The 452,984-nt window shown below is 67.5% G+C and carries 418 protein-coding genes, 1 tRNA gene, 1 other RNA gene, 3 pseudogenes and 1 riboswitch (2 of these 424 only partly in view); of the genes and pseudogenes, 229 read left to right on the top strand and 194 right to left on the bottom strand.

Annotation, left to right across the window (positions count from 1 at the left end):
- Positions 1-628, top strand: the 3' portion of a protein-coding gene (locus IFJ75_RS13810; protein WP_207868757.1) for an HlyD family secretion protein. It extends 383 nt beyond the left edge of the window; the window shows 628 of its 1,011 coding nt (coding positions 384-1,011); its start codon lies beyond the left edge, outside the window; its stop codon occupies positions 626-628.
- A gap of 3 nt (positions 629-631) precedes the next feature.
- Here IFJ75_RS13810 and IFJ75_RS13805 read toward each other — a convergent pair whose 3' ends face one another.
- The 5 genes from IFJ75_RS13805 to IFJ75_RS13785 all read right to left on the bottom strand — a co-directional run bounded on the left by IFJ75_RS13805 (position 632) and on the right by IFJ75_RS13785 (position 5,186).
- Positions 632-1,303 (bottom strand): DsbA family oxidoreductase, encoded by a 672-nt coding sequence (locus tag IFJ75_RS13805; RefSeq protein WP_207868756.1) that lies wholly within the window; start codon positions 1,301-1,303, stop codon positions 632-634.
- A 58-nt stretch (positions 1,304-1,361) separates the two neighbouring features.
- Positions 1,362-3,536: a histidine kinase dimerization/phosphoacceptor domain -containing protein gene (locus IFJ75_RS13800; protein ID WP_225896832.1), complete on the bottom strand. Its 2,175-nt coding sequence runs from the start codon at positions 3,534-3,536 to the stop codon at positions 1,362-1,364.
- Between the two features lies 1 nt (position 3,537).
- Positions 3,538-4,095, bottom strand: a complete 558-nt coding sequence (locus IFJ75_RS13795; protein ID WP_207868754.1) for a biliverdin-producing heme oxygenase — start codon at positions 4,093-4,095, stop codon at positions 3,538-3,540.
- 10 nt (positions 4,096-4,105) lie between these two features.
- Positions 4,106-4,918, bottom strand: coding sequence for an enoyl-CoA hydratase-related protein (locus IFJ75_RS13790; RefSeq protein WP_225896831.1), 813 nt, complete (start codon positions 4,916-4,918; stop codon positions 4,106-4,108).
- A gap of 112 nt (positions 4,919-5,030) precedes the next feature.
- Positions 5,031-5,186 carry a hypothetical protein gene (locus tag IFJ75_RS13785; protein ID WP_207868753.1) on the bottom strand — a complete coding sequence of 52 codons (156 nt, stop codon included), beginning with the start codon at positions 5,184-5,186 and terminating at the stop codon, positions 5,031-5,033.
- Positions 5,187-5,410: 224 nt separating this feature from the next.
- On the opposite strand from IFJ75_RS13785, the gene IFJ75_RS13780 reads away from it, so the two are divergent.
- Both IFJ75_RS13780 and IFJ75_RS13775 read left to right on the top strand, forming a co-directional pair.
- Complete coding sequence (locus IFJ75_RS13780; RefSeq protein WP_404822034.1) at positions 5,411-5,578, top strand: DUF1289 domain-containing protein; 168 nt, start codon at positions 5,411-5,413, stop codon at positions 5,576-5,578.
- A gap of 118 nt (positions 5,579-5,696) precedes the next feature.
- Positions 5,697-6,227, top strand: a complete 531-nt coding sequence (locus IFJ75_RS13775; protein ID WP_207868751.1) for a TIGR02281 family clan AA aspartic protease — start codon at positions 5,697-5,699, stop codon at positions 6,225-6,227.
- A 10-nt stretch (positions 6,228-6,237) separates the two neighbouring features.
- Here the strand turns inward: IFJ75_RS13775 and IFJ75_RS13770 are convergent, their stop codons facing one another.
- Positions 6,238-6,912 (bottom strand): hypothetical protein, encoded by a 675-nt coding sequence (locus tag IFJ75_RS13770; protein WP_207868750.1) that lies wholly within the window; start codon positions 6,910-6,912, stop codon positions 6,238-6,240.
- A gap of 85 nt (positions 6,913-6,997) precedes the next feature.
- A complete protein-coding gene (gene dusA, locus IFJ75_RS13765) occupies positions 6,998-8,005 on the bottom strand; it encodes a tRNA dihydrouridine(20/20a) synthase DusA (RefSeq protein ID WP_207932618.1) in 1,008 nt (335 codons plus the stop codon).
- A gap of 153 nt (positions 8,006-8,158) precedes the next feature.
- Between dusA and IFJ75_RS13760 the strand changes: the two genes are divergently transcribed.
- Positions 8,159-9,220 carry a site-specific integrase gene (locus IFJ75_RS13760; RefSeq protein ID WP_207868749.1) on the top strand — a complete coding sequence of 354 codons (1,062 nt, stop codon included), beginning with the start codon at positions 8,159-8,161 and terminating at the stop codon, positions 9,218-9,220.
- A gap of 165 nt (positions 9,221-9,385) precedes the next feature.
- Positions 9,386-10,303, top strand: coding sequence for a nucleotidyltransferase and HEPN domain-containing protein (locus tag IFJ75_RS13755; RefSeq protein ID WP_207868748.1), 918 nt, complete (start codon positions 9,386-9,388; stop codon positions 10,301-10,303).
- Positions 10,304-10,317: 14 nt separating this feature from the next.
- Here the strand turns inward: IFJ75_RS13755 and IFJ75_RS13750 are convergent, their stop codons facing one another.
- The 4 genes from IFJ75_RS13750 to IFJ75_RS19605 form a co-directional block, all read right to left on the bottom strand.
- Positions 10,318-11,568: a DGQHR domain-containing protein gene (locus IFJ75_RS13750; RefSeq protein WP_207868747.1), complete on the bottom strand. Its 1,251-nt coding sequence runs from the start codon at positions 11,566-11,568 to the stop codon at positions 10,318-10,320.
- Positions 11,565-12,062, bottom strand: a complete 498-nt coding sequence (locus tag IFJ75_RS13745) for a hypothetical protein (RefSeq protein WP_207868746.1) — start codon at positions 12,060-12,062, stop codon at positions 11,565-11,567. Before IFJ75_RS13745 ends, IFJ75_RS13750 begins: the two co-directional genes overlap by 4 nt.
- A 108-nt stretch (positions 12,063-12,170) precedes the next feature.
- Positions 12,171-13,247 carry a class I SAM-dependent methyltransferase gene (locus IFJ75_RS13740; protein WP_207868745.1) on the bottom strand — a complete coding sequence of 359 codons (1,077 nt, stop codon included), beginning with the start codon at positions 13,245-13,247 and terminating at the stop codon, positions 12,171-12,173.
- A 36-nt stretch (positions 13,248-13,283) separates the two neighbouring features.
- The gene (locus IFJ75_RS19605; RefSeq protein ID WP_213088731.1) at positions 13,284-14,246 is read right to left on the bottom strand and encodes an HNH endonuclease; all 963 of its coding nucleotides are present in this window, start codon (positions 14,244-14,246) and stop codon (positions 13,284-13,286) included.
- Between the two features lie 636 nt (positions 14,247-14,882).
- Here IFJ75_RS19605 and dndB point away from each other — a divergent pair.
- From dndB to IFJ75_RS13690, 9 genes are all read left to right on the top strand, one after another.
- Complete coding sequence (gene dndB / locus IFJ75_RS13730) at positions 14,883-15,992, top strand: DNA sulfur modification protein DndB (protein WP_207868744.1); 1,110 nt, start codon at positions 14,883-14,885, stop codon at positions 15,990-15,992.
- A complete protein-coding gene (dndC, locus tag IFJ75_RS13725) occupies positions 15,992-17,455 on the top strand; it encodes a DNA phosphorothioation system sulfurtransferase DndC (protein WP_207868743.1) in 1,464 nt (487 codons plus the stop codon). The genes dndB and dndC overlap by 1 nt, the downstream gene beginning before the upstream one ends.
- Positions 17,452-19,461, top strand: a complete 2,010-nt coding sequence (gene dndD, locus IFJ75_RS13720; protein ID WP_225897114.1) for a DNA sulfur modification protein DndD — start codon at positions 17,452-17,454, stop codon at positions 19,459-19,461. The genes dndC and dndD overlap by 4 nt, the downstream gene beginning before the upstream one ends.
- The gene (dndE, locus tag IFJ75_RS13715; RefSeq protein WP_207868741.1) at positions 19,442-19,819 is read left to right on the top strand and encodes a DNA sulfur modification protein DndE; all 378 of its coding nucleotides are present in this window, start codon (positions 19,442-19,444) and stop codon (positions 19,817-19,819) included. Before dndD ends, dndE begins: the two co-directional genes overlap by 20 nt.
- Positions 19,819-20,994, top strand: coding sequence for a cysteine desulfurase family protein (locus IFJ75_RS13710; protein ID WP_207868740.1), 1,176 nt, complete (start codon positions 19,819-19,821; stop codon positions 20,992-20,994). The genes dndE and IFJ75_RS13710 overlap by 1 nt, the downstream gene beginning before the upstream one ends.
- A 265-nt stretch (positions 20,995-21,259) precedes the next feature.
- Positions 21,260-21,754: an RNA polymerase sigma factor gene (locus IFJ75_RS13705; RefSeq protein ID WP_207868739.1), complete on the top strand. Its 495-nt coding sequence runs from the start codon at positions 21,260-21,262 to the stop codon at positions 21,752-21,754.
- Positions 21,755-21,766: 12 nt separating this feature from the next.
- The gene (locus tag IFJ75_RS13700; RefSeq protein WP_207868738.1) at positions 21,767-22,765 is read left to right on the top strand and encodes a FecR family protein; all 999 of its coding nucleotides are present in this window, start codon (positions 21,767-21,769) and stop codon (positions 22,763-22,765) included.
- A gap of 47 nt (positions 22,766-22,812) precedes the next feature.
- Positions 22,813-25,752 carry a TonB-dependent receptor gene (locus IFJ75_RS13695; protein ID WP_207868737.1) on the top strand — a complete coding sequence of 980 codons (2,940 nt, stop codon included), beginning with the start codon at positions 22,813-22,815 and terminating at the stop codon, positions 25,750-25,752.
- A 7-nt stretch (positions 25,753-25,759) separates the two neighbouring features.
- Positions 25,760-28,255 carry an alpha/beta hydrolase family protein gene (locus tag IFJ75_RS13690; RefSeq protein WP_207868736.1) on the top strand — a complete coding sequence of 832 codons (2,496 nt, stop codon included), beginning with the start codon at positions 25,760-25,762 and terminating at the stop codon, positions 28,253-28,255.
- On the opposite strand, the gene IFJ75_RS13685 is transcribed toward IFJ75_RS13690, so the two are convergent.
- The 3 genes from IFJ75_RS13685 to IFJ75_RS13675 form a co-directional block, all read right to left on the bottom strand.
- Entirely contained in the window at positions 28,179-29,957 is a 1,779-nt protein-coding gene (locus IFJ75_RS13685; RefSeq protein ID WP_207868735.1) for an asparagine synthase-related protein, read from the bottom strand. The genes IFJ75_RS13690 and IFJ75_RS13685 overlap by 77 nt on opposite strands.
- Positions 29,958-29,959: 2 nt before the next feature.
- Positions 29,960-30,574: a lasso peptide biosynthesis B2 protein gene (locus IFJ75_RS13680; RefSeq protein ID WP_207868734.1), complete on the bottom strand. Its 615-nt coding sequence runs from the start codon at positions 30,572-30,574 to the stop codon at positions 29,960-29,962.
- Positions 30,575-30,861: 287 nt separating this feature from the next.
- Positions 30,862-31,308, bottom strand: a complete 447-nt coding sequence (locus IFJ75_RS13675; RefSeq protein WP_207868733.1) for a helix-turn-helix domain-containing protein — start codon at positions 31,306-31,308, stop codon at positions 30,862-30,864.
- Between the two features lie 259 nt (positions 31,309-31,567).
- On the opposite strand from IFJ75_RS13675, the gene IFJ75_RS13670 reads away from it, so the two are divergent.
- On the top strand, positions 31,568-32,182 hold the full coding sequence (locus IFJ75_RS13670) for a GntR family transcriptional regulator (RefSeq protein ID WP_207868732.1): 615 nt from the start codon (positions 31,568-31,570) through the stop codon (positions 32,180-32,182).
- Positions 32,179-33,093, top strand: coding sequence for a LysR family transcriptional regulator (locus IFJ75_RS13665; RefSeq protein WP_207868731.1), 915 nt, complete (start codon positions 32,179-32,181; stop codon positions 33,091-33,093). Before IFJ75_RS13670 ends, IFJ75_RS13665 begins: the two co-directional genes overlap by 4 nt.
- A gap of 13 nt (positions 33,094-33,106) precedes the next feature.
- On the opposite strand, the gene IFJ75_RS13660 is transcribed toward IFJ75_RS13665, so the two are convergent.
- The 24 genes from IFJ75_RS13660 to IFJ75_RS13545 form a co-directional block, all read right to left on the bottom strand.
- Positions 33,107-33,322: a DUF2274 domain-containing protein gene (locus IFJ75_RS13660; protein ID WP_404822033.1), complete on the bottom strand. Its 216-nt coding sequence runs from the start codon at positions 33,320-33,322 to the stop codon at positions 33,107-33,109.
- Positions 33,322-34,467: a TrbI/VirB10 family protein gene (locus IFJ75_RS13655; protein ID WP_207868730.1), complete on the bottom strand. Its 1,146-nt coding sequence runs from the start codon at positions 34,465-34,467 to the stop codon at positions 33,322-33,324. The genes IFJ75_RS13660 and IFJ75_RS13655 overlap by 1 nt, the downstream gene beginning before the upstream one ends.
- Positions 34,464-35,468, bottom strand: coding sequence for a P-type conjugative transfer protein TrbG (trbG, locus tag IFJ75_RS13650; protein WP_225896829.1), 1,005 nt, complete (start codon positions 35,466-35,468; stop codon positions 34,464-34,466). The genes IFJ75_RS13655 and trbG overlap by 4 nt, the downstream gene beginning before the upstream one ends.
- A complete protein-coding gene (gene trbF / locus IFJ75_RS13645; RefSeq protein WP_207868729.1) occupies positions 35,468-36,154 on the bottom strand; it encodes a conjugal transfer protein TrbF in 687 nt (228 codons plus the stop codon). Before trbF ends, trbG begins: the two co-directional genes overlap by 1 nt.
- The gene (gene trbL, locus IFJ75_RS13640) at positions 36,151-37,686 is read right to left on the bottom strand and encodes a P-type conjugative transfer protein TrbL (RefSeq protein WP_207868728.1); all 1,536 of its coding nucleotides are present in this window, start codon (positions 37,684-37,686) and stop codon (positions 36,151-36,153) included. The genes trbF and trbL overlap by 4 nt, the downstream gene beginning before the upstream one ends.
- Positions 37,679-37,990, bottom strand: coding sequence for a putative entry exclusion protein TrbK-alt (gene trbK-alt / locus IFJ75_RS20210; protein ID WP_225896828.1), 312 nt, complete (start codon positions 37,988-37,990; stop codon positions 37,679-37,681). Before trbK-alt ends, trbL begins: the two co-directional genes overlap by 8 nt.
- Entirely contained in the window at positions 37,987-38,694 is a 708-nt protein-coding gene (gene trbJ / locus IFJ75_RS13630; protein WP_207868726.1) for a P-type conjugative transfer protein TrbJ, read from the bottom strand. Before trbJ ends, trbK-alt begins: the two co-directional genes overlap by 4 nt.
- Before the next feature lie 14 nt (positions 38,695-38,708).
- Positions 38,709-41,153: a conjugal transfer protein TrbE gene (gene trbE, locus IFJ75_RS13625; protein WP_207868725.1), complete on the bottom strand. Its 2,445-nt coding sequence runs from the start codon at positions 41,151-41,153 to the stop codon at positions 38,709-38,711.
- A gap of 7 nt (positions 41,154-41,160) precedes the next feature.
- Complete coding sequence (locus IFJ75_RS13620; RefSeq protein WP_207868724.1) at positions 41,161-41,436, bottom strand: VirB3 family type IV secretion system protein; 276 nt, start codon at positions 41,434-41,436, stop codon at positions 41,161-41,163.
- A complete protein-coding gene (locus IFJ75_RS13615; RefSeq protein WP_225896827.1) occupies positions 41,436-41,804 on the bottom strand; it encodes a TrbC/VirB2 family protein in 369 nt (122 codons plus the stop codon). The genes IFJ75_RS13620 and IFJ75_RS13615 overlap by 1 nt, the downstream gene beginning before the upstream one ends.
- Positions 41,805-41,816: 12 nt before the next feature.
- On the bottom strand, positions 41,817-42,785 hold the full coding sequence (gene trbB / locus IFJ75_RS13610; RefSeq protein ID WP_225896826.1) for a P-type conjugative transfer ATPase TrbB: 969 nt from the start codon (positions 42,783-42,785) through the stop codon (positions 41,817-41,819).
- A 445-nt stretch (positions 42,786-43,230) separates the two neighbouring features.
- The gene (locus IFJ75_RS13605) at positions 43,231-43,680 is read right to left on the bottom strand and encodes a ribbon-helix-helix domain-containing protein (protein ID WP_207868723.1); all 450 of its coding nucleotides are present in this window, start codon (positions 43,678-43,680) and stop codon (positions 43,231-43,233) included.
- 9 nt (positions 43,681-43,689) lie between these two features.
- Positions 43,690-45,696, bottom strand: coding sequence for a conjugal transfer protein TraG (locus tag IFJ75_RS13600; RefSeq protein ID WP_207868722.1), 2,007 nt, complete (start codon positions 45,694-45,696; stop codon positions 43,690-43,692).
- A gap of 30 nt (positions 45,697-45,726) precedes the next feature.
- The gene (locus tag IFJ75_RS13595) at positions 45,727-47,466 is read right to left on the bottom strand and encodes a relaxase/mobilization nuclease domain-containing protein (RefSeq protein WP_207868721.1); all 1,740 of its coding nucleotides are present in this window, start codon (positions 47,464-47,466) and stop codon (positions 45,727-45,729) included.
- A gap of 213 nt (positions 47,467-47,679) precedes the next feature.
- Entirely contained in the window at positions 47,680-48,243 is a 564-nt protein-coding gene (locus IFJ75_RS13590) for a lytic transglycosylase domain-containing protein (RefSeq protein WP_225896825.1), read from the bottom strand.
- Between the two features lie 131 nt (positions 48,244-48,374).
- Complete coding sequence (locus IFJ75_RS13585) at positions 48,375-48,890, bottom strand: S26 family signal peptidase (protein ID WP_207868720.1); 516 nt, start codon at positions 48,888-48,890, stop codon at positions 48,375-48,377.
- Positions 48,887-49,414 (bottom strand): DUF2840 domain-containing protein, encoded by a 528-nt coding sequence (locus tag IFJ75_RS13580; RefSeq protein WP_207868719.1) that lies wholly within the window; start codon positions 49,412-49,414, stop codon positions 48,887-48,889. Before IFJ75_RS13580 ends, IFJ75_RS13585 begins: the two co-directional genes overlap by 4 nt.
- Complete coding sequence (locus tag IFJ75_RS13575; RefSeq protein ID WP_225896824.1) at positions 49,411-49,692, bottom strand: helix-turn-helix transcriptional regulator; 282 nt, start codon at positions 49,690-49,692, stop codon at positions 49,411-49,413. The genes IFJ75_RS13580 and IFJ75_RS13575 overlap by 4 nt, the downstream gene beginning before the upstream one ends.
- A gap of 150 nt (positions 49,693-49,842) precedes the next feature.
- Complete coding sequence (locus IFJ75_RS13570) at positions 49,843-50,775, bottom strand: ArdC family protein (RefSeq protein WP_207868717.1); 933 nt, start codon at positions 50,773-50,775, stop codon at positions 49,843-49,845.
- 65 nt (positions 50,776-50,840) lie between these two features.
- Positions 50,841-51,137 carry a DUF736 domain-containing protein gene (locus IFJ75_RS13565; RefSeq protein ID WP_207868716.1) on the bottom strand — a complete coding sequence of 99 codons (297 nt, stop codon included), beginning with the start codon at positions 51,135-51,137 and terminating at the stop codon, positions 50,841-50,843.
- 717 nt (positions 51,138-51,854) lie between these two features.
- Complete coding sequence (locus tag IFJ75_RS13560; protein WP_207868715.1) at positions 51,855-52,073, bottom strand: hypothetical protein; 219 nt, start codon at positions 52,071-52,073, stop codon at positions 51,855-51,857.
- A 433-nt stretch (positions 52,074-52,506) separates the two neighbouring features.
- Positions 52,507-52,782 (bottom strand): hypothetical protein, encoded by a 276-nt coding sequence (locus tag IFJ75_RS13555; protein WP_207868714.1) that lies wholly within the window; start codon positions 52,780-52,782, stop codon positions 52,507-52,509.
- A 4-nt stretch (positions 52,783-52,786) separates the two neighbouring features.
- On the bottom strand, positions 52,787-52,942 hold the full coding sequence (locus IFJ75_RS13550) for a hypothetical protein (RefSeq protein ID WP_207868713.1): 156 nt from the start codon (positions 52,940-52,942) through the stop codon (positions 52,787-52,789).
- Between the two features lie 275 nt (positions 52,943-53,217).
- Positions 53,218-55,284 carry a ParB/RepB/Spo0J family partition protein gene (locus IFJ75_RS13545; RefSeq protein ID WP_207868712.1) on the bottom strand — a complete coding sequence of 689 codons (2,067 nt, stop codon included), beginning with the start codon at positions 55,282-55,284 and terminating at the stop codon, positions 53,218-53,220.
- A 477-nt stretch (positions 55,285-55,761) separates the two neighbouring features.
- Between IFJ75_RS13545 and IFJ75_RS13540 the strand changes: the two genes are divergently transcribed.
- The 6 genes from IFJ75_RS13540 (at position 55,762) to IFJ75_RS13515 (ending at position 59,842) form a co-directional block, all read left to right on the top strand.
- The gene (locus IFJ75_RS13540; RefSeq protein WP_207868711.1) at positions 55,762-56,226 is read left to right on the top strand and encodes an Hsp20 family protein; all 465 of its coding nucleotides are present in this window, start codon (positions 55,762-55,764) and stop codon (positions 56,224-56,226) included.
- A gap of 230 nt (positions 56,227-56,456) precedes the next feature.
- Positions 56,457-57,092: a MarC family protein gene (locus tag IFJ75_RS13535; RefSeq protein ID WP_207868710.1), complete on the top strand. Its 636-nt coding sequence runs from the start codon at positions 56,457-56,459 to the stop codon at positions 57,090-57,092.
- A gap of 149 nt (positions 57,093-57,241) precedes the next feature.
- Positions 57,242-57,577, top strand: a complete 336-nt coding sequence (locus IFJ75_RS13530) for a hypothetical protein (RefSeq protein ID WP_207868709.1) — start codon at positions 57,242-57,244, stop codon at positions 57,575-57,577.
- 268 nt (positions 57,578-57,845) lie between these two features.
- Positions 57,846-58,139, top strand: a complete 294-nt coding sequence (locus tag IFJ75_RS19765) for a hypothetical protein (RefSeq protein ID WP_225896823.1) — start codon at positions 57,846-57,848, stop codon at positions 58,137-58,139.
- Between the two features lie 207 nt (positions 58,140-58,346).
- Positions 58,347-58,790, top strand: coding sequence for a Clp protease/crotonase-like domain-containing protein (locus tag IFJ75_RS13520; protein ID WP_225896822.1), 444 nt, complete (start codon positions 58,347-58,349; stop codon positions 58,788-58,790).
- A 503-nt stretch (positions 58,791-59,293) separates the two neighbouring features.
- Positions 59,294-59,842: a cell envelope biogenesis protein TolA gene (locus IFJ75_RS13515; protein WP_207868707.1), complete on the top strand. Its 549-nt coding sequence runs from the start codon at positions 59,294-59,296 to the stop codon at positions 59,840-59,842.
- On the opposite strand, the gene ku is transcribed toward IFJ75_RS13515, so the two are convergent.
- Together ku and IFJ75_RS13505 are read right to left on the bottom strand one after the other, a co-directional pair.
- The gene (gene ku / locus IFJ75_RS13510; RefSeq protein WP_207868706.1) at positions 59,839-60,687 is read right to left on the bottom strand and encodes a non-homologous end joining protein Ku; all 849 of its coding nucleotides are present in this window, start codon (positions 60,685-60,687) and stop codon (positions 59,839-59,841) included. The genes IFJ75_RS13515 and ku overlap by 4 nt on opposite strands.
- 80 nt (positions 60,688-60,767) lie before the next feature.
- Positions 60,768-61,010 (bottom strand): DUF5961 family protein, encoded by a 243-nt coding sequence (locus tag IFJ75_RS13505; RefSeq protein WP_207868705.1) that lies wholly within the window; start codon positions 61,008-61,010, stop codon positions 60,768-60,770.
- Between IFJ75_RS13505 and ligD the strand changes: the two are divergent.
- Positions 60,960-63,748 (top strand): annotated as a pseudogene (gene ligD / locus IFJ75_RS13500) (DNA ligase D). The gene IFJ75_RS13505 and the pseudogene ligD sit on opposite strands and share 51 nt — an antisense overlap.
- Positions 63,749-63,755: 7 nt before the next feature.
- On the top strand, positions 63,756-64,628 hold the full coding sequence (locus IFJ75_RS13495) for an exodeoxyribonuclease III (protein WP_207868704.1): 873 nt from the start codon (positions 63,756-63,758) through the stop codon (positions 64,626-64,628).
- Between the two features lie 28 nt (positions 64,629-64,656).
- Here IFJ75_RS13495 and IFJ75_RS13490 read toward each other — a convergent pair whose 3' ends face one another.
- From IFJ75_RS13490 to IFJ75_RS13470, 5 genes are all read right to left on the bottom strand, one after another.
- Entirely contained in the window at positions 64,657-64,968 is a 312-nt protein-coding gene (locus tag IFJ75_RS13490) for a hypothetical protein (protein ID WP_207868703.1), read from the bottom strand.
- A 176-nt stretch (positions 64,969-65,144) separates the two neighbouring features.
- Positions 65,145-65,861, bottom strand: coding sequence for a Crp/Fnr family transcriptional regulator (locus IFJ75_RS13485; protein WP_225896821.1), 717 nt, complete (start codon positions 65,859-65,861; stop codon positions 65,145-65,147).
- On the bottom strand, positions 65,845-66,114 hold the full coding sequence (locus IFJ75_RS13480) for a DUF6894 family protein (protein ID WP_207868701.1): 270 nt from the start codon (positions 66,112-66,114) through the stop codon (positions 65,845-65,847). The genes IFJ75_RS13485 and IFJ75_RS13480 overlap by 17 nt, the downstream gene beginning before the upstream one ends.
- Positions 66,115-66,206: 92 nt before the next feature.
- Positions 66,207-66,947 (bottom strand): Crp/Fnr family transcriptional regulator, encoded by a 741-nt coding sequence (locus IFJ75_RS13475; protein WP_207868700.1) that lies wholly within the window; start codon positions 66,945-66,947, stop codon positions 66,207-66,209.
- A gap of 689 nt (positions 66,948-67,636) precedes the next feature.
- On the bottom strand, positions 67,637-67,846 hold the full coding sequence (locus tag IFJ75_RS13470; protein ID WP_207868699.1) for a hypothetical protein: 210 nt from the start codon (positions 67,844-67,846) through the stop codon (positions 67,637-67,639).
- Between the two features lie 150 nt (positions 67,847-67,996).
- Between IFJ75_RS13470 and IFJ75_RS13465 the strand changes: the two genes are divergently transcribed.
- Entirely contained in the window at positions 67,997-68,191 is a 195-nt protein-coding gene (locus IFJ75_RS13465; protein WP_207868698.1) for a hypothetical protein, read from the top strand.
- Here the strand turns inward: IFJ75_RS13465 and IFJ75_RS13460 are convergent.
- Together IFJ75_RS13460 and IFJ75_RS13455 are read right to left on the bottom strand one after the other, a co-directional pair.
- Complete coding sequence (locus tag IFJ75_RS13460) at positions 68,188-69,132, bottom strand: methyltransferase (RefSeq protein ID WP_207868697.1); 945 nt, start codon at positions 69,130-69,132, stop codon at positions 68,188-68,190. The genes IFJ75_RS13465 and IFJ75_RS13460 overlap by 4 nt on opposite strands.
- Entirely contained in the window at positions 69,129-70,043 is a 915-nt protein-coding gene (locus IFJ75_RS13455) for an iron-containing redox enzyme family protein (protein WP_207868696.1), read from the bottom strand. The genes IFJ75_RS13460 and IFJ75_RS13455 overlap by 4 nt, the downstream gene beginning before the upstream one ends.
- A 158-nt stretch (positions 70,044-70,201) precedes the next feature.
- Here IFJ75_RS13455 and IFJ75_RS13450 point away from each other — a divergent pair, with 158 nt between their 5' ends.
- The 5 genes from IFJ75_RS13450 to IFJ75_RS13430 all read left to right on the top strand — a co-directional run bounded on the left by IFJ75_RS13450 (position 70,202) and on the right by IFJ75_RS13430 (position 76,232).
- Positions 70,202-70,393, top strand: a complete 192-nt coding sequence (locus IFJ75_RS13450; RefSeq protein WP_207868695.1) for a hypothetical protein — start codon at positions 70,202-70,204, stop codon at positions 70,391-70,393.
- Positions 70,394-70,470: 77 nt separating this feature from the next.
- Positions 70,471-73,155, top strand: a complete 2,685-nt coding sequence (gene cphA, locus IFJ75_RS13445; RefSeq protein WP_263972984.1) for a cyanophycin synthetase — start codon at positions 70,471-70,473, stop codon at positions 73,153-73,155.
- Positions 73,148-73,978, top strand: coding sequence for a cyanophycinase (locus tag IFJ75_RS13440; RefSeq protein WP_225896820.1), 831 nt, complete (start codon positions 73,148-73,150; stop codon positions 73,976-73,978). Before cphA ends, IFJ75_RS13440 begins: the two co-directional genes overlap by 8 nt.
- 43 nt (positions 73,979-74,021) lie before the next feature.
- The gene (locus IFJ75_RS13435) at positions 74,022-74,963 is read left to right on the top strand and encodes an isoaspartyl peptidase/L-asparaginase family protein (protein WP_207868692.1); all 942 of its coding nucleotides are present in this window, start codon (positions 74,022-74,024) and stop codon (positions 74,961-74,963) included.
- Positions 74,964-75,062: 99 nt separating this feature from the next.
- The gene (locus IFJ75_RS13430) at positions 75,063-76,232 is read left to right on the top strand and encodes an alpha/beta fold hydrolase (RefSeq protein ID WP_207868691.1); all 1,170 of its coding nucleotides are present in this window, start codon (positions 75,063-75,065) and stop codon (positions 76,230-76,232) included.
- 177 nt (positions 76,233-76,409) lie between these two features.
- Here the strand turns inward: IFJ75_RS13430 and IFJ75_RS19760 are convergent, their stop codons facing one another.
- Entirely contained in the window at positions 76,410-76,964 is a 555-nt protein-coding gene (locus IFJ75_RS19760; RefSeq protein ID WP_225896819.1) for a hypothetical protein, read from the bottom strand.
- Here IFJ75_RS19760 and IFJ75_RS13420 point away from each other — a divergent pair.
- The 3 genes from IFJ75_RS13420 (at position 76,963) to IFJ75_RS13410 (ending at position 79,839) form a co-directional block, all read left to right on the top strand.
- Entirely contained in the window at positions 76,963-77,535 is a 573-nt protein-coding gene (locus IFJ75_RS13420; RefSeq protein WP_207868690.1) for an SRPBCC family protein, read from the top strand. The genes IFJ75_RS19760 and IFJ75_RS13420 overlap by 2 nt on opposite strands.
- Before the next feature lie 42 nt (positions 77,536-77,577).
- Complete coding sequence (locus IFJ75_RS13415; RefSeq protein ID WP_207868689.1) at positions 77,578-78,756, top strand: zinc-dependent alcohol dehydrogenase; 1,179 nt, start codon at positions 77,578-77,580, stop codon at positions 78,754-78,756.
- A gap of 84 nt (positions 78,757-78,840) precedes the next feature.
- Positions 78,841-79,839 (top strand): SDR family oxidoreductase, encoded by a 999-nt coding sequence (locus IFJ75_RS13410; RefSeq protein WP_207868688.1) that lies wholly within the window; start codon positions 78,841-78,843, stop codon positions 79,837-79,839.
- Between the two features lie 173 nt (positions 79,840-80,012).
- On the opposite strand, the gene IFJ75_RS13405 is transcribed toward IFJ75_RS13410, so the two are convergent.
- The 3 genes from IFJ75_RS13405 to IFJ75_RS13395 all read right to left on the bottom strand — a co-directional run bounded on the left by IFJ75_RS13405 (position 80,013) and on the right by IFJ75_RS13395 (position 81,804).
- The gene (locus tag IFJ75_RS13405) at positions 80,013-80,294 is read right to left on the bottom strand and encodes a hypothetical protein (RefSeq protein ID WP_207868687.1); all 282 of its coding nucleotides are present in this window, start codon (positions 80,292-80,294) and stop codon (positions 80,013-80,015) included.
- Positions 80,295-80,607: 313 nt separating this feature from the next.
- Complete coding sequence (locus IFJ75_RS20205) at positions 80,608-80,847, bottom strand: DUF6894 family protein (protein ID WP_404822031.1); 240 nt, start codon at positions 80,845-80,847, stop codon at positions 80,608-80,610.
- A gap of 426 nt (positions 80,848-81,273) precedes the next feature.
- The gene (locus IFJ75_RS13395; RefSeq protein WP_225896818.1) at positions 81,274-81,804 is read right to left on the bottom strand and encodes an arylesterase; all 531 of its coding nucleotides are present in this window, start codon (positions 81,802-81,804) and stop codon (positions 81,274-81,276) included.
- A gap of 609 nt (positions 81,805-82,413) precedes the next feature.
- Here IFJ75_RS13395 and IFJ75_RS13390 point away from each other — a divergent pair.
- Together IFJ75_RS13390 and IFJ75_RS13385 are read left to right on the top strand one after the other, a co-directional pair.
- Positions 82,414-84,816 carry a catalase gene (locus IFJ75_RS13390; protein ID WP_318781002.1) on the top strand — a complete coding sequence of 801 codons (2,403 nt, stop codon included), beginning with the start codon at positions 82,414-82,416 and terminating at the stop codon, positions 84,814-84,816.
- A gap of 29 nt (positions 84,817-84,845) precedes the next feature.
- A complete protein-coding gene (locus IFJ75_RS13385; protein WP_207868684.1) occupies positions 84,846-85,370 on the top strand; it encodes a hemerythrin domain-containing protein in 525 nt (174 codons plus the stop codon).
- A 240-nt stretch (positions 85,371-85,610) separates the two neighbouring features.
- Here IFJ75_RS13385 and IFJ75_RS13380 read toward each other — a convergent pair whose 3' ends face one another.
- Both IFJ75_RS13380 and IFJ75_RS13375 read right to left on the bottom strand, forming a co-directional pair.
- On the bottom strand, positions 85,611-86,345 hold the full coding sequence (locus tag IFJ75_RS13380) for a Crp/Fnr family transcriptional regulator (RefSeq protein ID WP_207868683.1): 735 nt from the start codon (positions 86,343-86,345) through the stop codon (positions 85,611-85,613).
- Between the two features lie 49 nt (positions 86,346-86,394).
- Complete coding sequence (locus IFJ75_RS13375) at positions 86,395-86,937, bottom strand: DUF6894 family protein (RefSeq protein ID WP_207868682.1); 543 nt, start codon at positions 86,935-86,937, stop codon at positions 86,395-86,397.
- A gap of 183 nt (positions 86,938-87,120) precedes the next feature.
- Here IFJ75_RS13375 and IFJ75_RS13370 point away from each other — a divergent pair, with 183 nt between their 5' ends.
- The 5 genes from IFJ75_RS13370 (at position 87,121) to IFJ75_RS13350 (ending at position 92,082) form a co-directional block, all read left to right on the top strand.
- Entirely contained in the window at positions 87,121-88,074 is a 954-nt protein-coding gene (locus IFJ75_RS13370) for an ATP-dependent DNA ligase (RefSeq protein WP_207868681.1), read from the top strand.
- Between the two features lie 4 nt (positions 88,075-88,078).
- Positions 88,079-88,732: a DUF4142 domain-containing protein gene (locus IFJ75_RS13365; protein ID WP_207868680.1), complete on the top strand. Its 654-nt coding sequence runs from the start codon at positions 88,079-88,081 to the stop codon at positions 88,730-88,732.
- A gap of 307 nt (positions 88,733-89,039) precedes the next feature.
- Positions 89,040-89,522, top strand: a complete 483-nt coding sequence (locus IFJ75_RS13360; protein WP_207868679.1) for a DUF421 domain-containing protein — start codon at positions 89,040-89,042, stop codon at positions 89,520-89,522.
- Positions 89,523-89,603: 81 nt separating this feature from the next.
- Positions 89,604-90,005 (top strand): DUF6766 family protein, encoded by a 402-nt coding sequence (locus IFJ75_RS13355; RefSeq protein ID WP_207868678.1) that lies wholly within the window; start codon positions 89,604-89,606, stop codon positions 90,003-90,005.
- 4 nt (positions 90,006-90,009) lie between these two features.
- On the top strand, positions 90,010-92,082 hold the full coding sequence (locus tag IFJ75_RS13350; protein WP_225896817.1) for a glycoside hydrolase family 65 protein: 2,073 nt from the start codon (positions 90,010-90,012) through the stop codon (positions 92,080-92,082).
- A gap of 19 nt (positions 92,083-92,101) precedes the next feature.
- On the opposite strand, the gene IFJ75_RS13345 is transcribed toward IFJ75_RS13350, so the two are convergent.
- Entirely contained in the window at positions 92,102-92,263 is a 162-nt protein-coding gene (locus IFJ75_RS13345; RefSeq protein WP_207868677.1) for a hypothetical protein, read from the bottom strand.
- 321 nt (positions 92,264-92,584) lie between these two features.
- Here IFJ75_RS13345 and IFJ75_RS13340 point away from each other — a divergent pair, with 321 nt between their 5' ends.
- Positions 92,585-92,764, top strand: a complete 180-nt coding sequence (locus IFJ75_RS13340; protein WP_207868676.1) for a CsbD family protein — start codon at positions 92,585-92,587, stop codon at positions 92,762-92,764.
- A 74-nt stretch (positions 92,765-92,838) separates the two neighbouring features.
- Here IFJ75_RS13340 and IFJ75_RS13335 read toward each other — a convergent pair whose 3' ends face one another.
- Positions 92,839-95,421 (bottom strand): HWE histidine kinase domain-containing protein, encoded by a 2,583-nt coding sequence (locus IFJ75_RS13335; RefSeq protein WP_225896816.1) that lies wholly within the window; start codon positions 95,419-95,421, stop codon positions 92,839-92,841.
- Between the two features lie 656 nt (positions 95,422-96,077).
- On the opposite strand from IFJ75_RS13335, the gene IFJ75_RS13330 reads away from it, so the two are divergent.
- The 7 genes from IFJ75_RS13330 (at position 96,078) to IFJ75_RS13300 (ending at position 99,545) form a co-directional block, all read left to right on the top strand.
- Positions 96,078-96,275 carry a hypothetical protein gene (locus IFJ75_RS13330; protein WP_207868675.1) on the top strand — a complete coding sequence of 66 codons (198 nt, stop codon included), beginning with the start codon at positions 96,078-96,080 and terminating at the stop codon, positions 96,273-96,275.
- 90 nt (positions 96,276-96,365) lie between these two features.
- The gene (locus tag IFJ75_RS13325; RefSeq protein WP_207868674.1) at positions 96,366-96,572 is read left to right on the top strand and encodes a stress-induced protein; all 207 of its coding nucleotides are present in this window, start codon (positions 96,366-96,368) and stop codon (positions 96,570-96,572) included.
- Complete coding sequence (locus IFJ75_RS13320) at positions 96,572-96,754, top strand: DUF3606 domain-containing protein (RefSeq protein WP_207868673.1); 183 nt, start codon at positions 96,572-96,574, stop codon at positions 96,752-96,754. Before IFJ75_RS13325 ends, IFJ75_RS13320 begins: the two co-directional genes overlap by 1 nt.
- A gap of 183 nt (positions 96,755-96,937) precedes the next feature.
- Positions 96,938-97,108: a hypothetical protein gene (locus IFJ75_RS13315; protein ID WP_207868672.1), complete on the top strand. Its 171-nt coding sequence runs from the start codon at positions 96,938-96,940 to the stop codon at positions 97,106-97,108.
- A 228-nt stretch (positions 97,109-97,336) separates the two neighbouring features.
- Entirely contained in the window at positions 97,337-98,107 is a 771-nt protein-coding gene (locus tag IFJ75_RS13310) for a histidine phosphatase family protein (protein WP_207868671.1), read from the top strand.
- Positions 98,104-98,982, top strand: a complete 879-nt coding sequence (locus IFJ75_RS13305; protein WP_207868670.1) for an NAD(P)H-hydrate dehydratase — start codon at positions 98,104-98,106, stop codon at positions 98,980-98,982. The genes IFJ75_RS13310 and IFJ75_RS13305 overlap by 4 nt, the downstream gene beginning before the upstream one ends.
- Before the next feature lie 89 nt (positions 98,983-99,071).
- On the top strand, positions 99,072-99,545 hold the full coding sequence (locus tag IFJ75_RS13300) for a DNA-3-methyladenine glycosylase (RefSeq protein ID WP_263972983.1): 474 nt from the start codon (positions 99,072-99,074) through the stop codon (positions 99,543-99,545).
- Positions 99,546-100,151: 606 nt separating this feature from the next.
- Here the strand turns inward: IFJ75_RS13300 and mmsB are convergent.
- Genes mmsB through IFJ75_RS13285 form a run of 3 tightly spaced genes read right to left on the bottom strand, consistent with a single transcriptional unit; the run spans position 100,152 to position 103,730 of the window.
- Complete coding sequence (gene mmsB / locus IFJ75_RS13295; protein WP_207868669.1) at positions 100,152-101,051, bottom strand: 3-hydroxyisobutyrate dehydrogenase; 900 nt, start codon at positions 101,049-101,051, stop codon at positions 100,152-100,154.
- Between the two features lie 28 nt (positions 101,052-101,079).
- Positions 101,080-102,219 (bottom strand): isobutyryl-CoA dehydrogenase, encoded by a 1,140-nt coding sequence (locus IFJ75_RS13290; RefSeq protein ID WP_207868668.1) that lies wholly within the window; start codon positions 102,217-102,219, stop codon positions 101,080-101,082.
- Positions 102,220-102,227: 8 nt separating this feature from the next.
- Positions 102,228-103,730 (bottom strand): CoA-acylating methylmalonate-semialdehyde dehydrogenase, encoded by a 1,503-nt coding sequence (locus IFJ75_RS13285; RefSeq protein ID WP_207868667.1) that lies wholly within the window; start codon positions 103,728-103,730, stop codon positions 102,228-102,230.
- A gap of 184 nt (positions 103,731-103,914) precedes the next feature.
- Between IFJ75_RS13285 and IFJ75_RS13280 the strand changes: the two genes are divergently transcribed.
- From IFJ75_RS13280 to IFJ75_RS13230, 11 genes are all read left to right on the top strand, one after another.
- Complete coding sequence (locus IFJ75_RS13280; RefSeq protein WP_207868666.1) at positions 103,915-105,015, top strand: DUF2855 family protein; 1,101 nt, start codon at positions 103,915-103,917, stop codon at positions 105,013-105,015.
- Between the two features lie 25 nt (positions 105,016-105,040).
- Positions 105,041-105,931: a LysR family transcriptional regulator gene (locus IFJ75_RS13275; protein ID WP_225896815.1), complete on the top strand. Its 891-nt coding sequence runs from the start codon at positions 105,041-105,043 to the stop codon at positions 105,929-105,931.
- 30 nt (positions 105,932-105,961) lie between these two features.
- Entirely contained in the window at positions 105,962-106,603 is a 642-nt protein-coding gene (locus IFJ75_RS13270) for a TetR/AcrR family transcriptional regulator (RefSeq protein WP_207868665.1), read from the top strand.
- A 50-nt stretch (positions 106,604-106,653) separates the two neighbouring features.
- Entirely contained in the window at positions 106,654-108,186 is a 1,533-nt protein-coding gene (locus IFJ75_RS13265) for an acyl-CoA carboxylase subunit beta (RefSeq protein WP_207868664.1), read from the top strand.
- A complete protein-coding gene (locus tag IFJ75_RS13260) occupies positions 108,186-108,584 on the top strand; it encodes a hypothetical protein (protein WP_207868663.1) in 399 nt (132 codons plus the stop codon). The genes IFJ75_RS13265 and IFJ75_RS13260 overlap by 1 nt, the downstream gene beginning before the upstream one ends.
- Positions 108,584-110,566 carry an acetyl-CoA carboxylase biotin carboxylase subunit gene (locus IFJ75_RS13255; RefSeq protein WP_207868662.1) on the top strand — a complete coding sequence of 661 codons (1,983 nt, stop codon included), beginning with the start codon at positions 108,584-108,586 and terminating at the stop codon, positions 110,564-110,566. Before IFJ75_RS13260 ends, IFJ75_RS13255 begins: the two co-directional genes overlap by 1 nt.
- Before the next feature lie 199 nt (positions 110,567-110,765).
- On the top strand, positions 110,766-112,148 hold the full coding sequence (locus IFJ75_RS13250) for a methylmalonyl-CoA mutase family protein (protein WP_207868661.1): 1,383 nt from the start codon (positions 110,766-110,768) through the stop codon (positions 112,146-112,148).
- Positions 112,145-114,304, top strand: coding sequence for a methylmalonyl-CoA mutase (scpA, locus tag IFJ75_RS13245; RefSeq protein WP_207868660.1), 2,160 nt, complete (start codon positions 112,145-112,147; stop codon positions 114,302-114,304). The genes IFJ75_RS13250 and scpA overlap by 4 nt, the downstream gene beginning before the upstream one ends.
- The gene (gene mce, locus IFJ75_RS13240) at positions 114,301-114,723 is read left to right on the top strand and encodes a methylmalonyl-CoA epimerase (RefSeq protein ID WP_207868659.1); all 423 of its coding nucleotides are present in this window, start codon (positions 114,301-114,303) and stop codon (positions 114,721-114,723) included. Before scpA ends, mce begins: the two co-directional genes overlap by 4 nt.
- A gap of 46 nt (positions 114,724-114,769) precedes the next feature.
- The gene (locus tag IFJ75_RS13235; RefSeq protein WP_207868658.1) at positions 114,770-117,124 is read left to right on the top strand and encodes a TonB-dependent receptor; all 2,355 of its coding nucleotides are present in this window, start codon (positions 114,770-114,772) and stop codon (positions 117,122-117,124) included.
- Positions 117,125-117,248: 124 nt separating this feature from the next.
- Positions 117,249-118,121 carry a bile acid:sodium symporter family protein gene (locus IFJ75_RS13230; RefSeq protein WP_207868657.1) on the top strand — a complete coding sequence of 291 codons (873 nt, stop codon included), beginning with the start codon at positions 117,249-117,251 and terminating at the stop codon, positions 118,119-118,121.
- 65 nt (positions 118,122-118,186) lie between these two features.
- Here the strand turns inward: IFJ75_RS13230 and IFJ75_RS13225 are convergent, their stop codons facing one another.
- From IFJ75_RS13225 to IFJ75_RS13205, 5 genes are all read right to left on the bottom strand, one after another.
- Positions 118,187-118,933, bottom strand: a complete 747-nt coding sequence (locus tag IFJ75_RS13225; protein ID WP_207868656.1) for a hypothetical protein — start codon at positions 118,931-118,933, stop codon at positions 118,187-118,189.
- Between the two features lie 137 nt (positions 118,934-119,070).
- Entirely contained in the window at positions 119,071-119,865 is a 795-nt protein-coding gene (locus tag IFJ75_RS13220) for a hypothetical protein (RefSeq protein ID WP_207868655.1), read from the bottom strand.
- Between the two features lie 10 nt (positions 119,866-119,875).
- Positions 119,876-120,391, bottom strand: a complete 516-nt coding sequence (locus tag IFJ75_RS13215) for a hypothetical protein (RefSeq protein WP_207868654.1) — start codon at positions 120,389-120,391, stop codon at positions 119,876-119,878.
- Positions 120,388-121,197 carry a DUF2092 domain-containing protein gene (locus IFJ75_RS13210; protein ID WP_207868653.1) on the bottom strand — a complete coding sequence of 270 codons (810 nt, stop codon included), beginning with the start codon at positions 121,195-121,197 and terminating at the stop codon, positions 120,388-120,390. Before IFJ75_RS13210 ends, IFJ75_RS13215 begins: the two co-directional genes overlap by 4 nt.
- Positions 121,198-121,207: 10 nt before the next feature.
- A complete protein-coding gene (locus IFJ75_RS13205; protein WP_207868652.1) occupies positions 121,208-121,810 on the bottom strand; it encodes a DUF4136 domain-containing protein in 603 nt (200 codons plus the stop codon).
- Positions 121,811-121,991: 181 nt separating this feature from the next.
- Between IFJ75_RS13205 and IFJ75_RS13200 the strand changes: the two genes are divergently transcribed.
- Positions 121,992-123,221 carry a BamA/TamA family outer membrane protein gene (locus tag IFJ75_RS13200; RefSeq protein WP_207868651.1) on the top strand — a complete coding sequence of 410 codons (1,230 nt, stop codon included), beginning with the start codon at positions 121,992-121,994 and terminating at the stop codon, positions 123,219-123,221.
- Here IFJ75_RS13200 and IFJ75_RS13195 read toward each other — a convergent pair.
- The 3 genes from IFJ75_RS13195 to IFJ75_RS13185 form a co-directional block, all read right to left on the bottom strand.
- Positions 123,218-124,177, bottom strand: coding sequence for an HAD family hydrolase (locus tag IFJ75_RS13195; RefSeq protein ID WP_207868650.1), 960 nt, complete (start codon positions 124,175-124,177; stop codon positions 123,218-123,220). The genes IFJ75_RS13200 and IFJ75_RS13195 overlap by 4 nt on opposite strands.
- A gap of 161 nt (positions 124,178-124,338) precedes the next feature.
- Positions 124,339-125,877 (bottom strand): arylsulfatase, encoded by a 1,539-nt coding sequence (locus IFJ75_RS13190; RefSeq protein ID WP_207868649.1) that lies wholly within the window; start codon positions 125,875-125,877, stop codon positions 124,339-124,341.
- 91 nt (positions 125,878-125,968) lie between these two features.
- Complete coding sequence (locus tag IFJ75_RS13185) at positions 125,969-126,967, bottom strand: HAD family hydrolase (RefSeq protein WP_207868648.1); 999 nt, start codon at positions 126,965-126,967, stop codon at positions 125,969-125,971.
- A gap of 115 nt (positions 126,968-127,082) precedes the next feature.
- Here IFJ75_RS13185 and IFJ75_RS13180 point away from each other — a divergent pair, with 115 nt between their 5' ends.
- Positions 127,083-128,108, top strand: coding sequence for a hypothetical protein (locus IFJ75_RS13180; protein WP_207868647.1), 1,026 nt, complete (start codon positions 127,083-127,085; stop codon positions 128,106-128,108).
- Positions 128,109-128,135: 27 nt separating this feature from the next.
- The gene (locus IFJ75_RS13175; RefSeq protein ID WP_207868646.1) at positions 128,136-128,804 is read left to right on the top strand and encodes a hypothetical protein; all 669 of its coding nucleotides are present in this window, start codon (positions 128,136-128,138) and stop codon (positions 128,802-128,804) included.
- Between the two features lie 209 nt (positions 128,805-129,013).
- On the opposite strand, the gene IFJ75_RS13170 is transcribed toward IFJ75_RS13175, so the two are convergent.
- The 4 genes from IFJ75_RS13170 to uvrB form a co-directional block, all read right to left on the bottom strand.
- The gene (locus tag IFJ75_RS13170) at positions 129,014-129,445 is read right to left on the bottom strand and encodes a hypothetical protein (protein WP_207868645.1); all 432 of its coding nucleotides are present in this window, start codon (positions 129,443-129,445) and stop codon (positions 129,014-129,016) included.
- Between the two features lie 470 nt (positions 129,446-129,915).
- The gene (locus IFJ75_RS13165; RefSeq protein ID WP_207868644.1) at positions 129,916-131,022 is read right to left on the bottom strand and encodes a DUF262 domain-containing protein; all 1,107 of its coding nucleotides are present in this window, start codon (positions 131,020-131,022) and stop codon (positions 129,916-129,918) included.
- Positions 131,022-131,750 carry an FRG domain-containing protein gene (locus IFJ75_RS13160; RefSeq protein WP_225897112.1) on the bottom strand — a complete coding sequence of 243 codons (729 nt, stop codon included), beginning with the start codon at positions 131,748-131,750 and terminating at the stop codon, positions 131,022-131,024. Before IFJ75_RS13160 ends, IFJ75_RS13165 begins: the two co-directional genes overlap by 1 nt.
- Before the next feature lie 110 nt (positions 131,751-131,860).
- Positions 131,861-134,221, bottom strand: coding sequence for an excinuclease ABC subunit UvrB (gene uvrB / locus IFJ75_RS13155; RefSeq protein WP_207868642.1), 2,361 nt, complete (start codon positions 134,219-134,221; stop codon positions 131,861-131,863).
- A gap of 161 nt (positions 134,222-134,382) precedes the next feature.
- Between uvrB and IFJ75_RS13150 the strand changes: the two genes are divergently transcribed.
- On the top strand, positions 134,383-135,132 hold the full coding sequence (locus tag IFJ75_RS13150) for an extensin family protein (protein WP_207868641.1): 750 nt from the start codon (positions 134,383-134,385) through the stop codon (positions 135,130-135,132).
- Between the two features lie 3 nt (positions 135,133-135,135).
- On the opposite strand, the gene IFJ75_RS13145 is transcribed toward IFJ75_RS13150, so the two are convergent.
- Entirely contained in the window at positions 135,136-136,080 is a 945-nt protein-coding gene (locus tag IFJ75_RS13145; RefSeq protein WP_207868640.1) for a hypothetical protein, read from the bottom strand.
- 210 nt (positions 136,081-136,290) lie between these two features.
- Between IFJ75_RS13145 and IFJ75_RS13140 the strand changes: the two genes are divergently transcribed.
- The 4 genes from IFJ75_RS13140 to IFJ75_RS13125 are packed head-to-tail and all read left to right on the top strand — an operon-like array spanning position 136,291 to position 139,715.
- Positions 136,291-136,665 carry a hypothetical protein gene (locus IFJ75_RS13140; RefSeq protein ID WP_207868639.1) on the top strand — a complete coding sequence of 125 codons (375 nt, stop codon included), beginning with the start codon at positions 136,291-136,293 and terminating at the stop codon, positions 136,663-136,665.
- Positions 136,662-138,368, top strand: coding sequence for an alpha/beta hydrolase domain-containing protein (locus IFJ75_RS13135; RefSeq protein ID WP_207868638.1), 1,707 nt, complete (start codon positions 136,662-136,664; stop codon positions 138,366-138,368). The genes IFJ75_RS13140 and IFJ75_RS13135 overlap by 4 nt, the downstream gene beginning before the upstream one ends.
- Positions 138,369-138,396: 28 nt before the next feature.
- The gene (locus tag IFJ75_RS13130) at positions 138,397-139,188 is read left to right on the top strand and encodes an isocitrate lyase/PEP mutase family protein (protein ID WP_207868637.1); all 792 of its coding nucleotides are present in this window, start codon (positions 138,397-138,399) and stop codon (positions 139,186-139,188) included.
- Positions 139,185-139,715, top strand: coding sequence for a methylated-DNA--[protein]-cysteine S-methyltransferase (locus IFJ75_RS13125; RefSeq protein WP_207868636.1), 531 nt, complete (start codon positions 139,185-139,187; stop codon positions 139,713-139,715). Before IFJ75_RS13130 ends, IFJ75_RS13125 begins: the two co-directional genes overlap by 4 nt.
- Positions 139,716-139,726: 11 nt before the next feature.
- Here the strand turns inward: IFJ75_RS13125 and IFJ75_RS13120 are convergent, their stop codons facing one another.
- Both IFJ75_RS13120 and IFJ75_RS13115 read right to left on the bottom strand, forming a co-directional pair.
- Positions 139,727-141,250 carry a hypothetical protein gene (locus IFJ75_RS13120; RefSeq protein ID WP_207868635.1) on the bottom strand — a complete coding sequence of 508 codons (1,524 nt, stop codon included), beginning with the start codon at positions 141,248-141,250 and terminating at the stop codon, positions 139,727-139,729.
- A gap of 60 nt (positions 141,251-141,310) precedes the next feature.
- A complete protein-coding gene (locus IFJ75_RS13115; RefSeq protein WP_207868634.1) occupies positions 141,311-144,016 on the bottom strand; it encodes a M14 family metallopeptidase in 2,706 nt (901 codons plus the stop codon).
- A gap of 132 nt (positions 144,017-144,148) precedes the next feature.
- Between IFJ75_RS13115 and IFJ75_RS13110 the strand changes: the two genes are divergently transcribed.
- The 9 genes from IFJ75_RS13110 (at position 144,149) to IFJ75_RS13070 (ending at position 151,358) form a co-directional block, all read left to right on the top strand.
- A complete protein-coding gene (locus IFJ75_RS13110; RefSeq protein ID WP_207868633.1) occupies positions 144,149-144,835 on the top strand; it encodes a hypothetical protein in 687 nt (228 codons plus the stop codon).
- Positions 144,828-145,538 (top strand): hypothetical protein, encoded by a 711-nt coding sequence (locus IFJ75_RS13105; RefSeq protein WP_207868632.1) that lies wholly within the window; start codon positions 144,828-144,830, stop codon positions 145,536-145,538. The genes IFJ75_RS13110 and IFJ75_RS13105 overlap by 8 nt, the downstream gene beginning before the upstream one ends.
- Positions 145,531-145,740: a helix-turn-helix transcriptional regulator gene (locus IFJ75_RS13100; RefSeq protein WP_207868631.1), complete on the top strand. Its 210-nt coding sequence runs from the start codon at positions 145,531-145,533 to the stop codon at positions 145,738-145,740. Before IFJ75_RS13105 ends, IFJ75_RS13100 begins: the two co-directional genes overlap by 8 nt.
- Positions 145,741-145,830: 90 nt before the next feature.
- Entirely contained in the window at positions 145,831-146,577 is a 747-nt protein-coding gene (locus IFJ75_RS13095; RefSeq protein ID WP_207868630.1) for a helix-turn-helix transcriptional regulator, read from the top strand.
- Positions 146,578-146,906: 329 nt separating this feature from the next.
- A complete protein-coding gene (locus IFJ75_RS13090) occupies positions 146,907-147,236 on the top strand; it encodes a PadR family transcriptional regulator (RefSeq protein WP_207868629.1) in 330 nt (109 codons plus the stop codon).
- Positions 147,237-147,258: 22 nt separating this feature from the next.
- On the top strand, positions 147,259-148,392 hold the full coding sequence (locus tag IFJ75_RS13085) for an HAAS signaling domain-containing protein (protein WP_207868628.1): 1,134 nt from the start codon (positions 147,259-147,261) through the stop codon (positions 148,390-148,392).
- 62 nt (positions 148,393-148,454) lie between these two features.
- Positions 148,455-149,582, top strand: a complete 1,128-nt coding sequence (locus IFJ75_RS13080; protein ID WP_207868627.1) for a bifunctional transcriptional activator/DNA repair enzyme AdaA — start codon at positions 148,455-148,457, stop codon at positions 149,580-149,582.
- The gene (locus tag IFJ75_RS13075; protein WP_207868626.1) at positions 149,563-150,102 is read left to right on the top strand and encodes a methylated-DNA--[protein]-cysteine S-methyltransferase; all 540 of its coding nucleotides are present in this window, start codon (positions 149,563-149,565) and stop codon (positions 150,100-150,102) included. Before IFJ75_RS13080 ends, IFJ75_RS13075 begins: the two co-directional genes overlap by 20 nt.
- Positions 150,103-150,131: 29 nt before the next feature.
- Complete coding sequence (locus tag IFJ75_RS13070; RefSeq protein ID WP_207868625.1) at positions 150,132-151,358, top strand: GAF domain-containing sensor histidine kinase; 1,227 nt, start codon at positions 150,132-150,134, stop codon at positions 151,356-151,358.
- Here IFJ75_RS13070 and IFJ75_RS13065 read toward each other — a convergent pair.
- Positions 151,355-152,098: a LamG domain-containing protein gene (locus IFJ75_RS13065; protein WP_207868624.1), complete on the bottom strand. Its 744-nt coding sequence runs from the start codon at positions 152,096-152,098 to the stop codon at positions 151,355-151,357. The genes IFJ75_RS13070 and IFJ75_RS13065 overlap by 4 nt on opposite strands.
- Positions 152,099-152,101: 3 nt before the next feature.
- Positions 152,102-153,616, bottom strand: a complete 1,515-nt coding sequence (gene ilvA / locus IFJ75_RS13060; RefSeq protein WP_207868623.1) for a threonine ammonia-lyase, biosynthetic — start codon at positions 153,614-153,616, stop codon at positions 152,102-152,104.
- Positions 153,617-153,892: 276 nt separating this feature from the next.
- Here ilvA and nadA point away from each other — a divergent pair, with 276 nt between their 5' ends.
- From nadA to IFJ75_RS13035, 5 genes are all read left to right on the top strand, one after another.
- Positions 153,893-154,972 carry a quinolinate synthase NadA gene (nadA, locus tag IFJ75_RS13055; RefSeq protein ID WP_207868622.1) on the top strand — a complete coding sequence of 360 codons (1,080 nt, stop codon included), beginning with the start codon at positions 153,893-153,895 and terminating at the stop codon, positions 154,970-154,972.
- Complete coding sequence (locus tag IFJ75_RS13050; protein ID WP_207868621.1) at positions 154,972-155,511, top strand: O-acetyl-ADP-ribose deacetylase; 540 nt, start codon at positions 154,972-154,974, stop codon at positions 155,509-155,511. Before nadA ends, IFJ75_RS13050 begins: the two co-directional genes overlap by 1 nt.
- Positions 155,508-157,031: an L-aspartate oxidase gene (locus IFJ75_RS13045; RefSeq protein ID WP_207868620.1), complete on the top strand. Its 1,524-nt coding sequence runs from the start codon at positions 155,508-155,510 to the stop codon at positions 157,029-157,031. Before IFJ75_RS13050 ends, IFJ75_RS13045 begins: the two co-directional genes overlap by 4 nt.
- Positions 157,032-157,035: 4 nt before the next feature.
- Positions 157,036-157,893, top strand: coding sequence for a carboxylating nicotinate-nucleotide diphosphorylase (gene nadC, locus IFJ75_RS13040; RefSeq protein WP_207868619.1), 858 nt, complete (start codon positions 157,036-157,038; stop codon positions 157,891-157,893).
- An 87-nt stretch (positions 157,894-157,980) separates the two neighbouring features.
- Positions 157,981-158,199, top strand: coding sequence for a hypothetical protein (locus IFJ75_RS13035; protein ID WP_207868618.1), 219 nt, complete (start codon positions 157,981-157,983; stop codon positions 158,197-158,199).
- A gap of 7 nt (positions 158,200-158,206) precedes the next feature.
- On the opposite strand, the gene IFJ75_RS13030 is transcribed toward IFJ75_RS13035, so the two are convergent.
- Entirely contained in the window at positions 158,207-159,259 is a 1,053-nt protein-coding gene (locus IFJ75_RS13030) for a cell wall hydrolase (RefSeq protein WP_225897111.1), read from the bottom strand.
- A gap of 549 nt (positions 159,260-159,808) precedes the next feature.
- Between IFJ75_RS13030 and IFJ75_RS13025 the strand changes: the two genes are divergently transcribed.
- Both IFJ75_RS13025 and IFJ75_RS13020 read left to right on the top strand, forming a co-directional pair.
- Positions 159,809-160,006: a hypothetical protein gene (locus IFJ75_RS13025; RefSeq protein WP_207868616.1), complete on the top strand. Its 198-nt coding sequence runs from the start codon at positions 159,809-159,811 to the stop codon at positions 160,004-160,006.
- Positions 160,007-160,273: 267 nt separating this feature from the next.
- Positions 160,274-160,636: a DUF6481 family protein gene (locus IFJ75_RS13020; protein ID WP_207868615.1), complete on the top strand. Its 363-nt coding sequence runs from the start codon at positions 160,274-160,276 to the stop codon at positions 160,634-160,636.
- Positions 160,637-160,702: 66 nt separating this feature from the next.
- On the opposite strand, the gene IFJ75_RS13015 is transcribed toward IFJ75_RS13020, so the two are convergent.
- Entirely contained in the window at positions 160,703-164,368 is a 3,666-nt protein-coding gene (locus IFJ75_RS13015) for a PAS domain S-box protein (protein ID WP_207868614.1), read from the bottom strand.
- Between the two features lie 211 nt (positions 164,369-164,579).
- On the opposite strand from IFJ75_RS13015, the gene IFJ75_RS13010 reads away from it, so the two are divergent.
- The 5 genes from IFJ75_RS13010 to IFJ75_RS12990 all read left to right on the top strand — a co-directional run bounded on the left by IFJ75_RS13010 (position 164,580) and on the right by IFJ75_RS12990 (position 169,939).
- Complete coding sequence (locus tag IFJ75_RS13010; protein WP_207868613.1) at positions 164,580-165,059, top strand: Dps family protein; 480 nt, start codon at positions 164,580-164,582, stop codon at positions 165,057-165,059.
- Positions 165,060-165,166: 107 nt separating this feature from the next.
- Positions 165,167-166,366, top strand: coding sequence for a cell wall hydrolase (locus tag IFJ75_RS13005; protein ID WP_207868612.1), 1,200 nt, complete (start codon positions 165,167-165,169; stop codon positions 166,364-166,366).
- A gap of 109 nt (positions 166,367-166,475) precedes the next feature.
- Entirely contained in the window at positions 166,476-168,416 is a 1,941-nt protein-coding gene (locus IFJ75_RS13000) for a PAS domain-containing protein (RefSeq protein WP_225896814.1), read from the top strand.
- A gap of 72 nt (positions 168,417-168,488) precedes the next feature.
- Entirely contained in the window at positions 168,489-168,896 is a 408-nt protein-coding gene (locus tag IFJ75_RS12995) for a response regulator (protein ID WP_207868610.1), read from the top strand.
- Between the two features lie 74 nt (positions 168,897-168,970).
- Positions 168,971-169,939 (top strand): aldo/keto reductase, encoded by a 969-nt coding sequence (locus IFJ75_RS12990; RefSeq protein WP_207868609.1) that lies wholly within the window; start codon positions 168,971-168,973, stop codon positions 169,937-169,939.
- A gap of 4 nt (positions 169,940-169,943) precedes the next feature.
- Here IFJ75_RS12990 and trxB read toward each other — a convergent pair whose 3' ends face one another.
- Positions 169,944-170,951 (bottom strand): thioredoxin-disulfide reductase, encoded by a 1,008-nt coding sequence (trxB, locus tag IFJ75_RS12985; RefSeq protein ID WP_207868608.1) that lies wholly within the window; start codon positions 170,949-170,951, stop codon positions 169,944-169,946.
- Positions 170,952-171,020: 69 nt separating this feature from the next.
- On the opposite strand from trxB, the gene IFJ75_RS12980 reads away from it, so the two are divergent.
- Positions 171,021-171,359, top strand: a complete 339-nt coding sequence (locus IFJ75_RS12980; protein WP_207868607.1) for a hypothetical protein — start codon at positions 171,021-171,023, stop codon at positions 171,357-171,359.
- Between the two features lie 24 nt (positions 171,360-171,383).
- On the opposite strand, the gene IFJ75_RS12975 is transcribed toward IFJ75_RS12980, so the two are convergent.
- The 7 genes from IFJ75_RS12975 to IFJ75_RS12945 all read right to left on the bottom strand — a co-directional run bounded on the left by IFJ75_RS12975 (position 171,384) and on the right by IFJ75_RS12945 (position 177,792).
- On the bottom strand, positions 171,384-172,355 hold the full coding sequence (locus IFJ75_RS12975; RefSeq protein ID WP_225896813.1) for a mitochondrial fission ELM1 family protein: 972 nt from the start codon (positions 172,353-172,355) through the stop codon (positions 171,384-171,386).
- Between the two features lie 8 nt (positions 172,356-172,363).
- Positions 172,364-172,837: a transcription elongation factor GreA gene (gene greA / locus IFJ75_RS12970; protein WP_207868605.1), complete on the bottom strand. Its 474-nt coding sequence runs from the start codon at positions 172,835-172,837 to the stop codon at positions 172,364-172,366.
- 163 nt (positions 172,838-173,000) lie between these two features.
- A complete protein-coding gene (locus tag IFJ75_RS12965; RefSeq protein ID WP_207868604.1) occupies positions 173,001-173,201 on the bottom strand; it encodes a hypothetical protein in 201 nt (66 codons plus the stop codon).
- 80 nt (positions 173,202-173,281) lie between these two features.
- Positions 173,282-173,947 (bottom strand): glutathione S-transferase, encoded by a 666-nt coding sequence (locus IFJ75_RS12960; protein WP_207868603.1) that lies wholly within the window; start codon positions 173,945-173,947, stop codon positions 173,282-173,284.
- A gap of 81 nt (positions 173,948-174,028) precedes the next feature.
- The gene (locus IFJ75_RS12955) at positions 174,029-174,247 is read right to left on the bottom strand and encodes a cysteine protease (protein WP_207868602.1); all 219 of its coding nucleotides are present in this window, start codon (positions 174,245-174,247) and stop codon (positions 174,029-174,031) included.
- A gap of 84 nt (positions 174,248-174,331) precedes the next feature.
- Positions 174,332-175,666, bottom strand: a complete 1,335-nt coding sequence (locus IFJ75_RS12950; RefSeq protein ID WP_207868601.1) for an amidohydrolase — start codon at positions 175,664-175,666, stop codon at positions 174,332-174,334.
- Positions 175,666-177,792: a discoidin domain-containing protein gene (locus tag IFJ75_RS12945; RefSeq protein ID WP_207868600.1), complete on the bottom strand. Its 2,127-nt coding sequence runs from the start codon at positions 177,790-177,792 to the stop codon at positions 175,666-175,668. Before IFJ75_RS12945 ends, IFJ75_RS12950 begins: the two co-directional genes overlap by 1 nt.
- 91 nt (positions 177,793-177,883) lie before the next feature.
- Here IFJ75_RS12945 and IFJ75_RS12940 point away from each other — a divergent pair, with 91 nt between their 5' ends.
- From IFJ75_RS12940 to mnmH, 3 genes are read left to right on the top strand one after another with little or no spacing between them, the layout of a single operon-like run.
- Positions 177,884-179,176 carry a dicarboxylate/amino acid:cation symporter gene (locus tag IFJ75_RS12940; RefSeq protein WP_207868599.1) on the top strand — a complete coding sequence of 431 codons (1,293 nt, stop codon included), beginning with the start codon at positions 177,884-177,886 and terminating at the stop codon, positions 179,174-179,176.
- The gene (gene selD, locus IFJ75_RS12935) at positions 179,176-180,222 is read left to right on the top strand and encodes a selenide, water dikinase SelD (protein WP_207868598.1); all 1,047 of its coding nucleotides are present in this window, start codon (positions 179,176-179,178) and stop codon (positions 180,220-180,222) included. The genes IFJ75_RS12940 and selD overlap by 1 nt, the downstream gene beginning before the upstream one ends.
- A complete protein-coding gene (gene mnmH / locus IFJ75_RS12930; protein WP_225896812.1) occupies positions 180,219-181,229 on the top strand; it encodes a tRNA 2-selenouridine(34) synthase MnmH in 1,011 nt (336 codons plus the stop codon). The genes selD and mnmH overlap by 4 nt, the downstream gene beginning before the upstream one ends.
- A gap of 12 nt (positions 181,230-181,241) precedes the next feature.
- Here the strand turns inward: mnmH and arr are convergent, their stop codons facing one another.
- From arr to IFJ75_RS12905, 5 genes are all read right to left on the bottom strand, one after another.
- Complete coding sequence (arr, locus tag IFJ75_RS12925; RefSeq protein ID WP_207868596.1) at positions 181,242-181,655, bottom strand: NAD(+)--rifampin ADP-ribosyltransferase; 414 nt, start codon at positions 181,653-181,655, stop codon at positions 181,242-181,244.
- A gap of 24 nt (positions 181,656-181,679) precedes the next feature.
- The gene (gene carB, locus IFJ75_RS12920; protein WP_207868595.1) at positions 181,680-184,976 is read right to left on the bottom strand and encodes a carbamoyl-phosphate synthase large subunit; all 3,297 of its coding nucleotides are present in this window, start codon (positions 184,974-184,976) and stop codon (positions 181,680-181,682) included.
- 20 nt (positions 184,977-184,996) lie between these two features.
- Positions 184,997-185,299, bottom strand: coding sequence for a hypothetical protein (locus IFJ75_RS12915; protein ID WP_207868594.1), 303 nt, complete (start codon positions 185,297-185,299; stop codon positions 184,997-184,999).
- Between the two features lie 431 nt (positions 185,300-185,730).
- The gene (locus IFJ75_RS12910) at positions 185,731-186,426 is read right to left on the bottom strand and encodes an HAD family hydrolase (RefSeq protein ID WP_207868593.1); all 696 of its coding nucleotides are present in this window, start codon (positions 186,424-186,426) and stop codon (positions 185,731-185,733) included.
- 42 nt (positions 186,427-186,468) lie between these two features.
- On the bottom strand, positions 186,469-187,455 hold the full coding sequence (locus IFJ75_RS12905; RefSeq protein ID WP_207868592.1) for an acyl-CoA thioester hydrolase/BAAT C-terminal domain-containing protein: 987 nt from the start codon (positions 187,453-187,455) through the stop codon (positions 186,469-186,471).
- A gap of 153 nt (positions 187,456-187,608) precedes the next feature.
- Here IFJ75_RS12905 and IFJ75_RS12900 point away from each other — a divergent pair, with 153 nt between their 5' ends.
- From IFJ75_RS12900 to IFJ75_RS12890, 3 genes are all read left to right on the top strand, one after another.
- Positions 187,609-188,070 carry a DUF805 domain-containing protein gene (locus IFJ75_RS12900; RefSeq protein ID WP_207868591.1) on the top strand — a complete coding sequence of 154 codons (462 nt, stop codon included), beginning with the start codon at positions 187,609-187,611 and terminating at the stop codon, positions 188,068-188,070.
- A 95-nt stretch (positions 188,071-188,165) separates the two neighbouring features.
- Positions 188,166-189,323, top strand: a complete 1,158-nt coding sequence (gene carA, locus IFJ75_RS12895; protein WP_207868590.1) for a glutamine-hydrolyzing carbamoyl-phosphate synthase small subunit — start codon at positions 188,166-188,168, stop codon at positions 189,321-189,323.
- A 50-nt stretch (positions 189,324-189,373) separates the two neighbouring features.
- Positions 189,374-190,273, top strand: coding sequence for a hypothetical protein (locus IFJ75_RS12890; RefSeq protein WP_225896811.1), 900 nt, complete (start codon positions 189,374-189,376; stop codon positions 190,271-190,273).
- Here the strand turns inward: IFJ75_RS12890 and IFJ75_RS12885 are convergent.
- From IFJ75_RS12885 to IFJ75_RS12875, 3 genes are all read right to left on the bottom strand, one after another.
- Positions 190,270-190,539 (bottom strand): hypothetical protein, encoded by a 270-nt coding sequence (locus IFJ75_RS12885; protein WP_207868588.1) that lies wholly within the window; start codon positions 190,537-190,539, stop codon positions 190,270-190,272. The two genes, IFJ75_RS12890 and IFJ75_RS12885, sit on opposite strands and share 4 nt — an antisense overlap.
- A 212-nt stretch (positions 190,540-190,751) precedes the next feature.
- Positions 190,752-191,027, bottom strand: coding sequence for a transcriptional regulator (locus tag IFJ75_RS12880; RefSeq protein WP_207868587.1), 276 nt, complete (start codon positions 191,025-191,027; stop codon positions 190,752-190,754).
- Entirely contained in the window at positions 191,024-191,683 is a 660-nt protein-coding gene (locus IFJ75_RS12875; RefSeq protein WP_207868586.1) for a hypothetical protein, read from the bottom strand. Before IFJ75_RS12875 ends, IFJ75_RS12880 begins: the two co-directional genes overlap by 4 nt.
- 107 nt (positions 191,684-191,790) lie before the next feature.
- Between IFJ75_RS12875 and dnaG the strand changes: the two genes are divergently transcribed.
- The 6 genes from dnaG (at position 191,791) to IFJ75_RS12845 (ending at position 201,131) form a co-directional block, all read left to right on the top strand.
- Positions 191,791-193,686, top strand: a complete 1,896-nt coding sequence (gene dnaG, locus IFJ75_RS12870; RefSeq protein WP_207868585.1) for a DNA primase — start codon at positions 191,791-191,793, stop codon at positions 193,684-193,686.
- A gap of 94 nt (positions 193,687-193,780) precedes the next feature.
- Entirely contained in the window at positions 193,781-195,733 is a 1,953-nt protein-coding gene (gene rpoD / locus IFJ75_RS12865) for an RNA polymerase sigma factor RpoD (protein ID WP_207868584.1), read from the top strand.
- A gap of 350 nt (positions 195,734-196,083) precedes the next feature.
- Entirely contained in the window at positions 196,084-196,848 is a 765-nt protein-coding gene (locus IFJ75_RS12860) for a hypothetical protein (RefSeq protein ID WP_207868583.1), read from the top strand.
- 306 nt (positions 196,849-197,154) lie between these two features.
- On the top strand, positions 197,155-198,588 hold the full coding sequence (locus tag IFJ75_RS12855) for a hypothetical protein (RefSeq protein ID WP_207868582.1): 1,434 nt from the start codon (positions 197,155-197,157) through the stop codon (positions 198,586-198,588).
- 8 nt (positions 198,589-198,596) lie between these two features.
- Entirely contained in the window at positions 198,597-199,886 is a 1,290-nt protein-coding gene (locus IFJ75_RS12850) for a formylglycine-generating enzyme family protein (RefSeq protein WP_207868581.1), read from the top strand.
- A 219-nt stretch (positions 199,887-200,105) separates the two neighbouring features.
- On the top strand, positions 200,106-201,131 hold the full coding sequence (locus tag IFJ75_RS12845; protein ID WP_207868580.1) for a formylglycine-generating enzyme family protein: 1,026 nt from the start codon (positions 200,106-200,108) through the stop codon (positions 201,129-201,131).
- 90 nt (positions 201,132-201,221) lie between these two features.
- Here the strand turns inward: IFJ75_RS12845 and IFJ75_RS12840 are convergent, their stop codons facing one another.
- On the bottom strand, positions 201,222-203,672 hold the full coding sequence (locus IFJ75_RS12840) for a TonB-dependent receptor domain-containing protein (protein WP_207868579.1): 2,451 nt from the start codon (positions 203,670-203,672) through the stop codon (positions 201,222-201,224).
- Between IFJ75_RS12840 and IFJ75_RS12835 the strand changes: the two genes are divergently transcribed.
- Entirely contained in the window at positions 203,671-203,841 is a 171-nt protein-coding gene (locus tag IFJ75_RS12835; protein ID WP_207868578.1) for a hypothetical protein, read from the top strand. The genes IFJ75_RS12840 and IFJ75_RS12835 overlap by 2 nt on opposite strands.
- A 213-nt stretch (positions 203,842-204,054) precedes the next feature.
- Here IFJ75_RS12835 and IFJ75_RS12830 read toward each other — a convergent pair whose 3' ends face one another.
- Positions 204,055-204,264 carry a flagellar hook protein FlgE gene (locus IFJ75_RS12830; protein WP_207868577.1) on the bottom strand — a complete coding sequence of 70 codons (210 nt, stop codon included), beginning with the start codon at positions 204,262-204,264 and terminating at the stop codon, positions 204,055-204,057.
- Positions 204,265-204,437: 173 nt separating this feature from the next.
- On the opposite strand from IFJ75_RS12830, the gene IFJ75_RS12825 reads away from it, so the two are divergent.
- The 3 genes from IFJ75_RS12825 to IFJ75_RS12815 all read left to right on the top strand — a co-directional run bounded on the left by IFJ75_RS12825 (position 204,438) and on the right by IFJ75_RS12815 (position 206,170).
- The gene (locus IFJ75_RS12825; RefSeq protein ID WP_207868576.1) at positions 204,438-204,971 is read left to right on the top strand and encodes a hypothetical protein; all 534 of its coding nucleotides are present in this window, start codon (positions 204,438-204,440) and stop codon (positions 204,969-204,971) included.
- A 36-nt stretch (positions 204,972-205,007) separates the two neighbouring features.
- Complete coding sequence (locus IFJ75_RS12820; protein ID WP_207868575.1) at positions 205,008-205,328, top strand: Mpo1-like protein; 321 nt, start codon at positions 205,008-205,010, stop codon at positions 205,326-205,328.
- An 83-nt stretch (positions 205,329-205,411) separates the two neighbouring features.
- Positions 205,412-206,170, top strand: coding sequence for an SDR family NAD(P)-dependent oxidoreductase (locus tag IFJ75_RS12815; protein WP_207868574.1), 759 nt, complete (start codon positions 205,412-205,414; stop codon positions 206,168-206,170).
- Between the two features lie 69 nt (positions 206,171-206,239).
- Here the strand turns inward: IFJ75_RS12815 and IFJ75_RS12810 are convergent, their stop codons facing one another.
- Positions 206,240-206,839, bottom strand: coding sequence for a 3D domain-containing protein (locus IFJ75_RS12810; RefSeq protein ID WP_318780998.1), 600 nt, complete (start codon positions 206,837-206,839; stop codon positions 206,240-206,242).
- A 219-nt stretch (positions 206,840-207,058) separates the two neighbouring features.
- Here IFJ75_RS12810 and IFJ75_RS12805 point away from each other — a divergent pair, with 219 nt between their 5' ends.
- The 3 genes from IFJ75_RS12805 (at position 207,059) to IFJ75_RS12795 (ending at position 210,302) form a co-directional block, all read left to right on the top strand.
- Positions 207,059-207,649, top strand: a complete 591-nt coding sequence (locus IFJ75_RS12805; protein WP_207868573.1) for a glutathione S-transferase family protein — start codon at positions 207,059-207,061, stop codon at positions 207,647-207,649.
- A 185-nt stretch (positions 207,650-207,834) separates the two neighbouring features.
- Positions 207,835-208,611, top strand: a complete 777-nt coding sequence (locus tag IFJ75_RS12800) for a transglutaminase-like domain-containing protein (RefSeq protein WP_207868572.1) — start codon at positions 207,835-207,837, stop codon at positions 208,609-208,611.
- Positions 208,612-208,667: 56 nt separating this feature from the next.
- Positions 208,668-210,302 (top strand): NAD(P)/FAD-dependent oxidoreductase, encoded by a 1,635-nt coding sequence (locus IFJ75_RS12795; protein WP_207868571.1) that lies wholly within the window; start codon positions 208,668-208,670, stop codon positions 210,300-210,302.
- Positions 210,303-210,312: 10 nt separating this feature from the next.
- On the opposite strand, the gene IFJ75_RS12790 is transcribed toward IFJ75_RS12795, so the two are convergent.
- From IFJ75_RS12790 to IFJ75_RS12775, 4 genes are all read right to left on the bottom strand, one after another.
- Positions 210,313-210,822, bottom strand: coding sequence for a hypothetical protein (locus tag IFJ75_RS12790; protein WP_207868570.1), 510 nt, complete (start codon positions 210,820-210,822; stop codon positions 210,313-210,315).
- Between the two features lie 10 nt (positions 210,823-210,832).
- Complete coding sequence (locus IFJ75_RS12785) at positions 210,833-212,575, bottom strand: M1 family metallopeptidase (RefSeq protein ID WP_207868569.1); 1,743 nt, start codon at positions 212,573-212,575, stop codon at positions 210,833-210,835.
- Positions 212,576-212,642: 67 nt separating this feature from the next.
- Complete coding sequence (locus IFJ75_RS12780) at positions 212,643-213,209, bottom strand: NUDIX domain-containing protein (RefSeq protein ID WP_207868568.1); 567 nt, start codon at positions 213,207-213,209, stop codon at positions 212,643-212,645.
- A gap of 48 nt (positions 213,210-213,257) precedes the next feature.
- Positions 213,258-213,334 (bottom strand) — tRNA-Arg (locus tag IFJ75_RS12775).
- 328 nt (positions 213,335-213,662) lie between these two features.
- Here IFJ75_RS12775 and IFJ75_RS12770 point away from each other — a divergent pair.
- A complete protein-coding gene (locus IFJ75_RS12770) occupies positions 213,663-214,409 on the top strand; it encodes an SDR family NAD(P)-dependent oxidoreductase (RefSeq protein WP_207868567.1) in 747 nt (248 codons plus the stop codon).
- The gene (locus IFJ75_RS12765) at positions 214,409-215,017 is read left to right on the top strand and encodes a 2-hydroxychromene-2-carboxylate isomerase (RefSeq protein WP_207868566.1); all 609 of its coding nucleotides are present in this window, start codon (positions 214,409-214,411) and stop codon (positions 215,015-215,017) included. Before IFJ75_RS12770 ends, IFJ75_RS12765 begins: the two co-directional genes overlap by 1 nt.
- Before the next feature lie 79 nt (positions 215,018-215,096).
- On the opposite strand, the gene IFJ75_RS12760 is transcribed toward IFJ75_RS12765, so the two are convergent.
- A complete protein-coding gene (locus IFJ75_RS12760) occupies positions 215,097-215,594 on the bottom strand; it encodes a hypothetical protein (RefSeq protein WP_207868565.1) in 498 nt (165 codons plus the stop codon).
- Between the two features lie 122 nt (positions 215,595-215,716).
- Between IFJ75_RS12760 and IFJ75_RS12755 the strand changes: the two genes are divergently transcribed.
- Positions 215,717-218,197: a helicase-related protein gene (locus IFJ75_RS12755; RefSeq protein WP_207868564.1), complete on the top strand. Its 2,481-nt coding sequence runs from the start codon at positions 215,717-215,719 to the stop codon at positions 218,195-218,197.
- Between the two features lie 3 nt (positions 218,198-218,200).
- Here the strand turns inward: IFJ75_RS12755 and IFJ75_RS12750 are convergent, their stop codons facing one another.
- Positions 218,201-218,821: a hypothetical protein gene (locus tag IFJ75_RS12750; protein ID WP_207868563.1), complete on the bottom strand. Its 621-nt coding sequence runs from the start codon at positions 218,819-218,821 to the stop codon at positions 218,201-218,203.
- A complete protein-coding gene (locus IFJ75_RS12745; protein WP_207868562.1) occupies positions 218,818-219,120 on the bottom strand; it encodes a PadR family transcriptional regulator in 303 nt (100 codons plus the stop codon). The genes IFJ75_RS12750 and IFJ75_RS12745 overlap by 4 nt, the downstream gene beginning before the upstream one ends.
- Before the next feature lie 130 nt (positions 219,121-219,250).
- On the opposite strand from IFJ75_RS12745, the gene IFJ75_RS12740 reads away from it, so the two are divergent.
- A complete protein-coding gene (locus IFJ75_RS12740) occupies positions 219,251-219,583 on the top strand; it encodes an RNA-binding S4 domain-containing protein (RefSeq protein ID WP_207868561.1) in 333 nt (110 codons plus the stop codon).
- A 5-nt stretch (positions 219,584-219,588) separates the two neighbouring features.
- Here IFJ75_RS12740 and IFJ75_RS12735 read toward each other — a convergent pair whose 3' ends face one another.
- Entirely contained in the window at positions 219,589-220,236 is a 648-nt protein-coding gene (locus IFJ75_RS12735) for a YceI family protein (RefSeq protein WP_207868560.1), read from the bottom strand.
- Between the two features lie 190 nt (positions 220,237-220,426).
- Here IFJ75_RS12735 and fdxA point away from each other — a divergent pair, with 190 nt between their 5' ends.
- Positions 220,427-220,768 (top strand): ferredoxin FdxA, encoded by a 342-nt coding sequence (gene fdxA, locus IFJ75_RS12730; RefSeq protein WP_207868559.1) that lies wholly within the window; start codon positions 220,427-220,429, stop codon positions 220,766-220,768.
- A gap of 313 nt (positions 220,769-221,081) precedes the next feature.
- Positions 221,082-221,636 carry a CarD family transcriptional regulator gene (locus tag IFJ75_RS12725; RefSeq protein WP_207868558.1) on the top strand — a complete coding sequence of 185 codons (555 nt, stop codon included), beginning with the start codon at positions 221,082-221,084 and terminating at the stop codon, positions 221,634-221,636.
- A gap of 75 nt (positions 221,637-221,711) precedes the next feature.
- On the opposite strand, the gene IFJ75_RS12720 is transcribed toward IFJ75_RS12725, so the two are convergent.
- The 3 genes from IFJ75_RS12720 to IFJ75_RS12710 all read right to left on the bottom strand — a co-directional run bounded on the left by IFJ75_RS12720 (position 221,712) and on the right by IFJ75_RS12710 (position 225,966).
- Positions 221,712-224,369, bottom strand: a complete 2,658-nt coding sequence (locus IFJ75_RS12720) for a glycoside hydrolase family 3 C-terminal domain-containing protein (protein WP_207868557.1) — start codon at positions 224,367-224,369, stop codon at positions 221,712-221,714.
- 107 nt (positions 224,370-224,476) lie between these two features.
- Positions 224,477-225,421, bottom strand: a complete 945-nt coding sequence (locus IFJ75_RS12715; RefSeq protein WP_207868556.1) for a DUF808 domain-containing protein — start codon at positions 225,419-225,421, stop codon at positions 224,477-224,479.
- Positions 225,422-225,507: 86 nt separating this feature from the next.
- Positions 225,508-225,966: a DUF3617 domain-containing protein gene (locus IFJ75_RS12710; RefSeq protein ID WP_225896810.1), complete on the bottom strand. Its 459-nt coding sequence runs from the start codon at positions 225,964-225,966 to the stop codon at positions 225,508-225,510.
- 260 nt (positions 225,967-226,226) lie between these two features.
- On the opposite strand from IFJ75_RS12710, the gene rpmB reads away from it, so the two are divergent.
- Complete coding sequence (gene rpmB, locus IFJ75_RS12705; RefSeq protein WP_207868554.1) at positions 226,227-226,526, top strand: 50S ribosomal protein L28; 300 nt, start codon at positions 226,227-226,229, stop codon at positions 226,524-226,526.
- Between the two features lie 178 nt (positions 226,527-226,704).
- On the opposite strand, the gene IFJ75_RS12700 is transcribed toward rpmB, so the two are convergent.
- Together IFJ75_RS12700 and IFJ75_RS12695 are read right to left on the bottom strand one after the other, a co-directional pair.
- Complete coding sequence (locus IFJ75_RS12700) at positions 226,705-227,127, bottom strand: DUF983 domain-containing protein (RefSeq protein ID WP_207868553.1); 423 nt, start codon at positions 227,125-227,127, stop codon at positions 226,705-226,707.
- A gap of 96 nt (positions 227,128-227,223) precedes the next feature.
- Positions 227,224-227,589, bottom strand: a complete 366-nt coding sequence (locus tag IFJ75_RS12695) for a hypothetical protein (RefSeq protein ID WP_207868552.1) — start codon at positions 227,587-227,589, stop codon at positions 227,224-227,226.
- A 148-nt stretch (positions 227,590-227,737) separates the two neighbouring features.
- Here IFJ75_RS12695 and IFJ75_RS12690 point away from each other — a divergent pair, with 148 nt between their 5' ends.
- Complete coding sequence (locus IFJ75_RS12690) at positions 227,738-230,578, top strand: tetratricopeptide repeat protein (protein ID WP_225896809.1); 2,841 nt, start codon at positions 227,738-227,740, stop codon at positions 230,576-230,578.
- A 42-nt stretch (positions 230,579-230,620) separates the two neighbouring features.
- On the opposite strand, the gene IFJ75_RS12685 is transcribed toward IFJ75_RS12690, so the two are convergent.
- The 3 genes from IFJ75_RS12685 to IFJ75_RS12675 all read right to left on the bottom strand — a co-directional run bounded on the left by IFJ75_RS12685 (position 230,621) and on the right by IFJ75_RS12675 (position 232,206).
- Positions 230,621-230,899: an HU family DNA-binding protein gene (locus IFJ75_RS12685; RefSeq protein ID WP_207868550.1), complete on the bottom strand. Its 279-nt coding sequence runs from the start codon at positions 230,897-230,899 to the stop codon at positions 230,621-230,623.
- A 111-nt stretch (positions 230,900-231,010) separates the two neighbouring features.
- Positions 231,011-231,838: a flagellar type III secretion system pore protein FliP gene (fliP, locus tag IFJ75_RS12680; protein ID WP_207868549.1), complete on the bottom strand. Its 828-nt coding sequence runs from the start codon at positions 231,836-231,838 to the stop codon at positions 231,011-231,013.
- Complete coding sequence (locus IFJ75_RS12675) at positions 231,835-232,206, bottom strand: FliO/MopB family protein (RefSeq protein WP_207868548.1); 372 nt, start codon at positions 232,204-232,206, stop codon at positions 231,835-231,837. The genes fliP and IFJ75_RS12675 overlap by 4 nt, the downstream gene beginning before the upstream one ends.
- A 143-nt stretch (positions 232,207-232,349) precedes the next feature.
- Between IFJ75_RS12675 and flgB the strand changes: the two genes are divergently transcribed.
- From flgB to IFJ75_RS12640, 7 genes are all read left to right on the top strand, one after another.
- Positions 232,350-232,763, top strand: coding sequence for a flagellar basal body rod protein FlgB (gene flgB / locus IFJ75_RS12670; RefSeq protein ID WP_207868547.1), 414 nt, complete (start codon positions 232,350-232,352; stop codon positions 232,761-232,763).
- A gap of 20 nt (positions 232,764-232,783) precedes the next feature.
- The gene (gene flgC, locus IFJ75_RS12665) at positions 232,784-233,203 is read left to right on the top strand and encodes a flagellar basal body rod protein FlgC (RefSeq protein WP_404822028.1); all 420 of its coding nucleotides are present in this window, start codon (positions 232,784-232,786) and stop codon (positions 233,201-233,203) included.
- An 11-nt stretch (positions 233,204-233,214) separates the two neighbouring features.
- Positions 233,215-233,514, top strand: a complete 300-nt coding sequence (locus tag IFJ75_RS12660) for a flagellar hook-basal body complex protein FliE (RefSeq protein ID WP_207868546.1) — start codon at positions 233,215-233,217, stop codon at positions 233,512-233,514.
- An 18-nt stretch (positions 233,515-233,532) separates the two neighbouring features.
- On the top strand, positions 233,533-234,384 hold the full coding sequence (kdsA, locus tag IFJ75_RS12655) for a 3-deoxy-8-phosphooctulonate synthase (RefSeq protein ID WP_207868545.1): 852 nt from the start codon (positions 233,533-233,535) through the stop codon (positions 234,382-234,384).
- A 90-nt stretch (positions 234,385-234,474) separates the two neighbouring features.
- Complete coding sequence (locus IFJ75_RS12650; protein WP_207868544.1) at positions 234,475-235,818, top strand: amidohydrolase family protein; 1,344 nt, start codon at positions 234,475-234,477, stop codon at positions 235,816-235,818.
- A gap of 41 nt (positions 235,819-235,859) precedes the next feature.
- Positions 235,860-236,240, top strand: coding sequence for a VOC family protein (locus IFJ75_RS12645; RefSeq protein ID WP_207868543.1), 381 nt, complete (start codon positions 235,860-235,862; stop codon positions 236,238-236,240).
- Between the two features lie 81 nt (positions 236,241-236,321).
- Positions 236,322-236,738, top strand: a complete 417-nt coding sequence (locus IFJ75_RS12640; RefSeq protein WP_207868542.1) for a response regulator transcription factor — start codon at positions 236,322-236,324, stop codon at positions 236,736-236,738.
- A 7-nt stretch (positions 236,739-236,745) separates the two neighbouring features.
- Here the strand turns inward: IFJ75_RS12640 and IFJ75_RS12635 are convergent, their stop codons facing one another.
- From IFJ75_RS12635 to folE, 4 genes are all read right to left on the bottom strand, one after another.
- Positions 236,746-238,773 carry a GAF domain-containing hybrid sensor histidine kinase/response regulator gene (locus IFJ75_RS12635; protein ID WP_207868541.1) on the bottom strand — a complete coding sequence of 676 codons (2,028 nt, stop codon included), beginning with the start codon at positions 238,771-238,773 and terminating at the stop codon, positions 236,746-236,748.
- A gap of 98 nt (positions 238,774-238,871) precedes the next feature.
- Complete coding sequence (locus IFJ75_RS12630; protein WP_207868540.1) at positions 238,872-240,026, bottom strand: acyltransferase family protein; 1,155 nt, start codon at positions 240,024-240,026, stop codon at positions 238,872-238,874.
- A gap of 75 nt (positions 240,027-240,101) precedes the next feature.
- Positions 240,102-240,938 carry a 2OG-Fe(II) oxygenase gene (locus IFJ75_RS12625; RefSeq protein ID WP_207868539.1) on the bottom strand — a complete coding sequence of 279 codons (837 nt, stop codon included), beginning with the start codon at positions 240,936-240,938 and terminating at the stop codon, positions 240,102-240,104.
- Positions 240,939-240,948: 10 nt separating this feature from the next.
- Positions 240,949-241,533, bottom strand: coding sequence for a GTP cyclohydrolase I FolE (gene folE / locus IFJ75_RS12620; protein WP_207868538.1), 585 nt, complete (start codon positions 241,531-241,533; stop codon positions 240,949-240,951).
- A gap of 147 nt (positions 241,534-241,680) precedes the next feature.
- On the opposite strand from folE, the gene fliQ reads away from it, so the two are divergent.
- The 6 genes from fliQ to IFJ75_RS12590 all read left to right on the top strand — a co-directional run bounded on the left by fliQ (position 241,681) and on the right by IFJ75_RS12590 (position 249,745).
- Entirely contained in the window at positions 241,681-241,944 is a 264-nt protein-coding gene (gene fliQ / locus IFJ75_RS12615; RefSeq protein ID WP_207868537.1) for a flagellar biosynthesis protein FliQ, read from the top strand.
- Between the two features lie 7 nt (positions 241,945-241,951).
- Positions 241,952-242,734 (top strand): flagellar biosynthetic protein FliR, encoded by a 783-nt coding sequence (fliR, locus tag IFJ75_RS12610; RefSeq protein ID WP_207868536.1) that lies wholly within the window; start codon positions 241,952-241,954, stop codon positions 242,732-242,734.
- The gene (flhB, locus tag IFJ75_RS12605; RefSeq protein WP_207868535.1) at positions 242,727-243,806 is read left to right on the top strand and encodes a flagellar biosynthesis protein FlhB; all 1,080 of its coding nucleotides are present in this window, start codon (positions 242,727-242,729) and stop codon (positions 243,804-243,806) included. Before fliR ends, flhB begins: the two co-directional genes overlap by 8 nt.
- A gap of 46 nt (positions 243,807-243,852) precedes the next feature.
- A complete protein-coding gene (gene cckA, locus IFJ75_RS12600) occupies positions 243,853-245,943 on the top strand; it encodes a cell cycle histidine kinase CckA (RefSeq protein ID WP_207868534.1) in 2,091 nt (696 codons plus the stop codon).
- 90 nt (positions 245,944-246,033) lie between these two features.
- The gene (locus IFJ75_RS12595) at positions 246,034-247,818 is read left to right on the top strand and encodes a DUF885 domain-containing protein (protein ID WP_207868533.1); all 1,785 of its coding nucleotides are present in this window, start codon (positions 246,034-246,036) and stop codon (positions 247,816-247,818) included.
- A gap of 88 nt (positions 247,819-247,906) precedes the next feature.
- Positions 247,907-249,745, top strand: coding sequence for a DUF885 domain-containing protein (locus IFJ75_RS12590; protein ID WP_207868532.1), 1,839 nt, complete (start codon positions 247,907-247,909; stop codon positions 249,743-249,745).
- On the opposite strand, the gene IFJ75_RS12585 is transcribed toward IFJ75_RS12590, so the two are convergent.
- Positions 249,742-250,665, bottom strand: a complete 924-nt coding sequence (locus IFJ75_RS12585; RefSeq protein WP_207868531.1) for a LysR substrate-binding domain-containing protein — start codon at positions 250,663-250,665, stop codon at positions 249,742-249,744. The genes IFJ75_RS12590 and IFJ75_RS12585 overlap by 4 nt on opposite strands.
- A gap of 323 nt (positions 250,666-250,988) precedes the next feature.
- Between IFJ75_RS12585 and IFJ75_RS12580 the strand changes: the two genes are divergently transcribed.
- Positions 250,989-252,836: a DUF885 domain-containing protein gene (locus IFJ75_RS12580; RefSeq protein ID WP_207868530.1), complete on the top strand. Its 1,848-nt coding sequence runs from the start codon at positions 250,989-250,991 to the stop codon at positions 252,834-252,836.
- Positions 252,837-252,839: 3 nt separating this feature from the next.
- On the opposite strand, the gene IFJ75_RS12575 is transcribed toward IFJ75_RS12580, so the two are convergent.
- From IFJ75_RS12575 to IFJ75_RS20005, 4 genes are read right to left on the bottom strand one after another with little or no spacing between them, the layout of a single operon-like run.
- A complete protein-coding gene (locus IFJ75_RS12575) occupies positions 252,840-253,766 on the bottom strand; it encodes an NAD(P)/FAD-dependent oxidoreductase (protein ID WP_207868529.1) in 927 nt (308 codons plus the stop codon).
- Positions 253,763-254,902: a DUF1176 domain-containing protein gene (locus IFJ75_RS12570; protein ID WP_207868528.1), complete on the bottom strand. Its 1,140-nt coding sequence runs from the start codon at positions 254,900-254,902 to the stop codon at positions 253,763-253,765. Before IFJ75_RS12570 ends, IFJ75_RS12575 begins: the two co-directional genes overlap by 4 nt.
- Positions 254,903-254,929: 27 nt before the next feature.
- Entirely contained in the window at positions 254,930-255,142 is a 213-nt protein-coding gene (locus tag IFJ75_RS12565; protein WP_207868527.1) for a hypervirulence associated TUDOR domain-containing protein, read from the bottom strand.
- Positions 255,139-255,273, bottom strand: coding sequence for a hypothetical protein (locus tag IFJ75_RS20005; protein WP_263972982.1), 135 nt, complete (start codon positions 255,271-255,273; stop codon positions 255,139-255,141). Before IFJ75_RS20005 ends, IFJ75_RS12565 begins: the two co-directional genes overlap by 4 nt.
- A 204-nt stretch (positions 255,274-255,477) precedes the next feature.
- On the opposite strand from IFJ75_RS20005, the gene IFJ75_RS12560 reads away from it, so the two are divergent.
- The 3 genes from IFJ75_RS12560 to IFJ75_RS12550 all read left to right on the top strand — a co-directional run bounded on the left by IFJ75_RS12560 (position 255,478) and on the right by IFJ75_RS12550 (position 258,106).
- Positions 255,478-256,698, top strand: coding sequence for an NADP-dependent isocitrate dehydrogenase (locus tag IFJ75_RS12560; protein ID WP_207868526.1), 1,221 nt, complete (start codon positions 255,478-255,480; stop codon positions 256,696-256,698).
- Between the two features lie 156 nt (positions 256,699-256,854).
- Positions 256,855-257,499: a DUF2939 domain-containing protein gene (locus tag IFJ75_RS12555; RefSeq protein WP_207868525.1), complete on the top strand. Its 645-nt coding sequence runs from the start codon at positions 256,855-256,857 to the stop codon at positions 257,497-257,499.
- Positions 257,500-257,551: 52 nt separating this feature from the next.
- A complete protein-coding gene (locus IFJ75_RS12550; protein WP_207868524.1) occupies positions 257,552-258,106 on the top strand; it encodes a DUF2939 domain-containing protein in 555 nt (184 codons plus the stop codon).
- A gap of 3 nt (positions 258,107-258,109) precedes the next feature.
- Here IFJ75_RS12550 and IFJ75_RS12545 read toward each other — a convergent pair whose 3' ends face one another.
- The 4 genes from IFJ75_RS12545 to IFJ75_RS12530 all read right to left on the bottom strand — a co-directional run bounded on the left by IFJ75_RS12545 (position 258,110) and on the right by IFJ75_RS12530 (position 267,286).
- Positions 258,110-259,900, bottom strand: coding sequence for a DUF885 domain-containing protein (locus IFJ75_RS12545; RefSeq protein ID WP_207868523.1), 1,791 nt, complete (start codon positions 259,898-259,900; stop codon positions 258,110-258,112).
- Positions 259,901-259,969: 69 nt separating this feature from the next.
- Complete coding sequence (locus tag IFJ75_RS12540) at positions 259,970-261,295, bottom strand: ammonium transporter (protein WP_404822025.1); 1,326 nt, start codon at positions 261,293-261,295, stop codon at positions 259,970-259,972.
- A gap of 46 nt (positions 261,296-261,341) precedes the next feature.
- Entirely contained in the window at positions 261,342-265,859 is a 4,518-nt protein-coding gene (gene gltB, locus IFJ75_RS12535) for a glutamate synthase large subunit (protein ID WP_207868522.1), read from the bottom strand.
- Entirely contained in the window at positions 265,856-267,286 is a 1,431-nt protein-coding gene (locus IFJ75_RS12530) for an NAD(P)-dependent oxidoreductase (RefSeq protein ID WP_207868521.1), read from the bottom strand. Before IFJ75_RS12530 ends, gltB begins: the two co-directional genes overlap by 4 nt.
- A gap of 262 nt (positions 267,287-267,548) precedes the next feature.
- Here IFJ75_RS12530 and IFJ75_RS12525 point away from each other — a divergent pair, with 262 nt between their 5' ends.
- Positions 267,549-270,371: a M16 family metallopeptidase gene (locus IFJ75_RS12525; RefSeq protein WP_225896808.1), complete on the top strand. Its 2,823-nt coding sequence runs from the start codon at positions 267,549-267,551 to the stop codon at positions 270,369-270,371.
- 83 nt (positions 270,372-270,454) lie between these two features.
- Here IFJ75_RS12525 and IFJ75_RS12520 read toward each other — a convergent pair whose 3' ends face one another.
- Genes IFJ75_RS12520 through IFJ75_RS12510 form a run of 3 tightly spaced genes read right to left on the bottom strand, consistent with a single transcriptional unit; the run spans position 270,455 to position 276,352 of the window.
- Positions 270,455-271,882: an efflux transporter outer membrane subunit gene (locus tag IFJ75_RS12520; RefSeq protein WP_207868520.1), complete on the bottom strand. Its 1,428-nt coding sequence runs from the start codon at positions 271,880-271,882 to the stop codon at positions 270,455-270,457.
- On the bottom strand, positions 271,882-275,130 hold the full coding sequence (locus IFJ75_RS12515; protein WP_207868519.1) for an efflux RND transporter permease subunit: 3,249 nt from the start codon (positions 275,128-275,130) through the stop codon (positions 271,882-271,884). The genes IFJ75_RS12520 and IFJ75_RS12515 overlap by 1 nt, the downstream gene beginning before the upstream one ends.
- Positions 275,131-275,137: 7 nt before the next feature.
- A complete protein-coding gene (locus tag IFJ75_RS12510) occupies positions 275,138-276,352 on the bottom strand; it encodes an efflux RND transporter periplasmic adaptor subunit (protein ID WP_207868518.1) in 1,215 nt (404 codons plus the stop codon).
- A 274-nt stretch (positions 276,353-276,626) separates the two neighbouring features.
- Here IFJ75_RS12510 and IFJ75_RS12505 point away from each other — a divergent pair, with 274 nt between their 5' ends.
- The 13 genes from IFJ75_RS12505 to IFJ75_RS12445 all read left to right on the top strand — a co-directional run bounded on the left by IFJ75_RS12505 (position 276,627) and on the right by IFJ75_RS12445 (position 290,033).
- Positions 276,627-277,088 (top strand): TetR/AcrR family transcriptional regulator, encoded by a 462-nt coding sequence (locus IFJ75_RS12505; protein WP_263972981.1) that lies wholly within the window; start codon positions 276,627-276,629, stop codon positions 277,086-277,088.
- A gap of 25 nt (positions 277,089-277,113) precedes the next feature.
- Positions 277,114-277,506, top strand: a complete 393-nt coding sequence (locus tag IFJ75_RS12500) for a hypothetical protein (protein ID WP_207868517.1) — start codon at positions 277,114-277,116, stop codon at positions 277,504-277,506.
- 191 nt (positions 277,507-277,697) lie between these two features.
- The gene (locus IFJ75_RS12495; RefSeq protein WP_207868516.1) at positions 277,698-277,853 is read left to right on the top strand and encodes a hypothetical protein; all 156 of its coding nucleotides are present in this window, start codon (positions 277,698-277,700) and stop codon (positions 277,851-277,853) included.
- Between the two features lie 128 nt (positions 277,854-277,981).
- The gene (gene ilvD / locus IFJ75_RS12490) at positions 277,982-279,724 is read left to right on the top strand and encodes a dihydroxy-acid dehydratase (RefSeq protein ID WP_207868515.1); all 1,743 of its coding nucleotides are present in this window, start codon (positions 277,982-277,984) and stop codon (positions 279,722-279,724) included.
- A 3-nt stretch (positions 279,725-279,727) separates the two neighbouring features.
- On the top strand, positions 279,728-280,735 hold the full coding sequence (gene ilvC / locus IFJ75_RS12485; protein ID WP_207868514.1) for a ketol-acid reductoisomerase: 1,008 nt from the start codon (positions 279,728-279,730) through the stop codon (positions 280,733-280,735).
- Positions 280,736-280,761: 26 nt separating this feature from the next.
- Positions 280,762-282,474, top strand: coding sequence for an acetolactate synthase 2 catalytic subunit (gene ilvG / locus IFJ75_RS12480; protein ID WP_207868513.1), 1,713 nt, complete (start codon positions 280,762-280,764; stop codon positions 282,472-282,474).
- Positions 282,471-282,725: an ACT domain-containing protein gene (locus IFJ75_RS12475; RefSeq protein WP_207868512.1), complete on the top strand. Its 255-nt coding sequence runs from the start codon at positions 282,471-282,473 to the stop codon at positions 282,723-282,725. The genes ilvG and IFJ75_RS12475 overlap by 4 nt, the downstream gene beginning before the upstream one ends.
- Before the next feature lie 3 nt (positions 282,726-282,728).
- The gene (gene leuC, locus IFJ75_RS12470; RefSeq protein ID WP_207868511.1) at positions 282,729-284,144 is read left to right on the top strand and encodes a 3-isopropylmalate dehydratase large subunit; all 1,416 of its coding nucleotides are present in this window, start codon (positions 282,729-282,731) and stop codon (positions 284,142-284,144) included.
- Positions 284,137-284,739, top strand: coding sequence for a 3-isopropylmalate dehydratase small subunit (leuD, locus tag IFJ75_RS12465; protein WP_207868510.1), 603 nt, complete (start codon positions 284,137-284,139; stop codon positions 284,737-284,739). Before leuC ends, leuD begins: the two co-directional genes overlap by 8 nt.
- Before the next feature lie 14 nt (positions 284,740-284,753).
- Positions 284,754-285,842: a 3-isopropylmalate dehydrogenase gene (gene leuB, locus IFJ75_RS12460; RefSeq protein ID WP_263973054.1), complete on the top strand. Its 1,089-nt coding sequence runs from the start codon at positions 284,754-284,756 to the stop codon at positions 285,840-285,842.
- A gap of 195 nt (positions 285,843-286,037) precedes the next feature.
- On the top strand, positions 286,038-287,396 hold the full coding sequence (locus tag IFJ75_RS12455) for an ammonium transporter (RefSeq protein ID WP_207868508.1): 1,359 nt from the start codon (positions 286,038-286,040) through the stop codon (positions 287,394-287,396).
- Between the two features lie 148 nt (positions 287,397-287,544).
- A complete protein-coding gene (locus IFJ75_RS12450; protein WP_207868507.1) occupies positions 287,545-288,243 on the top strand; it encodes a TorF family putative porin in 699 nt (232 codons plus the stop codon).
- A gap of 248 nt (positions 288,244-288,491) precedes the next feature.
- Positions 288,492-290,033: an MFS transporter gene (locus tag IFJ75_RS12445; protein WP_207868506.1), complete on the top strand. Its 1,542-nt coding sequence runs from the start codon at positions 288,492-288,494 to the stop codon at positions 290,031-290,033.
- 524 nt (positions 290,034-290,557) lie between these two features.
- Here the strand turns inward: IFJ75_RS12445 and IFJ75_RS12440 are convergent.
- From IFJ75_RS12440 to IFJ75_RS12430, 3 genes are read right to left on the bottom strand one after another with little or no spacing between them, the layout of a single operon-like run.
- Complete coding sequence (locus IFJ75_RS12440; protein ID WP_207868505.1) at positions 290,558-291,193, bottom strand: DUF1190 domain-containing protein; 636 nt, start codon at positions 291,191-291,193, stop codon at positions 290,558-290,560.
- 5 nt (positions 291,194-291,198) lie between these two features.
- A complete protein-coding gene (locus tag IFJ75_RS12435) occupies positions 291,199-291,618 on the bottom strand; it encodes a DUF350 domain-containing protein (protein ID WP_207868504.1) in 420 nt (139 codons plus the stop codon).
- Between the two features lie 27 nt (positions 291,619-291,645).
- Positions 291,646-292,305: a YjfK family protein gene (locus IFJ75_RS12430; protein ID WP_207868503.1), complete on the bottom strand. Its 660-nt coding sequence runs from the start codon at positions 292,303-292,305 to the stop codon at positions 291,646-291,648.
- Between the two features lie 150 nt (positions 292,306-292,455).
- Here IFJ75_RS12430 and IFJ75_RS12425 point away from each other — a divergent pair, with 150 nt between their 5' ends.
- The 10 genes and pseudogenes from IFJ75_RS12425 to IFJ75_RS12390 all read left to right on the top strand — a co-directional run bounded on the left by IFJ75_RS12425 (position 292,456) and on the right by IFJ75_RS12390 (position 304,273).
- Entirely contained in the window at positions 292,456-293,133 is a 678-nt protein-coding gene (locus IFJ75_RS12425) for a YjfI family protein (RefSeq protein ID WP_207868502.1), read from the top strand.
- Positions 293,134-293,156: 23 nt separating this feature from the next.
- Complete coding sequence (locus IFJ75_RS12420) at positions 293,157-293,900, top strand: PspA/IM30 family protein (protein ID WP_207868501.1); 744 nt, start codon at positions 293,157-293,159, stop codon at positions 293,898-293,900.
- 232 nt (positions 293,901-294,132) lie between these two features.
- A complete protein-coding gene (locus IFJ75_RS12415) occupies positions 294,133-295,296 on the top strand; it encodes a glutathionylspermidine synthase family protein (RefSeq protein WP_207868500.1) in 1,164 nt (387 codons plus the stop codon).
- A 180-nt stretch (positions 295,297-295,476) separates the two neighbouring features.
- The gene (gene bglX / locus IFJ75_RS12410) at positions 295,477-297,744 is read left to right on the top strand and encodes a beta-glucosidase BglX (protein WP_207868499.1); all 2,268 of its coding nucleotides are present in this window, start codon (positions 295,477-295,479) and stop codon (positions 297,742-297,744) included.
- Between the two features lie 169 nt (positions 297,745-297,913).
- Positions 297,914-299,971: pseudogene (locus IFJ75_RS20200) on the top strand (hydantoinase/oxoprolinase family protein).
- Positions 299,863-300,480 carry a hydantoinase B/oxoprolinase family protein gene (locus tag IFJ75_RS19980; protein WP_263973050.1) on the top strand — a complete coding sequence of 206 codons (618 nt, stop codon included), beginning with the start codon at positions 299,863-299,865 and terminating at the stop codon, positions 300,478-300,480. Before IFJ75_RS20200 ends, IFJ75_RS19980 begins: the two are co-directional and overlap by 109 nt.
- Positions 300,414-301,773, top strand: a pseudogene (locus tag IFJ75_RS20195) (hydantoinase B/oxoprolinase family protein). The gene IFJ75_RS19980 and the pseudogene IFJ75_RS20195 overlap by 67 nt, the downstream one beginning before the upstream one ends.
- Complete coding sequence (locus IFJ75_RS12400; protein WP_263973049.1) at positions 301,661-302,302, top strand: DUF969 domain-containing protein; 642 nt, start codon at positions 301,661-301,663, stop codon at positions 302,300-302,302. Before IFJ75_RS20195 ends, IFJ75_RS12400 begins: the two are co-directional and overlap by 113 nt.
- Positions 302,299-303,264, top strand: coding sequence for a DUF979 domain-containing protein (locus IFJ75_RS12395; protein WP_207868498.1), 966 nt, complete (start codon positions 302,299-302,301; stop codon positions 303,262-303,264). Before IFJ75_RS12400 ends, IFJ75_RS12395 begins: the two co-directional genes overlap by 4 nt.
- A 1-nt stretch (position 303,265) precedes the next feature.
- Positions 303,266-304,273 (top strand): DUF2891 domain-containing protein, encoded by a 1,008-nt coding sequence (locus tag IFJ75_RS12390; protein ID WP_207868497.1) that lies wholly within the window; start codon positions 303,266-303,268, stop codon positions 304,271-304,273.
- Positions 304,274-304,284: 11 nt separating this feature from the next.
- Here IFJ75_RS12390 and IFJ75_RS12385 read toward each other — a convergent pair whose 3' ends face one another.
- On the bottom strand, positions 304,285-305,448 hold the full coding sequence (locus tag IFJ75_RS12385) for a zinc-dependent alcohol dehydrogenase (protein ID WP_207868496.1): 1,164 nt from the start codon (positions 305,446-305,448) through the stop codon (positions 304,285-304,287).
- Between the two features lie 200 nt (positions 305,449-305,648).
- Between IFJ75_RS12385 and IFJ75_RS12380 the strand changes: the two genes are divergently transcribed.
- Positions 305,649-309,074 (top strand): amidohydrolase family protein, encoded by a 3,426-nt coding sequence (locus tag IFJ75_RS12380; protein ID WP_225896806.1) that lies wholly within the window; start codon positions 305,649-305,651, stop codon positions 309,072-309,074.
- On the opposite strand, the gene IFJ75_RS12375 is transcribed toward IFJ75_RS12380, so the two are convergent.
- The 6 genes from IFJ75_RS12375 to IFJ75_RS12350 all read right to left on the bottom strand — a co-directional run bounded on the left by IFJ75_RS12375 (position 309,071) and on the right by IFJ75_RS12350 (position 313,305).
- On the bottom strand, positions 309,071-309,526 hold the full coding sequence (locus IFJ75_RS12375) for a GNAT family N-acetyltransferase (protein ID WP_225896805.1): 456 nt from the start codon (positions 309,524-309,526) through the stop codon (positions 309,071-309,073). The two genes, IFJ75_RS12380 and IFJ75_RS12375, sit on opposite strands and share 4 nt — an antisense overlap.
- Positions 309,527-309,534: 8 nt before the next feature.
- On the bottom strand, positions 309,535-310,593 hold the full coding sequence (gene rutA / locus IFJ75_RS12370; RefSeq protein WP_207868494.1) for a pyrimidine utilization protein A: 1,059 nt from the start codon (positions 310,591-310,593) through the stop codon (positions 309,535-309,537).
- Positions 310,594-310,605: 12 nt separating this feature from the next.
- Positions 310,606-311,415 (bottom strand): pyrimidine utilization protein D, encoded by an 810-nt coding sequence (rutD, locus tag IFJ75_RS12365; RefSeq protein WP_225897107.1) that lies wholly within the window; start codon positions 311,413-311,415, stop codon positions 310,606-310,608.
- Entirely contained in the window at positions 311,412-311,804 is a 393-nt protein-coding gene (rutC, locus tag IFJ75_RS12360; protein WP_207868492.1) for a pyrimidine utilization protein C, read from the bottom strand. Before rutC ends, rutD begins: the two co-directional genes overlap by 4 nt.
- Positions 311,805-312,512 (bottom strand): pyrimidine utilization protein B, encoded by a 708-nt coding sequence (rutB, locus tag IFJ75_RS12355; protein ID WP_207868491.1) that lies wholly within the window; start codon positions 312,510-312,512, stop codon positions 311,805-311,807.
- Between the two features lie 76 nt (positions 312,513-312,588).
- Positions 312,589-313,305 carry a FadR/GntR family transcriptional regulator gene (locus IFJ75_RS12350; RefSeq protein ID WP_207868490.1) on the bottom strand — a complete coding sequence of 239 codons (717 nt, stop codon included), beginning with the start codon at positions 313,303-313,305 and terminating at the stop codon, positions 312,589-312,591.
- A 191-nt stretch (positions 313,306-313,496) separates the two neighbouring features.
- On the opposite strand from IFJ75_RS12350, the gene IFJ75_RS12345 reads away from it, so the two are divergent.
- Entirely contained in the window at positions 313,497-314,417 is a 921-nt protein-coding gene (locus IFJ75_RS12345) for an ROK family protein (RefSeq protein ID WP_207868489.1), read from the top strand.
- A gap of 64 nt (positions 314,418-314,481) precedes the next feature.
- Here the strand turns inward: IFJ75_RS12345 and IFJ75_RS12340 are convergent, their stop codons facing one another.
- Positions 314,482-316,869: a membrane-bound PQQ-dependent dehydrogenase, glucose/quinate/shikimate family gene (locus IFJ75_RS12340; protein ID WP_225896804.1), complete on the bottom strand. Its 2,388-nt coding sequence runs from the start codon at positions 316,867-316,869 to the stop codon at positions 314,482-314,484.
- A gap of 245 nt (positions 316,870-317,114) precedes the next feature.
- Between IFJ75_RS12340 and IFJ75_RS12335 the strand changes: the two genes are divergently transcribed.
- Complete coding sequence (locus tag IFJ75_RS12335; protein WP_207868487.1) at positions 317,115-319,682, top strand: ATP-binding protein; 2,568 nt, start codon at positions 317,115-317,117, stop codon at positions 319,680-319,682.
- 215 nt (positions 319,683-319,897) lie between these two features.
- On the opposite strand, the gene IFJ75_RS12330 is transcribed toward IFJ75_RS12335, so the two are convergent.
- Positions 319,898-320,815 (bottom strand): WecB/TagA/CpsF family glycosyltransferase, encoded by a 918-nt coding sequence (locus IFJ75_RS12330; protein ID WP_207868486.1) that lies wholly within the window; start codon positions 320,813-320,815, stop codon positions 319,898-319,900.
- A 114-nt stretch (positions 320,816-320,929) separates the two neighbouring features.
- Between IFJ75_RS12330 and IFJ75_RS12325 the strand changes: the two genes are divergently transcribed.
- Together IFJ75_RS12325 and IFJ75_RS12320 are read left to right on the top strand one after the other, a co-directional pair.
- Complete coding sequence (locus IFJ75_RS12325) at positions 320,930-321,679, top strand: type 1 glutamine amidotransferase (protein WP_207868485.1); 750 nt, start codon at positions 320,930-320,932, stop codon at positions 321,677-321,679.
- 39 nt (positions 321,680-321,718) lie between these two features.
- Positions 321,719-322,174 (top strand): hypothetical protein, encoded by a 456-nt coding sequence (locus tag IFJ75_RS12320; RefSeq protein WP_207868484.1) that lies wholly within the window; start codon positions 321,719-321,721, stop codon positions 322,172-322,174.
- A 160-nt stretch (positions 322,175-322,334) separates the two neighbouring features.
- On the opposite strand, the gene hemF is transcribed toward IFJ75_RS12320, so the two are convergent.
- Complete coding sequence (gene hemF, locus IFJ75_RS12315) at positions 322,335-323,231, bottom strand: oxygen-dependent coproporphyrinogen oxidase (RefSeq protein ID WP_207868483.1); 897 nt, start codon at positions 323,229-323,231, stop codon at positions 322,335-322,337.
- 71 nt (positions 323,232-323,302) lie between these two features.
- Entirely contained in the window at positions 323,303-323,659 is a 357-nt protein-coding gene (gene panD / locus IFJ75_RS12310) for an aspartate 1-decarboxylase (RefSeq protein WP_207868482.1), read from the bottom strand.
- A 216-nt stretch (positions 323,660-323,875) separates the two neighbouring features.
- Here panD and sppA point away from each other — a divergent pair, with 216 nt between their 5' ends.
- From sppA to IFJ75_RS12295, 3 genes are all read left to right on the top strand, one after another.
- Positions 323,876-325,663 carry a signal peptide peptidase SppA gene (sppA, locus tag IFJ75_RS12305; RefSeq protein WP_207868481.1) on the top strand — a complete coding sequence of 596 codons (1,788 nt, stop codon included), beginning with the start codon at positions 323,876-323,878 and terminating at the stop codon, positions 325,661-325,663.
- Between the two features lie 129 nt (positions 325,664-325,792).
- The gene (locus tag IFJ75_RS12300; RefSeq protein ID WP_207868480.1) at positions 325,793-326,110 is read left to right on the top strand and encodes a hypothetical protein; all 318 of its coding nucleotides are present in this window, start codon (positions 325,793-325,795) and stop codon (positions 326,108-326,110) included.
- A 10-nt stretch (positions 326,111-326,120) separates the two neighbouring features.
- Complete coding sequence (locus IFJ75_RS12295) at positions 326,121-326,885, top strand: N-acetylmuramoyl-L-alanine amidase (RefSeq protein WP_207868479.1); 765 nt, start codon at positions 326,121-326,123, stop codon at positions 326,883-326,885.
- Here the strand turns inward: IFJ75_RS12295 and IFJ75_RS12290 are convergent.
- A complete protein-coding gene (locus IFJ75_RS12290) occupies positions 326,882-327,202 on the bottom strand; it encodes a hypothetical protein (RefSeq protein WP_207868478.1) in 321 nt (106 codons plus the stop codon). The genes IFJ75_RS12295 and IFJ75_RS12290 overlap by 4 nt on opposite strands.
- Positions 327,203-327,313: 111 nt before the next feature.
- Between IFJ75_RS12290 and rnpB the strand changes: the two genes are divergently transcribed.
- From rnpB to IFJ75_RS12230, 12 genes are all read left to right on the top strand, one after another.
- Positions 327,314-327,688, top strand: an RNA gene (gene rnpB / locus IFJ75_RS12285) — RNase P RNA component class A.
- Positions 327,689-328,166: 478 nt separating this feature from the next.
- Positions 328,167-328,574, top strand: a complete 408-nt coding sequence (locus IFJ75_RS12280; RefSeq protein WP_263972975.1) for a division/cell wall cluster transcriptional repressor MraZ — start codon at positions 328,167-328,169, stop codon at positions 328,572-328,574.
- Entirely contained in the window at positions 328,571-329,524 is a 954-nt protein-coding gene (gene rsmH / locus IFJ75_RS12275) for a 16S rRNA (cytosine(1402)-N(4))-methyltransferase RsmH (protein WP_207868476.1), read from the top strand. The genes IFJ75_RS12280 and rsmH overlap by 4 nt, the downstream gene beginning before the upstream one ends.
- Positions 329,521-329,934, top strand: coding sequence for a cell division protein FtsL (gene ftsL, locus IFJ75_RS12270; RefSeq protein WP_207868475.1), 414 nt, complete (start codon positions 329,521-329,523; stop codon positions 329,932-329,934). Before rsmH ends, ftsL begins: the two co-directional genes overlap by 4 nt.
- 56 nt (positions 329,935-329,990) lie before the next feature.
- A complete protein-coding gene (locus IFJ75_RS12265) occupies positions 329,991-331,694 on the top strand; it encodes a peptidoglycan D,D-transpeptidase FtsI family protein (RefSeq protein ID WP_404822100.1) in 1,704 nt (567 codons plus the stop codon).
- Positions 331,691-333,151 (top strand): UDP-N-acetylmuramoyl-L-alanyl-D-glutamate--2,6-diaminopimelate ligase, encoded by a 1,461-nt coding sequence (locus tag IFJ75_RS12260; protein WP_207868473.1) that lies wholly within the window; start codon positions 331,691-331,693, stop codon positions 333,149-333,151. The genes IFJ75_RS12265 and IFJ75_RS12260 overlap by 4 nt, the downstream gene beginning before the upstream one ends.
- Positions 333,152-333,271: 120 nt before the next feature.
- Positions 333,272-334,684 carry a UDP-N-acetylmuramoyl-tripeptide--D-alanyl-D-alanine ligase gene (locus IFJ75_RS12255; RefSeq protein ID WP_207868472.1) on the top strand — a complete coding sequence of 471 codons (1,413 nt, stop codon included), beginning with the start codon at positions 333,272-333,274 and terminating at the stop codon, positions 334,682-334,684.
- 78 nt (positions 334,685-334,762) lie between these two features.
- Positions 334,763-335,872: a phospho-N-acetylmuramoyl-pentapeptide-transferase gene (mraY, locus tag IFJ75_RS12250; protein ID WP_207868471.1), complete on the top strand. Its 1,110-nt coding sequence runs from the start codon at positions 334,763-334,765 to the stop codon at positions 335,870-335,872.
- A 4-nt stretch (positions 335,873-335,876) separates the two neighbouring features.
- Positions 335,877-337,367 (top strand): UDP-N-acetylmuramoyl-L-alanine--D-glutamate ligase, encoded by a 1,491-nt coding sequence (gene murD / locus IFJ75_RS12245; protein ID WP_207868470.1) that lies wholly within the window; start codon positions 335,877-335,879, stop codon positions 337,365-337,367.
- A gap of 6 nt (positions 337,368-337,373) precedes the next feature.
- Complete coding sequence (ftsW, locus tag IFJ75_RS12240) at positions 337,374-338,558, top strand: putative lipid II flippase FtsW (RefSeq protein WP_207868469.1); 1,185 nt, start codon at positions 337,374-337,376, stop codon at positions 338,556-338,558.
- A gap of 119 nt (positions 338,559-338,677) precedes the next feature.
- The gene (gene murG / locus IFJ75_RS12235; protein ID WP_207868468.1) at positions 338,678-339,760 is read left to right on the top strand and encodes an undecaprenyldiphospho-muramoylpentapeptide beta-N-acetylglucosaminyltransferase; all 1,083 of its coding nucleotides are present in this window, start codon (positions 338,678-338,680) and stop codon (positions 339,758-339,760) included.
- A 54-nt stretch (positions 339,761-339,814) separates the two neighbouring features.
- The gene (locus IFJ75_RS12230; protein WP_207868467.1) at positions 339,815-340,960 is read left to right on the top strand and encodes a mechanosensitive ion channel family protein; all 1,146 of its coding nucleotides are present in this window, start codon (positions 339,815-339,817) and stop codon (positions 340,958-340,960) included.
- Here the strand turns inward: IFJ75_RS12230 and IFJ75_RS12225 are convergent.
- The 4 genes from IFJ75_RS12225 to IFJ75_RS12210 form a co-directional block, all read right to left on the bottom strand.
- A complete protein-coding gene (locus IFJ75_RS12225; RefSeq protein WP_225896803.1) occupies positions 340,908-341,348 on the bottom strand; it encodes a hypothetical protein in 441 nt (146 codons plus the stop codon). The two genes, IFJ75_RS12230 and IFJ75_RS12225, sit on opposite strands and share 53 nt — an antisense overlap.
- A gap of 158 nt (positions 341,349-341,506) precedes the next feature.
- Positions 341,507-342,325 carry a type I methionyl aminopeptidase gene (gene map / locus IFJ75_RS12220; RefSeq protein WP_207868466.1) on the bottom strand — a complete coding sequence of 273 codons (819 nt, stop codon included), beginning with the start codon at positions 342,323-342,325 and terminating at the stop codon, positions 341,507-341,509.
- A gap of 100 nt (positions 342,326-342,425) precedes the next feature.
- Complete coding sequence (locus IFJ75_RS12215; protein WP_207868465.1) at positions 342,426-342,809, bottom strand: DUF1801 domain-containing protein; 384 nt, start codon at positions 342,807-342,809, stop codon at positions 342,426-342,428.
- 7 nt (positions 342,810-342,816) lie between these two features.
- Positions 342,817-343,254: a MarR family winged helix-turn-helix transcriptional regulator gene (locus IFJ75_RS12210; RefSeq protein WP_207868464.1), complete on the bottom strand. Its 438-nt coding sequence runs from the start codon at positions 343,252-343,254 to the stop codon at positions 342,817-342,819.
- 49 nt (positions 343,255-343,303) lie between these two features.
- Between IFJ75_RS12210 and IFJ75_RS12205 the strand changes: the two genes are divergently transcribed.
- Positions 343,304-343,966 carry a glutathione S-transferase family protein gene (locus IFJ75_RS12205; RefSeq protein WP_207868463.1) on the top strand — a complete coding sequence of 221 codons (663 nt, stop codon included), beginning with the start codon at positions 343,304-343,306 and terminating at the stop codon, positions 343,964-343,966.
- On the opposite strand, the gene IFJ75_RS12200 is transcribed toward IFJ75_RS12205, so the two are convergent.
- The 10 genes from IFJ75_RS12200 to IFJ75_RS12155 form a co-directional block, all read right to left on the bottom strand.
- On the bottom strand, positions 343,963-344,616 hold the full coding sequence (locus tag IFJ75_RS12200; protein ID WP_207868462.1) for a glutathione S-transferase family protein: 654 nt from the start codon (positions 344,614-344,616) through the stop codon (positions 343,963-343,965). The genes IFJ75_RS12205 and IFJ75_RS12200 overlap by 4 nt on opposite strands.
- Positions 344,613-345,086 (bottom strand): SRPBCC domain-containing protein, encoded by a 474-nt coding sequence (locus IFJ75_RS12195; protein ID WP_207868461.1) that lies wholly within the window; start codon positions 345,084-345,086, stop codon positions 344,613-344,615. The genes IFJ75_RS12200 and IFJ75_RS12195 overlap by 4 nt, the downstream gene beginning before the upstream one ends.
- Positions 345,083-345,439, bottom strand: coding sequence for an ArsR/SmtB family transcription factor (locus IFJ75_RS12190; RefSeq protein ID WP_207868460.1), 357 nt, complete (start codon positions 345,437-345,439; stop codon positions 345,083-345,085). The genes IFJ75_RS12195 and IFJ75_RS12190 overlap by 4 nt, the downstream gene beginning before the upstream one ends.
- Positions 345,440-345,496: 57 nt before the next feature.
- Complete coding sequence (locus tag IFJ75_RS12185) at positions 345,497-346,174, bottom strand: SDR family oxidoreductase (RefSeq protein ID WP_207868459.1); 678 nt, start codon at positions 346,172-346,174, stop codon at positions 345,497-345,499.
- Between the two features lie 41 nt (positions 346,175-346,215).
- Positions 346,216-349,653, bottom strand: a complete 3,438-nt coding sequence (locus IFJ75_RS12180; protein WP_207868458.1) for an AAA family ATPase — start codon at positions 349,651-349,653, stop codon at positions 346,216-346,218.
- A 21-nt stretch (positions 349,654-349,674) separates the two neighbouring features.
- Entirely contained in the window at positions 349,675-350,283 is a 609-nt protein-coding gene (locus tag IFJ75_RS12175) for a DsbA family protein (RefSeq protein WP_207868457.1), read from the bottom strand.
- 4 nt (positions 350,284-350,287) lie between these two features.
- Positions 350,288-350,917: a DsbA family protein gene (locus IFJ75_RS12170; RefSeq protein ID WP_207868456.1), complete on the bottom strand. Its 630-nt coding sequence runs from the start codon at positions 350,915-350,917 to the stop codon at positions 350,288-350,290.
- 4 nt (positions 350,918-350,921) lie between these two features.
- Complete coding sequence (locus IFJ75_RS12165) at positions 350,922-351,548, bottom strand: DsbA family protein (RefSeq protein WP_207868455.1); 627 nt, start codon at positions 351,546-351,548, stop codon at positions 350,922-350,924.
- 27 nt (positions 351,549-351,575) lie between these two features.
- Complete coding sequence (locus tag IFJ75_RS12160; RefSeq protein WP_207868454.1) at positions 351,576-352,214, bottom strand: DsbA family protein; 639 nt, start codon at positions 352,212-352,214, stop codon at positions 351,576-351,578.
- Between the two features lie 95 nt (positions 352,215-352,309).
- The gene (locus tag IFJ75_RS12155) at positions 352,310-352,882 is read right to left on the bottom strand and encodes a DUF721 domain-containing protein (RefSeq protein WP_207868453.1); all 573 of its coding nucleotides are present in this window, start codon (positions 352,880-352,882) and stop codon (positions 352,310-352,312) included.
- A gap of 20 nt (positions 352,883-352,902) precedes the next feature.
- Here IFJ75_RS12155 and mutY point away from each other — a divergent pair, with 20 nt between their 5' ends.
- The gene (gene mutY / locus IFJ75_RS12150; protein WP_207868452.1) at positions 352,903-353,952 is read left to right on the top strand and encodes an A/G-specific adenine glycosylase; all 1,050 of its coding nucleotides are present in this window, start codon (positions 352,903-352,905) and stop codon (positions 353,950-353,952) included.
- Here mutY and IFJ75_RS12145 read toward each other — a convergent pair.
- From IFJ75_RS12145 to IFJ75_RS12105, 9 genes are all read right to left on the bottom strand, one after another.
- The gene (locus IFJ75_RS12145; RefSeq protein WP_207868451.1) at positions 353,949-356,096 is read right to left on the bottom strand and encodes an amylo-alpha-1,6-glucosidase; all 2,148 of its coding nucleotides are present in this window, start codon (positions 356,094-356,096) and stop codon (positions 353,949-353,951) included. The two genes, mutY and IFJ75_RS12145, sit on opposite strands and share 4 nt — an antisense overlap.
- Before the next feature lie 138 nt (positions 356,097-356,234).
- A complete protein-coding gene (locus IFJ75_RS12140; RefSeq protein ID WP_207868450.1) occupies positions 356,235-357,350 on the bottom strand; it encodes a glycosyltransferase family 4 protein in 1,116 nt (371 codons plus the stop codon).
- Positions 357,351-357,500: 150 nt separating this feature from the next.
- Complete coding sequence (locus IFJ75_RS12135; RefSeq protein ID WP_207868449.1) at positions 357,501-359,054, bottom strand: putative ABC transporter permease subunit; 1,554 nt, start codon at positions 359,052-359,054, stop codon at positions 357,501-357,503.
- Positions 359,051-359,791 carry an ABC transporter ATP-binding protein gene (locus tag IFJ75_RS12130; protein ID WP_207868448.1) on the bottom strand — a complete coding sequence of 247 codons (741 nt, stop codon included), beginning with the start codon at positions 359,789-359,791 and terminating at the stop codon, positions 359,051-359,053. Before IFJ75_RS12130 ends, IFJ75_RS12135 begins: the two co-directional genes overlap by 4 nt.
- A 76-nt stretch (positions 359,792-359,867) precedes the next feature.
- Complete coding sequence (locus IFJ75_RS12125) at positions 359,868-361,724, bottom strand: PDZ domain-containing protein (protein ID WP_207868447.1); 1,857 nt, start codon at positions 361,722-361,724, stop codon at positions 359,868-359,870.
- Between the two features lie 19 nt (positions 361,725-361,743).
- A complete protein-coding gene (locus IFJ75_RS12120; protein ID WP_207868446.1) occupies positions 361,744-363,039 on the bottom strand; it encodes a hypothetical protein in 1,296 nt (431 codons plus the stop codon).
- Complete coding sequence (locus IFJ75_RS12115; protein ID WP_207868445.1) at positions 363,036-363,542, bottom strand: hypothetical protein; 507 nt, start codon at positions 363,540-363,542, stop codon at positions 363,036-363,038. The genes IFJ75_RS12120 and IFJ75_RS12115 overlap by 4 nt, the downstream gene beginning before the upstream one ends.
- Before the next feature lie 94 nt (positions 363,543-363,636).
- Positions 363,637-364,713 carry a site-specific DNA-methyltransferase gene (locus IFJ75_RS12110; protein WP_207868444.1) on the bottom strand — a complete coding sequence of 359 codons (1,077 nt, stop codon included), beginning with the start codon at positions 364,711-364,713 and terminating at the stop codon, positions 363,637-363,639.
- Positions 364,714-364,758: 45 nt separating this feature from the next.
- Positions 364,759-365,226, bottom strand: coding sequence for a GyrI-like domain-containing protein (locus tag IFJ75_RS12105; protein WP_207868443.1), 468 nt, complete (start codon positions 365,224-365,226; stop codon positions 364,759-364,761).
- 96 nt (positions 365,227-365,322) lie between these two features.
- Here IFJ75_RS12105 and IFJ75_RS12100 point away from each other — a divergent pair, with 96 nt between their 5' ends.
- From IFJ75_RS12100 to IFJ75_RS12090, 3 genes are all read left to right on the top strand, one after another.
- On the top strand, positions 365,323-367,008 hold the full coding sequence (locus IFJ75_RS12100) for a M28 family metallopeptidase (protein WP_207868442.1): 1,686 nt from the start codon (positions 365,323-365,325) through the stop codon (positions 367,006-367,008).
- A 78-nt stretch (positions 367,009-367,086) separates the two neighbouring features.
- A complete protein-coding gene (locus IFJ75_RS12095; RefSeq protein WP_207868441.1) occupies positions 367,087-368,679 on the top strand; it encodes a M28 family peptidase in 1,593 nt (530 codons plus the stop codon).
- A gap of 3 nt (positions 368,680-368,682) precedes the next feature.
- Positions 368,683-370,302 carry an SDR family oxidoreductase gene (locus IFJ75_RS12090; protein WP_207868440.1) on the top strand — a complete coding sequence of 540 codons (1,620 nt, stop codon included), beginning with the start codon at positions 368,683-368,685 and terminating at the stop codon, positions 370,300-370,302.
- On the opposite strand, the gene IFJ75_RS12085 is transcribed toward IFJ75_RS12090, so the two are convergent.
- Both IFJ75_RS12085 and IFJ75_RS12080 read right to left on the bottom strand, forming a co-directional pair.
- Entirely contained in the window at positions 370,299-371,300 is a 1,002-nt protein-coding gene (locus IFJ75_RS12085) for a DUF6607 family protein (protein ID WP_207868439.1), read from the bottom strand. The genes IFJ75_RS12090 and IFJ75_RS12085 overlap by 4 nt on opposite strands.
- A gap of 21 nt (positions 371,301-371,321) precedes the next feature.
- Entirely contained in the window at positions 371,322-373,631 is a 2,310-nt protein-coding gene (locus IFJ75_RS12080; protein ID WP_225896802.1) for a TonB-dependent hemoglobin/transferrin/lactoferrin family receptor, read from the bottom strand.
- Positions 373,632-373,778: 147 nt separating this feature from the next.
- Here IFJ75_RS12080 and IFJ75_RS12075 point away from each other — a divergent pair, with 147 nt between their 5' ends.
- Positions 373,779-374,276, top strand: a complete 498-nt coding sequence (locus tag IFJ75_RS12075) for a hypothetical protein (protein WP_207868438.1) — start codon at positions 373,779-373,781, stop codon at positions 374,274-374,276.
- Positions 374,277-374,288: 12 nt separating this feature from the next.
- Here IFJ75_RS12075 and ychF read toward each other — a convergent pair whose 3' ends face one another.
- The 5 genes from ychF to IFJ75_RS12050 all read right to left on the bottom strand — a co-directional run bounded on the left by ychF (position 374,289) and on the right by IFJ75_RS12050 (position 379,848).
- Positions 374,289-375,389, bottom strand: coding sequence for a redox-regulated ATPase YchF (ychF, locus tag IFJ75_RS12070; RefSeq protein ID WP_207868437.1), 1,101 nt, complete (start codon positions 375,387-375,389; stop codon positions 374,289-374,291).
- A gap of 87 nt (positions 375,390-375,476) precedes the next feature.
- Positions 375,477-375,959 (bottom strand): copper chaperone PCu(A)C, encoded by a 483-nt coding sequence (locus IFJ75_RS12065; RefSeq protein ID WP_207868436.1) that lies wholly within the window; start codon positions 375,957-375,959, stop codon positions 375,477-375,479.
- Positions 375,960-375,966: 7 nt separating this feature from the next.
- Positions 375,967-377,307 carry a PepSY-associated TM helix domain-containing protein gene (locus IFJ75_RS12060; protein ID WP_225896801.1) on the bottom strand — a complete coding sequence of 447 codons (1,341 nt, stop codon included), beginning with the start codon at positions 377,305-377,307 and terminating at the stop codon, positions 375,967-375,969.
- A gap of 17 nt (positions 377,308-377,324) precedes the next feature.
- Positions 377,325-379,391 (bottom strand): TonB-dependent receptor family protein, encoded by a 2,067-nt coding sequence (locus IFJ75_RS12055; RefSeq protein ID WP_207868434.1) that lies wholly within the window; start codon positions 379,389-379,391, stop codon positions 377,325-377,327.
- 67 nt (positions 379,392-379,458) lie between these two features.
- Positions 379,459-379,848, bottom strand: coding sequence for a DUF2946 family protein (locus IFJ75_RS12050; RefSeq protein WP_207868433.1), 390 nt, complete (start codon positions 379,846-379,848; stop codon positions 379,459-379,461).
- A gap of 127 nt (positions 379,849-379,975) precedes the next feature.
- On the opposite strand from IFJ75_RS12050, the gene IFJ75_RS12045 reads away from it, so the two are divergent.
- Positions 379,976-381,427 carry a DUF4139 domain-containing protein gene (locus IFJ75_RS12045; protein ID WP_207868432.1) on the top strand — a complete coding sequence of 484 codons (1,452 nt, stop codon included), beginning with the start codon at positions 379,976-379,978 and terminating at the stop codon, positions 381,425-381,427.
- Positions 381,428-381,433: 6 nt separating this feature from the next.
- Positions 381,434-383,047 carry a DUF4139 domain-containing protein gene (locus IFJ75_RS12040; protein ID WP_225896800.1) on the top strand — a complete coding sequence of 538 codons (1,614 nt, stop codon included), beginning with the start codon at positions 381,434-381,436 and terminating at the stop codon, positions 383,045-383,047.
- On the opposite strand, the gene pth is transcribed toward IFJ75_RS12040, so the two are convergent.
- The 4 genes from pth to IFJ75_RS12020 all read right to left on the bottom strand — a co-directional run bounded on the left by pth (position 383,044) and on the right by IFJ75_RS12020 (position 386,683).
- The gene (gene pth / locus IFJ75_RS12035) at positions 383,044-383,655 is read right to left on the bottom strand and encodes an aminoacyl-tRNA hydrolase (RefSeq protein WP_207868431.1); all 612 of its coding nucleotides are present in this window, start codon (positions 383,653-383,655) and stop codon (positions 383,044-383,046) included. The two genes, IFJ75_RS12040 and pth, sit on opposite strands and share 4 nt — an antisense overlap.
- Before the next feature lie 78 nt (positions 383,656-383,733).
- Positions 383,734-384,417: a 50S ribosomal protein L25/general stress protein Ctc gene (locus IFJ75_RS12030; RefSeq protein WP_207868430.1), complete on the bottom strand. Its 684-nt coding sequence runs from the start codon at positions 384,415-384,417 to the stop codon at positions 383,734-383,736.
- Between the two features lie 149 nt (positions 384,418-384,566).
- Complete coding sequence (locus IFJ75_RS12025; RefSeq protein WP_207868429.1) at positions 384,567-385,661, bottom strand: hypothetical protein; 1,095 nt, start codon at positions 385,659-385,661, stop codon at positions 384,567-384,569.
- Between the two features lie 89 nt (positions 385,662-385,750).
- Complete coding sequence (locus tag IFJ75_RS12020; RefSeq protein ID WP_207868428.1) at positions 385,751-386,683, bottom strand: ribose-phosphate pyrophosphokinase; 933 nt, start codon at positions 386,681-386,683, stop codon at positions 385,751-385,753.
- Positions 386,684-386,894: 211 nt separating this feature from the next.
- Between IFJ75_RS12020 and IFJ75_RS12015 the strand changes: the two genes are divergently transcribed.
- From IFJ75_RS12015 to IFJ75_RS12005, 3 genes are all read left to right on the top strand, one after another.
- Positions 386,895-387,791, top strand: a complete 897-nt coding sequence (locus tag IFJ75_RS12015; protein WP_207868427.1) for an outer membrane protein assembly factor BamD — start codon at positions 386,895-386,897, stop codon at positions 387,789-387,791.
- Between the two features lie 99 nt (positions 387,792-387,890).
- Positions 387,891-389,606: a DNA repair protein RecN gene (recN, locus tag IFJ75_RS12010; RefSeq protein WP_207868426.1), complete on the top strand. Its 1,716-nt coding sequence runs from the start codon at positions 387,891-387,893 to the stop codon at positions 389,604-389,606.
- A gap of 546 nt (positions 389,607-390,152) precedes the next feature.
- Entirely contained in the window at positions 390,153-393,452 is a 3,300-nt protein-coding gene (locus IFJ75_RS12005) for a TonB-dependent receptor domain-containing protein (RefSeq protein ID WP_207868425.1), read from the top strand.
- A gap of 217 nt (positions 393,453-393,669) precedes the next feature.
- Here IFJ75_RS12005 and IFJ75_RS12000 read toward each other — a convergent pair whose 3' ends face one another.
- The 7 genes from IFJ75_RS12000 to IFJ75_RS11970 all read right to left on the bottom strand — a co-directional run bounded on the left by IFJ75_RS12000 (position 393,670) and on the right by IFJ75_RS11970 (position 399,875).
- On the bottom strand, positions 393,670-394,026 hold the full coding sequence (locus IFJ75_RS12000; protein ID WP_207868424.1) for a hypothetical protein: 357 nt from the start codon (positions 394,024-394,026) through the stop codon (positions 393,670-393,672).
- 72 nt (positions 394,027-394,098) lie between these two features.
- Positions 394,099-395,007 (bottom strand): cobalamin biosynthesis protein CbiG, encoded by a 909-nt coding sequence (locus tag IFJ75_RS11995; protein ID WP_207868423.1) that lies wholly within the window; start codon positions 395,005-395,007, stop codon positions 394,099-394,101.
- Between the two features lie 76 nt (positions 395,008-395,083).
- Positions 395,084-395,599 carry a hypothetical protein gene (locus IFJ75_RS11990; protein ID WP_207868422.1) on the bottom strand — a complete coding sequence of 172 codons (516 nt, stop codon included), beginning with the start codon at positions 395,597-395,599 and terminating at the stop codon, positions 395,084-395,086.
- Positions 395,599-396,438 (bottom strand): exodeoxyribonuclease III, encoded by an 840-nt coding sequence (xth, locus tag IFJ75_RS11985; protein ID WP_207868421.1) that lies wholly within the window; start codon positions 396,436-396,438, stop codon positions 395,599-395,601. Before xth ends, IFJ75_RS11990 begins: the two co-directional genes overlap by 1 nt.
- Positions 396,439-396,509: 71 nt before the next feature.
- Positions 396,510-397,484 carry a hypothetical protein gene (locus IFJ75_RS11980; protein WP_207868420.1) on the bottom strand — a complete coding sequence of 325 codons (975 nt, stop codon included), beginning with the start codon at positions 397,482-397,484 and terminating at the stop codon, positions 396,510-396,512.
- A gap of 114 nt (positions 397,485-397,598) precedes the next feature.
- Positions 397,599-398,585, bottom strand: a complete 987-nt coding sequence (locus tag IFJ75_RS11975) for a hypothetical protein (protein WP_207868419.1) — start codon at positions 398,583-398,585, stop codon at positions 397,599-397,601.
- A 300-nt stretch (positions 398,586-398,885) separates the two neighbouring features.
- Positions 398,886-399,875 (bottom strand): hypothetical protein, encoded by a 990-nt coding sequence (locus IFJ75_RS11970; protein WP_207868418.1) that lies wholly within the window; start codon positions 399,873-399,875, stop codon positions 398,886-398,888.
- 238 nt (positions 399,876-400,113) lie between these two features.
- Between IFJ75_RS11970 and IFJ75_RS11965 the strand changes: the two genes are divergently transcribed.
- Genes IFJ75_RS11965 through IFJ75_RS11940 form a run of 6 tightly spaced genes read left to right on the top strand, consistent with a single transcriptional unit; the run spans position 400,114 to position 404,998 of the window.
- Positions 400,114-401,232 carry an MBL fold metallo-hydrolase gene (locus IFJ75_RS11965; RefSeq protein WP_207868417.1) on the top strand — a complete coding sequence of 373 codons (1,119 nt, stop codon included), beginning with the start codon at positions 400,114-400,116 and terminating at the stop codon, positions 401,230-401,232.
- Positions 401,229-402,005 carry an enoyl-CoA hydratase gene (locus tag IFJ75_RS11960; RefSeq protein ID WP_207868416.1) on the top strand — a complete coding sequence of 259 codons (777 nt, stop codon included), beginning with the start codon at positions 401,229-401,231 and terminating at the stop codon, positions 402,003-402,005. Before IFJ75_RS11965 ends, IFJ75_RS11960 begins: the two co-directional genes overlap by 4 nt.
- A 33-nt stretch (positions 402,006-402,038) precedes the next feature.
- A complete protein-coding gene (locus IFJ75_RS11955) occupies positions 402,039-402,533 on the top strand; it encodes a GNAT family N-acetyltransferase (RefSeq protein ID WP_207868415.1) in 495 nt (164 codons plus the stop codon).
- Positions 402,534-402,573: 40 nt separating this feature from the next.
- Positions 402,574-403,131 (top strand): DUF1285 domain-containing protein, encoded by a 558-nt coding sequence (locus tag IFJ75_RS11950; RefSeq protein ID WP_207868414.1) that lies wholly within the window; start codon positions 402,574-402,576, stop codon positions 403,129-403,131.
- Positions 403,128-403,790, top strand: a complete 663-nt coding sequence (locus IFJ75_RS11945; RefSeq protein ID WP_207868413.1) for a CoA pyrophosphatase — start codon at positions 403,128-403,130, stop codon at positions 403,788-403,790. The genes IFJ75_RS11950 and IFJ75_RS11945 overlap by 4 nt, the downstream gene beginning before the upstream one ends.
- Positions 403,787-404,998 carry a CCA tRNA nucleotidyltransferase gene (locus IFJ75_RS11940; RefSeq protein ID WP_207868412.1) on the top strand — a complete coding sequence of 404 codons (1,212 nt, stop codon included), beginning with the start codon at positions 403,787-403,789 and terminating at the stop codon, positions 404,996-404,998. Before IFJ75_RS11945 ends, IFJ75_RS11940 begins: the two co-directional genes overlap by 4 nt.
- Here IFJ75_RS11940 and IFJ75_RS11935 read toward each other — a convergent pair.
- Positions 404,967-405,995 (bottom strand): endonuclease/exonuclease/phosphatase family protein, encoded by a 1,029-nt coding sequence (locus tag IFJ75_RS11935; protein ID WP_207868411.1) that lies wholly within the window; start codon positions 405,993-405,995, stop codon positions 404,967-404,969. The genes IFJ75_RS11940 and IFJ75_RS11935 overlap by 32 nt on opposite strands.
- Before the next feature lie 68 nt (positions 405,996-406,063).
- Between IFJ75_RS11935 and IFJ75_RS11930 the strand changes: the two genes are divergently transcribed.
- From IFJ75_RS11930 to IFJ75_RS11880, 11 genes are all read left to right on the top strand, one after another.
- A complete protein-coding gene (locus IFJ75_RS11930; RefSeq protein ID WP_207868410.1) occupies positions 406,064-406,525 on the top strand; it encodes a DUF4112 domain-containing protein in 462 nt (153 codons plus the stop codon).
- Positions 406,526-406,841: 316 nt separating this feature from the next.
- Positions 406,842-408,494: a DUF2793 domain-containing protein gene (locus IFJ75_RS11925; RefSeq protein WP_207868409.1), complete on the top strand. Its 1,653-nt coding sequence runs from the start codon at positions 406,842-406,844 to the stop codon at positions 408,492-408,494.
- Positions 408,491-408,781 carry a hypothetical protein gene (locus tag IFJ75_RS11920; RefSeq protein WP_207868408.1) on the top strand — a complete coding sequence of 97 codons (291 nt, stop codon included), beginning with the start codon at positions 408,491-408,493 and terminating at the stop codon, positions 408,779-408,781. Before IFJ75_RS11925 ends, IFJ75_RS11920 begins: the two co-directional genes overlap by 4 nt.
- A gap of 318 nt (positions 408,782-409,099) precedes the next feature.
- Positions 409,100-409,933, top strand: coding sequence for a flagellin (locus tag IFJ75_RS11915; RefSeq protein WP_207868407.1), 834 nt, complete (start codon positions 409,100-409,102; stop codon positions 409,931-409,933).
- An 89-nt stretch (positions 409,934-410,022) separates the two neighbouring features.
- Complete coding sequence (locus tag IFJ75_RS11910; protein ID WP_207868406.1) at positions 410,023-410,307, top strand: flagellar protein FlaG; 285 nt, start codon at positions 410,023-410,025, stop codon at positions 410,305-410,307.
- 153 nt (positions 410,308-410,460) lie between these two features.
- A complete protein-coding gene (locus IFJ75_RS11905) occupies positions 410,461-411,291 on the top strand; it encodes a flagellin (protein ID WP_207868405.1) in 831 nt (276 codons plus the stop codon).
- A 290-nt stretch (positions 411,292-411,581) separates the two neighbouring features.
- A complete protein-coding gene (locus IFJ75_RS11900; RefSeq protein WP_207868404.1) occupies positions 411,582-414,404 on the top strand; it encodes an NHL repeat-containing protein in 2,823 nt (940 codons plus the stop codon).
- Positions 414,405-414,502: 98 nt separating this feature from the next.
- Positions 414,503-415,183: a hypothetical protein gene (locus tag IFJ75_RS11895; protein ID WP_207868403.1), complete on the top strand. Its 681-nt coding sequence runs from the start codon at positions 414,503-414,505 to the stop codon at positions 415,181-415,183.
- Positions 415,183-415,587 (top strand): hypothetical protein, encoded by a 405-nt coding sequence (locus IFJ75_RS11890; protein ID WP_207868402.1) that lies wholly within the window; start codon positions 415,183-415,185, stop codon positions 415,585-415,587. The genes IFJ75_RS11895 and IFJ75_RS11890 overlap by 1 nt, the downstream gene beginning before the upstream one ends.
- A 205-nt stretch (positions 415,588-415,792) precedes the next feature.
- Positions 415,793-416,281, top strand: a complete 489-nt coding sequence (gene ssb / locus IFJ75_RS11885) for a single-stranded DNA-binding protein (protein WP_207868401.1) — start codon at positions 415,793-415,795, stop codon at positions 416,279-416,281.
- 85 nt (positions 416,282-416,366) lie between these two features.
- A complete protein-coding gene (locus IFJ75_RS11880) occupies positions 416,367-417,272 on the top strand; it encodes a DMT family transporter (RefSeq protein WP_207868400.1) in 906 nt (301 codons plus the stop codon).
- Between the two features lie 9 nt (positions 417,273-417,281).
- On the opposite strand, the gene IFJ75_RS11875 is transcribed toward IFJ75_RS11880, so the two are convergent.
- On the bottom strand, positions 417,282-417,872 hold the full coding sequence (locus tag IFJ75_RS11875) for a superoxide dismutase family protein (protein ID WP_207868399.1): 591 nt from the start codon (positions 417,870-417,872) through the stop codon (positions 417,282-417,284).
- A 121-nt stretch (positions 417,873-417,993) separates the two neighbouring features.
- Between IFJ75_RS11875 and gyrA the strand changes: the two genes are divergently transcribed.
- Both gyrA and IFJ75_RS11865 read left to right on the top strand, forming a co-directional pair.
- Positions 417,994-420,786, top strand: a complete 2,793-nt coding sequence (gene gyrA, locus IFJ75_RS11870; RefSeq protein WP_207868398.1) for a DNA gyrase subunit A — start codon at positions 417,994-417,996, stop codon at positions 420,784-420,786.
- Positions 420,787-420,790: 4 nt separating this feature from the next.
- On the top strand, positions 420,791-421,594 hold the full coding sequence (locus IFJ75_RS11865; RefSeq protein WP_207868397.1) for an aminotransferase class IV: 804 nt from the start codon (positions 420,791-420,793) through the stop codon (positions 421,592-421,594).
- A 3-nt stretch (positions 421,595-421,597) separates the two neighbouring features.
- Here the strand turns inward: IFJ75_RS11865 and IFJ75_RS11860 are convergent, their stop codons facing one another.
- Positions 421,598-423,172 carry a L,D-transpeptidase family protein gene (locus IFJ75_RS11860; protein ID WP_207868396.1) on the bottom strand — a complete coding sequence of 525 codons (1,575 nt, stop codon included), beginning with the start codon at positions 423,170-423,172 and terminating at the stop codon, positions 421,598-421,600.
- Between the two features lie 167 nt (positions 423,173-423,339).
- The gene (gene rpmE, locus IFJ75_RS11855; RefSeq protein ID WP_207868395.1) at positions 423,340-423,564 is read right to left on the bottom strand and encodes a 50S ribosomal protein L31; all 225 of its coding nucleotides are present in this window, start codon (positions 423,562-423,564) and stop codon (positions 423,340-423,342) included.
- 127 nt (positions 423,565-423,691) lie between these two features.
- Here rpmE and IFJ75_RS11850 point away from each other — a divergent pair, with 127 nt between their 5' ends.
- The 5 genes from IFJ75_RS11850 (at position 423,692) to IFJ75_RS11830 (ending at position 428,313) form a co-directional block, all read left to right on the top strand.
- Positions 423,692-425,539, top strand: a complete 1,848-nt coding sequence (locus IFJ75_RS11850; protein WP_207868394.1) for an ABC transporter transmembrane domain-containing protein — start codon at positions 423,692-423,694, stop codon at positions 425,537-425,539.
- Between the two features lie 62 nt (positions 425,540-425,601).
- On the top strand, positions 425,602-425,958 hold the full coding sequence (locus IFJ75_RS11845) for a hypothetical protein (protein WP_207868393.1): 357 nt from the start codon (positions 425,602-425,604) through the stop codon (positions 425,956-425,958).
- A 45-nt stretch (positions 425,959-426,003) separates the two neighbouring features.
- On the top strand, positions 426,004-426,873 hold the full coding sequence (locus tag IFJ75_RS11840; protein ID WP_207868392.1) for a TIGR01459 family HAD-type hydrolase: 870 nt from the start codon (positions 426,004-426,006) through the stop codon (positions 426,871-426,873).
- A gap of 43 nt (positions 426,874-426,916) precedes the next feature.
- A complete protein-coding gene (locus tag IFJ75_RS11835) occupies positions 426,917-427,378 on the top strand; it encodes a MaoC family dehydratase (protein WP_404822024.1) in 462 nt (153 codons plus the stop codon).
- Entirely contained in the window at positions 427,378-428,313 is a 936-nt protein-coding gene (locus IFJ75_RS11830; protein ID WP_207868391.1) for a bifunctional riboflavin kinase/FAD synthetase, read from the top strand. Before IFJ75_RS11835 ends, IFJ75_RS11830 begins: the two co-directional genes overlap by 1 nt.
- Positions 428,314-428,316: 3 nt before the next feature.
- On the opposite strand, the gene IFJ75_RS11825 is transcribed toward IFJ75_RS11830, so the two are convergent.
- Positions 428,317-428,868 carry a DUF3828 domain-containing protein gene (locus IFJ75_RS11825; RefSeq protein ID WP_207868390.1) on the bottom strand — a complete coding sequence of 184 codons (552 nt, stop codon included), beginning with the start codon at positions 428,866-428,868 and terminating at the stop codon, positions 428,317-428,319.
- 220 nt (positions 428,869-429,088) lie between these two features.
- On the opposite strand from IFJ75_RS11825, the gene ileS reads away from it, so the two are divergent.
- On the top strand, positions 429,089-432,004 hold the full coding sequence (gene ileS / locus IFJ75_RS11820) for an isoleucine--tRNA ligase (protein WP_207868389.1): 2,916 nt from the start codon (positions 429,089-429,091) through the stop codon (positions 432,002-432,004).
- A gap of 78 nt (positions 432,005-432,082) precedes the next feature.
- On the opposite strand, the gene IFJ75_RS11815 is transcribed toward ileS, so the two are convergent.
- Positions 432,083-433,684 carry an isocitrate lyase gene (locus IFJ75_RS11815; protein WP_207868388.1) on the bottom strand — a complete coding sequence of 534 codons (1,602 nt, stop codon included), beginning with the start codon at positions 433,682-433,684 and terminating at the stop codon, positions 432,083-432,085.
- Positions 433,685-433,839: 155 nt separating this feature from the next.
- Here IFJ75_RS11815 and IFJ75_RS11810 point away from each other — a divergent pair, with 155 nt between their 5' ends.
- From IFJ75_RS11810 to IFJ75_RS11800, 3 genes are read left to right on the top strand one after another with little or no spacing between them, the layout of a single operon-like run.
- Positions 433,840-435,243: a helix-turn-helix domain-containing protein gene (locus tag IFJ75_RS11810; RefSeq protein ID WP_207868387.1), complete on the top strand. Its 1,404-nt coding sequence runs from the start codon at positions 433,840-433,842 to the stop codon at positions 435,241-435,243.
- A 31-nt stretch (positions 435,244-435,274) separates the two neighbouring features.
- Positions 435,275-435,835: a hypothetical protein gene (locus IFJ75_RS11805; protein ID WP_207868386.1), complete on the top strand. Its 561-nt coding sequence runs from the start codon at positions 435,275-435,277 to the stop codon at positions 435,833-435,835.
- A 14-nt stretch (positions 435,836-435,849) separates the two neighbouring features.
- Positions 435,850-436,182 (top strand): hypothetical protein, encoded by a 333-nt coding sequence (locus IFJ75_RS11800; RefSeq protein WP_207868385.1) that lies wholly within the window; start codon positions 435,850-435,852, stop codon positions 436,180-436,182.
- A 218-nt stretch (positions 436,183-436,400) separates the two neighbouring features.
- On the opposite strand, the gene cobU is transcribed toward IFJ75_RS11800, so the two are convergent.
- Positions 436,401-436,916, bottom strand: a complete 516-nt coding sequence (gene cobU / locus IFJ75_RS11795; RefSeq protein ID WP_207868384.1) for a bifunctional adenosylcobinamide kinase/adenosylcobinamide-phosphate guanylyltransferase — start codon at positions 436,914-436,916, stop codon at positions 436,401-436,403.
- Positions 436,917-436,951: 35 nt separating this feature from the next.
- Positions 436,952-437,158: riboswitch (cobalamin riboswitch) on the top strand.
- 150 nt (positions 437,159-437,308) lie between these two features.
- Between cobU and IFJ75_RS11790 the strand changes: the two genes are divergently transcribed.
- The 11 genes from IFJ75_RS11790 to IFJ75_RS11740 are packed head-to-tail and all read left to right on the top strand — an operon-like array spanning position 437,309 to position 448,167.
- Entirely contained in the window at positions 437,309-439,273 is a 1,965-nt protein-coding gene (locus IFJ75_RS11790) for a TonB-dependent receptor plug domain-containing protein (protein WP_207868383.1), read from the top strand.
- Between the two features lie 4 nt (positions 439,274-439,277).
- Complete coding sequence (locus IFJ75_RS11785) at positions 439,278-440,252, top strand: threonine-phosphate decarboxylase (protein WP_225896799.1); 975 nt, start codon at positions 439,278-439,280, stop codon at positions 440,250-440,252.
- The gene (cobO, locus tag IFJ75_RS11780) at positions 440,249-440,854 is read left to right on the top strand and encodes a cob(I)yrinic acid a,c-diamide adenosyltransferase (protein WP_207868381.1); all 606 of its coding nucleotides are present in this window, start codon (positions 440,249-440,251) and stop codon (positions 440,852-440,854) included. The genes IFJ75_RS11785 and cobO overlap by 4 nt, the downstream gene beginning before the upstream one ends.
- Entirely contained in the window at positions 440,854-441,747 is an 894-nt protein-coding gene (locus tag IFJ75_RS11775; RefSeq protein WP_225896798.1) for an ABC transporter substrate-binding protein, read from the top strand. Before cobO ends, IFJ75_RS11775 begins: the two co-directional genes overlap by 1 nt.
- On the top strand, positions 441,744-442,730 hold the full coding sequence (locus IFJ75_RS11770; RefSeq protein ID WP_207868380.1) for a FecCD family ABC transporter permease: 987 nt from the start codon (positions 441,744-441,746) through the stop codon (positions 442,728-442,730). The genes IFJ75_RS11775 and IFJ75_RS11770 overlap by 4 nt, the downstream gene beginning before the upstream one ends.
- The gene (locus IFJ75_RS11765) at positions 442,727-443,497 is read left to right on the top strand and encodes an ABC transporter ATP-binding protein (protein ID WP_207868379.1); all 771 of its coding nucleotides are present in this window, start codon (positions 442,727-442,729) and stop codon (positions 443,495-443,497) included. The genes IFJ75_RS11770 and IFJ75_RS11765 overlap by 4 nt, the downstream gene beginning before the upstream one ends.
- Before the next feature lies 1 nt (position 443,498).
- Positions 443,499-444,443 (top strand): adenosylcobinamide-phosphate synthase CbiB, encoded by a 945-nt coding sequence (gene cbiB, locus IFJ75_RS11760; protein ID WP_225896797.1) that lies wholly within the window; start codon positions 443,499-443,501, stop codon positions 444,441-444,443.
- Positions 444,431-445,912: a cobyric acid synthase gene (locus tag IFJ75_RS11755; RefSeq protein ID WP_207868377.1), complete on the top strand. Its 1,482-nt coding sequence runs from the start codon at positions 444,431-444,433 to the stop codon at positions 445,910-445,912. The genes cbiB and IFJ75_RS11755 overlap by 13 nt, the downstream gene beginning before the upstream one ends.
- Positions 445,909-446,910 carry a nicotinate-nucleotide--dimethylbenzimidazole phosphoribosyltransferase gene (gene cobT, locus IFJ75_RS11750; RefSeq protein WP_207868376.1) on the top strand — a complete coding sequence of 334 codons (1,002 nt, stop codon included), beginning with the start codon at positions 445,909-445,911 and terminating at the stop codon, positions 446,908-446,910. Before IFJ75_RS11755 ends, cobT begins: the two co-directional genes overlap by 4 nt.
- A gap of 1 nt (position 446,911) precedes the next feature.
- On the top strand, positions 446,912-447,676 hold the full coding sequence (gene cobS, locus IFJ75_RS11745) for an adenosylcobinamide-GDP ribazoletransferase (protein ID WP_207868375.1): 765 nt from the start codon (positions 446,912-446,914) through the stop codon (positions 447,674-447,676).
- The gene (locus IFJ75_RS11740) at positions 447,673-448,167 is read left to right on the top strand and encodes a tyrosine phosphatase family protein (protein ID WP_207868374.1); all 495 of its coding nucleotides are present in this window, start codon (positions 447,673-447,675) and stop codon (positions 448,165-448,167) included. Before cobS ends, IFJ75_RS11740 begins: the two co-directional genes overlap by 4 nt.
- On the opposite strand, the gene IFJ75_RS11735 is transcribed toward IFJ75_RS11740, so the two are convergent.
- From IFJ75_RS11735 to IFJ75_RS11725, 3 genes are read right to left on the bottom strand one after another with little or no spacing between them, the layout of a single operon-like run.
- Entirely contained in the window at positions 448,164-449,588 is a 1,425-nt protein-coding gene (locus tag IFJ75_RS11735) for a DUF6880 family protein (RefSeq protein WP_207868373.1), read from the bottom strand. The genes IFJ75_RS11740 and IFJ75_RS11735 overlap by 4 nt on opposite strands.
- A gap of 57 nt (positions 449,589-449,645) precedes the next feature.
- Positions 449,646-450,248 (bottom strand): response regulator transcription factor, encoded by a 603-nt coding sequence (locus IFJ75_RS11730; RefSeq protein ID WP_207868372.1) that lies wholly within the window; start codon positions 450,246-450,248, stop codon positions 449,646-449,648.
- Positions 450,245-451,687 (bottom strand): sensor histidine kinase, encoded by a 1,443-nt coding sequence (locus IFJ75_RS11725; RefSeq protein ID WP_207868371.1) that lies wholly within the window; start codon positions 451,685-451,687, stop codon positions 450,245-450,247. The genes IFJ75_RS11730 and IFJ75_RS11725 overlap by 4 nt, the downstream gene beginning before the upstream one ends.
- A 192-nt stretch (positions 451,688-451,879) precedes the next feature.
- Here IFJ75_RS11725 and IFJ75_RS11720 point away from each other — a divergent pair, with 192 nt between their 5' ends.
- Both IFJ75_RS11720 and IFJ75_RS11715 read left to right on the top strand, forming a co-directional pair.
- Positions 451,880-452,317 carry a response regulator gene (locus IFJ75_RS11720; protein WP_207868370.1) on the top strand — a complete coding sequence of 146 codons (438 nt, stop codon included), beginning with the start codon at positions 451,880-451,882 and terminating at the stop codon, positions 452,315-452,317.
- Positions 452,318-452,444: 127 nt separating this feature from the next.
- Positions 452,445-452,984, top strand: the 5' portion of a protein-coding gene (locus IFJ75_RS11715) for a TorF family putative porin (RefSeq protein WP_207868369.1). Its footprint extends 141 nt past the window's final position; only the first 540 of its 681 coding nucleotides appear in the window; the start codon lies at positions 452,445-452,447; the stop codon falls past the right edge of the window.

Below are 452,984 nucleotides of genomic sequence, written 5' to 3'. Positions count from 1 at the left end.
CCAGCGCGAGCGCGATCGCCTGCAGAAGCTGGTCGCCACCAACTTTGTCGCCGCCCAGCGCATCGACCAGGCCCAGGACGCCATCGACACGGCCCAGGCCCGCCTCGGCTCGCAGACGGCCGCCGTCCAGACCGCCCGCGCCCAGCTGTCGCAATCGCTCTACAACGAAGAGCTGACGGTGATCCGCAGCCCGATGGCCGGCCGCATCGTTCGCCGCTACGCCAACCCCGGCGCCGGCGCCTCGACCCTGAACGTCTCGGCCATGTTCGATCTGGAGCCCGACGCTCCGCGCATCGCCCGGGCCGAAATCGTCGAATCCGACATCCCCAACATCGCCGCCGGCCAGGCCGTCGAGATCACCCCGGAAGGCGATCCGTCGAAGGTCTACATCGGTTCGGTCCTGCGCCGCGCCGCTGTCTTCGGCGCCCGCAAGCTGGCTTCGGACGATCCCTCGCAGCGCTCCGACGAACGGGTCGTCGAGGTCGTGGTCTCGGCTGGCGACGCGCCCCTGCTGATCGGCCAGCGCGTCCTGGTCAAGTTCATGAAGCCCGGCCAGACCGCCGGCGCCCCGCGCACCGTCTCCGCCGGCGTCCCCGCCGACCGCGCGATGCGTCAGCAGGGTTCGTAAGATCTAGACGGCGGAGGGAGCCGCTCCCTCCGCCGCAATCTGGCGCAAAGCCTGTTCGAACACCTCGGCGGGCTGGCCGCCCGAGATCAGGTATTTGTCGTTGATGATGACGGCCGGGACCGAGTTGATCCCCCGGCTGCGCCACAGCTCTTCGGCCGCGTGCACGTCGGCGGCGTAGAGGTCGTCGGACAGCACCTCGACCGCCTCCGCCCGGTCCAGCCCGGCCGAGGCCGCAGCATCGGCCAGCACTCCAGGATCGCCCGGATTCAGCTGTTTCGTGAAATAGGCCTCGAACAGCGCGGCCTTCAGCGCCGCCTGTCGGCCCTCGCCCTTGCCTTCCGCCCAGTGCAGCAGCCGGTGGGCGTCGAAGGTGTTGTAGATACGGCTCTCGTCCGTCATCCGCATCGCGAACCCCACCTCGGCGGCGCGGCCCTTGATCATGGCGCGGGCCTGGGCTGACTGCTCGGGCGTCGATCCGTATTTGCGGCCGATGTGCTCGACGATGTTCTCGCCTTCGGGCGCCATCTGCGGGTTCAGCTCGAACGGCTGGAAGTGGATGTCGACATCGACCAGATCGCCGACCCGACCAATCGCCGTCTCCAGCCCGCCCAGACCGATCACGCACCAGGGGCAGGAGACGTCGGAGACGAAGTCGATCTTGATCGGGGTCGGCATGGCGGGCGTCCTTGAGCGTTTCGTCCGCATATGGGCGCCGGCCGGCCCGCCGCCAGCCCTAGCCGATCGGCGCCGTCAGGATGACCCGCAGCCCCGGTCGTGCATCCCGGTATTCGATGGCCGCGCCCAGCTGGCCGGCCAGGCTTTCGATCAGGCGCGAGCCGAAGCCCTTGCCCGACTGGTGCCCGCCCACGCCCTCGTCTGCGACGACGATCCGGGCGGAGCCGCGATCTTCCTCGAGGGTGACATAGAGTGGGCCTGGACGGCCGCCGTAGGCGTATTTCTGGGCGTTGATGATCAGTTCGGTCAGGACGAGACCGAAGGTCGTCGCGCGGCCCGCCTCGACGCTGACTGGCGCCAGTTCGGTATGGATCAGCTCGGCCCAGTCCTGCCCGGACGAGGTCGCCATATCTTCAATCAGCTCGGAGAAGTAGCGTCCCAGATCGATCGTCTCGAACTGGTCGGCGCGATACAGCCGGCTGTGCACCAGCGACACGGCCTTCACCCGCCGCTGGGCCTCCCTGAGCACCTCGGACGCCGGTCGGCTGTCGGGATTGTCGCGCGCCTGCAGTGACAGGAAGCTGGTGATCAGCTGAAGGCTGTTCTGCACCCGGTGATTGACCTCGCGCAGCAGGAAGTCCTGATGTTCCAGCTGCAGATCGCGGTCGGCGACCGATTCCTGCAGCGACTGGTTGACCTGGCGCATCTGGCGCAGGGCGCGCAGTTCGAACACGGCGTCGCGGAACCGCCCGGCGCTTTCGATCTCGGGGTTGGTCCAGCGCTGTGCCCGGCCGCTGACCGTCTCGGTCCATTCTGCGAAACTGGCGCGGGGCGTCAGCTTGCCCGCCTCTCCCGTCTTGACCGCCGTGTGTGGGTCGCCCGCCCAGCGTACGACCTCCAGCTTCTCGGCCCGGAACCACATCAGCACAAAAGGTTCGTCGGCGGCGATGACGAAGCCCATGAAGCCGCTGGCCTCGGCCTTCCACGCGGTCGCGGCGGGGAACACCTCCGACAGGCTGGCGGTCGACATGACCCGTCCCGCCGCGGTCTTCGCCACCCAGTTGCCCAGAGCCACGACGCCGTTGGCGGGAGGGCAGGCGCCGCCGGTGGAGACGCTCTTGCCCCGCAATACGGCCGCGCCCGTCGCTCCGACCAGGGCCGCGATCTCGTCGAGGTGTTTGGCCAGGGCCGCGTCGAGCGGCTCCTCCAGCGGGATGCGGGCGACCAGTTCGTCCTCCAGCCCGCGCAGCCGCACCCGTTCGCGATAAAGCTCGGCGTCATCCTTGGCCTTGAGCTGACGCGCCAGCCCCCGGGCCAGCGCCGTCGCCGCGATCCGGGTTTCATGGGTCAGCAGGCGCGGCCGGCTGTCATGGCAGGCGACCAGGCCCCACAGCACCCCGTCGGTGACGATGGAGATCGAGGCCGAGGCCCCGACATCCATGTTGCGCAGGTACTGAAGGTGGATCGGCGAGACGCTGCGCAGGACGCTGTCGCTCATGTCCAGAGGCGGCTCACTTTGCGGCAGGGCCGGGCGCAGCGGGCGCGGCGAATAGCGCACCTCGGGGATCACCCGGACCGGGTTGCGCACATAGAGAGCGCGCGCCTGTTTCGGAATATCCGTCGCTGGGAAGTGGTGGTTCAGAAAGGACGACATCTCCGGCGACTTCGATTCCGCCAGGACCGCGCCCGCCTCGTCGTCGAGGAAGCGGTAGATCATCACCCGCTCGAAACCGGTCAGGTTGCGGAACTCGTCGGCGGCGCGGGCCGCCAACTGCCGTACGTTCAGGGCGCGCTCGAAAGCGGCGCTCGCCTTGTCCAGCCGGGCCAGGAGATCGATGCCGAAGGTCGCGGCGCCGTCGCTGCGTTCGACCTCGATGATCCGCCGCGTGCCGCTCAGATGGGTGCTGACATCGAATGTTTCGCCGGACGGCGCCGTCCACCGGCCGACGAACACGGCGCCGTCCGCCGGAGCGGGAGAGCTCAGGCTTTCCGTGATCGCCTCGCCCAGAAGGCCGACCAGCGGCTGACCGATCCAGTCCTGAACGCCCGTGATCTCTTCGATATCGCCCGCACCGTGGGTTACGACCGCATCATCGCCCCCGGTCGCCAGCATGAAGCCGTGCGGCTGGATCGAGCCTGGAATGTGGATAGGTTCGCGGTCGCAATCGTTCAGATCGGCGTCGGACAGCAGCAGTTCAGCGGCCAGGGATCCGGGAGAGGGCGTTTCAGGCACGTCAGTCTCCGCAAAGAACCTCATGGGCATAGCGGAAACCGGCGACGCCGCCGGCCAGAACGTCCGGACGCGCCTTGGGTTCCCGGCGATCCGACGCGTCGAGAACTTCGACGAAGCGCCGCCACCAGTCCCCTGTATCAGCCCCGTACGGATGCAAAAAGCTCAATCCGAGCAAATCCTTACCCTGGCCCAGAAGTGTACGGTGGATGACCCGGCCGCCCAGCGAACTGCCCTCCAGCACATACCACCAGCCGAGGGCCTCTGCGGCTGAGGCGACGTGCGGCGGGCGGGTCGTCAGTGGGCGGCCCCCGAGGTCGGACAGGTCCTGCGCGATGCCCTCGGCCCGGCGACGCTGCGAGAACTCCAGACCCGGCATATCCTTCAGCCAGGGCTCCACCGCCGGCTCGACCGCGGCGTGCAGCCGGTGGAACCGCGCCACCAGATCCCGCCGGCTGTCGGTCTCCGCGACCCGACCGAACAGGTCGATGTCGGTCTCCAGCGCCTTGTGGGCCTCGCCCGTCGCTTCGCGCAGGGCCTCGATGATCGCAGGTTGGGACACGGAAGGGCCTTCAGTCGCCGGTGAAGGTCCCGGCGCGCTTCTCGAGCACCGCCGTCACCCCTTCAATATGGTCGTCGGTCAGATGGGCGAGGGCCTGCATGGCGGCGGACAGCTCCAGCGTCTGGTCGAAATTCATGTCGCGCCCCTGACGCAGCAGGGATTTGGCCATGCGCAGGGCGCGCGGCGGTTGGGCGGCGACCTGACCGGCGGTGATCAGGGCCTCGGCCATCAGGGCTTCATGCGCCACGACGCGGTTGACCAGACCCCAGCTGTCGGCGGTTTCGGCGTCCACGGCCCGGGCGGTGAACAGCATCTCGGCGGCGCGGACATAGCCGACATTCCTCGGCAGCAGCCAGGAGCCGCCGTCGCCAGGGATGATGCCCAGCTTCAGGAAGGGCACGCCGAAGCTGGCCCGGTCCGAGGCGATGCGGATATCGGCCAGACCCGCGATGTCGCAGCCCAAGCCGAAGGCGGGACCGTTGACCGCCGCGATCAGCGGAACCTCCAGCCCGTAGAAGGCGCGCACGATCCGGTGCACGACCCGGCGGTACTGTTCGCGGATGGCCGCGCCCGAACCCGCGAACAGGTCCTCACGCGCCTTCATGGAGTTCAGGTCGCCGCCCGCCGAGAAGGCGCGGCCGGCGCCGGTCAGGACCACGCAGCGGATGTCGAGGTCGGCGTTCACCGCCTCGCAGATCGCCGCCACCTCTTCGCCGTCGCCGAGGTCGGGCAGGGCGTTCAGCCGCTCGGCCCGGTCGAAGGTCAGGACCAGCACCGATCCGCCGCCGGGCTGGGCGATCTTTTCCTGCAGGATGAAGGCCACGACGCGCTCCGGAATTGCAAACCCCGGCCTTGTCGGGGCCGGGGCTCGGGCGTGCAAGTCGGAACTTGCTGTTTGATCTTGCGATCTGGGCTTCGGCCCGGATCAGCGGACCCTATCGGGGGCGCTTGATCTCGATGGGGACGAAGTTGGAAGGGTGGCTGACCACGCGATCGTTCGCGCGGCTCTGCTTGCCAGAGTTCACCAACATCCCGCCCCAGAAGGCGAAGGACGTCATGGCGTGCTGGAGATTCCTGTCCTTGTCGTTCATCTTTGATGTCTCCTTTCGTTGAACGAGGAAAAGAGACACGTCGTGCTTGCAGGGGTTTGCACCCTCTTAGTCGTTTCGCGTCGAGTTTTAGATCGCATACGGAGTGATTAATTGCAAGGGTTTTGGTCTGGGTCCGGAGTATATTTCGCATGTCTGTCACGCCTGTGACTCCTGAGCCACGGCCAGACAACCGGGTTGCCCCCAAGGCGATCGCAACCCCGTGCGTGAAGGTCTGCATCGTCGACGGCGCGTCCGGCCTCTGTCTGGGCTGCTACCGGACGCTTGTGGAGATCGGCGGCTGGTCCGGTCTGACGGACGAGCAGCGTGCTGAAATCATGGCCGATTTGCCGAAGCGAAAGGGTCAGATCGAGCCCGCCAAACTCGGCCTCTAGGGCCGTGCTGATACGGCGGCGCTTATCAACCTTTTGTCAGCCACATCGGTTCACCGCATCCCAAGACGGTTGTGAGAGGGTGATCTCGCCGCAGAAGCGGTTTCAGTCGCGTGAGCCCATGATCCGCTTCGATTTCCAGACTGTCGCCGTGATGGTGATGGCCACCGCCTCCTCGCTGAGCGTGGCCTTCTGGCTGAATCACGCCGATGCGCGCGGTCAGGCCCATGCCGAGACCGCCGCCGTCATCCCTGCCGTGAACGCCCCCGCCCATCACTCCAGCTCGAGCGCCGCCCAGGTGCTCAAGGCCGCAGACGGTCACTACTGGGCCGAGGCCGAAATCGACGGCCGCGCCGTCCGCGTCCTGGTCGACACCGGCGCCAGCGTCGTGGCCCTGACCCGCGAGGACGCCCTGCGCCTGGGGCTTCGTCTGACTCCGGATGATTTCACCCGCACGGTCCAGACCGCCTCCGGTCCGGCCCGCGCCGCCGCGGTCGAGCTCAAGTCCGTCGCCATCGCCGGCGCCGAGGTCCGTCAGGTCCAGGCCCTGGTGGTCGAGAACGGCCTCAGCCAGTCCCTGCTGGGCATGAGCTATCTCGGCCGGCTGTCCGGCTTCGAGGCCACCCCCGCCGGCCTGACGCTGAGACCCTGACGCTCCGCGCCTAGAAGCGGTAGGTCACGCCCACCTGCACCACGGGCAGGACCTTGAAGTTGTCGGCGTCGTCCTGAATGTCGGCCTCTTCCTGCGCCAGCTGCGCCTGGAAGGTCGGGTCGTTCGACAGGGTCCCGCCGCTGGCGTTCAGATCGACCTGCGGCTCATCGCCGAACGCCGCCCCGGCCAGCAGGCGAAAGCCCCAGTGGCCCGGCGACGTGAAGGTGTTGTCATAGCCGATGCCGACAAAGGGCGCGGTGCTCTCCAGCTCGATCTTGCCGGTCAGATTGCCGATCTGGGCCGGGGTGAAGACCGTGCCGCCGATATTGGTGTTGGTCGTCGGGGTGGCGTCCAGATTGACGTCGCGGGCGCCGAAAAAGGCCCCGGCCGAGACGAAGAAGGCATTGCCCGTCGGGTGCCAGTCGATGAAGGCGCCCGGCGAGGAGAAGTCCAGCTGGGCGTTGTAGTCGATGTCGTCATAGCTGTCGTCGCGGTCGAACTTCAGGGCGTCATAAGACCCACGCACCACGAAGTTCGGCGATAGGGAATAGAGGACCGAGACGCCGCCGCCCGGCGTACCCAACTGCCCGCCGACGGCGAAGCGGCCGTCCTGGGCCGAGGCCGTCGAGGCGAGGGCGAGGGCGGCGAGGCCCGTCGCGGCGAACAGGCTGGTCAGGCGGGTCATGGGGGAACTCCGAAGGAACGGCCGGGGGAGGGGCTCGCCTTCTAATGGATTCACCCGATGGACGTTCCCTGCGGTCTGTGCCGCATCAGGCGGCCCTATCGCTGGGACGATCCTCAAACTGGCTGATTTCGAAGGCCTTTTCGGCCTCGCGGACGGCCTCGACGGCGCGGTCGACGACCTCGATGCCGGCGCCCTTGGCGATGGAGTCGACCGTCAGGATGCGGCGGAAGGCGCGCGCGCCGCGACGGCCGTGCATCAGCCCCAGCATATGCCGCGTCATGGCCGGCAGATGCACGCCCTCCTCCAGCCGCGCGGCCAGATAGGGCCTGTAGTGAGCGATGGCCTCGAACGGATCGACGTCGGGTGTCTCCGCCCCGAAGAACCGCCGGTCGACCTGACCCAGCAGGGCCGGCTCGTGATAGGCGGCGCGGCCCAGCATGACGCCATCCAGCTGCACCCCGTCTGAGGCGTCCAGATGCGCCTCGGCGGCCTCCAGCGAGGCGATCCCGCCGTTGATGCAGATGGTCAGATGCGGCCGCTCCCGCTTCAGCCGGCGCACCAGCTCATAGTCCAGCGGCGGCACGTCGCGGTTTTCCTTGGGCGACAGACCCTTCAGCCAGGCCTTGCGGGCGTGGACGATGAAGGTCGTGATCCCGACGGCGGCCGAGGCGTCGACCGTGGCGAACAGGCTCGTTGCCGGATCCTGATCGTCGACCCCGATGCGGCATTTGACGGTGGCCGGGACCCGGACGGCCTCCCTGATCGCGGCCATACAGTCGGCGACCAGCTCGGGCTCGCGCATCAGACACGCGCCGAACCGGCCCGACTGCACCCGGTCCGACGGGCAGCCGACGTTCAGATTGATCTCGTCGTATCCAAAGGCCTCGCCGATCTTCGCAGCCTCGGCCAGCTGGGCCGGGTCCGATCCGCCCAGCTGCAGGGCCACCGGATGCTCGACCTTGTCGAAGCCCAGCAGCCGCTCGCGATCGCCGTGCACCACGGCCGGCGAGGTCACCATCTCCGTATAGAGCAGGGCCCGGCCCGACAGGGCGCGATGGAACGCCCGGCAGTGCCGATCGGTCCAGTCCATCATGGGTGCAATGGACAATCTACGTGCTTGATTTATCAAGCTTTTTCCTCTATAAATCAGTGCACTCGAGCGAATTCGGGTGCACTTTTCTACGCTACTCCACGACGTTTTTCGCGCCTTTTCGACATCTCATTGCACCCGTTTTGCACCCGAAAAATGGCTTCGATCCGCAGACAGAAATCCGGCCGCTGGCGTGTCCAGGTTCGTCGCAAGGGCAGAGCCCTCAGCGAGACTTTCGTTCGGTATGAGGACGCCAAGATTTGGGCCGTCGAAGCCGAGCGCGAAATCGATCGCGGAGAGTCTCCGCGCAAGTCCCGGATTTCTAAACTCACGACCTTCGGGGATCTAATCGACCTGCACATCGCCGACATGAAAGAGGTTGGCAAGGCGCCCGGTCGTTCAAAGGACGCCACGCTCAAGATGCTGAAGCGGGTGCTCGGCAAGCGCAAGATCGTCGAGCTCGATCGGGACCGCTTCATCGACTTCGGCAAGACGCGAGCCGGCGAGGGCGCGGGGCCTGTCACCCTCTCCATCGATATCGGCATCATCAAACTGGTGCTCCAGCACGCAGCTGCGGTCCACGGGATGCGGGTTTCGGTCGAAGCCGTCGACCTTGCCCGCTATGCGCTCAAGAGACTGGGCCTCGTTGGCAAGGGGACAGAGCGGGACCGGCGGCCGACGGACGGCGAGTTGGCCAAACTGATCGCCTACTTCGACGACAATCCCCGGCAGGGGATACCCATGAGCCGGATCGTCAAGTTCGCCATTGCGACTGCGATGCGCCAGGAGGAGATCTTCCGGGTGTCGTGGGACGACCTCAACACGCGAACCAAGATGCTGACGATCCGAGATCGCAAAGATCCCCGTCAGAAGAAGGGCAACGACCAGCGCATCCCCCTGCTATCGGTCTCAGGCTTTGACGGCCTAGCCTTGGTGGAAGAGCAGCGGGCGCTCAGGAACAACCAGGATGCTCGCATCTTTCCTTTCAATCATCGATCCGCAGGCGCAGCGTTTACGCGCGCCTGCCGTAAGCTCGAGATCGACGATCTCCACTTCCATGACCTCCGCCACGAGGGAACGAGCCGGCTGTTCGAAGCGGGCTTCGCAATCCAGCAGGTCGCGCTGGTGACCGGGCACAGGGACTGGAAGATGCTAAGGCGGTATACGCACCTTAAGCCGGAAGGCCTGCACGCGATTGCTGCGACGCTGGCGGCATGACCATGGGTGGTTTTTCGGCGAGCCTTGGGCTGTATAGTGGTGCTCAGACCGTCTCGGGTCGCCCATGCGTATGTTCAGACTTCGGTCAAAGGCATGGGCGCATGTTTCAAGCCATGTTCTCACCACCCGGGCGGTCGCCCATCATTCCGGCGCGGGTTCTAACCGATGAAGCGTGACATCGATCATCTGCCCGACAAGCAACAGGCCGAGCTCGCTCGCATCCGCACGACGCTACTGACCGAATTCGACGCCTCTATCGCTGGCGGTACTCAGACCTGGCGCAAGCACGGCAAAATCCTGAAGATCATACTGTTCGGATCGTACGCCCGTAACGATTGGGTCGATGAGCCGGAGAACGGCTACCTATCGGACTTCGACCTGCTGATCATCGTCAGCAACGAGAAGCTGACTGATATCGCCGACTATTGGTACGTCGCCGAAGACAAGATTCTTCACGACGCCGCCATCGGCCGAACGGTCAACATCATCGTGCACGACCTGGCGGAGGTGAACGCTGCCATCGGCCGCGGCGAGTACTTCTGGACCGACATCGTCCGCGACGGCGTCGTGCTTTACGAGCTCCCAGGTCATCCGTTAGCCACGCCGCAGCCACTGTCTCGGATTGATGCGCTTGCTATGGCCGACCGGTACTTCGCGGCCAAACAGGTAGATCTGAATTCTTGGCTCGAGGATGCCGAAAGGTGGCTTGAGCGTTCAGCCGAAGGGGTGCATGCGCGGAAGCGCGCGGCGTTTCATCTGCATCAGGCAGTGGAGACTGCCTACATCTGCATCTTGTTGGTCCATACGTTCTACTTTCCCCGGTCGCACAACATCAAGTTTCTCCGGTCGCTGGCTGAAGACGTGGACAAGACCCTCGTTCAAGCCTGGCCAAGGGCCACGAAGCACGATAGGCGCCTCTTCGAGACCCTCAAGCGGGCGTACGTGGAAGCACGATACTCTGACCAGTACGACCTGCCCGAGCACGAGCTGCGTGCGCTTTATGACGCAGCGCAGGGGCTTGCTGTACTTGTAGAGCGCTCAAGTAAAGCGCGGCTGGCTGCCATTCGCGCAGTTGATGCCTAGGTGCCGTTCGACCTTTAGCTTTGGCTGAGTTTCAGCTTTGGCGGAAGCTCGACCTCATTTGGCTCGAGCCCAAACAAAGCTGCATATCGACGACGAAGATCGTCAGGCTTGGGCTCAAGATCCAGCATGTGCAAGAGCAGTCGCCGGGATATGGCCCTTTTGCCGGGGTTCATCTTACCCGTTGCGCTCATCCAAACGACATCTTTAAAAGGTTGGTCGCCTAGTTCCATGGGCAACTTGCTGCACAGTGAGAGCGCTGCCTCAAGGCCCATCTTGGGGGCGAGTTTGGAGAGCAGGTCGGCCAAAATGAGAAGACCCACTGGTCTGAAAAGGACGTGTCCCGAGCCGTCCTGCCGGTTTTTCGTCAGTGTCGTGGTGTCATCCGTGCCATTGATGTATTTTCCGAACTCGGGGAAATTTTGACCTACCAGACGCAGGAAATTGTCCGTCCATTCAATGTAAGACTTAAGTTCATCGTCTTCGGGCCTATAATACTTCAGCTTCTCCAGCGATTCTGATTCTCTGACTTTTGAGAACAAAATTGTAAGAACATCATAGAGGTTCTCTATGGTCGTGATGTGTTCGACGTCATCAGCCGGTAAATTAGAACTTCCTTTGAACAGAATTCTGTCCGAACCGAACAGAGGGCTGTTTTCAACAAGGTCCCGCGTAACGATTGCCATAACGTCAGCCTCGTCTAGCGCGATAATTTCGCTCTTTTTAACTGCCTTCGCAGATTTGTTCAAAGTCGTGAAAAGCTTCCTAGATCTTTGAAGCCCTGCAGGCGTGCTATGGTGAGCGACGATCAGAACTGAAACTTCGTCGTTTGCGAGATCGGGCTTTTCAGAGACCGCCTTTTTAATTCCCGCTAGGCGGTGTTGTCCGTCTAGAGCAAAAATCTTCTCTTCGCTGTTGAAGGACAGATATCCCAAGCTGTAGGCGGCTGTATTTGTCAAATATTCCGGTTCGAAATCTTTCACAATGGGCTTCACGTTCTCAAACGGAAGCCATTGCGGGTCACCACCGTAAACGGCTACTACAAGTGAGTTAAAAAAGCGGTCTTCATTATTCTCTAGATATTTCGAAATCGCTGCTCCGCGTTTTCTATTGAGCTCCCGCTGAATCATGTCAGACAGTTTCACGCTCTGGTGAAGCTTATCTGCATAAGTCACCTTCTCGGCGACTTGTCCAAGCGTCATCAAGACTGAGTAGAAAGCCCAATCGCCCATTCGTCCGCGCAGTCCGGGAAAGTAGGACGTGTTCATGAGCGGAAGGCCTTCACAATCTGGCGGATTTCTGCGGTGAAATCCTTGACAACGACGGGTGGTATGATTGCGTCATTTAACTCGAGTTCGAGTTGCTCTAGGTCGATATTGGCTGCAATCGGACAATAATTGAAATAAAGATCGTCTTCATATTTGTTAAGCATGTAACAGACGGCTGGTCTTTTGTTGTTTTTCTTTTCCTGCATGTAGTCATAGAACCGCTTGTTTAGCGTTCTATCCGGCTTCTTTGCGCCCGTAATTCCGATGTACATGACGTAATGATTTGGCGGGAAGTGATCGTTCGCGTGAGAAACGGTGAACGCGTAGACACCTCTCTCGGCTGGAACAAGCGCTCTGCCGGCTTCCTCGAACTTGACCGAAGTCCAAGATAGCGGTGTCTTCACCTTGGTGGTGCGCCACCGTGTTGGACTGATAAGAAAGTCGCGGATGTCTGTCCTAAACCCGTCCACTTTCGACACAAAATCGTGGACCATAGATCGCCCTGTCCGCCCTCAATCGTTTGGGATTTAAACGGCGGTTGGATTGATGTCCATGCGAAACGCAACCGCAGATATTTGGGGGGCGTGGCGTCGGATCGTAGGCTAGTTGCGATGTTCCAACACCGCCGTTTCCCAACGCACATCGGTCCGGCCCAGAAGGTCTGGCGCGCTGGTCACGCTAGTGATCTCCAAGCCGGCTGCTGCAGCCTCCGTTGAGAGCGCCTCTCGCGAAACGGCATGAATGCCCCTCTCACCATCGGCCGGTCCAAGGCGAAGCGTGATGTAGAGGCGGCCCTTCGCATTAAGCAGGCTGCTGAGGCGCTCAAGGGCTTTGACCCGATCGTCCTTCTCCACATGCATCCACACCGCACTGAGAATAACGAGGTCGTAGCCCGCCGTGGGCCGTGGAACGGCAGCGATGTCGGGCAGGGTGGTATCGATCCAGCGGATTTTCGCAGACGGGTGTAGGCGCCTGGCCAAGGCGCGCATCTTGTCGGCCGGTTCCACGGCCACAACGTCATGCCCTAATGCCTGCATGGCTGCGGCGTCGCGCCCTGTCCCGGCGCCAACATCCAGAATGCTGCGCTGCTTCCCATCGCGGAGCCATTTGTCCAGCTCTGGGTGCGTTTGTTCGAAGGTTAGGCTCTCGTAGTTGTCGGCGAGTGTTTCGGCGTGACGGTCGTAATAGGCGATCGCCCGCTCGCCCGCCGACTGCGCCCACCAACCATGCTGTTTCGCCGATAAACCCATGAGGCCCACACTGATCACTGCCGCCATCCCTAGCATGAATTGAAACGTCGTCCTGACCGCTGTTGGCCGGGTGAGGAGAGAGCTGCCTCTCGCGGCGACATGGCCGGCTGGGTTGTAGTTCTCCGCCCACTCTAGGTACTGACCCATGATGTAGCGGAGGCGGAAAAGCACCACGATCAGGCCGACATTGCCGGCGGCGGCCAAGCCAAGCAGACAGAGCTGAAGCGCGAGTGAGGTGTCGGCCTTCGCCACGCCAAACCAAAGCCCGCCCGTTAGAGTCATCGCGATCAGCGGGATCTGCCACATCAGCTGATTGAGGGAGCGAAACGTCTCAGCATTCTGCTGATACGCGGCTAGCTGCTCCGGCGCGTTGATTGCTGGGGCGGCGGCCTGCGCGGCTGTTTGCTGGGGCTGGGGCGGGAAAGACATAGGTTTTTTAATGCCTGGGCGAGTGAGCGGCGCAGTCTAGCGCTGCACAGAAGACAGATCGATGTGCACGAGACAGTGCTCGCCCATCGGATCGGGAATGCGAAGACCGGCGACACGAGCCTTACCGATACGGTCCGCTTCCGACGTCTCCAGCATTCGCAGGGCATTCAGTTCGGCTTGCCCGAGGTCGAGATAATTTCGCGCATGGCGCTTCGGGGCGAGCACAATCTGGTTTGCCGATCGCAGGACGACCTTCGCCAGGGTATTGGACGGCAGCTCGGCGTCATCTGCCTCGCAGGTTGAGCAGCCCGCCTCACGATGGCTGTAGGCGGCCTGGGCGCTTCGGAAGTCTGTGTCATCGTGGTTCAGCTTTTCGATGTTGCAGGTGCTGCAAAGCGCCTGAAGGTTGAAGGGGTCGTTTGATCCCCCGAGCGACCGCGGAATGATGTGATCCACATGCAGCGTCGTCTCGGTGGCGCCCGCGCCGCAAGCCTCGCATCGTCCTCGGGCGCGTGCGATGATCCGATATCGTAGGGAGCCGGAGACCGGATCAAGCTGGCCGGTCCGGTGTGCCCAGATCTTGTTCCGGCGACGGTCTATGTATTCCGCGACTTTGGTATCGCACAGGTCGATGAGGGCGGATCGTTCAGCGTCTGACATCGATGAGACTGGATCGTTGAGGCAGTAGGTGGCGCGCCCAGCGGAGATGATCCCGTGGCTCTTCAGAGTGGCATGCGGATATCGACGGACGATTTGTTCGTAATACTCGATCTGACCGAGATCGGCGTTTAGGAAGGCAATCGCGATCTCCCGCCTAGACGCCGACCCGCCCTGGGCCAGAAGCGTTCTGATCATCACGGGTTGATAGATGTGGCTCATGCTCATGGCTTCGTCGAGGAAGCGTCGCAGGCTTACATAGGCGTCACTTGTGTCTGGCCCGACAATCACTTGAAGCTCCATGGATCCATGCCGCGTCAGCTCGGAAAAGAGCTCGGTCATCCGTCCAGCGCGGCAGGCGGCAGGCCGGGTTCTTCATGTTGCGCGATGCGAGTCGCGATTTCAACCTCGCCGCGAAAGCGCTTACCGCCTATGGTCCAGCGACCAACGATTTCCCGTAGGGAACAGATGATGCTTTATCTCATGTCTTACGATCTCAGCGGCGGCCAGACGGAGTTTATGGACGCCTCCGTTCTTGAGGCTGACACGGCTTATACGGACGCAGACCGGGCTGGCGTGTCTGCCGGAGACGACAATACGAGGCGAGTTCGAAGACGCTGCAGCCGCAAAGGCTGCCTTCGAGCGAGCCCGTATCGAGGCCGCCAAAAAGTTGGGGCGGGCGATCATCCCGTATAGAACCTTGGCTTTATCTCGGACAAGGTAGCGCCGCTTGTTCCGAAGCAGACTATCGCCGGGGGCGACATGGCAGCCTGCCTCGCCCACCAGCGGAATTGCTTCGTCTGAGGGTTAGCGTTCGCGTGCCAGCTCCGGCTTCTATCCACCTATCGCCCTCACGCGTCCGCAACCGACCTGTGTCGGACGTTTGTGGAGAAACGTCCAGCCTGATAAAATAAACGTCGTGGATGCGTTGACTTCCACCTGCACGGCGGTGGATTCTGTAGCCTCACGGGGCCAGCCATGGACGACAACTCTTTTACCTTTACAGCTATCCAAGGCACCCAAGCTGGCGCGGCCTACTATGTGATCATGGTGCCGCTCAAGGTCGTGCCGAGGCTTTTCAAATTCGACGACGAGTCGATGCCGACCGAGCTTCGGGCCCAGCGCGTCTTGAATAAGGCGCGGGTACCGACGATCGCCGCCTACATCGCCAACAATGCCGAGGAATATATCCTGTCATCCCTCTGCGCCTCGATCGACGGGGGCATGGAGTTTGAGCCTGTCGCGTCGACCGGCCCGCTTCGTAAGGTCGGACAGCTCAAGGTCGACATGGGCGCCGTGATCCTGATCAACGATGGCCAGCACCGGCGGGCGGCGATCGAGGAGGCGGTGCGCGACCGGCCGAGTTTGGGCGATGAAACCCTGTCTGTCGTAGTCTTCCCGGACAAGGGCCTTGCACGCTCTCAGCAGATGTTCGCCGACCTCAACATCCATGCTGTCCGGCCCACCCGTTCGATCAAGCTGCTCTACGATCACCGCGATGATGCGGCGGCCCTGAGCCGTAAGGTCGTCGATGCGGTGCCGTTGTTCCGGGAGTTCACCTGTTTCGACACGGCCAGTCTGTCGAACCGGTCCATCAAGCTGGTCACCTTCAGTTCCGTGCATCAGGCGACCGCAGAGCTGATCGCCGGAGCGGTCCCGGCCATGAAGAGCCCAGAAGAAGCCCTCGATCGCGCGGCGCGTTTCTGGTCGGCTGTCATCGCTCAGATGCCGGATTGGCAAAGAGTCCAGACGCGCGAGGTCGCTTCTGGTGAGTTGCGCAAGAACTATGTCCACGCGCACGGGGTCGCCCTTCAGGCCATTGCGCGCGCCGGCGTCCAGTTGATCGCAACCCATCCGGACGACTGGGAGGCCCGCCTTGGAGGGCTTCGCAGGATCGACTGGTCGCGCAGCAACAAGGCGGTCTGGGACAATCGCGCGCTCGTTGGCGGAAAGGTCAATCGCGCGACCAACAACGTCACCCTGGTCGCCAATATCATCGTCCAGGCGCTCGATCTGCCCCTATCGCCGGACGCGGCCCGGGTCGAGGCCATGGTCGCGCCGATCCCCGTCCGCGCGGAGGCGGTCTGATGTCGGCGTCTATGCTCGATGGCGAAAGCCTTTCCCTTCGGCTCGAGGAAATCCGCTCGGTCTATCTGTCGGACGATCGCCCCTGGGTGGTCGGCTACTCGGGGGGCAAAGACTCCACCTGTACCCTCCAGCTGGTCTGGACCGCCCTGTCGGCGCTCGCCCCGGAGCAGCGGCGCAAGCCGGTCTACGTGATCAGCTCCGACACACTGGTCGAGACGCCCGTGATCGTTCGCTACATCGACGATACTCTCGGGAAGATCGACACGGCGGCGCAGGCCCAAGGCTTGCCGTTCCGGTCCCAGAAAGTCGTTCCCAAGGTCGACCGCAGCTTCTGGGTCAATCTGATCGGCCGGGGCTATCCCGCCCCGTCGCGCCGCTTCCGGTGGTGCACCGAACGACTGAAGATCGAGCCGGCCAATGACTTCATCAAGGCGCGCGTCGCCGAGTTCGGCGAGGTCGTAATGGTCTTGGGCGTCCGGTCGTCCGAAAGCGCCACGAGGGCGCAGGTGATGTCCTTTCACCGGATCAAGGACTCCCCTCTTTCGCGCCATTCCAGCCTGCCCAACGCCTTCGTGTATGCGCCGATCGAGGCCTTCAGCACCGACGACGTCTGGACCTATCTCCTCCAAGCATCCTCGCCCTGGGGCAATGACAACCGGGATCTGGTCGCCATGTACCGGAACGCCCAAGCCGGCGAATGCCCTTTGGTCGTGGACACCACCACGCCGAGCTGTGGAAACTCGCGCTTCGGATGCTGGGTCTGTACGGTCGTCGAGCGTGATCGGTCCATGGAGGCGATGATCGATTCCGGCGAGGAGTGGCTGCAGCCGCTTCTGGACTTCCGGGATCTTCTCGCGGAAACCCAGCAGCCCGAGCAGAAGCGCCGGTTCCGCGATTATCGCCGGCGCAGCGGTCGGGTCGATTTCATCCGGGGCACCAACACGCCCGTCCCGGGACCCTATACCTTGGACTTCTGCAAGACCCTGCTCACCAGGCTCCTGGAAACCCAGATCCAGATCCAGAAGGAAGCCCCCGCCGGCGACGACACCCTAGTGATTCATGACGCCGAACTGCACGAGATCCGCCGGATCTGGCGGTCCGAGCGGGGGGACTGGGCCGACAGCGTGCCTTCGATCGTGCGCTCGGTTCTGGGCCGCGATCTGAACTGGGTGGCGGAAGACGCCGCCGCCTTCACCGAGGCCGACGGCAGGTTGCTCGACGAGATCTGCGCCGGACACGATGTCCCGACCGAGCTTGTCGTCCGTCTGATCGACGTCGAGCAGGCGGCGCATGGCCTAAAGCGCAGGCACGGCGTTCATCGCCGGATCGAGGATGTCCTCAAGCAGGAGTGGCGCAACCTGGACGCCATCCTGGCGGAGCGGAGCCTGAACCGTCCCGAGTTCGAGGATGGAGTCGAGGTTGTCGATGGCGACGAAGAGGCTTTGGAGCGCCTCGACGGATGATACTCAACCGATTGCAGTTCACTGACTTCGGCCTCTACGCGGGCCGGATCGAGTTTGATCTCGCGCCGCGTCGCCATCGCGGGGTGGCGGCGCCGATCATACTGGTCGGTGGCCGCAACGGCGCCGGCAAGACGACGTTGCTTGAAGGCGTTCGGCTGGCCCTGTACGGGCGGCGGGCGCTAGGGCCGCGCGTGTCGCGCCAAGAGTATCACGCCTATCTCGCGGGCCGGGTCCATCGGGGCGCAGGCGTCGCCGGGGCCTCCGTTGAAATCGCATTCGACTATGCCGAGGCCGGCGTCGTCCACACCTATCGTGTCCTCCGGGCTTGGACCGTGGCCGGCCAGACGGTGAACGAGATCCTAGAGCTGGAAAAGGATGGTGCGCCGGTGCACGCCGTGCCGCGCGAGGAATGGCACCAGTTCCTCCAAGAACTGATCCCTCCCGGCGTGTCCCAACTTTTCTTCTTCGATGGCGAGAAGATTGGCGAGATTGCCGACGACGACGCCGGAGACGGCCAGCTCGCCGCGGCGATCAAGGCCCTTCTCGGGCTTGATCTGATCGGTCGCTTGCAGCTCGATCTGGGCGTGTTTCTCGCACGGCAGAAGGATCGCGAGGGAGACGCGCTCGTCGCGCGTCTGGAGGGTCTGACCGCCGAGATCGAGGCTGAAACGGCGCGGGCGCTCGACCTGAGCGATGCGCTGGCAGAGGTGGTCTCCGCCCGACATGCCCAGGCCCAGAAGGCGGACAGGGTGCGTAACGCCTTTGTCGCCGAAGGCGGCGAGGCGGCCTTGCAGCGATCGCGGATCGAGGGCGAACTTGTGGAGCTGGGGCGTCAGCGCCTCGCCGCCGAACACGAGCTGCGCGACATGGCCAACCGGCTCCTGCCTTTCGCCATGGCGCCCAAGGTCGTGGGATCCTTCCTGACCGCCTTCCGCCACGCCGCCGGAACCGCGAATGACGCCGGAACGGTGTCGCGCCTTTTGGGCGATCTAAGAGCTTGGCGCGAGGCGCCGGCGGATGGTCGCGCGGCCGACTGGAGCGATGACCACTGGTCGGACCTGCTGGCGTTCGTCTCGCGTGAGGCCTCCGTCGGGGCTGCGACGAGCCCGGCGTTTCGGGAGGTTGGGGACGGCGCCAGCGCCTTGGCGCGTCTCGACGAGGTGGACCGGGCCGCCAGGCCGAGGGCGATGGCCCTGCGTGAACAACTGGACGGTTTGGTCGAGACCATCCAGGCCCATGAAGCTTCGTTGGTCCGCGCCAACGGTGCCGCGTCAGGTGTCCTGCTTGATGACCTTCGCGCCACCGAACAGACACTCGGCGCGCTGACCGCGACCGTGAAACTGCGGCAGGACGCCCTGGCGACTGTCCGGGGGCGTCTGTTCACCCTAGAGCGCGAACGCCGCACTCTAATCGACGTCCAGGCCCAGTCGGTGCAGTCGGACGAACGCCAGGCTCTGGCGGCGCGCGTGGGTCTGGCCCTGGCCGAATACGAGACCCGGCTTCTCGATCGGAAGCTCAAGGATCTTCGATCCGAATTCGTGGAGTGTTTCAGGCTGCTGGCCCGCAAGGCGGATTTCGTCAGCGATGTGCTCATCGACCGGGACACCTTCGCGATGACCCTTCTGGATGGGTCAGGACAGGTTCTTCCGAGAAGCGCCCTTTCCGCCGGGGAGAAGCAGATCTATGCGATCGCCCTTCTCTGGGCTCTCGCTCGGACCAGCGGACGACCGCTGCCGATGATCATCGACACGCCGCTCGCCCGTCTCGACACTGAGCACCGGGCTCGCCTCGCGGAGCGCTATTTTCCCGCGGCGTCTCATCAGGTCATCCTATTATCGACCGACACGGAGATCGACGGCGAACTGGCCGACGGCCTGCGACCGCACATCTCGCATGTCTATCGGCTGGACTATGACGCCGAGCGCTGCACCACCTCCGCCCAGCCCGGCTACTTCAGAGGGCGACCGACCAGTACGAGGCTGATCGATGCACTACAGCAAGCTTAGGATTTCGGCGGACGCCACGAGCAAGCTGCGATCATTGCGCCAGAGGACCGGCGTAACGCCCAACCTGCTTTGCCGGATGGCTTTGATGGTCTCGCTCGAGCAGGGCGCGCTTGGACCGATCAAGGCGCCGGACGAGGACGGTTCCGAATTCAACGCCTATACGCTCACTGGCGAGTACGGGGCCCTGTTCGCGGCGCTCCTGCGGTGGGTCGAGGAGGGAGAGCGTCCGGTCGAGCCTCTGTCCAACGAGGCTCTCCTCGACCGGTTGCGCGGCCACATCCATCGCGGCGTTGGTGCCTTGTCCGTGCGCGCCAAGTCGCCCGTCGACATCCTGCGCCTCGTCCCCGAGGCCGCTTGATGGACGGGCCGCTTTACCTCGACCACAATGCGACGACCCCCGTTGACCCCCGGGTTATCGCGGCAGCGGAGCCCTATCTGCGAGAAGCGTTCGGTAATGCCTCCAGCATCGACCATCAACATGGACATATCGCTGCGAGCGCTGTGGAGCGAGCGCGCGAACAGGTGGCGGTCGCCATTGGGGCCCGTCCGGCCGAGATCGTCTTTACCAGCGGCTGTACGGAGGCCAACAACTTGGCGATCTTCGGGGCCGCGCGCGCGCTCGGCGAGAAACGCCACATCGTTACCTCGGCCATCGAACATCCTGCTGTGCTCGAACCCCTGCGCGCTCTGGAGGCCGAGGGGTGGCGGGTGACCTATCTGCCTGTCGACAGCCAAGGGCGGGTCTCGGCCGACGCGGTTCAGCGCGCGCTAGAGCCGGACACGGGACTAGTCTCGATAATGGGGGCCAACAACGAGGTCGGCACCCTCCAGCCCATCGGGGAGATCGGCGGCCTGTGCGCTGCCCGGGACATCCTTTTCCATTCAGACCTCGCCCAAGTGGCCGCGTCGGGCGGCATCGATGTGGAGCGCGACAATCTCCACCTCGCAAGCCTTTCGGGACACAAGGTATACGGCCCCAAGGGCGTTGGCGCCCTCTATGTCCGGTCTCGTCGGCCCCGTGTTCGCTTGCGCCCCCTGGTCTTTGGCGGCGGCCAGGAACGAGGGCTTCGGCCGGGCACCCTCAATACGCCGGGCATTGTCGGACTGGGCGCTGCGCTCTCGATAGCCGCCAGCGAGGGCGCGGCGGAGACCGAAAAGTTGCGCGACCTAGGTCTGGCATTCCGATCCCGGATCGAGGCCGTGCTCGACGATGTTCTGTGGAACGGCGCCGAGGCCCGCATTGCCAGCAATCTATCTCTTACTATTCCGGGGGTGGACCCCTTCGCCCTGATGCGCAGGCTCGGAGACCGGATCAGTTTCTCGGCGGCAAGCGCCTGTGCGACGGGCAAGGTCGAAACATCTCACGTGCTGGTCGCCATGTTCGGCGATACGCCCCGAGCGCGCGGCGCGTTCAGGATCGCTCCGGGCCGCTTCACTACCCTCAAAGAGATGGAACGCGCCGCCGACTGGATCGCCGCCGAAGCTTCACGTTTGCGCGCAGGAGCTTTCAGCGCCGACGCGGCTGCGTCCTAGACTGGCAGTGTAACGCGAGGCGCAGAGGCAGATCGTGCCCTTGCAAACCACCGCAGACTGATTCACCGTAGGGCCGCGTCCTTTACGGACGCCGAGGCGTGAGAACCTCGCTTGAAACGGCTTAACTTCCAGGTTCCGCAGCAGCGGCGTGGCTGGCGTGCATGTCCAGGCGTCTTCGGGCGCTAAAGGCGTCGGCGCGTGCTCAAGCATGTTCTCGACACCCGGTGCTTCGGCCGGGCTCGCCTCTTCAACTGGAGGCGAGCCCGTGACGGATGGCTATGGACGAATAGGCAGACAAGACGCCCCCGGTCTGTCGGCGCTGCATGAGCGTTACGACCGGTGGCTCACCCGCGCCGTACGCAAACGCTTCGGCGCCCAGGACGCCGACGATGTGGTTCAGGACACATGGGTCCGCATCGCGTCGCTCGACCTCGTCGAGGCCATCCGCCATCCCAAGGCTTTCCTCCTGCGCACGGCGATCAATCTCGCGCTCGACCGGCACAGGCACCGCGCCGTGATAGAGAAATCCGCCGATGCGCTGCGTCGCTCGGGCCAGGCCCAATCCGACCAACTTGAAGCTGTGCTGCTGGAAGAAATCGTGCTTGGCTTGCCAGAGCCCTTGCGTGATGTCTTTGTGTTAAGTCGCTTCGCATGTTTGAGCCACGCGCAGATCGGTGAGCAGTTGGGCATCTCCATCAAGACTGTAGAATGGCGTATGACAAAGGCGACGGCCCTTTGTACGGCTCGATTGTCTCTCTGAGGGGAGATCGACATGAGCGATCAACAGCGTCGCGTGGCGAAGGCCGATGCAGAAGCCGCGTCCTGGCATACCCGGCTGGCGAACCGCAGCGTCTCGGCCGACATGATCAGCGAATTCTATGAATGGCGGCAGGATCCCCTGAACGACGAAGCCTACGGCAAGGTTCAGGCTATGTGGACCAAGGCCCGGGCCTTGGAGGGACGGCCGGATATCCAGACGGCGATCGCCGATGCCATGGCCCGCAAGAAGAAGCCCGATCGCAGCCGGATCTGGATCGGAGCGCTGGTCGCCTCGACGGGGATTGCTTTGGCGATCGGCGGGACCTTCTGGTTCCAGGGTCGCAACGCCTATGCGACGGATGTGGGCGAGGAACGCGTCGTGCAACTGGCCGACGGCTCGACTGTCAGACTGGATACGGGATCCAGCATCAAGGTCGCCTTCAGCGGCGGACAACGACGGGTCGAACTTGAAGGAGGCAGGGCGCTTTTCAACGTCGCCCATGACCGCTCGCGGCCCTTCATCGTCCTGGCCGGCGCAACCCAGGTGCGCGCCGTCGGCACGGTGTTCGACGTTCGACGCGCCGGGACCGGGGTGACGGTATCGATGGTGTCGGGACTGGTCGAAGTCACTGGCCCCGACCTCCCGGCCGGCCCGCCCAAGCGTCTGGCGACCGGCCAACGGGCTCTGGTGTCGCCGCAGGGCCTTCAGACCCAGACCATCAATGTCGCCGATGCCACCAGCTGGGCGGAAGGACGTCTTGTCTTCCGCGCGACGCCTCTGAGCGAGGCGGTCGAGGAGGTGAACCGCTATCTCACCGACAAGATCGTCCTGGCGCCGGGAACACCCCTCGCACAGCCGCTCAGCGGCGTCTTTCACACCGGTGATCGCGAGGCCTTTGTGTCGGCCATCTGCGAACTGTTCCAACTGAGGGCGACGACCAACCCCGACGGGTCGGTTCGTCTGACAGCTGATAAAATGTTGCGCGAGCCATTGGGAGAAACCCGAGGCTGAGCCGTCAACCCTCCGACGCACCTCGCGCGTCGGAGGGGATCCAGAATATGAGTCAGTACCGTTATCTCGCCGGGGCCCTGGCGGCCGTGTCCGTCACTGCGATCAGCAGCGCCGTCGCCGCTCAGGAGGCGCGCCCGTTCAGCATTGCTCCCGGCGCGCTCGCTGACGCCTTGCCGGTGTTCGGCGCCCAGTCCGGGCTGCAGATCGTCTACACGCCCGAGACCGTGGCAGGCGCACAAACGGCCGGATTGCATGGACCTTATGAACCGCTGGCCGGGCTGACCCGACTGTTGGCGGGCTCGGGGCTCAGCTGGACCCAGACCCGACCCGGCGTCTTCGTGCTGCGCCGGATGCAGTCCGCCGCCTCCGAGGATCCGACGACCCAGGTGGAGGACGTCATCGTCACCGGGACCTTGCTGAAGGGGTCCGGCGAACTGGCGTCGCCCGTTCTGGTTCTCGATCGCGACGCCCTGGATCGCAGGGGGCGCGGAACGGTCGCCGAGGTGCTGACCGACCTGCCGCAGAACTATCAGGGCAGCGGCACGCCGGGCGCACTGCTGGCCGGCGCCGACGGCAGCGGCTCCAACGGCGTCGTGGCGACAGGGATCAATCTCAGGGGACTGGGGACCGACGCGACCCTGGTTCTGGTCAACGGACGCCGTCTGGCCGGCACGGGCTTCATGGCCGAGTTCGCCGACGTTTCCGCCTTGCCGTCGGCCGCGGTCGAGCGCGTGGACGTCTTGCTCGACGGCGCGTCGGCCTTGTACGGCGCCGACGCGGTCGCCGGCGTCGTCAACATCATCATGCGGCGCGCGTTCGACGGGCAGGAAAGCCGGTTTCGGGTGTCGGCGGCGGAAGGTGGAGCCGAGACGGTGCAGGCCTCGCATCTGGCGGGGACATCCTGGTCATCGGGCTCCGCGCTCCTGTCCTACGAGTACCAGCATCAGAACCCGTTGAACGCGCGTGATCGCGCCTATACGGCGACGGGCGATCTGAGGCCCTTCGGCGGTTCGGACTGGCGCGGCATCTTCAGCGCCCCCGGCAATATCGTCGACTTCGATCCGGGGATTGGCAGCTATGTCGCGAGCTTCGCCATCCGGCCAAACGCGACCGGGGCGGCGCGGACGCCCGCGGATTCCGCGGCGGGCCAGGCCAATCTGCAAGCGCCGTCGTTCGGCGTGGATCTTTCGCCCGAGCTCGAGCGCCACAGTGTCTACGGCCGGGTCCGGCAATCGATTGGCGATCGGCTGGATCTGACGGCTGACGTGCGTTTCAGTCGCCGCACCTATGGCTTCGACAACGTCGCGGCGGCGACCATTCTGGAGGTCACAGACGCCAATCCCTTCTTCGTGTCGCCAAACGGGCAGACGGAGCACACGATCGCCTATTCATTCCTGGGCGATCTGGGCCTGACCCGGCAATCAGGCTCGTCACGCAGCGTGGGCGTGACGGCGGGCGCCAGCTACGATTTCGGGAAGGGCTGGTCGCTGGAAGGCTACCTGTCCTACGCCGACGAGCGGGGCGAGGCGGCTATCACGGACCGGGTCAACACTGCGCGTCTGGATGAGGCTCTGGGCAATACGCCCGACGATCCCGCCACGGCCTACAGCGCTGCGCGCGACGGTTATTTCAATCCCTTCGGCGCCGGCGCCGCGAACGGCTCGGCAGTGCTGGACTTCATCGGCGCCGGATATTCCAGCGAACTCGACCGCAGTCGCGCCATGTCCGCCAACCTGCTTCTGGAAGGCCCACTCACGACCCTGCCGGGCGGCGATCTGAAGATCGCCGTCGGCGCCCAGTGGCGTAACGAGGCCTTCGAGACGCGCTCGACGTCCTTCCTGTCGTCGCTCACTCCGATCGTAACAGAGACGCCGCAGCGTGATCGCACGATCGCGGCGGCCTTCGCCGAGGCGCGTCTCCCCCTCTTTGGTCCGGACAATGCGCGGCCTGGCTTGCGACGGCTGGAGCTCTCGGTCGCGGGCCGGATCGAGGACTACGACGACTTCGGAACCACCTCCAATCCCAAGCTCGGTCTGGTCTGGTCGCCGGTCGCCGACCTGACATTTCGGGGATCCTGGGGCACGTCGTTTCGCGCGCCTGCGCTTCCGCAGTTGTTCGATGAGTCCGCGGTGGGCGCGACGCTCGTCCCCCGCGCCGACGGATCCCGGCTTCTGGCCATCTATCTGTACGGGGGCAATCCCGACCTGAAGCCGGAGACGGCCGAAACCTGGACAGCCGGGTTCGACTATCGCCGCGCCAACGGGCTGCAACTGAGTGCAAGCTACTTCAACACACGGTTTGAGAACCGCATCGCCCAACCCACCAACGAGAACCTCTCAGGGGTTCTCACCGATCCATCGCTGGCGCCGTTCGTTCACCTGATCGACCCCGCCAACGCCGCCGACCTTGCCCTGGTCCAGAGCTATATTTCCACGCCCGGCTTTGTTTTCGGAAATCTGTTCCCGCCCTCGACCTACGGCGCCGTGCTGGATGGCCGCTGGGTCAACGCGGCCTCGGTCGCCCTCAGCGGTCTGGATCTCGCGGCCGCCTATCCGGTCACGCTGGGTGAGGCGACGGTGACCTTCGACGCGACCGCCTCGTGGCTGTTCGACTATCGCACGCAAACAACGCCCGCCGCGCCCACGCTGGACGTGCTCGACCAGGTCGGGCGTCCCACAAGGCTGCGGTCGCGGGCGGGCGCCTCGACGCGGTGGCGGGAGTATTCGGCGGACCTGCACTGGATCCATGTGTCCGACTATGCGGACGCTGCGGGTCGCAGGATCGAGTCCTGGGACACGGCCGATCTCAGCCTCGGCTGGTCGCCCGTCGGCGGCGGGTGGGACGGCCTGACCGTCGCCCTGACGGTCCAGAACCTGTTCGACCGGGACCCGCCCTTCTACGACAATCCGACGGGCTACGGTTTCGACCCGGGTCAGGCCAATCTGCTCGGGCGCGTCGCCGCGTTCCAGCTGACCAGGCGCTGGTAGGCCCCGCATGTCCGGAAGGTTCGCCCGCCTCGCGGCGGCGGTGATGACGCTCGTCTGGATCTCGACCCAGACCCTGGCCCAATCTCGCCCCGTTACCATCGATGACGTTGTCGCCCTCGAGACGATCGGAACGGTCACGATCGATCCCGGAGCCTCGTGGCTTGTCTATGAGCGGCGCGGCGCCTTTGACGCCGCCACGGACTACGATCTCGGCTACCGCTCGGTCTGGACGGTCAGCGCTCTCTATTCGCTCGACCTGCGCCATGGAGGAGCGCCCGCGCCTTTGCTGGCGAACGCCGGATCCGGCGGGCTGATCCTGGGTCCCTGGTCGCCGTCGGGCGCCCGACTGCTGGTCTATCGGCTGGCCGACCGAAAGCTCGAGGCTGGCGTGGTCGACATGGCCATGCGCACCGTCCACTGGACCGGCCTGACGCCGGACATGCCGGTCGCCGGCGCCTTCGCGGCCTGGCTCGATGAGGACCGTCTGGCGATGACGGTGCGTCCGGACGCAAGCCTGCCGTGGGTTCTGCGTCACGACGGCGACAGCCAGATGGAGGTCGCGCGTCAATGGGCCGCGATGGCGCACGGGAAGACTCCGTCGCGCACGGTGGTGGACACCCAGGGCGGCGTCGCCTCAACGCAGAATCCGCTCGCCGACCATAGCGTCGTGATTTTCGACCGCACGACAAACAGCGTCAGACCCCTGCTGCACGGACGTGTCCACGACATCGCCGCCTCGCCCGACGGGCGCGCCTTCGCCGTCCTCCTGGGCGGGGCCGGCATCGCCGCCGACCCGTCCCGCCCCCTGATCCAGAGCGATATCGCCGAACGCGGTGACCTCGTGATGATCGACACCCGAACGGGCGCCCTGACCCGGCCGGTCAGGGAACTGGACGTGGCGCCTCATCTTCTGCGCTGGTCGCCGAACTCGGGTGCGTTGCTGATCTGGGCCCGGGCATACGGGGCGTCCTGGGCGGCCGGGGGACTGTTTCAGGTGCGGCCGGACGGCTCCCGTATCGCCCTGCGCCTCGATGGCCTCGATCCCTTTCCCGCCGGCAGCGGTCTGGACAGCCTGCGCGGCGTGCGGGCCAACCTCAACGGCGAGCAACCGGTGCTGTACGCGCGTCTGTCGGGCGGCGACCGGTTCGACTGGTGGGGCGTGAGTTCGACGCAGCCGCCGGTCTCTCTGACCCGGGAACTGGCCGCCCCTCCCGCCCGGCTGGCCGCGAGTACCGGGCACAGCCTTCTGATGTTCGCCGATGGCGGACTGTGGGAAACGCAGAGCGGCGGTCTGAAGCGTCGATCCAGCCCGGATGAGGCGGTCACCGACGCCGGGTTCACCGACATGCTCGCGCCGCTGCGTCTGCGCATCAACACCCCGCCCGATCGCAACTGGGCGGTGGGCGTCCTGGCAAACGGCGCGGCGCGGACCGTGGGGGAGGGCGACGCGGTCCGCCTGTCGCCGGGCGCCGCAGGCGGAATGACGCGGATCGTGGCAGCCGGCCCGTCGACGATTGTCTCCCTGACGACGGACAAAGGCGAGCAGACGCTGCGGCTCGCAGACACCCTGGGGACACGCACGATCGATCGTCTCAACGCCGAACTCGCCGACCGGTCATGGCCCCGGGCGCAGGCCCTCGCCCACAAGGATCGCCTCGGCCGCGACACACAGAGCTACCTCTATCTCCCCGATGGCGTGGCGCCGCGGGACGTCAAGGGCGTGATCGTCGCGGTCTATCCCGGCTCGGTCGACGACGGCGTCTTCCAGGATCCGGTTACGATGAGGGTGTCGCTCAGCCTGGAGCTGATCGCCGGCGCCGGCTACGCCGTTCTGTCCCCCTCCATGCCCCTCGACGGAGAGGGCTCCGATACGAGCGACGGCTATACGCAAAGCGTCGACATCGCGGTCGATGCGATGCTCGCAGCCGTTCCGGATCTCCCGGCCGATCGGCTGGCGATCCTCGGGCATAGTTACGGAGGCTATGCGGCGCTGGGGATCGCCACACACTCCCACCGGTATCGCTCCTATGTGTCCTGGGCCGGCCTGTCCGATCTGGTCGGCGCCTGGGGCGAGTTCACCCCGATCAGTCGAAGCCGGCCAGAGGAGGGGTCCACCGTCGCCTATCAGATGGGATGGGCCGAGGTCGGGCAGGGCGGGACCGGCGGTCCGCCCTGGGCGAAGCCTGGCGTCTATCTGGAAAAGAGCCCGTTGTTCGCGGCCGATCGCATCACCGAGCCAGTGATGCTGATCACAGCGGATCGGGACTTCGTGCCGATGTCCCAGGCGGAGCGCATCTTCTCGGCCCTTCACCGACAGAACCGAACGTCGCGTCTGGTCACCTACTGGGGAGAGGGGCATATGATGTGGAGCCCCGCCAATGCGCGCGATCTCTACGCGCAGCTCTTCGCCTGGTGGGATGAGACGCTCAGGCCTTCCGGGTCTGCGCGGCCTGATCCAGCCGATCCTCCCAAACCCGCACCCAGCCTTCCAGCGCCGCCGTAGTCATGATCTCGCCAAAGCCGCCGCGCCACAGGAGCACCTCCGATTTCAGGGTCTGATCCAGCGTGGCGACGTCCAGCAATCCTTCGCGCGCCAGTCTTCCGTCCAGCAACCACGGCCGCAGGACGGGGAGGCTCTGGGCCAGCAAGCGTCCATAGAAGGCGGTCATTTCGCCCTTCGAACGCCGGTGGATGATGCTCGGCGGCAGTCGGCTGGCAAAGGCCCGCCGAACGAGGCCGCGATCCCGGGCTCCGAGCGTCAACTGCCACGGGCTCAGGCTCAGGGCCGTTTCGACGACGGGCTGAGCGAGCAGGGGATGCAGGACATCGACGACTGCGGTTTGGCGCGACGGCGCACTGAAGGACACGCCGCTGGCGATGCCGGCGATCTGATGGCTCCTGGCGGAGCCTGATGCGGACGTCGGCGCGAGCCAGGGATGTGCAGCGCTCGCGCCTTCCTTGAGTGTCGCCGGCCGGACCCAGTCTGGCCCCGCACTGTCGTGGGACGGCAATGTTCCCGGCCGCCGTCGCGCCTCGGCGATCAGCGACCACACCGAGCGCTGGTTCAAGCGCGCCAATCCGGGCAAGTCGGGCGACAAGATCGATCGCCATCCTTGTGATCGAAAGCGGTCGGTGAAGACATCCGCTGTGGCCGCCTGGATCAGGACGGAATCGCCGCCCTTTCCGGTCATGACGGCCTCGACACCGGCTGACCGCCATTGCGAGGCCCAGGCGGCGTCGTATGACCCGTCCAGAGCGTTGAGGCCCGGCCGCACGCCTTGGGAGAGGCTCAGCAGATCCGCCTCCGACAAGCTCCCCCGCGGTCGAGGCACACAGACCGGCGTGATGTCCAGACAACGGGCGAGGTCCTCGACATAGCGTCGCTCGTCCGCGCCCGGATCCTCTCCCCAAGCGTTCAGCCACAGGCGAACCTTGTCTTTGGCCGCTATCGCCAGGCTCGACGCGACCACGCTGGAGTCCAGCCCGCCCGAGACTTCGCAGCCGATGCAGGCGCTGAGGCTCGAAAGGCCGGTCACGGCTTCGTCGATGGACGTCATGAGCAGATCGGCCGCGGCGGCGGGCGCAATGTCCCACCGGTCTGAACGGCGGGCGAAGACGTCAGGACGCCAGAGCAGGGCGCCGGGTTCCTTCGCGGGCAAGGCCATGATCGAGCCGGGCAGCACGGCCCGCGGGCCGTCGAGCAGAAGCTCGCTCCAGACCCGCAAGGGATCGATCAAGGCCTGGCCGACGCGGTCGAAGTTGATCCGCGTCGGTGTTGGAAGGGTATGGGCGATCCAGGCAGGGATGTCTGAGCCGACAAGGATGAGATCATCATCGTGCCAGGTCACACACTCCAGAGATCCGGAGGGGTCTCTGAGCGCCGCGTCGATGGCTTCGCCCCGAAGTCTGACGCCAACGAATCGGCCCCAGAACCGGCCGAACAGCTTCTTCTCGTAGCTATGAGGCTCGATGTCCGACGCGGGATCCAGGTGGCGATGGCTGCGGTTGAGGACATCACCGACCAGTATCCAGGCGCCGACGGTCAGTGTCTTCAGTGGTCTCGGGCCGCGTGCGGCCAGCCAGAGCCTGGGCCCAAGGCTTCGCAGCGTGAAGCCCCGGTCGCGGCACTGGTCCCGCAGTACGGTTGATCGTGCGCCGGCAACGGAGGATCCAGCCTTTTCGCCGACGATCAGATAGTCGCCCATGGTCAGACAATCAGGATCGGAGTGTAGCCGAGGATCCTGTCCAGATCGTCGGCGAGGACGGTGTCCTCGTGCTGCAACCAGCAATGGGCGGCGAACGGCCAGGTGCGGACGCCAAAGACCCAATCGACAGGGATGCCGCGTCGGGTGAGGCAGTTGAGAAGGGAGAAGGCGCGCTGGAGGCACAGGCCCTGACGGGGAAGCCAGGGCCTCACGGTCTCGAAGGCGGCAATCGTTCGATCGATGACGGCTGCGTCGCCCTCAGACGGCTGCCGGTTGGGCCGCAGACGTCGCGCCGCTGCGAGAATGTCCGCCAGAGGCCGATCGCGCATCCAGGTGGTTGCCGCCAGAACCTGAACGCTGACGGGCAAGAGTTCCAGCCCAAAGCCCGAAGGCGCGGGAATGCGAGATCGGACCGGCGCCTGAAAGCGCCGCCGCTGCGGGAGCGTGGGACAGGGCGACACCCATCCGGCCTCTTCAAGATCGTTCAGGACGGCGGTCTGCATCAGCCGTAGCCGCCCATCGGCCAGGAGTTGCAGATGTTCAGCGCCCCCTGCGAGGCAGGTGTAGGCATCGCCCGTGACGTCGAGCACGACGATATCGGCGCCGATCCGCGCCATGTGGATATGCGCAGCCGGCCAGGCATGGAGTTCTCGCGACATTGCAGAAAGTCGGGCGGCCGTCTGCGACGACCGCCCGGTCCGATCAGACGGGCACGCGGCTCGGCATGAAGTTGGCTTCGAGGTACTTGCCGGTGATGTCGCCCTGGGTCAGCGCCTTGGCGCTGCCGACGCTGATGCGGTTCAGGATCGAGGTGGTCATGTCTGTCTCCTCTGGTTCGCCAAGGATTTGGCGAGATCATGGAGCGCGCCTTCCGACGGCGTGGAAATCTATATTGCCGTATATTTCACTGTCCGGGTTTCGGGCGTCGCCGCCTCAGCGCCTTGCGACCTTCCTCGAGCCAGTTGTCCACGCTCGTCTGGCGGTTCTGGCTTTCGTCGTCCAAAGCCTCAAACATCGCTGACAGGCTGACGATCACTTCGCGTGGCTCCAGGGTCCGGATGCGCTCACCGGTCCTGTCGTAGAAGCGCTGAAGCTCGATTTCGAAGATTGTGAGGAGTTTGTTGTCGGCGCACCAGAGAGCGAGGTCCGGTGCGCCGATCCGCACGGCGTGAAGGATCGCCTGGGGATCGCTGTCCGTCGCCGCCGCGAAGCGATGCACGTAATCCTCGTTGAGCCGGTACCGTCCGGCCTCGAAATCCTGATAGGTCCTCAGGGAGATATTCATGCGCCCGGCGACCTCGGCCGCCGATAGGTTGCGCAACCTTCGGATACGCTTCAGCGCCTCGGACAAGATTTGTCCGTCACGGGAGTGACGACCCGGCTCAGACATCACGCATACAGACCTTCCGAACCGAGAATGAAGCCAAAAGCCCCCTTGAGGCAACGCACACTTGTGCGCTGCACCAAACTCGCGCGAGGTTTGCGCGGCAAATCCGTGCAAAACGTGCAAGTCCTCCGGGGCATGACGTGGATATCCGGCAAAATCCAAACGCGGACTTTCAACCCTGTGGAGAATTGCGGACGGTTCGGCCTGACCCGGATGACATCCCATGGCTCGAAACCGCGATCCCTTCAGTCTGGCCCTGCAGACCTTGCGACAGCAGGCGGTAGACGGCGTCTTTGCGCCCGACCGCGCGATTGTCATCCTCGACGCCGCGCATGGCCTGCGCCTGTCGACCACGCCTGTGCGCGAAGCCCTGGCCTGGCTCGGGGGCGAGGGCATGGTCGAGCGATCCCCGAACGGGGGGTACACGGGACTCAGGCAGGACGCCGCCTCGGTGCGTGGCCGCTATCGCCTCCGCCTTGCGTTGCTCAAGGCGGCGCTTGCTGAAAATGAGCAGGCGCTGAAAGGCTGGGTCCCGCCCTCCGGCGCGTCGCTTGCGGACCTGCTATCCACCATTGTCCGTCTGGGCGGTGATGAAGTCCTCTGGCGCGCCTACGACCGCGTTGCCCGCCAGCTCGTGTGGCTTGAAGCCGCCGAGGTCGAGGCGATCCCCGAGCTTGATGGAGAGTTGGACATCCTCAGGCAACGTCTCGAAGGCGAGCCTTCCGAGTTCCTTGCTGCGCTTGATCGTCTTCACCGCAAGCTGGCCGGCCGCGCAGCAGCCATCCTGCTGGCCGCTCAACGGCCGAACGCGCGCATCAACCCCGGTGGCGTGTCATGATCGGCGTAGCCGTCCCGACGCTCGACATCACGTCATTGCGTTGGTCGGTCACCGTCGCCCAAACCGGCGGCTTCCGGCGCGCTGCGGAACAACTGGGTGTCGACCAGTCCGCAGTCAGTCGCCGCGTCCGCCACCTTGAGGACGGCCTGGGCGTTTCCCTGTTCCAGCGCAGCGCGCGAGGCGTGACGCTGACCAACGCGGGTGTGGAGTTCATCGCCGTTGTCGAAAGCGCCCTGACCCTTTTGAGCGCGGCCGTGACAGATGCCCGGGCCGCAGGCGCGGGTCAAAAAGGCCGTTTGCGCATCGGGCTGACGGCGCCGTCCATCGGGGATTTCCTTCTGGCGCTTCTGGAGCGCTTCAGGGGGGCTCATCCCAGGGTGAGGATCGAGGTTTCCGACGGTTCAGCGGACGAGCACATCGCCGCCGTGGCTGATCGGCGTCTCGATCTGGCCGTGTTGCCGGGAGGGACGACCGTCACGGGGCTCGACGTCTCGGAGTTGTGGCGCGAGCCGCTCCAGATCGCCGTTCCCAAATCGCACAGGTTGAGCGCCGCCGAAGTGATCGGCCTCGGCGACGTCAGGGCCGACCACCTGCTGGTCAGCACGCGCGATCTCGGGCACCGGGACATCGCTCGATTGACCGAAGCGGCCGGAACGCCCTTCGATCTGGAAAGCACCGATGTCGGCGTCATCGTCCTGATCGGTATGACGCGGCTGAACCTTGGCCTCGCCGTCGTCAGCGCCGGGGCCATGGCCGCCGCGCGTCTTCCGGATGACGTCGTTGTCCGACCTTTGGGGAGCGCGGAATTGAGCGCCCCCTTCGCCGCCGCCTGGTCGGCGGCCAATGACAACCCGGCCTTGCGGCGCTTCGTCTCAACAGCGCGCGCCATGCGACCGGCACGTCCAGGCTGATGGCGCAGGCTCGTCACGGGCGACCCGCCTTGGCGTTGGTGAAGGTGCGATCTGTGGCCATGAATCTCGACAACATCGGACCGATCAACTGTGCGGGCGTGAAGGGGCGGCCTTCAACGTCGCTCAGCACCGCGCCGTAACGTATCAGATCGCGATGGACCTCGGCCGGCAGCTCGACCGTCAATTTGACCGGCGTGTCATCCTGCAGTCCTGCGAGTTTGAGCGTCATCAGCGATCTCCGTAGGGTTCAAGAACGAGGTCGCGTGACACGATCACGCGAAAGGCGAAGCCCGGCCGGATCGTCAGTCGCGGCGCGACGTCCAGGCCTTTCGCGACCAGTCCTTCACCGAAGGCATTGACCCCGCCAGAGACGCCCTGGGTGAGGGCTCTGGCGATGGCGTCGTCACCACTGCTGACGCCCGACGCCGAGCCGACGGCCAACACGGTGGTCAGGGCGGCGGTCCTCAACCGCTCGCCCCAGCGGTTGTCGATCCGGTCTTCCAGACCCGAAAAGCCCTGCGGATCGGTGGCGCGCATGTCGTCGAGCGTGATCGCGCGGCCGTTGGGCAGGATCAGGCGGGTCCAGATCAGCGAAAGCCTGGACTGACCGAAGGCGACGTCCGCCTCGTAGGCGCCGATCAGGCGCGATCCCTTCGGAATAAGGAGATGGCGACCCGAGACGCTGTCGTAGACATCATCGGTCACCTGACCGATCGCGGCTCCCGGCAAATCCGAGCGAAGACCTGTAACGAGGGCGCCGGAAATGATCGCTCCGGCCTGAACGGTGAACGGCGGCGGAGGGAGGCCCAGAACGGAGCGGGGCTGTTCCGCCCCCTGGGTCGAAGAGAGCAACGCGGCGTCAGCGGGCTGTTCCGTCGTCGTCGAGCCGGCCGGCCGTACGCCCGAGAGAAACAGGATGCTTAAACGCGCAGTCTCACTCTCCTGGACCGCGCGTTGGCGGGCGGCGTCGGCGGCCGTGCGGGCTGGATCCGGTTCTGTCGCCGTCGATCCGATCGCGGGCGCCGAAACGTCGACGCCGTTGGCCTGGGCCGCCAGGATCGGGCGACCGAGATCCCCGGGCAGGGGCGGACCCAGTTGAGGGACGCCGGCAGAGCCCGCGCGACGCGTGTAGTCCGCGGGAAGCGTCTGGAGGGTTTCAGGCGGCGGGCCTCCAACCCGGTAAAGCTCCGGTTTGGCGGAAGAGGCGGGACGCCCCAGAAGGGCGAAGCCCAGGGCCGCGGCCAGGGCGAGGGCGGAGACGCCGCCGATCGCCACGAGGGCTTTGCGCGACAGCCGCATCACGGGCGGGGGCGCCGCCCTCAGCCGCATTTGCCGGGAGATCTCGTCCTTGTCCGTCGGGGTGTGATCGGTCATCGGGCCACGCGCCCCGTCTTTTCGATGCGAACCACGACCTCGCGTCCTCGTGGCGACGCCAGGCGCAGTTCGGCCGCGGAGAACAGGCGATCGACGACCATGCGCCGGCCGGCGACGCGGTAGTTGACGAGGTCGGCGCTTCTGCCGTCTTCGCCGCGAACGAACAGAGGCGGCAGGGTGGAGGCGTCCAGCCCGGGACCAAATTCGATGAAGACCTGACGTCCGTCGTCGAAAGCGCGCACCGGACGCCACGGCGCCGTGTCGCCGCTGATCCGATAGTCAAAGCTCAAGGCGTCGATGTTCAGCGTGGGCTCGGCCGCTCGGGCGGCCTGCGTGCTGGTCGCCGCCTGCAGGGCGATCAGTTCGTCTTGCGGATACCGCCAGGAGACAGAGGCCATGGCGGTCGAAGCCGTGGACCGGAGTTCCAAATGATAGGTCCGGCGATCGGTATTGATGATCAGGTTGGTGCGCAGGGCCGGCCGGGTCGGTTTGACCAGGATGTGGACCCTGGCCGCGATGCCGCTGCCGCTCACGGTGTCGCCAATGATCCAGCGCGCGGTGTCGCCAGCCGCGACGGGCCCGGACGCAGAGAGGCTCTCGCCCGGCTGCAAGGCGATGTCAGTGATCTGACCAGGGGCGGCGTAGACCTGGAACAGGGCGCCCTCGTCGAAAGCATAGACCTGGACCGCATTGGCATAGCCGTCGCGGGTCGGTTCGATCCGTGCGGCGGCGTTGGCGCGCGCCACCCGTTCGGTCGGATCGCGCAACTCCGGCGAGACCGGATCGACCGGAATGGAGGCTGGCGAGGACACGGTCGGCAAGCCGGCCAGATCCTGAGCTTCGGAGACCGCAGGATCGGCGACCGGAATAGAGACCGGAGCCGGCTGTTGAAGCGTGGCGGACACGAAGGGCGCATCCTCCGGAATCGCTTGGGCGCTGGCGCAGGCGCCGAGGCCCGCCACGGCGAGGATGGCCATGGAGGGAATGATGATACGAGACATCAGCTGAGTTCCTTTGACCAGTTGAGGGCGCGGACGAAGACGCCCAGCGGATTCTTGCGCAGGGCGTCCGCGGTACGGGGCGGCTGCACGACGACGGTGAGAATGGCGGTCCAGCGTTCGGTCGAGGCGAGTTGACCCTCGACGTAGCGCCGTTCCGTCCAGGCGACGCGGAAGCTGGAGGGCGAGGCCCGGATCACGCTCGAGACATCGACGGCGACCTGCACCCGGCCAACCTGGGCGAAGGGGTCGTTGGTCCGGGCCCAGGCCGACAGGGCCTGGCCGCCTTCATCGGTGGTGTAGTCATAGGCGCGCAGCCAGTTGGCGCGCACGACCACGGGATCGGCGGCGATGCTGCGGACCTCCTCGATGAACCGGCTGAGGTGCCAGGCGATCTGGGGATCTGACGGCTGATAGGCGGCGTCGGCCGGCGCCACCGCCTGGGCCTGGCCGAACTTGTCGATCTGGACGACCCAAGGAGTCACCACCCCACGCGCGGACTGGACCACCAGGGCGCCGGCGAGCCCGGACGACAGGAGGAGAGAGCCGAGCGCCATGAGCCGCCAGTTTCGGGCCTGTACCCGGGCGGAACCGATCCGGTCGTCCCAGGCCTGGGCGGCGCGCTGGTAGGGCGTCGTCGGCTGGGGCGTCGCGCCATAATGGGCTGTCGCCCTCTTGAACGGGTTCATGATCTATCCTCCGAAACTGAGACTGAGGCGCCGGCGCCCGGGCGATCGCCGGAACGGACAGCATGGATGGCGGTCTGGACGCCGTGGGCGAGCGCCTGGCGTCGCGCCATCTCACGCGCCCAGGCCGGCTGTTCGGCGCCCGATGACGGCGCTGCAGGCGAAGCGACAGGTCGAGCCGAGCCGGCGCTCTGGCCGTCGAGGGTCGCGTCCGAGGCCGGGGAGGGCCGAGGCCCCCACTTCGGCCCGGCCGCTGTGGTCGGCTCATCTTCCGCCGACCCAAGACCCGCGCTCGGCGACGCGTCCGGCGCCGGAGGTCCGTACGGCTCGGCTGCGACGGATGCGGTGTCGCCAGAAGGACCGGCGCCCGCGCCATGACCGTCCGAAAACTGACCGTCGGACGATCCCTCACCGGACGACCCGTCGGACGCCGACCGGCTTCCAAAGGCCGCGCCGCCGGGCTGGGCGCCCGCCGATGGAGCGCGCCCAACGGACGCTCCGCCGAACGCTCCGCCGGACGACCCGCTGGACGGCCCTCCCGAAGGCCCCTTCGGCGCCGCCGCCGAGGCGCCGTCGGCCGCCCCCGCGCCAGCGCGGCTTGCGAGTACGCCGGCGCCCGCGCGGCCGGCCAGTCCGGCGCCTGCGCCGGCAGCGAGGCCCGCACCGGCCGCAGCCGCCATCGCGACGCCGCCGACGGCCACGCCGGTTCCGACGGCGGCGCCTGCGCCCAACTGAGGCGCGCCGGAGACGAGGCCGGTCGCGATACCGGGACCGAAGATGCCCAGACCGAGCAGGGACAGGGCGCCCAGCATGACGGCGAGCACCTCCTCCAGGGTCGGGGCGTCGCCGCCGAAATCCTGCACGAAGGTGTCGAAGAGCGTCGAGCCGATGCCGACGATCACCGCCATCACCAGCACCTTGACCCCTGAGGCGACGACGTTTCCAAGCACCCGCTCGGCCAGGAAGGCGGTCTTTCCGAACAAGCCGAAGGGGATGAGGACGAACCCGGCAAGGGTTGTGAGCTTGAACTCGATGAGAGTGACGAAGAGCTGCACCGCCAGGACGAAGAAGGCGATCACGACGATCACGAAGGCGACCATCAGGACGGCGATCTGGACGAAGTTCTCGAAAAAGCCGGGAAAGCCCGACATCTGTGATGCGGACTCCAGCATCGGGCGGCCGGCGTCGATCCCGGCCTGGGCGAGCTTGCCGGGCCGCAGGAAGTCGGCGGCCGACATAGAGGCGCCGGCCGCCTTCAGGCCGAGGCCGGAAAAGCTCTCGAACACGATGTTCGCCAGACGGCTGAAATTGCCGATCAGGAAGGCGAAGAAGCCGACGAAAAGGGTCTTCTTCACCAGCCGGGCCATCACATCGTCGCCCGGCGCCCAGGCCCAGAACAGGGCCGCCAGGGTCATGTCGATGACGACGAGAGTGGAGGCGATGAAGGCGACCTCACCCCCCAGCAGACCGAAGCCGCTGTCGATGTAGCGGGTGAAGACCTCCAGAAACCGGTCGATGACGCCCGTATCATTCATCGGAGAGCTCCGCGGTCGCGTGCGAGAAGAAGTGGTCGCGGCTCTGCGCCCAGGCGGACCTGCATGCGGGGTCATCCGCCCCGCTCGGGCCCGCCAGCCGGCAGCGATCTAGGGTTTCAGCCAAGGTCTCGGTCGATGTCCTGTGACGAGGCGCGCGGGGCGCGATCGTCACCACCCGGACTTCACCCGACCTCGCGTCCTGAACGGCCTGGCCTGCGAGAACGCAGGCGATGACGAGCAAGAGTATGGCGAGACCGACCGTTATGCGGCCGAGCGGCAGGGCCGGAGGCGATGGCGGGGTCACTGAACCGGCGCCGTGGCGGATCCCATGAACCGACGGAACCGGGCCTGGGCGTCGGCGTGAGCGGCGGCCCGGTCGGCGGCTTCCAGCGCCTGGGCACGGCCCTGGGCCGCCAGCAGGGCGCTGAGTTCCGACAGTTGCGCGGCCTGCAGGGCAAGCAGCTGGTTGCCGGCCTGGGCGGCCTGAAGGGCTCCGGTCGAGGTCTGGCTTGCCGTGACGAGACGGTTCATCTCCGTTCGCGATGTCTCCAGACCGCCGACAACGCCGGCCTGGACCTTCAGCGCATGCTCGAAGGCGCCGACGGAGGTCGACCAGCGCGCGTCGGCGCGGGAGACCAGATCGCGCTCGGTCGCGCTCATCGCAGCCGATCCGTAACGGCCGCGAAAGGCCTCCTCGATCTGTGCCACATCGAAGGCCAGAGACCGGGCCTGCCCCAGCAAGGCCTGTGTGCGGCTCACCTGTCCCTGGAGTTGCTGAAGCGAGGAGGTCGGCAGGCTGGCCAGGTTACGCGCCTGGTTCATCAGCATGGTCGCTTCGTTCTGCAGCGACTGGATCTGGTTGTTCACCTGCTCCAGAGCGCGAGCAGCCTGGATCAGGTTCTGGGCGTAGTTCGCCGGATCATGGACGGCGAGCTGGGCATGGGCGGGCTGGACGATCAGGCAGGCGCCGAGGGTGGCGGACAGCAGGGCGCGACGCAGGGTCTTCATGACGAACTCCAAGGTCAGGGTTGGGGTGGGGAGGCAGCGTCTGGACGGCTCGCCTCGAGCAGGTCAGCCGCCCAGGGAAGGCGTCGATGGCGGAGCCAGGCGGCGGCGAAGCCGTCGCGTCTATGATCCCCGACCAGTCTGGCGATCGCGACCTGATCAGTGGCCGACGAGGCCGCGCAAAAGGCCAGGGCGACCGGGCCGAGACCCAGTTCAAACAGGCGATTGCCGCGACGCGACTGGCAGTAATAGTCGCGCTTCGGGATGGCTTGGCTGAGGATTTCGATCTGACGCGCATTCAGGCCGAAGCGGCGATAGATGGCCTGAATCTGCGGCTCGAGCGCCCGATCGTTCGGCAGGAAGACGCGGGTGTGGCAGCTCTCGATGATGGCGGCGGCGATCGCGCTGGACTCGATGTCGGCCAGCGACTGGGTCGCGAAGATCACCGAGGCGTTCTTTTTGCGCAGCGTCTTCAACCACTCGCGCAACTGACTCCCGAAGCCCCGGTCATCCAGCGCGAGCCAGCCTTCGTCGATGACGATCAGGCTGGGGCGTCCGTCCAGTCGGGCTTCAATCCTGTGGAACAGGTGGGCCAGCACGGCTCCGGCCGCACCCGATCCGATCAGACCTTCGGTCTCGAACGCCTGGACCGGGGCGACGCCGAGATGTTCGAACTCTCCATCCAGCAGCCGGCCCCAGGGGCCGTCGAGGGTGAAGGGCGCCAGAGCGCGCTTCAGCGCACTGGATTGAACCAGGGCGGCGAACCCGGACAGGGTCCGCTCGGCCGCCGGGGCCGACGCCAGGTTGGTCAGGCCCGACCAGATCTGGTCTTTGATCTCCGGCGTGATGTCGACGCCCTCGGCCCGGTACAGGTCCGCGAGCCATCCCGCAGCCCACGCCCGTTCGCCCGCGTCATCGATCTGTTCGAGCGGCTGGAGGGCCAGACCTTCGCCCTGGCCCGACAAGGCCGCGCCGAGATCGTGGAAGTCGCCGCCCATGGCGAGGGTCGCGGCTCGGATCGACCCGCCGAAATCAAAGGCGAAGATCTGGGCGCAGTCATAGCGCCGGAAGGACAGGGCCATCAGCGCCAGCAACACGCTTTTGCCGGCGCCGGTCGGTCCGACGATCAGGGTATGACCGACATCGCCGACGTGATTGGAGAAGCGGAACGGCGTCGAACCCTCGGTGCGCGCAAAGAACAGCGGCGGCCCGTCCAGGTGATCGTTCCAGGCCGCGCCCGCCCAGACCGCGGACAGCGGCATCAGATGGGCGAGGTTCAGGGTCGAGATCGGGGGCGTGCGGACGTTGGCGTAAACCTGGCCGGGCAGGGAGCCGAGCCAGGCCTCCACGGCGTTCAGAGTTTCGGCCATGCAGGTGAAGTCGCGGCCCTGGATCACCTTTTCCACGAGCCGGAGTTTGACGTCGGCCGCAGCGGGCGCGGCGTCCCAGACCGTGATCGTGGCTGTGACCAGCGCATAGCCCACGCCATCGGCGCCGAGATCCTGCAAGGCCTCGTCGGCGTCCTGCGCCTTGTTGCCCGCGTCGGTGTCGATCAGGGCCGAAGCCTCGTTGGTCATCACCTCCTTGAGGATGGCCGCGACGGATTTGCGCTTGGAAAACCACTGGCGCCGGATGCGGCCGAGCAGTTTGGCGGCCTCGGTCTTGTCCAGGCAGATGGCCCGGGTCGTCCAGCGGTAAGCGAACGGCAGCCGGTTCAGGTCGTCGAGCAGGCCGGGCCAGGTGGCGGTCGGGAAGCCGATCACGGTCAGGGTTCGCAGGTGAGCGTCCCCAAGGCGAGGGGCCAGACCCGTGATCAGGGGACTGTCGGCGACCAGGGCGTCGATGTGCATAGGCGTGTCCGGAAGGCGGACGCGGTGCCGCGAGGTCGAGACCGTCGAATGCAGATAGGTCAGGGTCTCCTCGTCGCTCAGCCAGGCCGCTTCGGGCATGAAGCCTTCCACGAGGCCGAGCAGGCGGTCGGTGCGATCAACGAACCCCCGGATCTGTTCGGGCCAGTCGACGCCGCGCGCGTGTCGACCTTCATAGAGCCAGCGATCGATCCAGCTTCTGTCCTCGGCCGGAGGCAACCAGACGAGCGACAGGAAGTAGACGCTCTCGAAATGGGCGCCTTCGGCCTGGAAGTCGGCGCGCCGCTCTTCGTCCACCAAGGCAGAAACGGGATCGGGAAACCCGCTGACGGGATAGGCGACAGCCGGGTAGCGTTGGGCTTCGACCAGAACCGTCCAGCCCGAGCCCAGGCGGCGCAGCGCATTGTTCAGGCGCGCGGCGGTGGCTGTGAGTTCGGTCGTCGTCGCCGAATCCAGATCCGGCCCCCGGAACCGGGCAGTGCGCTGGAAGGCCCCGTCCTTGTTGAGCACCACGCCGGGCGCGATCAAGGCGGCCCACGGCAGGAAATCGGCCAGGCGTTTGGGGCGTCGGCTGTATTCGCGAAGATCGAGCATGGGAACCTCAGACGTCGAGGAAAGCGGGAATGCGGAGATGGCGGCGGGCGACCTCGACGAAGTCGGGGTCCTTGCGAGCGGCCCAAACCGCGAGGCCGTGGCCGACGATCCAGAGCAGGCCGCCGAGGATCCAGAGGCGAAGGCCGAGACCGAGCGCGGCGGCCAGGGTCCCGTTGAGAAGGGCCAGGGTCCTCGGCGCGCCCGCCAGCAGGATCGGTTCGGTCAGGGCGCGGTGAACCGGCGCCAGATATCCGACTGGCAGGTCTTCGGCGCCGGCGCCCATCAGACCAGCGCTCCGCCGCCGAACGAGAAGAAGCTCAGGAAGAAGGAACTGGCGGCGAAGGCGATCGACAGTCCGAACACGATTTGGATCATGCGGCGCGCGCCGCCGGAGGTATCCCCGAACGCCAGGGTGAGGCCGGTGACGATGATAATGATCACCGCGATGATCTTGGCGACGGGACCCTCGATCGACTCCAGTATCTGCTGCAGCGGGGCCTCCCACGGCATGGACGAGCCGCCGGCCCAGGCAGGGGCGGCCAGCACTGCGGCCAAGGCGAAGAGGCCAACGCCGCCGACACGGCGCGACAGGCGGGGGAAGGGGCGATCGTATTCGCGTTCGGCCGGCAGGCGTGGGGCGTGCGATGTCATGGTGAGATCCTTTCAGGGTTGGGGCAGCAGGGAGGTGAGGCGGTAGGCGCCGTCGGCGGCCAGGCCCTCGACGGCGCTGAGTTCGACCAGCCGGCGGGCGCCGCCGCGGCCATCCAGCACCGCGATCAGGTCGATGGTGTCCGCGATCAGGGGGCGGGGCACGGTAACGACGACCTCCTGGATCAGCTGTTCGAGCCGATGCAGGGCGCCGACGCCTGAGCCTGCGTGAAGCGTTCCGACGCCGCCGGGGTGGCCGGTTCCCCAGGCCTTGATCAGGTCAAGGGCTTCGGGGCCGCGCACCTCGCCGATCGGGATCCGGTCTGGCCGGAGGCGCAGGGCCGACCGCACGAGATCCGATAGGGAGACGGCTCCTGCGCGCGTGCGCATCGACACCAGGTTCGGCGCCGCGCATTGAAGTTCGCGGGTGTCCTCGATCAGGATAATGCGGTCGGTGCTGTCGGCGATCACCGCCAGAAGCGCATTGACCAGTGTCGTCTTGCCGGTCGATGTGCCACCGACGACGAGGATGTTCTTTCGGTCGAGCACGGCCTTGCGCAAGGTGGCCGCCGCCGCGTCCGGCATGATGCCGGCGGCGACGTAGTCGGCGAGGCCGAAGATGGCGACCGCCGGCTTTCGGATCGCGAAGGCGGGGCCGGAGACGACGGGCGGGAGAAGCCCTTCGAACCGCTCGCCGGTTTCTGGCAGTTCGGCCGAGACGCGGGGCCGATCCTCATCCACCTCGACGCCGACATGGTGAGCCACCAGGCGGACGATGCGTTCACCATCGGCGGCCCGGATGTGATCGCCGGTCGCCTCCAGGCCCGTGCTCAGGCGGTCAAGCCACACCGAGCCGTCCGGGTTGAGCATGACTTCCAGTACGTCGGAATCCTGCAGAGGCCCGGTCACTTCCGGACCGAAGGCCGTCAGCAGCATCCGGGCCGTCCGCGCCTTGCCGGCCTTGAGGGGAGTGAGGTTGCTCATGAGACCCGACGGGGAGGAGAGGTCGCTGGGGCGACCGGACGGGTGATTAAGAGGACCGCTTTTCCGCGCGGTTCAACAGGCTCGGCAGAGGCGTAGGGCTATGGCGTACAACGACAGGCAAACGGCGGGATGGAGCTGTCGGCCTGGCCTCGGAGATCGGCTCCGAACAGGCGTACGACGCACAGCCGTTCGCTTTCGCGTTCGTCGGTTAGATGTCCAGGAACTGGCCGATGTCCAGCGGCGGCTCGGGGAGCAGGGCGGCGGGCAGATGGGCGCGGACCTGTACCCCGCCGGCGACGGTTTCGACGAACGCCACGACGTTGCGATTGAGCGGTGAGGCAGCCAGACGCGCGATTCTTTTATAACAGCCGACGTTATGCAAAGATAACGCCTTATCATTTCATAACGCGCACACCTGAAAAGGCCAACCGATCACGGAGCAAGGTTAGTCTTCGTCCACGCCAGGCCCGCTGCCGTCGCCAGTGCCCCCGTTTCCTTGAAGGTCGAGGGACAACTCGCGTGTAAAGGCGCGCCCGGTCGCAAGCCGACGGCCGAGACTTTCGACGAAGGCCCCGTACCGCTCCCGACCCTTCGCTCGGGCGGCGGCCTGAGACGCTTCGGGCAAGGGCGGGGTCGCAGTCAGCCAGAAGCGCACGAACATGGCCAGCATCTCGACCCCGATCCCGACATCGCGCTCGAGCCGGTCGGCATGGCGGTTCAGTCGATCCAGCCGACGCACGAGTGCGGCCTCCTGACGCTCGGCCGCATCCGGCGACAGGAAGCTGGCGATCGCCGCCTCCGCGATCATGGATCGGGAGACGCCGCGTCGTTCGACATAGGCCTCCAGACGGTCGAGCAACTCCGGCTCAAGGTAGACGGACAGTCTCGATTTCATCCTAACCTCCTAGAGCTCGATGCCGTCATCGGGATCGAGAGCCGCCTGTCGCGCGATCCGCCGCGCCCTGGCCTCAAGGCTCGATTGCAGCGCCACGGTCGGGTCTTCGTCGTCCGTCTCCAGCCAGTCGAGCAGGTCGGGAGCCGGTGGTTCGGGTGCGATATCGGGCGCCTCCAACTCGGGCTCCAGCCGCAATCCCCCCTCGCCCTCGCCCTCGCCGCCCTGCGTCGCGTCGGACGCGGTGACGGTCGTCTCGTCCCGCAAACGGGCAGACCAGATCGCCTCCTGGTCCGGCGCTGATCCCGCCCCCACCCCCGCCCCCGCCCCCGCCTGGACCCCGGTTTGCATCGGCGCCTTCAGGATCCGACGCTTCAACTCGCGGTCGGTGAAGTACCGGACCTTCTTTGCCCGGATCGGCGCGCAACCGGACACGAGAACCAGTTCATCGTCGGCGGGGAGTTGCATGACTTCGCCCGGCGTCAGCAGGGGACGGGCGGTCTCCTGACGCGAGACCATCAGATGTCCGAGCCAGGGGCTGAGCCGATGGCCGGCATAGTTTCGCTGGGCGCGCAGTTCGGTCGCCGTCCCGAGCGAGTCCGAAATCCGCTTGGCCGTCCGCTCGTCGTTGGTCGCGAAGGCGACCCGGACATGGCAGTTGTCCAGGATGGCGTTGTTGGGGCCGTAGGCGCGTTCGATCTGGTTCAGGGACTGGGCGATCAGGAAGGCCTTGAGTCCGTAGCCGGCCATGAAGGCCAGGGCGCTTTCAAAGAAGTCGAGCCGACCCAACGCCGGAAACTCGTCCAGCATCATCAGGAGACGGCGCCGACCGTCGCGCGCCTGAAGGTCTTCGGTCAGGCGGCGTCCGATCTGGTTGAGGATCAGACGGATCAAGGGTTTGGTCCGGCTGATGTCGGAAGGCGGAACGACCAGATAGAGGGAGGCGGGGCGCGGTCCCTCGACCAGGTCGCTGATGCGCCAGTCGCACTGGCGGGTGACCCGGGCCACGACAGGATCGCGATACAGGCCTAGGAAGCTCATCGCGGTCGACAGGACGCCCGAGCGTTCGTTCTCGCTCTTGTTCAAAAGCTCCCTGGCCGAGGAGGCGACGACCGGATGGGGCCGATCTCCGAGATGGTCGGTCGTCATCATTCGTCTGAGCGTCGCCTCAATCGGTCTGGCCGGATCGGACAGGAAGCCGGCGACCCCGGCCAGGGTCTTGTCGGGTTCGGCGTAGAGAACGTGCAGGATGGCGCCGACCAGAAGGGAGTGGCTGGTCTTCTCCCAATGGTTTCGTCGCTCCATTGCGCCTTCCGGGTCGACCAGGATGTCGGCGATGTTCTGGACGTCGCGAACCTCCTGATCGCCGCGGCGCACTTCCAGCAGCGGATTATAGGCGGCGCTGTCGGGGTTGGTGGGATCGAACAGGAAGACGGGACCGAAGCGGGCCCGCCACCCCGCTGTCAGGGTCCAGTTCTCACCCTTGATGTCATGGACCAGAGCCGAGCCCGGCCAGGTCAGAAGGGTGGGAACGACAAGCCCCACGCCCTTGCCGCTTCGGGTCGGCGCGAAGCATAGAACATGTTCGGGCCCGTCGTGACGCAGGTAGCCGGCGCGGGTCTGGCCCAGGACGACCCCGTCCGGTCCGTGCAGACCGGCGGCGACAGCGTCGGCGTCATTCGCCCAGCGCGCCGTGCCATAGGTCGTGGCGGAGGCCGCCTCGCGCGAGCGCCAGACCGCCATGCTGATCGCGACGGCGATGGCCACGAAAGCTGCTCCGGCGGCGATGGCCCCGCCCTCCAGAAAAATCCGGGGCGCATAGGCGTCGTAGACGAACCACCAACCGAACACCGATGGCGGCCAGTAGACTGGCCAGTCGTCCAGAACGAACCAGGGCGGTCCGAGCCCGGCCTGAAATCCGAGCCGCCAGGCGGTCCATTGTGTGGCGCCCCAGACGCCGGACAGAAGGATGAGGCCCACGACGAGAATAGGACCCCAGAGGATTTTACCGGCGGACATGGCCGTGGCTCCAGGTTTTGGGATGTGAGGTCATCGGCCCGGTCCCCGGACGGGGCCTGGCCGCCAGTCGATCGACCGGCCGGGTCCCGCCACGCCAGAGACGGTCTGGTTCAACTGTCGCTCAAGCGCGGGACGCCAGGGGACCAGTGTGAAGCCGAGGCCGTCGTCGATCATGGCGAACCTGCCCGACGCCAGGGTCACCCGGCGTCGGTAGGTTCCGCAGACCGTCTCGCCCTCGACCGCCGGCCGGTAGACGAGACCGGTCTCTCCGCTTAGCCGGCGAGCAGCCGAAGCGAGGTCACGGTCCCGCAACGTGTCCAGCATCTGCGGCGCCAGTCGCACCCGACCGTTTTCGATCCGGGCCAGACCTTGCGTCTGCAGATGCGCGATCCGGCGCTCGAGCGCGTTCGCCACAGCCTGGCCAAATCCCGTCGCCGCCGCCGGCGCGTCGCGTCCCCCACGCTTGCCTTCGAGAAGCCTGCGGTCGAGCCAGGTCGCGCCCTGCGCGACAGCCTGGGCCTCGACGGAAAGATCGGCGCGAACATGGAGCGCCAACCGCCCACCAGCTTGCCCGCTCTTGATCGGCGCCAGTTCCACGACAGCCCCGGCCCGAACATCGAGCCCGGTCAGGTCGCGGATACGGTGGTGATGCACCTGCCCGTCCAGACCCTCGAGAACGAGAAAGCCGGACCCTTTCAATTCGTCATCGAGACCTTGCGAGATCACCCGGGCGATCAAGGGACGAGAGACGGTCTCCCCGATCTGCAGTCGCTCCGGCGAAGGCGAAAGGCCTGCCGAGGCCAGCCCCTGATGCAGCCGCGCGATGATGTCGCTGCGTCGTCCAAGGCCTTTCAAAGTAGCCTCCGCGTCGGGCGCAAGCCGCCATTGCGCAGGACCCTCGGGCCGGACGACGCCGAGGTCCTGAAGCGTCTCCAGCCGGGCGATCTTGATCGCCCGCCACGGACGGGCCGGATCCTCGCCGGGGCGAAGGTCCAAGCGGCCTTCAGTACGAGCCGCCTCGCGCACGATCAGGCCGTCGAGCCGCGTCCAGCGATCCGATGTCACATCGCGGACCAGTCCGCGCTGGATATCGTGTTCGGTGCGAGGACCGAGCTCGCGAGTGACCAGATCGCTGGCCCGCGCCCGCAGGCCCTGGGTGATATAGTCGCGTGAGATCACGAGGTCGTCGCCTCGATCGGTCACGCCGCGCACCAGGACATGCACGTGGGGATGGCCGGTGTTCCAGTGTTCGACCGCGATCCAGTCCAGCCGCGTGCCGAGATCGCCCTCGGCGGCGCGCATCAGGTCGCGGGTGAAGGCCTTGAGGTCCTGAAGCTCCGAGGCGTCCTCGGGCGAGACGATGAAGCGGAAATGATGCCGGTCGCCTTCGCATCGGGCGGCGAACGATCCGGAGGTCGCGCGCGTCTCGCCCTCGGCCTGCCCGTCGAACAGCTGACCGGGCTCCCCGTCCCGGGTCACGCCGTCACGTTGAAGATAGCGCAGATGGGCGGACAGGGACGCGGCGCCCGCGGCCTGGCGAACCACACGGGTCTTGATCACCACGGAACGCGCGCCCGAACCGAGCCGGCGCACCGCGCGGAGGCCGCCCACACGGCCGCGTCCGAAGACGCTCGACCGGGTGATGCGGCCGGCATTGAAGCCGCCCGCGCGCTCGACCGAGCCCAGCACCTGGCGCAGGGCCGAGCCCGACCTCGCGCGGCCCTGGCGGATGCGCCCGGGCCGGACCTCAAAATCGTCGTCCTCGGTCATTTTGGACGACGCGAGGTGCGCGAAAGCCCGAGGTTTCGGTCTTTTCGGGAGGTCCGCAGCCTGTCGTCCGAACGGACACCTCGCGGGCTCACGTTGAAAGGCTTGAGGAAAACCATCCCCCACCCCGGCCGCACCTCGCGGCTTTTATCTTGCCCTCCCGGCTGTCCCTCAATCCAGACCCGATTCAGCCTTTCGAGAGCCAGTCCCAAACGATCACTCATGACCGGAGGGTCCGAGCCCAGCATCAGGAAAGAGTTCGGAATGGGCGGACGCCGCTGCGGGCGACGTGACGCCCCGGTCCCCTCCCAGGACGACGAAGAGGGCGGCGGAGGCAGGGTCCGGAGCCCCCGCCGGAGCCACTCTCACGGAAGTCCTTTGCGCCCCATCCTGCGCATCGCCCCGCAGCCGCGCGGCGATCCGGGCCACGTAGATCCGGGTTTCCGCAGGGAGCCGCCGGCCAGTTTGCAAATGTTCCTGGTAGCGGCCCGGGCCCGCATTGTAGGCGGCCAGAAACCCTGACGCGCCGAACCGATCGTAGAGCTCGCGCAGGTAGGCGGCGCCCGCGAGAATGTTGTCGCGAGGGTGATAGGGATCGCCGCCGAGCCCGTAACGGGTGCGTAACTCGCGATAGGTCGCGGGCATCACCTGCATCAATCCCATCGCTCCAACGGGCGATGTCGCCATCCTGTCGAAGGCGCTTTCCGCCTGGATCACCGCGCGAATCCAACGCTCGGGCAGGCCGAAACGCGACGCGGCTTCGGTGATCGCGCTCGCCACGAGGCTCTCCGGAACGGGCCGGCTTTCCGCCCGGGCCACGCTTGCCGACGTGCTCTGGGGCCAGGCCTGGGCGATCAGGGCGCCGGAAACCGCGACGACCAGGCGCTGGCGGGAGGCTCGCCATCGCCGAGTCACGGTCGGCGCTCCCGCACATGGATCGGGTGGGCGACGCCTCTGATGGCGCGTTTCGCAGACGGTCCGAAATATCGACCGTCAAGGGAATCGGCGACATCGGCGGTGAGCAGAAAGACCTCGTCGGCCGCGAGGATTCGGCATCCCGACCAGGCGGGGAGGGGTCGGCCAAGACGGTCCGCGCGCTTCGCTTCGGCTACGGGTGTTCCGTCGATAGAGACGGTCTCGCCTGACCGACAGACGCGTGCGGGCGCCACGGCCGCCACGGTCTTGATCAGGGGCACGCCGAGCGGCAGGTAGCCCCGCATCGCCAGAAGATCCGCCACCTGTGGCGGATGATCGGTCACCACACGGTCCCCGACGCGCGCAGGCGAGACCGGATCGACCCGGTACAGACCAATCGGGGCGCTGGCGCTGGCGTTCCAGACGAGCAGCGTCGGCAAGGGAATATCCACCGGCGCCCACATCAGCAGGGCGCCGGCGAGGGTCGCGCCGAGGGCAAGGGACCGGGTCACCTAACCGCCCTCCGGAGCAACCAAGCGGCATGACGGCTCGCCGTGTAGGTCTGGGCTTGCTCTCCGACGAGAAGGCGGTTGTGAAGATGTCGCCAGTGGTCCGGAGCGACGGCCTCCGGAGCGATGCCGATCGCCTCGATAGCGTCGATGGCCTCCAGCGCCGCCTTCACGCGAGGCCAGCCGGTCAAACGGAGAAGGCTCACGCCGCCGGGGGTCACTCCGGGCACGCTGGTTCGTGCTTGAGAGGCTGAAGGGGCCATGAGGATGTCGAGGCGGGAGACGACCGTTCCCCGCTCGCCGGCGGCCCACCGGACGAAGGCGAAAACACTGCCGGGATGAAAAGCGACGAACCGGTTCTGGCGGGTGATTATCCGTTGGTCGATGACGGCGCCGAAACGGATCCAGCGTTCGATCCGCCCCTTGTCGAACACCAGTTCAACCCAGGTGAGCGCGTCAGAGCGAGGCGATGCAAGCGCCGGAACCAACTGCGGGCGTTCAGGAGAGGAGGGCGCGCCGGAGGTCATGACCGGCTTCCGGACCGGCCGCTCTGGCTCGCATCGGGGCGACGGGCAGGCAGGACGACGCCGACTCCGGGATCGGAGGTGGAGGCCTTTGCGCCCCGGTCGGCCCAGGCCTCGAGGTCCTGGAGGGCGTAGACGACCCGTCCGCCGATCTTGCGATAGACGGGTCCGGTCCCGTAGGTGCGGTGCTTCTCGAGCGTGCGTCCCGACAGACCGAGTTGGCGAGCGGCCTCCGGGGTGCGGAGATAGCGGGGCGGCAAAGGGGTTGGCGGTTCGAACACGGTACGGCTCCTGCGGGGGCTCGCATCGGCGGCGGACATCGCCGCGTGCGGTGAGCAGAAGATTTCGTGGATCGACCTGGGTGAGTAGTCGGCGGCCGGGCATCGCCCGATGTCCGGCCGTCATCGCCCCTTGTGGCCGGCGGCGCGGTCTCAGACAGCCGGCGGCTGTCTGTCATGCAGCCAGGCGACGGCGCGCTCGGCGTGGGCGGCGGCGGTGAAGATGAACCGTTTGTCGGCGCGCAGGACCTTCAGCCAGCACGCCAGATAGGCCGCGTGATCCGGACGCGGTTCCAGCGTCAATCCAAGGTCTGCGCACAGGAAGGCGGCTCCCAGTTCAGCGACCAGCTCTTCGCGGGCGTAGCCCTCGTCTCCAAAGCGTCCGGCGCCGAAGTTCCGGTCAAGGCGGCTCGGATGACCGGTCCAGTGGGTCATCTCGTGCCCGAGGGTGGCGTAATAGCCCTCGACGTTCCGGAAGCTTTCGAATGCCGGCATCTGGATGCGGTCGGCGCCGGGCGCATAGAAGGCCTGGCCGCCGCCATGGGCGACAACGGCGCCTGTGGCGGCGAAGAAGGCGTCCGCGCGCGCGACCCGCAGGGCAGGATCCGGGATGGCGGAAACGGTCGCGGGGTAGCGGTCCGCCAGACCGTCGATCTGATCGAGATTGAAGACTGTATAGCTCTTGAGGATGCTGAAGCCACGAGACCGCGGTGCGCTATCCGGACCTGGATGCGGGTCGGCGTCCGTGTCGGGACCGGCGCTTACGAGCCGGTTGGCATAGACGACAGGGACGCCTTTCTCGCCTTTGCGGACACAGCCGCCGAGTGCGAGGGCCTGGCGAAAAGTCATCCAGACCGAGCGGGTGTAACCACGCAGAGCGGCTTCGGCCCACAGCGTCAGGACGTTGACGCCGTGGTAGGGCTGACCGTCGTGACGACGGGGGCGGGCGCCTGTTGCGCCGTTATCCCAGGGGCGTGTCCAGGGTCGCACACCGGTCTCGAGGTCTGCGATGATGCGGTCCGTCACGGTCTGGTGGGGATCGGGATGGCGGAGTTGCGGGCGAGCGGGTTTGTGGGCGCGGGACATCGCGCTCTCCTTGTCTGAGGGATTGGGAAAGGGGCGGCGGCGCCCGCGGGCGCCGCCGTCTGTGGTCAGCGCGACCAGATCAGGCTGTGCCCATCATCGGTCTTGACCAGGGAGGCGTAGATCGGAGCCGGGAAGCTGGGGTCGTCCAGCTTGCACGAGAGGTATTCGCGATCGTCCTTGGAGGTGCGCTTCCAGGCCGCGCCAAACTCCGTCTGGCCGCTGAAGATCCGGTAGTCCGGAGCCTTGTCGTCGGTCTTGTCGTTGGGGCGCAGTTGCGCCGCTTTGACGTTGAGGGTCAGGGTCTTGATCGAACCTGCGTAGCTGCCGTCCGAGGCCTGGGTGAAGGTGCCGATGGTGGCCATTGTCGTCTCTCCTGCTGATTTCGGGCCACGCCTGCCGCGGCCTCGATGGCGATCGGGAGACCGGGAGACGGGCGGTCCGCAGGGCGAAGCGCCTGTGGCGCAAGTCCCCGCAGCGCAGCGGAGGACCGGACAAGGCGGGTTTCTTGTCTCGCGAGGAGGCCGAAGGCCGGGGAAGAAACCGGACGGTCCGGTTGGGGAAGCCGCCCGGCGCCCGGTCAGATCAGGCCATTGAGAGACCGCGCAAGGCTGGCGGATCATCGGGAGAGGGCAGGACGATCCACACCCCTTCACCGCCCGGGCGGATGCGGCTGGAGCGCCTCGCTCACTCTCACGCACGGGTGTGCTGATGGCCCACCCTTCGCCGGACGAGACGGTCCTGACGGGGGCTGTCACGCTCACGGAGGTTGGGGCGACCTTAATGCACAGCCCCTCGGGACGCGGTTCAGCGCGCCCTAAAGAGACGTGACCCCCGGGTGGCGGCCTGCTCACACCGTGAGGCCGGTGGCGCATCAGTTGGACCCGATCAGGTCGATGCGACAGGACCATCGCCGGACGCCCGGGTCCAACCGCGTTAATCCTTGCCCGGAAAGGGCGCGGCCCTTTGCGCCAGGAACCTGTCTGCGATCGATGGGGGGCCTCGTCTCTTGGGACCGAGCGGTCGGCGTCAGCGGGGTCGTTGAGAGCCCCGTCTTGTGGATGAGAGTCGCACGGGCTGCGTCAGGCCTCGAGGCTGACGGCCATACGCCGGAAGTCCGCCGCATCGGACGCGGCGCCAAAATGGTAGTTGTCACCCGAGACGTAGAACCATCCAGCGCCGGGACGGCGCTCCAGCCAGTCCGTCATCCGCGCGCGTTGGGAGGCGCTCCCGGCGGGCAGGCTGAGGTGGGAGATGGGGCCTTTGACGAGGGCCCATTCGATCGGTGACAGACGCTTCATAGCGACCGAAGACAATCGTTCGGACGGCGTGTCGAGCGCCCATGCCGTTTTTTCAACAGATCATCCGACCCCTGTTCAGACCTGGATACCCTGTCGACGGGAGGGTTGGGATCGGCTCCGAGCGAGGATCGCGAAGGGCGTGTGAAATGCCTGTCCGGCGGCGATGACGGGGCGATCACCGTGTCCAGTGCCGGGGCCTTTCGACCTGACACAGGACGGCATAGCCCAGACGCGTCTTGTGTCTCTGCTCCATCTCAAAGAAGGCCGCATCGCCTTCGAACGCAGGGACCTGGCCAGGGTCCGCGAACGGGTCCGGCGGGCCAGGCCCTCTACGGTGAAATGCAGCAGTCGTTGTGCGCCGGTGTGATCCGGCAGGGTCAGGACACGGCGCACGCAGCAGATGCGGGTGTTCGGGGCCGGCGGTCGAGCCATCTCAGTACCACAGGGCGATGGCGGCGGCCGGGATCGGTCCGTTCGGAGCGGTGGAATGGCGGGTGTAGCTGACGACCGCCTCGCGATGACCGCACCGGCACCGGAAACGGCCGGACCGGCCTTCAGGCGGCCAGAACCGTCGCCCGCCGAACAGGGGGCGAGGATCGAGCAGGACAGCGTGTTCACAGCCCGGACGATCGCACTGGACGATCAGGCGCGGGCCGAACGCGGGCGCGACATCGTCTCGGGCGATGCGTGGACGATTGGGGTCAGGCATGGGGTCATCGCGCCGGACGGCGGGCGAAAGCGGGCAGGGCGGCGGCGAGAAGAGCGAGGGATGTCGCCGCCCTGTCGTCGTGGCCGCCCGGCGCGGAGCGGTCGGCCAGACCGTTGGCGAGCAGACGCGGCGGGGCGGATTTCGTCGGTTTCGGATGCATGATCGTCTCTCCCTGGGCGCCGACCCGAAAGGATTGTGACTCCGCGACGCCCAAGGCTGCAAGCAAATGTTCCTTGTTTGTTCCAGTTATCGACAACTCATTTAGGCGGCGCTTGTGCAGGTTGGACGGCGTCTCCCTGGCTATCGCCGAGCGTAGCGCAGTCCGTGAGCCAGGGAATGACGCTCCAGAAGTCGGGGCGCCTTAACGTTCGTCTCATACAGACAAGGCGAATGGGCCGGATCACGAGCGTGATCCGGCCCATGGAGGCAAAGCCCTTATTCCGCGGCGAAGGCGTAGCCGTCATCCGTTTGCGGGACAGTGTCGGAGACGGTCACGGTGGGATCATCCGGCGCCTGCGCCTTTGCCGTCCGCAGCACCGGCGGCAACCACCCGGTTCCAGCGACCAGCAGTTCGGAAGCGTCGGCCATATCCGCCTTCTTGAACCCGGCGATCCGGTCGGCCTCCGGTTTGCCGACGGCCTCGGTCACCGCCTCCAGCATCCGCGCCTTGGCGACGCGGCTGAAATAGCTGGAAGCGGTGGCGGTCCAGGTCGTCGTCATGTCCAGCCCGGACGCCGTCGCCAGCACCTCGGCCTGAGCCCACGCCCCGACACGACGGTCATGAGGATCGCGCACGGCGTTGACGGCGAGCGAGGCGCAATGCGCCATCAGGTCGAGCAGGTCCGAACCGGGCAGATCGAGAAGCCCGGACCAGAGGTCCGCCGCCTTGGCCGGCAAGCGGGCCCGCCACGCCTCTCCCCGTTCGCCGATTCGCCGTCCCGCCGGGCCTTCGCTGACCCCCGGCGCCAACCGCTCCAACCCGATAAAGCCGAGGCGAAGCGACATCGGCGACGTCTGGTCGTAGCCGGGATAGAAGGTCTGGAGCGCCATGGCGTGGACGACGACCGCGAGAGTCAGGGGCGCATCCTGCGCCAGGGCGTCCTGCAATCCCGCTGTGCGGTGCGCGGTGAGGTCGATGACCAACCGCTCCGACAGGGGCGCCAACCCTTCGTCAGCCTCGGCCTCTGTGCCGCGACCCTCGTCACCGGAAACCGCCTCGCCTTCGCCGTTGGCGTCGCCTGCCTCTTCCCAAGCCTCTTCCGACGCCTCGCGTGGCGCCTTCAGCACGTCCTCGGGCCGCACCAGACCCCGTTCGAAACGGGCGAGGCCGTCATAGCCGAGAGTGACGATCACTCCGGAACGGCTGAGGTCTTCGGCGGAATAGGCGAAGTCCGGACCGAAGGCCTGCAAGGCCGCATCGATCTCTTCCAGCCGCGCGTCGCGCTCCGCCGAGGGCGCTTCGGCGTCCTCCATCTCGACGACCAGTTGGTCGTACTCCGCCGAGAGGCCCGCGATGGCTGCGCACGCCTCCTCCGACCGCTCCACCGCTTGTGCATAGACCCGGCTGTAGGTCTCGCCATAGGGAAAGTCGAAATGGGCGCTGGCCCATTTCCATCCCTCCCGCTCGCGAGCATCCTCGGCAAGCCCGTCCAGCTTGTCCTGAACCAGCCGGTCCAGAAGACTGATGTCCTCCAGCCAGCCCGCGCCGTCCTCGGTAAAGAGGTCGCGCAGCACCACCCCGCCCGCCGCCTCGTAAGCCTCCACCCCGACGAATCGGGCGCGCCGGTCGTCGAGCTCCACCTTGGCCTCGGTCATGTAGCGCCGGACGGCGTAGCCCGGCGTGTTCTGGCTGATCCGCTCGAACACCTGACGCTGACGCTCATGGTCCTCGCTGACGGCGAAGCCCATCAACTGGTCCATGGTCAGGCCGCCCGCCCGGTAGGTCGCGATCAGCTCGGGCGCCACCGAGGCCAGCCGCAGACGCTGGCGCACCACATAAGCCGAGACCCCGAACCGCGCGCCGATCTCCTCCGGTCCATAACCCATCTCGACGGCCAGCCGGTTAAAGGCCTCGAACTGGTCGGCGGGATGCATGGCTTCGCGGGTGATGTTTTCATCAAGACTGATTTCATGAGCGTCGTTTTCGGTGTCCACGATCACCCGCACCGGGTGGGTCTTCTTGATGATCTTGCGCTTCGCCAGAAGCCTCAGGCCCTGCCGCCGCCCCTCGCCGATGGTGACGAGGTAATTCCCGGTCGGGGTCCCATCCTCCTTGGTCTCGATCTCGACCACGGGTGGCTGCAACACCCCCTTGGCATTGATGGAAGCTGCGAAGGCCTCGATGGTCGCCACGCTATGGGGGACCTTGCGGGCGTTCCTCGGCGAGGCCTTCAACCGGTTCAGCGGCACGATGATTTCCGCACCGTGCACAGGTTCGGTGCTTCTGCCGGACGCCGCGCTTACGGCGGCTGTCGCGGTCGCTTCGATCGATTGAGCAGTCATGTCTCTGCCTCCTTTGGGCATGGGTTGCAGGCACGCGAACTGCGCGCCTGAAACCCTGCCCCTCGGCGAGAGCGGGGTAGCAAAGGCCAGGGCGGACCGGCCGGAGGGGGATCGCCCGACCTGCACAAGCCTTGCCCTCGCGGCGATATGACAATTCAGCCGGCGCGGAAGGCCGGGGAGACCGGCCGGTCCGGCGGCGTAGCCGCTTCACCCTGGCCTGCGCGAGGGCGGAGCCCTTAGCCTACTGTCCTGGTCCGACGGTCGTCCTGCGGACCTTCGGCCTCCTGACGGATGCGCGCAGAAGGGGGCAGGAACCGCCATAAAAATTTTGCCTGATCGGCTTGAAACCACAGTGCGGCAAACCAGTTTTCCGGCCGAGGGCGCCGGAAGGGCCTTCCGGATCGCGACCGATCCGATCAACCCTCCGTTCCGGGAAATCGCGGGACGGTTTCAACCTTGCTGTTCCAGGAGGATGACATGCGTACTATCGACTTCAGCCCGCTCTACCGCTCCGCGGTGGGCTTCGACCGTATGGCGAGCCTGCTCGAGACCGCTGCGCGCGCGACCGACATGAATGGCTGGCCGCCCTACAATATCGAGCACACGGGCGAGAACACGTATCGCGTGGAGATCGCCGTCGCGGGCTTCACCACCGATGACCTCGCCATCGAAATGAACGAAGGCCAACTGATCGTGAAGGGCGACAGGAATGTCGGCGCGGACACTGATCAGAAGACCTACCTTCATCGCGGTCTCGCCCAGCGCGCCTTCGATCTGCGTTTCCAGCTCGCGGACCATGTCTTGGTCACGAACGCCGTCCTGGAAAACGGCCTCCTCTCCGTCAATCTGGAGCGTCAGTTGCCCGAGGCCCTCAAACCGCGCCGGATCGAGATCAGCACAGGTCAGACTTCCAGGCTCGAAGATCAGCGCGCCGCCGCCTGATTGTGATCACAGCGCCGGGGCGGTCGTTCGCCCCGGCGTCTTGCCGGCTGGCGCCCACTGACCCCCGGGATTCCACTCACGCTCCAGCCGTCGGGAATGTCGGGACGCCGTCCCCCCTGAACCAAGGCGCGCGGTTCGGCGATCGTATGGCGAACCGGACCGCCCGCCAGGTCAGCTGGCCGCCGTCGGCCTGAAGTCCAATGCTGACGCTTTAAGGACAGGAGCAGGCGATGCATCTGGAGGCGGGCATTCTGTCGGCCCTGGTGACGTTTATCGTGACGATCGGGCCGGTTGAGACCGCAGTCATTTTTGCCGGATTGACGTCAGGCGTTCATCGCGCCGATCGAAGAAAGCTCGCGGCTCGGGCGGTCCTGATCGCGGGAGGCATGCTGGGTTTGTTCGCGATCGGCGGCGGTCTTGTCCTGTCGTGGCTGCACATCTCTCTTCCTGCCTTTCGCGTTGCGGGCGGGGTGCTGCTTTTTCTGCAGGCCTTGAGTCTGACATTTTCAAATCCCGGCATGTCCTCGATCGACGAAGGAGAGCGCCGCGAGGCGAAGGCCCCGGGCGACATCGCCGTGTTTCCCCTCGCGTTTCCCTTGATCGCAGGGCCGGGCAGCCTGGCTGCGGCAGTTCTGGTTATGGGACGCACGACGACCTGGATGGACGCCGCGGCGGTGCTGGCGGTTCTTTCGATAACCCTCGCCGCCACCTATGGGGCCATGCGTCTCGCAGAGCGTCTGGTCGGTTGGCTGGGCCGCACCGGCGCCGATGTCGTCGGTCGCGTCTCGGGCGTCCTGCTCGCCGGTCTGGCGGTCCAGTTCATCTTCGACGGGCTTCGCCAGGCGGCGCTGTTCTCCAACTCGTGAGCCCTCGACATCGACGGTGAGGCGCAGTTCAGGCGCACGATCAATGGCAGGACAAGGGCGCGTAATCCCGGGTCGTGTTGCGGACAGTCGGGTGGCCGACACCCAAAGACCCGTAATGAACCGCCGCGCTTGCAGAGAGTTTTGTGGCCATGACGTCTATCGACCCTCAGACCTGTCGGCGCGCGCTCCGCGAGATCAGCGAGATCGCCGCCGTTGCCGTGCTGCAGGACAGCCAGATGACGGAACAGGAGGCGTTGCAGGCCATCGCTGCGATCGCTGACTGGACTATCGAGGAGACGCCGGGAGACCACGCGGCCTGCGCCGACGTCGTGCGGCGCCTCGATGCGATGACGCAAGCCGTCGACTTTGATGCCCTCGGAGACCACGAGGCCACTGCGCTTTTCGACAATGTGCTCGGGCTTCTCAAAAGCCACCCGGGCCCGGCTCGTTCGGGCGTTATGGATGGCGGACTGGAGGCGCAGTGATATCGCGACTACGGGTCGATACGGGTCGGGAAGCCACGCGGGAGACGTACGGCCCGTGACGATGGTGGACGACAGTCAAAAAGGACGGATTCTCGCCGCCGAAAGTTCCGCGCGGCTCGCCCGGGCCCTGGTCGAGAGGGGGGTGTACGTTCTGGGCGGGCTGACCGCCCCTGGACCGGAGCCCACGACGCCCGAAACCGTCGGCGTTCCGCCGAACTCGCTTCAACCCGTAAGTCAACCGGCCGTTCAGGGCGGAGGAGGACATCAGATGACGACCCACACCCGACGCGACGCCGATATCGAGACGCCCCACGCTGTCCATGTGACGCCAGGGGAGGGCAAGCCAGACCAACTGGCGCCGCACACCGCCGAAGCCGAGGATCGGCAGGAAGCCCTGATTGACGAGGGGTTGGAAGAGACGTTTCCGGCCAGCGATCCCGTTTCCGCCAAAACGCATAACCTGAAGCGGAAGGCTTTAGCGGGCGACCCCCTGGCGACGGCCGATCGAGGTGAACCTTGGACAGCGAGCAGGCGGCGGCTTTCCGAGCCCGCAGCGTGGTGAAGGACGTCGAGGCGTCGGAAACCCGGGAACCCTGCGCCCCTGCCGGCGATTTGGCATCCCCGGAGTGCGATGATGACGACAGACTGGAATGAAACCCTGAACCCGCAGGCTTTTGACGCACCGCGTATCCTGCTGTGCGGTACGGTCGACTATGACATGTACGACAGTTTCCGACGACAATTCGCCGACGCCCCGCGCACGGGCCTGGTGGTCGTCGAACTGTCGACCTTGGGCGGCGACCCCGAGGTGGCGCGAATGATGGGCGAGGACATCCGCTTTCACAGCGAACTGTCCGCCGAGCGCCGCTTCGTCTTCCTGGGCAAGGCGGCGATCTATTCCGCCGGCGCCACTTTCATGAGCTTCTTTGCACGCGGAAACCGGTATCTGACGCGGGGGACGCGCCTGATGATCCACGAACGCAAGCTCTGCAAAACACTGGAGATCAATGGCCCGCTGACGACCTGCATCGCCTCGGTGAAGGCCACCCTTCATGAGATTGAACATTCGATCGCGATCCAGAACGAGGGGTTCGAAAACCTCATCGCCGGGTCGTCCGTGACCATGGATGAAGTGCTCAGGAGGGCGCCTGAAAACTGGTACCTGGAAGCCCAGGAAGCGAAGACGCTCGGCCTGATCGAGGGGGTGATCTGACCGACCGCCAACCAGCAAAGCCAGGGAACTCTGCTCTGTCTGGCCTGTTTAGTTTGTGTGCGCGTCGATGAACCCCGACTCCTCGCCGCGCACAGCTTACGCCTATGGAAACCTCCGGCCCGCCGCGCCTTCTGCGGCGGGCCGTTCCCTTATCCGGGCCTGGCCATTCGGATCGGCCGTGTCGTCTTCCGTGTCGGGAGCGCCGGGGGCGTGATGTTGCGGGCGCGCGGGTCCTCTGGTTTTTCGTGGGCCTATGTCCCAGGCGTCCTGGCCTAGCCCGACCGGTTTGCCGGACATACCGAGCGGGTCGACTTCAAGGGGAGAGGTCTGGTCATCGGCCACGCACATCTCCTTTGCCGGCCTGAACCGGCCTGGCTGGGCTTGAACCTCGTGCGGGCGTCGCGCAGGTCCGCGCAATCGGTGGGGCGCGGCTTTCACGCGCCCACCATGGAGCCAAACCCGCCTCCGGAGATTTTGCCGGGGAGCCGCCAGAGGAAACAGATGTGAGCAAGCCGCCCAAACGTCGTCTCAAGGTTTTCCAGGCGCCCTTCGGTTTTTATGACACGGTCGTCGCCGCGCCCAGCCGGGCGGCGGCGCTGCGTGCGTGGGGCACCCATCAGGACCTGTTCGCTTCAGGACAGGCGGCGGAGATCAGCGATCCTGAAACCGTCGCGATAGCCGTCAGACATCCTGAGGTCGTCCTCAAGCGGGCGGTCGGATCGAAGGACGCGTTCGCCGTGGAGGCGACAAGCCTGCCTGACGTTCCCGCGCCGCAACCCAAGGCCGCCCGCGCGAAACCCGAACGTGCACCGGTCAAGGCGGTCAAGCCCGCAAAGCCCGTCGACCGTCGTGCGCTCGACGCGGCGGAGGCCCTTGTCCGGAAGGTGGATCAGGACCGAAAGGCGGAGGAGGCGCGCTTTCGAGAGCGTGAGGCGGCGCTGGAAGCGCAACGGACAGCGGCACAGGAGGCCTATGTCGTCGAGCGCAAGGCGGCTACCGCGGCTCTCGTCAAGGCGAGAGAGGCCTTTCGCCGCGCGGGCGGCTCGGATTAGCCCGCCTTGCGGGCCTTCGCCTTGGCGGCCGGCTTTGCGGCTTTTTTCGCCGTGGACTTTGCCGGGGCCTTCGCCTTGCCGCCGAGGCTTGCGCGCAAGGCTGACATCAGATCGATGACGTTGGTGTCCTCGGGTTCGTCGACCTTCGCGGGCTTGTGACCTTTCTTCTTGTCCTCGATCAAAGCCTTGAGCGCCTCTTCGTAGCGATCGACGAACTGGCTGGGATCGAACGGCCCTTCCTGTTGCTCGATGATCTTCTCGGCGATCGAGATCATCGCCGCGTCGGGCTTGGCGTCGCTGATGCCGGAGAAAATCTCGTCGGGCTTGCGAACCTCGGCGTCGGTGCGGATCGTGTAGGCGAGAATGCCCTTGTCGCGCGGCTCGAGCGCCAGGATCCGCTCGCGGGTCGAGATGACGACGCGCGCCAGCGCGATCTGCCCCGACTTCTCCATGGCGGTCCGGATCACGCCGAAGGCCTCCTGCGCCATCTTGCCATCCGGAGCGAGGTAATAGGGATTGTCCCAGTAGAGCCGGTCGATCTCGTCGCCCGGAACGAAACGTTCGATCTCGATCGTCTTGGTGCTCTCCAGCTTGACCGATTTGATCTCCTCGTCGGTCAGAAGGATGTATTCGCCCTTGGAGACCTCATAGCCCTTCACCAGTTCCGAGCGTTCGATCGGCCCCGTATCAGGGTCGGTGGTGATCATCTTGATCCGGTTGTTGGTCTTCGGATTGATCAGGTTGAAATGCACGTCTCCGCCGGCATTGGTCGCCGTATAGAGCGAGACGGGGCAGGTCACGAGCGAAAGCTTCAGGTGACCTTGCCAGCTGGGACGGGGCGCCATGACGTTTTCCTCCAGCGCTGAGCTGCGCAGTTCAGAGGCCTCAACGACTGGCCGGGCGAATCGTTCTCCCGAGCGTCAGTTCAGCCGCAAGGCGCAGCATCGCCGGTTTCGAGATCAATGCGGAAACAGTGCTCGTGGCCGCTTTCAACGTCGCGCACGATCACGCTGAGATCGTCTTCGGTCGTAACGGGCGGACTGAAGTCCTCGACATAGGCGACCGCTGCGGCCTCGAACGACACCTCTTCGACGACCCTCGCGTTGTGGCCTTCGGTATGGCGCGCATGGACATGAAATCGACGGGCGGCGGGCTCGGCCTGGGTCATGATCGGTCTCCTCGAAGCGTCAACGCGCCTGGCGCAAAAAGGATTCCGGATACGGCCGCCGAACAAGGATCGAGTGGGCGGCTCGATCGTTGTCCGGTCCTCAAACCGGTCGGAGCGATCATGGCGGATTCCAAGCTCGACACCTATCAAAGCATGCGGGATTTTTCTCGCACGGCCGAACCGTCGGGCGACAACGCGGCCGTTGTTCCATCCCAAGCGCTTCGCTTCGTCATCCAGAAGCACGCCGCCAGTCACCTCCATTTTGACCTGAGACTGGAGTGGGAGGGCACATTTCGGTCATGGGCGGTTCCCAAGGGGCCGTCGCTGGATCCGAAGGATCGCCGTCTCGCAATGGAGGTGGAGGACCACCCTCTCGACTACGGTGACTTCGAGGGGACGATCCCCAAAGGCGAGTACGGGGGCGGTACGGTCATGCTCTGGGACCGCGGATTCTGGGCGCCCGAAAAGGGCTTTGAGTCCGTCGGGGCGGCTCTGCGAAAGGGCGAGCTGAAGTTCGTCATGGAGGGCGAGCGCATGCACGGGTCCTGGGTCCTCGTTCGGCTCAAGAAGAACGAAGGGGCGAAAGGCAAACCGCCGTGGATGCTGATCAAGCATCGTGACGACGGCGCTCGCGAAGGCAATCCGACCGGTCCGACCGATGCGGACACATCCGTGGCGTCAGGCAGAACGATGACGGAAATCACCAATGGCAAGGGCAGGACGGTCAAGCCTTTCATGACCGCAAAAGGGCCCGACGCCGGCGCGGTCTGGCGCAGCAACCGCAAGACGGCGCCCGAAAAGGTTGACCGCGCCGCGACCGAGGCCCGCAAGCGCGCGAGCCCTCGAAAGGTGAAAGTCCTCCCAGAGTTCGTTGAGCCGCAGCTGACGAAGTCGATGGAGAAGCCGCCGGTCGGGCCCAACTGGGCGCACGAGATCAAGTTCGACGGCTATCGCATGCAGCTTCGCACCGCGGACGGGACGGCCACTCTACGGACTCGCAAGGGCCTCGACTGGTCGGCGAAATTCCCGGAGATCGTCGCCTCGGGCGCCGGGCTGAGCAATGGCATCATCGATGGCGAGGTGGTGGCTCTCGACCATACGGGAGCGCCGGACTTCGCCGCTCTCCAGGCCGCGATCTCGGAGGGCGAGACCCGCAATCTCGTCTTCTTCGTCTTCGACCTGCTTTTTTCCCGCAGCGAGGATTTGAGGCCGCTTCCGCTATCCGAACGCAAGGCGCGTCTGGAGGCGGAGATGGCGGACGCGCCCGCCAACCTGCGCTACGTCGACCATTTCGTGACGGCCGGCGACGCCGTGCTGCTCTCTGCGTGTCGCATGGACCTGGAAGGCATTGTCTCCAAGCGCCTGGACGCACCCTACCAGTCCGGACGGAGCGAGACGTGGACCAAGTCGAAATGTCGTCAGGGACATGAGGTCGTGATCGCCGGCTGGACCACGACCGGGGACGCCTTCCGATCCCTGATCGCCGGCGTCTATCGCGACGGCCGCCTCGTCCATGTCGGCCGCATCGGCACCGGTTTCAGCCGCACGACCGTCGACAGGATCCTGCCCCGGCTCAAGGCGCTCGAGACCTCGGAAAATCCCTTCAAGGGCAAGGGCGCGCCGCGCAACGCGGCGGACATCCACTGGATCCGGCCGGAGCTGGTGGCGGAGATCGAATACGCGGGGTTCACAGGGGACGGCTCGATCCGGCAGGCCAGCTTCAAGGGGCTGCGTGAGGACAAGCCGGCCCGCGAGGTCGAGGCTGAAACTCCCGCGCCGGCGGCGAAAACGCCCTTGGCCGAACCGGTCACCATCCGGGCACGGACCGTAACCCCGCGTGGATCCGCACCCGTCATGGGGGTTACGATCTCGAACGCCGACAAACCCCTCTGGCCCGATGCGGGCGATGGAGGACCTGTGACCAAGAAGGACCTCGCGGAATATTACGAGGCGGTCGGGCCGTGGATGCTTGGCCATATCAAGGGCCGTCCCTGTTCGATGATCCGGATGCCTGACGGGATCGAGGGCGAACAAAAATTCTTCCAACGCCATTCGGGCAAGGGTCAGTCGGCGCTCATTTCGGAAGTGACGGTGTGGGGAGACCGCCAGCCCTATCTTCAGTTCGACCGGGTCGAAGCCCTCATCGCCGTGGCCCAGGTCGGAGCGGTCGAACTTCACCCCTGGAACAGCGAACCCTTTGCCCCCGAACAGCCGGGGCGTCTCGTGTTCGACCTCGACCCGGCGCCGGACGTTCCGTTCGAGGCGGTCATCGAAGGCGCGCGAGAAGTGCGGGATCGTCTTGAGGCGCTTGGACTTGTCAGTTTCTGCAAGACCACGGGCGGCAAGGGCCTGCATGTCGTGACCCCCTTGAAGGCGAAGAACCTGGACTGGGATACCGCCAAGGCCTTCGCCCGCGATGTCTGCAAGGTCATGGCGCGGACGCGCCAGATCGATACCTGATCACCATGGCCAAGAAGGACCGCGGCGGGCGGATTTTTCTCGACTATCTGCGCAACGATCGCATGGCGACGGCTGTGGCGCCCCTGTCGCCGCGGGGCCGCCCCGGCGCACCGGTCTCGATGCCCCTGACCTGGAGCCAGGTCAGGAAGGGTCTGGACCCGATGCGCTATACGGTGCGCAGCGCCCCGGCGTTGGTCCGCAAGCTGACCGCGTGGGAGAATTACTGCGAAGGGGAAAGACCTCTGGCGGCGGCTATCAAGCGACTCGGAAAGGTCTGAGCGACCCTTGCGGATCGCGACCTACAACATCAACGGCGTCAATCGTCGCCTGGAGAACCTGCTCTCCTGGCTCGAGGTCGTAAGGCCGGACGTCGTTTGCCTGCAGGAGCTGAAAGCGGAGACCTCGGCCTTTCCGATCGAGGCCATCGAAGCGGTCGGATATGGCGCAGTCTGGCAAGGCCAGAGGAGTTGGAACGGCGTCGCCATCCTTGCCCGCGGGGCCACGCCGGTATTGACCCGGCGCGCGTTACCGAGCGACCGATATGATGAGCAGGCCCGCTACATCGAGGCGGCGGTCAACGGGATCCTGTTCGCGAGCCTCTATGCGCCCAACGGCAATCCCAGGCCGGGCCCGAAGTTCGACTACAAGCTCGCCTGGATGAAGCGTCTGATCGACCATGCCGGCGGACTGGTCGCGGCGGGCGTTCCCGTTGTTCTGGCGGGCGATTACAACATCGTTCCCACGGACGACGACATCTACCCGGGGCATCGCGAGGCCGACAATGCGCTGCTGCAGCCTGAAAGCCGGGTCACGTTCGAGCGGTTGCTGTCCCAGGGATGGGGAGACAGCCTGCGCGCCGTCTACCCGCAGGGACCGCTGTGGACATTCTGGGGCTATCTTCGACACCGTTGGCGTGATGACAAGGGCATGCGTCTGGATCACCTGCTTCTCAGCCCCTCGCTGCAGCCTCGGCTGGCAGCGGCGGGCGTCAGCCGGGAAGCCCGGGCGGCGGAGGGTGCGAGCGATCACGCCCCGGTCTGGATCGAGCTGGCGCCCGTACGGAAGGCGCCAGCGGCCACAAGCGGTCCGTCACGATCCCGCAGCACTGCACGGTCCCGCGGCCGGAAACGCCCGATGACGGAGCGCGCACGGCGCTAAGGCGTCAACCCCTTCGAACGCGAGGCGTTCATCCCGGCTCCGGGGTCCCGTCCCCGGACACGGTCGGGCTTGCGGACGGCGGCGCCGGGTCGCAACCCACGCTGCGCGGGTGGTTCTCGCTCTCGACGGGCGCGGCGGGCAGGGCTCCGGCGCCGCCCAGACCGCCATCGATAACCGTCAGCATCGGGCCGGCCTGCGCACGCAAGCTCCGGGCGAAGGCCTTCAAGATCTGCTGGCTCGCAGGCTCGTAGCCCTCTGCAAACCGGTCAATACGCTCGGCCAGGTCTTCCCCCTGGACCAGGCCTGTTGCAATGAGCTCTGCGACAAGGCTGTCGATCAAGACGGATGAGACAAGCTGGTCCGGCGTTGGCGGGGACGGGATCATCGGTCAGGTCCGTGCGCTTGGCGCCAAGGCGGCGGTGAGGAGGGGCTTGATCTCGTAATCGACAGACGTTCCTGCGTCGGGGAGGCGACGGTCGGGTTCACGCATTGCTTCACGGACGACCCGGACAACGATCAGACGGGTTCGCTGTGGAGCCTGAGATAGGTGGGATCGAATTCGGCGATCCTGACCAGCCCGTCCCAGTCGAGAATCTTCACCGTTGGGTGGACCCACTGGACGAGCCCGCTCTCGCGCAAGTCGCCAACAAGGCGGCTTACGTGCACGGCGGACAATCCAAGGGCGTCTCCAAGGACGGCCTGGGAGAGTGGAAGTTCAAAGGTGCGTTCGCGCGCAAGACCGACGACCTCCAGTCGAAGGCAAAGCTCGGCGAGCAGGTGGGCGAGCTGGGCCAGACCGGTGCGTCGGCCCATGGCGGCGATCCACTGCCGATGGATTGCCGCGTCGACGATGGTGTCCAGCCACAACACACGCGTCAGGTGGGGGTGACGTTCCGTGATGGCGCGCAGCCCGCGGTGGGATGCGTTCGCCACGGTGACGTCGGTGAGGGCCACAACTCCATGATCCATCTGTTTCATGAGCAGGCTGTGCAGGTCGACGAAATCGCCGGCGACGCTGATCTGCGTGATTTGGCGGCGGCCGTCGGCGAGGGTCACATACCGGCCGGCGAACCCGCCCAAAAGCAGGGTGCTATGGTCGGGTCGCGAATGCTCAGCCACGATATCCGACAGCGCCTTCACCTCGCGCGGTGGATCCAGCAGATCGGAGATGGCTGCTTTTTCGAGGTCGGTCAGAACGTCCCGACGCTCCAGTTTCTCAGTCAGCAGGCTCATGGGGGGCTCCGATGGTTCGGTCATCGATGTCTTCGATCGCATTGGCGGTCAGGGTCACGATCCGCTCCCCCGCAGCGTTCGTGACAATGACGCTGAAATGCGCCGTCTTCCAGAATTCCTCGCCCTGATAGCGGAGGATTTCGCCCAGGATCGACAGACCTTCCCGTTTGGCGGCCTGAGCGTCGGGCAGTTCGGCGCCCTCCGGATCCCGAACGCAACGCCCGTCTTGCGTATCGAAAAAATAGCGGGGCATCGGTCGTCCTGTGTGTGGTGCAGGGTCTGAAAGCAACTGACCCCGATCGGTTCATAAAAGGCGCAATCGCGGAAGGCGGCTGGATGCCTCCCTCAAGGCGCGACGAATCCCGGGCCGGCGATCAGCTCCGCCGATCCCTTCATCTGACCAGGGCCGCCTCGGCCATCAGGGCTGGCGAAGCGCGTACAGCAATCACACGCGGCGAGCGCGAGGGCGTCGGGGTCTTGGATGACGAACCGGCCGCGCATGACCTTGAGGGCGCCCGCCGCCTGCAGGATCGCCATGGCCGCGCAGGCGCTCGTGCGCTGCAGGCCGCCCAATCGCGCGAGTTCCACCTGGGTCAGATGGATCGCTTCGCCAGTTCCCGCCAGCGGAAGAAACCATCGCGCAAACCTCCGGGGGGCGGTGTGATGGACGAAACACGTCAGTTCGGTCTCGACCGCGGAGCGCGCGAGATCCGCCGCTCGTATCCAGACCGCCAGAGCCGCCGCCGATCCGTAGGCGTCGCACAACTGATCGAATGGCACGTCGGTGTAGGCCCCGTCCGTCAACCAAACGCCGGTGGAGGAGCCGATAGCGAATCCCTCGCTAATCATGGCCGTGCAGAGTCCGGATTCCGTGTGGGTCAAACACGCGGTCCCTCGGGTGACGAGGCGCAAGCCGGGACCCGGCCGCGGCCGGCTCATCATTTCGCCGCGCCAGGCGGCTTGCTGGAAACCCAGCGCTGCAAGGCCCGGAGCTAGATCATCGAAAGGGGTCGCCGGAACAGTGTCTTGGGGGAGGAGAGGCGGCGTGTCGAGCGGGTCTTCAGGTACGGCGGAGGCGTCGATCATGCTTTGGGCAGACCCTCGCGCGCGTCGGGCGACGCATTTGGCCGACTGCCCGCCATCCCCTCGGTTGAGCCGGAAGGAGGCGACGCCGTCTGGCTCAGTCGAACAAGCTCCACGCCTGAGCAGACAACGCTCACGCCTGCCATCCCTGGCGTCATCAACAGCCGGATTTCGGCGAGGCTTCGCGCTTGCTCGTCGTCCACCGCCTCTATCGTCTCAAACCGGGTCTCTGCTGAATCATGGGGTAGAAGACCAAAGTGATATTCTGGCATACCGATCCTCCATCGCGGTCCAGGCGACAGTGGCGCAGGTCGCCTGGGCGCGCGTCATCACAGGTTAAGCGCCCGAACGCGGTTCCGATTTGCGGGTTCCCGTTCAGGCTGCGCGGGTGATCAGGCGTGCGCTGCGTCCCTGCGTGAACCACGCCCAACTCCAGTTTACGTAGACCGAAATCCGACTGCGGAAATCCGCCAGCACAAGACGCGGGCCGAGGCGATCCCGAGAATCAGCGGCCTTGGGAGGTGCGATGGCCCGGCGACGTCAGGCCCGGACGAAGATCCATAGCGCGCTCCGGGTGCTGGAGAAGCCGGCTCCGGATCCGGCAAAGAGACGCGGCCCTCACCCCCGCCAGGCCAAGCGCTAAAATTCCTGACGTCGCATGGGCGTCCGACCCTTGGCAGCCCCTGTCAGCACTAGCGACGGCGCAGCGCGGTAACGACCGGATGCTCTCTGGCGGTCGCTGTCGCGACCCACACGAGACCGGCGGTTGACACCAGAATTCCGCAGACGAGACCGCCGATCGCCACCAGTCCGGTATTGGTAAGCTCGACCTTTAAGACGGCCGAGACCTTGCCGGCCTTCAGCCGCATGACGGCGCGATTGCGAGCGGGGCTTGGCTGCATGGGCGATCTCCTGTGCGAGCAAGCCAACTGTCCGAACCGGCTCAGGTTCCAGTGTCGGGCCCGGGTCCTAACAGAGGCGGTCAGCGCCGATTTTCGACAGGCAAGGATCGCTGATCTGCGCCGAGCGTTATGGGGGAAAGGAGATACGCCATGGGTATGGTCGACCAGGTCTGGAGGACGGTGGAAACCGCGCCGTTGAGCGGAAAGCTTCTCGAAATCGACGCCATCCTCACGCGGGTGAGCGATCCGAAGGACGGACTGAGCGAGGACGAGGCCCTGCGGGCCATTGCCGCTATCGTCTCCCCGGCCCGGTCGGGCGACATCTATCAAAAGCCGCTCGGCTAGGGTTCCGTCAGAATCGCGCCCACCGCGGCGATCCGTTCGACCGACTGATAGGCTTCCAGCCGAAGGCTCGAGCCGAAGACATCCGGGTCGAGTTCCTCGTATTCCAGGCGCAGATTCTGTTCGGCGCTGAGCACCGTCAGGTTGTCGCGCACGATGTCGCGCCCGGCGACGACAGGCGCGCCCGTGTAGAGAATAAATCGGCCGCCGGACGCCAGTCGTCCGACGCTCGAACGCACCCAGTCTAACGCCAGGGCCGTTCCATAGTCATCGCCGCCGTCCCGATAGGTTTTTCCCGCGTCGCCCGCGATATAGGGCGGGTTGGAGATGATGAGATCGAACATGGCCGGCGCCGCCGGCAGTCCACAGGCCTGCTGAAAGCGAATGTCGAGCCCGGCTGCGGCGGCGTTCAGTGCGGCGAACCGTAGCGCTGCGGGGTTGATATCCGATGCATGGACCTCGCTGTCGGGGAGAATGGCCTTGAGGGTCAGGGCTCCCGCCCCTGCGCCGGTTCCCAGGTCGAGCGCCCGAGAGACGCTCCCGCCCCTGCGGAGAGCGGATGTCAGGAACCGTGTGAACCGGTAGCTGTCAGGACCGAGAAAAACTGCGTCGTTGTCCCGGGTCGGTGCCGAGTGAAGAAACGATCTATCCGCCAGGGTGCTGACCCGAACCGTACTGCGATACCCGCCTCCGTCTTCGACCAGCACGCCGGCGGTGCGCATCAGTGTCGCAAACGTCCCAGGAAGCTGATCCAGCCGGAACGGGCGGCACCAGCCGAACACGTCACGCAAAATATCCGCGTCCGCCGCCGCCGAGCGCTGGCGGACCAGGGCGTGGGTGGCGGGCGTCGGGGTGACAAAGGCGTACCGGACGGCCTTGAGGGCGGCGAGAAGGTCGAGCAGGGCCGCGTCAGCCGGCGGCCGGGACCCGATCGCGGCGATCATGCTGACCGCAGCAGCGGCGTCGTTTCCCAGAGATGAGCACGGTAGGATTCGTAGCAACGCGCGCCCGCAGCCAGGCGCATGACCGCGCCTTCGGCGAGACTGCGGATGCAGTCCGGATACTCCGCCGCCAATGGCCGCAGGACCTCCTCGTTCCAGGTTCGGGAATGTTCGACATCGAGGGTCGCATGGAGGGCGAAATACTTCCGCTCGGATCCGACGCCGAGACGTTTGAGCCCAGCTGCGACGTGGCCGGCGCGCCAGGGGGCTGTCAGCTCGACAGCGCCCAGCGCGCCCAAGGCGTGAAAGGCGTATCGTCGGCTTGTGGAGAAGGCGACGAGCGTGTTGCCCAGCGCCAGGGACGGCCAGACCGTTTCCTCAATGGTCGGTTTGAGGTCGAGAGCATCGGCGAGCCGTTGCAACATCGGTCCGTGCATGCCGCCCTCGGATCCCCGGCCCATCTCGTCCCAGTAGTTTCGGGCCAGCTCGAGTTTCGGGCGCGTCGGCATCTTGACCTGGGCCATCGCCACGAGATCCTCGAACCCGGCTTCGCCCGCGACTTCCTGCAGCAGGAACCAGCGCATCTGCTCAAGGTTCGCGGTCTCCGCCAGCCATGGGAACAGGGGATCGCCCTCGCCGGGGCCCGTTCCCTTTAAGGCTTCGAACCAGGCGATAAAGCCCTCGACGTCCATCGGGAGGTTGCTGACCATTGCCGAAATCTCGGCGCGGGCGCGTTCAACGAACCCGCCTTCCAGCAGGGTCATGTCCGCATCCTCCGCAGCCTGGACACGCCAGTCGTCGGTGGGAACGCCCGGCGCCAGTCGCCGGTTGTTCCAGCGGGCGAGGCGCTGATGGAACGCGGCCGGGTCGGAAAACCGGGTGGCGGGCTGACCGCTGTGGAAGGGCGTAATCATGGGAACTCCGGGACGCTTGCGGACAGCGAATACGCCTGCGCACCAAACGCGGTTCCACGTCGAGGTTCTGGCGTCGTGTCGGACGATGCGTCGGGTTCAGGACTCAGGAACTCACGTGATCCCTCTGGGTTTGAAGTCTCCCGCACGGAGGAAATTCAATGACCGAGACCGGATGCAACTGGTCCATCACCGCCGCCGACGGTGGCTGGGCATGGCGCCTGACGGACCGTGAAAGCGGCCAGATCCTGATCGCCGACGTCGCCCCAACGCGCGCTCTGGCGGCAGCTCTCGTGGTGCGCGCGATTGCGCGCGGCATGACGACGGGCGCGGCGCGGAGCCTGGCGGCGTGACGGCGGAGGCAAACGCGGATCTTCAACTGCTGGAGTGGGGCGTATACCGTGGACCGCACCGTTACGGGCAGAGGCCCATGGTGCGGCTCCAGGTCGATCTCGGCCGTCTCGAAGCCTGGCCGAGCGACCGCCTGGAGGGCTTTAACGCTGCCTTGCTGACTGCCCTCCCGGGGCTCGCCCGCCACGGTTGCTGTTATGGAGAGCCTGGAGGATTCGTTCGGCGGCTCGAGGCGGGCACCTGGTTCGGGCACATCGCAGAGCACGTGGCGCTCGAGTTGCAAACCCAGGCCGGCGGCAGGGCCACCCGCGGCAAGACGCGCTCCGTCAAAGGACGGCCGGGGGTGTACAACGTGATGTTCGCCTATGCGGACGAGCAGACGGGGCTTCTTGCAGGGCGGCTGGCGTTTCAGATCCTGGACAGACTTCTGCCTGAGACCCTGCGCGGCCATCGCGGGTTTGACCGGCTGGCTTCGCCTGGTCCCGAGACAGACGTTTCGCAGATCGCGACTGTGGAGGCGGCCTTGCCGGTCCTGCGCGCCTCGGTGCGGCGAGGCGCGCTGGGACCCAGCACCCAGGCGCTTGTCAACGCGGCGCGCCGGCGCGGCATTCCCATCGCGCGACTGAACGGACAAAGCCTGATCCAGCTGGGTCAGGGCGCAAACCAGCGTCGGCTGCGGGCGAGCGTTACGGACCGGACAGGCCTGGTGGCGGCCGAATTGGCCGGAGACAAGGCCCAGGCGAAGGCCCTGCTTGAAGCGATCGGCTGCCCGGTCGCCCGCGGCGTCGTCATACGGACGGCTGACGAGGCCGTTGAGGCCGCCGCCCGGCTCAAGCCTCCTCTCGTCGTCAAGCCCCTCGACGGCAACCACGGACGCGGCGTGACCACAGGTCTGGTCGAGGCGGACGCCATCCGCGCCGCGTTCGATCTCGCAGCCATGCATAGTCGCAGCGTCATTCTCGAAGAACAGCTTCCCGGGCGCGACCACAGGGTGCTGGTGGTCGATGGAAAGGTCGTCGCCGTCGCCGAACGTGTGCCGGCGCATGTGATCGGTGATGGCCGGCGCTCGGTCATGGCCCTTGTCGAGGCGGTCAATGCCGACCCGAGACGCGGCGATGGCCACGAAAACGTGCTGACCAGGATCCGTATCGACGATGCTGCGGCCCGCGACGTGCTGGCGCGGCAGGGCCTCGATGCGAACAGCATTCCAGAGGCGGGTCGCTTCGTCACTCTGCGCACCACGGCCAATCTGTCATCAGGGGGAACCGCGGTCGACCGCACCGACGACATCCACCCTGACAACGCCTCGATCGCGCGACGCGCCGCCCTGGCCGTGGGGCTCGACGTGGCGGGTATCGATCTTCTCGCGCCCGACATCACACAGTCTGTTCGCGCGACGGGCGGAGGAATCGTCGAGGTGAACGCCGCCCCGGGTCTGCGCATGCATCTGGACCCGTCTGAAGGGGAGCCGCGCGACGTAGCCGAACCGATCGTCAGGATGATGTATCCGACCGGCTCGCGCGCCCGCATTCCGGTCCTCGCCGTGACCGGCACCAACGGCAAATCGACGGTGGGCCGAATGCTCTTCCGGATCTTCCAGTGCGAGGGAAAGACCGTCGGGCTGACCAATACGAGCGGCGTCTACATCGGAAACGAGCGCGTTTATGCCGGTGACGCCAGCGGCCCCAAGAGCGCGCGGCTCGTCTTGCGCGATCCCACCGTGGAGGTCGCGGTCCTGGAGTGCGCCCGGGGCGGGATTCTTCGCGAAGGTCTGGCATTCGACCGTTGCGACGTGGGCGCCGTCCTGAACGTCCAACCCGATCATCTGGGTCTCAAGGGAATCGACACCCTTGAAGATCTCGCGTCGGTAAAATCGGTGGTGACGGAGACGGTGTCGCGCCGCGGCGTCAGCGTTCTCAATGCAGACGACCGGCTTACGGTCCGGATGGCTCGTCACGCCGGCGGTCGTGTCTGCTGGTTCTCCATGCGGGGCGGCGCTGAACTGCCGGGCTTTGTGCGCAGGCATATCGCCGACAGGGGGCTGGCGGCCCTTTACGATCCCGCCGACGGCTGGTTGACCTTGTATGACGACGGACAGTCTCGCCGGGTGTGTCGCGCTGCGGACATCCCTGCAACCTTGGGCGGACATGCCGCTTTCAACGTCGCGAACGCGCTCGCGGCGGCGGCCATGGCCTACGGCGCCGGCGTCGAACCCGATCGGATCGCCGAAGCGCTCGGCGGCTTCGCCTCGACCTATGAGCAGAACCCTGGACGATTGAACGTTCATGACGCCCATGGCGTAAGGATCATCATGGATTATGCCCACAACCCCGAGGGCTTGCGCGCTCTGGGCCGGCTTATTCAGGCCGCCCGGCCCGAGACGGGGCGCACCATCGCCATGCTCAGCGTCCCGGGGGACCGACGCAACGAAGAGATTCTCGCGATGGGCGGCATCGGCGCCGAATATTTCGACGACCTCGTGTTTCGTGAGACGCCCGACAACCGGGGTCGACCGACGGGGGAGGTCATTCGACTGCTGACCGAAGGTGCGCTGGAAGCTGGCTGCGCCCCGGACCGTATCCGCGGCGTGGTGCGCGAGGAGGAGGCTGTGCTGGAATGTCTGCGCATGGCCCGTCCCGGCGACATGGTTGTCCTGACGCCCACCCGCATCGATTCCGTCTGGCGACAGGTGCTCGATTACTCCCCGGAAACGCCGGATGCTCCGCCACCGGCCTATGCGATACTGGAACCCGCCCATGGCTGACGCCGGTCCCCTCATCATCATAGGCGGCCACGAGGACAAGGAAGGCGAGCGGGTTATTCTCAAGGCCGTCGCAGAGCGGGTACAGGGCCGGAAGCTCGTGATCGCGACCGTCGCCTCCCATGAACCTGAAGGGTATTTTGAAAGCTACCGAAAGGGCTTTGAAGGTCTCGGTGTCGGTGAACTCGTCGAACTTTACGTCGAGGAGCGCTCCGAGAGCCAGTCGGAAGCAGCGTTGGCGATCCTGGAAAACGCAGGGGGGATCTTCTTCAGCGGCGGCGACCAACTGCGGATTTCGAGCCAGATCGGCGACACGCCGGTCGAACGTCGAATCCGGGAGATGCATGCATCAGGCGCGGTGATCGCCGGAACTTCCGCCGGCGCCTCGGTGATGAGCGAGACCATGCTGGTCAAGGGCGCGAGTTCGGAGTCCTACAGGATCGGCGAACTTCACATGGCGCCCGGGCTGGGTCTGGTCAGGGACGTGATCATCGACCAGCATTTCGCGGAGCGGGGGCGATATGGACGTCTTCTTGGCGCGGTTGCGCACAATCCCCGCCTTCTCGGGATCGGGATCGACGAAAATACGGCCGTAGTGGTGGAGGGGCGGCGACTGCGGGTCCTGGGCAGCGGCGCGGCCTACGTCGTGGATGGAGAGACCGCGACCCACTCCAATATCGCCGAGGCCCGCTCGGATCGCGCCTTGTCGATGTTTGATGTGCGGATGCACGTCCTGTCAAGTGGAGACCGTTTTGATCTGGATGCGCGACGCCCCTCGCCCGGCCAGGACGACCATGGGGCGCGACCGCCAAAGACAGGGTCTTGATGCGGCGTAAAGCAGCAAGCCGTCGCTGGAGGGTGATACGGAGATGACTGACGAAGGGGCGCCTCGTTGGGCGCTGGCGCTGCATGGGGGCGCCGGGGTCAAAGTGGGCCGCGACTACGGCAGGGCCGAGGCTTGTCTGGCCGAACTTGTAGAACAAGGCGCGGCCCGTCTGCGGAGGGGTCAGCCGGCTCTCGACGTCGTGGAGGATCTCACGGCCGAGATGGAGGCCTCTGGACTGTTCGTCGCGGGTCGAGGCTCCGCGCCCAACGCCCTCGGCCAGGTCGAGTTCGACGCCAGCCTGATGGACGGTCATGGGGGAAGGGCGGGCGCGGTGGCGGCGCTTCAAGGGATGGCTTCCCCTGTCCGCGTCGCCCGACGACTGCTGGATCGCGGATCTCCAGTTCTCCTTGTCGGGCAGGGGGCCCAGACCTTCGCCTCCGATGTGGGCTGCGAGCGCGTGACGGACTTGACCTTGTGGTTGACGACGCCTGACGGGTTCGATCCTGATGACCTTGCGGACGGGCACGGGACCGTCGGCGCCGTCGCGCTGGATCAGGACGGTCGTCTGGCCGCTGCCACGTCCACGGGAGGGACCTACGGCGCGCTGTCTGGCCGGGTCGGTGATAGCCCTCTGATCGGGGCCGGGACCTGGGCCGACGGATCGATTGCAGTGTCGTGCACGGGCGAAGGAGAAGCCTTCATCCGTGCGAACGCGGCTGCGGATCTCGCCGCCCGGCTGAAATACGGCGGCCAGGGCCTGGATGAGGCCGCTTTGGCCGTGCTGGACACGGTCCGCGCCCGCGGTGGCGACGGGGGTTTGATCTGTGTGACCCGGGACGGCCGCATCGTCATGCCGTTTGATACTGACGGAATGAAGCGCGCCTGCGCCGCCTGGAACCGGCCGGCCTGTGTGGGATCAATAGGCGCGGAACTTAGACCCGTCACGACCCGTAAGGCCGATGCGAGGGTTCAAAAGTGTGGCTGACCCCTCTGGTGTGTCAGGTGCACGACATTGTAATCCTTCGCAAAATTTCGGGAACAACGGGGGGCGGACAGGATTGGATTGCCATCCCAAGGAGTCGTGATGCCCCTCGTCCCTGTCCTGAAAACCGTCTTCGGCCTGATCTCGCTTTTGGTCTTGGCTTTGGCCGGGTGGTTGATCTGGTCGTGGTGGGGCGGCCGGCTGGCGCCGGCGGGGGACGGTCGAGGTCTGATATTCGTGCGGGACGATTGGCGGCTGTGGACCGGTCTCGGCCTTCTGACCTGGTCCTTCCTCGGCCGGCTTCCGGCGACATTGTTCTTGGCCCGCGGCGATACCGATCCATCGCGTCCTCGACGCGAGGCCGGTGTGCGCGTCGCGGGCTCCGACGCTGAGCTCTGGGTCGAGACGCGGGGCGGCGGCGGCGGCCTTCCGATCATCCTGACGCATGGGTGGGGCCTCGACAGTACGATCTGGGACTATGCGTCGCGAGACCTGGGCGAGGACCATCGGCTGGTGTTGTGGGATCTTCCCGGTCTCGGCCGTTCGAAGGTCGGACCTTCCGGGGTGACCCTGCCAGCCTTCGCCGAGGACCTGCGAGCGGTAATCGATCACGTCGGCGAGACGCGGGTCATCCTTGTGGGTCACAGCATCGGAGGTATGACGATCCAGACGCTGGTGCGTGACGCGCCGGACTTCGTCCGCAAACGGGTGGCGGGCATCGTCCTGATCAATACCACCTACACAAACCCGCTTCGGACCATGATCTTCTCGAAGGCGTTGACGGCCCTCCGTAAACCCGTCCTGGAACCGGTCTTTCATTTGATGACCTGGCTTCAAGCCCTTTTCTGGCTGGGCGCCTGGCAAAGCTATCTCAGCGGGGCGGCCCATATCGCCAACCGCTTCGGCTTTGGCCGCTTCGTAACACGCAGCCAGCTTGAGCACACGACCCTGTTGACCACACGCAACGCGCCCGGCGTTCAGGCCAGGGGCAACCTCGCCATGTTCGACTGGGACGCCGCCGGCGCCCTGGCGACGCTGGACATCCCGCTTCTCGTGCTGGGCGGTTCCGCCGATGTGATTACCAAGGCCGAGGCTAGCGAACGCATTGCACGGGAGGGATCGGGCAGCGTCGAAATCATCGACGGCGTCAACCACATGGGCTTCCTCGAGCGCGCAGAGCTTTATAACCTCGCGATCCGCAGTTTCGCGGAAAGGCTTCAAGGGCCGCAGACCGACCCCTTCCCATCATCCTTCGATTTATCGCGCAGCTAACGATCCGCTCCGCTTTTCGCTGATCCTTCACCGGGGGCGCCGGCGCTCAGGACGTCCAGTCGGCAAGGCGTCGCGCCGAGAGTGGCCGCCGGTCGAGGATCCGGTTTTCCCAGTGCCGGTTTTCGCCTGCAGGCCCAGCGCTCGTGAATGTCCCGCGCCAGGGCAGCTGGCGAGGCGTCAGCCCGATCGCTTGCGCCGCGTCTCCCAGCCTTTCTTCGCGGCGGCGGATTTGTCGGCCGCCGAGCGCGACGTAGACGCTGCGCCGCCCTTGCGCCCTCCCTCGTGGGCGGCAGGTTGGCTGGTGTGCTTGCCGCGTCCCGAGCCCGATTTTTTTCCGCCCCCATCATCCTTGTTCACCGTCGCCCACGCGCGACGCTCGGCCTCCTTGTCCGACACGCCTCGTTTCTCATAGCCTTCGGCGATGTGGTCGGCTTTTCGTTCCTGTTTGTCGGTATAGGCCGACTTGTCTCCACGCGGCATTGCAATCCTCCATTCACGCGCCTCGCGACGCTCGAGCGAGCAGGGTGGGGGTCCGGCTCCCGGCCCATGATGAACCGGGTCGGGACCTTCAGCGAACGCCGCTGCTGTCCGGCCCAGTGCTGTGTCCGGCCCGCGGATCTCCAGCTTTCTCCGGTTCGGAAAATCGAACGCCGCCGATCGCGATTCCGTATGGCCGCGCTGGAACGGCTTCGGACCACGCGGATTGGGGAACGAGCATACGGAGAGCTTCATGCCCGAAACCGACCCGATTTCGACCGACGCCGAGGTCGCTTCGCCCGCCTTCATCGACAAGGATCTGGTCGAAGGCGAGCATTCCGCGGCCAGCATCCGCGCGGCCTTGATCAACCGCCCGCGCCAGGACCTGTACGACTACTGGAGCGACATCACCAACCTGCCGAGCTTCATGGAGAATGTGAAGGCGGTCGATATTCTCGAGACCGGCCGGTCCCAATGGACCATCGTCGGGCCGGGAGGGATGGACATTCAGCTGGTCTCCGAAATCACCGAAGACGTGCCTGGTCAGCGGATCGCATGGACCTCCAGCGAGGGTTCGGACGTCGATCACGAGGGCTGGATCGAGTTCAAGGACAATGCTTTCGGGCGCGGGACCGAGGTGCGGCTCTTCATCAGCTACGACCCCCCGGCGGGGGCGGTCGGCAAGGTGGTCGCCAAGGTTCTCCAGCGTGAGCCGCGGATCCAGGCCCGGCGAGAGCTCCGTCGCTTCAAACAGCTGATGGAGACCGGCGAGATCTCGACGTCGAAAGCGCCCGACGCCGCGCCCCGCGGCGACCGTCACTTCTGATTTCCGGCTTCCGCCGAACCCTCATTTTCCGAAAGACCCCCCATGCGCGCACTGACCTGGCACGGCAAACACAATGTTCAGGTGGACACCGTCCCCGACCCCCAGATCGTCAATCCCCGCGACGCGATCATCAAGATCACGGCGACCGCCATCTGCGGCTCCGACCTCCACCTCTACGACAGCATGATCCCCGGCATGTCGAACGGCGATATCCTCGGCCATGAATTCATGGGGATCGTCGAGGAGGTCGGTCCGGCCAACACCACCCTGAAGCCCGGAGACCGGGTGGTGGTGCCCTTCGTCATCGCCTGCGGAAAATGCTTCTTCTGCGATCACAAGATGCCGGCCGCCTGCGACAACTCCAATCCGGCCGAAAAGGCCGACGCCTCGGAAGTCGCCTACGGCTACGCCATGACCGGCGCCTTCGGCTATTCGCACCTGACGGGTGGCTACGCGGGCGGCCAGGCCGAATATGCGCGAGTGCCCTATTCGGACTATGGGCCGATCAAGATTCCGGACGGCGTTTCAGACGAGCGGGTGCTGTTCCTGTCGGACATCTTCCCCACCGGCTGGATGGCGGCGGAGAACGCCCAGATCAAGCCGGGCGACACGGTCGCGATCTGGGGGTGCGGGCCGGTGGGCCTGTTCGCCATCAAGTCGGCCATCCTGATGGGCGCCGGACGGGTCATTGCCATCGACCATCACCCCCGCCGCCTCGAACTGGCGAAGCAGAACGGCGCCGAAGTGCTGAACTTCCACGAGGTGAAGGTCCGTGAGGCCCTCATGGAGATGACGGCGGGCATCGGGCCTGACAGCTGTATCGACGCGGTCGGGATGGAGTCGCACGGCTTCTCCCCCGACAACATCATCGACGCGGTGAAACAGGAAACGAAAATCCTCGGCACCGACCGCCCCCACGTCCTGCGCGAGACCATCATGGCGGTCCGCAAGGGCGGCACCGTGTCGGTTCCGGGCGTCTACGGCGGCGTTGCGGACAAGTGGCCGATCGGCGCCTTCATGGAGAAGGGGCTGACGCTGAAGACGGGGCAAACTCATGTGCAGAACTATCTGCCCGATCTGCTGCAGCTCATCCTCGACAACAAGATCGACACCACCGACCTGATCTCCCACCGGCTGCCGCTGGAACAGGCCGCCGAGGGCTACAAGAACTTCAAGACCAACCAGAACGAATGGACCAAGGTCGTTCTCCTGCCTCACTGATTATGGTGGGCGGCGTACGGCCCGCCCGATCGCGTCTCCACACACCTCCGCAGCCGGGGTCGTGCGTATCTCTCCGGAGGGTCAATGCCCCGTTCGCTCAAGCCCCTGTCTCAACAGACGATCGTCATTACGGGCGCCAGCTCCGGGATCGGGCTTGAGATCGCGCGCCGCGCCGCGCGCGCCGGCGCGAAGGTGTTCCTGATTTCGCGAAATGCGGACGGTCTTGCGTCGATTTGCGACAGCCTGCGTGGCGCTGGATACGCCGCCGATTTCGCAGCCGCCGATGTCGGTGATGAGGCCGCGTTGCGCGCCGCCGCCAATCAGTGCGTGGCGCGATACGGACGGATCGACAGCTGGATCAACTCAGCGGGTGTCGCGATCTATGTCCCTCTGTTGGAGACCCCGCCCATGGAGCACGAGCGGTTGTTTCGGACCAACTATTGGGGGGTGGTCAATGCTGCGCGCCTCGCCGTCCCCTTGTTGCGTCAGGGTGGCGCATTCGTCACCGTAGGATCGGTTGCCTCGGATCTGGGGGCTCCGGTCCTCGGAGCCTATGCGGCGTCCAAACACGCAGTGAAGGGGTATATCGACTCGCTGCGTATCGAGCTTTTGGCGGCCGGGGATCCGGTCAGCGTGACCCTTATCAAGCCAAGCGGGGTCGGTACGCCCCTGGCTGAACATGCGGCTAACCATCTGGGCGTCGCCGCCCGGGTTCCGCCCCCGGCCTACGGTCCAGGCGTTGTGGCGCGGGCTGTCCTGCATGCGGTTCAACGACCGCGTCGGGAAATCACCGTGGGCGGTGTCGGCTTCCTGCAGATTCTCGCGGCGGCCCATAGCCCGGGTCTGGCCGACCGGATCTCATCGCTCGTCCCGGCTCTGCTGCGGGATAGAAAGCGACGGCCGAGCCTTACAAACAACCTGGGTGCGCCAGGACCTGGCGGGGAGACCCTCTCCCGCTTCGAGCCGTCCAGACCCTTCAGTCTCTTCACCGGCGCAAGCCTCCACCCCGGCATGGTTTTTGCGGTCGCCGGGGCCATCCTGGCGAGCGCCCTCGCATTGAGGAAGACGATGGCTTCACAATGAACACCGGGACGCATGGCCTGGATCGCTGAGGAAAACACCGACGGCGCGTTGTTTCTGTGGTCATTCCCCCAGAGCAGTCATGCCCTTGGTCAGCGCAGGCGCTTGCGCCATCAAAAGTGGCCTTGCAGCTGGCAGGGGAGGTGTCTGCAAACAGCCACCGGCCGCCGCAGACGCTAGGCGAAACTTACGACTGCGAACACGACAAGCGCGATCCCGATTGCGCCCGCGGTTGACCACCAGAACCAGATTGGCAAGCGGGGGTCATGTTTGGGCAGGCGAGGTGTCGCGGGAAGAGGCTGGACGGGGCCGGACCGGTTGGTCGACGCCACTGGCGCGCGGGCGCCGCCGGCTTCGGAGTCTGTTCCAAGCGGCGACAGACCAGGGTCAAAAACCGGCGTCGCGCCGTTCGGGCGCTTGCGCCAGTGCTCGTCTTTGTCCTGCAGCAGTCGGGTCATGACTATCAAATCGACGTCTCGGCCATCGGTTCCCAAGAGTGCATGACCGCCATGAGGGCCCCAAAGGCCAAGGTGTTGGGGTGGGACGGACCCTGGCGTTTGTCCGCGCACGCCCGCGTCTCCACGCGTCCGCCGGCCTCCGGCCGGTCTAAAGACTCCGTGACTGAGGCGGTGGGCTGATCTCCCTGATCTTCGCCACTCCGAAACGAGTTCGGTCGGCGTGCGCCTTGATCGGCACGAGGCGGCGCGTCGACGCCGCCCTCAAACCGGCGATCCAGATCCCTCGGCGCCGAGGAGCATCTAGAAACACCGCTCAGTGGCCGGCATCAAACGATCGGGCAATCAGGTTCAAGCGGAAGAGGACCAGGCCGGCGTCGTCACTGACAGTCAGTGTCGCTTCCTGACGCGCCCAGAACTGTTCAGGTCGATCGCGCAGGGTTTCACCCAGAAAGGCCACGGCCTCAATCTGCGCTTCCCTGAACGATCTGATCTCGATCTCGACCGGGGCATTGTCCCCGATGCCGCCTTCCGTCTGAAATGAATATCTCGCCATGCATCCGCAACGAGCGCCTCCGGGCGCGGTTCCTAAGTCGTGTCGAGACAAGAGCCGGACTGTACAATGACTTGTTTTCCAGACCGCACGGATAGACCAGCCTCGCCGTCGCTATTGTTCCCGCTCAGAAAAGGGGGATCGGCAAAGGTCTCTGAGCGCATTGCGGATTCCCACTCCGTCGAGATGAGAATTGACGTGCTCATAGCCCTCAGCCTTCAAGCGCGCCTTGATCTCCTTCACCGTCGCGCACGCGCCGCTTCGGGCCAGGTCGTAGGCCCGCTCCAGTAGAGGCGTTCGGCTCACGACACCGGCTCAACAGGACCGAGATGTAAGGGCATTGACGAGTTCAGAGACGGCGGAGGCGGGCATGGGGGCGTTCTGCTTCTGGGGATCGAGGACGGGTTGGACGGGCGGACCTGGGGCGGTTCATGGCGTCATGGCCTCCACGACCTGCGGAGCCAGTCGGCGCGCCACCTTCGCTATCCCCGGGCCGTTGGGGTGGATCCGGTCCGGTAGGGTAAATCGGAAATCCAGCGCAACGCCTTCGAGCAGGAAGGGATCGAACGGCACACGGCGTTCGCGGGCGACGTCGGCGAAGACCCGATCGAATGCGATTGCGTAAAGGCCCAGCCAAGGCGGCGCGCGCATTCCGCAGATCATGGCCGGTATGGACCGGCCGGCGAGGCGATCCAGGATGGCCTCCAGATTGCGTTGCACGGTCGGGGTTGCGACACCCTGCATCATGTCGTTCGCTCCCAGAGCCACGATGCACAAGCGCGTATCCGACGGAACCGATCGGTCGACCCGCCTCAGGCCATCGGCGGTGGTGTCGCCGGATATCCCCGCGTTGGTGACCTGGACGGACGTGCCAAGGGCGGCGAGCTCGGCCTGAAGGCGAACAGGAAGGGACTCATCGCGTCGCAAGCCGTAGCCTGCGGTGAGAGAGTCGCCCAGCATGGTGATCCTCGTCGCGTTCACGCCGCTCGGTCGCGCTGGTCAAAGACGTTGATCATATCAAACGGGTCTGACGCGAAGCCGAGGACCGGATTGGAAACCACGGCGACAAGGCGCTCGCCCTCGTAGACGACGACGGTCTCGAAGCCCGGCCAACAATGGGCAACGCACCGCGCCTGGACGCGCGCCGAAGCATCGTCGGCAGCGTCAGGACCGCGATTTCTCGCGCCGGCACGCCGGGCGTAATCAGGATGCAGTAGTAGGGACCCAAGCGACAGCCTCCGTGCGGAGCCCCAAACGAGGGCGTGGTTCTCCGGTTCCCGGTCCGCTTCACCCTCATCGAAAGTGGCGGGCCTTGGGCGAACGGAATGGATCTGAGTCCAGCGTGATCTCCCGGGTCTCATGCCACCTTGCGAGGGCGGCCTTTCGGTGGAAGCGGGCGGTGGGAGCGAGACCTGAACGCGGACGCCTGCTCACCGCCGCTGGGGAATTGAGGGCACGGCAGCCCCGACCCGGTCCGCCGCAATCGCAGATGCGGCGACGCCGAAGAGAGTGAAGAAGGGCGTTTTTAAAATAGCGCGTAGATGGAAGCGCGGCGGATAATCCGACGCCATGCATTACTCACACTGGGGCCGGCCAGACCAGGCGTTGGCCACCAGATCGGTCGCCAAGTCCCTGAATGACGACGGGTTTGTAATCGAGGCCCGCATGATGAGCATCCCTCGCTGCATCAGTGTGGGGTACCCGACACATAAGTCCTTGGAGTTACGCGGCTTTGTCGTGAACCGAAAGGAACCAGCCGGGTTCTGGAAGGGCGGCGCCGCAGCCGTGATCCCGACATCGCCGGAGCTCGTCATGGCAAAATCCTCCAAGTCCTCCTCAGCCCGCCCTGCTGCGCCGAAGCCGGGTCCTGCAACGACGACGGCCCGAACGGCGAAAGTCTCAGCCGCGCCCGAAATCACGACAGGCGTGGGTGGAGAGGTGCATCAGACTGCTTCCGGCCACCAGTTGCGGCTGACCACCAACATGGGTCATGTGATCGCTGACGATCAGAACTCGCTGAAAGCGGGACCGCGCGGGCCGACCCTGCTTGAAGACTTCATCCTGCGCGAGAAGATCACGCATTTCGACCACGAGCGGATCCCCGAACGAGTCGTTCACGCCCGTGGGACGGGCGCCCACGGCTTCTTCGAACTGACCGATTCCCTCGCCGATCTGACGACCGCGCGCATCCTGGGCGAGGTGGGGGAAAAGACCGAAGTGTTCGTGCGCTTCTCGACGGTCGCGGGCTCGAAGGGCTCGATGGATCTCGCGCGCGACGTGCGCGGATTCGCCGTCAAGTTCTACACCAGGGACGGCAATTGGGACCTCGTTGGAAACAACATCCCGGTCTTCTTCATTCAGGATCCGATCAAGTTCCCCGACATCATTCACGCCGCCAAGCCCGAGCCGGATCGCGGGTTCCCGCAAGCCCAGACAGCTCACGACACCTTCTGGGATTTCATCGCGATGACGCCGGAATCCATGCACATGATCATGTGGATCATGTCGGACAGGACGCTGCCCCGGTCTTACCGGATGATCGAGGGCTTCGGCGTTCACACCTTCCGACTGGTCGATGCGCAAGGTCGGTCGACCTTCGTGAAGTTTCACTGGCGGCCGAAGCTCGGCGCCCAATCGGTGCTTTGGGACGAGGCGGTCAAGATCAACGGCGCCGATCCCGATTATCACCGCCGTGATCTGTGGAATGCGATCGACAAAGGCGATTTCCCGGAGTGGGAGCTGGGCGTCCAGCTGTTCGACGAGGCTTTCGCCGACAGCTTCGACTTCGACCACCTCGACTCTACCAAGCTGATCCCCGAGGAGCTCGTTCCCTTGCGGATCATCGGCCGGATGGTGCTGGATCGTAATATCGACAACCATTTCGCCGAGACCGAACAGGTCGCGTTCTGCACCGCGAATGTGCCGCCGGGCATCGACTTCAGCGACGACCCCCTGCTGCATGGTCGCAACTTCTCCTACCACGACACCCAACTCATTCGGCTTGGCGGCCCTAACTTCCACCAGATTCCGATCAATCAGCCCAAGGGGTGTCCCTTCGCCAACTTCCAGCGGGATGGCCATATGCAGATGACCGTCCCCAAGGGACGGGTCGCCTATCAGCCCAGCCTCCTGGATCCTCGCAACGCCCGCGAGGATCCTGTCGCCGGTTTCAAATCCTTCCCTGCCCCGGTGGAAGGGACAAAGCTCAGAGCCCGCTCGGAAACCTTTTCGGATCACTACAGCCAGGCTCGCCAGTTCTTCCTGAGCCAGACCGAGCCGGAGCAGAACCACATCATCAACGCCCTGGTGTTTGAGTTGAGCAAGGTCGAGACGGCGGAAATCCGCGAGCGAATGCTGGGTCATCTCTCGAATATCGAGACGTCGATCGCGACCCGGGTAGCGACGGGTCTTGGCTTTGCGGGCGCCATCCCGGTCGTCGACGCCGCTCAGCCGACGCGGCGGGATCTCGAACTCTCGCCGGCGCTCAGCATTCTGGCCAAGACGACGCCATCGCTCCTTGGCCGGATGGTCGGCTGTCTGGTCACGGAGGGATCAGACGCATCTCTTGTCAACGCCGTACGCGACGCGGTGACGGACGCCGGAGCGAAGTTCCTTGTCGTCGCGCCGACCGTCGGCGGCGTGACCTTGTCCGACGGCGCGACCCAGGCTGCAGACTACCAGCTCCAGGGCGGGCCATCGGTGCTCTTCGACGCCGTCGTGGTCGCAGCGTCCGAAGAGGGAGCCGCCCAGTTGCTCAAGGAGGCCTCGGCGATCGACTTCGTCCATAACGCCTTTGTCCATCTGAAGGTCATCGGTCATTCGCGGGCCTCCCAGCCGCTCCTCGATAAGGCGGGCGTGGTTCCCGATGCAGGCGTCGTCGCCCTCGGCAAAGGTGCTGGAGCCACATTCGTCAAGACAGCGGGTGTTGGGCGGCTGTGGGATCGCGAACCGTCGGTTCGCACCGTCTTCTGATTATCCGATTGGATTGAGAGAGAAAGCAGATGTCCATCATCGACAAGGCGCTGGCCGCCATCACCCCGATCCCCGGCGCTCAACACCGGGCAGAGGCGACAGAAAAGGCGCGGGCTGTTGCGGCGCCTCAAGGGTGGCTGGCGGCGGTTCTGGACCACCACGATCAGATCCGCGAGGCGTTCGAGGTGGGTCGCCGAGCCAAGTCGGCGAGTGATCGAACGGCGGCGATGAAGGCGCTTGCGGTGGTTCTCAACGGTCATTCCCTGGCCGAAGAGCTTGTGCTGTACCCGGCGCTCGGACAGGCCGGGGAGAAGGCCCACGCCGCCCACGCCTATCTCGAGCAGACCACAGCCAAGGCCCAGATGGCGGAGTTGGAAAATATCGCTCCGTCAAAACCCGAGTGGCTCGACAAGTGGGAACATATCGAAGGGGCGGTCCTGACGCATATGTTCGAAGAGGAAAGCAGTTGGTTCCTGACGCTGCAAGAGAAGGCCGAACATCCGGAGCGGCTCACGGCGCGATATCGCGAAGAGTTCGATCGGTACACGCGTTGACCACGAATACCGACGGATTCGAGATTGAAGGTACGCTCTACGCCTGCGCCCGGATGCCGTAGGCGAGGGCGGGGCTGACCGGACCGGACGTGGGGACGAGGCCTCCCGCGGTACGACGTCGGCCCTGCCCGGCGCCACGACCTGCATCGATTGCCGCCTCGGGCGGGACCACCGAGCGTGTCCATTCGCCATCAACCGGCGCAGCAGGCACGACTGCCAGCCAGCATAGAGCCTCAAAGCTCAAGAAGGAGATGACCGGTCCACGCGCTGGAAGCGGGTCACGATCCCCAGAGCTTGAGAGCGACGCCGCTGGGCCTCGTAACAGCTGCAAGCGACGCCCCTTAGAGCCGTGCGGTCAAGGATGTGGACCCTGCCGCGACGATAGTCGATCGCACCCGCGCTCCTGAGTTCGGACGCCGCGGCGTTGATGGTCGTGCGTTGGACCCCGAGCAGCGTGGCGATGTCCCCCTGGGTGAGCAGTATCTCAGATTGATCCGTGCGATCCTGGACGAGAAGCAGCCAGCGCGCGAGACGCGGCGCGACCTCGTGAATAGCGTTGCAGGCCGCTGTTTGGGCGGCCTGCGACTGGTAGTCATGGGTCAGTTCGAGCGCGCGCGCGAGCAGGGCCGGGCTGGCCTGAATCTGGCGGCGAAGGACATCGGCAGCCAACTTCCATGCTGTGCCCTCGATCTGGACGACGACCCGCCACGAGCAAGGGGCGCCGGCCAGAAAGGCCGCCAGGCCCGAAACGCCTTCGGAGCCAACCGTCGAGGTTTCAACCGCACGGCCGTCTGCGAACATCATGACGTTCGCCAGATCGGCGGTGCCGGGAAAATAGACTTCGTCGACCGGCCCGTCCTGCTCGGTGAGGACGTCGCCCTTCCTGAGCGTCACGGCCACAAGGTGCGGCAGAAGCGCTGCGAGATCGTCTTCGCCGAGATTGGAAAGGACCTGATTCTGAAACTGGGCGGACATGTGGTTTCCCGATCGCCGACCAGGTTCCATCGTGAACCTTGCCGACCGGCTATTGAGCATAGCGTTTCGCCGTCGCGGTTATCTCATAGAGCGGATTGGCCTGGTCGTCCGCGACAATGACGCTGTATCGCCCACCCTCGCCGAGATGCTCGCGCTGTGACGGCAAAACCTCGGAAAGGATTTCGATCGCCATGTGGCGGGCCGCCGTATCGTTCGCGAGGATGTCGCCTTCGTCGTCCTTGATCCGGTGGCCGTTCGCAGTGCTGAAGAAGTATCGGGGCATAAACCCGAAACCTTGGCCCGACTGGTTCGTTCCCGAACGCCGCGCGTCTGGCTGCGGGCCTCGCCTCGCCGGGCCTTGCAAAGGCGCCACGCCGAAAGGCCGGGCAGGGGCGTCGGGAACGACGGGCGCCGGGCGCTGTTGAACCGGAAGGCCATAGCCGCGACCTTCGAGGAGAAGACGATGATCTATTTCAGCTTTAACGGCCGCGACAACGAAGCGCCCGAGATGGACGTGCTTGACGCTGTTGACCCGGATACGGCTCTGACCGAGGCGCGCGACCGGCTGCACGCTCACCCGCGAGCCCGCCATGCACACGTTTTCAATGGCGACCAGTTCGTTGGAACGGTCGAAGCACCGGTTTTCGGCTTTGCGGGAGTCCCCGCGTCGACACCGATCGGAGCCCCGGCGGAGCCTGGCCTTAGGGCGGGAGGTCCCCGGCCCGGCGACGTTCGGATCTGAGGCGGCACGGTGCGACTTCTACACGGCACACCGATGGAGGCGCGTTCGCGACCAACACTGCCGGGCGGTCCCGGTTGGTGGTACGAACCCAAGTGGGACGGCTTTCGTTGCCTGGCCTTCAAGGCTGGTCCCAAGGTCGAGCTCGTCGCCAAGTCCGGAAAGCTGTTGAACCGCTTTTTCCCCGAGGTGGTCCAGCGACTTGCAGCGCTGTCCGACGATGTATTCGGGATCGACGGAGAGTTGCTGGCGCGGGACGGGGAGACGTTTTCGTTCGAAGTGCTTCAGGCGCGTCTTCATCCCGCAGAAAGCCGCATTCAAAGGCTTGCGCGCGAGACCCCGGCCGTCTTCGCGCTGTTCGATATGGTCGAGGACGTCGACGGCTCGGACCTGCGGCCCTTGTCCTGGTCGGAGCGTCACGCCAGGCTTGAGCGGTTTCTCAAGCGCCATCAGACGCCGGATCTGACCCTCACGCCCGGCACGGACGATCAGACGCGCGCCGAGGGATGGCTGACAGACGGGCGTCTCGAAGGCGTGGTCGCCAAGTCGATCGACGGCGCCTACCTCGAAGGCGAGCGAGCGATGATCAAGGTCAAGCGCGGCCGCACCGCCGACTGCGTCGTCGGCGGTTTTCGCTACGCTTCGTCCGGACCGATCGTCGGCTCTCTTCTTCTGGGCCTGTACGATGATCAGGGTCGGCTGAATCACGTCGGCCATGCCTCAGGCTTTGCGGGGGTCGACAAGGTTGAACTGACCCGGGAGCTCGAAGCACTGCGCGGCGGTGACGGATTCACGGGACGGGTCCCGGGCGGGCCCAGCCGCTGGAGCACTGAACGCTCCACGGTCTGGACGCCCTTGCGTCCGGACTTAGTAGTGGAGGTCGCCTTCGATCAGGTTTCGGACCACCGGTTCCGCCATGGCACGCGTCTGGTGCGTCGACGCCCGGACAAGGCCCCGGAACAATGTCGGATGGAGCAACTCGAGGCGTAACGCCTTGTGCAACCGTTGCCGTTCAACCGCGTTGGCTGCGCAAAGGGAGACTGTCATGATCAACAAATCCATTCTCGTCGCCGGCGCTGCTGTTCTGGCGCTCGCCGCCTGCAACAGGGAAACGGGCGGAGCGCCAGACCAACAGAACCAGGCTGCAAACGCGGTTCAGGACCATGCGGCAGGCGTTGTGGGAACCGTCGCTGCCCCGGCCGGCGCCGCCACGGACGAGGGCTTCGTAACCAACGCAGCGATCGGCGGAATGTACGAGGTTCAGGCCGGGCAGATCGCCGCCCAGCGCTCGACCAACCCGAAAATCAAGGCGCTCGGGGCCAAGATGGTCGCCGACCATGGCAAGGCGGGCGACGAGCTGAAACCGATCGCTGCTGCGGCCAACCTGGCGATCCCGACCGCGCTCGATCAGCGTCATCAGGGCCTGATCGACAACCTGCGCGGCGCGACCGATCAGGATTTCGACCGAGTCTATCTCCAGCAGCAGGAGGCGGCCCACAATGAAACCGCGATGCTGCTTACCGACTATGGCCGCGTCGGCGCGAACGCAGGACTGAAGGGCTGGGCCGCCAAGACCCTGCCCGTCGTCGAAATGCACAAACATATGGTCGATGAACTCGATGAGGCCAACGCCGACGCCGCACACTGAGGCGCTTGACCTCCAGACGGCAGAGCGGGCGGCGCCGATGGCGCCGCCCGTTTTCGTGTCCTGCGTATGAAGCCGCTGTCGACCCCTTGGTCTGGGTCACTGACGATGACGGGGCCTTCGCGGAGATGTCATTCGCGGGAATATCCGTCGCTTGCCAATGATGACCCTTGGAAGCGTCTCGCGTCAGGACCGAAGCGGGCCGTCACCGCGTCGCGCGTTTGACCATTCCGGTGAGGCCGGTGGTCGGAACTAGCTTGTGTCTGAAATCTTGTCCGTAAACGGATTAGATTTGGCCGCGGAGGCGCAGATGATCGACGCGTTGCAAGGTGAGGGCATCGGACCCGCATGTGCGAGAGCCGCTCTCAGCTTTATCATCGCCTGGGCCCTTCTCAAGGCCGGGAAAAAGCGCTTTCTCAAACAGGGAAGCCCGTTCGACGCGCTCTTGGCGATCATGACGGGCGCCGTCCTCGGACGAGGCGTTACGGAGGGCGGGGCCTTTTATCCCGCGCTCGCCGCTGCGGCCGTCATAACTCTGTCGCATTGGGGTTTCGCCAGTCTTGCGTTTCACGTCCCCGGGATGTCGCGCGTGATCGAGGGTCACCCCCGGACCCTGATGCAGAACGGTCGTCCGGACCCGGTACAGATGCGGCGCGCACTGGTGTCGGAGGACGATCTGCGTGAGGAACTGAGGCTTCGGACTGGTTCGGACGATCTCGGTTGGATCGATGCGGCCTGGCAGGAGAGGAGTGGTCGCCTGAGTCTCAGGCTCAAGCCTGGCGCCCCTCCCTGAAACACATGGACGTCGGCTGGGCGACAGAGAAACCGGAGCCGTTGTCACGCATTTCGCCCGACACATCCGACGGAGGGACTGATGCGACGCTATGCCTATGCCTGGATCACCCTGGCTTTCTTCTTCGTCTCGATCGCCCTGCACTGGCTGTTCGGATGGTACGCGTTTGTCGATGAGGCGAGAGATCATGGGGCCACGCCGCAACTGGCCGCCTACCTCGTCCTGATGGGGCGCGACACCTTCGAAAACTGGCAGTCCGAGTTCCTGCAACTGCTGTGGCAGGTCGTGGGCCTTGCCTATTTCCTCTACGTTGGATCGCCGGCTTCCAAGGAGAACGACGACCGCACAGAAGCCAAGATCGACGCTCTGTTGCAACTCATTGGCCAGGAGCGCGGCGAGGCCCTGATCCGGGAAATCGACGCCGCACACGATCGCCGGGGCGGTCACGCGCGGATCCATGTCGATCCGCCCTATGGAGCCTGAGCGGATGACAGAACCCCTCAATCCGCCCGATGAAACCGGACCTCGCAACGGCGATCTCCCGGCCTATGTCGGCAATGGCGTCATCGGTCTGCGCGTGCGCGAGCAGCCCTTGCAGACCGGCATGGCGATCGTCTCAGGCTTCGCTGGCGAACACCCGGAGCGGCGCGTCGAGGCTGCGGCGCCGGCGCCCTATCCTCTCGCGGGCGATCTTGCGCTCAATGGCGTTTGGCTCAACGACCAGCCGTCCGCCGTTTCAAATCTCGTCCAACGCTACGATTTCTCGACGGGAGAGCTGACAAGCGCCTTTCGTTTCGAGGCCGGCGGGGTGTCGGCGGAGGTCGTGGTTCTGACTTTCGCCAGCCGATCCGCGCCTGCGGTGGTGCTGCAGGAAGTGGAAGTGCGCGTCTCGGCCGCCTGCCAGGTCGGGCTGAGGGCCATCGTCGAAACGGCCGGTCTCAGAGGCCGCGTCGCGCGTCGGCGCACCGACACGCCAGGCGAACCCGAGCCGGCCTGCGACGGGTCCCTGTTGTGGGAGGCCGAAGGCGGCCTGAGCCAGTGCGGCTACGCGCTCTCGACGGAGATCGTCGGAGGGGGAAATGCAGAGCGAACTGTTCAGACCTGGGACGCCGCCGGACCATTGCGAACCGACTACAGGCTGCGCGCCCGGGCCGACAGGCCTGTGCGCCTCCGCCAGATGGTCGCGATCCTGCCGTCGATGCTGCACGAACGGCCTGACGAAGAGGCGACCCGGCGGATCGCACGGGCCCGGGCCACCGGGTTCGATGCGCTCAGACGGCGCAACCGGGAGGCCTGGGCGGACATCTGGAAGAGCCGGATCGTTGTTCATGGCGCCAGCGAACGCCATCAGGCGCTCATCGACGCTGCGGTCTTCTATCTCAACTGCTCGGTGCACGAAGCTTCGCCGGCAGCGACGTCCATCTTCGGTCTCGCGACCTGGCACGACTACACCTACTACTATGGGCATGTGATGTGGGACGTGGACGCCTTCTGCGTGCCGCCTTTGCTGTTCATGCAGCCGGACGCCGCCCGGGCCATCCTCGACTTCCGGACGAGAGGCCTGCCAGCGGCGCGCAGCAATGCGAGACTGTCCGGGCGTCAGGGCGCGCAGTTTCCCTGGGAAGCAGCGCCCCTGTCGGGCCAGGAGGCGGCGCCGGGGGCGGGCGAGAGCGCAGCGCATGAGGATCACGGCTCACTGCACACGGCCCGCGCCTTTGCCCTCTATGCCGACGTCACGGGAGACGAGGCCTTCCTGAAAGAGGCCGCCTGGCCTGTGCTGTCGGGCGTGGCGGACTGGATTGTGAGCCGGCTGACCCGCACCTCACGCGGACTGGAACTCCTGCGGGCGACCGGTCCCGCCGAGGTTCCCGAACCCCCGGATAATGACGCCTTCACCCTGATGGCGGCAGGCGAAATCCTTCGTCGGGCAGCGCATGCAGCCCAGCAGATCGGGCGGGAAATCCCCGAGGCCTGGAAAGAGGCCGCGCGGGATCTGTATCTGCCGGTGCGGTCCGACCACGTCATCGCCGCCCACGACGGCTTCCGCGTTTCCGAACCCAAGGGGGCGACGCCGTCCCCGCTTGCGGGCCTGTTTCCCTACGACCATCCTGCGCCGGCGATCGAGCGAAAGGCGACGCTTGAATTCTATCTCGCGCACTGGAAGGCCTACGTCGGCGCGCCGATGTTCCCGGCGCTCTATGTGACCTGGGCGGCGATGGCGGGGGATCGAGACCTGGCGCTCGAACTCTTCGAAGAAGGCTATGCGGCTTATGACAAAGGCCGTTTCCACCAATGCCTCGAATACCGGCCAGACCATCCCGACAGCCAGGTCGCTGCGGGTCCCTTCTTCGCAAACCTGGGCGGAATGCTGCTGGGTCTGACGCTCGGCCTGACGGGTCTGGTCGTTGACGACGGCGATCCCCAGAACTGGCCGCGGCGGCCCATCGTCCTCCCGCAAGGGTGGTCGGCGATCGAGATCGGTCGGGTGTGGGTCCGGGGACGGCCTATGCGTCTGATCGCGCGCCAAGGGGCTGAACGGGCAGAACTCACGCCCGAGTAACGGCTGCGCCTGTGGCAGTTCAGCTGTTCTCGTGCGAGCCTCGCACGGCCTGACCCACGCGGGCCTGGGCGCGAGCCAGGCGTTCGCCCTCCAGGACGTCGGTCCGGTCTTCTGCCTGTGTCGTGTCCGCCTTCGGAACAGGGCGGGGGCTGAGAGGGGGCGTCGGACTCTTGTCGGCCATCACAATCTCCTTTCCTGAAAAAGGCCGATTACGCGATCGAGTTCCGCAGGCCACCCGCAGGAGGCAAGCGTCCTCACGACAGGTGAGGCACAGGCTTCATCAGGCCTGTCGGTTCGATGCGACCCGACAGGGCGCCAGGCGCCGTTCCGCACCGACGACGCCCGGTGTCTGCGCGGGATGACACGAAGTGATGCGCCGAGCGCCTCAACCGCGTCGTCGACAGCTTGTCGGGGCCGGAACTCCACGCCGTGAGGCGCTTTCAGCCGTCGGACGGTCGCTACGACCCGTCTGCTGGCCGGCGATCGGCCGAGGAGATTTGTCATGAGCAAGGAAGGCATTGAAGGCGCCGCCCAGAAACATGTGGGTGAGGCCAAGGAAGGCGTCGGCAAGGCGATCGGCGACAACAAGATGGTCGCCGAAGGCTTGGGTGATCGTGCGGCCGGCGCGGCCAAGGAAACCTTCGGCAAAGCGAAGGACGCAATCCACAAAGCGACCGACTAGATCTCGATAGGGGGCCGCCGACCCGCTTCGGCGGCCTGACCTATAGAATTCGAGCCTTGTCTGCAGCGCATGACCTAGTCCTGAGGCGTCGACAACGCAGGCAGCCCGATCATCGCGGCCAGGACGCGCGCGACCTTTTCAAGGACGTAGGGCTTCTGGATCACTGGACGACCCCGGTGTTCCATTGGAAGCACGGCTTGTTCCCCGTACCCTGTCGCAAACAGGAACGGCACGTTCAACTCCATGAGGCGGTCCGCGACTGGATAACTGTTGCGGTCACCCAGATTGATGTCGAGCATCGCAATCGTGGGCGGGGCGGCCTCAATGCTCTCAAGCGCCGCCTCCAGGGTTGCGGCTGTCGCGACCGTGCTTGCGCCCAGGCGGCTGACGATGTCTTCGGCATCAAGCGCGATGATCAGACTGTCCTCGACGACAAGCACGTGGTGGCCGTCCAACACCGAGGTCGGGATGGCCTGGCTGTGACCGGCCTCAGGGCGCGGATACGTGATCGGTTGGCCGGTAATGGAGCGCGCCTCCGAGACATGGCGGGCCGGGATGCAGAACGTCGCCTGAACCCCCGAAGGGACGTAGTCGACGTGAGCCTTGCCGCCGAGGTCATAAGGGACCGAACGATCGATGATCGTCGTGCCGAAACCCTTGCGGGTCGGCGCTGCGACCGTCGGGCCCCCGGCTTCGCGCCATTCGAGGTTCAGGTCGCCTTTCGCGTTGCGATGCCAGCCAATGGTCACCCGGCCTGCGAGGGTTGAAAGCGCCCCGTATTTCGTCGAGTTGGTGACCAGCTCATGCACCACCAGGGCCATGGTCGAATAGGCCTGCGGGTTCAGAAGAATGGGCTCGCCCTCGGTGACGATGCGGTCTTGCTCGCTCACGAAGGCGGCAGCTTCGGCGTCGATCAGAGCCTGCAGCGGAGCCGGCCCCCAGTGGTCATCGGTGATCTGGTTGTGGGCGCGGGCCAAGGCGTGGATACGGCCGTCCACGACCTTGACGAAGTCCGACATGTCCTCGCCTGCAGCGGGTTGGGACTGGCGGATCAAACCGCGAATGACGCCCAGGATATTGCGGACCCGGTGATTGAGCTCGGCGATCAGGAGTTCCTGGCGCGCGCTGGACTGCTGGCGCTCGGCCGAGGCTTCGTCGGCCAGGCGCAAAACCACTTCAATCAGGGTGGCGCGCAAGGTCTCGGCCACCCGCTTCTCAGAGGCGGTGAACGGCCTGGAATGGCCTTCGACGAGCTCCTTCCATTCGGCGAAGCTCTCGCGCGGCGTCAGGCGGGGCCCGTTGGGTCCATATTCGACCGGCTTGTGAGGATCGCCGGCCCAGCGAACCGAATGGATGAGCTCGCGACGGAACAGCACGACATAGTCCCGCGGGCTTCGCGAGATCGGGATCGCCAGCAGGCCGGCGGCTTGAGACGCGAAGGCCTCGGCGCCCGGCACGATCGATCCGATATGGTCGGTCGCGAAGACCTTCCCGGCTGCCGTCCCGTTCAAAGCCCTCACGATACGGCGAAAATCGTCTAGGGACGGCGTTGTGCCCGAAAAGGCGTGTTTGCCCCCGATCCACACCCCGACACCATCGGCCTGGATAGCGTGGGTGAGGATGTCGCCGAGCCAGTCCGGATCCTTGAGGAGGGTTTCGTCCGACGCCACGGCTCCCAGCAACTGGTCGGAAATATCACGCGCGCGGCGTTCGTACTCGACCGTTTCCTGCCGTTCCCGACTTTCGAGACGCATCGAAAACATCTGCGAGAACAGCTCTGCGACCGAGCGACGTTCGAAGGTGGGACACCGGGGCGAATAGTGGTGACAGGCGAATAGTCCCCAGAGCCGGCCCTCGACAATGATCGAGATCGATAACGAGGCTCCGACGCCCATATTCTTCAGATACTCGATATGGATCGGCGATACCGACCGCAGGACGGACAGCGACAGGTCCAGCGGACGACCATTCTCATCCCGCTGCGGCAGCACCGGGACGGCGGGAGCGTTGACGTCCGTGATGACGCGCAACAGGTTACGTCGGTAAAGCTCGCGGGCCTGGGCTGGAATGTCGCTGGCCGGATAGTGCAGTCCCATGAATCTGCCGATGCCGGCGCGGACCGCTTCGGCGACCACCTCGCCATGCCCGTCGGCGGCGAAGCGGTAGACCATGACGCGATCGAAACCGATCAGGGCTCGGATCTGGCGAGCCCCCTCCTTGTAGAAGGCGTCGAAGTCCCCGGCCTGGTCCAGACGGGTGATCATCGATCGGACCATGCCCGTGGCGTCGCCATGTTCGCCTGACGCCGGCTCGCCCTCAATAACGATCTGACCCGCCGAAATATGGATCGCGACGTCAAAGGTCCCGGATCCGTCGACGAGTTCATAATCAAAGACCCGCTCGACAGCGTCGGCCCCGCGCAGCATGGCGGCGCGATTGCGCAGGTTGTGAACCGCCCTTTTTGAGAAAACGGTGTCGAGCGGCTGTCCGAACAGCGCGTCTGGCGAACGGCCGATGAAGTCGGCCACATTGGCCGAGACGCGGGCGATCAGCCAGTCGGACGTAAGAGCGATCAGGAAACCGATAGGCTGGATCGCGCCGAGAATGTGTATCGGCTCGCGATCGCAGTTGGTGAGGTCGACGGTCTCCGGATTCACGATGACAGGGCTCCGGCTTGATTGTGGAAAGCGTGTTCAAACATCGAGCGGACGACGGTGGCCCAGGTCGCCTGTCGTAGCCGGAAACGGGGCATTGTCTCGAGCGCCGTCAAGACACGAGTAGGCGAGGTCACGGTCGGCGCCGCCAGGGATGACGCAGAAGCACGCAACGCATCATTCTCCGCTGGACGCGGTTCGGCGTACTGGCTCGCGGTCCGGAAAATCAGGACGTCGCGCGATCGTCGGGGGAGTTCGCGTCATTTCAGTTTTCCTAGCGTTGGCATTCAAACATTTCAAATGCCACGCTGTTGACGCCCGCGTACGGCAGACGTCGTCTACCCGACATAGGGGGGCTCGGAGCGATTTGGCGGCGGCCAAACCCGGAACGCTGCGCCACCGACTCTGATAAAGCCACACGCATCGCGTTTTCGCATCGGTACCGGAGCGAGGTCCAGGCGAGCACAGGGACGCGTCTCGCCGCTGGCTGGGTCAGGCGAGATATTGCGTCTGCGTCTGCGCCTGCAAGGTCGTCTGCGTCGGAAGACATCGATGAAACGCGCATCGACGTCCACACGCGACAATCGGCATGGTCGCCTTCCCGACACAGAAACCAACGCGGATCGGAAGGGTTGGTCAAGGGATCAAAGGACGAACGTATGACCCATTCGACCGCTGAAACCGCCACCTCATCCGATCTCGGCGAACTGGCTCTCGCCATCGTATTTGAAGACCTCAGAGCACGGGTGTCGAAAGCCGAGTTGTCGGAGGCGGAAGCGAAGACACTGGTGGAGGAAGCCTTGCAAAGGTTTCCGCCCGAGCGTCATCCCGACCTGCACGCCATCGTCGCCGGATAGGCGCGCGCGAGACATTGGTTATCGCCGCCGCGTGGGTCAGCAAACCGTTCCGGCGCAACGCAATCAGACCAGCACAGAGAGGAGACTCCAATGGATATTCCCGACACGCCTGACAACGGCATCCGCCGGCGAGGCTTCGCTTCGTTGACACCGGAGCGCCGCAAGGAACTAGCCACACTCGGAGGCCGGTCGGTCCCCGAAGAAAAGAGAAGCTTCTCGCAAAACAGCGACCTGGCGCGTGAGCCCGGGCGCAAGGGCGGTACGCAATCGAGCCTTCAGAGGAAAGGAGACGCCTGATGTCGGACAACAAAACCAGCGTCGGCGGGCAGGACCGGGAGCGTATCAGCCTGTCGGAAGACTATGAGGTTCGCGATTGGGCGGCCAGGTTCGGCGTAAGCGAAAAAGCGCTCAGGGATGCCGTCGCTCGCGTGGGCGATCGAATGGAGGATGTTCAACGCGAGTTGGGCGGCCGCCAGTGACCGCCGGCGAAAAGCAGGCCTCCGGTCTCATTGTGGGCGGGCTCGGAGGTCCGGAGGACCAACTGCTGGAAGACGGGCAGGAGGAGGTCTTCGCCCGCGAAGAGATCGAAGCCGGATGCGTTGAGCACCATACAGGCGAGGAAGATTCCGCAACCGCAGACCGTGGGGTAAGGCGCAGTTCCGGTGGATCATGAGAAGCCGCCGGCGATCAAAAACCCGGCGCGTGCCCGCCGCGCCCTGGTGGTCATCGTCGGTGTGATCGCTGGCCTGGCGCTCGTCACCTTTATTCTCGCTTTCGGTCACCAGGAGAAGAAGGCGCCGGCTCCAGCAGGGGCGACGGTGTCTCTCCCCTAGAAGAAGCAGTTCCTGGCCGGTCAAAACCCCAGCCGGCGACCCAGGTTCCTGTTGACGAGGAACTCCGGCGGGCGACAGTCGGCCACGAGGTGCAAGGGTTGCTGTACGCCGGATTTCTCGGCGTACATCACCAACCGGCCCCTTTCACGGACACGCCTGGGCGTCCGCCAAGTGGCGGCGCCAAGTGGCGGCGCCAAGATCGCAAACGTGCGTTCAACCTCCGTCGCAATGCTTCAGCAGGTCCTCATGACATCTCCATGGCCATCGCATCTCTGGGTCGTTCGCCACGGCCAGAGCGCCGGAAACGTGGCTCGGGATCGGGCGCATGCGGCGGGCCTTGGGGAAATCGACCTCGACATACGGGATGTTGATGTGCCGCTCAGTGATCTGGGTCATGAGCAGTCTGAAGCGCTCGGCAAATGGTTTGCAAACCTTCCGGCAGATCAACGCCCGACCGTGGTCCTGACGTCGACCTACCTGCGCGCCCAGCAGACCGCGAAGGCCATCGCCGACGCGGGTGGGCTGGCGCGTTCGGATATCGCTTTTTGCATCGACGAACGGCTGAGAGAGCGGGAGTTCGGAATCCTTGATCGTCTGACCTCGCAAGGTATCGAAGCGCGATATCCTGAACAGGCCGAGGCGAGGCGGCGGCTTGGCAAATTCTACCATCGTCCCCCCGGCGGAGAGAGCTGGTGTGATGTGATACTTCGGCTGCGCGCAGCGCTGGACACCCTCAGTCTGCATCACCGGGATCAGCGCGTGCTGATCGTCGGGCATCAGGTCGTGGTCCTGTGCCTGCGCTACCTGCTGGAGGGCCTGACCGAGACCGAGATTCTCGCGATCGACGCGGAAGGCGACGTGGCAAACTGTGGGGTCACAGCCTATCGTCAGGCCGAAGACGGCAAGCTGGCTCTGGTCAGTTACAACTTCCTGGCGCCGCTCGAGCGGGAGGGGGCGGCGGTCACAACAGCGCCGGATGCAAAGGTGGCGGCCCGGTGAGCAACAAGCTTGATGCTGGCATCCTGGTCGCCCATCCGCTCCCGCGTCTGCCGGTCGGCAGCGACAAGGAGGATCGGGGGGCGGTGCTGATCGTCGGCGGCGAGACCGTGATGGCCGGAGCCGCCATTCTCGCCGGCCTGGCCGCCTTGCGCGTCGGATCGGGAAAACTGCAGATTTGCGCGGACCGTGACGGCGTCGCGGCCATGGCCGTAACGGTTCCCGAGGCGCGCATCGTCCCGCGCCGATCGCGTATGAGATTGGGGCCTCTCGTGAAGGCGGCCGCAGGCAAGGCGTCTGCCCTGGTCATTGGTCCCGGAATGGATGCGATGGCGCATGAGCGACGGTTGGCTCTTGCCCTGCTGGAAGCGACCCCGGAGTGTCCCGCTGTGATCGACGCCGGAGCGCTGCCGGACCAATCCGTCCAAGGCCTCTTCAGCCAGCTTTCGGGCGGCCGCACGATCGTCACGCCTCACGCAGGTGAAATGGCGGCGATGCTCGGACGCGACAAGGAAGCGATCAAGGCCGACCCGCTGAGCGCAGCTCGCGACGCCTCAGCGATACTTCAGGCCGTTGTGGTCCTGAAGGGCGCGACCACCTTTGTGGTTTCGCCTGACGGTGCGGCATGGCGTCACGAGGGAGGCGTTTCTGGCCTAGGCACTTCGGGATCGGGTGACGTCCTTGCGGGAGTGATCGGCGGAATGCTCGCCCGGGGCGCGGCTCCGGTCACGGCCGCGATGTGGGGTGTTGTCTTGCACGCCCAGGCGGGTGCGATGCTCGCTGAGCAGACTCCGTTGGGCTTCCTGGCGCGCGATCTTCTTAACGTTCTGCCGGACGCCCTGGCGCGTCTCGACGCAACGCCGGACGCAGTCCGCTGACCTCCGGCTCCGCTCTCGGCGCGATCCTCGGGTCGCCAGCGCCGGAGGTCGCTGCCAGACTCATCGGCGCCCATCTGGAGGTCAACGGCGTGGGCGGCGTGATTGTCGAGACTGAAGCTTATGACGCACTCGATCCTGCTTCGCACAGCTTCGTGGGCCGCACCCGGCGCAACGCACCGATGTTCGGACCTGTGGGCGGCGCTTACGTTTACCGGATTTATGGCCTGCACTGGTGTTTCAACGTCGTTTGCAATGCGCAAGCCCCCGGGAGCGCTGTCCTCATCAGAGCGCTGGAGCCGGTTCTCGGTATCGACGCCATGATGGAGCGCCGCGGAACAACGGGTTTGCGCGAGCTGTGCGCCGGACCCGGGCGCCTGTGCCAGGCGCTGGGTGTGACCGGCGTGCTGAACGGCATGCCGGTAACGCAGGCGCCCTTCCGGCTGACGTTGGCCCAGGACGTACGCGTCGTCTCGGGACCTCGGATCGGCATACGGCGCGGGGTATCGACGCCATGGCGTTTCGGACTTTCGGGATCCGCCTTCCTGAGCCGGCCTATGCCCTAGGGAGGACGGCCTCCGGGCTTCATGTCGGCCGCCAAACCGGGCTCCCCCTGTTCTCCCGATCGTCACAAGAACAGCGTCGGCGCCGTCTCAGATGGCTCATTCGGAGGTGAGAATGTTCACCACGCTGGGACCTTGGGGTGGTCTGGGCACGCGGATAAGAGCATTTCCGCACACCTATTCTGGACATCGGATGGGGATTCCTCTTTCCCGTTTTAGTCGTTGCTCCACACCAAACCGCATCCGGTCATGGCGATAGTCCGTCCCAGGTGCGACTTGCCACGCTCGCTAGTCGGATCTTCTGGGAGTCGGCTGCTGATCTGGCTCAAAGCAGAGGGCCTCGCGGAGCGAGATATAAACGCGAAAGAAGGGCGTTTAGCGAGCCTCAAATCGCGCTTCCGAGGTGAACATCGCGCCTGATCGCTGGAACGAAAAGGAACGAAAACAAGAACTGCGTGTGCAAATTTTGCACACACGACCGGCTAACTTATTGAAAATACTGAAGGAGTTGTCCGGTCCATCATGGGGGCCACCGAAAGCCGGTGGGCGGGCGCCTGTGTCATCCGGCGCCCTATAGTCGAAACGCGCGCGGAAGGCGACCGGACCCGGTCAGGCCTTCGGCAGGCCGTCCAGCTGGCCGCGCAGCATCTGCAGGATGGCCGAGAAGTCGCGACCGCCGTAGCCCAGGCCGTCGAACATCTGGAACAGGGCCTCCGCCTGCGCCCCCAGCGGTGTCGAGGCGCCGGCCTTGGCCGCCGCGTCCTGCGCCAGTTTCAGATCCTTCAGCATCATCGCCGTGGCGAAGCCGCCGTCATAGTTCCGGTTGGCGGGCGAGGTCGGCACCGGCCCGGGCCACGGATAATAGGTCGTGACGCTCCACGACTGCCCGGAGGACTTCGACGCGATGTCGTAGAATTTCACCGGGTCGAGACCCAGCTTCTCAGCCAGGGCCACGGCCTCGCAGGTCGCGATCATCGTCGCGCCCAGGATCATGTTGTTGCAGATCTTGGCCGCCTGTCCGGCGCCGTGATCGCCGGCGCGCATGGCGGCGCGACTCATGGGCTCCAGCGCCGCCTCGACCCGCGCGAACTGGTCCTCGGGGCATCCGACCATGAAGGCCAGGGTGCCCGCGTCGGCGCCGGTCGTGCCGCCCGACATCGGCGCATCGGCGAAGACATATCCCGCTTCAGTCGCCATCCCCGCCACCTTGCGCGCCGTGTCCACGTCGATGGTCGAGCAATCGATCAGCAAGGCTCCGGTCGGCGCCGCGCCGATGATGGATTCCGAATAGACCTTCAATACCTGCGGCCCGGCCGGCAGGACGGTGATGACCACATCGGCGTCCCGGACCGCTTCGACGACCGACCCGACCGGCGTGCAGCCCGCACCCTTCGCCCGATCCAGCGCCGCCTGCGACAGGTCGAAGGCCGAGACCTCATGGCCGGCCTTGGCCTGGTTCGCGGCCATGCCGCCGCCCATGTTTCCCAGGCCGATGAATGCGATCTTCATGGTCGTTCTTCCCTGTGATTTTCGTTGCTTACTGACGAAGCATTTCGCGTGCGGTGATGACCCGCATGATCTCGTTGGTGCCTTCGAGGATGCGGTGGACGCGCAGGTCCCGCACGATCCGCTCCAGCGGATAGTCCTTCAGATAGCCGTAGCCGCCGTGCAGCTGCAGGGCCTCGTCGGCGATCTGGAAACAGGCGTCGGTGGTCAGGCGCTTGGCCATGGCGCACCACTTCGTCGTTTCCGGATGGTCGTTGTCGATGGCCCAGGCGCCGCGCAGCACCATCAGACGCGCGGCCTCCAGATCGGTGGCCATATCGGCCAGTTTGAACTGGGTGTTCTGGAAGTCGGCCAGGGCGCTGCCGAACTGTTTGCGCGACTTGACGTAGTCGAGCGTGGTTTCCAGGGCGAGCCGCGACCCGCCCAGCGAACAGGCGGCGATGTTCAGCCGTCCGCCGTCCAGCCCCATCATCGCATAGCGGAAGCCGTCGCCCTCCTTGCCCAGCAGGTTGGCCGTCGGGATGCGGCAGTCATCGAACTGGACGATAGCGGTCGGCTGGGCGTTCCAGCCCATCTTCTTTTCCTGCGCCCCGAAACTCAGCCCCGGCGCATCCTTGTCGACGACGAAGGCCGAAATGCCCTTCGGCCCCGGCTCGCCCGTGCGGGCCATGACCACATAGACGTCGCTGCTCCCGGCGCCCGAGATGAAGGCCTTGGAGCCGTTCAGCACCCATTCGTCGCCTTCCAGACGCGCGGTGGTCCGCATCGCCGCCGCGTCCGAGCCCGAGCCCGGCTCGGTCAGGCAGTAGGAGGCGATGGCCTCCATCGTCGTCAGCGACGGCACATAGCGCTGACGCAGGTCGTATGAGCCGAACCGGTCGACCATCCAGGTCGCCATATTGTGGATCGAGATGAAGGCCGCCGTGGCTACGTCGCCGCGCGCCAGCTCCTCGAAGATGATCGCCGCCTCGACCCGGCCCAGCCCCGTCCCGCCGAAATCCTCGGAAGTATAGATGCCGCAGAAGCCCATCTCCGCCGCCTGACGCATGACGTCGACGGGGAAGGTCTTGTGCTCGTCCCACTCGGCCGAGTTCGGCTTGAGCAGGTCCTCGGCGAAGGCGCGGGCCGCGTCCTGAATGGCGCGCTGGTCGTCGTTGAGGGCGAAGTCCATGACGGGCCTCAGCCCATCGTCGGGATGACGAACGAGCTGTCGGCGTGCTCCAGATCACTGTCCGGCCAGCGGGCGGTGATCGTCTTGACCTTGGTCCAGAACTTCACGCCTTCCATGCCGTGCTGGTTGGTGTCGCCAAAGGCCGAACGCTTCCAGCCGCCGAAGGTGTGATAGGCGACCGGCACCGGGATCGGCACATTGATGCCCACCATCCCGACATTGACGCGGGCGGCGAAGTCGCGGGCCGCGCGGCCGTTCTGGGTGAAGATGGCGACGCCGTTGCCGTACTGGTGCTTCGACGGCAGCGACAGGGCCTCCTCGAAGCTGGCGGCGCGGACGATCTGCAGCACCGGACCGAAGATCTCCTCCTTGTAGGATTCCATCTCGGGCGTGACGTTGTCGAACAGCGACGGGCCGACGAAATAGCCCTTCTCGTGCCCTTGCAGGGTGAAGCCTCGGCCGTCGACGATCAGGTCGGCGCCGTCCTTGACGCCCTGGTCGATCCAGCCCTCGACGCGGGCCTTGTGCTGGGCCGTGACGACCGGGCCGTAGTGGGCGCCGGCGTCGGTCGAGATCCCGACGCGCAGTGTCTCGATCTCGGCGACCATCCGGTCACGCAGCTCGTCGGCCGTCTTCTTGCCGACCGGTACCACGACCGGCAGGGCCATGCAGCGTTCGCCGGCCGAACCGAAGGCGGCGCCCGCCAGATCCTTGACCACCTGATCCATGTCGGCGTCGGGCAGAACCACGCCGTGGTTCTTGGCGCCGCCCATGGCCTGGACGCGCTTATGGTTGGCCGCGCCGGTCTGGTAGACATAGTGGGCGATGTCGGACGAGCCGACGAAGCTGACCGCATGGATCAGCGGGTGGGTCAGGATGGCGTCGACGGCCTGTTTGTCGCCGTGCACGACGTTCAGCACCCCGGCGGGAGCGCCCGCCTCCATCATCAGCTCGGCCAGACGCACCGGCACCGACGGATCGCGCTCCGACGGCTTCAGGATGAAGGTGTTGCCCACCGCGATGGCCACGCCGAACATCCACATCGGGATCATGGCCGGGAAGTTGAACGGGGTGATGCCCGCCACCACGCCCAGCGGCTGGCGCATCGAATAGACGTCGATGCCGGGGCCCGCGCCCCAGGTGTATTCGCCCTTCAGCGCATGCGGGATGCCGCAGGCGAACTCGATGACTTCCAGCCCGCGCTGAATGTCGCCCTTGGAGTCGGCGATGACCTTGCCGTGCTCGGACGACAGCATCTCGGCCAACTGGTCCATGTTCGCCTCGACCAGGCGTTTGAACTCGAACATCACCCGGGCGCGGCGCTGCGGATTGGTCGAGGACCAGCCGTCGAAGGCGCCCTGGGCGGCCTGGACCGCGCGGTCCATCTCGGCGTCATTGGCCAGTTGCACCCGGGCCTGAACCTCGCCGGTGTTCGGATTGAACACGTCGGAGAAACGCCCCGAGGCGCCGGTGAAGCTGGTGCCGTTGATGAAGTGGTTGATCTCGCGCATCGGCTGAGTCCTGTTGGTTTCGTCCCTGTAGACGCCGATCTAGCAGGCCGGGCAGGGCGAGGGCATTGCAAAGTTGCCGTCACAGGCTTGCGAAAACGCATTGTCGCGCGGCATCTAAGCTTCTCCTGCGTCAACCCGTATATCCGCTAGCCTTGGCGTAACGAGGAAATGCCGGAGAGGCCAGATGCCCGATTTGAACCGCCGCCTGATGACGTCGAAAGCCGACTTCGGCGCCACCCTGTTGCAGCCCTCGGGGCCGTTCGAGCCGAAGGACGGCGAGGTGGTTCTGGCGCTGGATCGCTTCTCACTGACGACCAACAACATCACCTACGCCGCCTATGGCGACCAGATCGGCTACTGGAACGTCTTCCCGACCGGCCAGGACGGCTATGGGATGATGCCGGTCTGGGGCTTCGCTGATGTGGTCAAATCCCGCGCCGAGGGCATCGAGGTCGGCGCTCGCGTCTTCGGCTATTTCCCCATGGCCGACACGCTTCTGGTGCAGGCGGAGAAGATCACCAGGGGCGGGTTCGCTGACGCCTCGCCCTGGCGCAAGGCCGTGCCGGATATCTACAACCGCTATGTCCTGTGCACCGCCGACGCCAACTATTCGGCGGAGCTTGAGAACCCGGAGGTCCTGTTCCGGCCCCTGTTCATCACCTCCTATACGGCCGTCGACTTCCTGCGCGACCACGACTTCTTCGGCGCGAAACAGGTGGTCGTTTCCAGCGCCTCGTCCAAGACAGCCTATGGCTCAGCCTGGTGCCTCGGCGAGGACGACGTCCGTCTTATCGGCCTGACGGGCGCCCGCAACCGCGCTTTCGTCGAGGGGCTCGGCGCCTATTCATCCGTGTATGGATATGATGAGGTCGAGAGCCTGCCGACCGGCGTGCCGACCCTCTATCTCGACCTTGCCGGCGACCCCGCCCTGCGGCGTCGGGTCCATGCGCATTTCGGCGCCAACCTCAAATATGACTGCCTGGTCGGCTCGACCCAGAGCGACGAATTTACCCAGAACGATCCGGAGCTGGTGGGTCCGAAGCCCGAGTTCTTCTTCGCCGCGACCTGTCTGGACGCCCACCGCGAGCGCGGCACGCTGCGGGCCTTCTATGAAAAGTTCTTCGCCGACCAGCGTGCTTTCTTCGAACGCGTCATCGACCCGGCCTCGCCCTGGATCCGCATCGTCGAGCACAAGGGGCTGGGTGAGGCGGCCAGGGTCGTACGCGCCCTCGCCGACGGCGTCAGCGATGCGGCCGAAGGCGCGGTCGTGCGGATCGTCCGCTAACGGCCTTGCAAAATCGCGGCGTACCATGCGCAATCGCGCAATGTTCGACTGGGACGACGTTCGCATCTTCATCGCCGCCGCCCGCGCCGGCTCCCTCGGGGGAGCCGCGACGCGGCTGGGCATAGACGCCGCCACCGTCGGCCGTCGCGTCGCCCGGCTGGAGAGCGCGCTGAAGTCGACTCTGGTGGTGCGCTCCGCCTCGGGCCTGCAACTGACGGCGGCGGGCGCCCAGTTGCTGCAGGTCGGACTCGAGGCCGAAAGCGCCATGGACGCCGCCGCCCGGGTGGCCCAGCCTGACGTCGTCGCCGGCACGGTCCGCATCAGCGCCTCGGAGGGATTCGGCGGCGCCGTCCTCGCCCCCGCCCTGGCCGGGTTGCACGTCGCCCGGCCGGGCCTGCGCATCGAGCTGGCGGCAAGTTCCGGCTTCCTGTCGCCGTCGCGGCGCGAGGTCGACATGGCCATCACCCTCAGCGCCCCCGACAGCGCCCGGCTGATCGTCGAGCCCCTGACCCCCTATCAACTGGCGCTGTACGCCAGCCCCGCCTATCTCGCCGCCCGCCCGGCGCCGGAAAGCGTCGAGGCGCTCAGCGATCATGACATCGTCGGCTATGTCGACGATCTGATCTATGCGCCCGAACTGCGCTATCTCGACGAGGTCCGGCCCGGCCTGACGCCGCATCTGGCCTCCTCCTCGATCCGGGCCCAGCGCGACATCATCGCCGGCGGCGGCGGGATCGGCGTCCTGCCCTGCTTTCTCGCTGACGGCCTGACCCGCGTCCTGCCCGGCGTCCTGATCGAGCGCCGCTTCTGGCTCAGCACCCACCGCGAGGTTCACGACACGGCCCGCCTGCGCGCGGTCACCGGCTGGGTCCGCGACCTTTGCGCCGGGGCAGGGGAGCGCCTCTCCCCCTACTGACATTCGCGTCCAGTCTGCTATGTCTGACGCATGAGTAGTGTTTCCGCACCCGCCGCTGCTTCCGCCGCCGACGACCTCTGGTCCGCCCCGGGCCGGCCGCGTGATCCCGACGCCAAGCGCGAGGCCATCCTCACAGCCGCCGCCACCGCCTTCGTGCGCGACGGCTATGGCGCGACCTCGATCGACGACGTAGCCGCCCGCCTGGGGGTGTCCAAGCCGACGGTCTACTATTACGCCGGCTCGAAACAGGCCCTGCTCAGCGCCTGTTTCATGATCGCCCTCGACGCCTATTCCGAAGCCGTGGAGGAGGGGGCGGTCTCCGGCCTCGACGGCCGCGAACGTCTGCACCAAGTCGTTCAGAAATATGTGGAAATCACCACGACCGTGTTCGGACGTTGCCTGCACCGCGTGCCCGATGTCGAGCTGACCCCGCCGGTGCGCGAACGTCTGCGCGCGGTCAAGCGCAAGGTGGATGCCCGTATCCGCGACCTGCTGCGCGAGGGCGTCCGCGACGGCTCGCTGCGCACCGCCGACGTGCGCATGTCGACCTTCGCCATCTCCGGCGCGATGAACTCGATCGCCCAGTGGTATTCGCCCGTGGGCAAGCTCGGTCCCGACGAGATCGCCGAACGCCTGTGGGACGCCTTCTCCGAAGGGGTGCGTCCCCGTTGACCCGCCGTCAGCCTTCCGCCATTAAGTCTACTCGCAAGTAGGAAATAGAGATGCAGGCCATCCTCGACCAATTGGAACAGCGCCGCGCGGCGGCCCGCCTCGGCGGCGGCGAGGCCCGGATCGCGGCCCAGCACGCCAAGGGCAAGCTGTCGGCGCGCGAGCGTATCGACGTCCTGCTGGACGAGGGCTCCTTCGAGGAAACCGACATGTTCGTGGAGCACCGCTCGCACGAGTTCGGCATGGAGAAGCAGCGCATCCCCGGCGACGGCGTCGTCACCGGGCGGGGGACCATCGGCGGCCGGCTGGTCTATGTCTTCTCCAAGGATTTCACCGTCTTCGGCGGTTCGCTTTCGGGCGCCCACGCGGCCAAGATCGTCAAGCTGCAGAAGATGGCCCTGACCACCGGCGCCCCGATCATCGGCCTGTTCGACGCCGGCGGCGCCCGCATCCAGGAAGGGGTCGAAAGCCTCGCCGGCTATGCCGATATCTTCCTGCAGAACACCCTGGCCTCGGGCGTTATCCCCCAGATCAGCGTCATCATGGGCCCGTGCGCGGGCGGCGACGTCTATTCCCCCGCCATCACCGACTTCATCTTCATGGTGAAGGACACGTCCTACATGTACGTCACCGGCCCGGACGTCGTGAAGACGGTCACCAACGAGGTCGTCAGCCATGAGGACCTCGGCGGCGCCAGGGTTCATGCGGGCAAGTCCGGCGTCGCCGACGGCGCCTTCGAGAACGATCTGGAGGCCCTGTCGGAGGTCCGTCGCCTGATCGGCTTCCTGCCCCTGTCGAATCGCGAAAAGCCGCCCGTCCGCGACAGCTACGACGACCCGGCCCGCGACGAGGCCTCGCTCGACACCCTGGTCCCGGCCAATCCGAACCAGCCCTATGACATGAAGGAGCTGATCCTGAAGACGGTCGATGAGGCCGACTTCTTCGAGATCGGCGCGGATTTCGCGAAGAACATCATCTGCGGCTTCGGCCGTCTGGACGGCCAGCCTGTCGGCATCGTCGCCAACCAGCCCCAGGTTCTGGCCGGCGTCCTCGACATCGACTCCAGCCGCAAGGCCGCCCGCTTCGTCCGCTTCTGCGACGCCTTCGGCCTGCCGCTGGTCACGCTCGTGGACGTCCCCGGCTTCATGCCCGGCACGAAGCAGGAGTACGGCGCCCTGATCAAACACGGGGCCAAGCTGCTGTTCGCCTATGCCGAGGCGACCGTGCCCAAACTGACCCTGATCACGCGCAAGGCCTATGGCGGCGCCTATGACGTCATGTCGTCCAAGCATCTGCGCGGCGACGTCAACTACGCCTGGCCGACCGCCGAGATCGCGGTCATGGGCGCCAAGGGGGCGGTCGAGATCATCTTCCGCAAGGAGGCCGGCGACCCCGAGGCCCTCGCCGCCCGCGAGGCCGAATACAAGGACCGCTTCGCCAACCCCTTCGTCGCCGCCGGCCTCGGCTATATCGACGACGTCATCATGCCCCACGGCACGCGCCGCCGCCTGATCCGTGCGCTGAAGACCCTCGCGAACAAGGTCCAGGACAATCCCTGGAAGAAGCACGACAACATTCCGCTGTGATGGGCTCGCTCGGCGTCACCGATCCTGCGGGTATCTATTGCGCGCGCAATGAGGACAGCGAGAGGCTGATCCGAATGGACGCAACGCGTCCCGAGGACTGGGCCGATCTGGATATCGACCTCATGATCTGGCGCGCCACGACGACCATCAAGTCGGAAAAGATCGTCCCCCGGATACTGCCCGAGTTCCTGAGACGAGCGACCCGGGAGCCCTATTCCGGCTGGATGACCAGCGGGGACGTGATCCGTCAAAAGCTGGCTGCGTCCCACTTTGCGACCTGGCCCGAAGCTGATCGCGAAGCCGTTCTGGCGCTCTTGCCCGCATATATCGCAACCCCCGACACCGACTCCGAAAGCCTTGCCGAATGGCTTGAAGCTTTCAGCCTGAAGGACGCCTGATGTTCTCCAAAATCCTCATCGCCAACCGGGGCGAGATCGCCGTCCGGATCATCAAGACCTGTCGCCGGATGGGCATAAAGACGGTGCTGGTCCACTCCGACGCCGACACCGGATCGCTGGCTTACGAGATGGCCGATGAGACCGTGCACATCGGTCCGTCGCCCGCCGCCCAGTCCTATCTGCTCCAGGACAAGATCGTCGACGCGGTGCGCCAGACGGGCGCCGAGGCCGTGCATCCGGGCTTCGGCTTCCTGTCGGAAAATCCGGTCTTCGCGCGCCGGCTGGAGGCCGAGGGCATCGCCTTCATCGGCCCCAACCCCCATGCCATCGAGGCCATGGGCGACAAGATCACCTCCAAGAAATTCGCCGCCGAGGCCGGCGTCTCCACCGTGCCCGGCCACATGGGCCTGATCGAGACGACCGAAGAGGCCGTGAAGATCGCGCGCGAAATCGGCTATCCGGTCATGATCAAGGCCTCGGCCGGCGGCGGCGGCAAGGGCATCCGGGTCGCGGAATCCGACGCCGACATGGCCGAGGGCTTCGCCGCGGTGAAGGCCGAGGCCCTGACGGCCTTCGGCGACGACCGGGTCTTCCTCGAGAAATTCATCGTCAATCCGCGCCACATCGAGATCCAGGTGCTGGGCGACAAGCACGGCAATATCGTCTCGCTGTTCGACCGAGAATGCTCGATCCAGCGCCGCAACCAGAAGGTCATCGAGGAGGCGCCGTCGCCCCTCCTGGACGAGGCCACGCGTAAGAAGATGGGCGACCAGGCCGTGGCCCTCGCCCGCGCCGTGAACTACGACTCGGCCGGCACAGTCGAGTTCGTCGCCGGTCAGGACCGCAGCTTCTACTTCCTCGAAATGAACACCCGGCTGCAGGTCGAGCATCCGGTGACGGAGCTGATCACCGGCGTCGATCTGGTCGAACAGATGATCCGTTCGGCGGCCGGCGAGACCATGGCCTTCGGTCAGGACGACCTGAAGATCAACGGCTGGGCCATCGAGAGCCGCATCTACGCCGAGGACCCCTATCGCGGCTTCCTGCCCTCGATCGGCCGTCTGGTCCGCTACGAACAGCCCGAAGAGGGCGATCAGGGGGATTACACGGTCCGCAACGACACCGGCGTCCGCGAGGGCGACGAGATCTCGATGTTCTACGACCCCATGATCGCCAAGCTCTGCACCTGGGGCGAGACGCGGATCGCCGCCGTCGACGGCATGGCCCGGGCGCTGGAGGACACCCATCTGGCAGGCGTCGGCCACAACGTCCCCTTCCTAGCCGCCGTCATGGATCAGGAGCGGTTCCGCTCGGGCGCCCTGTCGACCAGCTACATCAAGGACGAGTTCCCCGAGGGCTTCCACGGCGTCCCCGCCGGGGCCCTGCAGAAGGACGTCATGGTCGCGACCGCCGTGGCCATGAACGAAATCCTGTCGGATCAGGCCGGCGACACCTCGCAACGCACCGACTGGATCGTCCTGATCGACCGCGAACCGATCGGCGTCACCGTCGGCTATGACGACGAGGAGGCCCTGACGCTGGAGCTGGTCGAGGAAGACCGCGTCCTGCAGCTGTCCGACATAGACTGGCGGCCGGGGCTGGCCCAGTTCCGCGGCGTCCTCGACGACGAGGCCTTCACCGCCGAGGTCAAGCGCGTGCCCGGCGGCTTCGAGATCCGCAGCCGGGCGACGAAGGCCCGCGTCCGCGTCCTGTCGCCCCACCACGCCGAACTCTTCGCCCGCCTGCCGGAGAAGGTCGCGGCCGACACCTCCAAACTGATCCAGTCACCCATGCCGGGTCTGGTCGTCTCCATCGCCGTCGAGCCCGGCCAGTCGGTCAAGACCGGCGAGACCGTGGCCATCATCGAGGCCATGAAGATGCAGAACATCATGAAGGCCGAGCGCGACGGCGTCGTCAAATCGGTCGGCGCGAAAGCCGGCGACCCCGTCGCCGCCGACGACGTCCTGGTCGAGTTCGAGTGATGGCTCCTCTCTTTCGTCATCCTTCGGCGAGCGCAGCGAGACCGGAGGACCCAGCGGCGCGCGAGAGCGCGACCCTTTCGCGGAAGGGGCCTTTCGGCATCGCGCCTGAACAGATCGCCTTCGGCGCCGCTGGGTCCCCCGGTCCGCGCGGCTTCGCCGCTGGCCGGAGGATGACGAAAGAAAGGGCAGGGGCTTTCGCATGACCTTCTCGACACCAAGCCCCGAGCAATGGCGCGAGTCCGCCGTCAAGGCGCTGAAGGACCGGCCGATCGAAGGCCTGCTTCATCTGGATACGGATCATCTGGTCGTCCGGCCGCTCTATGCCGACGCGACCGGCATCCAGCCCCTGTTCGCGCCGCGCCCCTCGGACGCCGAAGGCCGGGCCTGGGACCTGCGCACCCAGGTCGAGGGTGACGACCCCGAGGCCGTCAACGCCGCCGTCCTGACCGACCTCGAAGGCGGCGCGGCCAGCGTCATTCTGTCGGGAGCCGTGCTGGCGGATTCCGAACCTCTGGCGGAGGCGCTGGCGAACGTCGCGCTCGAACTGGCCGCCGTCGGTCTCGACGCCGGGCTGGACGGCCCCGAGGCCGCCAATGCCCTCGCCGTCGTCGCCAAGGGTTCGCCGCGTGCGAAGCTGATGTTCCACATGGACCCGCTGTCGGCCTATGCGGCGGCGGGCGGTTCGCCCCTGCCCATCGCCATGCATCTGTCGCAGGCGGCCGCCACCGCCGACCGCCATTCCGGCGCCTATCCCGACGCCAGCTTCTTCCTCGCCAGCGGCCGCGCCGTGCACGAGGCCGGTGGGTCCGCCGGGCAGGAGCTGGGCTTCACCGCCGCCGCCGTCGCCGCCTACGCGAAGGCCGCCGTCGACGCCGGCCTCTCCGCCGAACGGGCGCTGCGGGGCACGGTCCTCGGCGTCTCGGTCGACGCCGAATATTTCGACAGCCTCGCCAAGGTCCGGGCGCTCCGCCTGATCTGGGCCTCCATCACCAAAGCCTTCGGTCTCGACATGCCTGCCGCCATCGAGGCCCGCTCCTCGCGCCGCATGCTGGCCGCGCGAGACCCCTGGCCCAATCTGCTCAGGCTCACCGCCGCCGGGTTCGCCGGGGCCGTCGGCGGGGCCGACGCCGTCGTGCTGGACGGCTTCACCCGCGCCTCGGGCCGTCCCGACGCCTTCGCCCGGCGTCAGGCCCGCAACACCCAGATCGTCCTGATGGAGGAGGCCCATCTCGGCCGGGTCGACGATCCCGCTGCCGGCAGCTGGTTCCTCGACGCCCGCACCCGCGACCTCGCCGAGGCCGGCTGGGCCGAGTTCCAGCGCATCGAACGCGAGGGCGGCGTCGTCGCCTCGCTCAAGGGCGGCGCGATCCAGATGCGCGTCGCCGCCTCCCGCCAGACGCTGAAAACCGCCTTCGACAAGGGCCACAGCCAGATCATCGGCGTCACCAAATTCGTCGACCCCGACGTCCGCCCGGCCCCGGTCGAGCCCTCAGCGCTGGCCCCCGCCGCCGCCATCACCGACAGCTGCGCCCCCCTGCTTCCCCTCCGCTTCGCCGCCGCCTTCGAGGAGGCCGGACAATGAGTTTCCCAGACTTCACAAAGGCCGAACTCGACCTCAGCGCCACCGGCGCCGGCCCCGCGCGCGACGCCTGGCGGACCCCCGAAGGCATCGAGGTCGCCTCCGCCTATGACGCCTCGGCCATCGCCGGCAATGACACCGTGCACGGACTGCCCGGCTTCGCCCCCTTCCTGCGCGGCCCCTATCCGACCATGTACGCGGGCAACCCCTGGACCATCCGCCAGTACGCCGGCTTCTCCACCGCCGAGGCCTCCAACGCCTTCTACCGCCGCAACCTCGCGGCCGGTCAGAAGGGCCTCTCCATCGCCTTCGACCTGGCCACCCACCGGGGCTACGATTCCGACCACCCGCGGGTGAAGGGCGACGTCGGCATGGCCGGGGTGGCCATCGATTCCATCCTCGACATGCGGACCCTGTTCGACGGCATCCCGCTGGACCAGATGTCGGTGTCGATGACCATGAACGGCGCCGTCCTGCCGATCCTGGCCCTCTATGTCGTCGCGGCGGAGGAGCAGGGCGTGCCGCACGCGGCCCTGACCGGGACCATCCAGAACGACATCCTCAAGGAGTTCATGGTCCGCAACACCTACATCTATCCGCCCGAGCCCTCGATGCGGATCATCGCGGACATCTTCGAATGGACGGCGAAAGAGACGCCGAAATTCAACTCCATTTCGATCAGCGGCTATCACATGCAGGAGGCCGGGGCCTCGGCCGATATCGAGCTGGCCTACACCCTGTCCGACGGCATCGAATATCTGCGCGCGGGCAAGGCGGCGGGCATGGCCATCGACCGGTTCGCGCCGCGCCTGAGCTTCTTCTGGGCCATCGGCATGAACTACTTCATGGAGGTGGCCAAGATGCGCGCCGGCCGCCTGCTGTGGGCCGAGGCCGTGCGCAGGGAGGGCGGGGTCGATCCCAAGTCGCTCAGCCTTCGCGCCCACTGCCAGACCTCGGGCTGGAGCCTCGCGGCCCAGGACGTCTTCAACAACGTCTCGCGCACCATGGTCGAGGCCATGGCGGCGGCGGGCGGCCAGACCCAGTCCCTGCACACCAATGCGCTGGACGAGGCGCTTGCTCTGCCTACGGACTTTTCCGCCCGGATCGCCCGCAACACCCAGATCCTGTTGCAGCAGGAGACCGGCCTGACCCGCGTCATCGACCCCTGGGGCGGCAGCTACTATGTCGAGAAACTGACCCAGGAACTGGCCTCCAGGGCCCGCGCCCTGATGGATGAGGTCGAGGCCGCCGGCGGCATGGCCAGGGCCATCGAGGCCGGCATTCCCAAGCTGCGCATCGAGGAATCCGCGGCCAGAACCCAGGCCCGCATCGACACCGGCCAGCAGACGGTCGTCGGGGTGAACCGCTATCTGAACGACGTCGCCGACGACATTCCGATGCTCAAGGTCGACAACGCCGCCGTCCTCGCCGCCCAGATCGAGAAGCTGAAACGCCTGCGCGCCGAACGCGACGAGGCGGCGACGCAGGTCGCGCTCCAGGCCCTGACCGACGGCGCACGCGGCACGGCCAATCTGCTGGAACTCGCCGTCCAGGCCGCCCGCGCCCACGCCACCGTCGGCGAGATTTCCGACGCGCTTGAGGCCGCCTTTGGTCGCCACGTCGCCTCGGTGAAGACCGTCTCCGGCGTCTATGCCAGGGAGGCCGGCAAGGACGCGCGCTTCGCCCGCGCCCGCGACATGGTCGCGACCTTCGTCGAGAACGAGGGCGGCCCGCCGCGCATCCTGATCGCCAAGCTCGGTCAGGACGGTCACGACCGGGGCCAGAAGGTCATCGCCACCGGCTATGGCGACCTCGGTCTCGACGTCACCGCCGGCGCCCTGTTCCAGACCCCGGCCGAAGCCGCGCGCGACGCGGTGGCGGCCAATGTCCACGCGGTCGGCGCCTCCTCTCTGGCCGCCGGTCACCTGACCCTCGTGCCCGAACTCAAGGCCGAGCTGGAGAAGCTGGGGCGGTCCGACATCATGATCGTGGTCGGGGGCGTCATCCCGCCCTCGGACGTCCAGCCCCTGATCGAGATGGGCGCCGCCGCCGTCTATCCGCCCGGCTCGACCGTCGCCGACACCGCCGTCGACCTGATCGAGAAGCTGAACCAGCGCCTCGGCTACGCCCAGCCCACACCCCGGAAGGCCCCCGCATGATCGGCAAGCTGAACCACGTCGGCGTCGCCACGCCCTCCATCGCCGACTCGATCGCCCTCTACCGCGACGTCCTCGGCGCGACGTCGATCGGCGAGCCCTTCGACCTTCCGGCCCAGGGGGTGAAGGTCTGTTTCGTCGACCTGCCCAACGCCCAGATCGAGCTGATCGAGCCCTATGACGACACATCCCCCATCGTCGGCTTTCTCGCCAAGAACCCCAAGGGCGGCCAGCACCACGTCTGTTTCGAGGTCGAGGACATCCACGTCGCCGTCGCGGAATCCCGCGCGAAAGGCCTGACCATCCTCGGCACGGGCGAGCCCCGTATCGGCGCCCACGGAACCCCCGTCGTCTTCCTCCATCCGAAGGAGATGGGCGGCGTCCTGATCGAACTGATGGAGACGCCGAAAGGCGATCACTGACACCCGTCCCCCGACGGCCCTCTCTCCCCCGAAAAAGAGTCTCTCAATGACCTCCGCCTCCCTCGCCCGCGCGAGCGCCCTCGCGCTTGTCGCGACCGCCTTCGCTGCTCCCGCTCTGGCCCAGACCGCACAGGTCGATGACGTGATCGTCACCGCCGAACGCCGCGAGAGCCCGCTGCAGCGTACGCCCCTGTCGGTCTCCGTCGCGGCCCAGCCCCTGCTGTCCGGCGCGGGCGTGGTGGACATCAAGGACCTGGCCATCGTGACCCCGGGCCTGCTGGTCGCCTCGACCTCGAACCAGACCTACACCACCGCCCGCATTCGGGGCGTCGGCACCGTGGGCGACAATCCGGGTCTGGAAAGTTCGGTCGGGGTCGTGGTCGACGGCGTCTTCCGCGCCCGCAACGGCGTGGCCCTCGGCGATCTGGGAGAGGTCGTCCGCACCGAGGTCCTGCGCGGCCCACAATCCACCCTGTTCGGCCAGAACACCTCGGCGGGCGTCATCAATGTCGTCACCGCCGGGCCCAGCTTCGACTTCGGCGCGACGGGCGAGGTCACGGTCGGGGATCACGGAACGCGCGGCGGCTCGGCTTCGGTGACCGGCCCTCTGATCGAGAACCAACTGGCCGGGCGTCTCTACGCTGCCGTCCGCCGCCGCGACGGCCTCTATGACGTGCGCACCGGCAATGGTCCGCGCACGGAAACCGACGACCAGAACGAAGCCTATGAGACCGTCCGCGGCCAGCTGCTCTGGACCCCGTCCGCCAGCGTCAGCAACCGTCTCAGCGCCGACTTCATCCACCGCGACGAACGCTGCTGCATCGGCGTCCAGCAGTCGACCGGGCCTACCGCCGGGATCCTCGCCCTGCTCAGCCCCGACGGCGGCGTCATGAACCCGGCCGACCCTTCGGCACGCATCAGCTACGCCAACCGCGACACCAATACCCGCATCAAGGACGGCGGCGTCTCCCTGCATACGAAGATCGACACCCGCCTCGGCCTCGTTGAACTGACCACCGCGGCCCGCCAGTGGCGCGCCGTCCTCAGCCAGGACTGGGACTTCACCTCCGCCGACATCGCCTACCGTCCCGACGACGGCAGCTGGTCCAATCGCTTCCGAACCTTCAGCGAGGAGGCCCGCCTGACCGGATCGCGCGGCGCCTTCGACTACACCGGCGGGGTCTTCCTCCTGCGCGAGACCCTGCTGCGCAAGGACGCCTTCCTCTACGGCTTGGCCTATGAGGACTACCTCGGCCGCGTCCTGACGCGTTCGACCGCCAATCCGGTCGGCCTCGCCGGCTATGTCTCGACCCTGACCGGCCTGCCGGTGGGCCAGAGCTTCGTGGCGGGGCAGGGGGCGTTGGACACCTACGAACAGACCGCGACGACCGCCGCCCTGTTCGGCCAGACGACCTGGCATGCGACAGACAGGCTCGGCCTGACCCTGGGCCTGCGTTACAGCCATATCGAGAAGGATCTCGACGCCCGCTACACCAATACCGACGGCGGCAAGGCCTGCGCCGCCGCCCTCGCGCGCGGCATCACCAACGCCACCCTCTGCCTGCCCTGGGCCAATCCGGCCTTCAACAATCTCAGCCGCTCCGAAGGCCTGACCGACGACGGCTGGTCGGGTCTGGCCCGGGTCGAATACCAGTTCACCCCGGCGGTACTCGGCTATGTCTCCTATGCGCGGGGCCGCAAGAGCGCCGGCTACAATCTCGACCGCGCCCAGACCAATCTGGTCCCCGACGCCTCCACCGCCTTCGCGCCCGAGGTCGTCGATTCCGTCGAGGTCGGCGCCAAGACGACCCTTCTGGACGGCCGCCTGCTGCTGTCCGGCGACGCCTTCCATCAGGCCTATACGGACTTCCAGCTCAACACCTTCCTCGGCACCACCTTCCTCGTGAAATCCATCCCCGAGGTCACCGCCAAGGGCGCCGAGCTCGAAGGGACCTTCCGTCCGTTCAGCGGCCTCAGCCTCCAGGCCGGCGTCGTCTACGCCCAGACCGAATACGGCGACGCCCCCGTCTCTGGCCTGCCGCTTCTGGCCGGCTCGCGCCTGTCCTTCGCCCCCCTGTGGTCGGGCAATCTGGCGGGGACGTATCGGCGCGACATCGGCAATGGCTTCGCGGTCCGCGCCGCCCTCGCGGCCAAATATTCCTCGGCCTACAACACCGGCTCGGACCTCGCGCCCGAGAAGGTCCAGTCCGCCTTCTGGCTGGCCAACGGTTCGGTCGGTCTGGAGGCTGACGCGGGCTGGTCGATCGAGCTCTGGGGCCGCAACCTGTTCGACGAGCGCTACAATCAGGTGGCCTTCGGCGCGCCCTTCCAGACCGGCACCATCGGCGCCTTCCTCGGCGCCCCGCGCATGGTTGGGGTGACGCTGCGGCTCACGCGCTGAGCCTGACGCCGGAGGCCCGCCGCGTGCGGGTCTCCGGCGCGCCGGTCAGGGTTCGTGCGGATGTCCGTGACAGGGCGGAGCGAAGAGAATCCCCGCCTCTTGTCACGGTTTCAAAGGCGCGATCATGGAAGTCCTCAAGTCGCTGATCCCGATCATTCTGACGCTCAGTCTGGCCGGTCTGGTTCTCACCGTCGGCCTGAAGGCGGCGCCCGGCGATCTGCTCTACGTCCTGCGGCGTCCCGGCCTTCTGGCCCGCAGCGTCGTCGCCGTCATCTTCATCCCCGTCGTGGTGGCGGCGCTGGCGATCTGGCTGCTGCCGATCAATCCCCTGGTGAAGGCGGGCATCATGCTGATGGCCGTGGCTCCGGTTCCGCCCCTGGTCCCGGGGCAGGAACTGGGCGTCGGCGCCAACAAGGCCTTCGCCTACGGCCTCTATGTCGCCATGGCCCTGCTCAGCGTCGTGTCGGTGCCGCTGGCCCTGACCGTCGCCTCCCATCTGTTCGGGCGCGATGACACGGTGACGGTGGCGAAGATGGTCGTGACCCTTCTGACCGGGGTTCTCATCCCGCTCGCCCTGGGCCTGCTGGTGCGCCAGATCGCACCGGGCTTCGCCGCCAAGGCGGGACCGTGGGCCTACAGGCTCAGCATGCTGCTGGTGCTCGTGGCCTTCCTGCCCATCATCATCTCGGTCTGGCCGGCGATCCAGTCGCTGATCGGCGACGGAACCCTGTTGGCCATGGCCGCGGTTGTCGTGGCCTGTCTGGCGGGCGGACACCTGCTGGGCGGGCCTGAACGTATCGACCGGGCGACCCTGGCGGTGGCCAGCGCGGTGCGGCACCCGGGCATCGCCATGTCTCTGGCCGGCGCCAATTTCGTCGACAAGCGCGTCGCCGCGGCCGTGTTGCTGTTCATGCTCGTCGGCCTGGTCGTGGGCATCCCCTACAAGATGTGGATCAAGCGCACGACGCGACCAGAGCCGGCTGCGGCGACCGCTTGAGTGAGCCGGCTGCGGCGACCGCCTGACTGGACCCCGGCCGGCGCGACGCCGGCCGGGTCTCTTCCTCAGAAGGTGATCGAGGTCCCGATCAGCGGCCCGTACTCCGCCACGTCGAACACGAAGCCGTCGTGGTCGTAGTCGATGGCGTAGTAGCGATAGCCCGCCGTCAGGGCGACGCCGTTGGCGAAATGGTAGTTGACCGAGGCCATGGCCTGCCACGTCAGGTCCGACGACACTCCGAACCCGCCGACGTCGCCATAGCCGGTCAGCGACCAGCGCGGGCTCAGCCAGGCGATGGCTTTCACCCCCACGACCGGATCAACCCAGAATTGATCGTCATTGGCCTTCACCGAGGTGTCGTCCGGCCGCATCAGCCGCACGTCGTTGTCGGCCCAATTGAGCCGCGCTCCGCCCAGCACATCGACCGAGGCGGCGTCCCCGTCCACCACGCGATAGGACATCGCCAGGGTGCTCATCAGAGACTTGGAATCCAGTCCGGCGGAATCGAACTGGGTCGTGGGGACCTTGAGGGCTGCGCTGACGCCGGTGTCGACATAGCTGAGGTCGCCGACAAAGGCCCACTGGCCCATCCGCACCTCGAAGGCCGAGGCCAGGCCCAGCTGCAGTTCGTCGAGGATGTCGCTGAAGCTGGAGTCGGTCTCCACCGTGGGCAGGCCCGCGACCGGGGCCACGTCGCCCTTCATTCCGGCGGCCCAGAAATAGGGGGTGATGGTCACTTGGGCGGCGGCGGGCGAGGCCGCGACCGCCAGTATGGCGGCGCAGGCGAGGGGGAACAGCGGCTTCATTTTCATGGCCTTTTCGGAACGGATGAGAGACCGCGCCACTATTCCCAACCGGCCTTGGGCAGCCCATCGGGCGAAACCCCAAGCCGGTCTCGCTGACCGGTCACGCGCTGTCCCGGAACAGGCCCTATTCAGGGGAACAGGCCCTATTCAGGAAACAGGAACGTCGCGGTGGCGCGCAGGCCCCAGTCGGGCGCGTCGGTCTCATTGACCAGATAGATCTTGGCCCCGATGCCCAGCGACACCCGCTGCTCGCCGAACTTGTACAGGTGCGACACCGTCAAGTTGGCCGGCACGCTCCAGGTCTCGTGGGCCCAGTCGTAGGAGGCTTCCAGATTGGCGCCCCAGGTCGTCGCGCTTTTGGTGGTGTAGCTGTAGAAGGGCTGCAGGAAGGTCGAGCTGACGTCGTCGCGGGCGTCCGACCCGGCATAGGACCAGATGTGGTTGGCCAGCAGTCCGTAGGTGGTCTGGCCGGACTGTTTGAGCACCAGCCCGGTCGGTCCCGCGCCCCATTTGTTCGTGCCCAGCTCGTCCGTGCCGACGGGCCACAGGAAGACCGGCCCCACCGCCCAGGTCAGCCCATCCTTCGACTGCGGCGAGAAGAAGAAGCTCTGGGTGACGTCCGACAGCCCATAGGCGTCCTCCACCCCCGGCGCCGGACTGGCCTGATAGACCAGCGGCACGATGGTCCGCACGATCAGGTTCCAGTCGTCGTTCAGCCTGACCGGTATGACTGGCTGGATGTTCAGCGTCTGCCGCGCCCCGTCGTCGGAACCGAAGCAGCAGTCGTAATTATACTGGAACGGCACGCTGATCATGCTGGCCACGGGATTGGACAGCTTCTTCGCCAGATCGGCGTCGCTCTCCTGGGCGAAGGCCAGGGCCGGCGCCGACCAGGCGGCCAGGATCGCGGCCGCCCGTATCGGAATCCCCCGCGTCATCACCCGGCCCTCAGGGCTGGTTGATGACGACATAGGTGACCGTGTCACCCTGGTACTGCGGCTGATAATAGACCCCGCCGCAATAGTAGTAGCTCCCCATATAGGGCGAGCAGGACGGCGGCAGGGAATAGATCATCGACCCCACCACGGCCGAGGTCACCGCCGCCGCCGTGCCGAAGGCCACGCCTCTCGCGACGGGGTGATAGTCGTCATCCCAGTCGTAGCCGTGGTCATGGTGATCGTTGTCGACGTTGATGTTCACGTCGCCGGTGTTGATGCGGTTGTTGTTGCCGCGGTTGCCGCTGTTGTTGCCGCCGCGATTGACGGTGTTGCCGCCCCGGTTTCCGGAGTTGCGGTCGACGCTTCCGCCACGGGTGGGCGCGCTGCGGCCCCCGGCATGGGCGCCGCCCCCGTGGCTGACGCTGGACCGGCCGGAGCCGCGCACCTGGGCCGCAGCCTCGAACGCCGGCGCGGAGGCCAGCAGGGCGGCCGCGGTCGCGACGAGCAGTTTATGGGAAAGGGTCATTGCGCACCTGACTGATCGGCGATGGGAATGGGCTTGTCGCCGCCGGCCGGGGCGAAGGCGAAAGTCGAGTCCATGAACCTGGGGCTGGTGTTCCAGGCCAGGGTGGCCGAGAACTCGGGCCGGGCCGGATCGGTCCGGTCGACGATCACGATCTTGAGCGGCAGGGGTTTGTCGCCGCGCTGGATCCAGACCTGCCATTCGATATCGGGTCCGGCGAAGGCGTACTGGTCGGTCGCCACCCCGTTCACGGTCACCGGGCCCACATATTCGGCGGTGGTATAGTCCGTGGGCAGATTGGCCGGATCGCCCCAGTGGAAGATGTCCTCCAGCGGGACGACGATGCCGTATTTGTCCCAGGCGACGTCCAGCACCTCGGCGATGGTCCCCGGCGCCTCGACGCTCGCGTAGAAGCCGCGCGCCGGCGCATAGACGGTGAAGCGCTTGCCGTCATAGATGAAGCGGCGATGCTTCCTGTCGGTCCTGGTCTCGATGACGAAACCGTCCGGACGACGCACCTTGTAGGTGGTGGTCCCGTCCAGATCGATCCGGCGATCGTCCTCGGTGACCAGGTCGATACTGCTGGTCGAGGTCACCTCGAAGCTCTGCAGCGTGCCCAGATAGGCGCCCATCCGGTGCAGGGCCTCGGCGGGCGCGGGGGCCGTATAGGCCGTCTCCTGAGCGACGGCCGGCTCGGTCATCATGGCGACGACGACGGCGGGCAGGACGGTCATGGCCGCCGCGACGACGAGGCCGGTCAGGGCGGGCGCGGCCCGTGTGGACATCGCCGCGAGAGCGGATTTGTGCATCGTCATGGTCCTACTGCGCTCCGCCCGGCAGGGTCTTGACCATGTCGGCGGCGACGGCGTTCAGCGCGGCCTGGTCGGCGTCCGAGCTGTCGACGCGGCGGTTCGAGGTCGCGCGCCAGGCCAGTTGGCCCGAGGCGCGGTCGACCAGATCCACAATCATCGTCCCTTGCGTATAGTTGATGGTTTCGACGTCCAGCATCGGGGCGCCGTAGAAGCCCCAGCCGCCGACGCAGCCGCGGAAGCCGCAGGCCGCGACGGGCGGCGGGCCCATATTGTTGGACTGGATCTCGGAGCGCGCCTCCAGCCCGACGTAGTAGGACACCAGCAGGGTGGCCTGGCTGGGCGAGCTGACGCGGCGATAGCCCTTGGCGGCCAAGGCGCTGTCAACGGCCGACTGGATGCGCTGGTTGATGATGTCATTGGCGATGCGCGGGTCGGCCGAGCGCTGGGTGGCGCTGGTCACCGGCGCCCAGGCATAGGTCGAGCCGGCGACCACCGAGGTCGAACTGGACTGCAGGATGTCCACCTTGCCGGCGGGCGTCTCGCAGCCGGCCAGGGCCAGGACGGAAAGGGCGACGGCGGCGACCGCGGCGCGGGGCAGGAAAACGGACATGGGACGATCCCTTCGGGGCTGAATGTCGGGATCATGTTCGGACTGCGGGCAGGGCGCGGTAATCGGGTAAAGACCTGAGACATCGGTGATCTCTCCCGGATCAACCCGCTCCCTCTCAGGTCATCGCCCGATAGGATTCACCCATCGGAGCCCTGATACCGGACAGGCCAGGAGGCGTTTCATGCCGTTCCCCTCGTTCCGTTTTCCCTCTGTCGCCGTCGCGGCCCGCCCCTTGCCCGGCTTGCGGAAATGGGCGGTCCTGGCTCTGGGCCTGGGCCTTGCCGGTACAGCTAGGTCGGCCGGGGCGCAGGAGGCTTTCGCGCCACCACCGCCCTCCGACGGTTCGTCATCTCCGCAGGTTTCGGCGGCCGAGACGCCCAAGGAAACGCCGCTTGCCGCCACCACCCGCAAGCCCCACGACTTCAGCTTCGTCGCCCTGCCCATTCCGGTGTCCAATCCCACCATCGGCAGCGGTTTCGCGGTCGGGGCGGGCGCCCTCTACAAGGCGGGCGGCTCGGACAAGCCCTGGGTCACGGGTCTGGCCTTCCTCTACACCAACACCGAAAGCTGGGGTCTGGCCCTGGTTCAGAAGGCCTATATCGACGACGACCGTTTCCGGGTCGTGGGCGCGGTCGGCGGCGGCGAATTCCACATCGACTATTACGGCATCGGCCCGAACGCCGGCGACCGGGATGTTTCGGTGCCGATCACCCAGGACGCCGTCTTCGTCGGCGCCCAGGCCCTGATGCGCGTGCGTCCGCACCTCTATGCGGGTCTGCAGTATCGATACCTCGACATGTCGACGAGCCTGCACATCGACCCGCCGCCGTTCCCCGATCTCAGACCGCCTGATGCGGAGCTGGAATCCGTATCGTCCGCGCTCGGACTGTCCGCCGAATACGACACCCGCGACAGCGAATACCAGACGTCGAGCGGGATCTATGCGACCGGCGTCTGGCTGGTCGCCGACACCGCTATCGGCAGCGATCGCGACTACAGCCGGGGCGAGGCGCGCATCAACGGCTATCACCGCCTGGATCCGAAGTCCGTGCTCGCCTGGCGCGGCTCGGTCTGTATCGCGGGGGACGACGCCCCCTTCTACGACATCTGCAACTACGGCAGTCAGAACGACCTGCGCGGCTATGCCTCGGGCCAGTATCGCGACCGCGCCATGGTCGCGATCCAGACGGAGTACAGGCGTCATCTGTTCGGCCGCTTCGGCGGCGTGGTTTTCGCCGGCGTCGGCGGGATCGGCCCGGACCTCGGATCGGTCACCGACGCCTTCCTGCCCGCCGGCGGGGTGGGTCTGCGTTTCGAGGCATCGAAGAAATACGGCGTCAACGTCGGGGTCGACTATGCCGTGGGCAAGGACTCCTCGGCCTTCTACTTCCGCATCGGCGAGGCCTTCTAGAAGCCGCGCCGCCGGATCCTTTTGACTGGGGCCGCCTCGCTGACGGCGGGGAAGACGGTCGCCCAGTCGCGGCTCATACTGACCCGCTTCAGCCCGAACAGCTCGGCGTGATCCAGGGCTTCGGCCAGGGGGCTGAGCACGAAGTCGCGATCATAGGCGACCTCCCGATCCGCATCGTCGTGATGCAGCAGCAGGGCCAGCCGCTTGCCCGGCCCTGACAGGGTGTAGCGCAACATCGACAGGTCGCCGTCGGAGTTGCCGAACGCCAGGATCGGCCGTCGCCCGATGGTCCGTCCGATGGTCTCGGTCTTGACCTCGCGGTCGTCGAAACTCTCCAGATGCGGCAGTTTGAAAAGATCCAGATGGCCGTTTGTGTCCAGGACCTGGGTCCGCACCGTACTCCCGATCACCCGCTCCGGCGGGATGCCGTAGCTGGTCTCGGCGAAGGCGCGGATGAAGTCGGAACCGCCGCCCGAGACGATCCAGATCTCGAATTCATGGGCCCGCAGATAGTCCAGTAGCTCCAGCTGCGGCTGGTAGACCAGATCCGTATAGGCCCGGTCGAACCGGGGATGGCGCGCCTCCGCCAGCCAGTCCTTCGCCGAGCGGATGAAGTTATCGACGGTCATCCCGGCATGAACGGCGAAGGCGACCTCGAACACCCCGCGCTTGCCCAGGGCCTTGATGGCCGTGAGGTCGTGGCTCAGGAAGGCCTTGTACGGCGCCCGGTCCGCCAGCCCCGGATTGGTCCGCACCAGATGCTTCAGCCGCGCCTGGGCGAAGGCGACCTGGGCCTGGACCGGTTGCTCGCACCACAGGGTGCCGTCGTTGTCGAACACGGCGATGCGTTCGGCCGGAGGCACGAAATGGGGCCCCCTGGTCGTCACCGCCTCGACGAAGCCCAGGATGGCTTTGCGGATCGCGCCGGCGCGCCAGGAGAGAAGGGGTTCGGTCATCAGGGGCGTCGCCTGTCGCTGGTGAGAGGCGCCAGACAGCCACGCCGACCCGCCGCGTGGGATCGGGTGAAACCCATATACGGCTCAGGTTGTTCGGTCAGAGCGAATGAGAAGGGCCGGCGTCGCCCGCCGGCCTTTCCATGTTGCGATGTCGGGGGCTTTCAGGTGCCCGCTGCGGTTTCCGCAATCTTCGCCATGGCGTCGTCGATGGTAAAGCTCCCCGGCTTCTGAACCGGCGGAAAGTCCTTGAACGACTGGACGAATTTTCCGGCGATACCCTGTGCGGCCATGATGAAATAGGCGTGCCGCATATACCACTCCCAATAGCTGTTCGAGGTAATGTCGGCGTATTCGTAGGGGTCGGTGCGCAGGTTGAAGATCTTGGGCGTCCGCAAGCGGGTGAAGGGCTCGGCCCAGACCTGAAGCGTGCCCTGACACCTTTGCTCCATGAACACGACCTTCCAGTTGTCGAACCGGATGCCCAGCACGTCTCCGTCGTCGCTGAAGTAGAAGAAGAAGTTGCGAGGGCTCTTGTCCACCTCGCCGGTCAGGTAGGGCGTAAGGTCGAAGCCGTCGATGTGGTTCTTGAACGTCTTGCCGTTGGCTTCGTAACCGGTCTTCAGCTTGTCGACGACCTCCGGCGCCCCGGCCACCGAAAGGAAGGTCGGAAGCCAGTCGTGGTGGTGAACGATGCCGTTGGCGATCGTGCCCGGCTTGATGTGGCCCGGCCAGCGGATGACCTCGGGAATGCGGAAGGCGCCTTCCCAGTTGGTGGCCTTCTCGCTGCGGAAGGGCGTGGTGCCTCCGTCCGGCCAGGAGTTGCGGTGCGGCCCGTTGTCGGTCGAGTAGATGACGATCGTATCTTCGGCCAGGCCCAGTTCGTCGAGCAGGTCCAGCATCGTGCCGACGTTCTTGTCGTGATCGATCATGGTGTCGTGATACCGCGACTGCCACCGCCCGGCCTGACCCACGCTCTCGGGCTTGGTGTGGGTGTACAGGTGCATGTGGCTGAAGTTCAGCCAGACGAAGAAGGGCGTGTCGCTGTCCTGGGCGCGGCGGATGAAGTCGCTGGCCTTCTCCGCGAACTCGTCGTCGCAGGTTTCCATCCGCTTGGTGTTCAGCGGGCCGGTGTCCTCGATCTTCTGTTTGCCGACCTTGCCCCAGCGCGGCTCGACGGTGGCGTCGTCCGCATCGGTCGCAAACGAATGCAGCACGCCGCGTGGGCTGAACGCCGCTGCGAATTCCGGGAACTCCTCCGGGGACGGATAGTCCGGGTCTTCCGGATCCTCCTGGGCGTTCAGATGGTAGAGGTTGCCGTAGAACTCGTCGAACCCGTGCACCGTCGGCAGCATGTGGTTCAGGTCGCCGAGGTGGTTCTTGCCGAACTGTCCGGTGGCGTAGCCCTGTTCCTTGAGCAGATCGGCGATGGTCACCACCCCGTCCGGCATGCCCACGGGCGCACCGGGGATCCCGACCTTCGACAGGCCTGTGCGATAGACGCTCTGGCCGGTGATGAAGCTCGACCGCCCGGCGGTGCAGGACTGTTCGCTGTAGCTGTCGGTGAACATCATCCCCTCACGGGCGATGCGGTCGATATTGGGCGTCTGATAGCCCATCAGGCCGTGGGAATAGCAGCTCAGGTTCGACTGACCGATGTCGTCGCCCCAGATGACGAGGATGTTGGGTTTTCCATTCGGCATGGCGGTTCTCCAGAGAAGGGACGGGCAGGGGTATCGCGCGGCCCCCGGGGCCGGGATCGGGTGAATCCCTCTGGCGGGCCGGCTGGAGTCCTCAGCGGGCCTCGTCGGGGAAGACCGTGCGCCAGTCGTTCCGGATACTGACCACCGTCCAGCCGGCCGGGCCCGCGGCGTCCAGCGCCTTGTCCAGCTTGCCGATCGCGCTCTGGCGGTCGTAGGCGTATTCCCGCGCCGCATCGTCGTGATGGACCAGCAGGCCGAACCGCGTCCCGGTCGCGCCGGTCGCGTATTGCAGCATCTGCAGATCGCCGTCGGAATTGCCCGCCGCGAAGATGGGCCGGATGCCGATCTGCAGGGCCAGGTTGCGCACCTTGTCCGGCCCGTCGTCGCCCAGCGCCTTGTCCGTCCGCGTCAGGACCCAGCCGCCGTCCGCCTCGACCATCTCGGTGACATTGCCCGAGCCGATCACCTGCCAGGGCCGCACCCCATAGGTCTCCAGGGCGAAGGTCCGCATGAAGTCGCGATCGCCGCCCGAAACGATGAAGACCTGAAACCCGCCGGCCCTGAGGTAGTCCATCAGCTCCAGCATCGGCTGGTAGACGCTGTCCGGATACGCCCGGCCCGACTGCGGATGCCGCGCCTGCGCCAGCCACTGCGCCGCCGCGGCGGAGAAGGCGTCGACCGTCAGGCCGCTGTGCGTCGCCGCGACCAGCTCCATCAGGTCGGTCGCCGACAGGGCCGCGATCCGGGCCCGGTCGCCGCTCAGCACCGCCGCGAAGGCCGGGCGCGCCGCCAGCGCCGGGTCCGCCTTCGCCAGCTCCGCCGCCCGCGCCAGCGAGAAGGCGACCTCTGTATAGACCGGCTGCTCGGTCCACAGGGTGCCGTCGTTGTCGAACACCGCCACCCGCTCGCCCTCGGGCACGAAGGCCGGCCCCGGCGAGGTCACCGCCGTGACGAAGGCGACGATCGCGCTCTTCGCCGCGCCCGCGTTCCACGACGGCAGCGCCGCCCAGGCCGGGCTCGCTGCCAACAGCGCGGCCAGTATGGCGAACGGGGCCAGCAGGCGTCTCGGTCCGGACATTCGGGCAGGCATGGGGCGATCTCCTTTTCCCTCATCCTCGCCACGCCTTCCCCTCGCGTCTGTCCGGCCAAACCCCTCAGGTCCTCGCCCGATGGCGCCCTCGGGGAGAACCGCGTCTTCTGCCGCCATGCCCAGCCGTCTGGTCACCCTCGCCGGCGTCCTGACCCTCGCCCTGACCGGCGGAGGCTGCATCGGGCTGGGCGGGCAGAGGATCGGCATCGACCGCGCCGACTACACCGTCCGGCTGCGTGACAGCGAGAAGGCCGAGCTCCTGTCCAACATCGTCGCCCTGCGCTTCGGCGACGCCCCCAGCTTCCTCAGCGTCGCCTCCGTCATCAGCCAGTACACGCGCGAGACCTCGGGCCGCCTGCACCTCGAACTCTCCGGCCCCGGCGACGACAGCCCGGCCAACACCGACGGCTCGGTCCTGTTTCGCGAGACCCCCACGGTCACCTACACCCCCATGTCCGGCGAGCGGTTCGCGCGCAGCCTGCTGTCGCCCATCCCCCCGGCCTCCCTGCTGGGGATGATCGAGGCGGGCTGGGCGGCGGACGACCTGTTCCACATCGCCGTCCGCTCGATCAACGGCGTCCGCGCCGGCGCCCGCGCGCCCCTGTTCGCCACCCCCGCCGACCCCGACTTCCCCGTCGTCGTCGGCGCCATCCGCCGGCTCCAGGCCTCGGGCGCCCTCTCGATCCGGCTCAAGCAGGAGGCCAACGTCTGGGCCTCCGTCGCCCGCCTGTCCGCCACCCTGACCGACCAGGACCGCGCCGATCTGGAGACCCTCGCCACCACCCTCAACCTCCGCCCCGAGGGCCGCGACATGCGCGTCGTCTTCGCGGTCGAGCCGGTGGCCAGGGACGAGCTGGCCGTGACCACCCGCTCCATGCTGGAGGTGCTGCAGGAGATGGGGCAGGGCGTCGACCTGACCGGCGCCGACGTATTCGATCCCAACGACCTGATCCACGTCCACTCCGGCCCCAAGGCCCCCGACCACGTCCATGTCGCGGTCCAGCAGCGCGGCCGCTGGTTCTGGATCGAACAGGACGACACCGCCTCGATCCGCGCCTTTCTGCTGGCACAGATCCTGATGTCCCTCAATGACGACACCGGCGCCGCCCGCTCGCCCCTCGTCACCATCCCCGCGGGTTGAGCCCCCAAGCCGCCAAGGAGATTGAAGATGGCCACCGCCGCCGACACCACCGCCCCACAGAACACAGGGTCCCGCCTCGTCCGCTGGATCGGCGGCCATGCCGACATCGCCAGCGCCGTGACCCTGTCGATCGCCGGCCTGCTGACCTCCTGGTCCGGCTATCAGGCGGCCCTGTGGGACGGGGACCAGGCCGCCGCCTACAGCCAGGCCGGCGCCATCCGCACCGAGGCCTCGCGCCGCCAGATCCAGGCCGGCCAGCTGGAGGGCGGCGACGCCCTGATGTTCACCCAGTGGCTCGACGCCGAGGCGCGCGGCGACGCCCGTCTGGCCGGCTTCTACGAACAGAGGTTCCGGCCCGAATACCGCGTCGCCCACGCCGCCTGGCGCGCCCGCCAGCCCCTGACCAATCCGACGGCCCCCGCGACCCCCTTCGTCATGCCCGAATACCGTCTGGCCGCCCGCGCCGAGGCCACGGCCCTGGAGGCCAAGGCCACCGCCACCTTCGACCACGGCCAGTACGCCAACCGCGTCGGCGACGGCTTCGTCCGCGCCACCGTCATCTTCGCCAGCGCCCTCTTCTTCGGCGGCATCGGCCAGGCCTTCCGCCGCCCGGCCCTGCACGTCGTCATGCTGGCCATCTCGGTCCTCCAGTGCCTCTGGGGCGTCATCGCCATGATCCAGTTGCCGGTGAATTAGAGCTCAGCCACCCTCTCCCGGCGGGAGAGGGCTTGAGCGCACGGCGGCGCAGCCGTCGTCCTTGCGCGAAAGGGTGAGGGGCTCCCTCTCACCGGTCAGCGCCAGCCCCTCACCCTTTGGCTGCTACGCGCCGCCCTTCGGGTCGGCTTGCGGATCGCCTGCGGCTCCCCGAGCCTCAAGCCCTCTCCCGCCGGGAGAGGGATCAAGATTCACGGCACCCCCGCCGCCTCCCCCTCCGGCAACCCCATCTGATCCCGCCATTCCTTCCGATGCAGCCGCAGCATCGCCTCATCCAGCGCCCACAGCGGCTTCAACCGCCCGTCCTCATCCCAGAATTCCTCCGCCCACGGATGCTCCGCCGCCCGCGCCCGGTCCATCGCCGCGACCTCGGGCCCCAGATGGTCGGCGCGCCAGCGATAGAGGAAGGTCATGTGCCACATCGGCGCCTCCTCCATCGGCCCGCCGTCCATCATCCGGATCAGGTCCCGCGCCAGCTCCCGCGCCGCATCCCGCTCCCTCAGAAACGCCTCCAGCTTCCGCTCGGCGAACCGGTCCCAGCCCTCCGGCGGGATCGGCGACGGATCGCAATCCCCCGCATCCCCGGCCCCCGCCGCCAGCGTTCCGAGGCCCGCCGCCGCCACAGGTTGGCCAGCCCGACGTCATACCGCTCCGCCACCGACGAAGCCGGCTCCCCCGCCTCCCACGCCCGCCTCACCTCGCCCCAGGTCTCCTCCGACCGGATCTTCGGCGCCGCCCACCGGCTCATGGCCGGGGCTCCGGGCGGTCAGCGGCGGCGTCCCTCACGCACGAACAGTCCCTCATCCCTCGGCTCCCCATCGGAAAGCCCAAAGCCTAACCCCGCCCCCGACCGTGCTGAGCGGAGGTGATCGGCTAGCCTATGGCGGGGCCGCAAGCGGTTCAAAACATGGAGGTCGCCGTCCCCGCCCCGCCGCCGACCGTGCGTACTCAGCGCCTGCGACTGAGCTTCACCTCCCCATTCGCGCAGGCGAATGGGGAGGACAGATCGCGCAGCGATCAGGAAGGGGTGGGCGTAATTCCCGCCCCGATTCCATTATGCTCGATTGGCATAATCGAACGGGTCACAACCAGTCTAATGAGCTGTGTTGGCACGCCCTGGTTCAAAGTCTTGCTTGGTGAGTCCTAAATACCGAGCGAGAATTCCGTACCGCTCTCTGATTGAAGAGGCGTCATTCGTACCTTGTTGGCTAAGGCGATCATATTCCAGCATTTCAAACGATGCGCCTTCGTAGTCGTTTTCAGCACGATTTCTATTGTCAACGAGCGCTGTCCTAAAATCCAGCAAAGCACGGCGATTTACCAATCCAAGTTCGTTGAACTGTTCTGCGCCTCGAAAAATCAAGTAATAGATGACAAGATTGCCTTGTGCAGATAGTAGTTCGTCGCGATCCATGAAAACGTTGCTCATGGCCACAACAATTGATTGAACCGAAGTTTCCAGGCTTGCTGTTGTATCAGAAGGGGACTTGTTGTTCTTAACAAGGGCATCAAGGTACACCCTTTTTGTATCAATCAGGCGTCCGTTTTTTTGGATGTTTTCCTCGACCAGCAAAAATCTAGCAGCAGCCTCCTTGTGTTGATATCTCCTGTTAGAAATTCTCAATTTGTGAGTGAAGAATGGCTCTCGGCAAATGCGATTTATTATTTCAACCATTTCACCGCCGATAGCGTTTCGCTTCTCCGCAGCGTTCAGCGGAACCGCTTCGTTGAGCCGAGAAAACATGTCTTCTATCAGGTCGTCTTCATCTCCCTGAGTGCTGACGAGGACGATCGGAAGAACAAAAGAATCAAATTTGATCCTTATTTTCGGGTAGTTGACGGCGATATCGGCGTAGCCGAGATTTTTCAGATCGATAGATATATCTCTTTGATATTCGGTATCGTCTCCTAGGGAGAACCCGCCATCCATGAACTCCCAGATGGTCTCGAGTCGCTGACGACCATCAATGATGGCGTATCTCTTCCCAGTCGCGTGGATCCGGCTGCTATCGTATTGGTGGAAATAAAGCTTCGGTATATCGTAATCGTTGATAATCGAATCAATAAGTAAACGCTTCTTCTCTAAAGTCCACACGCCACCGGCGCGTTGATATGGCGGGTTGGTTTCAATTTCATCTCGGTCAGCGTGAAGCATCATCACGGTGCTGTTCTTTAGGGGAGATGTTTCAACGTAACTCATCACAGTGACTCCCGAATGATGGAGCCGATGCTCGCCATTTCTGGAAACACAGTGAATCGGTTCACGTGGAGCATGGCGAGTTCGGCTATAAGTTCCGGTCTTGCACCAGCCGGAATTTCATATTTCGTGATGTGCGTTCCGTCCCCTAGTTCTTCAAGTGGAACGTTACCATTATGATGGATTGTAAAAGCCCCCATCTGGGCTTGGATCCTAGCATTGTTGCGGGTGGCTAGCGCAGCTACCGGGGATAATACGATCCTATCGTTCTGCCTTAAGCTTTCAAAGGAATATGCCTTTAATTCTGGATCCTCGAAGGCAGGTATATAATTTGGCTCGTGTGGATCGACTATGTTGGCGTTCATGTTAAGTTTTGTAGGTTTTAAGCACCACAACGCTGATCCGACGTCATCGAGTGCAGGGTCGTCGTATAGAGCGAAATATAGGGCGATCAAAGGGCTTTCGGTCCAGTCGAGAAGTCGAGTAGGAACTCCGTAATGCTGCATCAGGAAGAGCCAATCGAAGGATTCCCTTGGCGCCCTTTCCGTTAGCATCGCTGCGCTTTGGCGGAACCGACTGATTAGAGTTCCTTCAGAGACGTCGCTTTTTTGGCGAAGGAACCCTGGCAGGAGTTTCCATTCATGTGATGCCTGGCCTCGAAACCATAGCGCTCCCGGATGATCGGCATGATCCTCCCTCAGTGCCGCCAGCAAATCAGAAATTGAGGCCACTTCGGTCAACTAGCATCCCCCTGCAGTTCTCTTTGCAACTCAGGCTAGCAGTGAACGCCGAATTCGCAAGGTAGAGCTTTGGCTGGAGGTTGCTGTGGCATCTCCAGCGTCTACCGCCCCTTCCTGAACGCCTCCGCCTTCTCGGCCGCCGCCTCCCTGCGCCAGCGCTTCGGCGCCGCCGTATCCACCGCGTCCCCCTCCGCCGTCATGACGTCGTTGGCGAACTCGAGGTCGAGGAGTTTCATCTTCTTGATCTCGTCGCGCAGGCGGGCGGCTTCCTCGAACTCGAGGTTGGAGGCGGCTTCTCGCATCCTCCCCTCCAAATCCTTCAACGCGGCCTGGAAGTTGGTGCCGACGAAGGGGCGGGCGTCTTCCTTGAAGCCCGTGATGGGGACCAGGACGCGGTCCTTCTCATAGGGGCTGTCGAGGATTTCCTTGATGTCGCGCTTGACGCTTTCGGGGGTAATGCCGTGTTCGAGGTTGTAGGCCTCCTGACGCGCGCGGCGCCGGTTGGTCTCGGCCATGGCGCGCTCCATCGAGCCGGTGATGCGGTCGGCGTAGAGGATGACGCGGCCGTCGACGTTGCGGGCGGCGCGGCCGATGGTCTGGATCAATGAGGTCTCGGAGCGCAGGAAGCCCTCCTTGTCGGCGTCGAGGATGGCGACCAGGCCGCACTCGGGTATGTCGAGGCCCTCGCGCAGCAGGTTGATGCCGATCAGGACGTCGAAGGTCCCCAGACGCAGGTCGCGCAGGATCTCGATCCGCTCCAGGGTGTCGACGTCGGAGTGCATGTAGCGCACGCGCACGCCCTGTTCGTGCATGTATTCGGTCAGGTCCTCGGCCATCTTCTTGGTCAGGACGGTGACCAGGGAGCGGTAGCCGTCGCGGGCGACCTGTTTGACCTCGTCGATGACGTCGTCGACCTGGTTACGGGTCGTGCCAGAGACCGGGCGGATCTCGACCGGGGGGTCGATCAGGCCGGTGGGGCGGATGACCTGCTCGACGAAGACGCCGCCCGACTGTTCCATCTCCCACGGGCCGGGGGTGGCCGAGACGTGGACCGTCTGGGGCCGCATCGCTTCCCATTCGTCGAACTTGAGCGGGCGGTTGTCGATGCAGGAGGGCAGGCGGAAGCCGTACTCGGCCAGGGTGGATTTGCGGCGGTAGTCGCCGCGGAACATGCCGTTGATCTGGCCGACGGTGACGTGGCTCTCGTCGACGAACAGCAGGGCGTTGTCGGGGATGTATTCGAAGAAGGTCGGCGGGGGCTCGCCGGGGGCGCGGCCGGTCAGCCAGCGGGAATAGTTCTCGATGCCGGCGCAGGAGCCGGTGGCCTCCATCATCTCCAGATCGAACCGGGTGCGCTGTTCGAGGCGCTGGGCCTCCAGCAGCTTGCCGTTCTCGATCATCCAGTCGAGCGTCTCCTTGAGCTCGGCCTTGATGCCGGCGGCGGCCTGGTTGAGCGTCGGGCGCGGGGTGACGTAGTGGGAGGCGGCGTAGACGGTGATCTCGGTGAGGTCGTTGGTCTTCTTGCCGGTGAGGGGGTCGAACTCCTGGATGCTCTCGATCTCGTCCCCGAACAGGCTGACGCGCCAGGCGCGATCTTCCTGGTGGACGGGGAAGATTTCCACGACATCGCCGCGCTTCCTGAACATGCCGCGCTCGAAATGCACGTCGTTGCGCTTGTACTGCAGCGCGATCAGGTCGGCCCGCAGCTTGCCCTCATCGATCTGGTCCCCGATCTTCAGCGTGAAGGTCATGGCCGTGTAGGTCTCGACCGACCCGATGCCGTAGATGCAGCTGACCGACGCCACCACGATGACGTCATCTCTTTCGAGTATAGACCGGGTTGCGGAATGCCGCATTCTGTCTATCTGTTCGTTTATTGAAGAGTCTTTTTCAATATAGGTGTCTGTTCTGGGAACATATGCTTCTGGTTGATAGTAGTCGTAGTAGCTTACAAAGTATTCAACGGCGTTATCTGGAAAGAATGCTTTGAATTCCGAGTAAAGCTGCGCCGCCAAGGTCTTGTTGGGGGCGAGGATCAGGGCGGGGCGCTGGGTCTGTTCGATGACCTTGGCCATGGTGAAGGTCTTGCCGGAGCCGGTGACGCCGAGGAGCACCTGATCGCGCTCGCCGGTCGAGGCGGTGGCGACGAGTTCTGCGATGGCGGCGGGCTGGTCGCCGGCGGGGGTGTATTTCGTTTCGAGGCGGAAGCGGCCGCCCTTGCGTTTGCCCTCGTGCGAGGGGCGGTGCGGGACCCAGTCGTCGGGCTTGCCGGGAGCTTCCTCGGGCGTCAGGCGCGGGCCGGTGACCGGGGCGAACATCGGCATGTTCTTCATCGCCTTGGGCAGCGGCTCGGCGCCGTCGCGGAGGAAGGCGGCCGGGGCCTCCGCCAGACCCGATCCGGGGACGTGGACAGGCTTTGTGATCCGGGGGGCGGACCCCTTGGGCGTCGAGGAACGGTTCATGAACGCAAGATAGGTCCGGAGGGTGGGAGACGCCAGTCAGAGCGCCCGGGAAGGCGGAGGGTTGCTGACAGCAGGGTGGCAGCAAGGTTCCGCATCGGCGACGCTTCGGGGCGGAGGCGTCATGACCTACCGTTAGGCGGGGCGTCGCGTGGATGATTCGGATGCGGTTTGAAACCAGAACGAAGCTGGTGCTGGCGGCTCTGCTGCTGCTGTCCGGCTGCGGGCGGCTGATCCCCGAGGCGCCGAAGCCGACGCCCTATTATCCGCCGAGCATGAGCCGGCCCGGGCAGACCTCCTATGCCGCGGCGACCGGGGTGATCGGCCAGCCGATCGACGGCGATACCTGGCGGCGGCTGCGCGGCGCGACGAGCTCGCTGGGCCAGTGCGTGGCCGAGCTGGACGCGGCGCGGGTTACGTTCAGCCCGACGCCGGACCGGGTGAACTCCGAGACCTGCGGCCTGACCGACGCGGGCGTACTGGGCCCGGACTTCGGCACGGTGGCGCGGATGCAGCCCTCGGACTTGACCATGACCTGCGCCCTGGCGGCGGCCGTCAGCGTCTGGCGCCGTCAGTCGGTGGAGCCGGCGGCGCGCGAACTGTTCGGCTCCGACGTGGTCCAGATCGATCACATGGGCGTCTATGCCTGCCGTCCCGTGAACAGTCAGGCGGGCAACCGGCCGAGCGCCCATTCGCGCGCGGCGGCACTGGACTTCGCAGGGGTGCGGCTGAGGGACGGGACGCGGATCACGGTCACCAATGACTGGAACGATCCGGGGCCGAAGGGCCAGTTCCTGCACCGCATCCGCGACGACGCCTGCAAGGTGTTCGGGACGACGCTGAGCCCCGACTACAACGCCTTGCACCACGACCACCTCCACCTCGAGGCGGAGGCCAGTCGCTTCTGCAGATAGCGCCTAGCGACGGGTCGAGACGCGGGCGCGGGTTTCCAGCTCGCCGATCCGGCGCAGCAGATAGTCGCGGTCGTCGGCCGAGGGGCTGGTGCGGCTGTAGGCGGCTTCGAGACGCGTCAGGTCGCCGTATTCGACGCGGATGTCGGCCGCCTCGGTGCGGCTGATCGAACCCGAGCGTTCGCCGGCCGAGACGGCGGCGTCGATGTTGGCAAGACGGGTGCGGTTGTCGAGCACGGGCTGATAGCCGCCGTTGCTCGGGCCGTCGCCGAGGCGGGCGTCCAGCGCATCCAGCTTCGCATCCAGGTCGGCCTGTTCCCGGGCGTCGATGCCGTTGCGGGCATAGCCGGCCTCGGTCTGGATCAGGGCCTGATAGTCGGTGCGCAGGCTGGTCGCCTGGGTGCGGGTGATACGGCGCGCGGTGACGGCCGAGTTGATGCGGGTTTCGAAGTCGGCGCGGCCGTCCGCGACGGAGGTGTTCGAACTGTAGCCGCCGCCGGTGTTCGGATAGCCGTTCCCGGTATTGTCGACGACATTCAGACGCTGGGTGAAGGCTTGGTACTGGGCGTTCAGGTCGGCGCGTTCCTGGGTCGTGAAGCGGCCGTCCGAGCCGTAGCGGGTCTCGAGCTGGACCAGGGCGTCATAGTCGGTGCGCAGGCGGTCGGCGCTGCTGCTCGACCGGGTTCCAGCGCGGACGTCGGCGGTCAGCTGGCTCTCGAACTGGGCACGGCCGGTCTCCAGCGGGCGGCGATTGGCCAGCCACTGGGGGTCGAGGTTGGAGTTGATGCCGAACAGGGCCCCGACGACGCTGCCCAGGTTGGGCTGCTGGGTCTGACCATAGGGCGTCTGGGCATGGGCGTTCGTCGTCATTGCCATGGCGGCCGCGGCGATCCCGATGATGGCCGGAGCGATCAGGTCGCGCGGAGTGACGGTGGTCTTGATCGAACGCATGGCAGGTCTCCGATTGGGCCAGCCCCCTGACCCTTGAGCCGGAAGAACGACGGTGGGCCGGATCGGTTGCCGTGCGCATGACGCGTGTCGTGCGGGCGCCAGGCGCAACGCATCTCCAGTCTGCTGTTCAGCAAACAATTCGCGAAGGAAATACCCGGCGCGTGCTCGTATCCTCGGCCCATCAGAAGATGGTCACGGGAGCCTGAAGCCATGCGCAAGACCGTCTCCTGCGCGGTCGCGCTGCTTTCAATCTCCGCCGCCACACCGTCCTTTGCCGAGATCACCCGGGTGCAGATCGAGACCCGCGAGCCGGTCACGAGAAACTTCGGAGCCGTGGGCGCCTATGAGATCGTCCGTGGCCACGTCTTCGGCGAGCTGGACCCGTCGGATCCGAAGAATGTTATCATCACCGACCTAGCGCTGGCGCCGCGCAATGCGCGCGGGCGGGTCGAGTATTCGGCCACCTTCGCGATCACCAAGCCGGTGGACATGAGCAAGGCCAGCGGCTTCCTGATCTACGATGTGCCGAACCGCGGCTTCACACTGCCCCTGACCGGCGATCCGAGGGCCATGTCCATCTGGTGAGCGGCTGGCAGTCCGATCTGGCGCCGTCGCCGGTCCAGCAGACGCTCACGGCCCCGACGGCCCACAACCCCGACGGCTCTTCGATCACCGGCCCGGTGCTGGCGCGCTTCACCGACATGCCGGAGGGGGCGGCCTCCCTGCCTGTCCAGGGCGGCGTCACCGGCATCGTGACTTGCAAGCGGCCTGTGCCGGTCAGTCTGGACACCTCAGCGGCGCGTCTGGTGCGGCGGGCCAACGACGACGATCCCGGCGAGGTCGTGCCGCCGTCCGATTGGGCTTTCGCGGATTGCTCCACCGATCCCTTCCCCGGAAGAGCCGATCCCGCCAGCCTTTGCGTCAAGAGCGGCTTCGATCCGCGATACGCCTATGAGCTGACCTACACCGGCAAGGATCCGCTCGTTCAGGGGATCGGCTTTGCCGCCGTGCGGGATATCAACGCCTTCTTCCGCGACGCCCCCTCGACGGAGGCCGCACCCAATCCAGTGGCGGGTGCGATCAAATGGGAGGTGGGCGTCGGATATTCCCAGTCCGGAAACTTCCTGCGCAGCTTCATCAATCTGGGCTTCAACACCGCCCCTGACGGCGGCCGGGTGTTCGACGGGATCATGCCGATCATCGCCGCGCGGCAGGTGCCGCTGAACCTGCGCTTCGGCGTTCCGGGAGGCACGGCGGAACTCTATGAGCCCGGCAGCGAAGGCGTGGTCTGGTGGGCCGACCACGAGGACCGGTCGCGAGGTCTGCCGCGTGCCGGTCTGCTGACCCGCTGCACGGCGGCGGGCGATTGCCCCAAGGTCTTTGACGTCTTCGGCTCGGCAGAGTTCTGGGGGCTCAGGAAGTCGCCGGATTTGATCGGGCCGGACGCAGCGGGTGATATTCCTGCCCCGGGCAACGTGCGTCGCTACTACTTGCCGGGCGTCACCCACAGCGGCGGAGCCGGCGGCTTCCCGACGGACGTCGCCGCCCTGCCGCCCGTGCCCACCTGCGACCTGCCGGCCAATCCCAATCCGGCCTCCTGGACGATCAGGGCGCTGACCCGGCGGCTGACCGACTGGGTCGCAAGCGGAACGGAGCCGCCCGCCAGCGTGTCGCCGACCCTCGCCAACGGGGATCTCGTGGCGCCGCGGGCCGCTGCGATGGGCTTCCCGTCGATCCCGGGCAAACCGTCGCCGGACGGAAAGTCGAACCCGCTGATGGTCTATGACTTCGGGCCGGACTTCCGGGCCGTCGATCTGTCCGGCGTCGTCGACCGTCAGCCGCCGGCCCTGATGCGGATGGTGGCGGTCCGGGTTCCCCGCGTGGATGCGGACGGCAATGAGACCTCGGGCGTGGCCTCGGTCCAGTCACGCGTGCCATTGGGAACCTACCTCGGCTGGAACGTGCGTTCGAAAGGCTACTACGGTGGTCGGGGCTGCGGCTTCATGGGCGGCTATATCCCCTTCGCGGCGACCCGGGCCGAACGCGAGGCAAGCGGGGATCCCCGTCTGTCGCTGGAGGAGCGCTACGGCAGCACAAGGCGTTCGTCGCCCGCGTTCGCCAGGCCGCCGACCAGATGGTCGCGGAAGGCTTCATGCTCCCGGAGGACGCCGCGGTCGTCGTCAAACAGGCCGAGGACAGCGCAGTCCTTCGCTAGGCGCCGCCCGGAATTGTCAGCAGCCGTCGTCCGCGTCCGAAAACCGCGAGACGGTAATCGGGGGCGGGCCTAAGGTTCTCCGCAGAACACGGAGGCCCCTCATGACCAAATTTCGCGACCTGCACGCCTCGGGTCTGTTGATCCTGCCCAATGCCTGGGATGCGGCCAGCGCGGTGGTGGCGCGGGCGGCGGGGGCGAAGGCGGTGGCGACGACCAGCGCGGGCGTGGCCTGGGCCTTGGGCTGGCCCGACGGGGCGGAAGGGCAGGCTGCGCCGCCCGAGGGCGAGCTGCTCGCCGCGCTGGAACGGATCGTGCGGGTGGCGGGCGTGCCCGTCAGCGCGGACTGCGAGGCGGGTTTCTCTGACGATCCGGCCGAGGCGGCGGGCTTCATTCGCCGGGTGATCGAGACGGGCGCCGCCGGCATCAATATCGAGGACGGCGCCGGGTCGGCGGAGGGGCTGGCCGACAAGATCGCGGCCATCCGGGCGGCGGTGGGGCCGGAGCTTTTCATCAACGCCCGCTGCGACCTGTGGCTGAGAGGGAACGGGCCGGTCGAAGGGCGTCTGGAGGAGGCGGCGCGGCGCACGGCCCTGTATCGCGAAGCCGGGGCCGACGGCCTGTTCATGCCGGGGGTGACGGACGAGCCGACGATCCGCGAACTGGTCGGGTTCGGCCTGCCGCTGAACCTGCTGGCGCGGACGGCCCTGCCGGGGGCGGCGGCGCTGGAGGGGATGGGGGTGCGCAGGCTGAGCGCCGGATCGAATATGTCGGCCGCCGCCTATGGGACGGCCGACCGACTGACGCGGGCGTTTCTGGCCGATGGGCTTTCGGGGCCGCAGGTCGAGGCGGCCATGGACTATGGGGCGCTGAACGCCCTGATGAGCGGCGGATGAGCCTGACCTTCTATCGCGCGATCATCGACAGTCCGATCCAGCCGCTGGCTATCGCCTTCGATGAGGCGGGGGCGCTGCGGGCGCTCAGTTTCGAAGCGAAGGGCGACAGTCTGCGCGCGACGATGGCGCGGGAATATCCGGGCGTGGCCCTGGTCGAGGCGCCGGTTCCGGCGGCGATGGCCGAGGCGTTCGCGGCCTATTTCGCCGGCGACCGGGCGGCGCTGGAGCGCATCCCCTGGTCGCTGGAAGGGGCGGCGGGCGAGGGCGGGTTTCAGGCGCGGGTCTGGGTCGAGCTGACCCGCGTTCCGGCTGGCCAGACGATCAGCTATGCCGAGATGGCGAAGCGGGCCGGCGGCTCTGGCCCCGAGGCCGCGCGCGCCGCCGGAGTGGCGCTGAACCGCAATCCCATCGCCCTGGTGCTCGCGTGCCACCGGGTGGTCGGCGCCGACGGCGCCATGACCGGCTTTGGCGGCGGGCTGGAGCGTAAGACCTGGCTGCTGCGCCACGAGGGCGCGCTGTTGATCTAGAAGTCGTCGCCCTAGAAGCTGCCGCCGACGACCGGAACGGTATAGGCGCGGGCCACCGCGTCGCGGGCGGCGATGACGTCGGGACGGGCCATGGCCTCGGTGCGGACCGCGTCGATCCGGCGGTCGAAGTCGGTCAGCCGGGCCGGTCGCTGCCAGGTGTGCATCTCGGCGACGGCTTCGTCCGCCTGATCCGGATCGGCGAGCTGTTCGAGCATCAGGGCCGCGACGGCGGCGACATCGCCCTTGCAGGCCAGGGCGTCGCGCCAGGCGCCCGGCGCATCCTTCCAGTGCTCCGCCATATAGGCATAGGCCGTGGTCTCGACCGAACGGTTGCCGAGGCCGTGGGCCGCACAGCCGCGCACCTGAACCGCCTGCATGACGCCATAGGGGCTGGCTTGATCCCGGCCGATGGTCTTGACCGCGGCCAGGGCGTCGGCGTCGCGACCGAGGCGAAGATAGAGCCAGCCGAGGTTGATCTGCTGGCTGACATTGTCCTCGTTGTATTCAGTGCGGGTCGCCGCGCTCTGCTGTTGGGCGAGGGCTTCGTCATAGCGACCCAGGTTCATCAGCGCCCGGCCGCGCGTGTCCATGATCCAGGTCCGGGCGTCCGCGATCTCCGGATCGCTCTTGTTGTCGGGGCGGGCCAGGCTCTCGTCGGCCATGGCCAGAACCTCGGCGTCACGCCCCCGACCCAGGAGGGCCCACATATAGACGTGGCGCTTCTCCAGCGCCTTGTCGCCGGTCGCGGCCTCGGCGGCGGCCCGGTCCTTCTCGAAGTCCTGCTCGTAAGCCGCATCGACGTCGAATTCGGTGGCTCCGGCCTGGGCCATAAGGGCGTCGTAGCGCTTCAGGGCGTGCAGCTGGAGTTGGGCGTTCGGGCTGGTCACGAGGGCGACCAGGGGAATCGCTTCCGCCGTGCGATCGCGCTTCATCAGGTCATCGATCAGCTTGGCCCAGACGAAGGAGGCTTCGTCGTTCCGCCAACCGGCCTCATAGAGGGCCAGCCGCAGGTCGAAAGCCGGGTCGGGCGCGACGTCGGACGCACCGGCCATCTGGATCAGGAAGTCCTTCGACAGGTCGGGCAGCTTGGCCGGAAAGCGCTGGATGACGGTGGTCAGGCTCCGGGTGACCGCAGTCCTGTCGTGCAATCGGGCCTCGACCTGGATACGGGTCATCCAGACCTCCACCGGGGTCTCGTTCCAGCTGGTGGCCTGAACCAGCAGCGGCAGGGCCGTCTCGTAGTGCTCGAAGTCGGCATTGAGCAGGCCCAGCAGCAGGATGGCGCCGCGCCGCCGCTGCTGGGGCCAGGCGGCGAAATCCGGATGGGCGTGGATCGCCGTCAGGGTGGCGAAGGCGGCCTCGTAGTCCTCGACCTCAAGCTCGCCGCCGAGCTTGCGGGCGAGATCGTCCAGCGACGCAGTCTGCGCCGCCGCCCCGGCTGAGGCATCGAGCGCTGCGGGGGGCGGCAGAGCCGGCGCGGATTCGACGGGCGCGCCGGCCAGGGTGGCGGCGACGGCGAACAGCGTACTCAACATGGAATGATCTCCCCCCAAGCTCCACCTTAGCGGGAGAAAATCGAACCGGGCAAGCGGCTCCTACCAGTTGGGACTGGCGTGGGCCGGGCCGCGGAAGACGGCGTTGGCGAAGATGACCTTCATCCCGTCCAGATAGCCGCGGGTGGTCGGGTCCTGGGCGAAGCCGATGATCCAGCCCCGGCCCGAAGACGTCGCCATGATGGCGGGCTTGAAGGCCAGCTGGGCGCGGTTCTGGGCCCAGAGCTGGCCGGACATCAGCAGGTCGTCCGCCGAGGCGAAGCGGGCGACATTGGTCCCCTCGCCGACCTTGAGCGGGGTGTAGATGTCGCTGCCGCCGACGAGGACGTTGAGCGAGGGGGCAACGCCGGCCGAGAGCCAGTGGTCGGGATCGACATCGGCGCGGGCGAGAACGCCGGCGACCGAGGCCGGGCCGTGCTGGCTGTCGCCGACCTGTTTCTCATAGTCGGCGAGGCTGGCGATGAGCTGGCCGTCGACGCGGGCCTTGTCGGAGGCGCCGGAGCCGTCGCCGGCCTCGGCGGCGTTCTCGCGGCGCGAGGCCAGCATGTCGGAGGCGGGGTCGGTCAGGAAGCGGGTCGCCGAGCCGAGGCCGATCAGGGTGCCGCCGTTGTCTACCCATTCCTTCAGGTGTTTGGCGCCCGCGTCGCCGAGGACACCCCTGTAACTGCCGCCCTGGGGCAGGACGATCACCTGGAAGGCCGAGAGGTCGGCGTCGGCCAGGTTGTTGGTGCGCACCACCGTGACCGGATAGCCGAACTCGCGCTCCAGCACATAGCGGGTGGCGCCGACGGCCGTCGGGTCGGTGGGATCGCCCCAGGCCAGGGCGATGCGCGGGGCGCGCACGGCGACGGCGTCGCCGGAGCCGAAGCTCGGGCCGTCGGAGTTCCAGCTCTCGGCCGCGCCCACGACCTCGGCGCCGGTCGTGGCGGCCCAGCTGGTCATCTTCGCGGTCAGGTCGGCCGGATTGCCGGCGCGGGGGATGACGAGGGTTCCGGCGGGCCAGCGGCGGCCGGCGTGGGTGAAGGGCTTGTCCATGGTCCGCATGGCGACGCCCTGACGCAAGGCCGAGGCCATCAGCTGGCTCGCGCCGAAGCCGGGGGCGACGAGGAAGCCGTAGGCGGCGTCCACATCGGCGATCCCGCGCGGGATGACCCTGTCGGTGGTGGCGGCGGTAACATTGACGACGGGGGCCGAGGCGCAGCGGTCGGCCGGGGTATTGAACATCAGTGGCAGGGACCAGGCGGTGACGTCATAGATCTCGTCGCCCAGGCCTCGGGCGCGACGGCGCTCCTGTTCGGCCAGGAAGGCGGCGGGGACGGCGACGTCCTTCGCCAGCAGGACCTCGGCCATGCGGCGCTGGGGCTGGCTGAGGTTCACGACATAGGAGCCGGCCGGATAGGACTTGCCGCAGGCCGAGAAGCCGGCCTCGGCCTTGCCGACCTCGACGCCCGAGGCGACCAGCAGGCCCGCCAGACGATCGGCCTCGCCCGGATCCCAGGCCGAGCGCGACAGAACATACGCGCCGCGTCCCGACACGCCGTCGGCGCCGTAGGCGTAGAAATTGTTGAGCAGCCGGTCGTGGTTGGCCGAGGCCGCCTCTATGGTCGAAAGCGAGGCGACGAAGTGGTTCCGGACGGTGTCGCGATAGGTCAGAATCTCGCCCGACGAACGGCGCGCCGCCAGACCCCGGGCCGAGCCCTGCTCATAGGTCATGGAGATGGCGCCGAGGTAGCCCGGCCAGCCGTCGCCATAGCCCGGATAGAATGCGTCGAAGACCTGGCGGTTGAAATAGGGGATGCCGTTCTGGTCGAACCGCCGGGCGGTGTTGCGGCCGATCAGCTCGCGGCTCTCCAGCGTCGCCGGATAGATCCACGGGTTCAGCGGCTGGGCCTCGGGCGGGAAGAAGAAGGTCTCGTCGGTGCCCATCTCATGGGCGTCGACCAGCACCTGCGGCCGCCAGTCGCGCACGGCGGCGGCCTGACCGCGTGTCTCCGGTTGGGTCTGGATGAACCAGTCCCGGTTCAGGTCGAAAAGGTCGTGGTTGAAGCGGCCGCCGGGCCAGAGCTGATCGCGCTCCGCCGAGAGGGGGTCAGGGTTGGGCTCGGTGCCGAAGCCCGAGGCATTGGAGTTCAGGAAGCGTTCGCGCCCGTCGGGGTTCTGGGTCGGGACGAAGACGACGACGGTGTTGGCCAGCCATTGCTGGACGGCCGGATCGCGTGAGGCCAGCAGGTGGCGGGCGGCGGCCATGGCGGCGTCGGCGGGGCTGATCTCGTCGCCGTGCACCGAATACATCAGCCAGACGATCACGGGTTGGTCGGCGATGATGGCGCGGGCGCGCTCGGGCGAGGTGACGCGGGCGTCGGCGAGGGCGCGGGAGTTGGCCTTGATCTGGTCCAGCCGGGCGATGTTGGCGGCCGAACCGACGGCGGCCCAGAACACCGGGCGGCCTTCGTGGGTGGTGGCGTAGTCGCCCATGGCGACGCGGTCGGGGGCGGCGGCGCGCAGGGCCTCGAAATAGCGGCGGACGTCGGCGGCGCGGCTGATCCGGGCGCCGCTGTCATAGCCGAGCGCCTGGGCCACGGACGGGACACTGGCGTCATAATCGGCGCCGGGGATCAGCGGGACCGATGCGGGCGCCGTCGCGGATGCGCTGGTCTGCGACAGGGCAGGGGCGGCGCCCAGAACAGACGTGGCGGCGAGGACGGCGGCGAGGCCGGCCGGAACGAGACGGCGCGAAAAAGACGGCATGTGTGATGGGATCCCCGAAAGCGGAGCCACCCTAGCCACGCCGCAGCGAAAGGGAAGCGGCGCTCTTGACGGTATGTAACCTCTAGGTGATTTATGTAACCCGAAGGTGACATCAGATGCAGGAGCGTATCGATGATGGCGGACAACAGGAAAACGACGGAACGGACCAGCCGAGCGAAGTTCGTGGCGTTGGTCGTGCTGACCGGTGTCGGCGCAGCGATGCTCGGAGGCGGGATCGCCTGGGGCCTCGACAAGACCGGCGATGCGGCGACCGCGGCAGGGGTGATCGCGGGCATGGGCGCGGCCTTCATGGCGGCGGGCGGCATTTGCGCCTGGGTTTACCGCCCGAACGGTCCACGCTGGCGCGTCGATCCGGCCGAGCCCGGTCGGCGGGACCGGCTGCAGGCGCAGCGCGCGCGGCAGTTGGCCATCTTTCCGGCCCTGTCGCTACTGTTCCTGGCCCAAGCCTTCGGGGCGCTGGAGCATGTGGTCGAGGGCCAGCATCGCTGGGTCGACTATGTGAGGCTGGCCGTGCCGGTCCTCTATGCCTGGGTCACGGCCCTGATGGTGATGGGCTGGGACGGCGGCTCGATGAAGAACAGGCGCTTCCTCGAGGATGAACTGACGCAGTCGCTGAGGGCGCGGGCAATGACGCTCGCCTTCTTCGTCCTGATGGCGGGCACTACCCTGTCGCTGGGGCTGGGCCTGTGGCGCGCCGAGATCGGAGTGGCGAGCCTGATCCTGGCCCTGGCGGCGGCGGGCGCTGTAGCGGGGCTGCGCTTCGCCTGGCTGTTCCGCGAGGCGGGTCGCGATGAGTGAGGCCGCGATGGACGAGGTCGAGGTCCTGCTGAGGCGCGAGCGTCGGCGTCAGGGGCGGGAGCGGTTCGGGCTGGTGGTGATGGTCGCCGGCATTCTGGTCGGCGGTCTGACCCTCACGCTTGCCGATGTGGTCGCAATCTCCGAGGGGCAGGCGGGCCTGGGCTTTATGGCCGCGGTCGCCGCCGGCGGGCTTGGGGCGCTGATGATCATGGTGTGGCGGCGGGGGCGGACGGCGCGGCGTCTGGAGAGCATGATCGGTCGGCGGGACCGGCTGCAGCGTGTCCGCAACGATCGCGTTTACGCCACGTCTCTCACGGGCTGGGGCATGGTTGCGGTCAGCCTTTCGGCCTTGTCGAGGATCGTCTACGGCCAGGTGCAGGCTGATGGCGGCGACGTCGGCTTCGTTGCGGGGGCTGCCTTGGCGCCATGGCTGGTGGTGATGGCTGTCGCGGGTTGGGAGGGTCTGGCGCGACCCAACCGTCGCTGGCTCGAGGATGAGGTTACGCGCGACATGCGTCAGAGAGCTCTGTCGCTGGGGTTTATCGTCCTGATGGCGGCCATGTCAGGCCTGTTCATTCTCGGCCTGTGGCATCGGGACTGGGCCGCGATGGCTTTTCCCGCCGTCCTGATGTCGGCCGCATCGGTGGCGGGCCTGCGCTTCGTCTGGCTCGACCAGCAGGCGGAAGGCGGCGACGGTGGGTGACCCGCGTCTAGGCTCCAGACTGAAGGCGATCCGGACCGAGGCGGGGCTGACCCAGGCCGAACTGGCCGACCGGGCCGGGGTGTCGAGGAAGACCATCAATACCGTCGAAAACGGGGTCTTCATCCCCTCGACCTTGCTCGCCCTCAGCCTTGCCCGGGCCTTGGGGACCACGGTCGAAGCCCTGTTCTACCTGGCTGACTAGTCGGGGCGATTTAAATCGTCCTTTTTGTTGGGTGTTGGACATTGATCAACCCAAAGCTGTGCCTCATGCTGGGCTGTGTGGGGTGGGATCATGCCGAACAGAGACCTGTCACTGGGTGAGCATTTCGCCGGCCTGCTGTCCGAACGGGACCCGGACCTGCGCTGGAAGGTGCTGATCAAGGGTTTGGCCGGGATGGGGCTGGATCAGGTCAACTACGCCTTCCTCGACATGGCCGCCTACGACCGGATGGAGGCGCGCGGCGACCCGGCCATGTCGACCATGCGGTCGGACTGGATCGAGTACTACACCGAGCGGATGTACGACATGCGCGATCCGCTGGTCGGCCATATCCGGTCGGCGCGGTACGATCCCGTGGTGTTCGAGACCGCCACCCACTACGGCCCCTCGCAGATCCTGAACGAGGCCGACGAGGCCGGGCTGGCGGGCGGCATACTGATCCCCCTGCCCGGGGCGCCGGGGACGTTCGGGCCGGGCGCCGGGATCGTCATGGGCTCGGGCATGGACCCCGCCGAGTGCCGTCGGTTGCTCGAGGAGCACGGCCCGAGCCTGGTGTCGGTGGCGCATCTGTTTCACGCCGGGGCTGTGGGCGAGATGATGAGGCGGCGCTACGGGGCGGCGAAACTGACCGCGCGCGAACGCGACTGTCTGCAGGCGGTGGCCAGGGGGCGGCGGGTCAGCGCCATCGCTCATGACCTCGTGCTCGCCGAGGTCACGGTCGGTCTGCATCTGAAGAACGCACGCCAGAAACTGGGCGCGCGCAGCCTGCCCGAGGCCGTCGCCCGGGCCCTGCTGTTCCAGCAGATCGAAGTCGCTTGACCGCCGACGGCGCAAGCTTGGCCGTTTCAAATTCGGGACGCCCTATGGTTTTCCGCAGGTAGCGGTTGAGGCCGCGCAGCCCTAGGTTTTCAGGACCCGACGGGATGGCTCCCAGATGTCGATTCGCCGGGTTCCGAGGCCGTCCCGCCTGACCGTAGGGCGGCCACGGAACGGGCGTCCCGCCTTCGCCCCACGGGGTCGGGACGCCCCCTTCATCCCCGTGGCATGATCCAATTTCCCTCCAGCGTTTCAGCGTTCGCTTGACATGGTCGCACAGTATGTCGCATACACTGTGTGTCACACACTATGTGGCGCCAAGGCAGACGCGAATGACCCCCGATCCCGAACTGTTCGAAAGCATGAGGCTGGAGCTGCGGCGTGGGTCGCTGGTCCTGGCCGTGCTCGCCCGGCTGCGGGAGGAGCGCTACGGCTATACCCTGCGTCAGGCCTTGGCCGGGGACGGGCTGGAGATGGAGGAATCGACCCTCTATCCGCTGCTGCGCCGGCTCGAGAGCCAGGGGCTTCTGGTCTCGGAATGGCGTGAGGAGGAGAAGCGCAAGAAGCGCTTCTACCGCCTGTCGCCGATGGGCGAGGCCATGCTTTCGGCCCTGGCTGACGAATGGCGCGGCATCAACGCCTCGCTCGACAAGATTCTCTGACATTCAAGCTGGAGGGATGAATATGACCCTGACGGAACGCTATCTGAAGGCCGTGGCGGCGCAGCTGCCCAAGGCTTCGCGAGAAGACATCGTCGCCGAGCTGCGCGACGTGCTCCAGACCCGGATGGAGGACCGCGAGGAAGAGCTCGGCCGGCCCCTGACCGAGGCTGACGAGGAGGCGGTGCTGCGCGAGTTCGGCCATCCTCTGAGCGTCGCCGCACGCTACGGGTCCGGTCCCCAGCATATCGTCGGACCCGAGCTCTATCCCTGGTGGATGTTCGGGGTGAAGGTCGGGCTGATGGCCCTGGTCTGCATCACCGCCATCGGAGCCATTGTGCGCGTTCTGGTCGGCGACGAGGAGGTGGGCAGGGCGATCGGTCAGGCCTTCCACAGCGTCTTCACCGGCGGGATCACCATCATCGGTCTGGCCACGATCGCGGGCTTCATCATCGAGCGCCAGAAGGAGAAGCCGGCCTTCCTGCGCGACTGGCGGGTCAAGGATCTGGGCCTGTTCGAACTGGCGGGCATGGATGCTGATGCGGTGTCGCGGCATGTGGCCGGGACCGTCGAGACGCCTCGGCAGGGCAGGCGGCGCGGTCAGATGACCCTGTCGCCGGCCGCACGGGCCCTGGGCAGCGCCGCGGCCTGGACCGTGTTGCTGCTCTGGTGGGTCGGCTTCCTGATGGTCTCGCCGGTGCGGCCCGAGGACCTGTTCCCCCAGGGCGTGGCGACCGTCGGCGGCGTCGACTATGCCGACATCTTCCGCCGTATCCTGGCGATGCTCTACTGGCCCGGCGTCGCCTATGCCGCCTGCCGGATCGGCTTTGACCTGATCCGGGCGGCCAACCCCGCTCAGGTGCGGTTCACCGCTCTGGGCGATCTGGGGTTCGGCGCGGCGCAGGCCTGGCTGTTCTACTGGCTGTGGATGGCCTCGCCCCTCGCGCCCGTGATCCACGTCGACAACGCCCAGGCCTTCATCGACCGGATCCGTGCGGCCTTCGAAGGGGGCTGGTGGAGCGTTTCGACCATCCTGATGGCCTGTGTGGTCTTCGGTCTGCTGCAGGCCCTGTTCAAGATGTCCGGCGCCCTTTGGCGGCTGATCACCGGCCAGCTTATGCCCTACGACCGCCGCCGCCGGGACGCGGTCGCCGCCTAGGCTTCCACTCGAATGTCCGAAAACCGCGAGACATGGGGGCCGTGCGCCCCCATGTTGTCATTATGGAAACGCGCCACACAGAACTGGATCAGGACGCCTGCTACCGCGCCGCGGCAACGCGGGACGCGCGGTTCGACGGGCGCTTCTTCGGCGGAGTGACCTCGACGGGGATCTACTGCCGGCCGGTCTGTCCGGCGCGCACGCCGAAGCGTGAGAACATGATCTTCTACCCCACAGCGGCGGCGGCCGAGGAGGCGGGCTTTCGCGCCTGCCTGCGTTGTCGCCCGGAGACGGCGCCCGACATGGGGGCCTGGCGCGGGACCTCGAACACCGTCAGCCGCGCGCTGACCCTGATCGAGGCGGGGGCCCTGGATGAGGGCGATGTCGATACGCTCGCCGGACGGCTGGGCGTCGGCGAGCGGCAACTGCGGCGGCTGTTCCGCCAGCATCTGGGCGCGGCCCCGGTCAGCGTGGCCCAGACCCGGCGAGTGCTGCTGGCCAAGGCCCTGATCCACGAGACCGACCTGACCATGGCCGAGGTAGCGCTTGCGTCCGGCTTCGGCAGCGTGCGGCGCTTCAACGAGACCTTTCAGTCCCTGTACGGGCGCCCGCCCTCGGCCCTGAGGCGACGGAAGGAGCGGCCGGGAGAGGGCGGGGTCCGGCTGACCCTGTCCTGGCGCCCGCCCTATGACTGGGACGCGATGCTGGCGGCGCTGCAGGCGCGCGGCGATACGGTGGAGGATCGGATCTGGTCGCGGCTGCTTGATCCCGACCTCGACGGCGCCGAAGGGCGGGTGTCGGTGACCCCTGAAAAGCCGGGCCGGGTCGAGGTGCGGGTCGAGGCCTCGGACCTGAGGGCCTTGCCGGGTATTCTGGCCCGGGTGCGGCGGGTCTTCGACCTGTCGGCCGATCCGGAGGCGATCGCCCGGGACCTGTCGGCGGATACGGCGTTGCAGCCGCTGGTCGCGGCGCGACCGGGGCTGAGGCTGCCGGGCGACTGGGTGGATGCGGGTGCGGAGCCGCCCAACGACCGGCTTCCGCCCGACTTTTTTGGAAATTTCGACGCGCGGCTGATCGGCCGGGCGGACCAATGGCGGCCCTGGCGTGCCTATGGCGCGCTCCACTTGCAAACGGCGGGGATCGGGGCGGCCGATATCATGGAGAGAGACGATGGCAGGCAAGCGGCCTGAACCCCTGGCGCTGACGCTGGACCGGATCGATACCCCCGTCGGGACGGTCCTGCTGATCGTCGATCCCCAGGGCAGCGTAAGGGCGCTGGATTTCGCCGGCTATGAGGACCGGATGCACCGGCTGCTGCGGCGGCACTACGGCGATGCTCCGTTGACGGACGGTCGTGCGCCGGACGGAGTGCGCGATGCGGTCGCGGCCTATTTCGCTGGAAACCACAAGGCTCTGGACGGGCTGACGGTGAAGACGGCGGGCACCGATTTCCAGCGCTCGGTCTGGGCGGTGCTGCGCGACATTCCGGCCGGCGAGACCCGCACCTACGGCCAGCTGGCGAGGGCGATCGGCAAGCCGAATGCGGTCCGGGCGGCCGGGTTGGCGAATGGACAGAACCCGGTCGCCGTCATCGTGCCCTGCCACCGGGTGATCGGGGCGAACGGGACCCTCACCGGCTATGCCGGCGGGCTGGAGCGCAAGAAGTGGCTGCTCGACCACGAGCGGGCTTTACGCAAACAGCCGTTTTAACCGACCGCCGCTTAAGCTACACAGATGGCATGACTTTTTCCGATCCGACCGCTGAGACGGCTTCCGGCATCGACCGCGATCTCGCGGCGGTGGCGGGCATCGACGCCATCGGAAATATCCTGAACGTCGTCTGCAGCCTGACGGGCATGGGGTTCGCGGCGGTGGCGCGGGTCACGGATACGACCTGGACAGCCTGTGCGGTGCGTGACGAAATCGGGTTCGGCCTGCCGGTCGGCGGAGAACTGCCGCTGAAGACCACGCTGTGCGACGAAATCCGCGACAGCCGGACTCCTATCGTCTTCGATGACGCCGCGCTCGACCCGCTGTACCGGGACCATCACACCCCGGCGACCTATGGGCTGAGGAGCTACATCTCCTATCCGATCGTCCGGGCCAACGGCGAGATGTTCGGCACTTTGTGCGCCATCGATCCGAACCCGCACACTGTCTCGATCCCGGCGGTCACCGAGACGTTCAAACTGTTCGCGGAGCTGATTGCCTTCCATCTCGACGCGGCCGAGCGGGTCGCTGCGTCCGAGGCGGCCCTGATCGACGCGGGCGAAGCTGCGGTGCTGCGCGACCAGTTCATCGCCGTCCTCGGTCATGACCTGCGCAATCCGCTGGCGGCGATCCAGGCCGGGACGACCCTGCTGAAGGCCACGCCTCTGAACGATCGGGCGAAACTGGTCGTCAGCCAGATGGACGCCAGCGCCCTGCGGATGGAGCGGCTGATCTCCGACGTGCTTGACTTCGCGCGCGGGCGGCTGGGCGGCGGCGTGCCGCTGGCGCGCCAGGCCGAGGGGCGGGTGCATGAGGTCATCGAACAGGTAGTGCAGGAATTGCGCGCCGCCTGGCCTGACCGGGCCATCGTGACCGATATCCGGGTCGACCGGCCGGTCGCCTGTGACCCCGACCGGGTGGGCCAGCTGCTCTCCAACCTGCTGGCCAACGCCCTCACGCACGGCGCCGCCGATGGCGAAGTGCAGGTCCATGCCCTGTGCGAGGGCGAGTTCTTCGAACTGTCGGTAACCAATGCCGGCGACCCGATCCCCGAACACGCCCTGCCGCATCTGTTCAAGCCGTTCCATCGGCCGAAGAAGGATGAGCCGCAGGCCGGCCTGGGTCTGGGGCTCTACATCGCCTCGCAGATCGCCAGGGGCCATGCGGGATCGCTCGATGCGGAATCGACGGCGGAACGGACGAGGTTCCGCTTCGTCATGCCGGTTTGGGCGGCGGTCGAGGGCGACCGGCCCTAGCCTCCGGTGGTACGGAACGGATTGCTGAACCGGTCGGGCGTCAGGGCCTCGGCGTGGAAGCGGGCTTCGCGGACCGCGCCGTTGAAGTAGTTGCGCCTGTTGAAGCGGCAGCCGACCGAGGCCTTGCCCGGCCCCTGCGGCTTGAAGGCCAGCGGGCCCTCGGCCTGGACCACGCCGTTGACGAAGCTGCGATAGGTCGTCCCGTCCCAGGTCTGGGCGACGTGGAACCACTGGCCGACGGGGAAGCGTTTGGCGGGGTCGATCAGGGTCAGGTTATAGCCCTCGCCCTTGGTGAAGGCGTCCAGATACCATTCGGTCTCGACCACCCGGATTTCGAACAGGAACCGGGTCCCGATCGGGGCCGAGCCGTCGGCCGGGGTCGGCTCGTCGACGGCCAGGTGGAACCAGCGCTGTTCGAAGGCGCCGCCGTCGGGACGGAACAATGCCTCGAAGGTGAAGTGTTCCGCGCCTGCCAGTGGGTGGTTGTCGATGAACAGGGCGTCGTCGACACCGTCGAACTGCACGGCCTGCCCCCACGGGCTGTCGGTCAGGACGGGCGCGCCCTCCACATGGGTCGCATGGCCGCCGATGTCGGCGAGTCTGTCGAAGGTCCAGACCTGACCCGCCGCGGCCTCACGAGTCCCCGCCGACAGCGGTGTCGCGCAGGCCGATGTGGCGGCGAGCAGGGGCGCGGCGGCGGCCGCGAAAATCAGGTCGCGGCGGGTAGCGTCGCTGCGCATGGGTCACACTCCGTCGAGGAACAGGCGGCTGGCCGGGTTGTCGGTCTCGTCGACGTAGGGATAGCCCAATCCGTCGAGCGCCGCGACCAAGGCCTCGCGTTCGCCCGGCTGGACCGAAACGCCCGCCAGCACCCGACCGACATCGTCGCCGTGGTTGCGGTAGTGGAACAAGGTCAGGGCCCAGGCAGGCTGCAGGCTGTTGAGGAAGCGCAGGAAGGCGCCAGGGCGTTCGGGGAAGTGGAAGCGCAGGATGCGTTCGTCGCCCAGACCTGTGGCGCGACCGCCGACCATGTAGCGGACGTGCAGTTTGGCCGTCTCGTTCTCGCTCATGTCCTCGACCGACCAGCCGTCGGCGCGGAGCTGTGCGATCAGGGCGTCCTTCTCGGCCGCGCCGTCTTTCAGACCCACGCCGACGAAGAAGTGGGCCGCGCCGGTGTTGGACCAGCGGTAGTTGAACTCGGTCACCGAGCGGCCGTCGAGCGAGCCGAGGAAGCGGCGATAGGCGTCGCGGTCGTCGGGCAGGGCGACGGCCAGCAGCGCTTCGGCGCCCTCGCCGATCTCGGCGCGCTCGGCGACGTGGCGCAGCCGGTCGAAATTGAGGTTGGCGCCGGAGTTGATCGCGACCAGCGCTCCTGAACCGGGGTTGGCGGCGGCCCAGACCTTGAGGCCCGCGAGCGCCAGGGCGCCCGCCGGTTCGGCGACGGCGCGGACATCGTCGAAGATGTCCTTCACCGCCGCACAGATGGCGTCGGTGTCCACGAGCACGATGTCGTCCAGCAGGTCCTTGCAGAGTTCGAAGGTCAGGTCGCCGGCGCGGCGCACCGCCACCCCGTCGGCGAACAGCCCGACCTGATCCAGGGTCACGACATGACCCGCGTCGATGGAGGCCTTCATCGTCGGGGCGTCGACGGGCTCGACGCCGATGATCTTCGTTTCCGGCCGCAGGAAGCGGACGATGGCCGCGACCCCCGCCGCCAGACCGCCGCCGCCGATGGGGACGAAGACCGCGTCGATCGTGTCGGGATGCTGGCGCAGGATCTCCAGCCCGACCGTGCCTTGACCGGCGATGACGTCGGGGTCGTCGAAGGGGTGAACGAAGGTGGCGCCGGTTTCGGCCTCGATTTCGCGGGCATGGGCATAGGCGTCGTCGAAGCCGTCACCGTGCAGGACGACCTCGCCGCCGCGCGCGCGCACGGCCGCGACCTTGATGCCCGGGGTGGTCACCGGCATGACGATGGTGGCCTTGGCGCCCCGCGTCGCGGCGGCAAGCGCCACGCCTTGCGCGTGATTGCCGGCCGAGGCGCAGATGACGCCGCGCGACAACTCGGCCTCCGACAGATTGGCGATACGGTTGTAGGCGCCCCGGATCTTGAACGAGAAGACAGGCTGCAGGTCCTCGCGCTTGAGGAAGACCGGGCGGTCAAGGCGGCGCGACAGCCGGGCCATGCCGTCCAGAGCGGTTTCTTCGGCCACGTCATAGACCCGGGCGGTCAGGATGCGGCGGATGGTGTCTTGCACGAACGTCTCGAAAAATCAGCGCGGGGAGAAAGGAAGCTGTCGTCTAGGCCGCCGAGTGCGCGCGGTCGAGCATAAATGCACCGCTTTCGCCGTCGGATGCGAGCGAGGCCTTTGACCCGGAGCGGAGAGTTTTGCTTTTTCAGCGTGCAGGAAAACCCGTCGCGATCCGGCGCATTTACGCTTGCGCCCGACGAAGATCGGCCTACATTGAATGCACATATGTTCAAGTTGAGCATAAGTCGGGGCACCAGATATCGCCCATCAGGAGGACCCGCTATGGCGGATGGAATGTTCGGTCTTTCGGAGCGCACGGCGCGCGAGACCGCCCCGGTCTGGGAGAAGGTCAAGGACCACGTCACCCCGATCGAATGGCCCTCGCAGGCGGAGCTGATCGTCGAGATCAACCGGCTAAAGAAGGAGCGCGACGCCGTCATCCTGGCCCACAACTATATGACGCCCGAGATCTTCCACGGCGTGGGAGACTATGTCGGCGACAGCCTGGGCCTGGCCAAGGAGGCCGCGCGGTCGAACGCCAAGGTGATCGTCCAGGCGGGCGTCCACTTCATGGCCGAGACGTCCAAGATCCTGTCGCCGGACAAGACCGTCCTGATCCCCGACCTGAAGGCCGGCTGTTCGCTGGCCGAGGCGATCACGGGCGCGGACGTGCGGCTGATCAAGCAGCGCTATCCGGGCCTGCCGGTGGTCACCTATGTGAACACGACCGCCGATGTGAAGGCCGAGACCGACATCTGCTGCACCTCGGCCAATGCCGTTCAGGTGGTGGAATGGGCCGCGAAGGAGTGGGGTGTCGACAAGGTCATCCTGATCCCCGACGAGTTCCTGGCGCGCAACGTCGCGGCCCAGACCAACATCGGCATCATCGCCTGGAAGGGCCGCTGCATCGTGCATGAGCGCTTCACCGGCGCCGACATCGCCGAGATGCGGGCCGCCTATCCGGGCGCGGAGATTCTGGCCCACCCGGAATGCCCCGAAGACGTCCTGTCGGCCGCCGACTTCGCCGGTTCGACGGCGGCGATGACCGACTATGTCATGGCGAAAAAACCGAAGCAGGTGGTGCTGATCACCGAATGTTCGATGGCGTCCAACATCAAGGGCGACGTGCCCGAGGTGAACTTCATCGGGCCGTGCAACATGTGCCCCTATATGAAGCGGATCACGCTGGAGAATATCCGCGACTGCCTGCTGAACATGGAATACGAGGTCACCGTCCCCGAGGAGATGATCGCGAAGGCGGCCCTGGCCGTACAGCGGATGATCGACCTGCCGCCGCCCGCCGTCCCGGCCCGCTACGACATGGTCAAGGCCAAGCACCATGTCGCGGTGGAGCTGATCTGATGTCGGGCGAGGCGCGGCAGACGACCGCGATGCAGGTCATTGCCGCCGACATCACGACCCTGCGCGTGGACGCCATCGTCAACGCCGCCAACTCCAGCCTTCAGGGCGGGGGCGGCGTCGACGGCGCCATTCACCGCAAGGCAGGACCCGAACTGGCGGCGGCGGGGCGAAGCCTCGGCGGTTGCGAACCCGGGCAGGCCTGTATCACCGAGGGCTACCGGTTGCCGGCCCGATACGTGATCCACACGGTGGGGCCTGTGTGGCATGGCGGGCAGGCCAGTGAGCCGGCTCTGCTGGCGAGTTGCTATCGCGAAAGCCTCCAACTCGCGCTCGATAACGGCCTGCGCACCGTCGCCTTTCCCGCGATCTCGACCGGGGTCTTCGGCTACCCCCAAGACGAGGCGGCGCGGGTTGCGGCGAAGGCTGTCTTCACCTTCGTCGACCGCCATCCGGATGCCTTCGACGAGATTATTTTCTGCGCCTTCGATGAGACCCGCAGGCAGGTCATCGAAGCCGCGGTCGAGGAGTTTCGGGCATGACCACGCGTCTCACCCACGACGGCCCGCTGATCATCGGCGGCGGCCTCGCCGGCCTCTCGGCCGCTCTGGAGGCGGCGCCGGCGAAGGTGCTGGTCGTCAGTCCCGCGCCCCTGCTGCAGTCGGCGTCGAGCGCCTGGGCGCAGGGCGGGGTCGCGGCGGCCCTGTCGGCGACGGACGCCCCGGCCCTCCACCTCAAGGACACCGAGGCGGCGGGCGCCGGGCTTGTCGATCACCATGCAGCCGAGGTCCTGACCGACGACGGTCGGGCGACGGTGGAGTGGCTGGCGTCGCTGGGCGCGCCCTTCGACCGCGAGGCCGACGGCGGCTTCTCCGTGTCGCGTGAGGCGGCGCATTCGATGGCGCGTGTCGCCCGGGTCGGCGGCGACGGCGCGGGCAGGGCGATCCTGTCGGCGCTGGTGGCGTCGGTGCGTGCGGCGGCGCATGTGACGGTCTGGGAAGACGGACGTCTGCGCGGCCTGCTGCAGGATGCGACCGGCCGGGTGGTCGGCGCCCTGATTGAACGCCATGACACCGACTTGGTGGAAGTGGTGGCGTCCGTCGTGGTGCTGGCGACCGGCGGGGCAGGCGGCCTCTACGGCGCGACCACGACGCCCGCAGCCCTGCTCGGCGAAAGTCTGGCGCTGGCGTACAAGGCCGGCGCCGAGGTGCTGGACCCCGAATTCATGCAGTTCCACCCGACGGCCATCGACGTCGGCCTCGACCCCATGCCCCTGGCCACCGAGGCCCTGCGCGGCGAGGGCGCGCGGCTTATCGACAAGGACGGCGTGTTCATTCTGGGCCCCGCCGATGACGCAGACCTGGCCCCGCGCGACGTGGTGGCGCGGGCGGTGCACCGGGCGCGGGCCGAGGGGCGCGGCGCTTTCCTCGACGCGACCAGGGCCATCGGCGACCATTTTCCGAAAGAGTTTCCGGCGGTCTTCGCCTCCTGCATGGCGGCGGGTGTCGACCCGCGCGTCACCCCCATCCCGGTAGCCCCGGCGGCTCACTACTATATGGGCGGGATCACCGCTGACCCGGACGGTCGCACGACCCTGCCGGGCCTGTTCGCGGTCGGGGAGTGCGCGGCGACGGGGGTGCACGGCGCCAATCGTCTGGCCTCCAACTCCCTGCTGGAAGCGGCTGCCTTCGGGCGTCGCACCGGGCGGTCGGCGGCGACGGAAGCGGCGGCGGGCGGCGAGCCTGTGACGGCCGCGGGGCCGGTCGCCCATATGTCGCCCGAGGCCCTGCTTGAGCTGCGTCAGGGGCTGAGCCGCGATGCGGGCGTGATCCGCGATGCAACGGGCCTGACCCGTCTGCTGGCCCTGATCGGTCGGCTGGAAGACGAACAGGGCGAGGCTCTGCCTCTGGTCACCGCGCGGCTGATCGCCGAGGCGGCCCTGGCGCGGCATGAGAGCCGGGGCGGGCATTTCCGTTCGGACTATCCGCTGACGAAGCACAAGGCCGAACATACCCGCGTAAGACTGACCGCTGCGGGCGTCGTCACCCTCGCTGCGGAATAGGCTCATGCGACAGCTGCCGGACATCATGATCGACGCCGTCGTGCGCGCGACCCTGGCCGAGGATCTGGGCAGGGCGGGCGATGTCACGGCACAGGCCTGTATCCCCGACGGCGCCCGGATGCGGGCCGTGGTGGGGGCCAGAAAGGCGGGGGTTCTGGCGGGCATCGACTGCGTGCGGCTGGCGGTGCTGGCCATGGATCCGAAGGCCTCGGTTGAGGTCCGGGTGCGCGACGGCGAGACCTTCGAGGCGGGCGCCGTCCTGGCTGAGATCGAGGGCGACGCCCGGGCGCTTCTGTCCGCCGAACGGACGGCGCTGAACCTGCTGGGCCGGCTGTGCGGGGTCGCGACCCTGACGCGCGACTATGTCCGGGCGGTCGAGGGGACCGGCGCCCGCGTCGCGGATACGAGGAAGACCACCCCGGGCCTGAGGGCGCTGGAGAAACATGCCGTCGTCTGCGGCGGCGGGATCAATCACCGCTTCGGCCTGGATGACGCCATCCTGATCAAGGACAACCATGTCGCCGTCTGCGGCGGGGTGGAGCCTGCCGTGCGCCGCGCCCGCGAGATGGCCGGTCATCTGATGAAGATCGAGCTGGAGGTCGACGGTCTGGCGCAGCTGGACGAGGCTCTGGCCCTCGTCGATCAGGGTGTCGGGCCGGACGTCGTCATGCTCGACAACTTCAGCCTCGACGATCTGAAAGCGGCCGTCGCGCGGACCGCCGGGCGGGTCGTTCTGGAGGCTTCGGGCGGGGTCAATCTGACGACGGTGCGGGCGATCGCCGAGACCGGCGTCAATGTGATTTCGGTCGGCGCCCTGACCCATTCGGCGGCGGCGCTGGACGTCGGCCTGGACGCGATCTGAGGGTTTCGCCGGACTCCCGAAAAGCGGTGTTCCGGAACAGCCTTGAGTCCCGAGGGTTTAACTCCCTGAGAGATCAAGGAGGTCGTCATGAGCAAACCGCTGAAAATCCCCAAGGAACAACGCAGTTTCGCCGCGGCCGGCAATCTGTCGGTCGAGGATCTGAAGATGTCGCACGACCGGCGCGACCTGTTGACCGGGGCCCAGTCGGGCCAACCCGGTGACGCCGACGTGAATCTCGGCGAACAGGGCCGCTACGGCAATCTCAAGCAGAACCTGACCAACCATTGGAAGGTGCAGGAACGCTAGGCCTCTATCAGGCTTGCGGCGCGGCGACCGAGGCGGAGGCGGCCGAGGTTGCCGGAGTCGCAGGACGTTCGGCCGGCGTGATGCGCGGTGCGGGCGTGGCGGCCGGGGCCGGCGCGGGAGCCGCCGTCGCGGTCGCCGGGGCTGTGGGGCGGCTTTCCGAAGGCTTGGTGGTTTCGCCCGTCAGGGCTTCCTGGGCCAGGACCATCGTATAGGCCACGGCCTGACCAGCCTGGCGCACCGGAACGCTGGGGTCCAGGCTGGCCTGTATCAGCTGCGGGCGATCCTCGGACGGACGGGCGGCATAGGTGAAAGCGTTGCTGGAGCCCGAACGGCCGCCGAAGCGATAGAAGAGGTGGTGTCCCACCTGGCTGACCTGGATCAGGGCGTTGCGCCAGCCCGGGGACACGCCGGTGGTGTGGAAATGGGTGGCGGTGCCGACCTGGCTGAAGACGGCGCCGGACAGGGCCTTTGAAGCGACGTCGCGGGCGCGGTTCCAGGCGATGGAATTCACCCGACCGCGCATCGAGCCGTCACAGGTGAAGCTGAACTGGCAGCCCGAGCGCAGGCCGGCGCCCTGGAAGACCACCCCACAGACGCTCTTGGGGAAGGCGGGGTGGCGGACGCGGTTCAGGACCACCTGGGCCACGGCCTGCATGCCGTCGCGGCCTTCGCCACGGGCCTCGTAATAGGCGGCCTGGGTCAGGCATTCGAGATCGCGCGAGGCGTCCAGGGCATTGCCCATGCGGAACGGGCGGGCGGCGTCGGTGGTCAGGCTGACCCGGCGCAGGGCCTTGTCGGCCGGCTCGCCGCGCAGTTGTTCCAGACGGGCGGTCATCAATTCGGCCTGACGGTCGCGCTGGGCGCCGCCGGCGACCGTATAGGGGTCGTGGCGCCGGGCGATGGTCAGGGCGCTTTCGTCCAGCCCGCCGGCCGCGGCCGCGAGGGCCTCTTCGGTGAAGCCCGCCGAGGTGGCGCCTTCCAGTCGTTCCGCCTGCGCGCGCAGGGTCGTCGCCTTGGCTACGGTTCCGCCCATATAGGCGCAGCCGATCGCGAGTCCCACCAAGCCGCCGAACATCGCAGCCGCCGTGACGGGCCGGATCCTGGCCGCACGATCGACAGGCGTGTTCGCACGCGTCTGCGCGGAATGAAACAAAGGCGTAGTCCTGTTCAGCAGGGCGAGAAACGCAGCCCCCGGGGTCGTCTTCACAGACCGGCGAGGTCCCTCTTCGGGTTTGTCGCAGCCGGCTGTGGTTAATCGTCGATCAGCGAACGGCCGGTCGACGAAGCAGCGCCTTAAGCCATCCGTTTATGGCGTCAATGTGTTTGATTCGCAAGCTGACGCTGCGTCGCAGCAATTTGTGGGGATCAAAAGGCATTCGCGGCAGGGGCGTGTGTCTCTACGATACATCCGCGCCAGTCTGTCCGTTATTTACTGTATTGGCTTTTTACTGATCAACTCAGCGATGATGATCCGTTTGTGACATAAACTCAGGCCGTTGAACTCTGTTGTCTTCGTGAGGTGGGGTTTGAGGTTTTAGACTTCAAGTCCTGAATCGCGGAACCGTGTCCCTTAAAGAGACGTTAAGCGTGACCATTCCGGAGTTTACGCATGATCCGCACCACGCAACGCGCTTTCGCCGCCGCCGTTCTGACCGCCTCGACCCTCGCGCTCGGCGCCTGTGGACACACCATCGAACAAAAAGCCGCGACCGGAGCCGTCGCGGGCGCCGTCGTGGGTGGCCCTGTCGGCGCCGCCGTTGGCGGAGCGGCGGGGACGGCCATCGGGCAGGCGCAGAAGCCGCACTGAACTCGACCCTGATCTCCGCCAGGCGGGTTGGATTTTCCGGCTCGCGTCCCTATATCGACCTGTGGTCGAAGGGGCGCCATCCGCGCTGGATCGGCGCCGTCTTCGTTTTGGCATAACGGCGAACCTTGCTTTTCGGCTCGGTTTCGGCTTTGTCCCACCGCCTCGGCTCGCCTTAGTTCTGGCGGAGCCCCTCCCTAAGAGACGCGACGCTGTCACCCGGCGACGCCGCGTGACCTGAACCCGTCTGAAGGACAACCGACCCTACGCATGCGAGATCTGAAACAAACCGGCTTCAACGACCGTATCTCCGCCCAGCAGGACGCCAAGAAGGCGCTGCTCGCCAAGTTCAAGCCGAAGGCCGCCGCGCCCGACCCCGAGTTCGAAAAGCTGGCCGAAAAGCGCGCCGCCGAGAAAGAGGCCTTGCGTCAGCAGCATGAACTCGCCAAGGCCGAGCTGCGTCGCGAGAAGGCCGAAAAGGAAGCCGCCCGTCTGGCCGAGGAAATGGCCAGCCAGGAGGCTATCGACGCCGAGAAGCGCGCCGCCCGCAAGGAGCGCAAGCAGCTTTCCAAGGAAGAGCAGAAGGCCGCGCGCGACGCCCGTTACGCCGCCCGCAAGGCGCGTCAGCGCTAAGGGCTCTTCATCGAAGACACTGACGCCGGCGAGGGCTTCCTCGCCGGCGTTTTCGTTTGCGCTTCACTACAGGGGCAAGAGGTCGCCAAGGGCCTGGCGCAACTGGTCGCCGGAATAGGGTTTGCGCAGGAAGGGCCAGGGGGCGTCGCTGAGCGCCTCGTCCACATCGTCGCCCGCATAGCCGGACGTCAGCAGGATGGGCATGGCCGGATAGCGGTCGGCGCAGACCCGGGCCAGTTCGATTCCCGTCATCCCGCCCGGCATGACCACATCGGTCAGCATGACGTCGAACGACCGGGCGGCCAGACGCTCCAGGGCCTCGGGTCCGGTCTCTGCCGCCTCGACGTCGAGGCCGAGGCCGGTCAGCAGTTCCATGGCGATGGCCGCGACCCCCGTATCGTCCTCGACCAGCAGCAGGCGGCGGCCCGAGGGGATGGCGTCGATCTCGGTTCGGGCTTCGGGCGCGGCGACCGCCTCGGCGGCGTCCAGCGGCGGCAGATAGAGCCGGATCTCCGTGCCCCGGCCCACGGTCGAGGCGATATGGACGCCGCCGCCGCTCTGGCGCGCGAAGCCATAGACCTGGCTGAGGCCCAGGCCCGTGCCCTTGCCGACCGCCTTGGTGGTGAAGAAGGGTTCGAACACCCGGGTCATGGTGGCCGCGTCCATCCCGGCGCCATTGTCCGAGACGGTGACGCAGACATATTGGCCGGCCGCCAGTTCGGCGACCTCGCCGGCTTCGACCGAACAGCTCATCGTCTGGACGGTGATCCGGCCCTTGCTCCTGGAGCCCACGGCGTCGCGGGCGTTGACCATCAGATTGAGCAGGGCGGCCTCGAACTGGGCCGGGTCGACGCTCACCCGCGCCCCGCCGCGCCTCAGCTTCATCCTGTACTCGACGGCCTCGCCCACGGCGCGGCGCAGCAGGGGCTCGCTCTCCTGGATCAGGGCGTTGAGGTCGACCGGCTCGGGCCTCAGGGCCTGACGGCGCGAGAAGGCCAGCAACTGGTGGGTCAAGCCCTCGCCGCGACGCGCGGCGGCCAGGGCGGCTTCGCCCAGCTTCTTGCGGCGCGCGGCGTTGTCCGGCGACTTCAGGATCATGTCGAGCGCGCCGATGACCACGGTCAGCAGGTTGTTGAAGTCGTGCGCAACTCCGCCGGTCAGGCGGCCGACCGCCTCCATCCGCTGGGCATGCATCAGGTCGGCCTCGGCCTTGGCCTTCTCGGCGAGGGCCTCGCCGACACGCTCTTCCAGCAGTTCGTTGATGCGTTTGAGGTCGTCCTCGGCGCGTTTCGCGTCGGTGATGTCCAGGCTGGCCCCGACATAACCCTGGAAGGCGCCGGTCGCGTCGAAACGCGGAACGCCCTCGGAGCGCAGCCAGCGCTGGCCGAAGGTCGGGTGCTGAACCCGCATGACGGCTTCGAACTTGTCCCTCGCCTTGAAGGCGCGAAGGAAGGTGAGGGAGAAGACCTTTACGTCATCGGGATGGATGAAGCCCATCCAGCGATCGTCGCGGATCTGGTCGGCGTCGACGTTGAAGAAGGTCTTGTAGCGTTTGTTGGTGAAGACGATGCCGGGGCGCTCGTCGGTCATCCAGATCAGGGCCGGGGCGCTGTCCGCGACGGTGCGGAAACGGGCTTCGGACTCGGCCAGGGCGGCCTGGGCCTCGCGCGCGTCGGTGACGTCGAAGGCCACGCCGACGAAGCCCAGCACCTGGCCGCCGGGGCCCAGCCGCGGACGCGAGAAGGACTTGAGCCAGCGGTACTCGCCTGAGTGATGCTTGTAGCGGGCCTCCAGCGAGAAGGGCTGGCCGGTGGCCTCTCCGGCCATCGATTCCCGCACCAGATGATCCTGGTCGTCCGGATGGATGAAGCTGCGCCAGTCGGCGGTGCGGACGCTTTCGTAGTCCCCGCCCATATAGGCGACATAGGCCTGGTTGACGAAGGCGCGCTGGCGGTCCTGTTGGGTCACCCAGATCAGCACCGGGGCGGTGTCGGCGATGGCGCGGAAGCGGGCCTCGCTCTCGACGACCTCGGCCTGGGCGCGGGTGCGCTCGACCTCGACCCAGGCGCGCTCGGCGACCTCCTCGATCAGGCCCAGTTCGTCGGCGGTCCAGACCCGGGGTCGGGCCGAGGCGATATTGAAGAAGGCCCTGAGCCTGCCACCGCGCATCAGGGGCACGGCGACGAAGGCCAGGGCCTGGATGGCGATGTGGGCTGGCAGGTCGGGCGCGGTGCGCGGATCGGCGGCGACATCGTCTACCGCCACCAGCCCGCCGTCCGAAAGTTCGTCCCTGACCGAGGCGCCGAAATCCTCGATCGGCAATTCGCCCTGGTTCGACGCCACGCCCGCCGTCCAGTCCTTCGCCAGTCGCCAGACCCCCGCCTCGGCGTCCAGCTCGCCGAAGCCGACGCGGTTGACGCCCAGCCGCTCACCCAGCGCCCGGTTGACCACCGACATGACGTCATCGGTGTCGGTGAATTCGCGCAGGGTGTCGCTGAGGGTCAGGACGAAGCGCTGGCGTTGGGCCTGACGCGCCATGGCCTCTATGGCCTGGCGGGTCTCGGTGACATCGAACGACATCCCGACATAGCCCTGGAACCGGTCCTGTCCGTCGAAGCGCGGATTGACCGAAACCCGCATCCAGCGCCATTCGCCGTCGTGGCGACGGAAGCGGGCCTCGAAGCCGTAGGGCTGGTGCTGCGGGCGGGCGTCGGCCTGAACCCGGCTGACCTCCGCCGCGTCATCCGGGTGCAGGGAACTGCGCCAGACATGGCCCAGCACCTCTTGCGCCGGTCCGCCGTAGAAGGCGGCGAGGGCGGCGTTGACGAACTCCACCTCGCCCTCGGCATTGGTCAGCCAGACAGGGGAGGGGGCGGTGTCGGCCATCAGGCGGAACCGCTCCTCGCTCTCGCGCAGGGCGGCCTCGGTCTGTTTGGCCTCGGAGATGTCGACGATGACAGCGATGAAGCCCTTGGGCTTCCCGTCCGGCCCCAGCAACCGCTGCAGACTGGTCAGGGCCCAGACGATCGAGCCGTCGTCGCGGAAGTAGCGCTTCTCGATCTGTCCCGCGCCGCCGATCAGGGCCGAGGCCAGCAGGGCCTGGGTCGGGGCGATATCGTCCGGATGGGTGACGTCCCCGGTCCGCGCCCCGATCAACCGGGCTTCGGTGGTGCCCAGGATCTCGGCGAAGCGGCGGTTGGCCGTCTCGACGACCCCGTCCAGGCTGACCCGGGCGATGCCGGCCGAGGCCTGTTCGATGATGGCGGCCAGCTCCAGCTCGGTCTGACCCATGCGGATGTCGGACCGCTTCAGGGCCGCGACCGTGTCGTCCAGCGAATGGACGGTCTTCCTCAGCGAGGCCGCGACCAGGATCGCGAAGACGCCGACGACAAGGAAGTTGGCAGTCGAAGCCTGACCCTGCGGGTCCAGGAGCCGCGTCGCCCCCGAGGCGCCGACCAGCACCCAGCCGCCGATCAGGCTGGCGACCATGGCCGACAGACCCGCACTCCGCCCTGCCGCCAAGGCCGACAGGATGACGGCGGGCAACAGGATCATGAAGCCGGTATTGGCCGGATAGAAGGACTGCAGCGCCCAGCGAAGGGTCAGGAAGACTGCGGAGAAGGCCAGGCCGATCAGGATGTTGACGCCGACAGGCTGCGGGCGTGATCGCGCCAGCCGCGCCAGAAGGGTGTCGGTCGCCAGAATCCGTCTGAGGAACGCTGCTGCGTCCATTCATCCCCCGATCGCGCGCTCCGACCAATCTTGACCAGTTTCGCACGACGTTGCTGCAACGCTGTCGGTCGCTCCGCGTTCCCGGACGTCCGACGCGCCACCTTGCCCCTGTTTCCGGTCGCCTCGTCAAGCTTTGCCGGGGTTGGATTCGGGCCTCGGAATGCCTAACTGCAACTTCTGATATCTGAACCGCCGAACCCCGGAGCTCCCCATGACCGCAGCGATCAACACCGGCCTGAGCAAAGCCGAGCGCACCGACGTCGTCGGTGAACTGACCAAGGTGCTGGCCGACAGCTATTCCCTGTATCTGAAGACCCACGGCTATCACTGGAACGTGCGCGGGGCCGAGTTCTTCTCGATCCACAGCCTGCTGGAACAGCAGTACCGCGAGATGTGGGAAGCTCTGGACACCATCGCCGAGCGTATCCGGGCGCTGGGCGAGTTCGCGCCCCAGGGCTACGCCACCTTCGGCAATCTGACGTCCATCGTCGATGGCGATCCGGAGAAGGATTCCAACGCCATGCTGGCCGAGCTGATCAAGGACCATGGCACGGTCATCGCCACCATGCGCCAGGCCCTCAAGACGGCCGAGGACGACGGAGACGACGTCTCGGTCGACCTGATGACCCAGCGCCTGGCCGCCCACGAAAAGGCCGCCTGGATGCTGCGTTCGACGCTCGGCGCCAAGTAGGAGTCTGAACGAACGGCAATCCGTGGCCTGAAAATCGCCCGGAAGGTCAGGCATTCGCCGCGACCTTCCGGGCGTCTTGCCTTCAGACGCCGCCGACCGAAAGCCTGATGACCGCCATCGACTGGACCAGGGTCAAGACGCAGGGACGCCGCATCGCCGCGGCGGCGCCCGCCCTGCTGGCCGCTCTCGGCGTCGCCATGGCCGCCAGTTCGACGCCGCGGCCGGCCATGGACCGCACCGCCGAGGCCGTGGCCCACGCCACCCGGGGGGACCTGACCGACAAGGGTCTGGCGGCGATGACGGCGGGGATGACGCCGTCGCAACTGGCCCAGGCGATCCGCGCCGATCCGAACGAAAGGCAGGCCGCCCTCTATGGTCTGACCCCGGGCTGGGAGAGTTTGACGCTCGCCGGCAAGCCGACGCTGGAGCTGGGCGCCAACGGCCTGAACGCCCAGAGGATGAACGCCGCCATGCCGGTGACCTCTGGCGCCCTGCGGCCCGCCCTGCCGTTCGTTTTCCGCGCGGCCTCGGAGGCCGACCGCAAGCGCGCCGAACGCTGCCTGACCCAGGGCATCTATTATGAGGCGGCGCTGGAAAGCACCGAGGGTCAGGAGGCCGTGGCCCAGGTCATCCTCAATCGCGTCCGCGATCCCAACTATCCGTCCAGCATCTGCGGCGTGGTGTTCGAGGGCGCCGAGCGCAACACCGGCTGCCAGTTCAGCTTCACCTGCGACGGGGCTCTGTCTCAGGCGCCAGTCGGCTGGGCCTGGGACCGGGCGCGCACCGTGGCCCAGCGCATGCTGGCTGGCCGCGTCGCGACCAAGGTCGGGACCGCGACCCACTACCACGCCGACTATGTCCATCCCTGGTGGTCGCCGACGCTCGCCAAGATCACCCAGATCGGCGCGCATATCTTTTATCGCTGGAAGGGGATCTATGGCGAGACCGCCGCCTTCCACCAGCGCTATGCGACGCGGGAGCCGGTCATCGACGAGGCCCGCTTCGCCCGGCCGCGCCTGATCGTCGCCTCGACCGCGCCTGACGCCCCGGCGGTGGTCATGGGGCCCGACGGCAAGCCCCTGACGACCGGGATGAAGACGGTCCAGATCGACGGCCAGACCCGGGTCGTGGGGGTGGTCAGCCTGGGCGGCCGCCGAACGCCGACGCCCGAGGAGATCGCCGCCATCAACGCCCGGATGAACGCCTTCGAACATCCGCAGGCGACGCCGGCCCCCGCGGCGCGCGTCGTGGTCGCGCCCGGCGCCACGGCAATGGAGGTCGAGGAAGTCGGCCGCCCGGGCAACTGATTGCGCCGTCTGAAGATTCAGCGGAGCTGACGAAGGTCGGGTTGCAACGGTCCATCAGGCTCTGCATTTAGAAGGCTCGGTGGCGCCCGGCGCCGGAGAAGGCGTTCTTGTGTCCGAAAACCTCGTCGAACAGATCGAGCCGTGGAGCGAGCCCGAGCGGATCACCGCCCTGCGAAGCTATGCGATCCTCGACACCGCTCGCGAGGAGTCGTTCGACGATCTCGTGAAGCTGGTCGCCCGGATCTGCGAGGCGCCGATCGCGGTGGTCAATCTGATCGATGAAGGCCGGCAGTGGTTCAAGGCCGAAGTCGGGCTGGGCGTCAGGGAGACGCCGCTCGAGACCTCCTTCTGCGCCCACGCCCTGCTGATGCAGGACGGCATGGTCGTTCCGGATGCGACCCAGGATCCCCGGTTTGCCTGCAATCCTCTGGTCACCGGCGAGGCCCATCTGCGCTTCTACGCCGGGGTGCTGCTCAAGACCGCTGAAGGCCTGCCGCTTGGCACCCTGTGCGTGCTCGACACCGAGCCCCGGCCAGAGGGGCTGACCGAGTTCCAGACTTCGGCCCTGAAGACGCTCGCGGGCCAGGCCATGGCCCAACTGGAGTTGCGCCGGGCGCTTGCCCAGCGCCGCGAGAGCGAAGAGACGGCTCGTCGGGCCATGAACGCCTCGGACTATGTCGGCGCCTTCGACTGGGACATCGTCAACGACCGGGTCGTCGCCGACGAGCGGTTCGCCCGCATGTACGGCGTCGATCCGGCCGTCGCCGCCGCCGGCGCCCCGATCCGGGTCTTCACCGCCGCGATCCACAACGATGACTTCGGCCCGGGCATGGAGGACATGCGGGTCGCCATTCAGGATGGGACGCCCTTCATCAGCGAATACCGTCTGGTGGTCGAGGGGCAGCCGGAACGCTGGGTCGTGGCCCGTGGGCAGGTCTATTATGGCCCCGACGGCGCGCCCGAACGCTTCCCCGGCCTTGCCGTCGACATCACCGAGCGCAAGGCGATGGACGCCAACCTGGCCGAGGCCAGTGCGGCCCTGGCCGAGAGCGAGGCGAAGTTCCGCGCCATCGCCGACTCCATGCCCCAGATGGTCTGGTCGACCCTGCCGGACGGATTCCACGACTACTATAACGCCCGCTGGTACGAGTTCACAGGCGTCGAGGTCGGCTCGACCGACGGCGAGGGCTGGAACGCCATCTTCCATCCGGAAGATCAGCCACGCGCCTGGGAAGTCTGGCGGAATTCGCTGGCGACTGGGGAGCTCTATGAGATCGAATACCGGCTGAGGCGGCATGACGGGGTCTATCGCTGGACCCTTGGACGGGCGACGCCCATTCGCAACGAGGCCGGGGAGATCGTGCGCTGGTTCGGGACCTGCACGGACATCGATGACCTGAAGCGGGTCGAGCGTAACACCGAACTGCTGAGCCAGGAGTTGAGCCACCGCATCAAGAACATTTTCGCGGTCGTCTCGGCCCTGATCGCCCTGTCGGCGCGGGAGTATCCCGAGGCCAAGGCCTTCGCCGCCGCCGTGCGAAACCGCATCGGGGCTTTGGCGCGGGCGCATGAGTTCGTGCGGCCTCACACGGAGGTGTCGCGCCCGACGGTCGGGGGCATGACCCTGCACGCCTTCCTGGAGGCTCTGTTCCGACCCTATGCGGACACCTCCGGCGCGGCGCGGGTGGTGCTGGAGGGCGACGACGCCCTGTTCGACGACCAGGCCGCGACCTCGGTGGCCCTGCTGTTCCACGAACTGGCGACCAACGCCGCCAAATACGGGGCCCTGTCGGAGCCCGGCGGTCAGGTCACGCTCGACACCCGGCTGGCGGGCGACCGCTTCCGCTTGACCTGGACTGAAAGGGGCGGGCCGCCCATCACAGCCGTCCCGACGCGGGTCGGCTTCGGCTCCTCGCTGGCGACCATATCCGTCGAAGGTCAGCTGGCGGGAAAATTGGAACGAATCTGGGCGCGGGAGGGTTTGATCGTCGTAGCGGACCTCCCCGCGACCGCGCTCTCCAGACGCAAGGCCGCCGAAAAGGCGATCTGATGCGGCATGGCGTGAAACCTGCAAGGTCGTTGTGCGTTTTGGCGCAGGGCGTCGATCAAGCAAGCTGAAAGAATGACTTCGCGTATCCTGATCATTGAAGACGAAGCCTTGGTGGCCATGGAGCTGCGCTTCGTCCTGGAGGACCTCGGGCACGAGGTCGTCGGCACTGCCGCCGACGCCCGCGCCGCCCGGAATCTGGTCAGGGAGATGGAGGTCGATCTGGCTCTCGTGGACATCCACCTGTCGGACGGCCCCACCGGCGTCGAGCTGGGCCGCGCCCTGGCGCAGGAAGACGGGGTCACGGTCCTCTATATGACCGCCAATCCCGGTATGGTGCGCGAAGGTGTCGCCGGCACCATCGGCGTCCTGTCCAAGCCGGCTGACGAACGAGCGGTCCAGACCGCCGTCGACTACGCCCTGCGCCGCCGCAAGGGCGAGCCTGTCGATTACGCACCGCCTGAGTTGCAGCTTTTCGCCTGAGAAAAGCCCCTGCGCCGGTTGCGGGTCGCCTGATCGGGCATAAGTCAGACGCTCCCCCGATACGGAGCCTTCCCATGCAAAGACGTCCTCTCGGCAAGAGCGGTCTTGAAACCGCGCCCCTGATCTTCGGCGGCAACGTCTTCGGCTGGACCATCGACAAGGACAGGTCGTTCGTTCTGCTCGACGCCTTCGTCGACGCCGGCTTCAACGCCATCGACACCGCTGACGTCTATTCGCGTTGGGTCCCGGGCAATGCGGGCGGCGAGAGCGAGACCATCATCGGCGAATGGCTCAAGGCGCGCGGCAAGCGCGACGACGTCCTGATCCTGACCAAGGTCGGCTCGTCCATGGGCCAGAACGGCGACGACGCCCGCAACGACCTCTCGGGCAGATGGATCGAAAAGGCAGTGGACGCCAGCCTGAAGCGGCTGAAGACCGACTATATCGACCTCTATCAATCGCACTGGATGGACAAGGTCACCCCGACCGAGGAGACCCTGCGCGCCTACGAGGGTCTGATACAGTCCGGCAAGGTCCGCGCCATCGGCGCTTCGAATCACGACGTGGCGAAGCTGGAGGAGGCGGCCGCCCTGGCCTCGGAGAAGGGGCTGCCGCGCTACGAGACGCTGCAACCGCACTACAATCTCTACAGCCGCTCGACCTTCGAGGGCGAGCTGCAGGACTATGCGGTGGCGGAGAACCTTGGCGTGATCACCTATTTCAGCCTCGAGAGCGGCTTCCTCAGCGGGAAATACAAGACCGCCGACGACCTCAAATCCGCCAGCCGAGGCGGGGCGCTGAAGGACCATTTCAACGAACGCGGCGTGCGCATTCTGGCGGTGCTGGACGGCGTGGCCCAGAGGCTTGAGGTCACGCCGGCGCAGGTGTCGCTGGCGTGGTTGCTGAGCCGTCCGGGCGTGACGGCGCCCATCGTCAGCGCGACCTCTCTGGAGCAGTTGAACGACACCCTGAAGGCCGCGACGCTCGAGGTCCCGCAGGACGCGCTGGAAGAGCTGACGGAGGCGAGCGCCTACGACCTCTAGGCGCCTACCACACCCCGATCTTCTCGGCCTCGTGGTGGCTTATCGGGTTGTGGGCCTTGGCGTGGTCTTCCTCGGCGAGGAAGCGAACGGCGTCGAGCGCGGCCATACAGCCCATGCCCGCAGCGGTCACGGCCTGGCGGTAGATGTCATCGGTGACGTCGCCGGCGGCGTAGACGCCCTCGATATTGGTCGCCGTAGAGCCGGGCTTCACGACCAAATAGCCGCCGGCCTTGGTCTCCAGCTGGCCCTGGAACAGTTCCGACGAGGGGGCGTGACCGATGGCGATGAAGACGCCGTCGGCGTCGACGACCTGGGTCTCGCCCGTCTTGATGTTCAGCAGCCGGGCGCCGGTGACGTTCGACGCCACGCCGTCAGTCTGGCCGAGGATTTCCTCGACCGCATGGTCCCAGATGACCTCGATCTTGGGATTGGCCAGCAGACGGTCCTGCAGGATTTTTTCGGCGCGGAACTCGTTCTTGCGATGGATGACCGTGACCTTGGCCGCGAAATTGGTCAGGAACAGCGCCTCTTCCACAGCCGTGTTGCCGCCGCCGACGACGATCACCTGTTTGCCGCGATAGAAGAAGCCGTCGCAGGTGGCGCAGGCCGAGACGCCGAAGCCCTGGTATTTCTGCTCGCTTTCCAGACCCAGCCATTTGGCCTGGGCGCCGGTCGAGATGATCACCGTCTCGGCCAGCATCTCGGCGCCCGAATCCAGCTTCAGCCGGAAGGGGCGCGACGACAGGTCGGCGCTGACGACGATATCCTCGATGATCTCGGTTCCGACGTGCTCGGCCTGGGCCTTCATCTGCTCCATCAACCAGGGCCCCTGGATGACCTCGGCGAAGCCGGGATAGTTCTCGACATCGGTGGTGATGGTCAGTTGGCCGCCGGGCTGGATGCCGGCGATGATCACCGGATTGAGCAGGGCGCGGGCGGCATAGATGGCGGCGGTCCAGCCGGCGGGGCCGGATCCGATGATGGCGAGGCGGACTTTGCGAGGTTCGGTCATGATGGCCTATGTAAGCGCTGATTCCGTTTCGCGCGATGGCGCGGCGGTCAAATCCACAGGAGCCAGGGCATGCCCAACCGCAGTTTTCTGGGCGTCGGCGTCCTGATCGGCCTCATCGTCGGGGCCATGGTCGGGATGTGGACCGGGCATCTGGCCTTCGGCATCATCGGCGGGGTGCTCGCGGGCGTCGCCCTGGCTCTCGTGATCGACTGGCTGGCGACCCTCAAGCCGGGGCAGGGCCGCGATGGCGGCGGCTCGGGCGACGGCGTCTTTCAGGGCGATTTCTCCAGTTCTCGCCACACCGATCATGGCCATCACGGGCACGGGCACGGTCATCACGGCCACAGTCACGGCGGCCATGACGGCGGTTCGGACGGCGGCGGGGACGGTGGCGGCGGCGGCGATTGACGCCCGATCACGGGTTCGGGCGGATCAGCGGGTCCGCATGGCCTCGAGCACGGCCTTCGCCGCCCGGTCGGTCTCGGCCAGGGGCGGATAGTTCCAGTCCTCCAGCGTGCCGTCGAACGGCCGCGTCGCGCCGTGGGCCTCTAGGTCAGCATGCAGCCGCGCGAACTTGCCTGCGGGCTTCAGCGCGCCCATCGGCAGAATGTGGACCGGTTTGCCCGTCGAGGCGGCCTCGGCGGCCATGTTGGCGCTGTCCTCGGTAACCAGGATGTGGTCGGCGGCGTTCAGGAAGGCGAAGAAGGGGTTCGGCCCCTCGCTATCCCAGATCAGACCAGACAGGGCCGACAGCCGCGCTGTCATCGCCGCCTTCGCCGCCTCGGGCGTGCGGCGCGAGAAGGTCAGCATCAGGGAGCCGTTCGCCGCCGTGATGGCGCCCGCGATCCGGTCGGCCAGATCGGCCGCATGGGCCTCGGTCAGGTCAAACGCCTTGGACTTTCCGCCTATCAGCACCGCGACGCGGGGATGGGGCAGAGGATCTATTTCGGCGGCGAAGGCGGGGGCGGCGTCGGCGATCCGCTGCGGGGTGATCCGGTGGGGCGAACCGACGATCTCGAACACCGTATCGCCCGACAGCCCGTCGTGGGCCGGAGCCACCACCATGTCGAAGCGCGCGGGCGACAGGCGCGGGTCCTGGGTCTGGACCACGAAGGTCTTGCCGCCCGAGCGGCGGCGCACCGCCAGCGACAGGGGGAGGGTGGCGCGGCCCGTGGCGATCCACAGGTCGGGCCAGGCTTCGTGTTCAGCGGGGAAGGGGACGTCGGACGCCGGGTCCAGCATGGCCGGAAGCTTCAACGCCGACGGCAGCCTGTCGAAGGCCGGACGCCAGCGGATGCGTTTGGTGGTGATTTCGGCAGCGGTCAGGCGCTGGATCGCCTCGGCGAGGCCCAGCGCCTGATTCTCGATTCCTGCACGGCCGTCAGAGACGACCCAGATCCGCAAGGGGTGGGTTACTTCCACTCGACCTTGAGGATTTCATAGGCCTTCACGCCCCCGGGCGTGTTGACCTCGACCACGTCGCCGATCTCCTTGGAGATCATGGCGCGGGCGATCGGCGAGGAGATGCTGATCTTGCCCTTCTTCACGTCGGCCTCGTGTTCGCCGACGATCTGGTAGCGGCCTTCTTCCTCGGTGTCCTCGTCGACCACGGTGACCGTGGCTCCGAATTTCACCTGAGAGCCCGAAAGCTTGGTCACGTCGATGACCTGGGCGCGGCTGATCTTGTCCTCGATCTCGGCGATCGAGCCTTCGATCCAGCCCTGGCGCTCCTTGGCGGCGTGATATTCGGCGTTTTCCGACAGGTCGCCGTGTTCACGGGCCTCGGAAATGGCCGCGATGACGCTGGGCCGTTCCACCGACTTCAATTGCTTGAGCTGCTCGTCGAGGGTGCGGTAGCCCTCGGCCGTCATCGGCACTTTTTCCATATGAATCAGGAGTTTCTTTTTCGCCCGGAAATCCGGAGGGAGGACAGTGAGAGAGAATGCGGTGTGGGCTGCAGTCGCTGGGCGCGCGCGACCGGCCAAAGAGATTAGGGCGCCTGACGTCGAAACTCAAGTCGCCGCGGCGACCCTCGTTATGCCGCAGGGGTCAGGCGGTCGGGGTCGCGTTCCGCTCGCTCCGGTGCAGGAGCATGCGCTTGGCGATCGTATAGACCAACCAAGCCAGGGCGCATGCCCCGATCAGGGCGAATACCGAGGAGATGATCGCCGCGCCAGCCGAGATGAAGGCGATGACGAAGGCGATGGCGGCCAAAAGGCCGGTGACGATCTGAACGGTCTGGATCTGCATAGGCCGGTTAACGCCTCCGCGCCGAGGCGGTTGCGGTGCGGTTCCGATCACTTCTCCCGCACGGCCTTGTGACCCCGTTTTCAGGCGTAGGCGTACGGCCCGCCGCGCTCCAGCGCCCGCTGATAGGCCGGGCGGCTGTGGATCCGCTCCAGGAAGGCGCGGCAATGCGGCTTGTCCTGACCAAAGGGCGCGCGCGCCGAACAGGCCTCCAGCGGGAAGCTCATCATGATGTCGGCGGCGGTGAACTGGTCGCCCGCGAACCAGGCGGCCTTGGACAGCTCGCCTTCCCAATAGGCGCTGTGGGCCGCGATCTGCGGGTCGATGAAGCTGGACTGGGCCTTGCCGGAGATGGCGTTCACCAAGGGACGAACGAGACCGGGCGAGCGTTTGGGCAGGGCGCCGAACACCAGTTTGAGCAGCAGGGGCGTCATGGCCGAGCCTTCGGCATAGTGCAGCCAGTAGGTCACGCGCCGCGCCGCCTCGCTGCCGGCCGGCGGGGTCAGGGCGTTGCCGGGATGGGAAGCCAGGATCTGTTCGATGATGGCGCCGGTCTCGGCGGTGACGACGCCGTTCTCCTCGATCACCGGGGACTTGCCGAGCGGGTGGATGGCGCGCAGCTCGGGCGGGGCCAGCATGGTCGCGGCGCTCCGCTCATAGCGCTTGACCTCATAGGGCGCGCCCAGCTCCTCCAGCAGCCACAGGACGCGCTGGGAGCGGGAGTTGTTCAGGTGATGGACGGTGATCATGGCGCGTTTTCCCGGCGGAGTGACCGCTGTTTTCAGCACACTAGGCCGGTTGACGCCGGGGAGGGCAAGGGGCTTGCGCGGTCAGACGCGTCGACCGCTCCAGCGGGTGCGGCTCTGCGGCCGGGCGCCGGCGGGGCCACCCCGCGCACCCCGCGACACCGTCTTGTTCCGGTGCTGCTGGAACAGCTCGAACGCCAGGGTGGCGAGGGCCAGCTTGCCTGCATGACGGCCGGCGAACCGGCGTCCGCCCTTCGACAAAAGCAGGCCGCCAACGACGGTGGCGATACGGGACAGGGCCATGACATTCACTCCGGTTGCCCGGATCAAACGGCCCTGACCGGTATCGGTTCAGGCCCGTATCGCTTCAGAGGCTGTGGCGGAGGGTCACGTCTTCGCCAGCAGGGCCAGGGCCGCGACGGTCATGGCCTCGACGCCGGTGGTGACCGAGGGCTTGGCGTCGATCTTGAACAGGGGCGAGTGGTGGCCGGCGGCGGTCTCGACCTCGGCCGCCGGGGTGCCGCCGACATCGAAATAGACGCCCTTCACCCCGCTCTCGGGGGTGACGAAATAGGCGAAGTCCTCGGCGCCCATGCCGGCGCGGGGTTCGTCGTTCAGGACGTTCGGCCCCATGGCGGCGGCGATGGCGTCGCGGACGCGCTGGGCGGTGGGTCCGTCGTTGATGGTGGCCGGCGTCGTCTCCAGCGTCGAGCGGGTGACGGTGGGCAGCAGGTTCTCGGGCACACCCAGCGCCTCGGCCGTGCCGCGCGACACCCGGTCGATACCGTCCAGCAGCAGGGTGCGGACCTCGGGACTGTCGGCGCGGACCGTCAACTGCATGTCGACCCGGTCGGAGATGATGTTGTTCTTGATGCCGCCGTGGATCGACCCGACCGTGACCACCGCCCCTTCCAGCGGATTGACGGTGCGGCTGCGCAGGCTCTGCAGGTTCATCACGATGGACGAGGCGACCAGGATCGGATCGACGCCCAGGTGCGGATAGGCGCCGTGGGTCCCGACGCCGTGAACCACAATCTCCACCCCGTCAGAGCTGGATGAATGGATGCCCAGCGGCACCGAGACCTGGCCCTCGGCCATCTGGGCGTCGACGTGGAAGGCCAGGGCGTAGTCGGGCTTGGGGAAGCGGGAATACAGGCCGTCATTGACCATGGCCCGGGCCCCGAAGATTCGCTCCTCGGCCGGCTGGGCGATCAGGATCAGGGTGCCGGACCAGTCGTCCTTGCGGTCCATCAACTGGCGCGCCGTGCCGACCAGAGCGGTGATGTGCACATCATGGCCGCAGGCGTGCATGACCGGCTTTTCCTTGCCGTCGGAATCGACCTGACGGGCGGTCGAGGCGTTGGGCAGGCCCGAGGCCTCCTGCAGCGGCAGGCCGTCCATGTCGGCGCGGATCAGAACGGTGGGGCCCTCGCCGTTGCGCAGCACCGCGACCACGCCCGTACCGCCGACGCCGGTGGTGACCTCATAGCCGAGGCCGGTCAGCAGTTCCGCCATCCGGGCCGAGGTGCGGGTCTCCATGCCCGACAGTTCGGGGTTGCGGTGGAAGTCGTCGAAGACGGCGGCCAGCCGGGCGTCATAGTCCGCAAGGATCGACTGCTTGAGCGCGCTGTCCGGCGCGGCCGGAGCCGCCGTCTGGGCGCTCGCCGCGCTTCCGGCGGCCAGGAGCAGGAGGGCCGCGGTCGTCGGGATCAGTGCGCGCATCAGTCGTCCTTGGGTTTGGGAGCGTCGGAGGGAGAAGCAGGCGGGGTCGTCGCGGGGGCCGTCGTCGGTGTCGTCGTCGGGGCGGCGGCGGCCCCGGTCGCGGGCAGGGGGGCGCCGGTCACCGGCGGGGCGCCGCTGATGTAGACGGGCGGGATCCGGGTCACGACCGTGCCGGTCGCCGGCGGAGGGCCCGGATCGCCGGGTTGCGGCAGGCCGGTCACCGGCGGATCGGGCTCGCGCACCGTGCCCGCCGCGCCGGGCACGTCGAGCACGACGCTCAGCGGCGAGACGCCGGTGTCGCCGAAGGCCTCGACGGCGAAGGCGTAGTCCACCCCGGCGTTCAGCGCCCGGATCTCGACCGAGCCGCCGCGCGCCGCCAGGTCGTCGGCCCAGACCTGATAGGTCGAGTGCAGCCTGTCGCGCTTCACGCCCCAGCGGATGTTGTAGCCCAGGATGCGGCCGCCGGTCGGATTGGGGACCGCGTCGAAGGTGACGATGGCGTTCCTCTGATCCTCGCCGCGCTTGACCGTCAGATTGGCCGGAGCGGCCGGAGCCGGGCCGGTCGCCGTGCCGAAGACGCGCAGGTCGGCGATGGCCAGATGGGCGCCCGGCGCCTCGCCATGCTCATAGCGGATATAGCGGGCGCGGACCGGCCGCTCGCCCTGGACATAGGCGTTGGGGCTGTCGCGCTCGGCGTTCATCCGGCTGGCGAAGGTCGACCAGTCCTCGCCGTCGGCCGACCACAGGATGCGGAACCGGGTCCTCAGGCCCGGCAGTTCGGAGAAGATGCCCGCCTTGTAGTCTGCGAAATTGACCTGAACCGCCTGCACCGTCTTCAGCGCGCCGAGGTCGAGAGTCAGGGTCTGGCCGGCATTGGTGTTGGCCGCGACCCAGAAGGTGCGCGGATCCTCGTCCGTGGCGCGGTCGGCGGCGAAGTCGTCCAGCGTCGAGGAGGCGGTCGCCCTGGCGCGATAGGACAGGGGCATCCAGCCGGTGAACAGGCTGTCGGGGTCGGTGACCGGCCCATCCGGCGCCCGCTGGGGGAAGTCGCCGAAGCGGCTGGAGAACCACATCTGGCCGTCCGGATGCATGCCGCCGGGATAGAGGGCGATGCGCCGCTCGAAGCTCCAGTTCAGTCCCACCCAGGACGTACCCGCGTTCCACAGATTGCCGTAGCGGTCCGCGAAGGTCGCGCCCTGGCCCGCGCCACTGACGAAGCCGCCGGGCTTGTAGCTGATCGGGCTCCAGGGCGCGTATTCGAAAGGCCCGAGCGGCGAGGCGCCCGTATAGAGGCCGGTGGCGGAGGCGTTGTACCCCGTCCCCGGCGCGGCGTACTGGAGGTAATATCGCCCGCCGATCATCGTCATCGCGGCGCCTTCCAGGAAGGGGCGGACCGGGGTTCCGTCAGGCAGGCCGCCGGAATGATCCTGGCCGAACCGCTCCCAGCCGTGACGGTCGGGATCGAGGGTGAGGAGGGGGCGCGGGGTGTCGATCCACTCCATCGGCGACACCGGATTGATCTCCGAGCCGAACAGGGGCGCGCTGTCGGACGAGCCCCAGTAGACGTACCATTTGCCGTCGTCGTCGATGAACAGGTCGGGGGCCCAGGGACCGGCGGGAATCTGGCCCGCCGACGGTGTCTGTCCCTTGGCCACGGCGCCCGGGATCGGTGGCATCACCCGGGTCAGATAGTCCCAAACGGCGCGGGTCGGATCGATGCTGACCAGCATCGGCTTCGGCTCGGTCGAGGACTGCATCAGATACAGACCGTCGTCGTCCGAGACGGCGGCGGGCGCGACCCCGGCGCCGAAGGGCCAGCGGTCGGGCGTCACATAGGTCCAGTCGAGCAGATTGCGCGAGGTCCAGTAGCCGTCGCCCCCGGTCTGGAACAGGTAATAGCGGTCGCGGTGCAGGACGATCGTCGGGTCGCCGCCGGTGCGGTAGCTGATGCCTTCGTGCGTCTGCTCGAAACTGTATTTGTAGTCGAGATCGACAGGGTTGGCCCAGGTCCGGCCCGTCGGCGCGGCGTCGGCGGTTCCTGCGGTTTGCGCCATCGCCCCGCGCGCGAGCGCGCTTCCCGAAATCAGGGCGGCGACGGCGGCGATAACGACGGTCGAAAGGCGCATTTCTGAACCCTACCATGAGCTTGGCCGCGCGAAAGACCCCGAACAACCGTCGGCGGGTGGCTTCCCGTCGCGGGAGTGCTAAGCCTGTCGAATGAGCTCATCGCGCCTCCGCACCCTTTTCACCTCCCTCAGCCTCTGGGTGGTCGTCGCCCTCGTGCTCGGACTGGCCGTCGGCGCCCTGTCCCAGGGCTCCGGGGTCGAGCGGATCGTCACCGCCATCGAGCCCCTGGGCGGGGTCTGGCTGAACGCGCTCCGGATCACCGTCATCCCCCTGGTCTTCGCCATGCTGGTGACCGGGATCGTCTCCATCGCAGATGCGGCCTCGACCGGGCGGCTGGCGGCCAAGGCGCTGCTTGTGTTCACGATCATGCTGGTGGGCGCGACCGTCTACGCCATCGTCGCCGGCCTCGGCCTGCTCAACCTGTGGCCCATCGACCCCGAGGCGGGCCGCGCCCTTCTGGCGGGCATTCCCGCCGACACGGCCGCGACCGTCGGCGAGGCGGCGCGCACCGACGGGCTGCAGGCCTTCCTGAACAGCCTGGCTCCCTCCAACCTGATCAAGGCCGCGGCCGAGGACGGGGTCTTGGGCGTCGTGGTCTTCGCCATCGCCTTCGGCTTCGCCGCGACCCGGCTTGAGAGCCGTCTGCGCCAGCCGCTTTCGGCCTTCTTCGAGGCCACGGCCGAGGCCATGGTGGTCATCGTCCACTGGGTGCTGCTGGCCGCGCCCTTCGGGGTCTTCGCACTCGCGCTTGGCGTCGGCCTGCGCGCCGGCGTCGGGGCGGCGGGGGTGCTGGGCCACTACATCGCCATCGTCTGCCTGAGCCAGATCGGGGTGATCATCCTGGTCTATCTGGGCGTCCTCGCCTTCGGGCGGATCGGTCTGCGTCGGTTCGCGGGGGCCGTCGCCCCGGCCCAGGTCGTGGCCTTCTCGACCCAGTCGTCGCTGGCCAGCCTGCCGGTGATGGTCGAGCGGGCCCGCGATACGCTGGGCGTCTCCTCGGCCTCCGCCGGTCTGGTCCTGCCGCTGGCCGTCGCCGTCTTTCGCCTGACCAGCCCGGTCGCCAATCTGGCCGTCTGCCTCTATGTGGCCCAGCTGTACGGGGTGCATCTCAGCCTCGGCGCCCTGGTCGCCGGCGGGCTGACCGCCATCGCCGTCTCGGTCGCCTCCGTCGGCCTGCCCGGTCAGGTCAGCTTCTTCGCCGCCATCGGCCCCATCTGCCTGGCCATGGGCCTGCCCATCGGCGTCCTGCCCCTGCTGCTGGCGGTCGAGGTCGTGCCCGACATCTTCCGCACCATCGGCAACGTCACCGCCGACCTCGGCGCCACCCGCATCGTCGCCGGCCGCGACGAGGCCGACGACCGCGAGGCGGGCGAGGGGATCTGATGTCTCTCCCGGAACCGCGCCTGACCTCGCTCGCCCACGGAGGCGGGTGCGGTTGCAAGATCGCGCCGGGCGTCCTGGCCGAGATGCTGAAATCCATGCCGGTGGCGGCGCCGTTCGCTGACCTGATGGTCGGTACCGAGAGTTCGGACGACGCGGCGGTCTGGCGACTGAACGACCATCAGGCCCTGGTCGCCACTACCGACTTCTTCATGCCTGTTGTCGACGACCCTTTCGACTTCGGCCGGATCGCGGCGACCAACGCCCTGTCGGACGTCTATGCCATGGGCGGGACCCCCATCTTCGCCCTCGCGCTTGTCGGGATGCCGGTCAACGTCCTGTCGGTCGAGACCATCGGCAAGGTTCTGCAGGGCGGGGCGGCGGTCTGCGCGGCGGCGGGCGTGCCGATCGCGGGCGGCCATTCGATCGACAGCGTGGAGCCGATCTATGGCCTGGTCGCCCTGGGGCTGGTCCATCCCGACAGGGTCCTGACAAACCGGGGGGCTCGGCCGGGGGATTATCTGATCCTGACAAAGCCGCTGGGCGTGGGCGTGCTCAGCGCAGCCTACAAGCAGGGGCGGCTGGAGGCAGAGGGCTATGCTGCGATGATCGCCTCGACGACCCGGCTGAATACCGTCGGCGCCCGGTTGGCCGGGATGGACGGCGTTCATGCCATGACGGACGTCACCGGCTTCGGCCTCATGGGCCACGCCCTCGAGATGGCGCGCGGGTCGGGGGCGTCCATCGACCTCTGGCCTGACGCGCCTGCACTCCTGCCGGGTGTGGTCGATCTCATCAGGGCCGGCGTGCGCACCGGGGCGTCGATGCGCAACTGGGCCGCCTACGGCGCGGACGTGGAGTTGCCCGAGGGCTATGAGGACTGGCGTCGCGACCTCATGACGGACCCCCAGACCTCCGGCGGCCTGCTGATCGCCGTCGGGGCCGATGACTTCGAAGCGGTGATCGAATGCGTGCGGGCCGACGGCTTCGATCAGGCTGCGGTGGTCGGCCAGGTGGCGGCGGGCCCCGCCCGTGTGCGCATCCTTTGATCCAGCGCACGGTCGATCTCGGCCCCGCCGACCTGGCGGCCTATTCGGCGATCCTCGACGTCCGCAGCCCGTCGGAGTTCGCGCTCGACCATCTGCCGGGCGCGATCAACCTGCCGGTGCTGGACGACGCCGAGCGCGCCGAGGTTGGGACCGAATATGTACAGGGTTCCAAATTCCTCGCCCGCCGTCGCGGCGCGGCCCTGGTGGCACGCAACATCGCCCGGCATCTGGAAGGCCCGCTGTCGGCTTTCGACGGAAGCTTCCGGCCATTGATCTACTGCTGGCGCGGCGGCCAGAGGTCGGGAGCGATGGCGACCATTCTGGATCAGGTCGGCTGGGGCGTGACCGTGGTATACGGCGGCTACCAGACCTGGCGGCGGCAGGTGGTGCGGGCGCTATATGAGACCTCGCTGCGGTGCCGGCTGACCCTGATTGACGGCCCCACGGGAGCGGGCAAGACCGAGCTGCTGGCCCGGCTGTCGGCCGACGGCGTCCAGACGCTGGATCTGGAATTTCTGGCCGGGCATCGCGGCTCCCTGTTCGGCGCGTTCGGCCCCCAGCCGTCGCAGAAGCTGTTCGAGACCCGATTGTACGCCGCGCTCGCCGATGTGGACCCTGCCCGGCCGGTGGTCGTCGAGGCGGAGAGCAGCCGCATCGGCGCCGTCACCCTGCCGCCCTCGCTGTGGACCGCGATGCAGGCCGCGCCCTCGTTCCTGCTGGACCCGCCTCCGGAGCGCCGTGTCGCGCGAATCCTGACGGACTACGCCGACCTCGCCGCCGATGCCGGGCGGCTGGACGCCATCCTCAGCCGCCTGGCACGCCACCTCTCGAAAGCGACCGTCAGCCGCTGGCGCGACCTCGCCGCCGCCGGCGACCTTGAGACCCTCGTGGGCGAGCTGATCGATCAGCACTACGACCCGGCGTATCGGCGCGCCGTGCGCCCGACGACCGCGGCGGTCGAGGCCGATGTTCTGACGCGGATTCGAAGTCTCTCGGCGGGACTTTGACCGCGTCCCGTCTCAGTCGATCGCCTCGATCCCCTCGGCCTTGAGCCGGGCGATGTGGGCCTTCATGGCGGCGAGCTGTTCCGGCGGATGCGGAGTCCAGTCGGTGATCTCGCCGACGATCCGCAAGGGCTGGCGCGAGCGGTAGGACCGCGTCGGATTGCCGGGGAATTTCTTGTCGGTCAGGTTCGGGTCGTCGGTCCAGTCGCCGGTCGGCTCCACGACATAGATACGCTGACGGCCGTCGCCGGCCGCCAGTTCGGCGCCCCAGATCGCGGCCTCCAGCGTGCCCGAGAAATAAATCCACGATCCGGCCTGACCCGAGCCGTAGTTCGAGCTCCAGCCGACGGCCAGTTCGTCGTCGACGCCGAGATCGGCGCGCGTGCCGTGATAGAAGGGGCCCTTCTCGTCCGGCACGGCGTCGGTCATTGGAACATCTCCCTGATCGGTCGATCAGTAGGCCTGGATCGCCTTCACATCCAGTTCGCCGGCCTTGATGGCCCCGATGGCCTGTGACGCGGCGAGCGCCCCGGCGGCGGTGGTGTAATAGGGGATCTTCATCATCAGGGCGGTGCGGCGCAGGCTGAAGCTGTCCTGCAGGGCCTGTTTGCCGTCGGTGGTGTTGAAGACCAGCTGGACCTCGCCGTTCTTCATCGCATCGACGATGTTCGGGCGGCCTTCCAGCACCTTCTTGACCGGGGTCACGGCCAGGCCCTGCTCGGCGAGCCAGGTCGCCGTGCCGCCCGTCGCGATGATCTTGAACCCTTGCGAGATCAAGGCCGCGACGGCCTCGGTGATGAAGGGCTTGTCGTCGTCCTTGACCGACACGAAGGCGCAGCCCGCCGTCGGCAGGGTGGTGCCGCCGCCGATCTGGGATTTGGCGAAGGCGCGGGCGAAGGCGGGGGCCATGTCGGCCTCGCCTTCGCGTTTCCAGTCCAGACCCATGACCTCGCCGGTCGAACGCATTTCGGGCCCCAGGATGATGTCGACCCCGGCGAAGCGGGCGAACGGGAAGACCGCTTCCTTGACCGCGATATGGTCATAGGGCTTGTCGGTCAGGCCGAAGGACTTGAGCGGGACCCCGGCCATCACCTTGGCGGCGATGGCGGCGACGGGCAGGCCGATGGTCTTGGCCACGAACGGCGCGGTGCGCGAGGCGCGCGGGTTCACTTCCAGCACGAAGATGCGCGGGTTCTCGGAGTGCGGCTCCTCGATCGCGAACTGGACGTTCATCAGGCCGCGCACCTTGAGCGCCCGGGCCATGGCCTCGGTCTGGCGCTTCAGCTCGGCGACGACGGCCGGCGACAGCGACCACGGCGGCATCGAACAGGCGCTGTCGCCCGAGTGGACGCCGGCTTCCTCGATATGCTCCAGAACGCCCGCGACGAAGACGGTCTCGTCGTCGCACAGGGCATCGACGTCCACCTCGGTGGCGCGGTTCAGATAGTGGTCGATCAGGACGGGATCATTGCCCGAGACGCGCATGGCCTCGCCGACGTAGCGGTCCAGACCCTCGCGGTCGTGAACGATCATCATGCCGCGTCCGCCCAGCACATAGGAGGGGCGCAGCACGACCGGATAGCCGACGCGGTCGGCCTCGGCGGCGGCTTCCTCGTGCGAGCGGGCCAGGCCGTTCGGCGGCTGCTTCAGGCCGATGTCGTTCAGCATCTGCTGGAAGCGCTCGCGGTCCTCGGCCAGGTCGATCGAGTCGAGCGTCGTGCCCAGGATCGGCACCCCGTCGGCGTGCAGGGCATGGGCCAGCTTCAGCGGGGTCTGGCCGCCGAACTGGACGACGCAGCCGATCAGCTCGCCCTTCGACCGTTCGACCTCGATCAGCTCCAGCACGTCCTCGGCCGTCAGCGGCTCGAAATACAGGCGGTCGGAGGTGTCGTAGTCGGTGGAGACCGTCTCGGGGTTGCAGTTGACCATGATCGACTCGACGCCGATGTCGGCGAAGGCGAACGCCGCGTGGCAGCAGCAGTAGTCGAACTCGATGCCCTGACCGATCCGGTTCGGACCGCCGCCAAGAATGATCGCCTTGCGCTTGTCCGACGGCTCGGCTTCGCACTCGGGAATCTGGCCCAGGGCGCCGGTCTCATAGGTCGAATACATATAGGCGGTCGCCGAGGCGAATTCGGCGGCGCAGGTGTCGATGCGCTTGAACACCGGGCGGACCGACAGGTCGCGGCGCGCCGTGCGAACGTCGGCTTCGCTCTGGCCGGTCAGCTGGCCGAGGCGGGCGTCGGAGAAGCCCTTGGCCTTCAGCTTGCGGAAGTCGGCGGCGTCGGTCGGCAGGCCCTTGACCCTGACGTGACCCTCCTCGCGCACGATGTCGGCGATCTGGCGCAGGAACCAGGGCTCGTAGGAACAGGCGGCGTGGACCTCCTCGACCGTCAGGCCGTGGCGGAAGGCCTGGGCGATGACGCGAATACGGTCGGGCGTCGGTTGGCCCAGGGCGCGCACGACGGCGGCGCGGATCGAGCCTTCATCGCCCAGGGCGTCGGCGCCCTCGATCTCGATCTCGTCGAAGCCGGACAGGCCGGTCTCGAGGCCGCGCAGCGCCTTTTGCATCGATTCCTGGAAGGTCCGGCCGATGGCCATGACCTCGCCGACCGACTTCATCGAGGTGCCGAGCAGGGGCTCCGAGCCCGGATATTTCTCAAAGGCGAAGCGCGGGATCTTGGTGACGACATAGTCGATCGAGGGCTCGAACGAGGCCGGCGTCACCTGGGTGATGTCGTTCTGCAGCTCGTCCAGGGTGTAGCCCACGGCCAGACGGGCCGCGACCTTGGCGATCGGGAAGCCGGTGGCCTTGGACGCCAGGGCGGAGGACCGCGACACGCGCGGGTTCATCTCGATCACGACCATGCGGCCGTCGGCCGGGTTGATCGCCCACTGGACGTTCGAACCGCCGGTCTCGACCCCGATCTCGCGCAGGACATTGATCGAGCCCGTGCGCATGCGCTGGTACTCTTTGTCGGTCAGGGTCAGGGCGGGGGCGACCGTGATCGAGTCGCCCGTGTGCACGCCCATCGGATCGACGTTCTCGATCGAGCAGATGATGATGCAGTTGTCCGCCGTGTCGCGGACGACCTCCATCTCGTATTCCTTCCAGCCGAGGACGCTCTCCTCGATCAGGACCTCGGTCGTCGGCGACAGGTCGAGGCCGCGCAGGACGATCTCCTCGAACTCCTCGCGGTTGAAGGCGATACCGCCGCCGGTGCCGGCGAGCGTGAACGACGGACGGATGACGGCGGGCAGGCCGACGAACTCCAGACCGTCCAGCGCCTCTTCCATCGTGTGGGCGGCCTTGGAGCGGGGGCTTTCCAGACCCAGCTTGTCCATGGCGTCGCGGAATTTCTGGCGGTCCTCGGCCTTGTCGATGACCTCGGCCTTCGCGCCGATCATCTCGACATTGTATTTCTTGAGCGCGCCCGAGGCGTCCAGCGCCAGGGCGGTGTTCAGCGCCGTCTGGCCGCCCATGGTGGGCAGCAGGGCGTCGGGCCGTTCCTTGGCGATGATCTTCTCGACCATCTCCGGTGTGATCGGCTCGATATAGGTCGCGTCCGCCAGCTCCGGATCGGTCATGATCGTGGCGGGGTTGGAGTTGACCAGGATGACGCGATAGCCCTCTGCCTTCAGCGCCTTGCAGGCCTGGACGCCGGAATAGTCGAACTCGCACGCCTGGCCGATGACGATGGGGCCGGCGCCGATGATCAGGATCGACTGGATGTCTGTACGCTTGGGCATCTGGGCCTCTTGGTCTTGAACTAGTGGGTCACGACCGCGCACTCCCAGCCGTCATAGTCGAGCTGGAAGGCCGCGGCCCAGGATTGCATCATGGCGGAGATGGGGGCGAAGGCCTCCTCGTCCACCGGTATGGTCGTTTCGAGGACAGTCATCTCGTCCTGTCCGCGCGTAATGAAGCCTGCGCGGCGGGCGACCTCGTTCAGGTCGTCGTGGTCGCCTTCGCCGTAGAAGTAGAACAGGGTGTGGCGCGGCGTGACGCCCGTGTCGCCATGCGTGGCGAGAGCGGCGCGGACGGCGGCGTCTTTCTCGTCATGCTCGGACATGGGGCGGTCTCGCGCGAACGACCGGCGTCGCGTGGATTCGCGGCCGGGGGCGTTCAGGTTGTCGGTTAAGCGGCCCGTCTAAAGACGGGGGGGGGGGGCAACCCTCTATTGTCGACGGCGTGGTTTACGTCCGGGCCCCGCGGGAATGTCGGCCGCCGACAGTGCATCACAGGCGCAAAAACACAAAATAAATACAGTGGCTTGGCGAAATGTGAGGCGTCTCGACCTGGCGCCGTCTAAACAACGGTTACACTCTTCGACAAGGATAGCGCGTGACCGCGTTCCAATCCGCCTGTGGCGGCGTCGATTTCGCATAATCTGGCAGTGTCGATTATGGTGGAGAAGCTAAGTCTTTGATCAAGAAGGTGATCGTTGGCAGTGTTTGGCAGTCTGTCAGTGCGTTTACTGACACTCACACCTCACGCCTGAGGTCAGGCCCGCTCTGCAATCCAGGCCGGAAGCGCCGCGATAGTCTCCAGCGCGCCATAGCGGTGATGGCCCTCCGGCGCGTCGGCCAGTTCGTGGGCCCAGGTGACGTGATAGGGGATGTGGACGGCGAAGGCGCCCGCCTCCAGCGCCGGCAGGACGTCGGACTTCATGGAGTTGCCGGCCATGACGGCCTCGGCCGGGCCGGTGCCGTGGCGGGCGAAGACGCGGTCATAGGTGCCGCGATCCTTCTCCGAGACGATTTCCACCGCCGCGAACAGTTCGCCGAGGCCCGAGGCGGCGACCTTGCGCTCCTGATCCATCAGGTCGCCCTTGGTGATCAGGACCAGCCGATACTTCTCCGACAGGGCGGCCAGGGCCTCGGTGACCCCGGGCAGGGTCTCGACCGGGTGGGCCAGCATCTCGCGTCCGGCGGCCAGGATCTCGCGCACCACCTCGGGCGGGGCGCCGCCGTCGCACAGCTCCATCGCCGTCTCGATCATCGACAGGGTGAAACCCTTCACCCCGTAGCCGTAGAGGCGAAGATTGCGGCGCTCGACTTCGGCCAGCCGGGTCTCGATGGTTTCGAGGTCGCCGTGGTCGTCCAGCAGGTCGACGAACCGGGCATGCGTCAGGCGGAAGATGGTCTCGTTGTGCCAGAGGGTGTCATCGGCATCGAGGCCTACGGTCGTGATGGTCATGTGGCGGGTCCTAGGCCCGGGACCCGCCACACTTCAAGAGCTTCAGGGATTTAGCGCGGTCCTGAGGAAGGCCAGCACGCGGGGCCAGCCGTCGGCGCGGGCGGCGACCAGTCCGGGAACCGTGCCGCCGAGGTAGGTGGCGCGCTCCAGCCCGGGCGCGTCGGCCGCCACGGGGATGCCGAAGGCGGCGTGGCCGGCGTCGGGATAGGCGATGCTGACGACCGGCCAAGCGAACTGATGGTCGTTGAGCCGCTCCTCGACCTCGGCGGCCATGCGTGAGGAGGGCCACAGGCTGTCGGCCTGGCCGGAGATCATCATCACCGGGCCGTGGATGTTCTCGACCGGGATGCGCGCCTCGGCCGGCGCGGCGGTCAGGCTGTCGTTGTAGAGGTTGAACACCCCGGTGAAGCCCTTGGAGAGGTCGTAGTGGACATAGGGCAGGGGCTGGCCGTTCGCGGTCCAGGACGAACCGACCGGCCCGCCGGCCATGTCGATCCCGGCCCAGACCACGCTGGACGGCACGCCCACGACGACGGCGCCGATCCGGGGCTCGCGGCTGGCGATCAGCAGGGCCAGTTCGGCGCCCTTGGAGATGCCCATGATGGCGATCGGGCCGCGAATGTCGGTCCGGGCCTTGAGCCAGGCCAGGGCGCGGCCGACCGGCTCGATCGGGACCTGATCCAGCTTCGCCTGCTGACCGGGTTCGCCGAAATAGGAGACGGCGATGGCCGCGAAGCCCTCATCCGCCAGATGCCGCGCCAGACCGCGCGACCCGCTGAGCCCGCCCTCCGACCCGCCCAGAACGATCACCGCGCCGGCAGAGGCCCGCGATGCGGCGACGGGCGCGAAGTATTCGGCGACCAGACCCTCCTCGCGGATGACCTGGGTCGCCAGACGCACCGCGGGGGCGGCGGCCTGCTGCGTGGCGGGAGGCGTCTGGGCCGCGGCCACCGTTCCGGTCGGGACGAAGGCCCCGAACAGGACGGCGGAGGCGCTGACAAAGGACGCGACGGGCAAGGCGTTTGGCATTTCAATCTCCATCTATGAAGAACTTTGAAACACAAAGTATGTAGCGGGTCAAGCCGCCCTCCAAGGTTACGGCGACTTCACTGGCAGTTTGGCCGACCCGTGTTAGCGTCCTGCGAGACGGCGGCTGCCGTCGGATCGAGACCGGAGACCCCGATGAAGGATTTCTTGAAGGCCTACAGCCGCTATGCCCAGTTCGAGGGCCGGTCTGATCGCAAGGAGTTCTGGTACTATGTGATCTTCTATCTGGTGGTCAGCGGCATCCTCGGGGTGGTAGACGAGACCCTGTTTGGCGGGCGAATGATCGACCTGAGTGGCCACTATTGGGGCCACGACGCCTGGACCTGGAGCTGGAACTCGGGTTGGGGTTCGGGTTGGAACTGGAGCCTCCACGACGATGGGCCGCTGACGTCGATCTTCAGCCTGATCTCCCTGATCCCGTCGATCTCGGTCAGCGTCCGGCGGCTGCACGACACCAACCGGTCCGGCTGGTATTTCCTGTTCTGGTTGCTCCCGATCGTCGGCTGGATCTTCCTGCTGATCTGGTATTCCCAGAGGGGCGATCCGGTCTCCAACGCCTATGGCGAGCCGCCGGTCGGCAGCCAGCTGGAGCTCTGACGAACCCTTCGGTCCGGCCTGGCGTTGACCCTGAGGGCGCGTCTCTGTATCGACGCCGCCGTTTGCTCGCCGGGATTCGGTGCTAAGGAACGGTCATGACCACTCAACTCCTTCCCGGCTGCACCGGCGTCCTCGCTCTGGCCGACGGAACCATCCTGCAGGGGATCGGCGTCGGCGCCGTCGGCACGGCCCTGGGCGAAGTCGTCTTCAACACGGCCATGACGGGCTATCAGGAGATCCTGACCGACCCGTCCTACATGAGTCAGATCCTGGCCTTCACCTTCCCCCACATCGGCAACACCGGGGTAAACGTCGAGGACATCGAACAACTGGGCGGCGGCTCGGACACTTCGGCGCGGGGCGCGATCTTCCGCGACCTGCCGACCGATCCGGCCAACTGGCGCAGCGAAGCCAGCTTCGACGCCTGGATGAAGCGCCGCGGGGTCGTCGGTCTGGCCGGGGTCGACACCCGCGCCCTGACCAAGATCATCCGCGACAAGGGCGCGCCCCACGCGGTCATCGCCCATGATCCGGAAGGAAAGTTCGACCTCGAGGCCCTGGTCGCCGAGGCGAAGGCCTGGACCGGCCTGGTCGGTCTCGACCTCGCCAAGCCCGCCTCGACGCTTCAGTCTTTCGAATGGGACGAAGGCCTGTGGGCCTGGCCCGAAGGCCATCCGAAGACCGAGGGCCGCAAGAATGTGGTCGTCATCGACTATGGCGTGAAGCGCAACATCCTGCGGGCCCTGGCCTCGACGGGCGCGAAGATCACCGTGGTGCCGGCCACCACCTCGGCCGAGGACATCCTGGCCCGCAATCCCGACGGCGTGGTCCTGTCCAACGGTCCGGGCGATCCGGCCGCGACCGGCGAATACGCCGTTCCGGAGATCAGGAAGCTGGTCGAGAGCGGCAAGCCGGTCTTCGGCATCTGCCTCGGCCACCAGATGCTGGCCCTCGCGCTCGGCGCCGCGACCGTCAAGATGGAACAGGGCCACCACGGCGCCAACCATCCGGTCAAGGACCTGACCACCGGCAAGGTCGAGATCGTGTCGATGAACCACGGCTTCACCGTCGACCGCGACAGCCTGCCTGACGCGGTCGCCGAGACCCACGTCAGCCTGTTCGACGGCACCAACTGCGGCATCGAGCTCAAGGGGCGTCCGGTGTTCAGCGTCCAGCATCACCCCGAGGCCTCGCCCGGGCCGACCGACAGCCTCTATCTGTTCGACCGGTTTTCCGCCCTGATGGACGCCTGATGGGATTGCCGTCCGCGAGCTCGGCCTATTTGGGCTGGCTCGCGCGCGCGTTGAAGCCTGACGCGGCGCTGCCGCCGGTAAAGGGCGACCTCATCCTGGGCTACGGCACAGGCTATGACGCCGCCGACATCGCTCCCTTCGTCCTGTCGTTGAGGGCCGTGTTCGACGGCGCCGTGGCCCTGGTCGTCGACGACCGGCCGGACCTCAAGGCCTTCCTCGATCAGCACGGCGTCATCGCCGTCCATCGGCAGCATCTTGGCGGCTGGGAGCCCCACGCCGTCATGGCCCGGTTCGCCGCCTTCGACAGGCTGCTGGGCCAGTGGCCCGATGTGACCAGCGTCCTGATCACCGACGTCCGTGACGTGATCTTCCAGGCCGCGCCGTTCGCGCCTGCGCCCGAGCGACTTGAGGCCTATGTCGAATACGAGGACGCGGCCCTTGGCGACCACGCCTTCAACATGAAATACCTGCGCGCCCTGGCCGGCGACGACTTGGCCGAGGCCATCGCCGACAAGCCTTGCGTCTGCGTCGGCACCGTCATGGCCCCGCGCGAGGCCATGATCCGCTTCTGCCGCACGGTGATGATGCTGGCCGCCATCCCCCGTTCCGAGCTGGGCGGCGCCTTCGGGGCCGATCAGGCGGCCTGCAACCTGGCGATCCACATGGGTCTGATCGAGGCCGAGATCCGCCCCAACTACGGACGCGTCGCCACCCTGGGCCTGACGAAGCCGGAGACCCTGGGCTGGTCTGATGGCAGGGTGACCAATCCCGACGGGAGCTTTAGCCCCATCGTGCATCAGCACGACCGGCATCCGACGCTGGCGACCGCCGTCCATGAGCGCTGGGGCGGGGGACTGGAACACCGTGTCCGGGTCCAGAAGAAGACGGCCTCCCAGCGCTGGGACAAGCAGATGCAGTCGATCCGCCGCCGGCTGCCGGAACTGCGCTAGGGAATCGGCGCGAAGCTGCGGTCCTCGCAGCGCAGGGCGCAGGCCTTGCGGATCGCGGCGGGCGCGGCGCTGAACCAGTACTGGGCGTCGTCGTCGCGGTGGGCGTGTTTTCGCTCCAGCCCTCGCAGCCGTCGCAGCGCGGCGTTCTCGAGCAGCCGCGCATGCAGGGCGCGGGGCGAGAGTTCGGCGATGGCGGGCGAGCCGGGAACGGCGACGGTGTCGGGTCCGACAGGCTCCACCGCCGGTCTGGCGATAGAGATGAACATGGGTAGGGTCCTGAACGCATAGTGCTCGGAACGCCGACCGCGTCCTCTGCCCCGGTTGCCCGCCGTTCTTTCTGGAGCGGGTCAGTATGGTTAATCCACAAGCTCTGTGGATTGTTCCGATATGTCCAGAAAAATGTGCGTGAAATCAGGCGCTTATGGTCACGCTTTTAACTATATAGTTAATAAGAGATTAACGGCGACGCTAATCCTGGTCAGCCCAGTCGATCCAGATGGGCGGCCCAGGCGGCGCGGCCGGTCGGCGTCAGAATGATCCGTGTCCGGGGCTTTCTGCCGAGAAATCCACGCCCTAGCTCGATGTAGCCCGCGCCTTCCAGCCGCTGCAGATGGCTGGACAGGGTGTTGTTGGCGAGCTCCAGCGCGGCGGCCAATTCAGTGAAATCCGCGGCGCCGCGGTCGGACAGATAGGCCAGAACGCCGGTGCGAATTCGGTTCGACAGCAGCGGATCGGCCTCGAAAGGGGCGTTCACCGGGCCCTCTGACGCATCAGAATGACGGCAGGCAGGAAGGCGAGCAGCAGCAGACAGGCGGCGGACAAGGGCAGAAGCGGCGGGGAATTGCCGATGATCGCCATGGCGATGGCCGCGCCGAAGCTGCCGACGGCGACGAGCAGCAGCCAGCGCCGGTCGTTCAGTATGGCCGTCACCCACCAGGCGGCGCCCCACAGGGTGAGGAGCACCGGCGGCAGCATATAGGATGCATAGACGGCGTCGGTCGGCAGCTGGTCCTGAGTGAAGATGCGGAAGCCGACGACGGTGGTGACCATGGCGATGAAGGCCGCGCTCCAGGTCGCCGTCGCCGCGCGGCTCAGCCGGACGCGACGGGGACCGAACGTCCGCCACACCGTCCAGATCAGGGCGCCGAGGAACAGGAGGTGGGCGGCGAAGATGCTCAGGTTCAGGGTCTGAACCAGCGGACCTGCCTGTGTCCCGGGGCCGGGAAAACCTTCGATGGCGATGCCGAGCAGGATAGCCACAATCGCGAACCCATACGCGCCGCCGAACACCGCCATCAACAGCAGGAAGGGCGCGGGCTCGCCGCGGCCCGCGCCGGCGAGACGCCTGAGATAGGCGAGATCGCTCTCATCGGAGGGGGATGAGGCGGTCGGGGTGACGGCGTCGGACATCGTGGCGCTCCGGTTTCGATGTGACTACTTTCAATTATAAAGTTATCGAGTCAATGGGGCGTCGTCACCGGCCTCGCTTGTCGCGCCGCCGGGCGTTATGGTCGGGGGTGCGCTTCGACGAACGCTTTCTTGAAGAACTGAAGGCCCGCCTTCGCCCGTCCGACGTGATCGGCCGGTCGGTGAAGCTCAAGCGTCAGGGACGTGAATGGGTGGGCCTGAGCCCCTTCTCGAAGGAGAAGTCGCCGTCCTTCTTCGTCAACGACGACAAGGGCTTCTTCCACGACTTCTCCTCGGGCAAGCACGGCGACGTCATCTCCTTCCTGCAGGAGGTCGAGCGGCTGTCGTTCCCGGAAGCCGTTGAGCGTCTGGCCGCCGAGGCCGGGATGCAGATGCCGGCCGAGGATCCCCAGGCCGCCGAGCGCGAGCAGAAGCGGCAGGGCCTGGCGGACTGGATGGACCTGTCGCAGAAATGGTTCGCCGCCAATCTGCGTCGGTCGGCGGGCAAGGCGGCGCGGGAATACCTCGAACGCCGCGGCCTACCTGAGGACCAGTGGGAGCGCTTCGGCCTGGGCTATGCCCCCAACGACCGCGAGGGGTTGAAGAACGCCCTGATCCAGCGCGGCGCCAAACCCGGCGAGCTGGTCGAGGCGGGGATGCTGATCTCTCCGGAAGGGGGTGGGGCGCCTTATGACCGGTTCCGCGACCGGCTGATGTTCCCGATCCTCGACGCGCGCGGCCGGATCGTCAGCTTCGGCGGCCGGGCCATGAACCCCGACGACCGGGCCAAATATCTGAACGGGCCGGAGAGCCCGCTCTTCCACAAGGGCGCCACCCTCTATGGCCTGCCCGAGGCGCGGCGCATCCTCGGGGCGGAATCCAAATCGACCCAGGCGATCATTGTGGTCGAAGGCTACATGGACGTCATCGCCTGCCAGCGCGCCGGCCTGCCGGCCGTGGCGCCGATGGGCACTGCCCTGACCGAGGAGCAGATGGAGCGGCTGTGGCGGGTCTCGTCCGAGCCGGTGCTCTGTTTCGACGGCGACGGCGCGGGCCAGCGCGCAGCCTATCGCGCCATCGAACGCGCCCTGCCGCTGCTCAAGCCCGGCCGGTCGTTCCGCTTCGCCCTGCTGGAAGGCGGTCAGGACCCCGACGACATCCTGCGCGACAAGGGCGCGCCGGCCCTGCGTCAGGCCATGGGCGAGACCAGGCCCTTTGCCGAGGTCCTGTTCAAGCGTGAGGTCGAGGTCGAGCCGCTCGACAGTCCTGAGCGCAAGGCCGGCCTCAAGGGACGCTTGCGTCAGGCTGCGGCGGCGATCCAGGACAAGGATCTTGCCGAGCAATATCGCCGCGAGATGTTCGAGCGGTTCGACGCCCTCTTCCCCTCGGGCCGCAACGCGCCGCAGCAACAGCGCCCGCAGCAAGGTGGAGCCGGGGGAGGGCGCTGGCGCGGCCCGCCGCCCAAGCTCGGCCAGACCGCCGAGGGCGCCGAGGCGATGCAGTCGCTGAGCCGTTCCATCGAGCCTGTCGCCGCCGCCCTCGCCCACGGCGCCATCGACGACCCGGAGCGGATGGACGACCATCTGGAAGCCATCGCCAGCCATGGCTTCGGGGATCACGCTCTGGATGGGCTGGCTCAGGAACTCGTCCGCCTTCGGTTCAGTCACGCGGGTGGGGGTCAAACCCTTGACAGTGCGGCCTTGCGACGCCATCTGGCCGCTTCGGGACACGATGCTTTAGTGCGCGAGGTCGAGAAGGCGGCGGCAAAGTCCGGCGCGCCTTTCCTGGCCGCAAATGCGCCCCTCGCCGAAGCAAGGGTCCGGTGGTCGCAAGCGTTCGACGCTCTGACCCGCGTGGCGGGGCTGGAGAAGGCGCTGGCGTCAGCGAAGTCGAATGCCGAACAGGCCTTCGACGCCTCCGCCTTCAGTCGTCTGAAGGCGGAACGCGACGCGTTGCGGCGAGCCATCAAGACCGGGACGATTTGGGAAGACGAGGCCTCTTCGTAACAAACGAAGGCCGTGTGCGTTCTCTTTCAGAACGGGTGTTGCATTTTTGCCGAGGGGTCTGGCGGCCTCCGAACCGGCTGGAGACAGAGACTTAATGACCGATACGCAGGAACCTGCTGAGACCTCGTCCGACGGTCCGCTGCTCGACCTTACCGACGCTGGGGTCAAGAAATTTATCAAGCAGGCCAAGGCCCGCGGCTATGTCACGATGGAGGAGCTGAACAAGGTCCTGCCGTCGGAGGAAGTCACGCCCGACGCCATCGAAGACACCCTGGCGATGCTCTCGGAAATGGGCGTCAACGTCGTCGAGGCCGAGGAAGACGCCGCGGAATCGGCGGGCGGCGAGGTCGCCGAGCGCGCCGAGACCCAGATTTCCGACGAAAACGCCAAGCCGACCTATGACCGCACCGACGATCCGGTGCGCATGTACTTGAGGGAGATGGGAAGCGTCGAGCTTCTCTCCCGCGAAGGCGAAATCGCCATCGCCAAGCGCATCGAGGCGGGCCGCGACGCCATGATCTCGGGCCTGTGCGAAAGCGCCCTGACGTTCGAGGCCATCATGGTCTGGCGCGACGAACTGGCCAACAACCGCATCCTGCTGCGCGAGGTCATCGACCTGGACGCTACCTATGGCGTGATCAATCCCTCGTCCCTGCCGCACAACCAGCCTCAGGCCCCGATCCCCGGCCAGCCCGTGCCCGCTGCCGCCGAATCCGAAGAGGGCGGCGCCGAGAAGGAAGGCGGCGAGGAAGACGAGGACGAGGATTTCGACGATGGCGGCGGCATGTCCATCTCGGCGCTCGAAGCGGAGCTGCGCGACGGCGTCATGGAGACGCTGGACGCCATCGCCTCGGATTTCGACGCCTTCCGCAAGCTGCAGGAGCGGCTGGTCGAGACGCGGCTCAAAGGCGAGGACCTGAACGCCAAGGACCGCAAGGCCTATGAGACCCTGTCGGTCGGCATCTCGGACCGGCTGAAAACGGTCAAGCTGAACAACAACCGCATCGAGGCCCTGGTCGAGCAGCTGTACGCGATCAACAAGCGGCTGATCGGTCTGGAAGGCCGCCTGCTGCGTCTGGCCGACAGCTACGGCATCTCGCGTCCCGAGTTCCTCAAGTCCTACTTCGGCAAGGAGCTGGACCCGAACTGGACCGAGGCGGTCAAGGAAATGGGCGTCCGCTGGACCAAATTCTCGGACAACGAAGCCGCCCAGATCCACAAGATCCGCATGGATGTCGCCGCCGTGGCGGTCGAGGCCGGCCTGCCGATCGACGACTATCGTCGCATCGTCCAGACGGTCCAGAAGGGCGAACGCGAAGCCCGTCAGGCCAAGAAGGAAATGGTCGAGGCCAACCTGCGCCTCGTCATCTCCATCGCCAAAAAGTATACGAACCGCGGCCTGCAGTTCCTTGATCTCATTCAGGAAGGCAACATCGGCCTGATGAAGGCGGTCGACAAGTTCGAGTACCGCCGCGGCTACAAATTCTCGACCTACGCCACTTGGTGGATCCGTCAGGCGATCACGCGCTCGATCGCCGACCAGGCGCGGACCATCCGCATCCCGGTGCACATGATCGAGACGATCAACAAGATCGTCCGCACCAGCCGCCAGATGCTGCACGAGATCGGCCGCGAGCCGACCCCGGAAGAGCTGGCCGAAAAGCTGGCCATGCCGCTGGAGAAGGTCCGCAAGGTCCTGAAGATCGCCAAGGAGCCGATCAGCCTCGAAACCCCGATCGGCGACGAGGAGGACTCGCACCTGGGCGACTTCATCGAGGACAAGAACGCCATCCTGCCCATCGACGCGGCCATCCAGAGCAATCTTCGCGAAACAACGACGCGCGTGCTCGCGTCGTTGACCCCGCGCGAGGAACGCGTCCTGCGCATGCGCTTCGGCATCGGCATGAATACCGACCACACCCTCGAAGAGGTCGGCCAGCAGTTCTCGGTCACCCGCGAACGCATCCGCCAGATCGAGGCCAAGGCGCTGAGGAAGCTCAAGCACCCCAGCCGGTCGCGCAAGCTGCGGAGCTTCCTGGACAGCTGATCGCGGGACTGGTGATCAGTGAGTGGTGATTAGTGATTGGGGCCGTCCGAAAGGGCGGCCCTTTTCATTTGGATCGCTCCCTCTCCCGGCGGGAGAGGGAGGCCGCGCATGGCGGCGCAGCCGTCGTTCTGGCGCGGGCGGGTGAGGGGTTGGCGTCTGCCGGTGAGCGCCAGCCCCTCACCCTTTTGCGCGAAGTCCGATCGCTCCGCTCTCGGGCGCTCAAGCCCTCTCCCGCCGGGAGAGGGAAGCCCAGCAGGGATCGTCAAATCGACCAATCCCCTTCGCCAGAAACGTCAACTCCACCAGCCTCTGCGACCGATACCGACGTTACGCCGTCTCAGGGTCGCGCCATGACCCAGAGACGTGAAATCAAACAGAGGTCCCCGAAGGTCTGGGCGGCGGCCAAGGCCGCCTATCTGGCCGGGGAGACGGCGGCTTCGGTCGCGCGGCGGTTCGACGTCGGCTACGGCAATCTGCGCTATCGCGCCCACGCCGAGGGCTGGACGCGCAAGGCCGCGATGGCGGCGACGGCCGAGGCGGACGCCGAAGAGGCGATGCGTGTCGAGGGGCGCGTCGGGGAGAGGGCCGACCCCGCCCCGCCGCCGGCGCCGGTCGCGGCCGCGCCGCTCCCGGCCGATCCCTTCGCCGACTTCGACCTGCGCTGCCCCGTTCCGGAAAAGGCGACGCCGGGCGAGGCGCTGGAGGCGGCGGTGCGCCGGGCCGGGCGCAGGCTGGCGCAGGGGCAGGCGCGCGAAGCGCTCGACCTGCTCAAGGCCGCCGAGGCCCTGGCCTCGCTGACCGGTTCACGCCTGCCGACAATGGAGGAACTGGAGGCGGCGGACCGCGAGACCGGCAAGATCGGCGAGGCCGTCATCGCGGCCATCGAACAGCTGGCCGCCATCCTGGCCGAAAGCCTGCTGACGCCCCACGCCGTCCCGCTGCCGGGCTTCGAGCATTTCCACCTCGACTGGCGCGCCCGCTGGGCCACGGCGGACTCCCACACCATCGACGTCGACCGCGAACGCATCTGGGCCACCGGCCGCGAGGACCTGATCGCCCTCTATGACGAGGACGGAAACCTGCGTCCCCGCCCGCTTCCGGACGCCGAAACCTGACCGAAGCCCTGACCCTGTTCCGCCTCCGGGGCCTGATTCGCGAACACGGCAGCTTCCGCGAAGGGGTGGAGAAGACCATCGCGGCGCTCCGGAGCGGGGAGGGCCAGTGATCCGCTTCGGGCGCGGCGGCGTCAGCCAGAGTCGGGCTGCCTGTTACTGGACGGCTGATGACGGTCTGAAAACCTTCCCCGTTTCGGCCGACGGCCGGGCTCCGCGTCATTCCACCTCACACTCATCGAACGTCGGAACTTGACAGTTCGGCGGTCGGCCGCTGGATTGGCTGAGAGGGAAAAACGCTGGGGAATCATGGCTGTGTTGCGTTCGGCGGTGTTCGCCGTCTTGTGTGTTTTGGCCTGCCCTTCCGGCGCCGCCGCCTTAAATGCCGACCCGATCGCGCTGTCTGTCGGCGAAACCGCTCGGGGACAGCTGTCGGCGTCCTCGCCCCTGCTGGCCGATCAGGCGCGGCATGTCTGCTACGCCATCGACCCGCCCGCCGGAGCGCCGGTCACCGTCACCATGCGTTCGCGCACCTTGGACAGCCGCCTTTGGCTGGTTCGCGGCGCCCAGTGCCCCACCGGGCGCATGCTGGATGAGAACGATACCTTCGAGGCCGGTTCCCGTGACGCCCGTCTGACCTTCACCCCGGCCGGCGGCCGTTACCTGATCGTGGCGCGCGCGGCCGATCCAGCGGCCCAGGGCGACTTCGTCCTGACGAGCCAGACCGCCCGGTCCTCGACCCCTTCTCCGACGACGGGGGGCGTGGTCGCCCGACCGCAGACCGCGCCCGGTTCACCGGCCCCCGCCGAGACCGATCGCGAGGCGCTGATGCTGGCCCAGACGCAGGTCTATCAGGAGCAGCAGGCGGCCGAGCAGCGCCGTCTCAATGCGGAAGCGGCTCAGCGGCGGCGCGAAGCCGCCGAAGCCCAGGAACGTCGTGAGGCCGAGGCGCGGTCGCGGCGCGAAGCGTTTACGGGCTTTCTCGGGGTTCTGGCGCAAGGGGCCGTCGCCGTTGCGGATGGCTATAATCAGGGTCTGACGGAAGATCGCTACGCCGCGGATTCCGCCGCGATGATGGAGAACATCCGCAGCAACGTCGAAAGCCAGCAGGCCCGACAGGACGAGGAGCGTCGCCGCGCCGAGGCCAGCCGACGCACCCGGCAGGAGTGGGCGGACAATCAGGCGCGGGCCGACGCCCAGGGCGCCGCCGAAACCCGGGCCTTCCAGGCGGCGGAGGCGGAGCGCGTCGAGACCGAGCACCGGCAGTTGCGCGAGGCCGAGGCCCGCCGGGTCGCCGAACAGCAGCGCCGCGACGCTGAGCGTCAGGCCGAACAGCGCCGCCAGGAGGAGCAACGCCGGGTCGCGGCCGAACAGGCCGCCGCGCGGGAGGCGGAGCGCAACCGCCTGATCGATTTCCCGGAGGTGGTGGTCCTGTGCGCCCTTGAAGGCGGACAGGCCCGGTTCGGCAACTATACCTGCTACGGCGGCCTGCAGACGGTGACCGCCAAGCTGGATACGCCCGGCGCCGCCGTCCCCCTCGGTCAGGCCTGTGGTGGAGCGCCTCCGGCGGAGCTGGGGACGGCCGGCATGTATCGCGCCTTCGGATGCGGCTTCGGCATGGTCAACGGCGGCACCGGCGCCTACAGGGACCCCGCCAGCCGGCTCGGCGTCACTTTCGTCCCGGGGCGCACCATCTTCAGATGCTCCGCTCGCCAGGCGGCCAATTCGTGTCGCGCGCAATGAGGCATCCGATGATCCGCTGGCTGGCCTTGCCTGTCGCCCTGTGTCTGATGGCCGCGGTCCAGGAGACAGAGAGCGCCCGCCCACTCGCGCTCAATGAGGTGCTCGTCGGCGATCTGACAGACCAAAGCCAGTACAGGGCCGGCCTGATCGGTACGGGCGCCTACTATGAATGCTTCCGCATCCCTGTGACGCCCCGCCAATGGTACCGGGCAAATGTGGAGGCGGATTTTCGAGCTTTCGTGAGCACCTCAAGACGAGGCTGTTTCGACAATGCCCTGGGCACAACGCTTCAGATTTCGGACCGGCAGAATGTCGATATTTCCTTCTCGCCTTCGATGGCGGAGGTCTTCCTGACGGTCTACGCCTCCAGCAAGGGGCCCGGCCGCTTCGTGGTCTCCGTCGTCGAACTGACGGAACCTCGTCCACGCCCGGGCGCGCGCACATCCTCGGCGCCCTATGCCTCGATCGGCGCCTCGTCCTGGGGCGAAGGCGGTGTGATCCGCGGTGTGGCTGGAGGCGCGGGCGGAGCCCTGACCGGTACGGCGTCAACGGTCGCCGAGCTGAAAGCGCCCCGCGAACCGGGCGAGATCTTCGCCGACTGCGACACCGCCTGCCCTTCCATGGTCGTCGTCCCGGCCGGAACCTTCATGATGGGCTCCCCGCCGACGGAGGCGAACCGGGAGGCCAGTGAAGGCCCTCGCCATGTCGTCACGATCCAGCAGCCGTTCGCGGTGGGCCGATACGAGGTCACCTTCGAGGAGTACGACGCCTGTGTCGCCGCGCGCGGCTGCGACCGCAAGGAAGACAATGGTTGGGGGCGCGGCCGTCGGCCTGCGGTGAACATCACCTACCGGGACGCCCAGCGGTACGTCGCCTGGCTCTCACAAACCACCGGCGAACGGTATTTCATCCCCAGCGAGGCCGAGTGGGAATATGTCGCCCGGGCTGGAACCAGCACGCCCTGGAATACCGGTACGGCCGTCATCGCCGACGACGCCAATATTCTGAACCAGTTCGGCAAGACGGTGGTGGTCGGCGGCTACGCGCCCAACGCCTTCGGTCTCTACGACACCATCGGCAATGTCGCGGAGTGGACCCAGGACTGCATCGACACCGGCTATATCGGCGCGCCCAACGACGGGTCTGCGGCGACCAGCGGCGACTGCGAGACCCGAAGCGTGATCCGTGGGGCGGATCTAGCGTCGCCTTCCAACACCGCTCGCTCTGCCGCCCGGACGCCCGCCCGTCGCGCCGGACCGGCCCCCAACACCGGCCTGCGTATCGCCCGAGCCTTGTAGGACTCTCAAATGATGACCCGTCTCCTGTTCACGGCTGTTCTGTGTGCGCTTTCCGTAGCGGCTCCCGCCGGCGCTCAAACGGCGATCGCGGTGGGTGAAACCGTGGAGCGGACGCCTACCGAAGCCGACCAGTGCTACCGCCTCGAAACCGAGCCGGGTGGGCGGTATCAAATCAGACTCCAGGCGCGGACAGCGGCTTACCTCAGCATCGGACGGGGCGTGGACTGCGCCTCGGCGACATGGGATCGCCACACCCGTGGCTCCAACACCTGGTACGGCAACTTCGCCCAGAACTGGAAGGCGGACAGCGCCCTTCTGACGGATCGATACACGACTGATTTCCGCTTCGCGGCCGGCGGCGGCGTCTATCTGCTGAAGATCGAAGCCGGCGTAGGGAATCCCTTCACCGTCGCCGTTGAGCGAGAGGCCGGTGTCGCCCGGTCCGGCCTGTTGCCGGCGGGGGGCGTGGCGATCCGTTTGATCGCAGGCTCGGCCTCCACCACGGATGCGAGCGGGGAAACGCGGAGAGCCGGCGAGACCTGGAAGGACTGCCCCAACTGTCCGTCGATGGTCGCGGTCCCGGCGGGCAGCTTCATGATGGGGTCGCCGGCGACCGAACCGGGTCGCCTGGGCTCCGAAGGCCCGCGCCATGTGGTGACGATCGGCCAACCCTTCGCGATGGGGCGCTATGAGGTCACCTTCGAGGAGTACGACGCCTGCGTCGGCGACGGCGCCTGTCCGGCAGTGAATGACGGCGGTTGGTGGCGCGGCCGCAGACCGGCCGTGAATCTCGCGGTCGGCCATGCGCAGGCCTATGTGTCCTGGCTCTCCCGGACGTCCGGCCAGTCCTATTTCATCCCCAGCGAGGCCGAGTGGGAATACGTCGCCCGCGCCGGGACCAGCACGCCGTGGAATACCGGGGCCGCGGTCATCGCCGATGACGCCAACATCCTGAACCAGTTCGGCAAGACGGTGGTGGTCGGCGGCTATGCCCCCAACGCCTTCGGCCTCTACGACACCATAGGCAATGTCGCGGAATGGACCCAGGACTGTATGGACACCGGCTATGTCGGCGCGCCCACGGACGGGTCGGCGGCGACCAGCGGCGACTGCGACGGACAGACCGCCGTGCGCGGCGGACATTTCGCCTCGGCGCCGACCGCAGTCCGCTCCGCTTCGCGTCAACCGACGCCTCGTGCACAGTCTTCGAACGAGACCGGCCTGCGCGTGGCGCGAGCGCTTTAGAGGGTTTGCAGGCCCAAGGCGCGCCGTCGGTGGGCAGTGTTCTCAAAGGAAAGCCGGCGGCCCCTCCCGGAGCCGCCGCCTCTGTCCTGATCAGAAGTCCATCCGCGCTGACAGCGAAATCGTCCGGCCGTTCGCCGCCCGGCCCAGACCCACGCCATTCGCGGGCACCGAAGGCGTCGTGATCTCGATCCAGGCGACCTCGTCGAAGAGGTTGTTGGCGTTGAGCATGAGCTGGACGCGTTCGACGGGGCGGTACTGGAGGAAGGCGTTGACCAGCAGATAGCCGGGGACGGTCATGATGTCGTTGTCGGTGGCGTAGCTGCTGGTGGCGCCGATGAGGTTGGCGCCGACGGTGACCCAGCGGTTCTGGTACTGGGGCGTGGCCTGGTAGAGGAAGTCGGGCTGACGGCGCGGGACCATGCCGTTGACGGTGGGGTTCAGCTTGTCGTCGACGATCTCGGCCTGGGTCCAGGTGACGCCGGCGGTGAGGCTGAACGGGCCGTGCTGATAGCCGCCCTCGGCCTCGACGCCATAGGCGGTGTAGTTGCGGTCGGTGGTGATGGCGCCGGCCTGGACGTTGGTGTCCTCGGTGTCAGCCGAGAAGCCGGTGACGTTCAGGGTCAGGTTGGCGCGGCGGTATTTGAAGCCGCCCTCCAGCTGTTCGACGATGTCATAGCCGTCGGCCTCGTCGGGCATGGAGCCGTCGACGGTGCTGACCTTGGAGGAATAGAGCACCTTGTCAGCGGCGGCGCGGGCGCCGCGGCTGTAGCGGGCGAAGACGGCGAAGGGCTCGGCGACGCGGAAATTCACGCCGGTCGAATAGCTGAGATAGCCGTAGTCGTAGTCGACCGGGGCGGGGGTCCCCAGCGGGGTGAAGGCGGTCCGGGACTCGGCGACCGAGATGACGCCGTCGCCGTTAAAGTCATAGCCCATGATGCCGACGCGGCCGCCGCCGAGGTCGGCACCGTAGAGCTGGCCGCTGACGTCGCCCTGGTCCCAGCGCAGGCTGCCGCCGACCGAGAAGCGGCCGACGCGGTAGTTGAGCGAGCCGTAGGGGGCGACGATGTTGTACTCGACGTCGTATTTGCGGCGGTAGAAGGCGGTGGCGCCCGAGCGGTTGAAGCCTAGATAGCCGCCCTGGGTCTGGGGGATGCCGCCGGCGTTGGTCCAGTCGATCAGGGCCGAGGTCCCGTCGGCGCCGACGACCTGGATATGGTTGCCGTAGAGCCAGTCGCTGCCGAGGTTCTGGATCGAGTTGTAGAGGCCGGCGGTGACGGTCAGCTCGTTGCCGCCGACGTCGAAGGCGCGGCTGGCGCGGATGTCGTTGATGAAGTTGTCGAGCTTCGTCGCGTCGATGCGGTTCAGCGAGGAGGCGACGACCAGGCCGTTGCCGTTGATGGTGCCGAGGTTGGTGATCACCTGACCGGCGTTGGGGCCGGTGGCGTAGCGGAAGGTCCCGGTCCCGGCGCCCAGGGAGGCGGGCAGGGCGGCGCCGGAATAGACGGCCGAAATCAGGTTGCGCGTGGTGCCGCCCGAGATCTGCGAGTATCGGGCGCGCTGGGTGATGGTCCAGTCGGCGACGGTGAACTGGCTCTCGACGCCGATCGACTTGACCTCGGCGTTCATGCCCGTGCTCATCGGGATGACGGTCGCGTTGTTGGAGCCGTCCAGGGTGATGACGCCGGGGAGGTAGCCCGAGAGCATGGAGTCATGGCGGACGTCGTAGCCGGGATAGCTCTCGAAGTTCGGATCGTCGTTTGTACCGGTGATGCGGACCGGGCCGGACAGGTACTGGGGCGACTTGTCGTCGAGGTATTTGCCCGAGAGGCGGACATAGCCGCCGGTGAAGGTCTTGGTCAGGTTGAACTTGAGCTGGCCGCCTTCGAAGGCGTCATAGCCGACGTCGCGCGGGCCCTCGCCGGAGCGGTAGAAGCCGCCGATGTGGAAGCGCAGGGTGTCGCTGAGCGGGGCGCCGTAGTCGAAGTCGACGCGGTTGGTGTCGTAGTCGAGGCCGGTGGTCACCTGAATGGCGCCGCCCTTCACATCGCCGGTGCGCGACAGAAGGTTGATCACCCCGCCGGGCGAGTTGGACGCGAAGGTCGAGGAGGATCCGCCGCGGATGGCTTCAATGGCCGCCAGGTTGAAGTCGGCGCGAATAAAGATGTCGGAGGCGACGTTGAAGAAGTCGCCGAACTCGAGGACGGGCAGGCCGTCCTCCTGGATCTGCATGTATTTGGAGCCGCTGGACGCCAGGGGCAGGCCGCGGATGGTGTAGGCCGAGTTGCCGTCGCCGGTGGAGGACTCGGTGCGGATGCCCGGGATGTTGCGGATGATGTCGGCCAGGGACCGGGCGCCGAGTAGCTGAATCTCGTTCTGCCTCAAGGCGCTGGTCGAGGTGGCGCTGTCCAGACGGTCGCGACCGCGGGCGACGCCGGTCGAGAAGACGGCCTCGGCCGGTGCGGCGGCGGGCGGCCGGGCGGCGGGGGCCTGGGTCTGGATGGCTTCGCCCGTATCGGGCCGGTTTTCGAGTTCGCCGGCCATGGCCGGGCTGAAAGCGGATGCCAGAACAACTGGCGCAAACGCCAGCAACAGTGATTTCGTCTTCATGATTATCCCCCGGATCAAGAACCGTTCCACATCGCCATGGAACAAGAAGGATAATCAGCGATTAACCGAACATAGTTTCGCCGTTGAGTTCGATTTTAACTAAGTATTACTACGTAAACTTACAACTTCCGAATATATTACCGCCGATAAGTTTTAACGGACTGTATGGCTGATCCTGAGCTGACAGGCAGTGTTCTAGGCTCCGTCGCGTTGCGGCCGTATTTGATGCGGTGCGGACACGCGGCGTAGCAGGGGCGCGGGAGGCAGGCGACCCGTGGCTTTCGATGCCGTCAGGGCGCCTTGGGCGCCCGTGGGGTCAGGCGAAGATGTCGAGGATGGCGCCGACCATGTCGTCGGCGGTGCGTCGGACGGCGGCGTTGGCGCGAAGCGCGGTGCGGGCTTCGATGCGTTCGAGGGTTTCCTCGGCCAGGTTCTCGAGCGGATTGGCGGCGGTGCGCGCCGCGCTGCCCTCGAAGCGGACGAGGGCGGTGGACATTCCGGCGCTGGCGATCGAGGCGGCGTTCATGAAGCGAGACTATTGCGAATAGGCCTAATCGCGCGTGAGCGAAGGTGGTGAACGGGGCTCAGGTCTTCACCCTAAGGGTTTTGGGGTAACGGCGTGCGGCTTGTGCGGCCGGTCGGGGCGGTGCAGGGTTAATACGCCGGGGGGCGTCCACGAGGGTGGAGGAGAGGGCGGCCATGTTCAGTGGAGCGCATCTGAAGCGGCGGCTGGGCCAGTACGGCGCTGCCTGGGCGATCGGATTTCTGGTTTCGGGTGCGGGCATTCTGATCGGATGCCTGTTCATGGACATGATGGCGGCGGCCGACCTGGTGCTGCCGTTCGTGCTGGGCGGGAGCGGGCTGGCGCTGGGCTTTGGGGGCGTGATGACCCTGCTGTCAAACCAGACTCTCGGGACCAAGCTGGCCGTCGTGCTGCTCGCGCTCGCTCTGGTCCTGCCCCTGTTGTGGGCGCCGGTGTCGGCGGCGGTCGTGATCGCCTTCTTCGCCGACCGGTCGATCGAATATTCCGAGGTCTATGCCGCGTTCCAGATCGGGATCAGCCGGGCGCTGTTCCCGATCAGCGAATGGGTGCTGGGTGGGGCGGTGTTCCAGAGCGTCTGGCAGGCCTTCCAGATCGTGGCCTCGGTGGTCGGCTTCTTCTCGGCGCTCGCCAACATCTGGCCGATCATCCGGCGGGTGCTCGGGCCTGAGCCCGGGCGGGAAGCGGCCTGATTTGCATCGAAGCCGAGAGGAGCGCAGGTTTCCCAAATGAGCATCCAGCCTGCACCGGGCGAGCGCTACGCCTCGTTCGAAGCCTTCTATCCGTACTATATCCACGAGCACTCCAACCAGACGTGCCGGCGGATCCATGTGGTCGGGACGGGGCTGGTCATCCTGACCTGGGTGCTGGGGCTGACGGTCAGCCTGTGGTGGTTCACGGCCAGTCCGGTGGTGGGCTACGGCTTCGCCTGGGTCGGACATTTCTTCTTCGAGAAGAACCGGCCCGCGACCTTCCAGTATCCGCTGTGGAGCCTGATGGGCGACTTCCGCCTGTTCTTCGAGACGGTCAGCGGCAAGCGGAAATTCTGAAACCGTAAGTGTTCCCAATGGCGTTTACGCAAGCTGTCTGACAGGTCCATATCCGGGGCTCCCCCACTCAAGGAGCGTATCGAATGGAACAGGAACTCAAGGGTCAGGTCATCATCGTGACCGGCGGCGCCAGCGGCATCGGGCGCGAAGCCTGTCTCGCCCTGGCCGGCAAGGGCGCCGATCTGGTCGTCGCGGACTTCAACGAGGAGGGCGCGAAGGCCGTCGCCGAGGAGGTCCGGGCGCTGGGCGTAAAGGCCGAGGCCTTCAAGGTGGATGTGTCGAAGGCCGAGCAGGTCGAGGCGCTCGTCGACTTCGCCGTGACCACCTTCGGCACGCTGAGCGGCATGTTCAATAACGCCGGCGTCAGCAAGGTGCAGTCGCTTCTGGAGATGGAGCCGGCGTCGTACCTGAAGGTCATCGAGGTCGATCAGCACAGTGTCTATTACGGCCTCCACTACGGGGCCAGGGCGATGGTGAAGCTGGGCGTGAAGGGGGTGTTCGTGAACACTGCCTCGATCTACGGCTCGGTCGCGGCCAGGGGCAGTTTCAACTACAACGCCGCCAAGTCGGCCGTGATCGCCATGACCCGGTCGGGGGCGCTGGAGCTGGCGGAATTCGGCATCCGGGTCGCGGCGGTGGCGCCGGGCTTCATCGAGACGCCGATGATGGGCCAACTGGACGAAACGGCCCGCGCCGCCCTGGCCAGCCAGCATGTGACGCACCGGTTGATCCAGCCGGAGAAGGTGGCCAGCGTGGTGGCCTTCCTGTTCACCGACGCGGCCTCGGCCATCAACGGCTCGACGGTCGCCGTCGACGACGGCTTCCTGGCGTTCAAGGTCTAGGGGGCAAGAAACAGAAAAGGCGGCCGGTTGGCGCCGGCCGCCCTTTTCCGTGTCGCCTTGAGGGCGGTCTTAGTTCGACGCCATCTGCAGCGGAGCGGCGGGGGCGACGGTCGCGGGCGGGCAGCCGTCGAAGGTTCCGGCGCGGACGATGGTCAGGGTGCGCTGGTTGAGGCGGCGGGCCGGGGCCATCGAGGCGCGGCCGTTGCCGGTGTAGAGGTCGACGCGCTGGCCCTTGATCGAACCGCCGGTGTCGGAGGCGTACCAGTAGCCGTCGTGGATGGTGCCGTCGGCCAGGCGCAGGCCGACCGTCTCGCGGATGAAGACCTTTGTCCGGCGAGGAATGACGCGGGGGTCGGTGGCGAGGGTGCGCATGGCGACCGGACGGCAGCCCAGGCTGTCGTTGCCCGTCGCTCCACCGCCACCGGCGTGATAGAGGCTGGCGTGAGCGTTCCAGTCGGCGTCTTCCGCCATCAGCTCGGCCTGTTCGGGCGTCAGATTGGCGATGGCCACCGCATCCGAGTTCGTGTCGCCGTTGGAACCGATCGTCGTATCCGGGGTTTCCGAAGCAGTCCGCTCGTGAGCGACGACCGCGTCGTAAGCGACGGGCTCGCCCATGGCCGAAGAGGCGAGGGCGGCAAGAGAGACGATGGCGGCGACGGCGAAACGCACGGGCAAGGCTCATGGCGGCGCCGACCGGGAACCATGGCGGCCCGTGCTGTCTCGTTTGAACCTGTGACCACAATGTGGCGAAGACTGTGGCGGAACCCGTTCGTCCACATCTCTGACGGATAAGCGTGGCTTATCCAGAGTGATTCCGATTCCCGGTTTGGCAGAGGCTGAGATTGCGATATCAGTATATCGCGTTTCTTAATCCTTGGACTGCGGGCGATGCTTACTCTCTATGGCGATATTCGTTCAGGCAACTGCTTGAAGGTCAAGTGGTTGCTGGACTGGCTCGGGCGTGATTATCGCTGGATCGAAGTCGATATCCTGACGGGCGGTAGCCGGACACCGGAATTCACCGCGATGAACACCGCCGGCCAAGTCCCGACACTCGTATTCGCCGACGGCCGGCCCCTGGCCCAGTCGAACGCGATCCTCCTGACACTGGCCGAAAGTACGAGCCTCATTCCTGTGGATGACTACGACCGGGCGGTGATGTTGGAGTGGCTGTTCTGGGAGCAGTACAGCCACGAACCCTATGTCGCCGTGGCCCGGTTCCAGAGGGCGTACCTCGGGAAAACGGCCGAAGAGATCGAGGCCCGGCTGATGGAACGAGGCCATGGCGCCCTGGCGCGGATGGAGGCGCGGCTGTCGGAACCGGGGCGGGAGTGGCTGGCCGGGACGCGGGTCTCGCTCGCTGATCTGGCCTTGGTCGCCTACACGCGCGTTGCCCATGAGGGCGGGTTCGATCTGTCGGGCTATCCGGCGTTGAGGGGTTGGATCGGACGGGTGGAGGCGGCGTTCGGGATCGTGTGATCCCGCACTCCGTCATCCTCGGGACGAGCCCGAGGATGACGGGTTTAAAAGGTTCGCGTGAGCACGGACGGCGTCCCTCTAGCTTTCGCCCCAATCCTCGTGTCTATGCGCCCGCCCGATGCGGAACAGGCGCGCCCGCGCGTCGTTGAGCAGCGGCCAGTATCACCCCCTCACGAGTCCTCCCCATGAAGCTGCGTGTCCGCGCCGAGCTGGTCTATCGTTTCGAGCCGCCGACGGACGCGATCTATCAGATCGAGGTCGCGCACTGGCCGGGGCAGGAAATCCTCGAAGAGAGCCTGACGACCAACCCGCCGGTGGTCTTCCACGAGGACAAGGACGCCGTCTTCGGCGCACGGACGCTTCGGGCGCACCTCGAGGGCGAGGTGGCGCTGGTCTATGAGGCGGTGGTCGAGAACGGGGTGCTGAAGGGCCTTCCCGAGGGCGTGCGCCAGCACGACTGGAACGATCTGCCGGCCGAGACCCTGCCTTATCTGCTGCCCAGCCGTTACTGTCCCTCGGACCAGTTCGGGCGGTTCGTGCAGCGCCAGTTCGGCGAGACCTCGGGCGGGGAGCGGGTGCTGGCCATCCTCGGCTGGATCCGGGAAAACATCGACTATGAGCACGGCGTCTCGGACTCAGAGACGACGGCGGCGCGGACCTTCATCGACCGGGCCGGGGTGTGCCGCGACTTCACCCATCTGGGCATGACCCTGTGCCGGGCCTCGGGGATACCGGCGCGGGCGGTCAGCGCCTATGCCCACCAGCTGACACCGCCGGATTTCCACGCCATCTTCGAGGTCTATCTGGACGCCGGCTGGTGGCTGGTCGATCCGACCGGCCTTGCGCCGATCGAAGGGCTGGTCCGCATCGCCTGCGGCCGCGACGCCGCCGACATCGCCTTCCTGAGCACCCAGGGGAACTGCCAGATGGTGCGGCAGTCGATTACGGCGGAGGCGGTTTAGCCCCCCTCCGGATCTTGCCCTATGCGTTTGGCGGCGTGAGCGGTTAGAAGGCGCCGATGTTGCGCCTGTCCGAACTCAAACTGCCCCTCGACCATACGCCGGAGGCCTTGCCTGCCGCGATCGCCGCGCGTCTGGGCGTGGCGCCGCACGATCTGGTCTCCTGGTCGGTGTGGAAGCGGGCGCATGACGCGCGCAAGAAATCGGCGATCCTCAAGGTCTATATCCTCGACGTCGAGGTCAGGGACGAGGCGGCGGTGCTGGCCCGGTTCCGGGACGATCCGCATGTGAAGCCGACGCCGGACGTGGCCTATCGACCGGTGGCTGTGGCGCCGAAGGGCGAAACGCGGCGGCCCGTGGTGATCGGGGCGGGGCCGTGCGGCCTGTTCGCGGGACTGATCCTGGCCGAGATGGGCTTCAGGCCGATCATCCTCGACCGTGGCAAGGTGGTGCGGGAACGAACGAAGGACACCTGGGAGCTGTGGCGGAAGAGCAAGTTGCATCCCGAGTCGAACGTGCAGTTCGGCGAGGGCGGGGCGGGCACCTTCTCGGACGGCAAGCTGTACAGCCAGATCAAGGATCCGCGCTTCCTGGCGCGCAAGGTGCTGCACGAGTTCGTCGCGGCCGGGGCGCCGGAGGAGATCCTGACCGAGGCCCACCCGCACATCGGCACCTTCCGTCTGGTGACCATGGTCGAGGCCATGCGCGAGAAGATCGAGGCGCTGGGCGGCGAGTACCGGTTCGAGCATCGGGTCGTCGACATCGAACTGGACAAGGGTGCCCTGCGGGGCGTTCATCTGCATACCGGCGAGTTCCTTGAGGCCGACCATGTGGTCTTCGCCATCGGTCATTCGTCGCGCGACACCTTCGAGACGCTCTATGAGCGGGGCGTCCATATCGAGGCCAAGCCGTTCTCGATCGGCTTCCGCATCGAGCATCCGCAGTCGTGGATTGACAAGGCCCTGTTCGGACCCTGCGCCGGACACCCCGATCTTGGCGCGGCGGCCTATACGCTGTCGCACCACTGTTCGAACGGCCGGACGGTCTACAGCTTCTGCATGTGCCCGGGCGGGACGGTGGTGGCGGCGACCAGCGAGCCGGGCCGCGTCGTGACCAACGGCATGAGCCAGTATTCGCGCAATGAGCGGAACGCCAACTCCGGCTTCGTGGTCGGCATCTCGCCCGAGGACTATGGAAGCGATCATCCGCTGGCGGGGATCGAGCTTCAGCGGGATCTGGAGACGCGGGCCTATGCGGCGGGCGGCGGCGACTATTTCGCGCCGGGCCAGCTGGTCGGCGACTTCCTCGCGGGGCGGGCCTCGACAGAGTTGGGCGAGGTGGTCCCGAGCTACAAACCGGGCGTGACCCCGACCGATCTGGCGCCCCTGATGCCGGACTATGTGATCGCGGCGATGCGCGAGGCCCTGCCGGTCTTCGGGCGCAAAATCCCCCGCTATGACGACGCCCAGGCCGTGCTGACGGGCGTCGAGACGCGCAGCTCCTCGCCGATCCGCATGACGCGCGGCGCCGACTTCCAGAGCCTGAACGTGCGCGGCCTGTTCCCGGCGGGCGAAGGCGCCGGCTATGCGGGCGGCATCCTCTCGGCGGCGGTGGACGGCATCAAGGTGGCGGAGGCCGTGGCGCGGTCGATGGTGGGGGAGGCGGCGGTATCGACCAGGCCGACCATGGCTTGAGATCGAAGGCCTATTCCGGCGGCGGCGCCTGGATGTGCGCAGGGGCGTCTCGCACCATGATGGCGATCTGAGTTACCCCGATCAGAAAAAAGGCTGCGAAACCGAGGGCTGCCGCAGGCAAATGATGCCACAGGTTTGATGCCGCCAAAGTCGCGAGCAACGCGATGAGCCCCACGTAAAACAGCAGACGGTCGCCGACTGGAAGGCCGAGCCCGAAGAGGCGAGCGCTCCACCCCAGCTCCCGGGCGCGCAGGAGCCGGTCAGCATTCAGCGCTGACAACGATCGATGAAAGCCGGGGTCAAGGGTCGCACAAAGAAACAGGGTCGCCGCACAACAGGCGACCACCGCCGCAGCGGCGACCGTCACCCGGTCCGGCGCCGACGCTGCCGCATTGGCGACCGCAAGGCCAGCGGACGCCAACCCGATCGCCGCAATCGGGAGCCGCATTGCCGTCGCCAGACGGGTCGCAAGCCGCGCCTTGAGCGCCGCCTGCCCCTGTTCTGGAAGGGATGTTTCCAACGGAGCCGCCCTAGTGCCTCGGCCTTGCGGGCCCGTTGTCCTCGCGCTGGCGGGCCTGGTAGGCGTCGATGAAGTCGAGCTGGCGCAGAAGCTTGTTTTGGGGGTCCAGAATGATGTGGGCGCCCTCGGGGGCGGGGAAGTCGCCCTTGCCGTCGCGCATCGGCAGGGTGCGGAGCTGGCCGTCGACCTCGACCTCGACCGGCATGGGGAAGGCGTTGGCGGTGTCGGTCCAGCTCAGGGTGACGCGGTCGCCGTCGCGGGTCATCTCCAGCTTCGGCAGGGCGGCCTGATAGACATAGGTGGCGAAGAACCAGCCGAGGTCGCGCCGGCTCTCTTCATTGACGATGCGGATGAAGTCGGGCGTCGAGGCGTAGAGGGGCTCGAAATTGCCCGGGCGCGGATCGGGGCGGCCATAGACGAGCCGGGTCAGGGAGCGCTTGAAGGCCTGGTCGCCGATCAGCATGCGCAGCGAATGGGCGACGAGGGCGCCCTTGTTGTAGAGGTCCAGCCCCGGGCCGGTGGCGTCGGTATAGACGGTCGCGGAATCCTGCGGCTTGCCGGACACCAAGGGGAAGGTGTTGCGCAGCGCCAGCCGCATGGTGGCCAGCTCGGCCTCCATATAGCGGTCGCCGTTCAGCCAGCGGGCGTAGAGGGGCTGCATGTAAGACCCCAGCCCCTCGTGCAGCCACATGTCGTCCCAGGTGACATTGGTCATCTGGTTGCCGAACCACTCGTGGGCCAGCTCGTGCTGGAGCAGCCAGTCATAGCCCTTGCCGTCCAGCTTGTAGGCGTTGCCGTAGGCGTTGATGGTCTGGTGCTCCATGCCCAGATGCGGGGTCTCGACCACGCCCATCTTCTCGCCGCCGAAGGGGAAGGGGCCGACCTCGGATTCATAGAAGTCGAGCATCTTCGGGAACTCGGCGAACAGGGCCTCGGCGCGGTCCTGTCGGTCGGACGCGAGGCGCCAGAAGTGCAGGGGCACGATGTTGCCGAAGCGGCTGTGATAGTCGGCCGTCATCTCGACATAGGGACCAATGTTCAGGGCGATGGCGTAGGTGTCCGGATGGGCCGCGGTCCAGTTCCAGGTGGTGGTTCCGTCACCGTTGTCGGTCTTGCCAAGGAAGCGTCCATTGGACGGCGCCGACAGGTCGGACGGGATGGTGATGTGCAGGTCGGCACGGGCGGGCTCGCCCTCCGGATGGTCGATACACGGCCAGAACAGGTCGCAGCCCTCGCCCTGAACGGCGGTGGCGATCCACGGCTTGCGGTCGGTGGTCTGGGCCCAGACGAAGCCGCCGTCCCAGGGGGCGTTTTTGGCCTGATGCGGAGAGCCCTGATAGGCGATGCGGACAACCGCCTTGTCTCCTGCGACCAGCGGTTCGCGCAGGTTGATCGTCATCCGGCCATCGGGATTGGTCCATTCGCCCGGAACGACAAGCTCGCCATTCACATTGACGAAAATCACCTGAAAGACCGTATCGAACTCCAGCACCAGACGGCTCAATGGGGCGGTCGCTGTGAACTCCAGGGTCGCGTCGCCGGCCAGATCACGATTTTCGGGGTTCACCTTGAAGGCCAGGTCCGCCTTGTCGAAGCGCATGGCCAGCTGTTCGGGCGTGCGCGGCGTGCCGGTGGTCAGGGTGAAGGCGGTGCTTGCGGAGGCCGGGTTGGCCGTCTGGGCCGGGGCGTTCGTGGCGGCGGCCAGCGCGGTCAGGGAGAGGGCGGCGGCGAGGGCGAACCGGGACGCGGTCATGGAAGCTCCGAACAATGCGGCGCGACCCTAGCCCGCGCCGGGCGACGCTGTCGAACGCCCTCGGCTGTCAGAAGAGTTCGGGACGGCGCAGGCGCAGGGCCGAGAGGAGGGCCAGGGTCTTGAGGTCCTGCAGGGCGTCTTCATCCTGGAGCCGGGCCAGGTCGGAGAGCGGGATTTCGACGGCCTCGATCTCTTCGTTCTCGTCGGCGAGGCCGCCTCCCGAGGCGGTGCGGTCCGAAGTCGAGAAGGCCCCGAGGTAGAGGGTCATCCGCTCCGTCGAGACGCCGGGCGAGGACCAGGCCGCGCCGATCCGGTCGAGGGCGCCGAGGGTGATCCCGACCTCTTCCATCGCCTCGCGCCGAGCCGCCGTCTCCTCGCTCTCGCCGGCGTCGATCATGCCGGCGATGACCTCCAGCAGATGACCGTCGGCGGCGCCGTCGACCAGAGGGCCGCCGCGCATCTGGCGCACCAGCAGGGCGGTGCGGCGTTCGGGATCATAGGTGAGGACGGCGACGACCTGGCCGTGGGCCTCGATCTCACGCTGGACCACCACGCCCGAGTCGAGTTCGATTTCGGCCTGGTAGAGGATGGAGCGACCCCGATAGAGGGGCGTCTTCGAGATCAGTCGGCCCATGAGAAGGTCCCTCTGTCGACGCGTCGGTCCGACCCGGGAGGGGAGAGGTGGCGACCCCGGAGGGACTCGAACCCCCGACCTCTGCTTTAGGAAAGCCTTGCTCTATCCGGCTGAGCTACGGAGCCACGCACGGGGAGGACCTAGCGGTTCGCAGCGGGCGGGAAAAGCCCTGAGTGGGGCCGAATGCGCCGCAACGCTCGGGCGGCGCAGTCACGCAGGGAAGAGCGCGGATTTCGATTTGTGGTTAATCGGCTTTAAGATACAATATCTTGTAGGGAACAAACCCCGAATCAGGCCGTGTCAGTGATTCGGTCCTGATTCGTTTCGTGCCTGTTCCGCCCCCTGAAGCGTCGCCGTTAATCCGATCGTCGGCCCGAGTCGTGCGGTCGCCGATCCGGCTTTGACATCTCCTCCGTTTCGATATGAAACTGTCTCCTGAACGGAGATCGCGAAATGGCGACCGCAGGAAACGCAAGAGGGGCCTGTCTGATCGTCGGCGCCGGAGACGGGGTCGGGGCGGCGGTTGCACGGGCGTTCGCGCGCGACGGTCTGGCGGTCTGTGTGACGCGTCGTCCCCGGCATCTGAACCAGCTGGAAGCCCTCGCCGCCTCGATCCGGGATGCGGGCGGCGAGGCCCACGCCTATGGAGTCGATGCGCGCGACGAGGCCGAGATGATCGCCCTGTTCGATCGGATCGAGGCCGAGGTGGGGCCGCTGGAGGTCGTGGTGTTCAACATCGGGGCCAATGTCCGCTTCGGCGTGCGCGAGACCACGGCACAGGTCTATTCCAAGGTCTGGGAGATGGCGGCCCTGGCCGGCTTCTTCGCCGGGCGGGAGGCGGCGCGGGTGATGACGTCGCGCGGCCAGGGGACGATTCTGTTCACAGGGGCCACGGCCTCGACCCGCGGCGGGGTGGGGTTCTCAGCCTTCGCGGGGGCCAAGGCGGCGCTGAGGCAGCTGGCCCAGTCGATGGCCCGCGAGCTCGGACCGCAGGGAATCCATGTGGCCCACGTCGTCGTTGACGGGATGATCGACGGGACCTTCGCCCGCTCCATCGCCACCGATATCGAAGCGCGGCTGGATGCCGACGAAATCCTCAAGCCCGACGAGATCGCCAAGAACTACGTTTGGCTGCACCGTCAGCAACGCAGCGCCTGGACGTTCGAAATGGACCTGCGCCCCTGGAAGGAGACCTGGTGATGCCCGCTTCAAAGACGATCGACTTCATCTTCGATTTCGCCAGTCTGAACGCCTATCTGGCCTGGCGCGCCCTGCCGGAGCTGGTCGGGCGGACGGGAGCGACGGTCAACGTCATTCCCTGTCTGCTGGGCGGGATCTTCAAGGCGACCGGCAATCAGGCGCCCTTCTCGGCCTTCGCCGGGATCAGGGGGAAGCTGGATTACGAGATGCTGGAGATCCGCCGCTTCGTGAAGGCGCACGGGATCACGGCCTTCCAGATGAACCCCCACTTCCCGGTCAACAGCCTGCTGGCCATGCGCGGCCTGTGCGCCTGTGCGCCCGGCGAGGAATTCGACCGCTATCTGGATGCGGTGCTGGCCGGGTTCTGGGAGCGTGGTCTGCAGATGGGGGATGCGGCGGTGCTGGCGGGCGTGCTGGACGAGGCGGGTCTGGAGGCCGAGCGGCTGCTGAGCCTGGCCCAGACCGACGCCGTCAAGGCGAAGCTGGCGGACAACACGGCGGCGGCGGTCGAGCGCGGGGCCTTCGGGGCGCCGACCTTCTGGGTCGGGGACGAGATGTTCTTCGGCAAGGAGCGGCTGGGCCAGATCGAGGACCTGCTGTTCGCCTAGTGGGGCGCCGTGGTCGTCGTGACGATAACAGGGGCCGGTGCGCTCACCGGTGTGATCACGGGTGCGACAACCGGTGCGATTACGGGGGTGGGCGTCGTTGCTGGGGCCGTGGCGGGGCGGTCGCGACGGCGGGCTGGGCTGAGGTCTGGGCCGGCCGGGCCTGACCTGCGGGCCCCGAAGTCGCCTGGACAGCGGTCTCGCCACAGCCGCGTCCCGCAAAGAGGCCGTTCAGATAGTTCCAGCGGTCGCGTTTGGCGTCGGCCTCTGCTTCCTTCTTGTCCCTCCTGGAACTGGTCAGGGCGTCGGCGCCCGCAAGGGCCACACCGGCGCCGGGCACGAGCATGGACGCTCCCGCGCGGGCCACGCCGGTCACGCGGCCCAGCAGGCCGGGGCCTTCCTCGCCCATGGAGGCGCTGATCGTCGCGGCCTCGTCGGCCATCTGGGGACAGGTCAGGGCGTCATCGCCTGCGCGGACAACCGTGCCGGGGGCGTCGGCAGCCTGGGTCTGCGCGAAGGCTGGTTGGCCCAGGGTCAAAAGCGCGGTTGCGGCAAGCGCTGCGGTCACGGGGGTATGCATAGCAAAAGCCTCCACTCCACCCCCGTGGCTGCCGTAACGAACGACGACGCGTGATCGTTGCGCCTCGCATCGGCTCGGCGCCGCTTGAGCAACCGAAACAGAATCGCCACCTTATGTCGGTCATGAGTGATCGACCCACGGGCCTGGGTCCCTCCCGCGTCGTCGCGGTGCTGGGGCCGACCAATACCGGCAAGACCCACCTCGCGGTCGAACGGATGCTGGGTCACGCCTCGGGCATGATCGGCCTGCCCCTGAGGCTGCTGGCGCGCGAGATCTATGAGCGGATCGTCAAGCTGCGCGGCGCCTCGGCCGTGGCCCTGATCACCGGCGAGGAAAAGATCATCCCGACGCGGCCCCACTACTGGGTCTGCACGGTCGAGGCCATGCCGCTGGAGCGGGAGGTCGAGTTCCTGGCGGTCGATGAAATCCAGCTGGTCGCCGATCCCGAGCGCGGCCACGTCTTCACCAACCGGATGCTGCATGCGCGGGGCAGGTTCGAGACCATGTTCCTGGGGGCGGGGACGATGGCGCCCCTGATGCGGCGGCTGATCCCCGATCTGGAAATCGTGACCCGCGAGCGGCTGTCGCACCTGACCTATGCGGGATCCAAGAAGCTGACCCGGCTGCCGAGGCGGTCGGCCATCGTCGCGTTCAGCACCGATCAGGTCTACGCCATCGCCGAACTGATCCGGCGTCAGCGCGGCGGGGCGGCGGTGGTGATGGGCAGTCTTAGCCCCCGCACGCGCAACGCCCAGGTGGCCCTGTTCCAGTCCGGGGAGGTCGACTTTCTGGTCGCCACCGACGCCATCGGCATGGGGCTGAACATGGACGTCGACCATGTCGCCTTCGCGGGGCTTCGCAAATTCGACGGGCGGCGGACACGCTGGCTGCACGCCCATGAGATCGCCCAGATCGCCGGCCGGGCCGGGCGGCATGTGCGCGACGGCACCTTTGGGGTGACGGGCGAGTGCGAGGAGCTGGACGAGGACCTGGTCGAACAGGTGGTGTCGCACCAGTTCGATCCGGTGCAGGCGGCGGAATGGCGCAACGCCCGGCTGGACTTCGACACCCTGCCGGACCTGCTGCGGTCGCTGACGAAGACGCCGGAGCGGGCGGGGCTGAAGCTGACGGCCCAGGCCCTGGACGAGACCCTGCTGCGCCGGGCCATGCAGGACGAGGAGATTGCGCGCATCAGCCGGTCGCGCGGGACGATCATGCGACTGTGGGAATGCTGCCAGCTGCCGGACTTCCAGAAGACGACGCTGGACGAGCACATGCGGCTGTCGAGGGACATCTTTCAGGCCCTGACCGGCAAGCGAGGGCGGCTGACCGACGACTGGATGGCGCCACGCTTCGCCGAGCTGGACCGCGACGACGGCCAGATCGACCAGCTGTCGGCGCGGCTCTCCGGCGTGCGGACGCTGAGCTATATCGCGGCGCGACCCGACTGGCTGGATCAGGCCAAGGGGTGGCGCGAGAAGACGCGGGCGCTGGAGGACCGGCTGTCCGACGTGTTGCATGAGCGTCTGACGGCGCGGTTCGTGGACCGCAAGACCACGGCCCTGATGCGGTCGCTGAACGATCGGGCCGGGACCCTGGCCGAGGTGGCGGACGACGGCGTGGTGACCGTGGACGGTGAGGCGGTCGGCCATCTGGAAGGGGTGAGTTTCGCGGGCCAGACCGGCGGGTCGCTGCTGGCGGACCGGACGCTGAAGGCCGCGGCTCTGCGCGCCGTGGCGCCGGAGATCGCGCGGCGGCTGGGGCGGTTGGCGGCCGATCCGGACGAGGCCTTTGCGTTGACGCCGGAGGGCGAGGTGCTGTGGCAGGGTGCGCTGGCGGCGAAGATCGTCAACGCCGAGCCGTTTTCGCCGCGCGTGCGCCTGATCGGCGACCTGGGGCCGCAGGCGGCGCGGGATCGGGCCCAGCGGCGGATCGAGGCCTGGCTGGCGACGGAGGCGGGCCGGGCTCTGCGCGATCTGAAGCGGCTGAAACAGGCGGTCGAGAGCGGCGGGCTGAAGGGGCTGCCGCGCGGCATCGCCTTCCGCCTGCTGGAGGCCGGCGGGGTCCTCGACCGGCGCGACGTCGAGCGCGATCTGGCGGCCCTGAGCCAAGTCGAGCGGCGCACCATCAAGACCTTCGCCATCCGGGTCGGGACGCATTCTGTGTGGCTGCCGGGGGTGCTGAAGGCGCGCGGGCGGGTGGTGGCCCAAGCGTTCGCAGCGGGCGAGCCGTTCAGGGCCGGCGGGGAGGGATTGGCATTGTTGCCGATCCCGGGGCCGTCAGTGCGGGCGCTCTCTGCGGTTGGGCGGCGGGCGGTGGGGCGCTGGTCGGTTCCGGTCGAACTGCTGGAGCGGCTGGCCGAGGCCAAGCTGGCGGCGGGCCAGGGGAATATCCCCGACGCCGCCCTGACCCAACTGGGCCTGAAGGCCGGAGAGGCCGGGGCGTTGCTGGCGGCGCTCAAGACCACCCGCGCCCAGCAGCCGGACCGGCTAGGCAGGCCGGTGGTGATCAAGGATTCGCCCTTCGCCAAATTGGCTGAATTGACGGCAGCGCCCCAGCCCGCGCGGCGCAAGCGGCCGAGACGGAAGAAGGCGGCGAGCTGAGGGTCAGGCGGGCGCCGCGACCGGGCGGCTACGCAGGATCCGGGACAGGCCCCAGCCCAGCGCGGCTCCGAGGAGGCTGGCCCACATCTCCCGACCGACGAAAATCAGCGGGAACAGGATGTTTGGCAGGGCGGGATGATTTCCCGCGCTCGACCAGGGTTGGCTCAGGGTGTCGGGAAGGGTCAGGATCAGCCACAGAGGCACGGCGCCGAACCCCCAGACCATTGGCAGGGCCAGACCCGTCAGCGCCGCCCGGCGAGGCCAGACGAAGGCGAGGCCGAAGCAGACACCGCCCCTGAGCAGGTTCTCCGCCGCCGCCATCGCCGGCATCCAGGATATCCCTTTTGGAGACAGCCATTCGACAAGGAAGAAGAATATCTGGGCGCTGACCCACCAACCCACGACAACGGTGGCGGTCACGGTCAGGGCGAACCCCGCCTCGGCTCGCATCCGCCAGCCGAAGGCGGTCGCGACGCAGCCGGCGGCCCAGCCGAGCGCGCCCGATGCGTCGGGGAGTGCGTCGAATTCCTTGCGCATCGCCAGAGACCACTCCGCCCGCGAGGCCGGGGTCAGGGCGGCGGCGAGGGCCATCAGGGAGTGAGCGATCGGAGCCGTGGCGGTCATGCGAGCGATTCCTTGAAAGAGGCGGGACGGGAGGCGGTGGCGGCGCGCAGGGCGGCCTTGCCGGCGGCGGTGACGCGATAGGCGTGACGGGGCGGACGGCCCGGCTGTCCGGGCTCCAGCCACTGGCTTTCCAGCAGGCCGCGCTCGGCCAGGCGGATCAGGATCGGATAGAGGCTGCCCGACTTCAGCCCGGTCGCGGCGGCGATCTCGAGCCCGTACAGCCAGGACTGCGGGTTCAGGGCGAGCGCCGTCAGGACGGTCACGGTCTGTGCGGAAAGGCGTCGGCCGGTGAGGGGCATGGCCATAATTCTACATATGTAGAGTTATCCGTCAAGCCGTGGCGAACGGCGGTTTTCAAGCCGCTGCGTCTTGCGCTTCGGGCGGGAAGGCTCAGGTTCGGACGGTGTCAGGAAAGGATGATCGCCCCGCATGAACGAGAGCTCGGTCCGCGTCGATGTCTGGCTGTGGCGGGCGCGGTTCGCGAAGTCGCGGTCGATCGCGGCGGATATGGTCGAACGGGGCGCGGTGCGGCTGACCCATCAGGGGCGGCAGACGCGGCTCGACAAGCCCAGCCGGCTGGTCCACCCGGGCGACGAGATCACCTTCGCCGTCGACGGGCGAGTGAGGGCGGTGCGGGTGGAAGCGCTGGGCGAGCGGCGCGGACCCCCGGCGGAGGCCCGCGCCCTCTATGTCAGTCTGGATCCAGAGAGCGGATCGACAGGGCCCGCCTCAAGCAGCGAGCCACCGAGTGGCGAGCGTTAGGCGCCTCAGGATTGTTTGACGAACTCGCCCTCGATGTGGAGCGTGACGTCGTCGCCCAGGACCGGGGCGTATTTGTCGATGCCGAAGTCCGAGCGGCGGATGGTGGTCTCGCCGTCGAAGCCAACGCGATAGGCGCCGTCCATGAAGGGGCCGGCCTGATTGAAGCGAACGGCCAGGGTCACCGGACGGGTCACGCCGTGCAGGGTCAGGTCGCCGACGACGGCGGCCTTCGAGGAGTCCTCACGGTCGACGGTCACCGAGGTGGCCTTGAAGGTGGCGGTCGGGAACTCGGCGGTGTTGAAGAAGTCCGGTGTCTGCAGGTGGGCCTTCAGGGCGTCGTTGTTGGGGGCGACGTCGGCCAGGGGCACGGTCGCCGTCAGGGTCGTGGCCGACGGATTGGCCGGGTCGAGCGTCAGGTCGGCCGAGACGTTGTCGAACTGGCCGTAGTAGGTCGAGAAGCCCATGTGCTTGAGCGACCAGGTGATCTTGCCGTGCGCCGGATCCAGCTTGTAGGTCCCGGCCTCGACCTCGGCGGGGTTCTGGGTGATCGCGGCCTGAGCCACGGCGCTTTGGGCAATGACGCCGCCGGCGATGAGAGTGAGGCCAAGGGCGGCCGCGGCGCTGGCGCGGACAAGAAGACGACGATTCAACATGATGGGCTCCGGAAGGGGTGTCAGGCCGATCTAACTGCAATCGACACTGATGCAATAGCGGTTCTTCCCGGTGCCACAAGAAAGCCATGCTGTCCGGCGTCGATAGAACCGCTGAGTTGACACCCCCGGTCGGCGGGGCCATGTCCCCGAACCGCCTTCTCTCAACTGCCTGACGTGATCCCCGCCCGCCATGACCTACATCGTCACCGACGCCTGCGTGAAATGTAAGTTCATGGACTGCGTCGAGGTCTGCCCCGTCGACTGCTTCTATGAGGGTGAGAACTTTCTGGTCATCGCGCCGGACGAATGCATCGACTGCGGCGTCTGCGAACCGGAATGCCCGATCGACGCGATCAAGCCCGACACCGAGGACGAGCCCGACGGCAAGTGGCTGCAGATCAACGCCTCCTACGCCAAGGTCTGGCCGAACATCACGGTGAAGGGCACGCCCCCGGCCGACCGCGAGGAGTGGGAGCGGGTCGAGAACAAGTTCGAGAACCATTTCAGTCCGAACCCCGGCAAGGGGTCCTGATCGAACCTTCGATCTATCGCCGCTATGCGGTCACAATGGGCCTCTTCGTACCATAGGCCGAGGGGACGTTTTGAAATTGCCTCGTTTTGTGATATGTTCCTTCACATTGGATCGGGCGGTCTGCAGTTTCACTGCGCCGCCCGAGTTTGCGACAGAATCCCGCCCATGAAGGCGGGGTCGGCCAGAGGTTTGGTGATCCGTTTCTGCATTTGACGCCTGAACAGTCCCCCCGACGGCCCTCGCCGGCGGTGGGAAACCTGTTTTCGCGGTGCGCTTTCGCTTCGCCGATCCCTGTGTCCGGGAAAGGAATGACATGACGAACAAGAGCGGTCTGGAATTCAAGGTTGGCGACGCAGTCGTCTATCCGGCCCACGGTGTCGGCAAGGTCATCGCGATCGAGACCCAGGAAGTCGCCGGCATGTCGCTGGAAGTCTATGTCGTGACCTTCGACCACGAGAAGATGACCCTGCGCGTCCCGACCAAGAAGGCCAAGACCGCCGGCCTGCGTTCGCTGGCCGCCGACGACGTCGTCACCAAGGCCCTCACCACCCTGAAGGGCCGCGCCCGCATCAAGCGCACCATGTGGTCGCGTCGCGCCCAGGAATACGAGGCCAAGATCAACTCCGGCGACCTGATCTCGATCGCCGAAGTGGTCCGTGACCTGCACCGCGCCGACTCGCAGCCGGAGCAGTCGTATTCCGAGCGTCAGCTGTATGAATCGGCTCTGGACCGGATGGCCCGTGAAGTCGCCGCTGCCAACCGCATCGACAAGGACGCCGCCGTCGAGCTGCTGTCCAAGTCGCTGAGCGCCAAGAAGGCCGTCGCCGCCGCCGCCGTTGAGGCCGACGAGGAAGCCGAAGCCGCCTGATCCGTTCGCGGAACCAGAGACTGAAAAGCCCGGGAGCGATCCCGGGCTTTTTGCTGTCTGGCCTCTGCGTGCTCGCTAGAATGCGGGGATGTCGGCAGAGCCCCGGATCATCAGCCGCCCTTCGCTGCCGGAGGGGGTGTCGCCGCCCGCGGAGGGGACCGGTTGGCCGCCGCCGATCCAGAGCGTCAGCGGTCCGGCGGGGACGGAGCGGCGGCCCTGGGCGTCGACGACGCTCATCGCCAGGGCGCTGAGATCGAAGTCGAGGCGGCGAGTCTCGCCCGCCTTCAGCTCGACGCGCTGGAAGCCGACGAGGCTGCGCACCGGAGCGTCCGGCCCCGGACGCGATGCATAGAGCTGAACCACCTCGGCGCCGTCGCGCGAACCGCTGTTGGTCACCTCGACCGAGACCTTCGCTCCTTCGCCCGCCGCGACGTCCCGCCGGTCGAAGGTCAGGGGCGAATAGTCGAACCGGGTGTAGCTGAGGCCATGGCCGAACGGGTACAGGGGCGCGCCCTGGAAGCGGCGATAGGTCCGGCCGTCCATGCCGTAGTCGGTGAAGGGCGGCAGGTCGTCGGCGGACTTGTAGAAGGTCACCGGGAGACGGCCCGAGGGGCTGAAGTCCCCCGCGATCAGCTCGGCGACCGCCTGACCGCCCTGACCGCCCGGATACCAGGCCTCGATGATGGCCGGCAGGTGGGCGTCGGCCCAGTTCACGCTCATCGCCGAACCGTTGGCCAGAACCAGAATGACAGGCTTGCCGGTGGCGTGCAGGCGTTCGAGCAGCTGCTGCTGGGGCGCGGGCAGGTCCAGGCTGGTGCGGTCGCCGCCGGCGAAGCCGGGGGCCTGGACGACCATCTCCTCGCCCTCGAACTTCGAGGTCAGGCCGCCGACGAAGACGATCAGATCGGCGTCCGCAGCGGAACGCATGGCCGGTTCGGCGCCGGAGCCGGGCCTGCTCCACTGCAGCTTCTGGCTGGCGCGCGAACCCTTCTGGATCGCCTCGACGCGGATGGCGTGGGGGCGGTCGGCGGTCAGGTCGATGGCGGTGTCGGAGGTGGGCCAGGCGGCGTCCCAGACGTCGGCGACCAGCACATCGTCCACAAAGACCCGGTAGCCGTTGGCGCCGGTGTAGCGGAACCGGTACTGGCCGGGCTCGGCGACCTTGAGGAAGCCGGTCCAGCGGATGGAAGTCTCGCGTTCCTGACGCACCGGGCTGCCCCAGGCGAATTTGGCGTTCAGGTCCGTGCGGCTGGCCACGGGGGCGCCGGCCAGGTCCGGGCCCGCGAACTCTTCGGCCTTCAGTCCGGGCGCGGCGCAGGCGGCGTCCTGGCAGAAGGCGAGGTCGGGAATGTCCTCCAGCGGCGGGGCGACCCAGCCGGTCCCTTCCACGAAGCTGATCTCCGCATCGGGGTAACGGGCCTTCAGACCGTCAAGGACGGTGACCGGGTGCGAGGGCGTGCCGTTGTAGTTGCCGACCAGGGCCTCGACGGTATTTGCGTTGGGGCCGATCACGGCGATGCGGCGCGGCGCGGCCTTGAGCGGCAGCAGGCCGTCGTTCTTGAGCAGGACCAGCGATTCCCGCGCCGTCTGCAGCGCCAGGTCGCGATGGGCCGGGGTGTCGTAGTCGGTGGCGGTGATCGCGGCCCAGGGGCCCGTGCCGACCGGATCCAGGGTCCCCAGCCGCATGCGGGCGACGAACAGGCGATGCACGGCGGCGTCGAGCACGCTTTCCGGCAGCAGCCCCTGCTCGACGGCCTTGACCGTGTTCTCGGGCTTGAAGGTCCCATTGGCCATGAAGTCGCAGATCAGGTCGGTGCCGGACTTCAGGGCCAGGGCCACGGCCTCTTCGGGGGTCGGTACGGTCGCGTGCGAGGTCGGCAGATAGAAGTCGGCGATGGCGGCGCAGTCGGACACGACATGGCCGTCGAACTTCCAGTCGTCGCGCAGGCGGCGCTGCAGATAGTCGGTGTTGGCGCAGGCGGGCGCGCCGTCGATGGCGTTATAGGCGCACATCAGCGCCTGGGCGTGGGCCTCGGTGACCGCCGCGTGGAAGGCCGGCAGATAGGTCTCGGTCACGTCGCGCGGCGAGGGATGGATGTCGTCGCGGTGGCGTCCGGCCTCGGGGCCGCTGTGGACGGCGAAATGTTTGACCGCGGCGATGGCCTGGGGGTGCAGCGGGTCGTCGCCCTGAAGGCCTTCGATAAAGGCGACGCCGAAGCGTGAAGTCAGGAACGGGTCCTCGCCCCAGGTCTCCTGACCCCGGCCCCAGCGCGGGTCGCGGAAGATGTTGACGTTGGGCGACCAGACGGTGAGGCCGCGATACTGGCGCGTTGAGCCGTCGGGGGCCCTGTCCTCGAGGTTCTTGGCCCGGAACTCGACGCCGATGACGTTAGCGACCTGATGGATCAGGTCGGTGTCCCAGGTCGCGGCCATGCCGATGGCCTGGGGGAAGACGGTGGCCTCGCCGGCGCGCGCGACGCCGTGCAGGCCCTCGCTCCACCAGTTGTAGCCGGGGACGCCCAGCCGGGGGATGGCCGGTGCGCCGTGCTGGATCTGGGTCGCCTTCTCGGCCAGCGTCATGCGGGACACGAGGTCGGTCGCCCGGGCCTCGGCCGAGGCCGTCGGGTCGAGATAGATCGCCGAAGCGGAAGGCGGCGCGGACTGTTGGGCCAGAGCCGCTACCGGCGACAGCAGGATCGCGACGGTCGCGACGACGGACAACACCTTGTGCATGGAGGCCTCCCGGCGAAACGCCGCTCCGGTTACGCGTTTTCGCCCTTATGGCCTCATTTGTATTATTATATAGCTTTGGCTGTCCAGCGTGGCTGGAGGTCGCGGCCTTAGTGTTTCGCGCCGGGCTTGAGCCGCATGGCCTGATGCAGGACGAAGGCGATGACGCCGCCGACCACCACGCCGATGACGGCGGAGATTACTGCGGTGGTCAGCCATCCGGCGAGGCCGCCGACGGGGCCGAGCGCCGAGGCGATCGTGTGGGACAGGTGTTCGACCGGCACGGCAGGCCAGTGGAGACCGAGGGTATGAGAGCCGTGCAGCAGGATGCCGCCGCCGACCCAGAGCATGGCGAAGGTGCCGATGGTCGACAGGGCGCTCATCACCACAGGCATGGCCTTGACCATGCCGCGACCGAGGGCCCGGACGCCCTTGCTGTCGCGTTGGGCCAGGTGCAGGCCGACGTCGTCCATCTTCACGATCAGGCCGACGACGCCATAGACGACTACGGTCATGATCAGGCCGACGATGATCAGGACGCCCGCCTGGGTCAGGAGGGGTTCCGAGGAGACGTCGGACAGGGCGATGGTCATGATCTCGGCCGAGAGGATCAGGTCGGTCCGCACCGCGCCGGAGACGGTCGCCTTTTCCAGAGCGGCGGGATCGTCGGTGACCGGGCCGTCGTCGTCATGGCCGCCCGCGCCGAACATCTCCATCAGCTTCTCGGCGCCCTCGAAACAGAGGTAGGCGCCGCCGCACATCAATACGGGGGTGATGGCCCAGGGGGCGAAGGCGGTCAGCAGGAGGGCGACCGGCAGGATGACCAGAAGCTTGTTGCGGATCGAGCCCACGGCGATCTTGCCGATGATCGGCAGTTCGCGCGCCGGCGACAGGCCGACGACATAGCGCGGGGTGACGGCCGTATCATCGATGACCACGCCCGCCGCCTTGGTCGAGGCCTTGCCGGCGGCGGCGCCCATGTCGTCGACCGAGGCCGCGGCCAGCTTGGCGATGCCCGCCACGTCGTCGAGCAGGGCGATGAGTCCGGAGGGCATGGGCGTCTTCAGGTCCGAGGAGGGGAGACCTCCGGGCCTAGAGCAGGTTCACCGCCTTGTCGATGCGTCCGGGGACTGGTCGCCGATCAGAAATATTCGGCGTTGGCCGGGCACTGGGCGGCGACGCGGCGGGCGGTGATGCTGGCGGGGATATAGGGGGTGCCGCGCAGCAGCTGGGCGCCGCCGTTGAACTGGAAGCTCTCGGGGCGATAGGTCCCGCGCAGACGCACGTTGAAGCGGCGGCCCTTCCTGTCGGTGCAAACGCCCTCGAAATGCGCATTGCCGCCGCCGACTTCGCGCACCGGATAGGTGCAGGAATAGCGCCGGGTCGAGATGCCGCCGAAGAAGCGCGAGATGTCCTGCGGCCGCACGCATTTGGTCTCGGTGTTGCGGTCGCCGACGGCGCTGGTGGTGTATTCCCAATAGCCGGGCAGGACCGGTTGCGCCGGAGCAGGGGTCTGGGCGTGCAGGTCGCGGCTCGGCGAGGCCAGCAGAATCGCACCCGCAAGGGCGGGGGCGGCGACGGCGGCGATACGGATCGCCATGGAGGCTTTAGGCGTCTTCATCTCTAAAAGGTCCCGGTCAGCGGCTTTCGCTGTTATGCCTTCACTATATGGCGGCTTTTGAACGGCGGCTGAACAGGCGGTTTCGGTCAGGCGCAGACTCGGTTTCCGGGTCGAAAGCCTTGACGTCGCGCACGCCGTTCCTCTATACGGCGCCCTCTCGCGAAGGGGACCCCTCCTTGCGCGTCCTCATTTCATGCGTCCGGCGGCGTTTGCCGGGCGATCACCTCAAGGATCAGACGATGTCGCGTCGTTGCGAACTCACCGGTATCGGCCCGATGGTCGGCCACAGCGTGAGCCACTCGAATGTGAAGACCAAGCGCCGCTTCCTGCCGTCGCTGAAGAAGGTCAAGCTGGCTTCGGAAGCCCTGGGCCAGACCTTCACCCTGCGGATCTCGAACGCCGCCCTGCGCACCCTGGACTACAAGGGCGGCCTGGACGCCTATATCGTCAAGGCCGGCGACGAGCAGCTGTCGATCGCGGCCCAACGCATCAAGCGTCAGGTCAAGTCCAAGCTGGCCGAGCAAGCCGCCGCCGCCTGATTTCGGCGACTGCCTGAAAGATCAAAGGGCCGGTGCGAAAGCATCGGCCCTTTTGCTTTGGGCCGGTGATTAGTGATTAGTGATTAGTGATTGGTCGGCAATCGGTCGTGGCGCTTCGGGTCGCGACAGGAAAACCGCGGCCACAAATCACTACTCACAAATTACCAATCACCCTGACCTACCGCCAGGGCGAGCCTTCGCCGTGTTTGCCGATGCTCTTCCATTCGGGCGGGGCGGCCTTGTGGACGTATTGTTCCGAGACCAGCCAGCCCTTGAAGGGGCGCAGGGTCCCCAGGCACATCAGGGCAAGCACGGGGAAGGTCACCGCGAAATGCACCCAGATCGGCGGGTGGACGGTGAACTCGAAGGCCATGAAGGCCATCATCCCGACCACGCCGACGCCCGACATGACGAAGAAGGCCGGGCCGTCCGCCGGGTCGGCGAAGCCATAGTCAAGGCCGCACACCGGGCAGCTGTCGCGAATCGTCAGATAGCCCTTGAGCAACGGACCCTTGCCGCAACGCGGGCAACGGCAGCGAATGCCGGTGCTCAGGGTGTTGAGAGGCGGGTATTCGACGGAGGTCTCGAAAGGGTCTGACATGGCGTTTTCCTTCAGCCGGATGTCGCCCTGACCAACCCCGCGCGCAAGGCGGCGTTCCGTCCATGGACGATTTGTCCAATCTGCGTTCGCCGGTAATCAGGGCGTCGGGCGCGTCGCGTTCCAGACGAAGACGAAATTGCGATGCTCGGCCCAGGTCTGCCCTTCGACGTGGTCGCCCGCCAGACAGGCCGCAGTGTGATAGGGGCCGACGCCGTCGGTCGTGCGGAAGGACACGCACAGCCGCCCGTGCTGGGCTTTCCAGCGACCCGCCTCGATGGTGCTTTCGTAGAAGTCCCCGCTGACCGTGCCGTCGGCGGCGAGGGTCAGGTGCATGGGCTTCGTATAGGGCTGGGCGGGGTCGGTGCTGAGATCGACCGTCCAGGCGCCATCGAGGGGCTGGGCGGCGGGATTCGCGGTCGTCTGCGGGCCCGAGAGCGCCGCCATCAACATCAGTATCAGCATGGGAATCTCCGTCCGGTCGCGAGGCTGCGCCCGCACGTCGACAGTGGCAAGTCAGTCACGCCTCATTAACCGCGTTGAAAGGCCCCGCGCGCGAGTGTGCGCGTCAATGGTTGGGCCGTCCTCGAGAAAATCGATCGCGAGGACCTCCGTGGCGCTGAGCGCCGTGGGGGCGGTCGTGCTCGCCCCGATCCTGACCTCCGCCGCGCCGGCGATCGCCCAGGAAGCCTCCAGCGCGCTCGAGCCCCTGACCATCCGCCTGGGCACCACGCGCCACGGCGAGACCCAGAACTTCACCCGTGTCGAATTCGCCGGGGTCATCGGCGCGCGTTCGCGCGTCCGTCGCGAGGGCCAGGCGGTTGTCGTCCGCATCGGCACCACCGCCGCCCCGGACGTAAGCCTGCTGAAGAACAGCCTGCCGTCGGGCGTGACCAAGGTCGAGACCCGGGCGGTCCAGGGCGGATCCGAGGTGCTCCTGACCCTGGCCCAAGGCGCCGACGCGCGCTCGGGCGTCGCCGACGGCGCGGTCTGGCTGAACCTCTATGCCCCGGGCGCCCAGCCCCAGGCCGGCCTGACCGCCTCCAGCGCCGTTCCGGCCAACGGGGTCGTGCCGGTGACCACCACGGCGGAGGCCGACCGGGTGGTGATGCGTTTCCAGTGGGCCGCGCCAGTCGGGGCCGCCGTCTTCCGCCGCGACGACGCGGTCTGGATCGTCTTCGACACAGCCGCCAAGATGGGCTTGCCCAAGGGCGCCAAGATGGGGCCGGCCGGCGAGGCGCGCTGGGCGCAGGGGCCGGGCTATACCGCCATCCGCATCGCCGCCCCGGAGGGACTGCCGGTCTCGGCGACCGGGCAGGGCGCGACCTGGACCGTCACCATCGGCGGCGTGCCGACCAGCCCGGCCCAGGCCGTCGAGGTCGACCGCGACGACACCGCCCAGACCGCCCTGGTCGCACGCATGGCCGGGGCGACCAAGGCCGTCTGGCTGACCGACCCGATGGTCGGTGACCGGTTCGCCGCCGTCACCGCTCTGGCCCCCGGCAAGGGCTTCGGCAGCCGCCGCCAGACCGTGGACGTCACCCTCCTGCCCACCGCTCAGGGGATGGCGGTCGAGACGCCGACCGACGACCTGACGATCGTCGCCGCCGGCGATCTGGTGACCGTGTCGCGACCGCAGGGTCTGACGATGTCGGCGCCGTCCGAGGCTGTTCTGGACGCCGCGCCCGACGCGCCCCACCTGCCGCGCAAGGCCGCCTATCCGGCGCTGATCCTGGCCGACTGGGCCGATGTTGGCGAAGAGGGCTTCGCCGCCCGTTATCGCGAGCTTCAGAACGGGGCCGAACAGGAGACCGCCCAGGCCTCCGATGATCCGCGCACCCCGATCGAAGCGCGGATGGGCTTCGCCCGCTTCCTGATCGCTTCGGGCCTGGGGTACGAGGCCATCGGCGTGCTCAACGCCATGATCGCCAAGACACCGAGCCTGCAGGGCGAGCCCGAGGTGCGCGGCTTGCGCGGCGCGGCGCGGGCCTCGATCGGCCGTTTCGAGGAGGCCGAGGCCGATTTCGCCTCGGGCGCCCTGGCCGGCGATCCCTCGACCAGGGTCTGGCAAGGCTATGTCGCGACACAACGCGGCGACTGGACGGGCGCGCGGCTGGCCTTCACTGCGGGCGCCTCGGTCATCGATCAGTTCCCCAACGACTGGAAGGCCCGGTTCGGCGCGGCCCACGCCTTGGCGGCGCTGGAACTCGGTGACCTGCCGGCGGCCCGGTCCCTGCTGGCCTTCAGCTTCAGCCAGCGCGCCCCGGCGGCCGACCAACTGACCGCGCGGCTGGTGCAGGCCCGACTGTTCGATCTGGATGGCCAGAGCGACCGGGCGCTTGCGGTCTATACCGCCGTGGCCCGCGCGCCGCTGGACGGCATCGCCACTCCGGCCAAGCTGGGCGTGGTCAAGCTCTCGCTCGCCAAGGGGATCATCACCCCCGACGCCGCCGCGACCCAGCTGGAAGCGCTGAAATGGCGCTGGCGCGGCGATGCGACCGAGCTGGCCGTCGTCCGCACCCTGGGCAGCCTCTATCTGCAGCAAGGCCGCTACCGCGAGGCGCTGGAGGTGCTGCGCAGCGGCAACAAGCGGATGATCGACCTTCCGGGTGCGCGCGAAATCCAGGACGACCTGTCCTCGACCTTCCGGGCTCTGTTCCTGCAGGGCGCCGCCGACGGGCTGCAGCCGGTGCAGGCCCTGGCCCTCTTCTATGACTTCCGTGACCTGACCCCGATCGGCGCGGACGGCGACGAGATGGTGCGGCGTCTGGCGCGTCGCCTGATCGACGTCGATCTGCTGGACCAGGCCGCCGAACTGCTCAAACACCAGGTCGACGAGCGTCTGGACGGGGTGGCCAAGGCCCAGGTCGCGACGGACCTCGCCACCGTCTATCTGATGGATCGCCAGCCGGAGAAGGCGCTGCAGGCCCTGTGGAGTTCGCGCACGACCCTGCTGCCGACGGCCATGGCCGCGGAGCGTCGGGCGCTGGAGGCCCGCGCCCTGATGGACCTGGGCCGCTACGACCATGCGCTGGAGCTGCTGGAAGGCGATGCGACGCCCGAAGGTCTGGATGTGCGCGCGGAAATCTACTGGAAGCAGCAGAACTGGGCCGGAGCCGCCAAGGTCTATGACCAGCGGCTGGGCGAGCGCTTCAAGGATACGGCGACGCCGCTGAACGCCGCCGACGAGAGCCGGGTGATCCGGGCCGGGGTCGGCTATTCGCTTGGGCACGACCTGCCGGCCCTGTCGAAACTGTCGCGCGCCTATCTGCCGTTCGCGGCCCGGGCCCGATCGGCGGCCTCGATGCGCATCGCCCTGTCGGGCTTCGACGGCATGGAGGGGGCGGTCCAAACCAGCGATTTCGGCCAGCTGACCGCCGGCGCCGATACCTTCGCCGGATGGGTCCAGGCGATGAAGGCGGACTTCAGAAAGCAGACGGGCGGAAACGGCTGACCGCTCCCGCCCGCTGTCCTCCCACGAAGTGGGGAGGATAACTTACTTGTTGACCGCGTCCTTCAGGGGCTTGGAGACCCGGAAGCGGACGGCCTTGGAGGCGGCGATCTTGATGGTCGCGCCCGTGGCCGGGTTGCGGCCTTCGCGCTCGGCGCGAGCGGCGGTGTCGAAGACGCCCAGGTTCGAGATGCGGACGTCGCCACCGGCGGTCAGCGACGAATGGATGTTCTTGACGATCGCTTCCAGCACGCGGCCGGCGTCGGCCTGCGAAACACCGGCGTCCTTGGCGACAGCGGCGATCAGTTCAGCTTGAGTGGTCATGTGGTCGTTTCCATAAACTCGCCCGATTCCGGACGATGACCGGGGGATCAACACGCTTTTGGGGCGGCTTGGCAAGCGGCGTTGACGCGCAAACGCCCTGAGGGCGGGGGTTTACCCCCCGACGGTATGTCGCGTGAAGCTCTCGACGAGGCTTCCGGCGACCAGTCTCCAGCCGTCCACGAGCACGAAAAAGATGAGCTTGAACGGCAGGGAAATCACGACCGGAGGGAGCATCATCATACCCATGGACATGAGCACGCTGGAGACCACCAGATCGATCACAAGGAACGGAACGAAAAGGAGAAATCCGATTTCAAAGGCCTTCTTCAGCTCGCTGATCATGAAGGCTGGAGTGACCACGCGCAGGGGCAGGTCAGCCATCTCCGTATTGGGCTCCACCTTGCTCAGTCGGGTGAACAGGGACAGGTCCCCGCGGTCGACCTGGGCGAGCATGAAGTTTTTCACAGGTTCCGACGCCGCATCAAACGCTTGAGGCAGTTCCATCTGCTGATCGAGCAGGGGGCGGATGCCCGAATCATAGGCGTCCTGCCAGGTCGGAGCCATCACGATGGCGCTCAGGAACAGGGCCAGGGACACCAGAACGGCGTTCGGCGGGGACTGCTGCATGCCCAGCGCGGTTCGCAGCAGGGACAGAACCACGATGATCCGCACGAAGCTGGTGGTCATGATCACGATGGACGGCGCCAGGGACAGGACGGTCATCAGACCGACCAGCTGCACCACCCGTTCGGTCAGGCCGGCGCCGGTGCCGAGGTCGACATTGATCGAGGAGCCGGTGCTCGCGGCCGCCGCCGCATCTTGGGCGAAGGCGGCCAGAGGCCAGATCAGGCAGAGCAGGGTGGTGATCAGCGACAGCAGGGCCGCCCGCTTGAGCTCGGCGCGGGTCGGGATGGTGAAGATGGACGAGGCGAGCTTCACTTCAGACCGCCCTTGTTCAGGGCGGAGAGGTTCAGGCGCGCGAAAGGGCGGGGCGTCTCGACGGGCGCCGGTTCCGGCGCGGGCGCGGCCGGCGTGGGCCGTTCGGCAGGCTGGCGCGGTTCGATCAGTTCGCGGCCCTCGCCGAGCAGGATCAGCCGCTCCTCGTCGTCGACGCGAACCAGGACCAACCGGCGGGCCGGGTCCAGGACCAGGGTCTCCATGACCTGCAGGCGACGCTCGCCCCGCTCGGCGCCCAGTTTGGCCAGAAGCTGCGGGGCGTAGCGGCGGGCGGCCCAGGCGCAGAGCCCGATCAGGCCCAGCACAAAGGCCAGGCCGAAGATGGCGCGGGCGAAATCAAGGACGTTCATGCGGGCGACGGTTCCGGGGCCGCTGGAACGCGCGGCCGGTCGGACAGGACTCTTTAACCATCGTGGTTAACGACCCGTTGAAATAACGCCCTGTTAACCATGCAGGCGGCATTTTCTGCCTATCCGATCAGGAGACCCGCCCGATGGGCATCGCCGACGTTCCACTGCTGGGCCAGATCAAGGGCCGCCTGAACTGGCTCGACGAGCGCCAGCGGGTGGTCTCGCAGAACATCGCCAACTCCTCGACGCCCGGCTTCGTCGCCCGCGACCTGCAGCAGCCGGCCAACGCCGACTTCGCCGCGGCCATGCGTCAGGGCGGCGGGCTGCAGATGGCGCGCACCAACTCGGCCCATATCGCCCCAGCCCAGGCCAATGTGGCGCGCTTCTCGTCCCAGGCCTCGCCCGACTCGGAGACGACGCTGGACGGTAATTCGGTGGTTCTGGAAGAGCAGATGCTCAAGATGTCCGAGAGCCGCATGGCCTATGACGCCGCGATCGGCCTCTATCAGAAATCCATGTCCATGCTGCGGATGGCCGCCAAGAAGCCCGGCGGCTGAGCCGGGATCAGGAATAGACCATGCCCGATCCGGTTCCGCCCCGTAACACCGCCATGGCCGTGGCCTCGAGCGCCTTGCGCGCCCAGCAGTCGCGCATGCGGATCATCGCCGAGAACATCGCCAACGCCCAGTCGACGTCCGAGACGCCCGGCGGCACGCCCTATCGCCGCCAGATCCCGGTCTTCGAGGCGCGGAACGTCGATGGCGCGACCGGCGTGGCCCTCGCCGAGGTCAAACCGGACCAGAGCGATTTCAAGATGGACTACGACCCGTCCCACCCGGCGGCCAACGCCGACGGCTATGTGATGCGGCCCAATGTCGACACCCTGGTGGAGGCCATGGATATGCGCGAGGCGCAGCGCGCCTACGAAGCCAATCTGAACGTCATCGAGACGGCGCGGTCGATGGAAAGCCGCACCCTCGACATCCTGAAGCGCTGAGGAGCTAGCCCATGAACCCGATGGCGGCGATGAAGGCCTATGCGGCGGTGCAGGGCGGCGGAATGCCTACGGGCGGAGCGGCCCCGGCGGCGGCGCCCGGCTTCGGCGAGATGTTGCAGAACGTCATGGGCGACATGACCAAACAGACCCGGGCCGCCGAGACCCAGATGACCGGCGCCATCCAGGGCCAGAGCAATATGATCGACGTGGTCACCTCGGTGTCCAGCGCCGAAGCCTCGCTGGAAACCGTCATCGCCGTGCGCGACCAGGTGATTCAGGCCTATCAGGAAATAATGCGCATGCCGATCTGACGGCCTATATAGGCCGCCATGTCCATGATTCATCTCAAGCGCTGGAACCTCTCCATCGGGGCCGGCCAACCGCTCGTCGTCATCGCCGGCGTCAATGTGCTCGAAAACCTCGACATGGCCCTGGCCGTCGGGCGTGAGCTCAAGGCCAACTGCGAGGACCTGGGGCTGCCCTATGTCTTCAAGGCCAGCTTCGACAAGGCCAACCGGTCGTCGATCACCTCCTATCGCGGTCCCGGGATCGTCGAGGGGCTGAAGCAGCTCGAGATCATCAAGGCCGAGCTGAACGTGCCGGTCTGCACCGACATCCACGAGATCGACCAGGCCGAACGCGTCGCCGCCGTCGCCGAACTGGTCCAGATCCCCGCCTTCCTGTGCCGCCAGACCGATCTGGTCGTCGCGGCCGCCCGCGCCACCGCCGCCGCCGGCGGCTGGATGCACGTCAAGAAGGGTCAGTTCCTGGCCCCCTGGGACAGCGCCAACATCATCAAGAAGGCCCGCGAGGCGGCGCCAGAGCTCGACATCGTCATGTGCGAGCGCGGCGTGTCCTTCGGCTATAACAACCTGGTCGTCGACATGCTGGGCATCGGCCAGATGCAGAAGCTGGGCGTGCCGGTGACTATCGACGCCACCCACGCCGTCCAGCTGCCGGGCGCCGATCCGCGCACCAGCGGCGGTTCGACCGGCGGTCGCCGCGAGGGCGTGTCGATCATCGCCAAGGCGGCCGTCGCCGCCGGCGCCGACGGCGTCTTCCTGGAGTTCCACCCGGACCCGGACAAGGCCCTGTGCGACGGTCCGAGCTGCCTGCCCCTGACGGCCTCCCACGGCCTGCTCAAGACGCTCAAGACGATCCACGAGGCCGTTCAGGCCTGAGCCTGATCCGGCTTACCGCGATTTAATCGGCCGCCGCGCATCCGCCGGCGGCCGATTTTGTCTCTACTCCCCGACACGAAGGAGAGAGAGATGCCGGTCCATCGCACCGCCTGCCATGCCCTGTTCCTGGCCGCGACCGTCGCCGCCTGTTTGACGGCCATGACCCGCGCCGAGGCCCAGGAGCGAGCGCCGGGCCCGGTGACGATGGTGCGGGCCGGAAACCTGTTCGATTCTGAAGCTGGGCGGATGGTGGGCCCACGCGACCTGCTGATCCAGAATGGCCGGGTCCGGCAGGTCGAGGCCGACCTGGTCGCGCCCGAGGGGGCGACCGTGCTCGATCTGAGGCGGTGCTCGGTGCTGCCCGGCCTTATCGACGCTCATACCCATCTGCTGCTGGAACAGCGCGCGCGCGAGAGCCTGTCCGAGACCGCCGCGCGGGATCAGGGCGTCGACGGCGATGCAGCCCGGGTTCTGCACGCCGCGCCACGCGCACGATCCTATCTCGAGTCGGGGATCACCACGGTCAGGGACCTCGGCAACTCGGGCCAGTATCTCGACCTCATCCTGCAGCGGGCCATCGATCAGGGCGATATCCCGGGACCGCGTCTCTACGGCTCCGGGCCGGGTCTGGCGCCCGAGGGTGGCCAGCTGGAGCCCCAGCCGGCGGATCCGCATCGCCTGATCGCCGGCGAGTACCGCATCATCAAGGGCCCGGACGACGCCCGCTCGGCCGTGCGCCAGGCGGTCGCCGCCGGCGCCCGGGTGATCAAGATGTATCCCGAGGCCACGCCCCAGCGGACCAGGCTGTCTGTCGCCGAGATGGCCGCAGTCGTCTCCGAGGCCAAGCGCCACGGCGTTCCGGTCGCGGCCCACGCCACCTCGGACGCCTCTATCCGGGAAGCGGTGGAGGCGGGGGTCGCCTCGATCGAACACGCCTATGAGATTTCCGACGAAACCCTTCGGCTGATGGCGGCGCGCGGCGTCTGGCTGGTCCCGACCGATCCGTCCGACGAAATGGCCATCGCCTTCACCCGCGACTGGCCGGTCCAGCCGCCCGAGGCCGAAGTCCGCGCCCATCTGGCCCCCGCCCGCGATCGGCTGCGCCGCGCCCGGGCGGCGGGCGTGCGGATCGCCATGGGCTCGGACTTCTACGTCCCCTGGCCCACGGGTCGCGGGGAAGCGGCGCGAGGGACCCTGGACGGCTATGTCGAGGCGGGCATGACCTCGACCGAGGCCTTGCGGTCGGCGACCTGGGGCGCCGCGATGCTGATCGGCGATGCGGGGCTCGGCGTGCTGCGGCCGGGGGCTTATGCCGATCTGATCGCCATGCCCGGCGATCCCGCGGCGGGGCTGTCGGCCCTGCATGACCTGAGGCTGGTGATGAAGGGCGGCACGGTCGCGCGGTCCGACGGCGGCGCCTGCGCGGGAACCTGACTGGCGTCCATACGCTGCCCTTCCAGCCAAGGGAGATCGCCATGCTCAAGGACAAGGCTTCGTCGGCCATCGTCGCCGTGAGGGATCTGGGTCGGGCTCGCGCCTTCTATGAAGGGACGCTGGGTCTGGAGGTCGCCCGGGAGGAGGGCGATCAGGTCATCATGTTCCGGACCGGGGCGACCCGGTTGGGCGTCTATGTCTCGGACTTCGCGGGCACCAACCAGGCCAATGCCGTGGTCTGGGGCGTCGGCGACGACGTCGAGGCCATCGTCGCCGATCTGGCCGAAAAGGGCGTGGTGTTCGAACACTATGACATGCCGGATGTGACCTATGCCGACGGCATCCACCGCACGGGCGACTTCCGCATGGTCTGGTTCAAGGATCCGGACGGCAACATCCTGCACATCAACAGCGGCGCCTAAGGCCAGTTGCGCCGGGCGCCGAACGGCCTAGGCTGAAGCCCGCGTCCGACCTCTCCCGGGCGCTGTTCTGTCGAGCTGGCCGTGACCCGACAAATCCTGATCGCCGAAGACGACGCGGGCGTTCGCGAGTTTCTCGCCATCGCCCTGACCGGAGCCGGTTTCGAGACCGTCGAGGCCAAGGACGGGGCGGCGGTGCTGACGCGGCTGGCCTATGCGCCGCCGGCCATGGTGCTGATGGATCTACATATGCCGGTGATGGACGGGCTGGAGGCCTTGCGGCGGCTCCGGTCGGTCGAGAGTTGGGCCGAGGCGCCGGTACTGTTCCTGACCGCTTCCGGCCAGTCCCAGAACATGGTCACCGCGAGACGGCTGGGCGCGCGCGGCTATCTGGTCAAGCCGATCCGGCCTGGCGATCTGCTGGCCAGGGTTCAGGCGGTCCTGAGCGACCCGGGCCTGCTGTGGCTCGACGACATGACCCAGGTCCGCTCGGCGCCCTAGCCCCGGATCAGGCCGCGCGCTTCATCGCGGCGCCATACAGGGCGCGACTGACCGTACGGAAGAAGTCGGCCGGAACCAGAGGCTTTGGCACCACCCCGGCGAAGCCGGCGGCCATCAGCAGGGACGTATCCCCGTCGCCGTCGGCCGTATAGGCCAGGATCGGAGTGTCATTGGCCAAGGCGATGTTGGCGCGTACGGCCTTCAGGGCCTCGCGCCCGTCCATGCGCGGCATCCTCAGGTCCATCAACACCAGATCAAACGTCTCGGCGGAAAGGCGGTCGACTGCGGCGGCGCCGTCCTCGACCTCGATCACCTCGGCGCCGAGGCCCGACAGGAACAGGCGAGCCAGTTCGCGGTTGGCCGGATGGTCGTCGGCGATCAGCACGCGGGAGCCGGTCAGGGCCGACAGCTGGATGATCTCGGCGGGCGAGGCGACCTCAAGGGCGGCGTTGGCGGCCTGGGCGTCGATCTCGAACCAGAAGCGGCTGCCGCGGCCCTCGACGCTGTCAGCGCCGACTGTCCCGCCCATGGCCTCGCAAAGGCCCTTGCAGATGGCCAGACCGAGGCCTGTCCCGCCTGCGCCGCGGGTGGACGAACCGTCGATCTGGGAGAAACGCTGGAACAGCAGGCCCAGCTTGTGGGCGGGAATGCCCGCGCCGGTGTCGGCGACCGAGACGCCCAGCCGCTGGGTGCGCGGGTCCCAGGCGGCGACCACCGTGACCCCGCCGGTCGCGGTGAACTTCACCGCATTGCCGATCAGATTGAGCAGGACCTGACGCACCCGGTCAGGGTCGATCATCAGGGCGGGGACGAGGGCCGAGGAGACAGAGCCCATGCGGAAGTCGAGCGTCAGGTCCTTGGCGCCCGCCTGGGGCGAGAACAGTTCCAGCGTCGAGCGGCACAGGTCTTCCAGATCGGTCGGTTCGGGGCGGATGGCGACCTGGCCGGCTTCCAGCTTGGAGAAGTCGAGGATGTCGTTGACCGTGCACAGCAGGGCGCGGCCGGCGTTGTCGATGCGGCGGACATAGTCGCGCATGACCGGCGACAGGTCGGGCTGTTCCGCGGCCAGGTCGGTGAAGCCGACGATGCTGGTCAGGGGCGTGCGCAGCTCATGGCTCATATTGGCCAGGAACTCGGATTTGACGGCGGCGGCCTGTTCGGCGGCGACGATGGCGGCGCGCTGTTCGGTCACATCCTGGAAGACGCCGAACAGGCTGATTGGGCGGCCCTCGCGATCAAACTGGCAGTCGCCCTTGGCCATGACGCGGCGCTTCTGGCCGTCCGGCCGGTTGAGGCCGAGTTCCAGGTGGAAGGGGCCCTTGCCCAAGGTCGTGGCCTCGATGGCGGCGGTCAGAATGGTCTGGTCCTCCGCATCATAGAGATGGATCGACCGGCCGAGCACCGGCTTGAAGGTCGCGCGGTCCATGCCGCAGATGGTGAAGACTTCGTCCGACCACAGCAGGGCGCCGGTCTTCAGATCGCATTTCCAGTGGCCCACGCCGCTCATGGCCTCGGCCATGTCCAGCACCTGTTCGCGCTCCCTCAGGCCACGCTCGGCGCGCAGCCGCTCCAGCTCGGCGACGGCCAGGTCGGCCAGGTCGCGCAGCTCCGCCAGGGCCTCGTCAGAGGGGCGGGGGCGGGCCACGGTGTCGATGACGCACAGGGCGCCGAGGTTGAAGCCGTCCGAGGTCGTCAGGGCGGCGCCGGCGTAGAAGCGGATGCCGGGCTCGCCGGTGACGAGGGGGTTGTCGCGGAAGCGGGGATCGGTCGCGGCGTTCTCGACGACCATGACGGCGCGGGGCGGGCGCTGGATGGTCACCGCGCAGAAGGCGTCCTCACGCGAGGTCGAACAGAGGTCCAGGCCGGTGCGGGCCGCCAGCCACTGGGTGTCCTCGTCGATCAGGGTGACCGCCGTGATCGGGCAGGAAAACAGCTTCGCCGCCAGCCGGGCGGCGGCGTCGAGCACCGGATTGGCGGGGGCTCCAACGATGTTGAAGCTGTGCAGATGAGCTAGACGTTCGGCTTCGCTGGACATTGAACGCTCGGGGGGACGGGGAACTGTCTCCAACCTGACGCAGAATGCTTACCGGACCGGATAGGTTTGGCCTTGCCGGGACTGTAAATCCTATAACTTTAGGGGGTTCTGAGGGCTTGGGCGGGCTCCGGAACAACCGCCGCGCGCCCGGTGCGGCGGCGCTTCAACCATCCCTTGATGCGCGTCTGCAGGGGCTGGTCGATGACGCTGTGGAAGGCGAACGCCACCGCAAAGGCGGCCGCGACGCCGCAGACGTAGAGCACCCATTGCACCGCGACCGGCAGGGCGAGCCGGGTGATCAGGACATTGGCCAGGCCGAACCAGGCGATGCGCGTCACCTCATTGGTGATGAACATCGAGAAGGACATGACCGACAGCTTCTCGACCAATTTCGACGGCCGGGTCACGGGCACGGCGCCGGCCGCCAGAATGATCAGGGAGATCAGGACCAGGGCGACCAGGGCGTGTTTGTCGAACAGCTCCAGCACGAAGAAGGCGGCGGCCGAGACAACGCCGACCACCGCAGCCAATTTCGGGGCGATCCAGACCCGCTCGGTGAACTGGGCCAGCCCCATGCCGAGGATGAACAGGGGCAGGGCGCGCCAGAAGCCGTACATCATGGGCATCTGGTAGACGGGATAGCCGAACAGGGCCCAGGCCGCCTGATTGGCCCCCAGATAGAGCAGGACCACGCCCGCCAGCGCCGTCCACGGGCCCAGACGCTTCATCCCTTTCAGGATCCACGGGAAGGCCAGATAGCAGCCGATCAGGGCCGAGACCGACCAGCTGGGTGCGTTCCAGCCAAGACCGCCATGGACGCCGAAGGCCTGGGTCAGGGTCAGCTGGGCCGGAAGCTGGTCCCAGCGGAACCATTCCGGATTGCGCGGCGGCTCGCCCAGGGCGGTGGAGACCACGACCAGGGTCACCAGGGCCAGGCCCATGATCAGATGGGCCGGGACGACGCGCAGATAACGCTTCAGGAAGAAGTCGCCGGGCGACATCTTCCCGCCGTTCACCGCCGCCCCATAGACCCGCATCAGCACATAGCCGGAATCGATCAGGAAGAAGTTGGTCAGCAGGAAGCCGCCGCGTTCGAAAATCGGGTTGATGAGCTGCGACAGAGGCACGGGGCCGGCGGCCTGGAAGTGGTGCAGGATGATCAGGCTGGCCACAATGAAACGCAGGGCGTCCAGCCAGCCGCCACGGGAGATCGGCGGTGTCTCGTTTCGGGTCGAAATCGCGGTCCAGGCCATCACTCGGGCTCCTTCGAGCCTGTTGGAGCAAGGGCTGGACCATCGGCTACAGCAACGGTTGCGAACCCGCGAAATTCAACCGTGCAGGGGAGCTCTCGGCCGCATCCACTGCGACAGGATCCATTTCTCGCCTGCGGTCGGGGGCAGACCGGCGTGGCGGGTCAGGGGATCAGCGGCGCCGTTGGGCGTGACATTGGCCCAGAGGATGGCGTCGCCCTTCCTGCCCCGGAAGCGCTGGTCGCCGGTTTCGAAGGCGGTCTCGCCGCCTTCAAAGTCGTCGTTGAGCCAGATCAGACAGGTGGCGATCCTCTGGCCGGAGCGGGCCAGGTCGTCGCGGTGGCCGGGGACGGCGGGGTCGAGGAAATCGACGTGCCAGTCGAACTTCTGTCCGGGCGTGTAGCGCAGCACCTGACAGGGCTCGAGGCCCGGAACCGGCAGGCCCGCCAGCCGCGCGATCCGCTCGCGCACCAGCACCAGCGCCACGTCGGTGGCCGCCAGGTCGAAGGCGAAGGCGGTGTTGGTCCGAACCGGATCGGGCCGACCGGCGCCCGAGACGGGATCATAAATCTCCGCCCGCGTCAGATGCGGCTCGGCGCGGCCCCGGAGCCAGTCGCAGATCGCCGGAGAGACGAAGCCGTCGGCCAGCAACACATGGGGCTGTTCGGAAACGCGGCGCGGCGCGGGCGGGCGGAACCAGGCCTCGAGCCCGCCGGATTCGGCGTCGAGCAGGGCCAGGCTGTCGACCGCGGTCGCATGGCCGAGGTCGGCGGCGCGGCGCAGACGCTCCAGCGCCAGCGGCGGATCGTGCGGCGTTCCCAGCCCGATGGCCGAGAGCACGGCGAGCCGATGCAGGGCCTCGCCTTCATCCGCGAGGCGCTCCAGCCCGGCCGGATCCCAGCCGATGTCGGCCATCAGCACCGGATCATCGCGTCAGGCGCAGGAATTCCTCGCGGGTGCGAGGGTCGTCCTTGACCACGCCCAGCAGGGCGCTGGTGGTCAGTTTGGCGCCGGGAACGTTGACGCCGCGCAGGGTCATGCAGCTGTGCTCGGCCTCGATGACCACGCCGACGCCCTGGGGCCGAAGCACCTCCTCGATGGCGGTGGCGATCTCGGCGGTCATCTTCTCCTGGATCTGCAGACGCTTGGCATAGCCGCGCACGACCCGCGCCAGCTTGGAGATGCCCACGACCCGGTCGGTCGGCAGATAGCCCACATGCGCCACGCCGACGACGGGCAGCATGTGGTGTTCGCAGAAGCTGACGAAGCGGATGTCCTTGAGCACGACCAGCTGGCTGTAGCCGCCAACCTCCTCGAACGTCCGCTCCAGATAGGCGCGCGGGTCGCTCTCATAGCCCTGGAACAGCTCCTTGTAGCTGCGGGCCACGCGGGCCGGAGTGTCCAGCAGGCCCTCGCGGTCGGGATCGTCGCCGGCCCATTTGATCAGGGTGCGAACGGCGGCTTCGGCTTCTTCGGGCGAGACGGAGTGATCGTGGGGCGCATCGGTCATCGAGCGGATATAGCGGTCGAAAGTCTGAAGGGGGAGGGGGACTTTGCTAACCCGCCGTTAACCATGGTCCCGGCATTTTCTGCCGACCGGCCTCAAGCAGGCCGAAGGCCGATAGGCCAGAGTAAGACTTCCCTGGAGTGGCTTTCAATGAACGGCGCTGAAGTTCTGGACGTGGGCCGCGACGCCCTGTGGCTGACGATCCAGCTGTGCGCGCCCGTGCTCGCCGTCGGCCTGATCGTCGGCGTGGGGATCGGCCTGTTCCAGGCCCTGACCCAGATCCAGGAACAGACCCTCGTTTACGCGCCCAAGATCATCGCCATCTTCGTTTCCCTGCTGCTGTTTCTGCCGCTGATGGGCGCCCTGCTGGGCGGCTTCATGCGCACCATCGCCGCCCGCATCGCCGGGATGTAGCGAGGACGTGGAGCCCTACGCCACCGCCGATCAGGTCTGGGCCGGCGGGCTGATCTTCGCCCGCATCGGCTCCCTGCTGCTGACCATGCCCGGCATCGGGGAAACCTATGTGCCGCCGCGCATCCGGTTGGCCCTGGCCCTGCTGGTCTCGCTGGTGCTCTGGCCGATCGTGGCGGGCGCCCTGCCGGCTCTGCCGGCGACCGTCGGCGGGGTGGTCGGCTGGGTGCTGCGCGAGGTCGTGACCGGCCTGATGATCGGGACCATGCTGCGCATCTTCACCTCGTCGCTGTCGACCGCGGGCGAGATCATCTCCCTGCAGACCACCCTCAGCTTCGCCCAGACCGCCAACCCCCTCTCGGGCCAGCAGAACACCACCGTCGCCTCCTTCCTGATGCTGTTCGGCACAGTGCTGGTCTTCGCCACCAACACCCATCATCTGTTCATCGCCGGCATCGTCGGCTCCTATGAGCTGATCGCCCCGGCCAAGCCGCTGATCGTCGCCGACTTCGCCCAGATGGCAGTGCGCACCGTCGGCGACAGCTTCATGCTGGGGGTCCAGCTGGCGGCGCCGGTGATCGTCTTCGCCCTCATCTTCAACCTGGCGTCGGGTCTCGTCGCGCGGGTCATGCCCGCCTTCCAGGTCTATTTCGCCGCGGCGCCGCTGAGCGTCATCCTGGGTCTGTCCATCTTCGCCCTGTCCCTGGGCGTTCTGGGCACTGTTTTCATCGACCGCTTCCGCGCCCTGGCGTCGGTATTCGCGGCTGGAGCGGGAGGAGCGGCCGGTGGCTGAAGACTCCGATCCCGACTCCAAAACAGAAGACGCCACCCCCCGAAAACTCGAGGAGGCGCGACGCAAGGGTGACGTCGCCAAATCTCCCGACGTCGCCCAGACCCTGAGCCTGATGGGCGCCTCCGCCGTGGTGATCTTCGGCGGCGGCTATTTCGCCAGCCAGATGGCCGATTCCTTCATGCCCTTCATCGCCTCGCCCCACGCCATGCTGGGCGTCCTCGAATCCGGTTCGGGCGCCCAGATCGGGATCACGGCGATGTGGTCTGTCGCGCCCTTCCTCGGGGCGGTGATGCTGGCCACCATCCTGGGCGGGGTCGGCGGCAACGTCGGTCAGATGGGCGGCCTGATCTTCAGTCCCGACAAGCTGGCGCCCAAATGGGACAAGGTCAGTCCGATGGCCGGGTTCAAGCGGCTGTTCGGCCCGGACAACTTCATGCATTTCGGCCAGACCCTGGCCAAGCTGATCGCTGTCGGCGTGATCTGCTGGATGGTGCTCAAGCCGCATATGCGCGAGTTCGAGAACCTGGCGGCGATGAGCCCCCTGGCCATCCTGCCCCTGACCCGCGATCTGGCGGTGGCGCTTCTGGCCTCGGCCCTGGTCTTCATGGGGGCGGCGGCCGGCGCGGACTTCATCTGGCAGAAGCTGCGCTTCGCCAAAAAGATGCGGATGACCAAGGAAGAGCTGAAGGAAGACTACAAGCAGACCGAGGGCGACCCGCACGTCAAGGCCAAGCTCAAGCAGATCCGCATGCAGAAGAGCCGCCAGCGGATGATGGCCAATGTGCCCAAGGCGACCGTCATCGTGACCAACCCGACCCACTATTCCGTGGCCCTGCGCTATGAGCCCGATCAGGGCGACGCGGCGCCCGTCTGCGTGGCCAAGGGCGTCGACGCCCTGGCGCTTCGCATCCGGGAGGTGGCGAAGGAGCACAAGGTGCCGATCGTCGAAAACGTGCCTCTGGCGCGCGCCCTCTACGCCGCCGTCGACGTCGACGAGACCATCCCGCGCGAGCATTTCGAGGCCGCCGCCAAGGTCATCGGCTTCGTCATGCAGAAGCGGAAGAAGCGCTGAGCGCGTTTGCGCGTATGCTCAGGACTCTGATTCGTCGCGGGGTCGCATGACCGCAGTCACACCGGGTTTGCCAAAGTTCCAGAAAACGGGCCTCAGGAAGGGCCGCGGGGTCGATCTGTTGATGATCGTCATGGCGGTCGGTTTCGCCATGGCCATCGCCGCCCTGGCCTGGCCGGCGTTCCGGGCGGGGCCGACCACGACGCCCAGCATGATCCTGCTGCTGACGGTGTCAGCGGTGGCCCTGATCGGCCTGTTCGCCTTCGGCCGCGTCGACGCCAAACGCCCGGCCGGCGACGTGGCAGTCGAGATGCTGGACGCCATGGCCGAGCCCGCCGCCCTCGTCTGGGCCGGCGGTCAGGTGCTGGCCTACAACGGCGCCTGGGCCTCCCATAACGGCGCGACCGTGGCCCTCCCCAAGGGCAAGTCGGCACAGGCGCTCTATATGGCCTTCGCCCAGGCCCGGAAGGGCGAGCAGGGCCGCGCCATCGTCCGGCTGGGCGAGCGCGAGATCGAGGTTCTGATCGGCCTGGCCGGCGAAGGCCGCTTCCTGGTGCGCGAGGCGCCCGAGGCCGCCCTGACCCACACCGCGACCGCGCCGCGCCCCTATGTCGCCGCCAAGGGCGAGGGCCGGGCCATGGCCGCCGGCGCCCCGTTCGGCTCGGCTGTGATCGCGGGCGAGGACATCTTCGCCGGCCGGGCGGAGGAGCCCAATCCGGCCCTGTCGGTCCTGACCGGCCCCAATGCCGCCGGCGACGCCGCCTTCGGCCATCTGTTCGAGCCCGGCGGGGTGGGCGAGGCCCGCAAGCGACTGGCAGACGGTTCGACCGGCCCGATCGAACTGGTCGCCCGCGCCTTCCCCGACAAGGTCCTGCACCTCTATGTCGCGCCCGAGGGCGACAAGCGACGCATCTGGCTGTTCGACGTCTCGACCCAGAAGTCGATGGAGCTGCAGCTGTCGCAGGCCCAGAAGATGCAGGCCGTGGGCCAGCTGGCGGGCGGCGTGGCGCACGACTTCAACAACCTGCTGACCGCCATCCAGCTGCAGCTGAGCGGCCTGCTGGAGCGCCACCCCGTCGGCGACCCCTCCTATGAAGGCCTGAACGAGATTCGCCAGACGGCGATCCGTGCCGCCGATCTGGTGCGCAAGCTGCTGGCCTTCTCGCGCAAGTCGACGGTGCGACGCGAGCGGCTGGACCTCGGCGAGCTGGTCTCGGAGTTCACCGTCCTGCTGCGCCGTCTGCTGCGCGAGGACGTGCGGCTGGAAACCGACTACGGCCGCGACCTGCCGGTGGTTCTGGCCGACAAGTCCCAGCTGGAAACGGCGGTCATGAACCTGGCCGTCAACGCCCGCGACGCCATGCGCGGCGTGGTCGCGCCCGGCGCCGGCGTCGTCACCATCCGCACCCAGCGTCTGACGGTCGAGGAGGCGCGGGCGCTGGGCTGGCGCGACGCCCCCGCCAATGAACAGGCGGGCGGCGAAATCGCCCTGATCGAGGTGTCGGACACCGGCCCCGGCGTGCCGCCCGAGCTGCTGGACAAGATTTTCGAGCCCTTCTTCACGACCAAGGCGGTCAACGAAGGTACGGGCATGGGTCTGGCGACGGTCTATGGCATCGTCCAGCAGGCCGGCGGCCATATCGGCGTGGCCAATATCGAAGGGGCGGGCGCCGCCTTCCGCATCTTCCTGCCCGCCGCCACGCCCGAGGAACTGGTCGAGGCCGCGCCTGTGGTGGTCAAGGTCAAGGCCGCGCCGCGCGACCTGTCGGGCGCCGGCCGCATCCTGTTCGTCGAGGACGAGGCCGCCGTGCGCGGCATCGCCGCTCGCCTGCTGCGTCAGCGCGGCTATGAGGTCATCGAGGCTGCCGACGGCGAGGAGGCCCTGGGCCTGGCCGAGGAATGGGCGGGTCAGATCGACATGATGATCTCCGACGTCATCATGCCCGGCCTCGACGGTCCCAGCCTGCTCAAGAAGGCGCGTCCCTATCTGGGCGACGCGCCGGTGATGTTCATCTCCGGCTATGCCGAAAGCGATTTCTCGGACCTGCTGCAGGACGAGAAGGGCGTGTCCTTCCTGCCCAAGCCGCTCGACATCAAGACCCTGGCGGAACGGGTGAAGCAGGAGCTCCACGCGGGCTGAGGCGGACGAGCGAAGGCGCCGCGACGCTTGCGCGCTTGCCGCGCCGGCCGACTTGCTGACCAATGGGCACTCTCTTCAAGGAGCCTTCCCATGATCGATCGTCGCCGCCTGATGCTGTCCGCCGCCGGCGTCGGTCTCGCCGCCACCCTGCCGGCCGCGGCCTTTGCTCAGACGCCGTCCGAAGCGGACGCCCGTCTCGACGCCCTGCTGAGCGGATGGTTCTATGACGATCTCGAACGCCGCCCGACCCAGGCCACCAGCCTGGGCCTCGACAAGGGCGAGCGCGCCCATCTTGCGGGCGAGCTCGGCGACCTGAGCCTGGAGGCCGCTCGAAGCGACAGGGACCGCGCGGCGGTGCGCTGGGCCCAACTCAAGGACTGGCCGACCGACGGCTTGTCCGACGCGTCGAAGGTCTCGTTGGCCGTGGCGCGATTCCAGGCCGAGAGCGCCGCCATCGAGGCGTCCCTGCCGGTCCTCGGCTCTCCCTATGTCGTCGCCCAGAACACCGGGAGCTACTTCCAGGTCCCCGACTTCATGGCCAACCAGCACCGGCTGGAAACCCCGGCTGACGCGGAGGCTTTCCTCTCCCGGCTGAAGGCTTTCGCGGTCAATGTCGATCAGGAGAATGCCCGCATCCGGGCCGATGCGGGCGAGGGCGTCATGTTGCCCGCGGTGATCATGGACAAGACCCTGACCCAACTCAGGGCCCTGCGCGACATGCCCGCCGCCGACATGGCCATGATACAGACCCTGACCCGCAAGACCGGCGAAAAGGACATCACCGGCGACTGGTTCAATCGGGCCGCCGTGATCGTCGACGAGCAGGTCAAGCCGGCCCTGGGTCGCCAGATCGAGCTGTTCGAAAGCCAGCGCCCGTCGGCGTCGGAGGATGTCGGGGTCTGGCGTTTCCCGAATGGCGAAGCGCTCTACAATCTCGGCCTGCGCCGTTCGACCACCACGACCTACACCGGGGCGGAAATCCACGAGATCGGCCTGAAGCAGGTCGCCTCGATCCAGGCCGAAATCGCCGCCATTCTTCAGACCCTCGGCATGACCGAAGGCACGGTCGGCGAGCGGGTCAACGCCCTGGGGAAGGACCCTCAGCACCTGTTCCCGAACACCGAGGAGGGAAAGGTCGCGCTGATCGCGGCTCTGAACGAGATGGTCGCGGCCGTCACGCCACGTTTGCCCGACGTCTTCTCGACCTTGCCGAAGGCGCCGGTCGAAATCCGCCGCGTCCCGCCGTCGATCGAGATCGGTGCGCCCGGAGGCTACTATCAGGCGGCATCGCTCGATGGGTCCCGACCGGGCGCTTACTACATCAACCTGCGTGACACGGCGAACCGGCCGAAGTGGTCGCTGCCGACCCTGACCTATCACGAGGCCGTGCCGGGGCATCACTTCCAGATTTCGGTCGCGCGCGAGGCCGGGTCGCTGCCGATCTATCGCCGCACAGGCGGCTTCTCGGCCTATTCCGAGGGTTGGGCCCTGTACTCCGAACGTGTCGCCGCCGACGATCTGAACATGTACGAGGGCGATCCCCTGGGCCGGATCGGATATCTTCAGGCCTATCTGTTCCGCGCGGTCCGGCTGGTGGTCGACACCGGCCTCCACGACAAGCGCTGGAGCCGTCAGCGCGCCATCGACTATATGATCGCCGAGGCCGCCACTCCCGCCAACGCCGCCCAGTCCGAGGTCGATCGCTACGTCGTCTGGCCGGGTCAGGCCTGCTCCTACAAGCTGGGGCAGACCGTTATCGAGGACATCCGACGCAAGGTGGAAGCGCGAGGCGGCTTCGACATCAAGGCCTTCCACGACAAGGTGCTGCTGAACGGCGCCGTGCCGTTATCCGTGCTGGAAGCGCAGTTCGCCTGATCGGGACCATGCGGGGGCTTTCCCCGAATTCACTTGCGGTTGTGACGGCGTCGCCGTTCATTGACGCACCCCTTTTCCGGAGCTTCCGATGATCGACCGTCGCCGCCTGCTGGTATCCGCCGTTGCCGGGGCCACCCTGACGGGCCTGTTCGTTCCCGTCATGGCGCGGGCCGTGACCTCGGACCCGGCCGAAGCCGCCAAGCTGAACGCCATCTTCGACGCCATGTTCAAGGAGGTGGTCGCCACCTCGCCGACGGCTGCGACCTACCTCGGGCTCGACAAGGGCGACAACGCCGCCGCCAAGTCGAAGCTCGACCTGCCGACCGCCGAATACCTTGCCGCGAACGAGGCCATGCGCCGCAAATATGTGGCCCAACTCAAGGCCATAGACGCCGGCAAGCTGACCGGCATGGACGCGGTCAATCTGGCGACCGTCCTCTATGATTCCGAGACCAGCCTGATCGGCTATGACCGCTATCGCTTCGGCAACCAGGGCTCGGCCAACCCCTATCTGATCAGCCAGCTGGGCGGCGCCTATCGCGACATCCCCGACTTCCTCGACACCATGCACTCGATCGAGACCGAGGCGGACGCCGAGGCCTATCTGGCGCGTCTGGAGCAGTTCGCGACCCTGCTGACCCTCGAGACCGGGCTGGTCACGGCCGACTTCGGCAAGGGAATCGTCCCGCCCGACTTCGTCATCGAACGCACCCTGACCCAGATGAACGCCTCGATCGCGGCGGCTCCGGCCGAAAACGGTCTGGTGACCTCGCTGGTTCGCCGCGCGGGCGCCAAGTCCATCGCGGGCGACTGGGCCGGCCGCGCGACGCCGATCGTCGCCGACAAGATCTATCCGGCCCTGAAGGCCCAGATCGCCCTGTTCGAAAGCGCGAAGGCCGGCGCCACCCACGACGCCGGCTGCTGGCGTCTGCCCGGCGCCGAGGGCTATTATGATTTCGGTATCCGCAGCTACACCACCACCACCCTGACCGGGGACGAGGTGCATCAGCTGGGCTTGACCCAGGTCGCCGAGATCAGCACCCGCGCCGACGCCATCCTCAAGGCCGAAGGCATGACCGAGGGCACGGTCGGGGTGCGGCTGGGTGAAATGGCCAAGGATCCGCGCTTCATCTATCCGAACACCGATGCGGGCAAACAGACCCTGCTGGACGATCTGAACGCCCAGGTGCGGGCCATGCAGGCGCGCCTGCCCGACTATTTCGGCATCCTGCCCAAGGCCTCGGTGGAGATCCGCCGCGTGCCCCCGGCGATCGAGGCCGGCGCCCCGGGCGGCTATTATCAGGGGCCGTCGCTGGATGGCTCGCGCCCCGGCGCCTACTACATCAACCTACGCGACACGGCGGAATGGCCCAAATGGACCCTGCCGACCCTGACCTATCACGAGGCGATTCCGGGCCACCATCTGCAGATCGCGATCTCGACCGAGGCGCAGGGCATCCCGACCATCCGCAAGCTGATCGGCTTCTCGGCCTATTCGGAGGGCTGGGCCCTCTACAGCGAGCAGCTGGCGGACGAAATGGGCGTCTATGACGCCGACGCCTGGGGGCGTCTCGGCTATCTGCAGTCCCTGCTGTTCCGCGCGGTGCGTCTGGTCGTCGATTCCGGCCTGCACCACAAGAAGTGGAGCCGCGAACAGGCGATCCGCTACATGGTCGACACCTTGGGCGATCAGGAGAGCAGCGTCACCACCGAGGTCGAACGCTACTGCGTCTGGCCGGGTCAGGCTTCCAGCTACAAGGTCGGCCATACGGAGTGGGTGCGTCTGCGCGAGGACGCCAAGGCGCAACTGGGCGCGAAATTCGACCTCAAGGGCTTCCACGACGTCGCCCTGTCGTCGGGCGGCATGCCGCTGGACGTGCTCAAGATTGTCGTCGGCGAATGGGTCGCCGCCCGGAAGGCCGCCTAGCCGGGTCGCACAGCCGCAAGGGCGGCGGTGATCGACGGGTCGTCCGCCGCCGCCTTAAGCAGCCATTCGCGGAAGCGAACGATCTTGGGCGAGCGTCGGCGGTCGGCGGGCCAGCAGATCCAGTAGCCCGGGCTCAGCTCCACGAGCTGGGGGAAGGGCTGGATCAGCATCCCGGCGGCGATCTCGCGCGCATAGAGGATGGGGGAGGCGAGGGCCACGCCCTGACCGCCCAGCGCCGCATTGACCTCCAGCGCCTGGAAGTCGGCGCGCAGTCGCACGGCCGGGTGGGCCACCCCTTCGACCCCGGCCTCGACGAACCAGGCGCCCCATTCCTTCTCTTCGCCGATGCGCGGGGCGGCGATTAGGTCAGCGGGCGCCGCGAGATTAAGCGCCTTCGCCAGGGCGGGCGTGCACAGCGGGGTGAAGACGCTGGGCATCAGAAGCGCGGCTTCCAGTCCCGGCCAGGTCCCGGTCCCCGAGCGGATGGCGATGTCGACGTTCTCGCGCGTCAGGTCCATCAGCGTCGATGAGGTGTCCACCCGCACCGCCAGGCCCGGGTTGGCGATCTGGAACTCGCCCAGACGCTGGGCCAGCCACTGGCTGGCGAGGGTGGCCAGGGTGGTGATCGACAGCACCCCCTGATCGGCGTCGGTCAGGTCGTTCAGGGCGCGGCGCAACAGCAGCATGGCCTCGGTCGCGGCGCGTGACAGCCGCTCGCCCGGTTCAGTTGGAGCGACCTCGCGAGGCAGGCGGCGGAACAGGCTCATGCCCAGCCGGCTTTCCAGCGCCTTGATCTGCCAGCTGACCGCCGCCTGGGTCATGCCCAGCTCCTCGGCGGCGCGCGTGAAGCTTTTCAGCCGCGCGGCGGCCTCGAATACGCGGATGGAGGCGAGGGGAATTCCGGCGAGGGGATCAGACATAAGCCTGCCTTGTTGTGGCATTTCATCATCTGGTTTGCGGCGCCTCTCCGTCAAGCCCAGATTGCGGTTCTCGATAAACCGCAGCGCAGGAGGCTGTTATGGAAGAGATGTACCGCACGCATAAGGAGCCTGTATGGGGATGGGTTTCCGTCCTCGGCGACCTGATCGCCAGCGCACGACAGGACCGTGCCGTGGCGAGGCCCCGTGCATCGCGTCCGGTCCGGGCCTTTCCCGTCCGCTGATCAAACGGGAAAATCGCAGCGGCCGTCTTGCGAAGGGTCCCGGCTTGGGGGCCAATGCGCCTCCCTGAACGGAGACGCCCCATGATCGACCGCCGCCGCCTGCTCCAGACCGCCGTCGCCGCCGGGGCCTTCGCGCCCTTGGTCGGATCGCTTGGGGCATGCGCCGCAGAGGGCTCGCCGTCCCCAGCCGCCGACGCCTTGGTGGCGGAGATCGGCGAGACCTCGGTGGACGTCAATCCGGCCCTCGCCTCGAACCTGGGTCTCGACACCGGCGCCCGCGCCGCGCTCAAGGGCCAGTTCTCGCCCAAGGGCGTCGAGGGCCGCACCGCCGCCATCGCCCGCAATGACGGCTGGGTAGCCAAAATCCGCGCCATCGACGCCTCGAAGCTGACCGGCCAGAGCGCCGCCAGCTTCGGCGTCGTGAAGTTTCAGGCCGAGACCCTCGATACGGCAAAGGGCTTCGGCTACGGCGATTTCGGCTTCGTCGACGCCTCGGCCTATCCGATCCAGCCCTATACGATCAGCCAGCTGACCGGGACCTATCAGTTCGCGCCGGACTTCCTCGACACCCAGCATTCGATCGAGACGACGGCCGACGCCGAGGCCTATCTGTCGCGACTGTCGGCCATGGCCACGACCATGGATCAGGAAACGGCCTCCAGCCGCGCCGACGCCGCCAAGGGGGTGATCCCGCCCGACTTCATCATCCGCAAGGCCCTGGTCCAGATGACGGCTCTGCGTTCGGCCAGGCCCGAGGAGGCGGGTCTGACGACCAGCCTGTCGCGCCGGGCGAAGGAAAAGGGTCTGGCCGGCGACTGGGACGCCCGCGCCGCCGCTCTGGTGGAGCAGCAGGTCTATCCGGCGCTCGACCGCCAGATCGCCCTGATGAACGAACTGCTGCCCAAGGCGAAGTCGGACGCCGGCATCTGGGGTCTGCCCGACGGCCCGGCCTATTACGCCGCCGCCCTGAAGCTGATGACCACCACGGACCTGACCCCCGACGCCATCCACGAGATGGGGCTGGAGCAGTCCAAGGATATCCTGTCGCGCATGGACGCCATCCTGAAGGCGCAGGGTCTGACCGAGGGCACGGTCGGCCAGCGCATGGCCGCGCTCGGCAAGGACCCGAAGCACCTCTATCCGAACACCGACGCCGGCAAGGCCCAGGTCCTGACTGACCTGAACGCCCAGATCGTCGCCATGAAGGCGCGGCTGCCGGAGTATTTCGGACGCCTGCCCAAGGCCGATGTCGAGGTGCGGCGCGTGCCCGTGGCCATCGAGGCGGGCGCGCCCGGCGGCTATGCGGTGTCGCCGTCGCTGGATGGGTCGCGCCCCGGCGCCTACTACATCAACCTGCGCGACACAGCGGAATGGCCGAAATACACCCTGCCGACCCTGACCTATCACGAGGCCATTCCGGGCCACCATCTGCAGGGCACGCTGGCGGTCGAGAATACCGCCCTGCCGCTAATCTCCAAGGCCCTGTTCTTCTCGGCCCACGGCGAGGGCTGGGCCCTGTATTCGGAACAGCTGGCCGACGAGATGGGGGTCTATGCCAACGACCCGTTCGGCGAGCTGGGCTATCTGCAGAGCCTGCTCTTCCGCGCCTCGCGTCTGGTCGCCGACACCGGCCTGCACCACAAGAAGTGGAGCCGCGAACAGGCCATCCGCTACATGGTCGACACCGGCGGGGACGAGGAAAGCGCCATCGCGTCGGAGGTCGAGCGCTACTGCGTCTGGCCGGGTCAGGCCTGCAGCTACAAGATCGGCCATACCGAATGGGTGCGGCTGCGCGAGGACGCCAAGACGACCTTGGGCGACAAGTTCGACATCAAGGGCTTCCACGACACGGCCCTGGGTGTCGGCGGCGTGCCGATCGCCGTGCTTCAGACGGTGGTCGCCGACTGGGTGAAGTCGAAACAGGCCTGATCTCTAAACGGTTAGTCCGTCGGCCTCGCGAAGAGCGTTGTGGATGGCGGTGGCGGCAACGGCCGCTTCCGCCGTGGCCACCGCGATCTGATTGAGGCCGCGCACCACGTCGCCGGCGGCGTAGAGGCCCGGGACGGTCGTGAGCTGATGGCTGTCGACGACGAGGCGGCCGTCGTCGCCGGTCAGAGCCTCAACGCCTTCGGCCAGCGAGGCGTTCGCCGAGGTCCCAAGCGCCGAATAGACGAGGTCGAAGGCGGTGCGCTTTCCGCCGAAGCTGAAGGCCGTCACCCGGTCGTCCTCGAGATGCACGGCTTCGATGGGCGTCTCGACGAGGGCGATTCCGAGCCGATCCAGGGCGGCGCGCTCGGTCAGGGCCTCGGCCGCGTCGATGTGGATCAGGGTGACGCGATCCGTATAGGTGCGGATGAAGGCGGCTTCGCGCACGCCCATGTCGCTGTCGCCGATGACCGCCACCGCCTTGCCGGTCGCCTCATAGCCGTCGCAGATCGGGCAAATGCGGACCAGCGACCGACGTACCGCATCCTCGACGCCCGGCAGGTTCGGATGGTGATCAACGACGCCGGTGGCCAGAAGCACGGCCCGGACGGGGATGACGCGTCCGTTCAGCCGCGCGAGGAAGCCGCCCTCGACCGCCGTCAGGGCTTCCACTGCTCCGGGCTCGACGACCGCGCCGTATTCCTCGGCCTGTTCGCGCATCCGGCTCAGGATGGCGGCCCCGGTGATCCCGGCCGGGAAACCCGGCATATTATGGCTGACCGGGATCCAGCAGGCGCGCGGCTGGCCCGCGTCCGCGACCAACACCCGGCGCAGGAACCGCCCCAGATAGGTCGCCGCGGTCAGGCCCGCCGGACCGGCGCCGATGACCAGAACTTCGGGGCCATCCTTCGGGAAAGGGGCGGGCGCTGTCATCGGCTTCGGTAGGTCGTCGGCCAGAAGTCGGAGACCATGCCCCAGCAGTCCGACATCACCTGTTCGCGGTTCAGGACGAAGGCCTGGCCCGTCCACGTCCAGGTCTGCGCCACGCCGCAGTCGCCCAAGCCCCGCGCCTTGGCGAAGGCCGTCAAGGTGCGGGTCGCGGGGTCATAGGCCGGATTGACCAGCCAGCCGTTGTCGCCGTCCGCGCCGGTCGGCGTCGTCGGGCCGTCGCTGCCCGGGAAGTTGACGACCCGCGGGTTCGTTCCGCCGGGACCGGTCAGATAGTAGGCGTAGCTGACGTTATAGGCACCGCTGTCGCAGGGGATGCCCCACAGTTCGGTGGTGGCGTTCAGCCGCGAGGCGGTGACCGCCTTCTGTAGATATGCGTTGAAGTCCGTGTCGGCGCGGCACTGTTTGACGGCCGGCAAGGCCTCAAGGGCGGCAGACGGCACGGCGTGGTGCGTGTCGTCGTCGGTGTTCATCGGATCAAGCGGCGCGTCGAAGCCGGTCTGGCTTACGGCGGGCGCGGGGACGATGTGGGGAACCTCCGGCGCTGCCGGCACGGTCGAGGCCGGCTTCGTTCCCTTGCGGATCAGGGCGGTGGTGGTGTCCAGTCTTCCTTGCCGCTCGTCGAACCAGAGCAGGGACGCCGAGACGCCCGCGACGGGAATCTCGACCGTCTGTCCGTCCGACGACAGGCTGGCCGCGTGTCCCGCCGCCAGTTGGGCGATGACGACATGGGCGTCCCCACCCGAGAGTCTGGCGCTGGAGGTGTCCTCCGGCCCAACAGAGGTCGGGTAGCTTTTGCCGTCGATGACCACACTGATCGGGGTCTTCAGTTCATCACCCCCGTCGGGCCACATGCCGACGCGAACGGTGGGGCTAGCCGCCGGCCCCGCGTCCATCTGGATGAGAATCCATCCGGTCGATCCGCCGCTATAGGCCGCGCACAGATTGCCGTTGTCGCAGACAGCGTACCAGTCGCGGAAGGTCTTGCTCTCGGACGTCAACGCGGGACCCGCCGCAGCGGCCTCGCCTTTGGCGGTCTTGCCGGGCGCGGCCGAAGAATTCTCTCCGCTACAGGCGGCGAGGGCGAACGCAGCAGCGACCCCCATCGACAGTTTCCGCATTGGTCTTCCCCCCAATAACGCGGCCGGTCAGGCCTTGCGCAGTTCCGACGGTTTGTGTGCGGCGAGGGCGCCGGTCTTGCCGCTCTCGACCAGATACTCGGGGTTCTCCTTCGAGGCCGCAACCTTATGCGCTTTGATCGCCGTCGGCTTGGTCAGTTTGCGGACGACCTTGCCGGTGGTCGTGCCCTGGCTGTGGTCCCATTTGACCGTGTCGCCGGCCTTGAAGCTCTTTTCGGTCATGGCGGGTCCTCCTCGGCTCGGGCCTCATGCTCAGCGAGCACCATTCGCATCAGTTCCACGTCCACCAGCGGCGGCGCCTCCAGAAACGTCAGGATCCATTGTTCGGTCAGTCTTTCGGCTTCCTGGCTCACTCTGCCCCTCGATGAGTCATGACGCCCTTCCGCCAGAGGTAAGCCGTCCGAACGACCCCGGTTCAGCTCTGCCGTGGGCGACTTTTTCGGGGCAGGGTTAACCGGTGGCAAGCGCCCCTTTGCGTGCCCCCTTTGCGCCATGGGCCTGAGGTGGCTATACCGCCGCCAACCTGTTCTCCTTCCCAAACGTCAGAGGCGCTCCGCATGGCCAAGATCAAGGTCGCAAACCCCATCGTCGATATCGACGGCGACGAAATGACCCGCATCATCTGGCAATGGATCAAGGACAAGCTGGTCTTCCCGTTCGTCGACGTCGACCTGGACTACTACGACCTGGGCATGGAGAACCGCGACGCCACCGACGACCAGGTGACGATCGACGCGGCCCACGCCATCCAGAAGCACGGCGTCGGCGTGAAGTGCGCCACCATCACCCCCGATGAAGCCCGGGTGAAGGAATTCGGCCTGAAGAAGATGTGGAAATCGCCGAACGGCACCATCCGCAACATCCTGGGCGGCGTCGTCTTCCGCGAGCCGATCATCTGCTCGAACGTGCCGCGTCTGGTCCCGGGCTGGACCCAGCCGATCGTCGTCGGCCGTCACGCCTTCGGCGACCAGTACAAGGCCACCGACTTCCTGATGCCCGGCAAGGGCGTCCTGACCATGAAGTTCGTCGGTGAAGACGGCACGGTCATCGAGCACGAAGTGTTCAAGGCCCCGGGCGCCGGCGTCGCCATGGGCATGTACAACCTCGACGACTCGATCCGCGACTTCGCCCACGCCTCGTTCGGCTATGGCCTGAAGCGCAACTACCCGGTCTATCTGTCGACCAAGAACACGATCCTGAAAGCCTATGACGGCCGCTTCAAGGACATCTTCCAGGAAGTCTTCGACGCCGAATACGCCGACAAGTTCAAGGCCGCCGGCCTGACCTACGAACACCGTCTGATCGACGACATGGTCGCGGCCGCGATCAAGTGGTCGGGCGGCTTCGTCTGGGCGTGCAAGAACTACGACGGCGACGTGCAGTCGGACGTCGTCGCCCAAGGCTTCGGCTCGTTGGGCCTGATGACCTCGGTCCTGATGACGCCGGACGGCAAGGTGCTGGAAACGGAAGCCGCCCACGGCACCGTGACCCGCCACTACCGCCAGCACCAGAAGGGCGAAGCCACCTCGACCAACTCGATCGCCTCGATCTTCGCCTGGACGCAGGGCTTCAAGCACCGCGCCAAACTGGACGGCAACGCCGAGCTGGATCAGTTCGCCTCGACCCTGGAAAAGGTCGTCGTCGACACCGTCGAAGCCGGCTTCATGACCAAGGACCTGGCGCTGCTGGTCGGCGATCAACAGGGCTGGCTGACCACCGAGGGCTTCCTCGACAAGGTCGCCGAGAACCTCAAGGCCGAGCTTCCGAACATCGGCTAAGCCAGGCCCACGGGCGCTCAAGCAACGAGCCGCCGCGCGGCGAGTGTTAGCGCCCAACAAGAATGATGCGCCCGCAACGGCTTGGCCGTTGCGGGCGTTGTCTTGAGCGCATAGCGTCACGGTTCAAGCCGTCGGGGGACATGTGAGGGACAGGCCGTGACCGAGGAATCGACGAACGACGCCGACTATCAGCCGGTCTGGGCGCGCTCCCAGGCCCGCAAGGCCGCGTCGCGTCGCGATCCTTCGTTCAAACGGCTGATTCTGAACCTGATCGTCGTCGGTGTGGTCGCTGCGGTCGCCGCCTTCTTCATCGCCCCCGCCGTCGCCTTCTTCGGCATCCGCGCCGCCGCCCAGGCCGGGGACGTGCAGGGGCTGTCCAAACTGATCGACTATGACGCCGTGCGCGCCTCGCTGAGGCCCCAGGTCTCGGGCCGCGTCGAGCCTTTGACGCCGCCGCCGTCGATCCTGCAGGATCCGTTCGGCGCCATTCGCCGCCAGTTCGAACAGGCCGTGCCCCAGGTCGTCCCGAGCGCACCGCCGGTCGACGCCTGGCTGGCCCCGCAGCCGTTGATCGCCCTGACCTCGGGCGCCGGCCGCGACGCCCTGACGGTGGCGGAGAATCCGGCCGGCAAGACCGCCCAGGGCTGGCCCCGTCCGGTCTACTGGAGCGTCAATCGCGCCCGGCTGAGCATCGCGGATGACGCCCATGCCCCGACGATCTTCACCTTCGAGCGGCGAGGGCCGTTCGAGTGGAAACTGGTGCATATTGGTCTGCCTCCGGAAGGTTCCGTAGCGCTTTGATCCTTCCTCGAAACCGTCAAGCCTGCGCCGCGTTGCGGTTCGAGGAGACCGCATGAACCGCAAGACCCAACTCGCCGTCCTCGGCGGCGTCCTGTTCCTTTTCTTCGCGGCGTATTTCGCCTCGCCGCTGCTGGCGGTGCGCGGGCTGATCTCGGCCGCCAAGGCGGGCGATGAGGCGAAGCTGGAGCAGTTCGTCGACTTCCCGGCCTTCCGCACCAGCCTGAAGGAAGAACTGAACGCCAAGCTGGTGGAGGAGATGCGCGCCGACCTCGGCGACCGCGCCGGCGGCCTCGGCGGTCTGGGCATGATCCTGGCCCCGACGCTGATCAGCGGCGCCGTCGACGCCTTCGTGACGCCTCCCGCCGTCGCCGCCATGGTGCGTTCGGGCGAGGTCCCGAACGCGAAGAGTGTGGCCCGCAACCGCGCCCGCATCCCGGACGAGCCCTCGAGCAAGGTGCATCAGGGCTACAGCTATCGCGGCCTCAACACCTTCGCGATCCGTCTGACGCGCGAGGACCATCCGGACGACTACGTCGACCTGCTGCTGGAACGCCGCAGCGTCTTCTTCTGGAAGCTGGCCGCCATCGACCTGCCGCGGAAGCGCTGAGTCTTATTTCGCTTTCTGGGCCGCGATCCAGGCGTCCATGCGCTGGTCCAGCAGGTCGAGCGGCAGGGGGCCATCGACCAGCAGGGCGTCGTGGAAGTCGCGGACGTTGAACTTGGGGTCTAGCTCGGTCTCGGCGCGGGTGCGGATTGCGCGCAGGCGGATCTCGCCGATCTTGTAGGCCAGGGCCTGTCCCGGCCAGCCGATGTAGCGCTGCAACTCGGTCTCGATATTGTGCGGCGACAGGGCGGAGTTGTCGGTGAAGCACTGACGCGCCTGTTCGATGGTCCAGCCCATCCAGTGCATGCCGGTGTCGGCGACCAGACGGCAGGCGCGCCACATCTCGTAGGAGAGGCGGCCGAAGCGCTCTTCCGGCGTGCGGTAGAAGCCCATCTCCTCGCCGAGGAACTCTGAATACAGGCCCCAGCCTTCGGTGAAGGCGGTGACGTCGACGTTGCGGCGGAAATAGGGGCCCTGGGCCGCCTCCTGCTGCAGGGCGATCTGGATGTGGTGGCCGGGCACCGCCTCATGCAGGGTCAGGGCAGGCAGCTCATAGAGCGGCCGCTGGTCCAGCTTGCCGGTGTTGACGATGTATCCGCCGGGCACGCCCTCGGCGAGCGAGCCGCCGTTGTAGCGGCCGGTGGTGTAGGTGTCCTCGATGTCCAGCGGCACGGGCCGGACGTTGTAGGTCAGGCGCGGCAAGGTGCGGAACAGGGCGGGCAGGCCGCCGTCGGCCCGCTTGGCCATCTCCGACGCCTTCTCGATCATGTCCTCGCGCGAGGTCGCATAGAAGCGCGGATCGGTGCGCAGGTGCTGCAGGAAGCCGGCGAAGTCGCCGGTCCAGCCGGCCGCCTTCATCTCGACATCCATGCGGGCGCGGATGCGGGTCACCTCGTCCAGACCGATCTGGTGGATCTGCTCCGGCGTCAGGTCGGTGGTCGTGTAGGATCGGGCCTGGAAGGCGTAGTAGTCCTTGCCGCCGGGGCGCGAGCCGATGCCGACCTCGGCCGAGGCGGCGGGCAGGTAATCGTCCTGGACGAAGGCCAGCCACTGGCGGCGGCGGTGGTTGATCTGGTCGGCGACGATGGCCGCCGCCCGCGTCTTCAGCGCCGCCTGATCGGCTGCAGAGATGGAGGCAGGCAGGGCGGCGAAGGGCTTCAGAAGCGGATCGGTCTCGGGCGTGAAGGCGACCTCGTTCCGCAGGGAGACGAGGTAGCTCTCGGTCACGGATTTCGGCTGGGTGAAGCCGGTGGTCAGGCCGCGCCGGGCGTTCTCCAGACTGTCGTCATAGAGTTTGGGAAGGCCCTCCAGCCGGGCGATCCAGGCGTCGGCGTCGGCGCGATTGGTGATCCGGGTCGAGGAGGCGACATAGGCCAAGTTCTGGCCGATCCCGCCCTCGGAGGTGAAAGCCAGGCGGCCGCTGTCGAAGCGGATCGATTCGATCGCGCGCTTGAGCACCCAGATCAGGAAGTCACGGTTCAGCCGGTCGTCGGATGACAGGCCTTCGATCGGGATGGCCTGGGCGCGGGCGAGGAAGGCCTCCAGCGGCGTCTGCTGGGCGACCTCGGCGGCGCGGGTGACGTCCGGCAGTTTCGACTTGGCCGCCTGATCCCCTTCGAACCCGGCCGAGACCGGGTCATTGGCCTTGAGGAAGGCCTCGTAGTCGGTGAGCAGGGTCGCGAGCGCCGGGTTGGGGGCGGGGGCCGTCGCGGGCGCCGGAGCCACCTGTGCGAAGGCCGCGCCTGCGGTGGTCGAGAGCAGCAGTGCGGCGATGCCGATGGCGACGCAAGAGTTCATGTGAGGGCCCCTTCCAGACGGCGCGCATGGGGCCGGATGGAAGGGGCGGCGTCAATGGGCGAGAGTGGCCTAGCTGTGAATGCTCTCGCCGTGTTCGGAATAGTCGAGACCCTCGACCTCGCCCTCCCTGGTGACGCGCAGGCCGACCGTGAATTTGCAGATCATCAGGACGACGAAGGTGCCGACCGCGCTCCAGGCGATGGCTCCGCCCAGACCGATGGCCTGCTTCACGATCGAGGCGCCTTCCGACAGCGGGTTGACGGCCGTCGAGGCGAAGACCCCGGTCAGAAGGGCGCCGACGATGCCGCCGATGCCGTGGATGCCCCAGGCGTCGAGGCTGTCGTCATATTTGAGCGCATGCTTGAGCCAGACGGCGCCGGCGTAGCAGGCCGGGCCCGCGATGACGCCGATGAAGAAGGCGCCCTTGGGATCGACGAAGCCGGCGGCCGGGGTGATGGCGACCAGACCGGCGACGATGCCGGACAGCAGGCCCAGCAGGGTCGGCTTCTTCTTTTCGATCCATTCGATGGCCAGCCAGCCGAGCGAGGCGGCGGCGGCGGCGAGGATGGTGTTGAAACAGGCCGTGCCCGCCAGCGCATCGGCGGCGCCCGCCGACCCGGCGTTGAAGCCCAGCCAGCCGACCAGCAGCAGGCCCGTGCCGATGGCCGTATAGGCGAGGTTGGCCGGGGCCATGTTGTCGCGCCCGAAGCCGTGACGCGGTCCCAGCACCAGACAGCAGACGAGGCCCGCGATCCCGGCGTTGACGTGGACGACCGCGCCGCCGGCGAAGTCGAGCACGCCCAGCGAGCCCAGATAGCCGCCGCCCCAGACCTGATGGCAGATCGGCGCATAGACGATCAGGTGCCACAGGCCGAAGAAGAGCAGGGAGGCCGAGAACTTCATCCGCTCGGCGAAGGCGCCCGCGATCAGGGCCGGGGTGATGATGGCGAAGGTCATCTGGAAGCTGACGAAGAGCAGTTCCGGAATGCCGGGCAGGAGGCTGTGCGCGGTGGTCGAGGTGACGCCGTTCAGGAACGCCGCCTCAAGCCCGCCGATATAGCCGTTGACCGCGTCAGGCCCCTTGCCGAAGGCGAGGCTGTAGCCGGCGATGAACCAGAGCACCGAGACGAGGGCGAAGGCCGCCGTCGACTGGGCGATGACCGAGATGATGTTCTTCTTCCTGACCATGCCGCCGTAGAACAGCGCGAGGCCCGGCAGGGTCATCATCAGGACCAGCGCCGTCGAGGTCAGCAGCCAGGCGCTGGCGCCCGAGTTCAGGTCGAGCACGGCCTGATGGCCGAGCAGGGCGGGCGCCGCCGAGGCGGGTAGGGCCGTGAGGGCGAGAAGCGCCGCCCCCATCAATGGAATTGAGGCGAGGCGGCGGATCAGGGTCATCGGCGGGGAGGCCTATCGACTAGAGAAAACAGGGGAGGAACCCGGATCATGCGGGCACCGCCTCCGGATGGTCAAGCTTGGCCTCCGCCTCGGCGACCGGGATCGGCACGATGCGGACGAACCGCGTCACACTTTCGGCCCAGTTCGCGATCAGGCGCTTGGCCAGGGGCGAACCCGTGGCCCTGGCATGGGCGCGCACGAGGGCTTCCAGACGATCGGCGGCGGCGGGTGTGAGCGCCGCGACCGAGGCCAGGTCGCCGTTCAGGGCCAGATCGACTTGGGCCCGGTCCTGGAGCACGAACAGCTCGCCGCCGGACATGCCGGCCGCCAGGTTCCAGCCCACAGGACCGAGGACGACGACGCGGCCGCCGGTCATATATTCGCAGCCGTGGGCGCCAAGGCCCTCGACCACGGCTTCGGCGCCGGAGTTGCGGACCGCGAACCGCTCGCCCGCCGAACCGGCGACGAACAGCCGGCCCGAGGTCGCGCCGTACAGGGTGGTGTTTCCCACCGCCGGCTGGTGCTCGCGCCATTCGATCGGCTTGACCACGATGTCGGCGCCGGACAGCCCCTTGCCGACATAGTCATTGGCCTCGCCGGTCAGCTCCAGCTTCAGACCCTTGGCGCAGAAGGCGCCGAAGGACTGGCCGGCGGATCCCTGCAGCTTCAGGGTCAGGACGCCGGTCGGGCCGGTCGGGCCCCAGCGGCGCACGATGGCCGAGGACACGCCCGCGCCGATGGTGCGCATGACGTTGGAGATCGGATAGCTGAGCTCGGACGTCTGGCCCCGGTCGAGGAAGGCCCAGGCGTCGTTGAGGACCCGGGCGTCGAGCGTCGATGGGACCTCGGCGCGACCCTTCTCGGCCCACAGCTTCTTCTCGGGGGCCTCGACACGGACCAGCAGGGGGTTGAGGTCGAGGTCGTCCAGATGGGCGCCGCCGCGACGCACCTGACGCAGCAGGTCGGTGCGGCCGACGATCTCGTCCAGCGTCCGCGCGCCCAGCATGGCCAGGTATTCGCGGACTTCCTCGGCGATGAAGCTGAACAAGTTGACGACCTTGTCGGCCGTGCCCGTGAACTTTTCGCGCAGGCGCGGGTCTTGGGAGCAGACGCCGACCGGGCAGGTGTTGGAATGGCACTGACGCACCATCAGACAGCCCATGGCGATCAGGGAGGCAGTGCCGATGTTGAACTCCTCGGCGCCGAGGATGGCGGCGATGACGATGTCGCGGCCGGTGCGCATGCCGCCGTCGGCGCGGACCACGACGTGGCTGCGCAGATTGTTGAGGCTGAGCACCTGATGGGTCTCGGCCAGGCCGATCTCCCACGGCAGGCCGGCGTGCTTGATCGACGACTGGGGCGAGGCCCCGGTGCCGCCGTTATGGCCCGCGATCAGGATGGCGTCGGCCTTGGCCTTGGCCACCCCGGACGCAATGGCGCCGATGCCCGAGGCCGAGACCAGCTTGACCGTCACCCGGGCGTCCGGGTTGATCGACTTCAGATCGTAGATGAGCTGGGCCAGATCCTCGATCGAATAGATGTCGTGGTGCGGCGGCGGCGAGATCAGGGTCGCGCCGGGCGTCGAGTGACGCATGCGGGCGATGAATTCCGTGACCTTGAAGCCGGGCAGCTGACCGCCCTCGCCGGGCTTGGCGCCCTGGGCGATCTTGATCTCGATCTCGCGGCACTGGTTCAGATATTCGGCGGTGACGCCGAACCGGCCCGAGGCGATCTGCTTGACCGCCGAGTTCATGTTGTCGCCGTCGGCGCGCGTCGCATAGCGCTCCGGATCCTCGCCGCCCTCGCCGGAGACGGAGCGGGCGCCGATGCGGTTCATGGCGACGTTGAGGACGCCGTGGGCTTCGGGGCTGAGGGCGCCCAGCGACATGCCGGGCGTCAGGAAGCGCTTGCGGATCTCCGAGACGCTTTCGACCTCATAGACGGGCACGGGCGACAGGCCTTCGCGCCATTCCAGCAGGTCGCGTGGGGCGTTGTCGGGCTGGGCGCGGATGGCGTCGGTGTACTGCTTGAAGCGCTTGTAGTCGCCGCGGTTGCAGGCGTCCTGCAGCAGGTGGATCGTCTTCGCGTCGTGGGCGTGGCTCTCCTGACCGGCGCGGATACGGAAGAAGCCGCCGATGGCCGGGGAGGGGATGGCCTCGGTCCAGGCCTGGGCGTGGCGGCGCAGGGCCTGCTGCTCCAGACCGGACAGGCCGATGCCCGAGATGCGCGACGGGGCGCCGGGGAAGAACTCGGCCGTCAGGGCGCGCGACAGGCCCAGGACCTCGAACTCGCAGCCGCCGCGATAGGCGGAGATGACCGAGATGCCCTTGCGGGCCAAGGTCTTCATCAGGCCGGCCTCGAGACCGGCCTTGTAGTTCAGGCAGGCGTCGCGCAGCGACAGGCCGGGGTACTGGCCCCGGTCCAGACGGTCCTGGAACATCTCCTGGGCCAGCCAGGGGTTCACGGCGGTGGCGCCGACGCCGACGAGGACGGCGACGCCATGCGGCTCCAGCGCCTCCGACGAGCGGACCACGATGGAGACGAAGCTGCGCAGCCCCTTGTCGGTCAGGCGCAGGTGAACCGCCGCCGTCGCCAGGATCATCGGGATGGTGATCCGCTCTTCCGAGGCGCGTTCGTCGGTCAGGACCACGAGGGCCGAACCCGAGCGCACGGCGGCCTCGGCTTCGGTCTGAATGCGGTCGATCGCAGCGCGCATGCCGGCGCCCGGCCTGTCACCCTCGGCGGGCAGGGGATAGGAGCAGTCGATGGTCACGGTCGTGCCCGCGCCGACGACGCCCAGCATCCGCTCATACATGCCGGTGGTCAGGATCGGGCTGTTCAGGACGAAGACGTTCGTCTGGGCCTCTTCCTCGGCGAGGATGTTGCCGAGGTTCTTGAACCGGGTCTTCAGGCTCATGGCCCCGGCTTCGCGCAGGGGGTCGATGGGCGGGTTGGTGACCTGGGAGAAGTTCTGGCGGAAGTAGTGGGCCAGCGGCCGCGGCAGGTCGGACAGCACCGCCGGCGGGGTGTCATCGCCCATGGAGCCGACCGCTTCCTTGCCGTCGCGGATCAGCGGGTCCAGCAGCATGTCGAGGTCTTCGCGGCTGTAGCCGGCGGCGATCTGGCGGCGCGTCAGGGCCTCGCCCGTGGCGGCGCGGGGCTCGGGTCCGGGGCCGATGACCGGCTCCAGATCGATCATATTGTCCAGCCACTCCTGATAGGGATGGGCGGCGGCCAGGGCGTCGATGGCCTGGGACTCGTCGAGGATGGTCCCGGTCTTCAGGTCGGCGACGATCATCCGGCCGGGGCCGATGGGCAGGCGATAGGCGATACGCGCCTCGGGCAGGCCGGCCAGACCGGCTTCCGATCCGGCCAGCAGCAGGCCGTCGTGGGTGACCATGGCGCGCAGGGGACGCAGGCCGTTGCGGTCCTTGCCGCAGACGACGTAGCGGCCGTCGGTGGCGCAGATCGCCGCGGGGCCGTCCCACGGCTCCATGACCGCGTTGCAGTAGGCGTAGAGCGCGCGGTGGTCGGCCTTCATCAGCCCTTCGTCACGGGCCCAGGCTTCGGGGATCAGCAGGGCCTTGGCCATCGGCGCGGGACGTCCGGCGCGGACCAGAACCTCGAAGACATTGTCCAGGGCGGCCGAGTCGGAGCCGCCCGCCTGAACGACCGGCTTCACGTCCTCGTCGTGGTCGCCGAAGGCCTGGGCCGTCATGCGGATCTCGTGCGACCGCATCCAGTTCAGATTGCCCTTCAGCGTGTTGATCTCGCCGTTGTGGGCCAGCATCCGGAACGGCTGGGCCAGCCGCCACTCGGGGAAGGTGTTGGTCGAATATCGCTGGTGGAAGATGGCGTAGGCCGACTGGAAGGTCGGATCCAGCAGGTCGGGATAGAGCTGGTCCAGCAGCTCGGCGCGCACCATCCCCTTGTAGATCAGCGACCGGGCCGACAGGGAGCAGACGTAGAAGCCGGGCACGGCCTCTGCGGCGACCGCGTTCTCGATCCGGCGGCGGCAGAGATACAGCTCGCGCTCCAGATCCTCGCCGGCCTCGGGGTCGGCGAGGTGGGCGGGGGTGGCCAGCATGATCTGTTCGATCTCGGGCCGGGTCGCCCCGGCCTTGGAGCCGACGACCGACAGGTCGATCGGGGTCTGGCGCCAGCCGTAGATGTAGAAGCCGGCGCGCAGGACTTCGCTTTCGACGATGGCGCGGGCGCGGTCCTGGGCGCCAAGGTCGGTGCGCGGCAGGAAGATCTGGCCAATGGCGATCGGGCCAGGACGCAGGGTCTGGCCGATGACGCGCACCTGTTCGGTGAAGAAGGCCTGGGGCGCCTCGACCATCAGGCCGGCGCCGTCCCCGGACAGGCCGTCGGGATCGACGGCGCCGCGGTGGGCGACATTCTTCAGCGACCGGATCGCGTATTCCACGACTTCACGGCGCGGCTTGCCGTCGATCGCGGCCACGAGGCCGACGCCGCAGGCGTCTTTTTCCGACGTGGGCTGGTAAGCGTGGGCGTCGATCAGCCGCTGCCGATCGGTCTCATATTGGTTGAGCCAGGTCATGCGGCCTGCTCCTCGGTCTGGGTACGCAGATAACGGTCGATTTCGGCGGCGGCGTCCTGGCCGTCGCGCACGGCCCACACCACCAGCGAGGCGCCGCGGACGGCGTCGCCGGCGGCATAGACGCCGGGCAGGGAGGTGGCGAAGCCCGAGCGGGCGACAGCCACGGTGTTCCACTGGGTGAGCGACAGCTCATTGTGGTGGGCGGCGAATTCCTCGGGCTCGAAGCCCAGGGCCTCGATGACCAGATCGGCCTGCAGGTCGAAGTCGCCGCCGGGAACGGGGACGATCTCGCGGCGCTTGCCGAACTCGGGTTCCGACAGGGCCATGCGGGCGGCGCGGACGGACGAGACCGTGCCGTCGCGCGACATCAGGGCCTTGGGCGCGCCCAGCCATTCGAAGACGACGCCTTCTTCCTCGGCGTTCTGAACCTCGCGGGCCGAGCCGGGCATGTTGTCGCGGTCGCGGCGGTACAGGCAGACGACGGATTCGGCGCCCTGGCGGATGGCGGTGCGGACGCAGTCCATCGCGGTGTCGCCGCCGCCGATGACCACGACCTTGCGGCCCTTGGCGTTGTGCCAGGTGTCGTTGTCGACCTCGCCCAGATCGCGACGGTTCTGGTGGATCAGGAAATCGAGGGCCGGGACGGTGTCGCCGGGGCCGCCGCCGGGAACCGACAGGGCGCGCGCCTGATAGACGCCCATGGCCAGCAGGACCGCGTCATGCTTCTCGCGCAGCTCATCAAGCGTGACGTCGACGCCGAGGTTGCAGTTCTGGACGAACTCCACGCCGCCCTCGATCAGGCGATCGGTGCGGCGCTGGACGACGCGCTTCTCCAGCTTGAAGCCGGGGATACCGTAGATCAGCAGGCCGCCCGGGCGGTCGTGGCGGTCGTAGACGGTGACGGCGTAGCCCGCGCTGCGCAGACGGTCGGCGGCGGCCAGACCGGCCGGGCCGGCTCCGACGATGCCGACGGACTGGCCGCGCTCGTGCGCCGGGCGGATGGGTTCGACCCAGCCGTTGTCGAAGGCGGTGTCGCCGATGAAGGCCTCGACCGAGCCGATGGTCACGGCTTCCCAGCCGGACTGGTTCAGGGTGCAGGAGCCCTCGCACAGACGGTCCTGCGGACAGATGCGACCGCAGATCTCGGGCATGGTCGAGGTCGCCGAGGCGACGCGCCAGGCTTCACGCATCTCGTCTTCCGCCGACAGGCCGAGCCAGTCGGGGATGTTGTTCTGCAGGGGGCAGGCGTTCTGGCAGAAGGGCACGCCGCAGTCGGTGCAACGCCCGGCCTGGACCTCGATATTCTCGGTCGTCGGTTTGACGATGATCTCGCCAAAATCCTGCACGCGGACTGAGGCGGTCGTCTTGGGAAGACGACGCGGTTGCACGACGAAGCCCTTCGGCCCGGATGTTCCTTTGTTCTGCATACGCGCATAAAGCCAAAAACATGCTTTTCGGCAAATGATTTTCGTGAGAGCTGGGTTTTTGGACGATGTTCGGCATGATCATGCCGATGATGTGCAAAGCGATGGATGAACCGACCCTCCATGGCCGCGCTTGTTTGAGAACGGTTCGCGATAACTCGTCCGAACATGACCAAAAGTTCAGGAAACGTTGCTTTCCCGGTGAGCGGGTGCGGTCTAGGCAGGTGTAACGGCCCAGCTGGGCCCCTCGCATTCGGAGGAATAGATGCGTTCGACCGCCTGCCGCCTGGCCCTGATGGGAGGCGTCGCCGCCTCCGTCGCCTTCGCTTCCGCCGCCCTTGCTTCCGCCGCCTGGGCCGCGCCTGAACCCGCCGCTCCGGCCTCTGCGGCCACGCAGCGCGGCGAGCGTCTTGCGCCCCTGCCGCCGATCGAAATTCCGTTCACGAAATTCGTCCTGAACAACGGCCTGACCCTGATCGTGCACGAGGACCACAAGGCCCCGATCGTGGCGGTCAACATCTGGTACCACGTGGGTTCCAAGAACGAGCCGGCGGCGCGTTCGGGCTTCGCCCACCTGTTCGAACACCTCATGTTCAACGGCTCGGAGAACTTCAACAACGACTTCTTCAAGGCGACCGAACTGCTGGGCGCCACCGACCAGAACGGCACCACCAACACCGACCGCACCAACTATTTCCAGAACGTCCCGACGTCGGCCCTGGATTCGATCCTGTGGCTGGAGAGCGACCGGATGGGCCATCTCGTCGGCGCCATCGACCAGGCGCGTCTGGATGAGCAGCGCGGCGTCGTCCAGAACGAGAAGCGCCAGGGCGAGAACCAACCCTACGGCCGCGTCTGGGATGCGATCACCAACGCCACCTATCCGGCCGACCACCCCTATGGCCACACCGTCATCGGCTCGATGGACGATCTGAACGCGGCCGATCTCGACACGGTCAAGGCCTGGTTCCGCGACTATTACGGCGCCTCGAACGCGACCATCGTCCTGGCCGGCGACATCACTCCGGAAGAGGCCAAGGCCAAGGTCGAGCAGTATTTCGGCGACATCCCGCCCGGACCGCCCGTCACCCATCCGAACCGCATGATAGCGCCGATGGTCGGCCATCAGTCCGAGACCATGTTCGACCGCGTCGGCCAGCCGCGCCTCTACAAGGTCTGGAACACGCCGGAAGCGGGCTCGGCCGACAGCGACTATCTGGGCCTGCTGGGCCAGGTCCTGTCCTCGGGCCGCAACTCGCGCCTCTACAAGCGTCTGGTGTTTGACGATCAGGTCGCGGTGGGCGTCAACGCCGGCCAGAATGAGAGCGAGATCGGCAGCCAGTTCCTGGTCATCGTCACCGCCAAGCCGGGTCAGGACCTGGCCCGGATCGAGGCCATCGTCGATGAGGAGATGGCCAAGCTGCTGCGCGACGGTCCGACCGCCGAGGAGCTGGAGCGCGCCCGTACGGTTCAGGGCGCGGGTCTGGTGCGCGGCGCCGAGCGGATCGGCGGCTTCGGCGGCAAGTCCGACCTGCTGGCCGAGAGCCAGGTCTTCCACGGCGACCCGAACGCCTGGAAGGACAGCTATGAGCGCGTCCTGGCTGCGACCCCGGGCAACCTGACCGCCGCAGGCCGCCAGTGGCTGACCGACGGCAGCTATTCGCTGAACGTCCTGCCGATGCCCGACTATGCCGCCGCCGCGACCGGCGTCGACCGGACCCAGGGCGTGCCCGCCACGGGCGCCGTCCCGGCCGCCATCTTCCCCGAGGTGCAGCACGCCACTCTGTCGAACGGGCTGAAGGTGGTCCTGGCGCCGCGCGACGGCGTGCCGACCGTGTCGATGAACCTGATCGTCAATGCGGGTTCCGCGACCGACGCCGCCGACAAGGCCGGCATCGCGTCGCTGGCCCCTTCGGTGATGACCAACGGCACCGACACCCTGGATGCGCTGCAGATTTCGGACCGCACCCAGCTGCTGGGCGCCACCCTCGGCGCCGGTTCGGCCGCGGACTATTCCAGCGTCTCCATGACCGCCCTGTCCACCCGGATGGAGCCGTCGCTGGCGCTGTATGCCGATGTGATCCAGCACCCGGCCTTCCGCGCGGCCGACTTCACCCGCGCCCAGGCCCAGCAGGTCGCCGGCATCCAGCAGGCCAACCGCAACCCCGGCGCCATCGCCAGCCGCGTCCTGGCCGCCAACGTGTATGGCCCTAACAGCCAGTACGGCCGTCCGACGACCGGGACCGAGGACACGGTCAAGGCCCTGACCCCGGCCGACGCCGAGGCCTATCACGCGACCTGGTTCCGTCCTGACAACGCCACCCTGGTCGTGGTCGGGGACACCACCCTGGCCGAGTTGCAGCCGCAGCTGGAAGCCGCCTTCGCCGGCTGGAAGGCGCCCGCGACCCCGCTGCCGGCCAAGCCCGCGACCTCGGTCATGGCCGCCTCGGCCCAGCCGCGCGTGCTGCTGGTCAACCGTCCGGGTCCGCAGGCGATCATCACCGCCGGCCGTCTGACGGCGCCGTTCGACGCCGCCTCCGAGCCGCGTCAGGACGCCTTCAACACCGCCCTCGGCGGCGCCTTCACCAGCCGGATCAACATGAACCTGCGGGAAGACAAGCACTGGTCCTACGGCGCCTCCTCGGGCGTCCGCACGGCCATCGGCCCGCGCATGTTCGCCGCCACCGCCGCGGTCCAGTCGGACAAGGTCGCCGAGAGCACGGCCGAGGTTCGCAATGAGTTGACCGGCGTGGTCGGTTCCCGTCCGGTCACGGAGGCTGAACTGACGGCGGTCAAGGCCAACCTGATCCAGGGCATGGCCGGCGGTTGGGAAACCAATGCCGCTGTCATGGGCGAACTGACCCGTATGGTCGTCTACGGCGTGCCGGAAGACTACTATGCCGCCTACGCCCGCGAGGTGAACTCCACCACGCCGGCCATGGCCGCGACGGCGGCGCAGACGGTGGTCGGCTCGGGTCCCACGACCTGGGTCATCGTCGGTGACGTTGCCGCGATGAAGGCCAAGATCGAGGCCCTGAACCTGGGTCCGGTCACGGTTGTGGACGTCAACGGCAACCCTGTCCCGTAAGGGGCAGGCAGACGCCTGAAATGACGAAGGGGCCGGTGATCGCTCACCGGCCCCTTTGCTTTGCCCGGTTGTGAGCCCGGGACTTAGCTTTCCGCCTGCCAACCGCCCGCCAGGGCCTTGAACAGGGCGATCTGGTAGGTGGTGACGAGGGCGTCGGACTGGGCCAGGGCCGCCTCGGCGCCCGCCAGGGTCCGTTCGGCGACCAGCACCGTCAGGAAGCTGTCAGCGCCCGCGTCGAAGCGGGTGCGCGAAAGGCGCGCGGCGGTGGCGGCCTGATCCCGCGCCTCGGTCAGGGCCGTGCGGCGGTCCAGTTCGTTGGCGTAGTTGGACAGGGCCGTCTCCGTCTCCTGCAGGGCCGTCAGCACGGTCTGGTCGAAGGTCGCGAGGGCCGCGTCGCTCAGGGCGCCCGTCTGGGCGATCCGGGCGCGGGCCACGGCGATGTTCGGGAAGGACCAGCTGATCAGCGGACCGAAGGAGAACCGATAGTTCTCGTCCTTGCCCAGATCGCCCGAGTCCAGCGCCGTCGACCCGAACGATCCGCCCAGGCTGATGGTCGGATAGAGCGAGGCCGTGGCCACGTTCACCCGCGCGGCGGCGGCGGCCAGGTTGCGTTCGGCCTGACGCACGTCGGGACGACGGGCCAGAAGCGCCGCGCCGTCGCCGACCGGGATCGGCTGGGTCAGCTGGGGCGGACGGGCGCAGGTCTTCGCCGCTTCCGAGGCCTCGGCCGGGGTGCGACCGGTCAGGGTCGAGAGGCGGAACAGGGCCTCGTCGCGCGCGGCCAGCAGCGAGGGCACCGCCGCCCGGGTCTGGGCCAGGGTCGCCCGGGCCTGGGCGACGTCGAGACCGGTGCCGGCCCCGCCGTCCAGCAGGCGCTGGGTCAGATCGACGGTGTTCTGCTGCAGGTCCAGGTTCCGTTGGGCGACGGCGATCTGGGCGTTGGCGGAACAGGCGTCGGCATAGGCGCGGGCCGTTTCGGCGGCGACGCTGACGCGGACCACGTCGACCGCCGCCGCCTGGGCGTCGGCGTCGGCGCGGGCGGCGCGGATCGAGGAGCCCACGCGACCGAACAGGTCGATTTCGTAGGAGGCGCTGATCCCGGCGTCATAGGTGTCGACCTCGGGCGGCTGGGTCCCGGTGGTCGAGGTCGCGGCCGAACCCTGGCTGCGCGTCGCGGTGGCGCTCAGGCTGGTGGTCGGCAGGAGGCCGGCGCGGGCTTCCGAGAGCGAGGCCCGGACGGCGCGCAGATTGGCCTCGGCCGCTTCCAGCTGGTTGTTCTCGGCGAAGGCCTGGGTGATCAGGCCGTCCAGCGTCGGGTCGTTATAGAGCCGCCACCAGTCGCTGCGCGCCTCGGCGGTCGAGACCGCCGTCGAGGATGAGCCTGTGAAGGCGCCCGACGCCTGGGGGGGAAGGTCGGCGTCGGGCGCCTTCGGCCCAACCGCGCAGGCTGCCAGTACAAGGGCGGCCGGGGCGACGGTCAGGAACCGTTGAACGTAGGAACGAGCAGTCATCAGAGGTCTCCGGCCGGGCCCGTGGCGGGCAGCGGCTGGTTGGGGTCTTGCGGCGGCGTACCCGTGGTGGGGGCCGGCGGCGTCTTGGACGGCTCATGCGGAATGCGGGCCGCGATGGCGCGGGTGAGCACATAGAAGACCGGCGTGAACAGCAGGCCGAAGATGGTCACACCCAGCATCCCGAAGAAGACCGCCGCGCCCAGGGCCTGGCGCATTTCGGCGCCCGGACCTTCGGCCAGCACCAGCGGCAGAACGCCGAGGATGAAGGCGAAGGAGGTCATCAGGATCGGGCGAAGACGGGTCTTGGCGGCGGAGACGGCGGCGTCCCAGCGGTTGAGACCTTCTTCTTCCGCCTGTTTGGCGAACTCGACGATCAGGATGGCGTTCTTCGCCGCCAGCGCCACCAGCACCACCAGTCCGACCTGGACCAGGATGTTGTTGTCGAGACCCAGGGCGTTGACCCCGAGCAGGGCGGCCAGCACGCACATCGGCACGATCAGGATGACCGCCAGCGGCAGGGTGAAGGCCTCGTAGTTGGCGGCCAGCACCAGGAAGACCAGCAGGACGGACATCGCGAAGATCAGACCGGCGCCGCCCGAAGCGGATTTCTCCTGGAAGGCCAGTTCGGTCCATTCGTAGGAGAAGCCGGGCGGAAGGGTCGCGGCGGCCAGTTGCTCCATGTCGGCGATGGCCTGACCGGACGAGATGCCCGGCGCGCCCTGGCCCTGCAGCTCGGCCGCCGGGAACAGGTTGAAGCGCACGATCCGCGAGGGACCGGAGTCCTGGCGCAGATTGGCCAGCGAGCCGATCGGCACCATGGCGCCCGAGGTCGACTTGACCTTCAGGTTGGCGATGTCGGCCAGATCGTCGCGATAGGCCGGCTCCGCCTGGGCGGTCACGCGATAGGTGCGGCCGGCCATGTTGAAGTCGTTGATGTAGGACGAGCCCAGATAGATGCCCAGGGTGTTGAACACCGCGGACGGCTGGACGCCCAGCATCAGGGCCCGGTCACGATCGACGTCGGCGGCGATGCGCGGCGAGGCGGTGTTGTAGGTCGAGAAGACCTGTTGCAGCGCTTCGGGCTTCTGGGCCGCGGCGCCCATCATGGCGAAGGTGGCGCCTTCCAGCGCGCGGTAGCCCGCGCCGGAACGGTCCTGGACCATCATCTTGAAGCCGTTGCCGGTGCCCAGCCCCTGAACCGAGGGCGGGGCGATGACGAAGATATTGGCTTCCTCGATGCCGCCGGTGGCCTGGGTGATGGCCCCGGCGAGGGCGGCCGCCTTGGTCTCCTTGGACTTGCGGTCCTCGGACGGATCCAGGCGGACGAAGATGGTCGCGGCGTTGGAGCCGAAGGCGAAGCTGGAGCCGTCGAGGCCGGCGAAGGCGACGGTTCCGTTGACGCCTTCCTTGGACTGGATGATGTCCTTGGCGCGCAGCATGACCTGCTGGGTGCGGTCCAGCGACGAACCCGCCGGCAGCTGGATGACGCCGATCAGGAAGCCCTGGTCCTGCTCGGGAATGAAGCCCGAGGGGGTGTCGACCAGACGCCATGCGGTCAGGGCCAGCAAACCCGCATAGACCACCAGGACGATGGCCACGAGACGGACCAGTTTGGCGGTGACCCGGCCGTACTGGTTCGACAGCCAGTCGAAGCCTTCGTTGAACTTGCGTCCGCCGAGGCCGACGTACCAGACGACGGAACCCCAGACGCCCGGCTTGCGATGGCCATGGCCTTCGGCATGTGGCTTGAGCAGCAGGGCGGCCAGCGCCGGCGACAGGGTCAGGGACACCAGCAGGGAGGTCACCGAGGCCGCGGCGATGGTCACCGCGAACTGGCGATAGAAGATCCCCGGAATGCCCGGCACGAACATGGTCGGGATGAACACCGAGACCAGCACCAGGCCGATGGCGATCAGGGCGCCCGAGACTTCCTCCATCGAGCGATAGGCGGCGTCGCGCGGACTGAGCCCCTCGCCGATCAATCGCTCGACGTTCTCGACCACGACGATGGCGTCATCGACGACGATGCCGACGGCGAGGATCAGGGCGAGCAGGGACAGGGAGTTAAGTGAATAGCCGAGGGCCAGCTGGACTGCGAAGGTGGCGACCAGGGCGACCGGGATGGCGATGATCGGGATGATGGCTGCGCGCCAGGTCTGCAGGAAGACCATGACCACGATGACGACCAGGATAATCGCTTCCACCAGGGTGTGCTGCACCGACTCGACCGAGGCGGCGACGAACTCCGTCGGGTTGTAGGCGACCTTAACCTCGGCGCCTTGCGGCAGGTCCTTGCGGATGGCCTCGAGCTCGGCCTGGACGCGTTCGGCGGTGCCCAGGGCGTTGGCGCCCGGCTGCTGGACGATGGCGACGCCGACGCCGCGCTTGCCGTCGAAGAAGCCGCGGATGCCGTAGTCCTGGGCGCCCAGCTCGACGCGAGCGATGTCGGACAGACGGGTCACGGCGCCGTTGGCGTCGGTCTTCAGGACGACCTGGCCGAACTCTTCGGGCGTGTTCAGACGACCCTGAACCTGGATCGGCTGCTGGAAGGCGGCGGCGTTGGTGGCGAAGGGCGGGGCGCCGATCGAACCGGCCGCGGCCTGGACGTTCTGGGCCTGCAGGGCGGCGATGACTTCCGAGGCGGACAGGTTCCGGGCCGCTGCCTTGGCCGGGTCGATCCAGACGCGCATCGAATAGTTGCCGCCGCCGAAGACGGTGACCCCGCCGACGCCCTCGATCCGCAGCAGTCGGTCGCGGATGGTGGAGTTGGCGTAGTTGCCCAGATAGTCGTTGGACAGGCTGCCGTCAGGCGAGGTGACCGAGGCGATCAGCAGGAAGCCCTGCGACGCCTTGGCGACCACGACGCCGGTCTGGCGCACCTGATCGGGGAGGCGCGGTTCAGCCAGGGCGACGCGGTTCTGGACAAGCACCTGGGCCTTGTCGAGGTCGGTGCCCGGCTTGAAGGTGACGGTGATCGCCACCGCCCCGTCCGAGGTCGAGGAGGAGGTGACGTAGAGCATGTCCTCGACGCCGTTGATTTCCTGCTCGATGGGCGCGGCGACGGTCTCGGCCAGGGTCTCGGCCGAGGCCCCGGCGAAGGCGGCGTTGACGGTGATCGTGGGCGGCGCGATTTCCGGATACTGCGACAGCGGCAGCAGCGGATAGGCGGCGAGGCCCACGATGGTGATGACCACCGACAGCACGGCCGCGAAGATCGGCCGGTCGATGAAGAAGCGGGAGATGTTCATGTGTGGATCAGTCGCCGATCGCCACGGAGCCCGACAGGGCGCTGGCTGAGGTCGCCGTGGCGGCCGGGGGGGCATAGGTGACGGGAGCCGCGTTCGCGGTCGGCGTATGGGTGATGCGGCCGGGGTTGGCCTTCACCTTCTGACCGGGCTGCTGAACGCGCGAACCGCCGTTGATGATGACGCGGTCCTGGGCGGTGATGCCCGAACGGATCACGCGCAGGCCGTCGATCAGCGGGCCGAGGACGACCGGACGCGGCGTGACCGTGCCGTCAGCCGCGACCACCGCGACGGTGCGCTGGTCGGCGCCGGCGGAGACCGCCGAATCCGGAACCAGCAGGGCGTCATAGGCGCCGGCGCCGGCGACGCGGATCTGGCCGAACATGCCGGGCTTCAGGAAGCCGTCGCCGTTGTTGACGATGGCCCGCAGACGGATGGTGCCGGACGACGGATCGATCGAGTTGTCGGTGAAGTCCAGGGTGCCGGCGTGACCGAATTCGGCCTCGTCCTGCAGGCGGATGCGGACCGGAGCGCCCTTACCGGCGCGAACCTGGCGCTGATACTTGAGCAGGGTCGCTTCCGAGCCGTCGAAGACGAACCAGATCGGCGAGGAGGAGACGATGGTGGTCAGGACGTCGGCGGCCGACGATCCGCCCGCGACCAGGTTGCCCGGGTCGGTGCGGCGGTTGGACACACGGCCCGAGACCGGGGCGGTGACGCGGGTGAACTCGACCTGCAACTGGGCGGTGCGGACATTGGCCTGGGCGGCGGCGACATTGGCCTCTGCGGTGCGCAGGGCGCCGGTGTTGGCGTCGACCTCGGCCTGGGACACGGCCTGCGAGGCCAGCAGCCCCTGCGAGCGCGTCAGATTGGTGCGGGCCAAGGCGACCTGGGCGTTGGCTTGGGCGACGGCGGCCTGGGCGGCGGCGAGGGCGGCCTGGGCCGGGCGCGGATCAAGCGTGAACAGCAGCTGGCCGCGCTGGACATAGTCGCCGTCCTTGAAGTGGACCGACTGGATATAGCCGCCGACGCGGGCGCGGACGTCGACCTGCTGGGTCGCCTCGAAGCGGCCCGTGAAGTCGTCCCAGTCGACGACCCGTTCCTGCAGGGGGTTGGCCACGGTGACCGGGGCGGGGGGCGGCGGGCCGGCGGCCTCGCTCTTGGAACAGCCATAAAGCGCGGCCGCAATCATTGCGGACACGGCGACGATCTTCAGCCTGCGCATGCGCGGCCCTCCAGCAAGCAATTTGAGTCCAGACGGACAAACGGGCAAATGGGGGAACGCGCCCGCAGGTCAACACCTGATGACATGTTTATTGTGCGACTGCGAAAAGCTTGTCAACAGGCGATGACATAGCCATACTCCCTTTGGGGCTTTTGAGGACATCAACTTGAGTTTCGAGCTTTGCAGTAGGCCCCGGAATGCAGCGGCGACCCGGGAGGCCATTCTGGCGGCGGCGAACGCGCGTTTTCTGGCGGAAAGCTATGACCAAGTCGGGATGCGCGACATCGCCCGCGACGTCGGCGTCGATCCGGCCCTGATCTCCCGCTACTTCGGTTCCAAGGAAGACCTGTTCAACTCCGTCCTCGAGGGCTGCGGCGACGGCTCGGACCTGACCGCCGGTGACCGGGCGACCTTCGGCGAACGCGTGGCGCACGACCTGGTCTATGGACCCAAGAAGGAGTTCAAGCTGCGCTGGCTGCTGCTGATGCTGCGCTCAATCACCTCGCCCAAGGCCGCCGAGATCATCCAGCGCGGATCGAAGGCCAAATTCTACCAGCCCTTCACCGACTGGGTCGGGGGCGAAGACGCCGAGATCAAGGCCAGGATGACCGCCGGCTTCATCATGGGCCTGACCGTCAGCCGCGACATCACCGGCGGCTTCGACATGACTGAAGAGCAGTGCGAGCGGTTCAAGGCGCGGATCGCCACGACGCTGCAGAGCTTTATCGACAGCTGACACCGTTGTCGGTCGGGCCGCGAGGATGACTGAAGCCGAGAAAATCGTGACGGCGGGCATCGCTGTCGCCATGTCTGCGAGCGCCCTTGGGCTGGTGTTCGTCCTGCCGCGTTTCCTCAAGGTTCCGGCGCCTTCGCCGTGGATCGGCGGCGCCGTCTTCGTTGTGGCCCTGGCCGTCGCCGGGCCGTGGATGGTGCGGACGCAAGGGGTCGCTCCTCTGCCGTTCGCGATCGCGGGCGTGATCGCCACGGCTCTGGCCTGCAAGGCGGCCGGCATCGTCCATATGAGCGGACCCGAGGCGGTCGCCGAACACCTGCGCGACCCGCAAGCGAGTCGACGCGCCCTGCGGCTTGAGCTTCTGGTCGGGGCGATTTTCGCCCTGATCGGCCTGGGACTGGCCTTCGGCCTGCAGCGCTGACAGCGCGGCGGCCGGTCGGTTTTGTCCGGCGGCGAGGCGTATGGCCGGTTGTTTCGAGCAAGGCCTGCCATACAGGGGTAGATTTTACCGTCGAGCGAGGCGTGGGGCCGGAATTTGGAAATTTATTCCAACAGCGGGTTGTGCCCGACCGGTTAATCTGGCTTTATGGGCGGGTAAGCAGGAGAGCGGCCGTGCGCCAATCCATTCGCCATGACCAGAAGACGCAGGGGGCTCAGGCCATCGCTGCGGCGCGCGCAAGCGTCGGTCCCGCGATGCTGACCACCCTCATTCTCAGCGTACTCCTCGGCCTTCTCCTTACCGGAGCGGGATGGATGCAGCTGACCTGAGCACACGCAAAATCAGGATCACACGCAGACACCCGCTCCCGAAAGGAAGCGGGTTTTTTCATACCCTAAACGACCCCGACGCTCTCTCCGCCGCCCCGACCGAACGACCAGCAGAAACGACCGCCTCCGTGACCACGCAAGATCCCACCCCCGAACCCAAAGCCGGCAACCGTCGCAGCGCGGTCGTGACCCAGGGTCCAAACCGGGCCGCGGCGCGGTCCTATCTGCGCGCGGCGGGGATGCGGGACGCCGACTTCGACAAGCCGATGATCGCCATCGTCAACACCTGGTCGACCATCACCCCGTGCAACATGCATCTGAACCGGCTGGCCAATGACGTCCGCGCCGGGATCATCGCGGCGGGCGGCTGGCCGGTCGACTTCAACACGGTGATGGTCACCGACGGCATCTCCATGGGCACGCCCGGGATGAAGGCCTCGCTGATCTCCCGCGAGGTCGTCGCCGACTCGATCGAACTGGCCGTCGAGGGCCATCAGCTGGACGGCGTCGTCTGCATCGTCGGCTGCGACAAGACCATCCCGGCGGCGGCCATGGCTCTGGCACGGATGGATATTCCGGGTCTGGTCTACTACGGCGGCACCATCATGCCGGGCGTGATCGGGTCGAAGGAGGTCTCGGTCCAGGAGGTCTTCGAGGCCATCGGCGCCCACGGCGCGGGCACGATCGACGACGAGCAGCTGAAGATGGTCGAGAGCGCCGTCTGCCCCGGCGCCGGCGCCTGCGGCGGCCAGTTCACCGCCAACACCATGGCCATGGCCCTGGCCGTCATGGGCATCTCGCCCATGGGCGCCAATGACGTTCCCGCCGTCGATCCGGCCAAGGCCGCGGAGGGCGAGCGCTGCGGCCGTCTGATCGTCGAGCGCGTCTTCGCCGGCGACAGCGCCCGGAAGTACATCACCCGCGCCAGCCTGAAGAACGCCGCCGTCGCCGTTTCGGCTTCGGGCGGATCGACCAATGCCGTCATGCACCTGACCGCCATCGCCATCGAGGCGGGCGTCGACTTCGGCGTCGAGGACTGCCACCAGGCCTGCGTCGAGGCCCCGGTCATCTGCGACCTGAAGCCCGGCGGCAGATTCCTGGCCTCGCACCTGTACGCCGCCGGCGGCACCCGTCTGGTCACCCAGCGGCTGGCCGAGGCCGGCAAGATCATCAACACCCCGACCGTCTCCGGCCGCAGCCTGTTCGCCGAGGCCGCCGAGGCCGAAGAGACCCCCGGTCAGGTGGTGGTCGCCACGATCGACCAGCCCATCATGGAGCGTGGCTCCTATGCGGTCATCTACGGCGACGTCGCCCCGGAAGGCGCGATCATCAAGCTGACCGGCCACAAGGTCGACCGCTTCGAAGGCCCGGCCTGCGTCTTCGACTCTGAGGAAGACGCCTTCCACGCCGTCCAGGACGGATCGGTGGGCGAGGGCGACGTCATCATCATCCGCTACGAAGGACCCAAGGGCGGCCCCGGCATGCGCGAGATGCTGCAGGTCACGGCGGCCCTGAAGGGCAGGGGCATCTCGGATGTCGCCCTGCTGACCGACGGCCGCTTCTCGGGCGCCAGCTACGGCTTCGTCGCCGGCCACGTCTCGCCGGAAGCGGCGGTCGGCGGGCCGATCGGCCTGATCCGCGACGGCGACCGCATCACCATCGACGTCACCAACCGCCGCATCGACGTCGCCGCCGACCTGGCCGCGCGCCGCAAGGATTTCGTCCTGCCGCCGATGGCTCCGGCCCACGGCGTCTTCGCCAAATACCGCGCCTCGGTGGCTTCGGCCTCGCAGGGCGCCGTCACCATTCCCAACCCTCCGCAGGCGCAAACGCCAGCGTCCATCACCGCCAAAGAAACCGAGAAGGCCTGAGCCATGGAAATCTACACCAACGACGACATCCGTCCCGGCGTCATCGCCGGTCAGCGCATCGCCGTCATCGGCTATGGCTCGCAGGGCCGGGCCCACGCCCAGAACCTGAAGGATAGCGGCCACGACGTCATCGTCGGCGTCCGTGAAGGCGGCAAGGGCTGGAAGAACGCCCAGTCGGACGGCCTGGCGACGGCCGAGCCCTCGGAAGCGGTCAAGGACGCCGACATCATCGCCATCCTGACGCCCGACATGGCCCAGGCCGAGATCTACAAGACCGTCATCGAGCCCTACGCCAAGGCCGGCTCGGCCCTGCTCTTCGCCCACGGCTTCTCGATCCTGTACGGCCGCGTCACGCCGCGCGAGGACATGGACGTCATCCTGGTGGCGCCCAAGGGTCCCGGCGATCTGGTCCGCCGCGAGTACGCGCGCGGCCGCGGCGTCCCCGCCTTGTTCGCCATCGAGAAGGACGTCACCGGCAAGGCCCGCGACCGCGCCATGGGCTATGCCAAGGGCATCGGCGGCGCGACCGGCGGCCTGCTGGAAACCAGCTTCAAAGAAGAGACCGAGACCGACCTGTTCGGCGAACAGGCCGTCCTGTGTGGCGGCGCCAAGGAACTGGTGATGGGCGGCTTCTCGACCCTGGTCGAGGCCGGCTACCAGCCCGAGATCGCCTATTTCGAATGCCTGCATGAGCTGAAGCTGATCGTCGACCTGTTCTACGAGGGCGGCATCACCAAGATGAACGAGTTCATCTCCGAGACCGCCAAATGGGGCTCGGTCGTCTCCGGCCCGCGCGTCATCAACGGCGAGACCCGCGAGCGCATGAAGGAGATCCTGACCGAGATCCAGAACGGGACCTTCGCCCGTGAATGGATCGCCGAGAACGAAGCCGGCAAGGGCGCCTACGACGCCCTGGTCAAGGCCGACTCCGAGCATCCGATCGAGGTCGTCGGCGCGGGCCTGCGCGAGCGTATGGCCTGGCTGCACGCCCCCAAATCCGAAGCCGCCTGAGCGCCTGAGTAAATAGAGCCAGACCGATGAGCGCCGCCGCGACAGCCATCAAACCCTCGACCGAGACCGAGCCCCAATCGGGCGCGCGTCTGGTGGTCTCCACGCTCGAGAAGCTGGGGGTCGAGGTGCTGTTCGGCTATCCCGGCGGCGCCATCATGCCCATCTACGACGCCATCGCGGGGTCGAAGCTGCGCCACTATCTGTGCCGCCACGAACAGGGCGCGGCCTTCGCGGCGGACAGCTACGCCCGGGTCTCGGGCAAGGTCGGGGTCTGTATGGCGACGTCGGGACCGGGCGCGACCAATCTGGTCACCGGCATCGCCAACGCCATGCTGGATTCGATCCCGATGGTCTGCATCACCGGCAATGTCGCCCAGGGCGTCATGGGCATGGACGCCTTCCAGGAAGTCGACATCCTGGGCGTCACCCTGCCGATCGTGAAACACTCCTATCTGGTCCGCAGCGCCGCCGACATTCCGGCGGTGATCGAGGAGGCCTTCCACATCGCCCGCTCGGGTCGCCCCGGTCCGGTCCTGATCGACCTGCCCAAGGACGTCCAGTTCGAGATGACCGACGCTCCGCGCGGCATCCATCTGTCGAACGAGATCGACGTCGCCGAGGCCTCGATCATCGCCGAGGCCGAGGCCGCCATCCGCGCCGCGAAGAAGCCGATCCTGTACATCGGCGGCGGGGCCAAGATTTCGGGCGCCGTCGAGGCGGTCCGCGACTTCGCCCGCATGACCGGCATCCCGCAGGTCTCGACCCTCAACGCCCTGGGCACCATCCCGACGGGTCAGGACAACTTCCTGGGCATGCTGGGCATGCACGGCACCCGCGCGGCCAATGAGGCGGTTCAGGACTCGGATCTGCTGATCGTCGTCGGCGCCCGGTTCGACGATCGCGCCACCGGCAAGCTGACCGAGTTCGCGCCCCACGCCGGGGTCGTCCATTTCGACATCGACCCTTCGGAGATCGGCAAGCTACGCAAGGTCGCGGTCGGCGTCACCGGTGACCTGAAGCCCAATCTGGAAGCCCTGAACGCCCGTCTGTCCCGTGGCGCGGCGATCGACGTCTCCGGCTGGGCCGACCAGTGGCGCATCCGCTCGGCCGAGACCGCCTTCGACTATAATGCGCCGGGGGAGGGGGTCTTCGCGCCCCAGCTGCTGAACGAGCTGTCGCAGAAGGCCGGGCCGAACTTCATCGCCGCCTGCGACGTCGGCCAGCACCAGATGTGGGTCGCCCAGTACTGCGAGTTCTCGCGGCCTCAGGCCCATATCACCTCGGGCGGTCTGGGCTCGATGGGCTTTGGCCTGCCCGCCGGGATCGGGGCCAAGCTGGCCGAGCCGGACGCCTGCGTCGTCACCATCACCGGCGACGGCGGGGTCATGATGAACATCCAGGAGCTGGCGACCGTCAACCGCTTCAAGATCCCGCTGAAGATCATCCTGCTGGACAACTCGCGCCTGGGCATGGTGCGCCAGTGGCAGGAGTTCTTCTTCGAGCGGAACTTCTCCGAGGTCGATCTGTCGGACAATCCGGACTTCGTGAAGGTCGCCGAGGCCTTCGGCATTCCGGCCTTCCGCATCGACCGCCGCGATCAGGTCTCGGCCGGCATCGACCGGCTGCTGGCTGCAGAAGGGCCGATCCTGGCCCACGTCATTATCGATCCCGCCGACAATGTCTGGCCACTGGTTCCCCCGGGCAAGAACAACGGCGAAATGCTGGAGGGCTCACGATGAGCGACACCATCCATATCCTGATCGACCGCGCCGACGGCGCCCTGCAGCGGCTCATCGGTCTGGTGGAGCGGCGCGGCTTCCACATCGACGCCATGGATATGGCGAGCGAAGGCTCCGCCCTGCGCATTGCCCTGACCGTGCGCGGCCGCGACGCGGGTCGTTCGATCACCAATCTGGGCCAGCAGATCGACCGTCTGGTCGGGGCGCGCCGCGTCTCGAACGACGCAGCCTTTCGCTTCGAGGCCGCCTGACCGATGAGCGTACCGCGTACATTGTATGAGAAGGTCTGGGACCGGCACCTTGTCGTGGCGGAAACCGAGGCCACGCCCGGCGTTCTGTATATCGACCTGCATCTGGTCCACGAGGTCACCAGCCCCCAGGCCTTCTCGGAAATCGAGAGCCGGGGGCTGAAGGTCCGCCGGCCGGACCGCACCTTCGCGACTCTGGATCACTCCACCCCGACCCTGCCGGCCGTTAACGGCCAGCGCCCCTATGTCACCGACGAGGCGCGCGATCAGGTGGCGCGGCTGGAGAAGAACTGCGCCGCCCACGGCGTCGAACTGGCCGGCTGGGATTCGGACGCGCGCGGCGTGGTCCATGTCATGGGGCCGGAGCTGGGCCTGACCCAGCCTGGCATGACTGTCGTCTGCGGCGACAGCCATACCGCGACCCACGGCGCCTTCGGGGCCCTGGCCTTCGGCATCGGCACCTCCGAGGTCGGCCATGTGCTGGCGACCCAGTGCCTGCTGCAGCGGACCTCGAAGACCTTGCGCGTCACCGTCGAAGGGACCTTGCAGCCCGGCGTCTCGGGGAAAGATGTTGCCCTGGCCGTGATCGCGGCTTTGGGCTTCGGCGGCGGCACCGGCTACGTCATCGAATATGCGGGCGAGGCGGTGCGGTCGCTGGACATGGAAGGGCGCATGACCCTGTGCAACATGTCCATCGAGGCCGGCGCGCGTGCCGGCATGATCGCCCCGGACCAGAAGACGATCGACTGGCTGCGCGGCCGCCGCAAGGTTCCGCAAGGCACCGCCTATGAGGCCGCCGCCGCCGAATGGCTGAAGCTGGCCTCGGACCCCGGTGCGGTGTTCGACAAGGAGGTGGTGCTGGACGGCGCGGCCATCCGTCCGATGGCGACCTGGGGCACGACGCCCGACGCGGGCGCGCCGATCGGATCGAAGGTGCCCGAGCCCCAGTCCGATTCAGACCGCAAGGCCATCGCCTATATGGGCTTCGAAGCCGGGCAGACGACGACCACCCAGGCTGTCGATGTTGTCTTCGTCGGCTCCTGCACCAACGGCCGTCTGCCCGACCTGCGCGCCGCCGCCGAGGTGCTGAGGGGCCGCAAGGTCAAGGACGGCGTCCGCATGCTGGTGGTTCCGGGCTCGGAGGCCGTGCGCCGCGACGCCGAGGCCGAGGGGCTGGATCAGGTCTTCATCGCCGCCGGGGCCGAATGGCGCCTGCCGGGCTGTTCGATGTGCATCGCCATGAACGGCGACACGGTCGGGCCGGGCCAGCTGGCCGTCTCGACCTCCAACCGCAATTTCGAAGGCCGCCAGGGCAAGGGCGCCCGCACTATCCTGGCCAGCCCGGCGACCGCCGCCGCCTCGGCCATCGCCGGCGTCCTGACCGATCCGCGCGTCTATCTGGAGGCTGCGGTCGATGCCTGAACCTATCCGGGTCTTTACCTCGCGCAGTCTGGTCCTGACCCAGGCCAATATCGACACCGACCAGATCATCCCGGCCCGCTTCCTGACCACGACGGAGACGACGGGTCTGGGGGCCAAGGCCTTCTACGACTGGCGCTACGAAGCCGACGGCTCGGCCCGGCCAGAGGCCGTGCTCAACCGCATCGATCCGGCAGAGCACCGCATCCTGGTCGCGGGCGACAATTTCGGCTGCGGGTCGTCGCGCGAACATGCGCCCTGGGCCCTGTACGACTACGGCTTCCGGGCGGTGATCTCGACCAACATCGCCGACATCTTCACCTCCAACGCCCTGAAGAACGGTCTCTTGCCCATCGTCGTCGATCAGGCGACCTGGGACGATCTGGTGGCCCATCCGGAACAGCCGGTGACCATCGATCTGGAGACCAATGAGGTGCGGCGCGGCAACCACGCCCCCGTGACCTTCGCCGTCGAGGCCTTCGCTCGCCAGTGCCTGCTGGACGGCGTCGACACCCTCGGCTGGCTGCAGAACAAGCTGCCTGATATCGAAGCCTTCGAAGGCGTCCATGACGCCCAAGCCCAAACGGAAACCGTCTGATGCCCACGCCCAAGATCTGGAAGATCGCCCTGCTGCCCGGCGACGGCGTCGGCCCTGAGGTCATCGCCGCGACCAAGTCGGTGCTGCAGGTCATCGGCGACTTCTACGACCACGACTTCCAATTCTCCGAGCACCTGATCGGCGGGGCCGGGATCGACGCAGTCGAGAACCCCCTTCCGCAGGAGACCATCGACGCCTGCCTGGCCTCGAACGGGGTGCTGCTGGGCGCGGTCGGCGGGCCCAAGTGGGACGGCCAGAAGCTGCGGCCCGAACAGGGGCTCCTGGGCCTGCGCAAGGCCATGGGTCTGTACGCCAATCTGCGCCCGCTGCAGGTCTCGCCGGTGATGGCCCATCGGTCCCCGCTCAAGAAGGAGATCGTCGAGGGCGTCGACCTGATCGTCTTCCGCGAGCTGACCGGCGGCGTCTATTTCGGCGACAAGGGGCGCAACGACGACGGCTCCGCCTATGACGTCTGTTCCTATTCGATCGAGGAGATCGAACGGGTGTCGCGCGCAGCCTTCAAGATCGCCATCCAGCGGCGCGGCAAGGTGACCTCGGTCGACAAGGCCAATGTCATGGAGACCAGCCGCCTGTGGCGCGAGGTCGTGACCCGCATCCACGCCGAGGAGTTCCCCCAGGTCGAGCTGAAGCACGCCCTGGTCGATTCGATGGCCATGCATCTGATCCAGCGGCCGCGCGACTATGACGTCATCCTGACCGAGAACATGTTCGGCGACATCCTGTCGGACGAGATCTCGGTGCTGGGCGGCTCCATCGGCCTGTTGCCTTCGGCCTCGCTGGGATCGGGCGGGCCGGGCCTGTTCGAGCCGATTCACGGCTCGGCGCCGGACATCGCGGGTCAGGATCTGGCCAACCCGGTCGGGACGATTCTCTCGGCCGCCATGCTGCTGCGTCACGGTCTGGGACTGGAGGACGAGGCCGCTTCGATCGAGGCCGCGGTGGCCGCCGTTCTGGCCGCCGGAGCCACCACGGCCGACCTGGGTGGCGAATTGGGCACACGTGCGGCCGGCGAGGCGATCATCGACGCCATCCGCGCCATCCACTGGGCGGCCGCGCATCGTGTGCAGATGCACTGGGGTTAAGCTTTTCGTTAGCATTTGCGAAAGGGGTGTGAATTTCCAGAGTTCGCCCCCTTTCCGGCATTATCCTTCAATAGCCTCGTGCTGAAATAATACGCCTGCACGAAAATTGCGCCGAGCACGGCAAACCCTCTTGCATATGGCCGTTTTGCGATGGTTACCTCGCAGTTGCGAGATTGCAGAGGGGCTACAACGCAAATGTCACAGGTACTGAATCGACTTCCGGGCATCCTTGCCCTGCTGATATTGACCGCCGTGCTGTTCTACGCGGGCGGCGCCTTCGCCCAGGACGCCACGGCTGCGCCGGCGCCTGCCGTGCTGGCCCATCAGGCCGTGCTTGAACTGAACGGCGCGGACACTGCCTGGATGGCCACCTCTGCGGCCCTGGTTCTGCTGATGACCCTGCCGGGTCTGGCCCTGTTCTACGGCGGCATGGTGCGCCGCAAGAACGTCATCGCCACCATCACCCAGTCGGTCGGCGTCTTCGCCGTCGTGACCATGGTCTGGTTCATCGCGGGCTACTCCCTGGCCTTCGGCAAGAACCCGGACCCGACCCTGAACAACTATATCGGCAGCCTCGACAGCCTGTTCCTGAACGGCGTGACGCTCGAGACCGCCCACAGCCTGCTGCCGGGCATCCCCGAGTTCGTCTTCCTGACGTTCCAGATGACCTTCGCCATCATCACCCCGGCCCTGATCACCGGCGCCTTCGCCGAGCGCTTCAAGTACTCGGCCCTGCTGCTGTTCACGGCCCTCTGGTCGCTGCTCATCTACTCCCCGATCTGTCACTGGGTCTGGGGCGGCGGCTTCCTCGGTTCGGCCGGCGTGCTGGACTTCGCCGGCGGCGCGGTCGTTCACGTCAACTCCGGTGTCGCCGGTCTGGTCTGCGCCCTCTTCCTGGGCCGCCGCAAGGGCTATGGCACCGAGCCGATCAACCCGCACAACCCCGTCCTGACCATGATCGGCGCCTCGCTGCTGCTCGTGGGCTGGATCGGCTTCAACGCCGGTTCCGCCGGCGCCGCCAACGGCCTGATGGGCGTGGCCCTGTTCAACACCATCGCCGCCGCCGCCGCCGCCGCCCTGACCTGGAAGGTCATCGAGGTCATGCACAAGCGCAAGCCGTCGCTGATCGGCATGCTGTCCGGCATCGTCGCCGGTCTGGTCGCCATCACCCCGGCCGCCGGCTTCGTCGATCCCAAGGGCGCGGTCATCATCGGCCTGATCGCCGGACCGGTCTGCTACATCTCCTCGGTCTGGATCAAGAAGCTGCTGCGCTATGACGACAGCCTGGACGCCTTCGGCATCCACGGCGCGGGCGGTCTGGCCGGCGCCCTGCTGACCGGCGTGTTCGCCTCGACCGCGATCAACAGCCTGTCGGAAGGCGCCAACATCGGCGCCCAGGCCCTCGGCCTGGCCTGGACCATCGCCTACTCGGCCATCGGCACCCTGGTCATCCTGATCATCTGCAAGTTCACCACCGGCCTGCGGGTCTCGGATGCTGAAGAAGCCGAAGGTCTGGACACCGTGCTGCACGGCGAATCGCTGGAGCATACCTGAGCCAAGGCGCGGGACGCGGCTGGAACCGCGTCCCGCCCAAGGCCCTGACCACGGGCCTGACGAGACGACCCTAAGACCGCAAGCGATCGGACTTCCGGAGCTCTCACATCCGCCGATCGTCTCTCAAACTCACTGGAAGGGGATACCCATGAAACTGTTCACCGCCTCCGCCCTCGCCGGGGCCGCCGCCCTGGCCCTGATGGCCTCCGCCGGCGCCGCCTCGGCCCAGGACGCGACGGTCACCGTCAACGCGGCCGTCACCAGCGACTACGTCTTCCGCGGCTTCAGCCAGACCGACGAAAGCCCCGCCGTCCAGGCCGGCGTCGACGTCACCGTCGGCAGCTTCTACGCCGGCGCCTGGGCCTCGAACGTCGACTTCGGCGACAACACCGAAGCCGAGATCGACGTCTACGGCGGCTTCCGCGGCGAGACGGCCGGCTACGCCTGGGACGTCGGCGTGGTCACCTACCTCTACGCCCCCGGCGCCAACCAGGACTACGACTACGTCGAACTGAAGCTCGCCGGTTCGCGCGCCTTCGGTCCGGTCACGGCCGGCGCCGCCGTCTACTTCTCGCCCGACTTCTTCGGCGCGGACAAGAACGCCACCTACGCCGAGCTGAACGCCGCCTACGCCACGTCGATCACCGGCCTGTCGGTCTCGGGCGCGATCGGCGAGCAGTGGCTGGACGTTTCGGACGACTACGCCACCTGGAACCTGGGCGCGACCTACGCCTTCGCCGGCACCCCGCTGGCGCTGGACGTCCGCTACTCGGACACCGACGTCGACAACCCGGCCATCCCGGCCAGCGACGGTCGCATCTTCGCCACCCTGAAGGCCACATTCTAGGTCCAGAACGGTGTTATAAGGCCCTGTTCGCGGTGTGAGACGCGAACAGGCTGCACCCCGATCCGACACGTCGGCCCCGGGGATCGCATCGGAAAGTGGCCTCGCGGCGCGCCCGCGGGGCCACTTTTGGTTACGGTGAGGCTGAAACGGCTGGACCGCACGGCCCTGTCCGTGGAACCAAGGGTTATCAAGAGCCTCCACGACGCACACGCGACGGAGGGGCCGCCCGGGAACCGCAACAGGACCTCATGAGCCAGTCAGACACAACTTCACCGACGGGCGGCGCCGCGCCCAGGGGCTCAGGCCTCGCCTTCGCCTATGTGACCACCCTCTTCTTCGCCTGGGGCTTCGCAACCTCCCTGGTCGATCCGCTGATCGCGGCGGTGAGGGGCGTGTTCGAGCTGAGCTTCACCGAGGCCCTGCTGACCCAGTTCGCCTGGTTCACGGCCTATGGCGTCTTCTCCCTGCCGGCGGCGGCCGTCCTGTCCAAGCTGGGCTATGCCCGCTCCATCGTCAGCGCCCTCGGCGTCATGGTCCTGGGCGCCCTGATCGTGCCCCTGTCGACCCTAATGAACTTCTATCCGGGCGTGCTGATCGCCCTGTTCGTGATCGGCGGCGGGGTGACCCTGCTGCAGGTCGCGGCCAACCCGCTGGCGGCCTCGCTGGGATCGGCGGGCAAGTCGCACTTCCGCCTGGTCTTCTCCCAGGCCTTCAACTCGCTGGGCACCGTCGTCGGCCCGCTGCTGGGCGCGACGGTCATGCTGTCGGGCGGCATCTTCGTCGCGGGGGGCGTGACCGAACTGGCCTCGTTCGAGGGCATCGTCCTGCTGGGCCTGGGCCTCGTGCTCGGCGCCGTGGCGGGCGGGCTGATCGGCGGGCTGAAGCGGTCGTTCAAGAGCTGGCTGATCATCGGGGCGGCCTTGGGTCTGGCTATCGGCTGGCTGGTCTTCCTGCAGCACTACATCGGTCAGGTCGAGGCGACCGGCGCCGCCGCTGCCGCTGACCTCACCGTGACCCCGGCCGCCGCTCCGGCCGCCGCCACCCTGGATCCGGCCCTGCGCGCCGTGACCCTGCGCAACATCGACCAGGTCTTCTTCATCCTTGCCGTCCTGTTCGCCGCCCTGGGCGCCTTCATCTGGCTGATCCGCTCGCGTCTGAACCAGCCGGGTCAGGAGTCGGGTCACGTCGAGTCGCCGTTCAAGGCCCTGTCATCGCCCTGGGCCATCGGCGGCGCCGCCGCCATCTTCCTCTATGTCGGCTCCGAGGTGTCCATCGGCAGCCTGATGACCAACCTGCTGCATTCGGAAGGCACGCTCGGTCTGCGGATCGAGGACGCCGGCCGTCTGGTCGCCCTCTACTGGGCCGGCGCCCTGATGGGCCGGTTCGCGGGCAGCGCCCTTCTGACCCGCGCCCCCGCGGCCCTGCTGCTGACCGTCTGCACGGTGGCGGCGGCGGTGCTCAGCTTCGTCGTCTTCCAGAGCACCGGCGCGGCCGCGGCCTTCGCCGCCCTGTCGATCGGCCTGTTCAACTCCATCATGTTCCCGGCCATCTTCACCCTGACCCTGGAACGCTCGACGGCCCCGGCCTCGGCGACCTCGGGTCTGCTGGTCTTCGGCATCATCGGCGGGGCGCTGCTGCCCCTGCTGGCCGGCCAGATCGCCGACATGAGCAATCTGAACCACGCCTTCATCGTGCCCCTGATCGGCTATGTGCTGCTGACGGTCTTCGCCGTCGCCGCCATGCGGACCAGGCCGGTCACCGCCGCGGGGGTGAGCGCCGCCAGCCACTAGGGTTGGGCCACTGATCTGAACCGCCGCTGCACTCGAAAAAAAGCGAGTGCAAAAAGTGCAAGGCTTGAAGCCGGGTGAGAGAGGCAGCTGTCAGGGCGCTGATCTTGCCCGGCTTTTGCTTTGGGCGTTTGCGGGGGTGGCTTTGCACTCGGGTGCATGGGCGGGTGTGGGGTGTGGGGTGTGAGGATGTCAAAGACCGGGGAGGCGGCAGTATACCTCAGCTGGCCGAGGCACCGGGCCGAAGGCCGGGCTTTTCGGCTAAGGGGTTGAGCGGGAATGGGATCGCGGTCGTGAGGATGCGAGGTTGGGGCGCCTCACCGCGCTCCGTCATCCTCGGGCTTGTCCCGAGGACCGATGGCTCCACATCCGGGAAAGCGACGCGGAACACCGACGGCCAAACGCCAGCGGACAGCCTTCGCTGCCTGAACGCTGGGTCCTCGGGACAAGCCCGAGGATGACGGGGTAAATTGAAAAGGGCGGACCGTGTGGCCCGCCCTTCGTGTCTTCTAACCGGTGCGCGAGGATTACCCGCCGAAACTCCGGCCGCCGCCGCCGAAGCCGCCGCGGGAGACGACGGTGGTGCGGCTCTGGACGCGGGAGGGGGCCTGGCGAGCGACATCGACGTCGTTGCGGTTGGCGACGGTGCGGCCGGTGCGGTAGTCGCGGCTGAGATAGCCGCCGCCGTAGCCGTTGGAATAGCCGCCGTCACGGTCGCGATACAGGGGGCCGCCGCCGCGATAGCCGCCGCCGTTCATCAGCTGGCCGATGATGAAGCCGGTCGCCAGCGGGCCGAAGAAGGAGCCGCCGCCGTGGTTGATCGGGCGGCACTGTTCCGGTCCCCACTGGCCCTCGCATTCGGCCTGGGTGGCGTAGCGGGGCCCGGTCTCCCTGGCCTGGTCGTCGGCGGCCTTGTAGGCTGTGTCGCACTCGGCGTCGGAGACGTCGTTGGCGGCCTTGCAGTCGGCCAGGGAGGTATAGGCCGGGGCCGGGTCGGGCTCGGGCGCCGCCAGCTGGGGCTGGCCGCAGGCGGCGAGCGAGAAGCTGGCCGTGGCCATCAGGCTGGTGACGTGCAGGCTGCGCGAGCGCATCAGCCGGCGCATCGAGCCGGAGCCGGCCTCGGGGCGGTCTTCAATCGGCTTGGGGGTGGTCTGGTCGGTCATGGATCTTACGCCGTCATACAGGCCGCGTTGAGCAGCCCGATGCAGATGGAGATGGAGGCCAGATAGACGGCGGCTGACGTCTCGCCCGCCTCGATGCGCTCGGCCATCTTGCGATAGACGAGGCGGCTGACAATGACGAAGGCCAGGATCTGGATGATGGCGGCCAGCAGGGCCCAGGCGGCGAATTCGCGCAGGGTCACCGTGTGCGACAGGGCCGAGGCCAGGGGCAGGACATAGCCGATCAGGGCGCCGCCCAGGGAGATGGCGGCGGCGGTGTTGCCTTCGCGGATCAGGGTCTGCTCGTGATAGGGGGTGACCCACTGATAGATCAGCTTGAAGGCCACGGTGAAGACGCCCGCCGCGGCAAAGGCGATCAGGAAGGCGATGGCCCCCTGCATGAAGGCGTAGCGGTCGAAGTCGAACATTCTTGTCTCCCCTTGTGGTCAGCGCGATCAGGCGCGGAACTCGGCCATCTCCAGAGGGATGCCGATCATGATTTCGTGGCTGAGGTCGCCGCGTTCGCCGCGCGCGTTCTCGGGCTGCATCTCAAGCGCCAGCATCAGTTCGCGGCCGTCGGGCAGGTCGCGGGCGTAGAGCATGCAGGTCTGGAAGATCTTCGAATAGGGCGCGCGGGCGGCGCGGTCGTCCCAGACCGTCTCCCAGATCGTCACCGGCGGCTGGCGGCCGTCTGACTCTTCGAACCAGAAGCGCGGGTAGTCGGGCAGGCTTTCGGCCGCGCCGTGGAAGACAGGCTCGGACAGCCGGTCCTTCCAGATGCGCCGCTCGCGCTCACCCGCCGGGTATGCCGAGGTCCAGGGCATGAAGAGGGTGAAGTCGTAGCTTTCCATCCCCGCCGCATCGTCGCTCATGGCCTGAAGCATCAGATGGTCCTCGGTATAGAACCGATGGACGAACTGGCCGCTGTCGAGGGTGACGGTCCCCTGGGCGGTGATGTCGAGGACGTCGCGGTCGAGGATGAATTTGGTCTGGTCGCCCAGCCGGCGCCAGGCCAGCGGGTCCAGGGCCACGGTGCGGCCGATGGTGATGTTTCGCACCACGGCCAGGGCGGGCGCCGCCGGTGCATCCTGTCCGCCGAAGAGACGCTTGAACATGGTCTGTCCTTAGCCTCGTTCCGCGCGGGCGGCGAGGGCGTGTCCTGCACGATCCGGTGTGTCACGTGTCTGAAGCGCGGCCATGCGACAAAAAATCACTCCGGTCAGGCCTCTTGTCAAGCGTACATGTTACGCGTTACATGTAACGTCATGACGGACGAGGACGACAGCCTGTCGCCGAGCGCAGCCACGGATCGCATCCGGGCCTGGCGCAAGGCGCGCCGTGAGGCGGGGATGGTCAAACTCGAGTTCTGGGTCCCCCAGGCGGCGCGCGACGATGTGAGGGCGGCGGTGCGCGCAATCGTCACGGATTCGGCGCGTGCCCCAGCCCTTGCCCCACGCCCGCGATCCTCTCAATTCCAAGCCTTCATTCCTGGAGCCGACCATCAAATGGACGCCGTGATCGAAACCCCCTGGACCGTGCCGGCCATCAAGACCGCACTGGACGCCTCGACCCTGATCCGCGAGGGCGAAATGACCCTGCGGGTGCTGGAAGGCGCCGAGCCGGTGCTGCTGGTGACCATGCATGAATACGGCGACCTGCCGATCTATCTGTCGGTCGGCGGCGCGCAGATCGTGGTCTCGGTGCTGCTGTGGCCCGTGTCCGAACAGGCCGATCCGGCCCGGTTCAACGAATTCCTGCTCAAGGCCCAGCGGGTCGTACCCCTGTCCAACTTCGCCATCACCTCGGTGGGCGGCGAAGATGTCTATGAGTTGATGGGCGAACTGTCGTGCAAGACGACGCTTCAGACCATATTGATCGAACTGCGCACCCTGGCCGAGAACGCGATCGACGCCACGGCCCTGCGTGAAACCTTCGACGCCTGATCGGGACCTTCGGAAACACATAGATGTCCATGCTCTCCAAACTCTCCGCCCTGTTCCGCGGCACCGCCCATGAGGCCGGCCAATCGGTGGTCGACGCCAATGCGTTGAAGATTCTTGATCAGGAAATCCGCGACGCCGACAATGCGCAGGGCAAGGCCCGCGACGACCTGGCCGGTCTGGTGGCGCGCCGCCGCATGGCCGAGAACGAGCTGCAGAGCTTCGGCGAGCAGATTTCGAAATACGAAAGCTCGGCCCGCGCCGCGCTCGGTCAGGGCAAGACCGATCTGGCGCGTGAAGTCGCCGGCCGCATCGCCGAGCTGGAGACCGAGATCGGCACGCGCGGTCCGCAGATCGAGAATATGAAACAGGCCGAGGCCAGGCTGCGCACGGCCATCGCCACGACCGACCAGAAGATCGAGACGCTCCGGCGCGAGATCGACATCGTCAAGGTCAATGAAAGCGTTCAGCGCGCCCAGACTTCGGTCGCCCTGCAGTCGGCGGGCGCCCATTCGCGCATCGGCTCGGCCGCCGACAGCCTGCAGCGCATCAAGCAGCGCCAGGCGGTCAACGAGGAGAAGCTGCGCGCCGGCCAGGAGCTGGAAGACAAGCGCACCGGCGCCGACCTCGACGCAAAGCTGCGCGACGCCGGCATCCTGCCGGGGCACGCCTCGGCCGACGACGTGCTGGCGCGGCTGACGCAGCAGGACATCAAGGTGGTGACGCCGCAGATCGGAACGAGCGTGCCGGTCGAGAAGGACAAGGCTTAAATCGTCTCCTCCCCGTTCGCCGCTGGGCGAATGGGGAGGTGGCGCGGCGCCTCTTGGCGACGTGACGGAGGGGGCGAGGAGGCCTTTCCGATGAACCGCTTATCTCAAACGCCGACTGTGGTTCGCCAGCCCTCACCTGAATCATCGCGTCGCCCCCTCCGTCTCGGCGGCTGATCGCTGCCGATCCACCTCCCCATTCGCCCAGCGGCGAACGGGGAGGAGAAGGAAAACCATGCAACGCATCAAACTCTCTCCCCGCGCGGACTGGCAGGCCAGGGCCGAGGCGGTGGGGTTCACCTGGAACCACGTCGACGGCCAGCAGTACTGGGACGAGGGCGCGGCCTATGAGTTCTCGCTCGCCGAGATCGAGGAGGGCATCGAGGCGCCGACGGAAGAGCTGCATTCGATGTGTCTCGACCTCGTCGATGAGGCGGTGCAGTCCGAGCGGCTGATGACCCTGCTCGAGATCCCCGAGGCCATGCGCGACTATGTCGCCGACAGCTGGAAGCGGAACGAGCCATCGCTCTATGGCCGGTTCGACTTCGCCTATGACGGCACGGGCCCGGCCAAGCTCTATGAGTACAACGCCGACACGCCGACCTCGATCTTCGAGACCGGCGCCTTCCAGTGGCTGTGGCTGGAGGATCAGATCGCGGCGGGCGTCTTCCCCGAGGATACCGACCAGTTCAACAGCCTGCAGGAGAAGCTGGTCGAGCGGTTCCGCGCCATCTTCCCCGACGGCGGGTTTGTCCACTTCAGCTCCGACCCCGACTATGTCGAGGACCGGCAGACGGTGCTGTATCTCGAGGACCTCGCCAAACAGGCGGGGCTGGATCCGCAGTTCGTCGCCATCGGCGACATCGGGCTGAACGAAGCCGGGCGGTTCGTCGACCACGAGAACTACGAGATCGGGGCGATGTTCAAACTCTATCCGTGGGAGGAGATGCTGCGCGACGACTATGCCGAGCCCTTGCCCAATGCGGAGATCACCGTGCTGGAGCCGGCGTGGAAATCCCTGCTCTCCAACAAGGGCATATTGCCGCTGCTGTGGGAGCGGCACGCGGGGCATCCGAACCTGCTGGAAGCCTGGTTCGAGAGCGATCCGGCCCATACGCGGCTGGGCTCGTCCTATGTCAGGAAGCCCCTGTTCTCGCGCGAAGGGGCCAATGTCGAACTGGTCAAGGACGGGCGGAAGTCGGCCGTGCTTGACGGCGGATATGGCGACGGGGCCTGGATCCGGCAGGCGCTGCACGCCCCGCCGAAATACGACAACCGCTATGTGATCATCGGCTCCTGGGTCGTCGGGAACGAAGCGGCGGGGATCGGCCTGAGAGAGGATCGCGGCCGGATCACGCGCAACGGCTCGCGCTTCGTGCCGCACGTCATCCGGGGGTGAACGCTCTCAATTCGGCGCCAATTTGCCGGGGGGCGAAACGATCGGTGACCTGACAGACGGGTCCGGGATGGTTAGGAAGCCCTGCTCCTGACGAAAAGGTCCGCCATGTCGATGATCACGACTGCCACCCCGACGCGAACGGGAGTAGCTTCCTCCGCCCAGATGTCTCGCCGATCCGCCATGTCCAATCTCGCCATCCTCGCGGCCCTCGGCGCCGGCCTGTTCTCCGCCCGCAAGGCGGACGCGCAAACCGCTGCGCGGTCGGTGGAGGAACACGCCGACATGATCGAGGGCCTGATTGCCCAAATGACGATCGAGGAGAAGGCCGGGCAGCTGAACCTGCTGGCCGACCCGTTCCGGTTCCGGCCGCAGAACGTCAATCCGCTGGACGGGCAGGGCGATCCGGCCAAGGTCAATGACGCCATCCGCGCGGGCCACTGCGGCGCCCTGTTCAACGGCGTGGGCGCGGAGGCGGGCCGCCGCATCCAGCGCATCGCGATGGAAGAGACGCGGCTGAAAATCCCGCTGCTGTTCGCCGCCGACATCATCCACGGCCTCTATACGGTCTTCCCGGTGCCGCTGGCCGAGGCCTCGGCCTTCGACGCCGACCTGGCCGAGCGCACGGCGCGGGCCATGGCGCTGGAAGGCGCCGTCTCGGCCATCCACCAGACCTATGCGCCGATGGTCGACGTCGCGCGCGACCAGCGCTGGGGCCGGGTCGTCGAGGGCGCCGGCGAGGACGTCCACCTGAACGAGGTCCTGGCCACGGCCCGGGTGCGCGGCATCCAGGGGACCAGGGGGCTGGCCGACCGCGACGCCCTGCTGGCCACGCCCAAGCATTTCGTGGCCTATTCCGCTGCCCTCGGCGGGATGGAGTACAACACCACGGACATGTCGGAAGCGACGCTGCGCGGCGTCTTCCTGCCGCCGTTCAAGGCCGCGCTGGGCGCCGGCGCCCTGTCGGTGATGAGCGCCTTCAACGACCTGAACGGGGTGCCGACCTCTGGCAACCACCGGATGCTGACCGACGTCCTGCGCGGCGAATGGGACTTCGAAGGCTTCGTGGTCTCGGACTACACCTCCGAACAGGAGCTGATCGCCCACGGCTTCGCCGAGGACGGCCGCGACGCCGCCCGCATCGCCCTGCTGGCCGGCGTGGACATGAGCATGGTCTCGGGCCTGTACATGGCCCACATCCCCGACCTCGTGGCCAAGGGCGACGTGCCGATGAGCCGCGTGGATGAGGCCGTGCGCCGCGTCCTGCGCACCAAGGCGGCGCTGGGCCTGTTCGACGATCCCTATCGCGGCATGGACGCCCGGCGCGAAAAGGCCGTCTGCGGCTCGCGCGAACACTATGCGCTGGCGCGTGAGGCGGGCCGCGAGTCGATCGTCCTGCTCAAGAACGAAGGCGGGGTCCTGCCGCTGAAGGCCGAGGGGCAGAAGATCGCCTTGATCGGTCCCTTCGCCTCGGATCTCGACGTCTTCGGTCCCTGGACCATCTGGGGCGACGAAAGCCACCGCATCTCGATCGAGGCCGGCCTGCGCGCGGCGATGAAGACGCCGTCGGACCTGACGGTCATCAAGGGCTGCGACATCGAGACGGCGCTGGAGGGCGGCATCGCCGATGCGGTCCTGGCCGCCGGTCAGGCCGATGTGGTGGTGCTGGCTCTGGGCGAAGGCTCGCGCTTCACCGGCGAGGCCCAGTCGCGCACCGAGATCACCCTTCCCGAGATCCAGCGCAACCTCGCCGCCGCCGTGGCCGCCACGGGCAAGCCTGTCGTGGTCCTGATCCGCAACGGCCGTGCGCTGGAGCTGTCGGGCGCCGTCAAGGACGCGCAGGGCATTGTGGTGACCTGGTTCCTGGGTTCGGAGATGGGCCACAGCGTCGCCGACGTCCTGTTCGGCGATCACTCGCCCTCGGGCCGCCTGCCGGTCAGCTTCCCGCACAAGTCCGGCCAGCAGCCCTTCTCCTACGACCACAAGCGGACCGGCCGCCCGGCCAATCCGAACCTGGCGTCGGAGGAGTACACCGCCCGCTATCGCGAGACGACGAACACGGCGCTCTATCCGTTCGGCCATGGCCTGACCTACGGCAAGGTCAGCTATGCGACGCCGGTTGTGGCCAGCCCGACGATGAGCTGGGACGGGACGCTGGAGGTCTCGGTCGACGTCACAAACGCCGGCGAGGTCGCGGTGGTCGAGACGGTCCAGCTCTATATCGGCGACAAGGTCGCCAGCCTGACCCAGCCGGGCCAGCGTCTGCGCGATTTCAGGAAGGTGGCCCTGGCCGCCGGCGAGACGGAGACGGTCCGCTTCACCCTGAACCGCGAACAGCTGGAGTTCATCGGGGCGGAAGGCGCTCCGACGGTGGAGCCCGGCGCGTTCGACCTGTGGCTGGCGCCGTCGGCCCAGGTCGGGACGCCGGTCAGGTTTACGCTGGTTCGGTAGTTGATCCTCCCCCGTCGGGGGAGGTGGCGCGGCGCTCTTCGCGCCGTGACGGAGGGGGCTGATCCCGAAAGCGGCGTGTGGGCGAGCCCCCTCCACCGCTGCGCGGTCCCCCTCCCCCGATGGGGGAGGATTTGTTGACCTTGCCCCGTCGCCCCCGTCTAATCCGCTCATGACGACAATCAGGGAATCCGAGGCCGTGACGGTTGAGGGCTGGCGCTTCTGGATCGACCGGGGCGGCACCTTCACCGATATCGTGGCGCGGGCGCCGGGCGGCGAACTGAAGACCGCCAAGCTGCTCAGCGAGAACCCCGAACACTATGCCGATGCGGCGGTGGAGGGGATCCGGCGGTTTCTAGGGGCGGGGGCGGGGCCAATCGCGGCAGGCCCCATTCCTTCTGGCATGATCGAGGCGGTGCGGATGGGGACGACGGTCGCCACCAACGCCCTGCTGGAACGCAAGGGCCAGCCGACGCTGCTGGCCATCACCCAGGGCTTCGGCGACGCCCTGAGGATCGGGTGGCAGAGCCGGCCCGAGCTGTTCGCGCGCCACATCGTGCTCAATCCGCCGCTGTATGAGGATGTGGTGGAGATCGCCGAGAGGGTCGGGGTCGACGGCGATGTCCTGACCCCGCTCGACGAGGCGAAGGCGCGGGCGGATTTCGCGGCGGCGCGGGCGAGGGGGCTGACGGCCGCAGCCATCGTCCTGGTGCACGGCTGGCGCTGGACGGCGCACGAAGAGCGGCTGGCGGCGATCGCGCGCGAGGTCGGGTTCGAACAGGTCTCGGTCAGCCATGACGTCGGCGCCCTGATCAAGCTGATCGGGCGCGGCGATACGACGGTGGCCGACGCCTATCTGTCGCCGGTGCTCAGGGCCTATGTCGACCGGGTCGGCGCCGATCTGGGCGAGGCCACGCCTCTGCTGTTCATGCAATCGAACGGGGGCTGACGGGCGCGCGCAATTTCCGGGGCAAGGACGCCATCCTGTCGGGACCGGCGGGCGGGGTGGTCGGGATGGCCACGACCGCGCGCGAGGCGGGGTTCGACCATGTCGTCGGCTTCGACATGGGCGGCACCTCGACCGACGTTTCCCACTATGCCGGGGACTATGAGCGGACCTCGGACAGCGTGGTCGCGGGGTGAGGCTGCGCGCGCCGATGCTATCGATCGAGACAGTGGCGGCGGGCGGGGGCTCGATCTGCCGCTTCGACGGATCGCGGCTGAGGGTCGGGCCGGAGAGCGCGGGCGCGGTTCCGGACCGGCCGCCTATCGCCGGGGCGGGCCGCTGACGGTGACCGACTGCAATGTCCTGCTGGGCAAGCTCAGGCCAGAGTTATTCCCCGCCGTGTTCGGACCGGGCGCGGACCAGCCGCTGGACGCCGATGTGGTGCGGTCGAAGTTCGAGGCGCTGGCGACGGAGGTCAAGGCCGCGACCGGACGGGCGACCACGCCGGAGGCCCTGGCGGAAGGTTTCATCGCCATCGCAGTTCAGGCCATGGGGCAGGCGATCAAGACCATCTCCATTCAGCGCGGCCATGATGTGACCCGCCATGTGCTCAACTGTTTCGGCGGGGCGGGCGGGCAGCACGCCTGTCTGGTCGCCGATGCGCTGGGAATGACGACAGTGCTGCTGCATCCGTTCGCGGGGGTGCTGTCGGCCTATGGGATGGGGCTGGCCGATGTGCGGGCCATCCGTCAGGAGACGGTCGGGGCGCTGCTGACGCCGGAGCGGGATGCGGAACTGGCGGGGCGGGTCGAGGCGCTGGGCTTTGCTGCCGAGGCCGGGCTGGCGGGGCAGGGGTCGAGCGGGGACGTGGTTTCTCGGCTGGCGCGGGCCGAGGTGAAATACGCCGGGACCGATACGCCACTGACCGTACCGTTCGGTTCGGCGGTCGAGATGCAGGCGGCGTTTCAGGATCAGCACCGGCGGCGGTTTGGCTTCGTCGCCGAGCGGAATCTGATCGTCGAGACCCTGCAGGTGGAGGCGGTGTCCGCCCCCTCCGCCGGGTCGGAGGCGCCGGTCGCGACGATGGTGGAAGAGGGGGCGGTTGAACCCTTGAGGTCGCTTCCGTCTGGATGGCCGGGGCGATGCGGGAGGCGGCGATTTATCGGCGCGAGGAGCTGGCGGCGGGCGTCGCCGTGGACGGGCCGGCGATCGTTCTGGAGAACACGGGGACGACGGTGGTCGAGCCGGGCTGGCGCGCCAGTGTCGATGCGCGCGCCAATCTGATCCTGACGCGGGTCGAAGCGTTGGCGAAGCGGACGGTGGCGGGGACCGAGGCTGATCCGATCCTGCTGGAGCTGTTCAACAGCCGCTTCATGGCCGTGGCGGAACAGATGGGCGAGGCCCTGAGGGCGACGGCCTATTCGGTCAACATCAAGGAGCGGCTGGACTTCTCCTGCGCGGTCTTCGACCGGACGGGCGCCCTGATCGCCAATGCGCCGCACATCCCCGTGCATCTGGGCTCGATGGGCGAAAGCATCGCGGCGGTGGTGCGGTCGCGCGGCGACGCAAGGGATGGGCGCGGCCTGAAGCACGGCGACGTCTATATGCTGAACGCCCCCTACAACGGCGGGACCCATTTGCCGGACATCACGGTCATCCTGCCGGTGTTTCGGAAGAGGATACGGCGCCGGCCTTCTTCGTCGCCGCCAGAGGCCACCATTCGGACGTGGGCGGGATCACGCCGGGCTCGATGCCGCCGAACAGCCGGTCGGTGGAGGAGGAGGGGGTGCTGATCGACGACTTCCTGCTGATCGATCAGGGCGAGCTGCGGGAGGCGGAGACGCGCGCCCTGTTCGGCTCGGGCGCCTGGCCGTCGCGCAATGTCGAGATGAACCTGGCGGACCTGAAGAGCCAGGTCGCGGCCTGCGCGCGCGGCGCCGAGGAGTTGGAGCGGATGGTCGCCGAGTTCGGGCGCGAGACCGTCGACGCCTATATGGGCCACGTCCAGGACAATGCCGAGGAGGCGGTGCGCCGGGTGCTGGCCGACTTCGGCGGCGGCGAGTTCGCGCTGGAGATGGATGACGGGGCGATCATCCGGGTGCGGATTTCGGTCAATGCGGAGACGCGCTCGGCCCGGGTCGATTTCACCGGCACCAGCGACCAGAGGCTACCATTCAACGCCCCGCGCTCCATCACCCGGGCGGCGGTGATGTACGTCTTCCGGACGCTGGTGGACGACGCCATCCCCTGAACGAAGGCTGTCTGAAGCCGATCAGCCTGATCGTGCCGGAGGGGTCGATGCTGTCGCCCGTCTGGCCGGCGGCGGTGGTGGCGGGGAATGTCGAGACCAGTCAGGCGGTGGTCGATGCGCTTTACGGCGCGCTCGGCGTGCTGGCGGCCAGTCAGGGGACGATGAACAACTTCACCTTCGGCGATGCGACGCGGCAGTACTATGAGACCATCGCCGGGGCTCGGGCGCCGGGCCCGGCTTCGACGGGGCGTCGGCGGTCCAGACCCATATGACCAACAGCCGGCTCACCGATCCGGAGGTGCTGGAGACGCGGTTTCCGGTGCTGCTGGAGGGCTTTTCGATCCGGCAGGGCTCGGGCGGGGGCGGGGCCTCGACGGGCGGGAACGGGGCGGTGCGGCGCGTGCGGTTCCTGGAGCCGATGACGGCGGGCATCCTGTCGAACCGCAGGCGCGTGCCGCCTTTCGGGGCCGTGGGCGGCGATCCGGGTCAGGTCGGGATCAACCGGGTGGAGCGGGCGCACGGCACGGTCGAGGCTCTGGGCGCGACGGCGGAGGTCGAGATGACGCCGGGCGATGTCTTCGTGATCGAGACGCCGGGGGGGGGGTTTCGGGGTGGCTTCTCCCTCGACAGAAGAGGGGCTAGCGTAGCCTTATGCTCGTCCTTCTCGAATTCTGGTCGTGGTCGCGGGGTTCGCGGCGAGGCTCAATCCGTTGCTGACCATCGTGGTCGCGGCGCTGGTGACGGGGGTGCTGGCGGCGGTGGTCGCGGGCGCCGACGCGGCCGGGCTTTGGCGGGCGGGCGTCGATACGCTGGCCCTGTTCGGCAAGGCGTTTAACGACAACCGTTACTTCCACATCACCTGGCTGGTCCTGCCGGTGATCGGACTGCTGGAACGCGAAGGGCTGCAGGAGCGGGCGCGGATGCTGATCGGCAAGGTCAGGGCCGCGACGGCCGGGCGGCTGCTGCTGGTCTATCTGGTGCTGCGTCAGGCGACCTCGGCGCTGGGTCTCACCTCGCTGGGCGGGCACCCGCAGATGGTGCGGCCGCTGGTCGCGCCGATGGCGGAAGGGGCGGCGGAGAAGGATCAGGGCGAGATCTCGGATGAGACGCGCTTCCGCATTCGCGGCATGGCGGCGGCGACGGACAATATCGGGCTGTTCTTCGGCGAGGACATCTTTATCGCCATCGGCTCCATCGTCCTGATCGTCGGCTTCCTCGAACAGGCCGGGATCAAGGTCGAGGCCCTGCATGTGTCGCTGTGGGCGATCCCGACGGCCATCGCGGCCTTCATCGTGCACGGGGTGCGGCTGTGGTTCTTCGATCGGACCCTGAGGTCGGCGGCCGTAAAGGGCGGTGAGGCATGATCACCCTCGACCACGCCTATGTCCTCGTCGGGCTGATGATCCTGGCCTTCGCCGTACTGACGGCGCTGGACCGCAGCCATCCGACGCGCGTCCGCAATACCCTGTTCTGGGGTCTGGTCGCCGTGTCGATGTTGTTCGGGGCGAAGCTGGGCGGGCTCGGCAACGGGGTGCTGGTGCTGGCGCTGGTGGCCATCGGCGCGACCGGGAAGATGGGCGTCGCGAAGCCCGCCACGACCGGGCCGGAGGAGCGGGTCGAACGCGCGGAGCGGCGCGGCAACGCCCTGTTCCTGCCGGCCCTGATCATTCCGGTGGTGGCGGTCGGCGGGACGCTGGCGGCCAAATACACCGACGCCGGCAAGTGGCTGATCGGCCCGACCCAGACGACCCTGATCGCGCTCGGGCTCGGTTGCCTGATCGCCTTCTTCGCCGCCGTCGCCTGGCTGAGGCCGCCGGTTTCGGCGCCCGCTCAGGAAGGGCGCCGGCTGATGGATTCCATCGGCTGGGCGGCGCTGCTGCCGCAGATGCTGGCCTCGCTGGGGGCGGTGTTTCTCGCCTCGGACGTCGGGGGCGTGGTGGGGCAGGCGGTGACGAGCGTCATCCCCCTGACGACGCCGCTGCTGGCGGTGATCGCCTATTGCGTCGGCATGGCCCTGTTCACCATCGTCATGGGCAATGCGTTCGCGGCCTTCCCGGTGATGACGGCGGCGATCGGCCTGCCGTTGGTGGTGCATCAGTTCGGCGGCGATCCGGCCATCGTCTGCGCCATCGGCATGCTGGCCGGCTTCTGCGGGACGCTGCTGACGCCGATGGCGGCGAACTTCAATGTGGTGCCCGCCAATCTGCTGGACCTGCCCGACCGCAACGCCGCCTTCAACGGGGTGATCCGGGCGCAGGCGCCGACGGCGGCGGTGATGCTGCTGGTCAATATCGTCCTGATGTACGCCCTGGCTTTCCGGTTCTGAGATGACGCGACTGACGACCGAGACCGCGAGCCTCTATGCCCGGACCGCGCTGGGCCATGTGACGCGCGAATATCCGAACAAGCTGGATCATGTGATCGTCGGACCCGAGGCGGTGAAGGGGCCGCGCGCCCTGCATCCGATCTTCTTCGGCAGTTTCGACTGGCATTCCTGCGTGCACGGCTGGTGGACCCTGTTCACGGTCCTGCGCCTGCATCCGGAGATCGAAGAGGCGGGGGCGATCCGGGCGCTGGCGGATGAGCTGTTCACCGAGGCCAATGTCGCGGCCGAGACCGCCTATCTGGCCGAACCGTCCAGCCGCGGGTTCGAACGGCCCTATGGCTGGGCCTGGCTGTTGATGCTGGCGGGGGAGTTGACGAGGCACGACAGCGAGGACGGGCGGCGGTGGTCGGAGACGCTGAATCCGCTGGCAGACGCCTTCGCCGACCGGTTCAAGAGCTTCCTGCCCTTGGCCACCTATCCGGTGCGTGTCGGGACCCACTACAACACCGCCTTCGCGCTGGTGCTGACGCTGGACTATGCGGCCGCGGTCGGCGACGCCGAACTGGCCGAGGTGTGCGAAGCCAAGGCGCGCGACTGGCATCTGGGCGATGCGGGCTGTCAGGCCTGGGAGCCGTCGCAGGACGAGTTCCTGTCGCCGGCCCTGATGGAGGCCGAGCTGATGCGGCGGGTGCTTTCGCCGGCGGAGTTCAGCACATGGTTCGACGCCTTCCTGCCCGATCTGGCCGCGCAAAGGCCTGCGACCCTGTTCGCCCCGGCCAGCGTGAGCGACCGGTCGGACGGCAAGATCGCCCATCTGGACGGGCTGAACCTGAGCCGGGCCTGGTGCTGGCGAGGCATCGCCTCGCCCCTGACGGACGGGCGGAAGGCGATCGCGCTCAAGGCCGCCGACGACCATCTGGCCGTCGCTCTGCCGCAGGTGACCGGCGACTATATGGGCGAGCACTGGCTGGCCAGTTTCGCCCTGCTGGCGTTACTGGCTGCAGAGTAACCCCGCCCCCCTCACGTGCCGGGGTTGATCACCACCTTGATGCAGCCGTCCTTCTTCTCCTGGAAGGTATTGTAGGCGTCGGGACCGTCTTCCAGCCTGATCTTATGGGTGATCAGGAAGCTGGGATCGATCTCGCCCTCGGCGATTTTCGCCATCAGGGGCTCGAGGTATTTCTGCACATGGGTCTGACCGGTCTTCATGGTCAGGCCCTTGGCGATCAGGGCGCCCATCATGGTCGGGACGGCATTGATGAAGACGCCGGGCTGGGAAACGATGCCGCCGGGACGGCAGGCGATAATCGCCTCGTTCAGCGCGTAGGGACGTTCCATCTTGCCGGCGACGGTCTCCTGAACCTTTTCGATCAGGCTGCCGGCGCCGTGGCTTTCCAGACCGACAGCCTCGATGACCGCGTCAGGGCCGAGGCCTCGCGTCAGCGCCTTTATCTTTTCCTGAACATCACCTTCGCTGAAGTCGATCGTCTCGGCCCCGGCGGCGCGGGCGAGGGCTAACCGCTCGGGCACCTGATCGATGGCGATCACCCGTTCTGCGCCCATCATGAAGGCGGAGCGAATGGCGAACTGACCGACCGGGCCACAACCGAACACGGCGATGGTCTGACCCGGCTGGATGTCGCAATGCTCGGCGGCCATCCAGCCTGTCGGAAAGATGTCGGACAGGAACAGGACCTGATCGTCGGTCAGGCCTTCGGGCACCTTGATCGGGCCGACGTCGGCGTAGGGGACGCGCAGGTATTCGGCCTGACCGCCGGGAAAGCCGCCGTAGGTGTGGGTGTATCCGAACAGGCCGGCGGTCGGATAGCCGATCATCTTGGCCTGTTCGGCGCCGGCGGGATTGGAGACTTCGCAGCAGGAGAACAGACCCCATTTGCACATCCGGCACTCGCCACATGAGATGGTGAAAGGCACCACGACCCGGTCACCGACCTTGAGTTTCGTGTTGTCCTTGCCGACCGCGACGACCTCGCCCATCGTCTCATGGCCCATGACGTCGCCAGACTTCATGCCCGGCACGAAGCCGCCGTAAAGGTGCAGGTCCGAGCCGCAGATGGCGCAGGAGGTCACGCGGATGATGGCGTCGCGGCCATCCTGAATCTCCGGATCAGGTACGGTTTCGCACCGGATGTCGCCCTTGCCGTGCCAGCACAACGCCTTCATCTCGCTCTCCATTTTCGGTGTGGAAAGAGGAAGCGATGGGGGGCACCTTCGTTCCTGTGTCCGACACGGGACATGTCGGCGCCGTCCGCGGCGCGTCCACGGGCCGTCTCCGCCACATGAACAATCGGTAAGGTCGGGGGCCTCGCCAAGGCGCGTCGCATGCCGCTAGATGCCGCCCTGTTCGGAGAGGGGCTTACGACATGAAGCGGATGTGGTTGACGACGGCTGCCGTCGCGGTTCTGGCGATGCAGGGGCCGATCAGCGCCCTGGCCCAGACGCAGACCCCTCCGCCCACGCCGACCCCGACGCCCGCTCCGGCGCCCCAGGACGCGCCGCCCGCGCCGACGCCGGAGAAGCCCGCGCCCGAGCCGGTGCTGGAGACCGCGACACCGGCAGCGACCGCGACGCCGGCGCCCGCCGCCGCGGCCGAGAAGCCCAAGTGGGATGTCAACAGTCCGCCCGGGCCGTCGCACGAGGTGAACATCAATGTCACCTCGGGCACCTGGATGTCGCTGGACGTCAGCCCCGACAGCAAGACGATCGTCTTCGACATGCTGGGCGATATCTACACCATGCCCATCGGCGGCGGTGAGGCGAAGGCCATCGCCTCCGGCGTCGCCTGGGAGATGCAGCCGAAATTCTCGCCCGACGGGACCCGGATCGCCTTCACCTCCGACCGGGGCGGCGGCGACAACATCTGGACCATGGCCGTCGACGGCTCGGACCTGCAGCAGGTGTCGAAGGAGAGCTTCCGCCTGGTGTCGCAGCCGGAATGGACCCCGGACGGCCAGTTCATCGTCGGCCGCAAGCACTTCACCTCCAGCCGTTCGCTCGGCGCCGGCGAGATGTGGATGTGGCACCGCTCGGGCGGCGGCGGCGTTCAGCTGACCACGCGCCGGACCCAGCAGAAGGACACGGGCGAGCCCGCCTTCTCGCCGGACGGCCGCTATCTCTACTTCTCGGATGACACCACCCCGGGCGGTCAGTTCGAATATTCCAAGGACGTGAACACCCAGATCTATGCCATCCAGCGGCTGGACCGTGAGACGGGCGAGACCGAGGAGTTCTTGTCCGGCCCCGGCGGTTCGATCCGCCCGACGCCTTCGCCGGACGGCAAGTCGATCGCCTTCATCCGCCGCGTCCGCTACCAGTCGACCCTCTATGTAATGGACATCGAGAGCGGCCGCGAGACGCCGATCTACGGCCATCTGGACCGCGACCTGCAGGAGACCTGGGCGATCCACGGCGTCTACCCGGCGATGAGCTGGACGCCGGACGGCAAGGCGATCGTCTTCTGGGCCGGCGGGACCTTCCACAAGATCGACGTGGCCTCGCAATCCGTGACGGACATCCCGTTCCACGTCTCCGACACCCGCCGCGTCGAGCCCGCCGTGCGCACCACGGTCGAGGTCGCGCCCGACACCTTCCAGACGAAGATGATCCGCTGGGCCCACGCCTCGCCGGACGGGACCAGGGTGGTGTTCGAGTCGCTCGGCAACATCTGGATCCGCGACCTGCCGACGGGGACGGCGCGGCGTCTGACGTCGCAGAGCGACCATTTCGAGCTCTATCCGTCCTGGTCCCGCGACGGCCGGTCGATCGTCTATACGACCTGGTCGGACAAGGATCTGGGCACGGTGCGGGTCATCCCGGCCTCGGGCGGGACGGGCCACGTCGTGACCCAACATCCCGGTCATTACATCGAGCCGAGCTTCTCGCCGGACGGCAAGACCATCGCCTATCGCAAGGTCAGCGACGGCTATCTGACCACCGGCCTGTGGGGGCGTGATCCGGGCATCTATCGCGTGCCGACGGCGGGCGGCGAGTCCACCCTGGTCACCGAGGACGGCACGACGCCGCAGTGGGGCGCGTCCAACGACCGCATCTTCTTCCTGGGCCGTCAGGACGGAAACTCGGCGCTCAAGTCGGTGGATCTGGGCGGGCATGAACCGCGCACCCATCTGAGCTCGCAATGGGCCTCGGACTTCGAAATCTCGCCGGACGAGCACTGGGTCGCCTGGACCGAGCGGTTCAACGCCTATGTCGCGCCCTTCGTCGCCACCGGCCGTCCGGTCGAGATGGGCGCCAAGGGCGAGGCCCTGCCGCAGACCCGCGTGACCCGCGACGCCGGCAACTGGCTGACCTGGTCGGGCGATTCGTCGCGGCTGAGCTGGGCCATCGGGCCGGAGTTCTTCACCCGCACCCTGCAGGACAGCTTCAAGTTCGAGGAAGGGGCGCCGGCCGAACTGCCCAAGCCCGCCGTACACGGCATCAACCTTGGCTTCACCGCCACGGCCGACAAGCCGACGGGCCGTCTGGTCCTGACCGGCGCGCGCATCATCACCATGAACGGGGATCAGGTGATCGAGGACGGCGTCATCGTCGTCAACGAGAACCGGATCGAGGCCATCGGCCCGCGCGGCTCGGTGACCGTGCCCGCCGGCGCGACCGTCATGGACATGACCGGCAAGACCATCACCCCCGGTCTGATCGACGCCCACTGGCACGGCTCGATGGCGGCCGACGGCATCATCCCGCAGCAGAGCCGGATCGATTATGCGTCCCTGGCCTTCGGGGTGACCACGATCCACGATCCGTCCAACGATTCCAGCGAGATCTTCGCCCACTCCGAAATGGCCCGCGCCGGCCGGGTGGTTGGGCCGCGCATCTATTCGACGGGCACGATCCTCTATGGCGCCCAGACGCCGTTCACGGCCCAGATCGACAGTCTGGACGACGCCCTGTCGGCGCTGCGCCGGACCCAGGCCTTGGGGGCAATCAGCGTCAAGAGCTACAACCAGCCGCGCCGGGATCAGCGTCAGCAGATCATCGAGGCCGCGCGCGAGCTGAACATGAACGTCGTCCCCGAGGGCGGCTCGCTGTACCAGCACAATATGTCGATGATCGTCGACGGCCATACGACGATCGAGCACTCGATCCCGCTGGCCCATCTGTATGACGACGTGCGCCAGCTGTGGAGGCAGACGGACGTCGCCTACACCCCGACCCTGATCGTGGCCTATGGCGGCGCCTTCGGTGAAAATTACTGGTACCAGGAAAGCCCTGTCTGGAACGATCCGCTGCTGCAGCAGTACGTCCCGCGCCGGGTGCTGGACGCCCGCGCCCGGCGGCCCACGACCCAGCCGATGGAGGAGTGGAACCACATCGCCATCTCGCAGCAGGCCAAGGCCCTGTCGGACCTGGGCGTCAACGTCGAGACCGGGGCCCATGGGCAGCGCGAGGCCCTGGGCGAACACTGGGAAATCTGGATGATGGCGCAAGGGGGAATGACGCCGATGGAAGCCCTGCGCACCGGCACCCTGAACGGCGCGAAGGCCCTGGGCATGGACAAGGACATCGGGTCGCTGGAGGTCGGGAAACTGGCCGACATGGTGGTGATGAACACCAACCCGCTGGAGAACATCAGGAACACCCGCGACATCGCCTACACCGTCGCCAACGGCCGGGTCTACGACAGCCATATGGACGAGGTGGGCCGCAGGAACCGGCCGCGTCAGCCCTTCTGGTTCGCGTCTTCGGACGGGGAGGCGGGACCTGCGGGCGTCGCGGTTACGACCGGCCACGGCCATGGCTCGGGCGAGGACGACGGGTCGGACGCGGACTAAAGGTCCAGATGCAGGAACTGGTTGAAGGCGCTGCGTTCGTAGTCGGAGAAGGCCTCGCCGTCGATGAAGCCGCGTCGGCGGTAGAGGGCGAGCGCCGGGTCGAAGGCCTCGCCTGAGCCGGTTTCGAGCGAGAGGCGGGCATAGCCGCGCGCTTGCGCCTCGCCGATGATGTGTTCCAGCAGGGCGGCGGCGACACGACTGCGCAGGTGGTCGGGATGGGTGCGCATCGACTTCAGCTCGCCGGTGCCGTCGGGCAGGGCCTTGAGGGCGCCGATGCCGGCGATGCTGCCCTCGCGCCAGACGGTCCAGACGGTGACGTCGGGCCGCTGCAGCCCGGTCAGGTCGAGCGCTCGCACATGGTCCGGCGGCGAGTTGGCGTGCATCCCCGCCAGGTGCAGGGCCAGAAGGGCGCGGGTCTGGTCGCCGGAGAGGTCGTCGATGCGGATCTGCAAGGCGGACCCTATTTCCGGCATTCCATCAGCGGCTGGATCTTCGTCCCGAAGTCCTCGATGCCCTGTTCGAAGTCGTCGAAGGTGAGGAGGACGCCGCCGGTGCCGGGGACTTCCGACATCTCGTCCAGCATCTTCGCGACGGTCGCATAGGAGCCGACCAGGGTTCCCATGTTGATGTTCACAGCACCCTCGGGGGCGGCGAGCTGGATGACGTTGGTGGTGGCGTTAACCTTGTCGGCGGCGCCCTGGTCCTTGAGCCAGCTGATCGCGTCGACGTCGACGCCGTCGTTGTAGGACTTCCACTTCGCCTGGGCTTCCTCGTCGGTGTCGGCGGCGATGATCATGACGAGGACGAACATCTTCACGTCGCGGCCCGTCTTCGCGGTCGCCTCGGCCAGACGCTCATTGTTGAAGGCGAAGGCCTTGGGCGTGTTGACGCCCTTGCCCAAGCAGAAGGCGTAGTCGGCCCATTTGGCCGAGAAGGCGAGGCCCTCGTCCGAAGAGCCGGCGCAGATGATCTTCATGTCCCCGGTCGGCCGGGGCCGGACCAGGCAGTCGTCCATGGTGTAGTAGTCGCCCTTGAGGTCCGACCGGCCCGTCTCCCACAACTCCCTCAGAATCTGGGCGTACTCGTCCAGCATCTTGTAGCGGTTGCGGAAATGGTCCTCGCCGGGCCACAGGCCCATCTGGGAATATTCCGGCTTCTGCCAGCCGGTGATCAGGTTCAGGCCGAAGCGGCCGTGGCTGATCGAGTCGATCGTGTTGCACATTCGCGCGGCGAAGGCAGGCGGGATGATCAGGGTCGGGCAGGTGGCGTAGATCTTGATCTTCTCGGTCACCGCCGCGAGGCCCGACATCAGGGTGAAGCTCTCCAGCCCGTATTCCCAGAACTCGGTCTTGCCGCCGAATCCGCGCAGCTTGATCATCGACAGGAGGAAGTCGAGGCCGTGCTTCTCGGCCGCCTGGGCGATGCGCTTGTTCAGGTCGAACGACGGCATGTACTGCGGCGCGTTCTCCGAAATCAGCCAGCCGTTGTTGTTGATCGGGATGAAGACGCCGACTTCCATGGATGCAGTCCTTCAGACGTCGCCGGAGAGCCAGGCGATCAGTTGGGTATTGAAGACATCGGGAAGCGTCGCCGTAAAGGCGTGACCGCCCCAAGGAACCACTTCCAGCGTCGCGTTGGGCAGGCCGGCGGCGAGGCGCAGGGCCAGACGCGGCGGGACCAGCATGTCGTCGGCCGAAGCGCTGACCAGAACGGGGTGCGCGATCTGGCCCAGCCGGTCGCCGATGTCGAAGGCCAGAAGGGCGTTGATGCGGGCCAGCATGACGTCGGTGCGCGGGAAGTGGGCGACGTGATGCGGCTCCTGCTCTTTCAGCAGGGCGTCGTTCTCGCTGATCCAGTCGGGCGGATAGAGGAACAGGCTCTGGGCCTCGACATAGGCCTGGGGCCCGAAGGCCTCCAGTAACCGGGTGCGGGCGGAGAAGCAGCGGGCGACGTGGGGATCGGGCCGCGACCAGCCGTTGACGACGACGAGCCTGTCCAGCCGGTCGGGGTGGTCGAGGGCCAGCTGCAGACCGGCGTTGCCGCCCGCCGCATGGCCGACCAGATGGGCCCTGTCCGTGCCGGTCGCGTCGAGGACGGCGACGATGTCCTGAGCCATCGCGGCGACCGAGTGGTCGGGTTTGAGGCTGCGGTCGCTGCGGCCCGTGCCGCGGTGGTCGTAGAGGATGACGCGGAAGCCCGCGGTCAGGGCCTGCATCTGCGGCGCCCAGAAGGCGGCCGAACCGCCGAGGCCGGCGGACAGGATGACGCTGGCGGCAGCGTCAGGGCCGTCGTGGACTTCCCAGTAGAGGCCGTCGGCGGTTCCGCTCTGCAACCGCCTCAGGCCTTCTTGCCGATGTGGGCGATGGTGGCGATCTCGACGAGGAAGTCGGGCCGGACGAGGCCGCACTGGATGCAGAACCGCGCCGGTTTGTCGCCCGGGAAATACTCGGCATAGACCTTGTTGAGCGCGGCGTAGTCGGCCCAGTCCTTGAGGAAGATGTGGTTCATGGTCACGTCGTCCATGGTCCCGCCGGCGGTCTCGATCACCGACTTGATGGTCTCCAGCACGATGCGCGTCTGGCCCTCGGCGTCGCCGACGCAGGCGACGTTATTGTCCTTGTCGAAGGCCAGGGTCCCCGAGACATAGACCACGCCGTCGGCGAAGGTCCCGGGCGAGAAGGGGGCGATCGGGGTGACGGTTCCGGGCGGGGTGATGACGGTCTTGGGCATTCAGGCCTCCTGTTCAGTGGTGGGCGCGATCTGGCCGACGACGCCCTTGAAGTCGGCGACGCTGGAGACCCAGCCGAAGAATTTCTCGATGTTGTAGAGCGCCGCCTGCTGGACGAATTCCGGCCCGGCCTGATGGGTCGCGTCTTCCAGAACCACGCCGAAATATTCGAGGAAGAAGCCGTCGCGCAGGGTGCTCTCGACGCAGACATTGGTGGCGATGCCGACGAAGACGAGGTTCCTGATGCCGCGCGAGCGCAGGAAGCTGTCGAGCTGGGAGTTGAAGAAGCCGGAGTAGCGGGTCTTGTGCAGGCAGATGTCGCCCGGCTGCGGCTTCAACTCGTCGACCAGCTCATAGTCCCAGGTGCCGCGCGCCAGCAGCTGGCCGTGCAGTTCGGGGCGGGCGCGCATGGTCTTCAGCGCATTGGATTTGTGCCAGTTGGGGCTGCCCGGGCCGCCGGCCTCGACATAGTCGGGGTCCCAGCCGTTCTGGAAATAGATGACGGGGACGCCGGCGCCGCGCGCCACCTCCAGCACCCCCTTGATGTTGGCGATGACCTTGGCCGCGCCCGAGATGTCGAAGCCCGCGAGATCCAGATAGCCGCCCGGCGAGGCATAGGCGTTCTGCATGTCGATGACGATGACGGCGGTCGAGGCCGGATCGATTTCCAGCGGCTCGGGCCGGGCTGGCAGGGTGACTTTGGCGGCCATGGAGGGAGGGCGTCCGCGTTACGGGAAACCGCTACCCTCTCGCGCTCCGGGCGCGGCGCCAAGGGGGCATGTGAGGTCAGGCCGGAAGCGGGTCCTCGATCAGCAGCCGGGCGGCGATGGCGGCGTCGAAATGCCGGTCCATGGCGGCGCGGGCTGCGGCGGGATCGCCGTTGGTGATGGCCTCGGCGATCTCGAGGTGACGATCGAGGATGTCGCGGTGACGGCCGGCGTCGTCGGCCAGTCCCCAGGCGGCCGAGACCGAGGACTGGAGCAGGGGTTCCAGCGAGGCGATGATCTGGGCCATCAAGAGGTTGCGGCCCGCCTCGGCGATGGCCTTGTGCATGCGGATGTCGAGCGCCATCAGCTCGGGCGAGTTGTGTCCGGCCCGGGTCATGGCCTCGGCGAGCTCGCGGATGTGGGCGGCCTCGGCGTCGGTGCGGCGCTCGGCGGCCAGGGCCACGGTCTCGGTCTCCAGACAGCGGCGCGTCTCCCAGACCTGACGCACGGAGATCTGTTCGGTGCGGACGGCGTGATCCAGCGAGATCGACAGGACCGAGCCGTTGAGGGCGCTGACGCGGGGGCGGCGGCCGTTGGCGGTCTCGACGATGTTGAGGGCGGCCAGGGCGCCGAAGGCTTCGCGCACCACCGGACGGCTGACGCCGAGCACCTCGACGAAGCGGGTCTCGGACGGCAGATCGTCGCCGACGCGCAGACGCTCACGCGCGATATGCTCGACGACGCGGCGCATCACGAACTGGACGCGGGTTTCCCCGGGGGGAGCATTGATGGGCATCGGGAGCCGGTTCTGGGTGGCGCGCGGAGAGCGGCGGTAAGGAAAATGGCGGGATTTCCGCAGTCTAGCACGATGGAACTCGAAATGGTCCAGCTTGGCGGCGCGACACATTCAACCTTGGTGACACAGCCGGGGGTGACGCGGGCGGCGGCGTACGGTCTAGAAGGACCGACGCATGCCGGAGGCGCCGTATGGCCGAAAACACCGAGACCCCAGCGACCGCCCCCCTGATCGCCGGGGTGGAGCTGGGCGGGACCAAGATCGTCTGCCTGCTGGCTTCGGGACCCGACGACATCCGCGACGAGGTCCGCCTGCCCACCACGACACCGGAAGAGGCGCTGGGCGAGGTCCGGGCGGTTCTGGAGCGCTGGAAGGCGGAGCATGATTTCAAGGCGCTCGGTATCGGCAGCTTCGGGCCGCTGGAACTGGACGACCGGGCAGCGAACTGGGGCTCCATCGTCTTCACGCCCAAGCCGGGCTGGAGCGACGCCGACCTGACGATGCTGGGCAAGGACCTGGGCGTGCCGATGGCCATCGACACCGACGTCAATGGCGCGGCCTTCGCCGAGGGCGTCTGGGGCGCCGCGCAGGGGCTGAAGTCGTTTTCCTACATCACCGTCGGGACCGGGATCGGGGTCGGGGTGGTGATCAACGGCCAGTCGGTCAGCGGTCTGGGCCACACCGAGGCCGGGCATCTGCGCGTCGGGCGGATCGCGGGCGACACATGGCCAGGCAGCTGCCCCTATCACAGCGACTGCGTCGAGGGGCTGGCGGCGGGGCCGGCCCTGCTGGCGCGTACGGGCAAGCCCGGCGAGACCCTTTCGGCGGACGACCCGGCCTGGGAAATGGTGGTCCACGCGCTCGGCGGCCTGCTGCACAATCTGGTGCTGACGATCGCGCCCGAGCGAATCCTGATCGGCGGCGGCGTCTTCGGCAACAACGATCATCTTTTCGCGCGCCTGCGCTCGGCCCTGATCGAGAGCCTGGCGGGCTATGCGACCGCCGGGCGGATCGCGGCGATGATCGACGACTATGTAGTCCCGCCGGGGCTGGGCGGAATGGCGGGGCCGCTGGGGGCCATCGTGCTGGGCCGCAACGCGCTGAAATCCTGAATAGCGAAACGGCCGCCCGGGAGGTCCCGGACGGCCGCTCTGCCGTTTCTGATTTCCTGCTGACCTAGGTCGGCAGGGCGTAGGCGATCACCTCGTCGGAGATGGGGGTCTCCATGAAGTGGTGGCCTCCGGGCGCGATGACCAGATACTGGCGGCCGCCGATCTCATAGGTCATCGGGGTGGCCTGACCACCGCCGGGCAGGACGTCGGACCAGACCGTCTTGCCGGTGTTGATGTCGATGGCCCGGATCAGGCCGTCGGTAGCCGCGGCGACGAAGATCAGATTCCCCGCCGTGACCACCGCGCCGCCGTTGTTGGGCGTCCCGATATTGATCGGCAGACCCGAAGGGATGCCGAACGGACCGTTGTTCCGGGCCGTGCCCAGCGGGCGATCCCAGATCTGACGGCCGGTCTTCAGGTCGATGGCGCGGATGCCGCCATAGGGAGGCTCCTTGCACAGCAGGCCGGTGAAGGGCAGGCGCCAGCCGGCGTTGACCGAGATGGCGTAGGGCACGCCCGCCTGGGGATCGCCCGCGCCCTCAGCCCCGCCCTTGCGGGCGTTGGGCTGGCCGCGCGGGACCCAGCCGCGCTTGTCGGCCTCGGCCCGGGGGACCAGCGTGTTGTAGTTGGGCATGTCGTTATAGTTCGCGACGATCACGCCCCGGTTCGGGTCGATGGCGATGCCGCCCCAGTCCGAACCGCCGTTGTAGCCGGGGTATTCGATATAGTGCTGACCGACGGTCGGCGGGGTGTAGAAGCCCGCATAGCTGGCCTGACGGAACTGGATCCGGCAGACCATCTGGTCGATCGGCGACATGCCCCACATCGACTTCTCGGTCAGGTCGTTCTGGCGGCGCAGGGTGTGGAACAGGCTGTGCGGCTGGGTCTTCGTCCGCATGGCCGGCTCCTGACCGCCTTGCGGGACGGGCAGTTCGGCGACCTGGGTCAGGGGCTGGCCGGTCTCGCGGTTCAGGACATAGATGTCGCCCTGTTTGGACGGCAGAACGACCGCCGGGAGGGCGCCCGCGCCCGTCGGGAAGTCGACCAGGGTGGCCTGCGAGCCCAGGTCATAGTCCCAGACGTCGTGGTGCACGGTCTGGAAATGCCAGCGCGGCTTGCCGGTGGTAACGTCCAGCGCGACCAGCGAGGTCGCATAGTCGAGCTGCGGGCCGGTGCGGTCCGAGGACCAGTAGTCGGCGGCAGTCGAGCCCAGCGGCAGATAGACCAGGCCCAGACGTTCGTCGCCCGAGGCGGTGGTCCACATGTTCGGCGTGCCGAGGGTGTAGATCTGGCCGGCCGGCGGGGTGGTGTTGATGTCGGGCCGCATCATGTCCCATGCCCAGCGCAGCTGGCCGGTGACGGCGTCGAAGCCCTTGATGACACCTGAGGGCGCCTGACGATACTGGCCGTCGAGGATCTGGTGGCCGGTGACCACGACACCGCGCACGATGGTCGGGGCCGAGGTGATGGAGACCATGCCGGGGATCAGGGTTCCCATGTTGGCGGCGGTGTCGACCTGGCCGTTCTGGCCGAAGCCCTGGCAGCGTTGGCCGGTGCGGGAATCGACCGCGATCAGGCGGGCGTCCAGCGTGCCCCAGATGATCCGGGTGGCGCAGGGCGTCTGCGGCGCGACCGAGGGCACGACGAAGTAACTCACGCCCCGGCAGGCGGCGGTGTAGGGAATGTTGTCGTCCGAAACCTGTGGGTCATGCCGCCAGATCGTCTTGCCTGTGGCGGCGTCGACGGCCAGGACGATACCCTTGCCCGAACAGATGTAGAGGGCGTTGCCGACCTTCAGCGGGGTGTTCTCGGACGCGTATTTGTTCTGCGCCCCGGGACGATCGCCGGGCAGGTCGCCGGTGTGGATGTTCCACGCCCGTTGCAGCTTGCCGACGTTGCCGGTGTTGATCTGGGTCAGGGGCGAATAGCGCTGGGCGTGATAGGTGCCGCCATAGGCGGGCCAGTCGGCGCCGACCGGGATGGCGTCCGGATCGCTGCTGGTCGAGGGCTGGGCAGCGGGCAGGGGCATGTCGACCTTGGGCGCATTGGCCTGGGCCACGCCGAAGCCGGCGAGCAGGGCCACGACGACGAAGCCGACGCCGCCGCCGATGGCCCATTTGCGACCGTCACGACCGGGCCTGAGCACTGGCAGGGAGGCGATCACCAAGGCCAGAAGCACGGCCGGGGCGATGACCCGGGGCACCAGACCCCAGCCGTCGAGCCCGACTTCCCACAACGCCCACATCACTGTCAGGACGAAGACACCAAAGTAGATGTAGGCGCCGGTCAGCTTGAGCCGGAACAGCATCACGCCCGAGGCGATCAGGCCTAGACCGGCCAGCAGATAGTAGAAGGAGCCGCCCAGCGTCAGCAACCAGGCTCCGCCGATGGTCAGGGTCGCGCCGATCATGACGAAGATGACCGAGAGGATGCGGACGAGTATGGCTCCCACCCCCCCTCCGCCGGATGCTGCGAGGGACGGTCTAGCCATGTCGGGTTCCTTCTCGAGGGTGCGTCAATTTGTCATGACAAACACGCCTGTCAGTCAGGTCGTTCCCTCACGAACCGTAACAGCCACGGTTTTTTATGTGTCGCACTGTGTCGGTCATCGACGTTGGGCATCGGGGATTTGCGAAGCCGGGCGCTAAGCCTTGCTCAAGGTTCTTGTGCGATGAGTGAGGATCACCCGGATTTCGTATGTTCCGTTTTGTAAAGCTCATCATCGCGGCGTGCTTCGCGATCACCCTTGGCGCGGAGGCCGCGTCAGCGCAGGCCTCGACGCCTCCGCGCAGCCCTACAGCCCTGATCGACGCGGTAGAGAACCGCGCCGGCGCGACCGACTTCCGCGCACTGGACCGTTTCGGCGAGGCGGCTGCGGCCCGCGGCGACCGCGAAGGTCTCAACCGGCTCTACCATGTGGCCTGGATCTATCTGAACCAGGGTGAGTTCGAGCATGCGGGACGCTGGAACGACCGGCTGGAGGCGGCCGCGCGGCGCCAGAACGACAGCCGCTATGTGATGATCGCCTATCTGAACAATCTCGCGATCCGCTACGACAACGGCGAAGTCGGCGCCGCCGACCAGATGCGGTATCTGGCGGACACCCAGGCCGACTGGATCACCCGCGTCCACGCCACCCGGCTGTACGCCCTGTCCCTGATGGACAACGACCGCATCGGCGACGGGCTGAAGATGCTGGCGGAGATCGACGGGACGATCCCGGAACACGATCCCTATGCCAACACCGCCCACGCGGGGGTCTGGGAGGTCGCGGGCATCGGCCTGATGAAGCTGAATGACTTCGAGGGCAGCGCCACCGCCTTCGGCAAGTTCGAGATCGATTTCGCCAACCCTGCCTATCCGCGTCCGGACTTCGACAGCCTGTACAACCTCGCCAGGCTGGCGGTTCAGGTCGGGGACCAGCCCCTGGCCGATCGTCTGGCCGCCGCCCACCATCGCCTGGCCGCACGCACCGGCCTGCAAAGCCTGCTGGTCTATGACGCCAGCCTGTGCGCGGCCGTTGCCCAGGCCCGCAGCGCGCCGCGCGACGTGCTGAAATGCATCGCCCCCTACGGACGCAAGCTAGGCCCCGCCGCCTTCCTGGCCGGCCGGTTGTTGCCGATGCGCGCAATCGCCAACGCCCAGCTGGGCCATGTCGCCGAGGCCCGGGCCGATCTGGCTGAAATCCGCCGCCGCGAGGCCCTCGGCGCCTTTCGTGAGGACGGGGCGTCGGAAATTCCTCGCGTCGAGGCCGAGCTGCTGTTCGCCGAGGGCCGTCCGGAAGAGGCGTACCGGAAGCTGCGCGCCTACGACCGCGCCGCCGAGATTCAGGCCAACCGCCGCTTCAGCGCGGGCATCCGCCAGGTTACCGGCGACATGCAGGACAAGCTGGACCGTCGCCGCGAGCAGCTGGAGACCGAACGCGCCAACACCGGGCTGCAGAAGGATGTGATCCGCTCGCAGAACTGGATCGTCGGCATCGCCGTCGTCTTCTTCCTGTCGGCCGTCGCCGCGGCCCTGTGGCAGTTCCGTCTGTCGAAACACCTGCGCGTCGCGCGCAAGCGGGCCGAGGCGGCCAATCTGTCCAAGTCCGAATTCCTGGCCAATATGAGCCATGAGATCCGTACGCCGCTGAACGGCATCGTGGCCATGGCCGACACCCTGGCGCGGGCCGGGATGAAGCCGCGCGAGCATGAGATGGTCGAGGTCATCCGCGCCTCGGGCGTGACCCTTGAGCGGTTGCTGTCCGACATCCTCGACAGCGCCCGGATCGAGTCCGGCAACGTCACCATCGAGACGGCCCCCTTCCATCTCGGCGACGCCGCCCGGGGCGTGGGCATGCTGTGGACCCAGACGGCCAAGGAGAAGGGCGTGGCGCTGGACGTCGCGATCGACCCCGCCCTGGAGCATGTGGTCAGCGGCGACCCGGTGCGGTTCCGCCAGATCCTGACCAATCTGATTTCCAACGCGCTCAAATTCACCGATCAGGGTGCGGTGCGCGTCACCGGCGAAATGACCGCGGACGGTCTGGCGCGCTTTACAGTCAGCGACACGGGCGTGGGTTTCGATGACGCCGAGAAGGAACGCATCTTCGGCCGCTTCCAGCAGGCCGACGGCTCGATCACCCGGCGCTTCGGCGGCACGGGTCTGGGGCTGGCGATTTCGAAGGACCTGTCCGAACTGATGGGCGGGACCCTGGACTGCCGCAGCCGTCCGGGCGAGGGCGCGACCTTCTGGTTCGACCTGCCGCTGCCTGCCTGCGAGGCCCCGGCGCCGATCGTGGCCGCCAATACGCCGGCGGCGAACGGCGACTGGAAGGACGGGGATTGGGAAGACGGCGACACCGGGTCGCTGCGCATCCTGCTGGCCGACGACCATCCGGCCAACCGCAAGGTGGTTGAGATCATGCTGGCCGAAAGCGCGGTCGAGCTGGTCCCGGTCGAGAACGGCCAGGAGGCGCTGGACGCCTATGCCGCCAGTTTCGGCGACGAACCCCGCTTCGACCTGATCCTGATGGATATGCAGATGCCGGTGATGGATGGCCTGACCGCCACCGCCGCGATCCGGGCGCTGGAGGCCGACAAGGTCGCCGCGCGCATTCCGATCATCATGCTGACCGCCAACGCTCTGGCCGAACATGTCGCGGCGGGCAAAGCCGCCGGCGCCGACGGCCACCTGGCCAAGCCCATCACCCTGACCACCCTGTTCGCCGCCATCGAGACGACGCTGGCGGGCGTTCAGGACGAGGCGCTGGAGGCGGCCTAGCCTCTTTTCGCCGCTCATCCCGGCGAATGCCGGGATCCAGATTCACATGCAGTGTCTGACGTAGCGCACGGCTCGCATCCTCGCGGCAGACGCGGCGTCTGCATCTGGATCCCGACATTCGCCGGGACGAGCGGTGGGAGGGTGAGAGCATAACCCCTCACCCTCCGCTTCGCGGCGGGTCCCTCCCTCTCCCTCCGGGAGAGGGGTCTTGGCGGCTAACGCCGTCCGGGGTGGGCTTCGCTGCCGACGGCGGGGAGGACGGCGCCCTTGCGGACGGCCTTCAGGCGGCGTTTCGCGGCGGCGACCAGGTCGGCGTAGATCAGGTCCAGCAGGCTCCACGGCTCGACACAGTAGCGGCGGAACAGCCGCTTCGGATCGGCGGCGAGACGATAGAGCCATTCGACGCCGGCCTTGCCCATCCAGCGCGGGGCGGACTTCTGGACGCCCGCCTCATAGTCGAAGGCGGCGCCGACCGAGAAGATGGCGCAGTCGGGCAGGGCTTCGAAATTCCGGGTGATCCAGATTTCCTGACGCGGCATGCCCATTCCGACGAACAGGATATGGGGCTGGAAAGCCTTGATCTGTTTCAGGACGTCGGCGTTGTCGGCCGAGCCGGGCGTGGCGTCGAAATAGCCGTTGCGGGTCTCGATGACGGCGCGGGGATAGCGGGCGTTCAGCCGCGCCTTCGCGATGTCGCAGACCTCCTGGGTCGCGCCGACATACATGATGCGCCAGCCGTTGCGGTTGACCAGGCTCCAGAAATGGTCGCGCCAGTCCAGATAGGTGCAGCGGTGGAAAGGCCGGCTGTTTATGCCCAGCAGCTTGGCGAAATGCACCAGGGGCGTGGAGTCCAGCTCGACCAGCTCGGCGCGCTCGTAGAAGGCGCGCATCTCGGGATGCTTCCGCAGCAGGTAGAGGCTGTTCAGATTGTGGTTGGCTATGATCGCCTTGCGGCGTTCCTGGATCCAGCGCTGCATGTGGAAGAGCACTTCTTCCGGCTTAACCAGATCGACGGTCTGGCCCATCAGGCGCACCCGCTCCTGCGGCCGGCGCGACTTGCGAAACCCGGTGCGGGTCTGGTCGCGGCGGTCCGGGGCGACGCTCGAAAACCGGAATTGGGTGCTGTCGGCCATTGCACGACCGTAGCGGGGATGTCTCAAGGGCCGGTGAGCAGACAGCGTTAACGGTTCGTGCCCTTTCCCCCGACGCCGGGATCGCCTCTTATGCATGACGAGCCGGAGACCGCTGTGAAGCCTATCGCCATTCTGGAAACCGGCAAGCCGCCGACCGACCTGCAGGACGCCTTTGACGACTATCCCGCCCGCTTCCGCGCCTTGCTGGGCGAGGGGGTGGCGACGGTGCGGTTCGACGTCCAGGCCGGGCGGTTGCCCGACGATCCGACCGAGTTTCAGGGGGCCATCGTCACGGGCTCGGCCGCCGGGGTCTATGACGACCTGCCGTGGATCGCGCCGCTGCTGGACTGGCTGAGGGCGGCGCGGGGCAAGACCCGGCTGGTCGGCATCTGTTTCGGCCATCAGGCCCTAGCCCAGGCCTTCGGCGGCCATGTCGCCAAGTCGGACAAGGGCTGGGGCGTCGGCCTGCATCGCTATGAGGTGGTCGCCGACGAGCCGTGGATGTTCCCGCGCGCGGCCAGCATCGCCATCCCGGTCTCGCACCAGGACCAGGTCGAGATCCTGCCGCCCGACGCCCGGGTGATCGCGTCCAGCGCCTTCACCCCCTATGCGGGCCTGGCCTGGGACGATCCGACGGGCGGGAAGAACGGCGTGGTCTCCTTCCAGTGCCATCCGGAGTTCCAGCCCGAATACGGCGTCGCCCTGATCGAGGCGCGGCGAGGGACGCGGGTGCCGCACGACGTGGCCGACGAGGCCGTCGCCAGCCTGTCGCGGGCCAATGACAGAGCGGTGCTGACAGCCTGGATCCGCGCCTTCCTGATGCTGACCCCGCCCCCGACCGAGGAGGCCGGCAGTGGCATCTAACCTGCAGCACAACGGGTGAGAGCCCTCAGGATGAGACATATGCGCGCCTCTATCGTTCTTGCCGTTTCCGCCGCCACGCTCGCGCTCGGCGCCTGCGGGACCACCAGCGCCCCGACCGGGCCCGCCATCGTCGGCACGCCGGCCTCGGCCGACGACTGTGCGGTGATGTCCACGACGCTGGAGGTGTTCTCGCGTCCGCTCGACGGGACAGGGCTGAAGGTGCTGGACGTTGCGGTTCCCGAAAGTCCGCCCTTCATGCCGCAGCGGCCGGAGCAGCGCGGACCGACGCCGATCTCCCTGCGCGGCTGTTCGTTCATCGAGGTCCAGCTGGTGTCGCGCGGCCCCGCGGTGGTTCTGGGCCGGCCGGAAATCCACGACGACCGCGTCATTGTCTCCTATCAGGAGCCAGGGGCGTCGCCGGTTCATGCGGTGCTGCAGCGCAAGCCCGACGGCCATTGGCAGCACATCGGCGCCCTGCTGACCCGTCCTCAATAAAGGGTGGCGACCCAACGTCGTCGACAGTTTGCGGTATCGACGAGGCCGGGCCGCCGGTCGCCGGGGGGACCAGCGACCGTTTACTAAGGTCACAGCGCGGGGCCGGCAGGAAGCGCGGAACGCTCGTGCGCCACTCTGTCGCGGCGTCCCAAACCCGGCGTCAGGGCCAGGCGACGGCCGGGGGCATGGAGCTGAGGATCGACTCGACGTTGCCGCCGGTCTTGAGCCCGAACATCGTGCCCCGGTCGTAGAGCAGGTTGAACTCGACATAGCGGCCGCGACGGACCAGCTGTTCCTGCCGTTCTTCGGGCGTCCAGGGCTCGGCCATGCGGCGCGTGACGAGGGCCGAATAGACGTCGAGGAAGGCCGTGCCGACGTCGCGGGTGAAGGCGAAGTCGGCGGCGTGGTCGCCGGTGTCGTGATGGTCAAAGAAGATGCCGCCGATCCCGCGCGGCTCATTGCGGTGCGGCAGCCAGAAATACTCGTCGCACCAGGCCTTGAAATGGGGATGGTAGGCCGGGTCGTGGGCGTCGCAGGCGGCCTTCATGGCGGCGTGGAAGGCCTGGGCGTCGGGCGCGTCCTGGGACCGATCGACGTCCAGCACGGGGGTCAGGTCTGCGCCGCCGCCGAACCAGCTCCTCGTCGTGGCGATGAAGCGGGTGTTCATATGCACCGCCGGGACGCGCGGGCTCCACGGATGGGCGATCAGGCTGATGCCGGTGGCGAAGAAGCGGGGGTCCTCTTCCGCGCCTGGAACCGTCTTGGCATAGTCGGCGGGGAAGGTCCCGTGGACGGTCGAGCAATGGACCCCGACCTTCTCGAACAGCCGGCCGTGCATCATGCCCATGACCCCGCCGCCGCCCGGACTGCCGTCGGCGTTCGACGCGCGCGTCCAGGGGGTGCGGACGAAGCGGCCCGGCTCGCCAGGGAAGAGGTCGGCAGGCGCCGCGTCCTCCAGCGCCTCCAGACCCGCGTGGATCCGGTCGCGCAGGGCCTCGAACCAGGCGCGGGTCTCGGCCTTCTTCAGGGCCAGGGGATCGGACACAGCTTCGCTCATCCGCGGCTTGAACCACGGATGGGGCAGGGCGTCACCGGTCCAATCTGTCCAAGGGCTCGAGAGCCCTCAGATCAGGCGGCGCGCTTGATGTTGTTGGCGTCGTCCAGCAGCACGACGGTGGGCGACCACTGGCGGGCTTCTTCCTGGGGCATCTGGCCGTAGGTGACCACGATGACCTTGTCGTTCTTCTGCACCAGACGGGCGGCGGCGCCGTTGACGCCGATCACCTTGGAGCCGCGCGGAGCCTCGATGGCGTAGGTCGTGAAGCGGGCGCCGTTGGTGATGTTCAGGACATCGACCTGCTCGTGCGGGAAGATCCCGGCGGCATCCAGCAGATCGCCGTCGATGGCGATCGAGCCTTCGTAGTCGAGGTCGGCCTGGGTCACCGTCGCGCGGTGCAGCTTGGCCTTCATCAGGGTGACCAGCATGGGAGGTGCTGTCCGGTCATGACGCGGGGCGATAGGCCCCCGCTCGCAGGCGGCTCATATAGGGATTTCACCCGAGGGCATCAATCGCCTTGCTGCGTCGCAGCGAAATCGTGATTTCACCTCGCCTGGCGCGATACGTTCATTTGACGGTGACCTGCGGGTCTCTATGGTCGGCGAAGCGCCGCCATTGGCCCTGCGACGGATCGCCGCCTGACCATGAAACAGTTCTTCCTGACGATGGGCGGCGTGTTCGCCGGCCTGCTGCTGTTCTTCGTGATTTTGCCCTTCATCTTCCTCACGATGATCATCGGCGCCGCGTCCAGTTCGTCCAAGCAGGCGACGGTGGCCAATACGGTGCTGGAACTGGATCTGCGAGGCGGGATCAGCGATCAGGCCTCGTCCAATCCGTTTGCGGCGTTCAGCGGCTCAGGCCTGTCGGTGATGAAGGTGGTCGACACCCTGGCCCAGGCCGAGAAGGACGACCACGTCAAAGTCCTGCTGCTGCGCCTGCCTGAAGGCGGCGTCACCCCGGCCTCGGCCGACGAGATCCGTCAGGCGATCCGCCGCTTCCGCGCCTCGGGCAAGCCGGTCATCGCCCATTCGCAGGGCTTCCAGCCGGTCGGCACCGTCATCGACAGCTATATGATCGGCGCCTCGGCGTCCGAGCTGTGGATGCAGAACACCGCCAATTTCCAGGTTACCGGCTTTGCATCGAACGAGGTCTTCCTGGGCCGGGCGTTCGAGAAATACGGCGTGCGCGCCGATTTCGAGCAGCGCTACGAGTACAAGAACGCCGTCAACGAATACACCCAGTCCGACTTCACCGGGCCGCACCGCGAGGCGATGACGGCCTGGATGACCTCCATCTACACCAGCGCCCTGGCCAATGCCGCGTCAGACCGCAAGCAGACGCCCGCTGCGCTCAAGGCCACCATCGAGGCCGGGCCCTATTCGGCCCAGCAGGCGCTTTCGCTGAAGCTGATCGACAAGATCGGCCAGGCCGAGGAGGCCGAGGCCGAGGCCAGGCGCCGCGCCGGCTCCAACGCCGAGATCGTCGAGTTCGGCGACTATGCCTCTTCGCAGGGATCGCGTGACGGTTCGGGCGCCAGCGCCATCGCCATCGTCGGCGCCGAGGGCGACATCGTCACCGGCCGGGGCGGCGGTGGCGGCTTCGGCGGCGGATCCTCGATCCACTCCGATGACACGGCCAAGGCCATCTATGACGCCATTGAGGACAAGGACGTGAAGGCCATCGTCTTCCGCGTCTCCTCGCCCGGCGGTTCGCCCGAGGCCTCCGAACAAATCCTGGCTGCCGTGCGGACGGCCCGGGCCGCCGGCAAGCCGGTGGTGGTGTCGATGGGCTCCTATGCGGCGTCCGGCGGCTACTGGATCAGCTCCGAAGCGGACTGGATCGTGGCCCAGCCCTCGACCCTGACCGGCTCCATCGGGGTGTACGGCGGCAAGTTCGTCCTTGCCCCGGCCTTGGCCCGGTTCGGCGTCGACATGCGCGGCATCTCGGTCGGCGGCGACTATTCCGACGCCTTCTCTCCGACGGAGCCGTTCACGACCAGCCAGCGCGCCGCCTTCTCGGCCTCGATGGACAAGACCTATGACGAGTTCGTCCAGCGCGTCTCCACCGGCCGCCGCCTGCCGGTCGACCGGGTCCGCGAGATCGCGCGCGGCCGCGTGTGGACCGGCGCCCAGGCCAAGGATCTGGGCCTGGTCGATCAGCTGGGCGGCGTGACCGAAGCCATCGGCAAGGCCCGCGAGCTGGCCAGGATCCCGGCGTCGCAGTCGGTTCGCTTCAAACGCTATCCCAAGGCGGAATCGCCGTGGGAAGCCCTGTCATCGGTCTTCGGAGTCTCCAGCGAGGCCGCCCATGCCCTGATCGCCATCGGCGGGGTGATGTCCGATCCCCAGGCAGAGGCGGCGATGCGCGCCATCGAGGCCGACCGGATGCGCAGCCGCGGCGCCGTTGTCATGGCCGATACGCCGCTCCAATAGACTCCTGCCCCGTAGGGCAGGATTTTGGGCTTCACACCCGCCTGTGAAGCCCTTGGTCATTGACGGTTCACCTCTATGGACCGACATTGGGGGTCAGGCGTTCCACGGAACGCCTTGAAAGGGATTCGAATGACCCAGGACCGCTTCACCCCGCTTGGCTTCAACGCTCGTCGCCAGACGAGCGGCTGGCTCGCGCCGGTGATGTGGCTCGCCGGGCTGGTCGCGACCATTGTGGCCTTGGCCGTCGGCGCCGTTCTGGCCGTCTTCACCGCCGCCGCCGTGGCCGTCATCGCCGTGGTCGCCAGCGTCCTGGTCTTCTTCGCCGGCCTGGCCATGAGCGCGCGCCGCAAGATGACCGTGCGCGCCCGTCGCGGCGATGACGTGATCGAGGCCCGCAAGGTCGGGGACACCTGGGTCACCTACGGCTGGGAACGGCCCGGCCACTAAAAGCCTCTCAATGCCTCTGATATTCGAAGACGCGCCGTCGCCCAATTTCAATGCGCGACGCGGGCCGCCGGACATGCTGGTCCTGCACTATACCGGCATGCCGACCGGCGAGGCCGCCCTGGCGCGGCTGTGTGATCCGGCCGCCGAGGTTTCGGCCCACTATCTGGTTGAGGAGGACGGGCGGATCTTCTCGCTGGTCCCGGAAGAGCGCCGGGCCTGGCACGCGGGACGCGGCGCCTGGCAGGGCGAGACCGACGTCAACGCCGCCTCCATCGGCATCGAGATCGTCAATCCGGGCCATGAGTTCGGCTATCGCGCCTTTCCGGACGCCCAGATCGAGGCGGTGATCGCCCTGACCGCCGACATCCGGTCGCGCTGGAGCATTCCCGACGCCCGCATCATCGCCCACTCCGACCTGGCGCCCGAGCGCAAGGAAGATCCCGGCGAGCTCTTCCCGTGGAAGCGGCTGGCCCAGGCCGGGCACGGCCTGTGGTTCGAACCGGCGCATGAGCGGATCGCCGCGCTCGGCGGTTTCCTGCAGGTCGGGGACGAGGGGATCGGGGTCGTGGTGCTGCGGGCCGGGCTGCACCGTCTGGGTTACGCCCTTCAGCCGGGCTCGACCTATGACGCCGAAACCGCGACCACGGTGAAAGCCTTCCAGCGCCACTGGCGTCAGGATCGCGTCGACGGCGTCGCCGACGGCGAGACCCGCGCCACCCTGATGGGGGTGCTGCAACTGGCCACCGCCGAGAGCGTGACGGGCGTTCTGAACTAGGGGCTGGTCGTGGTGGCGGTGGTCATCGTCGTGGACGAGTGGCTGTAGCTCATCACACGATCGCCCACGAACCGGACCAGCAGTTCGCGTGAAGCGGTGGTGTTTCCGGACGCGGCGTCGCTGCGGTCATAGGCCCAGACAGTATAGCCCTCCGCGTCGGTGAACCGGCGCGTCGGCGGCCCGAAACCCGACTCCACCTGTGACCGGCTCATCCCGACCTGAAGCGCGGTCTCGCCGCTGTCCCACGGAATCTGCGTCGCGCAGGCCGAGAGGGCCAGGCCGGCGGCGAGGAGAAGGGCGCGGGCGGAGAATCTCATCGGCGGTCCTGTCGGGTTGAGTCTGGCGACGCGTGTGACCATGGCGCGAACCGGCCATTCGATGCGACTGAAATTTGACGCCGCCCCTGCGAACGGTCACTAACGCCGCCGTCAGACGGCCGGGCGGTCGCGGCGAGGCTTGCCTCGTCGAGGAAAGTCCGGGCTCCACGGTGAAAAGGCGGCGGGTAACGCCCGCCCGGGGCGACCCGAGGGATAGCGCCACAGAAAGCAAACCGCCTGCGTCGCGACGCAGGGAAGGGTGAAAGGGTGGGGTAAGAGCCCACCGCGGGACTGGCAACAGGACCGGCATGGCAAGCCCCGCCTGGAGCAAGACCGAATAGGGATGTCGCGCGAGCTTGCTCGCAGGGTCACCGCCCGAGGCATCCGGGTAGGTCGCGAGAACCGTCCAGCAATGGGCGGTCCAGAGGAATGATCGTCACTCGTTTTCGGACGAGACAGAACCCGGCTTACAGGCCGTCTGACTTTTTCTTTGGCCTATCGCCCTTCGGGCGACTTGAGGCCGGAGGAGCGTTAACCTTCGCTGTTCGCTGACAGCCGGTCCGCCGACGATCCACACCTAACTTTGGGATGACCAGCGCGAGTATTCCTCTCGACGCCGTCGCGCGCCAAGGTTGTTCGGGTTCCGTCGGGGAACTCCGGCGCAGAGGTTGATTTCACTCGTTAATCCGCTGGCGAGACATTCGGCTCAACCTGATCGTCGAACCGCCGTTGCTGAAAGTGTTCTATGTATGTTCTTACGTATCATTACGCGACATCGTGAACACAGTCGGAACATGGTTAAAAAGTGCCTTCCAATCCCATTGAGGCCCATCTGATCCCATGTTATCCCAGTTTCGTGAGCCGGGGGTGATCAGCGTCTGGCTCCAGACGTTTTGGCAGTTCAGGGGCGGACCGAGAGGTCCGATGGGACAAGGGCGTGTTTCTCGGCACCTTTGAGAAACAGTTGGACGGCAAACGTCGTCTCCTGATCCCCCAGGAGTTCCGCACCTCCGAAAACGGCGCCGAGCACGGCGTCTTCTGCTTCCTCTCCATGAAGGACGACTGTCTGGAAGCCGGCGGCGATCCGCTGATGGCCGACTATGTCGATCGCATCGAAGCCCTGCCGTTCGGCAGCGAGGACCGCACGGCGCTGGAAGAGGCCTTCTATGCGGGGCAGCGCCCGCTCTCCTACGACGGCGGCGGCCGGATCACCCTGCCGGAAAGCCTGTGCGAAGAGGCCGGGCTGACCGACGAGGTCGTCATCCTCGGTATGGGCCGCCGCTTCCGCATCTGGGACAAGGCGAAGTGGGAAGCCCGCAAGCCGGGCAGCCGCAAGCGCGCCGGCGTCGTCATGTCGGGGGAGGGCGCATGACCGCTTCCCCCCACGCTCCCGTCCTGATCGCCGAGGTGATCGAGGCCCTGTCGCCGAAACCCGGCGAGACCATGATCGACGCCACCTTCGGCGCCGGCGGCTATACTCGCGCCATCCTGTCGACCGGGGCCGAGGTCATCGCCCTGGATCGTGACCCGACGGTCCAGCCGCACGCCGATGCGGTCGCGAAGGACTTTCCCGGGAAGTTCACCCTGGTCCGCACCCCCTTCTCGGGTCTGACCGAAGCCTTCGAGGGCAGCGGCAAGGCGCGCCTCGACGGCGCCGTCTTCGACATTGGTGTCTCCTCGATGCAGCTGGACCAGGCCGAGCGCGGCTTCTCCTTCATGCGCGACGGTCCGCTGGACATGCGGATGTCGGATCAGGGTCTGACGGCCGCCGACATCGTCAACACCTATGAGCACGGGCCGCTGGCTCATCTGATCAAGCTGTATGGCGAGGAGCGCCAGTCGGGGCGGATCGCCACGGCCATCCTGCGTCGCCGCCAGAGCCAGGCCTTCACCCGCACCCTCGACCTGGCCGAAGTCGTCGAAAAGGCGCTGGGCGGCCGGCGTGGCGCTCCGACCCATCCCGCGACCCGGACGTTTCAGGCTCTGCGCATCGCGGTCAATGACGAGCTGGGCGAGCTGGAGGCCGGCCTGGCCGCCGCCGAGGCCAGCCTGTCACCCGGCGGCCGTCTGGCGGTCGTGACCTTCCACTCGCTGGAAGACCGGATCGTGAAGGCCTTCTTCACCGAGCGCAGCGGCAATGCGCCCGGTGGCTCGCGCCACGCGCCGGTCGCCGTCGAGACCCGCAAGCCCAGCTTCACCCTGTTGTTCAAGGGCGCGCGCGAAGCGGGCGAGGACGAGCTGGCGGCCAATCCGCGCGCGCGTTCGGCCCGGCTGCGCGCCGGGGTCCGCACCGACGCCCCCGTCTGGAGGGCCGCCGCATGAACCCCTCCCTGATGCTGAAGCGGCTGTTCGACTGGAAGGTGCGCGGCATCCGCTGGGTCGAGATCATCGGCGTGGTGATGGTCGCCGCCATGATCTTCTCGGTCTATATCGCCAAGGCCGCCGCCGCGCGTGAAAGCAGCCGCATCGACGAGCTGAACCGCGACATCGCCGAGAACCGCCAGCGCGTCCGCCTGCTGCGCGCCGAGATTTCGCGTCTGGAACAGCCGAGCCGGTTGGAGGCCCTGTCGCGCGAAGCTGGTTTGGCCCCGGTCGATGTTCGTCGTCAGGCCACAGAGAACGAGCTTCCCGACCTGAAGCCGACCCATGCGCCCGCTCCGGTTCAGGCCCCGGTCGCCGCGCCCGCTGCGGCCGCCCCCGCTCCCGCAACGACGACGGGAGAGCCGCAGTGAGCGTTCACGATCACCGCACCGATTTCCATCGTCCCGCACCCGGCCCGCGTCCTGCGCTGGGCTCGACCGTGGGGCAAAGCCTGTCACCGTGGCTGCGCCTGGTCGCGTCGGGCATCTGGTGGATCGAGCATGCGTTCGAGCGCGCCCGCGCCGACGGCCGCCCCGAGGAAGACACCCGGGTCCGCATCTTCCTGATCACCTGTGTCTTCTCGCTGGTCTTCGCCGGCCTGGCCATCGGCGCGGCCCACGCCGCCCTGTTCGCCAAGCGCGGCGGCCTGGGGTCGATCGACAATCCCAACGCCCTGACCCGCGCCGATCTGGTGGATCGCAACGGCGCCCTGCTGGCGTCGAACATCACCCACTACGGCCTCTATATCGATCCGGCCGAGGTCTGGGACCGTCAGCTGGCCTATGAGCAGATTCACCGCGCCATGCCGGCCATCCCGGCGTCAAGGCTGCGCAAGGTGCTGTTCGGCGAGCGTCGCCTGATCGTCCAGACCGGCCTGACCCCGCGCGAACGGGCGACCATCCATGCCCTGGCCCTGGGCGGGGTGTCGTTCGAACCGGAGGATCGCCGCGTCTATCCGCTCAACAACTCCGCCACCTATGTCGTCGGCTCGGCGGACACCGGCGGGCAGGGCACGGCCGGCGCCGAACTGGCCTTCAACGACGAGATCCGCGCCGCCGGCGCGCGCGGCGACGAGTTCCCGCTGTCGATCGACCTGCGCGTCCAGGGCGTGCTGGAGAACGAACTGGCCGCCGCCGCCATCGCCAACGGCTCAAAGGGCGCGGTCGGGATCGTCACCGACACCCGCACCGGCGAAGTCCTCGGTATGGCCAGCTGGCCGCTGGGCACGATGAACCGCGCCGTGGGCTCGGTCTATGAGATGGGGTCGGTGTTCAAGACCTTCACCATCGCCGCCGCCGTCGACGCCGGCCGGGCCGACATGAACTCCATGATCGACGCCTCCAGCGCCTATATGATCGGCACGCGGCGCATCACCGACTTCCACGCCACCAACCGGGTCCTGAGCCTCGAGGAAGTCTATCTGCACTCGTCCAACATCGGCTCCTCGCGCCTCGCCGTCGGCATGGGCGGGACGATGATGAGGGACTACATGACGCGCTTCGGCTTCCTGGAGCCGGCGCCGATCGAGCTGCGGGAATCGGCCCGTCCCATCCGGCCGCGCGACTGGTCGGATTCGACCCTGGCCTCGATGTCCTTCGGCTATGGCATCTCCATCACCCCCGCGCAGATGTCGGCGGCCATGGGCGCCCTGGCCAACGGCGGCCGCTATCTGCCGCTGAGCCTGCGCAAGGGCGGGGCGCCGAACCGGGGCGAAGGCCGCCGGGTGGTGTCGGAACAGACCTCCTTGACCATGCTGGAGCTGATGCGCCGCAACGTCGTCGCCGGCTCGGGCAACTTCGCCGAGGCCCCGGGCCTGCGCGTCGGGGGCAAGACCGGCTCGGCCAACAAGCTGGTCAACGGTCGTTATGACCCCAGCCACGCCGTCGGCACCTTCGCCGCGATTTTCCCGTCGGACGGCCCGGTCGGCACCCACCGCTATTCGATCCTTGTCCTGATGGACGAGCCACAGACCTATCCCAAGACGGGCGGCTTCGTCGCGGCGCCGGCCGTGGGCCGTATCGCCGACCGCATCGCCGGCTTCCTCGGCGTCCAGCGTCGCGCGGACCCCTATCGCACCGCGCTGGGCGACAAGATCCCGCGCTTCCAGGACGTGGAAGGGGACGGCCGATGAGCGCCATTCACCTGTCCGACCTGCTGCGCCGCGACGTGGCTTCGGACCCGGTCATCACCGGTGTAACCGCCGACAGCCGCAAGGTCGCTCCGGGCGCCCTGTTCGTGGCCCTGCCGGGCAGCGCCGCCGACGGCCGCGCCTTCATCCCGCAGGCCTTGGCGCAGGGCGCGGCGGCGATCCTGGCCCCGGTCGACACCCCGGTGGATACGGCGCCGCTGCTGGTCACGTCGGGCGATGTGCGCCGGGCCTACGCCCTGGCCGCGCGCAGCTTCTACGGCGCCCAGCCCGCGACCTGCGTCGCCATCACCGGCACCAACGGCAAGACCTCGGTCGCCGCCTTCTGCCGCCAGATCTGGGCTGGCCTCGGCCTCAAGTCGGCCAGCATGGGCACGCTCGGCGTCGTCGGTCAGAAGGGCGACAAGACCTACGCCTTGACCGGTCCCGGCCTGACTAGCCCCGACGCCGCCGACGCCGCGCGTCTGCTGGCCGAGCTGGCCGCGAAACAGGTGACCCATCTGGCGCTGGAAGCCTCGTCGCACGGTATCGACCAGCGCCGTCTGGACGGGGTCACGATCAAGGCGGCGGGTTTCACCAACCTGACCCAGGACCACCTCGACTATCACGGCACGATGGAAGAGTACCGCGCCGCCAAGCTTCGACTGTTCGAGACCCTGCTGCCGCGCGGCCGGACGGCGGTGCTTAACGCGGATTCCGACGCCTATTCCAGCTTCGCCTCGGCCAGCATCATGTCTGGCCTGGGCATCATGGGCGTGGGCGAGCGCGGCCGCGACCTGGCCCTGATCGGCCGCAAGGCGACGCCGGAAGGCCAGCGCCTGCAGATCGACGTGCGCGGCGTGGTCCATGACATCCTCCTGCCGCTGGCGGGGGCCTTCCAGGCTTCGAACGCCCTGGTCGCGGCGGGCCTGTGCATCGCTGCCGGCGAAAGCGCCGACCGGGTGCTGGGCGCCCTGGAAGGGATCACGGGCGCGCAAGGCCGTCTGCAGCGGGTGCGCGGTCCGGAGGGCCTCGAGGCCCGCGGCGAGGTCTATGTCGACTACGCCCACACGCCCGACGGTCTGGAGACGGTGCTGACGGCCCTGCGTCCTCATGCGACGGGCAGGCTGATCGTGGTCTTCGGCGCGGGCGGCGACCGGGATCGCGGCAAGCGGCCCCTGATGGGCGAGATCGCGGGTCGTCTGGCCGACGTCGCCATCGTCACCGACGACAATCCCCGCTCCGAAAAGCCCGCCCTGATCCGCGCGGAAGTGAAGAAGGGCTGTCCTGAGGCGCTCGAGATCGGCGACCGCCGCGAAGCCATTCGTCACGCCGTATCGCTGATGGGCGAAGGAGATGTGGTGGTCATCGCCGGAAAAGGGCATGAACAGGGTCAGATCGTCGCCGGGGTGACCCATCCCTTCGACGACGTCACCGAAGCGACCGAGGCCCTCAGAGCATGATCTCGAAATGTGAAAGCGGATCTCGGTCGAGATCATGCTCAGAAATGAAGATCGAGCCTGATTCACGGCATCGGTCGAATCGCGAAGCGATCCGCCCTCAACCGATCAGGCTCGTCGCCTATGCCTGACACCCATCCGCCGCTGTGGACGGCGCCCGAGATCGCCGCAGCCACGGGTGGACGGATCGAGGGCGGCGATTTCAACGTCTCCGGACTGACCTACGACAGCCGCGAGATCGGTTCGGGCGAGCTGTTCCTGGCGCTGAAGGGCGAGCGTGACGGCCATGACTTCGCCGCCGCCGCCTTCGCACGCGGCGCGTCGGGCGCGCTGGTCGAACATCCGGTCGAAGGCGGTCCCTGCATCGTCGTACCTGACACCCTGAAGGCCTTGGGACAGCTGGGCGCCGCCTCGCGCGATCGGGCGCCCCAGGTGCGGCGCGGCGCGGTCACCGGCAGTGTGGGCAAGACCAGCGTGACCCAGGCGATCAAGGCGGGTCTCGATCTGGCCGGCCCGGCCCACGCCTCGATCAAGAGCTACAACAACCATATCGGCGTGCCCCTGACCCTGGCCCGGATGCCGGCGACGGTCGAACGGGCGGTGTTCGAGATCGGCATGAACACGCCCGGCGAGATCGGGCCGCTGTCGAAGATGGTCCAGCCGCACGCGGCCTGCGTGACCACTGTCGGCCCGGTCCATATCGAGGGCTTCTCCGACGGCGAGACCGGGGTGGCGCGCGAGAAGTCGGCCATCTTCCAGGGGCTCGGCCCCGGCGGGGTGGCGGTCATCAACGGCGACAACGTCTGGGTCGACCTGCTGCGCGAGGCCGCCTTGCGTCAGGGCGCGCGCATCGCCCAGTTCGGGTCGGGCCCGGGTCAGGACGCGCGGCTGATCGACTTCGTCCCCGGCCCGGACGGCGCGCGGGTGACCGCCGAGATCTGGGGCCGCACCCACGCCTTCTCGCTGAAGCAGACCGGCTTCCACTGGGGGCTGAACAGCCTGGCGGTGATCCTGATGCTGGACGCCCTGGACGTGCCGGTCGAGACGGCCTTCGCGGCCCTGGCCGAGTTCCAGCCACTGGCGGGGCGCGGCGAGACGCGGACCGTTCGCACGGCCGGCGGCGCCTTCACCCTGATCGACGAGAGCTACAACGCCAATCCGCTGTCGATGCGGGCCGGCTTCATGAGCCTGGGCGCCAAGCCGGTCACGGGAAGCGGCCGCCGCGTCGTGGTCCTGACCGACATGCTGGAGCTGGGTGACCAGTCGACGGCCCTGCACGCCGGTCTGGCAGAGACCATCGAGGTCGCGAAGCTGGATCTGGTCCATGCGGCCGGTCCCCAGATGCGCCATCTGTACGACGCCCTGCCGGCCCCGCGCCGGGGCCTGTGGGCCGCGACGGCGGCCGAACTGGCGGCCCAGGCGGCCGATCTCGTGGGCCCCGGCGACATCGTCATGGTCAAGGGATCCAACGGTTCGAAGGCCTCGCTGGTCGCAAAGGCCCTGGCCGCGCTCGACAACCCCGGGATCGGCGCATAAGGCCTGAAAACACGGGCGCGCCGAACGCGCGTCCGGACAAAGGGACCCCCGATAAGGGACAAGGAAAGCCCCTCACCGATGTTCTACCTGCTGTACCTGCACTACGCCGATGTGGCGAAGGACTACCCGCTTCTCCACCTGATCCAGTATCAGACGGTGCGCGTCGCCCTGGCGATGGCCACGGCGATGATCGTGGCGGTGGCGATGGGCAGCCGGTTCATCAACTGGATCCGCACGAAACAGGGCCGGGGCCAGCCGATCCGCGACGACGGTCCGGTCTCGCACCTGTCCAAGGTCGGCACTCCGACCATGGGCGGGCTGATGATCCTGGCGGGCATCGGCGTCGCCGTCCTGCTGTGGGGCGACCTTACCAACCCCTATATCTGGATCGTCAGCTTCGTGACGGCGGCCTTCGGGGTGCTGGGCTTCATCGACGACTACGCCAAGGTCACAAAACAGACCTCGGCCGGCCTGACCTCGAAACAGAAGCTGCTGGCCCAGCTGGTGGTGTCGGTCATCGCCGGGATCGCCACGGTCGCCTGGATGACCCAGTCGCCGACCTCGCCCAACCTCGAGACCTCGGTTGCCTTCCCGTTCTTCAAGAACGTGCTGCTCAATATCGGCTGGTTCTATGTGGCCTTCGCCGCCTTCACCATCATCGGCTTCTCCAACGCCGTGAACCTGACCGACGGTCTGGACGGGCTGGCCATCGTGCCGGTGATGATGGCCTCGGCGGCCTTCGGCCTGATCGCCTATCTCGTGGGCAACTTCATCTTCGCCGAATATCTGGGCGTCCACCACGTGCCGGGCTCGGGCGAGCTGGCCATCTTCTGCGCCGCCATCATCGGCGGCGGTACGGGCTTCCTCTGGTACAACGCCCCGCCAGCGAAGATCTTCATGGGCGACACCGGTTCGCTGGCCCTGGGCGGCGCGCTCGGCTCGATCGCCGTGGCGACCAAGCATGAGCTGGTGCTGGGTATCGTCGGCGGCCTGTTCGTGCTGGAGGCCGCCTCGGTGATGATTCAGGTCGGCTATTACAAGGTCACAAAGAAGCGCATCTTCCTGATGGCGCCGATCCACCACCATTTCGAAAAGCTGGGCTGGCCGGAATCGACCGTGGTGATCCGCTTCTGGATCGTCGCCGCCATGCTGGCCCTGGCGGGTCTCGCCACCCTCAAGCTGCGCTGATCCCATGATCGCGGTTCCCGGGTTCGAGAACCGTCGCGTCGCCGTCTTCGGCCTCGGCCGGTCGGGGATCACGGCGGCAAGGGCGCTCCATGCGGGCGGGGCGATCCCGATCCTGTGGGACGACGGCGTCTCGGGCCGGATGCAGGCCGAGGCAGAAGGCTTCACGGTCGAGGATCTGACCACCGCCGACTGGAGCCGGTTCGCCGCCCTGATCCTGTCGCCGGGCGCGCCCCTGACCCATCCCAAGCCGCACTGGACGGTGGAGAAGGCGAAGGCCGCCTGGGTTCCGGTCATGGGCGACATCGAATTGTTCGCCCGGGCGCTGGCGACGACGCCCGACGCCGTGCGGCCCAAGGTGGTCGCCATCACCGGCACCAACGGCAAGTCCACGACCACCGCCCTGACCGGCTGGGTGCTCAAACAGGCGGGGCTCAAGGTCGCGGTCGGCGGCAATATCGGCATCGGCGTCCTGGCCCTGCCAGCCCCCGCCGAGGTCGAGGTCTATGTGATCGAGGTCTCCAGCTACCAGCTGGACCTGACGACCAGCTTCTCGCCCGATGTGGCGATCCTGACGAACGTCACGCCGGATCATCTGGACCGGCACGGCGGAATGGAGGGCTATGTCGGGGCCAAGCGTCGGCTGTTCCAGACCCAGACGCCCGACAAGCTGGCCCTCGTCGGGGTCGACGATGACTGGGGCTGGGAGGTGGTCGGCGATCTCAACTCTCGCCGCTTGCGCGTCAGCACCATCACGACGCGCACTCCGGGGGAGCGGCGCGAAAGCGTCGCCATCGGTGATCTGGCGGCCGAGCGTCCCGATCAGGTTCCGGCCTTCGACGAGGGGCGGTTCATCATCGTGGACGCCACCGACGGCCATCTGACGGTCGACGGGGTCTTCGTCACCGAACTGGCCGCCGCCCGGTCCCTTCCGGGCCGCCACAACGCCCAGAACGCGGCCTTCGCCTATGCCGCCGCCCGCGCCGTGGGGGTGTCGAACGACGCCGCCGTCGCCGGACTAATGAGCTTCCCGGGTCTGGCCCACCGGATGGAGACGGTCGGTCAAATATCTGATCAAACCGGTCAATCCGGCACGATCAAATTCGTCAACGACTCCAAGGCGACCAATGCCGACGCCGCGCGGCAGGCCCTGACGTCATATCCCGCCGTCTTCTGGATCGCCGGGGGCAAGGCCAAGGACGGGGGCATCGACGACCTGAGCGACCTCTTCGGCGTCATCACCAAGGCCTATCTGATCGGGGAGGCGGCCGACGCCTTCGCGAAGACACTGGGCGACGTCCCCCATGTGATTTCGAAGACACTCGACGTCGCGGTCGCACAGGCGGCCGAGGATGCGAAGGCGGCTGGGGGCGACCAGATCGTGCTCCTGTCCCCGGCCTGCGCCTCCTTCGATCAATATCCGGACTTCGAGGCGCGCGGAGAGGCGTTCCGGGCGGCGGCTCTTAACCTTGGAGCTACCCCTCTCGTTCATGGTTAGCGAACCATGACCAGCACCGCCTATACCCCGCCGTTCTCGCGCAACGACCCCAGTCCGCTGGCGCAGTGGTTCTGGACCGTCGACCGCGCACTGCTGAGCGCGGCCCTGGTGCTGATGTCGCTGGGCGTGGCGCTGAGCTTCGCCTCCTCGCCCGCGGCCATCCTGGCCGATGAATCGATCACCGATCCCTTCCACTATTCCTGGCGGATGATCGTCTGGGCCTCGGCTGGGGGCGGGATCATGCTGACGGTGTCGCTGTTCTCGCCGCGCGGCGTCCGGCGTCTGGCCGTGCTGGGCCTGCTCGGCGCCATCGTCGTCATGGCCGCCCTGCCGTTCATCGGCGACGAGGTGAAGGGCGCCGCTCGCTGGGTCAACCTGGGGCCGTTCAGCCTGCAGCCGTCCGAGTTCGTCAAACCCTGTCTGATCATCTTCGCGGCCTGGATGTTCGCCGAGGGCCAGAAGGGGCAGGGGGTACCGGGCGTCTCGATCGCCTTCGGCTTCTGGGCCCTGGTCGTCGGCCTGCTGCTGATCCAGCCGGACATCGGCCAGACGCTGCTGATCACGACCACCTTCATGTGCGTCTTCTTCATGGCCGGGGTGCCGCTGAAGTGGATGGCGGTGCTGGCCGCCGCCGCCGCGGGGGGGGTGGTCTCGCTCTACTTCATGTTCGGCCATATGCGCGACCGCCTGAGTCGCTTCACCAATCCCGAGACCACCGACACCCACCAGATCGACCGCGCCTCTGACGCCATCCGCGCCGGCGGCCTGTTCGGACGCGGCGTCGGCGAAGGCGTCATGAAGCGCCACGTCCCCGACCTGCACACCGACTTCATCTATTCGGTCGCGGCGGAGGAATTCGGCCTGGTGCTCAGCCTGACGATCATCAGCCTCTACGCCTTCATCGTCATCCGCGGCATGCGCCGGGCGATGAAGCTGAACGACCCGTTCGAGCAGACGGCCGCGGCGGGCCTGTTCATCCTGATCGGGCTGCAGGCCTGCATCAACTGCGCGGTGAACCTGAACCTGATCCCGACCAAGGGCATGACCCTGCCCTTCATCAGCTATGGCGGCTCGTCGATGCTGGCCATGGGACTGACGATGGGGCTGGCTCTGGCCTTGACCCGCCGCCGTCCCGGCGCCTACGAGCCGGGGGCCAGCCTGTCGCGTCCGCGTCGGCGTATCCTGCCCTGAAGCGAGTGAAGAGTGCTAGTGAGCAAGGGGTAAGCCGCAACGGCGTCGCTTGATGCTGCTCTGCTCACTCCTCGCTCACTAACACTTGTCACTCCAGCGCTCCGGACCAAGGCCGAACCATGAGCTCCAAAGTCTGTGTCGTCGCCGCCGGGGGCACCGGCGGCCATATGTTTCCGGCCGAGGCCCTTTCGCGCGAGCTGACGGCGCGCGGGTGGCGGGTGGTCCTGGCGACCGACCAGCGCGGCGAGAAATACGCGGCCAACTTCCCGGCCGAGGAAAAGCTCTATCTCGACACGGCCACCGGGTCGGGGCCTGTCGCCCTGTTGAAGGCCGGTCTGGCGATCACCCGGGGCGTGCTGCAGGCGCGCTCGGCCTTCAGCCGTCTCGACGCCGGCGTGGTGGTCGGCTTCGGCGGCTATCCGTCGGCCCCGGCCCTGGTGGCCGCCCTGACGCAAGGGCGCCCGACCTTGATTCACGAACAGAACGCCGTGCTGGGCCGCACCAACCGCCTGCTGGCCGGGCGTGTGAGGGTGGTCGCCTCCTCCTTCCCGACGCTGAAGCACGCGCCCGAGGGACTGAAGGCCGAGGTGGTCGGCAGCCCGGTGCGCGCCGAAATCCGCGCCCTGTTCGACCGCTCCTATGTCGCTCCGGAGCCCGACGGCCCGATCCATGTACTGGTCACCGGCGGGAGCCAGGGCGCGCGCATCCTGTCTGAGACCACGCCCCGCTCGCTGGCGGCCCTGCCCGAGGCCATCCGCAAGCGTCTGAAGGTTCAGCAGCAGTCGCGGCCCGAGACCCTGGAAGCCGCGCGCCAGATCTATCTGGAGGCCGGGATCGACGCCGTCGTCGCTCCCTTCTTCCGCGACATGGCTGCGCGCCTGTCCGAGGCTCATCTGGTCATTGGCCGGGCCGGCGCCTCGACCTGCGCCGAGCTGGCGGTTGCGGCCCTGCCGTCGGTCCTGATACCGCTGAAGATCGCCACCGACGACCACCAGACCCTGAATGCGAAAGCCCTCACCGACGTCGAGGCCGCCGAGATGATCGCCGAGGACGACGTCACCGTCGACCGGCTGACCGATGCGCTCCTGCCGCTGCTGTCCGAACCGGCGAAGCTGGCGGTGATGAGCGCGGCGGCGAAGTCTGTGGCCATCCCCGACGCGGCCCAGAGGCTGGCCGATCTGGTCGAGGCGACGGCGATCTAAGGCACAGGCCTTCGCAACTGCGAAACAGGGCGGCGGCTGGCGCGTTAAAGCCCGATGCCTCCCGAAATCCACAACATCACCCGCGAGATCGCCGCCCTGTGGCGACAGTTCAACTGGCTGCCCGAATGGGCGGTCATCGCCATTGTCCTGACGGTCTTCGTCGGCGGCGGCTGGATCGTGCACAAGCTGGTCTTCGCCGTCCTGAGGCAAGGGGTGAAGAACCGCGACGTCTTCTGGCGTGGGGTGGTCGAGCGCGGCCGGGCCAAGCTGCGGGTGATGATGATCATCGTCGCCCTGGGCATCGGGGTGACCGTCTCGCCGATGGATCCCGGGCCGTCGATGCAGGTGCGGTCAGCCCTGCTGTTCGCCTTCATCCTGACGCTGGGCTGGCTGGCCTCGGGCGTCCTCGACATGTGGACCGCCATGCATCTGAGGCGGTTCAACATCACCGCCGAGGACAATCTGGTCGCCCGCAAACACTATACCCAGACACGCATCCTGCAGCGGGTGGCCAAGGTGCTGCTGATCGTCGTCACGGTCGGCCTGGCCCTGATGACCATCGCCGGCTTCCGGCAATGGGGCGTCAGTCTGCTGGCCTCGGCGGGCGTTGTGGGCATCATCGCCGGTCTGGCCCTGCAGCCCGTCCTGACCAATCTGCTGGCCGGCATCCAGATCGCCCTGACCCAGCCCATCCGCATCGACGACGCCGTCATCGTCGAGAACGAGTGGGGCAATGTCGAGGAGATCACCGCCACCTATGTCGTCGTCAAGCTATGGGATTGGCGGCGGATGGTGCTGCCGCTGAGCTGGTTCATTACCAACCCTTTCCAGAACTGGACGCGGGAGAACGCCCGGCTGATCGGCACGGCCATGTTCTATGTCGACTACGAGGCGCCCATCGACCGGCTGCGCGAGGCATTCGAGGGCATTGTGAAGTCCTCAAAGCTCTGGGACGGCGATGTTCAGGTCATGCAGGTCACCGACATCACCGAACGGGTCATGCAGGTCCGCTGCCTGGCCAGCGCGCGCTCGGCCCCCGTCGCCTTCGACCTGCGCTGCGAGATCCGCGAGAAGCTGATGGCCTTCATGCGTGACCAGTGCCCTGAGGCCCTGCCGCGGGATCGCCTCGACTGGGACAGGGGGCAGGCTATTCCGCCAGAGCGGCTCGTCCACGCCGAACCGCGTCCTCAAGCGTCGTAACCTCGGCGGGGCGATCCGCTTCACCACAGGCTGAGGCCAGCAGCTCGGCCGCATCCCCGCCCGGAGCGGCGTCGTAAGCAGGCTGGTTGTCGGGGTTGGGCGGGCCCTCTTCGCCGCCCTCGCGCACGCCGGCGAAATCCAGACGGTCGGCGGTCAGGGCCTTGCAGTCGAAGCGCCAGCGGGACCAGCCGCCCCAGTAGGCGTTGGCGCCCGCCGTAAAGCCGGGCTCGACCACCTGAAATGATCGCATCGTCGCCGTGTCGCCGTCCCGTTCGATCGTTGACAGGTCGGCGAAGACGGCGAACCGGCCCGAGCCGGTCAGGACGAAGCGATGAGGTTCAGGCGCGACCTGGGCCGCCAGCGCGAGCGCCAAGACAAGAAACGACATCGACAACCCCAAATCCGTCATCCTCGGGCTCGTCCGAGGATCCATGTGTCAGGCGCACGGTTGGCGGGGATTTGACGCGGCGGTCAACCAAGCTCGTCCGAATTCGCACCCACCATGGGTCCTCGGGACGAGCCCGAGGATAACGGTGGAGGGTGCGATCAGTTCGGGCGGAACAGGCCGGCGGGGCTGGCCGAGAAGATCTCGACGCCGTCTTCGGTCACGCCCACCGTGTGTTCGCACTGGGCCGACAGGGACTTGTCGCGGGTCACGGCGGTCCAGCCGTCGGACAGGACCTTCACATGCGGCTTGCCCAGATTGACCATGGGCTCGACGGTGAAGCACATGCCGGGCTTGAGCACCGCGCCCTCGCCCTTGCGGCCGTAGTGCAGGACGTTGGGGCTGTCGTGGAAGACGCGGCCGATGCCGTGGCCGCAGAAGTCGCGCACCACGCTCATCCGGGCGGCCTCGACATGGCGCTGGATGACATAGCCGATGTCGCCGAAGGTGTTGCCGGGCTTCACCTGCTCCAGACCCAGCATCAGGGCTTCATAAGTGACGTCGATCAGCTTCTTCGAGCGCGGATTGATGTTGCCGACCGCATACATGCGGCTGGAATCGCCGTGCCAGCCGTCGACGATGACGGTGTGGTCGATGTTGACGATGTCGCCGTCCTTGAGCACCCGGTCGCCCGGAATGCCGTGGCAGACGACATGGTTGATCGAGGTGCAGACCGTCTTGGTATAGCCCTTGTAGCCCAGACAGGCGGGCAGACCGCCACGGTCCAGGGTGTATTCGCGGATCAGGTCGTCGAGCTCGCCCGTGGTCACGCCAGGAACGACATAGGGGGCGATCATGTCCAGGGCCTCGGCGACCAGCCGGCCGGCGATGCGCATCCCTTCGAAGTCGTCCTGATCATAGATCCGGATCGCGCTCGACCGGGTGAAGGTCTCGTTGTCCAGTTCGGGGGTCTCGTACATCGGGGGCTCGGAAGGCGGTCGGGGTCAGGAGGCAGATGGTCCTTCTACCACAGAACCTCAACCCTGTCCGGAGTGTGGCGTGTCGCAGTTGGGACGGGTTTCAGTCCGTCGCTGTGATCCAACGGGCGATGAGCATCTTGAGCATGTCGGCTCTGGCCTCGATCTCGGCCGGGTCGCGAAGGCGGACGACGCCGCGGTCCGGCGCGGGCCAGGCGGCGACCTTGTCCGGATCGTCGAAGCGGAAGCCGCTGGCGTCCTCGGATTTGGTGCCCCGGTGCAGGACGATGCGGAAACCGCCTCGCGGCTCGATCCCGAGTGTCACCCGGTCCCGGCCCCTGTGGGCGAAGCTGGGCGCGTTCCATTTGATCTCTTCGGTCAGCCCCGGGGCGGCTTCGGCGACGATCCGGCGCAGGGCGTCGAGGGCCTCGCGAACCGGGACGTCAAGCGCAGCGCGATAGTCCTCAACAGTCTGTGTCTTCGGCATGGGGCTCTCAGCTCAACAGATTGAGGCCGCCCCGCAGGGCGTCGCCGCCGCCGTTCAGGGTCGCCTCGATGGCGGCGTGCTCGCGGGCCCAGATCGGGGTAGCGGCGGCCAGGAGCGCGAGCCCCTGTTCGGTCAGGGCGATGCGCCGTCCGCGCCGATCCTCGGGATCGAGCTCGATCTGCACCAGCCCCTGCCGCTCCAGCGGCTTCAGGTTGGCGGTCACCGTCGACCGGTCCATGGCCAGCAGGCTGGCGACGGCGCCGATGGTCGGGGGCTCTGGCCGGTTCAGGCCGTTCAGCAGGGAGAACTGGCCCGAGGTGATCCCCACCGGCCGCATCGCCTCGTCGAATCGCCGCGACAACCGCCGCGCCGCCCTCTGGGCGTGCAGGCACAGGCAGTGGTCACGGATATGAAGCGTCGTCGCGAACGGATGAGGAGTCGACATATGAGCGATTATGTTGATATCAACGTAAAAGATCAATCGGAGCTTCGCCATGATCCAGATCACCGCCTTCAAATGGGTCCCGCCCTTCGCGCAAGGGTCCGTGCGCGACATCCGGGTGCGCTGGGCCCTGGAAGAGGCCGGCATCCCCTATGGCGAACATCTGATCGGCTTCGAGGATCAGGGCACGCCCGAATACCGCGCGATGCAGCCTTTCGGTCAGGTGCCGGCCTATCGGGAGGGCGACCTGCAGATCTTCGAAAGCTGCGCCATCGTCCTGCATGTCGCGAGGAAGTCCGACGTCCTGATGCCCGCCGACGAGGCCGGGAAGGATCGGGTCACCTGCTGGCTGTTCGCCGCCTCCAACTCGATCGAGCCCTGGGTCGGCCAACTGGCGACCATCGACCTGTTCGCCGCCGACACGGCCTGGGGTCAGGAACGTCGGCCCGAGATCGAGGAGTTCGTGCGCCGCCGCCTGGGCGAGCTGCAGACCGCGCTGGGCGACAAGAGCTGGTTCGCCGACGACCGCTTCTCGGCCGCCGACATCGTCATGACCCATGTGCTGCGCGACCTGCGGCACACCGACATCCTGACCGACTTCCCCAAGCTGGACGCCTATGTGAAGCGGGCCGAGGCGAGGCCCGCCTTCCAGCGCGCCTTGGCCGACCAGCTGGCGCCCTTCCGCGAGACCGAAAAGGCGATGACGAACGCCTAGTCGCGATCCGGCGCGCCTAGCGGGAAATAATGGCGGAATCGGCGGGCCTCATCGACCGCACGGGCGAAGGAGGGGCGCTGCAGCAGTCGGGCGCGATAGGCCAGCAGGTGGACGTACTGCTCCGGGATCCGGTGCGTCCAGTCGGCGTAAAACAGGGAGGGCGCCGCGGCGCAGTCGGCCAGGGTGAAGGTCTCGCCCACCGCCCAGGTCCGGTCCTTCATCAGGTCGTCCAGCCAGGCGTAGCTGGTCTCCAGCATCTTGCGGGCCTGGTCGGCGCCATAGGGGTCACGCGCCTCGGCCGGGCGCAGGCTTTCGAAGACGATGTCGCCCTGGGGCGTCATGACATAGTTGTCGAAGAACCGGTCCAGCATCCGGACCTCCAGCGCCAGATCCGCATCCTCGGGGATCAGCCTGACCGGCCCCGGATAGTGGACGGCGAGATATTCGATGACGACCGAGGTCTCCAGCACCACCCGCTCCCCGTCACGCAGGATCGGGAAGCGTTTGATCGGCCAGAGGGCGGCGAATTCCTCGCCGACGCCGGGGTCCTCCAGCATCCGGTAGGTGAAGGGGATGTCGTTCTCATAGAAGGCGATCAGGGCCTTCTGGCAGTAGGAGGAGAAGGGGTGGGCGAACAGTTCAAGGGTCATAAGAAGGCCTTGGGTTCGCGACCCTCGAGCACGGCCGCCAGATTGTCGATGTGCCAGGCGGTGCCGTGCTCGCGGCTGGCCACCGCTTCGGCGCCGCCGACCAGATAGGAGCCCTGTTCGGTGTGGATCAGCCGGGTCTGGCCGCCCTCGGGCCGCAGCTCCAGCGTCTGCAGCGAGACCGACAGCTTATCGCCGTTGTGGAACATGTCGTAGACGAGGATGATCCGCTCATCCTCGACGATGTCGTGGAAGACGGCCTGGAAGTCGCTGACCATGCCGCTGGGCCAGCGGGCGTGGAACCGCTCACGGCCACCGACGCGGAAGTCGAAGTCGCGGTTCAGGGTCTCGATCTCCGCCGGCGCACGGAACCAGGCGCTGCGGGCCTCCAGGGTGCGATAGGCGTCGAAGACCCGGCCCGGCGAGGCGTTCAGCACCCGCTCGATGACGAAGGTGGCGTTGTGGACGGTCATGGTTCCTCCCCTGATCCGGTGGTTGGGGCGGTCTGGGCCAGATACGCCTCCAGTTGATCGTATTGCCGCTCCCAGAAGCGCTTGCGCTCGGCGATCCAGCGTTCGACCCGAGTCATGGCCGCGATCTCCAGACTGCAGGTCCGAACCCGGCCCTTCTTCTCGCTCTTCACCAGTCCGGCCTCCTCGAGAACCTTCAGGTGTTGGACCACGGCCGACAGGGTCATGGGCAGGGGTTCGGCCAGTTGGCTGACCGAGGCGGGGCCGAGACTCAGCCGTTCGACCATGGCTCGCCGTCCGGGATCGGACAGGGCCTGGAAGGCGAGATCGAGCGGTTCGGGTTGATACTGTAGCATTCACTTAAGTATCTGGGCGGCGCGGACCGGAGTCAAGCCGGGCGGGTCGGCCGCCCTCTATTCGGCGTAGATCATCTTCTTCGTCATGCCGCCGTCGACGCTCAGGACCTGGCCGGTCACGAACCCGGCGTCGGCGAGGTAGAGGACCACGCCCGCGATGTCGTCGGGACGGCCGACGCGGCCGACCGGGTGCTGGGCCTTGTCGGCCGCGCTCAGGCCCTTGCCGTCGGAAATCCAGCCGGGGGCCACGGCGTTGACGCGGATCTTCGGCCCCAGGCTGATGGCCATGGCGTGGGTCAGGGCGACCATGGCTCCCTTGGACGCCGCATAGGCCTCGGTGTCCGGCTCGGACATGAAGGCGCGGGTCGAGACCATATGGACGATGCTGCCGCCTTGGTTCAGCAGCGGGATCGCCGCCCGGCTCATCAGGAAGGCGCCGGTCAGATGGCTGTCGGTCACCTTGCGCCAGTCGGCCAGCGACAGCTCCGCCAGCGGCCCCCGGTTCGGCGAGGCGATGCCCGCATTATTGACCAGCAGGTCCAGCGTCTCCCAGCCCAGTTCGGCGAAGGCCGCGTTCACCGAGGCCTCGTCACCGACGTCGCAGATCACCGACCGCGCGCCCTCATGGCCCGGCTTGAGGTCGAACGACGCGACCTCCCAACCGGCGTCGATGAGGACGGCGCACAGGCCGGTTCCTACAAGTCCGGCGCCGCCGGTGACGATGGCTTTTCTCATGGGAGCCTCAAGCGGTGAGGGGCACGGCGGGTTCCGTCAGGTTAGGCCACCAGCTTCTCGGCCTGGTGCAGGTCGACGCTGACCAGCTGGGAAACGCCCCGCTCCGGCATGGTGACGCCGTAGAGGCGGTCCATGCGGCTCATGGTCACCGGGTTGTGGGTGATGACGATGAAGCGGGTGTCGGTGCGGCTGCGCATCTCGTGCAGCATGCGGCAGAAGCGGTCGACGTTGGCGTCGTCCAGCGGGGCGTCGACCTCGTCGAGCACGCAGACGGGCGCGGGGTTGGCCAGGAAGACGGCGAAGATCAGGGCTGCGGCGGTCAGGGCCTGTTCGCCGCCGGACATCAGGGACATGACCGACAGCCGCTTGCCGGGCGGGCAGGCGTAGATCTCCAGACCGGCCTCCAGAGGGTCGTCCGACTCGACCAGTTTCAGCTCGGCCTGACCGCCGCCGAACAGGGCCTCGAACAGGCTCTTGAAGTTGTCGTTGATGACGTCGAAGGCGGCGATCAGCCGCTCGCGGCCCTCGGCGTTCAGCTCGTCGATGCCGTCGCGCAGCCTGGCGATGGCGCCGGTCAGGTCCGAGCGCTCGATGCGCATGGTATTCAGGCGCTCGCCGTATTCCTCGGCCTCGTCCTCGGCGCGCAGGTTCACGGGCCCCAGCTGCTCGCGCTCGCGCTCAAGACCGTAGAGCAAGCTCTCGGCCCCTGCGGCGTCCGGCGGGCGGGCGATGGCGTCGTCGATCAGCTTCTGGCCCAGAGCCTCGGGCTCCATCTGGGCCGTCTCGCGCACCGTATTGGCGGCGTCCAGCAGACGGTCGGCGGCGGCCTCGGCACGGGCCGACAGACCGGCGCGGGCCTCGCGGGCGGAGGAGGCGGCGGCGTCGGCGGCGCGGCTGACCCGGTCGGCGTCCCCCGCCTCGCCCTCGGCGACGGCCAGCGCATCCGACGACGCCTGGCGGCGGGTCTCGGCGGCGGTCAGGGCGTCCAGCAGGGTGTTGCGCTGGGCGGCCAAAGCCTCGGGCGCGGCCGAGGCCTGTTTCAAGAGGGCGGCAGACTTCTCGGCGTCGGACGCCAGGGTCTTGATGCGCGCGGCGGCGTCCTTCGACCGGGTCGCCCAGCCGTCGCGTTCGCGGGTCAGATTGGCCAGACGCGCTTCGCGGCCCGAGCGCTCGCGGGCCTCGGCGTCGCGGTCGGCGCGGGCCTGGGCTGAGGCGGCGCGGGCGGCGTCGGCGGCAAGGCGGGCGGCGGCCAGTTCGTCCCTCAACCCGGCCAGGGTTTCTGACGGGGCGTCCACCGACATGGCCTCGGTCAGGGCGGCCTCGGCGGCCTCAACCTCGGTGGTCTGGCGGGCGAGTGTTTCGTCAAGCGCCTGGGCGCGGGCCTCGCGGCGGGCCTGATCGCGGCTCAGGCTCTCGACTTTGTCGCGGGCGCTGGTCACGGCCTTGTCGGCGGTGAAGGGGGCGAGGCGGGCGGTCTTCACCGCCTCTTCGGCGGAGCGGAAGGCTTCGGTGCAGGCTTTCAGCTGGCTTTGTGCGGTCTCCAGCGCCGGCTTGCCCTCGTCGATGGCGGCTTCCAGCTCGGCCAGACGGCCGCGCTGGGCCAGACGGACGGCGGCCGGACGCGGCGCCTCGGCGCGCGAAACGAAGCCGTCCCAGCGATAGAGATCGCCTTCCTTCGTCACCAGACGCGCGCCCGGCGGCAGGCCTTGCGCCAGCTTCGCTACGTCTCCCTTGTCCGCTACCCCGCACAGGGCCAGACGCGCGGCCAGCTGGTCGGGCGCCTTCACATAGTTTGACAGGGGCGAAACGCCCGTGGGCCATGCCGGCGTCGGGGGGGGTGCGCCTGCCCAATAGGCCGCAGCCTTCGGGTCCAGCGCCGCATCCAGATCGTCGCCCAGCGCGGCGGCGAGCGCGGCCTCATAGCCCTTGTCGGCCGAGACCTTGTCCAGCGCCGGGGCGTGTTCGCGTTTGCTGGTGACCAACAGGGAGGCGAGACCCCGGGCCTCGGTCTGCAGCCGACCGAGTTTGTCCTCGGCGGCGCGGGCCTCGGTGCGGGCCTCCTGTTCGGCGCGGGCCAGATCGCCGCGCTTCGCCTCGGCGGCCTCGACGGCGGCGCGGGCGGCGGTCAGGGCGGCGGTCGCCTCGTCCAGCGCCGTGCGGGCGGTCGCCAGTTCCGGCGTCTCCAGCGGGCCCAGCGCCTCGCGTTCGCGCTTCGCCTGATCCAGACCCGAGCGGGCGCGGGCGACGCGGGCCTCGGCGTCGCGCTTGCGGGCGGTCTCGGCATTGGCGCGGGCCTCGACGGCGGCCAGTGTCCCGGCCAGACGTTCGACCTCGGCGTCGGCGGCGCGACGACCGTCCTCGGCGGCGGCCAGGGCGGCTTCCAGCTCGGGCCCGCGCGCCGGGGCGGCGGCGACCTCGGCGGTCAGGGTTTCGAGGTCGCCGGTCAGGCGGGCAAGTTCGGCGGCCGCGTCCTCCGACATCTTCTCCTCGCGCTCGGCGTCGGCGGCGATGCGCGCCCCCTCGGCCTTCAGCCGGTCGACCTCGGCCCGGGCCTGTTGTTCGGCCATGTCCAGCCGGTCGCGCTCCAGCGAGGCGCGGTGCAGCAGGGCGGCGGCGACGGCGTCTTCCTCCCGCGCGGGCTTCAGGCCTTCCTGGGCCTTGAGGGCTGAGGTCTGGGCGGCGGCGGCGGCGGCGGTCGCCTCGGCCACGGCCCGGTCGGCCTCGCGCAGCTCGCCGGCGGCGGCCTCGGCCGCGACCCGGGCGTCGTTCCAGCGCACGAACAGCAGGGCCGACTGCAGGGCGCGGATCTCGGCCGAGATCTTCTTGTACTTCTCCGCCTGCCGCGCCTCGCGCTTCAGCCGGGTCAGGGCCGTCTCCAGCTCCTTGCCGATGTCGTCGAGGCGTTCGAGGTTCGACTCCGCCGCCTTCAGCCGCAGCTCGGCCTCGTGCCGGCGGGTATGCAGGCCGGCCACCCCGCCCGCTTCTTCGAGGATGCGGCGCCGGTTCTGGGGCTTGGCGGCGATCAGCTCCGAAATCTGTCCCTGACGGACCAAGGCGGGAGAGTTGGCGCCGGTCGAGGCGTCGGCGAACAGCAGCTGGACGTCACGCGCCCGGACCTCCTTGCCGTTGATCCGGTAGGTCGAGCCCTGGCCCCGGTCGATGCGGCGCGACACCTCCAGCACCGGACTGTCGGTGAAGGGCTGCGGCGCTCGACGCTGGGCGTTGTCGATGGTCAGCTGGACTTCGGCGTGGTTGCGCGGCGGCCGGTTCGACGCGCCGGCGAAGATGACGTCGTCCATGCCCTGGCCACGCATGGCCTTGGCCGAGTTGGCGCCCATGACCCAGCGCATGGATTCAAGAACGTTGGACTTGCCGCAGCCGTTGGGGCCGACGATGCCGGTCAGGCCGGGCTCGATCTGGACCTCCGACGCGTCGACGAAGGACTTGAAGCCGACGAGGCGGAGGCGCTGGAATTGCATCGCGTCCCCGGCGCCTTTCCGTCAGCGTCCGGAGGCGGCGTCGATGGCGGCGCCCAGGGTCTCGAGCGAGCCGTCGGCGACGACCTTGCCGTCGACGAAGAAGGTCGGGGTCTTGGTCACCCCCGCCGCGATGCCTCCGGTCATGGCCGCGCGGATGGCGGCCAAGGTCGCCGGGTCCTGGACGCAGGCGTTGATGTCCTCGCGCGAGCGGCCGCTGACGGCGATGGCGCGGTCGTACCATTCGCTGACGGGCCCGAAGTTCCGGGCCGTCGATTGCCAGCGGTAGAAGGTGTGCAGGACCTCGAAATACTGTTCGGGCGCCGAGCAGCGGGCGATGGCGGCGGCCTGGGTCGCTTCTGTCACCGGTTCGGTCAGCATGTCGCGGAAGACGAAGCGGACCTGGCCCGTGTCGACATAGCGCTCCTTGAACGCATACCAGGTGGCCATCTGCCATTCGGCGCAATGGGGGCAGGCGAGCGAGCCGTACTCCACCACCGTCACCGGGGCGCGCGGATCGCCGATGGTCCGGTCCGCTGAACCCACGCGCGGCAGATTGCCCGCAGTCGCGGCCGAAGCCAGCAGCGGGGTCGCCAGCATCAGGCCCAGGATCAGTCGGCGGAGCATCGACATGACTTCAGTGTCCGGGCCGGTTGGCGGCGTCGACGGCGGCCGCGAGGCTGTCCAGCGACGGATCGGCGATCCGGCGTCCGTTGACGAAGAAGGTCGGCGTGCCATCGACCCCGGCCGCGCTGGCGCCCGCGATCTCGGCGTCGATCCGGGCGGCCGTGGCGGGATCCTGGAAGCAGGCCTTCATCTCGTCCTCGGTGCGACCGCTCAGGGCGACCGCGTCGCGGAGCCAGGTCCGGCTTCCGGCATAGAAGGCGGGCTGGCCGTCGAACAGGGAGTCCGCCACGGTGAAGAACCGCTCGGGCCGCGAGCAGCGGGCGATGCCGGCGGCGGTCATGGCGAAGTCTTCGGGCGAGGTCGGCAGGTTGCGATAGACCAGCTTCACCTTGCCGGTGTCGATGTAGCGCGCCTTGAAGGCCGGATAGACCTCCTTGTGCCAGGCCGCACAGTGCGGACAGACGAAGGAGGCGTATTCGACCACCGTCACCGGAGCGTCGGCACGGCCCAGGACGCGGTCCTCGGCGGTCACGGGCGGCAGATCGCCTGCCAGGGCGGGGGTGGCGACGGCGGCCACGCCGGCGCCCAGCGGCGCCGCCGCCAGGGCCAGGATCAGGAAGAGACGGCGGAACGCGCGCATGGGCCTACTTCGCCAGCTCGGCGTCGATGGCCTTGGCGAGGTCGACCAGATGGGTGCCCTCGTCGCTGCCGGGGGTGATCACGTCCTTGCCGTTGACCTTGAAGGTCGGGGTGCCCTGGACGCCGTCCGCGGTCGCGGCCTGGATACGCTTCTCCAGAGCGGCGATGTTGTCCGGGTTGGTGATGCAGGCCGTGTACTGCTCTTGGCTGAAGCCGAAGGCCTGGGCGGTCTTTACCAGCGAGGCGTTGGGCGACAGGGCGCCGGAACGCCATTCGTCCTGGCTGGCCAGCAGTTCGTGCATGACGTCGAAATACTTGTCCGGACCGGCGCAGCGGGCCAGCAGGATACCGGCGGTGGCCACGTCCTGCGGCGGGGTCGGCAGCTCGCGGAAGATGTAGCGGACCTTGTTCGTATCGACATACCGGGCCTTGAAGCCCGGCCAGGTGTTCTTCTGCCACAGGGCGCAGTGGGGGCAGGTCGGCGAGGCGTATTCGATCACCGTGACCTTGGCGCCTTCGGCGGCGCCCAGGGCCATGTCGCCCTCGGCGGGCTTACCCGCGCCGCCGCAGGCCGCGAGGGCCAGGGCCAGAAGGGCGACGACCGATCCGGTCAGTTTCTTGGCGAGAGTCATGGGTGCGATTTCCGGATCAGTTCTGGATCACTTGGCGAGGGCGGCGTCGATCTTGGCGGACAGGCTGGCCAAGCTGGGATCCGCGACCTTCTCGCCGTTGACGAAGAAGCTGGGCGTGCCGTCCACCCCGGCGTCGATCCCCGCCTTGACCCGCTTGTCCAGGGCCTCGGCGGCCTTGGTGTCGGTGACGCAGGCCTCGAACTGGGCCTCGCTGAGACCGGCGCCCTGGGCGATGCGCAGCAGGGTGGTGCGCGGCGGCGTGCCGCCGAAGATCTCGGCCTGGCTGGCCATGATCTCGTGGATCACGTCGAAATATTTGTCGTCCCCGGCGCAGCGCGCGACCAGGAAGCCGGCAGCGGCGACCGGCAGCGGCGCGGTCGGGAATTCGCGGAAGACGTAGCGGACCTTGTTGGTGTCGACGTACTTGGCCTTGAACTGGGGCCAGACCTCTTCCTGCCAGGCCGCGCAGTGGCTGCAGGTGACCGAGGCGTATTCCACGACGGTGACCTTGGCGCCCTTGGGCGCGCCCAGGCCCATGTCGCCCTCGGCGTCCTGGAAGCCGCCGCCGCTGCACGCGGACAGGGTGGCCATGGCGGCCAGGGCCGCGCCGGTGATCGCAGCGCGGCGGCTCATCGATCCGAATTTGAAGGGCTTGCTGGCGCGCATGGGCTCTTTCTACAGGCAATAGCGAACGATGATCACGCGATTCCCCGGGAAGGCGCGCATCGACACCTTTCGAGAACAGGTGCGGCGAAGTTTTGTCAACGGCGAGGGGGTCTTGAGCGCTGCTTCGCCTCATCGGACAGCACGGCGCGGCCCAGTCCGGCGAGGGCGGCCTTGAGGGCGTCGGGGGCCTTGGACACCGACTGGGTCAGTTCCGCCTCGGTCCCGGCGTCCAGCGGATCGAAGCGGCGGCGCGCGCCCTTGGTCGAGGCGGCGGGCGTGGCCAGAGGTTTCACCGGCCCCTGGGCGATCCTCAGCTTGTCCACCGAACCCGGACCGAGGAACAGGTTCACCCGCGACAGGATTTCGGCCGACTGATGCTGGACCAGAAGGGCGGCGGGTCCGGCGACGCGCAGCTCCAGCGTGCCACCGACGCCGCCCCTGCCGCGCGTCAGCTTCTGCGGACGGGTGACGCGGGCCAGCTGGTCGCCGACGATCTCTCGCCAGCGCGGCTCCAGCGCCCCTGCGCCGCGTCCGAATTTCTCGTCCAGTTGTTTGATGAAGCCGGTCAGGGCGCGGCCGGCCGGCGGGGCAGGGCGGGGCGCCGGACGCGTGCGCGTCCGGGCGAGAATCTCGCGCGCTTCGCTTTCCGTGGGCAGGTCCCGGGCCATGGCCCTATATAGCGCGGCTTATGGACGACGTCGCCCTCCACAAATCCGACACCAAATCCGCCGTCAGGGCCGCCCTGCTGGCCTGGTACGACGAACGCGCGCGGACCTTGCCCTGGCGCAGCCCCCCGGGCGCCGCCGAACGCACCGACCCCTATCGTGTCTGGCTGTCGGAGGTGATGCTGCAGCAGACCACCGTCCCCCATGCGACCCCCTATTTCCAGAGCTTCACGCAGCGCTGGCCGACGGTGAACGATCTGGCCGCCGTCGCCGACGCCGATCTGATGGCCGCCTGGGCGGGGCTGGGCTACTACGCCCGCGCCCGTAATCTGCTGGCCTGCGCCCGGGCCGTGGCGAGCCAGCACGGCGGGGTGTTTCCGGATACGGAGGCGGGGCTGCTGACCCTGCCCGGGGTCGGCGCCTATACCGCCGCCGCCGTCGCCGCCATCGCCTTCGACCGCGAGGCCAATGTCGTCGACGGCAATGTCGAACGGGTCGTGGCCCGACTGTTCGCGGTCGAGACGCCGGTCCCCGCCGCCCGGCCCGAACTGCGCGTGCTGGCCGGATCGCTGGTCGAGGCTCACCGCCCCGGCGACTGGGCCCAGGCCCTTATGGACCTCGGCGCCACCGTCTGCCGCCCCAAGTCGCCCTCCTGCCTGATCTGCCCGATCAGTGCGTGGTGCGCAGGTTATCGGACGGGCGAACCCGAACGCTATCCGGTCAAGACGAAGAAGGCCGAGAGGCCACACCGGCTTGGCTTTGCGTATGTTCTGCGTGACGGCGCCGGCCGCGTCGCCCTGGTCCAGCGCCCGGACAAGGGACTGCTCGGCGGCATGCTCGGCCTGCCGACCAGCGACTGGGGCGCGGCGCCGTCTGAGACGCCGCCGGTCAAGGCCGACTGGATCGACGCCGGTGCGATCGAACACGTTTTCACCCACTTCAGCCTGACCCTGGCGGTGCGAGTGGCGGAAGGTCAGGGCGACTTCGTCTGGACGTCCGAGGAAGCGGCGCTCAAGGCCCTGCCGACCGTGTTTCGGAAGGCGCTGGAGCGGGGACTGGCGAGCGCCGGCTAGCGCGAGGTCAAAATCCGGATGTCGCCCTGCTTGCCCCTGGGCATCAGGACAGTGCCCTCGCCGATGCGTTCGAAGATCAGATCGACCTTCGACGTCCCGACCCGCAGCTCCGACACCGTCAGCCGGTCGACCCCGGTCGGCAGGGTCGGATTGGCGACGGTGACCACGCCATCGAGGGCATTGACGTCCACGCCCAGCGACGCCTGCAGCATCAGGAAGGCCGAGCCCGCCGCCCAGGCCTGGGGCAGACAGGCGACCGGATAGGCGATCGGACCCTCGCCCGGCTCGCGGTCGAAGCCGCAGAACAGCTCGGGCAGCCGCATCTGGAAGTGGCTGGCGGCGGTGTAGATCTCGCCGAGGATGGTCGAGACGGCGTCCCGCTCGCCGTAGCGCGCCATTCCCGCCACCCCGATGGAGGTGTCGTGCGGCCAGACCGAGCCGTTGTGATAGCTCATCGGATTGAATCGGGCCTGACCCTTGGCCAGGGTCCTCAGGCCCCATCCGCTGCGGAACTCGCTGGACAGCATCCGGCGCGTGACCCGCTCGGCCCGCGCCTTCGAGGGCAGGCCGCTGAACAACAGGTGGCCGGCGTTGGAGCCGATGGATCGACACTGCTCGCCGTCGCCGTCCAGGGCGATGGCGTAGAAGCCCTCGTCCTCCATCCAGAACCGGTCCTCGACCAGGAAGCGGACCTCGTGGGCGTGGTCCTCCCAGGCTTGGGCCCGGGCGTCGCCGAGGCGGGCGCCGAGGTCGGCCATGGCCAGCCAGGCGGCATAGGCATAGCCCTGCACCTCCAGCAGCGCGATCGGTCCCTTGGGGAACCGCCCGTCGCGGTGGAAGATGGAGTCCTCACTGTCCTTCCAGCCCTGGTTGGACAGGCCGGTGTCGGCGCCGCGCGCATAGTCGATCAGGCCGTCGCCGTTCGAGTCGCCATAGTCGCGCATCCATTCCGAGGCGGCGACCAGATTGGGCCAGAGCTTGCGGATCAGGTCGAGGTCGCCGGTCCGCCGCGCATAGGCGCCGGCCAGGGCGATGAACAGGCAGGTGGTGTCGACCCCGCCGTAGTAGAGGCCGAACGGCACCTCGTGCAGGGCGCTCATCTCGCCGCCCCGCGTCTCATGCATGATCTTGCCGGGCGCCGAGTCGTGGAAGGCAGAGACCTCGGTCGCCTGACGCGCCGCCAGATAGGTCAGGACACCGCGCGCCAGCGAAGGGTCCAGCCACAGCATCTGCCAGGCGCTGAGAATGCCGTCGCGGCCGAAGGGGGTCGAGAACCAGGGCGTCCCGGCATAGGGGTAGGGACCTGTCGGAAGGTCGGTGGTCAGCAACGCCATGTCGGCGCGCGACTGGTCGAGCCAGGCGTTGAACATCGGGCTGCGCGGCCCGCGCAAGGAGGCGCCGCGCCGGCGCCGGCGCCGCATCGACAGCCGGGCCGCCAAGGCGCTTTCGCGCCAGCGCAGCGGATCGGGGGTGGTGCAGGCCTCGCCGCCGCACTCGATATAGAGGTCCAGCCGCTTGCCCATCGGCAGGCTGAACATGAATTCGGCGCGGGTCCCCGACAGCCGGGCCGGCGGTTCGGAGAAGGACAGGCAGCTGGTCCGCTCGACGTTGTCCAGCCCCGTGTATCGGAAGGTGACGCGCCGACCGTCGTGGGTCGGCGTATGCACTGTGCCGCGCTTTTCGCGCAGGGTGCCGCGCACCTGGAAGATGTCGGCGAAGTCGGCGGCGAAGTCGAAGGCCAGCGGCAGCAGCACGTCCTCGACCCCGTGGTTGACCATCCGCACCCGCTCGAACATCCGCCGGTTCCACAGGAACCGACGGCGCTCGATATGCATCACCCCCGCCGGCGCCGAGCGCCCGCCCATCGGCGGCAGGGGCCGGTTGGTCGAATGGGCGGTGAAGAAGACGTTGTCGCGCGACACCCCCGACGACAGCCGCGACGGCCGCGCCATCCCTGCCGTCATCTGGAAGCGGGACAGCAGCCGGGTGTCGCTGTCGAACAGGCCGTCGGCCCCGCCCTTGAGGTCACCCCAGCCGTCGGCGACAAGGAAGGTGTCGCCGTCCTTGAGCGCCTGAAGGGTGTCGAGACCGCCGGTCTCGCCGGTCTCGGCGGCCGTGGTCTGGACCGAGTAGCTGTCGTCCATGGAAACTCCGCGCGCGGCTTAGGGTCGCCTGAATCATTCCACCCGAATGCGGCTCTAGACTGTCCGCTTCATGACCTAATGGCTGAGACGGTCGACGGTTCAGCTTGGGCCGCGCCGAAGGGAATGAATTTCCTGCGACTATCCGGCGGCGGCGAAGCTGCGCGGTTCGTCCAACGGACGCAGCGGCGTCACGACATCATCCAGCGGCGCCTCGGCGAAGGGCCGTTTGGCCAGCAGGTCGCCGTAGACGTCGAGATATCGCCGGGCCATGGCGGTCGCCGAAAAGCGCAGTTCGAACCGGGCGCGCACAGCCTCGCGGTCCAGCAGCCCGACCCGTCCGGCGGCGGCGATGGCCTGCTCCATCGTGTCGACCAGATAGCCGGTGGCGCCGTCCTCGATGATCTCGGTGGTCGAGCCGCATTTGAAGGCGACGACCGGGGTTCCGCAGGCCATGGCCTCGATCATCACTAGGCCGAACGGCTCGGGCCAGTCGATCGGGAAGAGCAGGGCCTCGGCCCCGCCCAGGAAGTCCGACTTCTGGTGGTCGCCGATCTCGCCGATGAACTCGATCAGCGGATTGCCGTCGATCAGCGGTTTGATCTTCTCCTCGTAATAGACACGGTCGGCGGCATCGACCTTGGCGGCGATCTTCAAGCGTTTGCCCAGCTTGGTCGCGATCTCGATGGCCCGGTCGGGACGCTTCTCCGGCGAGATGCGGCCGAGGAAGGCCAGATAGCCTTCGGATTTGGGCGAGAAGCGATACTGCTCGGCGGGCATGCCGTGGTGCACAGTCGCCTTCCAGTTGGCGAACTTGAGCGGGCGGCGCTGGTCGTCGGAGATGGAGATCAGGCCGAAGTCGGTGAACCGCTCATAGACCTCGGTCAGGTCCTTCATGTCCAGCCGGCCATGCAGCGTCGTCAGGGTCTTGTCGGCATACTTCCGGAACATGGGGAAGTGGATCATGTCGGTGTGGAAGTGGATGACGTCGAACTCGTCGACCCGATCCATGACCTCGGCCAGCATGGTCAGATGGGCGGCCAGGTCGGACTTGAGCGGCGCGGGGTCAAGACGGATCGCCTGATCCCGCACCGGGATCAGCCGGGCCTTGGTCACGGCGTCGGCGCTGGCAAACAGCGTGACTTCATGGCCCAGATCGACGAGGGCGTCGGTCAGATGCGCGACCACCCGTTCGGTCCCTCCGTACAGCTTCGGCGGAACGGCCTCGTACAGTGGGGTGACCTGGGCGATCTTCATGATTTGCTTGCTCCGACCCGCTCAGCCGGGCCGTAGACATCAATGTTCTCGCAACTGCGAAGTTCCGTCGCGGAACATGCAATTTTATTCAGTGATTGTCAGGGTTTACAGCCTTGAAGCGTGTCCGGTTCCTGACAGTTCGTCCAAAATTCAGGACTCCCAGCGCTTTTTCGGCGAGCGGTACAGGGAAAGGGTGATCAGGGTCGCCAGAACTGCCGGCACGATGGCCCAGATCAGGCCGGCCAGTGCGAGGGCCGTCGCCCCGCCCCAGCCCGCCTGCACGAACATCTCGGCGATATTGACCAGCCAGGAGCCGCCGCGCTGGCGCTGGTTGAACGCCTTGCGGGCAGCCGGCTTCTGGCGCCAGATCTGGATCAGGCCGGAACAGGCGGCGGCGCAGACGCAGCCGATCAGAACGATCGCGGCCTGAACCGGGGCGAGGAAGGCGAAGCCGCCGACGGCAAGGCCGGTCAGGATGAAGGTCGGGATCAGGGCGGCGATCAGCTTGGCCCGGTCGGCCAGGCCACGGTCGACCGGCGCCGAGCGCAGCAGGTCGGGGCTATCCTCCGCCGAGATGGCGATCCAGGCGAAGCTGCCGGCCAGCTGTCCCGCCATGAAGACGATGGCCGCGCCGCCGAAGGTCGGACCCGTTCCGGAATCGGCGCTCCTGAACAGGACGATACCCAACGGGATCAGATAAACGATGCGCAGCAGGATCTGGCTGATCAACTGCGGGTCGCGGGCCAGGAGCCGCAACTCCTTCCTGACCATGACGCGGGTCAGGCCGTTGGCGAAGGCGCCGTCGGCGCCCCGGGTGCGGGCCGGGGTCGATTTCTCGCCGACTGCGGCGGCCGCGTCCTTCGCGAAGCGCGGACCCAGCAGCCGGATCACGGCGCCCAGCAGGACCACGCCCACGCCCCCGATGACGAGCAGGGGCAGGGGGCTGGCGGTCACGGCGCGCACCGGCCAGGCCAGCAGACCGTTCGGCGCCAGCAGGGGGCTGGCCGTCAGGCTGAGTGCGAAATCGGAGACGCCCGAGGAACCATGACCCTCCTCATGCCGGGTGAAGTTGTAGAGCTGGCTCAGCACGAACATCAGGCCGCCGACCAGAGCGGCGAGGACCTGTGCCACGACCCGGGTCTTGCGCGGGCCGATCAGGGCGAACAGCCCCATGGTCAGGAGGATGCCCAGCGCCGTCGCGACCATGGCCAGGGAGATCAGGATCACGAACAGCGACAGCCATTCCGGCCGGCCCAGCACCGAGGCCGTGATCACGAACGGCGTCACCAGGGCGATGTAGAGAATGCTGGCCACGACCGTGATCGACAGGGCCCGGACGGTCAGGACCACGCGCGGCTTCAGCGGCGAGGACAGCAGGAGGTCGAGGTCGCCCCGCTCATACAGGGCCTGAACCGCCAGATTGATCGCCTGGGACAGCATCAGGGTGAACAGGACCACGCAGGCCGCATCGACGATCAGGGCCGACAGCGGGGTGATCGGCACGGGCCAGCGCGAGGCGAGGAAGCCCAGCGACAGGCCGCCGAACACGACGCCGGCGACGGCGACGATGGAGATGAGGATCAGGGCGACCTTGGAGCCGCCGCCACGCTTGCCGGCCATGCCGCGCAGGCCCAGTCGGACCTCGGCGGCCAGAAGCCAGGCGGCCGATCCCGACGGCAGCATCCGGACGAGGGCGCCGATCACGGGACGTCGGCGCCCACGAGGTCGAGAAAGACGTCTTCCAGCGTCGCTCCGCCATGTCCCGAGCGCGTGCGCAGTTCGTCCAGCGTGCCCTCGGCCAGCAGCTTGCCGTGCTGGATGATGCCGATCCGGTCGGACATCCGCTCGGCGACGTCGAGGATGTGGGTGGTCAGGATGACGGTGGCGCCGGCCTTCACCCGCTGCTGCAGCAGGTCCTTGACCTGACGCGCCATGGCGGCGTCGAGGCCGGTGAGCGGCTCGTCGAGCATCAGCAGCTTCGGTTCGTGGATCAGGGCGCCGGCCAGGGCCGCCTTCTGTTTCATGCCGCGCGAAAAGCCTTCGCAGCGTTCGCCGCGATGGGGCCATAGGGCGAGGAACTCTAGCAGCTCCTGGGCCCGTTTGCGCGCCGTCTTCGCGTCCACGCCCCACAGACCGGCGACGAACTCCAGATACTCCATCGGGGTAAGCTTGTCGTAGAGCATCGGCTCGTCAGGCAGCCAGGCGATCAGTCGCTTGGCCGCGACGGGATCTGCGATGGCGTCGGTCCCGAACACGCGGATCGACCCGGTATCGGCCTTGGTGAGCCCGGCGACCATGCGCAGGGTCGTGGTCTTGCCCGCCCCGTTCGGCCCCAGCAGGGCGTAGAGTTCGCCCGCCTTCACCGTCAGGTCGAGATTGTCCACCGCCGGGCGGCTGAACGTCTTTCGCAGGCCCCGGATCTCGAGCGCGCTGTCGGTCATAGGCTGTCCCCCGTCATGCCCCGACCCTGCCGCCCGCCGAACGCGAGGTCAAATGGCGCGCGTGTGATTGCTGTGGTCAGGCGACGGCCGGCCGGCCCGCCAGGGCCTGTCGCAATTCGGCGGCGAGGATGTCGGCCCTCTGGCTCTCGCGCGCCTTTTCGGCCTTGAGCGCCTCGACAGCCAGGGCGTGGAGGTCCAGGCCGATACGTAGCGCCGCCTCGGCCAGAAGGGCTTTTTCATCCGGCCGCCAGACCGCCTCGTCCGGCTTGGCGGACAAGAGGAAGGCCCCCGTCAGTTCGTTGCGATAGAGCGTCGGCAGGGCCAGGGCCGCGCCCTCCGGCAGGGCCGGATCATCCTGCAGGGCCTCGCGTCCGGCGCGCAACCTGACCATCACCTGGGCGTCGACCGCCAGTCGTTCCGGCAGGTCCGGCGATCCTCCGGCGATGAGGGCCATGCCGTCCGCATCGACCTCATAGAAGGCCACGGCCGCGCCCTGGCCGAAGCGGGAGAACTCGGCGACAGCGGCGTCCCGGAGGGCCTCGGGCCGGGTCACGAACGCCGCCTCCCTGAGGAAGCGCTTCAGCCGGGCGTCATTGTCGCGCCAGGTGCGGAAGAACAGGTGCTCGATGGCCTTCTCGACCCAGTCCCGGACGTGGTGGAAGGTCAGGAAGATGACGAAGGCGATGCCCGCGCTGATCAGGATATTGGCCTCGCGCGTCTCGGCCGGAATGATCTCCTCCAGCCCCCATTCGCAGAACCAGAAGCCGAACAGCAGGACGGTCGACAGGACGCCGTAGACCAGCGTCCGGTTCACCGCGAAGCCGAGGTCGATCACCCGATGCCTGAGGATGGCGTAGCCGAACAGGGCGGTCCCGGCGAGGAAGGCGACATACCAGCTGATCAGCAGCGGCGAGAGCGACAGATAGTCGTTGCCGGTCAGCAGGATGCCCATGTCGAAAACCCCGGCCAGGAAGGTGCAGCCGATGGCGACGAGCATGATGCCGTACCGCGACCTGTGCTCGGGCGCGCTTTCCCGCCAGGCCATGGCGAGGACGGCGGCGGCGAGCACATAGCCGATGAAGACAGGAAGGGCGTAGGCCAGGAAGACGTTCTCGCCGAACAGGCCGGTCCGTCCCGTCATCTCCGCGTGAAGCTGCCAGGCCAGGGTCGTGCCCTGAACCGCGACCAACCCCCAGAAGCCCAGGCGGATACCGAGAGTGTCACGGCCGGACACCTCCTTGCGCAGGGCCCGGGCCCCGGCGAGGAACAACAGCGGCGAGCCGTAGTAGATGACGTTGAGCACGACGTAGAAGGGTACGAACCACAACCCTGTCGACTGCCACATGCGCGGCCATTGGCCGGTGATGGCGAAGGAGGCGTAGGCAAGGCCGATCAGGACCAGGGCGCGCCGTCCCTGGCTGCGCGCGATGACCAGTCCCCCCATCAGCCCTGCCAGCATCAGGGTGAGGCTGGAGACGATGTATTGGGGGAAAAAGAACGCGGTGGCCTTGTCCGCCGTCAGGATCAGCGGGCGCTCGCCGGAAGCCGTCTGCTGGATATAGGGGCGCGTCTCTCCGACCCAGAGACCGCGCCATTGGTCGATCGGGTTTTCGGGCCGAAGCCGGTCGCCGGGCTGCAATCCCGCCCGCTCCGCCGGGCTGCCGGGCGCGATCCTTATGATCGGGCAGAATTCAGTGGAGGCGCAGGACTGTTCCCAGGATATGCCTGTGCGGCCGAGGCCCGTCGGCAAGCCCGCTGAGCGCCACAGCTGATGGCCGCCCTGGATCACGCACAGGGCCGTGAAGATCAGGGCCAGCCAGATCCAGATCGGGCGGAGAGGGCGTTCAACTGCGGCGGGGAGGGCGGGCGGCGCGTCAACGGTGTCGGTCGGCATGGCGGGCTCGGCGAAGGGAAGCCGGCACCGTGGAGCCATGGCGACGCTTCCGCAAGTGTCAGGCGGCCCCGACGGCGAGGGCCTTCTGCATCTGCTGTTCCAGGAGGTCGGCGCGGCGACGCTGTTCCACCGCCTCGATCTCCAGCCGTTCGACCTCCAGCAGATGCAGGTCCAGGCCGATGCGGTGTGCGGCCTCGGCGAGAAGGACGCGCTCGTCGGGACGGAACACCTCTCCCGACGGCTTGGGACCCAGGGCGAACAGTCCGATCACCTCGGACCGCTGCACGATCGGCAGGATCAGGGCCGCGCCCAGCCCCTCGGCCAGGGCGCCGTCAAGGGGCTCGCGGTCGGCGCGCAGCCGCACCAGGGCCGGGGCGTCCGCGTTCAGGCTCGGCGGCAGTCCCGTCACCGCCCCCGCGCTCAAGGTGGCGGCGGCAGGTTCGACGCGATAGAGGGCCGCCTCGGTCCCGCCCGCGAACCGCCGGAACTCGGTGACGGCGGCTTCCTTCAGGGCTTCGGCGCGGTTGATGAAGGCGGCGTCCTTGAGGAAGCGCTTCAGCCGGGCCTCATTGTCCCGCCAGGCACGAAAGAACAGGTGCTCGATCGCCTTCTCGACCCAGTCGCGGATGTGGTGGAAGGCCAGGAAGATGGCGAAGGCTATGCCGGCGCTGATCAGGATGTTGGCCTCGCGCGTCTCGGCCGGAATGATATCCTCCAGCCCCCATTCGCAGAACCAGAAGCCGAACAGCAGGACCGTCGACAGCACCCCGTAGACCAGGGTCCGGTTCACCGCGAAGCCCAGATCGACGATCTTGTGGCGGAGGGAGGCGTAGAGGAAGGCGGCGATGCCTCCGAGCGCACAAAGGTGGCTGGCGACGGCCACCGGATTGCGCAGACTGAAATCGTTGCCCGTCAGGTTGATGTAGAAGCCGAGGCCGCTCCCGCTCAGGAACAGCAGGCACAGGGCGACGAACAGGAAGCCGAAACGTGTCCGTTCCGCCCCGACGGCCTCCCGCCATCCGAGCAGGAGGACGGCGAACGCCAGAGCAAAACCCAGCCATTGCAGGACAATGCCCGCGAGGAAGCCGTCTCCGATAACCGGCAGGGTGGTAAAGGTCAGGCTGGCGGCCTGCGTCGCCACGGTCAACAGGGTCTGTGCGACCGCATAGATCGCCGGGCTTACGCGCCAGAACAGGCTGACCGGCCGCCCCAGGGCTTCGCGGCGCATCAGGACGGCGAAGACCAGCAACAGGACGGGCCCGGCGCCCATGATCAGCTGATAGAGGCTTGAAAGGGCGACCTGGACCGCCGGGTGATTTTCCCAGAGAAAGGTATAGGTGCCGACCTGGCTCATACAGGCGAGGGCACAACCCAGAACAAGTCCGGACAGTCGCGGACTTCTAGGGCGATGGTCGCCCCGGCCAGCGCCACCAGGATGGCGGTGAGGCCGTAGAGCACGGCTTCAACGCGCAAGGTCGGCGCCTTGGCGGGGGCGATGGTCAGGATCAGATGTCTTTGTCCTGTCGAGGTTTGGACGGTCATTCCCACGCGTTCACCGACGGGCAGGTGAAGGCGATAGGCGTTCAGGGCGCGGTCAAAGCGAACACGGTCGCCTTCACGAATACCGGCTTGCTCGGCCCCGCTGTCTGGAAAGACCCCAAAGACTTTCAGGAAGCCGCCGTCGAGCTGCGGGCTCAGACGCAGGCCCGTATGATTGAATCCCTTATCGATTGGCAAACCGGTCAAGGCATAGAGGCAGGCATGGACGCTAACGATCAGGGCGATCCCGATCGTCAGCGCCTTCAGCGCCTGGACCCAGGCCTGTTTGATCAAGATCGGATGCGCGGCTTCCGACATCGCTCCCTCCCAGCACGACGTTAGGTGAGGAAGGTCTTAGAGCGGAACCGTACCGTTCGCCAATGGTCAAGCTTTCGGCGCCTCGCCGTTCGTCCTACAGCGTCGCGCGGATTTCCGAGCGCAGGGCGTCGATGGACTTGAAGCCCTGGTCGGTCTTGAAGCGCCAGTAGGTCCAGCCGTTGCAGGCCGGGGCGTTCTCGAGGATAGCGCCCAGCTTATGGATCGAGCCGGTGAACTCGCCCGACACCAGCGAGCCGTCGGCGCGCACGCGGGCCTCGCGGTCGCCCTTGGGCGAATAGAGGCGATCGCCGGGGGCCAGCAGGCCGGCTTCCACGAGGGCGCCGAAGGGCACCTTCACCTCGGCCCGCTTGGAACCCATGACCTTCAGGTCCTCGGCCGCGGCGGGGATGACGGTGGCGATGCGGGTCTCGGCGACCTTGGCGTAGGTCTCGTCGCGCTCGATGCCGATGAAATGGCGGCCCAGACGCTTGGCGGCGGCGCCCGTGGTGCCCGTGCCGAAGAAGGGATCCAGGATCACGTCGCCGGGCCTGGTCGCGGCAAGGATAACCCGGTGCAGCAGGGCCTCGGGCTTCTGGGTCGGGTGCGCCTTCTTGCCGTCCTCGCCCTTGATCCGTTCCTCGCCGGTGCATAGCGGGAAGGTCCAGTCCGAGCGCATCTGGGTGTCTTCGTTGAAGGCCTTCAGGGCGTCGTAGTTGAAGGTGTAGCGCTTCTGGTCGCGGCTCTTGGCGGCCCAGATCAGGGTCTCGTGGGCGTTGGTGAACCGGGTGCCCTTGAAGTTCGGCATCGGGTTGGACTTGCGCCAGATGATGTCGTTCAGGACCCAGTAGCCCATGTCCTGGATGGCGACGCCCAGGCGGAAGATGTTGTGGTAGCTGCCGATGACCCAGATCGAGCCCTCGTCCTTCAGGACCCGGCGGCATTCCTTCAGCCAGTCGCGGCAGAAGGCGTCATAGGTGGCGAAGCTGTCGAACTTGTCCCAGTCGTCGTCGACCGCATCGACCTTGGAATTGTCGGGGCGCAGCAGGTCGCCGCCCAGCTGCAGATTATAGGGCGGGTCGGCGAAGACCATGTCGACCGACTTCGACGGCAGGCCGCGCAGAACCTCGAGGCAGTCGCCGAGGTGGATAATGTCGGTCTTCAGATCGGTCACGCGCACAGCTCCGGGGAGTGGAGCCGGTATGGTGAATCCTTACGGTTAAGGCCGGGTAACCGGGAACCACAACTCGGTGTCGCCCATGCCCGTTTTGGCGTCGAAGCCGGGGCCGTAGCGTTCGAAATTCGGCGTGCCCGCGTCCTTCCACTCGCCGTTGGAGGCCAGCCAGGCGAAGCCGGCGGTGATGGTGTCGCGGATGGTCCAGATCGGCGCCGCGTGGACGAAGACGGCGTAGTGGGCTTCCGGGACCGTCATCCGGCCGAGGTCGTCGGGCAGGCCGTCGAAGGTCTCGACCTCGGCGGCGCACATATATTCGAAGCGCTGGCCCTCCATATCGGCCTGGCAGGTGGCGCCGTAGGTCCGGCCGCCGACCTGGCGGGGTAGGGGCAGGCGGGTGACGAACGCCTTCCAGTCGAGCGGAATCTGCGTTGGCCCCTCGGAGAAGGCGTACCAGCGACGCAGGCCCGCCAGAAGCATGGGGCGGCCGGTCTCGAAGCGGGAAGGGGTCATGACGCCAACCTAGGCCTCGACCTGCGACACTGGGAAGACATCGACTCCTCCGGCGACGCTGAATAGGGTCCCGGCATCGTATCCCCCGGAGCCGCCATGCGCCTGACCCTGTCCCTTGCCGCCCTGATGTCCGGCGTCGCCCTTTCCACGATGTCTTTGGCGACCATGGCCGTGGCGCAATCGTCCGAACCCGCCTTCGACGCCGCCAAACTGTCGGAGCACATCCGCATCCTGGCCGACGACAGCTTCGAGGGCCGGGGCATCGCCACCGAAGCCGAGCCCAAGGTCGTCAAATATCTGAGCGAGCAATACGCCGCCGCCGGCTTCGAGCCGGGCGGAGACCTGCAGGCCGACGGCTCGCGCCTGTGGACCCAGGCGGTGACCCTGAACCGCTTCGAGGTCGAGGACTTCAAGGCCCAGCTCAAGGTCGGCGACTGGACCCTGCCGCTGGCCCAGGGCGAACAGATCGTCGCCTCGACGCGTCTGCCCAACGCCTCGGGCCACGTCATGCTGATGAACGCCCCGCTGGTCTTCGTCGGCTATGGCATCCACGCACCCGAGCGGAACTGGGACGACTTCAAGGGCATGGACCTGAAGGGCAAGATCCTGGTCGTCCTGGTCAACGACGCCGACTTCGAGGACCCGACGCTCGACACCTTCGGCGGCAAGGCCATGACCTACTACGGCCGCTGGACGTACAAATACGAAGAGGCCGCGCGTCAGGGGGCGGCGGGCGTGCTGATCGTCCATGAGACCGCGCCGGCCTCCTATGGCTGGGGCACCGTGCGCAACTCCTGGACCGCGCCGCAGTTCGACATCGAGCGCACCGACCCGTCGAAAGACCGCGTCGCCATGGAGGCCTGGATCCAGCGCGATGTCGCCGTCCAGATGTTCCAGCACGCCGGTCTCGACTTCGAGGCCCTGAAGCTTCAGGCGCGCAGTCGTGACTTCCGTCCGGTCGAACTGACCGGCGCCGGTCTGAACGCCATGTTCGACCTGAAGACCGACCGGATCGAGAGCCATAATGTGGTCGCCCGCCTGCCCGGCACGACCCATCCCGACGAGACCATCCTCTACACCGCCCACTGGGACCACATCGGGGTCGGCACGCCCGACGCCAACGGCGACGCCATCTTCAACGGGGCGGTGGACAACGCCTCGGGCACCGCGGGCCTGCTGGAGATCGCCCGCGTCTTCGGCGCCGCGCCGCGCGCCCAGCGTTCGATCGTGGCGATCAGCTTCACCGGCGAGGAAAGCGGTCTGCTGGGCTCGACCTACTACGCCGCTAACCCGCTCTATCCGCTGGCGAAAACCGTCGGCGGCTTCAACATGGACTCGGCCAATGTCTATGGCCGGACCACGGCGATGAGCATCATCGGCTTCGGCCAGTCGGACCTGGACGAGCGGGTCACGGCGGAGGTCGAGGCGCAAGGGCGGGTCATCGAGCCCGACGGCAACACCCAGGCCGGCTACTACTTCCGCTCCGACCACTTCCCGTTGGCGAAGGAGGGCGTGCCCATGGCCTATGCCGAAAGCGGCGGGAGCTTCCGTGACGCTCCGATCGAGGCCCGCATCGCCGCGCGGGATGAATACACCGCCAAACGCTACCACCAGGCCGACGACGAATGGTCCGCCGACTGGGACTATCGCGGCCAGATGGAAGACCTGACGGTCTATTACGACATCGGTCGCGCCCTGGCCGACAGCCGCGACTGGCCGCAATGGAAGTCGGGTTCGGAGTTCGGTCCGGCCCGCGCCGTCAGCGCCGCCGAACGGGAATAGTTTCCATTACAAAAATGTAAGGGGCGGTCCGGAGCGACCGCCCTAAGGTGCGCGCGCATTTTCCACGGAGTTTCCTTGATGCTGGCCCGACTGACTTGCGGCGTCGCCGCCTCGGCGATGTTGCTTCTGGCTCTGCCGGCCGTGGCCCAGGACTTCTCGGCCCAGCGCCTGTCCGACCACATCAAGTATCTGTCCGACGACAGCCTGGAAGGCCGCTTCCCGGGCAAGGTCGGCGAACAGATGACCCTGGCCTACCTTCAGGCCCAGTATGAGGCCATGGGCCTTCAGCCCGGCGGCCCGGACGGTCAATGGCTGCAGCCGGTCGACCTGCTGCGCCTGACCCCGGCCCGTCCCGCGACGGTCAGCTGGACCGGCGCAGACGGCGTCGTCCATCCGGTCGAGGCCGGGCTGATGGTCCGCGCCGGCGCCGCCGACGGCCATGTGAAGCTGGACAATCTGCCGATCGTCTTCGCCGGCTACGGCGTCGTGGCGCCCGAGCGGAACTGGGACGACTACGGAACCATGGACCTGACCGGCAAGGTCGTGATCGTCCTGAACGGCCAGCCCGAGACCTTCGGCGCCGACCCGAATTTCTACGGCTCCTCGACCCACAAGGTGAACGAGGCGATCAAGCGCGGCGCCGCCGGCGTCATCACCCTGTACGAAATGCAGGGCGGACGCGGCATGCGGGGCGGCACGCGGCCGCGCATGACCATCACGGGCGCCCATGAAACGGCCTTCAGCGGCGTCATGACCCTGGACGCCGCCACGGCCCTGGCCACCGCCTCGGGCGAGGACATCCAGGCGGTCCTGACCGCCGCCAAGGCCGGCGGCGCCTTCAAGGCCCAGGACATCGGCCTGAAGCTGAACGTCGACACCGACGAGGTGGCCGAGGTCATCCACTCGCACAATCTGCTGGCCAAGATCCCCGGCACGACCCGTCCTGACGAATACCTCGTCTATTCGGCCCACTGGGACCATGTCGGCGTGGCCGCCGATCCGGACGCCAATGGCGATCGCATCTTCAACGGCGCCTGGGACAACGCTTCGGGCACCTCGGGCGTGCTTGAGATGGCCCGCGCCTTCAAGGCCGGCCCGCCGCCGGAACGCACCGTGGTCTTCCTGCACGTCACGGCCGAGGAGCAGGGCCTGCTGGGTTCGGAATGGTACGCCGCCCACCCGGTCTATCCGCTGGAGAAGACCGCCGCCGACATCAATATCGACATGCTGCCTTTCACCCCGGCCACCAAGACCATCGCTATCTTCGGCATCGGCAAGTCGGAACTGGAAGACGATCTCGAGCGTCTGGCCCAGCGTGATGGCCGCCATGTCGTCGGCGACGGCGAACCGGAGCAGGGCTACTACTACCGCAGCGACCACTTCAACTTCGCGGCGGGCGGGGTTCCGGCCCTGATGCCCTGGACCGGCGTCGACTTCGTCGAAGGCGGCGAGGCTGTCGGGCGGCCCTACTATCAGGCCCAGATGGCGAAATACTACCACAAGCTCGATGACGAATGGCGGGCCGACTACGACTTCACCGCCGCCCTGCAGAACCTCAAGCTGCTTTATCAGCTGGGTCAGGAAGTCGCCGACAGCACCAGCTGGCCGCAGTGGAAGCCGACCTCGGAGTTCGCCGCCATCCGCCGCGAGAGCGACGCCGCTCGGCGGTAATTCGTGACCCGCGTCCTCGTCATCGGGGCGGGCGGCGTGTTCGGCTCGCGGCTGGCGAGGGGGCTGGTGCGCGACGGGTTCGAGGTCGTGGTCGCGGGGCGAAGCCTTGCGCGTGCAGAGGCGACGAAGGCCGAGGTCGGGGCGGCCTCGGCGGTCGCCCTGGACACTCGCAGCCTGACGCCTGCCGACCTGATGGCAACCGGGGCCTCCATCGTCGTCGATGCGGCGGGGCCGTTCCAGGGCGCGGAGCCGCGTGTGGCCAAGGCGGCCATCGCCGCAGGGCTCCACTACGTCGATCTGGCCGATGGGCGGGACTTCGTCGCCGGGTTCGGCGCGCTGGATGAGGCGGCCAAGGCGGCCGGGGTCACAGCCCTGACCGGCGCCAGTTCCACGCCCGCCCTGTCCAATGCCGCGCTCGACGCCCTGACCGAAGGCTGGACGCGGATCGACTCCGTCGAGGCCGCCATTTCGCCGGGCGCGCGGGCGCCGCGCGGCCGGTCGGTGACCGAGGCCATCCTGTCCTGGCTCGGACGACCCGTGCGGGTGTTCGAGGGCGGAGACTGGACCGAACGCGCGGGGTGGGGCGTGGTCGTGACGCGCGACTTCGGCCCGGCGGGGCGGCGGCGCCTGTCGCTGTGCGAGACGCCCGATCTCGACGTGCTGGCGGAGCGGTTTCGTCCAACCGACCGCGCTCTGTTCATGGCCGGGCTGGTCCCCGGCTTCGCCCATTGGGGCGGATGGCTGTTGGCGAAGTTGGTCAATTTGACCGGCGCCGACCCCCGATCCTTGACCGGTTTGGTCATCTTCCTCTCACGCCTCGCCGCCCCATTCGGAAGCGACATCGGCGCCATGCGGGTCGAGGCCACGGGGCGCGACGGAGGGGGCCGGGCGGTGCGCGCCGTCTGGCTGCTGATCGCGCCGCCCGGCGTCGGGCCGGTGACGCCCGGCATCCCCGCCGTCACGGCGGTAAAGGCCCTCGCGATGGGGCGGATGCAGCCGGGCGCCCGGGTCTGCGTCGGCGAACTGTCGCTCTCGGAACTGGAGGCGGAACTGGCCCGGCATGGGATCACGACCACGACGACGGTGGAGCCGTCCTCCCTGTTCGCCCGCGCCATCGGTCCGGCCTTCGATACCTTGCCGACGCCGATCCGGGCCCTGCATGAGACGACCGGCGCATCGTTGTGGCGCGGTCAGGCCTCTGTCGATGGGGCGGCCAATCCGGTCGCCGGTCTGGTCGCGCGGGTGTTCGGCTTCCCGCGAGCAGGGCAGGGCGTGCCGGTCGAGGTCCGGATCGACGCTGACCGCGACCGTTCGATCTGGCGGCGTGAGATCGGCGGCAGCCGGTTTCGGAGCCGGCTCTCGTTGCCGGGGTCCGGCGGGCGGGTGGTGGAAAGCTTCGGCCCCTGCGCCTTCGATCTGATCCTGACGCCCGAGGACGGCCGGTTGGTCTATCGGGTCCAGGGCTGGCGGCTTCTGGGTCTGTCGATGCCGAGGGCCTGGGCGCCGACCACCGTGACCCACGAAAAAGAAGACGCCGAAGGCCGGTTCGCCTTCGACGTCGAGATTGGCCTGCCGGTAGCGGGCCGAATGGTCCGCTACCGGGGCTGGCTGGAAGCGGTCTAGCGAGCCGTGGCGGTCGCGATGATGGTCTTGGCCTGGTCGATGGCCGCCGCCGTGGTGACTTCGCCGGACTGGACCTTTTCGGCCAGGTCCATCAGCGGGGTCCCGGTGACGGCGCCGGTCTCGGCGACTTCCTGGACGCGGACGCCGCCGTGGGCCGCGATGGCCGCGTCCCACAGGTCGCGCACCGCCGCCCAGTAATCCTTGGTCGCGGCCCAATAGTCATCGCCGGCCTTGGGATCATAGCCGTCCCACTTGCGGTAGGTGTTGATCACATCCTCCTGGACGACGGCGACGGGGTCGCCGTCGTCACCCTGGCCGGCCTGCATCTTCATATTGTCCTGGATATGCACCCAGCCGACCGGGGTCAGGGCGTGGCGGTTTACGCCCAGATAGCGATCGTAGACCGGGTGACGCACGGCGTCGCGGCGGGCCAGGGGACGCCAGGTCGGGCCGCTGGTCCAGACGGCCATGCCGTTGTCGTAGCTCCACTTTCCGACGCCGCCGTAGCGCGGGGAATCGTCCGTCTGCCACACCGTCTGGGACCAGGCGCCGGCGCGCTCGGCCTCGGGCACGTTCGACAGCGTCCACTCGCCCGGGCCGGCATAGGTCAGGACGGTGGCGGGCTGGTAGGTCCAGTCCTCGCGCCAGTGTTTGACGACGATCGACTGGCCCTCGTGCTCCATCACCAGGATGTGCTGCAGGCTGATCTTGTCGCCGTGGTCGTAGACGACCCGAACGATTTCGTTGCCGGCCGAGTCGTGGGACTCGACCGGGGTGTAGCCCGCCAGGAAGCTGACGTTCTCACGGAAGTCGAAGCGGACGCGGAACTGGCCCGCCTCCGCCAGGATCGACTGCCGATCCCGCTCGAACGCGCTGGTGGGCGCGGTCGCGGCGGGGCCGGCCGTCTGGGCGACTGCCGCGACGGGCGCAGCGGTGGCGAGCAGGGCCGCGGCGATCATCAGGGCGCGCATCGGAACCTCTTCAATCTTGATAGTCATTCGCATCATCTCCCGTCGCGCTTACAGACGCAAGGACAGGGAGATGCCGATGTTGCGGCCGGGCTGGGTGTAGGCATTGGCGGACAGGGGATCCATGATGCCGACGGCGGTGGTGGCGGGATCCTGAACCCGGGCGACGCCGCGCACATCGCTCCACCAGCTGTAGGTGGTGTCGAACACGTTGAAGACGCCGACGCGGGCCGTGACCTGATCTGTGACGTTCCAGTGGGCGGTGAGGTCGACAATGGCGAACTCCTCATTGACCAGGCAGCCGACGCCGGTGGCGCCGTAGCAGGTCAGGCCGTTCGTATCCGCATGGTCCTTGCCGGCCGACCAGGTCAGCAGGCCTTCCACGCCCCAGACGCCTGTCGGGGCGTTATAGCCCAGCCCCCAGACAAGCTTGATCGGGTCGATGGTCGGCAGGGCGGTCTTCACCCCGGCGTTGGTCTGGTCGCCGTCCGCCCAGGCGCCGGCGAAGCGGGCGTAAAGGCCGTTGTCCCAGTCCACATTGGCGCGCGCCTCGAGGCCGTGAACCTCGACGCTCGCGTAGTTGACGAACTGGAACACCGCCGGATTGGTCGGGGTGAAGTTGCCCGACACCTGCTGCTGGCTGATGAAGTCGTCATAGTCGGACTGGAAGGCGACCAGCTGGGTGGCGAGACGACCGCCGAACGCGTTGATGTCGCGCAGGCGCACGCCCAGTTCCACGCTCTGGCTCGTCTCGGGACGCAGGTTCGGGTTGGGGATCGAGGTGTAGCCCGAGGAGACGTTGGTGAAGCCGTTGTTCACCTGGCTCGGGGTCGGAGCCTTGAAGCCTTCCGCGAAGTTGGCGAACACCTGGAACTGCGAGGTCGCCTGCCAGACGACGCCGATCTTCGGCGAAAGGTGATCGCCGTCCTGGTCGGCGCGTGTTCCGACGTACAGGGGGTCGTTGTCGGTGGACAGCTCATAGGCGTCGTACCGCAGGGCCGGGATGATGCGCAGGGCGCCGCCCGCCAGTACGATCTCATCCTGCACAAAGGCGCCGGCCAGGGTGTAGTCGGTCTTGGGGAAGGGGCTCGTCGGGAAGGTCTCGCCGGCCGGCGGCACCGTGCCGTCACGAATGCCTTCCTGGGTCGTTTGCGACCAGTCGCCGCCGAAGGTGACGCGGTTCTCGAAGCCGCCCGCGGCGAAGGTCTTACGGGCCCAGGCCGAGGCGCCGAACACCTTGTTGTTGAACTGGTTGTCGCGGATCCGGTCGGTCAGGACGCGGTCTTCATAGGTGTACTGGCGGGTCGTGGCGTCCTGGCCGTAGACCGAGACCTGACCCTGATCCAGACCGAGGCTGTCCGAGAAGCGCCAGTCCAGACCGACGCGCTGACGTTCTGTCTTGTCGTTGGCGGTCAGGCCGAGAACGGCCGTGGCGGCTGTCGGGGCGGTGGCGGCGACGGTGCGGGCCGTGCGGCCGCTGAGGACATTGTAGTCCGACTCGGACTGGAAGCCGTCGTAGGTCAGGCGCAGGCTCTGGTTCGGGGCGAAGTCCCAGACCAGCTTGGCCAGCAGGGCGTCGGACTGATTGTCCTGCGGGTTGGCCAAGGTGCGGTTGGCGTAGGTGACGCCGCCCGTCGAGGTGATTTCCTCGCCGGTCGTGTCGCCGTTGGTCTCCGTCTCGGAGGAATCGCGACGGGTATAGGCCAGCATCCCCGAGACCGCGCCCGCGCGACCGGCGACGGCCAGGGACTCGGTCATGCCTTCGTCGGCGGAGTTGTAACCGACGCGGGCGAGGGCGCCGAAATTCCGCCCCCCGGTCAGAAAGTCTTCCGGATCCTTGGTGGTGAAGCTCACAGCCCCGGCGACGCCGTCCGAGCCATAGAGGGCCGAGGCCGGACCGCGCAGGATCTCGACCGACTTCATCAGGTCCAGATCGGAATAGCCGCCGCGGCCGACGCTCTGGGCGCCGAAGACGAAGCCGTCGGGCTGGCGCACGCCGTCCACGATCATCAGGACGCGGTCGCCGCCGAGGCCGCGGATGGTGAAGCCCTCGTTGCCAGCGCGGCCGGAGGTGCCTTGCGCGGCGCCGAAGCGGGCCGGCTGGCTGATGACGCTGACGCCCGGCTCGTACTTCACCAGATCCTTGATGTCGGTGAACAGCAGACGCTCGATCTCGGCGGCGCTGTAGACGCTGACGGTGGCGGGAACCTCGTCGACCGGGGTCGCGGTGCGGGTGGCGATAACCGTGACCGGCGCGACCTGGGTGGCCTGATCCTCGGGCGCGGGGCCTCCGGTTCCGGCCTGGGCCGAACCGGCGACGAGGGCGGCGAGCCCCGCTGTGATCATGAGGAGGTTGCGCATGTTTATGGTCCCGCTTGAGAGAGGGATCGCATTTACTGCGAACGATTATCAGAATCAACCGCAACAAATGCAAGGTCTTTGCCGGGGCCGTGAACGGCTACGCTCCGGACGCGTTGGGCTGCGATGAAACATGCGGTTCTTTGTTTGATGCTGGCAGGTCTGGCAGGTCTGGCGGGCTGCGACCGGTCACGCGTCAATCCGCCGACGGAACCGGCCAAGGCGATCACCTCGCCGATCGTGGATGCGACGGCGGAGGCGCCGTCGGATTCGATGGCGCCCCTGATGCCGGGCACGGGGCCGACCAGCTTCATCGGCCGCTGGAGCGCCGATCCGGCCCTGTGCGCAGCGCCGCAGGGGAACAGGCGTCCGCTCGAGATCACCACGATGCGGTTCGAGGGGCCCGAGGGCGGCTGCGACATCGCCCGTATCGATCAGGTCACGGGGGGTTATCAGGCGACCCTGTCCTGTCCCGCGCCGAACGGTGCGCACGTCGAGCGGGTGCAAATGTCCGTGGTCGGCCAGACGCTGGACGTGGCCTACGTCGACCGACGGGGTCCGGACGGGACGCCCCGGTCTGTCAAACTGCTGAAATGCACGACCCTGACCGATACGGCGTCGAAGGCGCCGTCCCTGCCTGTGCCGTAACGCTCGAAAGGGTCAGCTGAACAGGAAGTTCATCACGTCGCCGTCCTTGACGACATAGGACTTGCCTTCGGCGCGCAGCTTGCCGGCCTCGCGCGCCTTGGCCTCGCCGCGCAGGGCGACGAAATCCTCATAGGCGATGGTTTCGGCGCGGATGAAGCCCTTCTCGAAATCCGTATGGATGACGCCGGCGGCCTGGGGCGCGGTGTCGCCGATATGGATGGTCCAGGCGCGCGCCTCCTTGGGGCCCACGGTAAAGTAGGACTGCAGGCCCAGCAGGGCGTAGGCCTCGCGGATCAGGCGGTTCAGGCCCGGCTCGGACAGGCCCAGGCCTTCCAGGAACTCGGCCTGTTCCTCGGCATCCAGCACGGCCAGCTCGGCGTCGATCCTGGCCGAGATGACCACCGACTTGGCATTGTCCTCGGCGGCGCGTTTGGCGACCAGATCCGACAGTTCATTGCCCTTGTCGGCCGAGCCCTCGTCGACATTGGCGACATAGAGGGCGGGCAGGGACGTCAGCAGCTGCAGCATGTCCCAGGCCTTGCGGTCCTCCTTGGACACGTCGGGCAGGGCGGTGCGGGCGGGCTTGCCGGCGTTCAGCTTCGACAGGGCCAGATCGACCAGCTTGAGGCTGAGCTGGCTGTCCTTGTCGCCGCCCTTGGCGCGCTTCTCCATCTGGACGCGACGGCGTTCGAGACTTTCGAGATCCGCCAGCATCAGTTCGGTTTCGATGATCTCCAGGTCCGAGATCGGGTCGATGCGGTTCTCGACGTGGGTGATGTCGTCATCGACGAAGCAGCGGGCGACGAAGGCCACGGCGTCGCAGTCGCGGATATTGGCCAGGAACTGGTTGCCCAGACCTTCGCCCTTGGACGCGCCGCGCACCAGGCCGGCGATGTCGACGAAGGTGATGCGCGACGGAATGATCTCTTTCGAGCCCGCGATCTCGGCCAGGGCGTCCAGACGCGGTTCCGGCACGGCGACGTCGCCGGTGTTCGGCTCGATGGTGCAGAACGGATAGTTGGCCGCCTGGGCCGCCGCCGTCTTGGTCAGGGCGTTGAAGAGGGTGGACTTGCCGACGTTGGGCAGGCCGACGATCGCGACTTTCAGAGCCATTGGAATCCTGGTGAGGTTGGGCCTCGAATAAGGCGCGAGCCTTTAGACGGTTCGAGACCGTTTGTCAGGCTCGGCCTGCAACGAAGCCTATTTAGGCAGACGCACCGGGGCCTGGACCGTCATGGCCGGGGTGTCGGAGAAGGTCAGGGTCAGGGGCACGGCCGAGCCCTCGACCAGGGGGCCGGTCAGTCCCATCAGCATCAGATGCTTGCCGCCGGGCTTCAGCTCGACCTTCTCGCCGCCCTTGAGCGGCAGGCCGCCGGCCATCTCCGACATGTTCATCATGCCGTTGGCCATGCTCATGTCGTGGACCATGGCGTTGGCCGCCAGCGGCGTGGCGACCCCCGTCATGGTGTTCTCGTGCGACGATTTGATCGTCAGATAGCAGGCGCCGGCCTGGGCGCCGTTGGGCGTGGGCCGGCACCAGGGATCGGTGATCTCGACCGTGGCCTTGACGCCGTCCGTCTCGATCGAGGCGGTGGTCGAGTTCTTCTTGCCCGGATGGCAGGCGCCCAAGGCGAGCATCGGCGCCAGAAGAGCAAGGGCGATCACGGTCGGTTTCATCGTCATGGGCATCTCAATAGGCCAGTCGGCGCGCCGCGCAAACCGCCCGATCCACAAGAAGCGCCACTATAAGGCTGAGACCCGTGAGCGGGTAGAGAATAGCCAACGGCAGGACGATGCCGAGGACAGCGGCGCGGACGCGAGGGTTGGGTGGAACTTCCGGTGTGCCGATCCGGCCTTTTGACAGTTTCGGCGGGCGGCGCTTCCACCACATGACGATCCCGCTGATCGACAGAACCCAGATGGCGATGCAGCCGCCCAGCATCAGATAGCGGTTCATCCAGCCGTATTGCGTACCCTGATGGACGGCGATGCCCCATTCGAAGGCCTTTGCGCCCACGCCGAACTGACCCCAGCGCAGGTCGGCCCCAACGGCGCCGGTGGCGCCGTCAATATAGACAATACGGGTGTCCTCGACGTGCTGGATCACGCGTGACGCGGTCCAGCTGAGCGACGGGTCCGCCGGGATGGAGACGGTGTAGGGGCGGGGCAGTCCGCGACCATCGGCCGCTGTGACGACGGTCGAAAGACGGGGGGCGGGACGCGCCGTGGCGTGATCGCCCGGCATGACCATCCCCTCCATTGTCCATCCGACACCGACAGGCGCGTTCTGGTGGTCGGCGTGGGCGAAGGCGCCCGCGGGCGGTTTGGGCCGGCCTAGGCCGTTGTCCTTGACGAAGGCCATGTACTGGTCACCCCAGAAGGCCGACCACGGCATGCCGGTTACCACGAGAAAAGCGATCACCGCCCCTGCATACAGGCCGGTGACGGCGTGCAGGTCCCGCCAGAACGGACGGCGTCCGGGGCTGCTTGCTCTGACCGCCACAACACCCACGTCCCGTCCGCGAGGCCACCAGAGGAAGACGCCGGTGCAGACCAGAATGAGCGCCCAGCCCGCGACGATCTCGACCAGATAGTTGGCCCATGGACCGATGAGGGTCAGGCTGTGCAGTTGCTTGACCGTCTCCATCACCCCGCCGAACGGGGTGACGCCGATGAGCCGGGCGTCATGAGGATCGACAAAGGCCGTACGCTTGCCGCCGTCGGGCAGATTGACGGTCAGGCGCACCGCTTCATCGGATGGGGCCGGGACGACGAGGTTGGCGACCTTCCCGCCTGTCCCCGTCTCAGCAGAAACCACCCAGCGATCGGGCGCTGTCGTAGACGGACTGGCCTCGACATGAGCCATGCGGCCATAGACCAGGCCGTCGATCTCGGTCTTGAACAGATAAAGCCCGCCGGTGAGGGCCATAAGCATCAGGACCGGCAGCACCAGAATTCCGGCGTAGAAATGCCAGCGCCAGACCGCGCGATACGGACCAGACAGGCCGGGGGATGTTTCGGGAATCGTCATCAGTCGCATCCTCCGGATCAGAACGAGCGACTGACGCCGACGAAGACCGAACGGCCCTCGCCGGGGAAGAAAACGGCGGTCGAAACCGTCGGCAACCGGGCGTTGGTGACCGCGCTGAAGTTCGAGATATAGCGCTCGTCGGTCAGGTTGCGGACGTCGAGGAACAGTCGGACGCCTGTTGTGGACGTCCACCCGGCATTCAGCGACGCCACGGCGTAGGACGGCGCCTTCAGCGTGTTCTGATAGTCGACCCAGCTGTCGGCCATCGACCACTCGAGCGACGGGGCGACGAACCAGCCCTGTGGGGCGTCATAGCGCAGTTCGGCCCGGTAAAGATGCGGCGGCACGACCGGCAGGTCCCGGTCGCCATAGTCCGCGTCGCCGTCGAAATGGAAGTCGGAAAAGGCATAGGTTTGGCGCAGCCTCCAACGGGGCGCGAACCGCCAGTCGAGCCCGGCCTCGATACCCTGATGCGTGGTCGGACCGGCGTTGAAGGTCGCCGGCAGGCCCCGGGCCGGATCGGCGACGAAGTTCAGCAGTTCGTGCTCCAGCCTGGCCCGGTAGACCGAGACGTCCCAGGTGAAGGCGCCGTGCTTGCCCCGAACCCCGGCCTCGTATGTCACGGCTTCCTGCGGAACCAGCGGTTTGAAACCCGCCGCGTCGGGCGACAGGGCCGAGAAGTTCGGCGGCTCCACCGATCGGGTGACGTTGGCATAGGCCTGGGCGCCGCTTTCGGATTGCCACAGCAGACCGAGACGCGGGGCGAACCAGTCGTACGTCTTGCCCGTGGTCAGGTTGAAGGTCGTCGAGACGCCGGGGATGACAAAGCTCTGATAGTCGCGTTCGGCCCGGCCGTATGAGCCGCCGGCGACCAGGGCCAGCCGGTCGGTGACGAACAGCCGCCCCTCGGCGAAGACATCGAGGCCCGTGGCGTTCTGACGGCTTTGCGCCGTATGGGCGCCGTGCGATCCAGCGAGGTTGATCCACTGATTGGCGTCCAGATCGCCCGAACGGTACGAGACGCCGTAGAAGGCGTCCGCCGTTTTACCGAACGCCTGTCCGGTCCAGTCCAGACGGCCGAAGACGCCGTAGTTGCGGCTCTGTTGGTCGACGACCTGGAAGATGGGGTGGTCGAGGTCCTTCCAGGTCCCGTAGATCCCGCCTTCGAAGACCGTCTCCTCATTCAGCCGCCAGCGGGTCTGCAGGGTCGAGCGCATCGAGGCCATGTCGCGCTGATAGGCCATGGCCTTGTTCGTGGCGTTGGCGGCGGGCGGCCTGGTCAGGGCGTCGGACAGGCTGACCGAGCCCGGGATCTCCTGATGGACATAGCCGCCGGAGACATAGAGCCGGACTTCGCGGTCCTCGCCGAAGCGGCGGCCGATGTTGAGGGAGCCGTACTGCTGCTGGCCGTTCGACTGGTCACGCCAGCCGTCGGCTTTCTGACCGGTCGCGGCGACGAAGACGTCCCAGTCGCCATAGGTTCGCGCGACCTCGGCATGGGCGCGCAGCGTGCCGAATGAGCCGCCATCGATGCGGAAGGCGTCTTCCGCCCCTGCCGTCCGGCCGGTTGGCGTCACCAGATTGATCGCTCCGCCCAGCAGGGCGCCGCCGAAGCGCAGGGCGTTTCCGCCCTTGTAGACCTCGGTGTAGCGGGCGATCGACGGGTCGATCAGCTGGAAGTCGCCGAAGCCGTCGGCCTCGTTGAACGGAATCCCGTCCTGGGCCAGCAGGGTCCCGCGGTTATGGCTGGAGTTGCCGATGCCCGAGCCGCGGATCGACAAGCGAATGTCGCCGCCCCACTTCTTCTCCGCATAGACGCCCGGCACGTCGCGCAGGACGTCGGCCAGGTTGGGCGCATAGCGGTCGCGATAGGATTCGGCCGAGACCACGGCGACCGCGCCGGGTGTCCGCGACAGCCGCGCGCGGGTCTCGGCGACCACGGGCGGGTCTTCGGGATTGCGGGCGGCGGTGACGATGATCTCGTCGAGGCGAGTGGCCTGATCGGCGCTTTGGGCGTGGGCCGGGGGGGGGATGAGCGCGGCAAGCAGCAGCGCGCAGGGCGCCGCGGAGGTCTTGAGAAGCATGAAGGTTCGAGGTCCTGAACAGGAATGGGCAGGCGCGAGGGCTCGCGCGGAGGGCGTCAGTCGAGGTTCAGGCGAGGGGCGGTGCGGTGGACGGCGGGCGAGGCGGGCCGCGGGCCGGGGGCGTCAAGCGCGGCGCCTCGGCGATGAAGACCGAGGCCGGCCGGGTCGTGGGCGCGGCGGCGACCGTGACCAGCGGCGGCTCGGGCAAGGCGATCGACAGGGCGAGAAGACAGGCGGCGCACTTGACCCCCATCATCCCCTTGCCGGGCAGAGGATGTCCGGTTTCATCGACCGCGACCGTCTGGAGGCCGTCGGCCGAACAGTAAACCGGATGGCCGGGCGTCGAGGCCGCAAGGGCCGCGAACGGCATCAGGCTGCCGAACGTGATCGCGAACGTCGCGGCCAAGAAGGCCAGCGAGCGCCGGATGGACCAGTTGTCGGCCTGGGAGCGGTTCACGGTCCCCGCCTAGCCGATCCGCCGCACTCTGCAAAGGCGGCGAGGGGCCGCGCCGGAACAGGGCCGGGTCGCCTCGACAGTCGAGCAGGGCCGTGGGAGGGTCTGAAATCAGTCTGGAGTCGTAAACATGCCCGACCGCCGCAACCTGTGCCTGTCCGCCGCCGGCCTCGGCGCCCTGATCGCGACGCTGGGCGGTCCGGTCCTTGCCCAGACCGCCGCGGTCCAGGACGGCTCCGGCGGGCCGGATCACGTCTCCCTGACCATCTATAATCAGGACATCGCCCTAGTGGAGGACACCCGCTCGCTGACCCTGCCCGCCGGCCGGTCGCGGCGCGAGTTTCCGGGCGTCTCCGCCAGTATCAAGCCCGAGACCGTGGGCCTGACCGGCCAGGGCCTGTCGGTGGTGGAGCAGAATTTCGATTATGACCTTCTGACCCCGGACAAGCTGATGCAGTCGGCGGTGGGGCAGGAGATCGGCATCGTCCGCACCAACCCCGGCTCGGGCGCCGAACAGACCCAGCGCGCCCGCGTCCTGGCCGCCAACCAGGGCGTGGTCCTGGCTGTCGACGGCCATGTCGTGGTCCTGCGCGACGACGGCGTGCCCACCCGGGTGGTGTTCGACCGTGTGCCCGAGAACCTGCGTCCCCGCCCGACGTTGAGCGTGACGCTGGAGGCCGACCGGGCCGGACGCCGCGACGTCGGCCTGACCTATCTGACCACCGGCCTGCAATGGAAGGCCGACTATGTCGCCCGCTTCGACGAGGCCGCCGGCAAGCTGGATCTGACCGGCTGGATCACCCTGACCAATCGCTCGGGCGTGACCTTCTCCAACGCCGACACCCGGGTGGTGGCGGGCGACGTCGCCCTGATCAACGACACGGGCAATGGTCGCAGCTACCGCCCGCCCCAGCAGCGCACGACCACCGTGCGCGGCAACGGGACCGAGCAGGGCCAGGCGCAGGGTCTGGCCGACGTCTATATCTATCCGCTGCCCGAGCCGGTGACCGTGGCCAACAACCAGACGAAGCAGGTCGGGCTGATCGACGTCTCGGGCGTGCCGGCCGCCAAACGCTATCTCTATGAGGCGGACAGCTTCACCACTGAGACCGAGCCGCAGGCGGCCGATGTCGCGGTGATCTTCTCCAACAGCCGGGCCTCGGGCGTTGGGACACAGCTGCCGGCGGGGGTGGCCCGGGTCTATGTCAACGACGCCTCGGGCGAGCCGCGCTTTATCGGCGAGGATCAGGTGGCCCACACCCCCGCCGGATCGGACATCGTGATCACCACGGGTCAGGCCTTCGACGTCACGGTCCAGCCGCGCGTCGTCTCCTCCATCAGCGCACCCAAGCCAGCCTACTACCGCTGGCGGACGCGGTTCGAGATGGAATACATGGTCCGCAACGCCCGGCCCGAGGCGACGACGGTCGAGGTCCGCCAGCATGGTCTGGGCCGCAACACTGAACTGGACGACCAGTCGATCCCGGGCGAGCTTCAGGACTCCAATACCATCGTCTGGCGTGTGCCGGTCCCGGCCAATGGCGAGACGGTCCTCAAGGCCGTCGTGACCACCGGCGGCTGATCCGCCGTGCGTCGATCCGTTCTTTTCGCGCTGCTGGGTCTGGCCGTGGCCAATCCTGCCTTGGCCCAGGTCGAGACCGTCTCGGCCGGGGCGGAGAAGACGGCCGTGGTCATCTATCGCGACCGGGTCGTGAACACGAGCCGACTGCTGGAGGAGTCGCAACAGTCGTGGAACGAGCTTGATCGGCAGGGTCTGGCCCTGATCGTCGAGACCCGGACCATCGACCTCCCCGCCGGCGAGACGGTGATCCGGCTGAAGGGCGTCGCCACGGGCATCATCCCCCAGACCGCGACCCTCGACGGGCTCCCTGCCACGGTGTTGGAGCGCAACACCGACTTCGATCTGCTGAGCCCCGGCGCTCTCCTGCAGAAGTCCGTGGGGGAAACGGTCAGGCTGGTGCGGACCAATCCCGAGACCGGGGCGGAGGTTCAGAAGACGGCCATCGTCCGCTCGGGCCCGAACGGCGCGGTGCTGGAGATCGACGGCCGGCTGGAGGCCCTGCAATGTTCGGGCGGCCCAGAGCGCATCGTCTTCGACCGTGTGCCCGAGGGGCTCAGCGACCAGCCCATTCTGTCGGTGCGGACGCGGGCGCCGACGGCGGGCCGCTATACTGTCACCCTGGCCTATCTGGCGACCGGGCTTCAGTGGTCGGCGGACTATGTGGCGCGGATCAATCCGGACGGCCGGACCCTGAACCTCGACGGCTGGATCACCCTAGCCAATTTCGGCGGCACCAGTTTCGCCAACGCTCCGGTCCAGGTGGTGGCGGGCAACCTCAACCGCGACGACGACTCGGTTCCGGTGGAGCCGGAGGTCATACGGAAGACGCCCGGCTGCTGGCCTATGGATACGACGACAGGCGGGGCGGACGTCGATGAGGTCATCGTCACTGGATCGCGGCTCAGGGGCGGCTTTGCCATGGCGGCCCCGATGGCTGTCGACAATCTCGCGGACACCTCGGTCGATGAGGTCGTCGTCACAGGCTCGCGCATCGTGCGGATGGACACGTTGGGCGACTACAAGATCTACACCCTGCCGGAGCCCACCGACGTCCGGGCGCGCCAGACCAAACAGCTTCGCTTAATCCAGCGCGAAGGTGTGGCGTTCGAACGGATTTATCAGGGCCGGCTCAGCGCCTGGGACGACGAGGAGGAACAGGTGCAGCCGCTTACGCTCCTGGTCCGGATGCGCAACCAGACAGACCGGGGGCTAGGCCTGCCCCTGCCGGGCGGCGGCGTCAGCCTGATCCAGACCCAGGCCGGGCAATCCCTGTTCACGGGGCAGGCCCGATTCGAGGACCGCGCCGTGGGCCTGCCGGTCGAGCTGGGCTTTGGCGAGGCCATGGATCTGACTCTCGCCAACAGTATGGACAGGCGGGACTACTCCGCGAGGGACGGTCATACCCGCTATGTCATCCGGGGCGTCTCGATCCTGACCAACGACAAGCCTGAACCCGTCGAGGTCGAGATCGTGCCCCAACAGTACAGCTACGACAGCTTCCGTATCCTGTCGTCGAACGTCCGCAGCGTGATTGGCGACGGCGGCTATCCGGTCTGGCGCGTGCGGGTTCCGGCCCGAGGCGAGGCGCGGCTGACCTACGCCTATGAGTTTGTCGACTAGCCCTGGTCGCCTCGCGCCTGCTGGCGGGGGCTGAATTTGGGCGCGGGGGCCAAGCGCATGACCTCGCCCTGGTAGCGGTCGTCTTCGCCGGCGACCGCGAAGGGCAGGGCGTCGGCGCAGGCCTGGAGCATGGCGTCCAGCCAGGGCTGTTCGGCCTTGTGGAAGTCGCCCAGGACGTGGGGCATGACCAGATGCGCCTCGCCGGGATGGCCGATGCCCATCCGGGCTCGGCGGAAGTCGGCGCCCAGATGGCTGATCAGGGATCGGATTCCGTTCTGGCCGGCCGCCCCGCCGCCCTTCTTCATCCGGAACCGGCCCGGGGCCATGTCGATCTCGTCGTGGAAGACGATGATGTCGGCGGGCGGGACCTTGTAGAAGCGCGCGGCTTCGCCGACGGCCCGGCCGCTCTCGTTCATATAGGTCTGGGGCTTCATCAGCAGGATTTTGGTCCCGTCGACCTCGCCCTCGGACACCACCGACTGGAACTTCGCCCGCTCGGGACCGAAGCGCCAGCGGCGCGCGATCTCGTCGGCGGCCATGAAGCCGATGTTGTGGCGGTTGTTCTGGTATTTGGGGCCCGGATTGCCGAGGCCGGCGATGATCAGCATGCGGTCAGGTCCGGATATGGAAACGGCCCACTCCCGCGAAGGAATGGGCCGTCCCGAAGTTCAGGTCTCGTGAGAGGCTTAGCCTTCCGAGGTTTCGCCTTCGGCGTCGTCAGCCTGTTCCGAGGCGGGGACTTCGTCGGCGGCGGCGGCAGCGGCCGCAGCGGCGTCTTCTTCCTCGTCATGGGCGGCCGAGATGGCGGCCGACGAGGTCTTGATCGAGGCGATCATGAAGTCGCGGTCCGAGATGGCCGGAACGACGCCCTTGGGCAGTTTGATGTCCGAGATGCGGATGCTGTCGCCCAGCTTGTGGCCGGCCAGATCGACGATCAGGTCTTCCGGGATGTGGTTGGCCTGCACCATGATCTCGACCGAGTGACGCACGATTTCCAGCGAGCCGCCCTGACGGAAGGCGATGCACTTGTCTTCGTTGATGAAGTGCACCGGCACTTCGATCTTGATGACTTGCTTTTCGTCGACGCGCATCAGGTCGAAGTGCAGCGGACGGTCCGACACCGGGTCGAACTGGACGTCCTTGGCGATGACCGGCTGGGTCTCGTTGCCGTACTTCAGCGTGACCAGGTGGCCCAGCAGCTTGCCGGTGTACAGGTTCTTGCGGAAGTCCTTCTCGTTCACCGAGATGGCGACGGGGGCCTTGCCGCCGCCGTACAGGGTGCCGGGAACGGCGCCCGAACGACGAACAGCGCGCGCGCCGCCGGTGCCGGTGTTTTCGCGGACGTCCACGTTCAGAATGATCTCGGCCATCTGGCTCGCCTCAACAACAAAAACGCCTGCGCCAACCTGTGGCCCGCGCGGCGGGGTCATCAACCCTCGAATTCAAGAGCGCGGGTCATTACACGCATCGGACCACAGGCGCAACCGCCTGAGGTCGACTCCGTAAAGACTCTTGAGCGTCAGTGTCCGGCGGACGCCGGAGACTGGTTCAGGCTGGCGGTCGTTCCGGGCTGCGGCAGGCTGACGGTGGGCGCCGGCTGACCGGTGGTGTCGGTCGGGTCGGTGACCGTGATGATCGCCGTGCGGGTTGACGTCGAGGCGCAGGTGGCCAGGTCGCGCACGATGTGGCGGCCGACGCAGAACATGTCCTCATAGCTGGGGCGCGAGGCCGCCAGACACTGATAGAGGTTCAGCTTGGACATGTTCAGGCAGAATTCGCTGCCGGTCTCGATCGCCAGGGCGTCGGTGTTGGCCTTGGCCTCGTCGCCGGCGGCGCCCAGGGCGGCCAGGGCGGCGATGGCCAGGGCGTTGGCCACGGCCGGGGTATAGGGCGCGCGAATCGGCGCCGAGGCGACGTTCAGGCCCTGGCCCGAGTTGCCGGCGGCGAACAGACGGGCCGATTCCTCGGCCGACGGCAGCATCCGGCCTTCGGAAATGGTCTTGGCCTGTTGCAGCCGCACTTCGCGGTTGGGAATCGGAGTGATCGCCCAGCGACGGCGCGGATCCTGACGTTCCTGGATCGTATAAGCGTCGCCCTCCACCGCGTCGGCGATGGTGGTCAGGGCCGAGATGTCCTGGCCCAGGGTCGAGATGATCAGGCCGGCGGCATAGTCCGCGCCCGGCAGGGTGGCCGCATAGGCAGGGTCGTTGATGATGGCGGCGACAACCTGGCGGCGCTGGGCCGGATCGACGGCGTACTGGCGCACGCCGGCCACGAACTCGGGCGACTGCAGGGCCAGGATCGAGGCGTAGGCGATCATGCCGCGCGACAGCTGGGCCGGATCATAGGCGGCGCCCTTGCGCATGGCCTGCTGGATCGATTCCGCGTCGGGGAAGCCGGCCTGGATGGTGCCGACGTCGCGGATGAAGTTCACATAGATCGAGGCGGCGTCGGCGACGCTGGCGTTCAGGGTCACGGGCGGCGGCGGCAGCACGACCGGCGCCGGGGGCGCCTCGACGACGGCGGGTTCCGGGGTCGAGCAGCTGGCCAGCAGGCCCGCGACGGCTGCGGCGGCCAGGACGGCGGCGCCGCGACGAAGGTGGACCAGAGACATCGAGGCTTTCCCCACAAGAACGCGGGCGTCGTCGCCGACGCCCCTTACTCAGGAGGCCTTATAACGCCTTCGAAACGGTTTTCCGACCGTTAATCGAACAGCTTGGAAACCGATTCCTCGTTCGCGATCCGGCGGATAGCTTCACCGATGAGAGGAGCGACCGGAACCGTACGGATCTTGGCGCAGGTCAGGACCTCGTGCGGCTGTTCGATCGAGTCCGTGATCACCAGCTCCTTCAGCGGGCCGTCGGTGACGCGCTTGACCGCCGGGCCCGACAGGACGCCGTGGCTGATATAAGCCGAGACCTCGGTCGCGCCGGCCTCTATCAGGGCCTTGGCCGCGTTCACCAGGGTGCCGCCCGAATCGACGATGTCGTCGAACAGGATGCACTGGCGGCCCGAGACGTCGCCGATGATGTTCATCACTTCGCTCTCGCCCGCCTTGGGGCGGCGCTTGTCGACGATGGCCAGGTCGACGTTCAGTCGCTCGGCCAGGCTGCGTGCCCGGACCACGCCGCCGACGTCGGGCGAAACGATCATCAGGTTTCCGCGCGGATAGTTTTCCTTGATGTCCTGGGCCAGGACCGGGGTGGCGACCAGGTTGTCCGTCGGGATATCGAAGAAGCCCTGGATCTGGCCGGCGTGCAGATCCATCGTCAGAACCCGGTCGGCGCCCGCGCGCGTGATCATATTGGCGACCAGCTTGGCCGAGATGGGCGTGCGGCCGCCGGTCTTCCGATCCTGCCGGGCATAGCCGAAATAGGGCATGACGGCCGTGATCCGCTTCGCCGAGGCCCGCACAAGGGCGTCGATGCAGATCAGCAGCTCCATCAGGTTGTCGTTGGCCGGATAGGAGGTCGATTGGATGACGAAGACGTCCTCGCCGCGCACGTTTTCCTCGATGACCACGAAGACCTCGTTGTCGGCGAATCGCTTCACCTGGGACTTGGTCAAGGGCATGTCGAGGTGGTCGGCGATGGCCTGGGCGAGTTGCCGGTTAGAGTTGCCTGCGAGCAGCTTCATCGCCGGTCATCCTTTCGCCGTCATCGGACCGCCAATGACGCCTGTTCAATTCTCGCGCTCCTTTACCAGCGCGCCGGACGGGAGCAAGCCGAATACGGTCGATTTCAGCCTTAATGGCCGATTTGGAGCGCATTGGCTTGGGACCGGCGGCTGGTATAGAGGTCGCGGTTATCACCGGGGCGGTGCATGCTCCCTACAGGTCCGGCGTGTCATGAGGTCTTCTTTGTCTGCTAATTCGGCGCTGTCCTCCTCGGGTTCCGCCCGGTCGTCGCGTGCGCGCCTGTCGCGCGCCGGAACGATCCTGCTGGCCGCGGCCCTGACCGTCACCGTCGCCGCCTGCCAGGGCAAGCAACGCCCCAAGCTGGCCTATGAGGAGCGTCCGGTCGAACTGCTCTACAACACCGGCTACGACCGGCTGCAGAGCCACCGCTGGGCCGACGCCGTCGACTATTTCCAGGAGGTGGAGCGCCAGCACCCCTATTCGGAATGGTCGCGCCGCGCGATCCTGATGCAGATCTACGCCTATTATCAAAACGGCGACTACGCCGACTCGATCGCGGCGTCGGACCGGTTCATCCAGCTCTTCCCCGGCAGCCCCTCGGCCGCCTACGCCTTCTATATGAAGGCCACCTGCAACTTCGAGCAGATCGTCGATGTGGGTCGCGACCAGGCCTATGCCCAGGCGGCACTCGACGGGCTGAAGGACGTTCAGCGCCGCTACCCGCGCTCGGCCTACGCCACCGACGCCATGGTCAAGATCGACATGGTCAACGACCAGCTGGCCGGCAAGGAAATGAACATCGGCCGCTATTACCAGCGCGCCAACCAGCCTCTGGCGGCCATCGGGCGTTACAAGGCTGTCATCGACAACGACGCCTATCAGCGCACCTCGCACACGCCGGAGGCCCTCTATCGTCTGGTCGAGGTCTATCTGACCCTGGGCCTCAAGGAAGAAGCGACCCGCAACGGCGCGGTCCTGGGCTATAACTACCCGGGCAGCCCCTGGTACGCCGAGGCCTATGCCCTGCTGAGTGAACAGGGCCAGAAGCCCGAGACGGCCCCCACGGGCCAACGCGAAGGCTGGCTGCACCGCCTGATTCCGGGCTGATCAAAGGCTGATCCGGTGGCGGACTCGGTTCCGTATTGGTTCTACACGGCTATAGAGGGGGCTTGATGTCGAATCGGGCCCCTTCATGCTGACCGCGCCATGCTGACCGCTTTGGCTATCCGGGACATCGTCCTCGTCGATGCGCTCGACCTGGACGTGGAGACCGGCCTGACCGTGCTGACCGGCGAGACCGGGGCGGGCAAGTCGATCATCCTTGACGCCCTGGGTCTGGCGCTCGGCGGGCGCGGCGAGGCGGGGCTGGTTCGCACCGGCGCCAAACAGGCCAGCGCCACGGCCGTCTTCACCGCCCCCGACGACGCCGACCTGATCGCCCTCATCGCCGAGCGCGGCTTCGAGGTGGCGGCGGGCGAGGATCTGATCCTGCGCCGGGTCCTGTCCGCCGACGGCCGGAGCCGGGCCTATATCAACGACCAGCCCGCCGGGGTCGCGGCCCTGCGCGAAATCGGATCGCGGCTGGTCGAGGTGCATGGCCAGCACGAGACCGTCGGCCTGCTGGATTGGCGCACCCACCGCGCCCTGCTGGACGGCTATGGCGGCCTGTCGCCCCAGCTGACTGCGGTCGCCGCCGCCGCCGAGACCCTGAAGGCCGCCGAGGCGCGCCTGTCCGAGCTTAAGGCCGCCGCCGCCGACGCCGCGGCCCGGGCCGAGGAGATCGCGCTCAACCTCGCCGACCTCGATGCGCTGGACCCGCGCGAGGACGAGGAGACTGAACTGGCCGGAGAGCGCGCCATCCTCGGCGCCGCCGAAAAGGCCATGGCCGATCTGGCCGACGCCCGGACCCAGCTGGGCGGCGACAAGCTGAGCCAGAAGCTGTCGGCGGCCCTGCGCGCCGTCGAACACGCCCGCCAGCGCGCGGTGCAGGCCATTGGAATGCAGGATGGGGCCGAAGCGGACCATCCGGTCATCGCCCGCCTGGCTGCCGCCGCCGAGGCCATCGACCGCACCATTGTCGAGGCAGTGGAGGCCATCGCCGAGGTCGACGCCGCCGCGGCCGCCTTCGACTTCGAGCCCGGCCGGCTGGACAAGGCCGAAGAACGCCTGTTCGCACTGCGCGCCGCCGCCCGAAAGCTGAACACCACCGTCCCGGCCCTGCCGAGGCTGCGGATCTCCCTGCGCGAACAGCTGCGGCTGATCGAGGACGGCGCCGACGCCCTGACCGCCGCCCGGCGCGAGGCGACAGCGGCGCGCGAGGCCTATGACCTGGCCGCGACCTTCCTGACCTCGGCGCGCGAGGCGGCGGCCGACCGGCTGACCTCGGGCGTCATGGCCGAGCTGACCCCGCTCAAGCTGGAACGGGCCCGTTTCCGCGTCGCCTTCGAGCCGGTGGGGGAGGGCAGGCGCGGCCCCCTGGGCGTCGAGACCATCCGCTTCGAGATCGCCACCAACGCCGGCGACGGCTTCGGCCCGCTGGACGCCATCGCTTCGGGAGGCGAGCTGGCCCGCTTCGCCCTGGCCATGAAGGCGGCGCTCGCGGGGCGTGAGGACCAGCGCCAGCCGGTCATGATCTTCGACGAGGTCGATCAGGGGGTCGGCGGCGCCGTCGCCGAGGCCGTTGGCCAGCGCCTCAAGCGCCTGTCGACCGGCGCCCAGGTTCTGGTCGTGACCCACAGTCCCCAGGTCGCCGCCCGCGGCCATGCCCACTGGAAGGTGATGAAGTCCGACCAGGACGGCGTCACCACCACCACTGTCGTCGCCCTCGACGACGCCCGCCGTCAGGAAGAGATCGCCCGGATGCTGTCCGGCGCCGTCATCACCGACGAGGCCCGCGCCGCGGCAAAGGCCCTGATCGGCTGAGCCGATCCGCCTCAGGCGGCCGGAAAGCCCCGGTACTCCGGCGTCATCAGCTCCGCGTGCAGCGAGGCGCCGCGCCGTGTGGCGCGCCTCGCGTCGGCCTGACGGCGCGGGGAGGCTGCCGGAGAGTTCGCCGGTCTCGACACAACCGACGCCCTCATCAGCGCGTATTTACTTTCGGCCATAGTCGCGAAGCTTGTCATTGTTTCAACGCTGAAATGGCGTGAGGCGGACTCTGCCGCGCACGCGACCATCGCACGCGAAATTCAACCTCTCGTGTGATTAAACGCAAAGGTTGTCTGCGTCGTCACAAGGTCGCCACAACTTGGTCTGTCCCATGACAAAATATAACCTTTTTCATACGAATTTCGGGATTTTGACTATTGACACATTAAAATCACGGTTTCCCGAATAACGGCGATACAACCGCAATTACATATATGGCAAAGCTTGACGTGTCAGCTCGGTGAAATGTTTGTGTCCCCATCGCGGCGTCTCTGCGTCAGGGATGCGAACGAGCTTCACAGCTCCATTTGAGAAACGGTTGTTATGCGTAAGCACTTGCTGGCCTCCACAATCTTCACGACGGCCATCGCCCTTGGGGCTCCCGCCCTGGCACAGACTGCTCCGGCCCCGGTCGCCGGCGCCCAGGACGACACGACCACGGTCGAGGAAGTCGTCGTCACCGGCTCGCGCATCCGCCGTGACGCCGTCAACGCCCCGACCCCGCTGATCCAGATCTCGCAGGACCAGCTGCTGACCACCGGTCAGTCGACGGTGATCGACTACCTGGCCACCATCCCGGCCTTGTCGAACTCGGTCGTGCCTTCGGACACCACGGGCTCGAACCTGGGTGACGGCGGTCTGTCGCTGCCGAACCTGCGCTCGCTGGGTTCGAACCGCACCCTGACCCTGGTCGACGGCCGTCGCCACGTCGGTTCGTCGGGCGGTTCGCTGTCGGTGGACATCGACACCATCCCGCGCCTGCTGATCCAGAACGTCGAAATCGTCACGGGCGGCGCCTCGTCGGTCTATGGCGCCGACGCCGTCTCCGGCGTTCTGAACTTCATCCTGAAGAAGGACTTCGAAGGTCTCGAGGTCGACGCCAGCTACGGCCAGATCAACGAGGACGGTCAGGCCAACCGCCGTATCTCGGCCCTGATCGGCAAGAATTTCTTCGATGATCGCCTGAACGTCTACGCCCACGGCGAATACGAGAAGATCGACGAGGTCACCTCGCTCGACATCGACTGGCTGCGTCGCGCTCCGGTCCGCATCGGCGTCGACGCCGATCCGACCAGCCGCCCTGATGACGGCATCCTGGACGCCCGCCTGTACACCGGCGTCAGCCGCATCGACCGTCCGCGCTGGGGTCAGACCACCCTGGCCAACGTCCAGCAGCCCAGCGACCTGACCAACCCGAACGTCGCCTATGAGAACTGCTTCCCGGGCGGCAACTCGGCCGGCAACTTCAGCTACTCCTCCAACTGCTTCGGCGTGACCCCCGGCAAGACCTTCTGGTACGACGGCACGACCGCCCGCGCGGCCAATTTCGGCCAGCGTGTCGGCAACACCGGCGCCAACCGCCCCTACAACATCGGCGGCGACGGCGAGAACCCGGCCGAATTCTCGACCGGTTCGCGCGTGCCCCGTTCGGAATCGCAGCGCTACCAGGTCGGCGCCAACTTCAAGATCACCGACAACATCACCGCCTACGGTGAGGCCAAATACGTCACCGAAGACACCTTCGACGTCGGTCAGCCCACCTTCTTCGATATCGATCTGGTCAACTCCTACGGCTCGCGCGAATCCAACCCGATCTATGCGGTGAACAATTTCGACCTGCGCTGGTCGGACAACGCCTTCCTGCCGCAGAACGTCAAGGACGCGATCCGCACCAACCTGGTGACGCCGTACTCGACCCCGACCGCGACGACGCCGGGCACGGCGGGTACTCCGTTCCTGGTTCAGAACGCGCGCCACAGCATGTTCGGCCCGGACCGCACCCAGGACAACACCCGTGACCTGCAGCGCTATGTCGCCGGCGTGAGCGGCGACCTGGGCGACTTCGGCTTCGTCAAGAACCTCGATTTCGACATCGGCTATACCTACGGCAAGGTCGAGGTTGAGAACTTCGAACGCGGCGTCGACAGCCAACGCTTCGCTCTGGCCATCGACTCGGTCGTCGACACCGCCGGCGTCATGGGCACCCCCGGCGCCATCGTCTGCCGCGCCCAGATTATCGCCAGGCAGGGTGGCGTGGTCACCGACTACAACCCGGGCACCGACAACTACCTCGGCGACCTGCGTGACACCGCCTACGGTCAGGCCGCGATCAACTCCTGCCAACCGCTGAACGTCTTCGGCAAGGGCAACCAGAGCCAGGCCGCGCTCGACTACGTCGATGCGACCATCCACGTCACCGAGCGCAACGAACAGCAGCAGGGGATCGCCTCGATCTCCGGCAACCTGTGGGACTTCTGGGGCGCCGGCGCCATCGGCGTCGCCCTGGGCGGCGAATACCGCAAGGAAACCACCGAGGCGACGGGTCGCGACCGCGACACCGCCGGCCGGATGCTGTTCCTCAACACCGGCCCGGACTTCCCCGAAGCCAGCTATGACAGCAAGGAGTTCTTCGCCGAACTCTCGGTGCCGCTGTTCCGCGACACCTTCCTGGGCGAATACGCCGAGCTGAGCGGCTCCTACCGCTACGCCGACTATTCGACCGTCGGCAACACCGACGTCTACGGCGTGAACCTGGTCTATCGTCCGATCCAGGACATCACCTTCAAGACCAGCTACAACACCTCGATCCGCGTGCCGGATCTGGGCGAGAATTTCGCGCCGAACAGCCAGACCTTCGCCAACGGCATCGTCGACCCCTGCACCACGCTCAACATCGCAGCGGTCAACGACGCGGAAACCCGGACCAACCGGATCAACAACTGTACGGCTCTCGCAGCCGCCCAGGGGCTGACCTTCGACTTCGCCGGCCTCACGCCCCAGAACACCGACGACTTCCGTCCGAACTACACCTCGGGCATCGCGGGTCTCGCCGGCGGCAACCCGAACCTGAAGCCGGAAGAATCGGACTCCTTCACCTTCTCGGTGGCTCTGCGTCCGCGCTTCATCCCGAACTTCAGCCTGGTGCTCGACTACTACGAGATCAACATCGACGACGTGATCGCGGCGGTCTCGGCCGATACGGCGGCGGCCAACTGCGTCAATGGCGCGACGCTGAACTCCGACGCCTGTTCGACGATCTTCCGTACGGGCGGCGTGAGCCCGTTCGCCGTCGGCAGCTTCATCGAGCGTTCGTTCAACTACGCCGCCCTGAAGACCCGCGGTCTGGACTTCAACGCCCGCTACCGCATCGACACCGAGGAAATGTTCGGCCGCAACTTCGGTCAGTTCGACTACTCGCTGGGCGGCTCCTGGCTGATCACCCAGCAGCAGTACCTGAACGAGTCGGATCCGTCGGACTATGACGAACTGGCCAGCACGCTCTTCTACCCGCGTGTTCGCATGACCTCGTCGCTGACCTGGACCCCGAACGAGACCTGGAGCGTCAACTGGACGGCGGATTGGCAGACGTCCCAGAACATCGTCTTCGCCCGCGACTACATCTCCAACATGGACTCGCGTCAGCCGAACGAACTGAGCACCGGCAACTTCGTCCGTAACGACTTCACCTTCCGCTACAACGTCAATGACGACTTGGCGCTGCGGGCGGGCGTGGTCAACGCCTTCGACGCCGAACAAGCGCCGTACCTGGGCACGACGCTCTACTCGAACTTCGACCCCTACGGCCGCCGCTTCTTCATCGGCCTGAACTACAAGGCCTGGTAAGCCCGACCTCTGAAGAGCCGACGGGAGGTGTTCCAGCGCCTCCCGTCATCGACTTCCGGCGCACGGAGAGGTGCGGCGGGACCGGGACCCCGTTCAGCCGATCGTTCTTCTCTTTCGGGAGATGCACGCCAGGAAGGGCGACAGGGGAACAACCCGCGAAAAGAAGGCCCGACGGACATTGCCCCATGTCCGCCGGGCTTTTTCATATGTGCAGGGTTCAGGCGTCGTCCGGCGTTGAGGCGGTGGGGGACGCGGATGGGGGAAGGGCGACGAAACGCTCCCGGCTCTCGTCCCGGGCGGCGTGGCGGTCTGCGAGGTAGCGGTCCAGCCTGCGGTTCTCGGCGGGGGCGCTCCGCACAAGGCCGACGCCGAGCCCGATCAGGATCGTCCCGAAGAGCGCCCAGAGGGCGATCGTGCCGAAAAAGGCCGTGGGGTCGTTCGCCGCGGTGATGTCCGCGTGTCGGGACAGGATGACGCCGCTGCGCAGGGCGGCGATGGCGCACCCGCCGAGGACCAGGCCGCCCAGGACGAAGGCGGGTCCGACAAGGGAAGGGCGGTGGGCGACAGGTTTCATCGGCGGGACCTTTCGATCCCATCCTCGCCGACCGGCTTTTCGCGTCAATGAACCGGCGTGGTTAAGGCGTCCTCAGACGCCCAGGATCCAGCCTTCTTCCTGCTCGACCTGCGCGATCAGTTCGGGTGAGGCGTCCTTCGGCGGACCGAAGGCCCGGGCCAGCTCGCCCTTGTCGTCCAGCTCGGCGAAGGCCATGGCCGTGGTGCGCACCTGGGCCTGGTCCTTGAACTCGCCCTCGGCGGCGGTGGTGGGCCACATCGACGGCCAGACCTCGGCGACCAGCACCGACAGGGGCTCGACGTCGGCGGCGTCTAGCGCCCGCCAGCCGGTGCCGAAGGGCCAGACGGCGGCCGAGGCGCCCAGGCTTTCCAGCAGGCGGCGCACGGCCGGGATGCCGACCAGGGTCTGGCCGCCGACGGCGCCGGCGCCGTGCATCTGCCAGTTCGACTTGGGCTGCAGCCGGCCCTTGCGCACGGCGTTCTCCGTCGCGCGATATTCGGGGATGTCGGCGCCGGCGCCTGCGGGCGGCTTGGTCGTGGTCAGCCAGCGCTGCGCCTGGTTGGCGGGCGAGCCCCAGAACGGCCAGGCTTCATCCGTCATGAGGCGGTTCATCTTGGCCGCGACCTGATAGCGGTTGTTGGTGTTGTCCGGTTTGTCGACGATGTTGGCCGCGATGAATTTCCACATGGCCGACCAGATCGGCTCGCCCGTCAGCTTCAGGCGCGCGGCCGTGCCCGTGGGGTAACCCAGCGAGAAGTCGAAGCCGACCAGGACCCGGTCGCCGCGCTTCCTGTGATCGGCCAGGATCGAGGCCAGCAGGGCCTCGCCCTCGGCGCGCGTCGCGACATTGTGGGTCTCGGTGTACAGGCGGAAGCGCACGTCGCGCTTGGCCACCCCGATCCATACGGAGTTCTCGCCGAGCTTCTTGCCCTCGGCGGCGGTCCAGTCAGCGATCACATAGGCGTCGAAAAGGCGGGCCACGGGGGCTCCTCAGAATTACTCAGGCACGAAAGGAATGGGGGGTTCTAGCCTTCCCCGGCTTGCGCCGAAAGGGCGATCAGGCCTTCAACAGCGCTTCCAGGTGGGACAACCAGCGACGGCCCAGTCGCAGGGCCTCGGCCGGAGAGCCCGTCTGGGCCGGGGCGACGGCGTTCCACAGCGCCAGTTCGAACTCGGGATAGCGGGCGTCCGCGAACATCAGCCGCAGGGTCACCTGTTCGGCGTCAGGGGCCATGACGTCCAGCGACTTGCGCGGTTCGCCGCGGCGAATGCGGGCCAGGACATGGCCGTCGACGATGACCTCGCCGCCCTCGACCTCCTCGAAGCCATAGACCAGACCGTGGGCGCCCCGGTCCCAGAGGACGGCGATCTGGCCGCCGTCGAAGTCCAGGCCGGCGGCCCGGCCCTCGGTCGGCGACAGGGCCTCGGCCTCGGGCTGAACGCCCAGCGACTTGAGCAGGGCGCGGCGCATGCGGCGCTCGGGCTCCATCCACCAGTTCAGCGTCAGGGCGACGGTGGTCAGGGCCGCGGCGGCGAGGCCGACCAGCAGGATGACCCGCAGCGCCTCGCCCATCAGGCGGCCCGGAGCGACGCGCTCGGCGCCGCGACCTCTTCCATATCAAGCTCGATGACCACGGGGACATGGTCCGAGGGCTTGTCCATGTCGCGGGCGTCGCGGTGGGTCTCCACGCCCCGGAACCGGTCGGCGGCCTGGGGCGAGAGCAGGTGGAAGTCGATGCGGATGCCGTTGTTCCTCTGCCAGGCGCCGGCCTGATAGTCCCAGAAGGTGTAGGTCCCGGGCGGTTGCTCGCCCAGCTCGCCGGCCTCGGACAGACCCAGCCATTTCAGCGCCTTGAAGGCCGCGCGGCTCTCGGGCTGGAACAGGGCGTCGCCGACCCAGTCGGCCGGGTTCTTCGCATCCACGGCTTCCGGGATGACGTTGTAGTCGCCGCACAGGACGAAGGGCTCTTCCAGCGCCAGCAGGTCGCGGGCGTGGGCGTTCAGCCGGTCGAACCAGGCCAGCTTGTAGGGAAACTTGCCAGTGCCCACGGGATTGCCGTTCGGCAGATAGATGGCGCCGACCCGCACCGGGACGGGGGCCTCGATCAGGGCCTCGATATAGCGCGCCTGATCGTCGTCGGCGCCGTCGGGGCCCGCGCCCTCTGCCCCGGGCAGGCCGCGCCGGATGTCGCTGAGGGGGAATTTCGAGAGGATGGCCACACCGTTGTAGGTCTTCTGGCCGTGGGTCTCGACATTGTAGCCCAGCCGCTCGAACGCCTCGCGCGGGAACTTCTCGTCGATCGTCTTGATCTCCTGGAAGCAGACGACGTCGGGCGCGGCGGCCTCGAGCCAGGCGAGCACCGTCGGCAGACGGGCGTTTACCGAGTTCACATTCCAGGTGGCGATACGCATGGCCGGAAGGCTAGGGCGAGCCGCCCCCTCCGGCAAGTCGCCAGGCGGGACGGCTCGCCCTGGATGGTCTTCTATTGGCGATCGGCCGCCGCCGTCGCCGCCAGCTTGCAGCCGCCGCCGATGGTCGCGGCCTCGGCGCAGGGATAGACCTGCTGCACCGCCATGGCGTTATCCAGGCGGGCCACGAAGCCGTCGCCGGCGCCGCAGCGGGTTTCATAGAAGGAGCCCGCGCCGTTGGCGCCCATGTAGCGGACGTCGGTGACGTCGCAGGCGGAAGCGGGGGTGCCCACCAGCCAGGTTTTGGCCGAGGCGGCCAATTCGGCCGTGGTCGTGAAGCGGCAGGCGGTGCCGGTCGCCGCGACCTTGATGCAAGGGGTGGTGATCCAGCCCGAGGCGGCCTTCTCGATCCAGTAGCCCTCGGCGCCCGGGCAGCCGATTTCATAGACCGCATTGCCCGCGACCGAGGTGCCGACCATGGCCGCCTGATCGACGGCGCAGTGAACGCCGGCCTGCTGGCCATAGACGGCGACCATGCGGGTGATGTTGCTGTTGCCCGCCAGTTTGCAGACGAGTGCGGCCGGGGCGGCGGGATCCTGGGCCCGGGCCATTTCGGCGCGGCCGGCGAGGGTGACGCAGTCGGTCACGGCGGGCGGCGACGAGGCGGCGACCACATAGCCCATGCCCGAGCCGCAGGAGACTTCATAGACGCCCTGCTGAGCGGCGTTGTAGCCGAGCAGCGAGGCGTCGACGACGCGGCACTCGACATTGGCGGTGTTCATCTCGGACTGGCTGGTGGCCAGCACCTGCGCCATCGTGGGCTGCTGGGTGTAAACGCCGTTGCGGTTGCGCTGACGGTCAAGTCTGCTGGGCAGGACCTGGGTGACGGTGCTCGAGCGCGGATCGACCAGCGCGGCCGACATGCTGCGCGCGCCCGAATACAGGCCCCCATTGCCGACTTGCGTACTGCCCGGGTTCTGCGCCAGGGCGGTAGAGCCGGCCGCCAGCACGATGAGGCTGCACACGGCGGACACGACAGTTTTGAACATCTGAACCTCCAGCTTCCCGGAAGTCAGACTGAACGCTGTTCCGCTGGAGCGCAAGCCGGAGCGGGGGCAGGCGGGGAGGGCGCGGCGATTTGTCGGCCCTCCCGCCGGACGCCTTTACGGGCGGGGATCGACCGCCGCGGTCAGCTTGCAGCCGCCGCCGATGCTCGCGGCCTCGGCGCAGGGATAGACCTGTTGCACCGCCATACTGTTGTCCAGGCGAGCGACGAAGCCCCCGCCCGCGCCGCATCTGGTTTCGTAGAAGGCCCCGGCGGCATTGGCGCCCATATACCGGACGTCGGTCACGTCGCAGGCGGAGGCCGGGGTGTTGACCAGCCAGGCCCGGGCCGACACGGCGGATTCCTCGCCGGTGGTGAAGCGGCAGGACGTGCCCGTCGCAGCGACCTTGATGCAGGGGGTGGTTGTCCACCCCGCGGTGGTCTTCTCGATCCAGTAGCCCTCGGCGCCCGGGCAGCCGATTTCATAGACCGCATTGCCTGCGACCGAGGTGCCGACCATGGCTGCCTGATCGACGGCGCAGGTCACCCCGGCCTGCTGGCCGTAGGTGGCGACCATATGGGCGATGTTGCTGTTGCCGACCAGTTTGCAGACGAGTGCGGCCGGGGCGGCGGGATCCTGGGCCCGGATGCTCTCGGCGCGACTGGCCAGGGTCACGCAGTCGGTGACCGTGGGCGGGGAGGCCGCCGCGACCACATAGCCCATGCCAGAGCCGCAGGAGACCTCATAGACCCCCTGCTGGTCGGCGTTATAGCCCAGGAGGGCGGCGTCGACTACGCGGCACTCGACGTTGGCGGTGTTTATCTGGGATTGGCTGGTGGACAGGATCTGGTTGGGCGTGGGCTGCTGGGTATAGACGCCGTTGCGGTTGCGCTGTCGGTCCAGTCGGCTGGGCAGGACCTGGGTGACGGGGCTCGAGCGCGGATCGACCAGCGCGGCCGACATACTGCGCACGCCGCGCGCGAGGTCGCCGTTGCTCGCCGGTCCGACGCCCCTTTCGGATTGCGCCGATGCGGCGGGCGCGACCGCCAGAACGAGGGCGGCGCTCATGATGCCGCCCAAGGCGGACAGGACGGTCTTGAACATCTGAATCTCCGGCATTTTCGCTGTATCAGAAGGGATCGCTATTCCGTCGAGGCGCGCACCGTCAGGGTGCAGCCACCGCCGATGGTGGCCGCCTGGGGAGGGACAGAACGATTCTGAACATAGAGGCCTCCCCCGTGATCGCGAGGCCTCAGGTTGATCGCTGTTATGCGATTATGCAAGCTTGGCGAGATTTTCGGACCTGCATACGAAAAGAGGACCGCGACGGGGCGCGGTCCTCATTCCGTCAGGCTTGGCCGTCCGGCTTCGCGTCAGGCTTGGCCGATAGGCCGGTTGGGCGGCCTATTGCTGTGTCGCCGGAGCCGGGGCGGCCACGGGAGCGGCGTCGGGGACGACGGTCAGCTTGCAGCCGCCGCCGATGCGCTGGGCTTCGGCGCAGGGATAGACCTGCTGCACGGCCATGGCGGTGTCGAACCGGGCGATCAGGCCGTCGCCCTGGGCGCATTTGGCTTCATAGAAGGCGCCGTTGGGGTTGGAGCCGATGTAGCGGACTTCCGTCGGGGCGCAGGCCGCGGCTTGCGAACCCTCGAACCACTTGGTGACCGTGGCGACCTGTTCGGCCGGGACGGTGTATTTGCAGGCGGCGTTGCGGCTGACCAGCTTCAGGCATTCGGTGGTGACCCAGCCCGTGGGGGTCTTTTCGAGCCAGTAGCCGTCGGCGCCGGCGCAGCCGACTTCATAGATGACGTTGTCCGCAGCCGATTTGCCGACCGAGGAGCCCTGGTCGACCGTGCAGTGGACGCCGGCTTCGACGGCATAGGCGGCGACGACGCGCAGGACGTCCTTGTTGGGCTCCATCGCGCACTGCAGGCCGACGTCGGCTGCGGCGTCGCGCGAGCGGGTGATGTCGGCCTGGCCGGACAGGATCACGCAATCGACGGCCGAAGGAGGGGCCGAGCCGATCAGGATGAAGCCGGGGCCGGTCGTGCAGGTGACCTCATAGACCGACTGCTTTTCAGCGTTCTCGCCGCGCAGGCTGGCGTCGGCGACCGCGCAGCCGCTGTTGGTCGAGGCGGCCAGGACGGTGGCCGCAGCCTTGACCTGTTCCGGAGTCTGGGTCGGGGCGGGGCGGCCGCGCTGGTTGCGGGTCTGCGGCCGCTCGCTGCGGTCGCCGCCGATGCGACCGGGCAGGACGCGTTCGCCGCGCACGGTGGTCTCGGCGCCGTTGGTGGTGGCGCCCGGCGTCGTGGTCTGGGCCATCGCGGGGGCCACGCCGCCGGCAGCGAGCAAGAGGGCGGAGCCCAGGGCGACAAACAGGTTTCGATTGAACACGACAGGCTCCGGAAGGGACAATTCGGGCCTGCATTGGCCCGCCCGTGTGGCGCGGTCAAGGCGCGGTTTGCGTCAGGTCGAAACGGCCGCCGAAGCTTGGCCGCACGGCGTTCGCGCAGGCCGGGAATCCTGGGCCCGGACACGCTGTGGAAGCCTTCGCGGCTCCTCTCGCGGCTTCCGTCTCTGGACGGGCGTTGGAGGATGGGTTTATGTGCCAGCGTTTCGATTGGAGACTGACTTGGCCGATGGCGTGACCTCGACGGATGTGGCGTCCGGACCCCGCACCGAGCGGGGCCTGACCTATCCGCTCGGCGCGCCGCCCGCGCCGGGTCAGGCGGTCGAGGCCGCGCCCGGGGTCCTGTGGCTGCGCCTGCCCCTGCCGATGTCGCTGGACCATATCAATGTCTACGCCCTCGCCGATGGGGATGGCTGGACCCTGGTCGACACCGGTCTCTACACCAAGGCCTCGATCGCGGGCTGGGAGGCGGCTTTCGCCGGGCCTTTGGGGGGCAAGCCGGTCAAGCGGGTGATCTGCACCCATATGCACCCCGACCACCTGGGTCTCGCCGGCTGGCTGTGCGAGCGGTTCGGGGTTCCGCTTCTCATGTCGCGGCTGGAATATGTCACCGCCCGGATGCTGGTCGCCGACACCGGCCCGGCGCCGCCCGAGGGCGAGACCTTCTTCCGCGCGGCCGGCTGGGACGATGACCGGATCGACGGCTGGCGGCGCGAGTTCGGCCGCTTCGGCAAGGGCGTCTATCCCATGCCGCAGAGCTATCAGCGGCTGAGCGAAGGCGACGACATCGAGATCGGCGGCGACGTCTGGACCGTCGTGGTCGGCAACGGCCATTGCCCTGAGCATGTTTGCCTTTGGCGCAAGTCGGACGATGTCTTCCTGTCGGGCGACCAGATACTGCCGCGCATTTCGTCCAACGTTTCGGTCTGGCCGACCGAGCCTCTCCAGAATCCGCTGGGCGACTGGATGACCTCGCTGACCAAGCTCCGCGCCCTGCTGCCCGTGGGCCTGTTTGTCCTGCCGTCGCACGGCGAGCCCTTTACCGGCGTCCATACGCGGCTCGACGCCCTGACCAAGGGCCATCACACCGGGCTGACCCGGCTGGAGCGGGCGCTGCGCGAACCGCGCCGGGCCATTGACGTCTTCTCCAGCCTGTTCGCCCGCCCGATCGGCGACGCCGTCTTCGGCATGGCCACCGGCGAGAGCGTGGCTCACCTCAACTATCTGGAAGCCCAGGGCCGCGCCCGCCGCGACCGGGGCGCCGATGGCGTCGACTGGTGGACGGCGACCCGCACTGACACTGAAATCGGGAACGATCCCGAAGAGGAAACGACCGCATGAGCGACCCCATCCGCACCGAACTCAACGACGGCGTCCTGACCGTCACCCTGGCGCGGGCCGAGAAGAAGAACGCCATCACCCAGGCCATGTACGCGGCCCTGGCCGAGGCGACGGAGCGGGCCCAGACCGACGCCGCCGTGCGGGTTCTGGTGTTCAAGGCCGAGGGGGACAGCTTCTCCGCCGGCAACGACATCGCCGACTTCATCGCTATCGGGACCAGCGGCGGCGGCCAGATGCTGGACGCGCCCGTCTTCCGCTTCCTCAAGAGCCTGGCCGAGCTGGACAAGCCGGCGGTGGCGGCGGTGCGCGGCCGCGCGGTCGGAATCGGGGTGACCCTGCTGCTGCATTGCGATCTGGTGGTGGTCGCCGAAGACGCCCTGCTGTCGACGCCCTTCGTCAACCTGGCCCTGGCGCCCGAGGCGGCGTCCTCCATGCTGCTGCCGATGGTCATGGGTCATCAGCGCGCCTTCGAGATGTTCGCGCTCGGCGAACCCATCGACGGCAAGACGGCCTTCGCCTGGGGCCTGGCCAACCGTTGCGTCCCGGCCGCCGAGGTGGACGCCGTCGCCGACGGTCTGGTCGCAAAACTGGCGGCCCGTGCGCCCAATTCCATCCGCAAGACCAAGCGGTTGATGCGTGACGCGGAGCAGATCTGGGCCCTGATGCAGCGCGAGGGCGAGGCCTTCGGATCGCAGCTGTCCAGCCCCGAGGCGATGGAGGCCTTCATGGCCTTCAGCCAGAAACGTGCGCCGGATTTCTCGAAAGCCGGTTGAACCCGTCACACTAAAAGCCTAGGTGCGCGCGCCATGACCGCCGCCGCCCTTCGCAACACCTCTCTGGCCATCACGCCGGAACTTCCGTCCGACCGCGCCGCGGTCGAGGCCCTGGTTCTGGCCGCCTTCGGCCCGGGCCGCTACGCCAAGACAGCCGAGCGCATCCGCGAACACGCCCGCATGACCCTGGGTCTGGTGGCGCGCGATGACGATCGGATCGTCGGCTCGGTCCATCTGTGGGCGGTCAAGGTGGGCGAGGTCCCGGCGGTCTTCCTGGGGCCGATCACCGTCGATGCGACCTGCCGCAAGGGCGGGCTGGGCGGCGATCTGGTCGCGGCCTGTATCGAAGCGGCGCGTCAGGACGGCGTCGGCGGCGTGCTTCTGGTCGGCGATCCGCCCTATTTCGAGCGCTTCGGCTTCCTGCCCGCCCCGGAGGCCGTTCTGCCCGGGCCGGTGGATCGGCGACGGGTCATGTGGCTGCCGATCACGGCGTCCGTTCCCGCAGGGTCGGTGACGCCGGTGGCCTGATCGGGTTTGCGATGCGGCTTCCGCGCGCTTAAGTCGGGGCATGACGGATCAACCCTCGGGACTCGCAGGCATCGCCGCCGCCGCCAAACAGGCGCCGGGCCGGGGCCTGCCGCCGGTGCATCTCTGGCATCCCGAGCACTGCGGCGACATCGACATCCTGATCCGCGCCGACGGGACCTGGATGCATGAGGGTTCGCCCATCGGCCGCAAGGAGCTGGTGCGGCTGTTCTCGACCGTCCTGCGCCTCGATCCGGACGGCTATCATCTGGTCACGCCTGTCGAGAAGATGAAGATCCGCGTCGAGGACCTGCCGTTCCGCGCCGTGACCATGGAGCAGGGCGAGGAAGGCCTGACCTTCACCACCGACGTCGGTGACGAGGTTCTGGCCGACGCCGAACACCCCATCGTGGTCGAGACCGATCCGGTGACCGGCGAGCCGGCCCCGCGCATCCGGGTTCGCGCGGACCTCGAGGCCCGCATCGCCCGCACTGTCTTCTACGATCTGGTCGAGATGGCCGAGGTCGTCGATGGCCGGCTGACCGTCAGCTCGGCGGGCCAGCGCTTCCCCCTGGGGCCGGTCGGGGCGGGGGTCGAATGAGCCTCGGTTCGCTGAAGGCGCGTCTGATCGAGCGCCTGCATTCGCCCGAGAGCTGGCGGCCGGACGCCGACGCCGAACGCTCGGACTTCGATCTCAATCCGGGCCTGACCCCGGACGGGAAGCCGCTGAAGCCGGCGGCGGTGCTGGTGCCGGTCATTGCCCATGCCGACGGGGCGACCGTCCTCCTGACCCGCCGCGCCGACACCCTGACCAGCCATTCGGGCCAGATCGCCTTCCCGGGCGGCCGTCATGAGGCCGGGGAGACCGCCGTCCAGACCGCCCTGCGCGAGGCCAATGAGGAGGTCGGGCTGGACCCCGCCGCCGTCGAGGTGCTGGGCATCATGCCCGCCTACCGCACCGGCACGGGCTTCCTGATCACCCCGGTGATCGGCTGGATCGCCGCCGCGCCCGAACTGACCGCCCAGGACGGGGAGGTCGCCGACATCTTCGAGGTGCCCTGGGACTTCCTGATGAACGTCGCCAATCACCAGCGCGGCCATATGGACCCGCCAGAGGGCCCGCGCCGCTGGTTCTGGGCCATGCCGTTCGAGAACCGCTACATCTGGGGCGTCACCGCCGGGATGATCCGCGCCCTGCACGACCGCCTCTATGAGGACGTCCCCGACCCGGAGGCCGCCGCTGCCGAGGACGCCGCATGAGCGCATCCGTCGCCGATCAGGACTGGCTGACCGCTCCGGCGACGCGGGCGGTGCTCGATGCGCTGGAGGCCGCGGGTGGACCCGACTGCGTCCGCTTCGTCGGCGGCTGCGTCCGCAATGCCCTGATGGGCCAGACGGTCGACGACCTCGACCTGGCCACCCGCCTGCTGCCCGAGGCCACGATGGCGGCGCTGCAGAAGGCCGGGCTCAAGGTCGTGCCGACCGGCATCGCCCACGGCACGGTCACGGCGGTGTCGAAAGGGCGACCCTATGAGATCACCACCCTGCGTCGCGACGTCTCGACCGATGGCCGCAACGCCACGGTGGCCTTCACCGATGACTGGGCCGAAGACGCCGCCCGCCGCGACTTCCGCCTGAACGCCCTCTACGCCGACGCGCAAGGCCGGGTCTTCGATCCGACCGGCCAGGGGGTCGAGGATGCGCGCGAGGGACGCATCGTCTTCGTCGGCGAGCCGGAGACCCGCATCCGCGAGGACTATCTGCGGATCCTGCGCTTCTTCCGCTTCTTCGCCTGGTATGGTCGGGGCGAGCCCGACACCGCAGGGCTCGCGGCCTGCGCTGACCTGTCCGAGGGCATGGTGCGCCTCTCGGCCGAACGCGTGTCGAAGGAACTGCTCAAACTGCTGGCCGCGCCCGATCCGCGTCCGGCGGTCCGCGCCATGTCCGAGACCGGGGTGCTGGCCCGCCTCCTGCCCGAGGCGGATCAGCCGGCCGCCTTCGAGGTCATGGTCGGCCTCACAGGCGACCCGGTTCTGAGGCTCTCGGCCCTGCTGTCGTCAGACCAACCGAAGGTCGAGGCGGCGGCGAAACGCCTGCGCCTGCCCAATGCGATGCGCGACCGGCTGCTGGCGGCGGCGGGGGGAGAGGTCGATCCGGCCACGGACGCCCGCACGGCCCGGGCCCTGATCTATCGCCTGGGCAAGCCGACCTTCGCCGACCGGGTGCTGAGGGCCGAAGCGATGTCGAATCGCCCCGGCGCGAGCGCGGCCCTGCTCGAACTCGCCGACCGTTGGCCGGTGCCGCGCTTGCCGGTCGGCGGGCGTCAGGTCGCGGCGGCGGGTCTGGCGGCCGGGCCGCTGACGGGTCAGGTGTTGGCCGCCTTCGAGGACGGCTGGATCGCCGACGACTTCCCGACCGAAGGCCACGCCGATCGGCTCAGGATGTTGGTCGAGGCTCTGCCAGGGTAAGGTGCGTCACGACCGGCCGGTGATCCGAGCCGTTGCGCTGGCCGATCTGGCGGCTGACCACGGCCAGATCGGGCGTCCGCCAGACCTGGTCGATCGTCATTCCCAGGACCGCCGGCAGCTGCGCCGGCCAGGTGCCGGGCCAGCCGGGATTGGCCTTCAGCCCGGTCTCGCTCTTGATCTGACGACCGATCCGCCCGCTGGAAATGCTGTTGAAGTCGCCGGCGACGATCGTCGTCCCGCTCAGGCCCGACATCAGGTCGGTCAGGTCCGTCGCCTGTCGGATCTGCTCCCACTGGATCTGGAAAGGCCAGGGTCGGGTCAGGTGGGCGCCGACGACGTTGAGCCGCCCCAGCGGACTGTCGACGACCGTCACCATATAGTTCTGGCTGAAATCCCAGGGTCGGCTCGACGTCAGGGGATAGCGCGAGGCGATCACCGTCGCGTCCTTGCCCTTGTGCACGCCGTTGGCCGAGATCTGGCGGTGGGGATACCCGGCCAGAACCGTATCGAGCCGGGCCGCCACCGGGGCTGACGTCTCGATCAGGACGATGATGTCGGGATCGGCCGCTGTGATGGAGGCGCGGATCCTCCCGGTGTCGGTGTTCCGGTAGTGGAGATTAGCGGAATAGAGGGTGACGACCGGGGCGCCGGGGCGGGCCTTGCCGGCATCCGGCATTGCCTGTGGCCAGAGCGCCGCCGCCAGGATCGCCGAGACCGTGAGGGCGGCGATGGCGGCGCCCCGGAGCCGTAGCGCCAGAAGGACAAGGGTGAACAGCGCCGTCGCCGCCAGGGCGGGGGCCGTGAACTGGGCCAGGATGTCCGGCCAGCGGTGATCCAGACCGCTCAACGCGGCCACGCCGATGGTCAGCGGCGCCGCCAGGACGCCGATCGCGAGAAGGGTTGCGATCCGCTTCAAAACCATCCGCCCGTCCGGGCCGCGCATCGTCCAGCTGATGGGCTGATGCTCGGGTCCGCGATCAGACAGCAGCTTGGGCATGCAGCCTTGCCTTTTTATGGTGAACGCTGTTCGTGATGGTGCGTTGGGTATCCGCTGCGGAGGGGAAGATGGCCAGGCGGACGATCAAGGATATCGAGAAAATCTGGTCCAATGTCGAGGGCGTCAAAAAGCTCTCCGACCGGGTTGTGGGCATTGGTCCGTTCGGCATTGGCCTCGACGGCCTGCTGGCCTGGATCCCCGTGGTCAACCAGGTCTACACTGTCGGCGCCGGGGGATGGCTGATCCTTCAGGCTGTGCGCGCCAGCGCCTCGGTCTCCACGCTGGCCCAAATGGTCGCCTATATCGGTCTGGATACGGCCACCGACGCGGTGCCGATCGCGGGCTATGCAGTCGACACCCTCTTCCCTGGGCACCTTCTGGCGGCCAAGGCCCTGCAGAAGGACATCGCCTCGACCCACTGGGTCGAGGGCTCGGAGCGGGAGGCCAAGGCCTCGGGCGAGCATGAGCGGCATCTCGAGACGGTGCGCGGCGACCGGAAGCTCAAACGCATCGTCTATCTGCACGACTGAACGAATTTTCCGCCCGGATCCGCATCCGCGCCTGACCGAGCGACGTAGCTCACGCGATCGGGCGTGCGGGACGGTTCACCCCTCCCGAGCGGTCCTGACAGCCGCGTCCCGGTCAGCGGGGAGACCACAAAAGCCCTTCCACGGTCTCCCCGCACCCCCTTTTCGGGCGGCGGTAGGGGGCGCCGATCCGGCAAGCCCCCGTATTGCCGGACCGAAAGTTCCGCGATTTCCGACCGTTGAACGGAAACCATCCGCCTGAGCCCGCCCGGGTCGCCGGCGGGCGGACACTGATCTCTTCAATCGATGGAGATCGGAAATGAGTGACGACGCCAGCGCCCGTCTGGGCCTGTCCTATCTGGCCCCGGGCCAGCTTCAGAAACATGTGACCCTGAACGAGGCCCTGACCCGGCTGGACGCCCTGGTCCAGATGCGGGCGGCCAGCCGATCGACGGCGGCCCAGCCGACCTCGCCCGACGACGGAGCCCTCTACATCCTGCCGGCCTCTCCCACTGGAGCGGTCTGGGCCAGCCGGGCTGCCGGCGACCTGATGCGCTTTGAGGCGGGCGGCTGGACCCTGGTTGCGGTCCCGGACGGCGCCCTGGTCTGGATCGCCGACGAGGACGTCTTCGTCGTGCGCGACGGCGCGACCTGGGTCTCCCTGGGTCAGAGGCTGGGCGCCGTCCAGGCCCTGACGCGGCTCGGGCTGAACACCAACGCGGATTCCACCAACCCCTTCGCGGCGCGGATCAACAAGGCGCTGTGGACCGCGATTAACGCCGCCGACGGCGGCGACGGCGATCTGCGCATGACCTTCAACAAGGAGGCGGCGGCGGACGTCCTGTCCCTGCTGTTGCAGAGCAATTGGGGCGGGCGGGCCGAACTGGGGCTGATCGGCGATGACGACCTGACGCTGAAGGTCAGCGCCGACGGCTCGACCTGGCGCACGGCCCTGACGGTGGATCGCAGCACGGGGGCGGCCATCTTCCCGACCGGCTGCGGCCGGGTGGAGACGACCGTCCTGGCCAGCGGCGCGACCTGGACCGTCCCGGCCTGGGCGCGTCGGATCGAGGCGGTGGTGGTTGGCGGCGGAGGTGGCGGCGGCTCGGGCTGTGCGGGGGCCTCGGGCGCGTCCCGCTTCGGCGGCGGGGGCGGCGGGGCGGGCGGCGCCTGTATGGCGGCCTGGTCCGTGGCGGATCTGGCCTCGACCCTGACGGTCACCGTCGGCGCGGCGGGATCGGCAGGGGGCTCGGTCGCCTCCGGGACGGGCAATACGGGCGGGGGCGGCGGGACCAGCACCATCGCCAGGGGGCGTGACCCTGATCAGCGCGCCCGGCGGTTCGGGTGGGCAGGGCGGCAGCGCCTCGTCCGGGGCCGGCGGGGGGCGGGGGGCGGGCTTCCCGGCCTCGAACGGCGGGGGCTCGGCCTCCGTCACGGCGACCTCCGGCGCGGGGGCGTCGCTCACCCGCCCGGATGGATCCGGCGGCGGCGGGGCGGGCGGCGGCCTGGATTCGGCCAATACGGCGCGGGCCGGGGGCGCGGTCGGAGCGGGCGGCAGTCTGGCCTCCCCGGCCAACGGCGGCGCGGGCGGCAGTGGGGCGGCGGGTTCGGCAGGAACGGCGGCCTCGACCCCCGCGCGGTCGTGGGGCGCGGGCGGCGGTGGCGGCGGTGGGGCCTCGACGTCTGGGGGCTATGCGGGCGCTGCCGGGGCGGCGGGCGCCGGTGGTGGTGGGGGCGGTGCGGGGGTCACGGCCTCCGGCGCCGGTGGGGCAGGGGGCTCGGGCCTCGTCCGGCTGACGGCGATCGGATGACACAGAGCCCGCCCGATATCCCGCCCGAGATCGACCTTCTCGATCCCGAGACCTTCGAGGCGCCACGCCGCCTCAGCCCTTTCGACCGCGACGCCTGCCTCGGTGTCGATTTTCGGCGCCAGGGCGCCCTGACCGAACCCGACAAGGATGATGACCGATGACCGAACCCGAAACGCCCAAAGCCTCGCAACCCGGCCAGCAACCGCCTCCGCTGGCCGAAGGCCGCTGGCTGTGGCGGCGCGTCTATGTCTTCGGCGTCAGTCTGGGGCTGTGGGGTCTGCTGGCTGGCATCATCCGCACCGCGCCTCCTCAGGCGCTGCCGCATCTGTCGGACGGTCTGATGGGGCTGCTGGCCCTGCTGCTCATCCTCTACCTCGTCGCCCCGACCGCCGAGCAGTTGCTTGAGCTCATCGCGGACATGCAGCCGAGGCTGGGACGAGACAGATAGGAGCTGTTCGTCCGTGACCGGACGAGGCGAAGTGGCGGTGTTTGGCGGTGTGGCGGTGTTTTGGGCCGCCAAACCCGGCAGCTCCTGCCGGGCGCCCGGCAGTTCTTGCCGCCACCCTCGCCTTTACCCGGCAGGGCTTGCCGGGCTCGAAGCTTGGTTAAGCGAAAGTACCGTAATAAAAACAACGAAACCGGGGTCTGGCACGGCTTCCAGGCCGAACGACGGTGTCTGGCGCGGCCCTTGCTCAGGGTCTCTCCGAGCAAAATGCTCCCGACGGCTAAAATGGCGGTCGGACACCTTGAAACAAGGACTATGGTCATGGCTGTGAACAGCGTGAACACGAACTCGGGCGCCCTCGTCGCCCTGCAAAACCTGAATGCCACGAACAACGAACTGGGCGTCGTCCAGTCGCGTATCAACACCGGCAAGAAGGTCAACTCCGCGAAAGACAACGGCGCTATCTGGGCTATTGCCCAAGGTCAGCGTTCGGAAATCTCGGCTCTGGGCGCCGTCAAGGACTCCCTGTCCCGTGGTTCGTCCGCCGTGGACGTCTCCATCGCTGCCGGCGAGTCGGTCTCCGACCTGCTGAGCCAGCTGAAGGAAAAGGCCCTGTCGGCGACTGACAAGTCGCTGTCGACGGCCTCGCGCAGCGCCCTGAACGAAGACTTCAAGGCGATCCGCGACCAGATCACCACCGTGGTCAACAACGCCAAGTTCAACGGCATCAACCTGCTGGATAACTCCACGGGCACCGCGGGCTACAAGGCGCTCTCGAACACCACCGGTTCGACCATCAAGGTCGCTGGTGAAAACCTCTCGCTGGGCGGCGCCAACGTCACCGTCGCGGCGACCACCACCATCGGCACCTCGACCACGGCCACCTCGGCCCTGGCCCTGGTCAACGCCTCCATCGACAAGGTCTCGGCTTCCCTGGCTCGCCTGGGCACCGGCGCCAAGTCGCTGGAAACCCATGCTACGTTCGTCGGCAAGCTGTCGGACGCCATGGAAGCCGGCGTTGGCAACCTGGTCGACGCCGACCTCGCCAAGGAAAGCGCTCGTCTGCAGTCGCTGCAAACCAAGCAACAGCTGGGTGTGCAGGCTCTGTCGATCGCCAACCAGTCGACGTCGGTCCTGCTGGGCCTGTTCCGCTAATACTCTCGGAAGGGCGGGGCTTCGGCCCCGCCCGACCTTGACCCTTCATCCTCATCAGGGAGCCGAAACAGATCTCGGCGCAGGGAGTCATGGAAACCAATGCAAAGCTGAGTCTTGTAATCCCCGCCCCCGCCGTCACGCCCGCCGCGACGACCGGAGACGAAAGCCCCGTCACCAAGTCCTCCAGCGAGGTCGAACAAGCCGCCCAGTACCGGCTGGTGATCGAGGAAGGCCCGACCATCGGGTCATTCATCTACAAGACCATGGACAGCGCCACCGGCGAGATCGTCCGCCAGTTTCCCCGGGAACAGGTGATCCGCATGGCTGAAGCCAAGAAGTACGACGCGGGATCGGTGTTCGACACCACCGCCTGACAACCGGAAGAGACACCAGGTGTCTGGAACGCGACATCCTTTTCGCCACGCAGGGAGCCCCTGACGTGGTTAAAATGCGTGGTTATCGCGCGTTAACCATCCGCTCACTTGTTAACCATAAGCTGCCTGGAAATCTCCGGGGCTATCAAAACGATGAGCAACAGCGTTCTCACCAACTCCGCAGCCGCGATTGCGCTGCAGAACCTGACCACGACGAACAACAAGCTGACGGACGTTCAGGGCCGGATCAGCACCGGGCTGAAGGTCCAGGGGGCCAAGGACAACGCCGCGGTCTGGGCCATCGCCCAGAGTCAGCGCGCCGATGTGGGAGCCCTCGGGGCCGTGAAGTCCAGCCTGGACCGCGCCACCTCGATCGCCGACGTCGCCCGCTCTGCCGGCGAATCGATCTCGGACCTGCTCAACCAGCTCAAGGAAAAGGTCACCGCCGCCAAGGACCCGTCGCTGAAGACCCAGTCGCGGCAACTGCTCAACTCCGACTTCAAGGCCCTGCTGGGCGCGATCAAGTCGGCGGTCGACAACGCCACCTTCGACGGCGGCAACGTCCTGAACGGCTCGCTGCCCACCGGACTGAAGTTCCTCGCCAACGCCGACGCCAGCGCCTTCGTGACCCTGTCGACGCAGAATTTGAGCCTGTCCGGGTCGATCCTGAGCCTGGGCATGGCCGACAGCCTGCTCACCCTCACCGGCGCGACCACGGCCCTGAACAAGCTCGACAATTCGATCACGGCCGTGAACGCCGCGCTGGGCGCCCTGGGGGCTCAGGCCAAGCAGATCGAGGCCCACAACACCTTCGTGTCCAAACTGACGGATACGCTGGAATCGGGCATCGGCAATCTGGTGGACGCCGACCTCGCCAAGGAAAGTGCGCGCCTTCAGGCCCTGCAGGTTCAGCAGCAGCTGGGCGCGCAATCGCTCTCTATCGCGAACCAGTCGCCGCAGGTCATCCTCAAGCTGTTCCAGTAACCCCGGTTCAGCGCTTGGGCTGAGGGGCTCCGATCATCACCGGGGCCGGGCGGCGACGCGGCGCATGGGCGCGATCTCCGAAGCCGTAAAGCGCCAGAAAAGACTGAACCACCGACGGAAAACTCATCGCGACGCTCCAGAATGCCGAGGGCGTTCCGGGTTCGGCGGCAAGCGCTCGTCGAACCCTGCTCTCCTGAGACGCGATTAACGCACGATTCCCTGCCCGGTTCCGCCTCCGTGTTAACGGTCCGTTGCCTCTCGTCTGGGATACTGCCAAGGCGGAGGTTCGTGTGACATCGGTCAACAACGGCTATCTTCTGGGTCTGTTCGGCGGGAGCTATGACGCTTCGAGCGCCACCGCCCTGACGACCGCGATCACGAAAAAGGCCCAGCCGACCGCGCCCTGGTCCACCGGCGCCAAGGCGTCCGACCCTTCAGCTCTCGTCCGTTCCGCCCTCGCGGGCCGCAACATCATCAACGAGAACGCCGCCCAGCTGGACGTCAAGGGCGCCTCGGCCGACTACAAGAAGCTGTTCGCCATGTACTCGGGTCTGGAGACCCTGAGCGCCCTGGCCAACCGCGCCTCAACCAGCGGCCTGACCTCGACCGAGACGGCCCTGCTGCAAAAGCGCTTCGCCTCGGGCCTGGCCGAGCTGAGCAAATATATGACCACGGCCGATCTGGACGGGGTTCGCATCGTCCAGGGCACCGCCGCCACCACGTCAAAGACCACGGCCGCCGTGCCGCGCGACAGCGCCGTCTCAATCACGGGCCCCATCCACGAAGGCTCGCTGGACACGCCGGTCGCCGCCTTCGAGGGCGACACGAAATTCAACATCACCATCAAGGTGCCCGTCGGGCTGTCCTCGACCACGACCTCGGTCCCGATCGACCTGTCCACAATGGGCTCTACGCCCCGGACGATGGACAACGTCCTGAGCTACATCAACAAAAAGCTCGAAGACGGCGGCTTCCAGACCCGCATCGGCCGTCAGCAGATCAAGGAAGATCCCAAGACGGTCCAGGTCAACGGCAAGGCTGTGACCCTGCCGGCCGGCCCGGACAAATGGGCGCTGGCGATCCGCGGAACCTCGACCGAGACGGTCGGCTTCACCGCGGCCGAGACCTCCGACGCCGTCTATGTGGTCCAGCAGGCGGGCAATGCCGCGGTGACCACCACGACCACGGTCAACGGCGTCAGCACAACCAAGACCACATCCGCCTCGACCCTGACCAACCAGATCCTGAAGTTCCAGGTCGACGGCGGCGATGCGCCCGAACCGACCTCGGGCAATGTCGGCGAGACCCAATGGGTCGAGGGCCGCCTGTCGCAGGAAACCCTTCCCGAAGGCGTCCAAACCGTGCGGGCCAGTGCGGTCGGCCCGGACGGCTCGCTGTGGATCGTCGCCGATGTCACCGCGGGGCCGGACACCCAGCCGATCAAGGGCGTCCAGGACGTCGCCCTGATGAAGTACGACTCGGCCGGCCGGCTGGTAGCGACGCGGGCGCTTGGCGCCGCCTCGACCGCCAGTGGCTACGCCCTCGCCATCGACGCCAACGGTAATGTCGCGGTCGCGGGCTCGGTCACCGGCGCGCTCAACACCTCCACGACCGATGCGGGCAAGACCGGCGACGTCGCCGGCGTCGCCGACAGCTTCGTGACCGTCTTTAACAAGGACGGCGAGGAAGTCTGGACCCAGCGGCGTGGCGCGCGGGCGGCGGACGAGGCGACCTCGGTCAGCTTCGGCGCCGACGGCGTCGTCTATGTCGCCGGGCGATCCCAGTCGGCGATGACGGGCGCGGCCAGCGTCGGCGGCTGGGACGGCTATGTCCAGGCCTTCAAGGCCGCCGAGCCCTATCCGACCGCCGGCATCGTCTCCAAGTCGATCGGCGTCACCCAGTTCGGCACCGGCGGCGACGACAGCGTCGCGGCGACCACGGTCGACGGCAACAACCTCTATACGGCGGGGATCGAGGACGGCCATGCGGTGGTGCGTCAGTTCACCCTCGGCGCCGACGGCGTGCCGACCTTGGCGGCGACGCGCGACCTGGGCCTGATCAGCGGCGACATCGCCGGCATCGCCGTCGCCGACGGCAAGGTCATCCTGACCGGGACCAGCCGCGACAGCGGCCTGGCGGTGGGCACGGCGACCAACGCCAATTCCGGCGGCAAGGACGTCTTCGTCGCCGCCCTGTCGACCAATCTGACGCCTTCCGCCAGCGACCGGCTGAGCTGGTACGGGACGGCGGGCGAGGACACTGCGGCCGACGTCAAGGTCCACGACGGCAAGGTCTGGATCACGGGCATCACTGGCAAGAGCGAGAGCGCCACGGCCACCGACCCGACCAAAGGCTATCTGGCCCGGCTGGATCCCCTGACCGGGATGGTCGAGTACGAGCAGAGCTGGACCGGCGTCGGCGACCAGGCCAAGCCCGCCACCCTCGCCATCGCTTCCAACGGCGCCAGCGTGCTGGACCGGCTGGGCCTGCCCCAGGGCGAGATCGACCAGAGCGATTCCAAATATCTGACCGCGGCGACCTCGCTGCGGGTCGGCGACCGCTTCTACATCAGCCCGCCCGACGGAGGCCGCGCCGTGCCCGTGACCATCGAGGCCAAGGACACCCTGGCCACCCTGGCGCGCAAGATCTCGGTCGCCTCGGGCGGCAAGCTCAAGGTCACCGTCGCCTCTGAAGGGGGCACGGTCACCGGCAAGGACGGCGAGACGACCACAACGACCGGCGGCTTCCAGCGCCTCTCGATCACGGCCAAGGACGGGGTCAAGGGCGCGGTCATCACCTCTGGCGAGACGGGCCGCGACGCCCTGGCCGGCCTGGGTCTTTCGGCCGGCTATATCGGCCTGGCGACCGTCGACAAGTCGATCTCGACCTATGGGATGGGTTTGCCGTCCAACCTGACGCTCAACGACGCCGCCTCGATCAAGACTTCTGGCGAGAAGCTGCAGGCGGCGCTCAAGGCCGTGCGGGACGCCTATCGCGCCCTGGCCCCGGTCGACCCGGCCACGACGGCGGCCAGTGGCGCCGTTCCCGCCTATCTGACCAACCAGATCTCCAACTATCAGGCGGCCCTGTCGCGCCTGACCGGCGGTTCCTGATCGGCGTATCTCTCTTCGGCGTCGCAGCCTGACGGTTGGCGGTTGACCTCAAGGGTGATGGCGGGGTTATTGAGGCACCGGTCCCCCGCGAGTGCTCCATGGCGTTTCCCAACGACAATCGAACCATCATCGCGATCGGCGCCGGCCTGGTCGTCATCGCCGCGGTGGTGGCGGGGCTGGTCTTCGCCGGCGGGGGCGACAAGACGCCTGAGGCGCCGCCCGCCTCTCGCGGCGGTCTGAACATCGATCTGGCCGAGGCCCCGGTGCTTGAGACGACGCGCGAACTGCGTTGCTTCGTCAACGGCCAGTTCGTCGGCATGGCCACCCTGGCGGACTGCGCGCGGCGCAACGGCCTGGCCACCGACGCCCTGGACGTGGGTCTGGACGAGACCGGCGCCCTTGCCGCCGCCCCGACCGCCGCCTTTGCTCCGCCGCCTGCCGCCCCCGCCGCCGAGCCGGTGGTTGAGGCCCCGGCCGCCGCCACCCCGACCGACGCTCATCCCGCGCCCGCCCAGACCGCCATCGTCAACGGCAGCCCCTGCCTGCGCTACACCGGCAATGAATGGCGGACCGTCTCGACCGGGACGACGCTCGGTCAGTGCGTCCAAGCCCTTTATGCCGGTCAGTGCGTGGGCCGTCCGGGCGACGCCCAGTACGGCCGTTGGGGCGACCAGACCCTGCGTCTGGTGCCCCGTCGCGTGGAACAGTCGAGCGACAACAGCCGTTTCCGCGTCCTCGCCGAACAAGACCGCAGCTGCCAATTTCCGGGACTGAACTGATGCGCATCTCCCTCGTCGCCGCGATCTCCGGGGTTCTGGCCGCAGGGGCGCTGGCCGGCTGCTCGACCCAGACCAAGGCCCCGTTCGATCAGGGCGTCTGCTACAGCGTCGCCCTGCCGGACGCGGGCGAGAAGGCCGAACCGCGCTTCAATGTTCTGGCCCGGGATCAGGCCCGCATCGAGGACTGCGCGGCCCGGCTGGAAGACATGCGACTGCGTTTTCTGAGCATGGGCGGATCGAACAACGACATCGTCGGCGCCTATCAGGGCCAGTTCATCTTCCTGGATCGCGCGGGCGTCTGGTTCGGCAAGACCCTGGAAGGCCAGCGGTTCTTCGCCTTGGCCCGGACCGGCGACGGCCGTCTGGCCACTCCGGGCACGATCGAGCGCGCTCCGGCCCAATAGGCGAGCGGCCTTTGGCTCCCGGTCCCACAGGGTTGGCGAGAACAAAGCTGGAACATCCACAAGCTTTCGTTTAGGATGTCTTAACTGGGGGTGGCTTGGCGGCCTTTGCGCGCTAGGCCGGTCCTCCGACGACTGATCGTCGGACACGGCATTCAAGCAAGCCGCGACCCACGGACGGGCGCGGGGCAGACAACGAGAGAGCATCATGGCGGGCAGCGTCAACAAGGTCATTCTGGTCGGCAACCTGGGGCGCGACCCCGAAATCCGGTCGATGCCGAACGGCGACCGCATCGCCAACTTCTCCCTGGCCACCTCGGAAACCTGGCGCGACAAGTCCTCGGGCGAGCGCAAGGAGAAGACCGAGTGGCACCGCGTCTCGGTCTTCAACGACAACATCGTCAAGGTCGTTGAAAACTATGTGAAAAAAGGTTCGACAGTCTATGTCGAGGGCTCGCTGCAGACCCGCAAGTGGACCGACAAGGACGGCATCGAGAAATACACGACCGAGGTCATCATCGGCCGCTTCAACGGCCAGCTGACCATGCTGGGCGGTCGTGACGGTGGCGGCGCCTCGCAGGGCGGCGGCGGTCGCGGCAACGACGACGACTATTCGTCCGGCTTCTCCACCGGCGGCGCCAACAAGCCCTCCGGCCCGCGCGAAAGCTACGACCTGAACGACGACATCCCGTTCTAAGGTCTGCCGGTCACAATCTGACCCTGCAACGTCGGCTCATGCATTTTGAGCCGACGTTTTGCGTTTGGCGTGCGATAGGCGAGCGGTGACCACGCCCGACAAACCGCACAGCCCGCTGACCCTGCTCGAGATCGGAGCGATCGTCGCGATCATCGTGATCTGGGGCGTGAACAACGCCGGGGCCAAGGTGGCCACCGAACAGATGTCGCCCCTGCTGGTCGGGGCGATCCGGTTCGGCATCGCCAGCCTCTGTCTCGCCGGCTTCATCCGGCCGCCGTTTCCGGACTGGAAAAGTCTGCTGATCATCGTCCTGGTGGGCGGGTCGCTGCAGTACGGCCTCGTCTACACCGCCTACTGGCTGGCCCGGGACGTCAGCCCGGTGACCGTCGCCAACCAGCTGTGGATTCCGTTCACGGCCCTGTTCGCCTTCCTGCTGCTGAAGGAACGGCTCAGCCGGGCGGCGATGGTGGGAATGGTCGTGGCCTTCGTCGGCGTCGGCTGGATGACGCTGGACGCCCATGCGCTCCAGGACTGGCGCGCCATCCTGGTCGGGATCGCAGCTGCGGCCGCCTGGGCCCTGACCACGGTGGTCGCGCGTCGGACGACCTCGGTCCCGCCGTTGAAGATGCAGGCCATGCTGGCGGTCGGCACCCTGCCGGTCATGGCTTTCGGCTCGGCCGTCTTCGAACACCATCAGATCGAGGCCGTGAAGGCCGCGACCCCGATCGTCTGGATCTCGCTGCTATGGGCCGGGGTCGTGTCCTCCGTCGTGGCGACGACCCTGTTGTTCTGGCTGGTGCAAAAGCGGGAGGCCGGGCGGGTGACGCCCTATCTGCTGGCGACGCCGGTGGTCTCGATCCTGATCGGCTGGGGTCTGATGGGCGACGTTCTGACGCCCCAGATCCTGATCGGCTCGGCCATCGCCATGGCCGGGGTCGCGGTGGTGGCCCTGGCCGAGCGGGGCTTGCGCGCCGGCGCGGCCAAGGCCTGATACAGGAGGTCAGTGAGCGGTGACGACCACCGGCTCGAACACGCCGCAGGCGATGCGGCCGCCCGCGCCGCCGATCGGCTGGCTGACATAGTCGTCGGCGTTGGCGTGGACCACGAACGACAGGCCGTTGGCGTCCACATAGTCGCTCTCGTGCGCGTCCAGACCCTCCCAGGCGAGATAGACGTCGGCGTTGGCCGAACCGTCGGCGGCGGCGAAGACGTTCTGCAGATCGCCCAAATCCGGGCCGCCGTCCTTGTTGAGCAGGCCGTGCGGCCGGGCGCCCTCGGCGTGGTTCACATGGCCGCCGGCCGAGGTGAAGCCGGGCGCCTCGCAGCTGCCGACGGCGTGCAGGTGGACGGCGTGCCAGCCGGCGGGCCAGCCCTTGCCGACGACGCGGAAGATCATCCCCTTGGGACCCTCATAGCCGGTCACCGTGCCGGCCTCGGCGCCGTCCGCCGTCTTCAGCGCGGCGATGACCACGGCCTGCGGCGGGGCCGCCGGGGAGGGCGTCGGAGCAGGCGCCGCGGTCTGGGCGAGAGCCGCTCCGGAGGCGAGAAGGGTGCCGGCGGCGAAGGCGGCGGCGAGGGGGAGGGCGCGCATGGATTCTTCCTTTCACGGACGACGTCGAAACCGGCGTAAACTTTGCCTCCGGACGCCACGGATGCTAGAAAACCGGACAGCGGATCACGTTCCGATTCCGGCCATTTAAAGCCTAAACTCCTTGACCGACGACAGCTACGAAAACGCCGCACCTCCTGCAGGACCGAGCGGCGGTTCCGACATTTCGACCATCACGATCGAGGACGAGCTGAAACGCTCCTACCTCGATTACGCCATGAGTGTGATCGTCTCGCGCGCCCTGCCGGACGCGCGTGACGGCCTGAAGCCGGTGCACCGTCGCATCCTCTATTCGATGCACGACCTGAACATGACGCCCGAGCGGTCGTACTCGAAGTGCGCGCGCGTCGTCGGTGACGTGCTTGGTCGCTTCCACCCGCACGGCGACGCCTCGGTCTATATGGCCCTGGTCCGCATGGCCCAGCCGTTCTCGATGGGTCTGATGCTGGTCGACGGCCAGGGCAATTTCGGCTCGGTCGACGGCGATATGCCAGCCTCGATGCGATACACGGAAGCGCGCATGGCGCCAGCGGCCGTGGCCCTGCTGGCCGATATCGACAAGGACACGGTCGATTTCCAGCCGAACTACGACGAGAAGGAGCTGGAGCCGGTCGTCCTGCCGTCTCGGATCCCGAACCTGCTGGTCAACGGCGCGGGCGGCATCGCCGTCGGCATGGCGACGAACATCCCGCCGCACAATCTCGGTGAAATCGTCGATGCGGCCGTGGCCCTGCTGGACGATCCGAACATCTCCGACGACGCCATCCTGGACATCGTCCCCGGTCCCGACTTCCCGACGGGCGGCGAGATCATGGGCCGCACCGCGCCGCGCAACGCCCTGCGCGACGGCCGCGGCTCGGTCATCGTGCGCGGCAAGGCCTCGATCGAGACCATCCGCAAGGACCGCGAGGCGATCGTCGTCACCGAACTGCCCTATCAGGTCAACAAACAGACCCTGATCGAGCGAATCGCCGAAATGGTCCGCGAGAAGCGGATCGAAGGCATCTCCGACGTCCGCGACGAATCCGACCGTCAGGGCATGCGGATGGTGATCGAGCTGAAGCGCGACGCTTCGGGCGACGTGATCCTGAACCAGCTGTGGCGCTACACCGCCATGCAGTCGTCGTTCGGCGTCAACATGCTGGCCCTGAACCACGGCCGGCCCGAGCAGATGGGGCTGCGCCAACTGCTGGAGGCCTTCCTCGAGTTCCGCGAGGAAGTCGTGGTCCGCCGGATCAAGTTCGAACTGGCCAAGGCCCGCGACCGGGGCCACGTCCTGGTGGGTCTGGCCGTCGCCGTGGCCAATATCGACGAGGTCATCCACATCATCCGCTCGTCGGCCGATCCGGCGGAAGCGCGTCAGCGCCTGCAGGCCAAGTCCTGGCCGGTCGGCGACATGCTGGCCCTGGTCGAACTGATCGCCGATCCGCGCTCGATGTTGATCGACGGCGACAAGCTGAACCTGACCGATGAACAGGCTCGCGCCATCCTGGCCCTGACCCTGTCGCGTCTGACCGGCCTGGGCCGTGACGACATCTTCGGCGAGGCCCGCGGCCTGGCCGACACCATCCAGGGCCACCTGACCATCCTGTCGGACCGCGCCAACATCATCGCCATCATCCGCGAGGACCTGCTGGCGGTGAAGGACGAGTTCGCCGTGCCGCGCCGCACCTTGATCGGGGAGGGCGACGCCGAGATGGAGGACGAGGACCTGATCCCGCGCGAGGACATGGTCGTCACGGTCACCCACGGCGGCTACGTCAAGCGCGTGGCCCTGAACGCCTATCGAACCCAGCATCGCGGCGGCAAGGGCAAGTCGGGCATGACGATGAAGGACGAGGACGCCATCACCGGCGTCTTCTCCGCCTCGACCCATACGCCGGTGCTGTTCTTCGCCACCAACGGCAAGGCCTACAAGCTCAAGGTCTGGCGCCTGCCGCTGGGCGGGCCGACCTCGCGCGGCAAGGCCTTCGTCAACCTGCTGCCCATCGAGCCGGGCGACAGCATCATGAACGTCCTGCCGTTGCCCGAGGACGAGGCGTCCTGGGGTGACTACGACATCATGTTCGCCACCAAGTCGGGCGACGTGCGCCGCAACAAGCTGTCGGATTTCGCCACAGTCAATCGCGCCGGCAAGCTGGCCATGAAGCTCGAAGACGACGACCACATGGTCGGGGTCGCCCTGTGCACGGCAGAGGACGACGTCCTGCTGACCACCGCCTTGGGCCGCGCTATCCGCTTCAAGGCCGACGATGTTCGCGTCTTCAAGGGTCGCGACTCGACCGGGGTCCGCGGCGTCCGGCTTCAGGACGGCGACGAGGTCATCTCCATGGCCGTGCTGGGCCGCGTCGATGCGACGCCGGAAGAGCGCGCCGCCTACGTCAAGCACGCCAACGCCATGCGCAAGGCTCTGGCGGGCGCTGATGGCGACGAGGATGTCTCGACGCCCGAGGCCGATGACGAGGTGGTCGGCGACGCCGCCCTGACCGTCGAACGCATCGCCGAACTGGGCGCGGCGGAGCAGTTCATCCTGACCGTCACCGACAGCGGCTTCGGCAAGCGGTCCTCGGCCTATGAGTATCGCCGCACGGGTCGCGGCGGGCAGGGGCTGACGGCCCACGGCCTGGGTGGTCGCGCCGGCACCCGTCTGGCCGCCGCCTTCCCGGTGGAAGAGACCGACGAACTGCTGATGGTCACCTCCAGCGGCCAGATGATCCGGACCCGGGTCGGACAGGTCCGCGTGGTCGGCCGCTCCAGCCAGGGCGTCACCATCTTCAAGACCGGCGACGGCGAGCGGGTGGTCTCGGTCGAGCGTCTGGCGGAAACGCCGGGCGGCGATGATGAGGTCGGTGGCGACGAAGGCGTCGAAGGGACCGGGGACGGCGGCGAAAGCTGATCGCATGACCGGGTTCCCGCCGATCCTCATCGACGGCGAACCCGCCTCGACCGACGACCTGACCTATCTGGCCCTGGTCAACTATGGCGCCTACACCTCGTTCAGCGTCGAAGACGGCGCGGCGCGGGGGCTGGGGCGGCATCTGGCGCGGCTAGAGGCCTCGGCGGTCGAGCTGTTCGGAAAAAGCCCCGGGGAGGACCGGCTTCGCGACCTGATGCGGGGGGCGGTCGAGGGGCGGGACGCCTGCTGGCTGCGGGTCAGCCTGTTCTCGCCCGAACTCTGGGCCCGGACGCCGTCCTGGCGCGGCGTCCCCAAGGTCATGACCATGGCGGCCGATCCGCCGCCGCCGCTGGCCGCCTCGCTCAGAGTCGCCACGCGGGTCTATGCGCGCGACGCCCCCCATCTGAAGCACACGGCCCTGTTCGGCCTGATCCAGTCACGGAGACAGGCGCAGGATGCCGGCTTCGACGACGCCATCTTCGTCGACGAGGCAGGACTGATTTCCGAAGGCAGCCTCTGGAACATCGGCTTCGTGAAAGGCGACCGCGTCACCTGGCCGGCGGCGCCCATGCTGGCGGGGGTGACCCAGGTCTTGATCGAGGAGGAGCTGGCGAGCGTTGGCCTGACGTCGGAGACGCGGCCTCTGCATCTATCCGATCTGCCCGATTTCGATCAGGCCTTCATCTGCAACAGCGCCACGCCCGCCTGTGCGGTGACGGCCATCGGCGATCACGCCTTCTCAGGCGATCCGGTTCTGATCCAACGTCTCGAAGCGGCGTGGGCGTCGAACACGCCCGAGGCCATCTAGGGCCTACGGCCCGACGTCGTTGGCGACGGCGGCGCCGTCATCCACGGGCACCGGCAGGTTGACGGCGATGCCCAAGGCCTCGGCCAGCTTCTGGTCGCGCTTGTAGACGTCCTCACGGAAGGCCACGCGCTGCTGACCGTCGACGAAGGCGGTCCAGTAGAGAAGGCGCACGGTGATTTCGCGGCCGGTCTGGATGCGCTGGGTCTCACGCGTCTGCTGGGCCGTATCGAACTCGGCCAGACGCAGCGGATCGGGCGACAGCAGCAGGCGCGCGAACTCGACCGCGCCCTGAACCCGGACGCAGCCGTGCGAGCGCTGGCGGGTGGCCAGATCGAAGGCGCCCTTGGCCGGGGTGTCGTGCAGGAAGATGGCGTAGCTGTCGCGCAGCTCGAACTTCACATAGCCGAGCGCGGCCTGCGGTCCGGCGCGCTGGATCACCTGGCCGTTGGAAATATACATGTCCCGGGCGGCCAGATAGGCCGGGCCCTGGGGCAGGATCTCGCGGCGCGCGATGCCGGCCGGGACGTACCAGGGCGGGTTGGCCACGACCGAGGCGAAGGGCTTCTCGAGGCTGGGGGTCTGGTTCTCGGCCGAGCCGACGACGACGCGGTTGGAGTGAACCGGACGGCCCTCCTTCCAGTAGACCATGATGGCGGCGGCGGTGTTGACCTCGATCCGCTCGGGATTGAGCTCGCGTTTCAGCCAGCGGCGGCGTTCCAGGTTCAGGGCGATCTGGCGGGCGCGGTCGTCGGACGAGGCGCCGAGCGAGCGCTGGGTGCCGGTGCCGATCCGGGCGTCGGGCAGCAGACCGTGACGCTGCTGGAAGCCGCGCACCGCCGTCTGCAGTTCGTCGCCATAGGTGAGGCCCTGGGCCTTGAGGCGCGCGCCGTCAGCGGCGCTGAGGTCTCCCTCGGCCACCAGACGTTCGATCAGGACCGGAATGCGCACGTCGCTCATTCCCGGCTCGATGCCAGCGCCCTGGTTGAAGGTCGGCCAGCCGCCGGCGCGGCTCAGGCGGCGATAGCGCAGATAGCCGTTCGACAGATTGGTATAGCCGATGTCGGTGGGCGGCAGGCCGTCGAACCACTGGGCCAGCTGGTTCTGCGCCAGGGCGGCGTTCAGACCGGTCGGGATGTCGACGCGGTTCTTGCCCATCTCCCACAGGTCTTCCACGTCCTCGGGCCGGACGCGGCCCTCGGCCAGGACACGGGCGTAGAGGATGGCGGCGGCGGTGGTGCGCACGTCGCTGGAGGCCGGATCGGCGGCCAGACCCACGAAGTCGAAGAAGTCTGTCGCGGCCAGGCCGTGGTTTTCGGACTTGCGGGCGACGGCGTTGAGCGCCTGCATCTGGGCCGGGGTCCAGACGGCCTTCCAGCCGTTGGCCGTGTAGAAGGCGCTGACGTCATCCTTCACATTGGCGGGCAGGCGGGCGATCTGGGGCGCGAAGACAGCCTGGCCGCCGGGCGCCGCAGCGGGCTGGGCGGGGCGGGAACGGCGGAACTGGGCGGCTTGGGCCGAACCCGCAGCCGAAACCATCGCCGCTGTCGCGATGCCGAAACCCAATTCCCGTCGATTCATCTCAGTCCGCTCTAATCGGTCCGCCGCCCCAGGGACTGCCCCCGGGACGCCGAACGCCCTGATGTTACCGAGGTTCAACGCAAACAAAAAGCGCCGGTCGCAGGACCGGCGCCTTTCGTGATCCCAAAAGCGCAGTGCCAGAAAATGGCGCGACGCGGGGAACCGGCTTACTTCTTGATGAAGCCGCCGAACTTGTTGTTGAAGCGCGAAACGCGACCACCGCGGTCCAGCATCTGCTGGTTGCCGCCGGTCCAGGCCGGGTGGGTCGAGGGGTCGATATCCAGGTTCAGCACTTCGCCTTCCTTGCCGTAGGTCGAACGCGTTTGATACGTGTCGCCGTTCGTCAGGGTGACGGTGATGAAGTGGTAGTCGGGGTGCGTATTCGCTTTCATGGTCGTCCGGCCTCTGGCGCGATGACGATGCCGACCGTCGGTGCGCATAAATGAGAAAACCCGCCAGCAGGGGCGGGAATGAGCGGCGGCGTTTACACCGCAGGGCGTTCCGGGGCAAGAGGCGGCCATGACCGACGTTTCGCCGACCGCTACGCCCGCCGACGTTCAGGGACGCCCCGGGGCCGGCGCCCTGTTGGTCGAACAGCTGGGCGAGGCGGGCTCGCGACGCCAGAAGCGCAAGGACATCCGCCCCCTGGGCCGGCTGCTGCCCTATCTGGGCAAGCACAAGCTGGACGCCCTGTTCGCCCTGTTCTGGCTTCTGGCCTCGACCGGCGCATCGCTGGCCCTGACCGCCACGGCGCGCGGGGCGATCGATCAGGGATTCGCCGGCGGCGGATCGCACATCAATCGCTGGTTCCTGCTGCTCGGCGTGAACGCCCTGATCCTCGGGGGCGCGACCGCCGTCCGCTATTTCTATGTGACCAAGACCGGCGAGCGGATGATTGCCGACATGCGCACCGCCCTGTTCGGCCGCATCCTGACGCTGGATCCCTCCTTCTATGCGAAGATGCGGACCGGCGAGGTGCTTAGCCGCCTGACCACTGACATCGCCCTGGTCGAGACGCTTCTGACCACATCGGTCTCCTTCGCGCTCAGGAACTTCCTGACCCTGGTCGGCGGCATCGGCATGCTGTTCGTGGTCAGCCCCAAGCTGACGGGGTTGGTCTTGCTGATCGCCCCGGTCCTGCTGGGGCCGGTCTTCCTGTTCGGGCGCACGGTGCGCAAGCTGACCGTGGCGTCTCAGGACCGGTTCGCCAATGCGGTGGGCTTCGCGGGCGAGAGCGTCGACGCCATCGAGACGGTCCAGGCCTTTGGTCGCGTCGGTTCGGCCATCGCCCGCTTCGGCGCGGCGGTGGAGGCGGCCTTCGCCGTGTCCCTGACCCGGATGAAGGCCCGGGCCCTGATGACCGCCCTGGTCATCGTGGTCATGTTCGGTGGCGTCACCCTGGTGCTCTGGCTGGGGGCGCAGGACGTGGTCCGGGGCGCGATGTCGCCGGGCGCCCTGCTGCAATTCGTTCTGCTGTCGGTCTTCGTCGCCGGGGCCGTCGGCGCACTGGGTGAAAGCTGGGGCGATGTCCAGAAGGCCGCGGGGGCCATGGAGCGGATCGACGAGCTGATGCGCGCAACGCCCGACATCGCCGCGCCCGAAAAGCCTGTCGCCCTGCCGAGCCCGCCGCGCGGCGAAGTGTCGATGTCGGCCGTCGCCTTCGCCTATCCGGGCCGTCCGGATCTCCCGGCATTGAAAGGCTTCTCCCTCACCGTCCGGCCCGGCGAGACCGTGGCCCTGGTCGGGCCGTCGGGCGCGGGCAAGTCGACCGTCTTCCGCCTGCTGCTGCGCTTCTATGATCCGCAGGCCGGCGTCGTTTCGGTGGACGGCGTCGATGTGCGAGCGGCCGATCCGACGGCGGTCCGCAACCGCTTCGCCTGGGTGTCGCAGGAGGCGCCGCTGTTCTCGGGCTCGGCGCTGGAGAACATCCAGTTCGGCCGCGAGGACGCCACGGAGGAGGACGCGCGCGCCGTCGCGACCGAGGCCCAGGCCCTGACCTTCATCGACGCTCTGCCCGAAGGTTTCGCCACACCACTGGGCGAGCGCGGCAAGAGCCTGTCGGGCGGCCAGCGCCAGCGCCTGGCCATCGCCCGCGCCCTGGTCCGCGACGCTCCGATCCTGCTGCTGGACGAGGCGACCAGCGCGCTCGACGCCGAGAACGAGCGTCTGGTGCAGGTGGCGCTGGATCAGGCGATGGAGAGCCGTACCACCCTGGTCATCGCACACCGCCTGGCCACCGTCCTTCGCGCCGACCGCATCGTGGTCATGGAGGACGGCCGCGTCGCGGAAGAGGGGACCCACGCCGAGCTGGTGGCCAAGGGCGGCCTCTACGCCCGGCTGGCGAAGCTCCAGTTCCGCGCGGAATAGTCCTGCCGGATTGAAATCATCCGCATTCGGAGCGACTGTCAGCCCGGGAGAGGGAAGACAGTATGCTTTTGACGACCGCGTTCAGCCTGATGCTTTTGCTTCAGGCGCATCCGACGCCGACCGAGGCCGATCTGGAGCCCGCCTTCGGCAACACCCTTCTGTCCACCTATCCGGACGGGCGCACCGCGCGGATGTGGCTGCAGCGCGGCGGGCGGTTCGAAGGGCGGGGCCGGCGTGGCGGCCTCAGCAGCGGGACCTGGCGGGTGCGCGACGGCCAGGTCTGTTTCAGCCAGCGTCGGCCCGTGCCCCTGCCGGGATCCTTCTGCACCCCGATCGTCCCAGGCGGCATCGGCAGCCACTGGACCGCCAAGGCCGTGACCGGTGAAACCATCCGTGTCGATCTGATCGCCGGACGATAGGCTTCGCGCCTTCACCCGAGGGGCCGAGCGGGCTAGAAGCCCGGCATGACCCAGCCCCACGCTCTCTCCGGCCTCGGCGCCGTCGCCGCCGACTATGACGTCCTGCTGTGCGACATCTGGGGGGTGATCCACAACGGCCGCGAGAGCTGGCCCGAGGCCTGCGAGGCCTTGGCCCGGTTCAACCGCGAGGGCGGGACGGTGGTGCTGATCTCCAACTCGCCACGCCCGACGCCGGGCGTTGTGGTCCAGCTGGACCAGCTGAACGTTCCGCGCGAGAGCTGGAAGGCCATCGTCACCTCGGGCGACGCCACCCGGTTCGAACTCGGCAAGCGCGCGCCCGGCCCGGCCTGGATCATCGGCCCCGACCGCGACGCCCCCCTCTATGAAGGCCTTGGGCTGGAGCTGGCCGCAAGCGCCGAGGACGCCGCCTTCGTCTCCGTCACCGGCCCGACCGATGACGAGGTCGAGACTCCCGAGGACTATCGCGAGCGCTTCGCCCCGGCCGCCGCCCGCGATCTGGAGATGATCTGCGCCAACCCGGACCGGGTCGTGCAGCGCGGCGACCGCATCATCTACTGCGGCGGGTCTCTGGCCGATCTCTACGAATCCATGGGCGGCCGGGTGACCATGGCGGGCAAGCCCTATGGTCCGATCTACGCCCTGGCCCTGACCGAGGCGGAGCAGCTCCTGGGCCGTCCGGTCGATCGTTCGCGCGTCCTGTGCATCGGCGACGGCGTCGTCACCGACGTCATGGGCGCCAACCAGCAGGGCCTCGACTGCCTGTTCATCGCGCAGGGCATCCACGGCGATGCGGCGCGGGGCGATGACGGCAAGCTGGACCCGGCCAAGGCCGCCGACCTGCTCAAGGCCGAGACCACCTACGCCCGTTATGCCGCCCTCGACCTGATCTGGTAGGTTCGGCCTCGCCAAATCGGCGCACCGGCGCTAACACCGTCCGATGGTTGAACTGGTTCAGAAGCATCCGTCGGGGGGCTATATCCTCGACGAACTCCGCGTGGGGATGATGGCCGAGAAGGCTGTCGAGGTCACCGAAGCCCGTATCGCGCAATTCGCCGAGGCTTCGGACGACTTCAATCCCGTGCATATGGACGAGGCCTTTGCGTCGAAGACCGCCTATCGCGGGCGGATCGCGCACGGTCTGCTGTCGGCGTCTTTCGGTTCGGCGGTGGTCGGCACCATCCTTCCGGGCGCGGGCGCCATCTACCTGACCCAGACCTTGGCCTTCCACAAGCCGGTGCGCATCGGCGATGTGGTCATCGCCCGCATCACCGTCTCGGCCGTGGACGAGGTCTCGGCCCGCGTCACCCTGCGCTGCGAAGGCTATGTCGGCGACGAGCCGATCATGGACGGGGAGGCCACCGTCCGGGTCCCGCGCCGGCGTCGTCCCGCCAAGGGCTGATGACCATCGAGGTTTTCCGCGGCTGGCGCGACCTGCCGGAAACGGCGAAGGGCGCGGCCGTCGCTGTCGGCGCCTTTGACGGCGTGCATCGCGGCCATCAGGCGGTGATCGCCGCGGCGCGCCAGGCCGCTGACGCCATCGGCGCCCCCTTGGCCGTCGTCAGTTTCGATCCCCATCCGCGCCGCTGGTTCCAGCCCGAGGCCGCGCCCTTCCGTCTGATGAGCCCCGGCCAGATGGCGCGGGCGCTGGAGCCCCTGGGCGTCGACCGTCTCTATCTGCTGCCGTTCGACGCAGAGATGGCGGCCATGACCGACGTCGAGTTCGCGCGCCGGGTGCTGGCCGACGGCCTGGGCATCCGCCATGCGGCGGTCGGCTTCGATTTCACCTTCGGGCGCGGCCGCTCGGGCTCTCCCGAGGCGCTGCGGACCTATGGCGAGACCCTGGGCTTCACCGTCTCCACGACCCAGCGCATCGACGATCCGCACGGGCTGAAGCTGTCGTCCAGCGCAGTGCGCGAGGCGCTCAAGGCCGGCGACATGGCCCGCGCCGCCGCCATTCTGGGCCGCCCCTTCGCCATCGAGGGCGAGGTCATCCACGGCGACAAGCGCGGCCGGACCATCGGCGTGCCCACGGCCAATGTCGCGCTCGGCGACTATATGCGCCCGGCCTACGGGGTCTATGCGACCCGCACCCGACTGCCGGATGGCCGCGTCATCGACGGCGTCGCCAACCTCGGCGTCCGCCCGATGTTCGAAATCGAGACTCCCTTGCTGGAGGTCTGGCTGTTCGATTTCGCCGAGGACCTCTACGGCCAGACCGTCGAGACCAAGCTGGTTGCCTTCCTGCGCGGCGAGCTCAACTTCGACAGCCTTGACGCCCTCAAGGTCCAGATCGACGCGGACGCCGAGGCGGCGAAGGCGATCTTGAAGCGCTGAGCCTCAGCCCCCCGCCGCCTCGATCACCTTGATCGTCGCGTCTTTCACGGACTTGCCGTCGGCGTCGACGACGTCGTCGACCTTCCAGTTAATGCCTTCGCGGACCAGTTTCAGCGTCTGGTGCGTGGTCTGGCCGGCGTTGGTGAAGGCCACGGCGGCGGTGGCGTCGTTCGCCCCCGTCTTTGTGACGGCGAGGCTGTCGAGGGTGAAGGCGCCCTGGTCCTGACAGCCGCACAGGATGTCGTAGTTGACGGTCGGGACCTCGCCCTTGGCCACCCGGACGTCGGCGCCGAGGGTGGCGTTCAGCATGCGCGAATAGATCGGGTCCTGACCGGCGGCGGGCGGCGGCTCCTTCGGTCCGCCCGCGACATAGACGGCGTAGATGGCGCGCACGAAGGGCTCGGGGCCTTCACCGGCGGCCTGGTAGATGGCGGGGCGGCCGGGCGTCATGCTGGCCGAGGCGGGAGCGGCGGGCGCCTCTGGCTTATTCTCCGGTTCGGAGCAGCCGGCCAGCAGGGCCATGGCGGCGGCGGGAAGCAGGAGAAGAGCGCGCATGAGATCCTCCGAAGCGACGACGGCGCCACCCACGGCGCTCTTGAACCGCACGCTACGCTTTTCCCCTGCGCTGTCACCTGTTACACCGCCCGGCATGGACGTCCGCCTGATCATTTTGGCCCGGATTAGCCGCCCGGCGTAGCGCCGATGGGGTTCCCCCACGCTTACGCCGGGTTTGAAGCTTTTCGCCTACGTCCCCTTGCCTGATCCGAGACGCCGAATGTCCGATACCCCCGCCGAATCCGCCCGCGACTACCGCGAAACCGTCTTCCTGCCGGAGACGCCGTTCCCCATGCGGGGCGGCCTGCCGCAGAAGGAGCCGGTGATCCTTGAACAGTGGGGCGACCTCTACGGAACCCTGCGCGCCGAGCGTCAGAAGCAGAAGGCTCCGCTGTACGTCCTGCACGACGGCCCGCCCTATGCGAACGGCGACATCCACATCGGTCACGCCCTGAACAAGACGCTGAAGGACTTCGTGGTCCGGTCGCGCTTCCTGCTGGGCTATGACGTCGACTATGTCCCCGGCTGGGACTGCCACGGCCTGCCGATCGAATGGAAGATCGAGGAGGAGTTCCGCTCCAAGGGTCGCCGCAAGGACGAGGTCTCCAAGGAGGAGTTCCGCCGCGCCTGCCGCGCCTATGCCGGCAAATACATCGACCTGCAGAAAGAACAGTTCAAGCGCCTCGGCATCACTGGCGACTTCGCCAACCGCTACGCCACCATGGACTTCACCTCCGAGGCGGCCATCGTCGCGGAGTTCCACAAGTTCAAGAACTCGGGCCAGCTCTATCGCGGCTCCAAGCCGGTGATGTGGTCGCCGGTCGAGCGCACCGCCCTGGCCGACGCCGAGATCGAGTATCACGACCACGTCTCCCCGACGATCTGGGTCAAGTTCCCGGTCATCGCGGCCTCCGATGATCATTCCGACGACCTGCTGAGCTTCCGCAACGCCACGCCCGCGATCGTCATCTGGACGACCACCCCCTGGACCATCCCGGCCAACCGCGCGATCAGCTACGGTCCCGAGATCGCCTATGGCCTGTACGAGGTCACGGCCATGGAGACCGGGCTGGAGTTCGAGCCCTGGGCCAAACCGGGCGATCGCCTGATCGTCGCCGACAAGCTGGCCGAGGACGTGTTCAAGGCCGCGAAGATCGCCTCCTGGACCCGCGTCGACGACCTCAATCCCTCGGGTCTGGAATGCGCCCACCCGCTGGCGGCGCTCGATCCGGGCTATGGCTTCTCCGTGCCCCTGCTCAGCGGCGACCACGTCACCGACGACGCCGGTACGGGCTTCGTCCACACCGCGCCCGGCCACGGCGCTGACGACTTCGAGGTCTGGAAGGCCCACGGTCATCACGAGGTGCCGGACACGGTCGATCCCGACGGCGCCTACTATCCGGGCGTGCACCTGTTCGCGGGGCTGAAGGTGCTTGAGACCGAGGGCAAGAAGACCGGCAAATTCGGTCCCGCCAACGGCGCGGTGATGGAGAAGCTGATCGAGGCCGGGACCCTGCTGGCCCGCGGCCGGCTGGAGCACTCCTATCCGCACTCCTGGCGCTCCAAGGCGCCGGTCATCTTCCGCAACACGCCGCAGTGGTTCATCCGCATGGATGAGCCGCTGAAGTCCGGCGACACCCTGCGTGAGACGGCGCTGAAGTCGATCGACGCCACCGCCTTCCACCCGGCGGGCGGCAAGAACCGCATCCGTTCGATGGTCGAGGGCCGTCCCGATTGGCTGGTCAGCCGCCAGCGCGCCTGGGGCACGCCTCTGGCCATGTTCATCGACAAGCAGACTGGCCAGCCGCTGCATGATCCGGAAGTCGACGCCCGCATCGTCAAGGCCGTCGCCGACGGCGGCGCCGACGTCTGGTTCACCGCGCCCGACAGCGACTTCCTCGGCGCCCACGACCCGGCCCGGTTCGAGAAGGTCGAGGACATCCTCGACGTCTGGTTCGATTCCGGTTCGACCCACGCCTTCACCATCGACCCGCGAACGGCCGAGAGCGGCTATACGGGCGACCGTCCGTCGCACTGGCCGGCCGACCTCTATCTGGAAGGCTCGGACCAGCACCGCGGCTGGTTCCAGTCGTCGCTGCTGGAAGGCTCGGGCACGCGCGGCCGGGCGCCCTTCGAGGCGGTCCTGACCCACGGCTTCACCCTCGACGAGAAGGGGGAGAAGATGTCCAAGTCCAAGGGCAACACTACCGATCCCCTGACCATCATCAAGGAGTCAGGCGCCGACATTCTGCGCCTCTGGGTCGCTTTGGTGGACTATTCGGACGACCAGCGGATCGGCAAGCAGATCCTGCAGACCACGGTCGACGCCTATCGCAAGCTGCGCAACACAGTCCGCTATCTGCTGGGCGCCCTGGCCGACTTCGACGAGGCCGAGCGCCTGCCGCTGGACCAGATGCCGCCGCTGGAGAAGTTCATCCTGCATCGTCTGCACGAGCTGGATGGCCAGGTCCGCAAGGCCTATGGCGAATACCGCTTCCAGGATGTGGTGCGGCCGGTGCTGGAGTTTTGCTCCAACGACCTGTCGGCGCTGTATTTCGACGTCCGCAAGGACAGCCTGTACTGCGACCGGCCCGACGCCATCCGTCGCCGTGCGGCTCGCACGGTGATGGACGAGGTCTTCGCCCGCCTGACCGCTTGGCTGGCCCCGCTGACGCCCTTCACCATGGAAGAGGCCTGGCAGACGCGCTTCCCGAACTCCCAGACCAACTGCGCCCGGGTCATCCCCGAGACGCCGGACAGCTGGAAGAACGAGGCGGAAGCGGCGCGCTGGGCCAAGGTCCAGACAGTTCTGGAAACGGTCAACGAACAGCTCGAGGCCGCGCGTCGCGACAAGGTCATCGGCGGGGCGCTGGACGCCTGGCCGGTGGTCACCGGCCCGGCTGGAGCCTTCGCGCCCTTCGAAGGTCTGGACGCCGCTGAGGTGTTCCGCACCTCTGGCGCCGAACTGGTGGTCGGCGGCGAGGCGGTGACGGCGGAGGTCAGGCTGGCCGACTATCCGAAATGCGCCCGTTCCTGGCGGCGCGTGCCGGACGTCGGGTCGGACGCCGCCTATCCCGAGCTCAGCGCCCGGGACGCTGATGCGGTCCGCTACTGGGACGAGCGGCACGTCGGCTGAGCCGCACACATCGCTGAACGAAAAGCCGGCCCGGAGCGCATGCTCCGGGCCGGCTGTCGTTTTAGGCCAGTCGGTGGATCAGGCGGCTTCGCCGAACTGGTTCATCGTGTTGTGGACGCCACCGGCCTTCAGGGCGGCCTCGCCGGCGAAGTATTCCTTGTGGTCGTCGCCGATGTCCGAGCCGGACATGTTCTGGTGCTTCACGCAGGCGATGCCCTGGCGGATCTCCTTGCGCTGGACGCCCGCGACATAGCCCAGCATTCCGGCGTCACCGAAGTATTCCTTGGCCAGGTTGTCCGTGGACAGGGCGGCCGTGTGATAAGTCGGCAGGGTGATCAGGTGGTGGAAGATGCCCGCCCGCTTGGCGCCGTCGGCCTGGAAGGTGCGGATGCGTTCGTCGGCCTCGGCCGCCAGCGGGGTCTCGTCATAGGCCGCGCTCATCAGCTTGGCGCGGTCATAGCCCGAGACGTCCTTGCCCTCGGCCTGCATGGTGTCGAAGACCTGCTGGCGGAAGTTGAGCGTCCAGTTGAACGAGGGCGAGTTGTTGTAGACCAGCTTGGCGTTGGGGATGACCTCGCGAACGCGGTCCATCATGCCGGCGATCTGTTCCACGTGGGGCTTCTCGGTCTCGATCCACAGCAGGTCGGCGCCGTTCTGGAGGCTGGTGATGCTGTCTAGGACGCAGCGGTCCTCGCCCGTGCCGGCGCGGAACTGGAACAGGTTGGAGGGCAGGCGTTTGGGCCGCAGCAGCTTGCCGTCGCGGTTCAGGATGACGTCGCCGTTCTTCAGGTCCGAGGGCGCGATCTCCTCGCAGTCCAGGAAGCTGTTGTACTGGTCGCCCAGGTCGCCGGGTTCGTTGGAGACGGCGATCTGCTTGGTCAGGCCGGCGCCGAGGCTGTCGGTGCGGGTCACGATGACGCCGTCCTCGACGCCCAGCTCCAGGAAGGCGTAGCGGCAGGCGCGGACCTTGGCCAGGAAGTCCTCGTGCGGGACCGTGACCTTGCCGTCCTGGTGACCGCACTGCTTCTCGTCAGAGACCTGGTTCTCGATCTGCAGGGCGCAGGCGCCCGCCTCGATCATCTTCTTCGCCAGCAGATAGGTCGCCTCGGCATTGCCGAAGCCGGCGTCGATGTCGGCGATGATCGGCACGACGTGGGTCTGGTGGCCTTCGATGGCGTCCAGCGCCTTACGCTCCGCGGCGGCGTCGCCGGCCTCGCGGGCGGCGTCCAGATCGCGGAACAGCATGCCCAGCTCGCGGGCGTCGGCCTGACGCAGGAAGGTGTACAGCTCCTCGATCAGGGCCGGGACCGAGGTCTTCTCATGCATCGACTGGTCGGGCAGGGGGCCGAACTCCGAGCGCAGGGCGGCGATCATCCAGCCGGACAGGTACAGGTACTTCCGGTCGGTCGTGCCGAAATGCTTCTTGATGGAGATCATCTTCTGCTGGCCGATGAAGCCGTGCCAGCAGCCCAGGGACTGGGTGTACTTGGACGGGTCGGCGTCATAGGCCGCCATGTCCTTGCGCATGATGGCGGCGGTGTAGCGGGCGATGTCGAGGCCGGTGCGGAACTGGTTCTGCAGCCGCATCCGGGCGACGGCCTCGGCCGAGATGCCCGACCAGGGGGCGGCCTTGGCCTCGATCAGCGAAGCGACCTGGGTGATTTGATCCTGATAGGACATGGAGTGTTCCTCGACGCACGGAGATGACGTTGAGGGCATCCGTAAGCGTGAGGTTCAGGCTAGGGCAGGGGCTTTGCGGTGTAGCTGTCAAACTTTACAAGGTTTTGCTGTAATGATGTAATGTATCGACCAGTGCTGATTTCAGGCCGTTTGCCATGCCCGCTCAACGCCGCCTCTATGTCGGGCCCAGCCTCAGGCGGCTGAGACGCGACCTCGGCCTGACCCAGGCGGACATGGCCTCCGATCTGGAGGTCTCGGCCTCCTATGTGGCCCTGCTGGAGCGTAATCACCGGCCGCTCAGCGCCGAGATGCTGCTCAGGCTGGCCCAGACCTACAAGCTGGACATGGCGACCCTTGCCGGGGACGCGTCGACCGACATCGCGGCGCGGCTGCAGTCGGCGCTAAAGGACCCGATGTTCGCCGACATCGACCTGCCGCCGCTTGAGAACGCCGACCTGGTCACCAACTTCCCAGGCGTCACCGAGGCCCTGTTGAGGCTCTACACCGCCTATCAAGAAGAGCATCTGGCCTTGGCGGACCGGAGCGTGGAGGCGGTCGATCCCGACGGGGCCGACAGCGCCGATCCGGTGGCCGAGTCGCGGCGGTTCCTGGCGGCGCGGCGCAACAGCTTTCCGGTGCTGGACGAGGCCGCCGAGCGACTGGCGGCGGCGGTCGCGGAGGCGGGCGGGCTCGAGGGCTATCTGAGCGAGACCCACGGCCTGCGGACACGCCGCATGCCGCCCGACGTCATGGTCGGGTCGATCCGGCGCTATGACCTGCACCGGCGCGAGGTGTTGGTGGACGACACCCTGGACGCCGCGAGCCGGTCGTTCCAGCTGGCCCTGCAGATCGCCTGGCTGGACCTGAGGGCCGACATCGAAGCCGTCGCAGCGGGCGGGGTGTTCGCGACCGAGGGTGGGGAGCGGCTGACCAAGCGGGCCCTGGCCTCCTATGCCGCGGCGGCCATGGTCATGCCTTACACGGCCTTTGCCCGGGCGGCGGAGACCCGGCGCTATGACGTCGAGGCCTTGGCCCGGCAGTTCGGGACCAGCTTCGAGCAGACGGCCCACCGGCTGACGACGCTGCAGAAGCCGGGGCAGGAGCGGGTGCCCTTCTTCTTCATCCGGGTCGATCCGGCGGGCAATGTCTCCAAGCGGCTGGACGGGGCCGGCTTCTCGTTCGCGCGGCATGGCGGGGGCTGTCCTCTGTGGTCGGTGCATCTGGCCTTCAGGACGCCGCGCGAGATCGTCACCCAGTGGCTGGAGCTGCCGGATGGCCAGCGCTTCTTTTCCATCGCCCGGACGGTGACGGCGGGGGGCGGCGCCTTCGGGGCCCAGAGGGTCGAGCGGGCGATTGCGTTGGGGTGCGCGGCCGAGCACGCCCACCGGCTGATCTACACCCACGGGGCGCCCGAACCCGACCCGACGCCGATCGGGGTCACCTGCCGGCTGTGCCAGAGGATGGAGTGCACCGCCCGGTCAGCGCCGCCCATCGGTCGCCAGATCCTGCCCGACGACATCCGCCGGACCAGCACCCCCTTCGGTTTCTCGGACGGGTGAGGTAGGTCCGGGCCATGTCGAAGACCTCATCATGACCGGCTTGCCGCTCCTTCCGGACCGAACTTGCGGCGGCTGCGTGGAGTGCTGCCGCTACATTCCGCTCGACCTGCCCGAGCTGGCCAAGCCGACCGGTGAACTGTGCGCCTACTGCATCGACGGGGCGGGATGTGGCGTGCATGCGATCCGGCCCCAGACCTGCCGGACCTGGTTCTGCGTCTGGCGGGTGGTGGAGCTGTCCGACGACTGGCGGCCCGACCGTAGCGGGGTGATCGTCCGGCCCGACGGCCTGCAGGACGGTGAGATCACCCTCTACGTCATTGAGCGGACCGACTTCCTCGAGTCCGACGACTTCTTCGACACCGTGGTCCACTGGCTGGACAACGACATCCGGCTGGCGCTGAGCATCCCGGGGCCGGTGGGGACCTATCCCGTGCGGGCGGTGGTCACCGACTATTTGAAGCAGGCGATCACGGCGGGGGACCGCGACCTGTTCGACCGGCTGGTGGCGTACTCGCTGGACAGTCTGGCGAACCACGCGTGGCAGCCGGACGGGGTCGTCGCCCGCTATGCCGTCGGGGAGACGCCGTCTTGATCCGGCCGCGTCGAATGGCGGACCGGTCGGGGCCGCGCGCGCCGCGGTCGCTGTCGAACGATCCGGGCGCCAACCGCATCCGGTGGATGGGGGCCATCGTCCTGGCGGCCCTGGCCTACTGGACCTACAGCCATCAGAAGCCGGGCTTCGCCAGACGGGCCGAGGTCGCGGTGAAGGCGACGGGCGCGACCGAAATCCATTTCGACCGGGCGCGGGAGCGAAACGGCAAGACGGTCATCTGCGGCACTGCGGACGGCAAGCTGTTCCTCTATCGCGAGCCGCAGGGGCTTTCGAAGGACGACGGGTCGCTGGCCTTCATTACCCTGGTCCGCGACGCCTGCGCCTGAGGGCTTTGGCGGTCAGAAAAACACCGCCACACCGCCAAACACCGCCAACGACTTCGAATGAAATCAGAGGGTTTGGAAATTTCGACTGCTCCGACACCGCCAGATTATGCGAAATCCCGTGTCTCCGGGCGCTGCGCAGACATGAACATTTCAAAGACCGTCGCCGCGACATGGGAGGCCAATCGTCGGACGCAAGATCGACGCAGGAATAAATTCCTCTAATTCAGTCTCAGCGGCAGGCCGGCGACGATCAGCACCGTCTCCTCGGCGACCTTGGCCAGTCGCTGGTGCAGCCGTCCGGCGTGGTCGCGGAAGGCGCGGGCGAGGGCGTTGTCGGGCACGATGCCCCAGCCCACCTCGTTGGAGACCAGCAGCAGATCGGCGGGGCAGGCGACGACCGCCGCGACCAGGGCGTCGAACGCAACCTCGATATTCGCCTCGGCCAGCATCAGGTTGCTGAGCCACAGGGTCAGGCAGTCGACGACGCAGACATCGTCGGGCGTCAGGGCGGCGAGGGCTACGGGCAGGTCCAGCGGCGCCTCCGCCGTGCTCCAGCGCTCGTCACGGTCGGCCTGATGCCGGGCGATGCGGTCGGTCATCTCGGCGTCGAAGGCCTGGGCGGTGGCGATCATCAGAAGCCGCCGATGCATGGGGGCGGCGATCGATTCCGTCCGGCTCTGGGCATGGGCCGTCTTGCCGGAGCGGGCGCCGCCGAGAACGAGCGTGGTCGGCATCAAGACACTCCATTGCCTGCCGCTACGCTTTGGCCTAAGTCGGCCCCGCGACAGGTTCCCCGGAAACGGGGATGAAAAGGGAACTCGGGTGCAAATCCCGGACTGCCCACGCAACTGTAAGCGGCGAGCCCGCGCACCATTAGCCACTGGACCCCGAAGGCGAAAGCCGGACGGCCTGGGAAGGCGGTGCGCACCGGCATTGACCCGTGAGCCAGGAGACCTGCCCGTCGTGGTCGTCCTTCGCGCGGACGTGGTGTGCCGAGCGGAACGGGATCTACCCGAATGACGACGTCTGTTGGGCCGCGTGCGCGCGCGGTCGTGACCGGGCGCGTCCGCATCCGATCACGGCCTCGTTCGGCCGGCTCGTTGTCGAGCAAGGGATTGGACCCGCTATGAGACCTGAACTGTACCGGGGCGCCGCCACGGCCGCGCTGCTTCTGACCGCCGGCGCCGCCGCCGCGCAAACCACGTCGCCGACGACCGACGATTCGACCCTGCTGAGCGACGTCATCGTCACCGCCAACCGGTCGGCCCAGGCGGCCGACCGCGTCGGCCAGTCGGTGACCGTCCTGACCACGCAGCAGATCGAGGCCAGCCAGACGGTCGAGGTCGTCGACCTGCTGGTCCGCACGCCCGGCGTCAGCCTGTCGCGCAACGGCGGCATCGGGACCACGACCGCGCTGCGCATCCGTGGCGCCGAGGCCGACCAGACCGTCTATGTCATCGACGGGGTGAAGCTGAACGACCCGTCGTCGACCGGCAGCGGCTACAATCCCGGCAACCTGCTGACCGGCGACATCGCCCGGATCGAAATCCTGCGCGGCGCCCAGTCGACCCTGTGGGGCTCGCAGGCCATCGGCGGGGTGGTCAATCTGATCACGGCCGAACCGACCCGTCCGTTCCAGGCTGCGCTGGACGCCGAGGTCGGGTCGCGCGGCACGTCGTATCTGCGGGGCGGCCTCGCCGGCGTCGGCGAGCGCATCAACTGGCGTCTGGCGGCCTCGCACTACCAGACCGACGGCTTCTCGACCTTCGCTCGGGGGACAGAGAAGGACGGCTATGAGAACACCGGCCTGAGCGGTCGGGTGAATATCAAGCTGACCGAGGACGTCTCGATCGACCTGCGCTCGGTCTGGTCCAGCGGCCGCACCGACATCGACGGCTTCCCGGCGCCGACCTACTCTTTCGGCGACACGCGCGAATACGGCACGACCAAGGATTTGGTCGCCTATGCCGGGCTCAATTTCGACCTGTTCGAAGACCGGCTGAAGAACCGGGTGGCCTATGCCTACACCCAGACCGACCGCCAGAACTTCAATCCCGCCCAGGCCGTGACCAACCTGACCTTCGACGCGCGCGGCGAAAACAGGCGGTTCGAATACCAGGGCGTGTTCGACATCGTTCAGGGCTGGGTCGCCACCTTCGGCGCCGAGCATGAGGACAGTGAGTTCCGCACGGCTTCCCCGTCGGAGTTCACGCCCAGTCCGACGCCGACGGCCAATTCGGTCGGTCTCGACGGCTATTATCTGCAGGTCCAGGGCGAGGTCGTCGACGGCCTGACCCTGACCGGCGGCGTGCGTCGCGACGAGCACGACACCTTCGGCGGCAAGACCCTGGGTCAGGCGGCGGTGGCCTGGTCGCTGAACGACGGCGGCACGGTGCTGCGCGCCAGCTTCGGTCAGGGCTTCAAGGCGCCGAGCCTGTATCAACTGTACAGCGAGTACGGGAACACGACGCTGCAGCCGGAAGAGGCGGACGGCTGGGACGCCGGCGTCGAGCAGCATTTCCTCGACAAGAAGTTGATGGTGTCTGCGACGTACTTCAGCCGCGATACGACCAACCAGATCGACTACGTCTCCTGCTCCAGCACGGTGACCCAGGCGGCGGCGCCTCTGTGCTTCGTCAACAACGTCCGCCGCTTCGGCTACTACAGCAACACGGCCAAGACCCAGGCCAACGGGGTCGAACTGGCCGCCGCGGCCTGGGTCGGGCCGGTCGAGGTGCAGGCCAACTACACCTTCACCGACGCCACCAACGAGACGGCCGGCGCCAACCTCGGCAAGCATCTGGCGCGCCGTCCGGAAGAGACCGCCAATCTGTCGGCGACCTATGTCTGGCCGTTCCGCCTGACGACGACGGTGGCGGTCCAGTATGCGGGCGAGAGCTTCAACAACGCGTCCAATTCGGTGCGTCTGGAACCCTACACCTTGGTCGATCTGCGCGCGTCGTATCCGATCAACGACACGGTCGAGATCTATGGCCGCGTCGAGAACGTCGGGGACGAGCAGTACCAGACGACCACCGACTATGGCTCCGCCGGGCGCGGGACCTTCGTCGGCGTGCGGGCCCGGTTCTAGGGGTTTGGCCGCCCTCTTTCATGGCGGGCGACTGGCGGCGGCGCGGGCGGAACATCCGTCCGCGCCGGAGCCCTGGCTCGATGTCTCGACCGGGATCAATCCGGATGGATGGCGGGGCGTGCGCGCCCCGACCACCGCCCTGACGGTCCTGCCCGATCCGGCGGAGACGGCGGCGCTGGAAGCGGCGGCGGCCCTGGCCTTCGGCTGCGAGCCCGATCAGGTCGCGGCCGTGCCGGGGGCGGAGGCGGGCTTGCGGCTTCTGCCCGGCCTGCTCGACGTGGCCCGGGTCGCGATCGCCGGGCCGACCTACGGCAGCCATGCCGACGCCTGGCGACAGGCGCGGGTGACGACGACGGAGATCGAGCGCTCGACGCTGTTCCAGCAGCCGACCGACGCCCTTGTGGTGGTCAATCCGAACAATCCGGACGGGGCGATGACGCCGGGCGTTGAGCTGGTCGCAGCGGCCGGCCGGCGCTGGCTGGTAATCGACGAATCCTTCGTCGACACAGAGCCGACGATGAGCGCCATTCCGCATCTGAACGAGCGGACGGTGGTGCTGCGCTCGTTCGGCAAATTCTACTGCCTGCCGGGATTGCGGCTGGGCTTTGTGGTGGGCAGTCCCGAACTGGCGCGGCGCGTACGGGCGCGGACCGGCGACTGGCCGGTGAGCGGCGACGCCATTGCCATGGGATGCGCCGCCTATGCCGATACGGCGTGGGCGTTGAAGACGCGCGCGTCCCTCGTTTGGGATATGGAACGATTGGACGGCTTGTTGACCGCGACAAGCTTCACGATTGTCGGCGGAACGCCTCTGTTCCGGCTGGCGCGATACGGGGATGCGAAGGGCAGGGCGTGGCGACTGGGAGAGCAGGGGGTTCTGGTGCGGACCTTCCCGCACGACCCGACCCTGATCCGTTTCGGTCTGCCGGGAAGAAAGAATTGGCGGCGGCTTCAGGCCGCTCTGGAGGCGTCGCGATGACCGATCAAACCGAAGCCGAACATGCGGAGGCGATGAAGGCCCTGCAGGCCGAGCGGCGTGAGCTGATGCGCACCAAGACCGAGGAGCGCGGCCTGCTGATCGTCAACACCGGTGACGGCAAGGGCAAGTCGACGGCCGGCTTCGGCATGGTCGCCCGCGCCCTGGGCTGGGGCCAGAGGGTCGGCATCGTCCAGTATATCAAGGGCAAATGGATAACCGGCGAGCGCCAGTTCTTTCGCAAATTTCCCGATCAGGTCCGTTACGAGGTCATGGGCGAAGGCTTTACCTGGGACACCCAGGACCGGGCGCGCGACATCGCGGCGGCCGAGGCGGCCTGGGCGACCTCGCTGGAGATGATCGCCGATCCGACGCTGGATCTGGTGCTGCTGGACGAGCTGAATATCGCCCTGCGATACGACTATCTGGACATCCATGCGGTGGTCGCCGGACTGGTCGCGCGACCGGAGGGGAAACATGTCTGCGTCACCGGCCGCAATGCAAAGCCCGAGTTGCTGGCCGTCGCCGATCTGGTCACCGAGATGACCCTGGTGAAGCATCCGTTCGAACAGGGCGTGAAGGCCCAGCGGGGGATCGACTTCTGATGACGATCGACCGGCGGACGGTTCTGGTGGCGGGGGGGATGGCGGCGGGCGCGCTGGCGATGCTGGCCGGCTGCGGCGTCGCGCCCGGACCGTCGGGGCCGGTGGTGAAGGCGGGGCGGCCGCAGCGGATCGTGTCGCTGAACCCCTGCCTGGACGTGATCCTGATCCATGTCGCCGACCGCGAGCAGATCGCGGCCCTGAGCCACTATGCGAGGGACAGCTACGGCTCGACCTTCGCGCCGCTCGCCCGGACCCTGCCGTTCACCTATGAGACTGCGGAGGAGGTCCTGGCCTTGTCGCCGGATCTGGTGATGACGGGGCGGCACTCCTCGCTGGCGACCCGCAATGCGCTGGACCGCCTGAAGATTCCGACGGCCCTGTTCGGCGTGCCCGAGACGGTCGCGGAAAGCCTGGAGCAGGTGCGGGAGGTGGCGCGGCTGGTCGGCCGTCCCGAACGCGGCGAGGCGCTGGTGGCCCGGATCGAGGCGGCGCTGGCGGCCGCCGCGCCAAAGCCGGGGACGCCCCGGCTGTCGACCCTGGTCTTCATGCCCGGCGGCTTCGCCTCGGGACCGGGTACACTGATGGACGAGATGATGCGGCGCATGGGGCTGGACAACGCCGCGCCGAAATACGGCCTGACCCGCTCCATGAATGTGCCGCTGGAGCAGGTCATCGCCGATCCGCCGGACCTGCTGATGTCGGGTGAGCCCTATCCCGGGGCTCCGAGCCGGGCCGTGCGGGTCATGACCCATCCGGCGTTGAGCCATGTGGCGGGTCATATGCAGCGCGAGACCTTCCCCGAGCGGCTGCTGTTCTGCGGCGGCCCGGTCCTGATCCAGACGGCCGCCGCCCTGTCGCGGGCGCGAGAAAATGCATTGAAAGACCGGGCATGAAGCCGATCAGCCGACCTCTTCTCTATGCCGGGCTGATTGCCCTGCTGGTGCTGCTGTCAGGCCTCAGCCTGATCTCCGGCAAGGTCTGGGTGCCGTTCAGCGCGTGGACGCAGCCAGACATCGATCCGCGCTGGGCGATCGTGTTCGAACTGCGTCTGCCGCGCACCCTGCTGGGCATCGCCGTGGGCGCGGCGCTGGGTCTCTCGGGCGCGGTGCTGCAAGGCTATACGCGCAATCCGCTGGCCGATCCGGGCGTGCTGGGCGTCTCGGCCATGGCGGCGCTGGGCGCGGTCCTGACCCTCTATTACGGCCTGACCGCCGTGGCGCCCTGGGCCCTGCCGGTGGCGGCGATCAGCGGGGCGCTGATCGGTGTGGCGATCCTGATGCTGCTGTCGGGCTCGGCCTCCAGCCTTGTGACCTTCGTGCTGGCGGGGGCGATCCTGAACATCCTGTCGAGCGCCGGGGTGTCCCTGGCCCTGTCGCTGGCGCCCAATCCCTGGGCGGTGAACGAGATCGTCGACTGGTTGATGGGGTCGCTGGCCGACCGCAGCTTCGAGGAGGTGAAGATGGCGACGCCCTTCATCCTGGCGGGCTGCGGCCTGCTGCTGACCACCGGACGGGCGCTGGACGCCCTGACCCTGGGCGAGACCGGCGCGCGGTCGCTGGGGGTGTCCATGCCCGTCACGCGCTGGAGCATCGCCCTGGGCGTCGGTCTGGCGGCCGGGGCCAGTGTCGCGGTGACGGGGGTGATCGGCTTCGTCGGACTGGTGACGCCGCACCTGCTCAGGCCGCTGGTGGGGGCGCGGCCGGGCGCGCTGCTGGTCCCCAGCATCCTCGGCGGGGCGGTGATCGTCCTGGCCGGCGACGTCCTGGTGCGGCTGACTCCGGCGGCGGGGGAGGTCAAGCTGGGCGTGGCCATGGCCGCCCTCGGCGCGCCTTTCTTCCTGATGCTGCTGCTGCGTCTGCGGAGGACGATCGCATGAGCCTGCTGTCCTGTTCCCGGCTGGGTGTCGCCATCGGCGGCAAGACGATTCTGTCGGAAGTGTCGCTAACGATAGACGTCGGTGCGGTCACGGCCGTGGTGGGCCCCAACGGCGCCGGCAAGTCGACTCTCTTGTCCTGCCTCGCCGGTCTGAGGGCGCCGTCTACGGGGTCGGTCATGCTGGACGACGCGGTCCTGTCGGAGATGAAGCCGCGCGACCGCGCCCGGCGCCTGGCCTTCCTGCCCCAGACGCCCGAGATCGCCTGGTCGGTCGAGGCGCGGACCCTGGTCGAGCTGGGCCGCACGCCCTTCATCGGCGCCCGGGGTCAGACGGAGGCCGACCGCGCCGCCGTCAACCGGGCCATGGCGGCGGCCAATGTCGAGGCGTTCGAGCACCGGATCGTTGACACCCTTTCGGGCGGTGAGCGGGCGCGGGTGCTGATCGCCCGGGGTCTGGCCGGAGAGCCGGAATGGCTGCTGGCCGACGAGCCTTTGACCGGCCTCGACCCGGCGCACCAGCTGGACGCCGCCGCCCTGTTCCGCCGTCTGGCCGACAGCGGCGTAGGGGTGGTCGTGACCTTGCACGACCTGTCGATGGCCCTGCGTATGGCGGACCGGATCATCGTCCTGGCCGAGGGCGGGGTCATGGCAGACGAACCGCCCGCCACCGCCCTGACGCCTGAGGTGCTCAAGCGCGCCTATGGCGTCGAAGCGACCGTGACCGAGGGCCCCGGCGGCCCGCTGATCGATGTCATCCGGCGTGCCTAGGGTGCGTGCTCCCCTCGCCCACGCCACCCTGACCCTCGCCGCGCTCGCCGTCGAGGCGGTGGTCGGTTATCCGGACCGTCTGCATCGCCGCCTGCCGCATCCGGTGGTCGGTCTCGGCGCCCTGATCAGCGAGGGCGAGCGGCGGCTGAACCGGAGCGATCGCTCGCCGCGGGCGAGTCGTCTGTCGGGGATCGCGACCGTGGCGGCGACGGCGGGCGTCGCGGCTCTGGCGGGTCTGGCGGCCTCGCGCCTGCCGGGACCGGCGTCGGTGCTGGCCGCGACCCTCGGCCTCGCCCAGCGCAGCCTGTGCGACCACGTCTCGGCCGTCGCAAAGGCGCTGGAGGCGGACGACCTGCCCGCCGCCCGAGCCGCCGTCGGGATGATCGTCGGGCGCGACACGGCCGGGCTGGATGCGTCAGGCGTCGCGACGGCGGCCATCGAGAGTCTGGCCGAAAGCTTCAACGATGGGGTCGTGGCTCCGGCCTTCTGGCTGGCGCTCGCGGGTTTGCCGGGCCTCTACGCCTACAAGGCGGTCAATACGGCGGACAGTCTGATCGGGCACAGGGAACCGCGCTGGAAGGATTTCGGCTGGGCCGCCGCGCGCACCGACGACCTGATGAACCTGGCCCCCGCCCGGTTCGCCGGCGTCCTGATCGCGATGGCAGGTGGAGGCGGTTGGAAGACCATGCTGCGCGACGCACGCCGCCACGCCTCGCCCAATGCCGGCTGGCCTGAGGCCGCCATGGCCGGGGCTTTGGGGGTGAGGCTCGGCGGGCCCGTGGCCTATGACGGCGTCATGACCGACCGGCCCGTCTTCGGCGACGGCCCGGCGCCGACCGTAGCAGACCTGAAACAAGCCTTGAATATCTATGTTCGCGCAACCGGGCTTCTCTGGGCTGCGTTCGCAACGCTGTCGTTTCGAGGAGGTCGTGAATGGCGGCGTTGATGATCCAGGGCTGCGGCTCCGACGTGGGCAAGTCGGTGCTGGTTGCGGGCCTGTGCCGGCTGTTCACCAATCGGGGCTATCGGGTGCGCCCGTTCAAGCCGCAGAACATGAGCAACAACGCCGCCGTCACCGAGCCGGACGAGAGCGGCCGTCGCGGCGAGATCGGGCGCGCCCAGGCCTTGCAGGCCATCGCCTGTCGGACGCCCCTGACGGTTCACATGAACCCGGTCCTGCTCAAGCCCCAGAGCGACGTCGGCGCCCAGCTGGTGGTGCGTGGTCAGGTCAAGGCCAGCTATCAGGCGGCGGCCTATCAGGAACACAAGGCCGACCTTCTGCAGATCGTCCTCGACAGCTTCTGGACGCTGGAGGCCGAGGCCGATCTGGTTCTGGTCGAGGGGGCGGGCAGTCCGGCGGAGATCAATCTGCGCGAGGGCGACATCGCCAATATGGGCTTCGCTCTGGCCGCCGAAGTGCCGGTGGTTCTGGTCGGCGACATCGATCGGGGCCACGTCATCGCCGCCCTGGTCGGGGCCAAGGTCGTGCTGGATGAAGAGGACGCCATCAAGGGGTTCATCATCAACAAGTTCCGGGGCGATCCGAAGCTGTTCGACTGCGGTCGCCACGAGATCGTCAAACGCACGGGCTGGCCCGACATGGGGCTGGTGCCCTGGCTGGCGGCGGCGCGGCGTTTGCCGGCGGAGGACGCGGTGGTGCTGGGCGAAGCCTCGGATGGGGCGAACCGCCGGGTGAAGATCGCCGTTCCAATTCTGCGCCACATCGCCAATTTTGATGACTTCGATCCGCTGCAGGCCGAGCCGTCGGTCGATCTGGTCTATGTCGCGCCGGGGGCGCCGCTGCCGGGCGACGCGGACCTGATCATCGTGCCGGGGTCCAAGGCGACCCTGTCGGATCTGGCCTTCATGCGGGCGCAGGGCTGGGACATCGATATCCGGGCGCACGTTCGCCGCGGCGGACGGGTTATGGGTGTCTGCGGCGGCTTCCAGATGCTGGGCCGCACGGTCGCTGATCCGGACGGGACCGAGGGGGAGGCGGGATCGGCCGAGGGGCTGGGCCTGCTGGACATCGACACCGTCCTGGGCGGCGACAAGGTGCTGGAGCCCTGCCGTGGCCGGACCGTCGTCGGCGAGGGCGCCTATGAGGGGTTCGAGATGCATATCGGCCGCACGACCGGCGAAGGGCTGACCCGTCCCATGCTTGTTCGCGAGGACGGCAAGGGCGAGGGCGCCGTCTCGGCCGACGGCCGTGTCTCGGGTTGCTACGTCCACCGTCTGTTCGATAGCGGCGAGGCGCGCGCCGCCCTGCTTGCCGAGTTGGGTGTGGCGTCGCGGGCTATCGACCATCGGGTCGCGGTCGATGCGGCTCTGGACGAGATCGCCGAGGCCTTGGAAACCCATCTCGACGTCGCCGCCCTGGCGAAGCTTGCCGGGCTGAAGGACTTCAGGCTGTGACTGCCGAGGCGAGTTTGCGGGCGCATCTGGACGCCCAGGCCCGGCCGCCCGGTTCGCTGGGGCGGATCGAGGATCTGGCCGTCCGGCTGGCGCTGATCCAGCAGACCGCGACGCCGCGTGCGGATCGCGCGACCCTGCTGGTCTTCGCCGGAGATCACGGCCTGACCGAGGACGGGGTGTCCCGTTATCCCTCGGCAGTGACCCAGGCGATGGTCTCCACCCTGCTGGCCGGCAAGGCCACCGCCAACGCCTTCGCCCGCGCCGTCGGGGCCGAGGTCGTGATCGTCGATGCGGGCGTGGACGCGGACCTCGCCGCCCACCCGGCCCTTGTCGAGGCCAAGGTCCGCAAAAGGACGCGCAACGCCGCCCGCGAGCCGGCGATGACACAGGATGAGGTCGAACGCGCCCTGAGTAGTGGCGCCGAACAGGCTGCCGCCGCGATCGAACGTGGGGCCGAGGTCGTCGTCCTGGGCGAGATGGGGATCGGCAACAGCGCCTCGGCGGCCCTGGTGATGCATCGGCTGGCGCTACTGCCGCTGGCGGACTGCGTCGGCGTTGGAGCCGGACATGACGCGGCGGGGCTGGCGCACAAGCTGGCGGTGCTGACGCGCGCCGCCGAACGATCCGACGCGACGGAGCCGCTCGAGGTCCTGCGCCAGTTCGGCGGGCTGGAGATCGCCATGATGGCGGGGGCGGTCCACGGAGCGGCGGAGCGGAACACGCCGGTGGTGGTGGACGGCTTCATCTGCACGGCCGCCGCGCTTGTCGCCATCCGGATGCGGCCCGAGGTGCGCGACGCCTGTCTGTTCGCCCACCGCTCGGCCGAGGCCGGGCATGACCGGATGCTGAAGGCGCTGGGCGCCGAGCCCCTGCTGGATCTGGGCCTGAGGCTGGGGGAGGGAACCGGCGGCCTGCTGGCCCTGCCCCTGCTGCGCGCGGCGGCGGCCCTGATGTCGGAGGTCGCCAGCCTGGACGACGTTCTGGCCGGACGGATCTGAGATGCCGCGGCAACTGGCCCTGTTCCTGGCCGCGGTGCAATTCCTGACCCGGATCCCCGTACCCGCGCTGAAGGCGTTCCGCCCCGACTGGACGGCGCGTTCGGCGCGCTATTTTTCACTGGTCGGGGCTCTGGTGGGGCTGGCGTCCGGGGCGGTGCTGATGGCGGCGTCGGAAGTGTGGGGCGGCATGCTGCCGGCTCTGCTGGCGACGGCGGCGGGGATCCTGATCACCGGCGCCTTTCACGAGGACGGTCTGGCCGACACGGCCGACGGGCTGGGCGGCGGTCAGACGCCGGAGCGCCGCCTCGAGATCATGAAGGACAGCCGGGTCGGGACCTTCGGGGTGCTGGCGCTCGGGCTGGGGGTGGCCTTGAAGGTGGCGGCGCTTGGTCAAACACCGGTCGTTGCGGGGGTTCTGGCGCTGGTCGCGGCCCATGCGGGCGGGCGGGGAGCGGCGGTGCTGGCGATGCGGGCGCTGCCCTATGCCGGCGACCGGACCGTGGCCAAGGTCAAGCCGGTGACTGACGGGGTGACGACGGCCGAGGTCGTCGTGGGATGGCTGTTCGTGACGCTGGCGATGGCCCCGGTCGCCCTGCTGGCGCCGGTCGCGACGGCGGGCGCTCTGGCGGGCGCTGCGGTCGTCGCGGCCGCCGTCGCCGTGCTGGCCAGACGGCTGATCGGCGGCTGGGTCGGGGATACGCTGGGGGCGACGGAGCAGGCGTTCGAGGTCGGGTTTCTGGTGGTCTTCGCGGGCCTCGTCGCGTGATCATCGTCGCGCCCCTGCATGAGGTTGGGGAGGCGATCCGGATCTGGCGGCCGTCGCATCTAATCGGCCTGGCCTCGCCGGGGGCGGAGCTCGCCGATGTCCCTGACGGGGTAGAGCGGCTGCAGCTGACCTTTCACGACATCGTCGAACCGCAAGGTGATCTGCAGCCGGTGACGGAGGCGGACGTCGCCGCCCTGCTGGACTTCGCGCGGTCATGGTCCGGGACGGCGCCGCTGCTGGTCCAGTGCTGGGCCGGGGTGAGCCGGTCGCCGGCGGTGGCCTATGCGGTCGCCTGTGCGATCCGGGGGGGCGGCGAGGAGGTCGCGCTGGCCGATGCGCTGAGGTCAGCCGCGCCCTTCGCGACGCCCAACCGGCGGCTGGTGGCTCTGGCCGACGCGGCCCTCGACCGGCAGGGGCGGATGGTCGAGGCCGTCGCCGCGATCGGCCGAGGAGCGGAGACCTCGACCGGGGCGACCTTTCGCTTGCTTTAGCGCCAGAGGCGGCCGCGCGGGGCCGGGGACAGGATCTCCAGCTCGTCGATGAAGTCGGCGTGGCTGGGCAGGGTGTCGAGACCGCCGGGCAGTTCTGCCAGATGGGCGGCGTCGGCCGACAGGGCGCGCACCTCTTCAGACCGGCTCAGCCCCTGACGGGCCAGCGCCCGGGCGCGCGAGCGGATCAGGGCCAGGGCCGCATTGGGCCAGCGCCCCTCCAGCCGCCCGGCCCAGAGCGCCGTGTCCTCGGCTGTGGCGTGGAGCTCGTCGGCGCGGGCCAGGACCATGGCCGCGGCCTCGCGCAGGGCCGGCCAGTTGATCAGGAAGCGCAGGCCGGTGGTGGCGTCAAACCAGCCGGCGGCGAAGGCCAGGGCGCGGTCGATGGCCTCGACGTCGTCGAAGTCGGCCAGCCGGGCGATGTGGGCGCGCAGCGGCGCTTCTGACAGGGTGCGTTCGAAAGCGGTCCAGCGGGCGGTCTGGGCGTCGTCTGGGCGTCCCTCGGCGTCCAGCACGGCGATCTCTGCGGCTTCCCAGAGCGGCGAGGGCTCGGGGTCGGCGGGCGTCTTGATGCGCAACCCGAGACGGGATGGCGCGGGCGCGCGGGGTCTGGAGGCGTCCAGCGCAGCGCGAGCCTCGACCGGCCGTCCCGCTTCGGCCAACCGCCGGGCGATCTCGGCGCCGACGTCGGGCTTGAGCCGGTCCTCGTCGGAAAAGGCGGCCGCCCAGGCCTCGACGTCGCCGGCCCGGTCCGCGAGCTTGCGCACCACGAGGGCGCGGCGACCGGTCGGTCGGGCGCGGCCGACGGTGAGGGCCTTCAGCAGCCCCGAGGCGAGCGGCTCGCTCATCGCCGGCGCCGCGCGGCCGATCCAGCCGCCCCAGTCGGACAGCCGGGTCTCGACCGCCTCGGCCAGGATGGGCAGGGCCTCGGCCCCGACAGTGGAGGCGACGGTCGCCAGGTCGGGGGCGGCGTCGAAGAACAGGGCCGAGAGCTCGCCCTTCGGATCCTTCACCCGCGTCGCCAGACCCGGATAGAGGTCGAACCAGCTTACCAGCCGATCCAGCGCCAGCCGGCCGTCCATCGGCGCCAGACGATCGACGATCATGCGCCGGTGCGCTAGGAGGTCGGCGACCAGTTCGGGACGCTTGCGCCAGGAGACGCGCGTGTTCGAGGCCTCCAGAGCCGTCAGCCGCTTGTCGATCTCCAGCGCCAGATCGGGGACCCCGACGGCGGCGGCCAGCTCCAGCTTGAGCACCCGTTTCAGATTGGCGTCGCCGACGGTGGCCTGCATCAGCAGTTCGGCGAGAACGTCCGCGCCCAGGGCCGAAAGATTGGCGGCAGACAGGGTCTTCCGGCGCGCGGGGGAGGGGGCGCCAGAGTCACGGGAGGAAGCGGCGCGAGGAGACGCAGGACGTTTGGCCATCCCTCTCATGAGGGGATTCCGGGGTCGCCCGTCAACCTGTGAGATCGGCCGGTGAGCTCAGGTCAGGCCCAGGCTCATCCGCACCAGGGCCGACAGATTGGCGGCCTCCATCTTGCTCATGACCTTGGCGCGGAAGATCTCGACTGTGCGCGGACTGATGTCGAGCTGGGCGGCGATCTCCTTGTTCGACAGGCCGCCGGCCAGGGCCTCGAACACCTGACGCTCGCGCGTGGTGAGCTGGTTCAGCCGCCGGTCGATGTCGGCGCGGCGCTCCAGACTGGCGCCGACCTCCTGCACGCGGCGGATGCAGCCCTTCAGGGTCTCGACGAGGCGGTGCGGCTCGAACGGCTTCTCGATGAAATCGGTGACCCCGGCCTTCATCAGCTCGACCGCCGAGGAGACGTCGGCGTGGCCGGTGATGACGACGATGGGCCAGGCCTCACCGCGCAGCTCGACCAGTTTGCGCACCACCTCGAAGCCGTCGGCGCCGGGCATTCTCAGGTCGGTCACCACACAGGCCACCGGATCATTGGGGAGGTTGTCCAGGAACTCCTCGCCATTGGCGAAGCCCCGGGCCCGCATCCCTTCGGAGCGAAGCAAGAGGACGAGGGAGTCCCTTACGGCGAAGTCGTCCTCGACGACAAAAACGGACACCGTCACTGGATCGGTTCCTCCTTCGCTCGGCTCAGACTGAACGTGAACGCAGCCCCGCCCATGGCGCTGCGGCCGACGGTCAGCGACCCGCCGTGGTTTTCGACAATGGTGCGGGTGACCGAGAGGCCCAGGCCCATGCCGTCGGATTTGGTGGTCATCAGGGGTTCGAACATGCGCTCGACCTGATCCGCCGGGACGCCGGGACCGCTGTCCTCGACCCGAACTTCATAGAAGTCGGGACAGAGCGGGCGGCCGACCAGCCGGACCTCGCGCCGTTCCCGGTCGGCGACGGCCTCGACCGCGTTGCGGACCAGATTGACGATGGCCTGCTGGAACTGGATCCGGTCGGCCATGACCCGGTCGTCGATATTGTCGATGTCGATCTGGATGCTGGCGTCGGAGGCCGGGCCCAGCAGCTGGATGATCGGGCCCAGGTCGTCGATCATCGAGGACATCCGCTCGGGCTCCAGCGGCTGGGTCTCGACCGTCAGCAGTTCGCGCGCCCGCCGGATGATGGCGCCGGCGCGCAGCACCTGGCTCTTGGCCAGTTCGACGGTGCGGCTGGCGCTGTCGGCCATGATGCCCGCGCGACCGAGATCGACCTGACTGGCCTGAAGGTAGCTGGCCGCGGCCGTCAGCGGCTGGTTCAATTCGTGCGACAGGATGGCGGCCATCTCGCCCAGGGAGTTCATCCGCCAGACCTGGTTCAGCTGATCGCTGAGTTCCTGGCTTCTCAGCTCGGCCGAGTGCCACAGGCTGAGATCCGTAAGGGTCAGGATCGCCTCCGAGGTCCGGGGATCGCCCGTGACGAAGGCCAGCTGGATCCCCAGGGGAAAGACGTCGCCGTCGGCTCTGCGGCCCAACCAGTATTGATCGGCCGAATACTCACCGGGCGGCGAGGATCTGATGATGCCGGCGTCAAAGAACTCGACGAATTCCTGAAACGGCCGACCCACGGCCTCGCGTTCCGCGATCCGGAACAGGGCGCAGGCCGGCTGGCTGATGGCCAGGACGACGGACCGCGAGTCCAGGGTCACCACCGGAGCCGACGCCAGCATGGCGTGTATGGTCGCGTTTCGGGTGTTGAGCTGGGTTTTCAGCTCCAGGGAACGCTCTTTCAATGATCGGCGCGCGCGGCCGATCTCGCCGATGGCGGCGCCGACCAGGGCGAAGAGCAGGGCGTTGACCACCGCGTCGACGAGGCTTTCGCGCGAGACCAGAACCACATTGGCGGCAATGGATAGGGCGATGGCCAGGGCGGTCGCCCGCCTCGACGCCAGCATCGCCGGAAGCATCACCGCGGGAATGAGCGGCAGATAGTAGAATTTGCCGAAGGCCTCGAGGCCGAGCCGGGCCAGGAGCGCCAGTCCGACGGCGACGGTGGCGAGGGCGTAGCCGTTCGGTCCCCTGGAGGCCCAGTTCGAGATCGTGGCGACGCGCGCCATGAATGGTGGCGAATCTGTGGCGGAATTCACTTGGGCGACGCTCGGCACGGCCTGTTTTCTTGCCCCTTAGCCTATCCGTTCGTAGCATCGTGTTCGTTAAGGGTAAATACGTAAGCAAAACACCCTAATCCGAAAGTTACCACCGCTTCGCACCTGCACATTATCGATGGTCTCCTGACGGAAGGGCCAACGATGACTGACGCTGTGCGCATACTGGTCGTAGACGACTCCCCGGCTATCAGACAGGTGCTCGGCGGCATTCTTCGCGCCGCGGGGTGCGAGGTCGTCACGGCCGAGGGGGTAAGGCCCGCCTTGCGGCGTCTGCGGGCCTTCGAGCCGGATGTGATCCTGACCGATTTCAACATGCCCCGCCTGAACGGAGAGGCCTTTGTCAGGCTGGTTAGGCGCGATCCGCGCCTGGTGAACCTGCCGGTTTTCGTGGTCTCCAGCGAGGACGACCCGGGCATCCAGAAGCGGATGGAAGAGGCCGGCGCCGACGCCTGGTTCGACAAACCTGTCGATGTTCAGGGGTTGGTGCGGTCCATCCGAGCGGCCGTTTCGACGCCCTCGCAACAGGCCGCTCCCCGGCCCCGCCGCCGCGCCTCGGAAGCCTTCGGAGCCGCCGCTTAGACAACGGTAGGTATTTTTACGTAGAGGGCGATTTACGAAGAATATTAGCCCTTTGCCTCAACCTTAACGGCAACAGCATAAGCCAGAACGGCGAGATATGACCAAAGTTATACTGAAAAACATTGTAATGCGAATCGCGACCTGCGGTCTTTTCGGCGCTATCGGCGTGGTGGCGATGGCGGGCGCGGCCCAGGCGGCGGACCCGGTTTCCATGCAAATCGGCGCGGCGACCCAGTATCTCGGCAAGGGCGTGGGCAAGAGCAACGATCAGCCCAGTTATTCAGGTTCGATCGAGGTCAATCACAACGGCTTCTACGGAAGTCTGTTCGCCGCGACTGCTGAACTGTCGCAGGGCGCCGATGCGGAAATCCTGACCACGGTCGGCTATCGCCGGACGATCTCGGGCGTCGCCTTCGACGCTGCCGTCATCAACCGCGACCTGCCCGGCACCCGCAAGGGCGTCGACGCCAACTATACCGAGTACCAGGTCGACGCCTCGCGCAAGTTCGGGCCGGTCTCGACACGCTTCCGCGTCAACTACACCCACGACGGCTTCGCCGCGACGCAGGAGGCCTGGTGGGTCGAGCTGCAGGGCGGCGTCTCGGTGGACTCCAAGACCAAGGCGACCTTTGCGATCGCCGACCGCACCGCAGACGGCGGGGCTGAG

Source organism: Brevundimonas goettingensis (genome assembly GCF_017487405.1).
Classification (GTDB): Bacteria; Pseudomonadota; Alphaproteobacteria; order Caulobacterales; family Caulobacteraceae; genus Brevundimonas; species Brevundimonas goettingensis.
This window is presented reverse-complemented; position numbering and strand designations above follow the sequence as displayed.

Excerpts from the sequence above, each read along its gene's own strand:
- IFJ75_RS12115 (WP_207868445.1), bottom strand. The coding sequence starts at position 363,542 with ATGTCGGAAGCCGCGCATCCGATCTTGATCAAACAGGCCTGGGTCCAG.
- IFJ75_RS12575 (WP_207868529.1), bottom strand. The coding sequence starts at position 253,766 with ATGACAGCGCCCGCCCCTTTCCCGAAGGATGGCCCCGAAGTTCTGGTC.
- IFJ75_RS13740 (WP_207868745.1), bottom strand. The coding sequence starts at position 13,247 with ATGTCTTTCCCGCCCCAGCCCCAGCAAACAGCCGCGCAGGCCGCCGCC.
- mraY (WP_207868471.1), top strand. The coding sequence starts at position 334,763 with ATGTTCTACCTGCTGTACCTGCACTACGCCGATGTGGCGAAGGACTAC.
- ssb (WP_207868401.1), top strand. The coding sequence starts at position 415,793 with ATGGCGGGCAGCGTCAACAAGGTCATTCTGGTCGGCAACCTGGGGCGC.
- IFJ75_RS13480 (WP_207868701.1), bottom strand. The coding sequence starts at position 66,114 with ATGCCCCGCTATTTTTTCGATACGCAAGACGGGCGTTGCGTTCGGGAT.
- IFJ75_RS13450 (WP_207868695.1), top strand. The coding sequence starts at position 70,202 with ATGACCGAGACCGGATGCAACTGGTCCATCACCGCCGCCGACGGTGGC.
- IFJ75_RS13185 (WP_207868648.1), bottom strand. The coding sequence starts at position 126,967 with ATGCCTGCCCGAATGTCCGGACCGAGACGCCTGCTGGCCCCGTTCGCC.
- IFJ75_RS12915 (WP_207868594.1), bottom strand. The coding sequence starts at position 185,299 with ATGTCCGAGCATGACGAGAAAGACGCCGCCGTCCGCGCCGCTCTCGCC.
- IFJ75_RS13440 (WP_225896820.1), top strand. The coding sequence starts at position 73,148 with ATGGCTGACGCCGGTCCCCTCATCATCATAGGCGGCCACGAGGACAAG.
- IFJ75_RS12840 (WP_207868579.1), bottom strand. The coding sequence starts at position 203,672 with ATGGCCGGCGAACTCGAAAACCGGCCCGATACGGGCGAAGCCATCCAG.
- IFJ75_RS13690 (WP_207868736.1), top strand. The coding sequence starts at position 25,760 with ATGTCCGGAAGGTTCGCCCGCCTCGCGGCGGCGGTGATGACGCTCGTC.
- IFJ75_RS13405 (WP_207868687.1), bottom strand. The coding sequence starts at position 80,294 with ATGACCCGACTGCTGCAGGACAAAGACGAGCACTGGCGCAAGCGCCCG.
- IFJ75_RS12390 (WP_207868497.1), top strand. The coding sequence starts at position 303,266 with ATGACGCGACTGACGACCGAGACCGCGAGCCTCTATGCCCGGACCGCG.
- rutC (WP_207868492.1), bottom strand. The coding sequence starts at position 311,804 with ATGCCCAAGACCGTCATCACCCCGCCCGGAACCGTCACCCCGATCGCC.
- IFJ75_RS13460 (WP_207868697.1), bottom strand. The coding sequence starts at position 69,132 with ATGATCGCCGCGATCGGGTCCCGGCCGCCGGCTGACGCGGCCCTGCTC.
- IFJ75_RS13235 (WP_207868658.1), top strand. The coding sequence starts at position 114,770 with ATGACCTCCGCCTCCCTCGCCCGCGCGAGCGCCCTCGCGCTTGTCGCG.
- IFJ75_RS12380 (WP_225896806.1), top strand. The coding sequence starts at position 305,649 with ATGAAGCGGATGTGGTTGACGACGGCTGCCGTCGCGGTTCTGGCGATG.
- IFJ75_RS12510 (WP_207868518.1), bottom strand. The coding sequence starts at position 276,352 with ATGCGCAGGCTGAAGATCGTCGCCGTGTCCGCAATGATTGCGGCCGCG.
- IFJ75_RS12900 (WP_207868591.1), top strand. The coding sequence starts at position 187,609 with ATGAAGGATTTCTTGAAGGCCTACAGCCGCTATGCCCAGTTCGAGGGC.
- IFJ75_RS13090 (WP_207868629.1), top strand. The coding sequence starts at position 146,907 with ATGACCCCCGATCCCGAACTGTTCGAAAGCATGAGGCTGGAGCTGCGG.
- IFJ75_RS11935 (WP_207868411.1), bottom strand. The coding sequence starts at position 405,995 with ATGCCCAAGCTGCTGTCTGATCGCGGACCCGAGCATCAGCCCATCAGC.
- IFJ75_RS13205 (WP_207868652.1), bottom strand. The coding sequence starts at position 121,810 with ATGTCCGTTTTCCTGCCCCGCGCCGCGGTCGCCGCCGTCGCCCTTTCC.
- IFJ75_RS12795 (WP_207868571.1), top strand. The coding sequence starts at position 208,668 with ATGTTGCGCCTGTCCGAACTCAAACTGCCCCTCGACCATACGCCGGAG.
- IFJ75_RS13750 (WP_207868747.1), bottom strand. The coding sequence starts at position 11,568 with ATGAACACGTCCTACTTTCCCGGACTGCGCGGACGAATGGGCGATTGG.
- IFJ75_RS12675 (WP_207868548.1), bottom strand. The coding sequence starts at position 232,206 with ATGAACGTCCTTGATTTCGCCCGCGCCATCTTCGGCCTGGCCTTTGTG.
- dndB (WP_207868744.1), top strand. The coding sequence starts at position 14,883 with ATGGACGACAACTCTTTTACCTTTACAGCTATCCAAGGCACCCAAGCT.
- IFJ75_RS12940 (WP_207868599.1), top strand. The coding sequence starts at position 177,884 with ATGAGCTCATCGCGCCTCCGCACCCTTTTCACCTCCCTCAGCCTCTGG.
- IFJ75_RS13775 (WP_207868751.1), top strand. The coding sequence starts at position 5,697 with ATGATCCGCTTCGATTTCCAGACTGTCGCCGTGATGGTGATGGCCACC.
- carA (WP_207868590.1), top strand. The coding sequence starts at position 188,166 with ATGACCACTCAACTCCTTCCCGGCTGCACCGGCGTCCTCGCTCTGGCC.
- IFJ75_RS11815 (WP_207868388.1), bottom strand. The coding sequence starts at position 433,684 with ATGTCCTATCAGGATCAAATCACCCAGGTCGCTTCGCTGATCGAGGCC.
- IFJ75_RS13330 (WP_207868675.1), top strand. The coding sequence starts at position 96,078 with ATGACCCATTCGACCGCTGAAACCGCCACCTCATCCGATCTCGGCGAA.
- IFJ75_RS13195 (WP_207868650.1), bottom strand. The coding sequence starts at position 124,177 with ATGACCGAACCCCTTCTCTCCTGGCGCGCCGGCGCGATCCGCAAAGCC.
- IFJ75_RS12065 (WP_207868436.1), bottom strand. The coding sequence starts at position 375,959 with ATGACGATGAAACCGACCGTGATCGCCCTTGCTCTTCTGGCGCCGATG.
- cckA (WP_207868534.1), top strand. The coding sequence starts at position 243,853 with ATGACCGCAGTCACACCGGGTTTGCCAAAGTTCCAGAAAACGGGCCTC.
- ileS (WP_207868389.1), top strand. The coding sequence starts at position 429,089 with ATGTCCGATACCCCCGCCGAATCCGCCCGCGACTACCGCGAAACCGTC.
- IFJ75_RS12160 (WP_207868454.1), bottom strand. The coding sequence starts at position 352,214 with ATGCGCGCCAGCAAGCCCTTCAAATTCGGATCGATGAGCCGCCGCGCT.
- IFJ75_RS12950 (WP_207868601.1), bottom strand. The coding sequence starts at position 175,666 with ATGCGCGCACTGATCCCGACGACCGCGGCCCTCCTGCTCCTGGCCGCC.
- dndD (WP_225897114.1), top strand. The coding sequence starts at position 17,452 with ATGATACTCAACCGATTGCAGTTCACTGACTTCGGCCTCTACGCGGGC.
- IFJ75_RS12625 (WP_207868539.1), bottom strand. The coding sequence starts at position 240,938 with ATGGCCGACATCGGCTGGGATCCGGCCGGGCTGGAGCGCCTCGCGGAT.
- IFJ75_RS11830 (WP_207868391.1), top strand. The coding sequence starts at position 427,378 with ATGACCATCGAGGTTTTCCGCGGCTGGCGCGACCTGCCGGAAACGGCG.
- IFJ75_RS13215 (WP_207868654.1), bottom strand. The coding sequence starts at position 120,391 with ATGACCCTTTCCCATAAACTGCTCGTCGCGACCGCGGCCGCCCTGCTG.
- IFJ75_RS19605 (WP_213088731.1), bottom strand. The coding sequence starts at position 14,246 with ATGACCGAGCTCTTTTCCGAGCTGACGCGGCATGGATCCATGGAGCTT.
- IFJ75_RS12550 (WP_207868524.1), top strand. The coding sequence starts at position 257,552 with ATGAACCGCAAGACCCAACTCGCCGTCCTCGGCGGCGTCCTGTTCCTT.
- IFJ75_RS12215 (WP_207868465.1), bottom strand. The coding sequence starts at position 342,809 with ATGCCGAAGACACAGACTGTTGAGGACTATCGCGCTGCGCTTGACGTC.
- trbB (WP_225896826.1), bottom strand. The coding sequence starts at position 42,785 with ATGAGCAACCTCACTCCCCTCAAGGCCGGCAAGGCGCGGACGGCCCGG.
- IFJ75_RS11950 (WP_207868414.1), top strand. The coding sequence starts at position 402,574 with ATGACGGATCAACCCTCGGGACTCGCAGGCATCGCCGCCGCCGCCAAA.
- sppA (WP_207868481.1), top strand. The coding sequence starts at position 323,876 with ATGAAACAGTTCTTCCTGACGATGGGCGGCGTGTTCGCCGGCCTGCTG.
- IFJ75_RS12300 (WP_207868480.1), top strand. The coding sequence starts at position 325,793 with ATGACCCAGGACCGCTTCACCCCGCTTGGCTTCAACGCTCGTCGCCAG.
- IFJ75_RS12105 (WP_207868443.1), bottom strand. The coding sequence starts at position 365,226 with ATGACCCCTTCCCGCTTCGAGACCGGCCGCCCCATGCTTCTGGCGGGC.
- IFJ75_RS13620 (WP_207868724.1), bottom strand. The coding sequence starts at position 41,436 with ATGGGCGCCGGCGCCGAAGACCTGCCAGTCGGATATCTGGCGCCGGTT.
- IFJ75_RS13075 (WP_207868626.1), top strand. The coding sequence starts at position 149,563 with ATGGCAGGCAAGCGGCCTGAACCCCTGGCGCTGACGCTGGACCGGATC.
- IFJ75_RS12580 (WP_207868530.1), top strand. The coding sequence starts at position 250,989 with ATGATCGACCGCCGCCGCCTGCTCCAGACCGCCGTCGCCGCCGGGGCC.
- IFJ75_RS13615 (WP_225896827.1), bottom strand. The coding sequence starts at position 41,804 with ATGACATCGCACGCCCCACGCCTGCCGGCCGAACGCGAATACGATCGC.
- fdxA (WP_207868559.1), top strand. The coding sequence starts at position 220,427 with ATGACCTACATCGTCACCGACGCCTGCGTGAAATGTAAGTTCATGGAC.
- IFJ75_RS11990 (WP_207868422.1), bottom strand. The coding sequence starts at position 395,599 with ATGGGCGAGGCGCTGCGGGTCATCCTGCTGGTCGGCCTCGCCGCCGCG.
- IFJ75_RS11905 (WP_207868405.1), top strand. The coding sequence starts at position 410,461 with ATGAGCAACAGCGTTCTCACCAACTCCGCAGCCGCGATTGCGCTGCAG.
- IFJ75_RS13125 (WP_207868636.1), top strand. The coding sequence starts at position 139,185 with ATGAGCCTGACCTTCTATCGCGCGATCATCGACAGTCCGATCCAGCCG.
- IFJ75_RS12100 (WP_207868442.1), top strand. The coding sequence starts at position 365,323 with ATGCGCCTGACCCTGTCCCTTGCCGCCCTGATGTCCGGCGTCGCCCTT.
- IFJ75_RS13665 (WP_207868731.1), top strand. The coding sequence starts at position 32,179 with ATGATCGGCGTAGCCGTCCCGACGCTCGACATCACGTCATTGCGTTGG.
- IFJ75_RS12785 (WP_207868569.1), bottom strand. The coding sequence starts at position 212,575 with ATGACCGCGTCCCGGTTCGCCCTCGCCGCCGCCCTCTCCCTGACCGCG.
- IFJ75_RS12025 (WP_207868429.1), bottom strand. The coding sequence starts at position 385,661 with ATGTCTCTGGTCCACCTTCGTCGCGGCGCCGCCGTCCTGGCCGCCGCA.
- IFJ75_RS12770 (WP_207868567.1), top strand. The coding sequence starts at position 213,663 with ATGGCGACCGCAGGAAACGCAAGAGGGGCCTGTCTGATCGTCGGCGCC.
- IFJ75_RS11810 (WP_207868387.1), top strand. The coding sequence starts at position 433,840 with ATGCCCGCTCAACGCCGCCTCTATGTCGGGCCCAGCCTCAGGCGGCTG.
- IFJ75_RS12185 (WP_207868459.1), bottom strand. The coding sequence starts at position 346,174 with ATGAGAAAAGCCATCGTCACCGGCGGCGCCGGACTTGTAGGAACCGGC.
- IFJ75_RS13140 (WP_207868639.1), top strand. The coding sequence starts at position 136,291 with ATGCGCAAGACCGTCTCCTGCGCGGTCGCGCTGCTTTCAATCTCCGCC.
- IFJ75_RS12525 (WP_225896808.1), top strand. The coding sequence starts at position 267,549 with ATGCGTTCGACCGCCTGCCGCCTGGCCCTGATGGGAGGCGTCGCCGCC.
- IFJ75_RS12760 (WP_207868565.1), bottom strand. The coding sequence starts at position 215,594 with ATGCATACCCCCGTGACCGCAGCGCTTGCCGCAACCGCGCTTTTGACC.
- IFJ75_RS12000 (WP_207868424.1), bottom strand. The coding sequence starts at position 394,026 with ATGAAACCTGTCGCCCACCGCCCTTCCCTTGTCGGACCCGCCTTCGTC.
- IFJ75_RS12715 (WP_207868556.1), bottom strand. The coding sequence starts at position 225,421 with ATGCCCTCCGGACTCATCGCCCTGCTCGACGACGTGGCGGGCATCGCC.
- IFJ75_RS13220 (WP_207868655.1), bottom strand. The coding sequence starts at position 119,865 with ATGACGCGGGGGATTCCGATACGGGCGGCCGCGATCCTGGCCGCCTGG.
- IFJ75_RS11960 (WP_207868416.1), top strand. The coding sequence starts at position 401,229 with ATGAGCGACCCCATCCGCACCGAACTCAACGACGGCGTCCTGACCGTC.
- IFJ75_RS13280 (WP_207868666.1), top strand. The coding sequence starts at position 103,915 with ATGCCCGATTTGAACCGCCGCCTGATGACGTCGAAAGCCGACTTCGGC.
- IFJ75_RS12565 (WP_207868527.1), bottom strand. The coding sequence starts at position 255,142 with ATGACCGAAAAGAGCTTCAAGGCCGGCGACACGGTCAAATGGGACCAC.
- IFJ75_RS13555 (WP_207868714.1), bottom strand. The coding sequence starts at position 52,782 with ATGCCTGACCCCAATCGTCCACGCATCGCCCGAGACGATGTCGCGCCC.
- IFJ75_RS13680 (WP_207868734.1), bottom strand. The coding sequence starts at position 30,574 with ATGGCGCGGATCGGCGCCGATATCGTCGTGCTCGACGTCACGGGCGAT.
- IFJ75_RS11735 (WP_207868373.1), bottom strand. The coding sequence starts at position 449,588 with ATGGCCAAACGTCCTGCGTCTCCTCGCGCCGCTTCCTCCCGTGACTCT.
- IFJ75_RS12130 (WP_207868448.1), bottom strand. The coding sequence starts at position 359,791 with ATGACCGACAGCGCGCTCGAGATCCGGGGCCTGCGAAAGACGTTCAGC.
- IFJ75_RS12560 (WP_207868526.1), top strand. The coding sequence starts at position 255,478 with ATGGCCAAGATCAAGGTCGCAAACCCCATCGTCGATATCGACGGCGAC.
- IFJ75_RS11775 (WP_225896798.1), top strand. The coding sequence starts at position 440,854 with ATGACGATCGACCGGCGGACGGTTCTGGTGGCGGGGGGGATGGCGGCG.
- IFJ75_RS12455 (WP_207868508.1), top strand. The coding sequence starts at position 286,038 with ATGTCACAGGTACTGAATCGACTTCCGGGCATCCTTGCCCTGCTGATA.
- IFJ75_RS12210 (WP_207868464.1), bottom strand. The coding sequence starts at position 343,254 with ATGTCGACTCCTCATCCGTTCGCGACGACGCTTCATATCCGTGACCAC.
- IFJ75_RS11925 (WP_207868409.1), top strand. The coding sequence starts at position 406,842 with ATGAGTGACGACGCCAGCGCCCGTCTGGGCCTGTCCTATCTGGCCCCG.
- IFJ75_RS13145 (WP_207868640.1), bottom strand. The coding sequence starts at position 136,080 with ATGCGTTCGATCAAGACCACCGTCACTCCGCGCGACCTGATCGCTCCG.
- IFJ75_RS13540 (WP_207868711.1), top strand. The coding sequence starts at position 55,762 with ATGCGTACTATCGACTTCAGCCCGCTCTACCGCTCCGCGGTGGGCTTC.
- IFJ75_RS13035 (WP_207868618.1), top strand. The coding sequence starts at position 157,981 with ATGAGCAAACCGCTGAAAATCCCCAAGGAACAACGCAGTTTCGCCGCG.
- mmsB (WP_207868669.1), bottom strand. The coding sequence starts at position 101,051 with ATGAAGATCGCATTCATCGGCCTGGGAAACATGGGCGGCGGCATGGCC.
- IFJ75_RS12700 (WP_207868553.1), bottom strand. The coding sequence starts at position 227,127 with ATGTCAGACCCTTTCGAGACCTCCGTCGAATACCCGCCTCTCAACACC.
- IFJ75_RS12745 (WP_207868562.1), bottom strand. The coding sequence starts at position 219,120 with ATGCCCCTCACCGGCCGACGCCTTTCCGCACAGACCGTGACCGTCCTG.
- cobO (WP_207868381.1), top strand. The coding sequence starts at position 440,249 with ATGACCGATCAAACCGAAGCCGAACATGCGGAGGCGATGAAGGCCCTG.
- dndC (WP_207868743.1), top strand. The coding sequence starts at position 15,992 with ATGTCGGCGTCTATGCTCGATGGCGAAAGCCTTTCCCTTCGGCTCGAG.
- cobU (WP_207868384.1), bottom strand. The coding sequence starts at position 436,916 with ATGCCGACCACGCTCGTTCTCGGCGGCGCCCGCTCCGGCAAGACGGCC.
- IFJ75_RS13465 (WP_207868698.1), top strand. The coding sequence starts at position 67,997 with ATGGGTATGGTCGACCAGGTCTGGAGGACGGTGGAAACCGCGCCGTTG.
- rutA (WP_207868494.1), bottom strand. The coding sequence starts at position 310,593 with ATGGAAGTCGGCGTCTTCATCCCGATCAACAACAACGGCTGGCTGATT.
- dusA (WP_207932618.1), bottom strand. The coding sequence starts at position 8,005 with ATGATGGACTGGACCGATCGGCACTGCCGGGCGTTCCATCGCGCCCTG.
- IFJ75_RS13695 (WP_207868737.1), top strand. The coding sequence starts at position 22,813 with ATGAGTCAGTACCGTTATCTCGCCGGGGCCCTGGCGGCCGTGTCCGTC.
- IFJ75_RS13375 (WP_207868682.1), bottom strand. The coding sequence starts at position 86,937 with ATGGCGGGCTCGCGGGTGAGCGTGCAGCCGGTCGCGCGCCTCGGTCAG.
- IFJ75_RS13530 (WP_207868709.1), top strand. The coding sequence starts at position 57,242 with ATGACGTCTATCGACCCTCAGACCTGTCGGCGCGCGCTCCGCGAGATC.
- IFJ75_RS11895 (WP_207868403.1), top strand. The coding sequence starts at position 414,503 with ATGGCGTTTCCCAACGACAATCGAACCATCATCGCGATCGGCGCCGGC.
- trbL (WP_207868728.1), bottom strand. The coding sequence starts at position 37,686 with ATGAATGATACGGGCGTCATCGACCGGTTTCTGGAGGTCTTCACCCGC.
- IFJ75_RS12635 (WP_207868541.1), bottom strand. The coding sequence starts at position 238,773 with ATGTCCAGCGAAGCCGAACGTCTAGCTCATCTGCACAGCTTCAACATC.
- leuC (WP_207868511.1), top strand. The coding sequence starts at position 282,729 with ATGAGCGTACCGCGTACATTGTATGAGAAGGTCTGGGACCGGCACCTT.
- IFJ75_RS12750 (WP_207868563.1), bottom strand. The coding sequence starts at position 218,821 with ATGACCGCCACGGCTCCGATCGCTCACTCCCTGATGGCCCTCGCCGCC.
- IFJ75_RS13275 (WP_225896815.1), top strand. The coding sequence starts at position 105,041 with ATGCGCAATCGCGCAATGTTCGACTGGGACGACGTTCGCATCTTCATC.
- IFJ75_RS13350 (WP_225896817.1), top strand. The coding sequence starts at position 90,010 with ATGACAGAACCCCTCAATCCGCCCGATGAAACCGGACCTCGCAACGGC.
- IFJ75_RS12735 (WP_207868560.1), bottom strand. The coding sequence starts at position 220,236 with ATGTTGAATCGTCGTCTTCTTGTCCGCGCCAGCGCCGCGGCCGCCCTT.
- kdsA (WP_207868545.1), top strand. The coding sequence starts at position 233,533 with ATGTCCATGATTCATCTCAAGCGCTGGAACCTCTCCATCGGGGCCGGC.
- IFJ75_RS13470 (WP_207868699.1), bottom strand. The coding sequence starts at position 67,846 with ATGCAGCCAAGCCCCGCTCGCAATCGCGCCGTCATGCGGCTGAAGGCC.
- ilvG (WP_207868513.1), top strand. The coding sequence starts at position 280,762 with ATGAGCGCCGCCGCGACAGCCATCAAACCCTCGACCGAGACCGAGCCC.
- IFJ75_RS13390 (WP_318781002.1), top strand. The coding sequence starts at position 82,414 with ATGCATTACTCACACTGGGGCCGGCCAGACCAGGCGTTGGCCACCAGA.
- map (WP_207868466.1), bottom strand. The coding sequence starts at position 342,325 with ATGTACGAGACCCCCGAACTGGACAACGAGACCTTCACCCGGTCGAGC.
- murG (WP_207868468.1), top strand. The coding sequence starts at position 338,678 with ATGAGCTCCAAAGTCTGTGTCGTCGCCGCCGGGGGCACCGGCGGCCAT.
- IFJ75_RS12505 (WP_263972981.1), top strand. The coding sequence starts at position 276,627 with ATGCGCGACATCGCCCGCGACGTCGGCGTCGATCCGGCCCTGATCTCC.
- IFJ75_RS13325 (WP_207868674.1), top strand. The coding sequence starts at position 96,366 with ATGGATATTCCCGACACGCCTGACAACGGCATCCGCCGGCGAGGCTTC.
- IFJ75_RS12230 (WP_207868467.1), top strand. The coding sequence starts at position 339,815 with ATGCCTCCCGAAATCCACAACATCACCCGCGAGATCGCCGCCCTGTGG.
- IFJ75_RS13310 (WP_207868671.1), top strand. The coding sequence starts at position 97,337 with ATGCTTCAGCAGGTCCTCATGACATCTCCATGGCCATCGCATCTCTGG.
- IFJ75_RS12080 (WP_225896802.1), bottom strand. The coding sequence starts at position 373,631 with ATGCGCAACCTCCTCATGATCACAGCGGGGCTCGCCGCCCTCGTCGCC.
- IFJ75_RS12830 (WP_207868577.1), bottom strand. The coding sequence starts at position 204,264 with ATGAACGCCGCCTCGATCGCCAGCGCCGGAATGTCCACCGCCCTCGTC.
- IFJ75_RS12475 (WP_207868512.1), top strand. The coding sequence starts at position 282,471 with ATGAGCGACACCATCCATATCCTGATCGACCGCGCCGACGGCGCCCTG.
- folE (WP_207868538.1), bottom strand. The coding sequence starts at position 241,533 with ATGACCGATGCGCCCCACGATCACTCCGTCTCGCCCGAAGAAGCCGAA.
- IFJ75_RS11940 (WP_207868412.1), top strand. The coding sequence starts at position 403,787 with ATGAGCGCATCCGTCGCCGATCAGGACTGGCTGACCGCTCCGGCGACG.
- IFJ75_RS13655 (WP_207868730.1), bottom strand. The coding sequence starts at position 34,467 with ATGACCGATCACACCCCGACGGACAAGGACGAGATCTCCCGGCAAATG.
- IFJ75_RS13760 (WP_207868749.1), top strand. The coding sequence starts at position 8,159 with ATGGCTTCGATCCGCAGACAGAAATCCGGCCGCTGGCGTGTCCAGGTT.
- gltB (WP_207868522.1), bottom strand. The coding sequence starts at position 265,859 with ATGACCTGGCTCAACCAATATGAGACCGATCGGCAGCGGCTGATCGAC.
- IFJ75_RS12255 (WP_207868472.1), top strand. The coding sequence starts at position 333,272 with ATGCCTGACACCCATCCGCCGCTGTGGACGGCGCCCGAGATCGCCGCA.
- IFJ75_RS12530 (WP_207868521.1), bottom strand. The coding sequence starts at position 267,286 with ATGCAGAACAAAGGAACATCCGGGCCGAAGGGCTTCGTCGTGCAACCG.
- IFJ75_RS13355 (WP_207868678.1), top strand. The coding sequence starts at position 89,604 with ATGCGACGCTATGCCTATGCCTGGATCACCCTGGCTTTCTTCTTCGTC.
- IFJ75_RS12335 (WP_207868487.1), top strand. The coding sequence starts at position 317,115 with ATGTTCCGTTTTGTAAAGCTCATCATCGCGGCGTGCTTCGCGATCACC.
- bglX (WP_207868499.1), top strand. The coding sequence starts at position 295,477 with ATGTCCAATCTCGCCATCCTCGCGGCCCTCGGCGCCGGCCTGTTCTCC.
- IFJ75_RS13345 (WP_207868677.1), bottom strand. The coding sequence starts at position 92,263 with ATGGCCGACAAGAGTCCGACGCCCCCTCTCAGCCCCCGCCCTGTTCCG.
- IFJ75_RS11860 (WP_207868396.1), bottom strand. The coding sequence starts at position 423,172 with ATGAATCGACGGGAATTGGGTTTCGGCATCGCGACAGCGGCGATGGTT.
- greA (WP_207868605.1), bottom strand. The coding sequence starts at position 172,837 with ATGGAAAAAGTGCCGATGACGGCCGAGGGCTACCGCACCCTCGACGAG.
- IFJ75_RS12430 (WP_207868503.1), bottom strand. The coding sequence starts at position 292,305 with ATGTTCAAGCGTCTCTTCGGCGGACAGGATGCACCGGCGGCGCCCGCC.
- IFJ75_RS13045 (WP_207868620.1), top strand. The coding sequence starts at position 155,508 with ATGACCACGCGTCTCACCCACGACGGCCCGCTGATCATCGGCGGCGGC.
- IFJ75_RS13290 (WP_207868668.1), bottom strand. The coding sequence starts at position 102,219 with ATGGACTTCGCCCTCAACGACGACCAGCGCGCCATTCAGGACGCGGCC.
- IFJ75_RS13565 (WP_207868716.1), bottom strand. The coding sequence starts at position 51,137 with ATGGCCACCATCGGCACCTTCACCCAGGCCTCGGACGGCAGCTACGCA.
- IFJ75_RS12120 (WP_207868446.1), bottom strand. The coding sequence starts at position 363,039 with ATGAGCCAGGTCGGCACCTATACCTTTCTCTGGGAAAATCACCCGGCG.
- IFJ75_RS13210 (WP_207868653.1), bottom strand. The coding sequence starts at position 121,197 with ATGCACAAATCCGCTCTCGCGGCGATGTCCACACGGGCCGCGCCCGCC.
- IFJ75_RS13150 (WP_207868641.1), top strand. The coding sequence starts at position 134,383 with ATGCGGTTTGAAACCAGAACGAAGCTGGTGCTGGCGGCTCTGCTGCTG.
- IFJ75_RS13260 (WP_207868663.1), top strand. The coding sequence starts at position 108,186 with ATGGGCTCGCTCGGCGTCACCGATCCTGCGGGTATCTATTGCGCGCGC.
- IFJ75_RS12965 (WP_207868604.1), bottom strand. The coding sequence starts at position 173,201 with ATGCAGATCCAGACCGTTCAGATCGTCACCGGCCTTTTGGCCGCCATC.
- IFJ75_RS13710 (WP_207868740.1), top strand. The coding sequence starts at position 19,819 with ATGGACGGGCCGCTTTACCTCGACCACAATGCGACGACCCCCGTTGAC.
- IFJ75_RS11825 (WP_207868390.1), bottom strand. The coding sequence starts at position 428,868 with ATGCGCGCTCTTCTCCTGCTTCCCGCCGCCGCCATGGCCCTGCTGGCC.
- IFJ75_RS12695 (WP_207868552.1), bottom strand. The coding sequence starts at position 227,589 with ATGCTGATACTGATGTTGATGGCGGCGCTCTCGGGCCCGCAGACGACC.
- IFJ75_RS11955 (WP_207868415.1), top strand. The coding sequence starts at position 402,039 with ATGACCGCCGCCGCCCTTCGCAACACCTCTCTGGCCATCACGCCGGAA.
- IFJ75_RS13600 (WP_207868722.1), bottom strand. The coding sequence starts at position 45,696 with ATGTCCGCCGGTAAAATCCTCTGGGGTCCTATTCTCGTCGTGGGCCTC.
- IFJ75_RS11980 (WP_207868420.1), bottom strand. The coding sequence starts at position 397,484 with ATGTTCAAAACTGTCGTGTCCGCCGTGTGCAGCCTCATCGTGCTGGCG.
- IFJ75_RS12345 (WP_207868489.1), top strand. The coding sequence starts at position 313,497 with ATGGCCGAAAACACCGAGACCCCAGCGACCGCCCCCCTGATCGCCGGG.
- IFJ75_RS12815 (WP_207868574.1), top strand. The coding sequence starts at position 205,412 with ATGGAACAGGAACTCAAGGGTCAGGTCATCATCGTGACCGGCGGCGCC.
- IFJ75_RS13805 (WP_207868756.1), bottom strand. The coding sequence starts at position 1,303 with ATGCCGACCCCGATCAAGATCGACTTCGTCTCCGACGTCTCCTGCCCC.
- IFJ75_RS12140 (WP_207868450.1), bottom strand. The coding sequence starts at position 357,350 with ATGAAGATCGCCCAGGTCACCCCACTGTACGAGGCCGTTCCGCCGAAG.
- IFJ75_RS12710 (WP_225896810.1), bottom strand. The coding sequence starts at position 225,966 with ATGGCGATCCGTATCGCCGCCGTCGCCGCCCCCGCCCTTGCGGGTGCG.
- IFJ75_RS13560 (WP_207868715.1), bottom strand. The coding sequence starts at position 52,073 with ATGAAGCGTCTGTCACCGATCGAATGGGCCCTCGTCAAAGGCCCCATC.
- trbE (WP_207868725.1), bottom strand. The coding sequence starts at position 41,153 with ATGCTCGATCTTCGCGAATACAGCCGACGCCCCAAACGCCTGGCCGAT.
- cphA (WP_263972984.1), top strand. The coding sequence starts at position 70,471 with ATGGTGCGGCTCCAGGTCGATCTCGGCCGTCTCGAAGCCTGGCCGAGC.
- IFJ75_RS13360 (WP_207868679.1), top strand. The coding sequence starts at position 89,040 with ATGATCGACGCGTTGCAAGGTGAGGGCATCGGACCCGCATGTGCGAGA.
- IFJ75_RS12165 (WP_207868455.1), bottom strand. The coding sequence starts at position 351,548 with ATGACTCTCGCCAAGAAACTGACCGGATCGGTCGTCGCCCTTCTGGCC.
- IFJ75_RS12055 (WP_207868434.1), bottom strand. The coding sequence starts at position 379,391 with ATGCTTCTCAAGACCTCCGCGGCGCCCTGCGCGCTGCTGCTTGCCGCG.
- IFJ75_RS12500 (WP_207868517.1), top strand. The coding sequence starts at position 277,114 with ATGACTGAAGCCGAGAAAATCGTGACGGCGGGCATCGCTGTCGCCATG.
- xth (WP_207868421.1), bottom strand. The coding sequence starts at position 396,438 with ATGCGTATCGCCACCTGGAATGTGAACTCGGTAAACGCCCGTCTGCCG.
- IFJ75_RS13200 (WP_207868651.1), top strand. The coding sequence starts at position 121,992 with ATGCCGTTCCCCTCGTTCCGTTTTCCCTCTGTCGCCGTCGCGGCCCGC.
- IFJ75_RS12855 (WP_207868582.1), top strand. The coding sequence starts at position 197,155 with ATGGCTGTGTTGCGTTCGGCGGTGTTCGCCGTCTTGTGTGTTTTGGCC.
- IFJ75_RS13395 (WP_225896818.1), bottom strand. The coding sequence starts at position 81,804 with ATGCTGGGCGACTCTCTCACCGCAGGCTACGGCTTGCGACGCGATGAG.
- IFJ75_RS13020 (WP_207868615.1), top strand. The coding sequence starts at position 160,274 with ATGCGAGATCTGAAACAAACCGGCTTCAACGACCGTATCTCCGCCCAG.
- IFJ75_RS13455 (WP_207868696.1), bottom strand. The coding sequence starts at position 70,043 with ATGATTACGCCCTTCCACAGCGGTCAGCCCGCCACCCGGTTTTCCGAC.
- IFJ75_RS12030 (WP_207868430.1), bottom strand. The coding sequence starts at position 384,417 with ATGGCCGAGATCATTCTGAACGTGGACGTCCGCGAAAACACCGGCACC.
- fliQ (WP_207868537.1), top strand. The coding sequence starts at position 241,681 with ATGAACGGCGCTGAAGTTCTGGACGTGGGCCGCGACGCCCTGTGGCTG.
- rutB (WP_207868491.1), bottom strand. The coding sequence starts at position 312,512 with ATGGCCGCCAAAGTCACCCTGCCAGCCCGGCCCGAGCCGCTGGAAATC.
- IFJ75_RS13430 (WP_207868691.1), top strand. The coding sequence starts at position 75,063 with ATGCCCCTCGTCCCTGTCCTGAAAACCGTCTTCGGCCTGATCTCGCTT.
- IFJ75_RS12450 (WP_207868507.1), top strand. The coding sequence starts at position 287,545 with ATGAAACTGTTCACCGCCTCCGCCCTCGCCGGGGCCGCCGCCCTGGCC.
- IFJ75_RS13770 (WP_207868750.1), bottom strand. The coding sequence starts at position 6,912 with ATGACCCGCCTGACCAGCCTGTTCGCCGCGACGGGCCTCGCCGCCCTC.
- IFJ75_RS13505 (WP_207868705.1), bottom strand. The coding sequence starts at position 61,010 with ATGACCCAGGCCGAGCCCGCCGCCCGTCGATTTCATGTCCATGCGCGC.
- IFJ75_RS11945 (WP_207868413.1), top strand. The coding sequence starts at position 403,128 with ATGAGCCTCGGTTCGCTGAAGGCGCGTCTGATCGAGCGCCTGCATTCG.
- trbG (WP_225896829.1), bottom strand. The coding sequence starts at position 35,468 with ATGTCTCGTATCATCATTCCCTCCATGGCCATCCTCGCCGTGGCGGGC.
- IFJ75_RS13420 (WP_207868690.1), top strand. The coding sequence starts at position 76,963 with ATGCCCGAAACCGACCCGATTTCGACCGACGCCGAGGTCGCTTCGCCC.
- IFJ75_RS11845 (WP_207868393.1), top strand. The coding sequence starts at position 425,602 with ATGCTTTTGACGACCGCGTTCAGCCTGATGCTTTTGCTTCAGGCGCAT.
- IFJ75_RS13340 (WP_207868676.1), top strand. The coding sequence starts at position 92,585 with ATGAGCAAGGAAGGCATTGAAGGCGCCGCCCAGAAACATGTGGGTGAG.
- IFJ75_RS13605 (WP_207868723.1), bottom strand. The coding sequence starts at position 43,680 with ATGAAATCGAGACTGTCCGTCTACCTTGAGCCGGAGTTGCTCGACCGT.
- IFJ75_RS13095 (WP_207868630.1), top strand. The coding sequence starts at position 145,831 with ATGCCGAACAGAGACCTGTCACTGGGTGAGCATTTCGCCGGCCTGCTG.
- rpoD (WP_207868584.1), top strand. The coding sequence starts at position 193,781 with ATGACCGATACGCAGGAACCTGCTGAGACCTCGTCCGACGGTCCGCTG.
- IFJ75_RS13015 (WP_207868614.1), bottom strand. The coding sequence starts at position 164,368 with ATGGACGCAGCAGCGTTCCTCAGACGGATTCTGGCGACCGACACCCTT.
- IFJ75_RS12440 (WP_207868505.1), bottom strand. The coding sequence starts at position 291,193 with ATGACCGACCAGACCACCCCCAAGCCGATTGAAGACCGCCCCGAGGCC.
- IFJ75_RS12205 (WP_207868463.1), top strand. The coding sequence starts at position 343,304 with ATGATCCAGATCACCGCCTTCAAATGGGTCCCGCCCTTCGCGCAAGGG.
- carB (WP_207868595.1), bottom strand. The coding sequence starts at position 184,976 with ATGCCCAAGCGTACAGACATCCAGTCGATCCTGATCATCGGCGCCGGC.
- IFJ75_RS13385 (WP_207868684.1), top strand. The coding sequence starts at position 84,846 with ATGTCCATCATCGACAAGGCGCTGGCCGCCATCACCCCGATCCCCGGC.
- rpmE (WP_207868395.1), bottom strand. The coding sequence starts at position 423,564 with ATGAAAGCGAATACGCACCCCGACTACCACTTCATCACCGTCACCCTG.
- IFJ75_RS11975 (WP_207868419.1), bottom strand. The coding sequence starts at position 398,585 with ATGTTCAAGACCGTCCTGTCCGCCTTGGGCGGCATCATGAGCGCCGCC.
- rsmH (WP_207868476.1), top strand. The coding sequence starts at position 328,571 with ATGACCGCTTCCCCCCACGCTCCCGTCCTGATCGCCGAGGTGATCGAG.
- IFJ75_RS13570 (WP_207868717.1), bottom strand. The coding sequence starts at position 50,775 with ATGTCCCGCGCCCACAAACCCGCTCGCCCGCAACTCCGCCATCCCGAT.
- IFJ75_RS13595 (WP_207868721.1), bottom strand. The coding sequence starts at position 47,466 with ATGACCGAGGACGACGATTTTGAGGTCCGGCCCGGGCGCATCCGCCAG.
- IFJ75_RS13370 (WP_207868681.1), top strand. The coding sequence starts at position 87,121 with ATGGAGGCGCGTTCGCGACCAACACTGCCGGGCGGTCCCGGTTGGTGG.
- IFJ75_RS11835 (WP_404822024.1), top strand. The coding sequence starts at position 426,917 with ATGGTTGAACTGGTTCAGAAGCATCCGTCGGGGGGCTATATCCTCGAC.
- IFJ75_RS12350 (WP_207868490.1), bottom strand. The coding sequence starts at position 313,305 with ATGCCCATCAATGCTCCCCCCGGGGAAACCCGCGTCCAGTTCGTGATG.
- IFJ75_RS12650 (WP_207868544.1), top strand. The coding sequence starts at position 234,475 with ATGCCGGTCCATCGCACCGCCTGCCATGCCCTGTTCCTGGCCGCGACC.
- IFJ75_RS12805 (WP_207868573.1), top strand. The coding sequence starts at position 207,059 with ATGCTTACTCTCTATGGCGATATTCGTTCAGGCAACTGCTTGAAGGTC.
- IFJ75_RS12910 (WP_207868593.1), bottom strand. The coding sequence starts at position 186,426 with ATGACCATCACGACCGTAGGCCTCGATGCCGATGACACCCTCTGGCAC.
- IFJ75_RS12290 (WP_207868478.1), bottom strand. The coding sequence starts at position 327,202 with ATGAGATTCTCCGCCCGCGCCCTTCTCCTCGCCGCCGGCCTGGCCCTC.
- IFJ75_RS12060 (WP_225896801.1), bottom strand. The coding sequence starts at position 377,307 with ATGACGATTCCCGAAACATCCCCCGGCCTGTCTGGTCCGTATCGCGCG.
- IFJ75_RS13165 (WP_207868644.1), bottom strand. The coding sequence starts at position 131,022 with ATGAGTTACGTTGAAACATCTCCCCTAAAGAACAGCACCGTGATGATG.
- IFJ75_RS11765 (WP_207868379.1), top strand. The coding sequence starts at position 442,727 with ATGAGCCTGCTGTCCTGTTCCCGGCTGGGTGTCGCCATCGGCGGCAAG.
- IFJ75_RS13180 (WP_207868647.1), top strand. The coding sequence starts at position 127,083 with ATGCCCAGCCGTCTGGTCACCCTCGCCGGCGTCCTGACCCTCGCCCTG.
- flgC (WP_404822028.1), top strand. The coding sequence starts at position 232,784 with ATGCCCGATCCGGTTCCGCCCCGTAACACCGCCATGGCCGTGGCCTCG.
- IFJ75_RS13050 (WP_207868621.1), top strand. The coding sequence starts at position 154,972 with ATGTCGGGCGAGGCGCGGCAGACGACCGCGATGCAGGTCATTGCCGCC.
- IFJ75_RS11920 (WP_207868408.1), top strand. The coding sequence starts at position 408,491 with ATGACCGAACCCGAAACGCCCAAAGCCTCGCAACCCGGCCAGCAACCG.
- IFJ75_RS13475 (WP_207868700.1), bottom strand. The coding sequence starts at position 66,947 with ATGATCGACGCCTCCGCCGTACCTGAAGACCCGCTCGACACGCCGCCT.
- IFJ75_RS11910 (WP_207868406.1), top strand. The coding sequence starts at position 410,023 with ATGGAAACCAATGCAAAGCTGAGTCTTGTAATCCCCGCCCCCGCCGTC.
- IFJ75_RS13535 (WP_207868710.1), top strand. The coding sequence starts at position 56,457 with ATGCATCTGGAGGCGGGCATTCTGTCGGCCCTGGTGACGTTTATCGTG.
- IFJ75_RS13285 (WP_207868667.1), bottom strand. The coding sequence starts at position 103,730 with ATGCGCGAGATCAACCACTTCATCAACGGCACCAGCTTCACCGGCGCC.
- IFJ75_RS13745 (WP_207868746.1), bottom strand. The coding sequence starts at position 12,062 with ATGGTCCACGATTTTGTGTCGAAAGTGGACGGGTTTAGGACAGACATC.
- IFJ75_RS12145 (WP_207868451.1), bottom strand. The coding sequence starts at position 356,096 with ATGGACGACAGCTACTCGGTCCAGACCACGGCCGCCGAGACCGGCGAG.
- ku (WP_207868706.1), bottom strand. The coding sequence starts at position 60,687 with ATGGCGCCCCGTCCCAGCTGGCAAGGTCACCTGAAGCTTTCGCTCGTG.
- IFJ75_RS11890 (WP_207868402.1), top strand. The coding sequence starts at position 415,183 with ATGCGCATCTCCCTCGTCGCCGCGATCTCCGGGGTTCTGGCCGCAGGG.
- IFJ75_RS12685 (WP_207868550.1), bottom strand. The coding sequence starts at position 230,899 with ATGACCACTCAAGCTGAACTGATCGCCGCTGTCGCCAAGGACGCCGGT.
- IFJ75_RS13435 (WP_207868692.1), top strand. The coding sequence starts at position 74,022 with ATGACTGACGAAGGGGCGCCTCGTTGGGCGCTGGCGCTGCATGGGGGC.
- IFJ75_RS13380 (WP_207868683.1), bottom strand. The coding sequence starts at position 86,345 with ATGTCCGCCCAGTTTCAGAATCAGGTCCTTTCCAATCTCGGCGAAGAC.
- ftsW (WP_207868469.1), top strand. The coding sequence starts at position 337,374 with ATGACCAGCACCGCCTATACCCCGCCGTTCTCGCGCAACGACCCCAGT.
- murD (WP_207868470.1), top strand. The coding sequence starts at position 335,877 with ATGATCGCGGTTCCCGGGTTCGAGAACCGTCGCGTCGCCGTCTTCGGC.
- IFJ75_RS12980 (WP_207868607.1), top strand. The coding sequence starts at position 171,021 with ATGCCCAACCGCAGTTTTCTGGGCGTCGGCGTCCTGATCGGCCTCATC.
- IFJ75_RS11805 (WP_207868386.1), top strand. The coding sequence starts at position 435,275 with ATGACCGGCTTGCCGCTCCTTCCGGACCGAACTTGCGGCGGCTGCGTG.
- IFJ75_RS12630 (WP_207868540.1), bottom strand. The coding sequence starts at position 240,026 with ATGGCCTGGACCGCGATTTCGACCCGAAACGAGACACCGCCGATCTCC.
- IFJ75_RS12195 (WP_207868461.1), bottom strand. The coding sequence starts at position 345,086 with ATGACCGTCCACAACGCCACCTTCGTCATCGAGCGGGTGCTGAACGCC.
- arr (WP_207868596.1), bottom strand. The coding sequence starts at position 181,655 with ATGACCGACGCCGTGCCGGACGAGAAGGGCCCCTTCTATCACGGCACG.
- IFJ75_RS11875 (WP_207868399.1), bottom strand. The coding sequence starts at position 417,872 with ATGCGCGCCCTCCCCCTCGCCGCCGCCTTCGCCGCCGGCACCCTTCTC.
- IFJ75_RS12515 (WP_207868519.1), bottom strand. The coding sequence starts at position 275,130 with ATGAACATCTCCCGCTTCTTCATCGACCGGCCGATCTTCGCGGCCGTG.
- IFJ75_RS13115 (WP_207868634.1), bottom strand. The coding sequence starts at position 144,016 with ATGCCGTCTTTTTCGCGCCGTCTCGTTCCGGCCGGCCTCGCCGCCGTC.
- IFJ75_RS13230 (WP_207868657.1), top strand. The coding sequence starts at position 117,249 with ATGGAAGTCCTCAAGTCGCTGATCCCGATCATTCTGACGCTCAGTCTG.
- IFJ75_RS12095 (WP_207868441.1), top strand. The coding sequence starts at position 367,087 with ATGCTGGCCCGACTGACTTGCGGCGTCGCCGCCTCGGCGATGTTGCTT.
- IFJ75_RS13120 (WP_207868635.1), bottom strand. The coding sequence starts at position 141,250 with ATGTTGAGTACGCTGTTCGCCGTCGCCGCCACCCTGGCCGGCGCGCCC.
- IFJ75_RS12320 (WP_207868484.1), top strand. The coding sequence starts at position 321,719 with ATGCGCGCCTCTATCGTTCTTGCCGTTTCCGCCGCCACGCTCGCGCTC.
- IFJ75_RS12170 (WP_207868456.1), bottom strand. The coding sequence starts at position 350,917 with ATGCGCGCGTTCCGCCGTCTCTTCCTGATCCTGGCCCTGGCGGCGGCG.
- IFJ75_RS12590 (WP_207868532.1), top strand. The coding sequence starts at position 247,907 with ATGATCGACCGTCGCCGCCTGCTGGTATCCGCCGTTGCCGGGGCCACC.
- recN (WP_207868426.1), top strand. The coding sequence starts at position 387,891 with ATGCTGACCGCTTTGGCTATCCGGGACATCGTCCTCGTCGATGCGCTC.
- scpA (WP_207868660.1), top strand. The coding sequence starts at position 112,145 with ATGAGTTTCCCAGACTTCACAAAGGCCGAACTCGACCTCAGCGCCACC.
- nadA (WP_207868622.1), top strand. The coding sequence starts at position 153,893 with ATGGCGGATGGAATGTTCGGTCTTTCGGAGCGCACGGCGCGCGAGACC.
- trxB (WP_207868608.1), bottom strand. The coding sequence starts at position 170,951 with ATGACCGAACCTCGCAAAGTCCGCCTCGCCATCATCGGATCCGGCCCC.
- IFJ75_RS12445 (WP_207868506.1), top strand. The coding sequence starts at position 288,492 with ATGAGCCAGTCAGACACAACTTCACCGACGGGCGGCGCCGCGCCCAGG.
- IFJ75_RS13225 (WP_207868656.1), bottom strand. The coding sequence starts at position 118,933 with ATGAAAATGAAGCCGCTGTTCCCCCTCGCCTGCGCCGCCATACTGGCG.
- IFJ75_RS12825 (WP_207868576.1), top strand. The coding sequence starts at position 204,438 with ATGTTCAGTGGAGCGCATCTGAAGCGGCGGCTGGGCCAGTACGGCGCT.
- IFJ75_RS11790 (WP_207868383.1), top strand. The coding sequence starts at position 437,309 with ATGAGACCTGAACTGTACCGGGGCGCCGCCACGGCCGCGCTGCTTCTG.
- IFJ75_RS12330 (WP_207868486.1), bottom strand. The coding sequence starts at position 320,815 with ATGGCCGACAGCACCCAATTCCGGTTTTCGAGCGTCGCCCCGGACCGC.
- IFJ75_RS13085 (WP_207868628.1), top strand. The coding sequence starts at position 147,259 with ATGACCCTGACGGAACGCTATCTGAAGGCCGTGGCGGCGCAGCTGCCC.
- IFJ75_RS12020 (WP_207868428.1), bottom strand. The coding sequence starts at position 386,683 with ATGAAGCTGCTCGCAGGCAACTCTAACCGGCAACTCGCCCAGGCCATC.
- IFJ75_RS12990 (WP_207868609.1), top strand. The coding sequence starts at position 168,971 with ATGCAAAGACGTCCTCTCGGCAAGAGCGGTCTTGAAACCGCGCCCCTG.
- IFJ75_RS12720 (WP_207868557.1), bottom strand. The coding sequence starts at position 224,369 with ATGCACAAGGTGTTGTCCGTCGTCGCGACCGTCGCGATCCTGCTGTCG.
- IFJ75_RS12660 (WP_207868546.1), top strand. The coding sequence starts at position 233,215 with ATGAACCCGATGGCGGCGATGAAGGCCTATGCGGCGGTGCAGGGCGGC.
- IFJ75_RS11725 (WP_207868371.1), bottom strand. The coding sequence starts at position 451,687 with ATGGCGCGCGTCGCCACGATCTCGAACTGGGCCTCCAGGGGACCGAAC.
- IFJ75_RS13580 (WP_207868719.1), bottom strand. The coding sequence starts at position 49,414 with ATGACCTCCGGCGCGCCCTCCTCTCCTGAACGCCCGCAGTTGGTTCCG.
- hemF (WP_207868483.1), bottom strand. The coding sequence starts at position 323,231 with ATGAGCGAAGCTGTGTCCGATCCCCTGGCCCTGAAGAAGGCCGAGACC.
- IFJ75_RS12085 (WP_207868439.1), bottom strand. The coding sequence starts at position 371,300 with ATGACTATCAAGATTGAAGAGGTTCCGATGCGCGCCCTGATGATCGCC.
- IFJ75_RS13190 (WP_207868649.1), bottom strand. The coding sequence starts at position 125,877 with ATGCCGAATGGAAAACCCAACATCCTCGTCATCTGGGGCGACGACATC.
- IFJ75_RS13110 (WP_207868633.1), top strand. The coding sequence starts at position 144,149 with ATGATGGCGGACAACAGGAAAACGACGGAACGGACCAGCCGAGCGAAG.
- IFJ75_RS12585 (WP_207868531.1), bottom strand. The coding sequence starts at position 250,665 with ATGTCTGATCCCCTCGCCGGAATTCCCCTCGCCTCCATCCGCGTATTC.
- IFJ75_RS13545 (WP_207868712.1), bottom strand. The coding sequence starts at position 55,284 with ATGACTGCTCAATCGATCGAAGCGACCGCGACAGCCGCCGTAAGCGCG.
- IFJ75_RS19765 (WP_225896823.1), top strand. The coding sequence starts at position 57,846 with ATGACGACCCACACCCGACGCGACGCCGATATCGAGACGCCCCACGCT.
- IFJ75_RS12755 (WP_207868564.1), top strand. The coding sequence starts at position 215,717 with ATGAGTGATCGACCCACGGGCCTGGGTCCCTCCCGCGTCGTCGCGGTG.
- IFJ75_RS13175 (WP_207868646.1), top strand. The coding sequence starts at position 128,136 with ATGGCCACCGCCGCCGACACCACCGCCCCACAGAACACAGGGTCCCGC.
- IFJ75_RS12740 (WP_207868561.1), top strand. The coding sequence starts at position 219,251 with ATGAACGAGAGCTCGGTCCGCGTCGATGTCTGGCTGTGGCGGGCGCGG.
- IFJ75_RS13785 (WP_207868753.1), bottom strand. The coding sequence starts at position 5,186 with ATGAACGACAAGGACAGGAATCTCCAGCACGCCATGACGTCCTTCGCC.
- IFJ75_RS11865 (WP_207868397.1), top strand. The coding sequence starts at position 420,791 with ATGACCGGGTTCCCGCCGATCCTCATCGACGGCGAACCCGCCTCGACC.
- IFJ75_RS12860 (WP_207868583.1), top strand. The coding sequence starts at position 196,084 with ATGACCCAGAGACGTGAAATCAAACAGAGGTCCCCGAAGGTCTGGGCG.
- IFJ75_RS13670 (WP_207868732.1), top strand. The coding sequence starts at position 31,568 with ATGGCTCGAAACCGCGATCCCTTCAGTCTGGCCCTGCAGACCTTGCGA.
- ychF (WP_207868437.1), bottom strand. The coding sequence starts at position 375,389 with ATGGCTCTGAAAGTCGCGATCGTCGGCCTGCCCAACGTCGGCAAGTCC.
- IFJ75_RS12875 (WP_207868586.1), bottom strand. The coding sequence starts at position 191,683 with ATGTCCGACGCCGTCACCCCGACCGCCTCATCCCCCTCCGATGAGAGC.
- leuD (WP_207868510.1), top strand. The coding sequence starts at position 284,137 with ATGCCTGAACCTATCCGGGTCTTTACCTCGCGCAGTCTGGTCCTGACC.
- IFJ75_RS12850 (WP_207868581.1), top strand. The coding sequence starts at position 198,597 with ATGATCCGCTGGCTGGCCTTGCCTGTCGCCCTGTGTCTGATGGCCGCG.
- ilvC (WP_207868514.1), top strand. The coding sequence starts at position 279,728 with ATGGAAATCTACACCAACGACGACATCCGTCCCGGCGTCATCGCCGGT.
- IFJ75_RS13025 (WP_207868616.1), top strand. The coding sequence starts at position 159,809 with ATGATCCGCACCACGCAACGCGCTTTCGCCGCCGCCGTTCTGACCGCC.
- IFJ75_RS12180 (WP_207868458.1), bottom strand. The coding sequence starts at position 349,653 with ATGCAATTCCAGCGCCTCCGCCTCGTCGGCTTCAAGTCCTTCGTCGAC.
- IFJ75_RS11720 (WP_207868370.1), top strand. The coding sequence starts at position 451,880 with ATGACTGACGCTGTGCGCATACTGGTCGTAGACGACTCCCCGGCTATC.
- IFJ75_RS12190 (WP_207868460.1), bottom strand. The coding sequence starts at position 345,439 with ATGCTACAGTATCAACCCGAACCGCTCGATCTCGCCTTCCAGGCCCTG.
- IFJ75_RS12955 (WP_207868602.1), bottom strand. The coding sequence starts at position 174,247 with ATGGCCCTGTCCCGTATCGCCACCGTCGTTGGCGGCCTGCTTTTGTCG.
- IFJ75_RS12225 (WP_225896803.1), bottom strand. The coding sequence starts at position 341,348 with ATGTCGTTTCTTGTCTTGGCGCTCGCGCTGGCGGCCCAGGTCGCGCCT.
- IFJ75_RS12520 (WP_207868520.1), bottom strand. The coding sequence starts at position 271,882 with ATGACTGCTCGTTCCTACGTTCAACGGTTCCTGACCGTCGCCCCGGCC.
- IFJ75_RS12780 (WP_207868568.1), bottom strand. The coding sequence starts at position 213,209 with ATGGGCCGACTGATCTCGAAGACGCCCCTCTATCGGGGTCGCTCCATC.
- IFJ75_RS13685 (WP_207868735.1), bottom strand. The coding sequence starts at position 29,957 with ATGGGCGACTATCTGATCGTCGGCGAAAAGGCTGGATCCTCCGTTGCC.
- IFJ75_RS12905 (WP_207868592.1), bottom strand. The coding sequence starts at position 187,455 with ATGCCAAACGCCTTGCCCGTCGCGTCCTTTGTCAGCGCCTCCGCCGTC.
- IFJ75_RS12545 (WP_207868523.1), bottom strand. The coding sequence starts at position 259,900 with ATGAACTCTTGCGTCGCCATCGGCATCGCCGCACTGCTGCTCTCGACC.
- IFJ75_RS11840 (WP_207868392.1), top strand. The coding sequence starts at position 426,004 with ATGACCCAGCCCCACGCTCTCTCCGGCCTCGGCGCCGTCGCCGCCGAC.
- IFJ75_RS13485 (WP_225896821.1), bottom strand. The coding sequence starts at position 65,861 with ATGAGCCTGCTGACTGAGAAACTGGAGCGTCGGGACGTTCTGACCGAC.
- IFJ75_RS13270 (WP_207868665.1), top strand. The coding sequence starts at position 105,962 with ATGAGTAGTGTTTCCGCACCCGCCGCTGCTTCCGCCGCCGACGACCTC.
- IFJ75_RS13255 (WP_207868662.1), top strand. The coding sequence starts at position 108,584 with ATGTTCTCCAAAATCCTCATCGCCAACCGGGGCGAGATCGCCGTCCGG.
- IFJ75_RS12125 (WP_207868447.1), bottom strand. The coding sequence starts at position 361,724 with ATGGCTCCACGGTGCCGGCTTCCCTTCGCCGAGCCCGCCATGCCGACC.
- mutY (WP_207868452.1), top strand. The coding sequence starts at position 352,903 with ATGGACGACGTCGCCCTCCACAAATCCGACACCAAATCCGCCGTCAGG.
- IFJ75_RS12885 (WP_207868588.1), bottom strand. The coding sequence starts at position 190,539 with ATGTTCATCTCTATCGCCAGACCGGCGGTGGAGCCTGTCGGACCCGAC.
- IFJ75_RS11755 (WP_207868377.1), top strand. The coding sequence starts at position 444,431 with ATGGCGGCGTTGATGATCCAGGGCTGCGGCTCCGACGTGGGCAAGTCG.
- flgB (WP_207868547.1), top strand. The coding sequence starts at position 232,350 with ATGGGCATCGCCGACGTTCCACTGCTGGGCCAGATCAAGGGCCGCCTG.
- IFJ75_RS12435 (WP_207868504.1), bottom strand. The coding sequence starts at position 291,618 with ATGTTCGACTTCGACCGCTACGCCTTCATGCAGGGGGCCATCGCCTTC.
- mce (WP_207868659.1), top strand. The coding sequence starts at position 114,301 with ATGATCGGCAAGCTGAACCACGTCGGCGTCGCCACGCCCTCCATCGCC.
- IFJ75_RS11915 (WP_207868407.1), top strand. The coding sequence starts at position 409,100 with ATGGCTGTGAACAGCGTGAACACGAACTCGGGCGCCCTCGTCGCCCTG.
- pth (WP_207868431.1), bottom strand. The coding sequence starts at position 383,655 with ATGCTGATCATCGCCGGCCTCGGCAATCCGGGCCCCAAATACCAGAAC.
- IFJ75_RS12570 (WP_207868528.1), bottom strand. The coding sequence starts at position 254,902 with ATGCGGAAACTGTCGATGGGGGTCGCTGCTGCGTTCGCCCTCGCCGCC.
- IFJ75_RS12005 (WP_207868425.1), top strand. The coding sequence starts at position 390,153 with ATGCGTAAGCACTTGCTGGCCTCCACAATCTTCACGACGGCCATCGCC.
- IFJ75_RS13550 (WP_207868713.1), bottom strand. The coding sequence starts at position 52,942 with ATGCATCCGAAACCGACGAAATCCGCCCCGCCGCGTCTGCTCGCCAAC.
- IFJ75_RS13080 (WP_207868627.1), top strand. The coding sequence starts at position 148,455 with ATGGAAACGCGCCACACAGAACTGGATCAGGACGCCTGCTACCGCGCC.
- IFJ75_RS11800 (WP_207868385.1), top strand. The coding sequence starts at position 435,850 with ATGGCGGACCGGTCGGGGCCGCGCGCGCCGCGGTCGCTGTCGAACGAT.
- IFJ75_RS13005 (WP_207868612.1), top strand. The coding sequence starts at position 165,167 with ATGACCGCCATCGACTGGACCAGGGTCAAGACGCAGGGACGCCGCATC.
- IFJ75_RS12385 (WP_207868496.1), bottom strand. The coding sequence starts at position 305,448 with ATGAAGGCGTTGTGCTGGCACGGCAAGGGCGACATCCGGTGCGAAACC.
- selD (WP_207868598.1), top strand. The coding sequence starts at position 179,176 with ATGTCTCTCCCGGAACCGCGCCTGACCTCGCTCGCCCACGGAGGCGGG.
- IFJ75_RS12725 (WP_207868558.1), top strand. The coding sequence starts at position 221,082 with ATGACGAACAAGAGCGGTCTGGAATTCAAGGTTGGCGACGCAGTCGTC.
- IFJ75_RS13070 (WP_207868625.1), top strand. The coding sequence starts at position 150,132 with ATGACTTTTTCCGATCCGACCGCTGAGACGGCTTCCGGCATCGACCGC.
- IFJ75_RS12765 (WP_207868566.1), top strand. The coding sequence starts at position 214,409 with ATGCCCGCTTCAAAGACGATCGACTTCATCTTCGATTTCGCCAGTCTG.
- IFJ75_RS13320 (WP_207868673.1), top strand. The coding sequence starts at position 96,572 with ATGTCGGACAACAAAACCAGCGTCGGCGGGCAGGACCGGGAGCGTATC.
- cobS (WP_207868375.1), top strand. The coding sequence starts at position 446,912 with ATGCCGCGGCAACTGGCCCTGTTCCTGGCCGCGGTGCAATTCCTGACC.
- IFJ75_RS13130 (WP_207868637.1), top strand. The coding sequence starts at position 138,397 with ATGACCAAATTTCGCGACCTGCACGCCTCGGGTCTGTTGATCCTGCCC.
- IFJ75_RS13010 (WP_207868613.1), top strand. The coding sequence starts at position 164,580 with ATGACCGCAGCGATCAACACCGGCCTGAGCAAAGCCGAGCGCACCGAC.
- IFJ75_RS12995 (WP_207868610.1), top strand. The coding sequence starts at position 168,489 with ATGACTTCGCGTATCCTGATCATTGAAGACGAAGCCTTGGTGGCCATG.
- ftsL (WP_207868475.1), top strand. The coding sequence starts at position 329,521 with ATGAACCCCTCCCTGATGCTGAAGCGGCTGTTCGACTGGAAGGTGCGC.
- panD (WP_207868482.1), bottom strand. The coding sequence starts at position 323,659 with ATGCTGGTCACCCTGATGAAGGCCAAGCTGCACCGCGCGACGGTGACC.
- IFJ75_RS12175 (WP_207868457.1), bottom strand. The coding sequence starts at position 350,283 with ATGTCGATGCTCCGCCGACTGATCCTGGGCCTGATGCTGGCGACCCCG.
- IFJ75_RS11850 (WP_207868394.1), top strand. The coding sequence starts at position 423,692 with ATGACCGACGTTTCGCCGACCGCTACGCCCGCCGACGTTCAGGGACGC.
- IFJ75_RS13660 (WP_404822033.1), bottom strand. The coding sequence starts at position 33,322 with ATGACGCTCAAACTCGCAGGACTGCAGGATGACACGCCGGTCAAATTG.
- IFJ75_RS12595 (WP_207868533.1), top strand. The coding sequence starts at position 246,034 with ATGATCGATCGTCGCCGCCTGATGCTGTCCGCCGCCGGCGTCGGTCTC.
- IFJ75_RS11770 (WP_207868380.1), top strand. The coding sequence starts at position 441,744 with ATGAAGCCGATCAGCCGACCTCTTCTCTATGCCGGGCTGATTGCCCTG.
- trbF (WP_207868729.1), bottom strand. The coding sequence starts at position 36,154 with ATGAACCCGTTCAAGAGGGCGACAGCCCATTATGGCGCGACGCCCCAG.
- IFJ75_RS12415 (WP_207868500.1), top strand. The coding sequence starts at position 294,133 with ATGCAACGCATCAAACTCTCTCCCCGCGCGGACTGGCAGGCCAGGGCC.
- IFJ75_RS12200 (WP_207868462.1), bottom strand. The coding sequence starts at position 344,616 with ATGACCCTTGAACTGTTCGCCCACCCCTTCTCCTCCTACTGCCAGAAG.
- IFJ75_RS12015 (WP_207868427.1), top strand. The coding sequence starts at position 386,895 with ATGAGGTCTTCTTTGTCTGCTAATTCGGCGCTGTCCTCCTCGGGTTCC.
- IFJ75_RS12295 (WP_207868479.1), top strand. The coding sequence starts at position 326,121 with ATGCCTCTGATATTCGAAGACGCGCCGTCGCCCAATTTCAATGCGCGA.
- dndE (WP_207868741.1), top strand. The coding sequence starts at position 19,442 with ATGCACTACAGCAAGCTTAGGATTTCGGCGGACGCCACGAGCAAGCTG.
- IFJ75_RS13105 (WP_207868632.1), top strand. The coding sequence starts at position 144,828 with ATGAGTGAGGCCGCGATGGACGAGGTCGAGGTCCTGCTGAGGCGCGAG.
- IFJ75_RS12425 (WP_207868502.1), top strand. The coding sequence starts at position 292,456 with ATGACGGACGAGGACGACAGCCTGTCGCCGAGCGCAGCCACGGATCGC.
- IFJ75_RS20205 (WP_404822031.1), bottom strand. The coding sequence starts at position 80,847 with ATGGCGAGATATTCATTTCAGACGGAAGGCGGCATCGGGGACAATGCC.
- IFJ75_RS13065 (WP_207868624.1), bottom strand. The coding sequence starts at position 152,098 with ATGCGCAGCGACGCTACCCGCCGCGACCTGATTTTCGCGGCCGCCGCC.
- IFJ75_RS12540 (WP_404822025.1), bottom strand. The coding sequence starts at position 261,295 with ATGACCCTGATCCGCCGCCTCGCCTCAATTCCATTGATGGGGGCGGCG.
- IFJ75_RS12420 (WP_207868501.1), top strand. The coding sequence starts at position 293,157 with ATGTCCATGCTCTCCAAACTCTCCGCCCTGTTCCGCGGCACCGCCCAT.
- IFJ75_RS13410 (WP_207868688.1), top strand. The coding sequence starts at position 78,841 with ATGCCCCGTTCGCTCAAGCCCCTGTCTCAACAGACGATCGTCATTACG.
- IFJ75_RS12045 (WP_207868432.1), top strand. The coding sequence starts at position 379,976 with ATGCCCGACCGCCGCAACCTGTGCCTGTCCGCCGCCGGCCTCGGCGCC.
- IFJ75_RS13250 (WP_207868661.1), top strand. The coding sequence starts at position 110,766 with ATGACCTTCTCGACACCAAGCCCCGAGCAATGGCGCGAGTCCGCCGTC.
- IFJ75_RS12395 (WP_207868498.1), top strand. The coding sequence starts at position 302,299 with ATGATCACCCTCGACCACGCCTATGTCCTCGTCGGGCTGATGATCCTG.
- IFJ75_RS13700 (WP_207868738.1), top strand. The coding sequence starts at position 21,767 with ATGAGCGATCAACAGCGTCGCGTGGCGAAGGCCGATGCAGAAGCCGCG.
- IFJ75_RS12260 (WP_207868473.1), top strand. The coding sequence starts at position 331,691 with ATGAGCGCCATTCACCTGTCCGACCTGCTGCGCCGCGACGTGGCTTCG.
- trbJ (WP_207868726.1), bottom strand. The coding sequence starts at position 38,694 with ATGAAGACCCTGCGTCGCGCCCTGCTGTCCGCCACCCTCGGCGCCTGC.
- IFJ75_RS12835 (WP_207868578.1), top strand. The coding sequence starts at position 203,671 with ATGGCCGGGCTGAAAGCGGATGCCAGAACAACTGGCGCAAACGCCAGC.
- nadC (WP_207868619.1), top strand. The coding sequence starts at position 157,036 with ATGCGACAGCTGCCGGACATCATGATCGACGCCGTCGTGCGCGCGACC.
- uvrB (WP_207868642.1), bottom strand. The coding sequence starts at position 134,221 with ATGAACCGTTCCTCGACGCCCAAGGGGTCCGCCCCCCGGATCACAAAG.
- IFJ75_RS12645 (WP_207868543.1), top strand. The coding sequence starts at position 235,860 with ATGCTCAAGGACAAGGCTTCGTCGGCCATCGTCGCCGTGAGGGATCTG.
- IFJ75_RS12155 (WP_207868453.1), bottom strand. The coding sequence starts at position 352,882 with ATGGCCCGGGACCTGCCCACGGAAAGCGAAGCGCGCGAGATTCTCGCC.
- IFJ75_RS12075 (WP_207868438.1), top strand. The coding sequence starts at position 373,779 with ATGCTGGCAGGTCTGGCAGGTCTGGCGGGCTGCGACCGGTCACGCGTC.
- rpmB (WP_207868554.1), top strand. The coding sequence starts at position 226,227 with ATGTCGCGTCGTTGCGAACTCACCGGTATCGGCCCGATGGTCGGCCAC.
- IFJ75_RS12820 (WP_207868575.1), top strand. The coding sequence starts at position 205,008 with ATGAGCATCCAGCCTGCACCGGGCGAGCGCTACGCCTCGTTCGAAGCC.
- IFJ75_RS19760 (WP_225896819.1), bottom strand. The coding sequence starts at position 76,964 with ATGAAGCTCTCCGTATGCTCGTTCCCCAATCCGCGTGGTCCGAAGCCG.
- IFJ75_RS12960 (WP_207868603.1), bottom strand. The coding sequence starts at position 173,947 with ATGATCACCGTCCATCACCTGAACAACTCCCGCTCCCAGCGCGTCCTG.
- IFJ75_RS13415 (WP_207868689.1), top strand. The coding sequence starts at position 77,578 with ATGCGCGCACTGACCTGGCACGGCAAACACAATGTTCAGGTGGACACC.
- IFJ75_RS13755 (WP_207868748.1), top strand. The coding sequence starts at position 9,386 with ATGAAGCGTGACATCGATCATCTGCCCGACAAGCAACAGGCCGAGCTC.
- IFJ75_RS11930 (WP_207868410.1), top strand. The coding sequence starts at position 406,064 with ATGGCCAGGCGGACGATCAAGGATATCGAGAAAATCTGGTCCAATGTC.
- IFJ75_RS13265 (WP_207868664.1), top strand. The coding sequence starts at position 106,654 with ATGCAGGCCATCCTCGACCAATTGGAACAGCGCCGCGCGGCGGCCCGC.
- IFJ75_RS12945 (WP_207868600.1), bottom strand. The coding sequence starts at position 177,792 with ATGCGCCTTTCGACCGTCGTTATCGCCGCCGTCGCCGCCCTGATTTCG.
- IFJ75_RS12800 (WP_207868572.1), top strand. The coding sequence starts at position 207,835 with ATGAAGCTGCGTGTCCGCGCCGAGCTGGTCTATCGTTTCGAGCCGCCG.